Source organism: Xanthobacter wiegelii (assembly GCF_043193855.2).
Lineage (GTDB): Bacteria > Pseudomonadota > Alphaproteobacteria > Rhizobiales > Xanthobacteraceae > Xanthobacter > Xanthobacter flavus_A.
Genome location: NZ_CM195529.1, coordinates 2,380,819 through 2,831,549 on the forward strand (window position 1 = coordinate 2,380,819; position 450,731 = coordinate 2,831,549).

General features: G+C 67.8%; 421 protein-coding genes, 9 tRNA genes, 4 pseudogenes and 1 riboswitch (1 of these 435 running past the window's edge). Of the genes and pseudogenes, 181 read left to right on the forward strand and 253 right to left on the reverse strand.

Features of this window, described 5'->3' with window-relative positions; all coding sequences use genetic code 11:
• Positions 1-276, reverse strand: the 5' portion of a protein-coding gene (locus V5F63_RS10895; protein WP_394028621.1) for an usg protein. It extends 3 nt beyond the left edge of the window; 276 of the gene's 279 nt are visible here — the first part of the coding sequence; the start codon lies at positions 274-276; the stop codon falls past the left edge of the window.
• A gap of 396 nt (positions 277-672) precedes the next feature.
• Between V5F63_RS10895 and groES the strand changes: the two genes are divergently transcribed.
• Both groES and groL read left to right on the forward strand, forming a co-directional pair.
• Entirely contained in the window at positions 673-987 is a 315-nt protein-coding gene (gene groES, locus V5F63_RS10900; RefSeq protein ID WP_209489052.1) for a co-chaperone GroES, read from the forward strand.
• A gap of 108 nt (positions 988-1,095) precedes the next feature.
• Positions 1,096-2,727, forward strand: a complete 1,632-nt coding sequence (gene groL / locus V5F63_RS10905; RefSeq protein WP_394028622.1) for a chaperonin GroEL — start codon at positions 1,096-1,098, stop codon at positions 2,725-2,727.
• A gap of 284 nt (positions 2,728-3,011) precedes the next feature.
• Here groL and V5F63_RS10910 read toward each other — a convergent pair whose 3' ends face one another.
• A complete protein-coding gene (locus V5F63_RS10910) occupies positions 3,012-5,108 on the reverse strand; it encodes a TonB-dependent receptor family protein (protein WP_394101792.1) in 2,097 nt (698 codons plus the stop codon).
• 69 nt (positions 5,109-5,177) lie between these two features.
• Positions 5,178-5,741 (reverse strand): DUF2946 family protein, encoded by a 564-nt coding sequence (locus V5F63_RS10915; protein WP_394101793.1) that lies wholly within the window; start codon positions 5,739-5,741, stop codon positions 5,178-5,180.
• 529 nt (positions 5,742-6,270) lie between these two features.
• Between V5F63_RS10915 and exbB the strand changes: the two genes are divergently transcribed.
• From exbB to V5F63_RS10930, 3 genes are read left to right on the forward strand one after another with little or no spacing between them, the layout of a single operon-like run.
• Positions 6,271-6,951, forward strand: coding sequence for a tonB-system energizer ExbB (gene exbB, locus V5F63_RS10920; RefSeq protein WP_509210835.1), 681 nt, complete (start codon positions 6,271-6,273; stop codon positions 6,949-6,951).
• A 6-nt stretch (positions 6,952-6,957) separates the two neighbouring features.
• Positions 6,958-7,488 (forward strand): TonB system transport protein ExbD, encoded by a 531-nt coding sequence (exbD, locus tag V5F63_RS10925; RefSeq protein ID WP_394101795.1) that lies wholly within the window; start codon positions 6,958-6,960, stop codon positions 7,486-7,488.
• Positions 7,485-8,324, forward strand: coding sequence for an energy transducer TonB family protein (locus V5F63_RS10930; RefSeq protein WP_209489057.1), 840 nt, complete (start codon positions 7,485-7,487; stop codon positions 8,322-8,324). The genes exbD and V5F63_RS10930 overlap by 4 nt, the downstream gene beginning before the upstream one ends.
• Before the next feature lie 18 nt (positions 8,325-8,342).
• On the opposite strand, the gene thiD is transcribed toward V5F63_RS10930, so the two are convergent.
• A complete protein-coding gene (gene thiD, locus V5F63_RS10935; protein WP_394101796.1) occupies positions 8,343-9,164 on the reverse strand; it encodes a bifunctional hydroxymethylpyrimidine kinase/phosphomethylpyrimidine kinase in 822 nt (273 codons plus the stop codon).
• Between the two features lie 121 nt (positions 9,165-9,285).
• Here thiD and V5F63_RS10940 point away from each other — a divergent pair, with 121 nt between their 5' ends.
• The 6 genes from V5F63_RS10940 to V5F63_RS10965 all read left to right on the forward strand — a co-directional run bounded on the left by V5F63_RS10940 (position 9,286) and on the right by V5F63_RS10965 (position 13,986).
• Positions 9,286-9,522 carry an Lrp/AsnC ligand binding domain-containing protein gene (locus V5F63_RS10940; protein ID WP_209489059.1) on the forward strand — a complete coding sequence of 79 codons (237 nt, stop codon included), beginning with the start codon at positions 9,286-9,288 and terminating at the stop codon, positions 9,520-9,522.
• Between the two features lie 237 nt (positions 9,523-9,759).
• Positions 9,760-9,984 carry a hemin uptake protein HemP gene (gene hemP / locus V5F63_RS10945; RefSeq protein ID WP_394028627.1) on the forward strand — a complete coding sequence of 75 codons (225 nt, stop codon included), beginning with the start codon at positions 9,760-9,762 and terminating at the stop codon, positions 9,982-9,984.
• Positions 9,985-10,218: 234 nt separating this feature from the next.
• The gene (locus V5F63_RS10950) at positions 10,219-11,952 is read left to right on the forward strand and encodes an ArnT family glycosyltransferase (RefSeq protein ID WP_394101797.1); all 1,734 of its coding nucleotides are present in this window, start codon (positions 10,219-10,221) and stop codon (positions 11,950-11,952) included.
• Positions 11,949-12,914 (forward strand): phosphatase PAP2 family protein, encoded by a 966-nt coding sequence (locus V5F63_RS10955; RefSeq protein WP_394101798.1) that lies wholly within the window; start codon positions 11,949-11,951, stop codon positions 12,912-12,914. Before V5F63_RS10950 ends, V5F63_RS10955 begins: the two co-directional genes overlap by 4 nt.
• A complete protein-coding gene (locus V5F63_RS10960) occupies positions 12,911-13,657 on the forward strand; it encodes a glycosyltransferase (RefSeq protein WP_394028630.1) in 747 nt (248 codons plus the stop codon). The genes V5F63_RS10955 and V5F63_RS10960 overlap by 4 nt, the downstream gene beginning before the upstream one ends.
• Positions 13,657-13,986, forward strand: coding sequence for a lipid-A-disaccharide synthase N-terminal domain-containing protein (locus V5F63_RS10965; RefSeq protein WP_209489064.1), 330 nt, complete (start codon positions 13,657-13,659; stop codon positions 13,984-13,986). The genes V5F63_RS10960 and V5F63_RS10965 overlap by 1 nt, the downstream gene beginning before the upstream one ends.
• A gap of 64 nt (positions 13,987-14,050) precedes the next feature.
• Here V5F63_RS10965 and V5F63_RS10970 read toward each other — a convergent pair whose 3' ends face one another.
• The 4 genes from V5F63_RS10970 to V5F63_RS10985 form a co-directional block, all read right to left on the reverse strand.
• Entirely contained in the window at positions 14,051-14,767 is a 717-nt protein-coding gene (locus V5F63_RS10970) for an amino acid ABC transporter ATP-binding protein (protein WP_209490487.1), read from the reverse strand.
• Positions 14,768-14,841: 74 nt separating this feature from the next.
• Positions 14,842-16,251, reverse strand: coding sequence for an amino acid ABC transporter permease (locus tag V5F63_RS10975; RefSeq protein ID WP_209489065.1), 1,410 nt, complete (start codon positions 16,249-16,251; stop codon positions 14,842-14,844).
• Position 16,252: 1 nt separating this feature from the next.
• Positions 16,253-17,548, reverse strand: coding sequence for an amino acid ABC transporter permease (locus V5F63_RS10980; protein WP_209489066.1), 1,296 nt, complete (start codon positions 17,546-17,548; stop codon positions 16,253-16,255).
• 125 nt (positions 17,549-17,673) lie between these two features.
• Positions 17,674-18,684 (reverse strand): amino acid ABC transporter substrate-binding protein, encoded by a 1,011-nt coding sequence (locus V5F63_RS10985; RefSeq protein ID WP_209489067.1) that lies wholly within the window; start codon positions 18,682-18,684, stop codon positions 17,674-17,676.
• Positions 18,685-18,860: 176 nt separating this feature from the next.
• Between V5F63_RS10985 and metC the strand changes: the two genes are divergently transcribed.
• Both metC and V5F63_RS10995 read left to right on the forward strand, forming a co-directional pair.
• Positions 18,861-20,075: a cystathionine beta-lyase gene (gene metC, locus V5F63_RS10990; protein WP_209489068.1), complete on the forward strand. Its 1,215-nt coding sequence runs from the start codon at positions 18,861-18,863 to the stop codon at positions 20,073-20,075.
• A gap of 77 nt (positions 20,076-20,152) precedes the next feature.
• Positions 20,153-20,347 carry a hypothetical protein gene (locus V5F63_RS10995; protein ID WP_209489069.1) on the forward strand — a complete coding sequence of 65 codons (195 nt, stop codon included), beginning with the start codon at positions 20,153-20,155 and terminating at the stop codon, positions 20,345-20,347.
• Between the two features lie 13 nt (positions 20,348-20,360).
• On the opposite strand, the gene panC is transcribed toward V5F63_RS10995, so the two are convergent.
• Complete coding sequence (gene panC, locus V5F63_RS11000; RefSeq protein WP_209489070.1) at positions 20,361-21,206, reverse strand: pantoate--beta-alanine ligase; 846 nt, start codon at positions 21,204-21,206, stop codon at positions 20,361-20,363.
• A gap of 149 nt (positions 21,207-21,355) precedes the next feature.
• Here panC and V5F63_RS11005 point away from each other — a divergent pair, with 149 nt between their 5' ends.
• Together V5F63_RS11005 and V5F63_RS11010 are read left to right on the forward strand one after the other, a co-directional pair.
• Positions 21,356-22,090, forward strand: a complete 735-nt coding sequence (locus V5F63_RS11005; protein ID WP_394101799.1) for a VWA domain-containing protein — start codon at positions 21,356-21,358, stop codon at positions 22,088-22,090.
• A 70-nt stretch (positions 22,091-22,160) separates the two neighbouring features.
• Positions 22,161-22,880 (forward strand): J domain-containing protein, encoded by a 720-nt coding sequence (locus tag V5F63_RS11010; RefSeq protein WP_209489072.1) that lies wholly within the window; start codon positions 22,161-22,163, stop codon positions 22,878-22,880.
• A 15-nt stretch (positions 22,881-22,895) separates the two neighbouring features.
• On the opposite strand, the gene V5F63_RS11015 is transcribed toward V5F63_RS11010, so the two are convergent.
• Positions 22,896-24,932: a serine hydrolase gene (locus V5F63_RS11015; RefSeq protein ID WP_394101800.1), complete on the reverse strand. Its 2,037-nt coding sequence runs from the start codon at positions 24,930-24,932 to the stop codon at positions 22,896-22,898.
• A 294-nt stretch (positions 24,933-25,226) separates the two neighbouring features.
• Here V5F63_RS11015 and V5F63_RS11020 point away from each other — a divergent pair, with 294 nt between their 5' ends.
• From V5F63_RS11020 to clpA, 3 genes are all read left to right on the forward strand, one after another.
• Positions 25,227-25,559, forward strand: coding sequence for a phasin family protein (locus V5F63_RS11020; RefSeq protein WP_209489074.1), 333 nt, complete (start codon positions 25,227-25,229; stop codon positions 25,557-25,559).
• Between the two features lie 537 nt (positions 25,560-26,096).
• Entirely contained in the window at positions 26,097-26,423 is a 327-nt protein-coding gene (clpS, locus tag V5F63_RS11025) for an ATP-dependent Clp protease adapter ClpS (RefSeq protein WP_209490489.1), read from the forward strand.
• Between the two features lie 245 nt (positions 26,424-26,668).
• On the forward strand, positions 26,669-29,119 hold the full coding sequence (gene clpA / locus V5F63_RS11030; protein WP_209489075.1) for an ATP-dependent Clp protease ATP-binding subunit ClpA: 2,451 nt from the start codon (positions 26,669-26,671) through the stop codon (positions 29,117-29,119).
• A 196-nt stretch (positions 29,120-29,315) separates the two neighbouring features.
• Here clpA and V5F63_RS11035 read toward each other — a convergent pair whose 3' ends face one another.
• Entirely contained in the window at positions 29,316-29,822 is a 507-nt protein-coding gene (locus V5F63_RS11035) for a sterol desaturase family protein (RefSeq protein WP_394028636.1), read from the reverse strand.
• Between the two features lie 143 nt (positions 29,823-29,965).
• Here V5F63_RS11035 and V5F63_RS11040 point away from each other — a divergent pair, with 143 nt between their 5' ends.
• On the forward strand, positions 29,966-30,346 hold the full coding sequence (locus V5F63_RS11040) for a 4a-hydroxytetrahydrobiopterin dehydratase (protein WP_394028637.1): 381 nt from the start codon (positions 29,966-29,968) through the stop codon (positions 30,344-30,346).
• Between the two features lie 42 nt (positions 30,347-30,388).
• Positions 30,389-31,447, forward strand: coding sequence for an aminotransferase class III-fold pyridoxal phosphate-dependent enzyme (locus tag V5F63_RS11045; protein WP_394101801.1), 1,059 nt, complete (start codon positions 30,389-30,391; stop codon positions 31,445-31,447).
• Between the two features lie 6 nt (positions 31,448-31,453).
• Here the strand turns inward: V5F63_RS11045 and V5F63_RS11050 are convergent, their stop codons facing one another.
• Genes V5F63_RS11050 through V5F63_RS11070 form a run of 5 tightly spaced genes read right to left on the reverse strand, consistent with a single transcriptional unit; the run spans position 31,454 to position 35,371 of the window.
• Positions 31,454-32,173, reverse strand: a complete 720-nt coding sequence (locus V5F63_RS11050) for a (5-formylfuran-3-yl)methyl phosphate synthase (protein WP_394101802.1) — start codon at positions 32,171-32,173, stop codon at positions 31,454-31,456.
• Entirely contained in the window at positions 32,170-32,739 is a 570-nt protein-coding gene (locus V5F63_RS11055; RefSeq protein ID WP_394101803.1) for a DUF447 domain-containing protein, read from the reverse strand. Before V5F63_RS11055 ends, V5F63_RS11050 begins: the two co-directional genes overlap by 4 nt.
• On the reverse strand, positions 32,736-34,157 hold the full coding sequence (locus V5F63_RS11060) for a DUF6513 domain-containing protein (protein WP_394101804.1): 1,422 nt from the start codon (positions 34,155-34,157) through the stop codon (positions 32,736-32,738). Before V5F63_RS11060 ends, V5F63_RS11055 begins: the two co-directional genes overlap by 4 nt.
• 3 nt (positions 34,158-34,160) lie before the next feature.
• Positions 34,161-34,739, reverse strand: a complete 579-nt coding sequence (locus V5F63_RS11065) for a flavoprotein (RefSeq protein ID WP_209489082.1) — start codon at positions 34,737-34,739, stop codon at positions 34,161-34,163.
• On the reverse strand, positions 34,736-35,371 hold the full coding sequence (locus V5F63_RS11070; protein WP_209489083.1) for an amino acid kinase family protein: 636 nt from the start codon (positions 35,369-35,371) through the stop codon (positions 34,736-34,738). Before V5F63_RS11070 ends, V5F63_RS11065 begins: the two co-directional genes overlap by 4 nt.
• Positions 35,372-35,583: 212 nt before the next feature.
• Here V5F63_RS11070 and V5F63_RS11075 point away from each other — a divergent pair, with 212 nt between their 5' ends.
• The 4 genes from V5F63_RS11075 to mgtA all read left to right on the forward strand — a co-directional run bounded on the left by V5F63_RS11075 (position 35,584) and on the right by mgtA (position 41,073).
• Entirely contained in the window at positions 35,584-35,976 is a 393-nt protein-coding gene (locus tag V5F63_RS11075; protein ID WP_209489084.1) for a c-type cytochrome, read from the forward strand.
• Between the two features lie 269 nt (positions 35,977-36,245).
• Positions 36,246-36,971, forward strand: a complete 726-nt coding sequence (locus V5F63_RS11080; RefSeq protein ID WP_394101805.1) for a 16S rRNA (uracil(1498)-N(3))-methyltransferase — start codon at positions 36,246-36,248, stop codon at positions 36,969-36,971.
• 252 nt (positions 36,972-37,223) lie between these two features.
• Entirely contained in the window at positions 37,224-38,345 is a 1,122-nt protein-coding gene (locus tag V5F63_RS11085) for a carboxylate-amine ligase (protein ID WP_394028644.1), read from the forward strand.
• 112 nt (positions 38,346-38,457) lie between these two features.
• Positions 38,458-41,073: a magnesium-translocating P-type ATPase gene (mgtA, locus tag V5F63_RS11090; RefSeq protein WP_394101806.1), complete on the forward strand. Its 2,616-nt coding sequence runs from the start codon at positions 38,458-38,460 to the stop codon at positions 41,071-41,073.
• A 55-nt stretch (positions 41,074-41,128) separates the two neighbouring features.
• Here the strand turns inward: mgtA and V5F63_RS11095 are convergent, their stop codons facing one another.
• Complete coding sequence (locus V5F63_RS11095; RefSeq protein WP_394101807.1) at positions 41,129-41,977, reverse strand: fumarylacetoacetate hydrolase family protein; 849 nt, start codon at positions 41,975-41,977, stop codon at positions 41,129-41,131.
• Between the two features lie 552 nt (positions 41,978-42,529).
• On the opposite strand from V5F63_RS11095, the gene V5F63_RS11100 reads away from it, so the two are divergent.
• From V5F63_RS11100 to V5F63_RS11115, 4 genes are read left to right on the forward strand one after another with little or no spacing between them, the layout of a single operon-like run.
• On the forward strand, positions 42,530-43,384 hold the full coding sequence (locus V5F63_RS11100; protein WP_209489088.1) for a UDP-2,3-diacylglucosamine diphosphatase: 855 nt from the start codon (positions 42,530-42,532) through the stop codon (positions 43,382-43,384).
• Positions 43,384-44,451, forward strand: a complete 1,068-nt coding sequence (locus V5F63_RS11105; protein ID WP_209489089.1) for a glycosyltransferase family 4 protein — start codon at positions 43,384-43,386, stop codon at positions 44,449-44,451. Before V5F63_RS11100 ends, V5F63_RS11105 begins: the two co-directional genes overlap by 1 nt.
• Positions 44,448-45,449 (forward strand): threonine ammonia-lyase, encoded by a 1,002-nt coding sequence (locus V5F63_RS11110; RefSeq protein WP_209489090.1) that lies wholly within the window; start codon positions 44,448-44,450, stop codon positions 45,447-45,449. The genes V5F63_RS11105 and V5F63_RS11110 overlap by 4 nt, the downstream gene beginning before the upstream one ends.
• 6 nt (positions 45,450-45,455) lie before the next feature.
• Positions 45,456-46,661, forward strand: a complete 1,206-nt coding sequence (locus V5F63_RS11115) for an MFS transporter (protein ID WP_394101808.1) — start codon at positions 45,456-45,458, stop codon at positions 46,659-46,661.
• On the opposite strand, the gene dgcA is transcribed toward V5F63_RS11115, so the two are convergent.
• Entirely contained in the window at positions 46,613-47,593 is a 981-nt protein-coding gene (gene dgcA, locus V5F63_RS11120; RefSeq protein ID WP_209489092.1) for an N-acetyl-D-Glu racemase DgcA, read from the reverse strand. The two genes, V5F63_RS11115 and dgcA, sit on opposite strands and share 49 nt — an antisense overlap.
• Before the next feature lie 294 nt (positions 47,594-47,887).
• Between dgcA and V5F63_RS11125 the strand changes: the two genes are divergently transcribed.
• The 4 genes from V5F63_RS11125 (at position 47,888) to V5F63_RS11140 (ending at position 51,493) form a co-directional block, all read left to right on the forward strand.
• Positions 47,888-49,015: an MlaE family lipid ABC transporter permease subunit gene (locus V5F63_RS11125; RefSeq protein WP_209489093.1), complete on the forward strand. Its 1,128-nt coding sequence runs from the start codon at positions 47,888-47,890 to the stop codon at positions 49,013-49,015.
• 6 nt (positions 49,016-49,021) lie between these two features.
• Complete coding sequence (locus V5F63_RS11130; protein WP_394101809.1) at positions 49,022-49,828, forward strand: ABC transporter ATP-binding protein; 807 nt, start codon at positions 49,022-49,024, stop codon at positions 49,826-49,828.
• Between the two features lie 92 nt (positions 49,829-49,920).
• Positions 49,921-50,844 (forward strand): MlaD family protein, encoded by a 924-nt coding sequence (locus V5F63_RS11135; RefSeq protein ID WP_209489095.1) that lies wholly within the window; start codon positions 49,921-49,923, stop codon positions 50,842-50,844.
• Positions 50,845-50,851: 7 nt separating this feature from the next.
• Positions 50,852-51,493: an ABC-type transport auxiliary lipoprotein family protein gene (locus V5F63_RS11140; RefSeq protein ID WP_394101810.1), complete on the forward strand. Its 642-nt coding sequence runs from the start codon at positions 50,852-50,854 to the stop codon at positions 51,491-51,493.
• A 33-nt stretch (positions 51,494-51,526) separates the two neighbouring features.
• On the opposite strand, the gene V5F63_RS11145 is transcribed toward V5F63_RS11140, so the two are convergent.
• Together V5F63_RS11145 and V5F63_RS11150 are read right to left on the reverse strand one after the other, a co-directional pair.
• Positions 51,527-52,993, reverse strand: coding sequence for a YcjX family GTP-binding protein (locus tag V5F63_RS11145; RefSeq protein ID WP_394028652.1), 1,467 nt, complete (start codon positions 52,991-52,993; stop codon positions 51,527-51,529).
• Positions 52,994-52,995: 2 nt separating this feature from the next.
• Entirely contained in the window at positions 52,996-53,517 is a 522-nt protein-coding gene (locus tag V5F63_RS11150; RefSeq protein WP_394101811.1) for a SixA phosphatase family protein, read from the reverse strand.
• A gap of 189 nt (positions 53,518-53,706) precedes the next feature.
• On the opposite strand from V5F63_RS11150, the gene V5F63_RS11155 reads away from it, so the two are divergent.
• Positions 53,707-55,230: an NAD(P)/FAD-dependent oxidoreductase gene (locus V5F63_RS11155; protein ID WP_394101812.1), complete on the forward strand. Its 1,524-nt coding sequence runs from the start codon at positions 53,707-53,709 to the stop codon at positions 55,228-55,230.
• On the opposite strand, the gene V5F63_RS11160 is transcribed toward V5F63_RS11155, so the two are convergent.
• From V5F63_RS11160 to V5F63_RS11170, 3 genes are all read right to left on the reverse strand, one after another.
• Entirely contained in the window at positions 55,218-55,748 is a 531-nt protein-coding gene (locus tag V5F63_RS11160; protein ID WP_394028654.1) for a hypothetical protein, read from the reverse strand. The two genes, V5F63_RS11155 and V5F63_RS11160, sit on opposite strands and share 13 nt — an antisense overlap.
• Before the next feature lie 83 nt (positions 55,749-55,831).
• Positions 55,832-56,824, reverse strand: coding sequence for a P1 family peptidase (locus tag V5F63_RS11165; protein WP_394101992.1), 993 nt, complete (start codon positions 56,822-56,824; stop codon positions 55,832-55,834).
• Positions 56,825-56,960: 136 nt separating this feature from the next.
• Positions 56,961-61,316 carry an apolipoprotein A-IV repeat region-like domain-containing protein gene (locus V5F63_RS11170; RefSeq protein WP_394101813.1) on the reverse strand — a complete coding sequence of 1,452 codons (4,356 nt, stop codon included), beginning with the start codon at positions 61,314-61,316 and terminating at the stop codon, positions 56,961-56,963.
• A 383-nt stretch (positions 61,317-61,699) separates the two neighbouring features.
• On the opposite strand from V5F63_RS11170, the gene V5F63_RS11175 reads away from it, so the two are divergent.
• Positions 61,700-62,020, forward strand: coding sequence for a 2Fe-2S iron-sulfur cluster-binding protein (locus V5F63_RS11175; protein WP_209489102.1), 321 nt, complete (start codon positions 61,700-61,702; stop codon positions 62,018-62,020).
• Positions 62,021-62,050: 30 nt separating this feature from the next.
• Here the strand turns inward: V5F63_RS11175 and V5F63_RS11180 are convergent, their stop codons facing one another.
• On the reverse strand, positions 62,051-62,599 hold the full coding sequence (locus tag V5F63_RS11180; RefSeq protein ID WP_209489103.1) for an SH3 domain-containing protein: 549 nt from the start codon (positions 62,597-62,599) through the stop codon (positions 62,051-62,053).
• Positions 62,600-62,755: 156 nt separating this feature from the next.
• Here V5F63_RS11180 and V5F63_RS11185 point away from each other — a divergent pair, with 156 nt between their 5' ends.
• Positions 62,756-63,757 carry a 2-hydroxyacid dehydrogenase gene (locus V5F63_RS11185; protein WP_394028656.1) on the forward strand — a complete coding sequence of 334 codons (1,002 nt, stop codon included), beginning with the start codon at positions 62,756-62,758 and terminating at the stop codon, positions 63,755-63,757.
• 13 nt (positions 63,758-63,770) lie between these two features.
• Here V5F63_RS11185 and V5F63_RS11190 read toward each other — a convergent pair whose 3' ends face one another.
• The 8 genes from V5F63_RS11190 to V5F63_RS11225 form a co-directional block, all read right to left on the reverse strand.
• Positions 63,771-64,823 (reverse strand): glycosyltransferase domain-containing protein, encoded by a 1,053-nt coding sequence (locus V5F63_RS11190; RefSeq protein ID WP_394101814.1) that lies wholly within the window; start codon positions 64,821-64,823, stop codon positions 63,771-63,773.
• 3 nt (positions 64,824-64,826) lie between these two features.
• Positions 64,827-65,645, reverse strand: coding sequence for a HesA/MoeB/ThiF family protein (locus tag V5F63_RS11195; protein ID WP_209489106.1), 819 nt, complete (start codon positions 65,643-65,645; stop codon positions 64,827-64,829).
• 33 nt (positions 65,646-65,678) lie between these two features.
• Entirely contained in the window at positions 65,679-66,275 is a 597-nt protein-coding gene (locus V5F63_RS11200; RefSeq protein ID WP_394101815.1) for a DsbE family thiol:disulfide interchange protein, read from the reverse strand.
• Positions 66,272-66,442: a heme exporter protein CcmD gene (gene ccmD / locus V5F63_RS11205; RefSeq protein WP_209489108.1), complete on the reverse strand. Its 171-nt coding sequence runs from the start codon at positions 66,440-66,442 to the stop codon at positions 66,272-66,274. Before ccmD ends, V5F63_RS11200 begins: the two co-directional genes overlap by 4 nt.
• A 10-nt stretch (positions 66,443-66,452) precedes the next feature.
• The gene (locus V5F63_RS11210) at positions 66,453-67,184 is read right to left on the reverse strand and encodes a heme ABC transporter permease (protein ID WP_209489109.1); all 732 of its coding nucleotides are present in this window, start codon (positions 67,182-67,184) and stop codon (positions 66,453-66,455) included.
• 84 nt (positions 67,185-67,268) lie between these two features.
• Positions 67,269-68,459, reverse strand: coding sequence for an ABC transporter permease (locus V5F63_RS11215; protein ID WP_394028662.1), 1,191 nt, complete (start codon positions 68,457-68,459; stop codon positions 67,269-67,271).
• Positions 68,456-69,430 (reverse strand): ABC transporter ATP-binding protein, encoded by a 975-nt coding sequence (locus tag V5F63_RS11220; protein ID WP_209489111.1) that lies wholly within the window; start codon positions 69,428-69,430, stop codon positions 68,456-68,458. Before V5F63_RS11220 ends, V5F63_RS11215 begins: the two co-directional genes overlap by 4 nt.
• Positions 69,427-70,476, reverse strand: coding sequence for a polyprenyl synthetase family protein (locus V5F63_RS11225; RefSeq protein WP_394028664.1), 1,050 nt, complete (start codon positions 70,474-70,476; stop codon positions 69,427-69,429). The genes V5F63_RS11220 and V5F63_RS11225 overlap by 4 nt, the downstream gene beginning before the upstream one ends.
• A 211-nt stretch (positions 70,477-70,687) precedes the next feature.
• On the opposite strand from V5F63_RS11225, the gene fni reads away from it, so the two are divergent.
• Positions 70,688-71,719 carry a type 2 isopentenyl-diphosphate Delta-isomerase gene (gene fni, locus V5F63_RS11230; protein ID WP_394101816.1) on the forward strand — a complete coding sequence of 344 codons (1,032 nt, stop codon included), beginning with the start codon at positions 70,688-70,690 and terminating at the stop codon, positions 71,717-71,719.
• Between the two features lie 151 nt (positions 71,720-71,870).
• Here fni and V5F63_RS11235 read toward each other — a convergent pair whose 3' ends face one another.
• Both V5F63_RS11235 and ribB read right to left on the reverse strand, forming a co-directional pair.
• Positions 71,871-72,725, reverse strand: a complete 855-nt coding sequence (locus V5F63_RS11235; RefSeq protein WP_394101993.1) for a DUF1194 domain-containing protein — start codon at positions 72,723-72,725, stop codon at positions 71,871-71,873.
• A 242-nt stretch (positions 72,726-72,967) separates the two neighbouring features.
• A complete protein-coding gene (gene ribB / locus V5F63_RS11240) occupies positions 72,968-74,275 on the reverse strand; it encodes a 3,4-dihydroxy-2-butanone-4-phosphate synthase (RefSeq protein ID WP_209489114.1) in 1,308 nt (435 codons plus the stop codon).
• A gap of 236 nt (positions 74,276-74,511) precedes the next feature.
• Here ribB and V5F63_RS11245 point away from each other — a divergent pair, with 236 nt between their 5' ends.
• Positions 74,512-82,881, forward strand: coding sequence for a VCBS domain-containing protein (locus V5F63_RS11245; protein WP_394101817.1), 8,370 nt, complete (start codon positions 74,512-74,514; stop codon positions 82,879-82,881).
• 115 nt (positions 82,882-82,996) lie between these two features.
• The gene (locus V5F63_RS11250) at positions 82,997-83,560 is read left to right on the forward strand and encodes an HXXEE domain-containing protein (protein WP_394101818.1); all 564 of its coding nucleotides are present in this window, start codon (positions 82,997-82,999) and stop codon (positions 83,558-83,560) included.
• A gap of 30 nt (positions 83,561-83,590) precedes the next feature.
• Here the strand turns inward: V5F63_RS11250 and V5F63_RS11255 are convergent.
• Positions 83,591-83,666: transfer RNA gene (locus V5F63_RS11255), tRNA-Lys, on the reverse strand.
• 151 nt (positions 83,667-83,817) lie between these two features.
• Here V5F63_RS11255 and V5F63_RS11260 point away from each other — a divergent pair.
• Positions 83,818-84,984: a M20 aminoacylase family protein gene (locus tag V5F63_RS11260; RefSeq protein WP_394101819.1), complete on the forward strand. Its 1,167-nt coding sequence runs from the start codon at positions 83,818-83,820 to the stop codon at positions 84,982-84,984.
• Positions 84,985-85,050: 66 nt separating this feature from the next.
• Here the strand turns inward: V5F63_RS11260 and V5F63_RS11265 are convergent, their stop codons facing one another.
• Complete coding sequence (locus V5F63_RS11265; protein WP_394101820.1) at positions 85,051-85,287, reverse strand: sulfurtransferase TusA family protein; 237 nt, start codon at positions 85,285-85,287, stop codon at positions 85,051-85,053.
• On the reverse strand, positions 85,284-86,711 hold the full coding sequence (gene gltX, locus V5F63_RS11270) for a glutamate--tRNA ligase (RefSeq protein ID WP_394101821.1): 1,428 nt from the start codon (positions 86,709-86,711) through the stop codon (positions 85,284-85,286). The genes V5F63_RS11265 and gltX overlap by 4 nt, the downstream gene beginning before the upstream one ends.
• Before the next feature lie 171 nt (positions 86,712-86,882).
• On the opposite strand from gltX, the gene V5F63_RS11275 reads away from it, so the two are divergent.
• A complete protein-coding gene (locus V5F63_RS11275) occupies positions 86,883-89,120 on the forward strand; it encodes a ComEC/Rec2 family competence protein (RefSeq protein WP_394101822.1) in 2,238 nt (745 codons plus the stop codon).
• Positions 89,121-89,237: 117 nt separating this feature from the next.
• Here the strand turns inward: V5F63_RS11275 and lexA are convergent, their stop codons facing one another.
• The 9 genes from lexA to V5F63_RS11320 form a co-directional block, all read right to left on the reverse strand.
• Positions 89,238-89,948, reverse strand: a complete 711-nt coding sequence (lexA, locus tag V5F63_RS11280) for a transcriptional repressor LexA (protein ID WP_168457927.1) — start codon at positions 89,946-89,948, stop codon at positions 89,238-89,240.
• A gap of 157 nt (positions 89,949-90,105) precedes the next feature.
• Positions 90,106-91,320: a molybdopterin molybdotransferase MoeA gene (locus tag V5F63_RS11285; protein ID WP_394101823.1), complete on the reverse strand. Its 1,215-nt coding sequence runs from the start codon at positions 91,318-91,320 to the stop codon at positions 90,106-90,108.
• A 46-nt stretch (positions 91,321-91,366) separates the two neighbouring features.
• Positions 91,367-91,855, reverse strand: a complete 489-nt coding sequence (gene moaC, locus V5F63_RS11290) for a cyclic pyranopterin monophosphate synthase MoaC (RefSeq protein ID WP_209489122.1) — start codon at positions 91,853-91,855, stop codon at positions 91,367-91,369.
• A gap of 119 nt (positions 91,856-91,974) precedes the next feature.
• A complete protein-coding gene (locus V5F63_RS11295; RefSeq protein ID WP_394101824.1) occupies positions 91,975-92,409 on the reverse strand; it encodes a DUF2147 domain-containing protein in 435 nt (144 codons plus the stop codon).
• 104 nt (positions 92,410-92,513) lie between these two features.
• Entirely contained in the window at positions 92,514-93,305 is a 792-nt protein-coding gene (trpC, locus tag V5F63_RS11300) for an indole-3-glycerol phosphate synthase TrpC (protein WP_394101825.1), read from the reverse strand.
• Positions 93,302-94,336 carry an anthranilate phosphoribosyltransferase gene (gene trpD / locus V5F63_RS11305; protein WP_394101826.1) on the reverse strand — a complete coding sequence of 345 codons (1,035 nt, stop codon included), beginning with the start codon at positions 94,334-94,336 and terminating at the stop codon, positions 93,302-93,304. The genes trpC and trpD overlap by 4 nt, the downstream gene beginning before the upstream one ends.
• A 21-nt stretch (positions 94,337-94,357) precedes the next feature.
• A complete protein-coding gene (locus V5F63_RS11310) occupies positions 94,358-94,990 on the reverse strand; it encodes an anthranilate synthase component II (RefSeq protein WP_394028675.1) in 633 nt (210 codons plus the stop codon).
• Between the two features lie 266 nt (positions 94,991-95,256).
• Positions 95,257-96,726 (reverse strand): anthranilate synthase component I, encoded by a 1,470-nt coding sequence (gene trpE, locus V5F63_RS11315; RefSeq protein WP_394101994.1) that lies wholly within the window; start codon positions 96,724-96,726, stop codon positions 95,257-95,259.
• A 51-nt stretch (positions 96,727-96,777) separates the two neighbouring features.
• Positions 96,778-98,673: a peptidylprolyl isomerase gene (locus tag V5F63_RS11320; protein ID WP_394101827.1), complete on the reverse strand. Its 1,896-nt coding sequence runs from the start codon at positions 98,671-98,673 to the stop codon at positions 96,778-96,780.
• 174 nt (positions 98,674-98,847) lie between these two features.
• Between V5F63_RS11320 and tpiA the strand changes: the two genes are divergently transcribed.
• The 5 genes from tpiA (at position 98,848) to V5F63_RS11345 (ending at position 106,049) form a co-directional block, all read left to right on the forward strand.
• On the forward strand, positions 98,848-99,597 hold the full coding sequence (tpiA, locus tag V5F63_RS11325) for a triose-phosphate isomerase (protein WP_394101828.1): 750 nt from the start codon (positions 98,848-98,850) through the stop codon (positions 99,595-99,597).
• A 377-nt stretch (positions 99,598-99,974) separates the two neighbouring features.
• A complete protein-coding gene (locus tag V5F63_RS11330) occupies positions 99,975-100,271 on the forward strand; it encodes an FAD assembly factor SdhE (protein ID WP_394101829.1) in 297 nt (98 codons plus the stop codon).
• Between the two features lie 50 nt (positions 100,272-100,321).
• Positions 100,322-103,828, forward strand: a complete 3,507-nt coding sequence (mfd, locus tag V5F63_RS11335) for a transcription-repair coupling factor (RefSeq protein ID WP_394101830.1) — start codon at positions 100,322-100,324, stop codon at positions 103,826-103,828.
• Positions 103,829-103,914: 86 nt separating this feature from the next.
• A complete protein-coding gene (locus tag V5F63_RS11340; protein WP_394101831.1) occupies positions 103,915-104,847 on the forward strand; it encodes an AAA family ATPase in 933 nt (310 codons plus the stop codon).
• Positions 104,844-106,049, forward strand: coding sequence for a vWA domain-containing protein (locus tag V5F63_RS11345; protein ID WP_394101832.1), 1,206 nt, complete (start codon positions 104,844-104,846; stop codon positions 106,047-106,049). Before V5F63_RS11340 ends, V5F63_RS11345 begins: the two co-directional genes overlap by 4 nt.
• On the opposite strand, the gene V5F63_RS11350 is transcribed toward V5F63_RS11345, so the two are convergent.
• The gene (locus V5F63_RS11350; protein WP_394101833.1) at positions 106,012-106,878 is read right to left on the reverse strand and encodes a PPC domain-containing DNA-binding protein; all 867 of its coding nucleotides are present in this window, start codon (positions 106,876-106,878) and stop codon (positions 106,012-106,014) included. The two genes, V5F63_RS11345 and V5F63_RS11350, sit on opposite strands and share 38 nt — an antisense overlap.
• Positions 106,871-107,965 (reverse strand): lysine-2,3-aminomutase-like protein, encoded by a 1,095-nt coding sequence (locus V5F63_RS11355; protein WP_394101834.1) that lies wholly within the window; start codon positions 107,963-107,965, stop codon positions 106,871-106,873. Before V5F63_RS11355 ends, V5F63_RS11350 begins: the two co-directional genes overlap by 8 nt.
• Positions 107,966-108,026: 61 nt before the next feature.
• Between V5F63_RS11355 and V5F63_RS11360 the strand changes: the two genes are divergently transcribed.
• From V5F63_RS11360 to V5F63_RS11370, 3 genes are all read left to right on the forward strand, one after another.
• A complete protein-coding gene (locus V5F63_RS11360) occupies positions 108,027-108,350 on the forward strand; it encodes an XdhC family protein (RefSeq protein ID WP_209489135.1) in 324 nt (107 codons plus the stop codon).
• Positions 108,351-108,432: 82 nt separating this feature from the next.
• A complete protein-coding gene (locus V5F63_RS11365) occupies positions 108,433-109,131 on the forward strand; it encodes an XdhC family protein (RefSeq protein ID WP_394101835.1) in 699 nt (232 codons plus the stop codon).
• Positions 109,128-110,780, forward strand: a complete 1,653-nt coding sequence (locus V5F63_RS11370) for an NTP transferase domain-containing protein (RefSeq protein WP_394101836.1) — start codon at positions 109,128-109,130, stop codon at positions 110,778-110,780. The genes V5F63_RS11365 and V5F63_RS11370 overlap by 4 nt, the downstream gene beginning before the upstream one ends.
• On the opposite strand, the gene V5F63_RS11375 is transcribed toward V5F63_RS11370, so the two are convergent.
• Positions 110,752-111,216 carry a DUF488 domain-containing protein gene (locus V5F63_RS11375; protein ID WP_394101837.1) on the reverse strand — a complete coding sequence of 155 codons (465 nt, stop codon included), beginning with the start codon at positions 111,214-111,216 and terminating at the stop codon, positions 110,752-110,754. The genes V5F63_RS11370 and V5F63_RS11375 overlap by 29 nt on opposite strands.
• A 214-nt stretch (positions 111,217-111,430) precedes the next feature.
• Here V5F63_RS11375 and V5F63_RS11380 point away from each other — a divergent pair, with 214 nt between their 5' ends.
• Both V5F63_RS11380 and V5F63_RS11385 read left to right on the forward strand, forming a co-directional pair.
• Positions 111,431-112,600, forward strand: a complete 1,170-nt coding sequence (locus V5F63_RS11380) for a zinc-binding metallopeptidase family protein (protein ID WP_209489139.1) — start codon at positions 111,431-111,433, stop codon at positions 112,598-112,600.
• A gap of 125 nt (positions 112,601-112,725) precedes the next feature.
• Entirely contained in the window at positions 112,726-114,216 is a 1,491-nt protein-coding gene (locus V5F63_RS11385) for an MDR family MFS transporter (RefSeq protein WP_394101838.1), read from the forward strand.
• A 28-nt stretch (positions 114,217-114,244) separates the two neighbouring features.
• Here the strand turns inward: V5F63_RS11385 and topA are convergent, their stop codons facing one another.
• Positions 114,245-116,932, reverse strand: a complete 2,688-nt coding sequence (gene topA, locus V5F63_RS11390; protein WP_394101995.1) for a type I DNA topoisomerase — start codon at positions 116,930-116,932, stop codon at positions 114,245-114,247.
• A 331-nt stretch (positions 116,933-117,263) separates the two neighbouring features.
• Between topA and V5F63_RS11395 the strand changes: the two genes are divergently transcribed.
• Positions 117,264-117,476: a hypothetical protein gene (locus V5F63_RS11395; protein ID WP_394101839.1), complete on the forward strand. Its 213-nt coding sequence runs from the start codon at positions 117,264-117,266 to the stop codon at positions 117,474-117,476.
• A gap of 11 nt (positions 117,477-117,487) precedes the next feature.
• Here V5F63_RS11395 and dprA read toward each other — a convergent pair whose 3' ends face one another.
• Genes dprA through V5F63_RS11415 form a run of 4 tightly spaced genes read right to left on the reverse strand, consistent with a single transcriptional unit; the run spans position 117,488 to position 121,551 of the window.
• Positions 117,488-118,624, reverse strand: coding sequence for a DNA-processing protein DprA (gene dprA / locus V5F63_RS11400; RefSeq protein ID WP_209489142.1), 1,137 nt, complete (start codon positions 118,622-118,624; stop codon positions 117,488-117,490).
• 6 nt (positions 118,625-118,630) lie between these two features.
• Entirely contained in the window at positions 118,631-119,236 is a 606-nt protein-coding gene (plsY, locus tag V5F63_RS11405) for a glycerol-3-phosphate 1-O-acyltransferase PlsY (RefSeq protein WP_394101840.1), read from the reverse strand.
• 58 nt (positions 119,237-119,294) lie between these two features.
• On the reverse strand, positions 119,295-120,611 hold the full coding sequence (locus tag V5F63_RS11410; RefSeq protein WP_394101841.1) for a dihydroorotase: 1,317 nt from the start codon (positions 120,609-120,611) through the stop codon (positions 119,295-119,297).
• Positions 120,604-121,551 (reverse strand): aspartate carbamoyltransferase catalytic subunit, encoded by a 948-nt coding sequence (locus V5F63_RS11415; protein WP_209489145.1) that lies wholly within the window; start codon positions 121,549-121,551, stop codon positions 120,604-120,606. The genes V5F63_RS11410 and V5F63_RS11415 overlap by 8 nt, the downstream gene beginning before the upstream one ends.
• A 231-nt stretch (positions 121,552-121,782) precedes the next feature.
• On the opposite strand from V5F63_RS11415, the gene V5F63_RS11420 reads away from it, so the two are divergent.
• Positions 121,783-122,208, forward strand: coding sequence for a hypothetical protein (locus V5F63_RS11420; RefSeq protein ID WP_209489146.1), 426 nt, complete (start codon positions 121,783-121,785; stop codon positions 122,206-122,208).
• Between the two features lie 49 nt (positions 122,209-122,257).
• Here V5F63_RS11420 and V5F63_RS11425 read toward each other — a convergent pair whose 3' ends face one another.
• The 4 genes from V5F63_RS11425 to V5F63_RS11440 form a co-directional block, all read right to left on the reverse strand.
• On the reverse strand, positions 122,258-123,193 hold the full coding sequence (locus tag V5F63_RS11425; RefSeq protein WP_209489147.1) for an AEC family transporter: 936 nt from the start codon (positions 123,191-123,193) through the stop codon (positions 122,258-122,260).
• Positions 123,194-123,370: 177 nt separating this feature from the next.
• A complete protein-coding gene (ruvX, locus tag V5F63_RS11430; protein WP_394028693.1) occupies positions 123,371-123,889 on the reverse strand; it encodes a Holliday junction resolvase RuvX in 519 nt (172 codons plus the stop codon).
• A 39-nt stretch (positions 123,890-123,928) separates the two neighbouring features.
• Complete coding sequence (locus V5F63_RS11435; protein ID WP_209489149.1) at positions 123,929-124,294, reverse strand: type II toxin-antitoxin system VapC family toxin; 366 nt, start codon at positions 124,292-124,294, stop codon at positions 123,929-123,931.
• On the reverse strand, positions 124,291-124,485 hold the full coding sequence (locus V5F63_RS11440) for a type II toxin-antitoxin system VapB family antitoxin (RefSeq protein WP_394028694.1): 195 nt from the start codon (positions 124,483-124,485) through the stop codon (positions 124,291-124,293). The genes V5F63_RS11435 and V5F63_RS11440 overlap by 4 nt, the downstream gene beginning before the upstream one ends.
• A gap of 162 nt (positions 124,486-124,647) precedes the next feature.
• On the opposite strand from V5F63_RS11440, the gene gatC reads away from it, so the two are divergent.
• Positions 124,648-124,935, forward strand: coding sequence for an Asp-tRNA(Asn)/Glu-tRNA(Gln) amidotransferase subunit GatC (gene gatC / locus V5F63_RS11445; RefSeq protein ID WP_209489151.1), 288 nt, complete (start codon positions 124,648-124,650; stop codon positions 124,933-124,935).
• Positions 124,932-126,416 carry an Asp-tRNA(Asn)/Glu-tRNA(Gln) amidotransferase subunit GatA gene (gene gatA / locus V5F63_RS11450; RefSeq protein WP_209489152.1) on the forward strand — a complete coding sequence of 495 codons (1,485 nt, stop codon included), beginning with the start codon at positions 124,932-124,934 and terminating at the stop codon, positions 126,414-126,416. Before gatC ends, gatA begins: the two co-directional genes overlap by 4 nt.
• Before the next feature lie 196 nt (positions 126,417-126,612).
• Here the strand turns inward: gatA and V5F63_RS11455 are convergent, their stop codons facing one another.
• Positions 126,613-127,674, reverse strand: coding sequence for a glycosyltransferase family 2 protein (locus V5F63_RS11455; RefSeq protein WP_394101842.1), 1,062 nt, complete (start codon positions 127,672-127,674; stop codon positions 126,613-126,615).
• A 257-nt stretch (positions 127,675-127,931) separates the two neighbouring features.
• On the opposite strand from V5F63_RS11455, the gene gatB reads away from it, so the two are divergent.
• Entirely contained in the window at positions 127,932-129,422 is a 1,491-nt protein-coding gene (gene gatB, locus V5F63_RS11460) for an Asp-tRNA(Asn)/Glu-tRNA(Gln) amidotransferase subunit GatB (RefSeq protein WP_209489154.1), read from the forward strand.
• 195 nt (positions 129,423-129,617) lie between these two features.
• Here the strand turns inward: gatB and lipB are convergent, their stop codons facing one another.
• Entirely contained in the window at positions 129,618-130,343 is a 726-nt protein-coding gene (gene lipB, locus V5F63_RS11465; RefSeq protein WP_394101843.1) for a lipoyl(octanoyl) transferase LipB, read from the reverse strand.
• Positions 130,344-130,544: 201 nt separating this feature from the next.
• Between lipB and V5F63_RS11470 the strand changes: the two genes are divergently transcribed.
• Positions 130,545-130,629, forward strand: a tRNA-Leu gene (locus V5F63_RS11470).
• A 73-nt stretch (positions 130,630-130,702) separates the two neighbouring features.
• On the opposite strand, the gene V5F63_RS11475 is transcribed toward V5F63_RS11470, so the two are convergent.
• The 3 genes from V5F63_RS11475 to aroC form a co-directional block, all read right to left on the reverse strand.
• Positions 130,703-131,356 carry a LysE family transporter gene (locus V5F63_RS11475; RefSeq protein ID WP_394101844.1) on the reverse strand — a complete coding sequence of 218 codons (654 nt, stop codon included), beginning with the start codon at positions 131,354-131,356 and terminating at the stop codon, positions 130,703-130,705.
• A 115-nt stretch (positions 131,357-131,471) separates the two neighbouring features.
• A complete protein-coding gene (locus V5F63_RS11480; protein WP_394101845.1) occupies positions 131,472-132,242 on the reverse strand; it encodes a polysaccharide deacetylase family protein in 771 nt (256 codons plus the stop codon).
• 14 nt (positions 132,243-132,256) lie between these two features.
• Entirely contained in the window at positions 132,257-133,372 is a 1,116-nt protein-coding gene (gene aroC / locus V5F63_RS11485; RefSeq protein WP_394101846.1) for a chorismate synthase, read from the reverse strand.
• A 155-nt stretch (positions 133,373-133,527) separates the two neighbouring features.
• Between aroC and V5F63_RS11490 the strand changes: the two genes are divergently transcribed.
• On the forward strand, positions 133,528-134,856 hold the full coding sequence (locus tag V5F63_RS11490) for a hemolysin family protein (protein WP_394101847.1): 1,329 nt from the start codon (positions 133,528-133,530) through the stop codon (positions 134,854-134,856).
• A gap of 23 nt (positions 134,857-134,879) precedes the next feature.
• Here V5F63_RS11490 and V5F63_RS11495 read toward each other — a convergent pair whose 3' ends face one another.
• From V5F63_RS11495 to fabI, 4 genes are all read right to left on the reverse strand, one after another.
• Positions 134,880-135,632: a hypothetical protein gene (locus V5F63_RS11495; protein WP_209489160.1), complete on the reverse strand. Its 753-nt coding sequence runs from the start codon at positions 135,630-135,632 to the stop codon at positions 134,880-134,882.
• Between the two features lie 141 nt (positions 135,633-135,773).
• Complete coding sequence (locus V5F63_RS11500; protein ID WP_394101848.1) at positions 135,774-136,361, reverse strand: histidine phosphatase family protein; 588 nt, start codon at positions 136,359-136,361, stop codon at positions 135,774-135,776.
• Between the two features lie 35 nt (positions 136,362-136,396).
• The gene (locus V5F63_RS11505; RefSeq protein WP_209489162.1) at positions 136,397-136,927 is read right to left on the reverse strand and encodes a hypothetical protein; all 531 of its coding nucleotides are present in this window, start codon (positions 136,925-136,927) and stop codon (positions 136,397-136,399) included.
• Between the two features lie 32 nt (positions 136,928-136,959).
• Complete coding sequence (fabI, locus tag V5F63_RS11510) at positions 136,960-137,787, reverse strand: enoyl-ACP reductase FabI (RefSeq protein ID WP_209489163.1); 828 nt, start codon at positions 137,785-137,787, stop codon at positions 136,960-136,962.
• Positions 137,788-137,952: 165 nt separating this feature from the next.
• Here fabI and V5F63_RS11515 point away from each other — a divergent pair.
• Both V5F63_RS11515 and V5F63_RS11520 read left to right on the forward strand, forming a co-directional pair.
• Positions 137,953-138,029 (forward strand) — tRNA-Pro (locus V5F63_RS11515).
• A gap of 125 nt (positions 138,030-138,154) precedes the next feature.
• Entirely contained in the window at positions 138,155-139,243 is a 1,089-nt protein-coding gene (locus V5F63_RS11520; protein WP_394101849.1) for a helix-turn-helix transcriptional regulator, read from the forward strand.
• An 83-nt stretch (positions 139,244-139,326) separates the two neighbouring features.
• Here the strand turns inward: V5F63_RS11520 and V5F63_RS11525 are convergent, their stop codons facing one another.
• On the reverse strand, positions 139,327-140,499 hold the full coding sequence (locus tag V5F63_RS11525) for an MFS transporter (protein ID WP_394028701.1): 1,173 nt from the start codon (positions 140,497-140,499) through the stop codon (positions 139,327-139,329).
• A complete protein-coding gene (locus tag V5F63_RS11530) occupies positions 140,496-141,869 on the reverse strand; it encodes an HdeD family acid-resistance protein (RefSeq protein WP_394028702.1) in 1,374 nt (457 codons plus the stop codon). The genes V5F63_RS11525 and V5F63_RS11530 overlap by 4 nt, the downstream gene beginning before the upstream one ends.
• A gap of 154 nt (positions 141,870-142,023) precedes the next feature.
• On the opposite strand from V5F63_RS11530, the gene V5F63_RS11535 reads away from it, so the two are divergent.
• Entirely contained in the window at positions 142,024-142,272 is a 249-nt protein-coding gene (locus V5F63_RS11535; RefSeq protein ID WP_394101851.1) for a hypothetical protein, read from the forward strand.
• A 4-nt stretch (positions 142,273-142,276) separates the two neighbouring features.
• Here V5F63_RS11535 and mgtE read toward each other — a convergent pair whose 3' ends face one another.
• Positions 142,277-143,617: a magnesium transporter gene (gene mgtE / locus V5F63_RS11540; RefSeq protein ID WP_209489167.1), complete on the reverse strand. Its 1,341-nt coding sequence runs from the start codon at positions 143,615-143,617 to the stop codon at positions 142,277-142,279.
• 188 nt (positions 143,618-143,805) lie between these two features.
• Complete coding sequence (locus V5F63_RS11545) at positions 143,806-144,417, reverse strand: carbonic anhydrase (RefSeq protein ID WP_209489168.1); 612 nt, start codon at positions 144,415-144,417, stop codon at positions 143,806-143,808.
• A gap of 638 nt (positions 144,418-145,055) precedes the next feature.
• Here V5F63_RS11545 and urtA point away from each other — a divergent pair.
• The 14 genes from urtA to ureG all read left to right on the forward strand — a co-directional run bounded on the left by urtA (position 145,056) and on the right by ureG (position 157,438).
• On the forward strand, positions 145,056-146,291 hold the full coding sequence (gene urtA, locus V5F63_RS11550; protein WP_394028719.1) for an urea ABC transporter substrate-binding protein: 1,236 nt from the start codon (positions 145,056-145,058) through the stop codon (positions 146,289-146,291).
• 188 nt (positions 146,292-146,479) lie between these two features.
• Positions 146,480-148,141 (forward strand): urea ABC transporter permease subunit UrtB, encoded by a 1,662-nt coding sequence (urtB, locus tag V5F63_RS11555; protein WP_394101852.1) that lies wholly within the window; start codon positions 146,480-146,482, stop codon positions 148,139-148,141.
• Positions 148,138-149,271: an urea ABC transporter permease subunit UrtC gene (urtC, locus tag V5F63_RS11560; RefSeq protein ID WP_394101853.1), complete on the forward strand. Its 1,134-nt coding sequence runs from the start codon at positions 148,138-148,140 to the stop codon at positions 149,269-149,271. The genes urtB and urtC overlap by 4 nt, the downstream gene beginning before the upstream one ends.
• Positions 149,272-149,276: 5 nt before the next feature.
• On the forward strand, positions 149,277-150,134 hold the full coding sequence (gene urtD, locus V5F63_RS11565; RefSeq protein ID WP_245327537.1) for an urea ABC transporter ATP-binding protein UrtD: 858 nt from the start codon (positions 149,277-149,279) through the stop codon (positions 150,132-150,134).
• A gap of 4 nt (positions 150,135-150,138) precedes the next feature.
• Positions 150,139-150,834: an urea ABC transporter ATP-binding subunit UrtE gene (gene urtE / locus V5F63_RS11570; protein WP_209489171.1), complete on the forward strand. Its 696-nt coding sequence runs from the start codon at positions 150,139-150,141 to the stop codon at positions 150,832-150,834.
• The gene (locus tag V5F63_RS11575) at positions 150,800-151,657 is read left to right on the forward strand and encodes an urease accessory protein UreD (RefSeq protein ID WP_394101854.1); all 858 of its coding nucleotides are present in this window, start codon (positions 150,800-150,802) and stop codon (positions 151,655-151,657) included. The genes urtE and V5F63_RS11575 overlap by 35 nt, the downstream gene beginning before the upstream one ends.
• A gap of 22 nt (positions 151,658-151,679) precedes the next feature.
• Positions 151,680-152,300: an urease subunit gamma gene (locus V5F63_RS11580; protein ID WP_394101855.1), complete on the forward strand. Its 621-nt coding sequence runs from the start codon at positions 151,680-151,682 to the stop codon at positions 152,298-152,300.
• 71 nt (positions 152,301-152,371) lie between these two features.
• Entirely contained in the window at positions 152,372-152,635 is a 264-nt protein-coding gene (locus tag V5F63_RS11585; RefSeq protein WP_394101856.1) for an AbrB/MazE/SpoVT family DNA-binding domain-containing protein, read from the forward strand.
• Positions 152,632-153,027: a type II toxin-antitoxin system VapC family toxin gene (locus V5F63_RS11590; RefSeq protein ID WP_394101857.1), complete on the forward strand. Its 396-nt coding sequence runs from the start codon at positions 152,632-152,634 to the stop codon at positions 153,025-153,027. The genes V5F63_RS11585 and V5F63_RS11590 overlap by 4 nt, the downstream gene beginning before the upstream one ends.
• 12 nt (positions 153,028-153,039) lie before the next feature.
• Positions 153,040-154,752 (forward strand): urease subunit alpha, encoded by a 1,713-nt coding sequence (gene ureC / locus V5F63_RS11595; protein WP_394101858.1) that lies wholly within the window; start codon positions 153,040-153,042, stop codon positions 154,750-154,752.
• An 87-nt stretch (positions 154,753-154,839) separates the two neighbouring features.
• A complete protein-coding gene (locus tag V5F63_RS11600; RefSeq protein WP_197024034.1) occupies positions 154,840-155,379 on the forward strand; it encodes a Dps family protein in 540 nt (179 codons plus the stop codon).
• 64 nt (positions 155,380-155,443) lie between these two features.
• Entirely contained in the window at positions 155,444-156,142 is a 699-nt protein-coding gene (locus V5F63_RS11605; RefSeq protein WP_394101859.1) for an urease accessory protein UreE, read from the forward strand.
• A complete protein-coding gene (locus tag V5F63_RS11610) occupies positions 156,135-156,818 on the forward strand; it encodes an urease accessory protein UreF (protein WP_394101860.1) in 684 nt (227 codons plus the stop codon). The genes V5F63_RS11605 and V5F63_RS11610 overlap by 8 nt, the downstream gene beginning before the upstream one ends.
• Positions 156,815-157,438: an urease accessory protein UreG gene (gene ureG, locus V5F63_RS11615; RefSeq protein WP_394101861.1), complete on the forward strand. Its 624-nt coding sequence runs from the start codon at positions 156,815-156,817 to the stop codon at positions 157,436-157,438. Before V5F63_RS11610 ends, ureG begins: the two co-directional genes overlap by 4 nt.
• 68 nt (positions 157,439-157,506) lie before the next feature.
• Here the strand turns inward: ureG and V5F63_RS11620 are convergent, their stop codons facing one another.
• Together V5F63_RS11620 and V5F63_RS11625 are read right to left on the reverse strand one after the other, a co-directional pair.
• Positions 157,507-157,905, reverse strand: coding sequence for a hypothetical protein (locus V5F63_RS11620; protein ID WP_509210829.1), 399 nt, complete (start codon positions 157,903-157,905; stop codon positions 157,507-157,509).
• Between the two features lie 145 nt (positions 157,906-158,050).
• The gene (locus tag V5F63_RS11625) at positions 158,051-158,464 is read right to left on the reverse strand and encodes a hypothetical protein (RefSeq protein ID WP_394028708.1); all 414 of its coding nucleotides are present in this window, start codon (positions 158,462-158,464) and stop codon (positions 158,051-158,053) included.
• Positions 158,465-158,848: 384 nt separating this feature from the next.
• Here V5F63_RS11625 and V5F63_RS11630 point away from each other — a divergent pair, with 384 nt between their 5' ends.
• The 3 genes from V5F63_RS11630 to V5F63_RS11640 all read left to right on the forward strand — a co-directional run bounded on the left by V5F63_RS11630 (position 158,849) and on the right by V5F63_RS11640 (position 161,643).
• Complete coding sequence (locus V5F63_RS11630; protein ID WP_509210830.1) at positions 158,849-159,568, forward strand: TlyA family rRNA (cytidine-2'-O)-methyltransferase; 720 nt, start codon at positions 158,849-158,851, stop codon at positions 159,566-159,568.
• Positions 159,565-160,785 (forward strand): class I SAM-dependent RNA methyltransferase, encoded by a 1,221-nt coding sequence (locus V5F63_RS11635; RefSeq protein ID WP_394101863.1) that lies wholly within the window; start codon positions 159,565-159,567, stop codon positions 160,783-160,785. The genes V5F63_RS11630 and V5F63_RS11635 overlap by 4 nt, the downstream gene beginning before the upstream one ends.
• 84 nt (positions 160,786-160,869) lie before the next feature.
• A complete protein-coding gene (locus tag V5F63_RS11640; RefSeq protein WP_394101864.1) occupies positions 160,870-161,643 on the forward strand; it encodes a queuosine precursor transporter in 774 nt (257 codons plus the stop codon).
• Between the two features lie 35 nt (positions 161,644-161,678).
• Here the strand turns inward: V5F63_RS11640 and V5F63_RS11645 are convergent.
• A tRNA-Glu gene (locus tag V5F63_RS11645) sits at positions 161,679-161,753 on the reverse strand.
• Positions 161,754-162,003: 250 nt separating this feature from the next.
• Entirely contained in the window at positions 162,004-162,426 is a 423-nt protein-coding gene (locus V5F63_RS11650) for a VOC family protein (protein WP_209489182.1), read from the reverse strand.
• A 66-nt stretch (positions 162,427-162,492) separates the two neighbouring features.
• Here V5F63_RS11650 and V5F63_RS11655 point away from each other — a divergent pair, with 66 nt between their 5' ends.
• The 3 genes from V5F63_RS11655 (at position 162,493) to V5F63_RS11665 (ending at position 164,446) form a co-directional block, all read left to right on the forward strand.
• Complete coding sequence (locus V5F63_RS11655; protein WP_209489183.1) at positions 162,493-163,263, forward strand: SIR2 family NAD-dependent protein deacylase; 771 nt, start codon at positions 162,493-162,495, stop codon at positions 163,261-163,263.
• A gap of 98 nt (positions 163,264-163,361) precedes the next feature.
• A complete protein-coding gene (locus V5F63_RS11660) occupies positions 163,362-163,937 on the forward strand; it encodes a cold-shock protein (protein ID WP_245327539.1) in 576 nt (191 codons plus the stop codon).
• Positions 163,937-164,446 carry a DUF192 domain-containing protein gene (locus tag V5F63_RS11665; protein WP_394101865.1) on the forward strand — a complete coding sequence of 170 codons (510 nt, stop codon included), beginning with the start codon at positions 163,937-163,939 and terminating at the stop codon, positions 164,444-164,446. The genes V5F63_RS11660 and V5F63_RS11665 overlap by 1 nt, the downstream gene beginning before the upstream one ends.
• Positions 164,447-164,476: 30 nt before the next feature.
• Here V5F63_RS11665 and V5F63_RS11670 read toward each other — a convergent pair whose 3' ends face one another.
• Genes V5F63_RS11670 through V5F63_RS11680 form a run of 3 tightly spaced genes read right to left on the reverse strand, consistent with a single transcriptional unit; the run spans position 164,477 to position 166,518 of the window.
• On the reverse strand, positions 164,477-165,025 hold the full coding sequence (locus tag V5F63_RS11670; RefSeq protein ID WP_209489185.1) for a chromate transporter: 549 nt from the start codon (positions 165,023-165,025) through the stop codon (positions 164,477-164,479).
• Positions 165,022-165,630 (reverse strand): chromate transporter, encoded by a 609-nt coding sequence (locus V5F63_RS11675; RefSeq protein WP_209489186.1) that lies wholly within the window; start codon positions 165,628-165,630, stop codon positions 165,022-165,024. Before V5F63_RS11675 ends, V5F63_RS11670 begins: the two co-directional genes overlap by 4 nt.
• Positions 165,631-165,681: 51 nt before the next feature.
• A complete protein-coding gene (locus tag V5F63_RS11680) occupies positions 165,682-166,518 on the reverse strand; it encodes a hypothetical protein (protein WP_209489187.1) in 837 nt (278 codons plus the stop codon).
• A gap of 567 nt (positions 166,519-167,085) precedes the next feature.
• Here V5F63_RS11680 and V5F63_RS11685 point away from each other — a divergent pair.
• Positions 167,086-167,940 (forward strand): transporter, encoded by an 855-nt coding sequence (locus V5F63_RS11685; RefSeq protein WP_209489188.1) that lies wholly within the window; start codon positions 167,086-167,088, stop codon positions 167,938-167,940.
• Between the two features lie 55 nt (positions 167,941-167,995).
• Here the strand turns inward: V5F63_RS11685 and V5F63_RS11690 are convergent, their stop codons facing one another.
• Positions 167,996-168,280, reverse strand: coding sequence for a hypothetical protein (locus V5F63_RS11690; protein ID WP_209489189.1), 285 nt, complete (start codon positions 168,278-168,280; stop codon positions 167,996-167,998).
• Between the two features lie 198 nt (positions 168,281-168,478).
• Here V5F63_RS11690 and V5F63_RS11695 point away from each other — a divergent pair, with 198 nt between their 5' ends.
• Positions 168,479-168,625, forward strand: a complete 147-nt coding sequence (locus tag V5F63_RS11695; protein ID WP_209489190.1) for a hypothetical protein — start codon at positions 168,479-168,481, stop codon at positions 168,623-168,625.
• A gap of 19 nt (positions 168,626-168,644) precedes the next feature.
• Here V5F63_RS11695 and V5F63_RS11700 read toward each other — a convergent pair.
• The 44 genes from V5F63_RS11700 to V5F63_RS11915 form a co-directional block, all read right to left on the reverse strand.
• Positions 168,645-168,721: transfer RNA gene (locus tag V5F63_RS11700), tRNA-Pro, on the reverse strand.
• A 384-nt stretch (positions 168,722-169,105) separates the two neighbouring features.
• On the reverse strand, positions 169,106-170,581 hold the full coding sequence (locus tag V5F63_RS11705) for a sensor domain-containing diguanylate cyclase (RefSeq protein ID WP_394101866.1): 1,476 nt from the start codon (positions 170,579-170,581) through the stop codon (positions 169,106-169,108).
• A 224-nt stretch (positions 170,582-170,805) separates the two neighbouring features.
• Positions 170,806-170,994, reverse strand: coding sequence for a hypothetical protein (locus V5F63_RS11710; protein ID WP_281808425.1), 189 nt, complete (start codon positions 170,992-170,994; stop codon positions 170,806-170,808).
• Positions 170,995-171,133: 139 nt separating this feature from the next.
• Positions 171,134-171,382, reverse strand: a complete 249-nt coding sequence (locus tag V5F63_RS11715) for a hypothetical protein (RefSeq protein ID WP_394101867.1) — start codon at positions 171,380-171,382, stop codon at positions 171,134-171,136.
• Positions 171,382-171,723: a hypothetical protein gene (locus V5F63_RS11720; protein ID WP_394101868.1), complete on the reverse strand. Its 342-nt coding sequence runs from the start codon at positions 171,721-171,723 to the stop codon at positions 171,382-171,384. The genes V5F63_RS11715 and V5F63_RS11720 overlap by 1 nt, the downstream gene beginning before the upstream one ends.
• The gene (locus tag V5F63_RS11725) at positions 171,720-172,022 is read right to left on the reverse strand and encodes a hypothetical protein (protein WP_394101869.1); all 303 of its coding nucleotides are present in this window, start codon (positions 172,020-172,022) and stop codon (positions 171,720-171,722) included. The genes V5F63_RS11720 and V5F63_RS11725 overlap by 4 nt, the downstream gene beginning before the upstream one ends.
• A 2-nt stretch (positions 172,023-172,024) precedes the next feature.
• A complete protein-coding gene (locus tag V5F63_RS11730) occupies positions 172,025-172,453 on the reverse strand; it encodes a hypothetical protein (RefSeq protein WP_394101870.1) in 429 nt (142 codons plus the stop codon).
• Positions 172,450-172,773, reverse strand: a complete 324-nt coding sequence (locus V5F63_RS11735) for a hypothetical protein (RefSeq protein ID WP_394101871.1) — start codon at positions 172,771-172,773, stop codon at positions 172,450-172,452. The genes V5F63_RS11730 and V5F63_RS11735 overlap by 4 nt, the downstream gene beginning before the upstream one ends.
• Positions 172,770-173,555 (reverse strand): M15 family metallopeptidase, encoded by a 786-nt coding sequence (locus V5F63_RS11740; protein WP_394101872.1) that lies wholly within the window; start codon positions 173,553-173,555, stop codon positions 172,770-172,772. The genes V5F63_RS11735 and V5F63_RS11740 overlap by 4 nt, the downstream gene beginning before the upstream one ends.
• A gap of 485 nt (positions 173,556-174,040) precedes the next feature.
• Positions 174,041-175,411 (reverse strand): SGNH/GDSL hydrolase family protein, encoded by a 1,371-nt coding sequence (locus V5F63_RS11745; protein ID WP_394101873.1) that lies wholly within the window; start codon positions 175,409-175,411, stop codon positions 174,041-174,043.
• A complete protein-coding gene (locus V5F63_RS11750) occupies positions 175,411-175,635 on the reverse strand; it encodes a hypothetical protein (protein WP_394101874.1) in 225 nt (74 codons plus the stop codon). The genes V5F63_RS11745 and V5F63_RS11750 overlap by 1 nt, the downstream gene beginning before the upstream one ends.
• Before the next feature lies 1 nt (position 175,636).
• Entirely contained in the window at positions 175,637-175,984 is a 348-nt protein-coding gene (locus V5F63_RS11755) for a hypothetical protein (RefSeq protein WP_394101875.1), read from the reverse strand.
• Positions 175,977-176,336 (reverse strand): hypothetical protein, encoded by a 360-nt coding sequence (locus V5F63_RS11760; protein ID WP_394101876.1) that lies wholly within the window; start codon positions 176,334-176,336, stop codon positions 175,977-175,979. Before V5F63_RS11760 ends, V5F63_RS11755 begins: the two co-directional genes overlap by 8 nt.
• A gap of 37 nt (positions 176,337-176,373) precedes the next feature.
• Complete coding sequence (locus V5F63_RS11765) at positions 176,374-177,186, reverse strand: hypothetical protein (RefSeq protein WP_394101877.1); 813 nt, start codon at positions 177,184-177,186, stop codon at positions 176,374-176,376.
• 2 nt (positions 177,187-177,188) lie between these two features.
• Positions 177,189-179,069: a sialate O-acetylesterase gene (locus V5F63_RS11770; protein ID WP_394101878.1), complete on the reverse strand. Its 1,881-nt coding sequence runs from the start codon at positions 179,067-179,069 to the stop codon at positions 177,189-177,191.
• A 4-nt stretch (positions 179,070-179,073) separates the two neighbouring features.
• Complete coding sequence (locus V5F63_RS11775) at positions 179,074-182,508, reverse strand: phage tail protein (RefSeq protein ID WP_394101879.1); 3,435 nt, start codon at positions 182,506-182,508, stop codon at positions 179,074-179,076.
• Complete coding sequence (locus tag V5F63_RS11780; RefSeq protein WP_394101880.1) at positions 182,505-182,951, reverse strand: NlpC/P60 family protein; 447 nt, start codon at positions 182,949-182,951, stop codon at positions 182,505-182,507. Before V5F63_RS11780 ends, V5F63_RS11775 begins: the two co-directional genes overlap by 4 nt.
• A gap of 5 nt (positions 182,952-182,956) precedes the next feature.
• A complete protein-coding gene (locus V5F63_RS11785; RefSeq protein ID WP_394101881.1) occupies positions 182,957-183,466 on the reverse strand; it encodes a DUF1833 family protein in 510 nt (169 codons plus the stop codon).
• Positions 183,466-183,822, reverse strand: a complete 357-nt coding sequence (locus tag V5F63_RS11790) for a hypothetical protein (RefSeq protein WP_394101882.1) — start codon at positions 183,820-183,822, stop codon at positions 183,466-183,468. The genes V5F63_RS11785 and V5F63_RS11790 overlap by 1 nt, the downstream gene beginning before the upstream one ends.
• A 1-nt stretch (position 183,823) precedes the next feature.
• Complete coding sequence (locus V5F63_RS11795) at positions 183,824-185,872, reverse strand: tape measure protein (RefSeq protein ID WP_394101883.1); 2,049 nt, start codon at positions 185,870-185,872, stop codon at positions 183,824-183,826.
• Between the two features lie 3 nt (positions 185,873-185,875).
• The gene (locus tag V5F63_RS11800; RefSeq protein ID WP_394101884.1) at positions 185,876-186,031 is read right to left on the reverse strand and encodes a hypothetical protein; all 156 of its coding nucleotides are present in this window, start codon (positions 186,029-186,031) and stop codon (positions 185,876-185,878) included.
• The gene (locus V5F63_RS11805) at positions 186,028-186,468 is read right to left on the reverse strand and encodes a gene transfer agent family protein (RefSeq protein ID WP_394101885.1); all 441 of its coding nucleotides are present in this window, start codon (positions 186,466-186,468) and stop codon (positions 186,028-186,030) included. The genes V5F63_RS11800 and V5F63_RS11805 overlap by 4 nt, the downstream gene beginning before the upstream one ends.
• Positions 186,468-186,908 carry a phage tail tube protein gene (locus tag V5F63_RS11810; protein ID WP_394101886.1) on the reverse strand — a complete coding sequence of 147 codons (441 nt, stop codon included), beginning with the start codon at positions 186,906-186,908 and terminating at the stop codon, positions 186,468-186,470. The genes V5F63_RS11805 and V5F63_RS11810 overlap by 1 nt, the downstream gene beginning before the upstream one ends.
• A 52-nt stretch (positions 186,909-186,960) precedes the next feature.
• Positions 186,961-187,374, reverse strand: coding sequence for a DUF3168 domain-containing protein (locus tag V5F63_RS11815; RefSeq protein WP_394101887.1), 414 nt, complete (start codon positions 187,372-187,374; stop codon positions 186,961-186,963).
• Positions 187,371-187,832, reverse strand: coding sequence for an HK97-gp10 family putative phage morphogenesis protein (locus tag V5F63_RS11820; protein WP_394101888.1), 462 nt, complete (start codon positions 187,830-187,832; stop codon positions 187,371-187,373). The genes V5F63_RS11815 and V5F63_RS11820 overlap by 4 nt, the downstream gene beginning before the upstream one ends.
• A complete protein-coding gene (locus tag V5F63_RS11825) occupies positions 187,832-188,158 on the reverse strand; it encodes a head-tail adaptor protein (protein WP_394101889.1) in 327 nt (108 codons plus the stop codon). Before V5F63_RS11825 ends, V5F63_RS11820 begins: the two co-directional genes overlap by 1 nt.
• Positions 188,159-188,187: 29 nt before the next feature.
• Positions 188,188-188,691: a hypothetical protein gene (locus V5F63_RS11830; RefSeq protein ID WP_394101890.1), complete on the reverse strand. Its 504-nt coding sequence runs from the start codon at positions 188,689-188,691 to the stop codon at positions 188,188-188,190.
• A gap of 172 nt (positions 188,692-188,863) precedes the next feature.
• A complete protein-coding gene (locus tag V5F63_RS11835; RefSeq protein WP_394101891.1) occupies positions 188,864-189,454 on the reverse strand; it encodes a head-tail connector protein in 591 nt (196 codons plus the stop codon).
• 6 nt (positions 189,455-189,460) lie between these two features.
• Positions 189,461-189,835 carry a hypothetical protein gene (locus V5F63_RS11840; protein ID WP_394101892.1) on the reverse strand — a complete coding sequence of 125 codons (375 nt, stop codon included), beginning with the start codon at positions 189,833-189,835 and terminating at the stop codon, positions 189,461-189,463.
• A 43-nt stretch (positions 189,836-189,878) separates the two neighbouring features.
• Entirely contained in the window at positions 189,879-190,106 is a 228-nt protein-coding gene (locus tag V5F63_RS11845; RefSeq protein WP_394101893.1) for a hypothetical protein, read from the reverse strand.
• Positions 190,107-190,169: 63 nt separating this feature from the next.
• Positions 190,170-191,378, reverse strand: a complete 1,209-nt coding sequence (locus tag V5F63_RS11850) for a phage major capsid protein (protein ID WP_394101894.1) — start codon at positions 191,376-191,378, stop codon at positions 190,170-190,172.
• An 11-nt stretch (positions 191,379-191,389) separates the two neighbouring features.
• Positions 191,390-192,094 carry an HK97 family phage prohead protease gene (locus V5F63_RS11855; RefSeq protein WP_394101895.1) on the reverse strand — a complete coding sequence of 235 codons (705 nt, stop codon included), beginning with the start codon at positions 192,092-192,094 and terminating at the stop codon, positions 191,390-191,392.
• A gap of 9 nt (positions 192,095-192,103) precedes the next feature.
• Positions 192,104-193,315 (reverse strand): phage portal protein, encoded by a 1,212-nt coding sequence (locus V5F63_RS11860; RefSeq protein WP_394101896.1) that lies wholly within the window; start codon positions 193,313-193,315, stop codon positions 192,104-192,106.
• A 44-nt stretch (positions 193,316-193,359) separates the two neighbouring features.
• On the reverse strand, positions 193,360-195,141 hold the full coding sequence (locus tag V5F63_RS11865; protein WP_394101897.1) for a terminase large subunit: 1,782 nt from the start codon (positions 195,139-195,141) through the stop codon (positions 193,360-193,362).
• A 9-nt stretch (positions 195,142-195,150) separates the two neighbouring features.
• Entirely contained in the window at positions 195,151-195,792 is a 642-nt protein-coding gene (locus V5F63_RS11870) for a P27 family phage terminase small subunit (RefSeq protein WP_394101898.1), read from the reverse strand.
• A gap of 177 nt (positions 195,793-195,969) precedes the next feature.
• Entirely contained in the window at positions 195,970-196,389 is a 420-nt protein-coding gene (locus V5F63_RS11875; RefSeq protein WP_394101899.1) for a hypothetical protein, read from the reverse strand.
• Positions 196,390-196,465: 76 nt separating this feature from the next.
• Positions 196,466-197,026 carry a transcription termination/antitermination protein NusG gene (gene nusG / locus V5F63_RS11880; RefSeq protein WP_394101900.1) on the reverse strand — a complete coding sequence of 187 codons (561 nt, stop codon included), beginning with the start codon at positions 197,024-197,026 and terminating at the stop codon, positions 196,466-196,468.
• A 429-nt stretch (positions 197,027-197,455) separates the two neighbouring features.
• Positions 197,456-199,039 carry a DUF5906 domain-containing protein gene (locus V5F63_RS11885; RefSeq protein WP_394101901.1) on the reverse strand — a complete coding sequence of 528 codons (1,584 nt, stop codon included), beginning with the start codon at positions 199,037-199,039 and terminating at the stop codon, positions 197,456-197,458.
• Positions 199,036-200,241, reverse strand: coding sequence for a DUF7146 domain-containing protein (locus tag V5F63_RS11890; RefSeq protein ID WP_394101902.1), 1,206 nt, complete (start codon positions 200,239-200,241; stop codon positions 199,036-199,038). The genes V5F63_RS11885 and V5F63_RS11890 overlap by 4 nt, the downstream gene beginning before the upstream one ends.
• Complete coding sequence (locus V5F63_RS11895; RefSeq protein ID WP_394101903.1) at positions 200,238-200,420, reverse strand: hypothetical protein; 183 nt, start codon at positions 200,418-200,420, stop codon at positions 200,238-200,240. The genes V5F63_RS11890 and V5F63_RS11895 overlap by 4 nt, the downstream gene beginning before the upstream one ends.
• The gene (locus V5F63_RS11900; RefSeq protein ID WP_394101996.1) at positions 200,417-201,340 is read right to left on the reverse strand and encodes a DNA-methyltransferase; all 924 of its coding nucleotides are present in this window, start codon (positions 201,338-201,340) and stop codon (positions 200,417-200,419) included. The genes V5F63_RS11895 and V5F63_RS11900 overlap by 4 nt, the downstream gene beginning before the upstream one ends.
• Positions 201,337-202,737, reverse strand: coding sequence for a helicase-related protein (locus V5F63_RS11905; RefSeq protein WP_394101904.1), 1,401 nt, complete (start codon positions 202,735-202,737; stop codon positions 201,337-201,339). Before V5F63_RS11905 ends, V5F63_RS11900 begins: the two co-directional genes overlap by 4 nt.
• Complete coding sequence (locus tag V5F63_RS11910) at positions 202,734-202,928, reverse strand: hypothetical protein (protein WP_394101905.1); 195 nt, start codon at positions 202,926-202,928, stop codon at positions 202,734-202,736. Before V5F63_RS11910 ends, V5F63_RS11905 begins: the two co-directional genes overlap by 4 nt.
• Positions 202,928-203,440 (reverse strand): hypothetical protein, encoded by a 513-nt coding sequence (locus V5F63_RS11915; protein WP_394101906.1) that lies wholly within the window; start codon positions 203,438-203,440, stop codon positions 202,928-202,930. Before V5F63_RS11915 ends, V5F63_RS11910 begins: the two co-directional genes overlap by 1 nt.
• A gap of 373 nt (positions 203,441-203,813) precedes the next feature.
• On the opposite strand from V5F63_RS11915, the gene V5F63_RS11920 reads away from it, so the two are divergent.
• On the forward strand, positions 203,814-204,086 hold the full coding sequence (locus V5F63_RS11920) for a hypothetical protein (protein ID WP_394101907.1): 273 nt from the start codon (positions 203,814-203,816) through the stop codon (positions 204,084-204,086).
• A gap of 23 nt (positions 204,087-204,109) precedes the next feature.
• Here the strand turns inward: V5F63_RS11920 and V5F63_RS11925 are convergent, their stop codons facing one another.
• Entirely contained in the window at positions 204,110-204,325 is a 216-nt protein-coding gene (locus V5F63_RS11925; protein WP_394101908.1) for a transcriptional regulator, read from the reverse strand.
• A gap of 84 nt (positions 204,326-204,409) precedes the next feature.
• Here V5F63_RS11925 and V5F63_RS11930 point away from each other — a divergent pair, with 84 nt between their 5' ends.
• From V5F63_RS11930 to V5F63_RS12010, 17 genes are all read left to right on the forward strand, one after another.
• Positions 204,410-205,210, forward strand: coding sequence for an XRE family transcriptional regulator (locus V5F63_RS11930; RefSeq protein WP_394101909.1), 801 nt, complete (start codon positions 204,410-204,412; stop codon positions 205,208-205,210).
• Between the two features lie 99 nt (positions 205,211-205,309).
• Positions 205,310-206,035 carry a hypothetical protein gene (locus V5F63_RS11935; RefSeq protein WP_509210831.1) on the forward strand — a complete coding sequence of 242 codons (726 nt, stop codon included), beginning with the start codon at positions 205,310-205,312 and terminating at the stop codon, positions 206,033-206,035.
• Positions 206,036-206,123: 88 nt separating this feature from the next.
• Positions 206,124-206,318 (forward strand): hypothetical protein, encoded by a 195-nt coding sequence (locus V5F63_RS11940; protein WP_394101911.1) that lies wholly within the window; start codon positions 206,124-206,126, stop codon positions 206,316-206,318.
• 8 nt (positions 206,319-206,326) lie between these two features.
• Positions 206,327-206,599 carry a hypothetical protein gene (locus tag V5F63_RS11945; RefSeq protein WP_394101912.1) on the forward strand — a complete coding sequence of 91 codons (273 nt, stop codon included), beginning with the start codon at positions 206,327-206,329 and terminating at the stop codon, positions 206,597-206,599.
• A gap of 10 nt (positions 206,600-206,609) precedes the next feature.
• Positions 206,610-206,750: a hypothetical protein gene (locus tag V5F63_RS11950; protein WP_394101913.1), complete on the forward strand. Its 141-nt coding sequence runs from the start codon at positions 206,610-206,612 to the stop codon at positions 206,748-206,750.
• A gap of 3 nt (positions 206,751-206,753) precedes the next feature.
• Positions 206,754-207,065: a hypothetical protein gene (locus tag V5F63_RS11955; protein WP_394101914.1), complete on the forward strand. Its 312-nt coding sequence runs from the start codon at positions 206,754-206,756 to the stop codon at positions 207,063-207,065.
• A gap of 33 nt (positions 207,066-207,098) precedes the next feature.
• Positions 207,099-207,437: a YfdP family phage-associated protein gene (locus V5F63_RS11960; RefSeq protein ID WP_394101915.1), complete on the forward strand. Its 339-nt coding sequence runs from the start codon at positions 207,099-207,101 to the stop codon at positions 207,435-207,437.
• Between the two features lie 31 nt (positions 207,438-207,468).
• Positions 207,469-208,464 carry a DUF2303 family protein gene (locus tag V5F63_RS11965; RefSeq protein ID WP_394101916.1) on the forward strand — a complete coding sequence of 332 codons (996 nt, stop codon included), beginning with the start codon at positions 207,469-207,471 and terminating at the stop codon, positions 208,462-208,464.
• Between the two features lie 11 nt (positions 208,465-208,475).
• Positions 208,476-208,682 (forward strand): hypothetical protein, encoded by a 207-nt coding sequence (locus V5F63_RS11970; protein ID WP_394101917.1) that lies wholly within the window; start codon positions 208,476-208,478, stop codon positions 208,680-208,682.
• Positions 208,679-209,800 (forward strand): DNA polymerase III subunit beta, encoded by a 1,122-nt coding sequence (gene dnaN, locus V5F63_RS11975; RefSeq protein ID WP_394101918.1) that lies wholly within the window; start codon positions 208,679-208,681, stop codon positions 209,798-209,800. The genes V5F63_RS11970 and dnaN overlap by 4 nt, the downstream gene beginning before the upstream one ends.
• Before the next feature lie 2 nt (positions 209,801-209,802).
• Entirely contained in the window at positions 209,803-210,171 is a 369-nt protein-coding gene (locus V5F63_RS11980; RefSeq protein WP_394101919.1) for a hypothetical protein, read from the forward strand.
• A gap of 3 nt (positions 210,172-210,174) precedes the next feature.
• Positions 210,175-210,624 (forward strand): single-stranded DNA-binding protein, encoded by a 450-nt coding sequence (gene ssb / locus V5F63_RS11985; protein WP_394101920.1) that lies wholly within the window; start codon positions 210,175-210,177, stop codon positions 210,622-210,624.
• A 9-nt stretch (positions 210,625-210,633) separates the two neighbouring features.
• Positions 210,634-211,584 (forward strand): DUF5131 family protein, encoded by a 951-nt coding sequence (locus V5F63_RS11990; RefSeq protein ID WP_394101921.1) that lies wholly within the window; start codon positions 210,634-210,636, stop codon positions 211,582-211,584.
• Positions 211,581-211,892, forward strand: coding sequence for a DUF4326 domain-containing protein (locus V5F63_RS11995; protein WP_394101922.1), 312 nt, complete (start codon positions 211,581-211,583; stop codon positions 211,890-211,892). The genes V5F63_RS11990 and V5F63_RS11995 overlap by 4 nt, the downstream gene beginning before the upstream one ends.
• Positions 211,892-212,362, forward strand: a complete 471-nt coding sequence (locus V5F63_RS12000) for a hypothetical protein (RefSeq protein WP_394101923.1) — start codon at positions 211,892-211,894, stop codon at positions 212,360-212,362. The genes V5F63_RS11995 and V5F63_RS12000 overlap by 1 nt, the downstream gene beginning before the upstream one ends.
• A 3-nt stretch (positions 212,363-212,365) precedes the next feature.
• On the forward strand, positions 212,366-212,704 hold the full coding sequence (locus tag V5F63_RS12005; protein WP_394101924.1) for a helix-turn-helix domain-containing protein: 339 nt from the start codon (positions 212,366-212,368) through the stop codon (positions 212,702-212,704).
• A 23-nt stretch (positions 212,705-212,727) separates the two neighbouring features.
• Positions 212,728-213,672, forward strand: a complete 945-nt coding sequence (locus V5F63_RS12010; protein ID WP_394101925.1) for a tyrosine-type recombinase/integrase — start codon at positions 212,728-212,730, stop codon at positions 213,670-213,672.
• 311 nt (positions 213,673-213,983) lie between these two features.
• Here V5F63_RS12010 and V5F63_RS12015 read toward each other — a convergent pair.
• From V5F63_RS12015 to V5F63_RS12035, 5 genes are all read right to left on the reverse strand, one after another.
• Positions 213,984-214,059 (reverse strand) — tRNA-Asn (locus V5F63_RS12015).
• Between the two features lie 123 nt (positions 214,060-214,182).
• On the reverse strand, positions 214,183-216,033 hold the full coding sequence (locus V5F63_RS12020) for an ABC transporter ATP-binding protein (protein ID WP_209489191.1): 1,851 nt from the start codon (positions 216,031-216,033) through the stop codon (positions 214,183-214,185).
• Positions 216,034-216,199: 166 nt separating this feature from the next.
• Positions 216,200-216,273 (reverse strand) — tRNA-Cys (locus V5F63_RS12025).
• A gap of 84 nt (positions 216,274-216,357) precedes the next feature.
• Positions 216,358-217,338 (reverse strand): glycosyltransferase family 2 protein, encoded by a 981-nt coding sequence (locus V5F63_RS12030; protein WP_394029132.1) that lies wholly within the window; start codon positions 217,336-217,338, stop codon positions 216,358-216,360.
• Between the two features lie 91 nt (positions 217,339-217,429).
• Entirely contained in the window at positions 217,430-217,756 is a 327-nt protein-coding gene (locus V5F63_RS12035) for a group III truncated hemoglobin (protein WP_394101926.1), read from the reverse strand.
• Positions 217,757-218,149: 393 nt separating this feature from the next.
• Here V5F63_RS12035 and V5F63_RS12040 point away from each other — a divergent pair, with 393 nt between their 5' ends.
• Both V5F63_RS12040 and V5F63_RS12045 read left to right on the forward strand, forming a co-directional pair.
• Positions 218,150-218,812, forward strand: a complete 663-nt coding sequence (locus V5F63_RS12040) for a protein-L-isoaspartate O-methyltransferase family protein (protein WP_209489194.1) — start codon at positions 218,150-218,152, stop codon at positions 218,810-218,812.
• Between the two features lie 157 nt (positions 218,813-218,969).
• Positions 218,970-220,358, forward strand: a complete 1,389-nt coding sequence (locus V5F63_RS12045) for a TolC family outer membrane protein (protein WP_209489195.1) — start codon at positions 218,970-218,972, stop codon at positions 220,356-220,358.
• A 106-nt stretch (positions 220,359-220,464) separates the two neighbouring features.
• Here the strand turns inward: V5F63_RS12045 and V5F63_RS12050 are convergent, their stop codons facing one another.
• Positions 220,465-220,974: a hypothetical protein gene (locus V5F63_RS12050; protein WP_394101927.1), complete on the reverse strand. Its 510-nt coding sequence runs from the start codon at positions 220,972-220,974 to the stop codon at positions 220,465-220,467.
• Positions 220,975-221,004: 30 nt separating this feature from the next.
• Between V5F63_RS12050 and V5F63_RS12055 the strand changes: the two genes are divergently transcribed.
• The 3 genes from V5F63_RS12055 to V5F63_RS12065 all read left to right on the forward strand — a co-directional run bounded on the left by V5F63_RS12055 (position 221,005) and on the right by V5F63_RS12065 (position 225,859).
• The gene (locus V5F63_RS12055; RefSeq protein ID WP_394101928.1) at positions 221,005-221,397 is read left to right on the forward strand and encodes a PopZ family protein; all 393 of its coding nucleotides are present in this window, start codon (positions 221,005-221,007) and stop codon (positions 221,395-221,397) included.
• A 282-nt stretch (positions 221,398-221,679) separates the two neighbouring features.
• Positions 221,680-224,469 carry a valine--tRNA ligase gene (locus tag V5F63_RS12060; protein ID WP_394101929.1) on the forward strand — a complete coding sequence of 930 codons (2,790 nt, stop codon included), beginning with the start codon at positions 221,680-221,682 and terminating at the stop codon, positions 224,467-224,469.
• Between the two features lie 532 nt (positions 224,470-225,001).
• A complete protein-coding gene (locus V5F63_RS12065; RefSeq protein ID WP_394101930.1) occupies positions 225,002-225,859 on the forward strand; it encodes a tetratricopeptide repeat protein in 858 nt (285 codons plus the stop codon).
• A 15-nt stretch (positions 225,860-225,874) separates the two neighbouring features.
• Here the strand turns inward: V5F63_RS12065 and V5F63_RS12070 are convergent, their stop codons facing one another.
• Both V5F63_RS12070 and xth read right to left on the reverse strand, forming a co-directional pair.
• Complete coding sequence (locus V5F63_RS12070) at positions 225,875-226,300, reverse strand: GFA family protein (protein ID WP_394101931.1); 426 nt, start codon at positions 226,298-226,300, stop codon at positions 225,875-225,877.
• Positions 226,297-227,085 carry an exodeoxyribonuclease III gene (gene xth, locus V5F63_RS12075; protein WP_209489199.1) on the reverse strand — a complete coding sequence of 263 codons (789 nt, stop codon included), beginning with the start codon at positions 227,083-227,085 and terminating at the stop codon, positions 226,297-226,299. The genes V5F63_RS12070 and xth overlap by 4 nt, the downstream gene beginning before the upstream one ends.
• Positions 227,086-227,252: 167 nt before the next feature.
• Here xth and V5F63_RS12080 point away from each other — a divergent pair, with 167 nt between their 5' ends.
• Both V5F63_RS12080 and V5F63_RS12085 read left to right on the forward strand, forming a co-directional pair.
• Positions 227,253-228,659 carry an MBOAT family O-acyltransferase gene (locus tag V5F63_RS12080; protein ID WP_209489200.1) on the forward strand — a complete coding sequence of 469 codons (1,407 nt, stop codon included), beginning with the start codon at positions 227,253-227,255 and terminating at the stop codon, positions 228,657-228,659.
• 10 nt (positions 228,660-228,669) lie between these two features.
• Complete coding sequence (locus tag V5F63_RS12085; protein ID WP_394101932.1) at positions 228,670-229,836, forward strand: alginate O-acetyltransferase AlgX-related protein; 1,167 nt, start codon at positions 228,670-228,672, stop codon at positions 229,834-229,836.
• An 86-nt stretch (positions 229,837-229,922) separates the two neighbouring features.
• Here V5F63_RS12085 and erpA read toward each other — a convergent pair whose 3' ends face one another.
• On the reverse strand, positions 229,923-230,297 hold the full coding sequence (erpA, locus tag V5F63_RS12090; RefSeq protein WP_209489202.1) for an iron-sulfur cluster insertion protein ErpA: 375 nt from the start codon (positions 230,295-230,297) through the stop codon (positions 229,923-229,925).
• A 145-nt stretch (positions 230,298-230,442) separates the two neighbouring features.
• Between erpA and V5F63_RS12095 the strand changes: the two genes are divergently transcribed.
• The 3 genes from V5F63_RS12095 to V5F63_RS12105 all read left to right on the forward strand — a co-directional run bounded on the left by V5F63_RS12095 (position 230,443) and on the right by V5F63_RS12105 (position 235,449).
• The gene (locus tag V5F63_RS12095; protein ID WP_394101933.1) at positions 230,443-231,648 is read left to right on the forward strand and encodes a deoxyguanosinetriphosphate triphosphohydrolase; all 1,206 of its coding nucleotides are present in this window, start codon (positions 230,443-230,445) and stop codon (positions 231,646-231,648) included.
• 36 nt (positions 231,649-231,684) lie between these two features.
• Positions 231,685-233,445, forward strand: coding sequence for an arginine--tRNA ligase (argS, locus tag V5F63_RS12100; RefSeq protein ID WP_394101934.1), 1,761 nt, complete (start codon positions 231,685-231,687; stop codon positions 233,443-233,445).
• Between the two features lie 123 nt (positions 233,446-233,568).
• Complete coding sequence (locus V5F63_RS12105) at positions 233,569-235,449, forward strand: SPOR domain-containing protein (protein ID WP_394101935.1); 1,881 nt, start codon at positions 233,569-233,571, stop codon at positions 235,447-235,449.
• Positions 235,450-235,503: 54 nt separating this feature from the next.
• Here V5F63_RS12105 and V5F63_RS12110 read toward each other — a convergent pair whose 3' ends face one another.
• Together V5F63_RS12110 and V5F63_RS12115 are read right to left on the reverse strand one after the other, a co-directional pair.
• Positions 235,504-235,992, reverse strand: coding sequence for a CinA family protein (locus tag V5F63_RS12110; protein WP_394101936.1), 489 nt, complete (start codon positions 235,990-235,992; stop codon positions 235,504-235,506).
• 17 nt (positions 235,993-236,009) lie between these two features.
• Positions 236,010-237,209, reverse strand: a complete 1,200-nt coding sequence (locus tag V5F63_RS12115) for a bifunctional 2-C-methyl-D-erythritol 4-phosphate cytidylyltransferase/2-C-methyl-D-erythritol 2,4-cyclodiphosphate synthase (protein WP_394101937.1) — start codon at positions 237,207-237,209, stop codon at positions 236,010-236,012.
• Positions 237,210-237,378: 169 nt separating this feature from the next.
• Here V5F63_RS12115 and dusB point away from each other — a divergent pair, with 169 nt between their 5' ends.
• The 10 genes from dusB (at position 237,379) to hflX (ending at position 250,928) form a co-directional block, all read left to right on the forward strand.
• On the forward strand, positions 237,379-238,398 hold the full coding sequence (gene dusB, locus V5F63_RS12120; RefSeq protein ID WP_394101938.1) for a tRNA dihydrouridine synthase DusB: 1,020 nt from the start codon (positions 237,379-237,381) through the stop codon (positions 238,396-238,398).
• 32 nt (positions 238,399-238,430) lie between these two features.
• Positions 238,431-239,714, forward strand: coding sequence for a two-component system sensor histidine kinase NtrB (locus V5F63_RS12125; protein ID WP_394029147.1), 1,284 nt, complete (start codon positions 238,431-238,433; stop codon positions 239,712-239,714).
• 7 nt (positions 239,715-239,721) lie between these two features.
• The gene (ntrC, locus tag V5F63_RS12130) at positions 239,722-241,164 is read left to right on the forward strand and encodes a nitrogen regulation protein NR(I) (protein ID WP_209489208.1); all 1,443 of its coding nucleotides are present in this window, start codon (positions 239,722-239,724) and stop codon (positions 241,162-241,164) included.
• A gap of 443 nt (positions 241,165-241,607) precedes the next feature.
• Positions 241,608-243,803 carry a sensor histidine kinase NtrY-like gene (locus V5F63_RS12135; protein ID WP_394101939.1) on the forward strand — a complete coding sequence of 732 codons (2,196 nt, stop codon included), beginning with the start codon at positions 241,608-241,610 and terminating at the stop codon, positions 243,801-243,803.
• Between the two features lie 3 nt (positions 243,804-243,806).
• Positions 243,807-245,174 (forward strand): nitrogen assimilation response regulator NtrX, encoded by a 1,368-nt coding sequence (gene ntrX / locus V5F63_RS12140; protein WP_209489210.1) that lies wholly within the window; start codon positions 243,807-243,809, stop codon positions 245,172-245,174.
• 107 nt (positions 245,175-245,281) lie between these two features.
• A complete protein-coding gene (trkA, locus tag V5F63_RS12145) occupies positions 245,282-246,658 on the forward strand; it encodes a Trk system potassium transporter TrkA (protein ID WP_209489211.1) in 1,377 nt (458 codons plus the stop codon).
• 23 nt (positions 246,659-246,681) lie between these two features.
• Positions 246,682-248,091, forward strand: a complete 1,410-nt coding sequence (locus tag V5F63_RS12150) for a TrkH potassium transport family protein (RefSeq protein WP_209489212.1) — start codon at positions 246,682-246,684, stop codon at positions 248,089-248,091.
• A 14-nt stretch (positions 248,092-248,105) separates the two neighbouring features.
• Positions 248,106-248,963, forward strand: coding sequence for a D-amino-acid transaminase (locus tag V5F63_RS12155; RefSeq protein WP_394101940.1), 858 nt, complete (start codon positions 248,106-248,108; stop codon positions 248,961-248,963).
• Between the two features lie 163 nt (positions 248,964-249,126).
• A complete protein-coding gene (hfq, locus tag V5F63_RS12160) occupies positions 249,127-249,381 on the forward strand; it encodes an RNA chaperone Hfq (protein WP_209490536.1) in 255 nt (84 codons plus the stop codon).
• Positions 249,382-249,623: 242 nt separating this feature from the next.
• Positions 249,624-250,928, forward strand: coding sequence for a GTPase HflX (hflX, locus tag V5F63_RS12165; RefSeq protein ID WP_394029150.1), 1,305 nt, complete (start codon positions 249,624-249,626; stop codon positions 250,926-250,928).
• A gap of 15 nt (positions 250,929-250,943) precedes the next feature.
• Here the strand turns inward: hflX and mazG are convergent, their stop codons facing one another.
• A complete protein-coding gene (mazG, locus tag V5F63_RS12170) occupies positions 250,944-251,804 on the reverse strand; it encodes a nucleoside triphosphate pyrophosphohydrolase (protein WP_394101941.1) in 861 nt (286 codons plus the stop codon).
• A gap of 120 nt (positions 251,805-251,924) precedes the next feature.
• Here mazG and V5F63_RS12175 point away from each other — a divergent pair, with 120 nt between their 5' ends.
• Positions 251,925-252,389 carry an SAM-dependent methyltransferase gene (locus V5F63_RS12175; protein WP_394101942.1) on the forward strand — a complete coding sequence of 155 codons (465 nt, stop codon included), beginning with the start codon at positions 251,925-251,927 and terminating at the stop codon, positions 252,387-252,389.
• A gap of 160 nt (positions 252,390-252,549) precedes the next feature.
• Here the strand turns inward: V5F63_RS12175 and V5F63_RS12180 are convergent, their stop codons facing one another.
• Together V5F63_RS12180 and V5F63_RS12185 are read right to left on the reverse strand one after the other, a co-directional pair.
• Positions 252,550-253,419, reverse strand: coding sequence for an MBL fold metallo-hydrolase (locus tag V5F63_RS12180; protein WP_394029153.1), 870 nt, complete (start codon positions 253,417-253,419; stop codon positions 252,550-252,552).
• 444 nt (positions 253,420-253,863) lie between these two features.
• Positions 253,864-253,941, reverse strand: a tRNA-Pro gene (locus V5F63_RS12185).
• A gap of 261 nt (positions 253,942-254,202) precedes the next feature.
• On the opposite strand from V5F63_RS12185, the gene V5F63_RS12190 reads away from it, so the two are divergent.
• Positions 254,203-254,562 (forward strand): septal ring lytic transglycosylase RlpA family protein, encoded by a 360-nt coding sequence (locus V5F63_RS12190; protein ID WP_394101943.1) that lies wholly within the window; start codon positions 254,203-254,205, stop codon positions 254,560-254,562.
• Between the two features lie 2,416 nt (positions 254,563-256,978).
• Here the strand turns inward: V5F63_RS12190 and V5F63_RS12195 are convergent.
• The 6 genes and pseudogenes from V5F63_RS12195 to V5F63_RS12220 all read right to left on the reverse strand — a co-directional run.
• Positions 256,979-257,237, reverse strand: a pseudogene (locus tag V5F63_RS12195) (MerR family transcriptional regulator); the annotation flags it as partial.
• Between the two features lie 158 nt (positions 257,238-257,395).
• A complete protein-coding gene (locus V5F63_RS12200; RefSeq protein WP_168457829.1) occupies positions 257,396-257,713 on the reverse strand; it encodes an integration host factor subunit alpha in 318 nt (105 codons plus the stop codon).
• A 207-nt stretch (positions 257,714-257,920) separates the two neighbouring features.
• Entirely contained in the window at positions 257,921-258,895 is a 975-nt protein-coding gene (locus tag V5F63_RS12205) for a beta-ketoacyl-ACP synthase III (RefSeq protein WP_394029155.1), read from the reverse strand.
• Positions 258,892-259,962: a phosphate acyltransferase PlsX gene (gene plsX, locus V5F63_RS12210; protein WP_209489221.1), complete on the reverse strand. Its 1,071-nt coding sequence runs from the start codon at positions 259,960-259,962 to the stop codon at positions 258,892-258,894. Before plsX ends, V5F63_RS12205 begins: the two co-directional genes overlap by 4 nt.
• A gap of 167 nt (positions 259,963-260,129) precedes the next feature.
• Positions 260,130-260,639: a YceD family protein gene (locus V5F63_RS12215; protein ID WP_209489222.1), complete on the reverse strand. Its 510-nt coding sequence runs from the start codon at positions 260,637-260,639 to the stop codon at positions 260,130-260,132.
• Complete coding sequence (locus V5F63_RS12220; protein ID WP_394101945.1) at positions 260,636-261,199, reverse strand: ubiquinol-cytochrome C chaperone family protein; 564 nt, start codon at positions 261,197-261,199, stop codon at positions 260,636-260,638. The genes V5F63_RS12215 and V5F63_RS12220 overlap by 4 nt, the downstream gene beginning before the upstream one ends.
• A gap of 128 nt (positions 261,200-261,327) precedes the next feature.
• Between V5F63_RS12220 and V5F63_RS12225 the strand changes: the two genes are divergently transcribed.
• From V5F63_RS12225 to V5F63_RS12245, 5 genes are all read left to right on the forward strand, one after another.
• Positions 261,328-261,855 (forward strand): outer membrane protein assembly factor BamE, encoded by a 528-nt coding sequence (locus V5F63_RS12225; RefSeq protein ID WP_394101946.1) that lies wholly within the window; start codon positions 261,328-261,330, stop codon positions 261,853-261,855.
• Positions 261,856-262,041: 186 nt separating this feature from the next.
• Positions 262,042-262,830: an adenosylcobinamide-GDP ribazoletransferase gene (gene cobS, locus V5F63_RS12230; protein WP_245327551.1), complete on the forward strand. Its 789-nt coding sequence runs from the start codon at positions 262,042-262,044 to the stop codon at positions 262,828-262,830.
• Positions 262,831-262,890: 60 nt separating this feature from the next.
• Positions 262,891-263,127, forward strand: coding sequence for a DUF1289 domain-containing protein (locus V5F63_RS12235; RefSeq protein WP_394029158.1), 237 nt, complete (start codon positions 262,891-262,893; stop codon positions 263,125-263,127).
• 6 nt (positions 263,128-263,133) lie between these two features.
• The gene (locus V5F63_RS12240) at positions 263,134-263,850 is read left to right on the forward strand and encodes a TIGR02281 family clan AA aspartic protease (protein WP_209489225.1); all 717 of its coding nucleotides are present in this window, start codon (positions 263,134-263,136) and stop codon (positions 263,848-263,850) included.
• Positions 263,851-263,920: 70 nt separating this feature from the next.
• A complete protein-coding gene (locus V5F63_RS12245) occupies positions 263,921-264,832 on the forward strand; it encodes a cation diffusion facilitator family transporter (RefSeq protein ID WP_209489235.1) in 912 nt (303 codons plus the stop codon).
• Here the strand turns inward: V5F63_RS12245 and V5F63_RS12250 are convergent.
• The 5 genes from V5F63_RS12250 to V5F63_RS12270 form a co-directional block, all read right to left on the reverse strand.
• The gene (locus V5F63_RS12250) at positions 264,829-265,665 is read right to left on the reverse strand and encodes an aldo/keto reductase (protein ID WP_394101947.1); all 837 of its coding nucleotides are present in this window, start codon (positions 265,663-265,665) and stop codon (positions 264,829-264,831) included. The genes V5F63_RS12245 and V5F63_RS12250 overlap by 4 nt on opposite strands.
• A 165-nt stretch (positions 265,666-265,830) precedes the next feature.
• Positions 265,831-266,514, reverse strand: a complete 684-nt coding sequence (locus V5F63_RS12255; protein ID WP_209489239.1) for an energy-coupling factor ABC transporter permease — start codon at positions 266,512-266,514, stop codon at positions 265,831-265,833.
• A gap of 36 nt (positions 266,515-266,550) precedes the next feature.
• A riboswitch (cobalamin riboswitch) is annotated at positions 266,551-266,794 on the reverse strand.
• Between the two features lie 102 nt (positions 266,795-266,896).
• Entirely contained in the window at positions 266,897-267,391 is a 495-nt protein-coding gene (locus V5F63_RS12260; protein WP_394101948.1) for a copper chaperone PCu(A)C, read from the reverse strand.
• Positions 267,392-267,537: 146 nt separating this feature from the next.
• A complete protein-coding gene (locus V5F63_RS12265) occupies positions 267,538-267,906 on the reverse strand; it encodes a hypothetical protein (RefSeq protein WP_209489243.1) in 369 nt (122 codons plus the stop codon).
• A gap of 124 nt (positions 267,907-268,030) precedes the next feature.
• Entirely contained in the window at positions 268,031-278,140 is a 10,110-nt protein-coding gene (locus V5F63_RS12270) for a hypothetical protein (RefSeq protein WP_394101949.1), read from the reverse strand.
• Positions 278,141-278,412: 272 nt separating this feature from the next.
• Between V5F63_RS12270 and dusA the strand changes: the two genes are divergently transcribed.
• Together dusA and V5F63_RS12280 are read left to right on the forward strand one after the other, a co-directional pair.
• Positions 278,413-279,405: a tRNA dihydrouridine(20/20a) synthase DusA gene (gene dusA / locus V5F63_RS12275; RefSeq protein ID WP_394101950.1), complete on the forward strand. Its 993-nt coding sequence runs from the start codon at positions 278,413-278,415 to the stop codon at positions 279,403-279,405.
• 133 nt (positions 279,406-279,538) lie between these two features.
• Positions 279,539-280,375: a sulfite exporter TauE/SafE family protein gene (locus V5F63_RS12280; RefSeq protein WP_394101951.1), complete on the forward strand. Its 837-nt coding sequence runs from the start codon at positions 279,539-279,541 to the stop codon at positions 280,373-280,375.
• A gap of 15 nt (positions 280,376-280,390) precedes the next feature.
• Here the strand turns inward: V5F63_RS12280 and V5F63_RS12285 are convergent, their stop codons facing one another.
• Positions 280,391-281,029, reverse strand: a complete 639-nt coding sequence (locus V5F63_RS12285; RefSeq protein WP_394101952.1) for a hypothetical protein — start codon at positions 281,027-281,029, stop codon at positions 280,391-280,393.
• Between the two features lie 232 nt (positions 281,030-281,261).
• Between V5F63_RS12285 and V5F63_RS12290 the strand changes: the two genes are divergently transcribed.
• A complete protein-coding gene (locus tag V5F63_RS12290; protein ID WP_209489253.1) occupies positions 281,262-282,146 on the forward strand; it encodes an ATP-binding protein in 885 nt (294 codons plus the stop codon).
• A 147-nt stretch (positions 282,147-282,293) separates the two neighbouring features.
• Here the strand turns inward: V5F63_RS12290 and recQ are convergent, their stop codons facing one another.
• From recQ to ssb (V5F63_RS12310), 4 genes are all read right to left on the reverse strand, one after another.
• Positions 282,294-284,111: a DNA helicase RecQ gene (gene recQ / locus V5F63_RS12295; RefSeq protein ID WP_394101953.1), complete on the reverse strand. Its 1,818-nt coding sequence runs from the start codon at positions 284,109-284,111 to the stop codon at positions 282,294-282,296.
• A gap of 54 nt (positions 284,112-284,165) precedes the next feature.
• On the reverse strand, positions 284,166-284,777 hold the full coding sequence (locus tag V5F63_RS12300; protein ID WP_209489257.1) for a LysE family translocator: 612 nt from the start codon (positions 284,775-284,777) through the stop codon (positions 284,166-284,168).
• 38 nt (positions 284,778-284,815) lie between these two features.
• Positions 284,816-287,578: a DNA gyrase subunit A gene (gene gyrA, locus V5F63_RS12305; protein ID WP_394101954.1), complete on the reverse strand. Its 2,763-nt coding sequence runs from the start codon at positions 287,576-287,578 to the stop codon at positions 284,816-284,818.
• A 350-nt stretch (positions 287,579-287,928) separates the two neighbouring features.
• Positions 287,929-288,477, reverse strand: coding sequence for a single-stranded DNA-binding protein (gene ssb, locus V5F63_RS12310; RefSeq protein ID WP_394101955.1), 549 nt, complete (start codon positions 288,475-288,477; stop codon positions 287,929-287,931).
• Between the two features lie 444 nt (positions 288,478-288,921).
• Between ssb (V5F63_RS12310) and uvrA the strand changes: the two are divergent.
• Positions 288,922-291,819: pseudogene (gene uvrA / locus V5F63_RS12315) on the forward strand (excinuclease ABC subunit UvrA); the annotation flags it as partial.
• A 279-nt stretch (positions 291,820-292,098) separates the two neighbouring features.
• Here the strand turns inward: uvrA and V5F63_RS12320 are convergent.
• Positions 292,099-292,815, reverse strand: a complete 717-nt coding sequence (locus V5F63_RS12320; RefSeq protein WP_394101957.1) for an FkbM family methyltransferase — start codon at positions 292,813-292,815, stop codon at positions 292,099-292,101.
• 305 nt (positions 292,816-293,120) lie between these two features.
• Here V5F63_RS12320 and V5F63_RS12325 point away from each other — a divergent pair, with 305 nt between their 5' ends.
• The 5 genes from V5F63_RS12325 to V5F63_RS12345 all read left to right on the forward strand — a co-directional run bounded on the left by V5F63_RS12325 (position 293,121) and on the right by V5F63_RS12345 (position 297,854).
• Positions 293,121-293,282 (forward strand): DUF1127 domain-containing protein, encoded by a 162-nt coding sequence (locus V5F63_RS12325; RefSeq protein WP_209489267.1) that lies wholly within the window; start codon positions 293,121-293,123, stop codon positions 293,280-293,282.
• A gap of 203 nt (positions 293,283-293,485) precedes the next feature.
• Positions 293,486-294,931 (forward strand): methylenetetrahydrofolate--tRNA-(uracil(54)-C(5))-methyltransferase (FADH(2)-oxidizing) TrmFO, encoded by a 1,446-nt coding sequence (trmFO, locus tag V5F63_RS12330; protein ID WP_394101958.1) that lies wholly within the window; start codon positions 293,486-293,488, stop codon positions 294,929-294,931.
• 9 nt (positions 294,932-294,940) lie between these two features.
• Entirely contained in the window at positions 294,941-296,044 is a 1,104-nt protein-coding gene (locus V5F63_RS12335) for a serine/threonine protein kinase (protein WP_394101959.1), read from the forward strand.
• 128 nt (positions 296,045-296,172) lie between these two features.
• Complete coding sequence (locus V5F63_RS12340) at positions 296,173-297,345, forward strand: isovaleryl-CoA dehydrogenase (protein ID WP_394101960.1); 1,173 nt, start codon at positions 296,173-296,175, stop codon at positions 297,343-297,345.
• Positions 297,346-297,512: 167 nt separating this feature from the next.
• Complete coding sequence (locus tag V5F63_RS12345) at positions 297,513-297,854, forward strand: hypothetical protein (protein ID WP_197023024.1); 342 nt, start codon at positions 297,513-297,515, stop codon at positions 297,852-297,854.
• Positions 297,855-297,930: 76 nt separating this feature from the next.
• On the opposite strand, the gene V5F63_RS12350 is transcribed toward V5F63_RS12345, so the two are convergent.
• The 5 genes from V5F63_RS12350 to V5F63_RS12370 all read right to left on the reverse strand — a co-directional run bounded on the left by V5F63_RS12350 (position 297,931) and on the right by V5F63_RS12370 (position 303,779).
• Positions 297,931-298,539: a TMEM175 family protein gene (locus V5F63_RS12350; RefSeq protein ID WP_209489275.1), complete on the reverse strand. Its 609-nt coding sequence runs from the start codon at positions 298,537-298,539 to the stop codon at positions 297,931-297,933.
• A gap of 232 nt (positions 298,540-298,771) precedes the next feature.
• Positions 298,772-299,572 carry an FAD binding domain-containing protein gene (locus V5F63_RS12355; RefSeq protein ID WP_394101961.1) on the reverse strand — a complete coding sequence of 267 codons (801 nt, stop codon included), beginning with the start codon at positions 299,570-299,572 and terminating at the stop codon, positions 298,772-298,774.
• Between the two features lie 9 nt (positions 299,573-299,581).
• Complete coding sequence (locus V5F63_RS12360; RefSeq protein WP_394101962.1) at positions 299,582-301,960, reverse strand: xanthine dehydrogenase family protein molybdopterin-binding subunit; 2,379 nt, start codon at positions 301,958-301,960, stop codon at positions 299,582-299,584.
• Between the two features lie 76 nt (positions 301,961-302,036).
• Positions 302,037-302,555: a (2Fe-2S)-binding protein gene (locus V5F63_RS12365; RefSeq protein ID WP_394101963.1), complete on the reverse strand. Its 519-nt coding sequence runs from the start codon at positions 302,553-302,555 to the stop codon at positions 302,037-302,039.
• 159 nt (positions 302,556-302,714) lie between these two features.
• A complete protein-coding gene (locus V5F63_RS12370; protein ID WP_209489283.1) occupies positions 302,715-303,779 on the reverse strand; it encodes a bile acid:sodium symporter family protein in 1,065 nt (354 codons plus the stop codon).
• A 396-nt stretch (positions 303,780-304,175) separates the two neighbouring features.
• Here V5F63_RS12370 and V5F63_RS12375 point away from each other — a divergent pair, with 396 nt between their 5' ends.
• The 8 genes from V5F63_RS12375 (at position 304,176) to V5F63_RS12410 (ending at position 311,847) form a co-directional block, all read left to right on the forward strand.
• Positions 304,176-305,093, forward strand: a complete 918-nt coding sequence (locus tag V5F63_RS12375; protein WP_209489285.1) for a branched-chain amino acid ABC transporter permease — start codon at positions 304,176-304,178, stop codon at positions 305,091-305,093.
• Positions 305,093-306,580, forward strand: coding sequence for a high-affinity branched-chain amino acid ABC transporter permease LivM (gene livM, locus V5F63_RS12380; protein WP_394029178.1), 1,488 nt, complete (start codon positions 305,093-305,095; stop codon positions 306,578-306,580). The genes V5F63_RS12375 and livM overlap by 1 nt, the downstream gene beginning before the upstream one ends.
• Positions 306,580-307,515, forward strand: a complete 936-nt coding sequence (locus tag V5F63_RS12385; protein WP_209489288.1) for an ABC transporter ATP-binding protein — start codon at positions 306,580-306,582, stop codon at positions 307,513-307,515. The genes livM and V5F63_RS12385 overlap by 1 nt, the downstream gene beginning before the upstream one ends.
• A gap of 2 nt (positions 307,516-307,517) precedes the next feature.
• Positions 307,518-308,285: an ABC transporter ATP-binding protein gene (locus tag V5F63_RS12390; protein ID WP_209490547.1), complete on the forward strand. Its 768-nt coding sequence runs from the start codon at positions 307,518-307,520 to the stop codon at positions 308,283-308,285.
• Positions 308,286-308,753: a DUF6867 family protein gene (locus V5F63_RS12395; RefSeq protein ID WP_245327555.1), complete on the forward strand. Its 468-nt coding sequence runs from the start codon at positions 308,286-308,288 to the stop codon at positions 308,751-308,753.
• A gap of 84 nt (positions 308,754-308,837) precedes the next feature.
• Complete coding sequence (locus V5F63_RS12400; protein WP_394101964.1) at positions 308,838-309,938, forward strand: branched-chain amino acid ABC transporter substrate-binding protein; 1,101 nt, start codon at positions 308,838-308,840, stop codon at positions 309,936-309,938.
• Positions 309,939-310,178: 240 nt separating this feature from the next.
• Positions 310,179-311,279, forward strand: coding sequence for a branched-chain amino acid ABC transporter substrate-binding protein (locus V5F63_RS12405; protein WP_394101965.1), 1,101 nt, complete (start codon positions 310,179-310,181; stop codon positions 311,277-311,279).
• A gap of 154 nt (positions 311,280-311,433) precedes the next feature.
• On the forward strand, positions 311,434-311,847 hold the full coding sequence (locus V5F63_RS12410; RefSeq protein ID WP_209489294.1) for a rhodanese-like domain-containing protein: 414 nt from the start codon (positions 311,434-311,436) through the stop codon (positions 311,845-311,847).
• Here V5F63_RS12410 and V5F63_RS12415 read toward each other — a convergent pair.
• From V5F63_RS12415 to V5F63_RS12465, 11 genes are all read right to left on the reverse strand, one after another.
• Complete coding sequence (locus V5F63_RS12415; protein WP_209489296.1) at positions 311,829-312,287, reverse strand: type II toxin-antitoxin system RatA family toxin; 459 nt, start codon at positions 312,285-312,287, stop codon at positions 311,829-311,831. The two genes, V5F63_RS12410 and V5F63_RS12415, sit on opposite strands and share 19 nt — an antisense overlap.
• A gap of 1 nt (position 312,288) precedes the next feature.
• Positions 312,289-313,242, reverse strand: coding sequence for a lipoyl synthase (lipA, locus tag V5F63_RS12420; protein WP_209489299.1), 954 nt, complete (start codon positions 313,240-313,242; stop codon positions 312,289-312,291).
• Between the two features lie 124 nt (positions 313,243-313,366).
• Complete coding sequence (locus V5F63_RS12425) at positions 313,367-313,645, reverse strand: GlsB/YeaQ/YmgE family stress response membrane protein (RefSeq protein WP_394029182.1); 279 nt, start codon at positions 313,643-313,645, stop codon at positions 313,367-313,369.
• A gap of 79 nt (positions 313,646-313,724) precedes the next feature.
• The gene (gene lpdA, locus V5F63_RS12430; protein ID WP_394101966.1) at positions 313,725-315,140 is read right to left on the reverse strand and encodes a dihydrolipoyl dehydrogenase; all 1,416 of its coding nucleotides are present in this window, start codon (positions 315,138-315,140) and stop codon (positions 313,725-313,727) included.
• Entirely contained in the window at positions 315,133-315,765 is a 633-nt protein-coding gene (locus V5F63_RS12435) for a nucleoside 2-deoxyribosyltransferase (RefSeq protein WP_394101967.1), read from the reverse strand. Before V5F63_RS12435 ends, lpdA begins: the two co-directional genes overlap by 8 nt.
• Positions 315,766-315,945: 180 nt before the next feature.
• Positions 315,946-316,182: an HP1242/YdcH family protein gene (locus V5F63_RS12440; protein WP_209489307.1), complete on the reverse strand. Its 237-nt coding sequence runs from the start codon at positions 316,180-316,182 to the stop codon at positions 315,946-315,948.
• Between the two features lie 150 nt (positions 316,183-316,332).
• On the reverse strand, positions 316,333-317,700 hold the full coding sequence (locus tag V5F63_RS12445) for a pyruvate dehydrogenase complex dihydrolipoamide acetyltransferase (protein ID WP_394101968.1): 1,368 nt from the start codon (positions 317,698-317,700) through the stop codon (positions 316,333-316,335).
• A gap of 12 nt (positions 317,701-317,712) precedes the next feature.
• Positions 317,713-319,110 carry a pyruvate dehydrogenase complex E1 component subunit beta gene (locus V5F63_RS12450; RefSeq protein WP_394101969.1) on the reverse strand — a complete coding sequence of 466 codons (1,398 nt, stop codon included), beginning with the start codon at positions 319,108-319,110 and terminating at the stop codon, positions 317,713-317,715.
• Positions 319,111-319,115: 5 nt separating this feature from the next.
• Positions 319,116-319,472 carry a hypothetical protein gene (locus V5F63_RS12455; RefSeq protein ID WP_209489313.1) on the reverse strand — a complete coding sequence of 119 codons (357 nt, stop codon included), beginning with the start codon at positions 319,470-319,472 and terminating at the stop codon, positions 319,116-319,118.
• Positions 319,473-319,482: 10 nt separating this feature from the next.
• Positions 319,483-320,499, reverse strand: coding sequence for a pyruvate dehydrogenase (acetyl-transferring) E1 component subunit alpha (pdhA, locus tag V5F63_RS12460; RefSeq protein ID WP_209489315.1), 1,017 nt, complete (start codon positions 320,497-320,499; stop codon positions 319,483-319,485).
• 155 nt (positions 320,500-320,654) lie between these two features.
• Positions 320,655-320,969, reverse strand: coding sequence for an FtsB family cell division protein (locus V5F63_RS12465; RefSeq protein ID WP_209489317.1), 315 nt, complete (start codon positions 320,967-320,969; stop codon positions 320,655-320,657).
• Positions 320,970-321,084: 115 nt separating this feature from the next.
• On the opposite strand from V5F63_RS12465, the gene recO reads away from it, so the two are divergent.
• The 3 genes from recO (at position 321,085) to V5F63_RS12480 (ending at position 326,375) form a co-directional block, all read left to right on the forward strand.
• Positions 321,085-321,816 (forward strand): DNA repair protein RecO, encoded by a 732-nt coding sequence (gene recO / locus V5F63_RS12470; protein WP_394101970.1) that lies wholly within the window; start codon positions 321,085-321,087, stop codon positions 321,814-321,816.
• A 521-nt stretch (positions 321,817-322,337) separates the two neighbouring features.
• A complete protein-coding gene (gene parC, locus V5F63_RS12475) occupies positions 322,338-324,575 on the forward strand; it encodes a DNA topoisomerase IV subunit A (protein ID WP_209489324.1) in 2,238 nt (745 codons plus the stop codon).
• A 3-nt stretch (positions 324,576-324,578) separates the two neighbouring features.
• Complete coding sequence (locus tag V5F63_RS12480; RefSeq protein WP_394101971.1) at positions 324,579-326,375, forward strand: chloride channel protein; 1,797 nt, start codon at positions 324,579-324,581, stop codon at positions 326,373-326,375.
• 14 nt (positions 326,376-326,389) lie between these two features.
• Here V5F63_RS12480 and V5F63_RS12485 read toward each other — a convergent pair whose 3' ends face one another.
• Both V5F63_RS12485 and V5F63_RS12490 read right to left on the reverse strand, forming a co-directional pair.
• Entirely contained in the window at positions 326,390-327,868 is a 1,479-nt protein-coding gene (locus V5F63_RS12485) for a sensor domain-containing diguanylate cyclase (RefSeq protein WP_394101972.1), read from the reverse strand.
• Between the two features lie 69 nt (positions 327,869-327,937).
• Entirely contained in the window at positions 327,938-329,089 is a 1,152-nt protein-coding gene (locus tag V5F63_RS12490; protein WP_209489330.1) for an AI-2E family transporter, read from the reverse strand.
• A gap of 176 nt (positions 329,090-329,265) precedes the next feature.
• Between V5F63_RS12490 and V5F63_RS12495 the strand changes: the two genes are divergently transcribed.
• Complete coding sequence (locus V5F63_RS12495; protein ID WP_209489332.1) at positions 329,266-329,457, forward strand: hypothetical protein; 192 nt, start codon at positions 329,266-329,268, stop codon at positions 329,455-329,457.
• A 102-nt stretch (positions 329,458-329,559) separates the two neighbouring features.
• On the opposite strand, the gene V5F63_RS12500 is transcribed toward V5F63_RS12495, so the two are convergent.
• Complete coding sequence (locus tag V5F63_RS12500) at positions 329,560-330,357, reverse strand: hypothetical protein (RefSeq protein WP_394101973.1); 798 nt, start codon at positions 330,355-330,357, stop codon at positions 329,560-329,562.
• 184 nt (positions 330,358-330,541) lie between these two features.
• On the opposite strand from V5F63_RS12500, the gene V5F63_RS12505 reads away from it, so the two are divergent.
• Together V5F63_RS12505 and V5F63_RS12510 are read left to right on the forward strand one after the other, a co-directional pair.
• Positions 330,542-330,865 carry a hypothetical protein gene (locus tag V5F63_RS12505; RefSeq protein WP_209489336.1) on the forward strand — a complete coding sequence of 108 codons (324 nt, stop codon included), beginning with the start codon at positions 330,542-330,544 and terminating at the stop codon, positions 330,863-330,865.
• Between the two features lie 161 nt (positions 330,866-331,026).
• Positions 331,027-331,398 carry a cupin domain-containing protein gene (locus tag V5F63_RS12510; RefSeq protein ID WP_394101974.1) on the forward strand — a complete coding sequence of 124 codons (372 nt, stop codon included), beginning with the start codon at positions 331,027-331,029 and terminating at the stop codon, positions 331,396-331,398.
• A gap of 100 nt (positions 331,399-331,498) precedes the next feature.
• Here the strand turns inward: V5F63_RS12510 and rpsI are convergent, their stop codons facing one another.
• The 3 genes from rpsI to V5F63_RS12525 all read right to left on the reverse strand — a co-directional run bounded on the left by rpsI (position 331,499) and on the right by V5F63_RS12525 (position 333,086).
• Positions 331,499-331,978, reverse strand: a complete 480-nt coding sequence (gene rpsI / locus V5F63_RS12515) for a 30S ribosomal protein S9 (RefSeq protein WP_038193505.1) — start codon at positions 331,976-331,978, stop codon at positions 331,499-331,501.
• A gap of 1 nt (position 331,979) precedes the next feature.
• Entirely contained in the window at positions 331,980-332,441 is a 462-nt protein-coding gene (gene rplM / locus V5F63_RS12520; protein WP_024279114.1) for a 50S ribosomal protein L13, read from the reverse strand.
• A 198-nt stretch (positions 332,442-332,639) separates the two neighbouring features.
• Positions 332,640-333,086: a PaaI family thioesterase gene (locus V5F63_RS12525; RefSeq protein WP_209489340.1), complete on the reverse strand. Its 447-nt coding sequence runs from the start codon at positions 333,084-333,086 to the stop codon at positions 332,640-332,642.
• A gap of 99 nt (positions 333,087-333,185) precedes the next feature.
• Between V5F63_RS12525 and V5F63_RS12530 the strand changes: the two genes are divergently transcribed.
• Together V5F63_RS12530 and V5F63_RS12535 are read left to right on the forward strand one after the other, a co-directional pair.
• Positions 333,186-334,007 (forward strand): enoyl-CoA hydratase, encoded by an 822-nt coding sequence (locus V5F63_RS12530; protein WP_394101975.1) that lies wholly within the window; start codon positions 333,186-333,188, stop codon positions 334,005-334,007.
• A gap of 84 nt (positions 334,008-334,091) precedes the next feature.
• Positions 334,092-335,615: a P-loop NTPase family protein gene (locus V5F63_RS12535; RefSeq protein WP_394101976.1), complete on the forward strand. Its 1,524-nt coding sequence runs from the start codon at positions 334,092-334,094 to the stop codon at positions 335,613-335,615.
• 117 nt (positions 335,616-335,732) lie between these two features.
• Here V5F63_RS12535 and V5F63_RS12540 read toward each other — a convergent pair whose 3' ends face one another.
• Positions 335,733-335,945 carry a DUF2842 domain-containing protein gene (locus V5F63_RS12540; protein WP_394029193.1) on the reverse strand — a complete coding sequence of 71 codons (213 nt, stop codon included), beginning with the start codon at positions 335,943-335,945 and terminating at the stop codon, positions 335,733-335,735.
• A 144-nt stretch (positions 335,946-336,089) separates the two neighbouring features.
• Between V5F63_RS12540 and V5F63_RS12545 the strand changes: the two genes are divergently transcribed.
• The gene (locus V5F63_RS12545) at positions 336,090-337,172 is read left to right on the forward strand and encodes a COX15/CtaA family protein (RefSeq protein WP_394101977.1); all 1,083 of its coding nucleotides are present in this window, start codon (positions 336,090-336,092) and stop codon (positions 337,170-337,172) included.
• Between the two features lie 110 nt (positions 337,173-337,282).
• On the opposite strand, the gene V5F63_RS12550 is transcribed toward V5F63_RS12545, so the two are convergent.
• Together V5F63_RS12550 and V5F63_RS12555 are read right to left on the reverse strand one after the other, a co-directional pair.
• The gene (locus tag V5F63_RS12550) at positions 337,283-337,978 is read right to left on the reverse strand and encodes an LrgB family protein (RefSeq protein ID WP_209489350.1); all 696 of its coding nucleotides are present in this window, start codon (positions 337,976-337,978) and stop codon (positions 337,283-337,285) included.
• Entirely contained in the window at positions 337,965-338,405 is a 441-nt protein-coding gene (locus tag V5F63_RS12555) for a CidA/LrgA family protein (protein ID WP_394101978.1), read from the reverse strand. The genes V5F63_RS12550 and V5F63_RS12555 overlap by 14 nt, the downstream gene beginning before the upstream one ends.
• A 97-nt stretch (positions 338,406-338,502) precedes the next feature.
• Here V5F63_RS12555 and V5F63_RS12560 point away from each other — a divergent pair, with 97 nt between their 5' ends.
• Entirely contained in the window at positions 338,503-339,393 is an 891-nt protein-coding gene (locus V5F63_RS12560; RefSeq protein WP_394101979.1) for a LysR family transcriptional regulator, read from the forward strand.
• 83 nt (positions 339,394-339,476) lie between these two features.
• Here V5F63_RS12560 and V5F63_RS12565 read toward each other — a convergent pair whose 3' ends face one another.
• From V5F63_RS12565 to V5F63_RS12575, 3 genes are all read right to left on the reverse strand, one after another.
• Entirely contained in the window at positions 339,477-340,781 is a 1,305-nt protein-coding gene (locus V5F63_RS12565; protein WP_394029197.1) for an O-acetylhomoserine aminocarboxypropyltransferase, read from the reverse strand.
• Between the two features lie 71 nt (positions 340,782-340,852).
• Positions 340,853-341,392 carry a CoA-binding protein gene (locus tag V5F63_RS12570; RefSeq protein WP_394101980.1) on the reverse strand — a complete coding sequence of 180 codons (540 nt, stop codon included), beginning with the start codon at positions 341,390-341,392 and terminating at the stop codon, positions 340,853-340,855.
• A gap of 30 nt (positions 341,393-341,422) precedes the next feature.
• Positions 341,423-342,199 carry a TatD family hydrolase gene (locus V5F63_RS12575; RefSeq protein WP_209489360.1) on the reverse strand — a complete coding sequence of 259 codons (777 nt, stop codon included), beginning with the start codon at positions 342,197-342,199 and terminating at the stop codon, positions 341,423-341,425.
• A 163-nt stretch (positions 342,200-342,362) separates the two neighbouring features.
• On the opposite strand from V5F63_RS12575, the gene V5F63_RS12580 reads away from it, so the two are divergent.
• Positions 342,363-342,944 (forward strand): biotin transporter BioY, encoded by a 582-nt coding sequence (locus V5F63_RS12580; protein ID WP_394101981.1) that lies wholly within the window; start codon positions 342,363-342,365, stop codon positions 342,942-342,944.
• 9 nt (positions 342,945-342,953) lie between these two features.
• On the opposite strand, the gene V5F63_RS12585 is transcribed toward V5F63_RS12580, so the two are convergent.
• The 6 genes from V5F63_RS12585 to V5F63_RS12610 form a co-directional block, all read right to left on the reverse strand.
• On the reverse strand, positions 342,954-343,463 hold the full coding sequence (locus V5F63_RS12585; RefSeq protein ID WP_394101982.1) for a hypothetical protein: 510 nt from the start codon (positions 343,461-343,463) through the stop codon (positions 342,954-342,956).
• 92 nt (positions 343,464-343,555) lie between these two features.
• Positions 343,556-345,109, reverse strand: coding sequence for a methionine--tRNA ligase (gene metG, locus V5F63_RS12590; protein ID WP_394101983.1), 1,554 nt, complete (start codon positions 345,107-345,109; stop codon positions 343,556-343,558).
• Between the two features lie 44 nt (positions 345,110-345,153).
• Positions 345,154-346,185: a DNA polymerase III subunit delta' gene (locus V5F63_RS12595; RefSeq protein WP_209489368.1), complete on the reverse strand. Its 1,032-nt coding sequence runs from the start codon at positions 346,183-346,185 to the stop codon at positions 345,154-345,156.
• Positions 346,182-346,859 (reverse strand): dTMP kinase, encoded by a 678-nt coding sequence (tmk, locus tag V5F63_RS12600; protein ID WP_394101984.1) that lies wholly within the window; start codon positions 346,857-346,859, stop codon positions 346,182-346,184. Before tmk ends, V5F63_RS12595 begins: the two co-directional genes overlap by 4 nt.
• Positions 346,856-348,094: a D-alanyl-D-alanine carboxypeptidase family protein gene (locus V5F63_RS12605; RefSeq protein ID WP_394029202.1), complete on the reverse strand. Its 1,239-nt coding sequence runs from the start codon at positions 348,092-348,094 to the stop codon at positions 346,856-346,858. Before V5F63_RS12605 ends, tmk begins: the two co-directional genes overlap by 4 nt.
• A gap of 177 nt (positions 348,095-348,271) precedes the next feature.
• A complete protein-coding gene (locus V5F63_RS12610) occupies positions 348,272-349,132 on the reverse strand; it encodes a septal ring lytic transglycosylase RlpA family protein (RefSeq protein ID WP_348634376.1) in 861 nt (286 codons plus the stop codon).
• 352 nt (positions 349,133-349,484) lie between these two features.
• Here V5F63_RS12610 and V5F63_RS12615 point away from each other — a divergent pair.
• Positions 349,485-349,574: transfer RNA gene (locus V5F63_RS12615), tRNA-Ser, on the forward strand.
• Here the strand turns inward: V5F63_RS12615 and V5F63_RS12620 are convergent.
• The 4 genes and pseudogenes from V5F63_RS12620 to V5F63_RS12635 all read right to left on the reverse strand — a co-directional run.
• Positions 349,545-351,064: pseudogene (locus V5F63_RS12620) on the reverse strand (recombinase family protein); the annotation flags it as partial. The gene V5F63_RS12615 and the pseudogene V5F63_RS12620 overlap by 30 nt on opposite strands.
• A 21-nt stretch (positions 351,065-351,085) precedes the next feature.
• Entirely contained in the window at positions 351,086-351,310 is a 225-nt protein-coding gene (locus V5F63_RS12625; RefSeq protein WP_209489376.1) for a hypothetical protein, read from the reverse strand.
• Between the two features lie 109 nt (positions 351,311-351,419).
• Complete coding sequence (locus V5F63_RS12630) at positions 351,420-351,782, reverse strand: type II toxin-antitoxin system PemK/MazF family toxin (RefSeq protein ID WP_209489379.1); 363 nt, start codon at positions 351,780-351,782, stop codon at positions 351,420-351,422.
• Complete coding sequence (locus V5F63_RS12635; protein ID WP_209489381.1) at positions 351,779-352,003, reverse strand: antitoxin MazE family protein; 225 nt, start codon at positions 352,001-352,003, stop codon at positions 351,779-351,781. The genes V5F63_RS12630 and V5F63_RS12635 overlap by 4 nt, the downstream gene beginning before the upstream one ends.
• A 574-nt stretch (positions 352,004-352,577) precedes the next feature.
• Here V5F63_RS12635 and V5F63_RS12640 point away from each other — a divergent pair.
• The 8 genes and pseudogenes from V5F63_RS12640 to V5F63_RS12675 all read left to right on the forward strand — a co-directional run bounded on the left by V5F63_RS12640 (position 352,578) and on the right by V5F63_RS12675 (position 363,973).
• Positions 352,578-354,722 (forward strand): DEAD/DEAH box helicase family protein, encoded by a 2,145-nt coding sequence (locus tag V5F63_RS12640; protein WP_394101985.1) that lies wholly within the window; start codon positions 352,578-352,580, stop codon positions 354,720-354,722.
• Positions 354,723-354,731: 9 nt separating this feature from the next.
• Positions 354,732-356,357, forward strand: a complete 1,626-nt coding sequence (locus V5F63_RS12645) for an HsdM family class I SAM-dependent methyltransferase (RefSeq protein WP_394101986.1) — start codon at positions 354,732-354,734, stop codon at positions 356,355-356,357.
• Positions 356,354-357,538: a restriction endonuclease subunit S gene (locus V5F63_RS12650; RefSeq protein WP_394101987.1), complete on the forward strand. Its 1,185-nt coding sequence runs from the start codon at positions 356,354-356,356 to the stop codon at positions 357,536-357,538. Before V5F63_RS12645 ends, V5F63_RS12650 begins: the two co-directional genes overlap by 4 nt.
• Positions 357,535-358,017 carry a hypothetical protein gene (locus V5F63_RS12655; RefSeq protein WP_394101988.1) on the forward strand — a complete coding sequence of 161 codons (483 nt, stop codon included), beginning with the start codon at positions 357,535-357,537 and terminating at the stop codon, positions 358,015-358,017. Before V5F63_RS12650 ends, V5F63_RS12655 begins: the two co-directional genes overlap by 4 nt.
• Positions 358,018-358,048: 31 nt before the next feature.
• Positions 358,049-358,660 (forward strand): hypothetical protein, encoded by a 612-nt coding sequence (locus tag V5F63_RS12660; protein WP_394101989.1) that lies wholly within the window; start codon positions 358,049-358,051, stop codon positions 358,658-358,660.
• Positions 358,599-360,110, forward strand: coding sequence for a hypothetical protein (locus V5F63_RS12665; RefSeq protein ID WP_394101990.1), 1,512 nt, complete (start codon positions 358,599-358,601; stop codon positions 360,108-360,110). Before V5F63_RS12660 ends, V5F63_RS12665 begins: the two co-directional genes overlap by 62 nt.
• On the forward strand, positions 360,107-362,689 hold the full coding sequence (locus tag V5F63_RS12670) for a phospholipase D family protein (protein ID WP_394101991.1): 2,583 nt from the start codon (positions 360,107-360,109) through the stop codon (positions 362,687-362,689). The genes V5F63_RS12665 and V5F63_RS12670 overlap by 4 nt, the downstream gene beginning before the upstream one ends.
• Positions 362,690-362,784: 95 nt before the next feature.
• Positions 362,785-363,973 (forward strand): annotated as a pseudogene (locus V5F63_RS12675) (IS3 family transposase).
• A 19-nt stretch (positions 363,974-363,992) separates the two neighbouring features.
• On the opposite strand, the gene V5F63_RS12680 reads toward V5F63_RS12675, so the two are convergent.
• The 25 genes from V5F63_RS12680 to V5F63_RS12800 all read right to left on the reverse strand — a co-directional run bounded on the left by V5F63_RS12680 (position 363,993) and on the right by V5F63_RS12800 (position 388,027).
• Positions 363,993-364,121: an integrase core domain-containing protein gene (locus V5F63_RS12680; RefSeq protein WP_394102451.1), complete on the reverse strand. Its 129-nt coding sequence runs from the start codon at positions 364,119-364,121 to the stop codon at positions 363,993-363,995.
• A 323-nt stretch (positions 364,122-364,444) separates the two neighbouring features.
• Positions 364,445-365,551: a TIGR03032 family protein gene (locus V5F63_RS12685; RefSeq protein ID WP_394102458.1), complete on the reverse strand. Its 1,107-nt coding sequence runs from the start codon at positions 365,549-365,551 to the stop codon at positions 364,445-364,447.
• 185 nt (positions 365,552-365,736) lie between these two features.
• The gene (locus V5F63_RS12690) at positions 365,737-366,366 is read right to left on the reverse strand and encodes a 2-dehydro-3-deoxy-6-phosphogalactonate aldolase (protein ID WP_394102450.1); all 630 of its coding nucleotides are present in this window, start codon (positions 366,364-366,366) and stop codon (positions 365,737-365,739) included.
• A gap of 17 nt (positions 366,367-366,383) precedes the next feature.
• The gene (locus V5F63_RS12695) at positions 366,384-367,304 is read right to left on the reverse strand and encodes a 2-dehydro-3-deoxygalactonokinase (RefSeq protein WP_394102449.1); all 921 of its coding nucleotides are present in this window, start codon (positions 367,302-367,304) and stop codon (positions 366,384-366,386) included.
• A gap of 7 nt (positions 367,305-367,311) precedes the next feature.
• Complete coding sequence (locus V5F63_RS12700; RefSeq protein ID WP_394102457.1) at positions 367,312-368,040, reverse strand: amino acid ABC transporter ATP-binding protein; 729 nt, start codon at positions 368,038-368,040, stop codon at positions 367,312-367,314.
• Positions 368,041-368,300: 260 nt separating this feature from the next.
• Positions 368,301-369,116 carry a transporter substrate-binding domain-containing protein gene (locus V5F63_RS12705; protein WP_245327559.1) on the reverse strand — a complete coding sequence of 272 codons (816 nt, stop codon included), beginning with the start codon at positions 369,114-369,116 and terminating at the stop codon, positions 368,301-368,303.
• A gap of 63 nt (positions 369,117-369,179) precedes the next feature.
• The gene (locus tag V5F63_RS12710) at positions 369,180-369,833 is read right to left on the reverse strand and encodes an amino acid ABC transporter permease (protein ID WP_394029208.1); all 654 of its coding nucleotides are present in this window, start codon (positions 369,831-369,833) and stop codon (positions 369,180-369,182) included.
• Between the two features lie 14 nt (positions 369,834-369,847).
• Positions 369,848-370,522, reverse strand: coding sequence for an amino acid ABC transporter permease (locus V5F63_RS12715; RefSeq protein ID WP_209489396.1), 675 nt, complete (start codon positions 370,520-370,522; stop codon positions 369,848-369,850).
• A complete protein-coding gene (locus tag V5F63_RS12720) occupies positions 370,519-371,652 on the reverse strand; it encodes a LacI family DNA-binding transcriptional regulator (RefSeq protein WP_394102448.1) in 1,134 nt (377 codons plus the stop codon). Before V5F63_RS12720 ends, V5F63_RS12715 begins: the two co-directional genes overlap by 4 nt.
• A gap of 163 nt (positions 371,653-371,815) precedes the next feature.
• Entirely contained in the window at positions 371,816-372,292 is a 477-nt protein-coding gene (gene greA, locus V5F63_RS12725; protein WP_394102447.1) for a transcription elongation factor GreA, read from the reverse strand.
• 112 nt (positions 372,293-372,404) lie between these two features.
• Positions 372,405-372,899: a GlcG/HbpS family heme-binding protein gene (locus V5F63_RS12730; protein ID WP_394102446.1), complete on the reverse strand. Its 495-nt coding sequence runs from the start codon at positions 372,897-372,899 to the stop codon at positions 372,405-372,407.
• Between the two features lie 108 nt (positions 372,900-373,007).
• The gene (locus tag V5F63_RS12735; protein WP_394029211.1) at positions 373,008-373,628 is read right to left on the reverse strand and encodes a response regulator transcription factor; all 621 of its coding nucleotides are present in this window, start codon (positions 373,626-373,628) and stop codon (positions 373,008-373,010) included.
• Positions 373,625-375,202 carry a sensor histidine kinase gene (locus V5F63_RS12740; protein WP_209489406.1) on the reverse strand — a complete coding sequence of 526 codons (1,578 nt, stop codon included), beginning with the start codon at positions 375,200-375,202 and terminating at the stop codon, positions 373,625-373,627. Before V5F63_RS12740 ends, V5F63_RS12735 begins: the two co-directional genes overlap by 4 nt.
• Before the next feature lie 145 nt (positions 375,203-375,347).
• Positions 375,348-376,256, reverse strand: a complete 909-nt coding sequence (gene oxyR, locus V5F63_RS12745; RefSeq protein ID WP_209489408.1) for a DNA-binding transcriptional regulator OxyR — start codon at positions 376,254-376,256, stop codon at positions 375,348-375,350.
• A 25-nt stretch (positions 376,257-376,281) separates the two neighbouring features.
• Complete coding sequence (gene ahpF / locus V5F63_RS12750) at positions 376,282-377,871, reverse strand: alkyl hydroperoxide reductase subunit F (protein ID WP_394102445.1); 1,590 nt, start codon at positions 377,869-377,871, stop codon at positions 376,282-376,284.
• A gap of 210 nt (positions 377,872-378,081) precedes the next feature.
• Positions 378,082-378,645 carry an alkyl hydroperoxide reductase subunit C gene (gene ahpC / locus V5F63_RS12755; RefSeq protein ID WP_209489414.1) on the reverse strand — a complete coding sequence of 188 codons (564 nt, stop codon included), beginning with the start codon at positions 378,643-378,645 and terminating at the stop codon, positions 378,082-378,084.
• Between the two features lie 302 nt (positions 378,646-378,947).
• Positions 378,948-379,397 (reverse strand): MarR family winged helix-turn-helix transcriptional regulator, encoded by a 450-nt coding sequence (locus V5F63_RS12760; protein WP_209489416.1) that lies wholly within the window; start codon positions 379,395-379,397, stop codon positions 378,948-378,950.
• A 114-nt stretch (positions 379,398-379,511) separates the two neighbouring features.
• Positions 379,512-380,216, reverse strand: a complete 705-nt coding sequence (locus V5F63_RS12765; RefSeq protein ID WP_209489417.1) for an ABC transporter ATP-binding protein — start codon at positions 380,214-380,216, stop codon at positions 379,512-379,514.
• Positions 380,213-380,995 carry an ABC transporter ATP-binding protein gene (locus tag V5F63_RS12770; protein WP_209489419.1) on the reverse strand — a complete coding sequence of 261 codons (783 nt, stop codon included), beginning with the start codon at positions 380,993-380,995 and terminating at the stop codon, positions 380,213-380,215. Before V5F63_RS12770 ends, V5F63_RS12765 begins: the two co-directional genes overlap by 4 nt.
• Positions 380,995-382,878, reverse strand: coding sequence for an ABC transporter permease (locus V5F63_RS12775; RefSeq protein ID WP_394102444.1), 1,884 nt, complete (start codon positions 382,876-382,878; stop codon positions 380,995-380,997). Before V5F63_RS12775 ends, V5F63_RS12770 begins: the two co-directional genes overlap by 1 nt.
• A gap of 265 nt (positions 382,879-383,143) precedes the next feature.
• The gene (locus V5F63_RS12780) at positions 383,144-384,340 is read right to left on the reverse strand and encodes an ABC transporter substrate-binding protein (RefSeq protein WP_209489423.1); all 1,197 of its coding nucleotides are present in this window, start codon (positions 384,338-384,340) and stop codon (positions 383,144-383,146) included.
• A 53-nt stretch (positions 384,341-384,393) separates the two neighbouring features.
• Positions 384,394-384,978 (reverse strand): amino acid synthesis family protein, encoded by a 585-nt coding sequence (locus V5F63_RS12785; RefSeq protein ID WP_394102443.1) that lies wholly within the window; start codon positions 384,976-384,978, stop codon positions 384,394-384,396.
• Entirely contained in the window at positions 384,975-385,559 is a 585-nt protein-coding gene (locus V5F63_RS12790; RefSeq protein WP_394102442.1) for an amino acid synthesis family protein, read from the reverse strand. Before V5F63_RS12790 ends, V5F63_RS12785 begins: the two co-directional genes overlap by 4 nt.
• The gene (locus V5F63_RS12795; RefSeq protein WP_394102441.1) at positions 385,552-386,487 is read right to left on the reverse strand and encodes a UPF0280 family protein; all 936 of its coding nucleotides are present in this window, start codon (positions 386,485-386,487) and stop codon (positions 385,552-385,554) included. The genes V5F63_RS12790 and V5F63_RS12795 overlap by 8 nt, the downstream gene beginning before the upstream one ends.
• 58 nt (positions 386,488-386,545) lie before the next feature.
• Positions 386,546-388,027: a 6-hydroxynicotinate reductase gene (locus V5F63_RS12800; protein ID WP_394102440.1), complete on the reverse strand. Its 1,482-nt coding sequence runs from the start codon at positions 388,025-388,027 to the stop codon at positions 386,546-386,548.
• Positions 388,028-388,357: 330 nt separating this feature from the next.
• Between V5F63_RS12800 and V5F63_RS12805 the strand changes: the two genes are divergently transcribed.
• From V5F63_RS12805 to V5F63_RS12820, 4 genes are all read left to right on the forward strand, one after another.
• Positions 388,358-388,846, forward strand: a complete 489-nt coding sequence (locus tag V5F63_RS12805; protein ID WP_394102439.1) for a (2Fe-2S)-binding protein — start codon at positions 388,358-388,360, stop codon at positions 388,844-388,846.
• The gene (locus V5F63_RS12810; protein ID WP_394102438.1) at positions 388,843-392,391 is read left to right on the forward strand and encodes a molybdopterin cofactor-binding domain-containing protein; all 3,549 of its coding nucleotides are present in this window, start codon (positions 388,843-388,845) and stop codon (positions 392,389-392,391) included. Before V5F63_RS12805 ends, V5F63_RS12810 begins: the two co-directional genes overlap by 4 nt.
• A 329-nt stretch (positions 392,392-392,720) precedes the next feature.
• Complete coding sequence (locus V5F63_RS12815) at positions 392,721-393,494, forward strand: ferredoxin--NADP reductase (protein ID WP_209489438.1); 774 nt, start codon at positions 392,721-392,723, stop codon at positions 393,492-393,494.
• Between the two features lie 104 nt (positions 393,495-393,598).
• Positions 393,599-394,798, forward strand: a complete 1,200-nt coding sequence (locus tag V5F63_RS12820; protein ID WP_394102437.1) for an amidohydrolase family protein — start codon at positions 393,599-393,601, stop codon at positions 394,796-394,798.
• Between the two features lie 5 nt (positions 394,799-394,803).
• On the opposite strand, the gene V5F63_RS12825 is transcribed toward V5F63_RS12820, so the two are convergent.
• The 11 genes from V5F63_RS12825 to V5F63_RS12875 all read right to left on the reverse strand — a co-directional run bounded on the left by V5F63_RS12825 (position 394,804) and on the right by V5F63_RS12875 (position 410,421).
• A complete protein-coding gene (locus tag V5F63_RS12825) occupies positions 394,804-395,730 on the reverse strand; it encodes a DMT family transporter (protein WP_394102436.1) in 927 nt (308 codons plus the stop codon).
• A gap of 210 nt (positions 395,731-395,940) precedes the next feature.
• Entirely contained in the window at positions 395,941-397,311 is a 1,371-nt protein-coding gene (locus V5F63_RS12830) for a glutamate--cysteine ligase (protein ID WP_209489444.1), read from the reverse strand.
• A 165-nt stretch (positions 397,312-397,476) separates the two neighbouring features.
• Positions 397,477-398,343, reverse strand: a complete 867-nt coding sequence (gene kdsA, locus V5F63_RS12835; RefSeq protein ID WP_209489446.1) for a 3-deoxy-8-phosphooctulonate synthase — start codon at positions 398,341-398,343, stop codon at positions 397,477-397,479.
• Between the two features lie 202 nt (positions 398,344-398,545).
• Positions 398,546-398,863, reverse strand: a complete 318-nt coding sequence (locus V5F63_RS12840) for a DMT family transporter (RefSeq protein ID WP_209489448.1) — start codon at positions 398,861-398,863, stop codon at positions 398,546-398,548.
• A 131-nt stretch (positions 398,864-398,994) separates the two neighbouring features.
• A complete protein-coding gene (locus V5F63_RS12845) occupies positions 398,995-399,867 on the reverse strand; it encodes a VOC family protein (protein ID WP_209489450.1) in 873 nt (290 codons plus the stop codon).
• A 223-nt stretch (positions 399,868-400,090) separates the two neighbouring features.
• Positions 400,091-401,719, reverse strand: coding sequence for a CTP synthase (gene pyrG, locus V5F63_RS12850; RefSeq protein ID WP_209489453.1), 1,629 nt, complete (start codon positions 401,717-401,719; stop codon positions 400,091-400,093).
• A 111-nt stretch (positions 401,720-401,830) separates the two neighbouring features.
• Complete coding sequence (gene secG, locus V5F63_RS12855; protein WP_394102435.1) at positions 401,831-402,265, reverse strand: preprotein translocase subunit SecG; 435 nt, start codon at positions 402,263-402,265, stop codon at positions 401,831-401,833.
• 154 nt (positions 402,266-402,419) lie between these two features.
• The gene (locus tag V5F63_RS12860) at positions 402,420-403,718 is read right to left on the reverse strand and encodes an NCS2 family permease (RefSeq protein WP_245327560.1); all 1,299 of its coding nucleotides are present in this window, start codon (positions 403,716-403,718) and stop codon (positions 402,420-402,422) included.
• Between the two features lie 87 nt (positions 403,719-403,805).
• On the reverse strand, positions 403,806-404,435 hold the full coding sequence (locus tag V5F63_RS12865; RefSeq protein ID WP_394029222.1) for a trimeric intracellular cation channel family protein: 630 nt from the start codon (positions 404,433-404,435) through the stop codon (positions 403,806-403,808).
• 92 nt (positions 404,436-404,527) lie between these two features.
• Positions 404,528-406,669, reverse strand: coding sequence for a sodium-translocating pyrophosphatase (locus V5F63_RS12870; protein ID WP_209489464.1), 2,142 nt, complete (start codon positions 406,667-406,669; stop codon positions 404,528-404,530).
• A 257-nt stretch (positions 406,670-406,926) separates the two neighbouring features.
• Positions 406,927-410,421 carry a YhdP family protein gene (locus V5F63_RS12875; protein ID WP_394102434.1) on the reverse strand — a complete coding sequence of 1,165 codons (3,495 nt, stop codon included), beginning with the start codon at positions 410,419-410,421 and terminating at the stop codon, positions 406,927-406,929.
• Positions 410,422-410,695: 274 nt separating this feature from the next.
• Here V5F63_RS12875 and V5F63_RS12880 point away from each other — a divergent pair, with 274 nt between their 5' ends.
• Complete coding sequence (locus V5F63_RS12880; RefSeq protein ID WP_394102433.1) at positions 410,696-411,169, forward strand: peroxiredoxin; 474 nt, start codon at positions 410,696-410,698, stop codon at positions 411,167-411,169.
• Positions 411,170-411,233: 64 nt separating this feature from the next.
• Here the strand turns inward: V5F63_RS12880 and V5F63_RS12885 are convergent, their stop codons facing one another.
• From V5F63_RS12885 to V5F63_RS12895, 3 genes are read right to left on the reverse strand one after another with little or no spacing between them, the layout of a single operon-like run.
• Positions 411,234-412,010 (reverse strand): heme ABC transporter ATP-binding protein, encoded by a 777-nt coding sequence (locus tag V5F63_RS12885; protein ID WP_209489470.1) that lies wholly within the window; start codon positions 412,008-412,010, stop codon positions 411,234-411,236.
• A 2-nt stretch (positions 412,011-412,012) separates the two neighbouring features.
• A complete protein-coding gene (locus V5F63_RS12890; RefSeq protein WP_394102432.1) occupies positions 412,013-413,098 on the reverse strand; it encodes a FecCD family ABC transporter permease in 1,086 nt (361 codons plus the stop codon).
• Entirely contained in the window at positions 413,095-414,009 is a 915-nt protein-coding gene (locus V5F63_RS12895; protein WP_394102431.1) for a heme/hemin ABC transporter substrate-binding protein, read from the reverse strand. Before V5F63_RS12895 ends, V5F63_RS12890 begins: the two co-directional genes overlap by 4 nt.
• A gap of 387 nt (positions 414,010-414,396) precedes the next feature.
• Between V5F63_RS12895 and V5F63_RS12900 the strand changes: the two genes are divergently transcribed.
• The 3 genes from V5F63_RS12900 to V5F63_RS12910 all read left to right on the forward strand — a co-directional run bounded on the left by V5F63_RS12900 (position 414,397) and on the right by V5F63_RS12910 (position 418,727).
• Positions 414,397-416,604 (forward strand): TonB-dependent hemoglobin/transferrin/lactoferrin family receptor, encoded by a 2,208-nt coding sequence (locus V5F63_RS12900; protein WP_394102430.1) that lies wholly within the window; start codon positions 414,397-414,399, stop codon positions 416,602-416,604.
• Positions 416,605-416,645: 41 nt separating this feature from the next.
• On the forward strand, positions 416,646-416,981 hold the full coding sequence (gene hmuQ, locus V5F63_RS12905) for a heme-degrading protein HmuQ (protein ID WP_209489477.1): 336 nt from the start codon (positions 416,646-416,648) through the stop codon (positions 416,979-416,981).
• A 237-nt stretch (positions 416,982-417,218) separates the two neighbouring features.
• Complete coding sequence (locus V5F63_RS12910) at positions 417,219-418,727, forward strand: carboxypeptidase M32 (RefSeq protein WP_394102429.1); 1,509 nt, start codon at positions 417,219-417,221, stop codon at positions 418,725-418,727.
• A 66-nt stretch (positions 418,728-418,793) separates the two neighbouring features.
• Here the strand turns inward: V5F63_RS12910 and V5F63_RS12915 are convergent, their stop codons facing one another.
• The 3 genes from V5F63_RS12915 to V5F63_RS12925 form a co-directional block, all read right to left on the reverse strand.
• A complete protein-coding gene (locus tag V5F63_RS12915) occupies positions 418,794-420,002 on the reverse strand; it encodes a M23 family metallopeptidase (protein WP_209489481.1) in 1,209 nt (402 codons plus the stop codon).
• 179 nt (positions 420,003-420,181) lie between these two features.
• Positions 420,182-421,456, reverse strand: coding sequence for an alpha/beta hydrolase (locus tag V5F63_RS12920; protein WP_394102428.1), 1,275 nt, complete (start codon positions 421,454-421,456; stop codon positions 420,182-420,184).
• Between the two features lie 99 nt (positions 421,457-421,555).
• A complete protein-coding gene (locus V5F63_RS12925) occupies positions 421,556-422,215 on the reverse strand; it encodes a protein-L-isoaspartate(D-aspartate) O-methyltransferase (protein WP_209489483.1) in 660 nt (219 codons plus the stop codon).
• Between the two features lie 142 nt (positions 422,216-422,357).
• Here V5F63_RS12925 and recG point away from each other — a divergent pair, with 142 nt between their 5' ends.
• Both recG and V5F63_RS12935 read left to right on the forward strand, forming a co-directional pair.
• Positions 422,358-424,451, forward strand: a complete 2,094-nt coding sequence (recG, locus tag V5F63_RS12930; protein ID WP_394102427.1) for an ATP-dependent DNA helicase RecG — start codon at positions 422,358-422,360, stop codon at positions 424,449-424,451.
• A gap of 17 nt (positions 424,452-424,468) precedes the next feature.
• Entirely contained in the window at positions 424,469-424,921 is a 453-nt protein-coding gene (locus tag V5F63_RS12935) for a YbaN family protein (RefSeq protein WP_394102426.1), read from the forward strand.
• Positions 424,922-424,932: 11 nt separating this feature from the next.
• Here the strand turns inward: V5F63_RS12935 and V5F63_RS12940 are convergent, their stop codons facing one another.
• From V5F63_RS12940 to V5F63_RS13000, 13 genes are all read right to left on the reverse strand, one after another.
• Positions 424,933-426,111 (reverse strand): GGDEF domain-containing protein, encoded by a 1,179-nt coding sequence (locus V5F63_RS12940; RefSeq protein WP_394102425.1) that lies wholly within the window; start codon positions 426,109-426,111, stop codon positions 424,933-424,935.
• 132 nt (positions 426,112-426,243) lie between these two features.
• Positions 426,244-428,067 (reverse strand): glutamine--fructose-6-phosphate transaminase (isomerizing), encoded by a 1,824-nt coding sequence (gene glmS / locus V5F63_RS12945; RefSeq protein ID WP_394102424.1) that lies wholly within the window; start codon positions 428,065-428,067, stop codon positions 426,244-426,246.
• Positions 428,068-428,234: 167 nt separating this feature from the next.
• Positions 428,235-429,587, reverse strand: coding sequence for a bifunctional UDP-N-acetylglucosamine diphosphorylase/glucosamine-1-phosphate N-acetyltransferase GlmU (gene glmU, locus V5F63_RS12950; protein WP_394102423.1), 1,353 nt, complete (start codon positions 429,585-429,587; stop codon positions 428,235-428,237).
• A gap of 106 nt (positions 429,588-429,693) precedes the next feature.
• Complete coding sequence (locus V5F63_RS12955) at positions 429,694-430,272, reverse strand: flavodoxin family protein (protein WP_209489496.1); 579 nt, start codon at positions 430,270-430,272, stop codon at positions 429,694-429,696.
• 110 nt (positions 430,273-430,382) lie between these two features.
• Positions 430,383-431,540 (reverse strand): GTPase Era, encoded by a 1,158-nt coding sequence (era, locus tag V5F63_RS12960; RefSeq protein WP_394102422.1) that lies wholly within the window; start codon positions 431,538-431,540, stop codon positions 430,383-430,385.
• Positions 431,540-432,277, reverse strand: coding sequence for a ribonuclease III (gene rnc / locus V5F63_RS12965; protein ID WP_209489498.1), 738 nt, complete (start codon positions 432,275-432,277; stop codon positions 431,540-431,542). Before rnc ends, era begins: the two co-directional genes overlap by 1 nt.
• Positions 432,247-432,999 (reverse strand): signal peptidase I, encoded by a 753-nt coding sequence (gene lepB, locus V5F63_RS12970; RefSeq protein WP_209489500.1) that lies wholly within the window; start codon positions 432,997-432,999, stop codon positions 432,247-432,249. The genes rnc and lepB overlap by 31 nt, the downstream gene beginning before the upstream one ends.
• Before the next feature lie 156 nt (positions 433,000-433,155).
• Positions 433,156-433,563 (reverse strand): holo-ACP synthase, encoded by a 408-nt coding sequence (acpS, locus tag V5F63_RS12975; RefSeq protein WP_209489502.1) that lies wholly within the window; start codon positions 433,561-433,563, stop codon positions 433,156-433,158.
• A complete protein-coding gene (locus tag V5F63_RS12980; RefSeq protein ID WP_394102456.1) occupies positions 433,560-434,330 on the reverse strand; it encodes a pyridoxine 5'-phosphate synthase in 771 nt (256 codons plus the stop codon). Before V5F63_RS12980 ends, acpS begins: the two co-directional genes overlap by 4 nt.
• Positions 434,331-434,551: 221 nt before the next feature.
• A complete protein-coding gene (locus V5F63_RS12985; RefSeq protein WP_209489504.1) occupies positions 434,552-436,759 on the reverse strand; it encodes a RelA/SpoT family protein in 2,208 nt (735 codons plus the stop codon).
• A 184-nt stretch (positions 436,760-436,943) separates the two neighbouring features.
• A complete protein-coding gene (locus V5F63_RS12990; protein WP_394102421.1) occupies positions 436,944-437,918 on the reverse strand; it encodes a quinone oxidoreductase family protein in 975 nt (324 codons plus the stop codon).
• A 68-nt stretch (positions 437,919-437,986) separates the two neighbouring features.
• Entirely contained in the window at positions 437,987-438,742 is a 756-nt protein-coding gene (locus V5F63_RS12995; RefSeq protein WP_209489508.1) for an SDR family oxidoreductase, read from the reverse strand.
• Entirely contained in the window at positions 438,739-439,494 is a 756-nt protein-coding gene (locus V5F63_RS13000) for a TerC family protein (protein ID WP_209489510.1), read from the reverse strand. The genes V5F63_RS12995 and V5F63_RS13000 overlap by 4 nt, the downstream gene beginning before the upstream one ends.
• Positions 439,495-439,688: 194 nt before the next feature.
• On the opposite strand from V5F63_RS13000, the gene V5F63_RS13005 reads away from it, so the two are divergent.
• On the forward strand, positions 439,689-440,867 hold the full coding sequence (locus V5F63_RS13005) for a UbiH/UbiF family hydroxylase (protein WP_209489512.1): 1,179 nt from the start codon (positions 439,689-439,691) through the stop codon (positions 440,865-440,867).
• Positions 440,868-440,912: 45 nt separating this feature from the next.
• Here the strand turns inward: V5F63_RS13005 and V5F63_RS13010 are convergent, their stop codons facing one another.
• Together V5F63_RS13010 and V5F63_RS13015 are read right to left on the reverse strand one after the other, a co-directional pair.
• The gene (locus tag V5F63_RS13010; RefSeq protein WP_394102420.1) at positions 440,913-441,869 is read right to left on the reverse strand and encodes an AEC family transporter; all 957 of its coding nucleotides are present in this window, start codon (positions 441,867-441,869) and stop codon (positions 440,913-440,915) included.
• Positions 441,870-441,963: 94 nt separating this feature from the next.
• A complete protein-coding gene (locus V5F63_RS13015) occupies positions 441,964-442,770 on the reverse strand; it encodes a gamma-glutamylcyclotransferase family protein (RefSeq protein WP_394102419.1) in 807 nt (268 codons plus the stop codon).
• A gap of 139 nt (positions 442,771-442,909) precedes the next feature.
• On the opposite strand from V5F63_RS13015, the gene V5F63_RS13020 reads away from it, so the two are divergent.
• Positions 442,910-443,950 (forward strand): HpcH/HpaI aldolase/citrate lyase family protein, encoded by a 1,041-nt coding sequence (locus V5F63_RS13020; protein WP_394102418.1) that lies wholly within the window; start codon positions 442,910-442,912, stop codon positions 443,948-443,950.
• Between the two features lie 199 nt (positions 443,951-444,149).
• Complete coding sequence (hspQ, locus tag V5F63_RS13025) at positions 444,150-444,473, forward strand: heat shock protein HspQ (RefSeq protein WP_209489518.1); 324 nt, start codon at positions 444,150-444,152, stop codon at positions 444,471-444,473.
• Positions 444,474-444,567: 94 nt separating this feature from the next.
• On the opposite strand, the gene V5F63_RS13030 is transcribed toward hspQ, so the two are convergent.
• On the reverse strand, positions 444,568-445,500 hold the full coding sequence (locus V5F63_RS13030; protein WP_394029242.1) for a peptidylprolyl isomerase: 933 nt from the start codon (positions 445,498-445,500) through the stop codon (positions 444,568-444,570).
• Between the two features lie 383 nt (positions 445,501-445,883).
• Here V5F63_RS13030 and rpmF point away from each other — a divergent pair, with 383 nt between their 5' ends.
• Positions 445,884-446,069, forward strand: a complete 186-nt coding sequence (gene rpmF / locus V5F63_RS13035) for a 50S ribosomal protein L32 (protein WP_024279215.1) — start codon at positions 445,884-445,886, stop codon at positions 446,067-446,069.
• A 503-nt stretch (positions 446,070-446,572) separates the two neighbouring features.
• Complete coding sequence (locus V5F63_RS13040; RefSeq protein ID WP_209489522.1) at positions 446,573-446,980, forward strand: hypothetical protein; 408 nt, start codon at positions 446,573-446,575, stop codon at positions 446,978-446,980.
• A 117-nt stretch (positions 446,981-447,097) separates the two neighbouring features.
• Here V5F63_RS13040 and phaR read toward each other — a convergent pair whose 3' ends face one another.
• Positions 447,098-447,790 (reverse strand): polyhydroxyalkanoate synthesis repressor PhaR, encoded by a 693-nt coding sequence (gene phaR, locus V5F63_RS13045; protein ID WP_209489524.1) that lies wholly within the window; start codon positions 447,788-447,790, stop codon positions 447,098-447,100.
• 275 nt (positions 447,791-448,065) lie between these two features.
• On the opposite strand from phaR, the gene V5F63_RS13050 reads away from it, so the two are divergent.
• Together V5F63_RS13050 and phbB are read left to right on the forward strand one after the other, a co-directional pair.
• The gene (locus V5F63_RS13050) at positions 448,066-449,244 is read left to right on the forward strand and encodes an acetyl-CoA C-acetyltransferase (RefSeq protein WP_209489526.1); all 1,179 of its coding nucleotides are present in this window, start codon (positions 448,066-448,068) and stop codon (positions 449,242-449,244) included.
• Between the two features lie 202 nt (positions 449,245-449,446).
• The gene (gene phbB, locus V5F63_RS13055; protein ID WP_209489529.1) at positions 449,447-450,169 is read left to right on the forward strand and encodes an acetoacetyl-CoA reductase; all 723 of its coding nucleotides are present in this window, start codon (positions 449,447-449,449) and stop codon (positions 450,167-450,169) included.
• A 72-nt stretch (positions 450,170-450,241) separates the two neighbouring features.
• Here the strand turns inward: phbB and V5F63_RS13060 are convergent, their stop codons facing one another.
• The gene (locus V5F63_RS13060; protein ID WP_394102417.1) at positions 450,242-450,697 is read right to left on the reverse strand and encodes an acyl-CoA thioesterase; all 456 of its coding nucleotides are present in this window, start codon (positions 450,695-450,697) and stop codon (positions 450,242-450,244) included.
• Positions 450,698-450,731: the final 34 nt, after the last annotated feature.

The following is a 450,731-nucleotide window of genomic DNA, read 5'->3' on the forward strand; positions in this document are numbered from 1 at the left end:
GTTCAGCAGGAACATGCCGTCCACGGACCTCAGCTCCGCCGGCTTGATGAGGCCGGAATGGGCGACCCGGACCGAATGCAGCCGCCCCTCGATTTCGCGCTGCCAGAACTCCAGAAACTTGTTCAGCTCCGGAAAGCGCGGGCAGAGATCGTACTCCTGCCAGAGGAAGGTCTGGAGCAAGTTGGGATGGTCGGGCAGGCGGTAGAGGATCTCGGCCGTGGCGAGGCCGTAGCCTTCCATCTGCAGGACGAAGTCACGCGACACCTTGGAAACCATGGGTCACACCTCCAATCCGCGGCCCCGCTGCCATCGAAAAGGGAAGGGGCGGGACCGGACACCTCATTGTCGGCTACAGACTTTGCCAACGCCAAGGCTAAAGAATGGTTTCCGTCTGCAAAAACAATGATCTAGCAGCCTTCGGCCGGGACTGCTGACAGCCGTCGCGCGGATGGCGGGCGTGACGGAGCGGCGGACCTGGAGGCGGCCCACTCGCTGAAAGCCCGCAGAATATCGACTGCTGGCACTCAGTTCCCGAGAGTGCCAAATTTTTTGCGCGGACCCCTTGCGGCTCGGATTTGCCGCCCTTAGATCGCGGTCGGGCCGGGTGGAGGGGTTCCCGGCGCCTTCAAAACAGGCAACCCCGATGGACAACATCGAACCGGAGGTTTCCCAATGGGTTTCCGTCCCCTGCACGACCGCGTGGTCGTCAAGCGCATCGAGGCCGAGCAGAAGTCGGCCGGCGGCATCATCATTCCCGACACCGCCAAGGAGAAGCCGCAGCAGGGCGAAGTCGTCGCGGTCGGTCCCGGCGCCCGGAACGAGAAGGGCGAGCTGGTGGCGCTCGACGTGAAGGCTGGCGACATCGTGCTGTTCGGCAAGTGGTCCGGCACCGAAGTGAAGATCGACGGCCAGGATCTCCTCATCATGAAGGAGAGCGACATCCTCGGCGTCATCGAGAACGCGGCCGGCGCCCAAAAGGCGGCCTGATCTCAGGCAGCCCGAATTTTCGGTCGCAGGATCGAGGCAGCCCGAGGCGCCCGGTCCCGCGGCATTCGCCATCCCATTCAATCGTCCCAATCTGAAGGAGCACGCCCCATGGCTGCCAAGGACGTAAAATTCTCCGTAGACGCGCGTGACAAGGTTCTGCGCGGCGTCGACATCCTCGCCAATGCCGTCAAGGTCACCCTCGGTCCCAAGGGCCGCAACGTGGTGATCGAGAAGAGCTTCGGCGCCCCCCGCATCACCAAGGACGGTGTGTCGGTGGCCAAGGAGATCGAGCTCGAGGACAAGTTCGAGAACCTCGGCGCGCAGCTCGTGCGTGAGGTCGCCTCCAAGACCAACGATCTCGCCGGCGACGGCACCACCACCGCGACCGTGCTGGCCCAGGCCATCGTGAAGGAAGGCGCCAAGGCGGTTGCCGCCGGCATGAATCCGATGGACCTGAAGCGCGGCGTCGATCTCGCCGTCGAGGCCATCGTCAAGGATCTCGCCGCCAACTCGCGCAAGGTGACCTCCAACGACGAGATCGCCCAGGTCGGCACCATCTCCGCCAACGGCGACGCCGAGGTCGGCAAGTTCCTCGCCGAGGCGATGAAGAAGGTCGGCAACGAGGGTGTCATCACCGTCGAGGAAGCCAAGACCGCCGAGACCGAGCTGGATGTCGTGGAAGGCATGCAGTTCGACCGCGGCTATCTCTCTCCGTACTTCATTACCAATGCGGAGAAGATGCGCGTTGAGTTCGAGGAGCCCTACATCCTCATCAACGAGAAGAAGCTCGCCGGCCTGCAGGAGCTGCTGCCCGTGCTCGAGGCGGTGGTGCAGTCGGCCCGTCCGCTGCTCATCATCGCCGAGGACGTGGAAGGCGAGGCTCTCGCCACCCTCGTGGTGAACAAGCTGCGCGGCGGCCTCAAGGTCGCGGCCGTGAAGGCCCCCGGCTTCGGTGATCGCCGCAAGGCCATGCTGCAGGACATCGCGATCCTGACCGGCGGCACCGTGATCTCCGAGGAAGTCGGCATCAAGCTCGACAGCGTCAACCTCTCCATGCTCGGCCGCGCCAAGAAGGTGGTGATCGAGAAGGAGAACACCACGATCGTCGACGGCGCCGGCGAGAAGGCCGACATCGAGGCCCGCATCGCCCAGATCCGCGCGCAGATCGAGACCACCACCTCTGACTATGACCGCGAGAAGGCCCAGGAGCGCCTCGCCAAGCTCGCCGGCGGCGTCGCCGTGGTGCGCGTTGGCGGCTCGACCGAGGTAGAGGTCAAGGAGAAGAAGGACCGCGTTGACGACGCCCTGCACGCCACCCGCGCCGCGGTGGAAGAAGGCATCGTCCCCGGCGGTGGCGTCGCCCTGCTGCGTTCCATCAAGGCCCTTGAAAACCTGACGGTCGACAACGCCGATCAGAAGACCGGTATCGAGATCGTCCGCCGCGCCATCCAGGCTCCGGCGCGCCAGATCGTGCAGAACGCCGGCGATGATGGCTCCGTCGTGGTGGGCAAGATCCTCGAGTCCAACGACTACACCTTCGGCTACAACGCCCAGACCGGCGAATATGTGGACATGGTGAAGGCGGGCATCATCGACCCCACCAAGGTCGTGCGCACCGCTCTGCAGGACGCCGCTTCCATCGCCGGCCTGCTCATCACCACCGAGGCGCTCATCGCCGAGCTGCCCAAGAAGTCCGGCCCCGCGGCCCCGGCCATGCCGGGCGGCGGCATGGACTTCTGAGGTAGAGCGTACCCCCTGACGCCGCCCGGCTTCTTCGCGAGGTCGCAAACCGGCAGGCCGGTTTGCTCGGGCGGCGGCATGGACTTCTGAGGTAGAGCGTACCCCCTGACGCCGCCCGGCTTCTTCGCGAGGTCGCAAACCGGCAGGCCGGTTTGCTCGGGCGGCGGCATGGACTTCTGAAAATACGAAAACGGCCGGGCCATCGCCCGGCCGTTTTTGTTTCTACCCGCTCAGGTTTCTTGGCCCGCTCGGGTTTCCTGGCCCGCTCGGGTTTCCTGGCCTTCTCAGAAGGTGTAGCGCACGCCCGCGTAGACGGCGCGGCCGGAGCCGGGCTCGAACAAGGCGGAGTTCTGCGCGGCGACCGCAGTGACGCTCACGGTGGCGATATAGGCCGTGTCGAACAGGTTGCGCGCATCGATGTAGGCGGAGAACGGTCCGCCATTGTCATAGCCGAGCCGGAAGTTGAGCAGGGCATAGGCCGCCGTGTTCAGCGTGTTCGCATTGTCCACGTAATAAGGAACGGGCACCCACTCCACGTTCGGCCCCGCGTAGAAGCCGCTCGGATGCTTGTAGAGCAGCTCCACGCGGAAATAGTGCGGGGGGATGCCCGGCAGCTGGTTGTTGCCCCACACCGGGTCATTGTCGAAGAAGAAGTCCGAATAGGTGTAGGCGAAATTGAACCAGAGCTTGTCCGGCGCCGGGCCCTTCTCCCACAGTCCCTTCCAGAGCGTGCCGCCGAAGCCGGCTTCCACGCCCTGGTGCACCGTGTAGCCGAGGTTGACCACCGTGCAGACGCCGGAGACGGTGGTGGCGTTGCATTGCAGCTCGTTCTGCACGTTCGACCGGTACAGCGAGACGTCCCAGCTGAAATCCTCCGTGCGGCCGCGGCTGCCCAGTTCGTAGGTCGTGGCCGTCTGCGCCTTGAGGTTCGAGAGGATGATGCTGGCGAAGTTGGTCAGTTCCGAGAAGGTCGGCACCTCACCGGAATTGGAGATGTTGCCGTAGAGCTGTGCACCGCCGCCAAGATCCCAGACGAATCCGCCCTTCGGCAGGAACAGATTGTAGTCCTGGGAGCCGGTGGCGGCCTTGTAGAACCCCTCGCGGTCGCGTGTCGCCGTCAGATACTGGAAGGCGCCGACCAAAGAGAAGTCCTTGGTGAGGTAGAAATTGTCCTCGGCGTAGAAGGTGGTCGTCGTGGCGTCCTCATCGGCGAAGAAGGTGAGGGCACCCTCGTTGCCGCCGATACTGGCGTAGCGCTGCGCATCGGTGGAGCCGATGGCGGTGGTGACGCCGGCCGTGAGGCGGTTGGCGTAACCGCCGATGAGGCGCTCATCCACCACGCGGGCGAAGCCGCCGAAGGTCAGGTAATCATAGTTGAGGATCTGGAAGATGGGGTGGTTCAGGTCCTTGTCGGAGCCGAACAGGCCCAGTTCCAGCTTTGTGTTGTCGCTCATCACCCAGGTTGTCTTGTTGGCGAGGCGGACCGACTGGATGTTGCGCTGGTAATCGAGCTTGATGTTGGTCGGGTTGGCCGCCTGCGGATCGGTGAGGGCCGCCGTCTTGGTGACGGCACCTGGGATCTGCTGCTCGATGTCGTTGGCGTTGAAGAAAAAGCGGGTTTCGAACGCCTCCGTCGGGCGCCAGCCGATATTGCCAGAGGCACGGATGGAATCGCCTGCGGAATGCTGGCGAAAGCCCTGCGCGGTCAGGGCCGAAGCGGTGACGAAGGCGTCGAACGCGCCCTGGTAGCCGCTGGCGCTGCTCTGCAGGCGGAAGAAGTCCCAGCTTCCGGCATCCATGCGCACGGTGACGCCCGGCGCATCCCGGCCGGTGGGTGTCACGAAATTGATGGCGCCGCCCAGCGCATTGGCGCCGAGCTGGTAGCCGTTGGCGCCCTTGAAGACCTCCACATATTTGTAGGCGGTGGGGTCGATCTCCTGGAAGTCGCCGCTGCCGTCCGCCGTATTGAGCGGAATGACGCCGTCCTGGAACAGCTGGATGCCGCGCAGGTGGGCGTTGCGGGCGATGCCGGAGCCGCGGATGGAGAGGCGGGTGTCCTCACCCCACTTGGTCTGCGCGAACACGCCGGGCACGAAATCCAGCATGTCCTTGACGGTGGTGGCGCGGGTGTCCTGCCACGCCTGTTCGGAGACGACCTCCGCGCCGCCGGGCGTGCGCTCGATGGCGGCGCGCGCCTGGGCCTCGCTGGCGACGGTGAGGGAAGAGCCGGCGCCGCCGTCCACCTGCACCTCCGGCAAAGTGGCATCCTGGGCGGCGACCGGGCTTGAGAACACGACGAAGAGTGCGGTCGAGGACAGCAGAAGCGCCGACGACAGGCGTCGACGCGGCGCGCCGCTGCGCGCACGGGAAGAATGGGGCATGACAGGTATTCCTGGCGCCGGTCAGCGGCGGCCACGGGATGAACGGGGAAAGGGCGGTGCTGTGCGGGGTCAGGCGGCCGGGGGCGCGCGGGGCCGGGCCTGCTCGCCCGCGGGCAGCACGGCGCGGGGAAGCACGATGACCGTTCCGGCCTCTTGCGCCGTCAGGACCGCAAATGGCTGCGGTAATGCGGGACCAGCCGGAAGCGCCGGCGCCCCGCCGATGGCCGGACAGAGCGCGCAGTGGACCCCCGGCGCCCGATCGTGCGGCCCGGGGTCGTCCGGGTGCGCCACGCCGTCGGCCGCCCCGTCCAAGACGGAGGAAAGGCAAAGACCCTCAACCGTGCCGGTAGCCGTGTGGGTCGCCATGGCGGCCGCGCCGAGCACCGACTGCAGCAGCAGCACATAGGCGAGAAGCCAGACCGCCAGCAGCCGCGCCAGGGGTCGCAGCCGGGCGACGGAACCTGGCGCACGCACCGGTGCCCGCACGGGATCGCTCCCGGTTCGCGCGGCCGTGCGCTGTGCCCTTTGCGTCGCCATGAAGCCCCAGATGCGGTCCGGACTTGCAAGCCGGATATCCCCAAGCAGAAGGTAGCTTTTTAGCCGGGGCGTTGAGAAGACATGCGCCTGCGTCATGCCGCCGCTCACGGTCGATGACCAGGCGGGGTTAGCGTTCGGAGCCATTTGGGGCTATAAGCAGGGTAGCCAGCTAATCCCGGTTGGAGGGATCGCCAGCCTGTCCGTTTCGACTATTGGTGATGCGATGCCCTTTGGCTTGATCTCGCGCACGTCTGCCGGGCGTGCTGATTTCCATGTATCTTCGCTCGCGCCGAAGGGCGTGGTGGCGTTTTCCCTGGGCCTATTTCTGGCCGTGAATCTGGGGCCGGGCGCCGTTTGGGCTCAGCAGGCCGCCCCGGCCGAGACGCACCAGCACGCGACGCCGGCAGCTCCGTCCACTGCTACATCTGCCCCTGCTACATCTGCACCTGCCGCAGTTGCACCGGCCGTAGATGCCGCAACCGCGCCTGCGTCCGCCAACCCGGCGTCTCCCAACCCGGCGTCTCCCATCCCAGCGCCTGCACCCCCCGTCGAGGCCGCGCCCGCCGCGCCGGCGCCGGAAGTCGGGGTGGACGGGCGCCTCCCGCATGACTTGACCCCGTGGGGCATGTTCATGGCCGCCGACATGGTGGTGAAGGTGGTGATGCTGGGCCTTGCCTTTGCTTCGGTTCTCACCTGGAGCGTGTGGTTCGCCAAATCCCTTGAGCTGCTGTTCGCCCGGCGCGCCGTCGCCCGCACGCTGAAGGCGCTGCGCGGTGCCGTCACCCTGTCGGATGCGGCCGCCGAGATGCCGAAGCGCAACAGCCCGGCCACCGCCACGGTCCGCGCCGCGCTGGCGGAATGGCATGCCTCTGCCGGCCTTCCGGTGGACGGTATCAAGGAGCGTGTCGCCGTCGCGCTCTCCCGTATCGAGGCCAAGGCCGGCCGGCGCATGACGGCCGGCACAGGCGTGCTCGCCACCATCGGCGCCACGGCGCCCTTCGTCGGCCTGTTCGGCACGGTGTGGGGCATCATGAACTCATTCATCGGCATCTCGAAGGCGCAGACCACGAATCTCGCGGTGGTCGCCCCCGGCATCGCCGAGGCGCTGCTCGCCACCGCGATCGGCCTCGTCGCCGCCATTCCGGCGGTGGTGATCTACAACGTGTTCGCGCGCGCCATCGCCGCCTACAAGGCCAACCTCGCGGACACCTCCGCCGAGGTGATGCGGCATCTGTCCCGCGACCTCGACCGCGCCGCAATCGAGGGCGAGGCCGAACTCCCGCGCCTGCGCGCCGCCGCGGAGTGAGCCCCGATGGCCGCCAAGCTCGACCACGGCGGGGACGACCTCGCCGAGAACCACGAGATCAATGTCACGCCGTTCATCGACGTGATGCTGGTGCTGCTCATCATCTTCATGGTGGCGGCGCCCCTCGCCACGGTGGACGTGAAGGTGGACCTGCCCGCCTCCAACGCCCAGCCGCAGCCGCGGCCGGACAAGCCGCTCTTCCTCTCGGTGAAGAAGGACCTGACGCTGGCGCTGGGGGATGATGCCGTCACCCGCACCGGCCTCGGGGCCATGCTGGACGGGCGCACCAATGCCGACCGCCAGCAGCGCGTGTTCGTCCGCGCCGACAAGACGGTGCCCTATGGCGACGTGATGGAGGTGATGAACCTTCTGCGCACCGCCGGCTATCTCAAGGTGGCCCTGGTGGGTCTGGAAGGGGGCGAAGCGGTACCCGCGGCACCCGCCGCCAGCCCTGCGGCGCCGGCTGCGGCCGCGCCAGTCCCCCCGGGAGCGCCCCAGGGAACGGGCCAGGGCACGCGCCAGGAAACGCCCCGGTGAGCGCGGTTCACCATCACCACCACTGGCACGACTTCGACCGTTACCACCTGCGCAACATGATCCTGCGGCTCGCCGTCGGCGTGCTGGTGGTGGTCGGACTACATGCCGCCGCGGTCTATGTGGCGCTGAACTGGAACAAGGAGCCGACGGGCGAGCAGTCTCCGCCCGCCGCCATCATGATCGAGCTGGCGCCCATGGCGGTTAGCCAACAGTCTCAAGAAGAGGTCGCACCCGGCCCGCAGATGGTGCAGGCGCCCGAGCCGGTGCCCGACGCCCCAGACGAGCCCGAGGACGCCGAGCCACCGCCGCCGGAGCCCGAGGTTCAGCAGACGGTCGAAAAGATGCCGGAGACACCGCCCGCGCCGGCCGAGGCCGAGGTGGTGCTGCCTAAGCCCGAGCCTAAGAAGGTGGAGGAGGCGAAGCCAAAACCGAAGGAGCCGGAGAAGCCGAAAAAGGAGGCGAAGCCCACGCGTCGTCGCTCGGCGCCCGTCACCTCCGCCGCGCCGCGTTCCGACGCTCCGACCGCCCAGACGACGGCCGCGCCATCGCCGGGAGCCGCCGCCGCCCGTTCCGCCGCGCTCGCGGACTGGAAATCGCGCGCCTTCGCCCATCTCAACCGCTTCAAGCGGCCCCAGGGCTCGAACGTGGGGCGGCCGGGCATCAGCATCACGATCGCCGGGTCGGGCGCGGTGACCGGCGTGTCGCTGGCGGGTTCATCGGGCAATTCTGTGCTGGATCAGGAGGCGATGGCCATGGCCCGGCGCGCCTCGCCCTTCCCGGCGCCGCCTGACGGCAAGGGCATGACCTTCGGCGTGGCGATCAATTTCCGCAATTGATGGCGCGCTCCGGCGGCGTCAGTTGCTTGCGACGTCCCAAAGCTGGAAGAAGTGGTGCACCGGCCCGTGGCCGGTGCCCACGTCGAGCCGGTCGGCGGCTGCAATGGCGCCGGTGATGTAGCTCTTCGCGCGCGCGACCGCGTCCGCCAGCGCGAGGCCGGAGGCGAGACCGGCGGTGATGGCGGAAGACAGGGTGCAGCCGGTGCCGTGGGTGTTTCTCGTGGCGTGGCGCGGCGCGGCGAAGCGCTGCGTTCCGTCCGGAGTGACGAGGAGGTCGATGCTCTGCGGCCCCTCGCCGTGCCCGCCCTTCATCAGCACTGCGCGGGCGCCGAGCGCCAGCAGGGCGGCGCCCTGGCGCTGCATCTCCTCTTCCGTCCGCGCGGCTTCGATGCCCAGCAACGCGCCGGCTTCGGGCAGGTTGGGCGTGATGAGATCAGCCGCGGGAATGAGGATGGTGCGCAGGTCATTCAGCGAATCATCGCTCAGCAGCCGTGCCCCCGAGGCCGCGACCATCACCGGATCGAGCACCACCGGCCTTGCCTTGTGCCGCTTAAGCCCCTCCGCCACCGTGCGGATGGCGCCGGGGCGTGACAGCATGCCGATCTTCACCGCCTTCACCGTGAGATCGCAGAACACGGCGTCCATCTGGGCAGCGATGAAATCGTCCGGCACGTCGTGGATGGCGCTGACGCCCCGCGTGTTCTGCGCCGTGAGCGCGGTGATGACGCTGGCGCCGTAGACGCCGAGCGCCGAGAAGGTCTTGAGGTCCGCCTGGATGCCGGCGCCGCCGCTCGAATCCGAGCCGGCGATGGTGAGGGCGATGGGAATGGGCCGGCTCATGGACGGACAAAAGCTCCGTAGAAAGAGTGGGCGAGGCGCCACCCTTGCCAGTCCCGGCGGATTTGTCCACCTTGGCGCGGCCCGCGAGGGCCTTCCGATCCCGCCGCCAGCGGAGCACGCCGTGGTTCCCTTCTTCGTTCAGATCAAGTGCCAGCTCGGGAAGTCCTACGAGGTGGCCGACGCCCTCGCCAATGCGGAAATCGCGTCCGAAATCTATTCCACGGCCGGCGAGTTCGACCTTCTGGTGAAGTTCTACGTGGAGCCGGACACCGACATCGGCCATTACGTGAACCAGAAGGTGCAGACCATTCCCGGCATTCAGGACACCCGCACCATCATCACCTTCAAGGCCTTCTGAGGCTCTCCTGCGCCGCTGGAGGGGCATGCCGCGCGCGCCGCAAGGCGCGGGCGCGAAGCGTCGTGGGAGATCGCGTTCGCACGGAAGTAGACGGTAAGCCGCGGCGGGGATTGATCGCCGGGGCGGACTGTATTACTCAAGGAGAGGATGATGGTATTCAAGTATTGAATGCTTCTAAAGAGAGCCTCGGCTGGCTGCACTGGTCGGGGTGCATGCCCTGATCTGGAGCGATTCAAAATGAGCAGGTATGAACACAGGATCTCTCATCTGAATGGCGTCGAGGCGGGTGAAGGGTGGACATTCCGGCCCGCCGACGACACCTGCCGGGCCATACCGATGGTTCGCGCGCAACTCGACAGCCGCGATCTCTTCGCCGCCGGTCGTCTGGTGACCATCACCCACGGCGAGCAGACCTACCAACTGCGCCTGACCGCGCAGAACAAGCTCATTCTGACCAAGTAAGCCGGAGGGGGACGGTCGTGGCTGGGGCAGCACCGGAGGCGCGAAGGCGGCGCATGCCGCGCGTCTTGCCGCGCGTCTTGGCTTCTCCGCCTTGGTCGCCTTGCCTTCGCCGCCTTTCGTCTGCATCAGGGGCCGGTCCGGCGTAAGGTCGCTCCCGCGTCCTCCACCGGGCCTTTTCGGCACGGGCGGTTCTGCTATTGTCCGCGCCCAATTCGAGCGGACCCAGACCGAAGCATGGCCATTTTACAGCCCGCGTCCGACAAGAGGCGGGCGTTTGATCTCGACCTGCCGCAGCGCCTCGTTGGGCTCCTCGACGCGGCATCGGAGCGCCATGGGCGCGCCGTGCTGCTGCTCGTAGCGGTCGCGCTGATCGCCTTCCTGCCGGGCTTCTTCAACCTCTCGCCCATCGACCGCGACGAGGCGCGCTTCGCCCAGGCGACGAAGCAGATGCTGGAGAGCGGCAACTACGTCGATATCCGTTTCCACACCCAGGCGCGGCACAAGAAGCCCATCGGCATCTACTGGTTGCAGGCCGCGAGCGTGAAGGCCGGCGAGGCGGTGATCGGCCCCTCCGCCCGCGCCTCCATCTGGCTTTATCGCCTGCCGTCCCTGTTCGCCGCCATCGGCGCTGTGCTGCTCACCTATTGGACGGCGCTCGTCTTCCTGTCCCGCCGGGGCGCGCTGTTCGCGGCGCTGATGATGGCGGGATGCGTGCTGCTGGGGGTGGAGGCGCGTCTCGCGAAGACGGATGCGGTGCTGCTCTTCACCGTGATCGCGACTTTCGGTGCGCTCGCGCGGGCCTATGTGCGCCCGCCCGAGGCACGGCAGGGGGATTTGACCCTCGCGCTCATCTTCTGGACGGCCCTCGCGGCCGGTATTCTGGTGAAGGGACCCGTCGCGCCGCTATTCGTCGGCCCCGCCATCGCAGCCCTCGCCATCGCCGATCGCTCGGGCGGATTCCTGCGCCCGCTGAAGCCTCTGCTGGGGCTGGCGTGGTGCCTGCTGCTGGTGCTGCCCTGGTTCGTCGCGATCTACATCGTCACCGACGGCGCCTTTTACCAGCACGCTGTCGGCGTGGACATGATGGGCAAGGTCGCCGAGGGGGCGGAAGGCCACTGGGGGCCGCCCGGCACCTACTTCCTCGCGGCCTGGGGCACGTTCTGGCCCTCCATCGTGGTTGCCGCGATGGCCGTGCCCTATGTCTGGCGCAATCGGCGCGAAACCGCGGTGCGCTTCCTCCTGTGCTGGCTGGTGCCGAGCTGGGTGATTTTCGAGATCGCCGTCACAAAGCTCCCGCACTATGTGCTGCCGGTCTATCCGGCGCTCGCCATCCTCTCCGCGCTCGCCATCGAGCGGGGCGGGCTGGCCCGGGCGGGGTCGCGACTCGCCGGGTTCGTGTGGTTCTGGCCGGGCTTCGCCGTAGCCGTGTCTCTGGCTTTGGGCGGCGCCTATCTTTATTTCGGCAGCGGATTCGGCCTTGCCGCGTGGCCGCTGCTGCTGCTCGGCGTCGTCCTGCTGTGGTGGGCGGCGCGATCGTTCCCGCGCGTCGGGATCGAGGGGGCGTTCCTGACCGCGCTCGCAGGAGCGCTGCTGCTGTATCTCGCGGCGTGGCAGGTGATGCTGCCGCAGATGCGGGCGCTGTGGATTTCCGAGCGCCTCGCCGCCGTGGTGCGCCAGCAGGGCTGCCCGGCCGCGCAGGTCGCCTCCTTCCCCTATCAGGAACCCAGCCTCGTGTTTCTCGTGGGGACACAGATCAATTACGGGCTGCCGAACGAAGCCGCGGCCTTGCTCAAGAAGGGCGGGTGCGCGCTGGCCTTTATCGACGAGCGCTTCACCCCGGCCTTCGAGAAGCACGCGAATGCGCTGGCCCTGAAATACCACGCCGTCGCGACCATCTCGGGCTTCACCTACAACGGCGGCCGCCCCACCTCCATTACCGTCTTCCGCTCCGACGAGGCGGGGTCTTGACCGGGGACCGGGAGGCCTTCGGTGCGGACCGCTCCGCTGACCTGACAGCGGCGCTTCGCCGCGTCGGGGAGGCGGCCGCACTGCTGCTCCTGTCCATCGCACGGGGCCTCACCTACCTGCGCGACCGGCGCGTCGGCGTGCCGCGCCCGCGCCTCGGCCTGCTGGGGCGCTGGGAAGCGCTGGCGCTCGGCTTCCTGGCGGCGGGCGTGGTGGCGGCTCTGATGCTGCTCGTGGATCCGGCGACCATCGGCCTCAGGCTCCGGCTGCCCACCTGGCTGGTCATCTTCGCCGATCGCATCACGGACCTTGGTTTCAGCGGGGTGGTGCTGTGGCCGCTCGGTATCGGGCTCGCCTATGCGCTGATGCTCACCAACACCGGCGATGCCGTCAGCCGGCAGATCGCCGCCAGCGTGGCCGCGCGGCTCGGCTTTCTCTTTCTCGCCATCGCGCCGGTCGGGCTGCTGGTGGCCATCGTCAAGCACACGCTTGGCCGGGCGCGGCCCCATGCCGCCATGCATATCAAGGGGCCGAACCCGGAAATGACCTTCGATTTCCTCATCTGGAAATCGAGCTTCGCGTCCTTCCCCTCCGGCCATTCCACCACCACCTTTGCCGCCGCCGTGGCCTTTGCCGCGCTGTTTCCGCGTGCGCGGACGATCCTGTTGCTGGCGGCCTTTCCCGTCGCCGCGACCCGGATTGTGCTGAGCTCCCATTATCCCAGCGACGTGGTGGCCGGCGCGGTGCTTGGCACGGCGGCCGCCCTGTGGACCGTGAAGCTGTTCGCGGCCCGCCGCGTCGTCTTCGCAGTTGACGCGGCGGGCACGATCGTGCCCATGGCGGGGCCGTCAGCCAGGCGGCTCGCCCGTCTCCTCGCTCCCGTCATTCCCGCGCGCGCCGGCCTGCCTTTGCCGCCGCCGAGGGACGGGGGCACCGCCGTTCCAGCCGAAGAGGCGAGACCGTGACTTCCCTTTCCTCCGAAACCTCCGCGGCACCCCGCCTGTCGGTGGTCATCGCCGTCAAGGACGAGGCGGACAACGTGCTGCCGCTCATCGACGAGATCGATGCGGCGCTGTCGTTCGAACCGTTCGAGCTGATTTTCGTGGATGATGGCTCCACCGACGCCACCCTCGCCAACCTGCGGCTGGCCCAGCAGACACGCCCCTATATGCGCGTCCTGGTCCACGAGAGGGCCTGCGGGAAGACCGCCGGCGTGGACACCGGCGCCTGGGCGGCACGCGGCGAGCTCCTGCTGCTTCTGGACGGCGACGGGCAGAACAATCCCGCCTATTTGCCCGAGATGATCCGCGTCATCGACGAGGGCGGTCCCCGCGTCGGCATGGTGCAGGGCGAGCGTCAGGGCCGCAAGGATACCGCCTTCAAGCGTTACCAGTCGCGCCTCGCCAACAAGATTCGCCGTGGCCTGCTGAATGACGGCTCGCGCGATACCGGCTGCGGCCTCAAGGCGGTGCGTCGCGAGGTGCATTTGCGCCTGCCCGTGTTCGACGGCCTGCACCGCTTCATGGCGGCGCTGGTGCGGCGCGAGGGCTACGAGATCCGCACCGTCAAGGTGGTGGATCGCGAGCGCTGGCACGGCGTGTCGAAGTACGGCTTCTGGAACCGCCTCTGGGTCGGCATCGCCGACATGTTCGGGGTGTTCTGGCTTATCCGTCGGCGGCGGGTGCCGCGCGTGGTGGAGCGCGGCTGATGGTCTATTACCTGTCGGAGATCGGCAACTACCTCCACGAGGTGTTCATCGACCAATTCGATTGGTGGGTGGCGCTCGGCCTCGTCGCGCAGTTCATGTTCACGATGCGCTTCGTGGTGCAGTGGATCGCCAGCGAGCGCGCCCAGCGCTCGGTCATTCCCTTCGCCTTCTGGACCTTCTCGCTCGGCGGTGGCTCGCTGCTGCTGGTCTATGCCATCTACCGCAAGGATCCGGTGTTCATCGCCGGACAGGCGCTCTCCACCTTCATCTACATCCGCAACCTTCAGTTCGCTTTGCGTGAACGGCGCGCCAACCGCGCCGTGACCTGAGCGGGGGCGTTGGTTGCTGGGAGTCGTCCTCCGGCGGAACCGGAGGACGACGTTCTTCGGCGCCTCAATGCAGGATCTGGCTGAGGAACAGCTTGGTCCGCTCGTGCTGCGGGTTGGAGAAGAAGGCGTTGGGCTCGTTCATCTCCACGATCTGCCCCGCATCCATGAAGATCACCCGGTTCGCCACCTGACGCGCGAAGCCCATTTCATGGGTCACGCACAGCATGGTCATGCCGTCCTGGGCGAGCGAGACCATGGTGTCGAGCACCTCCTTCACCATTTCCGGATCGAGGGCCGAGGTGGGCTCGTCGAACAGCATGATGCGCGGCCGCATGCAGAGCGCGCGGGCGATGGCGACGCGCTGCTGCTGGCCGCCGGAGAGCTGGCCGGGATATTTGTGGGCCTGGTGCGGGATCTTCACCTTCTCGAGGAAGTGCATGGCCAGTTCCTCGGCCTCCTTCTTCGGCATCTTGCGCACCCACATGGGGGCAAGCGTGCAGTTCTCGAGGATGGTGAGGTGCGGGAACAGGTTGAAGTGCTGGAAGCACATGCCCACCTCGCGGCGCACCTCGTCGATGCGCTTGAGGTCGTCGGTCAGCTCGATGCCATCCACCACGATGCGGCCCTTCTGGTGCTCCTCCAGACGGTTGATGCAGCGGATGAGGGTGGACTTGCCGGAGCCGGACGGCCCGCAGATGACGAGGCGCTCGCCCCGCTCCACGGTCAGGTTCACGTCACGCAGGACGTGGAAGTCGCCGTACCATTTGTTCACGCCGGTCATCTCGACGGCGATCTTGGGGGCGGTCGCCTCGTCGGCGGCGATGATGGGATCTGCGCTCACGTGTGTTGCCCCTCTCAGTGCCGGTGAGCCCGATCGAGGCGCTTCTCCAGCGCCATCGAATACCGGGACATGCCGAAGCAGAAGACGAAGTAGATGATGCCGGCGAAGCCGAAGCCGGTGAACAGGGTGGTGGGCGAGGCCCAGTTGGGATCGGTGAAGGCCGCGCGCATGGAGCCGAGCAGGTCGAAGATCGAGACGATCAGCACCAGCGTCGTATCCTTGAACAGGCCGATGAAGTTGTTGACGATGCCCGGGATAACCAGCTTGAGCGCCTGCGGCAGCACGACGAGGCGCATCATGAGCCCCGAGCGCAGTCCCACCGCCATGGCGCCCTCATACTGGCCCTTGGGGATCGCCTGCAGGCCGCCGCGCACCACCTCCGCCATGTAGGCCGAGGCGAACAAGGCGACGCCCACCAGCGCCCGCAGCAGCCCGTCGATGGTGAAGCGGCCGGGCAGGAACAGGGGCAGCATGTAGGTGGCGAAGAACAGCACCGTGATGAGCGGCACGCCGCGCCAGAACTCGATGAAGATGATGCACAGCCACTTCACCAGTGGCAGGCGCGAGCGCCGGCCCAGCGCCAGCAGGATGCCGAACGGGAGGGAAACGGTGATGCCGGTGACGGCGATCACCAGCGTCACCAGAAGTCCGCCCCACAGGCGCGTCTCGACCTGGGGCAGCCCCACGTCGATGTCCACCGCCAGCAGCACCACCGCCAGCACGCCGAGGATGCTCAGCGTGGTCTTCGCCGACGAGCGCCCACCCTCCGGCCCCGCAAGGACGCGGGAGATACCGTAGGCGATGGCGGTCAGGAGCACGGTGGAAAGGGCATAGTCGATCCAGAAGCCGGTCCTCAGCCCCTGCGGGCCACCGAGGGCGGAAAAGTTGACGCCGAGCCAGCCGAGCACGAAGCGCTGGAGATCGAGGTTGCCGCCGGTGAGCAGCACGAAGGCGACCACCGGATAGGCGCCGAAGAAGAGGATCGCGTTGAGCCGCTTGTACGGCACGCTCTGGATCAGCAGCGGCAGCAGCAGAAGGGCGCCGAGCCAGTAGACCACATTCACCCGCCAGCGCTCGCTGGCCGGATAGAAGCCGTAGATGAGCTGGTCGAGCTTGGCCCAGATGAAGGGCCAGCAGGCGCCCACCGGACGGCCGAGCTTCTCGGCGAGGCAGGCGTCGCGGTTGGTGCCGGTCCACACCGCATCGATCAGGAAGAATTTGATCAGCGGCGGCACGGTGACATAGAGCAGCCACAGGCCGAACAGCGTCAGCAGCACCTGGGGCACGGAGCCGAACAGGTGCTGGCGGGCCCACAGGATGGGCCCCCGGGTCGCGACCGGAGCCGGCTGGGGCTCGTGGAACGCCGTCGAGACGAAGGGTGTCGCGGGCGTGATGGAGGGGCGGGGGGCGGAGATGTCCGTCATGTCACCGCTCCACCAGCGCGACGCGCTTGTTGTACCAGCCCATGATCGCCGAGGTGACGATGGAGATGGTGAGATAGACCGCCATGATGATGGCGATGATCTCGATGGCCTGTCCGGTCTGGTTCAGCGTTGTGCCCGCGAACACCGCGAACAGGTCGGGATAGCCCACCGCGACGCCAAGCGAGGAGTTCTTGGTGAGGTTGAGATACTGGCTGGTGAGCGGCGGCACGATCACCCGCATGGCCTGAGGGATGATGACGAGGCGCAGCGTCGGCCCATTGCGCAGGCCCAGCGAATGGGCCGCCTCGCTCTGGCCCTTCGACACCGCCAGGATGCCCGAGCGCACGATCTCGGCGATGAAGCCGCCGGTGTAGATGGAGAGTGCCAGCAGCAGCGACACGAATTCGGGGATGACGCGCAGGCCGCCAGCGAAGTTGAAGCCACGCAGTTCCGGCTTCTCCACACTCACCGGAAAGCCCATCGCGGCGGAGGCGAGGAGGGGCAGCACGATGATCAGGCCGAGGGAGGTCCAGAAGACGGGGAAGAAACGACCCGTCGCCTCCCGCCGCTTCTTTGCCCAACGTGCGAGCAGGAAGCTCAAGACGAAGGCGGCGATGAGGGCGTAGAGGATGGCCATGGAGCCGTCCTCGAAGATCGGGCGCGGCACCACGAGGCCGCGATTGTTGATGAACACCCCCGGGGCGGCGAGGGTGGCCGCATAGGCCGAGAGCGGGGCGCCGAGGAAGCCGAGGCCGATGGAGGACAGGCCCGAGCCGATGGCGCCGAGCAGCGGCTGGAGGCCGAAGCCCCAGCTCTGGCGTGGTCCCGGCAGGGTGGCCAGCACGGCGAGGTACCAGAACATGATCTGGAACAGCGGCGGCAGGTTGCGCGTGATCTCCACATAAGCGGAGGCCAGCGCCTTGATGACCACATTCTTCGACAGCCGGGCCACGCCCATCAGGAAGCCGATGAGGGTCGCGAGGATGACACCGAGGAAGGCCACCAGCAGGGTGTTGAGCAGGCCCACCAGGAAGGCGCGGCCGTAGGACATGGATTCGTTGTAGGGGACCAGCGACTGGCTGATGGCGAAGCCGGCGCGGTTGTCGAGGAAGCCGAAGCCTGAGGCGATGCCGAGCCGGGTCAGGTTGGACTGGGCGTTGGAATAGAACGACCACAGCAGCCAGACGAGGATGATCGCGACGGTGATCTGGATCACCTGCGACCGCAGCTTTGGATCCGTCCAGGACCAGCGACGGCCCGTCGGCCGCGGCGGCGCGGCAGGGCTGACTTCAGACATGAAACCCCCGAAAGCTCAGGCCTTTGGCCTGTGTTATTGGTGACGGAGGGCACGATGGCCGCGTCCTCCGTCCCGTTTCAAGCCCAGCTCTCAGGCAAGGCGCGGGCCAACGGCCCGGATCAGCCTCAGCGCACCGGCGGACCGTACTGGATGCCGCCCTTGGTCCAGAGGTTGTTCAGGCCGCGTTCGATGCCGAGCGGCGTGGCGGGGCCGACGTTGCGGTCGTAGATCTCGCCGTAATTGCCGGTGGCCTTGAGGATGCGCACCACCCAGTCGGGGGTGAGGCCGATGCCCTCGCCATATTTGCCGTCGGTGCCGAGCAGGCGCTTGATGTCCGGGTTCTCGGACTTCACCTGCTCGTCCACGTTCTTCTGGGTGATGCCCAGCTCTTCGGAGTTGAGCAGCGCAAAGTAGGTCCACTTCACGAGGTCGAACCACTGGTCGTCGCCATGGCGGACCAGCGGGCCGAGGGGCTCCTTGGAGATGGTCTCGGGCAGGAGGACATGGTCGGCCGGGTTGGTGAGCTTCAGGCGCACCGCGGCGAGCTGGGACTTGTCCGAGGTGAACACGTCGCAGCGGCCGGATTCATAGGCCTTCACCGTCTCGTCGAGGGTCGCGAAGGCGATGACCTCGCGATACTTCATGTTGTTGGCGCGGAAATAGTCGCCGACATTCAGCTCGTTGGAGGTGCCCGTCTGCACGCAGATGGAGGCTTCCTGCAGCTCCTTTGCGGACTTCAGGCCGACCGACTTGCGGATGAGGAAGCCCTGGCCGTCGTAATACATGACGCCGGCGAAGTTGAAGCCCAGTGTGGTGTCGCGCGACATGGTCCAGGTGGTGTTGCGCGACAGCACGTCGATGGCGCCGGAGGTCAGCGCGGTGAAGCGGTCCTTGGCGGAGAGGGGGGTGAACTTCACCTTCGACGGGTCGTTGAAGATGGCGGCGGCGATGGCCCGGCAGAAGTCGACGTCGAGCCCGCTCCATTCATTCTTGTCATTGGGGCTGGAGAAGCCGGGCAGGCCCTGGGTCACGCCGCAGTTGAGGGCGCCTCTCGCCTTCACGTCGTCGAGGGTCGCGGCCTGCACGGCGCCAGCCAGCGACAGAAGTCCTGCTGCTGCGAAGAGGAGTCGTTTCACGGAAGGTTCCTTTTATCGCGATGCCGGCCCTTCCGCCGCCGCTCCTGCCGCTGTCCGGCACGAGATGGCTCGACGGACGGATCAAGGCCGTCTATCCCGCCCATCACAACCCCTCACAGCGGAGCGGTCAATAGCGGCCGGCCGGTCGCAAGCTACCGTGACCACAGGAGACATGCATGTCGGACGCAAGCAGGGATGACCAAGGGGCACACGGAGCGTCAGGCGCGACCCTGGGCGCGGCTACGACGATCGTCCATGCCGGCCGCGATCCCCGCCGCTTCGACGGATTCGTGAACACCCCGGTGGTGCGCGGCTCGACCGTGCTTTATCCGAACTATGATGACCTGATCCACCATCGCGCCCGCTACACCTACGGTCGCCACGGCAATCCCACCAGCGAAAGCCTGCAGGTGGCGCTCACCGCGCTGGAGGGGGGCGACGGCGTGGTGCTCACCCCCTCCGGCCTGTCGGCGGTGACGACGGCGCTGCTCGCGGTGGCCGGCAGCGGCGATCACGTCCTCGTGGTGGACAGCGTTTACCGACCGACCCGCAACTTCTGTGACGGGCTTTTCGCCCGCCTCGGCGTCGAGACCACCTATTACGATCCCCTGATCGGCGCCGGGATCGAGGCGCTGATCCGCCCGAATACCACGGCCATCTTCCTGGAGGCGCCCGGCTCCCAGAGCTTCGAGATGCAGGACGTGCCGGCCATCGTCGCGGTGGCGAAGGCGCGCGGCATCACCACCCTGATCGACAACACCTGGGCGACGCCGGTCTTCTTCAAGCCCCATGCCTTCGGCGTGGACATCTCGATCCAATCGGGCACCAAATACATCTGCGGCCATGCGGACGTGAGCATCGGCACCATCTCCGCCGTGGGAGACGCGCTCCGCAAGGTGCGCGCCACCTATAGCGCGCTGGGCATCACGGTCGGTCCCGACGACATCGCGCTCGCGGCCCGCGGGCTCAGGACGCTGGCCGTGCGCCTCGCCCAGCACCAGAAGGCGGGGCTGGAGATGGCGGAGTGGCTTGCTGCGCGGCCTGAAGTGTCGCGCGTGCTGCATCCGGCGCTGCCGTCCGATCCCGGCCACGCCATCTGGAAGCGCGACTTCTGCGGCGCCAGCGGCCTGTTCAGCCTCATCCTGAAGCCGGTGCCAGAGGCGGCGGTCGCGGCCTTCTTCGATGCGCTCACATTGTTCGGAATGGGCTATTCGTGGGGCGGCTACGAGAGCCTCGCCATCCCGTTCGACTGCAAGGACTACCGCACCGCGACGCCGTGGCAGGTGGAAGGGCCGGCCGTGCGCATCCACATCGGGCTGGAAGACACGGCCGATCTCAAGGCCGATCTCGACCGCGCCTTCGCCCGCATGCGCGAAGTGGCCGGCGGCTAGACGCTTTGGGTATCGGGGAAACCTGACGCGCGGGCGAGCGTTGTCCTGACGAGACACAACATTGTCAGGAGGCCGTAATGCAGGACCCGAACGAAGTCCGCGAGGACGTGGAATTCCATCGTACCGATGGCCGCACGAGGGATGGCGCGCCGGTAAAGCCCGCGGTCCAGGCGCGGCAGGGGGTCACCTCGGGCCGCGTGCTGATGATCCTGTCCGTGGGCCTCGCGCTGGTCGTGATCGGCTTTGCCGCGAGCTACATGGGCGCGGTTTAGGCGCGCCCATAACTCACACCGGAATGTTGTCGATCAGCCGCGTCTCGCCGAGCCATGCCGCGGCGAGCAAGCGGATCGGCTCCTTGGCGTCCTTCAGCGGCGCCAGGGTCTCCGCGTGGCGGGCCGCGACGTAATCCACCCTGAGGCCGAGCGCTGAGATCATTCCGGAAGCCGTGTCTACGGCCGCCTGAGGATCGGTTCCCCCGCGAATCTGTTCAGCGGCGCGGGTGAGGGCGGCATAGATCACCGGGGCAACCTTTCGCTGCTCCTCGTCCAGATAGGCGTTGCGGGAGGAGAGGGCGAGCCCGTCCGCCTCGCGGATCGTCGGGACGGGCACGACCTCCACCCCGAGATCGAGATCCTTCGACAGCCGGGTCACCACCTTGAGCTGCTGGTAGTCCTTCTCGCCGAACATGGCGTAGTCCGGCGCGCACTGGATGAAAAGCTTGCCCACCACCGTGGCGACGCCGCCGAAGAAATGCGGCCGGAAATCGGTCTCAAGCCCTTCGGACGGCCCGCCGACGGCGATGCGGGTGGCGAATCCCGCCGGATACATCTCCGTCGCGGTGGGCGCATAGACGAGATCGACGCCGACGTCCGCCAGCCTGTTGAGGTCCGCCTCGAGCGCGCGGGGGTATTTGTCGAAATCCTCGTGCGGGGCGAACTGGGCCGGGTTGACGAAGATCGACACCACGGTTCGTCCGGCGAGTTCCCGTGCCTTTTCCGCCAGCGCCATGTGGCCCACGTGCAGAGCGCCCATGGTGGGAACCAGCGCCACCTTCGAGCCCTCGGCGCGGAAGCCCGCCACCGCCGCCCGCAGGTCGCGCACGCGGCCCACAACCTTCGGCAAAGTCGCCATCATCCCATCCCCTCGCCACGGCGCACGGCCGCTTGGGGGGTGCAGATAGGCCCTGCGCCGCCCGGCATCAAGCCATAGTCCGTCGCGGGGCGGGCAGGGGCCTTGGTGGGGCGGCCGTTGGAGCTTATGTGTGAGACGGAGAGGATCGGATGGCCACGCGCGACGACAGCAAGGGAAAACTGGCGGAAACCCGGGCGGCAGCATCCGTGCCCGTTTCCGGCGCCGGCGAGGTTGAGGCGTTTCTCGCGGCGGCCCGCAGCATGCCTCCGGCCCGACCGGTGGACGGACGGGGCCGGCTGTCCTTCGCCTTGGACGCCACCGGGTCGCGCCAACCCACTTGGGCGCTTGCCTGCGACATCCAGGCCGACATGTTTGCCTCCGCCGCCGCCCACGGCGGGCTGGATATGCAGATCGTGTATTACCGGGGCCAGGACGAGTGCCGCGCCTCGCCCTTCGTGCGCGATGCCGCGACCCTCGGCGGCATGATGCGCCGCATCTCCTGCATGGGCGGCCTCACCCAGATCAACCGCGTCCTTGGCCATCTCGGCAAGGAGGCGGAACGCTCTGGGCTGAGGGCCGCCGTGTTCGTCGGCGACGCGGTGGAGGAGGATCCGGCGGCGCTGAAGGAGGCGGCCGGGCAGCTCGCACTGCGCGGCGTGAAGCTGTTCATGTTCCAGGAGGGGCACGACGCTCGCGTGGAGGATGTCTTTCGTGGCCTGGCGCAGGTCACCGGTGGTGCCTGGTGCCGGTTCGATCCCTCCGCCGCCGGCGAGCTGAGGCAGTTGCTTGCGGCCGTGGCGGCCTATGCGGCCGGCGGGCAGCGTGCCCTGACCTCCCGCCGCGACGATGGCGCCCGGCGCCTGATCGCGGCCATGGGCCGTTGACGGCGGTGGACCTTCACCCCTTAACGCATCCCGCCGGCGCAACAGCGCGGCGATCGCTCCGGAGTTTTGCGTGATTACCCTTGTTGCCGGTGCGTTGCTGCTGCTGATCGGACTCTATGGCCTCTCGGTCTGGACCAAGGCCGACCCCAAGGTGCTGATCGCGACGATGATGCGGACGCTGGCCTATGCGGCGCTGCTCGGCGCCGCCGGGGCGCTGGTGACGGGGCGGATCGGCATCGCGCTTCCGCTCGGCGCCGCCGGCATTGCGCTTCTGGGACGGCTCGACCCTCAGGGGATCGGCGGCTATCTCGGCGGGCTGTTCAAGCGCCGCAGCGCGCCGAAGACCTCGGGTGTCCGCACGGCGATGTTCGAGATGGAACTGGACCACGCCACCGGCGACATGGGCGGTACGATCCTCGCCGGTGCCCATGCGGGGCGGCGTCTGGAGGAGATGGACATCCCCTCCCTTGTGGCGCTGCGCCCGCAGTGCGATGCGCAGTCGCTCGCTTTACTCGAAGCTTATCTCGACCGCCGGGCGCCCGCCTGGCGTGAGGACGCACAGGGATACGCGGGTGCGGGGGATGTGGGCGGAGGCGGTGGCCTGGACGCTGCGATGTCCGAGGAGGAAGCCTATCAGGTCCTTGGCCTTCAGCCGGGCGCGGGCGCGGAGGCTGTCCGCGCGGCGCACCGATCCCTCATGAAGAAGCTCCACCCCGATCACGGGGGAAGCGACTATCTCGCGTCGAGGATCAACCGAGCGAAGGACGTGATCTTGCGCAAGCATCGCTGATTCTCTGGCAGGACTTCAGTTCCTGATAGGCATGCAGTCGAAATCGTTACGCTTGAGTAAACGGCAAGCTTCCTTCGCCGACTTCTCGTCAAAGCCGGCGAACCGGGCGCGGTAGAGTTCGGACGAACCCTTGGACACCTTCTCGGTGTAGGGATCGGCGCCGGTCAGCGCGGACTTCACGCGGGCACGGGCGGCGTCGAGCTTGCTGCGGGCCTCGCGCTCGCCGTCGAACGCGCCGATCTGGATGCTCCATCCGGCTTTGGCCGAGGCGGGGGCATGGCTGCGCTGGGAGGATGCCGGAGCGGCCGCGGGATGCGGGACCGCCACAGGAGCGAGGGACGCGGTGCGCACCGGCCTTGCGGGCTGCGGGGCGGCTTGTGCGCGGGCGGCATTGTCCACGACACCTTCGCGCGCGGAGCGCAGGGCGCGGGCGTAGGGATCGTCCGGCTCCATGGCGGCGATGCGCGCGGCCCGCATCGCCTGCTCGGCGGCGGCATCGGGCGCGCCGAGCCTCGAGGTGTCCTTGCCGGCCGGGGTCGCAGCCGCAGCCTCGGCGCGGGCGGCAACCTGCTGGGGCTTCACATGGGCGCGGCCTTCGGCAGCGGCGGTCGCGGCCGCGGCGGCCGGCGACTGGGCGAGGCTCGACGGTCCGAGATAGCCGAGCATGCCGGCGGGGGCGGCCGTGAACTGGGTGGTGGTGGCGACCTGCATGGGGGCCGGGGCAGGCGCTGCGGCGACGCTGGCGGCGGTGGGCTTCTGGATCGCCACCGTCTTCACGGCGACCGGCTTGATGGGCTCGGCGGAGCCTGGCTTGACCTCGGGCCGCGCCTGCGGGAGCGGGACGCTCGGGGCGGCGGCCACCACGACGGCGTTGGCGCTGCGCGCGCCGGGCTTTGCCGAGATGGAGGCGGTGCTCGCCGGCTCCGCATTGGCCTCCACCACCACCGGCTTCGGTAGCGGCGCCACGGCATGGGGCTGAATTTCGTCGCGGGCAGCCGCGATCGGCATGGGTGCGCTGAAGCTGCCCGGCTTGCCGATGGAGAAGGCGTTGTCGGCCACCTCCGTGATCTTCGGAGCGACACGGCCGCCGGCATAGGCGGTGGGGAGATTCTGGCTGATGAGGCTGCTCATCCGCGCATCACGGGAGCCGCCGCTGGAGCCGCCGAGGACGACGCCGACGAGATAGCGGCCGTCGCGCTTCACGGACGTCACCAGATTGTAGCCCGAGGCATTGGTGTAGCCGGTCTTGATGCCATCCACGCCCTCGATCCGGCCCAGCAGCCGGTTGTGGTTCCCGATGGCCTGACCCTTGTAATAGAAGGTCCGAGTGGCGAAGTATTTGTATTGCTTCGGGAAACGGTCCTGGATCGCGCGGCCGAGGATCGACAGGTCGCGCGCGGTGGTCACTTGGTTCACGTTCGGCAGGCCGGAGGCGTTGCGATAGACCGTGCGGCTCATGCCCAGCGCGCGGGCCTTCTCGGTCATCGCCTCGGCGAAGGCGGATTCAGAGCCGGCGAGATTTTCAGCGATCACCACCGCCACGTCGTTGGCCGAGCGGGTGACCAGCGACTTGATGGCGTCCTCCACCTCGATGGTCTGGCCGGGCCTGACGCCCAGCTTGGATGGCTGCTGTGACGCCGCCTTCGCGGATACCTCCAACTTGCTGTCAAGGCGAAGGTTTCCGGCCTCCAGCTGCTCGAACAGGAGGTAAAGCGTCATAATCTTGGTGACTGAGGCAGGATGTCGCAGGGCGTCCGAATTTTCTTCGTACAGCACCTTGCCGGTATTCCCGTCCACGATGATCGCAGCCGAGCCGTAGCGCCAGCGTCCGCCATCGGGATCGGCGGCAGCGGTCGTCTTGGTATTCGAGGACGGCTTGGCCTTGGATGCGGACTTCGACGTCGACTTGGACGAAGACTTCGCGCTGCGCTCCACCTGTGTCTTCTTGCGCGGCTTCGCGTCGGCCACGGTGGCGGTCAGTGAGAAGGCCGCGAGCACTGCAAGTGCAAGGGCTTTCGAGCAATGTGGCAGACCGCCGCGAGCGTAACGCATGTACTTTTGTCCCGTGTCGCTGGTCGCAGAAGCCGCCCCTCTTCCGAAACACCGATGTGACAGGGAAGCCTTGTGGCAGGCTTGTGCGTCGCACCGGAGGTCCAGGGAAGCGACCAGTGCCTGACCCTAAAAACGCGGAGTTACCAAGGCGTAAACCGGGCGCCCCTGCCACATTGTGCGCTGCACAAAAACGCTTGACTTTCGTTGTGCAGTGCATAATATCCACAACTGAGCGGAGGCATAATCCACTCGACGCAATGCCAGCGCGTTTGCTGGCGCGAAAGGGGACACCCAATGGTTCAGAGCGCTGAAGAGCTCCAGAAGATGAGCAAGGACAACATCGAAGCCGCCGTGAAGAGCTTCGGCACGCTTTCCAAGAGCGCCCAGGCGATCGCGGTGGAAATCGCCGATTACACCAAGGCTTCTTTCGAGCAGGGCAGCGCTGCCCTCGAGAAGCTGCTCGGCGCCAAGACTCTTGAGCAGGCGATCGAGATCCAGCAGTCCTACCTCAAGACTGCCTACGAGGGCGCCGTCGCCCAGGCGACCAAGCTCGGCGAGCTCTACACGGAGCTGGCGAAGGAGGGCTACAAGCCCTTCGAGACCTCTTTCGGCAAGTTCGGCCGCTGAGGCTGGACGCCAAGGCCTTTGGCCTGAGGTTTGGCCCACAGGCGCGCCAGGCGCGCCGGGGCCTTGATGATGCCGCGAGGCCAGCCCCTGGGGGGCGGCCTCACGGTTCCGCGCCGGGGGCTCGTTTCGCGTCGCGCCCCGGCGCCCTCCTTTGATGATGCGGCCGCAAGGCCATCCCCGCCCGGCCCGTGCCGGGCTTTTTGCGTTCAGGGGCATCGAAGGCGGCACGATCTACGCACCTGTTGCGTTCAGGCCTCCGCCAAAGCGCCGCAGGCCGGAATTGTTCCGCTGACCTTGCGCCACGCGCCGTTCCTCCCGACATAAAGGCGGCAGTTACCTGACCGGTGACGCGTGCGCAGCGGTACTGGCGCAGCGGCACCTATTTTTCTATTATTGCCAGCCGTGAGGGGCTGCGCCGAGGCTCCGGGCTGCCGCCGGAGATCGCGGTAGGGCGCGAGGAACATGAAGCACTTTATTCAGTCGTCTCAGCCGGCGCATTCCGCCTCAACGGCGCCCGACCTCGTGCCGACCAGCGCCATGGCGGGCGAGCCGCCGCGCAAGGGCGACGGGCCGGGCACATCCGTCATTACCCGCACCAAGCCGCAGACCAAGCGGCCGAGCCTTTATCGCGTGCTGCTGCTGAATGACGACTACACGCCGATGGAGTTCGTGGTCCATGTGCTCGAACGGTTCTTCAGCAAGAACCGCGACGAGGCGAACCGCATCATGCTCCATGTCCATCACCATGGCGTGGGTGAATGCGGCGTTTTCACCTACGAGGTCGCCGAGACCAAGGTGACGCAGGTGATGGATTTCGCCCGCAAGCATCAGCATCCGCTTCAGTGCGTGATGGAAAAGAAGTGAGCCGCATCCGGCGGCGTTCAAATTTCCCGCAGAAAAAATAATGGTCTCGGCGCCCGAGCCAAAGCTCGGGCGGGTGGGCCGTTCGCGCGCCGTCAAGTGAAATCGGCGCCGGGCGAAAGCGCATTCCTGTCCGCGGGGGACTTGCGCACTGCGGCATCCAGTACGAAGTTTGTGTGAATGGTGCACGTGCTCCGGATCTGGGGGAAGATTCCGAAAGTCCGGAGCGACGCGCGAAAGAGGTGTCGATGCCCACATTCTCACGAAGCCTCGAACAGTCGCTCCATCGCGCTCTGGCCCTCGCGAACGAACGCCACCACGAGTACGCGACTCTCGAGCATCTGCTTCTGTCCCTCGTCGACGATCAGGATGCGGCCGCCGTCATGCGCGCCTGCAACGTCGACATGGAGAAGCTCCGCCGCAATCTCATCGAATATGTCGACACCGAGCTGGAGAATCTCGTCCAGTCCGGCTCTGACGATTCCAAGCCCACGGCCGGTTTCCAGCGCGTCATCCAGCGCGCCGTCATTCATGTCCAGTCCTCTGGCCGCGAGGAGGTGACGGGGGCCAACGTGCTCGTCGCCATCTTCGCCGAGCGCGAGAGCCATGCCGCCTATTTCCTGCAGGAGCAGGACATGACGCGGTACGACGCCGTCAACTACATCTCCCACGGCATCGCCAAGCGCTCCGGCATGTCCGAGAGCCGGCCCGTGCGCGGCGCCGACGAGGAGACCGAGACCAAGTCCGGCGACGACAAGCAGAAGAAGGCCGACGCGCTCGACGCATACTGCATCAACCTCAACAAGAAGGCGCATGAGGGCAAGATCGACCCCCTCATCGGCCGCGACAGCGAGATCACCCGCACCATCCAGGTGCTCTGCCGCCGGCAGAAGAACAACCCGCTGTTCGTGGGCGATCCGGGCGTCGGCAAGACCGCCATCGCCGAGGGCCTCGCTAAGCGCATCAATGACGGCGACGTGCCGGACGTCCTCGCCACCGCCACCGTTTTCGCCCTCGACATGGGCGCGCTGCTCGCCGGCACCCGCTATCGCGGCGACTTCGAGGAGCGCCTCAAGCAGGTGGTGAAGGAGATCGAGGCCTATCCCAACGCGATCATGTTCATCGACGAGATCCACACGGTCATCGGTGCCGGTGCGACTTCGGGCGGGGCCATGGATGCGTCCAACCTTTTGAAGCCGGCGCTGGCCTCGGGGTCGCTGCGCTGCATGGGCTCGACCACCTACAAGGAATACCGCCAGTATTTCGAGAAGGATCGCGCCCTCGTCCGCCGCTTCCAGAAGATCGACGTGGCCGAGCCGACCGTGCCCGACGCCATCGAGATCCTGAAGGGGCTGAAGCCTTACTTCGAGGACTACCACAAGCTGCGCTACACCAACGACGCCATCAAGGCAGCGGTGGAGCTGTCGGCCCGCTACATCCATGACCGCAAGCTGCCGGACAAGGCGATCGACGTGATCGACGAGTCGGGCGCGGCCCAGATGCTGCTGCCCGAGGCCAAGCGCAAGAAGACCATCGGCCTCAAGGAGATCGAGGCGACCATCGCGACCATGGCGCGGATTCCGCCAAAGACCGTCTCCAAGGACGACGCTGAGGTGCTGGCAAACCTGCAGACGACCCTGAAGCGGGTGGTCTACGGGCAGAACAAGGCGATCGAGGCGCTCTCCGCCTCGATCAAGCTGGCCCGTGCCGGCCTGCGCGAGCCGGAGAAGCCCATCGGCTGCTACCTGTTCTCCGGCCCCACCGGCGTCGGCAAGACGGAAGTGGCCAAGCAGCTCGCCTCGATCCTGGGCGTGCAGCTCCTGCGCTTCGACATGTCGGAATATATGGAGCGCCACACCGTGAGCCGCCTCATCGGCGCGCCTCCCGGCTATGTGGGCTTCGACCAGGGCGGCCTGCTGACCGACGGCGTGGATCAGAACCCGCACTGCGTGCTGCTGCTGGACGAGATCGAGAAGGCCCATCCGGACCTCTTCAACATCCTCCTGCAGGTGATGGACCACGGGAAGCTGACTGACCACAACGGCAAGCAGATCGACTTCCGCAACGTGATCCTCATCATGACCACGAACGCCGGTGCCGCCGATCTCGCCAAGGCCGCCTACGGCTTCACCCGCAGCAAGCGCGAGGGCGACGATTCGGAGGCCATCAATCGGACCTTCGCGCCGGAGTTCCGCAACCGCCTCGACGCGGTGATCCCGTTCGGCCACCTTCCGACCGAGGTCATCACCCAGGTGGTGGAAAAGTTCGTGCTCCAGCTGGAGGCGCAGCTCGCCGACCGCAGCGTCACCATCGAGCTCTCCGACGAGGCGGGCGCGTGGCTGGTGGATCGCGGATACGACGAGCAGATGGGGGCGCGGCCCATGGCCCGTGTCATCCAGGAGTTCATCAAGACTCCGCTGGCGGACCTGGTGTTGTTCGGCGCGCTCAAGAACGGCGGCCACGTCCGCGTGGTGGTGGAGGGCGAGGGCAAGGAATCGAAGCTCGGCTTCGAATTCCCCGAAGGCCCCGTCACCCCCAAGCCGGAAAAGATCGTCCCGGCCCCCGCCAAGCGCCGCAAGCCCGCGGCCAAGGCGAAGGCCCGGCCCACCCCCAAGGGCAAGGGCCCGAAGGGCGGACCGGCCGGCGGCTCAGGCCGCTCCGGAAGCCCGGTGCCCAAGCTGCCGCTGGTCAAGGCCTGAGCGCGCCGTCGGGCTACCGTCATCCCCCGGCTTGTCCGGGGGATCCACGGGTCGGCCAAGCTGGTTCTCAGGTGACCATGCATCCGAACTGCGACGGAGTGGATGCCCCGGACAAGCTTGGGCATGACAGCGCAAATAGCAAAAGAGGCGGTCCCATGGGCCGCCTCTTTTCGTTTCAGGATCAGGAATTGCGCGGCTATTCCGCGGGCTCGCTGTTCTTGAGGCTGCCGCCGTGCAGTTTCTTCAGCTTGGCCTTCAGCGCGGCCGGCGGCGGCGCGTAGATGAAGCCGAAGGACACGCAGCCCTCCTTGCCCTCCACCGCATGATGCAGCCGGTGCGCCTGCACCAAGCGCTTGAGATAGCCGTTGCGTGGCACGTAGCGGAACGGCCAGCGCTGATGCGTGATGCCGTCGTGGACGAAGAAATAGAGGAAACCGTAGACGGTCATCCCCACGCCCACCCACAGCAGCGGCCCGCCGTTGCGATAGAAATAGATGAGCAGGATGGAGATGCCGGCGAACACGACGGCGTAGAGGTCGTTGCGCTCGAACACGCCCTCGCGCGGCTCGTGGTGGGATTTGTGCCAGCCCCAGCCCCAGCCGTGCATCACATATTTGTGGGCCGCCCACGCCACGCCTTCCATGGCGGCGACGGTGAGGAGCACGATCGACGTGTTGACGAGAAAGGCGAGCGTGTTCGACATGGTTCTCCATCCGCTGCGACAGTGCGGGTTACGTCGCCGGCCTGTCGCGGGCCTCGTCCTTATACAGCATCACCCGCCCCATGGCGCACTGTGCGAGATCAACTCGATGAACGGCGGCCGCTTGGGTCGTCTTGGGAGCCCCCATGAGCATTGACCGCAAGAAGACATTTCCGCCGGAAGAGGTGATGGCCCACCTCGCCGCCGAGCTGCCGCACTGGCGCTACGAGGACGGCTGGATCAAGCGCACCTACAAGACCAACAGCTGGAAGGGCACGCTGATGGTCATCAACACCGTGGGTCATCTGGCCGAGGTGGCCTGGCACCATCCGGACATCACCGCCTCCTATGCCTGGGTGGAGGTGCGGCTCCAGTCCCACGACGCCAAGGGCATCACCGTGCGCGACCTCGCGCTGGCGAAGAAGATCGAGGAGGTGGTGCAGTGGCAGCCCGGCGCGGCGGAAGACTCGCCGCTGGAAGGTACGCCGCAGCACGATCTGCGCTTTTCCTACATCAAGTACGACTGATCCCGGCGCGCTCCTTGCTTCGGGTGGGGCATGGAGGCGCGTGTGTCCGTAACCACCCCAGACGCTGACGGCATCGAAGCGCCGCCCGACGACTCCGCCGCCGTTTTGGCGCCGGTGCTCGATTTCTCGGGCGCCGTCCGCTTTGATCCCGCGCGGGTCATCGGAGGGGAGGCGGACGATGCTGACAGCGCTTCTGCCTCTGTCCGCTGCGCCGCCCTCCTGACGCAGAATTCCTTCGGCGACGTGGCCCGCTTCTTGCCGGATCGGACGACGGTTTGGCGGGTGGCGGTTGAGACGATCCGCGCCCATCACCGCACGGCGGGGCGGCCCAAGCGACGGGAGATCGTCGTCGTCTCTGACGATCCGCGTCTCCCCCCGGCGCTGGCGCCGGATGCGGGCGTGCGGCGCATCCCGGAGGAGGAAGCCGCCATCGAAGCCGCCATGGGGCCGCAGGTGGCGGCGCTGCTGCTCTCGCCTGCCTCCATCGACGCCGGCCTGCGCTTCCTGTCGGGATCCATCCTCGCGACGGCGCGCCAGATGGCGGATGAGTATGGCGTGGTGCTGCTGTTCGACGAGACCGATGCCGGCCTCGGCCGCACCGGCATGGCCTTCGCCCACGAGTGGCGCGGCGTGGCGCCGGACGTGATGGTGATCGGCGATCTGTCGGGCGGTGCCGAGGACGGGGAGGGCGCCTCCGCGCTGGTGCTCGGCGCGCGTCTCGCCCGCAGCCTGCCTTCCGGCCTGCCGCTGCTGGACGAGGAAGCAGCCACCGGTCTGCACGCGATGCTCTCGGCCGCCTTCGCCCCCGGCTTCGAGGCACGGGTGCAGGAACTGGGCTGGAAACTGGAGGATCGGCTTGCCACCCTGCGCTGGCGCCGTCCGGACCTGTTCTCGGATACAGCGGGCACCGGCCTCGTTCAGGGGTTGGTGTGTGCCGGGCCGGCCGCACCTCTGGCGGAGGTTCTGGCCGGGCAGGGGCTTCTCGTCCGGCCCGTAGGCAACGTCCTTGCCCTGCTGCCGCCGCTGACCGTGACCGAGACGGAGATTGCAGCGGCGGGCGACATCCTCGACGCGGTGGTGGCTGCGATCCCGCCCGCCTGACCGGCCTCAGGCGAGGATGCGCCCCCCCAGAGTATCGCGCACGGCGGCCAGACGGAGCGGATCGAGCGCGCTCGTCCGCCCCTCGGCGCACAGCGCACCGCGGAAGCCGAGATAGTGCGGCCGGAGCGCCGCCAGCGGGGCGATATCGGCGACCTTCAGCGAGCCCGCGAGGCCGGTGATGAGCCTTTCGGCCCGCGCGGTCGCGACGAAACGGGCCAGGGTCTCCACGCCCATGTGAGCGAGAAGCCCACCGGCTGCTTTGTCCGCCGTGTCCAGCATCACCCCATGGAAGCCGGCGGCGGCGAACTGTGGCACCACGGCGAAGTCGGGGGCCTGATCGGCGAAGAGGACGGCGATCAGGCGCGTCTCGCGGGCGAGGGGGCGAAGGGCGTCGAGCACCGGCGGCAGGCGGGCGCCATCGCCGAAGGTGAAGCCGATCTTCACCAGCGGCACGCCGGTTGCGGCGGTGCGCTCGGCGGCGGCGCGCAGAAGGTCCGGGTCGAGCGGGTGGTCGCCGACCGTGGCACTGAGGCTGCCGGGCGCGCCGGCCGCGCGCCACAGGGCCACCGCCTCGCTCAGCGCGTCCGGCGCCCATGCGCCCAGCGCGCCCTCGGCGGGGTTCTTGAGATCCACGATATCGACGCCCGCGCTCAAGGCCACGCGCATCTCGTCGAGGGTCGCCACGGAAGCCAGAAGGCCCGGACGGGTCGGAACGTGCGCCGTCATGAGGCGGCCCGCGCGCGGTGATCGGCGATGGTCTCGCACAGCCAGTCCCACGCCTCGCGCTCGGCCGGGCCAGCGGTCTTGTCGATGGCGATGGAGAGGTAGTTCATCTCCCGGTCCACGCGGTCCGGGTCCATCATGTGCAGGCGCGAGACAAGGATGGCGCCTTCCAGCACCGCCGCCACGGCCCGGTTCAGGCCGAGGAAGGACGAATGGGTCTCGCGGTGTATGGTGCGGCAGAAGAAGCGCGGGCGGGTGGGGTCGTCCTCCATGCGCACCACTTCCACCTCGTCATGGGCGAGGCAGTCGGCAAGGCGCGCAGCGCCGGGGATGCGGGTGGCGGGAACGGTGGGCCAGGAGCGGTGCCGGCCGGTGATGCAGCCTGCGAAGATGCGTGCGTCGTCGGAGAAGTTCACCACGCAGCTCTTCGCCGCCGCCAGATTGTCCAGCGTGCGGGAGGGGCGGAAGGGCTGGAGCAGATAGCCGCCTTCCACCACGCTCGCGCCCATGGGGGCGATGTGCGCCTCCCCGGCGGGCGAGACGGTGGTGACGATGGTCTCCCGGATCACGCGCTGTCGCCTTTCTTCTTTGCGGCAGAAAGCGTCGAGCCCGCTTCCTTGAATGTCAACCGATGGGCCTCCTCGGCGCTGCCGCCGGTCTCTCCCGCGACGCCCCATTTCAGCGGCTCGTCCTGCGCATAGCGCTTGCCGAGGTGGTGGGCGATCTCCGCCCGCGCCGTCTCCACGCCGAGATAGAAGGCGTGCGCGCCGTCGTCCTCCACCTTGAGATGGGGGAAGAGGGCGAAGGGGTCCGCCGCCACATGGTGGCCGTCGCGGTTGTAGACGTGGATGCCCTCTTGCGTCACCTCGATGCGGAAGTTGCGGTCGGCCACCGTCGAGGCGAGCCGCGCAACCTCCTCCGGCGTGGTGGAAAAGGGGCGCCGGTCGCGCAGCGCCATCAGCCCGCCGCCGAAGCCCTGGGGCAGGGCGCCCGCCTCCCGCGCGGCGTAATATTCCCGTCGCGCGCGATCGAACTCGCGCACCGCCGTGCGGCAATGGGGGCTGACCTGCACCGCGAGCACGGCATTGAGCCGCAGCTCGGAGATGATGCCCATCAGCAGCGCGTTCATGCCGGTGGTGTCGGCGTCCGTCAGCTCGGTGACATTGCCGATGCCCATCAGGATGGGGATATCCGGCTTCAGTCGCCGCAGCTCCGCATAGCGCACCAGCGATGCCGTGAAGCCCAGATGGATGGGATCGAGGATCGGATCGGCGAGGAAGGGCCGGCCCGCCTGCTCGCACGCCTCGATGGCGCGGATGAGTGAGGCGAGATCGCCGGCCTGCGCCGGCACCAGCACGGGGACGGCCGGGCCTTCGTCGGCGATGGAAAGGTTGGTCTCGTTGAGGCTGAGGAGATAGTCCGCACCCGCGCGTGTGCCGCGACGCAGTTCCTCCGGGTCGAAGCTGTCCACGCTCACCTTGAAGCCCTCCGCCTTGAGGGCGGCAATGGCGTCTTCAAGATGCGGGAAGGGCTGGTCCGGCAGGGCGCCGAGGTCGATCACATCCGCGCCCTCGCCCCTCAGGAAGCGGGCGCGTTCCAGCAGTTGGGGAATGGTGAGGCGGGTCGCGTCCACGATCTCGGCGAACAGCATCACGTCGTGGCGGTCCAGGGGCACGTTGCGGCCCTTGCCCCGGCCGAAATAGGCGGGGAGATCCGCCGCCTCGTCAGGCCCGCGCTCGAACGGGAGCCCGAAGCGGGCGGCGAGGCGTGCAAGGTCGCCGCGGAAGCGGCCGGGCATCAGCACCTTGTCCGTGCCCTCGGGAAGCTTGAGGCGCCGCTCCACGATCTCCGCCGTCATCAGCGCCGCGACCTTGACGCCGATGTTCACCACCACCGGCTCCAGCGTCCCGTCCGCCAGTTCCTCGGCGATGCGGCGGATGCGGGGCTCGGCCAGCGAGCCGGTGACAAGGGCGACGCGCTCGGCCATGGCTCAGGCCGAGACGGGGGACAGGGCGGCCAGCTCGGCGCGGCGGCGGGCAATGGCGAGACGCAGCTCCTCCAGCGTCTCGGCCACCACGGTATCGTCGAAGGTCTTGAGCTTCGCGGTGTTCTCGAGATCGATGCGGCGCGGATAGACCGGCACGGGGCCTTCCGGCGCCATGGTGATCATCTCCGGCTGGCTGTCGCAGGCGAACACGATGCAGGCCACCCGGCACTTGCCGGCCTGGGCGAAGCAATTGGTGACGAGCGTATCCGAAATGCCGTGCACCGCCTTCGCCACGGTGTTGGATGAGGCGGGCGAGACGACGAGGGTGTGATACTCGCCGTGATAGAAGCGGCCGACGGAGGCGGAGGAGGCCGAATTGTCGCGGAACACCTGCGTCTGGGCGGGCAGAGGTTCCTTGTCCTGCTTGTACATGCGCAGCACTTCGTCCGCCGCGTCCGAGATGAACAGGTCCACGTCCTGAAGCTCGCGGATGATCTCGATGCTCTCGGTGAAATAGTGCCCCGAGCCGGTGAGGGCCCAGGCCCAGCGGGGCGGCTTCTTGCTGGAACGGGTCTCGCTCATGATCGGCGTCGGCCTTCTTGGTTTTCCTCGATGCCCTGCGGTGGGGGCGGTTCGAGCACCCGGTCCAGCAGCGCCCCGTCGTCTGCGGGGATGAGGACAATATCGCCAGAATAGCCCAGTGCCATGGTCGCAAAAGCCGCATCCACGAGCCCCTGCCTCGACCAGGCCGCAAGGTCACGGGCGCGGTCTGTGCTCGTCGGCACGGCGACGCCCGGTGCTTTGACCAGAACAAGGCGCTCGGCGGCAAGGCGGGCCGCGAGCCACAATGCCAGGCTGTCGGAGGTCACGTCCCAGCCTTGTGGGATGTCCGGCGCATCGAGGGTCATGGCGGCGGGCAGCCAGAGGGCAGTGCCGCCGCCGGCTGACGTTAGGTCGGCCAAGGTCCGCACGGGGAACAGCGCGGGCGCGATGTCGAGGAAGGCGTGGCCCATCTGCTCCATGGCGAGAATCGCCATGCGATGGGCTGCCCCATCGGAAAGGGCCATCTGCGGCTGCATCACGCGGACCTGATCGGCCAGTGCCCCGCCGCCCGGCACCAGAACCACCCCCGGCCGGCCGCACATGCGTTCGAGCAGGCGGCGGGGCGGCCCCGTCCGCGTCAGGCTTCCGCCGATCTTCACGACAATGGTCACGCTGGAGCCCACATGGCGGGAGGTCTCAAGGTCGCATCGAAGGCCGGGTTGGAAACATGCTAAGGAACCCGACCCCTTCGCCGGGCCTTCAACGGGTGTCCTAGGCGGAGGCGTCTGCCCGGTAAAGCATCACAATCTGGCTTCCGCGATTTTGCAGGTGTGAGCATACGCCCTGCACGCGGCGGCCCGGCCGACAGAGAGGATATTGCTCAATGCGTCTTGTTCTGGCTTCTGCCCTTGTCCTCGCCGCCGCCACCGGCTCGGCCTATGCCGATCCCGACGTCGCCAAGGGCGAGACCGCTTTCAAGAAGTGCATGGCCTGCCATGCCATCGGCCCCGACGCCAAGGTGAAGGTCGGCCCGCCGCTCAACGGCATCGTCGGCGCCAAGTGGGCGCACTTCGAGGGTTATGCCTATTCCCAGGACATCAAGGACGGCGCCGCCGCCGGCAAGGTGTGGGACGCGGCGACGCTCGACGCCTACCTCACCAATCCCAAGGCTCTGGCCCCCAAGGGCAAGATGGCCTTCGCCGGAATCAAGAACGAGGACGAGCGCAAGGACCTGATCGCCTATCTCGCCCAGTTCAAGGCGGACGGTTCCAAGTAGGACGCTGGTCGTAAGCCCCGGTCAAAGGCCGCCGCGCATTTTCACAGGACCAGCGCCATCGCATCCTCCATTCGGGGGATGGAACTGCAGGTCAAGCTTGTTGATTATGCTGGTGCGCCGGTCAGGGCGTCGTCTCCCGAGGGGCGTTCGGGGGGTGAGACAGGCGGGGCCCTTCGGGTCTCCGCCTGTTTGCGTTGCGGGCGTGCTTTCGGCGCCTGGACTTGCAACCGGGGCCGAGCCGTGGTGTCCCTCCCGCGAGAGGAGCCGCCATGCCCGAGCACGATTTCCACGCCCAACGCCTGCATGTCGCCGCCGATCTCACGCCGGGCGCCGAGATCGTGCTGGAGCGGGAGGCGGCGCACTACGTCGCCAACGTCATCCGGCTCGGCGTCGGCGAGGACATCTTGCTGTTCAACGGCCGTCACGGCGAATGGCGGGCGACACGGATCGCGGGCGGCAAGCGTGAGGTGCGGCTCGAGGTCTTGCGCGGGACACGTCCCCAGCCGCCTGCGCCGACCCTGGAATACGCTTTCGCGCCCCTGAAGCATGCGCGGCTCGACTACATGGTCCAGAAGGCCGTGGAAATGGGGGCCGGCATCCTGAGCCCCGTCATCACCCGCTATACGCAGGTTGCGCGCGTGAACGGGGAGCGCATGGCGGCCAATGCCATCGAGGCCGCCGAACAGTGCGGCGTCCTGAGCCTTCCCCGCGTGGAGGAGCCGCGCGCGCTGGACGCATGGCTGGCGTCCCTCCCGGAGGATCGCCTGCTGGTCTTCTGCGACGAAGCGTCGGCGGTCGAGGACCCCATCGCCGCCCTCAGGCAGGCGCGCCCCGGGCCGGTCAGCGTTCTCATCGGGCCGGAAGGCGGGTTCAGCCCGGAGGAGCGCGCGCGTATCGCCCCCCGTGGGCTCACCCTCAGCCTCGGCCCGCGCATTCTGCGCGCCGACACCGCCGCCGTCGCGGCGCTGGCTCTGGTGAATGCCGCGCGGCCGTGAAGGGGCATTAAACGCCATTGGGGCGGTTTTGTTCCAGTTGGTTTCGATAAATCTATTCTTGCGAATCGCATGCAATGTACTTTCGCATTTGTCCATTTCGCGTGCGGTGCGGGAACATATTGAGCTTCCACGCGCATTGAGCGGCGAGATTCACTGCCCAAATTTGGACTGATTTCGCGTCAGTCTCCCGGAACTTCGCAATGGGATGAGCGTTACTGGCTCGCCGTAGCGTCAGGTTCTGTGGAGGGCTCCGTGTCGAACGATTACAGCTTTGGAATCGAGGAGGAGTTCTTCGTCGTCGACGCCCACACCAAGGCGGTGCAAAGGCGCATGCCGGCTGGGTTCTTCGATGAGCTGAAGGACCGGCTGGGCGAGTCCGTCTCCGTGGAAATGCTCCAGTCGCAGCTTGAGATCGCCACGCGGCCGACCACCGGCATCGGCAGCGCGCAGGATGAGATCCGCGGGCTGCGCCATGCGGTGTCGCAGGTCGCGGGGGAGCACGGGCTCGCCGTCATCGCCGCCGGGACCCATCCCACCGCCACCTGGGACGGCGTGCGCGCCACGCGGGCCAATCGCTACGACGGGGTGATGAACGACCTCAAGATGCTCGGCGAGCGCAACATGGTGTGCGGCCTGCACGTCCATGTGGAACTGCCCGACCCCGACCAGCGGGTGAATGTGATGCGCCGCATGGTGCCCTACATCCCCCATTTCATCGCGCTCTCCACCTCCTCGCCCTTCTGGGGTGCCAAGCAGACAGGCCTGATGGGCTACCGGCTCGCTGCCTATGACGAGCTGCCGCGCACCGGCCTGCCTGAGATGTTCGAGAACAGCGGCGACTACGAGCGCTATGTGGAGGCCATGGTCGCGGCGCGGGCCATCACCGACTCAAGCTATGTCTGGTGGGCCATCCGCCCCTCGCGCCAGCTGCCCACGCTCGAACTGCGCGCGCCGGACAGCTGCACCCGCTCGGGTGATACGGTGGCCATCGCTGCCCTCTATCGCGCGCTCGTGCGCTTCCTCGTGCGCAATCCCCATCACAATCGCGATGTGGGTCCGGTGGATCGGGCCATCGCAGACGAGAACAAGTGGCGCGCCCAGCGCTATGGCGTGCACGGGTCGTTCGTGGACCTCGCCCAGCGCCGCGCCGTGGCGGTGCGGGATGCGGTGGACGGGCTCGTCAATCTCGTGGCCTCGGACGCCGAGGCGCTGGGGTGCCTCGACGCGCTCCTGCGCGTGCGCACCATCGCCGAGGAGGGCACCAGCGCCGACGTGCAGCTCGCCGTCTTCCAGGAGGCCCAGCACCGCACCGGCAACCGTACCGAGGCTCTCGGCGCGGTGAAGAGCTGGCTCGCCACCACGACGGTGCAATGAGGCCGCTGCGAAAGGAACGATTTTCGCCGCCGTTCTTGATCGAGGCTGGTATCTGCCGGCCGACAATATGCTCTAGGCTCCCGGCCGCTTGAACAGGGTCGGAGGCCGCCCCGTGGAGATCGCCGGACAGCACTTCCCGGACGCGGCGCGTCGATCCGCCAACCCCACGGTCGCGGGCGACGCCGGTGCGGGGGCGTTCTGGACCGAACCGCATGAGCTGCTCTGCCAGCGCCTCGGCTGCGGCAGTGCGGGCCTCTCCTCCACGGGGGCCGCAGAGCGCCTCGACCGTTTCGGCCCCAACCTCGACAAGCCTCCCAGCCGCACCGGCCCCCTGCGCGCCTTGCTTCGGCGCCTGTTGGAGCCGCTGATGCTGATGCTCCTCCTCGCCGCCGGGGTCTCGGCGGCGACGGGAGATGCGGCGAGCGCGGTCATCATCGTCCTCGTCATCGTCGCCTCCATCGGCCTCGACACGGTTCAGGAGGCTCGGGCCTCCAAAGCCGCAGCGGCGTTGCGCGAGCAGGTGGCGCTCACCGCCGAGGTGTGCCGCGACGGCGTCTTCCGTACCCTCTCAACCGACCGGATCGTGCCCGGCGACGTCTTCCGCGTGCGCGCCGGCGACATCATCCCTGCCGATGCCGTCATCCTGTCCGCCGATGGCTTTTCCGCGAACGAGGCCGCACTCACGGGCGAGCCCTTCGCGGTGGAGAAGCGGCCCGGGGCCGTCTCGTCCACAGTGGCGGCGGAGGCGACGAACGCGCTGTTCAGGGGTGCCGTTGCGCAAAGCGGCGAGGCGGTGGCGCTCGCCGTGGCCACGGGCCGCGCCACCCTGTTCGGCGCCGCAGCCGCGCTGCTGGCCGAGGATGGCGGGCTTTCACCCTTCCAGCGCGATCTGCGCGCGCTCGGCTTCGTCATCGCCCGGGCGGCCGGCGTCCTGTCCGTGGCGGTGCTGGCCGTGAACCTCGTGCTGGGTCGGCCGCTGCTGGAATCGCTCATGTTCGCGGTGGCGCTGGCGGTGGGCCTCACGCCCGAGCTGCTGCCCATGATTACCACCGTGACCCTCTCGCGCGGCGCGGTGCGCATGGCCCAGCGCAAGGTGATCGTGAAGCGTCTCACCGCCATCCATGACCTCGGCGCCATGACGGTGCTCTGCACGGACAAGACCGGCACCCTCACCTCCGCCGAGATCGTGCTCGCGGCCAGCGAGGACGGGGGCGGGCAGGCGGCGCACCGGCCCGCCGAGCTTGCCGCGCTGTGCGCGGAGTTGGCCGGCGACCGCAGCTGGATGGATACGGCGCTCGCCGCCGCCGCGCCGGATGCGGACGACGGCTGGTCGGCGCCCTCCCGCCTCGGCTTCGGCTACGAGCGCCGCCGGGGCTCGGTGCTGGCGGAGCGCGCTGGGGACGGTGGCGCCGAGCGCCTCCTCGTCTGCAAGGGCGCGCCGGAAGCGGTGATGGACGTCTGCACCAGCCGGCGGGTCGGAGACGCCATAGCCGATCTCGATGCCGAGGCCCGCGCCGCTTTGGCCGCGCAGCTGAAGCGTCACGGGGAACAGGGACTTCGGGCGATTGCGGTGGCGACGCGCGCCGGCACCCCTGACGGCATGGCCCGGACCGGCAGCCTTGAGCCGGAGGACGAGTCCGGCCTCGTGCTGGAAGGCTTCTGCCTGTTCGAGGACCCGCCCAAGCCCACCGCTGCTCATGCACTCACACGGCTCGCGGCGGCGGGGGTCAAGGTGAAGGTGCTGTCGGGGGATGACCCCACGGTGGTCGCTCACGTCGCCCGGCAACTCGGCATCGATGCCGCCGACATGCTCTCCGGCGCCGAGGTCGCGCACCTGTCCGACGATGCGCTGCGGGTGCGCGTGCGCAGCGTCAACGTCTTCGGACGGATGACGCCGAACCAGAAGGTGCGGGTGGTGCGGGCCCTGATGGCCAACGGCGAGACCGTGGGCTTCCTCGGCGATGGTGTGAACGACGCGCCCGGCCTGAAGCTCGCGGACGTCGGCCTGTCGGTGGACGGGGCCACGGGCGTCGCCCGCGCCGCCGCCGACATGATCCTGCTCGCCCCCGACCTCGACGTGGTGGCGGACGGGGTGGAGGAGGGCCGGCGGACCTTCGCCAACATCCTGAAATATGTGCGGATGGGCGCCAGCTCCAACTTTGGCAACATGCTGTCCATGGCGGCGGCAAGCCTGTTCCTGCCGTTCCTGCCGCTGCTCGCCACCCAGATCCTGCTCAACAACCTGCTCTACGACCTCTCGGAGGTCGGCATCCCCTTCGACGCCGTGGACGAGGCGGATCTCGCGACGCCGCAGCAGTGGGATATGACGGGGCTGGTGCGCTTCGCGGCGGTGATGGGGCCGCTCTCCTCGCTGTTCGATTTCCTTACGTTCGGCGTGTTGCTGCTGGTCCTCGGGGCAGGGGTGGAGGCATTCCGCACAGCCTGGTTCCTGGAATCCATCGCCACACAGGTACTGGTGGTGTTCCTCATCCGCACCCGCCTGCCGCTTGGCGAGACACCGCCGGACCGGAGGCTTGTTCTTTCGGCCGTCGGCGCATTGGCCGTCGCGTTCGTGGTGCCCCTCAGCGGCCTCGGGGGGTGGTTCGGCTTCGTCCCGCTGCCGGCGACCACCCTTGGCGCGGTTGCCGGCATCACCCTCGTCTATCTCGCCTGCGCGCAACGGGTGAAGCGCTATGCCATGGGCGTTGCAACCGTCCATCGGACATGAAAACGGCCGCCGATGAAGCGGCGACCGTTAATTACATCGAAACGACGTGAAAAGTTCAGAGCTTGAACGGGACCACCGTCTGCTGCTGCTCGCCGAGGCCCTCGATGCCGACACGCATCACGTCGCCGGCCTTGAGGAAGCGCGGCGGCTTGAAGCCGAGGCCGACGCCGGGCGGGGTGCCGGTGGTGATGACGTCGCCGGGATCCAGCACCATGAACTGGCTGATGTAGTGCACCAGGAACGGGATCCGGAAGATCATGGTCTTCATGGAGCCGTTCTGCACGCGCTCGCCGTTCACTTCCAGCCACATGGCAAGCGTGGAGGTATCGGCGATCTCGTCGGTGGTGACGAGCCACGGACCGAGCGGCCCGAAGGTCTCGCAGCCCTTGCCTTTCATCCACTGGCCGGAGCGCTCGATCTGGAAATGACGCTCGGAGACATCGTTGCAGATGCAATAGCCGGCGACGTGATCGAGGGCGTCCTCCTCCTCCACGTAACGGGCGCGCTTGCCGATGACGAAGGCGAACTCCACCTCCCAGTCGAGCTTCAGGGAGCCCTTCGGGATCATCACGTCGTCATTCGGGCCGACGATGCAGTTCGGCGCCTTGTTGAAGAGCACCGGCTCCTCGGGGATGGGATTGTTGGTCTCGGCCGCGTGGTCCGCGAAATTGAGGCCGACCGCGACGAAATTGCCGGGGCGGGCGACGCAGGAGCCCAGGCGCGCCCCCTCGGGCGCGAGCGGCAGGGAGGCGGGATCGAGCGCGGCGATCTTCTTCAGGCTCTCGGGGGCGAGGGTTTCGCCGTTGAGATCCGCGATGACGCCGGACAGGTCTCGGACCTTGCCGGTTGAATCGATTAGACCCGGCTTCTCTTGTCCAAAATCGCCGAAGCGGACCAGCTTCATCGGGAAACTCCTGATCGAATTGTATGGCGTTGTTCTTGTGCGGGCGGCGCGTGGCGAACGCCGCTCCGTCCAGGGCGGCGCACGCTCGCGCGGACTTGGGCTCAGGTCAATGGCGCCGGCCACATTTTTCGCCGTCGGGGGATCGCGCGCCCGCGACAGCGATGCGGGGCCATCCAGCTGCGTCCACGGCCAATATGCCGCGGCCGGTGCCTCCTCGCAGGCGATGGCAGCCAGAGATGAAGCGGCGCGATTCGACAGGTTGCCGCCTCCGGAGGGGGCGGGAACGACTTGATCGCGTTCGGCCTTCGACTATTAGCCGTCTTCCCTGTGCGTGCGGGACCTGCATCTAATCTGTGCAAGACGTTTGATTGGGCAGGCGGCCTTCCAATTCAAGGGCCGGCGTCATAAAAGGGATACACGACTCCGGCTAAGTCCGGAGCGTGCAAGGCAAGCGTGCCGGACCCTGGGGAAGGCCATCCGGCAAGCCCGCCGGCGATCTCGAACGGGGCGCCACATCGGTGCCACGATGCCGCCTTAGCCGGTTGAGCCGTCATGGCTTCTCCGTCGGGCCGCGGGAAAGTGGAGGTATCGGGCGTGAGCGACAGTCCTGAAACGCGCCGCTTTCGCGCCCTTTTCATCTCGGACGTTCATCTCGGCACCAAGGGGTGCCAGGCCGAGCTGCTCCTCGACTTCCTCAAGTACAATGACGCAGATACCGTCTATCTCGTCGGCGACATCGTCGATGGCTGGCGGCTGAAGGCCAATTGGTACTGGCCGCAGAAGCACAACGACGTGGTGCAGAAGCTGCTGCGCAAGGGCCGCAAGGGCGCGCGCATGGTCTACCTGCCCGGCAACCACGACGAATTCCTGCGCGACTATTACGGCACCCACTTCGGCGGCATCGAGGTGGTGGAGACGGCCATCCACGAAGCGGCGGACGGCAAGCGCTACCTCGTGATCCATGGGGACGTTTTCGATCTGGTCGTGCGCCACGCCCGCTGGCTCGCCTTCCTCGGCGACTGGGCCTACACGGCCGCGCTCGGCATCAACACCTACCTGAACAAGGTTCGCCGTCGCCTCGGTCTCACCTATTGGTCGCTTAGCCAGTGGGCGAAGCTCAAGGTGAAGAATGCAGTGAATTACATCGGCAAGTTCGAGGAGGCGGTGGCCGAGGAGGCCAAGCGCCATCAGGTGGATGGCGTGATCTGCGGCCATATCCATCACGCCGTGATCCATGACCAGTTCGGCGTCCGCTACGTGAACTGCGGCGACTGGGTGGAGAGCTGCACCGCCGTCGCCGAGCATGAGGACGGACGCCTCGAGATCATCTCCTGGACTCGCAAGGTCGAGAAGAAGAGCCCGGCCCAGGAGGGCGAGGTGGTCGAGGGGGCGCGCGCGGCGGCCTGATGCGGGTTCTTGTCGCCACCGATGCGTGGCATCCCCAGATCAACGGCGTGGTGCGGTCCCTGGAGCATACCGCCCGCGAGGCCGAGGGCCTTGGCGCGGACATGCAGTTCCTGACCCCGCAGGGCTTCCGAACCGTTCCGCTTCCCACCTACAACGAGATCAGGCTCGCCCTCGCCACGCCGCGCATGATCATGCGGCGCATCGAGGCCCTGCAGCCGGACTTCGTGCACATCGCCACCGAGGGGCCGATCGGCATCCTGGTGCGCCGGGCCTGCATCGCTTCGCGCCGCACCTTCACCACCTCGTACCACACCAAGTTTCCGGAATATCTGGCCGCCCGCGCACCGGTGCCGGAGCGGCTGACCTATGCGTGGCTGCGCTCCTTCCACAATGCCGGCGGCGGTGTCATGGTGTCGACCGCCACGCTGGAGCGGGACCTTGAGGCGCGCGGGTTCAAGCGGCTGATGCGGTGGTCGCGTGGGGTGGATGCGGACATGTTCCGCCCGCGCCCCGAGGCCACGCTGAACCTGCCGCGCCCCGTCTATCTCTTCGTCGGCCGCGTGGCGGTGGAGAAGAACATCGAGGCGTTCCTCAATCTCGACCTGCCCGGCTCCAAGGTGGTCGTGGGCAATGGTCCGGCCCTCGCCAGCCTGAAAGAACGCTTTCCGGCCGTGCATTTCCTCGGTGCCAAGGAAGGCGAGGATCTGGCGCAGGTCTATGCCGCCTGCGACGTGTTCTGCTTTCCGAGCCGCACCGACACCTTCGGCATCGTTCTGCTGGAGGCGATGGCGAGCGGCCTGCCGGTGGCTGCCTATCCGGTGACCGGGCCGACGGACGTGCTGGCCGACGCCACCGAGCCCGTGGGGGTTCTCGACGAGGACCTGCGCACCGCCTGCCTGAAGGCGCTGGAGCTGTCGCCCGCTGCCGCCCGCCGCTTCGCGCTGCGCTACACATGGCGGGAGAGCGCCCGACAGTTCCTCGACAACGTGCTGATTGCCCACGATATCGGGCCCATTGCGCGGCGCTATCGCCTTCGGCGGCGGCGTCGGGTAGCTTCCGGCGCATGAGCGCCTCAGAGATTCAGCCCGCCCCGCTTCCCACTGCCGAAGATGTCGATGCAGCCGCCGCGCGGCTGCTCGGTTTCGCCGTGCGCACGCCGCTGGTGTTCTCTCCGGTGCTGAGCGAGCGCGCCGGCGCGGATGTCTTCCTGAAGCCCGAGACGTTGCAGCGCACGGGCTCTTTCAAGTTCCGCGGCGCCTTCAATCGCATGGTGCAGATCCCGGAAGAGGCGCGCGCCGCCGGCGTCGTCGCCTGCTCCTCCGGCAACCACGCGCAGGGCGTCGCCGCCGCGGCGAAGATCCTCGGCATGCCGGCCGTCATCGTCATGCCCCACGACGCCCCGGCGCTGAAGCGCGACCGCACCCGCGCGCTCGGCGCCGAGGTGGTCGGCTACGACCGGCGCACGGAAGATCGCGACGCCATCGCGCGCGCCATCGCCACCGAGCGCGGAGCCATCATGGTGCCGCCCTATGACGATCCCCACATCATCGCCGGGCAGGGCACGGTGGGTCTGGAGATCGTGCAGGATCTCGCCGCGCTCGGCCGCGTGCCGGACCTTGTGGCGGCCAACGCCTCCGGCGGCGGCCTCGTGGCCGGCATCGCGCTGGCCGTGAAGCGCGTCGCGCCGCAGGCGCGGGTGGTGGTCTGCGAGCCGGCCGGCTTCGACGACCACGCCCGCTCCTTCCGCTCCGGCGTGCGCGAGCGCAATGCCCAGCCGGACGGCTCGTTCTGCGACGCACTGCTGGCCCCGACGCCCGGCGCCATCACCTTCGAGATCACCCGCCGCATCGTCGGCGAGGCTGCGGCCGTAACCGACGCCGAGGTGGCGCGCGCGGTGGAATATGCCTTCCGCGAGCTGAAGCTCGTAGTGGAGCCGGGCGGCGCCGTGGCGCTGGCGAGCCTGCTGGAGGGGCGGCTCGGCGTTTCCGGCGGCACGGCGGTCATCGTGCTTTCCGGCGGCAATGTGGATGCGGAGACCTTCGCCCGCTGCCTCGCCGCCGCCTGACGCATCGTGGAGGGCAGAGGAGAGGAGACCGGGCGGGGGTCGTTATCACCGCGTTCGCTCGCGCTGAGGCTTGGCGCGACCTACGGCGCCTTCTTCGTCGCCCTGGGCATCTTCCAGCCCTATCTGCCGTTGTGGCTGCAGGCGCGCGGACTGGGGCCCGAGGCTATCGGCCTCGTCCTCGCCGTGCCTATGCTGAGCCGTCTTGCCGCAACGCCGCTTCTCGGCCTCCTCTCTGACCGGTTGGGACGTCCAAGGGCGCTGCTGACCCTCCTGGGCATGGCCACGGTCGCGGCCATGGCGCTGCTGGCCTTCACGTCCAGCCTGCCGGCCATTCTCCTGATCCTCGGCGTCATGTCGGCGGTGTGGTTTCCCGGCTTCTCGCTGCTGGATTCCTACACCTCGCGCCTCGCCCGGGCGGGACGCGCGGAATATGGGCGGGCGCGGCAATGGGGCTCGGCGAGCTTCCTCGCCGCAAATCTCGCCGGTGGCGTGATCATTGGTGCGCTCGGCGCGGATTCGGTCGTGCTGCTGATGATCGCCGGGCATGTAACTTATGTGCTCGCCACCTTCGCCTTGCCGGAACTGCCGCGCGCCGAGCCCAAGCCCTCTCCCCTTGTGGGGCGGCGCGCGCGGCTCGGCTTCCTGGCCGGCATCGTCGCCGCCGGGCTCGTGCAGGCGAGCCACGCGGTGCTCTACCTCTTCGCGACGGTCCACTGGCGCTCGGAAGGCATCTCGCTGTCGGTCGTCGGCGTGCTCTGGGCCGTGGGTGTCGCGGCCGAGATGGTGCTGTTCCGCTTCGGCCGTCCACTGCTCGGCCGGGTCGGTCCCTATGGCATGATCGCCATCGGCGGCGCAGGGGCGGTGCTGCGCTTCGCGGTGATGGCGAGCGATCCACCGCTGGCCGTGCTGCTGCCCCTGCAATTGCTGCACGCCTTGACCTTCGCCGCGACCTACCTCGCCATGGTGGATCTCGTGGCGCGGGGCGTGAGCGAGCATCGCTCCGGCACGGGGCAGACCACCGCCGCCTGGACCTCAAGCCTCATGTCATCGGCGGCGAACGTGGCCGCGGGACCGCTCTGGGCGGCGTTCGGCCCGCTGGCGTATCTGGCCGGCTGCGCGCTCGGCCTCGCGGGCGTGGGCGCGGCCCTCGCCGCCGCGCGGCTTCAGCCCCACAGCAGCGGCTCGGGCGGGGAGACCACGGCACCCTCGTAGTGAAGGCCGGGCAGGCGGTCGCGGGCGAGCAGAAGCGGCCCATCGAGGTCTACCCATTTCGCCCGCTGAGCCACCAGCAGGGCAGGGGCCATGGCCAGCGACGACGCCAGCATGCACCCCACCATGACGCCAAAGCCGAGGCCGTGCGCCACCTCGGCCAAGGCCAGCGCCTCGGTGAGGCCGCCCGCCTTGTCCAGCTTCACATTGATGGCGTCGTAGCGCGTCCGCAGATCGGCAAGCCCGGCCCGGTCGTGAACGCTCTCATCGGCACAGACGGGGACCGGCCGATCGATCCGGGCGAGGCGGCGGTCGTCATCCGCCGGCAGCGGCTGCTCGACGAGTTCGACCCGGACGGCCGCGCAGGCATCCAGCAAGCCGGGCAGGTCGGCGGCCTTCCATCCCTCATTGGCATCCACGATGAGCCGCGTGTCGGGCGCCGCCTCCCGCACGGCGGAGAGGCGCTCGCGGTCACCGGGCGCGCCGAGCTTGAGCTTGAGCAGGGGGCGGTCTGTCGCGGCGGCCGCTGCGCGGGCCATGGCCTCTGGCGTGTCGAGGCTCAGCGTGTAGGCCGTGACCACCGGTCGCAGGGTGGGCAGGCCGGCAAGCTCGGCGCAGCCCATGCCGGAGGATTTCGCCTCGAGATCCCACAGGGCGCAGTCGACGGCATTGCGGGCGGCGCCTGCGGGAAGGCGGTGCTGGAGCGCCTCGCGGCTGAGGCCCGACGCGAGATCCGCCCTCAGGGACTCGATGGCGGCGAGGACGCCCTCCACGGTTTCGCCATAGCGGGCATAGGGCACGCATTCGCCCCGGCCGGTGATGCCGCCCGAGGTGATGCGGGCCTCGACCACCACCGCCTCGGTCTTGGAGCCGCGGGCAATGGTGAAGGTTCCGGCGATGGGGAAGCGTTCGACGCTGAGGGACAGTTCGGCCATGGATTAAGCTTAATAGCCGATTCCGGGCGCCCCATCGCCGGGCATGTGACGATGGTGGCGCGGTGTGTCCTGGCTGATCTCGACGCCGCCACCGCGTATCTGTATGGCTAGTTTGTGCCCACGCCTCCGGTGCGGGCGCATCCGCAGGAGGCCTGCGCCGCCGGTGGATCAAGCGGGGCGTCGGACTTGACCGCGGCTGGTGCCGTGGTAGGGCGTCGGGTCTATCGGCCCGAATGCCTGTTTGAGGTTGAGACCAGCCGGTGCGTCGCGCCGGTCGCCGTTGGAGACGCCGCGTTGCCGCACGCCTCGTTGATTTCCGTGCACAGCCAGGACGACCGCCTGACAGTGGCCGGTCGCGGTGCGTGGACATCCGAATATGCCGACGAACTGGAAGCGGCGGTCAACGACACCGCCCATGCCTATGCCAAGCCCAAGGGCGTGGAGATCGATCTCGCCTCCGTCGAGCGCATGGATACCTTCGGCGCCCTGCTGCTGGAGCGGCTGCGCCGCGCCTGGGCCGGCGCGGGCATCGAACCGACGGTGGTCGGGCTGGCGCCGCGCTACAAGGTTCTCCTGGAAGAGCTGGCGCGCATGGGCCACGAGCCGGCGCCGCCCACGCGCCGTCACGAAGGCATCCTGGAGCGGTTCGGCCACGAGGTCGTCAATGCCGCCAAGGATGCGCTCTCGCTGTTGAACTTCATCGGCGCGACGGTTGCAGCCATGCTGCGGGTGGTGGCCCGCCCGCGCAGCTTCCGCTTCACCGCCATGGTGAACCAGATCGACCGCGTGGGCTTTCGCGCCGTGCCGATCATCCTGCTGATCACCTTTCTGATCGGCTGCATCCTGGCCCAGCAGGGCATCTTCAATTTCCGCAGGTTCGGCGCCGACATCTATGTGGTGGACATGGTGGGCGTGCTGGTGCTGCGCGAGCTTGGCGTGCTCATCGTCTCCATCATGATCGCCGGCCGCTCGGGCAGCGCATACACCGCCGAGCTTGGTTCGATGCGCATGCGCGAGGAGATCGACGCGCTTCGGGTGATGGGCTTTGATCCCATCGAGGTGCTGGTGGTGCCGCGCATCCTCGCGCTGATCATCGCCCTGCCGCTGCTCACCTTCATCGGATCCATGTCGGCCATCTTCGGCGCGGGTCTCGTGTCCTGGGGCTACGGTGGCATCACGCCGGACGTGTTCCTCGACCGGCTGAAGCTCGCCATTGACCTCGATCAGTTCAAGGTCGGCATGTACAAGGCGCCCTTCATGGCTGCCACCATCGGCCTGGTCGCCTGCATGGAAGGCCTGAGGGTCGGTGGCAGCGCGGAATCGCTCGGCGCGCACACGACCGCATCGGTGGTGAAGGCCATCTTCCTCGTCATTGTGATGGACGGTGTGTTCGCCATGTTCTTCGCCGCGATCGACATGTGAGCGGCCATGGACGCACAGACCTTACCCTCCACCCTCCAGACCAACGGTCGCGAAGCCATCATCCGGGTGCGCGACATCGTGGTCGGGTTCGGCGACCGGGTAGTGCTCAACCACCTCAATCTCGACGTGTATCGCGGCGAGATCCTCGGCTTCGTGGGCACGTCCGGCGGCGGCAAGTCGGTGCTGACGCGAACCATCCTCGGCCTCGTGCCGAAGACATCCGGCACCGTGGAGGTGTTCGGGCAGAATCTCGACGACCTCTCCGAGCGCGAGCGTTCCGCGCTGGAACGGCGCTGGGGTGTGCTGTTCCAGCAGGGCGCGCTGTTCTCGTCGCTCACGGTCAAGCAGAACATCCAGTTCCCGCTCCGGGAAAATCTCAAGCTGTCGCAGCGGTTGCTCGACGAGATCGCCTTCACCAAGATCGAGATGGTCGGCCTGAAATGCGATGTGGCCGAAAAGTTACCCTCCGAGCTTTCCGGCGGCATGATAAAACGTGCCGCTCTGGCCCGTTCTCTGGCGCTCGACCCTGAAATCCTCTTTCTGGACGAGCCGACCTCGGGTCTCGATCCGATCGGTGCCGGCGACTTCGACGAGCTGATCAGGACGCTGCAACAGACTTTGGGGCTTACGGTTTTCATGGTAACCCACGATCTCGACAGCCTGCATACCGTGTGCGACCGGATCGCGGCCCTCGCCGATGGCAAGGTGATCGCGCAGGGGACGATCGAGGACATGATGGCGGAACAACATCCCTGGCTGCGGGCCTATTTCCATGGCACGCGGGCAAGGGCGGTACAGAACGTGCGCCGCTAGGCGCAATCGAGGCCAATCGCGCGCGTCTGGCGCGCCGGGACAAGGAGTGGGCCGGTCAAGCGGGGCAGGTTGCAACGGAACCGGGATGAGGCATGGAAACACGGGCCAACTACACCATCATCGGAGCCTTCACGATGGCCGTTATCGCGGCTGCGTTCGGCTTCGTGTACTGGTTCGCGAGGCCGCAGGATTCCACGGCCCGCAAGATTTACGAGATCGTCTTCGACGGGTCCGTGGCCGGTCTGCGCCAAGGCAACTCGGTACTGTTCAACGGTATTCCCGTGGGCCAGGTGACCAGCCTCGGCCTGGTGCCGGGCCAGCCCGGACAGGTGCTCGTCCATGTCGGCATCGACAACAAGGTTCCGGTGCTGGCGGATGCGCGCGCCGGCCTGGAGTCGCAAGGCCTGACCGGCATCATCGCGGTGTCCATCCGCGGCGGAAAGCCCGACGCGCCGCCGCTTCCGCCCGGACCGAATGGCTACCCGCGCATCATGGCGGACGGCGGTGCGGGCATGTCGGGGCTCATCAACACCGCGCAGGGCGTTGCGAAGAAGATCGAGGTGGTCCTCGACTCCATCAACCCGGAAGAGATCAAGAACATCATCCGCAACATCGACACCTTCTCGCAGGCCGTTGCCTCCAAGTCCGACGACGTGGCGAGCGTCATCGAGCAGGCGAACGCCCTCGTGAAGCAGCTCAACGGCGTGGCCCAGCGGGTGGACGAGGTGGTGGTGAACCTGAAGTCCGCGACCGAGGACAAGAACGGCCTGCTCAACCAGGCCACCGAGGCGGCGACGTCCGTGCGCAAGCTCGCCGACAATCTGGACCAGCGGACCGCGCTCCTCACCAACGAGATCAGCCGCTTCACCGGACCGGGCCTCAAGCAGTTCGAGGCGCTGGCGACCGACGGACGCCGCACCCTGGGCGAGATCGATCGAGTGCTGAGGGGCATCGAGCGCAATCCGCAGCAGTTCATCCTGGGCGGCGGCAACTCCATTCCGAAATACGGGCGATGAGCCGATCATGAGCGACCGTTTCGCCCTCCGTACTGAACTGCTGGTCCGTAGCGTCTCCGCCCTCGCGCGCGGGGTCGCTGGCGCGGTTCTGCTCCTTGCCGCCGCGCTGTCCCTCGCCGGATGTGGTTCCACCCCTCTGCCGACCTACAACCTCTCCGCCCCCAGCGGCTTTACCGCCGGCGGCAGCGGCAACGGGCAACTGGTGGTGGTGGCGCCGACGGCGCTCGCTGTGCTCAACACCGACAAGATCATGGTGGAGCCGGGCGCGGGGCAGGTGGCCTATCTCGCCGACGCCCAGTGGAGCGACAATCTTCCCGCGCTGCTCCACGCCCGCACCATCCAGGCGTTCGAGAACGCCAGCAAGCTGCGCCGTGTCGCCCGCCCGGGTGATGGCGTGAACGCCGACTACACGCTGGTGACGGATATCCGCACCTTCGCATTGCGCATTACCGATCAGGGGCCGGTGGCCGTGGTGGAGGTCTCCGCCAAGCTCATCGGCACCCAGAGCGGCCGCATCCTTGCCGCGCAGGTGTTCCGCGCCGCCGTGCCTGCGGCGTCGTCCGCCGGTGCCAACGCGACGGCCGCGCTCGATCAGGCGCAGGAACAGGTTCTGGTGCAGATGGTGCGCTGGGCTTCGGCCAAGTTCTGAGCGGGCCAAGTTCTGAGCGGAGCCCCCGCCGGTTCAGGTGAGCCGGTCAGCGAGCAGGAACTGAAGCGCCCGGTCGAGCCGAATATGCGGGATCGGCCCGTCGCCGATGCCGGACGGCGGACGGAATCGCAGGAAGCGGAAGTCCACATCCCCCTCCGCCTCGCCCGCCATGGACGATGAGAGCCCCCGAAAGCCGGTGCCGGAGGGATCGAACAGCGCATCTGGATTGGCCGGCAGCTCGCCCGGAAACACCGCCACCTCCTCCTCACCATCGAACACATGGCCGCCGGCGTCCTGCCCGGCCTCCGGCGTGCCCACGATGGCGTCGAGTTCATGCCCACCGCGCCGCACACGCGCCTCGCGCGTGGCGCGGATGGCGGCGATCGCCACTACGTCGAGGGCCGCGCCGTGATCCTGCGCCCGTTCGCGGGCCCGTTCCACAAGCCGCCCCAGCACCGCCTCCAGCCGGTCGTGGCTGGCGCGATGGAGGTGGTCCGCCTTGGTGGCGGCGAAAAGCACCTTCTCGATGCGGGGCCGGAAGAGCGCGCTCACCAGACTGTTCCGGCCGGTACGAAATGCCGCGAGGATGCCATCCAGCGCCCGCTCCAGATCGGCGAGGGCGGCCGGCCCCGCATTCAGGGCGGAGAGCGTATCCACCAGCACGATCTGCCGGTCGAGCCGGGCGAAGTGATTGCGGAAGAAGGGGCGAACGACCGCGTTCTTGTAGGCCTCGAAGCGCCGCTCCATCATCGCGCCCAGCGTATTCGCGCGGGCGGGGGTATCCGGCACGTCCAGAGGGGCGAAGGTGAGGGCGGGCGAGCCTTCGAGGTCGCCGGGCATGAGGAAGCGGCCGGGCGGCAGCAGGCTCATGGCCAGCCGCTCGCTGCGGCAGGCGGCGAGATAGTCCGTGAACCGCGCCGCCACCTCCCGCGCCCGGGCCTCGTCGGCGGGGCCGTCCACCGGCGCGTCGGCCACTGCCGCCAGGAACGGCGCCGCAACCTCCGCCCGCACGCCAGCGCGGGCCAGAGCCAAGCTCTGCCGGGCAAATTCGGCGTAGGACATGTTGAGCAGCGGCAGGTCCAGCAGCCACTCGCCGGGATAATCCACGATGTCGAGGGTCAGCGTCCTCAGGCTGCCGCGCCGGTTTGCGTAGCGAATGGCGAGGCGCAGCTCGCTGACGCGGGTGGTGGAGGACGGCCAGCGCCGCTCCGCTCCCAGCATCTCAAGATGGCCCTCATAGGCGAAGCGCGGCACCGCGTCGTCCGGCTGGGGCTGCAGCTCGGCGCGGGCGATGCGGCCGGACTGGTAGGGCTCGAACACCGGCATCCGCGCCCCCTTGGTGAGGGCATGGATGAGCGCTGTGGTGAAGATGGTCTTTCCCGCCCGTGAGAGGCCGGTCACACCAAGACGCAGGGTGGGATGGGCGATTCCCTCCACCCGGTCCGCCAGAGCCTGAAGCGCGATGCGCGCATCGTCCACGGCGTCCGTGAAGAACGCCATCTTCAGTCGGTTCCGCCGAGATCGCGCGGGGTGACGAAGCGGTCGAGCCGGCCGATGCCAGGGGCTGCGGCGCTCCACTCGTCCACGGGAAGGTCGATGACGGCGAGGGCGCCGGTCGGGAATTTCTCTGCCATGCTTGCAACATGGGGGGCCGGGCCGGAAGCCACAAGCAGCTCGGCGAGGTCTTCGAGGCCGGGATTATGGCCCACAAACATCACGCTGTGTGCGTCCTTGGGCTGCTCGCGCAGCACGGTCATGAGACGCGCGGCCGAGGCGTCGTAGATGCGCGGCTCGCTGGCCACCACCTTGGCCGGCGGCAGGCGCGCGGCGACGAGATCCCAGGTTTCCCGCGTGCGGCGGGCGGGTGACACCAGGATGCGGTCGGCCAGCAGGTGTTCCTGCCCGATATAGACGCCGATGCGGGGCGCTGCGTTGCGGCCCCGCGCCGAAAGCGGGCGTTCCGGATCGGCGATGCCGTTCGGCCAGTCCGACTTCGCATGGCGCAGCAAGATGAGTCGGCGCATGGTTACCAACCGATGGACGAAAGGCGGACCCTTATGAAGCACGCGGCTAGTGCAGCGCAACGCCTGCTGCCGCGCCGCAGCGTCACGCCCCCACGGACGGCGATGACGGAAACGTCATTAGAGCGCCGCAAATAAACGCTTTCTCAAGCTGGCGGCGTCAGCATCGCCTGTCTCTCATTGGACCAATTCATGAGCCAGTCGTCCGCGCCCCGGCCCCAAGCGCACGATGCGATGGGGTCCGAACGCGCCTCTTCCGGCGCCAAACGGATTATCGACTGCGACGTCTGCGTGGTGGGAGGCGATGTCGCCGGTCTCGTTCTGGCCGGAGATCTCGCGCGGCGCGGCCGCGACGTGGTGCTGCTGGCAATGGCCGGGCCGTCCGCTGCCGTTCCGTCGTGGTCGCTCGATGGGGTCATCGCGGCGGGGTTTCCGCTTTCGACGCGCGAGCTTGTCGCACGCATTGGCCGCGATGACGCTCAGGAGCTGCTCATTCTGTCCGCCCAGGCCGCGGAGGCGGGGCTGTCGCTGACCGAGCGGCTCGGAGTGGATATCGGCCCGCGCGGCCGGCTGACCGTGGCGCGTGCACACGCCGCCGAGGACCTTCATCGCGAGCAGGAGCTGCGCCAGGATCTGGTGCCGGATACCACCGTCTTCGTCGGCGCGGAGGATCTCGCCGCCCTTCTCGGGACCGATGCATTTGCCGCCGGCATCGGCGTCGTGCCGGCCGAGCGCGTCCGCACGACATCGCTGGTCGCCGCGCTGGAAGAGGCGGCACGGACCGCCGGCGTCCGCTTCTTCAGCGTGGAGAGCGCGCTTTCGGTCGATCTCAAGGGCGTTCGGAAGTATCTAGATACGTCAAACCAGCGGGTGCGCGCATTTCAGGTCGCGGTCTGCGGCGCGGCGGCCTTTGCCCGCCTCGGGTCCGGCGTTGCCCGTCTGCCGCGCGCGCCGTGGGTGTCCGGCGGATTTCGCCTGCCGAACAGCAATGTACCGTATGGGGGCCTCGTCGAGGAATTCGGCCTGTCGGGTCTCGCCTACCATTTCGACGGCGACCGGCTGGCGCTGGCGGCGCAATGCGCCTTGCCGGTGATGACACGGGTCGGCGCCGCGCGCGTGCTGCGGCGCCAAGGGGCCGAGGTCTATCCGGTCGGCACCGGGCTGGTGGAGGGCGCACGGGGGCGCAATGTGCCCGATCCCGGCGGCATGCCGTTGCTATATGAGGGGGAGCGGGGCGTCTGGTACGCGCTTGCGCCGGGGGCGGGATCGCTGGGGCTGGAGTTCCTGGCCGCCCGGCTCATTGTCGGCGCCATCGCCGAGCGCGATGATCGGATCGCGCTCCTCCAGCCATTCGCGACGGGCGGGCTGACCGGCTGGACGGGTCGCGCGGCGCGCTTCGCCTCCTTCTGGCACGTCCGCCTCGCTGCCCGCCTGCATCTGGACAAGGCCGCGCCGGTATCGGCGCCAGCGCAGGCGGCGGACGGTTCGCAGCCTCTGCCGACGCCGGCCACGGCAGGCGCCCTCGTGCGCCGCAGCCTCGCCTCCGCCGCCTCGGCCTCGCGTCACGCGGCGCGCGCGGCGCTGCATGCGGCGTCCGGCTGGGCCACCGCTCTCGCGGAGCGTGCCGCTCTGGAGCGCACCCGCCGCCGCCGTCGTCCGGACGGACTCGATCCGCATGGAGAGCCGGACGAGGAGGCGCCGCCTCAGCGGCGATAGAAGGCTTGCGGGCGCGTGCCTTCCCGGAAATAGCCGAAGAACGCGGCCACACCGGCCGCCTGCGCCAGAAGCCCCGGCATCAGCGCCGCGAACGCGCCGAGATCGGCGCCGTCCGGAGCAATGGCGTCGCGGATGGCGAACTGGCAGTAGCCGGTGGTGAACAGCCACAGCACAAGCAGCCACGGCAGGACCAGCAGGGCGATGCGCGCGCGGGCGACGGTGAGCACCACCATGGTCACCGCCCAGCCGAACAGCACCGCCTGCGGCATCAGCCCCAGCCGCATCACCTGCTGCGGCACCCCGGAGCCAGCGAATGAATCAAACAACGCCGAGCGCGCGCCGGTGACGCCTAGCGCCGAAATGAGCGTGAAGAGCCCGGCCAAGGGCAAAGCGGCGATGCCGCAGGCGCACCAGAACAGGAAGGCCAGCGGCCCGCCGAGACGGGCCGGGCGTTGGGCCGGGTCGGTGGGCGGGGTGGGGGCGCGGAGCGGGACTTGGGGCATGGAGGGAGCGGTCATGAGGATCCTCGGATCCTCCGGCTTATAGACGATCCCGCTCGCCATGCACCCGGCAACCCCGGCCTGACACGCTGCAAGCTGTGTCAGGCGCCGAAATGGTCGCGCCAGGTCTTCTGGCTATCCGCGAAGGGCAGCCGCCGCGCCTCGTAGACCGCCCGCGCCACGGCCCGCGCCAGCACGATGGAGGCGAGCGCACCCAGCCGGGCGAGATCGGGCAGCGGCGCTTCCAGCGGCTTGCGTCCCGTGGCCATGGCGAACACCACATCGCCATCCAGCGGCGTGTGAACGGGAAACAGCGAGAGCGCCAATCCGTTCTGCGCCATGATGGCGAGGCGGCGCGCCTGCACGGGCGAGAGCACCGCATCCGTCGCCACAACGGCGATGGTGGTGGCGAAGCGAGAGATGCCGCCCTTCAGCCGGGGATCGCCGGCCTCGTCAGGAACCCGCGCCGGTACGCCACGTCCACCGAATTCCCCATCCCGCTCATAGTGGCCGGCGCGGAAATGCGGGCCATCGCCGAACAAGGGGCTGCCGGCGGCATTCACCGCGACGATGGCCCCGACCACATGGCCGGTGGATGTCATCGCCGAAGCCGAGCCCAGCCCGCCCTTGACCGTCGCGGTGGTGCAGCCCGTGCCCGCGCCGACCGAGCCGAGGTGGAAGTCTACATCCGCCGCCTCAAGAGCGTCGCGGCCGAGCTGGAGGTAGGGCGGATGGCCCTCCCAGCCCTTGTCGCCGCCATTGAGCAGGTCGAACAGGATGGCGCCGGGCACGATGGGAACCCGCGCGGCGCCGACCGCAAAGCCCCGTCCGCGCGCCGCCAGCCCCGCCATGACGCCGGATGCGGCATCCAGCCCGAAGGCCGAGCCGCCCGACAGCGTGATGGCGTCCACGCGCTCCACGGTCGCCGCGGGGTCGAGGAGGTCGGTCTCCCGCGTGCCCGGCCCGCCGCCGCGCACGTCCACCGCCGCTACCGCCGGCTCCTCGGCGAGGATCACGGTGACGCCGGTGCCGATGTGCGGCTCGGTGGCGTTGCCGACCAGGAGGCCGGGGACGTCGGTAATCAGATTGCGCAGCGCGCGCTCCTCAGGCTGGACGGCGTTCGGCCGACGATACGACAGGGCACGGGATAAAAAAGACCGCGCCGGGCGTCATCGGCCCGGCGCGGTTCTGATCTTCCGGCACTTGGTCCGGGATGGGCGAGCGCCTTCCTCAGTCGAGACGACCGGAGGCGTGGGCGAGCATGGTGTAGACCTTGCCCGTGTCGGAGGTCAGGTACGTGCGCGCCAGCGTGCTGCCGCGGTTGTCGCCCGACACCTGATCGATCAGCCGCTCGAACTCGGCGACATAGCGGTCCACGGTCTCGCGGAAGCCTGCGTCGGCGCGGTAGCGGCGCTTGAGGGCGTCAAAGGTCTGCTGGCCCTGGAGGGTATAGAGCCGGCGGGAGAAGACGTGGCTGTCGCCATTGTTGTGGCGCTCCCACATCTCGACGGCCGCCTGATGATCAACCATGCGGGCGATGTCGGACGAGAGGTCGTCGAGGCTGTCCGGGGCCGCGACGGGAGCCGGGGCCGCCGCGCGGGGCGAGCGCGGCGCCTCCTCGTCGATATCGCTGGAAGCGCGGGCAAGAAGCTCGCTCAGCCAGCTGTCGCGTTCCTCGCCGGTGTTCTCGGCGCGGCTGGCCGGACGCGCTGCGGGACGTTCCGCAGGCTCGGCGCGGCGGCTCGCCGGGGTGGCGGGGGCACGGCGCAGTTCGGCCTGGAGCAGGCTGGCGCCTTCGCTGCGGGCCGGCTCGGTGCGGCCGGTTTCGCCGCGGGCGAGGTCGCCACGGGCAAGGTCCTGCCGGCCGGTCTCGCTACGGCTCGTTTCGCCGCGGGTCGGTTCAGCGCGCTGGATGTCCGAGCGGGTGTTCTCGGCGCGGGGCTCGCGCTCGGGCCGGCTGCGCAGGGCGGAGGCCGTCTCGCGGCTGGCGCGGGCGCTGTCCTGCTGGGCGGCGCGGGCCGAGGCTTCCACCACGTCCAGCGCCTGGCCCTGGCGGGCGACGATCTCGTTGAGTTCGGCGAGGGCCTTGATCTGCTCGGCCACGGCGCGACGCATGGTGGCGGCGCTCGCCTCGGTCTCGGCGGGCAGTTCGAGGATGCCGCGCTTCATCTCCTCGCGGGCGAGGGTGATGGCCTGCTGCACGTCCTCTGCCACCCGCTTGAGGTCGGTGGCCACGGCCGTGAAGCGGTTGCCGGTTTCGCCGAACAGGGTGTGCACGTCGTTGAGCGCGGCCTCGTAGGTCTGGCGCAGGGCGGCGGCGGAGCGCTCCCGCTCGGCCTCGGCCGCGTGTCGCACCAGCGCGAGCTGCTGCGACACCGCCTCGGTGGAGCCCGACGTGGCCGCGGCGATGACGTTGGCGATCTCGCCGGCCCGCTGCTGGGACGCGGTATAGGTCTCGTCGAGCATGGTGTGGAAGGCGGCGAGCCGGCTCTCCACGTCTCCGACCCGCTGCGCCAAAGACCTGGCCAGCTGCTCCATCGCCTCGCGGCGCGCGGCGAGGGTGCTGTCCACCTGATCGTGGGTGGAGGCCAGCGTCTGGGTCGCCTCGTCCATCAGGCGGCGGTTCTGGTCGAGCCGCTCGGACAGGGAGGACATCTGCGCCAGCGCGCTGGCGGAGACTTCCTTGAGCGAGCCGATCTGCGACTGGAAGCGATCGGCGGTGGCATCGGCGCTGAGGGCGATGCCCGCAACCGTCCCCCCGAACCCTTCCACCTGCCGGGCAAAGGAGCCGGCGAAGGCGTCGAGGTTGGACACCGCCTGGGTGAGGGCGCCCTGGAAGGTGGCGTTGGCGTCGTCGAGGCGCTCGATGATGACGCCCACGTCCGTGCGCAGGGCGCTGTTGGTGGCGGTGATCTCCGTCACCGCGCGCTGGCTGGTGCGCTCCAGCGCGGAGAGGAAGGTGCCGTTCTTGTCGTCGATGAGGTGGGCGATCTCGGTCAGGCGTGTGCCGAGGTTGTCCGCCACCTTCTCCGAATGCTCGGTGAGGGTCCGGCTGACGTTGCTCGACAGGGTGGTGAGCGAGCGCTCCACCTGGCTCGCCTCCGCGCGCAGGGCACCGGAGACGGTCTCGATGCGGCCGACGAGGGCATCGGCGATGGCGGTGCCGCGCACCTCAAGCGAGGTGGCGACGCCGTCGAGGCGGCCGAGCACCAGTTCCTCGATGCGATGGACGCGGCCATCCAGCACGGAGGCGATCTCCTGCGCCCGGACGCCGATGTTGCGGTTCACCGCGTCGGCACGGTCGGTGAGCACCTCCCCCAGCGCCTTGGAGCGGGTGGCGAAGAAGTTCTCCAGCGTCTCCACCGACTTGTCGAGGGAGTCCGTGGCGTTCTTCGTGCCCTCGGCGATGGTGCGGGCGAAGTTGACCGTGCGGGTGGCCAGGGTCTCGGTGAGGCTCTGAGCCCGCTGGTCCAGCGTCTGCTCGATGCGCGAGAAGCGCTGGTCCATGATGGTCGCCACCGTGTCGGTGGTGGCGGAGAGGCGCTCGTCCAGCGTGGACGTGGCGAGGCGCAGGTTCTCGTTCACCAGCGCCACCCGGTGGGTGATCTGGTCCACCAGCTCGGGGGCGTGGACCTTCACCGTGGTGTCGAAGTTCTTCACGCCGTCCTGCATGACGCGGGCGAGGTGCGAGGAGTCATGCTGCATGCGATCGGCGAGCTCGGCGCCGCGCACGGTGATGGTCTCCTCCATGGCCTTCAGGCGGGCGGTGAGCATCTCCTTGATGGCGTCGCTCTTGGTGCCGATGGTGGCGACCAGGATGTCGGCGGTCTCGCGGAAGGCTTCCGTGACCTTGGACCCGCGGGCGCCGATGGCCTGCGTGACCTCAGTGGCGACGCGCGACAGGCGCTCGGTCATGTCCTCGCCGGCGCCGTTGAGGGACGCGGCGACCTCGTTGCCCTTGTCCACCAGCGCGGTGACGACCTGGTTGCTGGAGCGGTCGAGGGAGGATGTGATGCGCTCGCCCGTCTCGGAGAGGCGCTGCTGGAGGTCCTCGCCGCGCACGGCGACGGCCTCGTAGATGCGGTTGCCGGTGGCCTCGATGCGGTCGGCGAGGTCGGTGCCGCGCACGGCCAGCGTCTCCGCGACCCGCTCGCCGGTCTCCTCCAGCTTGCGGACGAGTTCGCCGCCGCGGGTGGAGAATTCCACCACCGCGCTCTCGCTGGTGGCGCGGAAGGCGGAGTTCACCTCGGCCACGCGCACGTCGATGTCGTCGGCGAAGCGGCCCACGTTCTCGGCCAGCGTTTCGGTGATGCCCTGCTTGAGGCGGTCGATGTTGCTGTTCACCTCGTCGCCCCAGCGCTCGACGAGCTGCGACACGTCGGTGGTGGTGGCGAGCAGGTTGGAGGCGAGGTCGTCGGTGCGCGAACGCAACGTCTCCACCAGCAGATCGCCGGACTCGGAGAGGTCCTGCCGGATGTCGGAGCCGGTGAGCTGCAGGCGGTCGATCAGCTCGCCGCCCTTGGCGGTGAGGCTGTCGATCATGCTGTCGCCCACGCGGGCGAGGGCAGCGGTGATGTGCTCGCCCTTCTGGCCGAGGATCTCGGTGACCTGCTCGCTCGCCTCCAGCATGGTGGTGTGGATGCGGGAGGCGACGTCCTTCACCTCGCTGGAGAGCACCGTCTCGGCGGCGATGATGCCCTCGCGCAGGCGCTCGGTCTCGATCTGGATATTGTGGCGCTCGGCCTGCAGGTCGTCGATGAGCGTGCGGATGCGCGTCTCGTTCTCCTCGTAGGCGCGCTCGAGGGTGGAGACTTCGGCGCGGACCATGGCCTCCAGCTCGCCGGCGCGGGCGACGGCGCGGTCCATGCCGTCACCCATCGCGGCCACCTCGCGGCGCACCGCCTGGCCAACGGTGACGACGCTCTCGGTGGCGATGGACTCCGGCTGGGCGAGGCGCAGGGCGACCTCGGTCATGGAACGGGCGATGCCCTGCAGCTCCAGCGACCGGCGCACGATGCTGGCCATGCCGAAGAAGGCGAGCGGCGGAATGAGGATGCCGGCGAAGATGCCGAGCAGGGCCGGGGAGTCGCCCAGCGACTGCAGCCCGTTGGAGCTCGCCATCAGGCCATGATGGACGGTGTAGGCGAAGATGATGCCGACCACGATCCAGACCAGCGAGGCGCCCGTTGCCCAATAGAAGGGCGTAACGGGGGGCTTCTTCTGCAACTGGCCGAGAAGCTGGCCGATGGGCTGGCGATCGTCGTTGGCGGCGCGGCGCTCGGCCTCGCTGCGCGGGCGGGGCGCTCCCTCGCGGCGGCCGCCGTCGACACGCACCTCACCGCCCTCCGGGGGACGGGGGCGACGATTGATGGGGCGTCCTTCGCGCTGCTGTCCGGGGCCGGTCATGACACGATCGGGAGAGGGCGGGCGGTCCAGCGGGGTGCCGCGATCCGGCGGCAGGGGCGCTTCGCCTCCTTTTGCCGCTGCCGCATTGGCCTCGGCATTGTCGAGCTCGAGCGTCAGAGCCTCCTGGATGGCCGACAGAGCCGCCTCGGTCGGATCCTGGATCTTCTTCGGGTTCTTCATCTCGCTGTCGCCTCTGCCCGCTTTCGGTGCCGGGGCATGATGCCGCCCATGGCTCCGATACCCGTACACGCCCCCATCATCCGGCCACGCCGGACGAAGATGGTTTACCGTTTCTTATCCTAGACAGGCCTCGCCTCCGTTTGAACCGCCCGTGCCGCATTAATGAAGATATCGTTAATATCGAGCGGCTTGGCTTCAGCTTGGGCATTCCCGGTGAGGGGACGGGATCCGCGACAATCGGCGCCCGCGCTGGTGCGGCGCGGGACAAGCCGCTATAGCCAGTGGCCGGAAAGCGGCTGCGCCTTGGCCTTCGGGCTGAGGCTTGCGAGCCGGCAAATCAAGCCACCGTCGCGCCCGCGGCGGAAGCCGGGAAGCGACACTCTATGGTTGCCATTACCTTCATCGAACACACCGGCGCTGTCCATAAGGTCGACGGGCCGGAAGGCGCTACCGCCATGGAAACCGCCGTGCGCAATGGCGTTCCGGGCATCGTTGCGGAATGTGGCGGCGCCTGCGCCTGCGCGACCTGCCATGTCTATGTGGACGAGGCGTGGATTGAGAAGGTCGGCCAGCCCTCCGAGATGGAGGAGGGCATGCTCGATTTCGCAACCGACCTTCGCCCCACCTCCCGTCTGTCGTGCCAGATCAAGCTGACAGCGGCGCTGGACGGCCTGGTGCTCCACACGCCCGAAAACCAGGGCTGAGGTCCGATCCTGGGGGGAGCTGCGCTCCCCTCAGTCCACCTTTTCGCCGGGATAGACGCCGAACAGCTGGTTCTGCTGGACATAACCGTCGAAGCCGTCGCCGGTGATGCGGCAGACCTTGCCATCACAGGCCTTCACCACGCCCAGCACGCTCGGCTCCAGCTTGGCCACGACCTTGGCATCGGAATCCGCCGAGCTGCGCAGGGGCACGGTTTCGCCCTTCAGCCAGGGGGCGACGAGGGCCGTCCGCCGCAGGGACAGCATGGAGTGGTAGACCCATCCCTCCGCGCCGTCGGCATCGCGGATGCGGCGCCACGTCTCATATTCGGCGGTCACCTCCACCGGCAGCCCGGCGCGGTTGAACACCCAGGCCACGTCCTGGTCCCGGTTTGGACCGTTGCGGACGTTCACCTTGTCTGCCTTCAGCGAGACGAAGCGGGGAACCGGCAGGCCGGAGGTGCCGGGCTCGGCGGCGACTGCACCCGCAGCCGTTCCCACCATCATCGCCGCCGCAAGGGCCAGGGCTTTCACCGACCGGCTGTCGAGGCTTCGCTTCAGATGAGTTCGTTTTGCGGGCATGATGGGACCGTCCTTTCGCATCGCACCTAACAGACCGGAGGGGTGCGCCGCCGCGGCGGGCACGTCAAGGCCCTGCGTCTCGGCGCGCCTTGTGTTTCCCCGGCTGTCTGATAGACGGGACCAGAACCGTTAAGAAATGGGGAATGGGGAGTAACGATGGTGCGTCGCAAGCCCCTCGTCGTCGTCACGCGCAAGCTGCCCGACTCGGTCGAGACTCGGATGCGTGAGCTGTTCGATGCCAGACTCAACATCGACGACGTGCCCATGGATCAGGCCGCGTTGGTGGAAGCGGTCAAGATGGCGGATGTGCTCGTGCCCACCGTGACCGATCGGATCGACACGGCCGTGCTCTCGCAGGCTGGGGAAAACCTGCGGCTGATCGCCTCTTTCTCCAACGGCGTCGACCACATCGATGTCGCCAGCGCGCTGAACCGGGGCATCACCGTCACCAACACCCCCGGCGTCCTCACCGAGGACACCGCGGACATGACCATGGCGCTCATCCTCTCCGTGCCCCGGCGGCTGGCCGAGGGCGCGCAGGTGATGATCGCGGACAAGGAAGAGTGGGCCGGCTGGTCACCCACCTGGATGCTTGGCCGGCGGATCTGGGGCAAGCGCCTCGGCATCATCGGCATGGGGCGCATCGGCCAGGCGGTGGCGCGGCGGGCGAAGGCATTTGGCCTGCAGATTCATTACCATAACCGCCGCCGCCTCAATTCCGGCATCGAGGAAATGCTCGACGCCACCTATTGGGACAGCCTGGACCAGATGCTGGCGCGCATGGACATCGTGTCCGTGAACTGCCCGCACACCCCCGCGACCTACCATCTGCTCTCGGCTCGCCGCCTTAAGCTGTTGAAGCCAGACGCTTATGTGGTGAACACGGCGCGCGGCGAGGTGATCGACGAGAACGCGCTCACGCGCCTCTTGGAAGCCGGCGAGATCGCCGGGGCCGGCCTGGACGTGTTCGAGCACGAGCCGGCGGTGAACCCCAAGCTGATCCGCCTCGCCCGGCAGGGAAAAGTCGTGCTTCTCCCGCACCTTGGCTCCGCGACGCTGGAAGGCCGCGTGGACATGGGCGAGAAGGTCATCGTCAACATCAAGACCTTCATGGACGGCCACCGGCCGCCGGATCGGGTGCTGCCCGCGATGCTCTGAGGCGGTCGGCCCGTCAGCGGTCGCGGTCGCCCTTGAGGCGGGCCGCGACCTCGACGAGCCACCCGAAAGGCGTCGATGTCGATGCGGTTCGGGTGCCGTTCGGGGCCGATATCGGCGGGTTCGAGGTGCACTCAGGTTCGAACGCGCGGTCAGCTGCGGGGCTGACGTTAGCGGCGGTATTAAATTGCCTTCCGAGATCGCTCTCCGGGGCGTCGCCGACCGGCGGTGTCTCCGCCACGATCACCCGCTCGCTCTGCGCCGTTACCAGCTCCGTCTCCAGCGCCGTGATTCGTGCTACCAGCGCCGCACGCTCGCGGCGCCAGTCGTCGGCCAGGAGACCGGCGGGCAGCTGGCTGAGGATGGGCGAGAAGGGGAAGGCGTCGCGGTCGCGCGCCTGCGTCACCGGCCAGCGGTGGAACCATGATCCCAGATTGTCCACCTCGAACCGCGCGACCTCCAGCCCAGAGCGTCCCAAGGCATGGGTTCCGGAGAGCTGGTCGCGGCGGGAGTAGCGCAGCACCTGCGCCAGCCAGAGGCGCATGGCGGCAGCGACCGTGGGGTCGTGGTGCCGACGCAGCATGATGGCGGACCAGAAGGGCACCGCCTCCAGCACCAACGGATCGCTCATCATGTAATGGTTGAGCTGCTCCAGCACGCGCCCGCCATCGTCGAGGCCCATGCGCAGCACTTCCATGAACTCGTCGCGGACGCTGGCGCGAAAGCTGTGGCCCGGCATGGCCACGGCGACGCCATCGGGCAGGTAGCGGGCAATCACCTCTTCCGGCGGCGCGGTCAGGATGACGCTGTTGTCGATGTAGAGCGAGAGATCGTAATCCGGCAGCAGTTCGTGGGGAGAGAGCTTGGCCATGCGCTGGCTGCGCACGGGATCGAGCGGGAAGGCGGGGTCGAGGCGGCGAATCTGCCAGCTCGCGCTGGTGAGCGCCGGATCGTCGGTGAAGCAGATGAAGTCGAGGCCGGAGGCCGCGGCCATGGGCTGCTCGTTCAGCGCCTCGTAGCCGCCGATCAGGCAGGTATAGACGCACGCGCGCCCGGTCGGTGCCATCATGCCTCAGGCCGCCGCGCTGCGCCTGTGCGCGGAGAGGTCGGTGATGCGCGGGCCTTCGCCTGTCAGCGGGTTCTCCGGGTCCCACGCGTAGCTCAGCGTCTCGAAGCGCATGGAGCGGGCGTCGATCATCAGCAGGCGCCCCACCAGTCCCTCGCCGAAGCCGACGATGGCCCGGATGGCCTCCAGCGCCGCGAGGGATCCGGCCACCCCAGCGAGCGCGCCCAGCACGCCGGCCTCGGCGCAGGCGGGCACGGTGCCGGCCGGCGGTGGCTCCGGGAAGAGGCAGCGATAGGTGGGGTTGGGTGTGCCATCCGGCCCACTCTCATGGGCGCGGATGGTGGTGACGGTGGCGTCGAAAGCCCCCAGCGCCGCCGTCACCAGCGGCTTCTTCGCCAGCACACAGGCGTCGGAGACGAGATAGCGGGTGGAGAAATTGTCCGAGCCATCCACCACCAGATCGGCCTGCGCGATGAGGTCCAGAGCGTTGCCGGCATCGATGCGCACCGGATGCGTCACCAGCTCCACATGGGGATTGAGGGCGGCCACCGCGTCGCGGGCGCTATCGGTCTTCGGCCGATCCACGTCCTGCGTGCGGTGAATCACCTGCCGCTGGAGGTTGGAGAGAGAGACGACGTCGTCCTCCACCAGGATCAGCCGCCCGACGCCTGCCGCCGCAAGATAGAGCAGCACCGGCGCGCCGAGGCCCCCGGCGCCGATCACCAGCACGGTGGCCGCCTTCAGTCTCTGCTGGCCCGGCCCGCCCACGTCGTGCAGCACGATATGGCGGGCGTAGCGCTCGATCTCTTCGGGGGAGAAGGCCATCGATCATCCTCGGGCAACGCCTCGGGCGTCGCCTTAGCCGCCGGAGAGGCGCGCCATCATCGGCAGGAGCGTGCCCGTCACCGCCTCGGGTGTCAGCGGCCCCACGAATTTGTGGACGATGGTGCCGTCCTTCGCCACCACGAAGGTCTCGGGCACGCCGTAGACGCCCCATTCTATGGCCGCGCGCCCGTTGGGGTCGACCCCCACCGCCTTGTAGGGCAGGCCGAACTGGCCGAGGAAGCGGCGGGCATTGTCCGGCGCGTCCTTGTAATTGATGCCCACGAGGCTGAAGCGCGGGTCCTTGCCGAGCTGCATCAGGAGGGGATGCTCCTCGCGGCAGGGACCGCACCAGGAGGCCCACACGTTCACCAGCGCCGGCTTGCCGCCGAGCGCGGCAAGGTCGATGCCGGGCAGGGGCTGGCCATCCGGCCCCTTGAGCCCGGCGAGCGGCGGCAGGGTGACGACCGGCGCCTTCCGGCCCACCAGCGCGGAGGGAATGCGCGAGGGGTCGCCCCCGGTTTCCAGCCGCGAGAAGAACAGCGCCGCCAGCGCGAGGAACACCACCAGCGGCAGCGCCACCAGCCACAGGCGGCGACGCGGACGGGCGGGGGTACCGACGGGCTCGCTCATTCCGCCTCTCCCGTGCGGTTGGCCCTGCGGCGGCCGACGCCGCGCGCCTCCAGCTCCGACAGGGCGCGGCGCTGGCTGCGGTAATCGAGCATCAGCCAGAGGGCGAGGAGCCCGAGGGCGAGGAGGGAGACGCCGTAGGATGCGGCGATGAAGACGAAATGGGTCATGCGCGCGGGCTCAGGCCAGGGCTTCCGCAGCGGCGCGGGCCTCCAGCGCCTGCACGCGGCGGCGGAGGATTTCCGTGCGCATGCCGAGCATGTGCAAAGCGATGAACACCAGCGTGAAGCCCACCGCGCAGATGAGCAGCGGCCAGAGCAGGCTGGAATCGATGGTCGAGCCGCCCATGCGGAACACCGAGGCCGGCTGGTGCAGGGTGTTCCACCAATCCACCGAGAACTTCACGATGGGCACGTTGATGAAGCCCACCAGCGTGAGCACGGCGGCGGCCCGGCCGGCGCGGTTGGGATCGTCGATGGCCGCGCGCAGCGCCATCAGGCCGAGATAGAGCAGCAGCAGCACCAGCATGGAGGTGAGCCGCGCATCCCATACCCAATAGGTGCCCCACATGGGCCGGCCCCACAGCGCGCCGGTAATGAGGCAGAGAGCCGTGAAGGTGGCGCCCACGGGCGCGGCCGCCTTGTGCGCCACGTCCGCCAGAGGATGCCGCCACACGAGGATGCCGATGGAGGAGGCGGCCATCATGGAATAGCCGAACAGGCCCAGCCACGCGAACGGGACGTGGATGTACATGATCCGCACCGTCTCGCCCTGCTGGTAATCGGGCGGCGCCTGGAAGGCGAGAGTGAAGCCGATTGCGAGCGTCACCACCGCTGCGGCGGCGATCCAGGGCAGGATGCGCGCGGACAGGCTGAGGAAGCGGACCGGATTGGCAAGGTCGAGGATCGCCATGGAGGCGTTCTAGTGCGGGCAGGCGTCGGATGGAAGCGCCGAGGACGTTCAGGATTTCGTGTCGCAGGGTCCGCCGGTGCGGCTTCAGGCGAGCCGGACCTGTCGCCGGATGAACCAGAGCGTCACGGCCGCCCCGGCGGCGGCCCAGCCGAGCAGGATCAGCAGGGACGGCGCCAGCGTCGCCATGCCCTCGCCGCGCCAGAGCGCGCCCTGGAAGGCCTCGATGCCCCAGGCGGTGGGGGTGAGCACGCCCGCGTGCTGGAGCCATTCGGGCATGAGGAAACGCGGCACCATGCTGCCGCCGACGGCCGAGAGCAGCAGCACGGCGAAGGTGGAGAGCGTCTGCGCCTGCTGCCGCGTGCGCGACACCGCCGCGAGCGGCAGCGCGATGCCGGCGGCCGAGGCGGAGGCTGCGACGGCGACGGTCGCGAAGGTCCAGAAATTCTCCAGCACGTCCACGCCGTAAACCGCCTGCGCGACGGCAAACAGCACGGCGGTGAGCGCGAGGCCCTGGAGAATCAGGAAGGCGAGCTTGCCGCCCACCAGCGCCAGCACGCCGCCCCGGCTCATGACGATGCGGTCGAACACACCGGAGCGTCGCTCGTCCACCAGGCTGCCGGCGCCCTGCACCGCCGAGAACAGCAGGAACAGCATGGCGATGGCGCCGGCATAATAGCTCACGCCCGGCTCGGAACGTCGGCGGGTGAGCGGCTGGCGCTCCAGCAGATCCGCGCCGCCGCCCGCCACCAGTTCTGGCGCGCGGGCGATGGACTGCTCCAGCCGCGACGTCTGCGTCTGCGAGAAGGGGCCGACCAGCACCTCGATCTGCGCCGCCACGCGGCGGATGGCGAGGCCGGGCAGATCCTCGGTGAACACGCGCTGGATGCGCGCCGAGAGCAGGGCCGCGGCCACGTTGCGGGCGGGATCGGTGACGAGGAGGAGCGGCGGCTTGTCGGTTGCGGCGGCCACGTCGCCGCGCACCACCAGCCCCACGTCGGCGCGGCCGTCCGCCACCCGGGCGCGGACCTCCTCGGGCGTGACGGTGACGAGATCCACATCCGCCGTGCCGCCCAGCGCCTTGAGGAAGGCGTCGGCGGAGGCCGCCTGCGTCGCCTTCGCCGCGGCGACCTTGATGACCGAGGTTTCGCCCCCGGTGCCCGCGAACACCGCCGCGAAGAGGATGAACAGCACCGGCGGCAGCACGAACGTCATCATCAGCGCGCCGCGGTCGCGCATCAGCGTCAGCGCCATGGCCCGGACGATGGCGCCCATCATGAATGGTCGCTCCCGGTCACGTCGGCATAGAGGGCGTCGAGGCCCGCCGCCTCGAAGGCGATGGTGCGGGGCACGAGGCCGGCCACCTTGAGCGCGGCGATGAGCCCACCGGCTCCTTCCGGCGTGTCGGAGACGACGCCGCTGAAGGAGGTGCCGCCCTCGTCCCCGGTCAGCCCGCGCGAGGCAAGCACCTGCCGGCCGGCGGGCGAGGGGGGCGTGGCGAAGGTCACGGCGGCGCGCCGCTGGTTGGGGAAGCGGGCGGCGATGAGCGCGGCGAGCCGCCCCTCCAGCGCGATCCGCCCCTCGGACAGGATGGCGACGTGCTCGGCGATCGCCTCGGCGAAGGCGAAATCGTGGGTGATGACGAGGATGCCCAGCCCGTCCGCCGCCAGCCGGTGCACCAGCGCGGCGAGGTCGGCGCGGGCGGGGGCGTCGACGCCAACGGTCGGCTCGTCCAGCACCAGAAGGCGCGGATTGCCGACGAGTGCGGCGGCGACGTTGGCGCGGCGCTGCCAGCCGCCGGAGAGCCGGTCGATGCGCTCGTTGGCGCGCTCCTCGATGCCGGTGCGCGCCATGACGCCGGCGACGCAGGCGGGCACATCGGCGCGGCGGACCCCGGCGAGGCGGGCGAAGACGGCGAGATTCTCGGCGATGGTGAGGGCGCGATACAGCGCGATGTCCTGCGGCGCGAGGCCGATGCGGGCGCGCGCCTCGCTCTCGGCGGCGGGGATGCCGCAGATGCGGATGATGCCGGTGCGGGGCGGGATGCGCCCGCAGATGGCACGCACCAGCGTGCTCTTGCCGGCGCCGTTGGGCCCGACGAGGGCGGTCACCGTTCCCGCACGCAAAACGAGGTCCACGCCAGCCAGCACCGTGCGCGCGCCATAGCCTGCGGTGAGGCCGAGAATGGCGAGGGGCGGTGCCGGGCTTTCGTCTATCGGGTCGTCGTAATGGCGGGCAGCGGCGCTCACGGCGCCAGCGGCCCCATCAGTTCACCGAAGGCAGCGGTCATGAAGTCTCGCAGGGGCTGCAGGCCCTCCTTGTTGGGCCCGATGTCTTTAGAGGCTGCGAGCGCCCCCGCCAAGTGCTCCGACAACAGCTTGCGCGCGCGCGGCGCGCCGAGGGAGGCGATGACCGTCGCCTTGTTGGCATCCTTGCCCACATCCTTGCCCAGCGTTGCGGCCGAGCCCGAGGTGTCGAGGATGTCGTCGAGAATCTGGTAGGCGCTGCCCACATGTCCGGCGAGTGCCCGGAGATGACCGGCCTGCGCCTCGTCCGCTCCGGCGGCGCGGCCGGCGATCTCCACGGCGGCGGAGAACAGCACGCCGGTCTTGCGGCGGTTCACATCCTCGGTCGCCGAGAGCGAGCGGCCGGGGCTGGGGCGCAAATCGTCATACTGCCCCCCGCACAGGCCGAGGGAGCCCACCGCCTTCGAGAGGATGCACACCGCGTCGAGCCGCACAGGGTCGCTCGTGCCCGGCGCCGCGCCGGCGACGCCGAGCGCCCGCGACAGCAGCGCGACGGCCGCCAGCACGGCGACATCCTCGCCATACTTCACATGGGTCGTCGGCTGGTTCCGGCGCACCATGGCGTCGTCCATGCACGGCAAATCGTCGATGATGAGGGAGGAGGCGTGGATCATCTCCAGCGCGCAGCCGAAATCCAGCACGGCGTGCTCGGAGGCGTCGAGCTGCATCGCCGCCGCCATGGCGAGCAGCGGACGCAGCCTCTTGCCCGGCGCGAGCAGGATGTGGCGCATGGCGGAATGCAGCACCGCCGGATGGGAGGCGGCGGGCGGCACCAGCAGGCCGAGCCGGCGGTCGACCACCGCGCGGAGGTAGGAGAGGTCGCGGGAACGGGGCGGAAAGTCCGGCAGGGCGTCATCGTGGGCCGGCGCAGCCTCCATGTCCGGCGCCGCAACGGCGAGCGCGATACCGCCGGCCGCTGCCGACAGCGCCTCCCGGGACGCCGCCGCCGAAGCTTCGGTCCGCCGGTCCCGTCCGCCCTTCTGCCCCATACGCCCCCTCACTCTGTTGTTGGCCGCCCGGGGGCGACAATCCCCTCACAACAGGCACATACGTTGCCTTGAATGACTTTAGATCACCGCTTACACAATCATGCCAGTGCGCGGCCCGTGGTGCGCCGCACATTTTGCTCGCGTGTGGCGCGCGTGCCGCGAGGGCGGCCGGGCGCGGGCGGGCGCGCAGGATGGGGAGTGCCGCAGGCGCATGAATGAGAACGCAGCCGGTCGGCGCAAGGAAGACCACATCGACATCGTGCTGTCCGGCGATCGCGTCGCCTCCCGCGTGGACGCGGGGTTCGATCGCTGGCGCTTCGTCCATTGCGCACTGCCGGAACTCAGCCTCGACGCCATCGATCTTTCGACCCGGATGCTCGGGCGGCGGCTGAAGGCGCCGCTGCTCATCAGCGCCATGACCGGCGGGCCGGCGCGCTCCGAGGCCATCAACGCCCACCTTGCCGAGGCGGCGCAGGCGCTGGGCATCGCGCTCGGGGTCGGCTCCCAGCGCATCGCGGTCGAGACCGGCGCGGCGGCGGGGCTCGGCGGCGAGTTGAGGCGGCGGGCGCCGGACGCCCTGCTGTTCGCCAATCTCGGCGCCGCGCAGCTTCTCTCCCCCAGCGGGCGCGACCATGCGCGGCGCGCGGTGGAGATGATCGGCGCGGATGCGCTCGTCATCCATCTCAATCCGCTTCAGGAGGCGATCCAGGAGGGCGGTGACCGCGACTGGCACGGCGTGCTGCATGCCATCACCGGCCTGTGCGCCACGCTTCGTGCGCCGGTGGTGGTGAAGGAGGTGGGCTTCGGCCTCTCCGCCGCCGTGGGGCGCCGGCTGGTGAATTGCGGCGTGGCCGCCCTCGACGTGGCCGGGGCGGGCGGCACCAACTGGGCGCTGGTGGAGGGCGCGCGCGGGTCCGGCCGCACGCAGGCGCTGGCCTCCGCCTTCGCTGACTGGGGCATTCCCACCGCCGATGCGGTGGTGGACCTGCGGGCGGCGCTGCCGGACATCCCGATCATCGCCTCCGGCGGCATCCGCGACGGCGTGGACGCCGCCAAGGCCATCCGCCTCGGGGCCGATCTGGTGGGACAGGCCGCGGCGACGCTGAAGGCGGCCGTCACCTCCACGGAGGCGGTCATCGCCCATTTCGAGGTGCTCGTGGAGCAATTGCGCATCGCCGCCTTCGCCGCCGGCGCGGGCAATCTCGCGGCGCTGCGGGGCGTGCCGCTGGTCGAGGCGCGGTGAGAAACGTCAATGCCGTCGTCCTCCGGCTTGACCGGAGGACCCACGGCGCCATTTGTCCCTGACCCCGAAAGCTTGCAGAGGCGGCGGGATGGGCTGCCCGTCAAGCAGGGGGCGACGGCGGGCCGAAATGTGAGGGCATGCAGCCCATCCCTCAATTCGACCAGTGATCCATCCAGATCTTCTCGCCGATGGTGCAGGAGATGCGGGGTTGCTCGGCGGAGGCATGCTGGATGAGGCCCGGCCCCGGCTTCGGCACCACGCCGGCCACCTCCAGCACCAGCTTGGTGCGGATGGCGCGGGCGAATTCCTCCATCTTCTCCACGGGGATGACGAAGGAACCCGGCCCGCCGATCACGCAGTCCTCGTAATAGACGTCGAGTTCCGGAATATCGAGCGCCGACGCCGTGGAGCGCTTCATCAGCAGCGGCAGGCCATTCACCGTGATGCCGCGGCGGACCACCGAATCCCGCGCCAGCGCCACCGGCGGCCCCTGATTGTTCACCCCGTCGCCCGACACGTCGATGACCTTGCGCAGGCCCTTGAAGCCGTTGAGATCGAACTGGTCGGCCGCGAACAGCAGAGCCCCGGAAATCGAGGTGCGGTAAATGCGCCGGATGGGTGCCGCCAGGACAGCATCCGCGAAGGCCTTCGCGCTTTCCGGCCCATCGATAACGCGCCAGTCCACCACGATCTTCTGTTCGTTCTCGCCCGCCCACTCCACATATTCCACGGCGATGCGGCCATTGGGGCCGAGGCGGAGCGCGTCGATAAATTCCTTCGAGACGATGGCCGACGCATAGCCCTCACGCTGGAGGGCCAGCTCGTCCGTATCCATCGAGTAGGAGACATCGACGGCCAGCACCAATTCCACATCCACCGGGAGCCGGCCCGCGCCGCCGGCCTTGGCTGGCGCGGCGTGAAGAAGTCCGAGGGCGAGAAGCCCGGCCGCGACCAGAGCGGCGGGACGCAGGGGAGGGACGCGCCTGAAAACGGGGCGCCAAAACATCGAGTGCGAAGACATCGAATGCAGAGACATGGACGGCCTCCTCCCGGGGAAGGAACGGTGCGGCATCACGTCCGAGAAATGCTGACACCGTTCCCGCGCCGGGAGAAGAGATTTGCCGCCTTCAGGCCTGTCACGTTTTGCGGCGGAATCATTGCAGGCGCGTGTGCCGCGCCCGTCACGCAGATGTCTTCGAATCGTCACAAGGGGTTAGCCGCGGCACCCCGGCCGCGGCCGTCACCGGCTCAATCCAGCGTTTCGGTGCCGACGATCTCGATGCCGAAGCCCGCGATGCCCACATAGGTGCGGGTCTTTGAGGTGAGGAGCCGAATCGACTGGATGCCGAGATCGCGCAGGATCTGCGCGCCGAGGCCGACCTCGCGCCAGTAGCGATCCCGCTCCAGCTCGCTGGAGCTTTTCTCCGTCGACTGGCCCATGGCCACCGCCGGGACGCCGCTGGTGCCGTCGCGCAGGTAGACGAGCACGCCGCGGCCTTCCGCCTCGATCAGCTGCAGGCTCTTCTGCAACACCTTGCCGCCGCCGAAGGCATCGCCGATGGGGTCGGCGCGATGCAGGCGCACCAGCACCTTCTCGCCGTCGCCAATGCGGCCCTTGACGAGGGCCAGGTGGTTCACCGGATCGAACGGCGTCACGTAGGAATAGCCCTGCAACTCGCCGACGATGGTGGGCACCGGGAATTCCGCCGCGCGGCTCACCAGCTTCTCGCGGGCCTGGCGATAGGCGATGAGGTCCGCCACCGAGATGCGCGTGAGGTTGTGCTTCTCGGCGAAGGCGGTCACCTGCGGGCCGCGCTGCACCGTGCCGTCATCGTTCACCAGCTCGGCGATGACGCCGATGGGCGGCAGGCCGGCGAGGCGGCACAGATCCACCGCCGCTTCCGTGTGGCCGGAGCGGATGAGCACGCCGCCCTCACGGGCGATCAGCGGGAAGACATGGCCGGGCCGAACGAAATCGCCGGCGCCCATGTTGGGGTTGGCCAGCGCCCGCACGGTGTTGGTGCGCTCTTCCGCCGAGATGCCGGTGGTGGTGCCGTGGCGCACGTCGATGGAGACGGTGAAGGCCGTGCCCATTGGCGCGTCATTGTTCGACACCATGGGATCGAGCCGCAGCCGCTTCGCCTCGGACGGGGGCAGCGGCGTGCAGACGATGCCGGAGGTGTTGCGGATGACGAAGGCCATCTTCTCCGGCGTCGCCAGCGAGGCGGCGAGGATGAGGTCGCCTTCGTTCTCGCGGTCGTCGTCGTCGGTGACGACGATGATCTCCCCGCGCGCGATGGCTTCGATGGCGGACTGGACGCGGGTCTGGGTGGTGTCGGTCACGGGCAAACCTCGGATGAGCGGGACGAGGCCGAGGAAATCGTTGGGCGTCACCTGCTGCCCGGTCGCCTCGGCGATCTTTTCGGCCGTCTCGCGGGAGATCCAGGCGCGCTCGTCATTGCACAACGCCGTCACGCTGGCCGGGGACATGCCCACCTGCCGCGCAAACGCACTGCGCTTCGTTCCGGTTGCCGAGAGCCATTCCGCGAGCTTCATGGGACAAGCATAGCAGGGCGAATTTCAGTGACAATGAAATTTGTGGAGCGCCTCAAGCCGAGTGGTGTTCGGTGATGGTGAACGCTCCGCGGGCCGAGCCCGCCTTTTCGGAACACCTACCCTAGATGGAGTATGTCCGCCGGACCGGAACCCGCTACGGTCCAGAATGAAAACGTGCGCGGCTACGCGCGCGGCGTGCGCCCCGCTGGGCGCCGCGGTCTGGTCGGGGGCGGCACATGGCGAATACGGCACCGGAATTCACCGAGAGCGGGTCCATCACGCGCGTCTCGACGGATGCGGCAGGGGGACAGGGGAATTCCGACAGCTACCGTCCGGTCTTCTCGCCGGACGGGACGAAGGTCGCGTTCTATTCCTATGCGTCAAATCTCGTGCCGGGCGACGGCAACGGCGCTGGCGATATCTTCGTGAAGGACCTCACCACAGGCGTCATTACGCGTATTTCGACGGACGCGAGCGGTGCGCAGGCGGATGGCTTTAGCTATGAGCCAGTGTTCTCGCCCGATGGGACGAAGGTGGCATTCAGTTCTGGCGCATCAAACCTCGTTCCGGGCGACACCAATGGCGCCCACGACATCTTCGTGAAGGACCTGACCACAGGTGTCGTCACCCGCGTCTCCACCGACGCAACAGGCGCTCAGGCGAATGGATACAGCTACTGGCCGGTGTTTTCGCCGGACGGAACCAAAGTGGCGTTCTATTCCTTTGCCTCCACACTCGTTCCGGGCGACAACAACAGTGCCAGTGACATCTTCGTGAAAGATCTGATCACGGGCGCCGTTACGCGCGTGTCGACCGACGTGAGCGGCACGCAGGGGAATTCCGGCAGCTACCTTCCGGTGTTCTCGCCGGACGGGACCAAGGTGGCATTCTTTTCCGACGCGTCCAATCTTGTTCCGGGCGACACCAACAGCGCCACCGACGTCTTCGTGAAGGATCTGACCACGGGCGCTGTTACGCGCGTTTCGACTGATGCCGGCGGTATCCAGGCGAACGGCTATAGCTACAGTCCGGTCTTCTCGCCGGACGGGACCAAGGTGGCATTCTATTCCGCTGCCTCCAACCTCGCCCCCGGCGACACCAACGGCTCCTACGACATCTTCGTGAAGGATCTGACCACGGGCGCTATTACGCGCGTTTCGACTGATGCTGGCGGCATTCAGGCGAACAGCTCTAGTTATATCCCGACATTCTCCCCCGACGGGACCAAGCTGGTATTCTATTCCTATGCCACCAACCTCGTTCCGGGGGACACCAATAACACCCCCGACGTCTTCGTGAAGGATCTGACCACGGGTATCGTCACCCGTCTGTCCACCGATGCGGCCGGCGCGCAGGGGAATGGCTATAGTGATTCTCCGGTGTTCTCACCGGACGGAAACAAAGTGGTTTTCAATTCCGGCGCACCCAATCTCGTTCCTGACGACACCAACTACACCACCGACATCTTCGTCAAAGACCTCTCCGTCGCCAAGGCCACCCTCACCGACGCCGCCGCCAAATCCGCCCTCACGGGTGCCGGCAAGATTTTCTTCACCGATGCCGATGCGGGCGACAGCCACACGGTCTCCGTCGCACCGCAGGCGGGGGCGCTGGGCACGCTGACGGTCGTCGTGGTGCCGGTTGCCGGGGGCGCGAGCCATGTGGACTGGAGCTACAGCGTCGACACGGCGCTGATCGCCGCCCTCGGCACCGGCCAGAGCCGCACCGAGACCTTCACCCTGACCCTCGACGACGGGCAGGGCGGCACCGCCACCCGGGACGTGACGGTGACGCTGAACGGCATCGACGACGCGCCCGTCTTCACCTCGCCCGCGACTGTGAGCTTCGCCGAGGCCGCCACCGGCCCCGTGCTGCAGGTAGCCGCTCAGGACCCGGAGGGCGCGGCGCTCACCTACGCCCTCTCCGGCGCCGATGCGGCGCTCTTCGACCTTGCCGCCGACGGCATCCTCAGCTTCAAGTCCGCCCCCGACTACGAAGCCCCGGCCGATGCCGGCGCCGACAACATCTACAACGTCACCATCACCGCCAGCGACGGGGCGCTGTCCACGGCCCAGGACGTGGCGGTGAGCGTGACGGACGTGGGCGAGAACGCGCCCCAGTGGGCGAGCGTGGGCGGCATCACCCGTGTTTCCACCTCATCCGCGGGGGCGCAGGCGAACGGCGCAAGCTCGGAGGGCGTGCTTTCGGCGGACGGGACGAAACTCTATTTCATCTCGGGGGCGACCAATCTGGTCTCCGGCACGACGAGTGCGAACTGGAGCGATCTCTATGTAAAGGACCTGTCCACCGGTCAGGTGACGCGCCTGCTGAACGATTGCGGCGCCTACGAACTCTCCTTGTCGCCGGACGGGACCAAGATCGCCTTTGCGTCGCAGGCCACAAACCTCGTCGGCAGCGATACCAACGGCCAGTATGACATCTTCGTGCTCAATCTGACCAACGGGGCGGTGACGCGCATCACCAGCGCTTCGGGGGCGGAGGGCACCGGTGGAAACGCGCTCGGCTACTACAATCCCACCTTCACGCCCGATAGCTCAAAGGTCGTGTATTCATCTGGTTTTTCCAATCTTGTTTCCGGAGATACAAACAATATTCCGGATATATTTGTAACGGACCTGAACACTGGCGCCATAAGTCGCATTTCGACGAATAGTTCCGGTCAGGAGGCAATCGGCGTTCAGAATAACTATTTTGGCAGCCACGATGCTGTCGTCTCGCCAGATGGCACCAAGATTGTCTTCTGGTCCTACGCGACAAATCTCGTGTCCGGCGACACGAACGGACAGTCGGATGTTTTCCTGAAAGATCTCACCACCGGCGCAGTTACGCTCCTTTCCACGTCCGCAGCCGGCGCGCCGGGAAATTATGGGAGCCAGGGCGGCGTCTTCTCTCCCGACGGAACGAAGGTGGCCTTCTACTCGAGCGCCACAAATCTGATGCCGGGCATCTCCAACAGCGGCATTTACATCAAGGATATCCAGACTGGGGCAATAGAGTTCGTCGCTCCGTCCACTTATTCCCTCATGGCATACTCTCCGGACGGAACGAAGCTCGCTTTCATCTCCTCCTCCTCCAATCTGGTCGAAGGCGATACCAACGCCAAGAACGACGTTTTCGTGAAGGATCTTGCCACCGGCCAGATCACACGGGTCAGCACCTCGGCTGACGGAGTTGAAGCAAACGGCCTGCTCGGCGCCAGCCTTGCCTTCACACCTGATGGAAAATCGGTCGTCTTTTCATCTTACGCGTCCAACCTGGTGCCGGGCGATACCAACGCCGCGATGGACATTTTCATCAAGGACGCCACGCCCCCGACCGTCTCGTCCGCAATCGTCACCGACGATGCCGCCAAATCCTCACTGACGGCCGCCGGGCGGTTCTACTTCACCGATGCGGATGCGAGCGACATCCACACCGTCTCGGTAGCGCCGCAGGCCGGCGCGCTGGGCTCGGTGACGGCGAGCGTCGTGCCGCGCGCCGATGGTCCCGACCGCATCGACTGGAGCTATTCCATCGACAGCGCACTGGTCGCCTCGCTGGGAGCCGGACAGAGCCGGACCGAGACCTTCGCCCTCTCCCTGAGCGACGGCACCCCGGGCGGCACCATTACCCAGACCGTCACCGTGACGGTGAACGGCATCGACGACGCCCCCGCCTTCTCCTCGCCTGCGGCCGTGACGGTCAGCGAGAACAGCGGCGGGGCGGTGCTGAAAGTGGTGGCCACGGATCCCGATGGCCTTCCGGTCAGCTACACCCTGTCGGGAACGGACGCTGCGCTGTTCAACTTTGCGCCGGATGGAACCCTGAGCTTCAAGGCGCCGCCGAACTTCGAGGCCCCGGGGGACGCGGGCGCCAACAATGTCTACGATCTTCTGGTGACGGCCACGGACGGAACGCAGAGCGGGACGCAGGCCATCACCGTGACCGTCGGTGACGTGGTCGAGACCGGCAACGCCGCTCCACAATTTCTCGACGGCAAGCCGGGCGGCGGCATCACCCGCGTCTCGACCACGGCCACGGGCGCGCAGATATCGCTCGATAGTTTCAAGCCGGAATTTTCGCCGGACGGCACGAAAGTGGTCTTCTATTCGGGGTCCAACGCCTATGTGCCGGGCGACACCAACGGGAATTACGACGTCTTCATCAAGGATCTGACGACGGGCGCGGTGTCGATCGTGTCCGCCACGTCCAGCGGCGCGCCAGCCATCGGCGGCTCGACCGATGCCGTTTTCTCGCCGGACGGCACCAAGGTCGCCTTCGCCTCCACTGCCGGCAATCTGGTCGACGGGGACGGAAATTGGTCCGCGGATATCTTTGTCAAAGATCTTGCGACGGGAGCGGTGACGCTGGTCTCGGGCACCGACACGGGTGGTTTCGGGACCTCCAACAGCCGGGAGCCGCGCTTTTCGCCGGATGGTACGAAGGTCGCCTTCATCTCGTCGTCCGCATTGACCGCCTCCGATACGGACGGTTCGGAGGACCTCTACATCCGGGACCTCTCAACCGGAGAGCTCACCCTCGTGACCGAGGGCAATAGCTACGTCAGTGATAGTTCGGAGCGGGATTTTTCATTTGCCCCGGACGGCACGAAGATCGTTTTTGTCGACGGCAGTGGCCGGGTGACTGTCAAAGATCTGACGACGGGCGCGCTCTCCGTCGTTTCGACCAATGCCGCCGGCGGCGCCGCAAACGACTATCTCAATTTGGATCCGGTCTTCTCACCCGACGGGACCAAGGTGGCGTTTTCCTCGCGCGCGAGCAATCTCGTCCCAAATGATACCAATAATTCGGTCGATGTCTTCGTCAAGGATCTGGTGACGGGGGAAATCACCCGCGTGTCCACGAGCGCATCAGGCGTGGCGGGCAATAATTCGAGCGAGCAGCCGCAATTTTCGCCGGACGGCACCAAGATCCTGTTCCGGTCCAATGCGAAAAATCTGGTGCCCGGTTCGCAGTCTGGGGCAAATTTCTACATCAAGGATCTCATCACCGGAGATGTGGAGCGCGTGTCCTCCAGCGCGGCAAATGTCCAGCTGGGATACACCGACATGCACGCGTCGTTCTCGGCGGACGGGACGAGCGTGATTTTCACGTCTTACGCCCCGAGCCTCGTCCCGGGCGACACCAACAGCGCCCAGGACATCTTCATCAAGGAACTCGGCGACGAGAGCGTTACATCCGGCAGCCTCACCGAAGCCGGCGGTGCGCAGGGGCTTGCGGCCGAGGGGAAGATCTATTTCAGCGACAGCGATGCCGGCGACACCCACACCGTCTCCGTCACGCCTCAAGCCGGCACGCTCGGCACGCTGACGGCCATCGTGGTCGACCGGCCATCCGGTCCCGACCGCGTGGACTGGAACTACACGATCGATCAGGCGCAGTTCTCCGGTCTCCAGGGCGGTGAGACGCGGGTCGAGGTCTTCACCCTCACCCTCGACGACGGCCACGGCAACAGCACCACGCAGTCCGTCAGTGTCACCCTCACCAACATCAACGACGCCCCCGTCATCACCGCACCCACGGCGGCGGGCTTCGAGGAGAACGGCTCGGGCCTCGTCCTCCAGGTCAGCGCCACGGACGCGGACGGCGATGCGCTCACCTATGGCATCTCGGGCACGGATGCGGCGCTGTTCGAGATGTCCGCCGATGGCCGGCTCACCTTCAAGAGCCCGCCGAACTTCGAGGCGCCGGCGGATGCGGGCGGCGACAATGTCTATGACCTGATCCTCACCGCCAGCGACGGCGCCTTGACCACGCAGCAGGCGCTCGCCGTCACGGTGACGGACTTCGCCGAGCCGCCCTCCGTCCTGATCGGCGATGCGGGGGCGAACACTCTCAATGGCACGGCGGGTGCCGACGGCATCTGGGCCGGCGCCGGCAACGACACGCTCAACGGCGGTGGCGGCGACGACCTCCTGTTCGGCGATGACGGCGACGACAAGCTGTATGGCGGATCCGGTAACGACACCCTGACCGGCGGCACCGGGAACGACTATCTGGACGGGGGCTCGGGGAACGACGCGCTTGTGGGCGGGTCCGGCAACGACACCTATGTGGTGGATGCGGCGGGCGATGTGGTGGTGGAGGCGGCGGGGGGCGGCATCGACACGGTGCGCACGTCGCGTTCGTCCTACGCGCTCGGGGATGAGGTGGAGAGCCTCGTCTTCACCGGCGCGGGCAATTTCACCGGCACGGGCAACGCCCTCGCCAATGCCATCACGGGCGGCGCGGGCAACGACACGCTGGACGGCGGCGCGGGGAATGACACCCTGATCGGCGGGGCCGGCAACGACACCTATGTGGTGGATTCGGCCGGGGACGTGATCGTGGAGGCGGCCGGCGGCGGGACGGCCGACCAGGTGCGCGCCGCCGTCGCGAGCTTCACGCTTGGGGCGGAACTGGAGAACCTCACCTTCATCGGCACGGGCGATTTTGCCGGCACGGGCAACGCCCTCGCCAACACGCTGAAGGGCGGCACGGGCAATGATGCGCTCGCCGGCGCGGCGGGCAACGACACGCTCTATGGCCTCTCCGGCGACGACACGCTGGATGGTGGCACCGGCGCGGACACGCTGATCGGCGGTTCGGGCAACGACACCTATCTGGTGGACAGCGCACTGGACGTGATCACCGAATATTCCGGCGGCGGCACCGACACGGTGCGCGCGACGGCGTCGAGCTACACCCTGTCGGCGGAGGTGGAGGCCCTCACCTTCGTCGGCACGGGGGCGTTCACCGGCACCGGCAATGCCTCGGCCAACATCATCACCGGCGGGTCGGGCAACGACACGCTGGACGGCGGCGACGGGGCCGACACGCTCATCGGCGGCGCCGGCAGCGACAGCCTCATCGGCGGTGCGGGCAACGACACGCTGGACGGCGGCACGGGCAACGACACGCTGACCGGCGGGGCCGGCAACGACACCTATGTGGTGGACGCGGCGGGCGACGTGCTCGTGGAGGCGGCGGGCGGCGGCACCGACACGGTGCGCACCACCCGCGCGACCTACACGCTCGGCGCCGAGCTGGAGAACCTCGCCTTCATCGGCACCGGATCGTTCACCGGCACGGGCAATGCGGCGAACAACGTCATCACCGGCGGGGCCGGCAACGACACGCTGGACGGCGGGGCGGGCAACGACACCCTCATCGGCGGGCTGGGCAACGACACCTATGTGGTGGACACGGGCGACAGCGTCTCGGAAGCCGCCGACGGGGGGACGGACCTGGTGAAGACGGCGCTCGCCGCCTACACGCTCGGCAACAATGTGGAGAACCTGACCTATACCGGGACGGCGGCCTTCACCGGCACGGGCAACACCCTCGCCAACACGCTGAAGGGCGGCGCGGGCCATGACGTGCTCTCCGGCGGGTCGGGGAACGACACGCTCTATGGCCTCACCGGCAACGACACGCTGGACGGCGGCTCGGGTGCGGACACGCTGATCGGCGGCTCGGGGGACGACACCTATGTGGTGGACAATTCCGGGGACGTGGTGAGCGAATATGCGGTCGGCGGCACCGACACGGTGCGCACGGCGCTCGCCACCTACACGCTGGCGGGCGAGGTGGAGAATTTGACGTTCACCGGCAGCGCGGGCTTCACCGGCACGGGCAACAGCCTTGGGAACGTGATCACGGGCGGTTCGGGCAACGACACGCTGGACGGCAAGGCGGGCAACGACACGCTCATCGGCGGGGCCGGCAACGACACCTATGTGGTGGACGCGGCGGGCGACGTGGTGGTGGAGGCGGCCGGGGGCGGCACGGCGGACCAGGTGCGCACGGGCCTGTCGGCCTACACGCTCGGGGCCGAGGTGGAGAACCTGACCTATACGGGCACGACGGACTTCGCCGGCACGGGCAACGGCCTCGCCAACACGCTGAAGGGCGGCACGGGCCATGACGTGCTCACGGGCGGCGCGGGCAACGACACGCTCTATGGCCTGTCCGGCAACGACACGCTGGACGGCGGCACGGGCGCCGACACGCTGATCGGCGGTTCGGGCAACGACACCTATCTGGTGGACAGCGCGCTGGACGTGATCACCGAATATTCCGGTGGGGGAACGGACACGGCGCTCTCCACGGCGTCGAGCTTCACGCTGGCGGCGGAGGTGGAGAACCTGACCTTCGCCGGGGCCGGGGACTTCACCGGCACGGGCAACGGCCTCGCCAACATTCTGGCCGGTGGCTCGGGCAACGACCTGCTGAACGGGGCGGCCGGCAACGACACGCTGATCGGCGGGCTCGGCGCGGATGCGCTCACCGGCGGGACCGGGGCGGACGTGTTCGTCTACACGGATGCGGCGCAGTCGGGCGCGGGCCTGTTCGACACCATCGCCGACTTCTCGGCGGGCGAGGGCGATTTGATCGACCTGTCGGCGATCGACGCCAACGCCGTGGGCGGCACGGCGGACGACGCCTTCATCTATGTGGGCGCGGCCGCCTTCTCCGGCACGGCGGGGGAACTGCGCTTCTCCGGCGGCCAGCTCCAGGGCGACACCAACGGCGACGGCACCGCCGACCTCCTCATCGCCCTCAACAACACAACCACCCTCAGCGCCGGGAGCATCAGGCTCTGAAGGCACTGGGCGGCAGAATCCACTAACCGGGCTGCGATGGTCGTCGCGGCCGATGCTTGGCTCAGGCGGTATTGCGCAAGATGATGGCGGCGACGGATTGAGGAGAGCGCCGCCGATGAAGGACTGGCTCGCACGCGTCTGGGTGAGCGGCGCGGGCTTCATGGCCGGCGCCCTGCTGCTGGTTGCCCCGCTGGTGGCGGGGGCGGGCTGGGGCGTCCTCGCCATTTTCATCGCCTCGCCGGTCTACATGCTGCACCAGATCGAGGAGCACGCGGGGGACCGCTTCCGCTCGTATGTGAACAGGGTGGTGTTCGGCGGAGCCGAGGCGCTCACGGTCGGCGACGTGTTGTGGATCAACCTGCCCGGGGTGTGGGGCCTCAACCTTCTGGCGCTCTACGCCGCCTGGCTCGCCGGCCCCGGCTGGGGCCTCGCGGCCGCCTATCTCATCCTGGTGAACGGGATCGCACATCTCGGCATGGCGGCGCGCTTTCGCAGCTACAATCCGGGCCTTGCGACGGGCGCCCTGATCTTCATCCCCTTCGGCCTCTCCACCGCAATGGCGGTGCCGGCCAGCGCCGCGCAGCACCTGCTCGCGCTCGCCATCGCCATCGCGGTCCACCTGGCGATCATGGTTCGGGTGCGCCGGAATGTCGCCCGTGCCCGCGCGCGGGGCGGATGACAGGTGCTGCGACGCGCGGGACGGAAGAGGTGGTGAGCCCGTCGGGATTCGAACCCGAGACCCCATGATTAAAAGTCACGTGCTCTACCGGCTGAGCTACGGGCTCACTTGACGCGTTGGTTAGGGTGCGAAGGCGGCGGGGTCAAGGCCGGGAGGGCGGGATGTCCCGGCATTTCAGCGGGGAGCGGCGCGGGCGGGGCATTGACCGGGCCGGACGGCTTCCGCACCATGGCCGTCCCATTGCTTCTGGAATTGCCATGCCGGTCAACAACCACATCGCCGCCCGCGCCGAAGAGATCGCGGCCTGGCGGCAGGATTTCCACCGCCATCCCGAGCTGATGTACGACCTGGACCGCACCAGCGCCTCGGTGGCGGAAAAGCTGCGCGCCTTCGGCTGCGACGAGGTCATCACCGGCATCGGCCGCACCGGCGTGGTGGGAATCGTGCGTGGCAAGGGAGATGGCCCGCTCATCGGCCTGCGCGCCGACATGGACGCGCTGCCCATACTGGAGAAGACCGGCGCCGCCTATGCCTCTGAAACCCCCGGCAAGATGCACGCCTGCGGCCATGACGGCCACACCGCCATGCTGCTCGGCGCCGCGCAGCATCTGGCGGAGACGCGCGCCTTTTCCGGCACGGCGGTGCTCATCTTCCAGCCCGCGGAAGAGGGGGGAGCCGGGGCCAAGGCCATGATCGACGACGGCCTGTTCACGCGCTTCCCGGTCCGCGAGGTCTACGGCATGCACAATCTGCCGGGGCTGGACGTGGGCCGCTTCGCCATGCGGCCGGGCGGCATCATGGCCTCCGCCGACCATATCGAGATCGTGGTGGACGGGCGCGGCGCCCATGCGGCGCGGCCCAACCAGGGCGTGGACGTGGTGCTCACCGGCTCCGCCATCGTGATGGCGCTGCAGCAGATCGTCTCGCGGAATGTGGATCCGCTGGAGGCGGCGGTGGTCTCCATCGCCATGTTCCACGCGGGCGAGGCGGACAACGTGCTGCCCCCTTCGGCTACTCTCGTCGGAACCGCCCGCACGCTGGATCAGGGTGTCCGCGCGCAGCTGCGCGAGCGCATCCGGCAGGTAGCCGAGGGTGTCGCGGCAGCCTATGGCGCCACCGCGACGGTGAGCTTCAAGGAAGGCTATCCGGTCACCAGCAACCACGCCGATCAGGTGGCCTTCGCCGCCGAGGTGGCGAGCGAGGTGGCCGGCGCTTCGGAAGTGGACGCCGCCGCACCGCCGCTGATGGCGGCCGAGGACTTCGCCTACATGCTGGAAGAGAAGCCCGGCGCCTACATCTTCATCGGCAATGGCCCGTCGGCCGGACTGCATCATCCGCAGTATAATTTCGACGATGCGGCCATTCCCTATGGCGCATCCTACTGGGTGCGGCTGGTGGAGCGGGCGCTGCCGCTCACGGCGTAAGGCCTCCAAGCCCGCGCGGCGCCTGAGCGAGGCAAAGCGCCCGCGCGGCGCCTGAGCGAGGCAGCGCTACGCCTTCACCAGCACGAAGGTGAGGAGGCCGGTCTCGACCTCCTGCTTTTCCAGCACCGCGCCGGTCTCATGCGCGAGGTGGGGGATGTCGATCACCGCCATGGGGTCCGTGCAGGTGACGACGAGCCGCGTGCCCGCCGCCGCCTTTGCCAGCGCCTTGCGGGTGCGCAAGGCGGGCAGGGGGCATTTCAGCCCCTTCAGATCCAGCGCGACGGTGACGGCGGCCGCCTTCAAGCCACAGCCTCCGCGATCTGGTCCTTCAGCCGGCCGAGGCTCTCCTCGCGTCCGAGCACGCTCAGCACATCGAACACCGGCGGGGAGGTGGACTTGCCGGTGAGCGCGGCGCGCAGCGGCTGGGCGACGGCACCGAGCTTCACGCCCTGCGCCTCGGCATAGCTGCGCACCACGGCCTCGGTGGCGGCGGCGGTCCACTCCACGGCTTCCAGCAGCGGCACGAGGCGGGCGAGATGGGCGCGGGCCTCGGGCGAAAGCAGCGTGGTCGCCTTCTCATCCAGCGGGATGGGCCGCTCGACGAAGATGAACTCGGCATTGTCCAGCAGCTCGACCAGCGTCTTCGCCCGCTCCTTCAAGCCCGGCATGGCGGCGGCGAGCTGGGTCCGGCGCGTGTCGGTCATGCGCGGCAGGCGGTGCTCGGCGTCGGGCAGGTAGGGCACCAGCGCGTCGATGGCGGCGAGCAGTTCCGCATCGCTGGAGGCGCGCATGTAATGGCCGTTGAGGCTTTCGAGCTTGGCGAAGTCGAACCGCGCGGCCGAGCGGCCGACCTTGTCGAGATCGAAGAACTCGACCATCTCGTCGGTGGAGAACACCTCCTGGTCGCCATGGCTCCAGCCGAGGCGCACGAGATAGTTGCGCAGCGCGGCCGGCAGATAGCCCATGTCGCGATAGGCATCGACGCCGAGCGCGCCGTGGCGCTTGGAGAGCTTGGCGCCATCCGGCCCGTGGATGAGCGGGATATGCGCCATGCGCGGCACGTCCCAGCCGAGCGCCCGGTAGATCTGCGTCTGCCGGGCGGCGTTGGTGAGGTGGTCGTCGCCGCGGATGACGTGGGTGACGCCCATGTCGTGGTCGTCCACCACCACGGCCAGCATGTAGGTGGGCGTGCCGTCCGAGCGCAGCAGCACGAGGTCGTCGAGATCCTTGTTGGGGAAGGTCACGGTGCCCTGCACCATGTCGTCGATCACCGTCTCGCCCTCCTGCGGCGCGCGCAGGCGGATGACGGGGGCGCGGTCCGCCGGCGCCTCGGAGGGGTCGCGGTCGCGCCAGCGGCCGTCATAGCGCGGCGGGCGGCCCTCCTTGCGGGCCAGTTCGCGCATCTCGTCCAGCTCCTGGGGCGTGGCGTAGCAGCGATAGGCATTGCCCTTCGCCAGCATCTCCGCCACCGCGGCCTGATGCCGCTCGGCGCGGGCGAACTGGTAGATGGGATCGCCGTCCCACTCGATGCCCAGCCAGGAAAGGCCTTCGAGGATGGCGTCGATGGCTTCCTTGGTGGAGCGCTGGCGGTCCGTATCCTCGATGCGCAGCAGCATCTTGCCGCCGGTGTGGCGGGCATAGAGCCAGTTGAACAGCGCCGTGCGCGCCCCGCCGATATGCAGGAAGCCGGTGGGCGAGGGGGCGAAGCGGGTGACGATCTGCGACATCGGGCGGGGCTCGGCGGGCTTGGGTCCGCTTGGACGGGAAACGCGCGTGCGGCAGCCCTGCGGAACGCAAACCGAACCACATGGCGCGCGGGAGGCGCCCGTGTAGCATAGAGGCGGGGCACAAGGAACACGGGGGCAGGCGCGGCCCGGCCGTGCCCCGGGCGGGCGGGGATGGACGAGCGGGCTTCGGGGCACGCGCGGACGGGATCACGGGCGGGCGCGCGGACGCTCCCGCTCCCCTCCGCGCGCGGGCTTCTCCGCCTCGCCGACGCGCTGACCGCCCGCATCGTCCACGACGCGGCGGCCGAGGCCGCATCCGGCCGGCTGATCCTGTGGCTGCCGGCCGCCTTTGCCGCCGGGATTCTCTTGTATTTCGGCGCCTCCACTGAACCCTCGCTGGCCGCCAGCCTCGTTCTGGTCACCTTGCTGGCGGGTGCGGCGGTGGCGGCGCGGGCGCGGCCGGTGATGTTCGCCCTAACGTCCGTGCTTATCGCCACTGTCGCCGGCTTTGCGGCGGGCGGGGCGCGGACGGCGCTCATCGCCCACGAAACGATCGTTCCGCCTAAGACGCCGGTGCGGCTTTCCGGCTTTATCGAGCGGGTGGAACGGCGCACCACCGGCGACCGCATCCTGCTGCGGCTCGATGGCGATGCCGTGCGCGGGCTCGCCACGGCGCCGGCGCTGGTGCGGCTCTCGCTGCGCAAGGGCTGGGCGCCGCCGGTCGGAAGCCATGTGACGCAGCTCGCCCAACTGCTGCCGCCCTCCGGCCCCCCCATGCCGGGTGCCCATGATTTCGGTCGCGCGCCCTGGTTTCAGGGCATCGGCGCCATCGGCTACGGGCTCGGCCGGCCGAAGGCGGCGCCGGCGCGCGACCCGCCCTTGTCCGTGCGCCTCGCCATGGCGCTCGACGGGGTGCGCCAGAGCCTGTCGGCCCGCATCCGCGCCTCGCTTTCCGGCGTGCCGGCGGAGGTGGCGGTAGCGCTGGTGGCGGGCGACCGCTCCGGCATTCCCCATGCGGTGGAGGAGAGCATGCGGGTGTCCGGCCTCTCGCACATCCTCTCGATCTCCGGCCTGCACATGGCGCTGGTGGCCGGCACCCTGTTTGCGCTGGCGCGGGGCGTGCTGGCGCTGGTGCCGGGGCTGGCCCTGGCGTGGCCCATCAAGTCCATGGCGGCGCTGATCGCGCTTTCCGGCAGCGCCTTCTATCTCGTGCTGTCGGGCAATGACGTGCCGGCCCAGCGCTCCTTCGTCATGACCGGACTGGTGCTGGCCGGCGTGATGGTGGGGCGACCGTCCCTCTCGCTGCGGTCGGTGGGTGTCGCGGCGGTGCTGGTGCTGGCGCTGACGCCGGAGGCGGCGCTGGATCCGGGTACGCAGATGTCGTTCGCCGCCACCCTCGCCCTCGTCGCCGCCTATGAGCGGCTCCAGCCGCTGCGGGCGATCCCCCGGCCGGACGGGATCGCCGGGGCGGTGGTCTCCTGGGTCGCGGTGCTGGTGGCGGGAACGGCGCTCACCTCGCTGGTGGCGGGCCTTGCGACGGCACCCTACGGCATTTTCCATTTCCAGCGGGTTGCCCCCTACGGGCTTCTCGCCAACCTCGCGGCCATGCCGGCGGTCTCCTTCCTGGTGATGCCGGCGGGACTTGCGGGCGTGCTGCTGATGCCGTTCGGCTGGGATCATCTCGCCTGGCCCGTGATGGGGCGTGGCATCGAGATCATGACGGCGGTGTCCGACTGGGTGGGTACCCTGCCGGGCGCCGACATCCGCGCCGCCTTCATCGGCGCCGGAACATTGCTGTGGCTGTCCCTCGCGCTGCTGGCCCTCTGCCTGCTGCGGGGTGTGCTCACCCTCGCGGCGCTGGTTCCCCTCGGCATCGCGGGATTTGTCGCGGGTGCGCCGATGAGGCCGGACCTCCTCGTCGCGCCCGATGCGCAGACGGTGGCGGTGCGGATGCCGGACGGCCGCCTCTCGGTGCTCGGCGCCTCCGGCCAGAAGCTGGTGGTGGAGCAGTGGCTGACGCGGGAGGGGGACCGCCGCACGGCCGGAACCAGGGACCTTGCCGCCGGCTTCACCTGCGATCCCCTGGGCTGCACCGCGCCGCTGCCCGGCGGCGGCACCATCGCCGTGTCCCGACGTGTCGAAAGCCTGGAGGCGGATTGCCTGAATTCCCGCATGGTCGTCACCCGAGACGTCCCGCCGCGCGCCTGCCAGGCGGACGTGCTGACGCTGGAAAAGCTGGTGCGGACGGGAACGCTCGCCTTCTCCCTCCGCGATGGCACGCTCGTCGCCGAGCCAAGCCGGAAGGCCGCCGTATCCCGCCCCTGGATGGCGCCCTTGCCGCCGGAGCCCGCATCCGAACCCGGCGCCGCCGATGCCGGCGATCCGCAGGCGGATGCAATGGCTCCGTGACATGTCGGCCAAGCGTCGGGGTGAGGGGCAACGCCTTCAGGAAAGCGCAGGCGCCCGTTGAGCGTGGACCGCCGCGCCCCTCACCCCGTTCCGAATCTCCCGCAGGAGAAATAAGGATCAGTAGCGGCGCATGAGGCCGATGAGGCGGCCCTGGATGCGCACGCGGTCGGGACCGAAGATGCGCGTCTCATAGGCCGGATTGGCGGCCTCGAGCGCGATGGAGGCGCCCTTCTTGCGCAGGCGCTTGAGGGTGGCTTCCTCGTCGTCCACCAGCGCGACGATGATGTCGCCGGTGTCGGCGGAATCGCATTTGCGGATGAGGACCGTGTCGCCGTCGAGGATGCCGGCCTCGATCATGCTGTCGCCGCGCACCTCAAGGGCGAAATGCTCGCCGCTGCCGAGCATTTCCGGCGGGATGTTCAGGGTGTGGCTGCGGCTCTGGATGGCGGAAATGGGCGTGCCGGCGGCGATGCGGCCCATGACCGGCACCGAGACCACCTGGCCCGCCTCATCATCCTCGGGCACCGGGCGCACCTTGCCGAGGCTGCCCTCGATGACGGACGGGGAGAAGCCACGCCCCGCCGAGCGGGCGGAGGCAAGGCCCGGCGCGACGCTGTCGGGCAGGCGGACGACTTCCAGCGCGCGGGCGCGGTTGGGCAGGCGGCGGATGAAGCCGCGCTCTTCCAGAGCGGTGATCAGACGATGGATGCCGGACTTGGAGCGCAGGTCCAGCGCCTCCTTCATCTCGTCGAAGGAGGGGGGAACACCGGTTTCCTTCAGCCGCTCATGGATGAAGCGCAGAAGGTCGTATTGCTTCCGAGTGAGCATTCCCTGGCCCCGTTCCTTGCACGCACCGTCTGGAGCCAGCGCCTCTGGCCGGTCCCGATTTCAGGCGCACCCAGCCCGGTGCGCCGCGAAACAAATCATGAACAGTCTTTATCTGTTCCTTTTGTGTTCCGCAAGTGGTGAAGGCTCCGTTAAGCGCTCAATCGTCGAGGAGAATAATCTCGCACGCATCGCCGACGCGGCCTTCGGGCGCGAAAGGCGGGCGCACCAGAAGGCAGTCGGCGGCAGCGAGAATGCTCAGCATGGCGCTGTCCTGGGAGGGAGAGGGCGTGGCGTGGATCGTGCCGTCCGGCCGGCGCTCGAGGGTGGCGCGCATGAAATCCCGCCGCACGTCATTGGCCGGCAGGTTGGCTGCGAGGCGCGCCGGCACGGTCTCGGGGCCGGGGCGGGAATCGCCCTGGAGCGCGCGGACGAGGGGGACGAGGTAGATCATCCCGCAGACGTGGGAGGAGACCGGATTGCCGGGCAGCCCCAGCACCCGCACATCGCCCCGATGGCCGAACATCAGCGGCTTGCCGGGGCGCAGCGCGATCTTGTGGACGGAGAGGTCCACCCCCTCGGCCTTCAGCGCCGGCGCCATGAGGTCATGATCGCCCACCGAGGCACCGCCCGAGGACACCACGAGATCGAATTCACCGGAGAGCGCCCGCGCCACCACGGCCCGGATGGCGGCGAGATCGTCCTTGAAGAGCCCGAGGTCGGTCACCTCCGCCCCGGCGCGGCGGGCCAGCTCGGCGAGGCCGAAGGCGTTGGAGACAACGATCTCGCTGTCCTTGCCGGTGCCCTGGCCCGGCAGCACGAGTTCGTCGCCGGTCTGCAGCAGCGCGACGCGCGGGCGGCGGGCGACCGGCAGCGTCGCATGGTCCATGGCGGCGGCGAGCATGATGTCGCGGCCGGTCAGGCGGCGGCCGGCAAAGAGGCCCGGCGTGCTTTCAGAAAAATCGCAGCCGCGCTTGCGCACGTTGCGCAGGGCCGCAGTCGGCGCCGTGGTGGTGATGGTGTCGCCCTCGCGGGTGACGTTCTCCTGGATCACCACCGTGTCGGCGCCCTCCGGCACCACCGCGCCGGTGAAGATGCGCACGGCCTGCCCGGTGCTCACCGTGCCCGCGAAGGGCCGGCCGGCGGCGGATTCGCCGATGACCGTCAGGTGGGCGGGTGTCTCGACGATATCGGCACCGCGCACGGCGTAGCCGTCCATGGCCGACATGTCGGCCGGCGGCTGGGTGCGGCGGGCCACGAGATCGCGCGCCAGCACGCGACCGGCGGCGGCCTGCACCGGCACCTCCTCGACGCCGAGCGCGACGACGCCCTGGGTGATGAGCGCGGTGGCCTCCTCGACGGTCATGAGCGCCATGGCGCGGCTCCCTCACTCTGGACGTGCTGTGATTAGCGGAAAAGGCTCAGGCCGCTCCGGCGTCGGCGCGGAAATGGCCGCTGCGGCCGCCGGATTTTTCCAAGAGGCGGATGCCTTCGATCCGCATGCCGCGGTCGGCGGCCTTGGCCATGTCGTAGATGGTGAGGCAGGCGACGGAGACGGCGGTCAGAGCCTCCATCTCCACGCCGGTCTGGCCCGTGACCTTGGCGCGGGCGGTGACGTGAAGGCCGGGCAAAGCGGGGTCGGGCACCACCTCCACCTCCACCTTGGTCAGCATCAGCGGATGGCAGAGGGGAATCAGCTCGTGGGTGCGCTTGGCGGCCATGATGCCGGCGATGCGCGCCACGCCCAGCACGTCGCCCTTCTTGGCGTTGCCGGAGAGGATGAGGTCCAGCGTCTCCGGTGCCATCGCCACCCGGCCCTCGGCCAGCGCCTCGCGGGTGGTCGCGTCCTTGTCGGAGACGTCCACCATGCGGGCGGCGCCCTGGTCGTCGAGATGGGTCAGGCTGGCCATGGCCGTCGCGGTCTTCCCGGATTCGATGTCGGACGGGAAGATGGCGTCCGCGGCGGCGCCTGTCCACCGCCGCAGCCGCAGGGCCGCGGAAAGGCTGTGTTGCCGGCGCGGGTCGGCGCTCAGCGCAGGCGGGTCCACACCTGCGTCTTGCAGAGCGGAACCACCACGCAGCCGCGCAGCTTCAGCGTGTTGTCGCCGTCCATGGTGATGGTCCCGGAATAGGTCTTGCCGTCCTCGGCATTGTAGATGCTGCCGCCGGTCCATTCCTGTGGCTCGCCGGAGAAACCGGTGAGGATGGTGAGGCCCTTCAGCGCCCGGCCGCGCAGGCTGGCGTTGGAATTGTTCACGTCTTTCAGCGCCGGATCGGCCTTCAGCCCTTCCGAGGAGACGAGGCGGCCGCAGAGGCTGGCGCCGCATTTGGAGATTTCCACCTGCCCGCTGCGGGTGGGGGTCTGCCACAGGCCCGTCGGGTCGGCCGCGAAGGCGGGGGTGGCGAAGGTCGGGATGGCGAGAAGGCTGGCGGCGGCGAGCGCCGTGAAAAGCGTGGTCCTCATGAAGCTGTTCCTCCCGTGAGGCACCGGCGACGCAGGGGCCGGTGCTGCGGCCTCTTCTCGGGCCACCTCACGTATTAAGGCGTAACTTCACGTATACGGCAAGCCTAGCCTGCGAGCAGCTGGCACGTCGCGGAAGCGACATCCTCCTGACGCATCAGGCTCTCGCCGACGAGGATGGTGCCGATGCCCACCTGCGCCAGCCGCGCAACGTCGGCCGGCGTGAAGATGCCGCTCTCGCCGATGACGATGCGATCCTTCGGCACGCGGGGCGCGAGGCGCTCGGAGGTTTCGAGCGTGGTCTCGAAGGTGCGCAAATTGCGGTTGTTGATGCCGATGAGCCGGCAGGGCAGCGCCAGCGCGCGGTCCAGCTCGGCGTCGTCATGGACTTCCACGATGGCGTCCATGCCATACGCTGCCGCCGCATCCGCGAGGTCGCGGGCGAGGGCGTCGTCCACCCCGGCCATGATGATGAGGATGCAGTCCGCCCCCCAGGCGCGGGCTTCCGCCACCTGATAGGTGTCGTACATGAAATCCTTGCGCAGCACCGGCAGGCTCACCGCCGTCCGGGCGGCCTTCAGATAGTCCGGCGCGCCCTGGAAGGAGGGCGTGTCGGTGAGCACCGAGAGGCAGGTGGCGCCGCCGCGCTGGTAGGCGCGGGCAAGCGACGGCGGATCGAAGTCCGCGCGGATCAGGCCCTTGGAGGGGCTGGCCTTCTTGATCTCGGCGATCAGCGCGGTGCGACCTTCCGAGAGGCTCTGCTCGATGGCCCCGGCGAAGGGCCGCACCCGGGGCGCGCAGCGGGCGGCGGCCTCGATCTCGTTGAGCGGGCGGGCCTTCTTGGCGGCGGCGATTTCCTCGCGCTTGTAGGCCTCGATCTTGGTGAGGATGTCGCTCATTGCGCGGCCTCCGGGGCGAGAGAGGCGGAGAGGGTGACGAGCCGTTCCAGCCGTGCGCGGGCGGAGCCGGTGTCGAGGCTCGTCTGCGCCAAGGCGACGCCCTCGGTGAGGTCCTTCGCGTGTCCGGCCACCACGAGCGCGGCGGCGGCGTTCAGCACCGCCACGTCGCGATAGGCGCCGGGGGCGCCGTCCAGCACGGCGCGCAGGGCGGCGGCATTGTAGGCGGCATCGCCCCCCTTCAGCGCCTCGGCGGGGGCGCGGGAAAGGCCCACATCTTCCGGATTGAGGGTGAAGGTGTGGATGCGGCCGTCTTCCAGCACGGCGATGTCGGTGCCGCCGGAGATGGTGATCTCGTCGAGCCCGTCCGAGCCGTGGACCACGAACGCCTTCTCTGAGCCCAGCGCCTTCAGCACCTCGGCCAAAGGCACGATCCAGGATTTCGCGAACACACCCACCATCTGCCGCTTCACGCCGGCCGGATTGGAGAGCGGGCCGAGCAGGTTGAAGATGGTGCGCGTGCCCATCTCCACCCGCGTCGGGCCCACATGCTTCATGGCCGGGTGGTGGGAGGGGGCGAACATGAAGCCGATGCCGGCCTCGCCGATGCAGCGGGAGATTCCGGCCGGATCAAGATCCAGCCGCACGCCCAGCGCGGAGAGCACATCCGCCGCGCCGGACTTGGAAGAGAGCGCCCGATTGCCGTGCTTCGCCACCGGCACCCCGGCGCCCGCGACGATGAAGCTGGCGCAGGTGGAGATGTTGTAGGAGCCGGAGGCATCGCCGCCGGTGCCCACCACGTCCACCGCCTCGTCCGGGGCTTCCACGGTGAGCATCTTGGAGCGCATGACGGAGACCGCGCCGGCGATCTCCTCCACCGTCTCGCCGCGCACGCGCAGGCCCATGAGCAGCGCGCCCATCTGGGAGGGCGTCGCCTCGCCGGACATCATGCGGTCGAACACGAAGGCGGCTTCCTCGCGGCTGAGGCTTGCGCCGGTGGCCACCTTGCCGAGCAGGGGTTTGAACTGGTCCATGGTGTGTCCTCGTCCCCCGTCTCAGTCCTTGGCCTTCTGCGCGTTGAAGGCGGCGGCGATCTCGAGGAAATTGCGGATCAGCGCGTGGCCGTTCTCCGAGGCGATGCTCTCGGGATGGAACTGCACGCCGTGGATGGGCAGGCTCTTGTGGGCGAGGCCCATGATGAGCCCGTCTCCGGTGTGGGCCGTGACTTCCAGCGCGTCCGGCAGGGTGTCCCGCTCGACGATCAGCGAGTGGTAGCGCGTCGCCTGGAAGGAATGGTTGAGCCCGCGGAAGACGCTTTTGCCCTCGTGCAGAATCTCGCTCATCTTGCCGTGCATGGGGGAGGGCGCGCGCACCACGTCGCCGCCGAACACCTGCCCGATGGCCTGATGGCCGAGACACACGCCGAACATCGGCACGGTGTCCCCCGCCTTGGCGATGAGATCGAGGCAGATGCCCGCCTCGTTGGGCGTGCAGGGGCCGGGGGAGAGCACGATGGCGTCCGGCTTCTCGGCCAGCACGTCCTCCACGCTCACGGTGTCGTTGCGGTGGACGGTGACGGTGGCGCCAAGCTCACCGAGATAATGGACGAGGTTGTAGGTGAAGCTGTCGTAATTATCGATCAGCGTGACCTTCGGGGAGGGATTGGCCGAAACCTGGGTGGCGGACATCTGGAACTCCGGCCCCGCGCCGCTTTAGCGGGAATAGCGGGTGTTAAGGCGAGGAATGACGGACGGTCAATGGTGATGGGCAGGTAACTCGCGTAGCTCCCCCTCTCCCCTTGCGGGAGAGGGGTCGGGGGTGAGGGGGCGGCTCAGCCGTCCCGGCCCTCGCGCAAGCGGCGCGAACCCCTCACCCCGGCACTCTCCCGCAAGGGGAGAGGGAGTCAGGGCTGCTCCCGCTTCACCATCGCTCGTGACGTGTCATCCCCATCCCCTCACTGCCCCTTCCCGGCGCGGGCGGCGAAGCGGACGGCTTCCTCGCCGGCGCGGAACAGGGCCTTGGCCTTGTTCACGCATTCCTGGTGCTCGCTCTCGGGCACCGAGTCGTAGACGATGCCGGCGCCGGCCTGGACGAACATGCGCCCGTCCTTCACCACCGCCGTGCGCAGCACGATGCAGGTGTCCATCTCGCCATTGGCGCCGAAATAGCCGATGGCGCCGGCATAGATGCCGCGCTTGTCTCTCTCCAGCTCGTCGATGATCTCCATGGCCCGCACCTTGGGCGCGCCGGAGACCGTGCCGGCCGGAAAGCCCGCCGCCAGCGCGTCCACCGCGTCAAAGCGCTTGTCGATGGCGCCTTCCACGTTGGAGACGATGTGCATCACCTGGCTGTAGCGCTCGATGAAGAAGGAATCCGTCACCTTCACCGTGCCGACGCGGGAGACGCGGCCGGCATCGTTGCGGCCGAGGTCGAGCAGCATCAGATGCTCGGCGCGCTCCTTGGGATCGGCGAGCAGTTCGGCCGCCAGCGCCTCGTCCTCGGCATGGGTGGCGCCGCGCCTGCGGGTGCCGGCGATGGGGCGCACGGTGACCTTGCCGTCGCGCAGCCGCACCAGGATCTCCGGCGAGGAGCACACCACCGAGAAGCCGTCGAAGTTGAGATAGACGAGGAACGGCGCCGGGTTCACCCGCCTCAGCGCGCGGTAAAGCGCGAAGGGCGGCAGGGTGAACGGGCTCTCGAAGCGCTGGGAGAGCACGACCTGGAAGATGTCGCCGGCGCGGATGTAGTCCTTCGCCTTCTCCACCATGGCGCAGAATTCCTCTGCGCCGGTGTTGGAGACCTGCGAGACCTCGCCGTGGAACGGCTCCGGCGCGGGGTGGGCGATGGCGCGGTCGAGGTCCGCCACCACCTGGTCGAGCCGCTCCAGCGCCGCTTCCCACGCGGCGCGGGGCGAGACGCCCTCCTTCGCCCGCACGGGGGTGACGGCGGTCAGCTCGTCCTTCACGGCGTCGAACACCACCATCACGGTGGGGCGGATGAGCAGGGCCTCGGGCACGCCGATGGGATCGGGCTTGGCCGGCCCGAGCTTTTCCATCTGCCGCACCATGTCGTAGCCGAGATAGCCGAACACGCCGGCCGCCATGGGCGGGGCGCCCTCCGGCAGCTCGATGGCGGATTCGGCCAGCAGCGTGCGCAGGGCCTTCAGCGGCGGCTCCCCGCAGGGCACGAAGGCGGTTTTGTCGGCGTCCGGCGTCCGGTTGATCTCGGCGACATCGCCGGAGGCGCGGAAGATGAGATCGGGCTTCATCCCGATCATGGAATAGCGCCCGCGCGCCTGCCCGCCCTCGACGGATTCGAGCAGGAAGGCGTTGGGCTGGTCGCCGGCGAGCTTGAGGAAGGCCGAGACCGGCGTCTCAAGATCGGCGACGAGGGTGGTGGAGACCACCTGAGCCTCGCCCCGCATATAGCGCGAGGCGAAGAGGTCGAAGTCGGTGGGTGCGTTCACGGGCCGGCCTCAGTTCGCCGGGCTGCCGCCGACCGCCTGGGCGAACAGGCGCTCGTTGATCTTCACGCCCAGCTCCTTCTGGATGGCGCCGAGGTACTGCACCAGCACGTCGTTCTCCAGCTGGCGCGACAGCTCCTGCGTGACGCGGCTGGTGTCCGGCGGCATCTGCTGGGGAATCTCGACCTTGGTCACCTGGAACACGATTCGGTCCGGCTCGGGCGCGCCGAGGGCGATGCCGAAGCCGCCGTCCTTCACGTCGAACACGGAGGTCACGCTCTCGGCACTGAACGGGCCTTCGGCGCGCCCGCGGCGCAGCCCCTCGGCGATCTGGAGCGGGATGTCGGCCTCGGCCGAGACCTGGGCGAGCGGCGTGCCGGCCTTGGCCCTGTCGAGCAGTTCCTTCGCCTTGGCCTCCACCGCCTTCTCGGTCTCCGCCTCGGTGTAGCGGGCGGTCACGGCCTCCTTGGCCTCCTCGAAGGTGCGGTCGCGGGCGGGGGTGATGGCGGCGGTCTCGTACCACACGAAGCCGCCGCCCTGCGGCAGTTGCACCGTGTCGGTCTCGACGCCCGGCTGGGCTGCGAAGGCGCCGGAGATCACGTCCGCGCCGCCGGGCACGTCCACGGCGGCGCCGGCCGTATCGCGGCCGGAGCGGTCCACGTCGTAGCTCGCGAGCTTGAGGCCGAGCTTCTGCGCGGTCTCCGCGAGCGTGGCGCCGGAGGCGCGCTCGTCCTCCACCTTGTCGTGCATGTCGAGGATGATGCGCTTGGCGCGGTCCAGCTGCAGCTCGGCGACGACCTGCGGCTTCACCAGATCGAACGGCTGGAAGGCGCCGGGCACGATCTTGGTGACATGGACCAGCGCCGTGCCGAAGCGGCCCTCCACCGGGGCGCTCACCGCGCCGTCGGCGAGGGAAAAGGCGGCATCGGCGATCTTCGGATCAAGGATGGCCGACTTGGCGACGAGGCCGAGGTCGGTGTCCTTGGGTGTCAGGCCGCGGGCCGCAGCAATGTCGGCGAAGGTCGCGCCGCCCTTGATCTTCTCCTCGGCGGCCGTGGCATCAGCGGCGTTGGTGAAGACGATCTGCTGCACCTCGCGCATCTCCGGCTTGCCGAAGCGGGCGAGGGTGCGGTCGTACTCGGCCTTGGCCTCCTCGTCGGTCACGGTGATTCCGGCCGAGAGGGTGGCGGGGGTGAGCGCGAGCACGCTGATCTTGCGGTATTCGGGCGCGCGGAAGGTCAGCTTGTGCGCATCGAAATAGGTGCGCAGCGCCTCCTCGGTCGGCGCAGGCAGGGTGCCGGCGGCGGCGGGCGTCACGCGGATGTAGGAGGCGGTGCGGGTCTCGCCCTCGAAGCGGTTGACCGCCTCCAGCAGCACCTGCGGCACGGAAACGCCGGCACCGAGCGACTGCAACAGCTGGTCCCGCACCTGCCGCTGCTTCTCGCTGGCGACGTAGCGCTGCTCCGTCAGGCCGTTGGAGCGCAGCAACTGCTGGAAATAGGCGGGATCGAATGCCTTGGCGCCGGGCGCGCGGAAGTTCGGATTCTCCGCGATCTCGCGGGCGATCTGCGCGTCGGACACGGCGAGGGAGAGGCGGGCCGCCTCGGCGTCCAGCGTCGCGTCGGCGATCATCTGGTTCAGCACCTGCCGGTCAAGCCCGAAGGCGCGGGCCTGCTCGGGCGTGATCGCGCGACCAGCCTGACGGCTGATGCGCTGGAGCTGGTCGAGATACTCCTGGCGGAACACCTGGGCCGAAATCTCCGTGCCGCCAACGCTCGCGACAGATGACGCGCCCATGCCACGGAACACGTCGGCGATGCCCCACACCACGAAGCTGAGGGTGAGCACGACGAGGAAAATCTTGGCGACCCAGCCGGAGGCGCCCTTGCGGAGTGTCTGAAGGACCATCGCTCATTCGTTCAAAGAGCGCCGGAGGCCCCGGCGCGGAAGCGGCGCATCATAGGGAGGGGGAGGAGGCCTCGCAACGGCGCATGGTCGCACCCCTTTCCAGCGGGCGCACCGCTCTGGTAGGTGAGGCCCTACGTGAGCCATGCTGCTGTTTCAAACCCTGGAGGAACCGACATGACGGCCGAGCGCCGCCCGCTGATCGCAGGCAACTGGAAGATGAACGGCCTGCGTGCAGCCAAGTCCGAGTTGCGGGCTGTGGCGGCCGGCCTTGCCGGTATTTCCGCGGAAACCATGATCTGTCCGCCCTTTACGCTCATCGGCGCGTTCGCCTCCGATGTCGCGGGCACTGAGCTGATGATCGGCGGGCAGGACTGCCATCCGGCCGAGAGCGGCGCCCATACTGGCGACATCTCCGCCGAGATGCTGCGCGATGCCGGCGCGGTGGCGGTGATTCTCGGCCATTCCGAGCGCCGCATCGACCATCAGGAAGGCGATGCCATCATCAAGGCCAAGGTGAAGGCGGCGTGGCGGGCGGGCCTGCTGCCCGTCGTCTGCGTCGGCGAGACGCTGGTGGAGCGCGACGCCGGCGAGGCCTGCGCCGTGGTGACGCGGCAGGTGCGCCAGTCCGTGCCGGAGGGCGCGACGGCGGCGAACCTCGTGATCGCCTACGAGCCCATCTGGGCCATCGGCACCGGCCGCACCCCCACCACCGATGACGTGGCCGAGGTGCACGGCGCCATCCGCCATATCCTCACCGAACGCTTCGGCGCGGAGGCCAACGGCATCCGCATCCTCTACGGCGGCTCGGTGAAGCCGGACAACGCCGCCGCCCTTCTCGCCGTCTCTGACGTGGACGGCGCGCTGGTGGGCGGCGCCAGCCTGAAGGCCGCAGATTTCCTCGCCATCGCGCGGGCGGCGGGCTGAGGACAGGCGGATCCCGGTATTTTCCCCTCTCCCCTCGAACTCGGCTTTTGCCGAGTTCGGGTCTTTAGGGTCGAAGTCGGCAACAGCCGACTTCGAGGGGAGAGGATCGCGGCTTTGCCGCGAGACGGGTGAGGGGGCTGGCGCCGCTTTCCCGGGCTTGGGTCAAAGGGGACGATACCCCTCACCCCCGCCCTCTCCCGCAAGGGGAGAGGGCGCGCGGTGGCGCCCGGCTACCAGCGGCGGCCTTCGCCGCCCAAAACCCACCGCGACCAGCCGCCATCCCGGTCCCCACTGGCCAAAGCGGGGGCGATGACCCTATATGCGCCAAACGGACGGGCCTTTTGGCCCGGCCGTTCGCATGCTTTGGAGGTCTCCTCATGTCCGGCATCATCAGGTCCAGCGACGGCCTCGACGAGCGGCGCCGCCGCATCCTGTTCCGGGCGCGCCATCGCGGGATGCGCGAGATGGACCTCATCCTCGGTGGCTTCGCGGATGCCGAGATCACCGCGCTGTCGGACGCGGAGCTTGCAGATTTCGAGGAATTGCTGGAGCCCGAGGACCAGAAGGTCTTCTCCTGGGTGAGCGGCACCGAACCGATCCCGCCGGAGTTCGACACCGAGCTGTTCCGCAAGATCCGCGCCTTCCATTTCTCGGGCCGCGGGCTGCTGGGCTGATCTTGCCGGGCTGATCTTGCGCCCCCCGCCGTCCTTCCGGAGTTCCTGTCTTGAAGCGTCCCCAGCCCATCGCCGACGTGCTGGCCGAAGGCCGGCCGCTGACCCTCTCGCGCGTCGCCGACGGCATGGAGGGCATGGTGGTCGCGGACCTCGCGCGCTCCCTCGCCGCGCAGAAGAATGCGCCGTGGCCGAGCCTGACGGTGGTGTGCCGCGACGGGCAGCGCATGGCCGCGCTGGAACGGGGCCTCGCCTTCTTCGCCCCCGAGCTGGAGGTGATCTCCTTTCCCTCGTGGGACTGCCTGCCCTACGACCGCGCCTCGCCCAACGCCTCGATCGTGGCGCGGCGCATGGCGGCGCTGGCGAAGCTTGCCCGCATCAAGGGCGGCGCGGCGAGCGTGCTCATCACCACCGTCAACGCCACGGTGCAGCGCGTGCCGGCCAAGGGGCTGGTGGCAGCGCAGTCGCTGGTGGCGGCGCCGGGCAATGCCATCGCGCTCGATGGCGTCACCCAATGGGCCGAGCAGAACGGCTTCCTGCGCACCCCGACGGTACGCGACACCGGTGAATATGCCGTGCGCGGCGGCCTCATCGACCTCTTCCCGCCCGGCCTCGACGCGCCCATCCGCCTCGACTTCTTCGGCGACACGCTGGAGAGCATCCGCGCCTTCGACCCCGAGACCCAGCGCACCACCTCGCAGTTGCGCGCGCTGGAACTGGTGCCCATGGCCGAGTTCCAGCTGACCACCGACACCATGCGCCGCTTCCGCATGGCCTACATCGCCCAATTCGGTGCCGCCCAGAAGGGCGACACGCTCTATGAGGCCGTGAGCGAGGGCCGCCGCCACGCCGGCATGGAGCATTGGCTGCCGCTGTTCCACGAGCGCATGGACACCCTCTTCGACTATCTCGAAGGCGGCACGCTGCTGCTCGATCCGCTCGCCGAGGAAGCCGGCGGCGAGCGCATCGCCCAGATCGCCGATTATTACGACGCCCGCCGGCAGGCGCAGGAGCTGAACGGCGGCGCCACCTACAATCCGCTGCCGCCGGACCGGCTCTATCTGCAGGGCCCGGAATGGTCGAAATGCCTCGCCGGCATGCGCCTCGCCCGCCTCTCGCCCTTCGCGGTGCCGGACGGCGGGGCAGGGAAGGTGATCGACCTGGGCGGCGTGCAGGGCCGCTCCTTCGCCGCCGAGCGGGCGGACCCCGATGCCAATGTCTTCGATGCCGCCATCGCCCATGTGCGGGACTTGCAGAAATCGAAGAAGGTCATTCTCGCCGGCTGGTCCGAAGGCTCGCGCGAGCGCCTCGGCACGGTGCTGGCGGACCACGGCCTGAAGGGCTGCGCCGCCATCTCCCGCTTCGACAGCCTCGCCGCCCTGCCGAAGAACCAGGCGGCGCTCGCCGTGTTCGGGCTGGAAGCGGGCTTCGAGACGCCGGACTTCGCCGTCATCGGCGAGCAGGACATCCTCGGCGACCGCCTCGTGCGCCCCAAGCGCAAGGCGCGCCGCCCGCAGGACGTGCTCACGGAGTTGACCGCTCTCACCGCCGGCGACCTCGTGGTGCATGTGGACCACGGCATCGGCCGCTTCATCGGCCTCAAGACCGTGGAGGCCATGGGCTCGCCCCACGATTGCCTGGAACTGCACTATGCGGGCGGCGACAAGCTGTTCCTGCCGGTGGAGAATCTGGAACTCCTGAGCCGCTATGGCTCGGAGGAGACCGAGGCCCAGCTGGACAAGCTGGGCGGCGGCGCCTGGCAGCAGCGCAAGGCGCGGATGAAGAAGCGCATCCGCGAGATGGCGTCCGAACTCATCAAGATCGCCGCCCAGCGCCAGCTCGGCGAGGCTCCGAAGCTAGTGCCCGCCATGGGCCTCTACGACGAATTCCGCGCCCGCTTCCCCTATGAGGAGACGGACGACCAGGAAGCCGCCATCGACTCGGTGCTGGACGACCTCGCCTCCGGCCACCCCATGGACCGCCTGATCTGCGGCGACGTGGGCTTCGGCAAGACGGAAGTGGCCCTGCGCGCCGCCTTCGCGGTGGCGCTCTCCGGCAAGCAGGTGGCGGTGGTGGTGCCCACCACGCTGCTCGCCCGCCAGCATTTCAAGACTTTCTCCGACCGCTTCAAGGGCCTGCCCGTTCAGGTGGGGCAGGCCTCCCGCATGGTGACGGGCAAGGACCTCACGGCGGTGAAGAAGGGCATTGCCGACGGCACTTTGGACATCGTGGTCGGCACCCACGCGCTGCTGGGCAAGGCCATCGCCTTCAAGGATCTCGGCCTCGTCATCGTGGACGAGGAGCAGCATTTCGGCGTCGCCCACAAGGAGCGGCTGAAGCAGCTGCGCGCCGAGGTGCATGTGCTGACCCTCACCGCCACGCCCATCCCGCGCACCCTGCAACTGGCCATGACCGGCGTGCGCGAACTCTCCATCATCGCCACCCCGCCGGTGGACCGCCTCGCGGTGCGCACCTTCATCACGCCGTTCGACGCGCTGGTGGTGCGCGAGGCGCTGCTGCGCGAGCGCTATCGCGGTGGCCAGAGCTTCTATGTGGTGCCGCGCATCGAGGATCTCGCCGAGGTGCGCGAGTTTTTGGCCGCGTCCGTGCCCGAGGTGAAGGTGGCGGTGGCCCATGGCCAGCTCGCCGCCGGCGCCCTCGAAGACATCATGACCGCCTTCTACGATGGGCAGTACGACGTGCTGCTCTCCACCACCATCGTGGAATCGGGCCTCGACGTGCCCAACGCCAACACGCTGATCGTGCATCGCGCGGACATGTTCGGCCTCGCCCAGCTCTACCAGCTGCGCGGCCGCGTCGGCCGGGCCAAGGCGCGCGCCTACGCCATCTTCACCGTTCCGGCCACCAAGCCCGTGACGGTGCAGGCGGAGCGGCGGCTCAAGGTACTGCAATCGCTGGAGACTCTGGGTGCCGGCTTCCAGCTGGCGAGCCACGACCTCGACATCCGCGGCGCCGGCAACCTGCTGGGCGACGAGCAGTCCGGCCACATCAAGGAAGTGGGCTACGAGCTGTACCAGGAGATGCTTCAGGAGGCGATCGCCCACATCAAGGCCGGCATCACCGACTATGTGGACGACAAGTGGTCGCCCAACATCACCATCGGCATGCCGGTGCTGATCCCCGAGGACTATGTGGGCGACCTGCATGTCCGCCTCGCCCTCTACCGCCGCCTCGCCGACATCCAGGACGACGCCGAGATCGACGCCTTCGGCGCCGAGCTGGTGGACCGCTTCGGCCCCACGCCGGAGGAGGTGGGCCAGCTGCTCAAGCTCACTCAGATCAAGGCGCTCGCCCGCAAGGCCAATGTGGAGAAGGTGGATGCCGGCCCCAAGGGCGTGGTGCTCACCTTCCGCAACAACGAGTTCTCCGACCCCTCGGGCCTCGTGAAGCTGATCGCCAACGAGGGCTCGCAGGCCAAGGTGCGGCCGGACTTCAAGGTCGTCTTCCTGCGCGACTGGCCGAACGCCGAGCACCGGCTGAAGGGCACGCTGACGGTGCTGAAGAAGCTGGCCGACCTCGCGAAGAAGAAGGGGCTTTAGAGCCATGGCTCTCTGCTCCCGCTAGGGAAAAGGAGACCGAGCCACCCCCGCTTGGCCCATCCCTTCCCCCATGCTCTACTCGCGCCATGACCGCGGACGCGACACGCGGGGCCTTGCCCGGCTCCATCGATGACACCGGCCGGCTGCTGGCCGGGCAGGGCTATGTGGCCGATCGGGCGCTGTCCACCGTCGTCTTCCTGGCGCTGCGCATGGGCCGCCCGCTGCTGCTGGAAGGCGAGGCCGGTGTCGGCAAGACGGAGGTGGCGAAGACGCTGGCGGCGGCGCTGGGGCGCCGGCTCATCCGCCTGCAATGCTACGAGGGGCTGGACCTTTCGGCCGCCGTCTACGAGTGGAACCACGCCGCCCAGATGATCGCCATCCGCCTCGCGGAAGCCGCCGGCGAGAGCGACAAGGGCGCCATCGCGGCAGATATCTTTTCCGACCGCTATCTGCTGCGCCGCCCTCTTCTGGAAGCGCTGGAGCCCCACGCCGAAGGCCCGCCCGTTCTGCTTGTGGACGAGTTGGACCGCACGGACGAGGCGTTCGAGGCCTTCCTGCTGGAAGTGCTCTCCGACCATCAGGTGACGATCCCGGAGCTGGGCACCATCAAGGCGGCCGCCCCGCCCATCGTGATCCTCACCTCCAACCGCACGCGCGAAATCCACGACGCCCTCAAGCGGCGCTGCCTCTATCACTGGGTGGATTATCCCGACGCCGCCCGCGAGATGGAGATATTGCGCGCCCGCCTGCCGGATGCGCCTGCGCGCCTGTCGGCCGAGGTGGTGGCCTTCGTGCAGGCGTTGCGCAAGGAAGACCTGTTCAAGGTGCCCGGCGTCGCCGAGACGCTGGATTGGGCCTCCGCGCTGGTGGAGCTGAACGCGGTCTCGCTTGATCCCGGCCTCGTCGGCGACACTTTGGGCGTGCTGCTGAAGTATCAGGACGACATCGCCCGCACCGATGCGCCCCGCATCGAGCGCCTTATCGAGGAGGCGCGGCAGGCCTCGCGCGCGGCGGAGTGATCGGCACGGGCGTGGCCTTGGACGGGCGGCTCGCCGAGAACATCGCATGGTTCGGGCGCGCCCTGCGGGCCGCCGGCCTCAAGGTGGGGCCGGGGCGCATCCTCGACGCGGTGGCGGCGGTGGAGATGGCCGGCGTCGGCGCGCGCGAGGATTTCTACTGGACCCTCCATGCCCTCTTCGTCTCGCGCCACGAGGACAGCGTGGTGTTCGACCAGGCCTTCCGTCTGTTCTGGCGCCGCCGGGCGCATCAGGAGCGGCTCATCGCCATGCTCTCGCCGGTGGCCGTGCCGCAGCGCGAGCAGAAGCGCGAAAGCGTGCTCCGGCGGGTGGAGGAGGCCCTGTTCGCCGGGGTGGGCACCGAGCGGCAGGTGGAAAAGCCCCGCGTGGAGGTGGAGGCGCGCCTCTCCGCCTCCGTCGAGGACGTGCTGCGCACCAAGGATTTCGCGCAGATGTCTGCGGCCGAACTCGCCGAGGCGCGCCGCCGCATCGCGCATTTGCGGATGCCGGACGACCGCGCCCGCACCCGCCGGCTCGTCCCTGATCCGAAGGGCCGCCGGCTCGATCTGCGCGCCTCGCTGCGCGCGGCCGTGGCCACCGGCGGCGATCTCGTGCTGCTGAAGCGGCGCGGCCCCAAGGAGAAGCCGCCGCCGGTGGTGGCGCTGGTGGATATCTCCGGCTCCATGGCGGACTATTCCCGGCCCATCCTGTCCTTCCTTCACGCGCTGGCGGCGCGGCGGAAGGTGTCCGTCTTCCTGTTCGGCACCCGCCTCACCAATGTCACGCGGCAACTTGCGCGGCGCGATCCCGATGCGGCGCTGGCGGCCGTCTCCGCCTCGGCGCGGGACTGGGCCGGAGGCACCCGCATCGCCGCCTCGCTGCGCGCCTTCAACGTGGAGTGGTCGCGGCGGGTGACGGCGCAGAACCCGGTCATCCTGCTCTTCACCGATGGGCTGGAGCGCGAGGTGGACGACACGCTGCCGGGCGAGATGGCGCGCCTGAAGCGCTCCTGCCGCCGGCTCGTCTGGCTCAATCCGCTGCTGCGCTACGAGGGGTTCGAGCCGAAGGCGCAGGGCGTCGCCGCCATGCTGCCGCAGGTGGACGAGATGCGCCCCGTCCACGATCTGAAAAGCCTCGAAAGCTTGGTGGCGGCTTTGTCCGGCCCCATCAGCCGGCGGTCTCTTCCACCGCCAGTTCGAAAGTGATGAGAACCGGGTTTTCCCCCCGCACCAGCCGTCCCTCGGCCAGAACGCCGGAGAGGCCGACGAGGGAGAGGGAGATATCCGCCGCCAGCGTGCCCGACGCATCGGGGGCGATCACGCCGGAGGTCACGAATACCTCGGTGGCGTAGTCTTCCACCGGCGGCGCATCATGGAAGCGCGCGCCGATGATGCTGCCGACCCCTCCGCGCAGCCGCCCGCCCTTGAAGCCGTGGCGGCGGCAGATCTCCTCCACCGCGCCGAACAGCTCCGTGTTCGGCCGCACCCGCGCGAAGGCGATGCGCGGGCCATCGGCCGGGGCATTCCCCGCATGGGGGGTGAAGAGGGGGAAATTGGTCTCGGGGTCGAAATCGGCGGTGGTCTCCACCTCGGCGGCGCCATAGGCGCGGGCGCGGATGGGTTCGGCCACCACGGCCTCATGGGGCATCACATGGCCGCCGTGGCGGCTGCCGTCCGGCTCGATCCAGAAGGCGTGGCAATGGATGAACGGCGCGCCCTCCTTCCGGCCGAAGGTGACGTTGCCGCGCTCCAGCTTCGTCACGCCCTCCGGCGAGAATGCGCGGCTGTACCAGGCGGCGTGGGTGGCATCCGGCGAGGCAGCGGGCATCACATAGGTGAACGGTCCGAACGCGCCGCCGAAAATCTCCACCTGCGCCGCGCCCATGCCCGCTTCCAGAAGCGGGCCGCAGATGGCGGCATTGATGGTGAGGCCGGCCTGGAGCGTGAAATCGAGCACCTTCAACGCGCCAACTGCGCTCTCGATGCGCTCGGCCGCGACGGGCCCGGGCTGGGTGATGCGGCGAAGCTCAGCCATTCGTTCCCTCATCGGCATAGGCGTGCAGGCCGCCGCAATTGTCGCTCACCTGATAGCCGCCCCCGGTCGCGGCCAGATGGCCCGGCGTGAGCGGCACTTTCCCGGCCCCGCCGGGGATATCGAGCACATAGGTGGGTTGCGCGATGCCGGAGAGGCGCCCGCGCAGCGCGCGCACGATCGCCTGCCCCTCAGCGATCGGCAGGCGGAAATGGCCGGTGCCGGGGGCAAGGTCGGGATGGTGCAGGTAATAGGGCTTCACCCGGCATTCCACGAGGGCACGGAACAGCTCGGCGAGGGTCTCCGCGCTGTCGTTCACCCCGCGCAGCAGCACGGTTTGCGACAGCAGCGGAATGCCCGCATCGGCGAGCCGGGCCAGCGCGTCGCGGGCGTCGGGGGTGAGTTCGCGCGCATGATTCACATGCACCGCCACATAGGGCGTGATGCCCGGCGTCTTGAGCGCGGCGACGAAGGCCGGCGTCACCCGTTCCGGCGCGGCGATGGGCACGCGGGTATGGTGGCGCACGATCTTCACATGGGGAATGGCGGCCAGCCGCCCCACCACCTCGCCCATGCGCCGGGGCGAGAGCATGAAGGGATCGCCGCCCGTGAGGATGACTTCCCAGATCTCCGGATGGGCGGCGAAATAGGCGAACGCCTGCTCCAGCGCATCGTCCGAGAGCAGGGAGGCCGCACCCGGCCCCACCATCTCGCGGCGGAAGCAGAAGCGGCAATAGACGGCGCAGACGCCCACGATCTTCAGCAACGCCCGGTCGGGATAGCGATGCACCACGCCGGGAACGGGGCTGTGGGCGTCATCGCCGATGGGATCAGCGAGTTCCTCCGGACGCACCTCCAACTCGGCCGGATCGGGTACGAACTGGCGGGCGATGGGATCGGCTTCGTCCGTCGGGTCGATGGCGGCGGAAAGCGTGGGCGTGACCGCCACGGCATAACGGGCGGCCACCTTTTCCAACACCGGGCGCGCGTCAGGCGCGGCGAGGCCCGCGCTGATGAGGTCATCGGCGGTGCGCAGCGTCCCTTGATCGCGGGCGGCCAAGGACACAAGTTTGGTGAGAGGGTTCGGCATCGGCTTCGCGACAGCTATATGGGAAGCCAGCCGCCCTGCCAAATGAACACGGGAGCCGCCCATGGACGTGACCGACAGTGATGTCCTCGCCGCCGCCGAGCGCTGGCGCCGCGAGGGGCGGGGGGTCGCCATCGCCACCGTGCTGGAAACCTGGGGCTCGGCCCCGCGCCCGGTGGGCAGCCGCCTCGTCATCGATGCGGAGGGCAATTTCCTCGGCTCTGTCTCCGGCGGCTGCGTGGAAGGCGCCGTGGTGAGCGAGGCGGCGGAGGTGATCGCGGCCGGAACACCGCGCACGCTGGAATTCGGCGTCGCCGACGAGACGGCCTGGAAGGTCGGACTCTCCTGCGGCGGCAAGATCGCCGTCTATGTGGAGCCGGTGGACTGACTGACGCGCGCCGTGACGCGGGGCGCGCGGCGTTATATTCAGTGGGGAAGATGATCCGGATGCTCCCTGAGGGAGGACCACCATGCGTCTCGACCTGCTCGCCGCCCTGAATGCGGAGCGCGCCGCCCGCCGCGCCACGGTCGTCGTGACCGAGCTGGCCACTGGCGCCCAGCGCCTCGCCACCGCCGCGACGCTCGCCACCGATCCGCTCGGCGCGGAGATCGCGGCGGCGCTCGCCGCCCGGCGCAGCGGCAAGGCGGCGGAGGGCAGCGTCTTCCTCGCGGTGGATGTGCCGCCGCCGCGCATGCTGGTCATCGGCGCCGTCCATATCTCGCAGGCGCTGGCCCCCATGGCGCGCCTCGCGGGATACGACCTGACGATCCTTGATCCGCGCACCGCTTTCGCGACGCCCGAGCGCTTCCCCGACGTGCCGGTGATCGCCGAATGGCCGGATGAGGCGCTGCCGGCCTATATGCTCGATCCCTTCACGGCGCTGGTGGCGCTCACCCACGATCCCAAGATCGACGAGCCGGCCATCGCCGCCGCGCTGCGGGCCGATTGCTTCTACGTGGGCGCGCTGGGCTCGCGCCGCACCCATGCCAAGCGCGTCGAGCGGCTGGCGGCGGCGGGGCTGTCCCAGCAGGCCCTGGCGCGCATCCACGCGCCCATCGGAATGGACATCGGCGCCTCCAGCCCCGCCGAGATCGCCGTCGCGGTGCTGGCCGAGGTGATCCGCGCCTTGCGCACCGGCTCGAGCGCTACGGCCGGAGCGGCCGCGTGAAATTTGGCCCCCTGCCGCTCGCCGAGGCCGAAGGCGCCATCGCCGCCCATTCCGTGCGGCTTCCCGGCGGGACCATCAAGAAGGGCACGCATCTCGCGTCCGCCGACATTGCCCGCCTGGCCGCCGCCGGTCTCACGGAGGTGGTCGCCGCGCGCATGGAGCCAGAGGACGTCCCGGAAGATGCCGCCGCGCGTCGTCTCGCGGAGGCGGTCGCGGGCGCCCATGTCACGCCCGACACCGCCTTTACCGGCCGGGCCAATCTTTATGCGGGGGCAGCCGGCGTGCTGCGCATCTCGGATGCGGCGCTCGATGCCTTCAATGCGGTGGACGAGGCCATCACCCTCGCCACCTTGCGCGATTTCAGCGCGGTGGCGGCCGGGGACATGGTGGGGACGGTCAAGATCATTCCTTATGCCGTGCCGGGCGCACTGGTTGAAGCCGCCGCCTCCGCTGCACGGGGTGTGATCTCCATTGCGCCGTTCCGGCTGAAGCGCGTGGCGGTGCTCTCCACGTTGCTGCCGGGCCTCGCCGACAAGGTTGTCGCGAAGACGCTCGCCATCACCCGCGCCCGCCTCGCGCCGGCTGGCGCCGAGGTGGCGTTGGAGCGGACCCTGCCCCACGACACGTCCGCCCTCGCCGCCGCGCTCAAGGATGCGGTGGCAAGTGGGGCGGAACTCGTCATCGTCTTCGGCGCCTCGGCCATCGCCGACCGCAACGACGTGATCCCCGCCGGCCTCATGGCGGCGGGTGGCGAGGTTGAGCGGCTGGGGATGCCCGTGGACCCCGGCAACCTCCTGATGCTGGGGCGGCTCGGCCCCGTGCCGGTGCTGGGCGCGCCGGGGTGCGCGCGCAGCCCCAAGGAGAACGGCTTCGATTTTATCCTCCACCGTCTCCTCGCCGGGCTGGAGGTGAGCGCGCGCGACATCGCCCGGCTCGGGTCCGGCGGGCTGCTGCAGGAGATCGCCGCCCGTCCCCAACCCCGTGCCGAAACCGACGAGGCGGAGGAGGGGTTCGCCGCCGTCATCCTTGCCGCCGGGCGCTCCTCGCGCATGGGGGAGGGCGTCAACAAGCTGCTCGCCGAGGTGGGCGGCCGGCCGGTGATCCGCCGGGTGGCGGAAGCGGCGCTGGCCTCGCGGGCGCGGCCGGTCATCGTGGTCACCGGGCATGAGCGCGCCCGCGTGGAGGCGGCGCTGGCGGGACTCGACGTGATCTTCGTCCACAATCCCGACCATGCGACGGGCATGGCCTCCTCGCTGCGCGCCGGTATTGCCGCCGTGCCCGAGACGGTGGCGGGGGCGCTGGTGGTGCTCGGCGACATGCCGCTCCTCGCGCCCGGCCTGCTCGACCGGCTGATGGATGCCCATGCGCCCGCCGCCGGCCGGCTCATCGCCGCGCCGGTGGAGGGCGGGCAGCGCGGCCATCCGGTGCTGTGGTCACGCCGCTTCTTCGGGGAGCTTTCCGCGCTGGAGGGCGATGTCGGCGCCCGTGCCATCCTCGCCGCCAACGCCGAGCTGGTGGCCGAAGTGCCGGTGACGGCGGAGGAGGGCGCTTTCCTCGACGTGGACACGCCCCGCCTTCTCGCCGAGGCGCGCGAGGCGGCCGGCAAGGGGGAGCAAACGCTCAGAACGGTGCCGGCTGAAGGTGCGTGACGCCGAGGTCCAGCCGTTCGCACAGGAACTCGGCCAGCCGCAGGCGGTGGCACCCTTCCACATGGCGCTCGAAGCACATGAGGCAGATACGCCGCCCCTGCGCCAGCTCGGCGAGTTCCTCCAGCGCCGCCTTGACCGGATCGGTGGCGAGGTGGGCGTCGTAGATACGCATCAGCGCATCATGGTCGCCGCTGCGCGCCGCGAGCCGCCCCTCCTTGGGCGTGCCCAGCGCCCTGAGGTGGACATAGGCGACCCCATGCTCCGCGATACCCGCCGCCAGCGCCGTTTTGGAGAATCCCGGCCGGCGTGAGGCCGCGACGGCGCGCACGTCCACCAGGAGGCCCACCTTCGCCTCGTCCAGCGCCGCCTGGAAGGCCGAGGGCGTCGATTGTTCATAGCCGATGGTGAAGAGGGCGGTATCTGCGCGGCTGGTCATGGCGGCGATCATGCCCCCTGCGAGGCGACCCGTCATCCCGCGCGGCGGTATTCGCAGGTGCGAAATGGACTTGCTGTCGGGAAAGGGCCACTTTCTTGGGGTGGCGAGCGGTCTGTGGGGAACCGTGCGGCGCCCAACGGGTTCAAAGGCCACCCGGACGGGCGTCGCATGACGGCCGTCTGCATGAGTTTGTTTTCCCGGGGGAGAACCCACAATGCGTCTGTTTCGCTGCGCCGCCTGCGATCAGCTCCTGTATTTCGAGAACCGTCGCTGCGAAAAGTGCGGCCACGACCTTGGCTACATTCCCGAGGCCAACGCGCTCGTTCCGCTGGAGCGCGAGGGGGAACCGGAAAGCGGGCTGTGGCGCCCCGTCGGCCGGAACGAGCAGCGCTACCGCTTCTGCGCCAATGCCGCCCAGGACGCCTGCAACTGGCTCGTGCCCGAGGAGCAGGAGGAGGAATTCTGCCTCGCCTGCCGCCACAACCGCATGGTGCCGGACCTGACCGTGCCGGAGAACCTGCGCAAGTGGCAGAAGGTGGAGATCGCCAAGCACCGGCTCATCTATTCCATGCTGCGCCTCAACCTGCCGCTGGAGAGCAACAAGGACCGCGAGGGCGGCCTGTGCTTCGACTTCCTCGCCGATGATCCGGATGGCACCACGCCGAAGATCATGACCGGCCACGATGAGGGCCTCATCACCATTGCCCTGGCCGAGGCTGACGACGCCGAGCGCGAGCATCGCAAGGGCGAGCTTGGCGAGCTCTATCGCACCCTGCTCGGCCATTTCCGTCACGAGACGGGGCATTATTACTGGAACCGCCTGGTGCGCGACGCCGGCCGGCTCCAGGCGTTCCGTGCCCTGTTCGGCGACGAGACCGCGGATTATGGTGAGGCCCTTCAGGCCTATTACGCCAATGGTCCCATTCCCGACTGGCAGGTCAATTACGTCTCGGCCTATGCCACCGCCCACCCGTGGGAAGACTTCGCCGAGACGTTCAAGCACTACATCCACATCGTGGACACGCTGGAGATGGCCTCCGCCTTCGGCATGCGCGTTCAGCCCCGTCTCGATCGGACGGGCGAACTCGGCGCGGAGGTGGACTTCAATCCCTATCGCGCCTGCGCCATCCAGCAGATGGTCGATTCCTGGCTGCCCATCTCGTTCGCGCTCAACAATCTCAACCGCTGCCTCGGCATGTCGGACGCCTATCCGTTCATCCTCGGGCCGGGCGTGATCCAAAAGATCGGCTTCATCCACAATCTGGCCCATCGGTTGGTAGAGGCGGACCCGGTGCCGGACACGGTGCCCGAGGAGGTGCCGCCGGGGCGCGGGGAAAACGCCGCCGACGCACCTGAGGGCAGCCCGGTCGCCGCGGTGGCCTGATATCTTCACGCAGTCGTGAAGCTTGGCGGAAGGGGGTGGCGTGTCCCCTTCCGCATCGGCGGCCTTGCGTTCGCCCGCCCGTGGGGTGCCCATGGGCGTCTCCCGCCGGGTTCCCGATTCCCCTGATGCAGTACACCGATCCGCAGCCGAACCGCGCCCCGTCCGCACCGCCGGACCATGCCGAAATCCGCCGCATCATCTTCGGCCTGATGCTGGCGATGCTGCTGGGGGCGCTGGACCAGACCATCGTCGCCACCGCGCTGCCGACCATCGGCGATGCGTTCGGCGATTTCGCCAACCTCTCCTGGGTGGTGACGGCGTATCTCCTCACCGCGACGGTGGCGACGCCGCTCTACGGCAAGCTCAGCGACATCCATGGGCGGCGGGTGATGCTGCTCACCGCCGTCGCGGTGTTCTCGGCGGCCTCGGTGGCCTGCGCGCTGGCGCCGAACCTGCTCGCGCTCATCATCGCGCGGGCGGTGCAGGGGCTGGGCGGCGGGGGCCTGATCTCTCTGTCCCAGACCATCATTGCCGATCTGGTCTCGCCCCGCGAGCGCGGGCGCTATCAGGCCCAGATCGCGGGCGTGTTCGCCGCCTCCAGCATCGCCGGGCCGGTGCTGGGCGGGTTGTTCGCGCAATATCTCGACTGGACGCTGATCTTCTGGATCAACCTGCCCATCGGCGTCGCGGCTCTGCTCATCACCGAGCGGCGGCTGCGCGACCTGCCGCGCCACGAGCGTCGCCACGCCATGGACTATCTGGGCGCGGCGCTCATGGCGGTGGCAAGCCTGATTCTCCTGCTCGCCCTTGGGTGGGGCGGCGTTCGCTATCCCTGGGACTCGCCGCTCATCCTCGCCCTGTTCGCCGGCGCGGTGGCGTTCGTGGCCCTGTTCATCTGGCGGATGCGGAAGGCGGAGGAGCCGTTTCTGCCTCTCGGGCTCCTCGCGGACAAGGTGGTGGGCTGGGGGATGATCGCCTCATTCCTCGCCTTCGGGGGCATGGTCGGGCTTTCCATCTTCGTGCCCCTCTATCTCGAGACGGCGCGGGGGCTTTCGGCCACCCAGTCCGGGCTCGGGCTGATCCCCTTCATGGGTGGCGTGGTGATGGGCGCGGTGCTCTCCGGCCGGTCCATGGCGCGCCTCGCCCGTTACAAGCGCCCGGCCCTCGCCGGGCTGACGCTCGCGACGGCCGGGCTCCTCGCGATCGCGCTGTTCCCCGCCATGCCGCTGCCGCTGGCACTGGCGCTGTTCGTCGTGATCGGCGTCGGCATGGGCACGCCGTTGCCGGTCTGCACCGTGTCGATCCAGAACGCGGTGCAGCCGCGTCTCATGGGCACCACCACGGGCGTGATGACCTTCTTCCGCCAGCTCGGCGGCGCGCTTTCGGTGGCGGTTCTGGGCGCCGTGCTTCTGGCCGTGCTGGCCGGCGGCGGGGCGGGAGATATCGAGACCCTGGCGCGCAACGCGGACCCGGCGCGCCTCGCCAGCGCGTTCAGCCGGGTGTTTCTCACCATGACGGTGGTGGTTGCGCTGGCGGCCGTGGCGCTGGCATTCCTGCCGGAGCGGCCGCTGCGCACGTCGGTCCACGCCAGCGAGGGCGAGGGCAGCCTCATGTGACGCTGCCCCGGCCGGAAGGACGCGGCGCCTATTCGGCCGCGTCGGGCTTGCTTGCGGCGACCTTTTTGGCGGCTGGCTTCTTGGCAGCGGGTTTCTTGGTCGCCGTGGACTTTGCCGCCGGCTTCTTCGCGGCGGTCTTCTTCGGCGCGGCCTTCTCTCCGTCCGCCGAGGCAGCTTTGCGAGTGCCACCCCGCGCGGGCTTGGCCGGCGAAGACGCCGCCTTGGCGTCGATGAGCTGCACCGCCTGTTCCAGCGTCAGCGCCTCGGGATCGGTGGACTTGGGCAGGGTCGCATTGACCTTGCCGTGGTTCACATAAGGCCCGAAGCGGCCCGGCCGCACCGTGATCGGCCCGCCCAGCGTCGGATGATCGCCGACGACCCGCCCGGCCGGCGTGCCGCCGCGGCCGCCACGGCCCTTGGACTGCTTCTCCGCGATCAGCGCCACCGCCCGGTTGAGGCCGATGGCGAGAATGTCGTCGCCGTCCTCGATGTTGGCGTAGGTGCGCCCGTGCTGGACATAGGGGCCATAGCGCCCGATGCCGGCGAGGATGGGCTCGCGATCCTCCGGATGGAGCCCGATCTCCCGTGGCAAGGCGAGCAGCTTCAACGCCGTTTCCAGATCCACGTCGGCCGGGGCGAGGCCCTTGGGCAGGGACGAGCGCTTGGGCTTCTCCCCCTCCTTGCCCTCGCCGAGCTGGAGATAGGTGCCGAAGCGGCCCGAGCGGATGGTGACCTCCTCGCCCGAATCCGGATCGAGGCCGAGCACGCGGGTGCCGTCGCCTTCCTGCGCATTGTCGCCGGTGAGCGGACGGGTGTGGCGGCACTCCGGATAGTTCGAGCAGCCGATGAAGGCGCCGAACTTGCCCATCTTCAGCGACAGCCGGCCGGTGCCGCAGGTGGGGCACAGGCGTGGGTCGGTCCCATCCTCGGTGGGCGGGAAGATGTGGGCGGTGAGCATCTCATCGAGCGCATCCAGAACCTGCGACACGCGCAGGTCCTTGGTGGCCTCGATGGCGGCGTGGAAATCCTGCCAGAAGGCGCGCAGCACCTCTTTCCAGTCCAGTTCCGCCGCCGACACTTCGTCGAGCTTTTCTTCCAGGTCGGCGGTGAAATCGTATTCCACGTAGCGCTTGAAGAAGCTTTCGAGGAAGGCGGTGACGAGCCGGCCCTTGTCCTCGGGTACCAGCTTCTTCTTTTCGAGCTTCACATATTCGCGGTCGCGCAGCACCGCGAGCACGGCGGCGTAGGTGGAGGGCCGGCCGATGCCCAGCTCTTCCATCCGCTTCACCAGCGAGGCTTCCGAATAGCGCGGCGGCGGTTCGGTGAAGTGCTGGGTGGTGGAGATGTCGCGCTTCGCCAGCGCCTCGTTGGCGCTCATGGCCGGAAGGCGGCGGCCTTCCTCGTCGTCGTCCTCGTCGTCCTTGCCCTCGCGGTAGAGGGTGAGGAAGCCGTCGAACTTGACCACCGTGCCGGTGGCGGTGAGGTCCAGCGTGCGGGCGCCGGCTTTCGCCTCGATGTCCGCCGTGGTGCGCTCCAGCTCGGCCGATTCCATCTGGCTCGCGACCGTGCGGATCCAGATCAGCTCATAGAGCTTGGCTTGCTCGCCATCGAGATAGCGGGCGACCTCGCGGGGATGGCGCGAGGGGTCGGTGGGGCGGATGGCCTCATGGGCCTCCTGCGCGTTCTTGGCCTTGGTGGTGTACTTGCGCGGCACGCCGGGCAGGTATTTCGGGCCGAACTGCTTGCCGATGGCGCTGCGGGTGGCGGCCACCGCCTCCGGCGCCATGTCCACGCCATCGGTTCGCATGTAGGTGATGAGACCCACCGTCTCGCCGCCCACGTCCACGCCTTCATACAGGCGCTGGGCGATCTGCATGGTGCGGGCGGGGGCAAGGCCGAGCTTGCGGCTCGCCTCCTGCTGCAAAGTGGAGGTGGTGAAGGGCGGCTGGGGATGCCGCTTCATGGGCTTGGCTTCGACCGAGCGCACCCGGAACGCCGCGCTGTCCAGCGCCGCGCGGAAGGCCTTGGCCTCCTCCTCCGTGCCTACCGAGAGGCGGGTGATCTTCTTGCCGTCGGCGCCGGAAAGCCGCGCCTCGAACTCCTCGTTCCGCGGCGTCGCAAGCTTGGCGAGGATGGACCAGTATTCCTTCCGGACGAAGGTCTCGATCTCCCGCTCGCGGTCGCAGACGAGGCGCAGCGCCACCGACTGCACGCGGCCGGCGGAGCGGGCGCCGGGCAGCTTGCGCCACAGCACGGGGGAGAGGGTGAAGCCGACGAGATAGTCCAAGGCTCGGCGGGCGAGATAGGCGTCCACCAGCGCGGTGTCGATGGCGCGGGGCGCCTTCATGGCCTCCAGCACCGCCTGCTTCGTGATGGCGTTGAAGACGACGCGCTCGACCTTCTGGGCCTTGAGCGCCTTCTTCTGCCGCAGCACCTCCAGCACGTGCCAGGAGATGGCCTCGCCTTCGCGATCCGGGTCGGTGGCGAGGATCAGGCCATCAGCCCCCTTCACGGCGGCGGCGATCTCGTTGAGCCGCTTCTGCGCCTTGGGGTCCACGTCCCACAGCATGCGGAAGTCGGCGTCCGGATCCACCGAGCCGTCCTTCGACGGCAGGTCGCGAACGTGGCCGTAGGAGGCGATGACCTCGTAGCCGGGACCGAGATATTTGTTGATCGTCTTCGCCTTGGCCGGCGATTCGACGATGACGACCTGCATGACGAACCGTGTCTCAATCAAGGGCCGCCGCCCCATTGCGCGGCCTTGGAAAGGGGAGGGAGCAGCCGGAGTTCCGATCGGCTCCCCGGCGGGCGAAGCAAGACGCTCCGGCTCCGGCGCCCGGCGCCTGATCGAGATCCGTCACCCAGCATGAGCGGACCAAGACACCGGGAGCGCCGCAACATGGGGAGCGTCGGGTCGCCTGTCAAATCGTCCACCCGTCCAAGGCGCGGCAACGCCTTTGATGAAAGTACAACCCAGAGTATGTTTCAATATCAAACTCAATCTTTAAGACGGTATTTCAGATACCAAACGGGGCTTCGCAAACGACATGTCCGAACGGTCTCCCGCCGATGTCGCGGGCGATGCGGCTGCGACGGCCGCCTATGTCGCGGCCATCACCGCCGAGCTGGCGCGTCTCGCCCGCAACCATGGCTTTTCAACCCTCGCCTATGTGCTTGACATGGCACGCCAGGAGGCCCGCGTCCTCGCTGACAGCGTCTCCTCCCGCGGTCCGGGCAGCGCCGACGCCGGGCCACGGTAGGCCACTTCCTCCTATTTGAGCGCAACCCGCCCCGTGCCCGGGCGATCCAGCCGCCCCGCCAGTTCCAGCTCCAGCAGCACGATCTGCACCTCCGCCGCCGTGCAGCCGGAGAGGCGGACCAGATCGTCGATGGGTGTCGGCACCGGTCCGAGGAGCGAGACGACGCGGGCGCGCGCATCGTCGCCGGGCGTTGCCGGTCCGGAGGGGACGAAGGGGGCTTCCGCTTCCACCACCGGATCCTCCCGCCGCCCGGCGATGGGGGTGAGTACCTCGATCACGTCCGCCGCTTCGGTGACGAGGGTCGCGCCGCGCTTCAGCAGGCGGTTGGTGCCGCCCGCGCGGGGATCGAGCGGTGAGCCGGGTACGGCGAACACCTCGCGTCCCTGCTCGGCGGCGAGCCGCGCGGTAATCAGCGAGCCGGAGCGCTCCGCCGCCTCCACCACCACCACGCCCAGGCTCATGCCCGACACGAGACGGTTGCGGCGGGGAAAGTCGCGGGCGCGCGGCTCCCAGCCGACGGGCATCTCGGAGACGAGCGCTCCCGTCGCGGCCACCTTTTCCATCAGGCCGAGGTTTTCCGGCGGATAGGGCTTGGCGAGCCCCCCGGCGAACACGCCGACGGTGCCACCCTCAAGGCTCGCCTCATGGGCGGCGGCATCGATGCCGCGCGCGAGGCCGGACACCACCACCCATCCCCCGGCCGCGAGATCGCGGGCGAGCCGGGCGGCGAAAGTGCGGCCGGCGGCCGAGGCGTTGCGGGCGCCCACGATGCCGACCATGGGCCGGCGCAGCACCTCGGCCTGTCCGCGCACGGAAATCAGCGGCGGCGCGTCGTCGAGGGCGGCGAGGGCCGGCGGGTAGTCACGCTCGCCGAGCGCAACCAGCCGGGCGCCCATGCGGGCGTGCGCCTCCATTTCGGCGTCGACCTCGGCGAGGGTCGGGGTGTGCGGCGGCATCAGCCGTCCGCCCCGTCGGGCGAGGGAGGGCAGCGCCTCCAGCGCCGCGCCGGCACCGCCGAACTGGTTGATGAGGGCGCGGAAGGTGCGCGGGCCGACATTCTCGGTGCGGATCAGCCGCAGCCAGTCGCGGCGCTGCTCCGGCCCCAGCAGTTCGCCTTTGGCGGGCCCCTGTGCCTTCCCCCGCGCCATGGCGGATCAGCCCTTCGCGCCGATCTTGCCCTCGGTGCCTTCCAGCAGCCGGCGGATGTTCTCGTGATGCTTCAGCCACAAGAGTATGGCGAGGACGGCGAGCAGCACGGCCAGATTGTTGTTCCCGAGGGCCATGGCCGCAACCACGGTGGCCACCGACGCCATGAGCGCGGACAGGGAAGAATATCGCGTGTAATAGGCCGCCCCCAGCCACACCACCGCGAAGGCGATGGCGGCCGGCCAGAACAGGCCGATGGTTACGCCAAGGAAGGTCGCGACGCCCTTGCCGCCCTTGAAGCGCAGCCATACCGGCGCGATGTGGCCGAGGAAGGCGCCGACCGCCGCCGCCATGGCGGCGCTCTCGCCAGCGAAGTGGCGGGCGACGAGGACCGCGACGGTGCCCTTTAGCGCATCGAGTACAAGGGTGGCGGCCGCGAGATCCTTGCGCCCGGTGCGCAGCACGTTGGTGGCGCCGATGTTGCCGGAGCCGATGGAGCGCAGGTCCTTGGTGCCGGCGAAGCGGGTCAGGAGGAGCCCGAACGGGACCGAGCCGAGCAGGTAGCCGAACGCGAGGGCGATCAGCAGCACGAGCGCGGGCGGGGTATCAGGCATGCGCACCTCGAACGGTCTCGCCGCGCCGCCGCGGCGGGACGGCACAGGTCACGGTCGGTCAAACGTATTCGTAGACGGTGCGCCCGGCAACGACGGTACGCAGAACCCGACCGTCCAGACGCGCCTCGTCGAACGGCGTGTTGCGGCAGCGCGACTTGAGGGAGGCGGGATCGAGCACGTAGGGCAGGCCGGGATCGAACACGATCACGTCCGCCGCCGCGCCGGGCCGGAGCGTGCCGGCATCGAGCCCCAGAATCTCCGCTGGCCGGGTGGAAAGGGCCGCGAGCAGGTTCACGAGGTCCACCTGATCGGAATGGACGAGGCGCAGAGCGGCGGAGAGCAGCGTCTCCAGCCCGATGGCGCCGGGCTCGGCTTCCGAGAAGGGCAGGCGCTTGCCTTCTACGTCCTGCGGGAGATGATCGGAAACGACCACATCCACGAGGCCGGAGGCGAGCGCCCGGATCAGCGCCTGCCGGTCCTCCTCCCCGCGCAGGGGCGGGGCAAGGCGGAAATAGGTGCGGTAGGCGCCGATATCCAGCTCGTTGAACGAGAGGTGGTTGATGCTGACGGAGGCGGTTACCGGCAGCCCGGCCGCCTTGGCCCGCTCCAGCACCTCCAGCGATTCGGCGCAGGTGAGCGCCGCCGCGTGGTAGCGCGAGCGCGCTGCCCCCACGAGCCGCACGTCGCGCTCCAGAATGATGGTCTCGGCCGCCTTCGGATTGCCCGAGAGCCCGAGGCGGGAGGCGAAGGCGCCCTCGTTCATCGCCCCCTGCGACATGGACGCGTCCTCGGTGTGGTGCACGAGGAGGGCGTCGAAGTCGCGGGCATAGGTGAGCGCGCGGCGCAGCACCTGGGCGTTCATGATCGACTTGTGGCCATCGGTGAAGGCCACCGCGCCGGCGGCCTGCAATAGGCCGATCTCGGTCATCTCGTGGCCTTCGAGGCCCTTGGTGATGGCGGCCATGGGGTGCACGCGCACCACCGCCGTGTCCCGCGCCCGGCGCAGGATGAAGTCCACGATGGCCGGATCATCTACCGCCGGGTCCGTATCCGGCTGGCAGATGATGGTGGTGACGCCGCCTGCCGCCGCCGCGTGGCTGGCCGAGGCCAGCGTCTCGCGATGCTCGGCGCCAGGCTCGCCCACGAAGGCGCGCATGTCCACGAGGCCGGGAGCGACCACCGCCCCGGCGCAGTCCACCACCTCCGCGCCGTCGGGAATGCCGGCGGCGGCGATGCCGAAGCCGGCGTCCTTCACCACGCCGTCGGCGAGGAAGACATCGCCATGGAAGTCCGCGCCGCGCGAGGGGTCGATGACCCGCGCATTGGCGAGCAGCAGCGGCCGGGTTTCGTTGGAATGGGGGCGGCCGTTACGCATTGGGAAGCTTCCGCGCGAGGGAATCGAGCACCGCCATGCGCACGGCGACGCCCATCTCCACCTGCTCTCGAATGAGGGACTGCGCCCCGTCGGCGATGGCGGAATCGATCTCCACGCCGCGGTTCATGGGGCCGGGGTGCATCACCAGCGCGTCGGGCGCGGCGTAGCGCAGCTTGGCCTCGTCGAGGCCGAAATAGTGGAAATACTCCTTCACCGAGGGAATGAAGGAGCCCGCCATGCGCTCGCGCTGGAGCCGCAGCATCATCACGATGTCCGCCCCTTCCAGCCCCGCCTCCATGGTGCGGAACACCTCGACGCCGAGGGTCTCCACGCCCGAGGGCAGCAGGGTGGAGGGCGCCACCACGCGCACCTTGGCGCCCATGGTGTTGAGCAGCGCGATGTTGGAGCGTGCCACGCGCGAGTGCAGCACATCCCCGCAGATGGCGACCGTCAGGCCCTGGATGCGCCCCTTGTTGCGGCGGATGGTGAGGGCATCGAGCAGCGCCTGTGTCGGGTGCTCGTGGGCGCCGTCGCCGGCATTCACCACGCAGCAATCCACCTTGCGCGCCAGCAGCGCCACCGCGCCGGAGGCATGATGCCGGACGACGAGGATGTCCGGGTGCATGGCGTTCAGCGTGATCGCGGTGTCGATCAGCGTCTCACCCTTCTTCACCGAAGAGGAGGCGACCGACATGTTCATCACGTCGGCGCCGAGCCGCTTGCCCGCGATCTCGAACGAGGACTGGGTGCGGGTGGAGGCCTCGAAGAACAGGTTGATCTGGGTGCGTCCGCGCAGCGTCGTGCGCTTCTTCTCGATCTGCCGGTTGAGTTCGACGAACTCCTCGGCGAGGTCGAGCAGACCCGTGATCTCGCCGGCGGAAAGCCCTTCCATGCCGATGAGGTCTCGGCCGGAGAGCGTGAAGGCGGAAGCATCTTGCATGGCAGGCGGGAGGCATATCCCCCAAGCGCCGCCCCGGCAAGGGAGCAGGCGCCGCAAGTCCATGATCGCTGTGATTTACCGGCCGTTCACCATCCGTGAAGGGCGGTCCTCGTGATTCCCCAGCGTCGCCACACTTTGGAACGAAGTCTCGCGGAGCCTTTACGCAGCCGGACCGGTGGGGCTTTTGCGAGCCCAAAGACCGTCGCCCCGGGAGGTTGGGAGTTACTCGTCATGTCCATTCTCAAGCGGACAAGCCTCATGGCGCTCGGCGTCGCCGTGCTGCTCACCGGCGGCGTTGCCACGGGCCATGCCGCAGCCATCGGCACCGGCGCGCTGGCCATGGCTCCGGCCAAGGCCGCGACCGCCACCGATGTCGGCTACTGGTATCGCGGCCGCTATTATCGCGGCGGCTGCTGGAACTGCGGCAACGGCGCCGCCCTGGGGGCCGGCGTCGCCATCGGCGTGCTGGGTGCGGCGGCCATTGCCGGCGCAGCGGCCGCGCCCCCGCCGCCCCCGGTCGTCTATTACGAGCAGCCGCCGGTCGTTTATTACCAGCCCGCGCCGCGCGTCTATCTGGAACCCGCACCGCCGCCGCGCCCGCGCAGCTGCTGGATCGCCACCGGCCCCGGCGGGCAGGGCTATTTCTCCCCCTGCTGAGGGGCGAATGAATGGCTCAGGGGCGGTTTTCGGCCGCCCTTTCCATTCGTTACGCCAGCATCTTGGCGATGGTCACCACCAGCGGCAGGGTAATGGCGGCGCCGATGATCTGGACGGTCAAAATCTCCGCGAGAAGCGGCGCATCGCCGCCCATCTGTCGCGCGAGCACATAGCCGTTGGGCGCTGACGGCACGGCAGCAGTGATCGCGACCACCACCAACTCCGTGCCGCTGAGGCCGAACGCCAGCGCCAAAGCGAGGCCGATCGCCGGCTTCACCAGCAGTTTCAGCGCGAGGCTGGCGAACACGATGGGCCGGAGCCGCTTCAGCCGGTCGAGAATGAGGCCGCCGCCCACCACCAGCAGCCCCAGCGCCAGCGAGGCGCGGCCCAGGATGTCGCCGAACTCCAGAATCACCTTCGGGACGGGAAATCCGGTCGCGTTCAGCAGCGCGCCGGCCGAGCAGGCCCAGATATAGGGATTACGCGCCAGCTGCTCCGCCACATAGGCGAAGGTCGGCGGATGGCGGCCCGAGAAGGAGGCGAGCACCAGAACGCAGATCACATTCACCACGGGAATCATGGCGACGAGCGCGATGGCGGCGATGGTGATTCCCGCCGCGCCGTAAAGGCCCCCGGCCACCGCCAGCACGATGTAGGTGTTCCACCGCACCGCGCCCTGGAACAGGGAGGTGAAGCCCGGCCCGTCCGCCGCCAGCGCTGCAATGAGCGGTTTGTGCAGGATGAGGATGAGGACCGAGAGCAGTACCACCGTGCCGATCAGCGCCCCGGCTACCGCGATGACGTTCACGGTGCTCAGGTCCGCTTTAACCGCCGAGACCACCAGCAGCGCGGGAAACAGCACGAAATAGGTGAGCTTCTCCAGCGCCGCCCAATGGGCAGGATCCTTCAGCAGGATGCGGCGCAGGACGGCGCCGAGGGCGATGATGAGGAAGACCGGCACGAGGGCCGTGATGATGAGGCTCATGGGGCAGACGCTTACCGTGCCCGCGGTTTGGCCGCAGGCAATTATTCCTCCGCGACGGTAGGAATGCGCCGCGCGATCGCTTTAGGCCCGTGGCCGGGAGAAGGAAAGTGCCGCTGTCCCGAATTGGGGCGGGCCGTCGCTGGTGCGGGAATGGCTCGGGAACAGGAGTGGACCGAATCAGTCCTCGAACTCGGTTCCTGCCGCGTTCTCCGCGAGACGGGCGAGAAAGCCCAGGGCGCCGTCGAGGATGAAGGCCGCCGCGTGCTGGTCCACCACCTCGGCCCGGCGTGCGCGGCTCATGTCGGCCGAGATCAGCGCCCGCTCCACGGCGGCCGTGGACAGGCGCTCGTCCCATAAGGCGATGGGCCGTCCCGCGAGCCGCGCGAAATTGCGGGCGAAGGCCCGGCTCGCCTGCGCGCGCGGCCCCTCGCTGCCGTCCATGTTCAGGGGCAGCCCGAGCACGAAGGCCACCGCCCGCCGTTCATCAGCCAGCGCGACGAGGCGCTGGGCCTCGGCGGTGAATTTCGTGCGCTTCACCGTTTCGATCACGGTGGCGATGCGCCGGTCGGGGTCGGACCCGGCGACGCCGATGGTCTTGGTGCCAAGATCAAGCCCGATCAGAGCCCCGCGCGGCGGCAGCAGGGCGGCGATGTCCGCGAGCGGACCGACGGGGGCGGGGAGGGGCGTATCTGCCATGCGCGAGGGTTAGAGGAATTGGCGGGCGGGGCAAGGGGGTCACGTTTGGAACGCGATTCCCAGGCGTTCTGCGACGGCTGCCAATCGCTTGTCGCGAGTCCAAAGAACCGCTCCGGGCGTCAATCGGACCGCAGCGACCAAGTGCGCATCTACGTAGCCAATCCCTCGACCATAGAGAGCCTCGGCCGCTATCAGGCCGAGCACTTCCTCCGTTTCGGCAACGGTAGCCTGCGGCAATGCTGCGAGGGCTTCCAGGATGACGTCCCGCCGGCGCAGGTTTCCAAGTGCCAGTTCGCCGATGACGAAGGGGTGCAATATCGCGGCGCCCGCCGCCAGCACCTGCTGCAGCCTCATATCCCCCTGGCGAAAGTGGTCGATCCAGACGGAGGTATCGACCAGAATCATTCGTCGGGCCGGCGTCGGCGGATCGGCGCCAGCTGGGGCTCGCTCCCGCCGAGACGTGCGAGGCGCAACGCGCTCTCTCGTGCGATCAGCGCCTTCAGCGCCTCGCGCACCAGGGCGGACTTTTCGGTCACTCCGGTCAATGCCTGCGCCCGCGAGAGGAGCTCGTCATCTATGGCGAGGGTCGTCCGCATTTGGAGTTAGCCTTTGGTGAGTTCTCTAGGCACGAATAGTAGCATCATTCGATGCGGCATGCGCGCATGCGCTGCGCCGGTCTGATCGGGCCCCCCAAGCCAAACCCTTCCACCGCGGCATACCCCTTGCTATAGCGGCGGGCAGCTTTTGGGAGCGTACTCATGTCCGTCGATCAGGCGACAGTCCGCCGGGTGGCCCATCTCGCGCGCATCGCGGTGCGCGAGGAGGAACTCGGCCATCTTCAGAACGAGATCAACGCCATCCTCGATTTCGTCGAGCAACTGGCGGATCTCGATGTCTCCGGGGTCGAGCCGCTGACCAGCGTCGTTCCCGTGGAGCTGCCCATGCGGGAGGATGCCGTTACCGACGGAAACTGCCCGGAGAAGGTGCTCGCCAACGCCCCCGACGCCGAGGGTGGCTTCTTTACCGTGCCGAAGGTGGTGGAATGACCAAGCTCACCAAGCTCACCCTCACCCAGGCGCGCGAGGGGCTGGCCCAGGGCGAGTTCACCTCCGTGGAACTCACCGAGGCCTATCTCAAGGCCATGGAGGAGGCGCGCCCTCTCAACGCCTACGTGCTTGAGACGCCGGACATCGCGCTGGAGATGGCGCGGGAGAGTGACAAGCGCATCGCCTCCGGCGACACCGGGCCGCTGGAGGGCATTCCCCTCGGCATCAAGGACATGTTCGCGACCGAGGGCGTGCGCACCACGGCCTGCTCGAAGATCCTGGAAAACTTCGTGCCGCAGTACGAGTCCACCGTCACCTCCCATTTGTGGCGGGACGGCGCGGTTATGCTCGGCAAGCTGAACAACGACGAGTTCGCCATGGGCTCGTCCAACGAGACCTCGGCCTTCGGGCCGGTTGTGTCGCCCTGGCACCGCGACGGCGACGACACCCCCATCGTGCCCGGCGGCTCGTCCGGCGGCTCGGCGGCGGCGGTGGCGGCCTTCCTGTGCGCGGGCGCGACCGGGACGGACACCGGCGGCTCCATCCGCCAGCCCGCCGCCTTCACCGGCACGGTGGGCATCAAGCCCACATATGGGCGCTGCTCGCGCTGGGGCATCGTCGCCTTCGCCTCGTCCCTCGACCAGGCCGGCCCCTTCGCCCGCACGGTGAACGACGCGGCCGTGCTGCTGCGCTCCATGGCCGGCTACGACCCGAAGGACTCCACCTGCGTCAACCGGCCGGTGCCGGATTATGAAGAGGCGGTCGGCGCCTCCATCAAGGGCAAGAAGATCGGCATTCCGCGCGAATACCGCATGGACGGCATGGCCGACGAGATCGACACCCTCTGGCGCGAGGGCGCCAAGTGGCTGGAAGAGGCGGGCGCCGAGATCGTCGACATCTCGCTGCCCCATACGCAGTACGCCCTGCCGGCCTATTACATCGTCGCTCCGGCGGAAGCCTCGTCCAACCTCGCCCGTTACGACGGCGTGCGCTACGGCGCCCGCGTGCCGGGCAGGGACGTGGTGGAGATGTACGAGAACACCCGCGCCGCCGGTTTCGGCCCGGAGGTGCGCCGCCGCATCATGATCGGCACCTATGTGCTGTCCGCCGGCTATTACGATGCCTATTACCTGCGTGCGCAGAAGGTGCGCAGCCTCATCAAGCGCGACTTCGACCTCGCCTTCGCGCAGGGCGTCGATGCCGTGCTGACCCCGGCCACGCCCTCGCCCGCCTTCGGCATCGGCGAGAAGCTGAAGGCTGATCCGGTCGAGATGTATCTCAATGACGTCTTCACCGTGACTGTGAACATGGCCGGCCTGCCGGGCATCTCCGTTCCCGCCGGCCTTTCCGCCGATGGTCTGCCGCTGGGCCTCCAGCTCATTGGCCGGCCGTTCGAGGAAGAGACGCTGTTCTCCCTCGCCGAGGTGATCGAGGAGGCGGCGGGCCGCTTCCCGGTCGAAGACCTGTGGTGGAAGAGCTGAGATCGCTTCCAAGCGGAACCGGGGCCTTGCTCCGGTTCCGCACCCCGCGAAAGATCCCCCGCCCCGCGTGTTACCGCGCGGCATCGGCGCCCCCAGTCCTCAGGCGCTTGGCGCCAAAGACAGTTTCGAGAAAAGCTGCCCGCAGCAGCTCAAGCGGGCGATCAAGCTCTGAGGCGGGCCACCGGAGCCGCTCGGCTCAATAGTATCCAATCGGTTCTTTGGGCACATCCTGGCCGTGGCGGAGCGCCGTGAGGCGTCGGCGCAGCGACTTCTGATGCCGTGAGAATGCCCCGAAGAGGCGGGACTGGAACGTCGCGCCGCCCTGCCGCAGTTCCCTGTTCTCGTCGAGCGCTGCCTTGAAGGCATGGACGAGATCGTCGGTCGCCGAGAGCACCCTGCGATAGGGGAAGATACGCGCCAGTTCGGGATAACGCACCTCGCCCCTGCGTTCGACGAAGGGCTGCAGCCGCGCCGTGCGGCCGCCCCGGTCGGCGCCCAGCGCCTCGGCCAGTCGGCCGATGGCGCGCACCTTGATGTCGTCCTCTTCCTTCAGGATGCCGACCCCTTCGAGGAGCCGGTCCGGCGCCCCATGGGAAAAGTCCGTCCGCGCGGTCCAGCGGAGATAGCCGGCGATGCCCTTGCTCACCAGTTGCGCTTCCGAGCGGGCCGGGAAATGGGCGAGCTGGACGTTGGGAAGCAGTGTGGCCGGCAGGGTGACATCCCACTTGGTGGCGCGGTGGTTGCCATCGACGATGGCGAAGCCGCGCTCGCAGGCGAGCGCGCCCGGCACGATCACCTTGAAAATGTAGGGTTCATGCACCGCCACATGCCGCAGCCGGGTGAGCGGGCAGGGCTCTTCGAGATCGTCCTGCTCGGTCATCAGGTAGTGACGCGGGTTCAGCCCGCCGAGCCGGTAGCCACCGATGGCTGCGAGGTCCGTCTCAAGGGCTGCACGGTCCTCGGCGACAATGAACTCATCGCCATCCAGTGGGAAAACGAAGTCCCAGGATGATGCTGCCATTGCGTAGGCGATGAGGGCCGTGGTGCGCTCGCCCTGATGATAAGCCGCCAGTGACTTTTCAGAAGTCACCGATACGGGAAGACCTTCGGAGACCAGGATGTCGAGGATGCGAGTGGTCTGGTCCGTGCTCCCGTCGTCTACAATGTAAAGGTGGTCTAAGAAAAATAGATTATGACGCACCCAAGCTTCGATTATATCCGCTTCATCGCGGACGACGGAGACCCCCGCCAGCCTCATCTGCCCTACTCCTACAAGCCCGGGGCCCAATCTAAAGGCGGGCAGAGCGGAATTTGGGTATACTGAGAGCGGGAGCGCGGCGGTTTTGCGGGTGAAATGAGGCGCCGATAACTTAGTGTAACAAAGTGTATCTTGACCTTGCGGCACCCCATGGCCGTTGCCTGCTATGTCGCCTAGGGGTACGACACCGACCAGATTGCGGCGCTGCCGCAAGGATCAGGCAGCGTAGGCCATCCGCGCACGACGATAGGACGACCATGACCCTTCACACCCGGCCCTCGGAGGCCAAGAAGCTCATTTCCGGCGCCACCGGCGATTGGGAGGTGGTGATCGGCATGGAAGTGCATGCCCAGGTCGCTTCCAATGCCAAGCTGTTCTCCGGCGCCTCCACCGCCTTCGGCGGCGAGCCGAACGACCATGTGTCGCTGGTGGATGCGGCCATGCCGGGCATGCTGCCCGTCATCAACAAGGAGTGCGTGGCGCAGGCGGTGCGCACCGGCCTTGGGCTGAAGGCGGAGATCAACCTGCATTCGGTGTTTGACCGGAAGAACTATTTCTATCCGGACCTCCCGCAGGGCTACCAGATCAGCCAGTACAAGCAGCCCGTGGTGGGGGAGGGCGAAGTGATCGTCGACCTGCCGGACGGCGAGAGCTTCACCGTGGGCATCGAGCGCCTGCATCTGGAACAGGACGCCGGCAAGTCCATCCACGATCTGTCGCCGACCCTCTCCTTCGTGGACCTCAACCGCTCCGGCGTGGCGCTGATGGAGATCGTCTCCCGCCCCGACCTGCGCTCGGCGGACGAGGCGAAGGCCTATGTGACCAAGCTGCGCACCATCCTGCGCTATCTCGGCACCTGCGACGGCGACATGGAGAAAGGGAATCTCCGCGCCGACGTGAACGTCTCCGTGCGCCGGCCCGGCGGCCCGCTCGGCACCCGCTGCGAGATCAAGAACGTCAATTCCATCCGATTCATCGGCCAGGCGGTGGAGGCGGAAGCCCGCCGGCAGATCGAGATCATCGAGGACGGCGGCACCATCGCCCAGGAAACCCGCCTGTTCGATCCCGGCAAGGGCGAGACGCGGTCCATGCGCTCCAAGGAAGAGGCGCACGACTACCGCTATTTCCCTGACCCGGATCTCCTGCCCCTCGACATCAAGGCCGAGTGGGTGGAGGCGCTGAAGGCCGACCTGCCCGAACTGCCGGACGAGAAGAAGGCCCGCTTCATCGCCGACTACGGCCTCTCGCCCTACGACGCCGGCGTGCTGGTGGCCGAGCGCGAGACGGCCGACTATTTCGAGCAGGTGGTGGAAGGCGGCGGCGCCAAGCGCGACGGCAAGGCGGCGGCCAACTTCGTCATCAACGAGCTGTTCGGCCGGCTGAACAAGGAGGGGAAGGACATCACCTCCTCGCCGGTGACGCCCCACCAGATCGGCGCCATCCTGGACCTCATCGCCGAGGGCACCATCTCCTCCAAGATCGCCAAGGACCTGTTCGAGATCGTCTTCACCGAGGGCGGCGACCCGCGCGTGGTGGTCGAGGCCCGCGGCATGAAGCAGGTGACCGACACCGGCGCCATCGAGAAGGTGGTGGACGAGATCATCGCCGCCAATCCGGACAAGGTGGCCCAGGTGCAGGCCAAGCCCACCATGCTCGGCTGGTTCGTCGGCCAGGCCATGAAGGCCTCCGGCGGCAAGGCGAATCCCCAGGCGCTGAACGACATCCTGAAGGCGAAGCTGGGAATCTGAGGGGCTCGTCTCTCTGTCGGTGGGAGAAGCGTGCCGCCGCGGCGCTGCCCTTACTCCCTCTCCCCTTGCGGGAGAGGGTTGGGGTAAGGGGTCTGGCGCCCCAAGGATCGGACTTCGATTCTGGCGAGGAGGGCCACCCCTCACCCCCGGCCCCTCTCCCGCAAGGGGAGAGGGGAGGCCGAATGGCTTCCGCCCTTAGCCGAGCGGCTTGCCTGGCACCGTTTCCCCAAAAACCTCCTCTAACGCCACCCGCATCACCGCATCCACCTCGGCCATGGTCACCGGCAGGCCGAGGTCGGTGAGGCTGGTGACGCCGTGCTCCCTCACGCCGCAGGGCACGATGCCGCCGAAGTGGGAAAGGTCCGGCTCCACGTTCAGCGAGATGCCGTGGAAGGTCACCCACCGGCGCACGCGGATGCCGATGGCGGCGATCTTGTCCTCTCCGCCGCCCTTCCTCCTGACCCAGACGCCCACCCGGTCCTCACGCCGTTCGCCGGTGACGTTGAAGGCGGAGAGGGTGCCGATGATCCACGCCTCCAGCGCGCTCACATAGCGCCGCACGTCCGGCGACCGGCGCTTCAGGTCGAGCATCACATAGGCCACCCGCTGGCCGGGACCGTGATAGGTGAACTGGCCGCCCCGGCCCGTCTCGTAGACGGGGAATCGCGCGTCCACGAGGTCCTCCGGCCGCGCGCTGGTGCCGGCGGTGTAGAGCGGGGGGTGCTCCAGCAGCCAGACGCATTCCGCCGCCGTACCATCGGCGATGGCCGCGACGCGCGCCTCCATGGCCGCAAGCGCCTCCGGATAGGCGACGAGCCCCTCACTCACCACCCACTCCACCGGTGGCGCGGCGGAATCGCTGGGGTGGAAGGCGGTCTCTAGGCTGGCGCGGGTGGCGGCTGGGGGGGCGCTGGCGTTCATGCGAACTGCTTTAATCCATCCGCGCGTCCGGTCCAGCCCCGCCGTCACAGGGTTCGCGGAACCGTCATCCACAGGCCGGGCGCTGTGGTGCAGCTTACCTTTGCCGGGCACTTGTGGCGGCACATTCGATCTGTTAGACGATGGCCCCCGGCCGGAAGCGGTCCTCTCCCGAGGAACCTGAGGCCGGTGCCATCCCTGACTGCGGTCGTGGCGGAATTGGTAGACGCGCTAGCTTGAGGTGCTAGTGGGGAGACCCGTGGAGGTTCGAGTCCTCTCGTCCGCACCAGGTTGATCTGGCTTTTGAAAAAGGCCCTCTCCGGTTTTCGGCGAGGGCCTTTTTCGTTTTCCGCATCTTTCGCTCAGAGCCGGGAGAACACCCGCAGCAGCACGAGGACGCCTGCGACGGCGAGCAGGCCCCCGATGCAGGTGTCCGCCGCCAGGCGCATCTTCAGGTAGAGGCGGCGGGCAGGCGGAGCCGAGAAGAGCAGGGCGAGAATACCGAACCAACCGGCGGCCACGGAAAACACCAGCACGGGGCTGGCGAACATCGCTTCCCGTCCGGCCGCCGCGGCGAGCAGTCCGCCCGAGGCCAGGAAGAACGACAGCGACATAGGGTTGGTCGCTGCCGTGAGGAAGCCGAGGCGGAAGGCTTCCCGCCCGGTTCGCTGGACGACCGCCTGGGGCGTCAGCCCGACGTGGCCGCGCGACATCCAGACCTCAAGCAGGCAGCTGATTCCCGCCCGCAGGAGGAGCACGGCGTAAAGGAGGCAGAACGCCAGCTGGAGCCACCCCAGGTCGCCCGAGGGGTTAACGCCGCTCAGGAAGAGGAGGCCGATGACAACCGCGGTGACATTGGCCGTGGCACCCGCCGAGACACCGAGCGCTGCCGCCAGTCCGATCGGCCGGCCCGCGAGGCTGGCGCGGCTGACCACCAGGAAGTTGGCGCCGGGCACCAGGACCATGGCCGCATAGGTGCCTGCGAAGACCATAAGGGCAGGCGGTGCATCGGACATGCCATCGTCTCCGCAGTTCGTGCGGAGCGATATGCACACCCTGATGCCACAAGCGCTTCCCTCAAACGCTGTATGCCGTTGCGACAGAGGACGAACCTTCACCGCGCATCGCGGATCAGGAGGCTGGCTTGGGCACCATGTGAACGACGCTGTAGCCGTTCTGCTTCAAGGCCTTGAGGAAGGCCGGAATCATCGCCGCCGTATACGGCTTGGTGTCGTGGACCAGCACGATGCCGCCGCCCGTCGCCTCCAGCCGCTTCATCACGAGGTCCAGCTCGGCCTCCGGCGTCATCACGTTCCAGTCGCTGGCCCACAGGTCCGCGCCGAACACGGCGATGCCCTTGCGGTCGAGATACTCCAGCAGCTGCGGCGTCGAGGCGAATCCGGGAAAGCGGAAGAAGGGCACGCGCGGCGCCGTCCCGGCCGCGCCATAGGCGGCCGCATCGTCTGCCGCCAAGCCGCGCTCGATCTCCTTCACAGCGGCGTCGAAGGGGATTTTCGCCAGCGTCGCCGACGGATGGGTCATGGTGTGGTGGGCGACGGTGTGGCCCTCGGCCAGTTCCCGCTTCACCAATTGCGGCCGGGCACGGGCATTCTCGCCGATGAGGAAGAAGGTTGCGCGCACGCATTCCGCCTTCAGCGCGTCGAGCACGGCGGCGGTGGTGGCGGGCCATGGCCCGTCGTCGAAGGTCAGCACGACCTCCTTCGGCGCCAGCGGCAAGGTCTCGGGGAAGGATTTCTTGCCGACGCGCAGGCCCTTGGGGTCGATCTCCATCACCCGCGCGGTGCCCAGCGCCTCCGGCCCGCAGGCGAGCGCCGGGCCGGGCGCGCAGAGGAGCAGGGACGCCGCCAGCAGAAGGCGAGGGAGGTGGCCTTTCCGCGTCATGCCGCCTCCCGCCGTCATCCTTCAGGGAACGGCCAGGCCGGGCTCTGGCCCACCTGTCCGCGATGGCGGATCAGGTGATCGGCCAGCACGCACCACACCATGGCCTCGCCCACCGGCACGGCGCGGATGCCGACGCACGGGTCGTGGCGGCCCTTGGTGAAGATGTCCGCTTCCTGCCCCGTCCGGTCCACGGTCTGGCGCGGGGTGAGGATCGAGGAGGTCGGCTTCACCGCGAATCGCGCGACGATGGGCGCGCCGGTGGAGATGCCGCCGAGGATGCCGCCGGCATGGTTGGCGAGGAAGTGCGGCCGCCCCTCATTGCCGAGGCGCATCTCGTCCGCATTCTCTTCGCCGGTGAGCCGCGCGGCGTTGAAGCCCTCGCCGATCTCGACGCCTTTGGCGGCATTGATTCCCATGAGGGCCGCTGCGAGGTCGCCGTCGAGCTTGGCATAGAGCGGCGCGCCGAGGCCGGGCGGAACGCCCTCCGCCACAAGCTCGATCACCGCCCCCACCGAGGAGCCGGCCTTGCGGACGGCGTCGAGATAGTCCTCGAACAGCGGTACGGTGCCGGGGTCCGGGCAGAAGAAGGGGTTGTTGCCTACCTCGTCCCAGTCCCAGCGGGTGCGGTCGATCTCGATCTCGCCGATGCGCACCACGGCGCCGCGCACGGTCACGCCCGGCAGCACCTTCGCGGCGATGGCGCCGGCTGCGACCCGCGTCGCCGTCTCGCGCGCCGAGGAGCGGCCGCCGCCGCGATGGTCGCGGATGCCGTATTTGATGTCGTAGGTGAAATCCGCATGGCCGGGCCGGTAGGCGCCGGCGATGTCGGCGTAATCCTTCGACCTCTGGTCCACGTTCTCGATCAGCAGGGCGATGGGGGTGCCGGTGGTGACGAGGCCGCCCCCGGGATGGGGCAGGGTGCCGGAGAGCACCTTCACCGCGTCCGGCTCGCGGCGCTGGGTGGTGAAGCGCGACTGGCCCGGCCGCCGCCGGTCGAGGGCCGCCTGCACCTCATCGAGGGTGAAGCGCACGTTGGGCGGGCAGCCGTCCACCACGCAGCCGATGGCGACGCCGTGGCTTTCGCCGAAGGTGGTGACGCGGAACATGTGGCCGAAGGTATTGAACGACATGGCGCCCTGGGGTCCTAAAGATGCTCCCGGCTCAATAGACGAGGACGGGCAGCAAGGAAACGTCCTGCGACTCACAGCGCAATTGTGGCCCGGTCGTCACACAGCACGGCCATCCTGTGCTATGAGGAGCGCCGACGGAGCACTCATTCCCCGCCATGCCCTTACTCGAGATCCTGATCGTCATCGTTCTGGTGTTGCTCAACGCGGTTCTTGCAGCAGCGGAATTGTCCATCGTTTCCTCCCGGCCGGCCCGCCTGCAGTCCCTTGCGGAACGCGGCAACAAGGGTGCGAAGGCAGCGCTCAAGCTGGGTGAGGACCCCGGGCGTTTTCTGTCCACGGTTCAGATCGGCATCACGCTGATCGGCATCCTGGCCGGTGCCTTTTCCGGTGCAAGCCTGGGCGACCAGCTCGGCCTGGCGCTGGAGGGGGCCGGCCTGCCAGCCAGCGTCGCCCATCCGTTGGGCTATACGGCGGTGGTGGCCGCCATCACCTATGTCTCGCTGGTGATCGGCGAACTCATCCCCAAGCGGCTGGCGCTCCAAAATGCCGAGCCGCTCGCCTCCGTCCTCGCGCCGCTGATGATCGGTCTGTCGAAGGTCGCGGCCCCGGCCGTCTGGCTGCTGGACGCTTCGACCCGTGCCGTGCTGGCGCTGCTTGGCCGGCGGGGCGATCGCTCCAGTTCGGTCACCGACGAGGAGATCCGCGCCATCATCACCGAGGCGGAGACCGCCGGCGTCATCGATCCGGCCGAGCGCCGCATGATTTCTGGTGTCATGCGGCTGGCCGACCGGCCGGTGACGGCCATCATGACGCCGCGGCCCGACGTGGAATGGGTGGACATCTCCAAGGACGCCGAAGAGGTGCGCCATGTCCTCCTCACCACGCCTCATTCGCGCCTGCCCGCCTGCGACGGCTCGCCGGAGGAGACCATCGGCGTCATCCAGGCCAAGCGCATCCTCGACGCCTATCTGAAGGGCGAGCGGCCGGACCCGCGGCAGTACGTGCAGACCGTGCCTTTCATCGTGGAGAATGTCGGGGCGCTGGAGGCCATGCGCATCTTGCGCGGGGCCGAGGTGCCCATGGCCATCGTGGTGGACGAGTATGGCGACATGGCCGGCGTGGTAACCGGATATGACCTCCTCGTCGCCATTACCGGCTCGGTGGAAGCCGGATCGGAGCCCGGCGAGGTTCATGTCGAGCGCCATGTGGTCCAGCGGCACGACGGCAGCTACCTCGTGGCCGGCGACACGCCGGTGGACGAGCTGCGCGATCTGCTCGATGTCGCCCTGCCGACGGATGACGGTTACTATACGGTCGCCGGCTTCGCGCTGTCCCACCTCAAGGAATTGCCGGAGGAAGGCGAGGTCTTCACCGCGCTCGGCTGGCGGTTCGAGATCGTCGACATGGACGGCCGCCGGATCGACAAGCTACTGGTGTCGCGACCCCGCGTCCTGCACCGGCAGGAGGTTGCCGGGCAGGGCTGAGGCCCCGCCCGCGCCTGTTGGCTTCAATCCCGACGGGCGAGGGAGCGCAGGAAGCCCTCGTATTCCTCGGTCAGCTCCATATCCACGCCAAAGGCATTCTTCAGCAGGATGTTGGCGATGAAGGGCTGGTCGTTGCGCTTCTCGTCCAGCGTGTCCCGCAGCACGGGCACCGTGTCCTCGATGTGCTTGAGGAAGGCGATTCCCTTTTCCAGCGTCTCGGTCCACTTCGCGCGGTGCCACAGGGCCAGCGGGTACATGATCTCGTGGACGAAGTTGGATTTGCGCGCCTTCTCGAAAAAGCGCAGGCCCGCGCTCCAGTTCTCCTTGGCACGCAGCGGCGGGGGCGGGATGTCGCCCAGCAGCATCTTCTTGCCGGCCTGACCAACGAAATCCTCGAGCGTGATGGGCGTCTCGATGTTGGTGCGGAAATGCCAGAGGGCGAAATTGCCCGGATACTCCTTGCCCCACGCCTCAATGAAGGCCGCCTCCACCTTGTCCACGGCGGCTTTGTCGCCTTTCAGCGCGGCCGTCATGCAGAAGGCGAACATGGCGTCGTTCGCGACATTGTGGACACCGCCATTGGCGAGGTCCGCCGCCGTCAGGATGGGGGTCTTGCCATCCGCCGGCACGCTCGCATCCCCGGCGCGCAGGGCGGAGATGAACTTGGTGATTTCCAGCCAGCCCATGTAGTGGGCGATGAAGGCGTCCGGATCCACATGGACGATGGCGAGGTTGAGCGGCATCTTCCGCTTCTGCAATTCGGCCATGTCGGTCATGAAATGTCCCCCCGGGCTCGGGTGAAAAGGCGTCAAGAAAAGACGCCGCCCGTCGCGTTCACGACACAGGCGCCGGCTCTACTCGGTTGAGACAGCAAGAAAAATGCCAAGGGAAATGGCGGGTGCGGGCGGCGCGGCGCCTCAGTCCGCGACCTCGAACCCACCCTGCGCGACGACGTAGACCGCGCCCTGGCGCACCGGCAGGTTTGAGGCCTCGGCCTCGGGCATCCCGGCCTTCACATGCAGAAGGGCGCGGATGACACCGCCGTGGGTGACGATGACGGTGTCCTGATCGATCTCGGTGCAGGCCGCGCTGACGCGCTCGCAGAGGGTGCGGTAGCTCTCGCCACCGGGGGGCGCGAAGTTCCAGGGGTCGAGATCGCGCCGGCGCACCGCGTCGTGGTCGCGGCGGCGCAGCTCGGGCCAGGTCTGGCCCTCCCAGATGCCGAAGGATATCTCAGCGAAGCGGATGTCGGTCTTGAAGTCACCAACCGGCAGATCGAGGCCGGTGCGCAGGATGCGCATGGTCTCCACCGCCCGGGACAGGGGGCTGGAGACATAGGCCAGCGCGCGGGTGTCGCCAGCGAGCTGGGCCAGGACGCGGCCCACCTGTCCCGCCTGAATCCGGCCGAGCGGGTTCAGCGGCACGTCGCGGCGCCCCTGCAGCCGGCCCACCACGTTCCAGTCTGTCTCGCCATGGCGGACGAGGAAAAAGCGTCGCGTGGTCATCGCTCTCCGGCCCGCCCCCTCGGGCGCGGCGTCAGTCACCGCGGCGGAATGGTGATTACGTGATCGTACCAGGCGCCGCGCGGCGGGTAGGTGACGCGCAGCGCAATTGTGGAGCCCGGCGCCGCCTTGCCCTTGAAGCTCACGATGAGCCCCTTGGCTGGCTGGCCGAGGCACCGGGTCGTGTGCCCGCCGTCGATGCCGGTGGCGACGAAGCGGCCATACTGGATGCCGACCTTGCCGCCGGGCGGCGCGGAGAGCACCTGGATGGCGGGAATCTGCGTCTGCTGGCAGTTGTAGTCGGACGTGCCGGCAGCGAAGAGCGCGCTGCGGCTGCCGCCGCCGCCGATCATGAAGCTGACGCCATATTCCGGCGGCGTCACATAGTCCGGGAAAACCGCGCCGCCGGGACCGAACACGCGGTCGCGCAGCGGATACTGCTCGAAGGAGGGCGGGCTCTGCGCCAGCGCGCCGCCAGCCGTCGGGAGCATTCCGGCCGAGATGGCCACGGCGAGGGTGGCAAGGCCGGCAAGCGGGCGACGTGCCACCTGGAGATTAAGCGCCGTCATCGTCGTTCTCCTAGAGCGCGCGGGCGCCGGTCTCAGTCGCGGACGAGGGCGAGGTCCGGCGCATCGGGGTGCTTCATGCCCACAATATGGTACCCGGCATCCACATGATGCACCTCGCCGGTCACACCGCGCGACAAATCGGAGAGCAGATAAACGCCGGTGTCGCCCACCTCGTCGGTGGTCACGGTGCGGCGCAGCGGCGAGTTCAGCTCGTTCCACTTCAGGATGTAGCGGAAATCACCGATTCCCGAGGCGGCCAGCGTCTTGATCGGACCGGCGGAGATGGCGTTCACGCGGATCGCCTTGGGGCCGAGGTCGGCGGCAAGATAGCGCACGCTGGCCTCCAGCGCCGCCTTGGCCACGCCCATGACGTTGTAGTGGGGCATCCACTTTTCCGCACCGTAATAGGTGAGCGTGATGAGCGAGCCGCCATTGGTCATCAGCTTCTCGGCCCGCTGCGCGACGGCGGTGAAGGAGTAGCAGGAGATGAACATGGTCTTGGTGAAATTGTCGCCCGTGGTGTCCACGTAGCGGCCGTCCAGCTCGTCCTTGTTGGAGAAGGCGATGCAATGAACCACGAAATCCAGCGTGCCGAACAGGCGCTCGGTCTCGGCGAAGATGGCATCCAGCGTCTCCGGCTCGGTCACGTCGCAATGGCCGACCAGATGACCGCCCAGTTCGGCCGCCAGTGGCTCCACCCGCTTCTTTAGCGCTTCACCCTGATAGGTGAGGGCGAGTTCGGCACCGTGGGCGCGGGCCGACTTGGCGATTCCATAGGCGATGGATCGATTGTTGGCGACACCGAGAATCAGCCCGCGCTTGCCCTTCAGAAGACCGCTCGCGAAACCGTCCGTCGCCATAGACCCAACTCCACATGCTCAAGCCATTGAAACCCATGGTCCTGCCGGAAGACGCACCATGAGCGCGCTTCCTATGGCATGGGGCCATCCACCGTTCAAGCGAAGCTGCCGCGTCGTACCCCTTGCATCCCCCCGGAGCGGATGCTAGATGCGGCGCCTCTGGATCGGAGTGTAGCGCAGTCTGGTAGCGCACCACGTTCGGGACGTGGGGGTCGCAGGTTCAAATCCTGCCACTCCGACCAGATGATTTCGGGTTTTCGACCCGGTCCTGCGTCCCATAATTTCGTCTTCATGCCCCGACACATCGGCGATACGAAAGACGTGCGGGGCGAAGGTTTCGCGTGCTTGCAAAACACCGGGGGGCCAGGTGGATTTGCTCGACGACGTTTTGGACCAGATCTACGAGGCGGCTCTGCTGCCGGAATTGTGGCCGCAGGCGCTGGCGCGTCTCGATTCGCTTTCTGGAACGACTGGCGGGGTGATTTTCGTCGGCGCGCGCGACAGACACGCGTGGGCCGCAACCGACAATTTTCGCGAGACGATCACGGCATTCGTCGCTGAGGGGTGGATGCTGCGCAATCCCCGGATCTCCAAGGGAACTGCCCTCAATCACCCCGGCTTCACCCGCGACTCGGACTTCCTGAGCGAAGAGGAGCGCGCGAACGAGCCCGTCTATCGGGAATTCATGTATCCGCGTGGCTGTGGCGCTTCGGTGGGGACGGCGGTTCCGATCCACACCGGGGAAATGGTCGTCATCAGTTTCGAGCAGGATTACCGTCGTGGGCCTGTACCCGGAGCTGTCGTCGCGATGCTCGATCAGGCCCGGCCGCATCTGGCGCGGGCCGCAATCATGGCCGCGCGGCTTCATCTTGAGCAGTTAAAAAGCACCGTATCGGGCCTTGATGCCATCGGTCTGCCTGCCGCCGTGGTTGGGGCTGACCAAAGGGTGCTCGCGTCAGGAGCGTCCTTCTCCGGGCTCGCCCCGGCCCTGATCGCCCGCGCCTTTGGAAGATTGGCCCTTGCCCACGGGCCGACCAATGCGCTGCTGGTATCAGCGATCGACAAGGCTGCCCGTGGACATGCCGCGCCGCGTTCCATCCCGATGCCTGCCGGCGTGAACCACGACGCATTGGTCATTCACGTCTTGCCTTTGCGCCGTCAGGCACACGATCTGTTCCGGGCCGCCACGGCTCTGGTTATCGCCATGCCCGTGCGGGCGCCCGCTGCGCCCCCCTTCGATATGCTGAATACCCTCTTCGATTTGACGCCCGCCGAGGCACGGCTGGCGCAGCGTCTGACGCAGGGGCTCAGCCTAAAAGAGATTGCGGGTGAAAGTGGTGTTACGGTGGAAACTGCGCGAACTCATCTCAAGACGGTACTCCGCAAGTCGGGGATGCACCGTCAGGCCGAACTGGTGGGCTTCCTGGCGGGGATAGGACGCCTCGGGATCCGTTGAGTGCCCGTAAAGGAACGGCGCGGATGGCGCGTGGGCACGGATCCACTGTGGAGCGCCTTCCGCCCTCTGATTTCACGGCCGGCTCATGCACTTCCGCGCAGCCGCCAGGCCGCGGCGGCGAACAGCGCGCAGGCCAGGGTTGCGAACACGGCGAGCCCGTGGGGATGCACCTGCATGGCGAATCCCGCCCCCAGCGGCCCGACGAGGGCGCCGAGCCCCCAGAACAGGCCGGAGACGGCGTAGATGCCCACGAGGTCGCCTCCCTTGAAGCGGCTACCGACCAGCGTGATCATGATGGTGTAGATGCCGACGAAGGCGCCGCCCCACACGAACAGCAGGGCATAGGTCGCGATCGCGCTGCCGAGCGCCAGCGGCCAGACGGCCGCGCCGACCGCCGAGACCAGGGCGAGCAGGATGACCAGCCGGCGGCGGTCCATGTTGTCGCCCAGCCAGCCAATCGGCAGCTGGAGCAGGATGGCGCCGATCATCATCACCGACATCAGCCGTGTCGCATGCTCCTCCGCCCAGCCGAGCCCGACCGCATAGAGCGCGAGGAAGGACAGGCCCGCCGTCTCGATGGCCGCATTCAGCATGGTGGCGGACAAAGCGAGGGGCGCGAGCCGAACGAAATGGACCGGATTGCCGATGGTCGGCTCGTCGAAATGCGGGGCGGTGACGCGCGGCGACGCCACGAACACGGCCGCCGTCAGCGCGACGCCGGCGCCCAGCAGATAGGGTGCCGCGCCCTCGGTGCCCACCAGCGACAGAATGAGCGGGCCGAGGGCAAGCCCCACCGATAGCGCCGCCGTATAGGCCGCCATGGACCTTGCACGGGTTTTCTCTGTGGAGAGCGCGTTGATCCACGTCTCCGAGGTGACGAACAGCGCCTCCGCCGCCATGCCGAGAAACAGGCGCAGCACGAACCACAGCCATACGGCCGGCATCACCGGAAACGCTGCGAGCGTCAGCGCGGAGAGGCCGATCGACATGAGAATCAGCCGGCGCGGCCCCAGCGTCGCCACCATGCGCGGCAGCGCCACGGCGGTCACCAGCACGCCGACCGCATGCATGGCGGCGTTGGCGCCGATGAGCGCCTCGCTGAGGCCCCGCGCGGCAAGATCGAAGGCGATCAGGGGCGCGCTGAGGGAATAGGTGAGCCCGAAGACCATGGCGGTCGCGATCACCGCGCCCCGCGCCAGCACGGTCGAGGCTTCGGTGGGCGCGGCTGGGGACGGCTCGATGCTCTGGTGGGTCACGGGCGCGCAGGCTCCGCCGGCCGGGTGGAATCGGGGGCTGCGGAAGGGGACGCCGCGCCGCCCTTGTGCAGGGACAACTGGCGCAGGAAGTCCCTCAGGCGGTGGGCGAAGGGCGGTGGCGCGGGCTCGATGATGCGCTTCATGGTCCGGGCGTAGTCGAGGACGAGGCCCGGGGTCCAGCTCATCGCTTCCGCCCGGGAGCGGATGTAGGCGGCGGCCCAGATGTCGGGATTGAACATCAGGGTCGCCACCCGCGCCCAGGGCATGCGGCTCGCAAGGCTTCCTTCCAGCGCTGAATCGAGCGCCGCCGCCACAGCGACTGAGCAATTGCGGTCGGTGAGGTTGTAGGTGTCCACCTGCCGGTAGCCGGCCCAGAACGCCATCAGCCGCCGCACGTCGAAGCGGGTGAACTCCACCTTCTGATCCGCCTCGCACCAATTGGCGCACTCATAGGCGTAGGAGGGCTGGAACCGGCCCTTCACGTCGTTATCGTGCGTTGCACGCAGGATGCGGGCGAACTCCTCCGGCGGGCGCTCGATCTCATCCGCCGGATAATGGCTGATGTAGAGATCGGGCTTCAGCTCGAGGGAGGCATGGCCGGTGGAGATCGCCCCGCTGCGGTCCACCGCCGCGATGTAGCGATCGATCACCGGGCGGTGCTCCTTCACGTCCGCCGATCCGGTGGGGGTCCAGACATGGACGATCATGGGGCCTTCCCAAGGGGGCAGGGGGCCGCTGTCGTCCACGATGACCGGCGCGTTGTCGTACCATTGACGCCCGCCATAGATGGGCAGGCTCAGGATGGCGACCTCGGCGAGGTGGGCGCGGAGCATCAGGCTGACCCGCAGCATGATCCATCCGGACATCAGGGTGAGCAGGGCCACCGCCAGCGGCACCTTGAGCTCGTGGGCCAGTGGCCAGTGGCTACCGATGAACAGGGCCAGGAACAGCTCGATCACGCCCACCGCCACGGTTGACCGCCACAGGCGGAACCGCACCACCGCCGAGGTGACGATGCGCGCGATCCCATCCACGAAGAAGGCGGCCCCGAACAGCAGCGAGAGCGCCATGCCGTTCCGCGAGGGGTAATCGAGAATGAACGTTCCGAAAAAGATCAGCGCGGCCGCCCGTCCCAGCGCAAGCACCTTGCTGCGCGCGCCCGTAAAGGCGAAGGCGGTGACAAGCCCCAGCAGCCCCTCGAACAGGAATACCCCGCCGAACACCTGCGTCGCCACCGACATGGTGCCGTCCATGGCGTCAAGGAGAATCAGCGTGGCGACGAAGAAAAGCGCGGCCGAGAGCAAGGTGAGAACCCACCAGCGGTCGCGCAATGCACGGGCTCCCACTAGGAGGAAGGCAAGCTTAACCATGGCGGGTCGGGGATCACTCTGCGGAAACAGGCGCAAGAAGACGGGAAAGCGGTCCAGAACGCAAGCCGGCCGCGACCGATGGAGAGGGAGAGCGGAACTTCGCGGTGGGTCCCGTGTTCCGCTTGAGAACGCATATCCACCGAGAGGGACTGAAATGACTAATGCGGACATCGAGCGCCTGAAGGCAGACGCCTCCGGCAACACCGGCCTCAGCGCCGTGCTCGCGGAGGCGGTGGAGGGCTTTTCCTCCACCGACGATGCGGTGCGGTTCCTCGCCTCGCGAGGATTCGAGGTGACCTCATCCGACCTCGCCGCCGCCGCCAGCGACACGCAGGCGCCGGCCGACGCGGCGGAGGAGGAGGACGGCTATTGCGCGCTCATGCGCTTCGTCCGGCAGTCCTGAGGCGTCACAGAATGGTGCCGTGGAGGAACAGCCATGCCACCGAGAAATAGATCACGATGCCGGTCACATCGACCAGCGTCGCGATGAAGGGCGCCGATGCGGAGGCCGGATCGAAGCCGAGGCGCTTGAGCACGAAGGGCATCAGCGAGCCGGCGAGCGATCCGAAGGTGACGATACCGACCAGCGCGGCGCCGATGGTGACGGCGAGCAGCTTCCAGTACTCGCCATAGTCGAAGAATCCCGCCTGCTGCCAGACGATGATGCGGATGACGCCGATGACGCCGAGGATGGCGCCGAGCGTGAGGCCGGTGGGCAGCTCGCGCAGCGCGACGCGCCACCAGTCGCGCAGCCGCACCTGATGCAGCGCGAGGGCGCGGATGATGAGGGAGGTGGCCTGCGAGCCAGAGTTGCCGCCCGAGCTCATCACCAGCGGGATGAACAGGGCCAGCACGATGGCCTTCTCCAGCTCGTCGGAGAAGAACTGCATCGCGCTCGTCGTGAACATCTCGGAGATGAACAGGATGCTCAGCCAGCCGGCGCGCTTCTTGATCATCTCCCTGAAGGAGATTTCCAGATAGGGCTCGTCAATGGCCTCCATGCCGCCCATGCGCTGGACGTCTTCCGTCTGCTCCTCGATCATCGCGTCGATCACGTCGTCGACGGTGACGATGCCGAGAACGTGGCCCGTGGTGTCCACGACGGGGACGGCAAGGAAGTCGTATTTGGAGATGGTCCGCGCCACCTCCTCCTGCGGCAGATTCGGCGGCACGGTGATCGGGGTGTAGGGGTTCGCCACCGACAGGATCGAATCGCCCGGATTGCCCGAGATCAGCCGGCGCAGCGAGACCGTGTTCACCAGACGGCGGGTGCCGGGGGAAAGGACATAGATCGCGTAGACCGTCTCGCGGCTGCGCTCCACCTCGCGGATATGGTCGAGGGTCTGCTGCACCGTCCAGTTTGAGGGCACCGAGACGAACTCGGTGGTCATCAGCGCCCCGGCCGTGCCCTCCGGATAGGTCAGCAGGTGGTCGATCGCTGTGCGCGTCTCTGGATTGAGCGCATCCCGCAGCCGACCCTTGGCCGGCTCCTCGATCCAGCGCAGCACGTCGGCCGCGCGGTCGGCGGACATGCCCTCAAGGATACTCACGGCCTTTTCCTGCGGCAGCGCTTCGATGACCTCGCAGGCATCGTGGAACTGAGGCTGGTCCAGCACCTCCACCGCCCATTTGAGCGGCATGTGCGAGACCACGCCGATCGCTTCCTCGGCGGTCTTGCCATTCAGAAATTCGACGATGTCAGCGACGTGCTCGTGCCCGAGCCGCGAAGCGAGTGCCGCGTCGGTCATATGGGTGTCCCCGGTTTGAGGGATGTTCAAGCAGAAACGGCCCTGTCGAATACAAGGTGCCGGTCCAGCCGACCCATATCGGATAATCGCCATTTAATACAAGGGGATGAAACGCGACCGGGACAACCGGCCACATTGACCTCGCGGCACGCCCTTGGGTCACCCGGTCGCAGGCGCGCCGAGACGCCTCAGACGGCCGAGAAGGTGCCGTCGTCGCCGAGAATCTCCAGGCGCCCGGTGGCGACGCCGAAATAGGCGCCCTGGAGTTTCAGGTCGCCCTCTGCAACCCGCTCCGCCACCCAGGGGAAGCCGGCGAGGTTGGCGAGCGAGAGCTTGACGCAGCACTGCTCGCAGAAGCGCTGGCGCTCGTCGGGCGGGAGGTTTGCGTCCTCGGCCATCAGCCGCGCCGGCTCGGCGATCTTCATCCACCCGGCCACGAAGTCCCGTGCGCCGGGAGGGGCGCCGTCGAGAAGGGCATGGATGCCACCGCACTGGGCATGCCCCAGCACCACCACCTCCTTCACGCGGAGTACCCGCACCGCGAACTCGATGGCCGCCGAGGTGCCGTGGTAATTGGAGTCCGGCATGAAGGGCGGGACGAGATTGGCGACGTTGCGCACGACGAACATCTCGCCTGGGCCCGCATCGAAGATCATCTGCGGGTCGACGCGGCTGTCCGAGCAGGCGATCACGAGGGTTTCCGGCTTCTGGCCGCGCGCCGCAAGTTGCTCGAACAGCAACTTGCGTTCGGGCCAAGCCGTTTCGCGAAACCGTTGGTAGCCGGAGATCAGTTCGTCCACGCGATCGCTCCCTGCGCTTGGTGGGCAACGGAAGTCTGAGCTTGGCAAACAAGTCAAGAGCATGCGCGGATCGCCGGCGTCCTGACAGCAGGTCCTCAGCACAGCAGCTTGAAACCGTGTGGGGTCAGGAACGCGCCCCCATTGTGATGAGCCATGAGCGTTCCGTTCGGCCCTGCTGCTCGACCTGTTCAACGTGCTCTGGCTGTCTCCGTGCCCAGGGCCGTGCCGGTCGCGAGCCGGGGACTGATTAATTTGGCGCCACTCAGTCAGATCGCACAGCTTCGCTAGGGCGGTAAGATTCGGTTAAGAATGGAGGTATCAAAGTCCGTTTTGTGGCGCCTTCATCAGTCGCCCGGCAGATCTGCCCAGAAACTGCCCAGCGTCGGCGTTCTTCGGTGCCCAAAAATTCATCGCTTGCTTTCATCTCTCTACCTGCCGGCGGTTGCGGGTGAGGTCGAGCTGTTGTGCTTTGCCGTAAGCGCTGGCTCGCATGCCCTTGGCACGCGCCTTGCTCACTCTCCGCTGGTCGGCCCGATGGGGCCGTCGGATAAGGGAGAGAGCGCATGCTCGGATTGCTGGGACGGACGACCAGGAGGGGATTCGGCGCGCTCGCCGCTGCCGCCGTCGTCGCGGGCACGATGGGAGTTGGCGCGGCGAAGGCGCAGGAGACCATCAAGGTCGGCATCCTGCATTCACTGTCGGGCACCATGGCCATCAGCGAGACCACGCTGAAAGACGTGATGCTCATGCTCATCGAGGAGCAGAACAAGAAGGGCGGCCTCCTCGGCAAGAAGCTCGAGGCGGTGGTCGTGGACCCGGCCTCCAACTGGCCGCTGTTCGCCGAGAAGGCGCGCGAGCTGATCACCAAGGACAAGGTCTCGGCCGTGTTCGGCTGCTGGACCTCGGTGTCGCGCAAGTCCGTGCTGCCGGTGTTCAAGGAGCTGAACAACATCCTCTTCTACCCCGTGCAGTACGAGGGCGAGGAGAGCGAGCGCAACGTCTTCTACACCGGCGCCGCGCCGAACCAGCAGGCCATCCCGGCGGTGGACTACCTCGCCAACGAGGAGAAGGTGCAGCGCTGGGTGCTCGCGGGCACCGACTACGTCTATCCCCGCACCACCAACAAGATCCTTGAGGCCTATCTGAAGTCCCGCGGCGTGAAGGCCGAGGACATCATGATCAACTACACGCCGTTCGGTCATTCCGACTGGCAGACCATCGTTTCCGACATCAAGAAGTTCGGTTCGGCCGGCAAGAAGACCGCCGTGGTGTCGACCATCAACGGCGACGCCAACGTGCCCTTCTACAAGGAGCTGGCCAACCAGGGCATCAAGGCGACCGACATCCCGGTCGTCGCCTTCTCGGTGGGTGAGGAAGAGCTGGCCGGCATCGACACCAAGCCTCTTCTCGGCCACCTCGCGGCCTGGAACTACTTCATGTCCATCGACACGCCCGAGAACAAGGCGTTCATCGAGAAGTGGCACGCCTTCACCAAGAACCCGAAGCGCGTCACCAACGACCCGATGGAAGCCCACTACATCGGCTTCAACATGTGGGTGAAGGCGGTGGAGAAGGCCGGCACGACCGATCCGGACAAGGTGATCGCGACTCTGCCCGGCATCAAGCAGGCCAACCTCACGGGCGGCACCTCCGAGATGCTGCCGAACCACCACATCACCAAGCCGGTCTTCATCGGCGAGATCAAGGACAACGGCCAGTTCGACGTGGTGTGGAAGACCAAGGACCTGATCCCCGGCGAAGCCTGGTCCAAGTATCTGGACGGCTCGAAGAACCTCGTTGCCGACTGGGTCAAGTATAACTGCGGCAATTACGACACCACCACCAACAAGTGCCTGGGCGCCGCCGCCAAGTAAGCGGCTGTCATTGCGCGGGGATCGTCGGTTCCCGCGGCCTTTCCGAGGCCTCTTAAGGTTTTCATCTCGACCTCTCGTACCGTCCTTCGGGGCGCCTCTCCCTCTCCCCGCAAGGGGAGGGGGAGCCCTGCTGCACTCCCGATTAAGGGCCGCCGGCATGGCCGGCCGCGCCGGAGCGGATGATCTGAATGATGCGGCTGCCCCTTTTCGTCCCGACGGTTCACGTCTCGCCTTTGCGCGCCCTGCGGACGTTGTTTCTCTCTTTTCTGGTCGTGCTGATGGCCGGGATCGTCGCCTCGGCCCCCGTCCGCGCGCAAAGCCAGCCGGACATCTCCGGCATCGTCGCCAAATTCGGCAACGACAGCTATTCCGACACGACCGATGCGGTCGCCGCGCTCGCCACATCCGGCAGCCCGCAGGCCGTCGCAGTCGTCGAGGCGCTGGCGTCCGGCAATCTGCTCTATGATCCGTCGACCAAGGCGGTGTTCATCCGCACCCCCGCCGGCATGGCCGACGCGGCGACCGGCACCATCGTCGGCAACGCACCCGCCCCGCTCTCGCCGGTACGCGCCAACAACCGGGTGCGTCGCGCCCTGGATGCCGCGGCCGGCGCGCTGACTTTGCTCAATCCCGATCCCGCGAAGCGGCTCGACGCCGCCGGTGCCGTCTTCAAGTCGCGCGATGCCGCCGCGTTGCCGACGGTGGACGCGGCCATCGCCAAGGAAACCGTTCCGGCCGTGAAGGCTGCGCTGGCGCAGGCCCGCGCCGCCATCCTCATCGGCATGGCCGACGCCCCGGAAACCGAGCGCCGCGCCGCGATCCAGCTCATCGCCGCCCGTGGCGATCAGGAGTCCATCAGCCTGCTGCGCAGCCTGCCCGCGAACTCGCCTCCGGCCCTGAAGGCCGCCGCGGAGGCCGGCATCACCAAGGCGGAGGAGAGCCTCCGGCTGTGGGGCATCGCGCAGAACGTCTGGTACGGCCTCTCCCTCGGCTCGGTGCTGCTGCTGGCCGCCATCGGCCTCGCCATCACCTTCGGCGTCATGGGCGTCATCAACATGGCCCATGGCGAGATGGTGATGCTGGGCGCCTACACCACCTTCGTGGTGCAGGAACTCATTCGTCAGAAGGCGCCGTATCTGTTCGACTGGTCGCTCACCATCGCCTTGCCGCTGGCCTTTCTGTTCACCGCGCTGGTGGGCATCCTCATCGAGCGCACGGTGATCCGCTTCCTCTACGGTCGTCCGCTGGAAACCCTGCTCGCCACCTGGGGTGTCTCGCTCATTCTCCAACAGGCGGTGCGCAGCGTGTTCGGCCCCACCAACCAGGAGGTGGGCGCCCCTTCCTGGATGTCGGGCGCGTTCCAGATCGGGCAATTGTCCATCACCTACAACCGGCTCTGGATCATCTGCTTCGCGCTGATCGTGTTCTTCACCCTGCTTTTGGTGCTCAGGCGAACGCCGCTCGGCCTCTATGTGCGGGCGGTGACGCAGAACCGGCGCATGGCCGCCGCCATGGGCATCCGCACCGGGCGCATCGATGCGCTCACCTTCGGCCTCGGGTCGGGCATCGCCGGCATCGCGGGCGTGGCGCTCTCGCAGATCGACAATGTGAGCCCCAACGTCGGCCAGGGCTACATTATCGACAGCTTCATGGTGGTGGTGTTCGGCGGCGTCGGGAACCTGTGGGGCACGCTGGTGGGCGCCTTCACGCTGGGCATCGCCAACAAGCTGCTGGAGCCCTTTGCCGGCGCGGTGCTGGGCAAGATTCTCCTGCTGGTCTTCATCATCCTGTTCATCCAGAAGCGCCCGCGCGGCCTGTTCGCGCTCAAGGGCCGGGCGGTGGAATCATGAACCGCACCCGCATCATCGACCGCACCGGCGGCATCTTCCTCATCGTGGTGCTGGCGGCGGGGGTGCTCATCCCCGCCTCGAACCTGCTGCTGCCCCCCGGCAATCCGCTGCATGTGCCGGACTACATGATCCCGCTGCTCGGCAAGTATCTGTGCTACGCGCTGCTCGCCGTCTCGGTGGATCTGGTGTGGGGCTATTGCGGGGTGCTCTCGCTCGGCCACGGCGCCTTTTTTGCCCTCGGCGGCTACGCCATGGGCATGTACCTGATGCGCCAGATCGGATCGCGCGGCGTCTACGGCAATCCCGTGCTGCCCGATTTCATGGTGTTCCTGAACTACAAGGAACTGCCCTGGTTCTGGGAAGGCTTCAACATCTTCCCCTTCGCCATGCTCATGGTGGTGCTGGTGCCGGGCGCGCTCGCCTTCGTGTTCGGCTGGTTCGCCTTCCGCTCGCGGGTCACCGGCGTCTATCTGTCCATCATCACCCAGGCGATGACCTTCGCCCTCATGCTCGCCTTCTTCCGGAACGACATGGGCTTCGGCGGCAACAACGGCCTCACCGATTTCAAGGACATTCTCGGCTTCCCGATCTCCGCGCCCTCGACGCGCCTGACGCTGTTCTTTCTCTCCGCCGTCGCGCTGGCGGGGGGCTATCTGATCTGCCGGGCGCTCGTCACCTCCAAATACGGCAAGGTGCTGGTGGCGGTGCGCGATGCGGAGAGCCGGACGCGGTTCCTCGGCTACCGGGTGGAGAACTACAAGCTGGTTGCCTGGGTGCTCTCGGCCATGCTGGCCGGCGTCGCCGGGGCGCTCTACGTGCCGCAGGTGGGCATCATCAACCCGTCCGAATTCGCGCCGGCCCAGTCCATCGAGATGGTGATCTGGGTGGCGGTGGGGGGCCGCGGAACGCTGGTGGGGGCGGCGATCGGGGCGCTGATCGTCAATGCGGGCAAGACCTGGTTCACCGGCGTTCTGCCCGAGGCCTGGCTGTTCGCCCTCGGTGCGCTGTTTGTGTTCGTCACGCTGTTCCTGCCCAAGGGCGTGCTGGGGCTCGCTGCGAGCCTTTCCGACAAGTGGAAGGCCCGCCGTAGCGCCTCAGCGCCCACCCCCAGCGCGACACCGGCGGAGTGAGCCCCATGAGCATGCTGTCTCCCTCCACCGATCCCTATGCCGTCAAGTCGCAGGGCGCGCTCTCGCTGGAGGCCGAGCTGGGCTTCCTCCAGGAGGCGCAGCCCGCGCCGGACCCCAAGGCCCTGACCCCGGCGCTGCTCTATCTCGACAACATCACCGTCTCCTTTGACGGTTTCCGGGCGCTGAACGCCCTCTCCCTCGTCATCGGCGAAGCGGAGATGCGGGCCATCATCGGCCCCAACGGCGCCGGCAAGACGACGATGATGGACGTCATCACCGGCAAGACCCGCCCCAACCAGGGCGTCGCTCTGTTCGCCGGCGTCAACGACCTGACGAGCCTGAACGAGGCGTCCATCGCCCAGCTCGGCATCGGCCGCAAGTTCCAGACGCCGACCGTGTTCGACATGCACTCGGTGGAGGACAACATCCTCCTCGCCGTGAAGGCCGACCGCCGCCCCTTCGCCAACATCGAGTGGAATCCGAGCCGCCACGAGCGCGAGCGGGTGGAGGAGCTTCTGGAGCGCGTGCGCCTGAAGGACTCACGCTACCGTCGCGCCGGCGATCTCTCCCACGGCCAGAAGCAGTGGCTCGAAATCGGCATGCTGCTGGCGCAGGAGCCGCGCCTGCTGCTGGTGGACGAGCCCGCCGCCGGCATGACCGACCAGGAGACGGCGGACACCGCCGTGCTCCTCAAGGAAATCGCCAAGACCCGCTCGGTGGTGGTGGTGGAGCACGACATGCAGTTCGTGCGCGACCTCGACGTGAAGGTCACGGTGCTGCACGAGGGCTCGGTGCTGGCCGAAGGCCCGCTCGATCAGGTGAGCGCCGACGAGCGCGTCATCGAAGTCTATCTGGGGAGGTGAGGCCATGCTGAAGGTGGAAAACCTCGACCTCTATTACGGCGCCGCCCACACCCTGAAGAAGGTGTCGGTCTCGGCCGAGGCTGGGAAGGTCACGTGCGTGCTCGGCCGCAACGGCGTGGGCAAGACTTCGCTCCTGCGCGCCATCGTCGGCCAGCGGCCCATCGCCGGGGGCTCCATCACGCTGGACGGCAAGGAGATTTCAAGGCTCCCGACGCCCGACCGCGCGGCGCTCGGCATCGGCTTCGTGCCACAGGGGCGGGAGGTGTTCCCGCTGCTCTCCGTGAAGGAGAATCTGGAGACGGGATACGCCCGGCTGCCCGGCAAGGAGAAGTACGTGCCGCAGGAGGTGTTCGACCTCTTCCCGGTGCTGAAATCCATGCTCCGGCGCCGAGGCGGCGATCTCTCCGGCGGACAGCAGCAGCAACTCGCCATCGGCCGCGCCCTCGTCACCCGACCGCGTCTCCTGGTGCTGGACGAGCCGACGGAGGGCATCCAGCCGTCCATCATCAAGGACATCGGCCGCGCCATCTCCTATCTGCGTGACAAGGGCGACATGGCCATCGTACTGGTGGAGCAGTATTTCGAGTTCGCGCGTGATCTCGCCGACAGCTTCATTTTGATGGAGCGCGGCGAGGTGGTGGCGAGCGGGGACAGGAGCGGGCTGGATGGCGACGACGTTCGCCGCCTCATGGCGATCTGACGATACCCCGGCCGCCCTCCCGCCCCAGCGCCAGCGCAGCGAAGGCCGCGTCCGCATCGCCGCCGCGCGGTTCGGCGCGGTGACCCGCGTCGCCGATCTCGCGGAAGGCGGGGCCATGCGCCTGCGCGTGCCGCGCGGGGGGACGGGGCTGGAAGCCGTCATCGTCAACACCGCCGGCGGGGTCTGCTGCGGCGACCGCTTCACCATCGAAGTCTCGGCCGGGCCGGGCGCGCACCTCACGGTCGCGACGCCGGCCGCCGAGAAGGTCTATCGCTCTGATGGGCCCTTGGCTGAAATCGGCGTCGCTCTCGCGGCCGGGGACGGTGCGCGGCTGGAGTGGCTGCCGCAGGAAACCATCCTGTTCGACCGCGCCCGCCTCCGGCGCCGCTATGAGGTGGATATAGCACCCAACGCCACTTTTCTCTCCTTCGAGGGGCTCATGCTCGGCCGCCTCGCCTATGGCGACGCGATGGGCGAGGGGCATCTGGAGGACCACTGGCGCATCCGGCGCGGCGGCGGGCTCATCTTCGCCGACGCCTTCCGCCTGTCCGGACCCATCGGCGCGCTGCTGGAGCGGCCGGCCGTCGCGGGCGGAGCGCGCGCGCTTGCGACCCTCCTCTACATCGCGCCCGATGCCGAGGCGCGGCTGGAGGAGGCGCGCGCCCTCATGGAGAGCGTGCCCTGCGAGGCCGGCGCCAGCGTCTGGAACGGCATTCTCGCCGTCCGCTGGCTCGCCCCGGACATCGGGACGTTGCGCCGGGCCGCGACCTCGTTTCTGATGGCCTTCCGAAAGGCTCCGCTGCCCCGCGTATGGGCCACCTGATGCTCGTTCAAGGAGAGATGCCGTGCTGCTGACGCCGCGCGAGAAGGACAAGCTCCTGGTCGCCATGGCCGCCGAGGTGGCGCGCAAGCGCCTCGCCCGCGGCGTGAAGCTGAACCATCCGGAGGCGGTCGCCCTCATCACCGACTTCGTGGTGGAGGGCGCGCGCGACGGGCGCACCGTCGCCGATCTGATGGAGGCCGGCGCCAAGGTACTGACCTCCGATCAGGTGATGGAGGGTATCGCGGAGATGATCCACGACATCCAGGTGGAGGCGACCTTTCCGGACGGCACCAAGCTCGTCACCGTCCACCACCCCATCCGCGGCACGCCGTCCGAGACGGTGCCCGGCGAACTGCTGCCGCAGGAAGGCGACATCCATTTCAACGAGGGCGCCGAGCGAGTGCATCTCACCGTCGCCAACACCGGCGACCGGCCGATCCAGGTGGGCAGCCACTACCATTTCTTCGAGACCAACCCGGCGCTGGACTTCGACCGCGACAAGGCGCGCGGCATGCGCCTCGACATCGCCCCCGGCACGGCCGTGCGCTTCGAGCCCGGCGCGACGCGGGATGTGACGCTGGTGCCGTTCGGCGGCAAGCGCGAGGTCTATGGCTTCCGCGCGGCGGTGACGGGCCGGCTGTGATCGCAACCTTTCTCGGGGCGGAAAATTCAGGTAAGTTCCTTACATTCTTGAAAAGGTAAGGAGGCGACGCCGTGAACATCGCTGTGGATGCACGGATCACGGCCAAGGGGCAGGTCACGCTTCCTGTGGAGGTGCGGCGCGCTCTTGGCGTGGTGGAAGGCGATCAGGTGGAGTTCTTTGTCCACCGCGACGGGCGGGTGCTCGTCCATGCCCGCAAGACACCGACGTCTCGCCTGTTCTCCCGGTTAAAAGGCCGAGCGGCTGCCATGACCGATGATGAGGCCATTGGCGAAGCTGTCTCAACCCATGACGCCCAGACGAAAACCCGGAAATGATCGGCCTCGACACCAATGTCCTGTTGCGAGCCGTGGCGGACGACGACCCGGCCCAATCGGCTCTGGCACGCGACTTTCTCATGGCGCGCAGCGTCGATGACCCTGCCGTGGTGAATGCCGTGGTCCTCGCGGAATTGGTCTGGGTGCTGCGTGCCAAGTACAGGGCGAGCCGTGCAGAGATCGTGTCGATCCTCGATGATCTCGTCGGCAACCCCGTCTTCGTCATCCTTCACCGGGAATCCGTGCTGGTCGCGCTACAGGATTATCGCGAGGGGATCGGCGGTTTCACCGATGTGCTTATTGCCCAGCTCAATGCCGCGGCGGGCAGCCCGACGACGATGACGTTCGACAAGGGTGCCCCTGACCAATCCGGCTTCACGCGTCTTTCCTAGAAGGCCCGTTCCATGTCCTCCTCCCGCATGCCCCGCGCCGCCTATGCCCATATGTTCGGCCCCACCACGGGCGACCGGGTGCGCCTTGCCGATACATCGCTCGTGATCGAGATCGAGAAGGATTTCACCGTCCATGGCGAGGAGGTGAAGTTCGGCGGCGGCAAGGTGATCCGGGACGGCATGGGCCAGTCGCAGGTGACGAACGCCGACGGGGCGATGGACACGGTCATCACCAATGCCGTCATCCTCGACCACTGGGGGGTGGTGAAGGCGGACGTGGGGCTCAAGAACGGGCGCATCGCGAAGATCGGCAAGGCCGGCAATCCGGACGTGCAGGACGGGGTGGACATCATCATCGGCCCCGGCACGGAGATCATCGCCGGGGAGGGCAAGATCCTCACCGCCGGCGGGTTCGACAGCCACATCCATTTCATCTGCCCGCAGCAGATCGAGGAGGCGCTGGCTTCCGGCGTTACCACCATGCTCGGCGGCGGTACCGGGCCGGCGACCGGCACCTTCGCCACCACCTGCACGCCGGGGCCATGGCACATCGCGCGCATGATCGAGGCGGCCGACGCCTTCCCCATGAACCTCGCCTTTGCCGGCAAGGGCAACGCCTCCCTGCCCGGCGCGCTGGAGGAAATGGTGCTGGCCGGGGCCGCCGCCCTCAAGCTGCACGAGGACTGGGGCACCACGCCCGCCGCCATCGACTGCTGCCTCACCGTGGCCGACGCGCTCGACGTTCAGGTGATGATCCATTCGGACACGCTGAACGAGTCGGGCTTCGTGGAAGACACCATCGCCGCCTTCAAGGGCCGCACCATCCATGCCTTCCACACCGAAGGGGCGGGCGGGGGACATGCGCCTGATATCATCAAGGTGGCGGGGCTGCCGAACGTGCTGCCCTCGTCCACCAACCCGACGCGCCCCTACACCCGCAACACCATCGACGAGCATCTCGACATGCTCATGGTGTGCCACCACCTCGACCCCGACATCGCCGAGGACCTGGCGTTCGCGGAAAGCCGCATCCGCAAGGAGACCATCGCCGCGGAGGACATCCTCCACGACATCGGCGCGCTCTCCATGATGAGCTCGGATTCGCAGGCCATGGGCCGGGTGGGCGAAGTCATCATCCGCACCTGGCAGACGGCGGACAAGATGAAGCGCCAGCGCGGGTCGCTGCCGGGCGAGACCGACAGCGACAACATCCGCGCCCGTCGCTACATCGCGAAATACACGATCAACCCGGCCATCGCCCACGGCATGTCGCGGCATATCGGGTCGGTGGAAGCCGGCAAGCTCGCCGATCTCGTGCTGTGGACGCCGGCCTTCTTCGGCGTGAAGCCGGACCTCGTCATCAAGGGCGGCGCCATCGCCATCGCGCAGATGGGCGATCCCAACGCCTCCATCCCCACGCCCCAGCCGGTGCATTACCGCCCCATGTTCGGCGCTTATGGCCGGGCGCGGACGCACACCTCGCTCACCTTCGTCTCGAAGGTGGCCATCGAGGACGGCCTCGCCGGCCGGCTCGGCATCTCCAAGGAGCTGGTGGCGGTGGAGAATACCCGCTCCGGCATCTCCAAGAAGAGCATGATCAACAACGACGCGACCCCCCATATCGAGGTCGATCCCGAGACCTACGACGTGCGCGCGGACGGTGAACTGCTGGTGTGCGAGCCGGCGGAGGTTCTGCCCATGGCGCAGCGTTACTTCCTGTTTTGAGCGAATATCGCGCCGGCGCGGCGGAACCTTTGCCGTGGTTCCTCGTTGCAGCGGGTGTTGCAACGCTTCCTTTCAGGAGCCACACCCATGGCCGTCGTTCGTTCATTGTCCAAGAAGCCGGCGAAGACCTCTGCCCTCGCCACCCCCACCGACCTCGACAGCGCGAAGGCGCAGAAGGTGGCGGACGCTATCAACCGCGTTCTGGCCGACAGCTTCGTGCTGTACCTGAAGACCAAGAATTTCCACTGGCACGTCAGCGGCAAGCACTTCCGCGACTATCACCTGCTGCTGGACGAGCAGGCCGATACCATCCAGGCCACCATCGATCCGCTGGCCGAGCGCGTGCGCAAGATCGGCTGCCGCACGGTGCATTCCTATGGCGAGATCCTGAAGCTCACCGGCCTCAAGGAGAACAACGAGCCCTACGTCTCGCCCGAGGCCATGTTCGCGGAGCTGATCGCCGACAACAAGGCGGCCATCAAGACCATGCGCGAGGCCCACGAGATCTGCGACGAGGCGGAGGACATTGCCACCGCCAGCCTGCTGGAAGAATATGTGGACGAGGCCGAGAAGCGCCTGTGGTTCCTGTTCGAGACCAACCAGAATCGGCAGGACAGCGCCACCTGAGCGCAGCCGGAACCCGCGAAGGCGGTGGGGCAGGGCGCTCGGGTGGCTGTACCGGAGTAACCCGATGATCCGCGCCACCACCGTCGTCCGCCGTCCCGCCGTCCGCCCGGAAAAGGTGGCGGACGAGATCACCCTCGATCACCACGCGCGCCACCGCCGCCGCTTCGCCCTCACGGCGGACGGCGGCCTCGCCTTTCTGCTCGACCTCGACAAGGCGACCGTGCTCGACGATGGCGACGCGGTGAAGTTGGAGGATGGCCGCCTCATCCGCATCAAGGCGGCGCCCGAGGAGCTGGTCGAGGTGACCACCGCCAATCCGCTGCGGCTGATGAAGGTCGCGTGGCACCTCGGCAACCGACATGTCCCGGCGGAGATCACCGAGACCGCCGTCTATTTCGTGGATGACCATGTGCTCACGGAGATGGTTCGCGGCCTCGGTGCCGGCGTTGCCAAGGTGACGCGCCCGTTCCGCCCGGAGAAGGGCGCCTACGAGGCCGCCGAGGCCCATGGCGGGCATGGTCACGCGCATGAGTCTCATGGGCACGAGCACCATGGGCACGAGCACCACGCGCACGAACACCATGGTCATGAGCATCATGACCATGCTCACGACGACGCGTGTGGATGCGGCCACGATCACGCACACCACGACCATTCCCATCATGGCGATGCCCATCACGTCCATGAGCATGGGCACGAGCACGACCACGCCGAAGGTCATGTCCACGGCCCCGGCTGCGGGCATGACCACAAGCATGGCTGACCCGCCCGATCTGCTTCCGCTCTTCGCGTGGCTGTCGCCGTCGTTCCCGGTGGGGGCCTATGCCTATTCCCACGCCTTGGAATGGGCGGTGGAGGCCGGCGACGTGCGGGACGAAGCGAGCCTCGCCGCGCAAGTATCGGACCTCATGCGCATCGGCTTCGGGCGGTCCGACGGCATCCTTCTGGCCCATGCCTGGCGTGCGGTGGTGGGAGGCGACTGGGCGGCGCTCGCCGAGGTGAACGCGCTGGCGGTCTGCCTTGCGCCCTCCGCCGAGCTGCGGCTGGAAACCTGCCAGCAGGGCCGGTCCTTCCTCGATGCCGTGCGAGCGGCCTGGCCTTCGCCTGCGCTGGAAACAGCAGCCGGCGCCCTCTCCGGGGAGGTGGCCTATCCCGTCGCGGTGGGGCTGGCGGCGGGGGCGCATGGTATTCCGCTCGCGCCGACGCTGGAGGGCCTCCTGCTGGCGCTGGTGCAGGCGCTGGTATCGTCCGGCATCCGTCTCGCGCCCGTGGGCCAGACGGCCGGCACCCGTGTCGTCGCCGGCCTCGCCCCGACCGTCCGCGCGCTCGCGGCGGACATTCCCGCCCTCACGCTGGATGATCTCGGCAGCGCCACCTTCCGCGCCGATCTCGGCAGCTTTCGCCACGAAACCCAATATACGAGGCTGTTCCGCTCATGAGTTCCGGCAAGAATCCCCTGCGTGTCGGTGTCGGCGGTCCGGTCGGCTCCGGCAAGACGGCGCTGATGGAGGCGCTCTGCAAGGCCTTCCGCGACCGCTACGACCTCTGCGCCATCACCAACGACATCTACACCAAGGAGGACGCGCGCCTTTTGACGGTCGCCGGCGCGCTGCCGCCCGAGCGCATCCTGGGCGTCGAGACCGGGGGCTGCCCGCACACAGCGATCCGCGAGGATGCGTCCATCAACCTGCGCGCGGTCGCGGACATGAACGCCCGCTTCCCCAATCTCGATCTGGTGCTGATCGAATCCGGCGGCGACAATCTCGCGGCCACCTTCTCGCCCGAGCTGGCGGACATCACCATCTACGTCATCGATGTGGCGGGGGGAGAGAAGATCCCGCGCAAGGGCGGGCCCGGCATCACCCGGTCGGACCTGCTGGTGGTCAACAAGACCGATCTTGCGCCCATGGTCGGCGCCGACCTCGCGGTGATGGAGGCGGATACCATCCGCATGCGGGCGGGGCGGCCTTACGTGTTTTCTTCCATCCGCAATGGTGTGGGCGTGGAGGTCGTCGCGGCCTTCATCGAGAAGGCCGGAGGACTGACGCGCGCCGCCTGACCGGTCGCCGACAACGGCCACCGGCGGGCGGATCTGTCCTCAGGTCTTAGGCTTTCAGGTCTTGGGCTTCAGGTCTTGGGCTTGCAGGCGGTCTCAAACTTGGTGACCGCAGGACCAATGCCGGAGAGAGCGACGGCCTGCTTGGCGCCCTTTACCTCGATGGTGAGGTTGCCGGAGGCCTTCGCCAGTGCCTTGAGGTCCGTCATCTGGGCCGACGCCTCGACATTCACCGCGTCGCCTTCCTCCATCGCCACCGCCTTGCCGGGGAAGCTCTTCTTCACGCTGCCGGCGGTCAGCACGATGGCGGTCTGGGCGCCGCGCGTCAGGTCCTTGGAGCCGATCATGGACTGAACCGTGAGGCCCGGCGCATCCTTGTGGCACAGGAAGAAGATGGCGGCCTTGTCGCTGTCCGGCACGCCGAACACCAGAGCGGCGGTATCGTCGCCGTCCTGGATGTGCCAGGTCATTTTTTCCTGCGCGGTGGCGGGCACAGCGGCGCAGATCAAAACGGCGGCAGCGGCGAGAGCTGTACGAAGCATATCAGGGTCCCTTTTGCGGCGGCGGATCATACCGGCTCGTCCCAAAAGGGAAAGATGCCTCCCAGCCGCTAAGTTACCGGCGGTCGGCCGGGGCCGGCATGGTGGTCAGGCAGGCGCGGCGGAAGTCCGGCAGCTTGGCCTTGGCGCCGGCAAGCGGATAGGTCTCGGTGGCCCCGGGCAGGCGCACGATGAGATTGTCCGCATCCGAGAACAGGTCCAGGACGCGGCCGTCGAGCGCGACCGCCGCCTCCACCACCACCTTGCCCTCGGACGCACCCCGGAACGCCGACGCCGCCAGCTCAAGGCGCCGCTTGCCAGCGGCGAGGGTGAGTGCCACGCCGTCGCCGGCCTTCACCTTGCCGGCCGGGACTTCCGCGGTGAACTGGATGAGCTGCGCGCCCGGCTGGCAGGACACGGCGAACACCGGATCAGCGACCTTCGGAAGGCCGAAGCGCAGCACATAGGTGTCGTCGACCTTGACGATCATCCAGACACGGGGATCGGTTTTGGTCTCGGCCTTTTTCGAGTCCGATTTCCCCCCGGACTTGCCGGTCGATTTGGGCGCAGCCTCGCCTAGACCCGGTGCGAGCACGCACGCCGCGGCGACCATCAGGATCGCGCACCGGCCGTAGAACCATCCGCCCTTCGCCACCGGGTCTGCCCCTCGCCGCATGGTCGACAGGCGCGGTGACCGGCGGACACGCCTCCGATCTGCGATTCGCAACTGCCGACTGGTGTTTGCTTCCCCCGAAGTCATCGCATATCACGGCCCCCGGCCGCCCGCGACATCGGGCAGGGAGCCGCGCGGCAAAAAATGTTGAAATCTCATTCGCATCCCGCCCCCGAGGGCCGACAGGACACCGCCCGGCGCATGCGGCTGGACCGGTTGCTGGTCGAGCGCGGCCTGTTCGACAGCCGCGCCCGCGCGCAGGCCGCACTTGCGGCCGGTCTGGTCAAGGTCGATGGGACCGTGGTGCTCAAGGCATCCGCCGAAGTGGACCTCGGCGCATCCATCGAGGCCGAGGACGTGCACGATTATGTGTCGCGGGGCGCCCTCAAGCTCGCGGCGGGCCTCGACGCCTTCGCGATAGATGCCACCGGCGCCGAGGCGCTGGATGTCGGCTCCTCCACCGGCGGCTTCACCGAGGTGCTGCTGCGCCGGGGCGCGCGCCGCGTCCATGCGGTGGATGTGGGGCGGGACCAGCTCCACGCCCGCCTCCGGGACGATCCCCGCGTGCGCCTGTTCGAGGAGACGGATATCCGCGCCTTCGACCCCACGCTTGTGCCGGGCGGATTCGATCTCATCGTCATCGACGTCAGCTTCATCCCGCTCGCGCTGGTGCTCCCGGCCGCGCTGACGCTCGCCGCGCCCGGCGCCCGGCTCGTGGCGCTGGTGAAGCCGCAGTTCGAGGCGGGACGCGCCTTCATCCGCAAGGGCGTGGTGCGCGACGCGGCGGTGCGGGACGAGGTGTGCGTCAGGGTGGAGGCGGAAATCGCGTCGCTCGGTTGGCGCATCGTCGGCCGCATCCCGTCTCCCATCGCCGGTGGCGACGGCAATCAGGAATATCTCGTGGGGGCGATCCGACCGTGACCGAGTTCCGCATCGAGCGCATGGGCGCGCAGGGCGATGGCATCGCGCGCGGGCCCGCCGGCCCGCTGTTCGCGCCGCTGACCCTCGCCGGGGAACTGGTGCGTGGGGAGGTGGAGGGCGAGCGCATCCGCCTCGATGCCATCGTCGAGCCGAGCGTCGAGCGGGTGGCCCCCGAATGCCCCCATTTCGGCCGCTGCGGCGGCTGTCTGCTCCAGCATTGGGAGCGTGCGCCCTATCTCGCCTGGAAGCGGCAGCTGGTGGTGGATGCGCTCGCCCGCGAAGGCATCGCGGGGGAGGTTGCACAAACCATCGACGCCCACGGGCCGGGGCGCCGCCGGGTGATTTTCCACGCCCGCCAATATGGCGCGCGCACTGTGGTGGGATTCGCCGAGCGCAAGTCCCACGCCATGGTCGCGATCGATGCGTGTCCCGTCCTGGCGCCGAGCCTCGACCAGGCGCTGCCCGCCGCCCGCGCGGTGGCGGAGGCGCTGGCACCGCTGAAGAAGCCGCTGGACCTCCAGATCATCGCCACGGACACCGGCCTCGACATGGACGTGCGCGGCTCCGGCCCGCTGCCACCCGCGCTCCTCACCGACCTTGCGGTGATCGCCGACCGCTTCCGCCTCGCCCGGCTGACGCGCCACGGCGAACTCGTCATCCAGCGCGAGCCGCCCCGCCTCGCCATGGGCCGGGCGCGGGTGGATCTGCCGCCGGCGGCCTTTCTCCAGGCCACCGCCGAGGGCGAGCGGGTGCTGGCGGAACGGGTGGCGGCGGGCATGGCCGGCGCCCGCAAGGTGGCGGACCTGTTCGCCGGTGTCGGCACCTTCGCGCTGCGCCTCGCCGAGACGGCGCGTGTGTTCGCGGCCGAGAGCCATGCCGGCGCGCTCGCCGCTTTGCTCAAGGCCGGCCACACACCGGGGCTGAAGTCGGTGGAGGGCGAGGCGCGGGACCTGTTCCGCCGGCCGCTGATGGCGGCTGAGCTTGCCGCCTTTGATGCCGTGGTGATCGACCCGCCCCGGCAGGGCGCGGAGGCGCAGGCGCGCGAGATTGCGGTCTCGCGGCTTCCGCGCCTCGTCTATGTCTCCTGCAACGCCGCCACCTTCGCCCGCGATGCGGCGCTGCTCGTCGCGGGCGGCATGAGACTGGAGGGCGTGGTGCCGGTGGACCAGTTCCGCTATTCGGCCCATGTGGAGCTGGTGGCGACCTTCTCGCGCTGATCTCCCTCCGGCTTTCCGTAGCGCAAGCTGGGCTTGGGGCGCGCTTTGGGGTCTAATGCGGCGCAGCATAGAGGCTGCCCCCAAATGCTTCCCGACCAGACCCCTTTCGCCGTCGGTGGCGTCGAGACACGCGCAGGCATCACACCGGTGGAGGCGCGCGCCCTCGAGGGCCGGCGCCTGCATTATTACGATTACTGCATGGTGGCCTTCGCGGTCATCCTGATCTGCGCGAACCTCGTCGGCGCCGCCAAGGTCTCGGTGATCGAGCTGCCGGTGATCGGGCCGTTCGTGTTCGGCTCGGCGGTGCTGTTCTTTCCATTGTCCTACGTGCTCGGCGACGTGCTGACCGAGGTCTATGGCTATGCCCGCGCGCGGCGCATCGTGTGGGTGGGCTTCGCCGCTTCCGTCTATGCCGCGCTGATGACCGCCATCATCGTCGCCATCCCGCCCGCGCCGGGCTGGACAGGGCAGGACGCCATCACCAGCGTGTTCGGCCAGACGCCCCGCATCTTCTTCGCCTCCATTCTCGCCTTCTGGTGCGGCGAGTTCGCCAACGCCTTCGTGCTGGCCTGGATGAAGGTGCTCACCGGCGGCCGGATGCTGTGGACCCGCACCATCGGCTCCACGATCGTCGGGCAGGCCGTGGACAGCCTCATCTTCTACCCGCTCGCCTTCCTCGGCGTGTGGGACACCCACCTCGTGCTGACGGTGATGGTTTCCAACTACCTGCTCAAGGTGGGCTGGGAAGCGGTGCTCACCCCCGTCACCTACAAGATCGTTGGCTTCATGAAACGGCGGGAGGGGGTGGACGTGTACGACGTGGGCACGAACTTCACACCGTTTCGGGTGAAGGTGTGACAGCGGCTATTGTGAGCAGATTGGCACGATGATGCTGGCGCGCCCTAGGGGAGTCGAACCCCTCTCTCCACCGTGAAAGGGTGGCGTCCTAACCGATAGACGAAGGGCGCGCGGCCGCTCCGGGGTTTTGAGCCGCCGGAGAGGGCGTCCTTATAGGGGGCGGGCGCCTTGGCTGCAAGCCTGTGGGAGAATTATCCAAAGCCGCGCGCCCCCGCCATGTGGGCGAAGGGCGCTGCGGGGATCGGGCAACAGCCGGATGACAGGGCTTCCAACGGGACCGGCGCGTCAATAGCGGGAGGGTCCCCGGTCAAATGGCCGCGCGCGGGATGCGCGGCCGCTCACCCGGCGAGAGTGAGAGACTCACCATTTGCCGGTGTTGGGCATGGAAGCCCACGGCTCGGCCGGGGGCTTGGGGCCGCCCTTCTGCAGCAGCTCCACGGAGACATTGTCGGGGGAGCGCACGAAGGCCATGTAGCCGTCGCGGGGCGGGCGGTTGATGGTGACGCCGGAGGCCATCAGGCGCTCGCACAGGCCGTAGATGTCGTCCACCTCGAAGGCGAGATGGCCGAAGTTGCGGCCCTCGCCATAGGGCTCCTTGTCCCAATTGTAGGTGAGCTCGATCTCGGCCACGTTCTCCTGGCCGGGAGGGGCGAGGAAGACGAGGGTGTAGCGACCCTGCGGCACCTCCTTGCGGCGCACCTCCTTGAGCCCCAGCTTGTTGCAGTAGAAGTCCAGCGACTGGTCGATGTCGGTCACGCGGACCATGGTGTGCAGGAAGCGCATCGGGGGTCTCGTCCGTATGAGGGGCGCAGGCCGGCGGGCCGGCCGGAGTGAAGTAGCAGGTGACGTATGATCTATGAAGGCGATCTCAAGGGGGCGCAGCAGCGCCTCCGCGAACTTCTGGACGGGTCGGCGCGCGCGGTCGCCTTTACCGGAGCGGGCATCTCCACCGAATGCGGCATTCCCGACTTCCGCTCCCCCGGCGGATTGTGGACGCAGAACAAGCCGATTCCCTTCGACGTGTTCGTGGCCCACAAGGCCGCGCGCAACGAGGCGTGGCGGCGCAAGTTCGCCATGGAGGAGGCGTTCGCCGGGGCGCGGCCCGGCCGGGGGCACAGGGCGCTCGCCCGGCTTCTGGGGCGCGGAAGGCTCGCCGGCGTCATCACCCAGAACATCGACGGCCTGCACCAGGCGTCCGGGGTGCCGGATGACGCGCTGGTGGAACTGCACGGCAACGGCACCTATGCCACCTGCCTCGATTGCGGCACGCGCTACGAACTCGCCTGGGTGAAGGCGCGCTTCGATGCCGCCGGGGGCGTCGCACCCGATTGCCCGGCCTGTGACGGGCCGGTGAAGGCGGCCACCATCTCCTTCGGCCAGGCCATGCCCGAGCGCGAGATGGCGCGGGCGGACGCGCTGACCAAGGCGAGCGACCTGTTCATCGTCATCGGCTCGTCGCTGGTGGTGTTTCCGGCGGCGGGATTTCCGCTCAAGGCGCGCCAGAAGGGGGCGAGGCTGATCATCCTTAACCGCGAGCCCACCGAGTTCGACGACATGGCCGATCTGGTGGTCCGGGACGAGATCGGCGCCGTGCTCGCATCCTTCGCCGACGATGGGTGATGAAGGCGCGCGAAGAGGGTGGGCGTTGCGCCATTCAGTTGCTATCCTACCATCTCCGCGGCAACGTGTGCGCCGCCGCGCGTAGTTTCGGGGTGGTCATGGGGTCTGACGCACTGGGGCTGGGGCCACGGACCGCCGGCTCGGAGGACGGGACCGAGGAGCCGGCCGGGCTCGTCGAGGTCATCGGCTCCATCAAATGGTTCGACGCGTCGAAAGGCTACGGTTTCATCGTGCCGGACGACGGTGGCCCCGACGTCCTCGTTCATGTGACCTGCCTGCGCCGCGACGGCTTCCAGACCGCCATGGAGGGCGCGCGCGTGGTGTGCGAGGCCATCCAGCGCGCCAAGGGGCGCCAGGCCTTCCGCGTGCTCTCGCTCGATCTGTCGACCGCCGTCCACACCGCGCCGGCCGCCCCCCGCACGCGCGACGTGGTGGAGCCCACCACGGGTTTCGAGCGGGCCACGGTGAAATGGTTCAACCGGCTGCGGGGCTTCGGCTTCCTCACCCAGGGCGACGGCACGCCCGACATTTTCGTGCATATGGAAACCCTGCGCCGCCACGGCCTCACGGAGCTGCGCCCCGGCCAGAGCGTGCTGGTGCGCTACGGCGATGGCTCCAAGGGCCTCATGGCCGCGGAAGTGAAGGCCGACAGCGGCCCCAGCGGGAACAATTGATGAGCCAGATTCTGTCGCGGGCCGCCCTTGCGGCCACACTCGCGTTTGCGCTTCCGCTCGCCGGGGTGCCTGCCGTCGCAAGTGCGGCCGAGGCCGAATGCGCGCAGATCAAGGTCGATCCCAATCCGGTGCTGGACCCGCTGGAGATCGCGACCGCCAAGGGCGTGCTCGCCTTCCAGGTGGAAGTGGCGCGCACCAACGAGCAGCGCACTCAGGGCCTCATGTGCCGCAAGTCGCTGCCCGAGCGGGGCGGCATGCTGTTCGACTTCAAGGTGGACCAGCCGGTCTACATGTGGATGAAGAACACCCTCATTCCGCTGGACATGGTGTTCATCCGCGCGGACGGCAGCATCGCCCGCATCGCCGCGATGACGACGCCGCTCTCCACCGAGACCATTTCCTCCGGCGAGCCGGTGCGCGCGGTGCTGGAGATCGGCGGCGGCGAGGCGCGCCGGCTCGGGCTGAAGGCAGGCGACCGGATCGCCCACCCCATGTTTCCCGCCAAATAGACCCACCGTTCAAATTGCGAGCGGTCCGCCCTAATTCAGGGTCAGGTAGCCCAGCAGGCCCCCCGCGAAGATGTAGAAGGCGGGGTTGATCTTGGCCCCGGTGATCTTCGGTCCGAAATAGACGAGGACGAACACGGCGATCGCGATCAGCGTCGTCTCCGTGCCGGTTATGGCGGTCTTCGCCACGGCGACGGTTCCCGCCGCCATCAGCCCCACGACGATGGGCGCCAGCGCCAGTTGCAGGGCGAGCCGCCAGGGCGAGCCATCGAAATGGTTCCACAGCCGCGAGGAGCCGAGCGCCAGGACCGATGCCGGCAGGAAGAAGCCGCCGAAGGCGAGAAGCGCTCCCGGCGTGCCGGCGACGTGGTAGCCGATGACGATGACCATCAGCATGTTCGGCCCCGGCGCCACCTGTCCGAGGCTGTAGATGTCGCGGAACTGGCTGTCGGTGAGCCAGTGGTGGGCGTTGATGGTGAGTTCCTTCATCTCCGGCAGCACCGCCGTTCCGCCGCCGATGGCAAGGAGCGACAGGAGCGAAAAGACGCCGAGGACGCTGAGATCGGTGTGCGGATTGTTCATGGCTCGCCGGCCTCCCCGCGGCCCGGACGGTAGATGAAGAGGGCGAGTGGCAGCACGGTCAGCAGCACCAGCACCAGCGAGACGTGGAGGAAGCTCACCATCACCACGGTGATGAGAATGAGCAGGATCTCGCGCAGGTGCTCCAGCTGCTTGTGGCCGATCTGCACCGTCACCGCCGCAAGCAGGCCCACAGCCGCCGCGCCGATGCCGGCGAGGATGCTGTGCATGGTTGGGTTGCCGTGGTTCGACACGTAGACGATGCCGAGCACGAAGACGAGCAGGCCGCCCGGCAGGGTCATTCCGAGAAAGCCGACGATCGCCCCGACCGGACCGCGCAGGCGGTCGCCGACGATGACGCTCATGTTGGTGGCGTTGAGGCCGGGCAGGGCCTGGGAAATCTCCAGGGCGGTGAGGAATTCCTCTTCATCCAGCCATGCCTTCTGCACCACCAGCGCATTGCGCAGGTAGGCCACCACGCCGCCGCCGAAGCTGATGCCGCCGATGATGAGAAAGGTGATGAAGATCTCCAGCAGCGACACCGGGGTCTCGCCGGCGGCGCCCACTTCGGGCGAGGGGGAGGGGAGGGGCGGCTTGATGGCGCTCATGGATTTCCGCCGGAAGGGAGAGGGGCGGGCCGTGGGCTGCCCGCCGTAGGTCTACTCGGAGTGGGCGACGTCCTTGGCGCCGATGCCATAGACCATCGCGGTCTTGGTGGTGCCGAGCTGCACCCATTCCGGCGCCATGTTCTGGACATCGCGGAAGAACTCTTCCGAAAGGCGCTTCGCCTTCTCGTTGATGTCGCTGTAGTGATCGAACTTCGCCTGGAAGGCGAATTCCCCCACCAGGGACTGCTCCGACGCCCGGTTGCGCCAGATGGCGATGGTGGCCTTCGCCTCATAGCCATGGCCGAAATCGAAATGCCCGGGATCGACCTGGATCTCTTCGACCGCCATGCTGTTCACGAGGTCGACGGAGCAATCGCCGTCGGCATCCACCGCCGTCATGCAGGGGAAGACGGTGATAATGTTCTTCAGCGCCGGGTTCAGCACCACGCCCAGCGAGGTGATGATGCAATTGTGCGAATAGAGCGAGCGGATGCCGCCGATCTCCTCCTTGAGCGGCAGCAGCTCTTCCTTGAACTTCACCTGTACCGCGCCCGTGATGCGCGGCGCCATGTCCATCCCGGTGGCCTTGGCCTGGTCCGGGCTGCGGAATTTCAAGGCAAGCTCGTGCTCCGGGCGCGGCCAGCCATCATCGTAGAAGGTGCGCTTGCGCAGGATGAACGAGTTTCGGTAGAGGTCGAAATCCGGCGTGTCATAGAACAGGACTTCCCGGACCTGCCGTTGAAATGCATCCTTGTTGGTGACGACGCCGACGCCGTGCTTCTTGGCGACCGTCTTCACCTCGTTCCAATAGTCCTCGAAGCGCTTGGGCGAGTAGAATTGCTGCGGCCGGAGCAAAATCTTGTATTCACGGTAGTGGATATCGAGCATGGCGGCGTGCTCACCTTGGGTCAGCCCGGATTCGTTGAAGCCCGGAATTCGGGAGAAGAAACCGAATCCGAAGCAGCGCAACACATTCCGTCGGCCACGATCGGATGTCTACTGCCTCCCGATGCGCCGTCCGCAACCCGGTACCGGCCCGCCCCCGATACTGTTGCGCGAACGTCACAGATGGGATGATTGCGTTGGAATTGGGCGGACTGGCCATTTGATCTGTGTTGTCTGCCCGAAATTTGAGCTAACGTCGCTGATGCTTCGGCTTCAAGGATCCGGCGGGGACACCGGACATCCTCGAAGGTCTCGGGCGGCCCCTGGGTTCAGGCCCCGCGCCGCCAAGGTCGTGACACGCTGCCGCTAGCATTCCCCAGTTGAAGCCTCTGCACTTCGGGCGCGTGCCCGCAGTGTCCACTGCCCCGTTCGCGGGGCTTGCAGTGATTGCGTCCAGGGCCTCGACGCCGTGGGCGAAAAAGAGTGCGGCGCATCAGCGCCTGAGGAAGCGCCAGCGACGAGCCCTGCCGTTGGGACGGCGGCCGTGGGCTTCGCCTTTCGGAGGAAACAATGACGACATTCGCAAGAATGGCGGCCGTAGCCGCTTTGTCTGCGGCGGCAATGCTGCCCGAAACCATGCCCGCGCATGCCGGATCCGTGACACAGCCGGGCGAGACCGTGGGTCTCGCGGCCGGCGCTCCGCTGCCGGAAGGTGTCTATGCCGTGAATACGGCAGACTACGGATGCCGCAACACCTCGCCGGACAGTACATGTGTGGGCGTGGATATTCCTGTACTCGCCTGGGCGACACCCGTGTTCCTGTTCGGTGGGCGCCTGCAACTTCTCACGGCTGTTCCGGTCGTCGGGGTGGGTGTTCAGAATGGCGACTATACGTCCGGATTCTACAATCCCTTCTTTGCCGCCCAGGTCGCTTGGGACCTTGGGAACGGCTTCGGCTTCAGCTACATGGCCGGTTTCTATCTGGGGGTGAACACAGGCGTCGCGTTCGATTCCACCTCGTTCAACCAGCGCTTCGCCCTCAGCTATACGGCGGATGGCTGGAATCTCACCGCGAACGCCATCTGGGGCATCCAGGCGAACGGGGTGAGCACGACAATCAATCCGAATTTCCTGAACGTTGATCTCACCGCCACCAAGAAGTTCGGAAAGTTCGAGATCGGCCCCGTTGCCTATTATTCAACCGATCTGAACAATCCGGTCCCCTTTTATCAGAAGCAAAGCCAGTTCGCGGTGGGCGGCCTCGTTGGCTATGACTTCGGTCCGGTCATCCTGCAGGCCTATCTGACCACCGACGTTTATGAGCAGAACTACGGCGGAAAGGACACCCGCCTGTGGGGCCGCATCATCGTGCCGCTCTGGAACCCGCCAGCGGCGACGCAGCAGACGGCTCTGCTGCACAAGTAATCTCGGGGCGCCGGCGCGCGGAGGCGGAACGTCCCTGCGCGCCGAGGGGCCGCTCTCACCGGGGCTGAAGCCTCTTGCCGATGGAGGTGAAGAACGTCTCCGCGTACCAGCGCATCTCCGCCTCGATCTCCGGCTTGCCGGCCAGCTCGCACTGGTCGACGAGGCCGCTGACACGCTCGAACATGTCAGCGATGAAGGCGTCCGGCCGCTCCTGCGCCCCGGCGAGCTGGGCGACGATGTCGCGCAGGATGTAGTGCTGCACCATTGTGTGGGCCTGCGTGGTGCCAACCGCCTTGACCATCGAGGCGAGCCACTCGGCCAGCTCCGTATCCGAAGCCATGCGCAATCGTCCTTCCTGAAATCGGGCCGTGCGGCGCAAACCGTGCCGCTTCGGCGCGATGCCCGCCACAAGCGGACGGAGCCGCCCGGTCGCAGCGAGGCATCGGTGGGCGAGATTAACCCTGATGCGGCTTCAGCGGAACCATCCGCCAAGCGAGGGCGTTGCCGCTCCACCAGAAAACAGTACCGGAGCAGCAAGATGCCGCGCAGCGTCCTCTATGGCCTGATCGCCCTTCTCGTCGTGGTCGGCGGGGTGTTCGCCTATCAGGCCTATGAGCGCGACCGGAACACCATGCAGATCGAGATCGGCCCCAACGGTGTGAAGGTGGACCCGCCCGGGCGCTGAGGGCTGGCGGGGAGATGGATGGTCGGAGCAGCAGGATTTGAACCTGCGACCCTCTGCTCCCAAAGCAGATGCGCTACCAGGCTGCGCTATGCTCCGACATTCCGCCGAACGGCTTCGTTGCTACATTTTCGGGACGGTCGGCGCAAGGGGAGGGGGAGTGAATAAGGGAACATAAGGGCGACGAAAACCGAGGTTGGCGACACAAAGTCCCGGAAAAGTCCCGGAATTTGTTCTGCCTCCGTTCCGCGCTATCCTGTGCCCCATGCTCGCCATGGACGCCACACCGGAATACGCCGCCCGGTTCGAATATGAGGCCGTCGAGGTCTATCACTGCCAGCTGATCGTTCACGTTCCGCTGGCCAAGCTCCCGCCTTACCCGCTTCGGGAGATGCGGTTTCGGTGCCGGCGATGCGGGGCGTTCCGAAGTATCCTGATATCAGGCACCGGTGAGTTTCCCTGGCAACCTGCCGCCGCAGCCGTCTAACCGTCCTGATCAATCACTACGCGGTTCCTCCCGCTGCCCTTGGCCTCATAGAGTGCCCGATCCGCACTGTTGACCAGCGTGGCGAGGGAGGAGGACGGCTCTACTTCGGCCACTGCGGCACCAATGCTGACGGTGACCTGTGTCAATGCCGCCTCCGCTGGGCTCGGAACCATCGAGGCGACCTCGGAACGTATTCGCTCCGCGATGAACGTCGCCCCGGCACCGTCCGTAGCAGGCAGGATCACGATAAACTCTTCACCTCCGTACCGGGCTACGAAATCGCCCGGCCGCCGCACGGAACGGACGATCTGTTTCGCAATTCGCGCAATAACTTCGTCGCCAACGCTATGCCCATATCGGTCGTTCACCTTCTTGAAGTGATCGATATCGACGAGCAGGATCGCGAGGCATTCCCGATTGCGGGCGGCACGACGCATCTCGGTCGCGGCGGCAAGGTCGAAGGCCCGGCGGTTTGGCACGCCTGTCAACTGATCTGTGACGGACAGAACCTCGAGCTGCGCCTCCATGTCCTGGCTGTGCATCAATGCCAGCCGAAGCGCCCGGACCAGCAGGATCAGGAGAACGCACATGCCGAGCGTCAGCGCCGACGAGGTCATCGCGCTTTCAATCCATTCGCCCATAGCCGCTTGGGTCGAGATTCCGACCGACAAAAGAAGGGGGAAGCCTGCGATCTGCGTGTGCAAATAGTAGCGGTTCTCGCCATCAAAGACCGATCGGTCCGAGAAAGGCTCGCCAGGCCTCGTCATCATGCGCTGGAAGACCGGCGACGCGGCAACGCTCACGCCCGTGTTTCCCTTCCCGTCCGTCGACGGATGCCGGAGAATGACTGTGCCGTCGCTGCGCGTGAGCGCAATGACGCTCCTGGGCCCGAGATCCACATTGTCCAGCAGCAGTTGAAAAAACGCGATGCGCAGCGCGGCGATGACTACGCCATCGAAGCTGCCCCCCGGGCCGGAAATTCTACGGCTCAAAGCAATGCTGGGGTCGCCGGCCCGCAAGCGGCTTTCGAACGGGGCGCTCACATAGGTACCGCGTGACCCATCCATCTGCGCGGTAAAGTAATCACGATCAGCGAAGTTGCCGACCCGCGGCGGCACCGAGCCGGAATCATAGACGATGGACCCGTTTCGGTTGAGCACGAGCATGGATCCGAGGAACTGCGCGCCGGCTGCTCGATCGAACAACACCATCTGGCGGAGCTCAGGAGAAATATCGCTTAGACCCGAGGTCGCCACCGCCTCCTCCGCCCCGCGCAGAGAGAGGTCGAGCAGGCTAAGGTTTCGGCTGATGCTCGACGAGAGCGTGTTAAGTGCGTTTTCGCCCGAGCGCAGCGCGAGCTGCCAAGTGGCCTGGTAGGACCGCCACAGCGTCAGGGCCTGTGCTGCGATAATGACCGCGACGAGCCCGCCCACGATCAGCGGCACGTACCCGCCAGCAATGAGCCGCCGCATACTCATTCTATCCGGCCCTCTGGCTTCCCTGACGCCTTCCCGAAAGGAACATGCCCAGCCATCTGTGGAATAGCAACTAGGGCTATTCGACTAAAGCCGTGGACCAAGACGGCGCTACAGGCAACCCAAACTCGCCCTCGGACAAACCTTGGCCGCGATGACCCAGCCGTAGCGCCATATTGACGCCGGGCGCTTCAGATGGGGCGGATAAGTGGAACAATCGGCTAACGAAATTGGCCTCCGGCCTTGATCACATCCAGTAGGAATTCGCGGACATGTTCGGCACCGTCGCGAGTAGGCATCGTCACGGTGAAGATCGGCACGCGATGCGGCAAGCTCACCATAGTGACGCCCGGCCGCGGCCCGGCCTCTGTATCGACCGCTGCGACAGGGTTCACATCGTTCAATTGCATGGCCTTCTCCCCTTTTATCGCTGCGCTCAAGATAGTGGAGGAGCATAAGACTGCTTGGGAAAAAGGCCACATCGCCGAAAGGGGGCCGCCCGCTAAGCCCCCCCCACGGGGACTGTCGACCCGTGGACAAGCTTGAAGTTCATTCCCCAAACCGACCAATCTGAGGTGCGGGCGCATCATCAGCGATAAGCGCATTCTGCATGTTGCTCGGCCACCGCACCGGCCGCACCACCACCCGCCCCCGCTGGGCGAGCGCGGCGGCGAGTAGGTCCCGCAGCAAGGTATCCACCTCCTGCGGCGAAAGGCGCACCTCCTCGGCTGCGGCGCCGGGTCGGGTCAGCGCCGCGAACGCGCCGTCCGCATCCCAGTCGAATCGGAGGCGCGTCACTACCGCCGCTCCGGCCGGCGCTCGTCGAGCAGCAGCTCCAGCTTGCCGTTCATGCGCCGCTGCTCTTCGACCATCGAGATGATTCGCTCCTCCAGCCGGATCATGCGGTCGCGGTCGGCCCGCTGCTCGCTGTCCTTGCTCTCCAGCTTGGCGATTCGGTGGTCGCCGGCCTCCACCCGGCTGTCGAGCTTCGAGGCCCACCAGGTGAAGACGGCCCCTTGAAAGAGCAGCCCCGTCATGAGCGCCAGAGGAATGCGCTTGTCGATGGTCCAATGTTCCCGCTTGGGGGGTGGGCTGTCTTCCGCCATCTGGTCCGCCGCTGCTTTCGCTTCCGTGGTCATTTCAGCGCCTCCCGCACCATGGCCGCCTGCGATTCGTAGAGGGCGATGAGCCGGGCCAGACAGCCGCTCTTGGTCTCGTCGCTGGCCTTGAGCCGGCCGATCAAGGCCACCACCTCGCGCTGTGTCAGGGGCTTGTCGCCGGCCGGCGCCGGGACGGAGCGGCGGGCGCATGCGCGCAGATCCTCCGGGATGGGGGCGAGATCTAGCCTCGGCCGGCCCGTGGTGGCGCCGCACCCCGCCAGAGCAAACGCGAGAACAACGAGGCAGGCGGCTGCGATCAGGATGCGCGTCGAGGTCATGGTCACCTCCACAGCCCGCGCACGCGGGCGCTGGTGTCGGCATCGAGGGCGGGCGTGTCAGGCGTCTGGGCAATCAGATCCTCCAGCGCCCGCGCCTTGGCCTCCGCTGCGGCGGCATGGGCGGAGGCCAGCTCCGCGTCCCGCGCGAGCGCCGCCACCTTGGCCCGCTCCGAGGCCGCCTCCTTCACGAGTGCCCGGTTGGCGGCGATCAGGGCCTGCCGCTCCATCCGCCCTCGCTGGTCGGAGGCATGCCCCGCCCAGCCCGCGATGAAGAGGAGCAGCCCGGCAAGTCCGGCCGCGACGTGGCGATAGGGCAGGGGCGGAATGCGCGACCAGACGAGGGCGGCGATGCCCACCAGCAGCGCAGCGCCGGTCACCAGCGCCAGCAGCCAGGAGATGGCGCCGGACGCAAACATGGCAAGAATGCTCATGAGCCGTAGTCCTTCGGGGGCTGGGGTGCGTCGATGCCCTCGAAGTCCATCCGCTTGGGGCGGCGTGGCCGGCCGAGGTTCGACATGACGTTGGCGTCGTCCCACACGGCGCCGAACACGTAGGCGCCGATGACGGCGCCGGCGAGGATGAAGGCGCCGTTGGCGATAGTCTCGTGCAGGCTGGTGTCTCGCCCCCACGCGGTGAGGTAGACCACTTCGCCGGCACAGAAGAGGAGCGTCACCAGGATGATGCGGCGCCGCGTGCTCCAGGACGGCCGCGCCAACGGCGAATCGTCGGGATCGGGACCGGCGTCGCTCACAGGCGCGCCGCCTGAACGTGCATGAAATCCATGTTGCGCGCCCGCCCCAGCGAAACCCAACCTTCCTCTTCCCACAGCTGCCACCACACCTCGGCGTCGGGCTGGGCAAGGCGCGCCCGGTCACGACCCCACTTCAGCTGATTGCGGTCGGGGTCGAAGTCGATGGCGATGCCCCACGAGTGCATAGACCAGGCCGAGCCGCCCCGCATCCGGCGCACGTTCAGCGATCCGCCGAAGAGATCCACGCCCAGCGTCTGGATGCCCCTGATGCCGTAATGGTCGAGCACCCGGTCAAACACGCGGGCCGCGCTGTCGTGGACCTTCTCGTGGATGGAGATGCGCTTGACGATGGTGTCCGGCTCCCATGCGAGGCGCATGGGGAAGGGCAGCACCAGCATCGTCTGGTTCTCACCCGGCGCGCCGTAGAAGCGCTGCACGTCCACCTGCTTGGGCCACACCATCGGCTGCACCGCCGGCGGGTCGCGCCACGTCTCGGCCGACGTGTCGCCCCGCTGGCGGGCATCCCACACCTCAAGGGCATGGCGCGTCTGCGGCCCCTCGCGACCGTCGATGGTGCCAGCGTCGATGCCGGCGAGCTTGCAGATCACCTGCTTGGCCGCCAGCGCGCGGCGGTTCGACGGCCATTCCTCCCATGCGACGCCCGCTTCGGAAAGGAGGTCAGAGACGGCCTTGTCGGTCGCCGGCCCCCACTCGCCATCAAGGCCAAGCGGGGGCGTCCAGCCGCGCGCATTCAGCGCCGACTGCAGGTCGCGCAGATCCATGGATCACCTGTCGATGGGTTGAGAAAAGGAAAGGCCGCCCGAAGGCGGCCGTGGTAAAAGAGTGTGTCTGCCCCAAGCCCTGACACTTGGGCGGACGGGAGCCGGGCGGTCTACCCCCATAGGTCGCCCGGCTCGCCCTTCCGTGTCGCAACGCAATCAGACTTGTGCTACGCCACAAACATGGTCACGCCCACAGCTTGAAGGGGGCTAACGATGATCGCTGTTGGCCTGTCCCTGCTGATCATCCTCTGGATGGTTTTCTTTTTACCGCAAGGCTCCTGACCGCCAGGCGATCACGTCGGGCCTATAGGTCGGCCGGCTGACCTTCGCGGTGCAGCAATTTCCTGATAGAGAGGCTTCAGCCGTCTTTCACGCGCCACGTGGAGCCGGTCAGAGCCGGGCGGCAAGGCCCCTAAACCATGGCCGCCCGGCTCGCCCTCAAGGCTTGGGAGGCCGCCTGAAGACGACTTGGAGCCCAAAGATGCTCATACGGCCGTGAACTGCTGCCGCTCCCAACATCTGGAAATTCGGGCCGTCACGCTGCCCGCCCCGGCGCTGACAAGCCGAAGCGTCCACGTGAAGTTTCCCGCCGCATCAGGGACGACACAGTAGGCCGTTCGGTGGGTCACAAGGCGGGCGTCATCCGGGCCAGCTACAGCCGGAGCACCCGAAGGCCCCAACGAGGTGGTCACATTAAAGTCCTGCATTGTCGTATTGAGGACCTCGTTGCGCATAAAGGAGCCCCAATAGTTGGTCGCACCCGCGTCAATCTTCACTACGCACCCGGCCCTCAGTATATCTCCGGGAGACATATGAGTTGCCGAGATTGACTGGCTGAGAATGATTTGCTCGCCACGCTGCGTGAATGTCGCCGCAACAACCAGGTCATTGCCATACCCATCAGCGTTGGCCACGAGCGACATGTCAGCAGTGGGTACGCCGACACGAGAGTACGTCCAGTTCGCCGGCCGCACCCCCGTGATGCCTGTCGGAAGGGTGGGCCCTCCCGTAGTGGTCAAGAACAGCCCGTTCTGGATGGCATTGATGCCTTCCATGAGGGCCGATTGATATTCGAAGCCTGCCGCCGACATGCATGGGGCCGGAACCGTCACCGGGAGCAGCGCGGCGGCCAATGCCTTTGCGATCATCCAGTTTGCAAAGTGGTTCCAATGAACATAGTCATCAAAATACCCACTGCGGTGTGTGATCTGCGTCGTTGCGGAAGGCTCCCAGCAAATATACGCCGCATCGATCAAGATCACGGCGTTGTTGCCCCATGCATACTCTCTGAGTCTCTGGTTGATCTTCAGTGTCTCGCGTAGCTTGGTGAGATCGAACTGATAGGGCCCACCGCCGCCGCCGGTTTCCGTGAACAGAATGACACGGCGTCCTGCCGCGCGGCACGCATCAAGGGCCGCTTTCAGCCCGGTTGACCATGCCCCAGAGGAGTACCCATTCCAGATTTGATCGGCCGTCAGTCCAAACTGTATATCGTTGAAGTATCCATGAATAACGATGTACCCGGCCCCAGAGGCCAGCGCCTGAGGTAGACGCGCTAAGTATTCATCATGTCGTTCACCGGGAACCGCGTAGTTCGCGAGAGGCGTCATCCGCTGGCCAAGCAAGGCGTTGGCCATGTTCATGACGCTATTGGCGCTCAACGCAGAACTTCGGGGGGTCGACGCGCCGCCGTACATATAAGCCATTCGGCTATCGCCGATTGTCGTATACTGCTGATTTGCGGGCCCCCCCATTGCGAAATTTGTGGCGAGGCTGGCGGCCCCCTCCGCCCGCTCGCGCACCTTCTTGAGCCCCGCCCGCGTGGCGAACAGGGCCACCATTTCCCCGAAGGTCATCACTGGCGCTCCCAAACGCTCTGCGTGAGCAGGTTGCCGCTGCCGTCCCAGGTGAAGGTCATCACCCACGAGTCCGTGCCGTCCGTCTTCGTCATGGTCAGCGGGTTGCCATCCACGTCATAGGTGGCGCCGGTCATGGGCAGGCTGTCCGGATAGATCACGACGCCCGTGTCATCGAGCACCCCCAGCCGGGCGGCGCCGGCGGTGTCGGAAACCCTCGGCATCTCAGTATCTCCAGCTGCCATTGCGGAAATTGAGGATGAGCGTCACGTCGCTCACATCGACCACCAGGTCTTCGGCCGCGCCGTTGAAGGTCGCGCCATTGCGGCCGAGCGTGAGGTCCGCCGCGCCGGCCTTGTAGATCCACACCTCGGCGCCCTCGGCCGGCGTGGGCGGCAAGGTCACCGTGAAGGCCCCGCCGGAGGTGTCGCACTGGAGCCGGTCGCCATGCGCGGCCGTGCGGGCGGATGTCACCACCACCCACGGATTGAGCCCGGGCGGCCCCTGCGCGCCCATGGCGGGAATGTTCACGTCGATAACCACGGCATCGACGATCACCTGCACCTCAGTCATCGTTCAGCCCCCCAAGGCCCTCGATCCCACCCTCGAGCCACAAGCCCTGTCCGCCCCCGGGCTCCACCTGCTCAAGCTCGTAGGAGGCCAGCCGGCCGAGCGGAAAAATCCGGCTCTGCTCCAGCGTTCGCGGCCAGGTGATGCGGGTCCAGGCTGCGCCGTCGATGGTCACCGCCTCCGCCACGAGGCTGCCATCCTCAGTGCTGAGGGCGAGCGCCGACTTGCCGCGGACAGCGACCCGCAAGCGCCACTCGCTGCCGGTGCCGTCGATCTTGATCTGCACCACGAATGCCGGCTCGGTCGTGCCGCGCCAGATGGGGAGGTCGTAGTGTCCCGGGATGGATGGGGGCATGGGCCTTCTCGATCAGGAGGGGGCCGGCGCAGGCCGGCTAGATCGTGACGCCGCGTTCCGCCATGCGGGTCCGCGCCGACGAGATCAGTTCCGCAAGGCCGGTCTGGTCGCGTGCGCCGGTGTAGAGGGCAAAGAGCCCCATGCCGCCGGCCACGGAGATTCCGTTGATGCGGGTGAGGCCGATGCGCCAGAACTCGGCCGAGCGCGCCGCATATTCGGCCACGCGCGCGGTCTCGGTGGCGGACACCTCTTGGTCCTGATTGGTCCGCATCCGCACCGCGCCGGTGACCGGATCGACCGACCACGCAAAGGCGAACCAATCATTGGCCGCGCCGGTCAGGGTCAACACCTTGGCGGCGCCGGAGGGAGACACCCAATCGGGGTTGGCGAACAGCGCCGGACGGGGCGTCGTGGTGGAGAGATCGCGGAACAGCGTGATCGCAAGAGTATTCGTATAAGACGGGTCGCCGGAAAGGTTGGGGACCGCGCCGCTGCGGTTGGCCAGGGCCGGGTAAAGGCCGGACGCGGCGGCGGTCGTGCAGCGCAGGACCGCGACGCCGGACATGGCACCGCCATAGGCGAAGGGAGGCGCCCACATGATGCCGTTGCCGGTCGTGAATGCGATGCCCTCGGCCGAACGGGTCGGAGAGGCGGAGCCGGAGAGAAGGGTGGCATTTGCCCCCGCTGCTGAGGAATCGACCGCCACGGATACCGCGTCGCCCACTTCCCCATCCTCAAAGAGATAGAGCCCGGCGAGCCCTTCGGCTGGGAAGCCAAGCGCGCGCGGTGTGAACCGCGGCAGGCCGAGGCCGGAAAAGTCCGCCCCCGGAATGACAATCTTGAGCGGCATCGTCAGAACTCCGAATATCCGATCGGCCAACAGCCGGCGACGGAATAGTTGTTCGGCGGGTATCTCTTGCCCACAAGCGGCGCAATGTTCTCACCGGCATATTGCCCGCTGCCGCTGGTGTAGGAATAAAGATCATACGCGGGCATGTTTTCACTGTCGCCGATGTTGGATACGCCACCGAATACTGCGCTCGGCGCAATCCAGAACAGCCCATCGGCCGGGATATCGGCGAAGGTCTCGATATCGATGATGGTGTCGGCCACGATGGTCACCGAGGCGATCGACACGTTGACGTTGGCTGCCGTCGAAATTCGGATGCCCTTCGTCGCAAAGCTCGTGGGCGTGTTGACCACCAGCGCATCCAGCCACTGGAGCGGCGGCGTCGGCACATGGAAATGGACGCGCAGGCGGCGGGCGGTCACGCGCTCCACAGCGAGTGGGGACAACGGCCGCCAGCTGCGGCCCTCGCCGATTGCCCGCGCCGCCGCCCGGCCCATGCATTGGCCGAACCAGCGCGAGCCGTTGCTGTTGAGGTGCCCGCTCTTGTCCGGCATCGGATAGACCGGCCCGGCCAGAATGACGGTCGCGGGGTTCTCCAGAGCATAATCGAGCTGCGCCATGCCCACATGCAGGCCGGGCGTGCCGGCGCTGTCGGCATCCTGCGAATAGGTCGCCCCCGTCTGGTAGAGGAGCAGCAACGGCGCCTCGGTCTGTCCGGTGATAGACTTGATGTCCGCCACCATATCCGCGTGCAGCTGCGCCAACGCCGCCTTGTAGGCCGCCCGCGTGGCCTTGGTGGAGCCCCACGTGGTCGCATAGTCGTATTCGCCCTGCATCCACATGATGGCGGTGACGACGTGCGTTTGGGAGGCGCCGGTCGCGGCGGCGTGCGCCTGCGTCACCGCGGAGATCAGGCGACTGTAGCGGTTCGTCGCGTCCTGCCCGTTGACCTTGGACAGCTGCTCGATCGTCTTTCCGGAGACCGCCGGGCACACGACATTGAACGACGGCGGCGCGCCGAGGCTGCGGCGGCCCAGCAGCCAGGCGAGGACATGGACAGCGCCGATGGCCGGGCTTTCGCCGCGCGCAGGGTCACCAGGGGAGAGCGCTGCAACCTCCGCGTCGGAGTAGACCGTGGTCGCGGCGGCGGCCCGGCACTTCGCCACCAGCGGCTGAAACCCGGTGGGCGACAATTGGGTGTAGGTGGTACCGTCCTCTTCCTGAGGCCGCACGTCGCCGCCCAGCATGGTGGCCCCGAACAGCGCCGTCTTGCTCAGGGCCGGCCACGTCTCCTGCCCAGCGGCAAGGGACTGCCCATAAAGGACGATCGTGTTGTGATCGGCCATGGGTAGCTGAATATCCGTCATCGGGATATCCCTCCACGCCGCCGCCGCCAGCTTGTTCCGCTGGTCAAGGGCCACGATGTCCTGTCCGGACAGAGGGGAAGGCGCGAGATAAAGGGTGTTGTCGTCGCCGACACCCATCACCACGTTGCCGTCTTCGTCGGTGATGGCCCAGTGATAGTTGGCCTCGGCGTGGAATTCGTGCAGCAGCCCGTCGCTGCCGGTGGGGCTCCCCAGCCGCAGCTCGCGCATGGCCCCGGACACGGCCCGCAGAAGCGGCACGGCGAAGGTGCCGTCATCCAGCACAGCCGCCGCGCCGTTGCCGGCATCGTCGCCGATATACGCAACCGGCGTCTCGCCCGAGCCGATCAGCTCGTGCGGCGCCACGAGGCCGAGCGCGCTTTCCGATCCGATCAGCCCACCACCCACGCCGGCCACGATGGCCCACAACGCCGCGATGGCGTCATAGACGCCCTCGGCATAGGTGTTGCCGTCAATGTCCGTGTCCGGATGCTTCGGGGGGTAGACCGGCGTCACCATGCCATCAACTCCAACTGAAGGATGCTTCGCCGCGCCGGCCCGCGCCGCCGTTCTGCGAATTGCCGACGCCGGGGGCACCAGGGGCGCCGACGGTCACCACCATGACGGTGCCGGGCACGAGATCGCCGCGCGCGTAGGTGCGCACCTTTCTGCCGCCCGAACCGGTGCCGGACGTGAGGTAGTTCGTGCCGGAAATGGTCCGGAACGCGCCCGAAGCCCCCGCGCCGGGCGCAGAGCCTTGGTTTCCATTGCCGTTGACCGTGACGGCTGCGCCGCCGGTTCCCGTCGTGCCGAGCGCGTTTGCGCCCACGCCGGAGGCTGTGGTGCCCGTGGGCGCGCCGCCGGCATTTCCAGTTGTTCCGGTGCCGGGGCCGGATGTCGATCCGCCAGGCCCCGCCGTCGTGCGGCTCGCCGGCACCGGAGAGCCACCCGCCACCATCCCGTCGAAGATGGTGTCGCCGCCTGCCGTGCCGGCCGGGAAGGTGCTGGAGTTGGTGATCCCGTGGGAGCCGGCCGAGCCGCCCACCAGCGTCACATTCAAGCTGGTCTCATAGTTCGGCACCACGAAATAGAAGGAGCCCTCGTGGTCATAGGTGACGCTTCCCGGCGCATCGAACGTGCCGGAGGCAGTGCGCACCAGCTCCGGCGCCTCATCGACGGCGGTGAGGGCGAATGTCAGATCGTCATCGCCGGGCTCGATATTGAAGATGAGGACGCGGGTCGTCTCCTCATCCACCGGCCCCCAGAAAACCAGCGAGGCCTCATCCCCCGCGCCGATCGCCGGCACCGTCTGCACGTCGAAGCCGGACACCACCGTCACCGTGGCGTCGGCAATGGGCGTCTCCAGCGTCACCGTTTCGTGCCAGCCCATGCCTTCGGTGATGCGATGGGTGGAGAAGGTGCCGTCCGCCCGGCGGATGACGATGCCGACCGGGCCGAGCACCCCCACATCCGCCAGGCTTTCCACCTCGCCCATGTCCGTGATGTCGCCGAAGGTCTCGGCGGTCACATAGATGCCGGCGTCGAGCACCAGGCCGGTGATGTTCCCGCCGGACACGATCTTGGACTTGATGCGCGCGGCGCCGGCCTGTCGCGTGAGCACGTCGTGGGTGAGCCCCACCAGCGAGCCCCGGCGACAGACGATCGCCTCGGCCGGGGCGGTCCAGTAATAGAAGGTGGATCGGGCCTCGCCCTGCGCCAGGTCGAAGGCGCCGCGCGCCGTCACTTCCGGCACGCTTACCAGCCCCTTGTATGTCACCCCCTCGAGGTTGCTTCCGGTGGCGCCAGGGCGCATCACCACAAGCTGCTGGTCCTCATAGTCCGCGCCCTTGTCGGGATAGGTGATGCGGAACCCATCCGGCAGGCGCGGAAACGCCTTTTCCCAGCGCAGCCCGGCCGCGTTGCGCGCCGAGAAGATCTGCACCGGGGCCTCCGCCGAGCGATCCTTGTCCTCATAGACGCCCCACACTTCGCTTTGCGCGGGGCGCGCATAGCCGCAGGCGGCGGCCATCGCGAGGGTGTCCATCACGGCATCGCCCTGCACGATGGCGTTGCACTGGTAGCCCTCGCTCGCGCAGCTCGCCCGCCAGTCGTCGAGGCTGTCCTCGTCGAGGAGATCCACCGGGAGCGGATCGGCGTTCAGGGTGCCGGCGAGCACGAAGCGGTAATGATGGGCCGGGTTGCTGGTGGTGATCCACGGTGCGTCGAGATCGGTGATGTCAGGAACATAGCCGGAGGCCAGCACCGAGACGTTCTCGATCGCCCGGTTCTTTGCCCGCACCACGATCTTCGCATCGCCGGGCAAGGGCGCCGGGCTGGCATCCCACTCGGATTGGCACCGCAGCATGTAGCAGGAGCCAAACCAATCGTCGTCGTTGTTGATGACGTAGACGCCGGCCGTCAGGAAATAGCCAAAATAGTCGTAGACCCAGCCTGTCAGGGGCTGGGCATAGGTGGATGTCGTGAGCCCGCTCTTGAGAACCAGAGCGCTCCTGCGGATGCGCACCTCATAGGTGGCCTTCGGGAAGAGATCGGGGTCGAGATAGAAAGTGGCGCTGTCGCTGGTGAGATGGGTGTGCAGCACGCCGGTCGTGGCCGTGTTGCCATCTTCCAGCACGTTGACCGTCTTGGTCGGATCGGAAAAATAGCTGTGCGCGGTGAGCCCGCCGATGCCGGCCGGAGAAGCCCCGGACTGCACCGGCACCGAGCGGAAGGCGTAGACGAAACCCTTGTTCGCGGGCGGGTTCGGCACGGTCCCCGGTTCGGCTGTCCAGTCGAGGACGATCTCGCCTTTCTTCGGGTCCGTGCGGCGCGAGGAATACCAGAGTTCCGGAAGCACGGTCCAGGCCGTGGCGCCGCGCGGGCGGATTTCCACCCGCAACGCCATCATCACATAGGCGTTTTCGGTGTCCGACGCCGAGGAGCCCACCCCTTGCGGGAAATCGAGGCGAATGCGGGCGCGGTCGGGATTGCGCCGCGTCGCCACCATCTGCCAGGACGGCACGTCCTGCGCCGGGTTGTCCTGATGCTTCAGGCGCTTCTGGCTGTCCGGGTTGAGCACATGGGGGCTCAATTCGACAGACGAGCCGGTGATGCGGCTCTGTTTCGTGATGAGCGTCAGGGCGGTGTCGCTGCCCCACCCCTCGCGCACCTCGTATTCCACATCGTCCGCGTCCTCGATCCCCGCGTCTCCGATGCGAATCTGCTCGAGCTTGTGCGGCCCGGCGAGCATGCCGACGACGGTCACATATTCGTCCTGATCGACAAGCTCGTAATAGGCATCATTCACCAGCGCCGGGAACACGCGATAGGTGCCTATCACGCGCGGCAGCGCCTCGCCGGGGCCGATGATGTTTCCCGAGGCGGAGGCCGCCCCGCGATTGTCCGCCTTGCGGGTGCGGGCGGTGTCCGTGGGCGCCGCCGTGAGCGCGCCCAGCGCCAGCGCGCCGGCAAGGCCCACGCCCAGCGCCAGCGCCTTGGCGCCGATGCCGGTGCCGAGAAACGACAGCGCGCCGCCGGAAGCGAAGAGTCCGCCCGTGAGGGCCGAGCCGGTCGCGCCCGCCAGAAAGCCGCCGGCAATGCCCGCCGTCGCCAGCGTGAGGGCCAACGCCGCCACGATCCCGATGATGGCTTTGCCGCTGTCCCCGCCGCCGCTGCCGCCTCCGCCGCGCGGCGCCATGTGCAGCGTGACATAGGTGGGCAGGCCGGAGGCGGAGGGCTTCGGCCGCACCCAGCACCACAATTCGCGCGGCACGAGGTTGCCGCTGATGCGCACCTCGCCATAGCGCTCGAAGCCCGGCGGCAGGTCGGGCGTCGCCGCCACAAGCTCGCCGATGGTCGGCCCGTGCTCGGCATAGAATCGCCCATGCACGCCCATGAACGGGCCGCCATAAGCCACCGAATAGACGGGCGCACCCTCGGGAGGGAGAACATGCTTCACGCGGGAACCTCCCTCGCAAGGGCCTCGTGTCGATGAAGGGACAGCCGCCGCCATCGCACCTGTGGCGAGCGGGCGGCGGGAACGATGACGGCCGCGGTCGCGGCTTCCACGTGCAGGACATGCCGGGCGTCCACCATCACGCCCACATGCTGGGGCCGCCCGGCCATCACCAGCACGTCAAAGGGGCGGGCATCGCCGGCGACGGGGAGCCAGGGCGCGAGGGCGCTGTGATCCCGAATGGTGCGGGTCACCCGCGCGAGGTCTCCCGCCGAAATCTCCCCGTAGGTGGGCAGATCGATCCCCAGCACCTCGGCGAACACCAGGCGCACGAGGCCCCAGCAATCACAGCCGGTGCGGTCTCGCCCGCCGTCGAGAAAGGGGATGCCGACATAGGGGGTCGCCCACCCGGCCGGAGCCGGGAGGCGCAAGTCCTGCGATGTCATGCCATCTACCGATACAGGGCCGGGCACCGTTCCTGCGTCGCGCGCCGACCGGGCCATGTGTCTTGGGTGTAGTCCCAGCTTACGAGGTCGCCGGTGACGGCGAGGGGGTTCACCGAGACATTGACGAGAAACAGGTGCTTGGCCGAATAGGCCACCAGCGGCGTGCCGAGCGGCGTGCGCGGGTCGGCGCCTTGATCGAACTCGCTCGCGGCGAGGATATCGATCTGCACCCGCGCCGGGGACGTGATGGCACGCAACGCGTCGCCGATCTTGCGGTCGACGTTCTGCACCTCGATCTGCGTGCGTGGCGCGCCCTCCCCATCGGACAGCAGGGCGAACTTGAACGGGAAGCCGATCCACGTCTCGCCAAGCCACAGGTAGTCGACACCATCGGCAGCGACCCGGATCGAGGTCGCCAGCGACGCATGGGAGATGGTGAGAAAGCCGATGATGGCCTCGCCACTCTCCTGCAGATCGAGCACGCGCCGCAGCGACGAGGGGATGACGCGGCGCATCAGGGCAGCTGCCGCAACTGCATGGCCACGCGCACCTTGCGGTTGGTGACCCCCGCGAGCGCCCATCCAGGCTTCGGATCGAACTTCCAGCGGGCGGGCACGCCGGTGAGGGGGTGGTCGAAATTGAAGGGCATGGCGCCGGCCTTCAGGTCGTCGCGATACCAGGCCAGGAACACCAGATATTCCGCCTTGGTGAACAGGAAGGTGCCGCCGCTGGCCATGGTGAACACCGTGCCGCGCCGCCGGTCGATGGTCGGCCCCGCCTCCGGAGCGAAGGACGCGAGGCTTGGGCTGGGCGCCTCCTGCCATGTGCCCTGTTCCGGCTGGCAGGGGAGGGTCGAAGGCCAATCCACCATGTCAGCCCTTCCGTACCGGCGCCGGCATCAGCGAGTAGCGCCCGCGCGCCGGGGTGTCATAGCCGCCCGAGGCGAAATCCTTGCGCGCGGCGTCGAGAAAGATGCGCAGGACGGCCTGCCCATTGGGGCCGCGCGTCGTCTCCGCCCGCGCGCCGGCTTCCACGCCAGTGTTGTTCACCACCTGCACGGATGTGCCGCCACCAAAGCCACCGGCGCGGGCCGGGAGCCCGCCCACGGCGCCACCCGTGGCGAAATGCGGGACATGCAAGCCTCCGGAGTTGATGGCCTCCAACAACTTGCGATAGCGGCGCGCTGGGGCAGCGCGAACGATGAACTCGTCATTGGACACCCAAGCGGGGATGCTATCTGAGGTTCCAGTTCCGGGACCGACAACTCGGCCACCCGTGGCTGCCTTCACCGCGCCACCGCCGACGCTGCCGCCCGCGGAGAAACCGAAGCCGGTGATGCCAAAGCCCTCGAAAAGCTGCTTGAACAACTGCTTGGAAATCATGTCGAGAAGCTGATCGAGCATCCGCCCGAGCGAGTCCGTCACGGCATCGATGGCGTCACCGCTCTTGCGCATGGCGGAGATGCCGGCGGACAGCGAGGAGGCGAGGCCGTCCTGCACATCCTCCACCATGCGATAGGATTCCCGCGCCTTGTCCACTTTCTCGGCGGCGCGGGCATAGGCCTCGGCCTCGGCGTTGATTTGCGCCGTCAGTTCCGGCGTGATGGCCTTGCCGTCCGCCTTTGCAGCGTTGAGAAGCTCTTGAGCAACGCGGGCCTTCTCTACCTCGAAGGTCGACCTTCCCACGGTCGATGCTTCAAGTTCCAAGGCTGCCGTGCGGTCCCGAATTTGCTGCGTCTCGCGCGCGTAATCGCTGGAGCCAGACCCACCTTTCTTTGACGCGCCGCCGGCGACGGGATAGTCCGCCGCCTTGATGGGCTTGGTGGGGGGCGCAAGATTGCGATCCGGATCACTGCCGATTCCGCCAGACCCAAAAGGCGCGGCGGGGCCGATGGGCACAAGAATGCGGCCAGATGGAGCCCCGTTTATAAAATCGGAAACAGTGTTGGCCCCGAAAATGGCCTGATTGAACTTGGTGCCAAGATTGAGCCCATTCTTGTTCACATAGTCCTGCAGGTCGGCCAGCATCTTGAGGGCGTCAATCACGAACTGGATCGCCGGCTGAAGCTCCTTGAAGCCATCCGCCATGGATGAAAGCTCGGCCACAAACGACTTCGAAAAGCCGTTGGCGGCGTCGATCTCGCCAATCAGCCGCGTGACCGCGTTCTGCACCCGCGTGAAGGCCTGCGAGATGGTCGGTTCGGCATTGGCCGCCGCATCGCGGATGGTCTGCACCCCGGCCTGAAAGCCCTTGAAGAATGCGACGTTAGAAATCTCGCCGTCATTCACCAGCTGCTTCAGCCTGGAGACGCTGCCGCCTGCCTCCTCGATGCCGGCCGCCACGGCCTGCAGGATGGGCCGGGCGCCTTCGTTGATGGAGTTGAACTCCTCAGCCTGCACGCGGGCGGAGCCCAGCAGCTGGGACAGCTGGAGGAGCGCGCCCGTCGCCTCATCCGGCGAGGTGCCGGCGACACGCAGGGCCATGGCCACGTCTTCCGAGAACTGGATCAGCTCGGAACTGCTGGCGCCCAATTCCTTCTGCGCCTGCGCCGCGCGGCCATAGAGGGTCGTCAATGCCTCCAGCGGCACGCCCTGCCGCTGCGCGGCGCCATAAAGCGCGTCAAGGATATCCTTCACCGCCGCGCCGGAGAGGCCCGCCACCTTTAGCGAGTTGGTCGCCTTGGTCCATGCATCGGCATACTGGATCACCTCGCGCACGCCGAGGCCGACGCCGAGGACGCCCAGGGCTTGCCCGCCCACGCCCGAAAATGAACGCCCGATATTGCCCTGCATCTGGGCAAAGGTGCGCTCGACTTTCTTGGCCGTGGCGGCAGAGCGGCCCTCGGCGCGCGCGAGGGCCTTCTCGAACTTCGCGGTCTGCGCTTCCAGCTGAACCGTCAGGCGCTCAAGCTCGGTCGCCATTCGTCACCTCGCCGCCACCCGCGCCGCAGCCTGCGCATCCAGCGCATCGCTCGCCGCGACCATCGCCTCATATTCGGCATCCGTGGGCGCCGCCGGCGCGTCCGCGCCGTGCGCGCGCTGCCAACCATCCACATAGGCGCCGAACTGAAACAGGCTCATGCTTCCGATGACATCGGGGCCGAGCCCGAGGATGGCGCCGGCTCCGTAGACGGCGGAGGCGGAGAGACGCCCGTCTCCGCTTCCGCCTCCTCTTTTCCCGGCTGGCGCCCCACGCTTTCCCCCTCCGGCGGGGACAGCGTCGCGCCCACCACCATGGCGGCGATCGGCACGCATTCCAGCAGCGGGCGGGCCGGATAGGCATAGCGCTGCACGAGGCGGAGCGCGTCGGGTGCCGACATGCCGCCGCCGATCAGGCCGAGCCGCAGCGTCTCGTGGATATCCTCCACCCGCCAGCTGGTGCCGCGCAGCCGCATGAACAGATCCATGGGGCCGGCGTTCGTCTTCTCCTGCAGCTCGAGGAGTTGCGCCAGCGCCAGGCGGAATGTCTGGTCGCCATCTCCGAACGGCAGGACGACGCGGGCGTCGAAGGCCGCCATCAGACGGTCGCCGCCGTGAGGGGGCCATCGCCGGTGAGGGTGACATCATAGGTCACCTTGTCGCCGTCCTCGCCGGTGATGTTGAATTCGGTGAGGTGGGCGGCGCCGCTGTAGCGCCGCACGGTCGCATCCGAGAAGGTGATGTCCACCTGCAGATTCTTCGCCGTGTCAAGGTCGAAGAAGTCATCCCAGATGGCGACATGCGCCTTCAGGATCTTGCCGGAGCCGGAGACCGCCCACGAGCGGGACAGCACCTCCTGTTCGGTCCACGGCACGGCGTCGAGGTCGTCGCAATCCGGGCTGGTGGAGGCGTTCACCTCCTTGGTGCGGTTGAGCCCGCGCGAGGTCATGGCGCAGGGCGCCGCGAAAACCTCCGGGCTGGCGCCATCGCCCAGCTTCACCAGCATCTTGCGCCCCGAGGCGGAAATGCCCTGCGTCATCGTAAATGCTCCATTTTCGCCAAGGTTGAAGGTCCGGGCCGGCGGCGCCGGCTCAGGGCGTTTCCGTGAGCGCCCGGAAGGTGAGAACCCCGTGGGTGGTGCGCCCGTCCGGGTCCGCGAAGATGCGGCCGTCGCGATAGGTGATTTCCACCAGCACCTGACTGACACCGAGATCGAGGGCGGCGAGGTGCAGGGCCGAGCGGATGGCGGCGTGGATGAGCCCCGCCCGCTGGCGGCCGCCCTCGCGCGTCCACACGTCGATGTCGAGGAACGCCTCGGTTTCGTCCGTGCAGCCCGTCCCGGCGTCGAGGGACTGATAGGCGGCGATGTTCACATACGGCATGGTGGGCGCATCGCCCGTGGGCAGCGCGCCATAGACGCGGCCATCCACAAGGCCCGCCAGCGTCGTGTCGGCCAACAGCGCCGCCACCACGGCGGAGACCAGCGGAACGTAGGGGTCGCTCATGAGGCCGCCACCTTTTTCGCCGCCTTGGTGATGGCGCGCGACACCTTGGACTTCATCTTCTTTCGCTCGGCCCGGTAGGCCGGAAAGAAAAAGGGTTGCGCCCGCGTGCCAGGATGCCGCGTGCCGGTGAACTTGCCCTTGTTCGGGTGCGCCGCCGTTCCGAACTCCACCCAGCGCGCATAAAAGGCCTTGTCGTTGCCCGCATAGATGGTGAGGCGCATATCCTTGGCGCCCTTGCGGGGGCGGGACTTGGCCAGCACGATGGCGCCCCGGGGAGGGTCGCCCCACGTCCAGCCGATGCTGTCGCGCAGGTCGCCGGCATCCACCGGGGCCAGATGGCGCGCGAGGTTCACCACCTCCTGCGCCGCCTCTTCCATGGCCCTGCGGATTTCCTCCCGGGCGGCGTCCGGGATGGCCCTCAGCTTGCGCCGCAGGCTGGCGAGCCCCTTGATGGCCATCAGGCCGCAACCCCGGCGGTGCCCATCATCTTCAGCCAGGCGCGGGAGCCGTCCGGGTCCGCCGCCGGGCTGGTGAGGGCGAACACCTCGCCGCTATGCACATCCACGGCGCGCCACGCGGCAGTGATGCGCCGGGTGGAGGTGGACCGCCGCACGGTGATCTCCACCGGCTGGAGGCCCGTCAGGCGCGCCGCCAGCACCGTTTCCGAGCCCATGCGGGAGAACACCTCGGCGGACACCGTGAACTCTTCCCGCCAGCCATCCTCCACTTCGTTGAGCGCGTTGCTCGCCGGGGCGGGGCTTTCGAAGCGGAGGCGGCGGGTCATGGCACCGGCGGACGGCATGGCGAGGCCGATCAGGCCGAGTTGCCGAGGATGGCGATCTGATAGGTGGCGGACGCCGAGCCGGAGCCGTTCAGGATCTTGAGAATGTCCCCGGTCGTGGCCGTCACCGGCCACCCCGTCTTGGGCGCGCACAGCACGAGGGTTCCGCCGGGCTTGACGGCCACGGTATGCGTGGCGCCGCCGAACGGCCCGGTGAAGGTGTTGGAGGCCGCGCCGCCCACCACGATATCGGCGCCATTGGCCAGGGCGGCCTTGACGACGATGGCGCGGACCTTGGCGAAGGTGATCGCCGCGCCGGCCGAATCCGTGAGGCCGCCGGCGAGATCGAGGCTGTCCGACGCGCTCGCGGAGAGGGTGCGCTCATCGGACCAGATGCGGTCGGCCTTGAAGTCCGTGAGGCCATCGACGAAGGCGGTGTTGAGCCCCACCTCGTGCGTGACGACGCGGCCGGTCGGGCCGTCCACCACATGCTCACGCCCCTTGATGCCCCCATAGATGTCGGCGGTGATGGTCATCGGCGGTGATCCTCAGGTTTCGGGACAAGGATTGCGGCACCCGCCGCGATGGCGTCATCGGCGCAGCGGCGCCGCACCAGCAGCACGGCGCCCGCGGGAAACTGGATGGTGACACGCCCGCCGCGCTCCGGCGGGCTCCAGGGAAACGGCGCGAGAAACCGCACCCACGGCATCAAACGCCCCAGATGCGGAGGGGGTTCAAAAGGGCCTCTACCCCCATGGGGGTGGGGGCCGACCTTCCGTCGACCAGCATTTCGCGGTTGGCGTACCAGTGCGCCACCATCAGCAGAACAGCTTGGCGAATGGGGGCCGCACGCTCGTCTTCGGCAAGGTAACCCGCCGTGTACCGCACCCGTAGCCGGCCAAACGGACCGATGTCCGGCCACCGCCCGGATAATGGGAACACGGCTACGGTATCCCCGACCCATGGCATTTTCCGCACATCCGCAAGCGGCAAGGTCTGGGATACTCCTGCGACATCGTCGAAGGTGATTTCCACGATCTCATGGAAAGGCGGCTCGGGGAGCACTTCCGGGCCGGCCGGGCACGCGACGGACAGCTCAAGGGTCCGCCGGGCCAATGAGCGCCCAAACCATTGACCGGGGGCGCTGAGATGCGCTTCCGCCGCAACCAGAAGGCCGCTGAGATAAAGATCGTCGTCAGCGAAATCCTGCGCCCGCACATGTGCCTTGGCTTCGGAAAGAGAGACCAAGGTGTCGGTGGGGGGCTCGACGACGCTGACGACGCGGGTGGAAGGAATCATGTGGCCTCAGTCGTCCATCAGAACGTGAAAGGCGCCGGCCTTGGCGTTTCCGCCCTGCGCGATGGAGATCTTCACCCGATCGCTGGCGAGGCCGACCTTGTCCTGCACGGCGGTGCCGCCGGAGGCGAATAGGGACGCGACGCCGGCCTGCGAATGCGTCGGCTGGCGCGGCGCCCGGACGGCGGAAGCGTTCACGTCGCTTTCCGTCCAGAGATTGACGCCGGTCGCCTCGCCCGTGATGGTGAAATCGACGCCATTGGCGAAGGCGTTCGAACCGTCCTTCACATACTCGATCTGATGGACCTTGCCGGACAGTCGCGGGGTATAGGCAACAGCGCTGCCGTCCGCTGCCGTGGTGATGGCGACTTTGTAGCGACGCATGACGATCTCCTTTGCTCGGCGCCGGAGCGCCTGTTGCGCAGCCCTACTTGGCGGACCGCTTTCGGGTGGTCTTGTTCGCCGGAGCCGGCTCGGCCTTGTTCAGAGGGGAAGGCGCGGCCTTTTCCTCGGCATGCAGCCGCACGAAGCGGGCCGGGTGCCGGTTCAGGAGCTCACTGCCCAGCGCTTCGCTGACTTCGAATTCCTCGCCCGGCCGCAGGCTGTCCGCCTTCACCGCGCTGATGCTGATCTGGTCGGTTGCCCGCAACTTCATGGCTTGTCCTCCGAAGGTTGTGGCGGCGGCGAAGAAACGCCGCCGCCGGTGTCAGTGCCCCGCTCAGGTGGCCGCCAGGGCGTCGCTGAAGTCGCCCTTGACGAAGGCCTCCGGCCGATAGACGGCAAGGGCGAGGCGCTCCTCGGCGCGGATGGTCACGAGGTTCTTCCGGAAGTTGTCGCTGTCCTCGGTCGAGATCTCGACGTTGGCGTCCTCGCGGTCGAAGATCTGCGCGCCGAGCTGGAAGGCGCCCACCAGGAACTTGTCCAGGGTCATGGCCTGCGTCTCCACCACAGGCAGGCGCCAGAGGCGCGGCTCGACGCCACCCTGCGGATTGGCGAACAGATAGGCGCCTTCATCGGTCTTGGTGAGCTCGATGTCGGCCCAGTCGGACGGATGCATGACGATGCCGTTCGACGGGTACTCGGCGAGGAACGCCTGCAGGATGGCGAGCCGGATGATGTCGATCTTGGTGAGGTTGCCCGCGGCAGACGGCACGATGGGCGCCGCGTAGGCGGTCGCCTGCGTGTAGATGCCGTTCAGGTCCGTTCCGGTGCCGCCGCCGTTGAGGAGCTGGTTCTCCTCGACATACATCAGGCCGTAGCGAAGCCGCCCATCGATGTAGCTCTGCAGCTGCGGCACATCGTCGAGGATCTGCTTGGTGGCCAGAACCCAGTGGGCGATGGTGGTGACCGCCGTGGTCACGATATCGAACTTGATCTCGGACTGCGGCTTCGCCGAGCCTGCGGTTTCCGAGACGGTGGCGGCGGAATTGGTAAAGCCCGTCTCCTTGACGTACTGGATGGCATTCGACGCCGTCCGGCCGGGCGTAAGCAGATCGCGGATGGTCATGCGGCGCTGGGGCAGGCCAAGAATGCCGGGCTGGCGCTGCGGCACGATGAGATCGCCGGCGGAGCCGTCCGCATCGGTCGTGAGAGCCGAGATGATGGCCTTGACCGGGATGCTCACGCGCCCCTTGCCGCCCGACTTCACGAACGCCTTCAGATCTTCGTGCTCGGCAACGGACTGCCCGACAGACTTCCGCTTCTCCGGCTCGCCCTGGCCACGCGCGAGCTTCTGTTCGATCTCGCCGAGCCGGGCAGACAGCTCGTTGTGCTTGATGAGCGCCTCGTCGGCCGCCTTCTTGGTGTCTTCCGTCACCTTGCCGAGGTTCTTCATCTCGGCCTGCGTGGTCTCGGCGGTCTTTTTCACCTCGTCGGCCGCCTTCTTGAGGTCGGCCGCGAGGGTCTTGAGTTCGTTTTCGTCGGACATCTGTCGCTCCGTCAGGTGCGGGGGAGGAAGGACGCCGCGGCCTCCTTGAGTGCACGCAAAGCGTCGTCTTTCGCCTTCTCGCCCTCGGACTCGCTCCGAATGGCCTTCGCATAGCCGACAGAGGCGATCTGCACGGCCATGGACTTGGGGACGCCTGCCTCGCGCAGGATGTCCTCGAATTCCTTCACGGGCATGGGCTCACCGTCGCGCAGGCGCCGGGCGAACTCTTCCATGCGCTCCGACTTGACGGAGGTGACGGTGGCGCGGCGGTTGGCGGGGAAGTTCACAAGTGAAACCTCCCACAGCCCCAGCGCCTTCAGCATTGTGACGCCCGCCCGCTTCGGATCGGGCTCGGCACCGCCGGGCATCACTTCATAGCCGATGGACATGCCCCGCATGGCCCGGCGCTTGAGCGCGGTATGCACGCGCGCGCCGAGCGGATCATCGAGCGAGATGGTGCCCTTGACCCAAAGCCCCTTGCGGTCCTCGCTCATTTCATCCCAGGTGCCGATCGGCACCTCGTCGGCTTTGTGGCCGAACAGCATGAGCGGCATCGTGCCGTCCTTCTGGTGCTTGGCCAGGCTTTCGGCGAAGGCCCCGGGCAACACAATGTCGCCATAGCTGTCCGGCGCCCCGCCGAACGTGCTGCCGTAGCCCTCGACCACGCCTTCGGCCGAGACATCCTTGATGCTGAGCGCAAATTCCTTGGTCTTCATGGGGAGTTCCTAGACGGGCTCGCCGGGGGCCGGCTGGACTGCGCGGGGCGGAGACTTCCCCAGCTGATCGAGAGGCACGAGGTTGGACTGCACCGTGAGCACGTCGCCGCCCGGCAGGGGCGGGCGGTTGTCCATCGCGCGCCCTTCGTTTCGGGTGAGGTAGCCGTTCTGGCCGAGCGCGCCGAGCATGCTGGCGCGGCCCGCGCTGTCGGCACGCAGCAGGCCCTCGACATTGAATTCCGCATAGAAGCGCGTCCGCTCGCCAGGCGCGATCAGCCGCTTCTTGATGGCCTGCTCGATTCGGGTGAGGTACGGCCGCAGCCCCAGCGTGAGCCATCCCAACATGATCTGCTCGACGCCGGAGCCCCACATGGTCTGCCCATCGGCCGAGTGTCCGATCAGCACCGGGGGAACGCGCAGCCAGCGGCAGATTTCCTCGACGCTGAATTTCCAGCTGAGGAGCATCTCGGCATCCTTCGGCGGAAGACTCACCGTCTTTACGTCAAAACCATGCTCGAGGAGGCCGGCCGACGCTGTCGCCTCCGCGCCCACATAAGGATCGATGAAGGTCTTGCGGAAGTCCGCTCGCTGGTCCGGACCCATCTTGACGCCGGGCGGCGCTGTGAAGAAAACCGAGGCCTTCATACCATTCTTGAAGGTCGCGCCCGCGCTTGCTGCAATGGCCTCGGCGAGGCCGAGCGTCTGGCGCGCATAGGAGACCGGAGACAGGCCAAGATCGCCGCCATCCCCGAACCCGCGCACATGGAATATGTCCGCTTCCCCCCGGTCCTCGGATACGCCCCGGAATGTGTAGCGATACCGCAGCGCATTATTGCGATCGCGCGTGACCGTCATCAGGCCCGGAGCAGACGGCAGCAGCGTGAGGGCGACAATCCGCTCCCCGATCCGCTCGATGCGCGCATAGGCGTTGCCATAGGTGCAAAGCGCGAGGAGCACGCCTTCCCAGAATTCGACGGCGGTCTGATCAGCGTTCGGGCTGTCATGGAGAAGCGCATAGAGCGGGTGGGTTGCCGCCTTTTGCGCTCCGCCCCCGTCCATCCGTTCGAATACCCCCAGAGGGAGGGTCGCTACGGTCTCGGAAATCAGACGCACGCACGCCCACCACGCCGCCATCTGCATCGCGCCCTGCGCGCCGACCGCCCGGCCGGACCAGATGCCCTGTTGCGCCTGCCGGGCGTTCTCCGGGTCGCGCACCTTCACGGCGGGCCAGAGCGACAGCAGGTCGGAAAGGCGCCAGCCAGCCATCAGGCCATGATCCCATTCTTGAGGAAGTCGTCGATGTTCACCGCGTCCTCCCCCGTGATCGTGAGCCCGGCCGCCATCACGCCGGCAACGATGCCGTCGATTTTTTCGGCGGATGACTTCTTGGCCGGCATGAAGTTCATGTTTTCGTCGAACCGGACCTGCGCATTCCCGGCCATCCAGCGCAGCACCGGGTGGCCGCCGTGATCGAGTTGGCCGGCGTAGACCATGCGCTCGAAGTGCCGGCTGGCCTCGCCGAGGGTGCGGATGCCCTGCCGCATCTCCACCATGAGGGCAGGGTCCATGCCCTCGGCCACCATGTCGGTGTAGAGCTTGCGGGCGTTCCACGGGTCGAAGCCAATGCCGGCAACGTCATAAAGCCCCAGACCTTCCTGCAGGGCCTTCATGACGAACGACTGGTCCACATAGTCGCCCGGCGTGGTGGAGAGCGCGCCCGATGCGACCCACCGGTCGTAGGGGACGCGATCATTCTTCACCCGGGCGGCAACGGTTGCTTCCGGCACCCAGAAGCGGCAGGCCATCCGCCACGCCTGATCGTCCTCGCACGGCGGGAACAGCCAGAGGAGGCAGGTCACGTCCTGCGTCGACGACACGTCGATGGCGCCGAATGCGCGACGCCCGCGGAGCATGTTACAATCCGGCTCGGCGTAGCGCCGCCAGGCTTGCGGGTCGCTGGCGCAGGCATCCCACTTCTTGAGGTTCAGCCAGCGTACCGTGGCCTCCACCCACTGATTGAGGTGGTAGCGCCGGAAATTGGCCTCGGCCCTCGGATTGTCCTTCGCAAGTTGCGCCTCGCGGCGCAGGAACGCGATGGTGGGCGAGCGCCCGAGTGACGGATTCGGCTTCCGCCATACCTCCTCGTCCTGCCAGTCCGCATCCGCATCGGCCGCGAACACCACCACCAGCGTGGACGGATCTTCGATCCGCCCGTCGAGGATGGCGAGGCTTTCTTCCCACAGCGCCCAGCCCGTGGCGTTGGACTTCAGGCCAGCCGTCGAGGCGTAAAGCTCGATCGGCTGGAGCCGCGTTCCCGTGCCCTGCCGCAGGAAAGTCATCATGTCGTCGGAGCGCCATTCGTGCATCTCGTCGCCGAGGATGACGGAGGGCGCCATGCCATGCTTGCCTTCGGCCTTGCCGGTCAGCAGCTCGAACTTCGATTGCGTCTGCTGTACCCAAAGCGAGGACTTGTAAGCCTTGATCGGCTTCTGCAGGTGGGGCGAGAGCGACGCCATCACCTTCATCTTGTTGAAGGCAATGCGGGCCTGCTTCTCGTCGCGGGCGAAGACGTAGCCTTCACCCCCGAACACGCCATCGACCGCGTAGAAGAGCAGCGCCAGGGCCGCCAGGAACTCGCTCTTGCCGTTCTTTCGCGGCACCCACAGCATGAGCCGCCGGAACAGCCTGACATGCTCGAAACGGACGGCCCCCGTGTCTTCGTCCGAGACTTCGACGGGCGCCTTCCACCCCACGAGGAGCCGGACGATCAGCTCCTGCCAGTCGATCAGAACGAACGGCTTGCCCGCAAATCGGTCGCTCGTCAGCCGGAAGACGGTCGGCCAGATGCGAACGGCGGCGTCGGCCTTGGCGGAATCGAACCACGCACCAGGTACAGCCGCTGCCCGGCGCCAGGCGAGGCGCGCCCATTCATACCCGAGATCGTCAGCCGCGCGGCGCAGCCACTCCGGCTCGGGGAACAGCTGAGCGCCGGCCGCCGCCTGCAACGCCGCTGCGGATACCTGCGCTGCGCCGGCGGCAGCGTCCATGAAGCCTCATCAGTTGGTACGTGACCCCGGCGGCAGACTGTCGAAGCGGCCAAGCAACCCGATGGCGTCATCCGCCGGTGAGGCCTCCGGCTGGGCAGGCGCCGGTTGCTGGTCCGCGTCGGGTCGGCCGACGCCGCCGAACAGGCCCCGCCCATTGGGCAATTCGGCATGGCTGCGAAACAGGTTCGCGCGGTCGAGGGGCGTGAGGCCAAACCGCTTGGACATCTCCAGCATGATCTTCGACGCAGCCTCGCGCCGGTCGACGGAGGGGTTCACCCTCGGCATCAGGTCTCCGGAGACCGTCTTGACGTTGCGCGAGAAGCCGTTCGCGGCAACGTCCTCATTGGCCTCGGCCCATTCGCCAACCGCCACACAGAACAGGGCGAAGGTGAAGCGGTCCAGGGCTTCGAACAGGTGCAGCTTGGCGAGCTTCGGCACGTAGTCACGCCACACCGCCAGCGCAGCGGCAAAGCGCTCATCCATGAAGCGGGGAGGGGACAGAGCCCCGTCACCATCGCCCGGCGCCGACGCCAGAAGTTCGGCGAGGTGGTGCTGCCGCTCGATCGCTTTGTCGACCTTCGTTTTGCGCCGGTTGGGATACCCCTTCGCCTTCTCCAGGTCGGGCGGGGTGCCGCGTCGTCCGCGCGTCATGGTCCGCCTCCATCAAGTGGCTGGGACAAAAAAACATTTCCCCCAATTCCGCGCCGGAAAAGAGTGTCTTGACCCGCCGGTCCGGGGTTCGAAGGGGCCAGAGTTTTGACCCACCCCCCCCTGCCACACGAAGCAGCATGAAAATGCCCTTGTACGGTACAAGGGTGCCCAGCACTGTCAGCCCAGCAGGGGCAGGCCGAGGCGCTGGGCGAGGGCGTCGAGGGCGGCGCGGCCCTTGCGCTCGATCGTCTGCTTGAAGCCGTCGTGGCACTCCTTGCACGACGAGCACCACCATTCGGACCGCCAGAACGTCTCGGCGAACTGGCGCTGCGGATACAGGTGATCAACGCAGGTGGCGGGGGTCAGCCTGTCCACCAGCTGACAGTAGACGCACAGCGGATGCCGCTGCAGATGCGCCTTGGCCGCCTTGTCCCACGCCGAGGTGTAGCCGCGTTCGCGCGCCGAACCCCGATGCCGGTCATATTCGCGATTGAGCTCCGCCCGCTCCCGGATATGACCGGGCCGGAACAGCCGAGGGCGATGTGTCAGGAAGGCGCTCCAAGCTAGCGCACTCCGGGTGACTGCAGGTGCAGTCACTCCGGTTCGTCGACCGTACGCGGCGGAGGTGATGTACCCCGGGAGGCCGTCCTGCCCCTTCCGCCGATCCGCTCCGCTATCCTGCCATGGCCTTGGTGTGGGAGGCCGAGGATGTGGAGCACTCCACAGAGGTGGAGCGACCGAATATAGAAATCGACACAACCATGATTTGCCGGCCTGCGTCAATCCTCTCCACGATACCGGGAAAGCCGTTGAACGGACCCTCGTTAATCATCACGACCTCACCCACGAGGAACCCTCCCGAAGCCTGCCGCTTCTCGGTCACCTCGGCCGCCTCAGGCAGCCAATAGCCGTCAAGGGTGCAGGCCTCGCGCAGCAGGCCCATCACCTTGTCCGAGATGGGCAGCACCGCGCCGTCTTGCCGACGCGCCACGGATATCACGTCTCCGGTGCGCTGGAGCCGGTAGAGCGAATGACCATCCAGCAGCTCGACGAAGATGTAGCCGGGGAACCGGGCCACCTTCTTGGACCGGCGCCGCATGCGGCCATTCCGGAACACCTCCTCATCGTCCATTTCCCACGGGGCGAACACCCGGAAGCCGGCGCGCGACAGCTCGAACTCCGCATCGAACTCGCGCCCCTCGAACGTGCAAACGGAAACCCATCTCGTGCTCATCGCGCCACCCTCGGCCCATTCAGTGTCAGGTCCAGGGTCACCGCCATGCCGGGGCGGCGGTCCGGGGCAGCGCGGGGAGTGGCGATGCGTGGGGTTGCCGTCAACAGCCCCGTTCTCTCGCCGGATCATCCGCGCCGCCGTCTCCTCTGCGTCCCACCTGTCCCACCTCTCTCAAGAAGAAAGAAGAAGGTGGGGCGCACTCAAACCGTTGGCATCACTTGAACTGTCCCACCTGTCCCACCTGTCCCACCTCAAATCGCCTGCCAGAAATTCCCATCACCCCGACAGGGCGGGTCGTGCGCGCGCGTACGTACACGCGAGGATCAAGGTGGGGCAGGTGGGGCAGGTGGGGCGCGCCCTTGTGCGGCAACGGTTTGCGGGCGACCCACCTTGCCGGTGCGTCCCACCTCAGGTGGGGCGCTGCAGGGGTTACGGCAGGGGATCATCGGCATAGCCGGCCTCCTGCTCATCCTCGCGGCTCCAACCGATGTCCTGCCCAAGGTCCGCCTCTATGGCGTCGCGGCAGGCGGACAGCGTCGGCAGCTGGTAGCACCAGACCCGCTTTGAGACGCCAGGGGCATAGTCGATCATGCGCTTCACCCGGGCGAGGCCCGGCACCAGCTTCTGCATCTTGATGCCGAAGGCCGTCATCTCGCTCTTGCGGCGCACACCCACCTTCTCGGCGACCGCGATGTAATCGTCGAAGAGCGTCACGATGGGGATCACACCCACCCATTGCTCACCGCCCGAGGTGGTGGCGCCCGCCATCACCCGTTCGAACCACCAGCTGTCGACGCTATCCAGCGATCGCAGCTTCTGCTCAAGGAGCGCACCCGTGCGCGGGATCTTGCGCAGGTCCACCTGCGAGAGGTCGAAGGCGAGGAGATCGTGCAGCAGGGCCTCGCGCCCGCCGGCCGCAAGCTCTTCGTCCATCTCGCGGAAATAGGTGGTGTCCTGAGCGCATCTCGGGTTCACGTCGAGCACGCAGAAGCGCCGTTCATCCTTGCCGGCCGGCACCACCCAATCTTCGTTGGAGGTCATCAGCAGGCGCACGAAATTGTCGAGGCGGATGGGGTCGATGCCCTTGGCCTCGATCATCTGGAATTTGGAGGTGACGAGGCCCTTGAGCCGCCCCTCGGCCGCCTTGTCGCCTGCCCACACCGCCTCTTCGGCCTGCAGCAGCAGGCAGCTCGCCATATGGGCGTTGAACTGCCCCGTCACATAGCGCGGGTCATCCACGGCGAAATAGTGGGCTTGAAAGAGCGAGCCCATCACCTCGCCCACCTTCGTCTTGCCGGTGCCCATCTTGCCGCGCATCACCAGCGCCGTGCCCACCCTCTCGCGCGGGCGCTGCACGAGATGGGCAAACCAGCCGAACACCCACCGGAACAGCGCCTCATCGCCCTCGCAGACGTTGGTCAGCAGGTGATCGCGGAAGATGCCATAGGAGCCGCCGGCCCTCGGCGTCACTGTGAACCCGCGCCAGAGGTTGAGATAGCCCGGCGTGCTCGCCGCCCCGTCCGGATTGGGGAAGAACTCGATTCCGGCGTAGGAGCGCCGGCGCGGGTGGGTATGCCAGCGCTTGCCCCATGTCATGCCCTTCACCTTGCCGTCCGGCGCGACGACTTCGGTGTAGGTGTTGGCAAACCAGCTCATGAAGGCGTCAAGGGCGACGATGCGCAGCCGGTCCTCCACCGGGCCGGAGGGCTGCTCTTTCGCCACCACAGCCTTCGACCCCATGAGCACAAGCGCATAGGAATCGTTCATATCGTCCACATCGAAGCCGAGCGGGCGCGCACCGCGAACCTCTTCGCCCTCCTGCCAGGTGCGCCCGTCATCCACCCCGCCGTCGCCATCATCAGCCGCGGGAGCGGGGGCCTCGGCCGCAAAATCAGGCGCCGCGCCCTCGCCCGGCACGGCAGGATCGGGCTGGGAAAGCCCAGCGGCGGCAGCCTGCACAATGGCGAGCACCGCCTCCGGCCCGGAGGCGGGGTGCTGGGAGACGTCCGTCATTCGGTGCCCCTCAGCACATCGTTGAAGTCGCGGCCCGGCGGCGCCCATGCGATGGCCACCTTGCGCCCCGCGCGGGAATGGCGCGCCAGTGCCCGTTCCATCGACCATTGCGTCGCGACGGCCTCGCTGTCGCCGTCGCCCAACAGCAGCAGGTCGCTCACGCTGTCAGGCACATGCATGGCCGCGCTGGAGAAGTCGGGAACCGGCCCGGGCACGCGCGGCGCGCGCTTGCGCCCCAACTTGTCAGCCACCTTGAGCGACGGGTGCGACAGCGTTTCTGTCGCCCGCCCGGCGAGGTTCCCGAGATCCACGCCGGAGACGAACGCCATGTCCGGCGCCACCAGCCCCTTGGCGGACATGGCGGTCCACACCGAAAGGACGGTCTCGATTCCTTCGGCCGCGAACATGCGCCGCGCGCCATCGGGCGCCTTCACCAGCACGATGGCGCCGCCTTGCTTCGACCCGCGCACCTTCTTGGAGGGCAGCACCAACCCCGTTTCGGGGTCTATCCATTCCGCCTTCCCCTTGGGCCGGTTGAGGTCGATCCATGTGATGTGGAGGCCGGAAAAGAAACCCCGCGCGTCGGTGATGGCCGCCAGCATGGCGGGCCCCCGCCCCAGCTCTTTCATGGCCTGCCGCCCATCCTCCAGGGCTTCGGACCCGTGGAAATAGGACACCGAGGGCGCGAAACGCAGTGCTGAGGTGGGCGGCAGCGCAATGGCGCGCAGGGCGAGATACTCCTCGGCCATGGAGCCCCGCAACGCTCGCGCCGCCCGCCAGAGGCCATACAGCCGGTGCCGTTCGCGCTCGCGGAAGGTCGCCGCATCCTTGTCGCGCTCGGCCGCCTTGCGCCGCCGCTCCTCCTCGCGCGCCGCCAGCTCCTCGAGGCTCGCCCGCGTGCCCTCTCCGCGCGGCGGAGGGCGGCCCGTCAGATCCTCGCAGGCGGCGAGGAAGTCGGCCCCGTCGAGATACTGCACAAGCGAAATCGCATCGCCGCCCCGGCCGCTTCCGCGGCAGTGGAAGACGTTCTTTCGGATGCTCACGCCGAACCGGTCCGTGCCGCCGCAGACAGGGCACGGCCCCACCAGCTCGGTCCCCGACCGCCGCAGGCGTATGCCGCGCCGGTCGATCACTTCCAGCACCGACACGGCGCGCGCGTCGGAGGCCCATGCGGCGAATTCAGAGGAGGGGGTGCGGCTCACTCTGCCGCCTCCTGCCTCGCCACGGCATCGGGGCTTACCTCGCCGCACTCGCAATGCCACATTAGAACGGACCATATGCCGTGCGTGGGGCCGAGGTCGCGCACGACCATCCAGCCCCGCGCCATGAAGTCGAAGGCGTCCGCATGGCGCACGTAACAGAACAGGCCGGTGCGGATCATTCGGCCGCCTCACGCTCGAACAGAGAGCGACCAAGCCGCTCTGCCTCTGCAAGGTACTTGCGCGCCTGGGCAAAATAGGCCGGCTTCAGCTCAGTGCCGAGGAACCGCCGGCCGAGCTTGAGGGCCACATAGCCTTCAGAGCCGATGCCCATGAAGGGCGAGTAAACCGTGTCGCCACGGTTGGTGTACTGCAGGATTCCCCTCTCGGTGATATCCAGCGGCATAGGGCAGAGATGCTTTTCAGCTTCATCATCCTGCACCACGCGCACGTTCAGCGTGTCGGTCTCGCGGGTCCCGCGCCAGATGTCGCCGGCCATCCACACTGGCTGTGCAAGTGCCTGCCAATCATCGAGGGGGAACTCGGCCGGATCGTGCAGGACCGGCGGCACGTTCTCCATGCCCTCTTTCCAGGCGCGGAACACCACGAGGTATTCCGGCAGGCCTCCGCCCGTGCGTGCACCATCCGTCCGGAAATTTTTATAGAGTAGCCGGTCGCTCTTGGTTTTCTGCATCTCCCGCACGGGGCAGCGGTCGATCGTGACTCGCCGGTGATAGGTCCACCCCTCCTCCACATGGGCGCGGATGCACCCGCCGGTGAAGTCGCGCAGGCCCCGGTCGCCCTTGTCCGAGCTGTTTGAATAATAGACGAGATCCTTGACGTGGATGGCTGTCAGCCGGCCCGGCTTGGTCACGCGCAGAAGCTCGCGCACCAGGTGGCGGTAGGAGGCGAAGAAGGCGTCGTCGCTCTCGACATTGCCCATATCCCGCTCGCTTTCCGAATACACGTAGAGTGAGGAAAACGGCGGGGAATAGATGGAAAAGTCGAGGCAGCTGTCCGGCAGCGCCGCAGTGAATTCTACCGTATCGCAGCAATAAGCCGAGAAACGCTCGCCGGCTGCCTGATCGAATACATGCGTCATTGCATCCACGCCGGCAGGCGCGCCTCCATGTGGGGCTGGTAGGGGTCTAGGATTTCGTGGACTTGAGCGGCGCGCAGCATGGCCGCGGACATCTCGCGCTTCATGCGGTCGTGGTCTCCAGACTTGCGTGAGACCACGGCGGCAATCTCCGCCTCGGTGTCGGCGCATACGACATGCGCGGTCACCGGCCGCCGCTGGCCAAACCGCCAGAAGCGCCGCACCGCCTGATAGAAAGCCTCGTAGGAGAAGCTCACGCCGGCGAAGATGGTGGTGTTGCAGTGCTGCCAGTTCAGCCCAAATCCGGCAATGGAGGGCTTTGTAAGCAGCACCCGAAGCTCGCCGCGGGAAAAGGCGTCCAGCACCTCTTCCTTGCGCTCGATGGGCATGGAGCCGCGCACCTCTTGCGCCTCGGGCACGGCGGCACGCACGGCATCGGCGTCATAGTCCGTGTCCACCCAAATCACGATGGGATCGCCCGGATGCTCTGCCGCCAGCGCGCCGACAAGATCCGCGCGCTTGGCGGACGTGAGGCGCTTTTCCCTGTGAATGGCCGTGGCCGAGGTATCCGGCATGCGGAACAACCGACCTTGCCCGTCGCGCTCGCCGCCGGCATCGACACTGCGGTCGGCGGCGACTGCATGGCGACGCACCTCCAGCGGCGGCAAAGCGAACCCGTCATCGCTGAAGCCAAGGTCGGATGGCTTGCCCACACACCGTGCCCAGCTCGCCACCCAATCCCAGAAGGGCCGCACCGCGGCACGCTTCAGCCGATAGCGGCCCGCGTTCGCCTGATCCGCGAGGAAGAAGCGGGAGAGCATCTCGTTGGATGGCATGACCCCAAGGAACTCTGCATGTTGGCCAAGCTCGGTGTGATCGTTCGGCGCCGGCGTCGCGGTGCCGGCGAGGCGGAAGCGGGCGTCGGCGAACGCATCGATCAGCCGCCGCGTCGTCTTGCCGGTGAAGCTCTTCAGGATGGAGCTTTCATCGAGGATCACACCGGCGAAGTCGGCAGGGTCAAATCGCTCCAGTCGCTCGTAATTGGTGAGGACGATGCAAGGCGCGGCCGGCACGGTACCGAGGCGCGATACCTTCGCCTCGATGCTCATCTTCTCCGCCTCGCGCAGGTGCTGCGTCGATACTGAGAGTGGCGCCAGCATCAGGACTGGGCGATTGGTCTCCTCGACGACGCACCGGCCCCATTCCAGCATCATGCGCGTCTTGCCGAGGCCGGTGTCATAGAACAGCCCAGCCCGCCCGGCACGCAAAGCGAAGCGCACGCCATGCTCCTGATGCGCGAACAGTGATGAGTTCAGCGCAATGTCACGGGAGATGCCATGGGCGAGCGCCTTTGGCTTCTTCGCCGCGCAAAGCGCGCGATAGGCGTCGAGTCCACTCATCCCGTCCACCCGGTCCGCTCCAGCCAGCGCAGGCGGGCGAGCGTGATCCACTCCACCTGGTCAAGCGTGAAGGCCTCGCGCACGCCGTCGACGCTGAAATGGCGCGAGGGGTGCAGGGTGCGGATGCGCCACGGCTGCCGCTGCAATGGCGGCAAATGGCGCGGCGCATAGCAGGGCGCGCGGCGGGGCATCACGGCACCGCCCGAAGGCTGGAGAGCGGGGCGGCGGCGGGCGTGGCGCCCTGCGCCATGATGCCGGCGCAGGAGGAGCGCATGGCCCGGATGGCGGTTTCAAGCTCGGCCAAAGTGCGGTCGATCTGCACCGCCTCGGCCGGCGTCACCGTCTGGTCCGCCAGGGCAACCGCCACCTTGGTGGCCGTCTCGGCCGTGCGGCGCATCACCTCCGCATGGTGCTCCAGCACGCTGGCGGCCGAGGCCACGGCCACCCCGTCGGAGAGGCGCCGGCCATGCATCTCGGCCATCACCGAGGTGACGGCGGGCACGCCGCATTCGCGCTCCAGCGCCAGCGCCGCCGGCAGGTCGATCACATCGGGGGCGTCCACCACCTGAAAGCGCGACATGGCGCTCTTGCTCAGGCTGCACACCTGCGCCGCCCGCTCCACCCCGCCGCACAGGCTCACGAGGTCGCGCGTTGCCGCCTTCAGCCGCAACAGGAACTGATCGGAAAGGGGCCGCTCGGCCATGGCTTCGTCTCCCGGTGAAAGGCCTTTGGTTCAAGGCGTTGACGCACTTTCCCGAGCCGGGAAAAGCGGGTGCGCTTTCCCGGTGTGGGAACGGTATCTGTGTGGTTTCCTCGGTCCCGTCAGAACACCGGGCTACAGCCCCGGGGGCGATGGAGCGGCAGCGATGACACGGACGGGACCGAGGAGCACGGACGCGCGGCGCGAGACGCAAGCCGGCGCGAAAAGAAAAAGCGGCGCCGCGCGCGAACGCAGCGGCGCCGAGGTGGTCCACCGGGGGAGTGGCACGGGAAGGAAAGAGAGCGCGCGCGTCATGCTACACTGCCCCGCCGGGGCACGACCCAGCGATGGAACTCAGCAGGCAGAGGAGAAGCGGATGGTCCCCAGGACGGCAGACGAAATGGTGAGGTTGCTCACCATCAACGCCTACATCAAACTCTACCTCGACCTCACTCGGGCCAGCACGAAGCGCCGCCTCGACGAGGCCCAGATAGAAGAGATCGAGCGGAACGTCCTGATAGAAGTCGGCAAGCGGCGCGCCCTCATCCCCGAGTTCAAGTTCGACGCGGCCAAGGCCATCCTCCAGGCCGAGCATGGTCTCAAGGAAATGTTCGACATCGCCCGCAAGGCCCGCCTCGACGAAGTCTGAAGGGATGAAATCCCGAACGGTGATCATGCGGCGGTCTCCTGCGGAAGGGGCGAGGGCGCAGGCCCGTAGAGGTCCGGGCGCAGGACGTGCCGGGAAATACCCGTGACCCGCTCGATCTCAAGCACACGCAGCGGCGGAACTTCCCGCCACTGGTAGATCGCCTGTCGACGGACGTTCAGGCGCCGCGCCAACTCGGCGCCACCACCTGCCGCTTCGATCGCTTTTCTGAGCCCATCCATAACCAGCTAGGTAAGCGACGCTATCCACATGCGTCAAGCAAAACTTTCCTCGCAGGTAAGCAACGATTGTCGGAATGTCCCGCCATGAACCCACCTCGCAAGGTCACGCCTTCAAAAGCAGCGCTCGGCGCGCGGATTCGCGACGCTCGCGGCTCCCGCTCCCAAGCGGAGTTGGGTTTGCTGGTCGGGGTGAGCCGCGCCGCCGTCACGCAATGGGAAAAAGGCCAGACCGAGCCAACCCCCGAGAACCTGCGCGCTTTGGCTGAGTGGACCGACGTGAACTATGGGTGGCTCGCGACCGGGCGCGGCGATCGTGAAGCCCCGAACGATATCAGCTCAGAAGATGTGGCCGCGACCATTGGGACCCCCGCGAAAGGTCCGATGACGCTCGGCTCGGAAACCGGCCGCCGCAATATTCCTGACGACGCCTCCGCCCAGTTGGATGTGACAGCAGGCATGGGGGGCGGCGGCCTGACGATCGTGTCGGAAGGCGTACCGGGACGGGCCGGGATGACGTTTGCCGCCGAGCACGTGCGCGACTTCTGGCGCCTGCCGACCGAGGTGCTCGCCGCGCTGGGGCTGCGCGCGCGGGATGTGATCGTCGTTCCGGTCCAGGGCGACAGCATGTCGGGCACGCTTGCGGAAGGGGACTTCGTGTTCGTCGATACACGGCACCGGCTGCCGTCCCCTGACGGCATCTATTGCCTCACGGACGACTTCGGCGGCCTCGTGGTCAAGCGTCTTGAGGTGGTGAGTCGCCCGCGCGACGAAGAGGTGCAGGTGCGGATCATTTCCGACAATCCCAAGCACGAACCGAAAACGCGCTACCTGTCCGAACTCCAGATCATCGGTCGCGTTCTGCGCCGCTTTGGCGTCGTAGGGTAAGCACGAATCGACTCCGTCTCGATCCTCGCGCTAAAGTTGAGCGGGTAAGGGCAGGGGACGGAAATGCGCGGATTACAGGGTGCCGCATTCGCAGCGGCCATGAGCGCGGCGCTGGCGGGCTGCCAGACGTTTGCGAAATACAGCTTCGCACCAGGTCCGCAACAGCAGGTGGTCACGCGCCAGGGCCGGGAGGCGTTGGTCTCCAGTCGTGCCGGGTCAACCGTCACGCTGATGCCGATGGCGCGTAAGTCGGGCACCATGGCGCGGCCCCGGATGGTCGCGATCATCGAAAACCGGAGCCGCGGCGCCGTCACCGTCCATTATGCTGAGATCGGAGTGTGGGACGCCGCCACCGATAGGCCGATCAAGGTCTATTCGGTCGACGATCTTCAATCGGAAGCGCAGGGCGAAGCTCTGGCGGGGGCCATTCTCATGGCGGGCGCCGGCGTCGCGGCAGGCGCCGTGGCAGCGAACAACGTGGGTACCACGACCACCTATGGCACCGTTCGCTCGCCCTACGGCACGAGCAACTATGTCTGGCGCACCTACAACCCCGCTGCCGCACAGGCCGCTCAGGCCGCAGGCGCTGCCGCAGGAGCGGCCGGGGCGGCGGCTGCATTCGCTGAAGGCGAACGGAAGGTGCAGGAGCTGGAAAGCATCATGCTGATGGACCAGACGTTGCAGCCCGGCGAGGCTTACGGCGGTGCGATCGAGTTCAACCTTGCGACGGACAGCGGCACCGGGAAGCAATACGTGGTGCGAATCCCGGTCGGAGAAGACACCCACGAGCTCCGGATCACAGCCACAAGCGTCGGCGCATCCTGAGCGCCAGAAAGGAAAGCATGGAAAGTATCGCTTGACATAGTTGGTAAGCGATACTTTACTCGCCCCGTCTCCACAAAGGACGCGGGCCATGCCTTCTGTCACCGAACAACGCACCCCCACAGCCCTTGACCGGCTGGTCTCCGACATGCGCGACCTCTACGCCGCGCTCGGCGCCGCCACCGAGGAAGATCTCGCGCGTCTCGGTTGGCGCCCGCAGCAGGTGAAGCGCCTGCTGCCTGCCGCCCTTGCCCAGCTCGGCCCCGTCACTTCCCGCGCGGCGTGAGGTGAGCCATGAGCGACAACAGCATCACCCAACGCGCCGTGATGTTCGGCGCCACCTACAGAGACCGCATCACCGGCTTCACCGGGATTGCCGTCGGCCACACCGTCTACATTTCTGGCTGCAGTCAGGTGCTGCTTGCGCCCCCGGTGAAGCCGGACGGATCGCTGGCGGAATCCCAGTGGTTCGATCAGCAGCGGCTCAAGATGGTCGCCGGCATCGTCATCATTGACATCGACAACGGCGCCACCCCGGGCTGCGACCGCCCGGCGCCCAAGCGCTGAGGTGACGGCCATGTGCGATCCGCTCCTCGAATTTCTTGTGGCCGTGCCGCTGCTGATCGTGGTGTGGACCTGCGGCGCGGTCTCCACGCTCCTCGGCCTCTGGCTCTTCTACTGGATCACCGGCCGCCTTGGCTCGGACGGGAAGGGGTGAGCCATGGGCGACGTGATCTTCCTCCCGCGACCCCGCCCGCGCCTTGTGGTGGACAACGGCCCCCGCCGCCCCACCGGCCCCGCCATCCAGGCGCCGGACGCCAGCCGCCGCGACCGGCTGTTCTATCCCCTCGTCACCGTCGCCGGCCTCCTCGGCGCCGCGCTCGGCTGGTGGCACGGCTGGGCGTTTGTCGGCGCGCTCGCCCCCTGTGCCGGCGCCATGTGGTTCGCCGGCATCGTCGCCATTGCCCTCGGCGCCGGCGATCTCACCGCCCGCGACGAGGCCAGCGCCCGCCGCCGCAACTGGCGCCCCTGAGGCGTCCACCCACAGCATCTTCAAGGAGAGTCCATGGCCGCCCGCGTCATCCGCAGTTTCTTCCAGGCGATCGGCATCATGCACCGTGGCCGCGTCGAGGAGAAACTCAACACCGAGCTCGCCCGCCTTCTGGAGGCCGTCGAGCAGCACCCCGAAGAGAAGGCGAGCGGCACGCTCACCCTCACGGTCACCGTGACCAAGCTCGGCGACCGGCTCGACGTGAAGCCGAAAGTCGAGGCGAAGCTGCCGAAGGACAAGGATTTCGGCTCCGCCACCTTCTGGCCGCTCGAGGGCGGGTTGTCCATCGAGCACCCCAGCCAATCCGACATGTTCACCCCGCGCGACGCCAACGCCCGGCGCGAGCCCGCGTGAACCCCAGCCCTCACCCGAAGAAAGGCAGACCATGACGCAGACCACCCCGCGCGAGGACGCGCCCCTTGAGCCCGCCGCTTTGCTGGCGCCGCCCACGTTCCTCGGCGCGCTCGAAGGCGCGACCGTGGAAGCGGTTGCCCAGCTGGCTCGCGAAGCCAGCAAGCCCGAAGTGCTGCAGATCCCCACCAAGGGCCTCGGCCGCGGGCTCCCCGATACGGTGCCCTTCCTGTGGGACCGCCACGCGCAGAAGGCCATTCCGGTGGTCAAGGAGATCCTTGACGCGCGGCCGCCGCTGGAGCGGATGGGCTCGGCGGCGGTAACGACGCTCGACAGCTTCATCAAGCTGGTGGACCGGCATAAGGACGAAGGCTCGGCCATCTTCGCCCGCACCAGCTGGCCCCAGCCGAGCCTGACGGCCGTGATCGACTATCACGACACCGCGCGCGTCGCCCGCCACTGCCGCCATCGGGTGGTCTACGATTTTCCCCTCACCGAGGAATTCAAGACGTGGGTGGAGGGCGACGGCAGGAAGCTGACACAGGTGGAGTTCGCCGCCTTCCTTGAAGACCATTCGGCCGAACTCGCCGCCCCGCTGGATGGCGAGAAAGCCGAGTTCGAGGCGCTGTTCAAGGCGCGCTTCGCCTCGCCGGCCGAGCTGATCGACCTGTCGCGCAGCCTCGAAATCCACGAGGGCGCCAAGGTCAAGCAAGCCGTTCGCCTGCAGACCGGCGAGCGCCAGGTGGTTTTCACCACCGAGCACATGGACGCCAACGGCGAGCCGGTCGATATCCCCGGCATCTTCATGGTGTCGGTTCCGCCGTTCCTGTCCGGCGAGGCCGAGCCTGAGAGGGTGCGCATCCCCGCGCGCATCCGCTACCGCATCACCGGCGGTGCCATCGCGTGGTTCTATGACCTGTACCGCTGGGAATTCTTCCTGCGCGAGCGCGTGCAGCGGGATGCCGCCTTCGCCGCCAAGGCCACGGAGCTGCCCTGCTATGAGGGCTCGCCCGAGACCCCGCCGGCCTGAGGAGGCTCGCCATGGCCTCGATCCCCACCCTCAGGAGCCGCCGGCGCACGCTGGCGGCGGACTATGAGAAGGCCACGCGGCGGCACGCCCGCTGCGCGGCCCTGTCCCGCACCCTCGTGCAGACGACCTGTGACCTGCTGCGCGCCGAGATCCGCGCCGAACGGCAGGCCAAGGCGTCCGTCGACGATCTCTTCTCCCGCATCGGGGCCGCCACATGAATCTCACGCTGGAGCGCGACGCCTTCCTTGCCGCCTTGGAGCGACTCTCCAAGGTGGTGGAGAAGCGCACCACCATCCCCATCCTTGCCAACGTGAAGATGGTGGCGCGCAAGGGCGGCATCGAACTGCGCGGCTCCGATCTCGATATGGAGATCGCTACCACCATTGCCGGCGAGATCGAGGCGCTGGGGGAGACCACCTTTCCCCACGCCATCGCGCGGGACTATGCCCGCAAGCTCCCCGCCGGCGCGAAAGTGGCCCTTAAGCTCACAGGCGACCGGCTGGCCATCTCCAGCGGGCGCAGCCGCGTGAGCGTGCCCGTGCTCCCGGCCGAGGATTTCCCGAACTTTGCCGCCGCCGGTGGCGATTTTCACATGGTGGATATCCCGGCCTCCGACCTGCTCACGCTCCTCGATCGGGTGTCTTTCTGCATCTCCACCGAAGAGACCCGCTATTACCTCAATGGCATCTATCTTCACGTGGTCACGGTCGAGGGCGGCGCCCTGAAGTTGCGCGGCGTCGCGACGGACGGTCACCGGCTCGGCCTGCATGATGTGGCGGTGCCCGAGCTCCCGGCTGCGCTCCCGGGCGTGATCGTGCCCCGCAAGGCTGTCGAGGAGATGGCCCGCCTGCTGAAGCCCCTCGGCGAGGAGAAGGTGTCCGTGACGGTGCGCGCCACGACGCTGGTGCTTGTCGCCGGCGTGACCACCATGTCCACCAAGCTGGTGGACGGAACCTTTCCGGATTACGAACGCGTGGTGCCGCGCGGCAATCCCCACATGGCGCGCCTCGCCGCCGACGAACTGGCCTCCGCCGTCGATCGCGTGGCCGCCGTCTGCAGCGACAAGTCCCGCGCCGTCCGCTTCCACCTCGAGGACGGCAAGCTCACGCTGTCGGTGAAGAACCCGGACGCGGGCGATGCCTCCGACGAGCTGGAGGCCGAATACGCCGCCGCGCCGCTCACCATCGGCTTCAACGGCCGCTATGTGCTCGACATGCTCGGCGCCCAGCCAGGCAAGGCGGTGGCCATGGCCTTCGCCGATCCCGGCTCCCCCTGTCTCATCACCCCGGAGGGGGCCTCCGGCTCCCTCTTCGTCATCATGCCGATGAGGGTCTAGCCATGGAACTTGAGCGCGCAACGGAGATCGTGAGGGCAATCAACGCCCGCGCCATGGTTACGGCCGGGCTGGATGTGGCCTTGGGCAACCTCAAGGACATCTCGCTCGCGGAGATGCTCGAAGCAAAAGCGGCCGTCATGGCCGCCAACGTGGCGGCGGCGGCCCATCAGAAAGAGCATGGCGGCTCATATTCCGTGTACATGGTCCCCGATGACCGCCTGATCGCCGCCGTGTACGTGCTTGGTCATTTCGCGCCAAGCCGCGATCCGATCCTCTGCCTCCCATTTCCGTCATTCAATGGCACGCACGTGGCCGTCGCCTGCGTCGCCGTGACCCCCGAGCCCGAAGCGGGCGAAGACGAGGAGGACTAGCCCATGGCTGGCGTCAACAAGGTCATTCTCGTGGGCTATCTCGGCCGCGACCCGGAGATTTCCACCCTGCGCGAGGGCTCCCGCGTGGCGACCCTCAGTGTTGCCACCTCGGAAGGCTGGCGCGACAAGGCCACGGGCGAGCGGCGCGAGCGCACCGAGTGGCACCGTGTCATCGTCTACAACACCAATCTCGTCGATGCGGCCGAGCGCTTCTGCAAGAAGGGCTCGCACGTCTATGTCGAGGGGCAGCTCGGCACCCGGAAGTACACGAACAAGAACAACGTCGAGGTGACCGTCACCGAGATCCTGCTGCGACCCTACCGCGGCGAGCTGACGATCCTCGATCGCGCCGAGCGCGCGCCGGCGCCGGACCCCGACGACTACGGCACCACCCGCACCCGCGACACCGCCTCTCCGCCGCCCGGCGGGGTGGATGACGAAATTCCGTTCTGAGGTGGCGCGATGGGCGAAATAACTGCCATCTCTTGGTGCGATCACACGTGGAACCCTTGGATTGGCTGCACGAAGGTCAGCCCGGCGTGTGACGGCTGTTACGCCGAAGCGCTCATGGACAAGCGCTATGGCCGCGTGCAGTGGGGCGCACCGGGGCGCGGTACCGGAACCCGCGTCCGGACTTCGGCCTCGCTCTGGAATGATCCGCTGCGCTGGAACCGGACGGCTGAAGCTGCAGGCACGCGCCCGTTCGTGTTTTGCGCCTCGCTGGCGGACATCTTCGACAACGCGGTGTCGACGGACTGGCGGCGCGACGCCTTCGACGTAATGCGCCGGACGCCACGATTGGTCTACCTGCTGCTCAGTAAGCGCCCGCAGAACATGGTGAAGCTCGGCGAGGAGGCCGGCGGCCTTCCCCCGAACTGCGCGCTGGGCACCACGGTCGAAGATCAGGAGCGCGCCAATCGCAACGTGCCCGCGCTGGTCGCGGCGGCAGAAATCCTGAAGCCGGCCTTGACGTTTCTGTCGTGCGAACCGCTGCTCGGCCCGGTCAACCTCTACCCGTGGATTGGTGATCTGGATTGGGTCATCACCGGGGGCGAGACCGATCAAGGTGGCCACCAGGCGCGCCCATCGCATCCGCAGTGGTTTCGGGACATCCGCGATCTGTGCGCAACGGCCGGCTGCTACTTCCACCATAAGCAGAACGGCGAATGGAGTCCCGTCGAGATCGTGGAGGAAGAGGACGGTAGGCTTGGCCCTGCGTATCCGATGGCTGGGTTTTCGGCCGCCAGTGCGCATCGGGACCAAGAGTGCCGGTTTTGGCAGGAGGGCGAGTGGGTGCATTGGCCCTTCGTCGAATCCGCCCCAGCAGTCGGCGCTCGCAAGATTGGAAAGGCTGCGTCCGGCCGCCTTCTTGACGGTGCGCTGCATGATGCCCGCCCGGGGGTTCCGCGATGAACCCCGCTCGAATCCAGCGCCAGCGGCGCGCCGGCTGGCGCATGCCGGAGGGCGCCGTGGTGGTGAGCCGCCCCACGGTGTGGGGCAACCCGTTCCCGGCGTCGCCCGGCGGCAACGGACACGCAACGCATCTCTACCGCCGCTGGCTCGCGGGTCATCCCCCCGGCGACGACGCCAGACGCGCGGAAATCCTGCGCCGCCTGCCAGAACTGAAGGGAAAGCCCCTCGCGTGCTGGTGCGCCCTTGAAGATCCCTGCCACGCCGATGTGCTGATCGAGCTGGCGAACGCGACCGAGGAGCCTCGCTGATGGACATCGCCCACATTCCCGGCGCCACCCGCACGATCGGCGAAGGGCAGGGCTATCTCGGCCTGCCGCTGCGCGATGAACCGGTGCATTGCACCGTCAACGGCCCCGCCACGCCCAGCATGGTCACGGCATGGCTACCCACGCCCGACGAGGTGGCCGCCCTCATGGCCGGCGCCGCCGTTCACGTCCGCATCCTCGGCACCGCGCACCCGCCGATCATGCTCGGCGTGGGGCCGGCTGGGGAAGGGGAGAGCGCCCACCCCGCCCCAGCGCTGCCGGCGGAGGCGTATACGCGCCTGCTGCTTGAGAAAGCCGTTTGCGCGCTCGAATACTTCGCTGATGCGGTCTTCAACGACAACGGTGACATGACCGTCACAGGCGTGCCCTTCGACCCCGAAAAGCACATCCTCGCTTATCAGGTCCGCCGCCGCATTCTCGCGGCCCTCCCCACCCAGCCGGGGGAGAGCTGAGCGATGCCCCGCCTCCTCACCATGGAAGAGGCCGCCGAGCAGCTCGGCATCGGCATCAAGACCTTGCGTGAGCACGTGCGCCATGGCGAGATGCCGTTCATTTCCATGGGGCGCGGGGAAAAGCGCAAGCGTCGGATGTTCGACCCAGCCGACCTTCAGGCCTTCGTCGCCGCACGCAGGGAGCGCGAGCCGTGTCCGTCTATCGAGCCAAAAACGGCCCGCTGTACCACTACGATTTCCAATATCGAGGTGTACGATTTCACGGCTCTACAGGCTGCACGAGCCGCCGAGAAGCAGAGCGCGTCGAAGAACAGAAGCGGGAGGCCGCAAAACAGGCGGTAGAGCAGCGGCAGGGCGGCGCGCCGATGACGCTTTCCCAGGCCACGGCCCGGTTCTGGACGGAAGTCGGCAAGCACTATCGCGGCGGCTACAACGCCACCTTCTTCGCGGCCCTCGGCTGGCTGAATGCCGAGCTTGGCAAGGCCACCCTTCTCACTAGTATCGGCCGGCGCCAGGTCTCCGCCGCCATCGCCCGCCGGCGGGCCGAAGGCGTGAGCAACGCCACAGTGAACCGCACCGTCACCGAGCCCCTGCGCCGCGTGCTCGCCCGCGCGCGCCAGCACTGGGAACAGCCGGTGCAGGATATCCCGTGGCGGGATTTCCTCCTCGCCGAGCCCAAGGAGCGCGTGCGCGAATTGTCGGAGGAGGAGGAGGCGCGTCTCTTCGCGGCGCTGCGGCCGGATTATCACACCGTGGTGCGCTTCGCCCTCATGTCCGGATGCCGGCTCGCCGAGTGCGTCGGCCTCACATGGGAAGATGTGAGTTGGGGCGCGCGCACGCTCACCATTCGCGGCAAGGGCGACAAGCCCGCCACCATCCCGCTCACCGCCGGCCTGCGCGCCCTGCTGTGGCCGCTCCAGGGCGGCCATGCGGAGGCGGTCTTCACCTATGTGGCCGACAGGGCGGACGGCGAGGTGCGGAAGGGGCAGCGCATGCCCATGACCTATGAAGGCCTGAAGACGCAATGGCGCCGGGCCAAGTCTGCCGCCAAGCTCTCCGACTTCCGGTTCCACGACACCCGCCACACCGCCGCCACCCGGCTCCTGCGATCGAGCGGCAATCTCAAGCTGGTGCAGAAGCTCCTCCGCCACGAGGACGTTGCCACCACCACGAAGTACGCCCACGCCCACGACGAGGATCTGCGGCGGGCGATGGAGGAGGTGGAGGCGGCGCAGGCCCCCAAGAAGCGCGCGACACGGAATCCCGGAAAAGTCCCGGAAAAGCCCGGACCAGTCCGCAAGAAGCGGTGACATTTCAATGTGATGTCGGCTGTTCGGCCCCGCGCTCCCAAAGCAGATGCGCTACCAGGCTGCGCTATGCTCCGACATTCCGCCGAACGGCTTCGTTGCTACATTTTCGGGACGGTCGGCGCAAGGGGAGGTGCCCTCCTTGCGAGAACGAATGGTGGACGAATGCGGTGTTCCGTGACGCAAAGTCCCGAAACACTCCCGAAAGCGCGCGGTCTTTGAAATGCCGAAGATGCAGCCCCGTCGCTCCTGCGGCAGCAAGCGAACGACAGCATCGGCTCTGGTGCAAAGCGAATATCGGGTGGAGGTAGAAGTGGCTCCCTGAGCAGGACTCGAACCTGCGACCATTCGATTAACAGTCGAACGCTCTACCAACTGAGCTATCAGGGACCGTGGGTCTCGCGACCGAGGCCGGCGATATAGCAACCACATCGCCGCTTGTGAAGCCGTAAGACGCGCTTTTCCGGGGGAAGTTGCCGCACCGACGCGCAAAGTGGCGCCGGCGCAGGATTTTCAGGCCCTCAACAAATCGCCGTCTGGCCCCAGGTCCACCGCGCCGCCCGCGCTGGAGGAGGCATCAGCCTCGTGCGCGAACTGGGCGAAATAGAATCCATAATAGCGGCCGCGCCGGGCGATCAGCTCGTCGTGGGTCCCGCTCTCCACCACCCGGCCGCCTTCGACCACGCAGATCCGGTCGGCGCGCACCACCGTCTGCAGGCGATGGGCGATGACGATGGTGGTGCGCTCGTGGGCGAGTTCCGCGAGTGCCTTCTGCACCTCCGCCTCCGATTCCGAATCGAGCGCGGCGGTGGCCTCGTCCAGCAGCAGGATGGGCGCGTTCTTCAGGAAGGCGCGGGCGATGGCGATGCGCTGGCGCTGGCCGCCGGAGAGCTGCGCGCCGTGCTCGCCCACGGCGGTGTCATAGCCGCGCTCGAAGCCCATGATGAAGGGATGCGCGTGGGCCGCCTTGGCCGCCGCGACGATCTCCTCTTCCGAGGCACCCGGCCGGCCGAAGCCAATGTTTTCGCGGATGGTACCCGAGAACAGGTAGACATCCTGGCTCACCAGGGCCACCGAGGCGCGCACGGAGGTCCGCGACACGGTGCGAGTGTCCACGTCGTCGATCAGCACGGCGCCGGACTGCGGATCGTAGAAGCGCTCGATGAGATTGATGATGGTGGTCTTGCCGCCGCCGGACTGGCCGACCAGCGCGGTCGTGCGCCCCGGCTCCGCCAGCAGGTCAAGGCCGCGCAGCACGTTCTCGCCGGGGCGATAGGCGAACACCACGTCCTTGAACTCCACCCGCCCACGGGGGCGGGGGAGGGCGGTCACGCCAGGGGCGTCGGAATCGGGGGCGGGCGCGTCGAGCAGGTCGAACAGCATGCGCGCGCCCATCACATGGCTCACCAGCTCCACATGGAGGCGCGACAGGCGCTTGGCCGGCTCGTAGGCCAGCAGCAAAGCCGTGAGCACCGAGAAGAACTGGCCCGGCGAGCGGCCGAGCTCGATGACGTTGTAGCCCGCGTAGAGGATGACGCCGCCGATGGCGAGGCCGCCCAGCGTCTCCATCAGGGGGCTGGATTTCGCCTGGGTGCGCACAAGGCGGTTTGCGTTGATCTCCACGTCGTCGATGAACTTGTGGGTGCGATCCCGCATCACGGGTTCCAGCGTGTAGGCCTTCACCGTGCGGATGCCCTGGAACACCTCCATGACGATGGACGACAGCTTCACGCCGGAGGTGAAGCCGGTGGTGAAGATGGTCTTGGCCTTCTTGATGAGCTTGCGCGTGCCGAGCACGGCCGCCGGCATCACCACGAGGGCGATGACCGCCAGGAAGGGATCCTGAACGAAGGCCACCGCGGCCAGCATGATCAGCGAGAGGAAATCGCGGCCGATGCTGGTGACGATGAGGTCCAGCGCGCCGCGTGCGCCGGCGGCGCCGGCAGTGAAGCGGGTGGTGATCTCCGCCGTGTGGCGGTGGCCGAAATAGGCGGCATCCTGCAGCAGCAGCCGGTCGAAGGCGCGCTTCTGGTTGTCCGCCACCACCCGGTTGCCGATGCGGGCCATGGTGATGCTCTGCCCGTAGGCCGAGGCGCCCTTGATGATGGACAGCGCCATGACGATGCCCGACACCGCCCACACCGCCGCCGGGGTGGGGTGGACGAAGATGGCGTTCACCGCGTCGTTCATCAGATAGGCGAGGCCTGCCGTGCAGGCGGCCATCGCGCCCATGAAGACGAAGGCCAGCACATAGCCTTTCCAGTGCTTGCGACCGTCGGACAGGAGAAGGCGCCGCAGGACGGCATTCGTCTCGTCCGACGAGGGCGGAGGCCCGAGGCGCTGCTGGGCGGCTTTCGCGTTCATGTACATCTCCGGCGGCGTCCGGGGGCGGGACCGCTTCGGTGGCTCCATGAACTGCCAGCGGGAGGCTAAGTCAACTTGCCGGGCGCCAGCCATGCCGCAGCGCAGCGCCGCAGCTCGGGCGGGTGCCGGAGCGTGTGCGCTTCTATGGAGAGAGATATCGGGGAGCTGGAGGCCACGGAGGGAATCGAACCCCCGTACACGGATTTGCAGTCCGCTGCGTCACCACTCCGCCACGTGGCCTCACGAGCGCGTGTTCTTAAGGCGTTCGCCCAGACCGCGCAAGCGCCGGTTGGGATTGTCCCCCGTCTTGGTGGTTCGCCGGCATCAGCGCAGGGTGTGGCGCAGCAGGCGGCGCGACAGACTGGGCAGCCGGCCGGCGAGAGTCGCGTTGATCAGTGGCCCCAGCAGCTTCATCCGCGTCTGAACGCTGCTCTTCATATAGGGCGCCACGGTCTTCAGATCCGCCCACGCGCGCTCGACGCGGGACCAGTCGCCGGCCCTTGAGGCTTCGACGAATTCGTTGCGCAGGATCTTCGCGAAGCGGGGGGCGATCACATCGCGCCGCCAGTTCAGCCCGAGGCGGGGTTCGTCCGGATGCGCCTCGATGAGCTTGGCGAAATAGATCATCCGCGATTTCGCCATGCGGGCGCTGAACGAGGTCGATTGGGGGTAGATGCGCCACATGGTGACGGCCGTGTCGAGAAAGCGGCTCCTCACCCCCATGGAATAAAACCGGACGAACAGGTCGTCATCCTCATAGCCCGACAGGCGCTCGTCGAAGAGGCCGGCGTCCAGCATGGCCTGCCGTTCCACCAGCGAGGCGCCGGGCAGGATGAACATGTCATGCTCCAGGCACTGCTGCAGCGAGCGCTTGGGATGCGATGTCGGCACCTGATCCAGGCAGCATTCGGCAATGAGCCGGCCGCCGCGGTCGATCTGGTCGAGATTGCCGTAGACGAGGCCGAGCCGGCGGATGTCGCCGTCCAGGAAAGGCCGCTGCAACAGGGCGAGGTGATTCTCGTACCAGAGATCGTCCTGATCCAGCAGCGCGATATGGGAGCAGGCCGTCTCGCGGATCGCCAGATTGCGGGCCGAGGACTGGCCGCCGTTCGGCTTGTTCAGCAGGCGGACGGGATGATGCCGCGCAATCTCTTCAACGATCCCGGGGCCCTCATCGGTGGAGCCGTCATTGACGACGATCACCTCATCCGGCGGGCGGGTCTGGTTGAGAACGCTTCGGAGCGCATCGGCGATGAAGGGCGCGCCATTATAAAGTGGGATGACCGCGGCAATCGATATGGACAAACGCCGACATTCCTTCCAGCGCCCGATTTTCCCGGGCATCGCCCCTGCACATCCTATTACCCAAGGGAATCGTGACCGTCAAAAACGCTATTCAAATGGGCCGGATACGCGTGGCGTCATCGCCATTGTGAATGGCGATGGAGATGCGGAAGCTGTGGGCCATCCGCTCGGCATGGGCGATGGCCTGCTGTGCGGCGGCGGGCGGCAGGACCTCGAGGGCGGTCGGCCGGAACAGGGCGAGCCAGCGCGCGAACTGCGCCTCGCCCGCATCGCTGCCGAGCGCGAGGTGCGGGGGCAGGGGACGGCCCTCGTACCGGCCGGACTTCAGCAGCACCGAGGACCAGAAGTCGCACATCCTGGCGAGATGGACGGGCCAGGCATCCTCGGCGATGCGGCCGCCGAAGATGGGTCCGAGCACTGCGTCCTTCTGCACGCGCGCATAGAAGGTGTGAACCAGGCGGCGGACCCCGGCCTCGTCAAGACCTTCAGGGTGGGCTCCCTGCGATGTCGGGGAAGGGGTGTCAGGTGCCATCATTGCATTGTGCTTCCTGGCTGCCCTGTGGGCGCCATTGCGGTGGCCTCCGGCAAGGGTCAGCCCATGAAGGAAAGTCCACGCCGCGGGTCGGTGGGGACACTCCCGCCGCAACGCGTCCGGAACCATGCGACTTGCGGCCACATGAACGCGCCGGCCCGCGCGCCGTTGCCCATCGGCGCCTTGCAAAAGGGGCGGCAATATGGCTCTTGAGCCCGACGGCACGGGACACGCCTCCGCTGAGCGCCCCGGGCCAAGGGGATGGCCGGAGACGGGAAAATGATCGATTACGTCGAGCTGCGCCGCGGCATGGTGGATAGCCAGGTGCGCACCAACAACGTCACCGACCCGGGCATCGTCGGTGCGATGCTCGAAATCCCCCGCGAGCTTTTCGTCCCCGCCCAGCTCAAGTCGCTCGCTTATATCGACGACGACCTCGCCCTCACCAGCGGCAGCCCCCCGCGCTACCTCATCGAGCCGATGATCCTCGCGCGCCTCATCCAGCAGGCGGACGTGCAGGAGCACGACCACGTGCTCGATATCGGCGGCGGCACCGGCTATTCGGCGGCCGTGCTCTCGCGCCTTGCCCAGCAGGTGGTGGCCGTCGAGGAGGACGCCGGCCTCGCCGCGACGGCCACGACGACCCTCGCCGACATCGGCGTCGCCAATGTCGCGGTCATGCAGGGACCGCTGAACGCCGGATGGAAGGCGGAAGCCCCCTACGACCTGATCCTCCTCAACGGATCGGTGGACGAGGTTCCGGCCGCTCTGTTCGACCAGATGAAGGAGGGCGGCCGCCTCGTCGCCGTGGTCGGTCACGGCGGTGCCGGAAAGGCCTGTGTGTTTACCAAGGTGGCAGGTTCCGTGAGCGAGCGGGTCGCCTTCAACGCGGCCGTTCCGCCGCTCCCCGGCTTCAAAGCCGCGCCGCGCTTCACTTTCTGAGCACTGTGGCGCGTTTGCAGCGGTAGGCTGAAAACGCCGCCGGGATCGAACCGATCGGTTTCGGATCGGGATCAGGATCGATATCTTACCGAAAAGTTACCGCGCGGCAGAGTCGGTGCGGCGAGTCTGCATGGCCGTGTCGGATCGGGAGATTGGGATGTCGGTTGCAAAGCGCATTCGCCTCAGCGGTGTTGCATGTTTGGCGGGCGTTGGTGTCTTTGCTTTGGCCATGGGTGGTGCGTCGGCCCAGTCGCTGGATCAGGCGCTGGCCATGGCCTACACCAACAACCCCACGCTGAACGCCCAGCGCGCCGGCACGCGCGCCACGGACGAGACCGTGCCCCAGGCGCTGTCGGGCTATCGCCCCACCCTGAACGCCACCGCGCAGGCCGGCCCGGAATATGCCAAGCAGCAGGCTTCGGGCGTGAAGACCAACGGCTGGCTCTGGCCCCGGGCGTTCGCGCTCAATGCCGCCTACACGCTGTTCAACGGGTTCGTGACCGCGAACCAGACCCGCAACGCCGAATCGCAGGTGCGCGGTTCGCGGGAGACGCTGCGCAACACCGAGCAGTCGGTGATGCTGAATGGCGTCACGGCCTATATGAACGTCATCCAGGCGATCGCTCTTCTGGACCTGCAGAACCAGAGCCTCGCGGCCTTCCAGCAGGAATTGCGCGCCACGCGCGACCGCTTCAACGTGGGTGAGGTGACCCGCACCGACGTGGCCCAGGCCGAGGCCCGGGTGGCGGACGCCCAGTATCAGGTGAGCCAGGCGGTGGCGAACCTCTCCACGGCGAAGGCGAACTACCGGCAGGTCATCGGAGTGGAGCCGGGCAAGCTCACGACTCCGCGCCCCATCGAGGGCACGCTGCCGCCCTCCGTGGACAAGGTGATCGCCACCGGCCTCAGCAATCATCCGGCCGTGAAGGCTTCGGAATTTGCCGTGGATGCGGCCATGTTCCAGGTGAAGGTCGCCGAGGGTGGCCTGATGCCGAACCTCTCGCTGCAGGGTCAGCTCTCGCAGTCCTACGACCAGAACTTCTCTGTGGATTCCCAGAGCGGGGCGGCGGTGACGCTCAATCTCTCGGTGCCGATCTACCAGGGTGGCGTCGAATACGCGAACATCCGCCAGGCGAAGGAACTGCTGACGCAGGCGCGCATCGAGGTGGATGTGAACCGCGACACCATCCGTGCGCAGGCGGTTCAGTATTGGGGCGCGCTCCAGGCCGCGAAGGCCCAGATCCAGGCGGCGCAGGCCTCCGTGGCCGCCAACACGCTGGCGCTGGAAGGCGTTCGCGAGGAATGGCGCGTGGGCCAGCGCACCACGACGGACGTCCTGAACGCGCAGCGTGACCTGACCAACTCGCAATCGTCCCTCGTCGTCGCCCAGCGCGACCGGGTGGTCGCCGCTTATGCGCTGGTCTCGACCGTCGGCCGGCTCGACGCCCTCTCGCTCGGCCTGAAGGTGAATTATTACGACCCGCGCGTGCACTACAATCAGGTGCGCGACAGCTGGGCCGGTGTCCGCACACCGGACGGTAAATAATACCGGTAGCCGCCCCACGTCTGTTCTTGCTGCCAACTGGGGCGGTGCCATACTCCTCTGATAGATAGTGATTCTCGCCGTCGGCATCGGCTGCGAGGCCATCCGCTCACGGATCGCCTCGCTCGGCCATGTTCGTCGGCCCGTCTTCGACCGGGGTCGGGACATGGCTGCAAGCCCCAAGGCGCAGGAACCGTCGATGGAAGAGATTCTGGCTTCCATCCGCCGCATCATGGCGGATGACGAGCAGCCGGCGCAGCATGCCGAGCCGCCCCACCGCCGCAGCGAGCCGCCGCACCCGGGCGAGACGCGGACCCGGCGTCCACCTGAGCCTCGCGTGGTTGCCCAGCGGCAGGCGCCGCTTGAGCCTCCGCCGGTCCCGCGCCGTTCCGTCCCTCCGCACGATGCGGCCCCTGCCGCGCCGGCAGGCTATGCGGCGCAGCAGAGGCCGGCCCCCAGTCCAGCCCCCACCGGCCGTGGAAATGGGGAACGTCTGCCTTCGGCCGCGGCCGAGAGAGCGCAGCGTGCGTGGCTGGACGAGCAGGACGAAGCGGTTTTCGCCGAAGCGGCTGATGCGTTGCGGCAAGTTCAGCGCGAGCATCAAGTTCAGCGCGAGCATCACGCCGAGGCGCCCCGTCCCGCGCGGCCGATGGCCCAGCAACCCTATCCCCATCACCCAGCCGAGGCGGCGGACGAGCGCCACGCCGCCCCCACCGCAGCTCCCGCGGCCCAGCCGCGCGCGATGCGTCCCCAGCCGGCCGCTGCCGCCTTCGAGGATCGTGCGGGCCAGCCCGCGAACGAGCCTGCCGGGGAGGCCGTGCGCCGTCGCGATCTGCTCTCGGCCAATGCGGATGCCGCCGTGATGGCCGCCTTCCGCAATCTCGGCGATGTGCTGCTGCCGCAGAAGGAGCGGACGGTGGAGGATCTGGTGAAGGAGATCCTGCGCCCCATGCTCAAGGACTGGCTGGACGCCAACCTCCCGACCATCGTCGAGGATCTGGTGCGCGCCGAGATCGAGCGCGTCGCCCGCCGCCAGCGCTAGAACACGGCGATCTGATTGCGTCGCAGTCAGATCGGTTACCGCGCTCTCGTTCTTAGGTTGAGAGGGCGATTCACCGTTCAAGTCGTTTCCAGCTTGATCGGATCGCTCTAGACCTGCGGGTCCGCCACTCACCTCTCTTTCCATTCCCGTGCGGGCGGTGTGTTGACGCCGGACCGCGCGTCCGGCTTAAACGCCCGCTGACCCGTTCCGACCACAGCGGACGCGGAGCCGGCCCGGCGCGCTGCGCCGGCGGCGGCCGAGCGGCACCGCGGAGTCCCGTTCATGCTGGAAAAAGTCTTCGATCCCGCCGCCGTTGAAGAGCGCATCGCCGATCGCTGGGAGAACGCCGGCGCATTTCGCTGCGGCCGCCCCGAGCGCAAGGATGCCGAAGGCTTCTCCATCGTCATCCCGCCGCCCAACGTCACCGGCTCCCTGCACATGGGCCATGCGCTCAACAACACGCTGCAGGACGTGCTGGCGCGGTTCGAGCGCATGCGCGGCAAGGACGTGCTCTGGCAACCAGGTACAGACCATGCCGGCATCGCCACCCAGATGGTGGTGGAGCGCCAGCTCGCCGCCCAGAAGCTGCCCGGCCGCCGCGATCTCGGCCGCGAGGCCTTCATCGAGAAGGTGTGGACGTGGAAGGCCGAATCGGGCGGCACCATCGTAAACCAGCTGAAGAAGCTCGGCGCCTCCTGCGACTGGTCGCGCGAGCGCTTCACCATGGACGAGGGGCTCAGCCGCGCGGTCCTCAAGGTGTTCGTGCAGCTCTATCGCGAGGGGCTGATCTACAAGGACAAGCGCCTCGTCAATTGGGACCCCAAGCTCATCACCGCCATCTCGGATCTCGAGGTGCTGCAGGTTGAGGTGAAGGGCAATCTCTGGCACCTGCGCTACCCCATCGAGGGCGAGAAGGACCGCTTCATCGTCGTCGCCACCACCCGGCCCGAAACCATGCTCGGCGACACGGCGGTGGCGGTGCATCCGGACGACGAGCGCTATCGCGACCTTATCGGCAAGAATGTGCTTCTCCCGCTTGTGGGCCGGCGCATTCCCATCGTCGCTGATGAGTATTCCGACCCGGAGAAGGGCTCCGGCGCGGTGAAGATCACCCCGGCGCACGACTTCAACGACTTCGAGGTCGGCCGCCGGCACGACCTGCCGATGATCAACGTGCTCGACGCCGAGGCGCGGATCGACCCGCAGGGCATCCAGGACGACTACGCCGAGCGTCCCGAGGCCTATGTGGACCTGCCGGACGCCGCGGGCGTGCTCACGCACCTCGCGGGCATGGACCGCTTCGCCGCGCGCAAGCACATCGTCGAGCTGCTCACCTCGCTGGAGCTGCTGGAGACCATTGAGCCGCACACCCACATGGTGCCGCACGGCGACCGCTCCAACGTGGTCATCGAGCCGTGGCTGACCGACCAGTGGTACGTGGACGCCAAGACCCTCGCCCAGCCGGCGCTGGCGGCTGTGCGCGAAGGGCGCACCACCTTCGTGCCAAAGAACTGGGAGAAGACCTATTTCGAGTGGCTGGAGAACATCCAGCCCTGGTGCATCTCGCGCCAGCTGTGGTGGGGCCATCAGATCCCAGCCTGGTACGACCCCTTCGGCAACGTCTTTGTGGCCGAGGACGAGGACCAGGCGTTCGAAGAGGCGCTGGCCCACAATGTCGGCAACGAGAGCCTCTCGCCCGACGAGGCGCAGGCGCTGATCGACGATGCCGACAAGCGCGCCCAATTCCTCACCCGCGACGAGGACGTGCTGGACACGTGGTTCTCGTCCGCCCTCTGGCCGTTCTCCACCATGGGCTGGCCGGACGAGACGGACGAACTGAAGAAGTTCTATCCCACCAGCGTGCTGGTGACGGGCTTCGACATCATCTTCTTCTGGGTGGCCCGGATGATGATGATGGGCCTGCATTTCATGGACGGCGAAGTGCCGTTCAAGGACGTCTACATCCACGCCCTCGTCCGCGACGAGAAGGGCGCCAAGATGTCGAAGTCCAAGGGCAACGTCATCGACCCGCTGGACCTCGTGGAGAAGTACGGCGCGGATGCGTTGCGCTTCACGCTGGCCGCCATGGCCGCGCAGGGGCGCGACATCAAGCTCGCCACCTCCCGCGTCGAGGGCTACCGCAATTTCGCGACCAAGCTGTGGAACGCCGTGCGTTTCGCCCAGATGAACGGCTGCGTGCGGGCCGAGGGCTTCGACCCGGCGAAGGTGGAAGGCACCCTCAACCGCTGGATCATCGGCGAGGCCGCGCGTGCGTCGTCAGAGGTCAGCGAGGCGATCCTCGCCTACCGCTTCAACGAGGCGGCGGGCGCGGTCTACCGCTTCATCTGGAACGTGGTGTGCGACTGGCACCTGGAGCTGGCGAAGCCCGTGCTCTCCGGACCCGATGGCGCGGCCAAGGACGAGACCCGCGCCGCGACCGCCTATGTGCTCGACGTGGCCATGGGCCTGCTGCATCCCTTCATGCCGTTCCTGACCGAGGAATTGTGGTCGGAGACCGGGAAGGAGGGGCCGGCGCGCACCAGCCTTCTGGCGCTGGCGCCGTGGCCGGACCTGTCTGGCCTCGAGGCGCCGGACGCCGAGGCCGAGGTGGGCTGGGTCGTGGACCTCATCACCGAGATCCGCTCCGTGCGGGCGGAGATGAACGTGCCGGCCGGCGCGCAGGTGCCCCTCGTGCTGGTGCAGCCCGGCTCGGAGACAACCGCGCGCGTCGCGGCATGGGACGACGCCATCCGCCGGCTCGCCCGCCTCTCCGACGTCTCGGTGTCGGACCTTGTGCCCGCCAGCTCGGTGCAGATGGTGGTGCGCGGCGAAGTGGTGGCCCTGCCGCTCGCCGGCGTGGTGGACCTCGGTGCCGAACTCGCCCGCCTCAACAAGGAAGAGGGCAAGCTCGATCAGGAAGTCGCCCGCATCGACGCCAAGCTCGGCAACGAGAGCTTCGTCGCCCGCGCGCCCGAGGAGGTGGTGGAGGCGGAGCGCGAGAAGCGCGAGGAATACATCCTGCGCAAGGAAAAGGTCCGCGCGGCCATCAGCCAGCTCTCCGGCGGCGCCTGAGCGCGCGGCGTTCCCCCTCTCACCGGCGATCCAGGGAGGCGCGGGGCAAGTGTTGCCCCCGCGCCTCGGCTTCTGCCGTCGGTCTCGGACATGGTAAAGACTTGTAGTTACCGGCCGCCGTCTTGCAGGGGTCTTGGGCCTGCAAATTGTGACAGAGAAGACACACTCCCGATCCTTTGAACGCGCGCAGTTCCCGTTAGGGCCTTACGCCGCGAACTCGCCACAAAACGACATGAAATCGAAGCTCAACGCGTGGCGGTGAGTGTAGCCCGGGAAGTGTTTCCGGACGCCGCGCCTGGGGTGGGTCCGGATGGACGGTCGTTGCACATGGCGAGAGGATGCCCCGGCGGGCCGCGCCGGGCTGCGCCCGAAAGGTCGCCTCAGAGGTGCCGCCGGTCGGCCTCTCCTCGGCCCCGATATTGCCGCTGCGTCCGGTCATGCTTCGTCGATCATGACTCTGGTTGCGACACACGGGACATCGGGGGGCGGGGCGAGCAGGCCGGCAAAGCGCTTGACGCGCCGGTCCGGCCACATGCGCACGCCCGTCGCCATCGCCAGTCTTCTTCTCGCCGCCGGACTTTCGGCCGGCAGCGCTTATGCCTTCGACGGCACCGCCCAGACCCTCCAGCCCTATGAGATGCAGCCGCTGACGCCGCCGGCGAACGTGCCGCTGGCGCCGCAGGTTCGCCCCGTGGACGAAGCCTTCCGTACCGGCGCGCAGGCGCTGCGGGCCGGCCAGACCGCCAAGGGCATCGACGCCCTCGGCTATGCCGCCGCCCAGGGCCACGCCATGGCCCAATGGAAGCTCGGCCGCATCTACATGGACGGCGACGGCGTGAAGCGCGACGACGCCAAGGCCTTCGAATATTTCCAGAAGATCGCCAGCAGCCACGCCGAGGATTATCCCGGCACCGCGCAGTCGCGTTTCGTGGCCAATGCCTTCGTGGCGCTGGGCTCCTATTACCTCGTCGGTATCCCCTCCGCCGGGGTGAGGCGCGATCCGTCCCGCGCGCGGGACATGTTCTCCTACGCCGCGTCCTATTTCGGCGACGCGGACGGCCAGTACCAGCTCGGCAAGCTCTATCTGGAAGGCGTCGGCGGTCCCCGCGACGCGCGCAACGCCGGCCGCTGGCTGACGCTCGCCTCGCAGAAGGGCCAGTATGAAGCGCAGGCCACCCTCGGCGTGCTGCTTTTCCGTGGCGACGAAGGCGTGCCCCGCCAGCGCGCCCGCGGCCTCATGTGGCTGACGCTGGCCCGCGACGCCGCCGTCCGCCCCGGCGACAAGTGGGTGGTGAACGCCCACGAGCAGGCCTTCGCCGAGGCGACGCCCGACGAGCGCGAGAAGGCGCTCGACTATCTCGAAGTGTGGCTGAAGACGGCGAAGCGCTGATCCGCGCGTTCGCCGTCACCCCTCGTCAGGCCGCTCGCCTTCGTGGCGCGGCACGCCCGATCCCAGATCATCCGCCATGTGCAGCGCCGAGGCGGCCCAGATGTGGTGCGTCGGCGTCACGCGGTCGGGCGCGTCCAGCGTGCCGATGGTGATGTCCACGTCGCTCTCCCGCGCCATGTCGAACACGATGGGGCTGCCGCACGTCCCGCAGAAGCTTCGGGCGACGCCGGGGCTCGATTCGAAGATGGCCGGTGTGCCGGCGGTGAAGGCGAAATCCTCCCGGGCCACGGACACCCAGGGCAGTGCGGCGGAGCCGGAGGCGCGGCGGCATAGGGTGCAGTGGCACCAATAGGCGCTTTTCACCCGCTCCAGCCGGTAGCGCAGGCGGCCGCACAGGCAGCCACCCTCAAGGCGCGTCGCGTCATCCGCCATCGCGGTCATGCCGCGATGGAGAAGTCAGCCCAGACCGGCACATGATCGGACGGCTTCTCCCAGGCGCGCACATGCTTGTCCACGCCGGTGGCGATGAGCCGGTCGGCCGCCTGCGGCGACAGCAGCAGGTGGTCGATGCGGATACCGTTGTCGCGCTGCCAGGCGCCGGCCTGATAGTCCCAGAAGGTGAACAGCCGCCCGGCATCGGAGGTGGCGCGCAGGGCGTCGGTGAAGCCGAGATTGACCAGCGAGCGGAAGGCCTGCCGGGTGCGCGGCAGGAAGAGGGCATCGCCCGTCCAGGCCGCGGGGTCGGCGGCGTCGCGCGGTTCGGGAATCACATTGAAGTCGCCAGCCAGCACCAGCGGCTCCTCCAGCTTCAGCCGTTCGGCGGCAAAGGCGGAGAGGCGCTCCATGAAGCCGAGCTTGTAGGGATACTTCTCGGTGTCTGGCGGGTTGCCGTTGGGGAGGTAAATGCAGGCGACGCGCACCACGCCGCTTTTCACCGAGACCACCGCCTCGATGAAGCGCGCCTGCTCATCGCCGTCGTCGCCGGCGAGGCCGTGGGTCACGTCCTCCAGCGGCAGGCGGGAGAGGAGGGCGACGCCGTTGAAGCCCTTCTGCCCATGGACGGTGACGTTATAGCCCAGCGCCTCGAAGGCCTCCTTCGGGAAGGCTTCCGTCTGGCATTTGATCTCCTGGATGCAGACCACGTCCGGCCGGGTCTCGCCAAGCCAGCGGACCGCATGGTCAAGGCGCTGGCGGATGGAATTCACGTTCCAGGTGGCGATGCGCATGGGATGGGGGCTCCTTCGCGGCGGAGGATACCCCCGCCCGCCGGTGAGGCAATGGGGCGGCGCACCTTCCCTATCGATGCCTGCCAAAGGCTTGCGACCTCGGGCAAAGAGTGGCAGGAACGCCGGATGACTATCACGCGCATGACCATCTCTGGCGGCCGGGCGGCATGACCTTCGCGTCCATCGAATTCCTGTTCTATTTTTTCCCGCTCTTTCTGGTCGCCTATTTCTCCGCGAAGACGATCACGACGCGGAATTACATCTTTCTCGCCTTCTCGCTCGTCTTCTATTCGGCTGGCTATACGCCGCACATCATGATCCTGCTCGCGTCCGTCGCGGCTAATTTCTTTCTCGCGAAGGCCATCGAAGGCCGCGAGGGGGCCGATCGCAAGCGGGTGCTGGTGCTGGGCGTGACGCTGAACCTCCTCCTTTTGGGCGTGTTCAAATACACCGGCTTCCTCGTGGAGAATCTCAACGCCGTCATCGAACCCATGGGCGTGGGGCTGCCGGTGCCGCAGATCTCGCTGCCGCTGGGCATCTCCTTCTATTCCTTCCACGCCATTTCCTACCTCGCGGACATCTACAAGAAGAAGGTCCACGCGAACCGCGATCCGGCGCAGTTCGCCCTCTACATGTGCATGTTCCCGCAGCTCGTGGCCGGCCCCATCGTGCGGTACGCGACGGTGGCGCGGCAGCTCTCGGATCGGCGCGTGACGATCGGGCGGTTCTCGGCGGGCGCGCGGCTGTTCGTCATCGGCCTTGCGTGGAAGGTGCTGATCGCCGACGAGGTGGCGCGGCTGGTGGACGGGGTGTTCGACACCACCACCCATCCCACCTTCGTGGAGGCGTGGCTCGGCCTCTATGCCTACACGGTGCAGATCTATTTCGACTTCGCCGGCTATTCCACCATGGCGGTCGGCCTCGGCGTGATGGTGGGCTTCGTGCTGCCGCGGAACTTCCGGCTGCCCTACACCGCCCATTCCATCACCGATTTCTGGCGCCGCTGGCACATGAGCCTGTCGGCCTTCCTGCGCGATTACCTCTACATCCCGCTGGGCGGAAACCGGGGCGGGGAGATGCGCACCTACATCAACCTCTCCATCGTCTTCCTGCTGTGCGGCCTTTGGCACGGGGCGAGCTGGACGTTCGTGATCTGGGGCGCGCACCATGGCGCTTTCCTCATCATCGAGCGCGCCTTCCTCGGCCGCTGGCTGAAGCGGATGCCGGGGCCGGTGAGCCACCTCTACACGGTGCTGGTGGTGATGATCGGCTGGGTCTGGTTCCGCGCCGACAGCCTGCCGGGCGCCATCGACATGTTCCAAGGCCTCGCCGGCCTGAACGGCTTCAGCCGCGCCTCCATGGCGCTCGGCTTCGGCCTGACGCCGCTGGCCATCATGGCGCTCGTGGCCGGCGGGCTGATCGGCTTCTTCCGCTGGCCGCGCTGGAAGATCGTGTCGGGGGAGGGGGCCATGGCGCGGGTGGCGGATTTCGCGCTGATCGCGGTGCTGATGCTGGCGAGCGTCGCCTGGGTGGGCGGCACCAATGGCACGCCCTTCCTCTATTACCGGTTCTGAGGCGCGCCCGATGACATTGCTCTCCCGGCATCGCCGCTATCTGGGCATCCTGGTCGCCGGCCTGTTCGGCTTCCTGCTGCTGTCGAACCTCATTCCTGACCCGCTGGCGAGCATGCAGTGGCGGGTGAAGGTGGCGCCGGAATGGTCCCTCGATCGCAAGCTGAACCTGTGGTTCCGCAACATCGGCATCTTCATCCAGGACAATTTCGGCTTCCGCGCCACCCTCCCGGTGTTCCGCCGCGAGCTGCGGGCGGAGCTGAACTCGCCGGACAGCAAGCCCTTCTACGCCGGCCGCGACGGACAGTTGTTCTGGGGGCGAGAGCAGACACCCGCCCAATCGGCCGGCGCGCTGGTGCGGGCGGCCAATGTGGAGCGCTTCGTCGACATGATCGGCGAGATGCAGCGCATCCTGGCGCCCGCGGGCACCAGGATCGTCGTCGCATTGCCGCCCAACGCCCAGTCGGTGGAGACCGAGGCGCTGCCGCTATGGAACGATGCGCTCGCCTATCCGACGACGGAATACGACCTCGCTTTGGCCGGGCTGAAGGCGCGGGGCATTACGACCGTGGATCTGCGGCCGGTGCTGAAGGCGAGTCCGGCGCCGCGCTATCTCCTCACCGATACCCACTGGAATGCGCGCTCCAGCGTGCTCGCCTTCAATGCGGTGATGGTCGCCGCCGGTCATCCCGACTGGCAGGTGGACCCGGCGCAGGTCGTCGGCGGACTTGAGCCGGCCGCGCGCGGCGACCTCCTGCGCGCCATGCGCATGCCGCCCGAGGTGAAGGAAGAGGATTTCCGCCTCAACGTGCCGGCCAAGGCATCGCGGCCGCGCCCCGACCCTGTGCTGCGCAGCCTCAACGAGCATATCGCGTTCAAGTCGGTGGTGCGCGACTACACGCCCGAGGGGCTCAGGGTCCTCATCATGGGCGATTCCTTCACCGCCACCTCGTGGCCGCGCCTGTTCGCCAATGCGCCGGTCAAGGAAGTCGCGTGGATGCACGCCTCCGCGCGGGTGACGGGCAATTGCGATTTCAGCTTCGACGACGTGAAGCGCTACGCGCCGGACCTCATCATCTATGCCCGCACCGAGCGCTTTTTCCCCTGCTACGGCGATGACTGGCCGAAGGGCCTGCCGCGCCTGTGGCGCAACGCGGTCCCGCGAAACGTCGCGCCATAGCGAGCCGCAGTCGCGCGCGCGTCAAACCGCGCGACGCGTCGGCCGCCGAATGGTCTGGCTCGCGTGCAATTGCGTCTGATGTCGGGTCAGACGGCGAAGCTGGACCCGCAGCCGCACTTGGCGGTGGCCATGGGGTTCGAAATCTTGAAGGCCGAGCCCATCAGGTCGGCCTTGTAGTCGAGCTGGGAGCCCTTGAAATAGTCGAGCGACATGCGATCGACCACGATCTTGGCTCCTTCCTTCTCGATGACGAGGTCGTCGTCCGACTGTTCCTGCGTCACGTCATACTTGTAGGAAAAGCCGGAGCAGCCGCCGCCTTCCACGCTGATGCGCAGGAAGGTGCCCGCAGGCTCGGGGGAGAGAATCTGGCAGATGCGGCGGGCGGCCGCCTCCGTCACGGTAAAATCCACCTCGGTCACGGGGACTTCGGCGGGAACGGTCGGGGCGAGGGATGTTTCCATGGTATCGACTTTACGAATTGAAGCTGGCAATGGCCTCTAAGGTAAGTCCATCCGCCTCCGATTTAAAGGGCGGGCGGTGCGAAACGGTTTTGTGCAGGGCAACGATGCCTTGCATCGCGCGTTCGGGAAGCGGGGAGGGACAGGCATGGCGGTGAGCGGCGCGACGCCCCGCGTGGCCTGGGCGTGCGAGGCCGAGCATTCCCGCGGCCGCCTCGTTCCCGAGCCCGAGATGCCGCCGCGCAGCCCGTTCCGGCGCGATTGCGACCGCATCATCCATTCCACCGCATTCAGGCGTCTCAAGCAGAAGACGCAGGTCTTCGTCTTCAACGAGGGCGATCATTACCGCACGCGCCTCACCCACACGCTGGAGGTGGTGCAGGTGGCCCGCTCCATCGCCCGCGCGCTGGGGCTGGATGAGGATCTCGCCGAGGCGCTGGCGCTGGCCCACGATCTCGGCCATCCACCCTTCGCCCATGCCGGAGAGCGGGCGCTGGACGCCTGCATGGCGGGGCAGGGGGGCTTCGACCACAACGCCCAGTCGCTGCGCGTCGTCACCCGTATCGAAGGCCGCTACGCCGCCTTCGACGGCCTCAACCTGACGTGGGAGACGCTGGAGGGCATCGCCAAGCACAACGGCCCCCTGACCGACCGCGAGGGCAACGGCATCGGCCGTTATCGCGACGGCCTGCCCCACGCCATCCGCGTGCATTCCGCCCAGCAGGATCTCGAATTGTGGAGCCACGCCTCGGCGGAGGCGCAGGTCGCGGCCATTTCCGACGACATCGCCTATGACGTGCATGACCTCGACGACGGCCTGCGGGCCCGCATGTTCACGCTGGACGACATCGCCGGCCTGCCCCTGGTGGGCGAGGCGCTGGCGAGTGTCCGCGCGCGCTATCCCGGCCTCGACGTGCCGCGGACGGTGAACGAGGTGCTGAGGCTGGTCATCACCCTGCTGATCGAGGACGTGGTGGCGGAAAGCCTGCGCCGGGCGCGGGCCGCCGGCGTCACATCCGCCGCCGACGTGCGGGAGCTCGGCGCGCCCATCGTCGCCTTTTCGGATGCCATGCGGGATAAGGAGAAGGCGCTGAAGGGCTTCCTCTTCCCGCGCATGTACCGCCACGAGCGGGTCAACCGCATCATGGCCGAGGCGCAGGGCGTCATCCGCGACCTGTTCGCCTATTTCATCAACCGCCCCAGGGACCTGCCACCGTCCTGGCAGGATGGTATCGATGCGATGGAGGGCGAACGCCTCGCCCGCCGGGTCTGCGACTACATCGCAGGCATGACCGACCGCTACGCCCTCGACCAGCACGCCCGCTTTTTTGACTCGACCCCGGACTTGCGTTAGGCGCGCCGGCAACCGAACCCGATTGGACCCCATTCCATGAACGTCTACGCGATCTTCGCCGATCACGTCCGCGAAGCCGTCGCCGCCCTTGCCGCCGAGGGCCTCGTCAAAACCGGCCTCGACCTTACCCGTGTGGTGGTGGAGCCGCCGCGCGATGCGAGCCACGGCGATCTCGCCACGAACGCGGCCATGGTGTTGTCCAAGGACGCCGGCATGAAGCCGCGCGATCTGGCTGAGATGATCGCGGGCAAGCTGAAGGCGGTGCCGGGCGTGGCGCGGGTGGACGTGGCCGGGCCCGGCTTCATCAACATCGCCCTCGATCCCGCCTTCTGGCCCAAGGTGCTCGCCGCCGTGCTGACGGCCGGCCTCGATTTCGGCCGCTCCACACTGGGGGCGGGCGAGAAGGTGAATGTGGAATACGTCTCCGCCAACCCCACCGGCCCCATGCACGTGGGCCATTGCCGGGGCGCGGTATTCGGTGACGCCATGGCGCGCCTGCTGGCGTTCGCCGGCTTTGCCGTCACCAAGGAATATTACATCAACGACGCCGGCGCCCAGGTGGACGTGCTCGGCCGCTCCGCCTTCCTGCGTTACCGGGAGGCAGTGACCGGTGAGACGGCGGACATTCCGGACGGACTCTATCCCGGCGACTACCTCATCGCCGTCGGCCAGCAGCTCGCCGAGATGCACGGCGGCGAATACATGGCCGCGCCGGAGAGCGAGTGGTTGCCTGTATTCCGCTCCTTCGCCATCGGCTGCATGATGGAGATGATACGGGAGGATCTGACCGCGCTCGGCATCGAGTTCGACGTGTTCTTCTCAGAACGCTCGCTGGCCTTCGGCGCCGTGGACAAGGTGGGCGCCACCATCGAGGCGCTGCGCGCGTCCGGCGAGGTCTATGAGGGCCGCCTGCCGCCGCCCAAGGGCGCGCCCATCGAGGATTGGGAGGACCGCGAGCAGACGCTCTTCCGCTCCACCGACTTCGGAGACGACGTGGACCGGCCGCTGAAGAAGTCAGACGGCAGCTACACCTATTTCGCCGGCGACATCGCCTACCACAAGGACAAGGTTGAGCGCGGCTTCCTCAAGATGATCGACGTCTGGGGCGCCGACCATGGCGGCTACGTCAAGCGCATGCAGGCGGCGGTGAAGGCCGTGTCCGGGGGTCGGGCCAGCCTCGACGTGGAGCTGATCCAGCTGGTGCGACTGTTCCGCAATGGCGAGCCGGTGCGGATGTCCAAGCGCGCGGGCTCGTTCGTGACCCTGCGCGAGGTGGTGGACGAGGTGGGCCGCGACGCGGTGCGCTTCATGATGCTGTTCCGCAAGAACGACGCACCGCTGGACTTCGACCTCGGCAAGGTGATCGAGCAATCCCGCGAGAATCCGGTCTTCTACGTGCAGTATGCACACGCCCGGGCTAAATCGATCCTGCGCAACGCGAACGAGCAGTTTCCGGACCTGCCGGCGAATCCCGCCGACTTCGCCGGAGCCGCGCTCTCGCGACTCGACGACGAGGGCGAACTGACGCTGCTGCGCCGCATCGCCTCATGGCCGCGCCTCGTGGAGCAGGCCGCGACGGCGCGAGAGCCGCACCGCGTCTCCTTCTTCCTTCATGAGCTGGCAAGCGAGTTCCATGCCCAGTGGAACCGGGGAAAAGACTTGCCACATTTACGCTTCATTATCGAGAATGATCGAGATTTGACCTCGGCGCGCTTGGCATTGGTGCATGGCGTGGCCACGGTACTCGCTTCCGGTCTCAAGGTGCTCGGAGTGGAGGCCGTTGACGAGATGAAATAATCGCTCGTCCGGTTGCGGTCCGGCGTATGCTGGCCGAGGTGCGGGCGGGGCTTGTTGGCCGGTTTGCGAAGATCCGTTTCGCGAGGATCCGGCCGGGTGGGCGGCGCAACACATCGAGGCGACATGGGCGACGAAAGCAGGTACCGCTACCGGCGTGACGATGCTGCCACGGGAAGCGGCCCCGGCTCCCGGCCGGCGCAGGCCGCCGCCGGTGATCGCGCGGGTGCCGATCGCGCGGGTGGTCGTGATCCCCTCGCCGAGCTGGCTCGGCTCATGGATCACGATCCGTTTGACGATTTCGACGGGCTTCCGCCAGAGACGCCGCAGCGCTCCGCGCCGCCGCAGCAGGGCGCGGCCCAGCCGTTCGATCCGCGCCGTGCGGCCGTCCAGCGCTATATGCCTCCGGCGCCCCCAGCGCCTGCCGCTCCCGCGCAGCGTTTCGCGCCCCCTCAGCCGCCGCGCGCCGTGCTCCAGCCGCCGTCCCGTCCGGCTCCCGAGCCCGAGCCCGAGTATGACGAGGACGACGACGCGGAGGCGTGGAACACCGCGCCCGCGAACACCGTGCCCGCGCGCCAGCCTGCCGCTCCGGTTCGCGCCGGGTCCTCCTACGCGCCGGAGCCCCAGTCCCGCGCGCCGCAGGGCTACAATGCCCCGGGTTACGCGCAGCCCGCTCCGTCCTATGCGCCGCCACCCCGGCCGGCGGCGGATGCACGCACGGCCGATGTGCGGACCGGCTACGGCTCCCTCGCCCGCGACGCTGCAGCCGCCCGCGCCGTGCCGCAGCAGCCGGAGCAGGACTATGACGATTATGACGACGATTACGATGACGACGGCGTAGACGATCCGCGTCAGGCCGATCCCCGTCAGGCCGATCCGCGCGCCCGCGCCGCAGGCTATGGGCAGGGTCAGGCCCCCCAGGCCTATGGCCGGGCCGACGCGCAGGGGTATCGGCAAGAGACGCGGTATCAGGATCCCCGTCAGCAGGATGATCGCCGTGCCACGCCGGGTCAGCCGTCCCGGCAGACGTCGCGTTATGACGATGAGACGGATGAGGCCGGTTATGCCTTTTCCGCCGCCCGTCGGGACGACGACTACGATTACGACGATTATGACGACCGCTACGATCCCGAATATGCGGATGACGGCTACATGCCGCCCCACGGCGAGGATCTGTACGAGCCCGAGCCCCGCCGCCGTCGCGGCCGCACCGCGCTACTTCTGGGCATCTCGGTGCTGGGTCTGGTGGTGGCCGGCGTCGCGGGCGTGTTCGCTTACAACATGGCGGTGGGTCGCTCCGGCCTGATGTCCTCCTCCGGCGGCCCGCCGGTCATCAAGGCCGATTCGGCGCCGGCGAAGACCACGACCCCACCGCAGGCCACGACCGACGCGCAGAAGTCCATCTATGATCGCGTCGGTGGCCCGGTGACGGCCGGAAACGAGAAGATGGTCCCCCGCGAAGAGCAGCCGGTGGACGTGACCTCCGCCGCCCGTGCCCCCGCGGATGCCGGTCCGGCGCCCGCCGCGCAGCCCATGCAGACGACGCAGAACCTCACCGAGCCCAAGCGCGTGCGCACGATGACCGTGCGCGCCGATGGCAGCGTGACACCTGGCGTGCCGACCAGCGCGGTTTCGGCCTATGCGCCGAGCCAGAACCCGATTCCGGTCGGTCTGCCCCAGCCCAATCCCGTCACCACCGTGCCCGCCTCTCCGCCGGCGGACGCGACCGCCAGCACATCCCCGGCGCCCACGGCGGCCGGCACCTATGTGGTGCAGGTGGCCTCGCAGCGTTCGGAGAGCGATGCGCTTGGCTCGTGGAAAGCGCTGCAGGCCAAGTATCCGAACCTGCTCGGCAGCTACAAGGCTACGGTCAAGAAGGCGGATCTCGGCGACAAGGGCGTGTACTACCGCGCCCAGGTCGGCCCCTTCGCCGGCCGCGATCAGGCCAACGAACTTTGCCAGTCCCTGCGCGCGCAGGGCGGCGACTGCGTGGTCACCCGGAACTGAGCGGCCTTCGGGGCCAGCGAGACAGAAAAGCCGCCCTCGGGCGGCTTTTTCATTTCAGGAGGCCGCGCTGCGGAGCAGGTCGAGGGCTTCGAGCACCGAGAGCCGGCGCACCTCCGCCCGGCCGATCTCGCCGAATCGCTTCTCGCGGTGGATGGTCTCTCCATCGCGGCGGGCGCAGGCGAAATGCACGAGCCCCACGGGCTTTGTCTCCGATCCGCCCCCCGGCCCGGCGACGCCGGTGATGGCCACGGCCGCATTGACGCCGGCCGCCTTCAGCGCACCCTCCGCCATGGCGCGGGCGGTCGCCTCGCTCACGGCGCCATGGGAGGCGAGGGTCGCTTCTGGCACGCCGATCATCGCCATCTTCGCGGCGTTGGAATAGGTGACGAAGCCGCGGTCCACCACGTCGGACGATCCGGGCACCTCGGTGAGGGCGCCAGCCACGAGCCCGCCGGTGCAGGATTCTGCCGTCGCCAAAGTCCAGCCGCGGGCGCGGAAGGCGTCGAGGACGCTGACGGCGCGGGCGTAGGTCTCCTCGTCCATCGTCAGATCTCCGTCCGCTAGATGTCGTCGCCCGCCGGCAGGCGGATGGTGGCGCTGGCCATGGCGGCGATGCCCTCTCGCCGGCCGGTGAAGCCGAGCCTCTCCGTGGTGGTCGCCTTCACCGAAATGCGCGCGAGTGGAACGCCGGTGATGCGCGCGATCTCGGCACGGATGGCGTCGCGATGGGGGCCGACCTTCGGCGCCTCGCAGATGAGGGTGAGGTCGAGATGGGCGATGCGCCCGCCGCGCGCCGTCACCTTCTCCACCGCATGGGCGAGGAACCGGTCCGAGGAGGCACCCTTCCATTGTGGATCGGAAGGCGGGAAATGGGCGCCGATGTCGCCGTCGCACAGCGCCCCGAGGAGCGCGTCCGTGAGCGCGTGCAGGCCGACGTCCGCATCCGAATGGCCGACCAGCCCGAAGCCGTGGGGCACCACGACGCCGCCGAGCATCACGTGGTCGCCCGGCCCGAAGGCATGAACGTCGAATCCCGTGCCCGTCCGCACGTCAGGCAGATCGGCGAGGGTGGTTGCGGCGGCGCGGGACATGTCTTCGGCAGTGGTCAATTTGATGTTCCCTGTCTCGCCGGCGAAGGTCGCAACCCGATGGCCGGCCCATTCCATCACCGAGGCGTCGTCGGTGAGCGTGGTGACACCGCTCCCGGCCGCCGCGCGATGGGCGGCGAGGAGCGGGCCATAGCGGAACGCCTGCGGCGTCTGCACGGCCCGCAGCGCGGCGCGATCCGGCGTCTCCGCCACCAGCCCGGCCGCATCGACGCGCTTCACCGTATCGGTGACGGCAAGTACGGGAATGGCCGCATCGGCTTCGCCCACAGCGGCGACGGCGCGGGTGATGAGGTCGGGCGTCGCGTAGGGGCGGGCGGCATCATGAACGAGGATGATGGTCGGCGCGTCCGGGCCGGCCAGCGCCTCCAGCCCCGCGCGTACCGAGTCCTGCCGCGTCGCGCCGCCGGAGACCGGTGCCAGAATCTTGGGCAAGCTTTCCGCAGCGTCCGCAAAGAGGCCTGAATCATCGCTATGGATAACCGTGAGCACGGCCTTGATGGACGGGTGCTCGCAAAAAAGGCGCAGCGTGCGGCGCAGCACGGGCTCGCCACCTATCTGCTGATATTGCTTCGGCAAAGGGCCGCCCGCCCGGCTTCCCCTGCCAGCTGCAACGACAATCGCCACGCAGTTCCCGGCTTGAGATTCGGTCACGGCCGTTCCTCCGCCGAAGCAGACGGGCGGGCCACGAATTGGCGGGTCGGAACGCGGTCAGCCATGCTGCGATGCAGCGGTGCACACACTGCCCTTGCGTGCCTCGCGCATTTGTCTAAGATGTAGGCAGAACACAGCTGGCCTAAATTCTGTGCAAGAGACTGTCCCATTGTCCATTCCGGCGTTGCGCCTCGGCGCCGCGACTCTCCCAAACCCGGTCATCCTCGCCCCCATGGCGGGAATCACCGACGCGCCGGTGCGACGGATGGCGGTCCGCCACGGCGCGGGCCTCGTCATATCAGAAATGCTGGCCAGCGAAGCCCTCCTCGAGGGCAACCCCGAGATGCTCCTGCGCGCGGAAGGGGAGGGCGTCTCCTTCCACGCCGTGCAGATTGCGGGCAACGACCCGAGGCTCATGGGCGAGGCCGCGCGGGTGGCGCAGGCGGCGGGCGCCGGGCTCATCGACATCAACATGGGCTGTCCGGCCAAGCGCGTCACGACAGGCGCCGCCGGCGCGGCCCTGCTGCGGGACCTGCCCTTGGCGCGCGCCATCTTCGAAGCGGTGCGCGGGGCGGTCAGCGTTCCAGTGACGGTGAAGACCCGCCTTGGCTGGGACGACGGCTCGCCCACCGCCGTCGCGCTGGCGCGGATGGCGGAGGCGTGCGGCCTCTCCATGGTGACGATCCACGGGCGCACCCGCTGCCAGTTCTACACCGGCCGTGCCGACTGGACGGCCATCCGTGCCGTGAAGGACGCCGTCTCCATCCCGGTGATCGCCAACGGCGACGTGGTCCACCTTTCGGACGGGCCGGCGATCCTGGCGGCATCCGGCGCCGATGGGCTGATGATCGGCCGAGGCGCGCAGGGGCGCCCGTGGTTTCCCGGCCGGGTGGCGCAGACGCTGGCCGGTCAGAAGGTGGACGAGGACCCGCCGATCGAGATCCAGCGAGACATCCTGCTGGAGCTCTACGAGGGCTGGCTGTCGCTCTATGGCACCGCCCTCGGCGTTCGACAGGCGCGCAAACATGTGGGCTGGGCGCTTGAAGCGGCGAATGCAGGGCAGGGCCCAGAGCGCGCCGCCTTCGTGGCGCGCTGGCGCAAGGCGCTGCTGGTGCTGGATGAACCGGGCCGCGTGAAGAACGGCATCATGACGGCCTACGACGAACTCATGTGGAGGGCGGCGGCATGACGGCCGAAGCCAGAAAGCAAGACGCGATCAAGATGGATAAAAAGGGCAAGGGCAATTCGAACTCGCAGAAAGACGCGCCGAAGACGGCGCCAAAAACTGTGGGCAAGACTGCTGCGGGCAAGACTGCCGGAAAGGCTGCGACGGCAGACGAGACCGTGAAGCCTGCGCCTCAGCCGGCCGCGCCGGAAGCCGTAAAGGATGTTGCGAAGACCAGCGGCGCCGAGCCGGGCATGACGCGCGCCATTCTCGATGCCGTTCCGCATCCTCTCTTCACCATCGCCGGCAACGGGCACGTGGTGGAGGCCAATGTGGCGGCCGAAGCCTTCTTCGAAGTCAGCGCACCCCTTTTGCGCCGGCGGCCCCTCAGCGAATTCGTGCCCTTCGGCACGCCGCTCCTCGGCCTCATCGACCAGGTGCGCCAGCGCGGCGCGCCGGTAAACGAATATCGCGTGGACCTCGGCACGCCCCGCAACGGCGGCGAGCGCATCGTGGACATCCACGTCGCGCCGGTGAACGAGCAGCCCGACAACGTGGTGGTGATGCTCCAGGAGCGCACCATCGCCGACAAGATGGACCGCCAGCTCACCCACCGCGGCGCCGCCCGCTCGGTGAGCGCGCTCGCCTCCATGCTGGCCCACGAGATCAAGAACCCGCTCTCCGGCATCCGCGGCGCGGCCCAGCTTCTGGAGCAGTCGGCCGATGACGACGACCGCGCCCTGACCCGGCTCATCTGCGACGAGGCCGACCGCATCGTGAAGCTCGTGGACCGGATGGAGGTGTTCTCGGACGAGCGCCCCGTGGAGCGCGAGCCGGTCAATATCCATGCGGTGCTGGAGCATGTGCGCACGCTGGCGGCCTCGGGCTTCGCCCGCCACATCCGCTTCGTGGAGGAGTACGACCCCTCTTTGCCGCCGGTGCTGGCCAACCGCGACCAGCTGATCCAGGTGTTCCTGAACCTGGTGAAGAATGCGGCGGAAGCCATCGACAGCGATCAGGACGGCGAAATCCTGCTCTCCACCGCCTTCCGCCCCGGCGTGCGGCTGATGGTCCCCGGTGCCTCCACGCGCGTCAGCCTGCCGCTTGAGTTCTGCGTGCGGGACAACGGCAAGGGCGTGCCGGAGGATCTGGTGCCGCACCTGTTCGACCCGTTCGTGACCACCAAGCCGACCGGCTCTGGCCTCGGTCTTGCTTTGGTGGCGAAGATCATCGGCGACCACGGCGGTATCGTCGAATGCGATAGCCAGCCCCGCCGCACCACGTTCCGCGTGCTCCTGCCCATGTATCGCGGCAAGAGCCCTGTTCGAGAGGACCATTGAGGTGTCGATGCCATCCGGAAGCATCCTGGTCGCCGACGACGATGCCGCGATCCGCACCGTGCTCAACCAGGCGCTCTCGCGCGCCGGCTACGAGGTGCGCTCGTGCGGCAACGCCGCCACGCTGTGGCGCTGGGTGAGCCAGGGCGATGGCGATCTCGTCATCACCGATGTGGTGATGCCCGACGAGAACGCCTTCGATCTCCTGCCGCGCATCAAGAAGGCGCGGCCGGACCTGCCGGTCATCGTCATGAGCGCGCAGAACACCTTCATGACCGCCATCCGCGCCTCCGAGCGCGGGGCCTATGAATATCTGCCCAAGCCCTTCGACCTGAAGGAGCTGATCTCCATCGTCGGCCGCGCGCTCTCGGAGCCGAAGAAGGGCGATGGCCACCACCACGCCCCCGAGGAGCAGGACAACATCCCGCTGGTGGGTCGCTCGCCCGCCATGCAGGAGATCTACCGGCTCCTCGCCCGGCTGATGCAGACCGACCTCACCGTGATGATCGCGGGCGAGAGCGGCACCGGCAAGGAACTGGTGGCCCGCGCGCTGCACGATTACGGCAAGCGCCGCACCGGGCCGTTCGTCGCCATCAACATGGCGGCTATCCCGCGCGACCTCATCGAATCCGAGCTGTTCGGCCACGAGAAAGGCTCGTTCACCGGCGCCACCACGCGCAACCCCGGCCGCTTCGAGCAGGCGGAGGGCGGCACGCTCTTCCTCGACGAGATCGGCGACATGCCCATGGAGGCGCAGACGCGCCTTCTGCGCGTGCTGCAGCAGGGCGAATACACGACGGTGGGCGGCCGCACGCCCATCAAGACCGACGTGCGCATCATCGCGGCGACCAACAAGGATCTGCGGACGCTCATCCAGCAGGGCCTGTTCCGCGAGGATCTGTTCTTCCGCCTGAACGTGGTGCCCCTTCGCTTGCCGCCCCTGCGCGAGCGCTCCGAGGACGTACCGGACCTGGTGCGGCACTTCTTCCTGCAGGCCGAGCGGGAGGGCCTGCCGGCCAAGCAGATCGACTCCGCCGCCCTCGACCGGCTCAAGCGCTATCGCTGGCCGGGGAACGTGCGCGAGCTTGAAAACCTCGTCCGCCGCCTCGCCGCGCTCTACCCGCAGGAGGTCATCACCCCCGCCATCATCGAGGCCGAGCTCTCCGAGCCGATGCCGAACATGCTATCGGAAGAGGGCCCGGTGGACGCGACGCTGGCGGCCTCGGTCGAGCGCCACCTCAACACCTACTTCTCCGGCTTCGGCGAGAACCTCCCCCCGCCCGGCCTCTATCACCGCATCTTGAAGGACGTGGAATATCCGCTCCTCTCGGCTGCGCTCGCGGCCACGCGGGGCAACCAGATCAAGGCGGCGGAGCTTCTGGGGCTGAACCGCAACACCCTGCGCAAGAAGATTCGCGATCTCGACATCCAGGTGATCCGGACCTCCCGGTGAGCCTTTCGGCCCCTCGGTCCGGCCGCAAGATCTGAATCGAATACCCCGCGGATGGCTCCATCCGCGGGGTTTTTCATGGCCGGCGCTCTCAGACGCCGCCCGGCCGGCCCGAAGGCCCTGGCGGATTTTGGCCCCATCCCGCCGGCGCGGGCCGCCACGCGCCGATTCGGTTGAGCCGGAAATCCCCGCTTCCGCCCCGGCGAGGTCTTGCGGCTGCTGGACGCACCGGCGTCGGGAGCGTGGCCGGATATTCCGTGACCTGGCTACCTGCCTTTCGCCTCATCACCTGAAATGCGGTGGAGGGGGGATGCGTCTGTCACATTTTTGCACCAGTGTCGTTCCACTGCATCACTCGGGGTCGCGCGAGTCGTCGCGCCGGCCGGTAGCTCTGGGATGGTCAGGCACACATGAGCGATGAGGCGGTTGGATACGCCGCAAAAGACATGAGGCCGCGGCGCAGCCTGTTCGCGCGTCTGGTCGTGCCGATTGTGGTTGCCCTGTCGCTGGCATTGGCGGTCGCGACCTTCGCGATCATCATGGGCCTGACCTCCATCGTGCCGACCGAGGAGGTGGTGAACGGGGTATTGGCGGCGGCCGGCGCCGCCGTGCTTGTTCTCGTTGCCATCATCGGCCGGGAAGTTTGGCGCATTTTCCGGGCCCGCGCGCGCGGGCGGGCGGCCTCGCGCCTGCATGTGCGCATCATCGGTCTGTTCGCCGGCGTCGCCGTGGTGCCGGCGGTGGTGGTGGCGCTGGTGGCGAGCTTTACCCTCGACCGGACGCTCGACCGCTATTTCTCCGAGCGGACGCAGGAAATCGTCGGCTCGGCGTCTTCGGTGGCGCAAACCTACGTGCGCGAGCACGCGCTCTCCATCCGGGGCGACGCGCTGGCCATGGCGAACGACCTGTCGCAGCAGAAAACTCTCTACGACACCGACATCGAAAAGTTCCGCCAGGTGCTGACGGCGCAGGCGGCACTCCGCAACGTGCCGGGTGCCCAGATCATCCATCGCGACCTCTCCGTGGTGGAACGCGCGAACCTGCGCACGGGGCGCGAATTCCTCGTCCCGACCAACATCGCCATCAATGAGGCGACCGCCGAGCAGCCCATCATTTACGTCGATGCCGACTATGTGGGCGCCGTGGTGCCGCTGACCGGCTTCGACGATCTCTTCCTCTATGTGGCGCGGCCGATCGACCCACGGGTGCTCGGCTATCTGAAGGTCACGAGCGAGACGCTCGCCGATTATCGCGCGCTGGAAAACAGGCGCTTCCGCGTGCAGATCACCTTCGCGCTCATGTATTCCTTCATTACCCTTATTGTTCTGCTCTCCGCCGGGTGGATGGCCATCAATTTCTCCAAGTGGCTGGTCGCGCCCATCCGCCGGCTGATGTGGGCGGCGGACCGCGTGGCCAAAGGCAATCTCGACATCCAGGTGCCGGTGAACCGCGCCGAGGGCGACCTCGCCACTCTCGGCGAGACCTTCAACAAGATGACCGGCGAGCTGAAGACCCAGCGCAACGCCCTCGTCAGTGCCCGCGACCAGATGGACAGCCGCCGCCGCTTCACCGAGGCGGTGCTCTCCGGTGTCGGCGCGGGCGTGATCGGCCTCGACGCGGACGCGCGCGTCACCATCCTCAACCTGTCGGCGGAGCGGCTTCTCGGCGTCACCGAGGCCGAGGGCCTCGGCCGCCCGCTCGCCGAAGTGGTGCCGGAGACCGCCGCGCTGCTCGAGGAGGCGCGCGGGGCCGGCCAGCGGGCGGTGCAGGGCAACATCACGGTGCAGCGCGACGGCCGCGAGCGCATCTTCGCCATGCGCGTCACCACCGAGCAATCGGGGGCGGAGGCGCACGGCTGGGTGGTGACGCTCGACGACATCACCGCCCTCATCACCGCCCAGCGCACGTCGGCGTGGGCGGATGTGGCGCGGCGCATCGCCCACGAGATCAAGAACCCGCTCACTCCCATCCAGCTGTCCGCCGAGCGCCTGAAGCGCAAGTACGGACGCCACATCACCCAGGATCGCGACGTGTTCGACCAGTGCACGGACACCATCATCCGGCAGGTGGGCGATATCGGCCGCATGGTGGACGAGTTCTCCTCCTTCGCCCGCATGCCCAAGCCCGTGGTGGATGCGCAGGACCTCGCCGAGACGGTCCGGCAGGCGGTGTTCCTCATGCGCGTCGGACACCCGGACGTCACCTTCGAGGCCGAGCTGCCCGCGGCGCAGCCGGCCCGTTTCGATCGCCGGCTCATCAGCCAGGCGCTCACCAACATTCTCAAGAACGCAGCCGAGGCCATCGAGGCCGTTCCGGACGCGGAGCGCGGCAAGGGCCGCATCTGCGTCCGCGTCACCGAGGCGGGGGAGGATCTCCTGATCGACGTCATCGACAACGGCGCGGGTCTGCCGCGCGACAAGCGCAGCCGCCTGCTGGAACCTTATGTCACCACCCGCGAGAAGGGGACGGGGCTCGGCCTCGCCATCGTCGGCAAGATCATGGAAGAGCATGGCGGCGGCATCGAACTGAATGATTCGCCCGAGGGTCGCGGCGCCTGGATCAGGCTCCGCATGCGGGCGGATGGTCTACCACCGGCCGGCGCGGGCGGGGCGCAACCGGTCCCTCAAGCAGGGAGGGCCTGATCCATGGCCATGGACATCCTCATCGTCGACGACGAGGCCGATATCGGTGAGCTGGTTGCCGGCATCCTGGAGGACGAGGGCTATTCCGCCCGCACCGCCAGGGATGCCGACGGCGCGCTCGGCGCCATCGCCACGCGGCGCCCCAATCTCGTGTTCCTCGACATCTGGCTGCAGGGCAGCCGCCTCGATGGCCTGGAACTGCTCAACGAGATCAAGTCGCAGCACCCGGACCTGCCGGTCGTGATGATCTCCGGCCACGGCAACATCGAGACTGCGGTCGCCGCCATCAAGCGCGGCGCCTACGACTTCATCGAGAAGCCGTTCAACGCCGACCGTCTGGTGATGGTCACCGAGCGGGCGCTGGAGACGTTGCGCCTCAAGCGCGAGCTGAAGGAGCTGAAGCAGCTGACGCCGCATGGCCGAATCCTGGTCGGCCGCTCCAGCGCCATCCAGCAGCTGAAGGGCACCATCGAGCGGGTCGGCCCCACCAACAGCCGCATTCTCATCGTCGGCCCCTCCGGTTCGGGGAAGGAACTCACTGCCCGCCTCATCCACAGCGTCTCCGGGCGCGCGCAAGGGCCCTTCGTGGTGCTGAACTCCGCCGCCATGACGCCTGAGCGGCTCGAGTTCGAGCTGTTCGGCGTGGCGGAAGGAGAGGGGCAGGAGCAGAAGCGCGGCGCGCTGGAGGAGGCGCACGGCGGCACGCTCTTCCTCGACGAGATCGCCGACATGCCGCGCGAGACGCAGAACCGCGTGCTGCGCGTGCTGGTGGAGCAGACTTTCACCCGCCTCGGCTCCAACGACAAGGTGACCGTGGACGTGCGCATCATCTCCTCCACCGGGCGCAACCTGGAGGAGGAGATCGCCAAGGGCCGCTTCCGCGAGGATCTCTACCACCGTCTCTCGGTGGTGCCGATCCGTGTACCGCCTTTGGCCGAGCGGCGCGAGGATATCCCCGATCTCGTGGATTTCTTCCTCGACAGCATCTCCCAGACCACCGGCCTGCCGCGCCGCCCCATCGGCGAGGACGCCATGGCCGTGCTGCAATCCCACGACTGGCCGGGCAACGTGCGCCAGCTGCGCAACAATGTGGAGCGCCTGCTCATCCTCGCCGGCGGCGATCCGGAAGCGACCATCACCGCCGCCATGCTGCCGCCGGACGTGGGCGCGCTGGTGCCGACCCTGCCCAACGGCAATGGCGGCGAGCACCTGATGGGCCTGCCGCTGCGCGAGGCGCGGGAGGTATTCGAGCGGGAGTATCTGGCTGCCCAGATCAACCGCTTCGGCGGCAACATCTCGCGCACCGCCGAATTCGTCGGCATGGAGCGCTCGGCCCTTCATCGAAAGCTTAAGGCTCTCGGCGTAGGCTGATGGCCCCGGTGAAGATCGGGATGGGTTGACGGGGTGCCCAAAAAGGGGGCTGCATCGGCAGGTCCGGTCCGCTGAGCGGAGGGGACCGGGCGCCGGGGGGAGGGTTCATGAAGGTCGTGATCTGCGGCGCGGGCCAGGTGGGGTTCGGCATTGCCGAGCGCCTCGCCGGTGAGCAGAACGACGTGTCCATCATCGACACGTCCCCGCGCCGGATCCAGATGGTGACGGAACAGCTGGATGTGCGCGGCGTGGTGGGGCAGGGCTCCCACCCGGACGTGCTCGCCCGCGCCGGCATCGAGCAGGCGGACATGCTCATCGCCGTGACCCTCCACGACGAGGTGAACATGGTGGCCTGCCAGGTGGGCCATGCGCTGTTCAACGTGCCGACCAAGCTCGCCCGCATCCGCGCCCAGACTTATCTCGCCCCCGAATGGCGTGATCTGTTCGCCCGCGACCAGCTGCCCATCGACGTCATCATCTCCCCTGAGGTGGAGGTGGGCGAGATGGTGCTGCGCCGCCTCTCTCTGCCCGGCGCCTCCGATACGGTGAGCTTCGCCGACGGGGCCGTGGTCATCGTCGGCGTCATGTGCCTCGAGGACTGCCCGGTGGTGGACACCCCGCTGAAGCAGCTCACCGAGCTGTTCCCGGACATCCAGGCGACCATCGTCGCGGTGCGCCGGGGGACGCGCACCTTCGTGCCCCGCTCCAACGACCAGATCCTCACCGGCGATCTCGTCTATTTCGTCGCGCAGGCCGATCACGTGCAGCGCACGCTCTCCCTGTTCGGCCACGACGAGGTACCGGCGCAACGCATCGTCATCGCGGGCGGCGGCAACATCGGCTACTACGTCGCCACCGAGCTGGAGAAGCGCAACGCGGCCGCCCGGGTGAAGCTGATCGAGGCCTCCCGCGAGCGCTCCCAGACCATCGCGGAGGAACTGCGCCGCACCGTCGTGCTCAATGGCGACGCGCTGGAGCGCGCGATCCTCGACGAGGCCGGCGTCGGGGAGGCGGACACCATGATCGCCCTCACCAACGACGACCGCATCAACATCCTCTCCTGCCTGCTCGCCAAGCAGGTGGGGGCGAAGCGCATCCTGGCGCTGCTGAACGAGCAGGGCTACGCCACCTTCGCCCGGGGGCTGGGAATCGATGCCCATGTGAACCCGCGCCAGATCACCGTCTCCAAGGTGCTCCAGCATGTGCGCCGCGGGCGCATTCGCGGCGTCCATGCGCTGCTCGACGGCTCGGGCGAATTGATCGAGGCGGAAGCGCTGGAAACCTCGCCGCTGGTGGGCAAGCCGCTGCGCGATCTCGGCCTGCTCGACGGGCTGCGCATCGGCGCGGTGGTGCGGAACGGCCAGGTGCTGCTGCCGCGTGGCGATTTCGTCGTGCGCGCCCATGACCGGGTGGTGCTGTTCGCCCTCGCCGACCGCATCAAGCGCGTGGAGCAGCTGTTCCGCGTCGCCCTCGAATTCTTCTGAACCGACCGCAAGGTTCCGCGCTCATGGCCAACGCCGCTCGCCCGCTCGCCGCTGGAATCGCCGGCATCGGGGCGCTCGCGCTCCTGCCGATGGCGGTCGCCGCGCGCGGCGGCGGCGGGCCGGTGGCGGTCTGGGTCGCGACGGCCGGCTTCTGCCTGTTCCTCGCCGGCCTGCTGCGCTTCACCACCCACGGACTTGAGACGCGCATAACGCGGGCGGGCGCCGTGGCGCTGGTGGCGTGCATGTGGCTGGTGCTGCCGCTGATGGCGACGCCGGCGGTCGCCATCGTCGCCGGCCTGTCGCCGCTTCAGGCGTGGTTCGAGGCGCTCTCCGCCTTCACCGCGACGGGTCTCACCGCGCTCCAGCGGGGGCCGGCGAGCCTCTACGTGTTCCTCGGCCTGCTGCAATGGGCCGGAGGTCTCCTGACCGTGGTCACGGCGGTTGCCGTGCTGGCACCGGCGGGGCTCGGCGGTCTGCCGGACCGCACGCCGCGCGGCGGCACAGCGCTCGATGTGGTGGACCTCGTGCAGGTGCTGCGCGAGATCGCGCCCGCCTATCTGGCGGCGACCGCGCTGGCGATGCTGGTGCTGCTGGTCTCGGGCGAGACGCTCTATGTGGCCTTCACGCTGGCGACCGCCGTGGTCTCCGCCGGCGCGCACCTGCCGCCCGAGGCGCAGCTGGCGCTGGCGATGGACGAAACCCCCAAGTGGCTGCTGCTGCCCTTCCTCATCTTCAGCGCCACCAGCGTGCGCTGGCACCGGGCGCTGATCACCCGCCGCATCAACGCTGCACCGGAGCAGGTGGAAAGCCTCATCATCATCGGCTGGTGGGCGGTGCTCGGCATCATCCTCGGCGCGCTGCTGTTCCGCACCGACGAGATGTCCTCCCTCGACGCCGTGCGGGACGGCCTGTTCACCGCCGCGTCGCTGATTTCCACCAGCGGCATCGGCCCGCACGATGGCACCTATGGCAGCTTGCCGCTGGGGTTGGTGATTCTCGTGGTGTTGCTGGGCGGCGGCGCGCTTTCCGTGGCGGGCGGGCTCAAGATGTTGCGGCTGCGGGCCATCCTTCTGCGCACCAGGGGCGATCTGCTGCGCCTGGTCTATCCGCACATCGTGCTGCCCTCGGCGCTGGAGGGCGGCGTCGGCTCCGCCATGCGGGGCGTGTGGGCGGGGGCGGCAAGCCTCGCCTTCATGTATGCCGTCTGCGTGATCGCGCTGAGCCCCGGACTGCCCTCGCTGGAGGCGGCGTTGGCGGCGGCTGCGGCGGTGGTGACCAATACCGGCCCGGTCTACGACGCCTCGGGCGGCTGGCCGGCCATCTCCTCGCTGCCGTTGGGCTCGGTGCTGGTTGCCGGGATCGGCATGATCGCCGGGCGGCTGGAGATCATCGGGCTCTTCGTCTTCATCCATCTCGCCATCTGGCGCACCTGAGGGCCGGCACGGTCATGTCCCGCATCGCCTACGTCAATGGACGCTATCTCCCCCACCGCGACGCCAGCGTGCATGTGGAGGATCGCGGCTATCAGTTCGCCGATGGCGTCTATGAGGTCTGCGAGGTGCTCGGCGGCCGGCTGGTGGACGAGCGGCGGCATCTCGACCGGCTCGACCGCTCGCTGCGCGAACTACACATATCCGCGCCCATGTCGCGGGCGGCGCTGGCCGCGGTTCTCAGGGAAGTGGTGCGGCGCAACGGGGTGCGCGACGGCATGGTCTACCTGCAGGTGACGCGGGGTGTCGCCCGGCGCGATCATGCCTTTCCGGCGCCCGACACGGTTCCCTCCGTAGTGGTCACCGCCCGCCGCACCGACCGGGAAGCGCAGGAGGCGCTGGCGCGCAAGGGCATTGCGGTCATCACCGTGCCGGAGAACAGGTGGCCGCGCGTGGACATCAAGAGTGTGTCCCTCCTGCCCAACGTGCTCGCCAAGCAGATGGCGAAGGAGGCCGGCGCGCGGGAGGCTTGGTTCGTCGATGCTGGCGGATACGTCACAGAGGGCGCGTCCACCAACGCCTGGATCGTGACCGCCGGCCGCACCATCGTCACCCGTCCGGCGGACAACGGTATCCTGCGGGGAATCACCCGCACCGTGGCGTTCGAGGTTGCGGCGGACCTCGGCTACACGGTGGAGGAGCGGCCCTTTACCGTCGCGGAAGCCCATGCGGCAGACGAAGCGTTCATTTCTGCGGCGACGACCGTCATCATGCCGGTGGTTTCCATCGATGGAACGCCGGTCGGGGCGGGCGTCCCAGGCCCCGTCGCCCTGGCTTTGCGCCTGAAATTCCACGACTTTTCGGAAATCGCCTGACTTTGCCCCAGGCCGCATCATGTTGCGGAGCAAAATAATATTGCGCCGCCATGGGGCTGTGCCATTCTAGCGGTCCAACTCTCACGGGGGTGTACGCTCCAGACGAGTGCTCGAGTCGTGCTCTTGCCCCGTGGGCCTCAACGCCGAAACAATGGATACGAAAATGGCGGCGGAACGGACACAAAATCTCCAAGACACTTTTCTCAATCACGTCCGCAAGAGCAAGACTCCCCTCACGATTTTCCTGGTGAACGGAGTGAAATTGCAGGGCGTCGTCACTTGGTTTGATAATTTCTGCGTGCTCCTGCGCCGGGACGGTCATTCGCAGCTGGTTTACAAGCACGCCATTTCCACCATCATGCCGGGACATCCGGTTCAGTTGTTCGATCCCACGGATGATGGGGGAGAAAAGGCTTAAGCGTGGAGCATCAAAGCGGGAAGAAGGCGGGCGGACGTTCGAAGTCCAGAACCGAAACGTCGAAGACGGCAACGTCCAAGCTCGCAGGCCTCACGGTTGAAGATCCCATCGCCACCGGGGAAGATATTGCGGTCCCCGGCGAAGATGAGGCGCTGTTGCCCGAAACCGGCACGGATACCGAAAATCCTCCCCACACCACGCCGCACGGCCCGACGCGAGGCATAGATCGCCGCGCGCCGGCCGTGCGCTGTGCCGTCGTGACCCCGGTGGTGAGCCGGCGGGGCAGGGGAGGCGCGCCCGAGCGGCGCAGCCCCGAGGCGCGGCTGGACGAAGCCGTCGGCCTCGCCGCCGCCATCGAGCTCGACGTGGTCTTTTCCGGCCTCATCTCGCTCTCGGAAGTCCGGCCGGCGACCTATCTCGGCACCGGCAAGGTGGAAGAGCTGGCCGACGTGGTGAAGGCCGAGCATATCGACCTCGTGTTCTTCGACGCCGCTCTGTCTCCCGTGCAGCAGCGCAATCTGGAAAAGGCCTGGTCCACCAAGGTGGTGGACCGCACTGCGCTGATTCTTGAAATCTTCGGCATGCGCGCCCGTACCAAGGAGGGCGCGTTGCAGGTGGAACTGGCCCACCTCAATTACCAGCGCTCCCGGCTGGTGCGCTCCTGGACCCATCTGGAGCGCCAGCGCGGCGGCTTCGGCTTCCTTGGCGGCCCGGGCGAGACGCAGATCGAGGCCGACCGCCGTCTTATCGGCGAGCGCATCCTGCGCATCGAAAAGGAGCTGGAGCAGGTGAAGCGCACGCGCGGCCTGCACCGGGCGAGCCGCAAGCGGGTGCCCTATCCCATCGTCGCGCTGGTGGGCTACACCAACGCCGGCAAGTCCACGCTGTTCAACCGGCTCACCCGCGCCGAGGTGATGGCCAAGGACCTGCTGTTCGCGACCCTTGATCCGACCTTGCGGGCGGTGGACCTGCCGCACGGCACGCGCATCATCCTCTCCGACACGGTGGGCTTCATCTCCGAGCTGCCGACCCAGCTCGTCGCCGCCTTCCGCGCCACACTGGAAGAGGTGCTGGAGGCGGACCTGATCCTCCACGTGCGCGACATCTCCCACCCGGACACCGAGGCGCAGGCGGCGGACGTGGCCGACGTGCTGGAAGACCTTGGCGTGGAGGTGAAGGACGGCGGCCGCGTCATCGAGGTGTGGAACAAGATCGACCGGCTTTCGCCCGAGGCGCGCGAGCAGGTGCAAAACCAGACCCTTCGTGCGGGCGCCGAGGCGCCGGTTGCCGTCTCGGCCCTGACCGGGGAGGGGACCGACGACCTCCTCGGTGTCATCGAGCGCCGCATCACCTCCGGGCGCGTGACCCTTTCGGTGACGCTCGCGGCAGAGGATGGCGAAGGCCTCGGCTGGCTCTACCGCCATGGCGAGGTGCTGGAGCGCTCCACCGGCGAGGACGGCGTGCTGCAGGTCGCGCTGCGCATTCCCCCCGAACGCGCCGGCCTCGTTACCCGACGATTCGGCGCGCGGCGCGTTCACAGCATGTAAGAGGGTGCGCGGCGCCTATTCGGCTGCGCGCTTCGCCGGCGCCTCCTTCTGCGCCTCCAGCCGCTTGGCCTCCTGCCAGAGGGCTTCCATCTCGTCGAGGCTCGCCTCCTCAGGCCGGCGGCCTTCGGTGGCGAGCTTGGCCTCCACATGGCCGAAGCGGCGGGTGAACTTCTCGTTGGTGCCGCGCAGCGCTGTCTCGGGATCGACGCTGGCATGGCGGGCGAGATTCACCACGGCGAACAGCAGGTCGCCGATCTCGTCGCGAATGGCCTCGGGCCCGCCCGCATCGAGAGCCTCCGACACCTCCTCCGTCTCCTCGCGGATCTTGGCCAGAACCTGCCGCGCGTCGTTCCAGTCGAAGCCGACGCGGCCCGCCTTCTCCTGAAGCTTCAGCGCGCGGGTAAGGGCAGGGAGGGGCAGGGCGACGCCGGAGAGGGCACCCGTGCCCGCCTCTTCCGGCGGCAGCCCCGCCGCGGCACGGGCCTGGGCGCGTTCCGCCTTCTCCTGCGCCTTGATCTCCGCCCACAGGCCCTTGACCGCTTCCGGCGACAGGTCGCGCGCGTCGCCGAATACATGGGGGTGCCGGCGCACGAGCTTGGTGGTGATGGCCTCCACCACATCGGGAAATGCGAATGCCCCTTCCTCCTCCGCCATCCGGGCGTGGAACACGACCTGAAGCAGCAGGTCGCCGAGTTCCTCCTTCAGGTCCGGCAGATTGGCGCGGGCGATGGCGTCCGCCACCTCATAGGCCTCCTCCAGCGTATAGGGGGCGATGGTGGCGAACGTCTGCTCCAGATCCCACGGGCACCCACTGCCCGGGGTGCGCAGGGCCGCCATGATCTCGATGAGGCGCGCGATGTCGCGGGAGGGCAGCATGGGAGGCTCCGGAGAATGAGCCTCCATCCTAATGCGGCAGGCGTCCGGGCGCGACTGCGCCTGATGCCGCCTTTGAGCGTGGGGCGGCGACGCTTATGCTGCACCCCCGAGGAATTCCCCATGATCGAGATCGCCCCCGACCGCCCCACCGATGACGACATCCGCGCCGGCGAGGTGAGCGTGCCGCTGCCGGAGCGGTTCGACGCCGGGCTCTATTTCATCGGCCGCATCCGCACACCCTGGACCGAGCGCGGCACCTGTCCGCGCCGGGGCGATGCGGAGGAGGGGCCGGTCTGCACGCTGGAGATTGATCCGCGCTGGGCCGATGCGCTGGCGGGTGTTGCCGACTGTCCACGTCTGCAGGTGCTCTACTGGATGGACCGGGCGCGCCGCGACCTCGTGCTCCAGAGCCCGCGCGACGGCGCCACGCGCGGCACCTTCGCCCTGCGCTCGCCCGTGCGGCCCAATCCCATCGCATCCTCGGTCGTGAGCCTCGTGGGCGTGGAGGGGATGAACGTGATGGTCCGCGGCCTCGACTGCCTCGACGGCACGCCGCTTGTCGACCTCAAGGTGCAGCATGGGTGACCGGATAACGGCGCGGCATCAAAAACGCAGAAGAGATATTATGGAATATCCAAGGTGAGGCCTGATCGTTCCCGCCGCCTTCAGTCCGAATGAATTCACAAAATTCTCACATCATTTCAGGAGCTTGTCGCTCGCTTCAAAAGCGATGAGCGAATCAGTTTTACCCAGAAGCTTCGGCGCCGCCGCGCTCATTCAGGATTGTCCCATCGCGCATCTGCGAGGTGAATTGCAGTCCGTCATAGGCCGGGATGACCCCCTCCGGCAGGCGCGCCGCGAGTACCGAATAGTCGAGGTCCGTGTGCAGGTTGGTCAGAATCGCGAGATTGGGCTTGAGCAGCCCCACATGGTCCAGCGCTTCCTGCAACGTGAAATGCGAGGGATGCGGCGCCTCCCTGAGGGCGTCGATGATCCAGACTTCGAGATTGTGCAGATGCGACAGGGTGTTCTCGGGGAACCCGTTCACGTCGCTGGAGTAGGCCACGTCGCCGAAGCGGAAGCCGAAGGCGTCTATATCGCCGTGTCGCTGGCGAAACGGTAGCGCGGTGATGGGACCGCCTGCGCCGGCGATGACGATCTCGCGGCCTTCCCGGAACCGGTGGTCGGACAGGATCGGGGGGTAGCCGCTGCCGGGCGGCGTGGCGAAGCAATAGCCGAAGCGCTGATGCAGCATCCGGGCGGTCTCGTCGTCGGCATAGATGTCGACGCGCCTGCGATTGTGGATGGCCAGCGGCCGCAGGTCGTCGATGCCGTGGGTGTGGTCCGCATGCTCGTGGGTGAAGAGGACCGCGTCCAGATGGGTTACGCCGACGTCGAGCAACTGCTCCCGCAAGTCCGGCGAAGCATCGACGAGGACAGTGGTTTTGCCCTCAGGCCCTGCGCGCTCGACCAGCATGGAGCACCGGCGGCGGCGGTTGCGGGGATTGGCCGGATCGCACGCGCCCCAGCCCTGCCCCACCCGCGGCACGCCCCCGGACGAACCGCAGCCGAGGATGGTGAAGGTGAGCGTCGCGGTCTCGCTGGAGGGGGGCATCACGTCTCTCCCGGCGGCGGGCGTCGCCCGGTGCAGAATCGCCGGAAGGGTGCTCCAATTCGGCGCGGGAGTCACACCGTCGCGGCTGGAATGCAACATATTTCAGTCTGGCCGAAATCGTTGGGCAATCTCTCTGGTCTCCGCCCCCTCATGTGCCACACGAATCTGAGCGGGAAAGCCTGCGTCATCATAAGGATGCGAGTCGCGATTCGCTTAACACTTCAGATGAAGGGGTCGCAGTAGCCGTTGTGGCACGCGGAGGCGGCCGCTGAGCGGCGACCATAGCCATGCGGTGGCGGCCCAAGCCGGTCAACGCAGCGGATCGGGTCAGGGCAGCGGATAAGGCGAGGGGCAGGGAGAGGAAGGCGAGCCACCATAAGGGGGTCGACGACAGCCATCGCGCGCGGCTGACGGAAGGGCGGTGGCATATGATGGAGATGGAAATGGTCGGAGCGAGAGGATTTGAACCTCCGACCCCTAGTCCCCCAGACTAGTGCGCTAACCGGGCTGCGCTACGCTCCGACGTGGAGGCGGGGTTTAGACCATCGCCGGGACCGCGGCAAGCCCCTACCCTCCCGATTGGGCCCAAGACGATAAGCTCTCCCCAGCCTTCCAGAAGACGGGAAAAAGATACCACCTTAAGCTGTGCGTTTCCGCCAATTATCGCGGCAGGATTGTGGCAAGGAGAACGAATCGTCACTCTTTCGCCGGCGAATGGTGTCAATGTGGCCCGATTGCGCGGTCATTCGGCGATCTTCCTCAACAACACGGAAGATTGAACGGATGAAGATACGCGTGGTCCTGTCCTGCGTCGCCCTGTCCCTGCCGGCCTCCATGGCCGTTCCGAGCATGGCGAACGCGGACACCTCCACCGGCATCGCCTCCTACTATTGGCAAGGCCGCAGCACCGCGAGTGGTGAACGTTTCAACCCCTCGGCCTACACGGCCGCCCATCGTTCCCTACCCTTCGGCACCAAGGTGCGTGTCACCAATCTCCGTAATGGAAAAGCCGTCGTGGTCCGCATCAACGATCGCGGACCGTTCGTCCGCGGGCGGGTCATCGACGTGTCCAAGGCCGCAGCCTCCGAGCTCGGTTTTACCGGCTCGGGCATCACCCGCGTCTCTCTGGCTGTGATCGACTGAGCACGGAGCCAAGCTCGCGGCACATGTCGCGGCCCATGCCGCGTGCAATATCGCGGCACATGTGAAGAAGGCCGGGCGCGGCGCGCCTTGGGGCGCCGCCCGGCCTTCCCGATCAATCATGAGCGCTTGGATGCGCGCGCGCCTCAGTCCTCGGCCCGCGCGGCCCCCCGGTGGCCGGTGAGGCCTTCCATCAGCCGGCGGCATTCGCCCAGCTCGTACAGCGCGGACTGCATGCGATGCACGTCGTCGCGTGAGAGCACGGGCGCCGCCATGGGCGGCTGGCCCGAAACACGCGGCTCCGACCTCAGATGCGGTGGCAGATACTGCTCGGGCGGCCCGGGGCGCAAAGGCTCGCGCGGCAGACGCTGGCCCGGCTCGGCTGGTGCCCGTGCGGCGACCTCCTCAACGGGTGTGGATGCCGACCAGATTCGCTCCGGCTGCTGACGGGCCGGAGCCACGGGCGCCGGGGCCGGAGACGCCGGCGGGGGCGCGATGCTTCGGCTGGCCATGCGCTCTGCCAGAAGCCGCTGCTCCGCCTCCGGCATGGGAAATCCGTCCTGGCCCTCCTCGCTGATGGGGCCGATCAGCGGCCCGACGCGTGTGGCGCGCGGAAGGGCCTGCGGGGCGCCCTCCCCCCATTCCTCATCGATGGCGCGGCGCATGGCTTCGCCCGGCCAGTTCGCAGGCGAGCGGGGCATGCGGGCCTGCACCTCGGCGGGGCCGTATGCCTCAGAGGGGTAGGCCTCACGCGGCGCGGGTCGCTCCGCTCCGCGCTGGGAATAGGCCGGGGGGGCCTCCAACGGGGGCTCGCGCCGCAGCTCGGGCCTGCGGGGGCGGTCACCGGTCTGCTCGAAGGAGCGCCGGTCCGGTGACCTGTTCGGGTCGTTCATGAAATGCTCCGGCTCGGCGGCCCTCGGGGCCTGTCGGTAAGGGCGCGCCGGCTCGGCCGGCAGAGGCGCGGCATCAGGCCAATGGTCGTCGGCCTGGCGCGGCGCGGGCGGATAGGCGCCCTCGCGCGCTTCTTGCTCGCGGATGACGTCCTCACTCAGTTCATGCGGGTCATTGCTGGACCAGCGGTCTTCCTCCAGCCACTCCTCTCCCTGCTGGCGCGGGTCGCGCATGGCGGAAGTAGCGCGCCCGTCGCTGGTCCCCCGCGCCGACCGGAGCGGCTCGCGCTGCTCAGGCGCGCGGTTTTCTGGCTCGATGGCGGTGCTTTCCACCCAGTCGGTCTGCTGCCATGCGCCGTCGCGCAGCAGGCGGCCATCCCGCGCATCCCGCTCGCGCGGGAGCGGCGGCTCGCCGGCGATCCAGTCGCGGCGCTCACCGGGGGCGGCGCGATGGGGACGATGCGGAAGGAATTCCGCCGGCGGGCCGTCATCGTCCTCCGGGTCGATGGGCGGCCCGGCGCGCTCGGGACGGGCCGGCGCGTAGGGAGACGGATGACGCGCGTCCTGCTCCGGCACCTCGTGGGGACGGGGTGGTCGCCTGTCCTGGGCCTTCAGGCGGCGTATGCGGTCCTCGATGGGCTCGGAGACCTGCGGCGCCGGGGCGAAATCGTCGAGGAACGGCAGCAGCGGGTCGTCGAGCCCGGGCGAACGGGGCGCGCTGTCGTCGCTCGGCCCGGCAAGGCGCGAGGCCGGCCCCCGGGTCGGACGCTGCATGGGACGCAGCCGGGGCTCCATCCGTTCCTCGGAGCGGCCGTCCGGCGGCGGGCGGCGGGGCTCGTCCCATTCCCGCGACTGGTCGCGCGAATGGTCGCGGGAATGGGCGCGGGTATCCTGCGCATCCATCTCGCGGTGGGGCGGATGATCGTCACGCGGATCCGCCAGCGGCTCAAGCCTCGGGTCGCGCCGACCCTGCGGAATGCTTGTGCCTTCGGGCTCCTGGCCTTGCCGGGATGCGGGACGCCCTGCCGGCACGTGATCCTGATCGTCGTCGAGCGACCTGAACGAGGGTTCGCGCCGGCCGGCGTCCGGGGCGCGGGTATCCCCTGCGCGGCGGCGGTCGTCGCGTTGCAGCCCGCGTTCGGACGGACGGGGGGGCGGGTCGAAGGCCGGCTCGTCCCTCGGAGGTGCATCGCGCAACGGCATCTCCCGCTGCGGGGCGTCGAACGCCGGGTCACGCCGTTCACCGCCCGCACGGGCGCGGGCGTCCCGCAAGGGCCGGGGCGGAGCCTCCGGCTCGGCGGCGAGATCGCGGTCGGCCTCCGGATCGGGGAAGGGAAGCGGCAGCTCGGCGCTTTCCGGCAGCTCGGGAAGGACATCCTGCTCCCCGCCCCTGCCTTTGCCGCGCCGACGCGGCAGAAGGCCGAGCAGGCCGCCGAAGGTCACCCCCTCCCCGCCTGCGGCGCGGGCTGGGCGGGCGGAGCGCATGGAGGCCACCTCGCGCTCGATGCCGAGATCCTGGACGTAGCGCACGCCCTGGTCCTTCAGCACCCGCTGGGCGCCCTTGATGGTGAAGCCGTCGGTGTAGAGCAGGTGGCGGATGCCGCGCAGGAGGTCCACGTCCTCCGGCCGATAGAAGCGCCGGCCTCCGGCGCGTTTCACCGGCTTGATCTGGGTGAAGCGGCTCTCCCAGAAACGCAGGACGTGCTGCGGAAGCTCAAGCTCGTCCGCGACCTCGCTGATGGTCCGGAAGGCGTCCGGAGCTTTCTCCGTCTCGCGCGCGTCGCCCACCTTGTCTCCCGCCTCGTTCGACCGAATCGCCCAGAGCCCGTGCGGGAATCATAGGTGTGATTGGCGCGTGCGGAAAGGCGGGCAAGCCGCCACAAGGGCTTGTCCCCGGTTGTTCGCGCGGTCGGTTACGAAATCCTGTCCGACGGCGGGGGCGAGGATCAATCCTCGTCGGTTCCGTCCGGCTCGGTGCCGTTGATGCGGTGCTTGAGGATGCTGGAGGGCTTGAACACCATGACCCGGCGCGGCTCGATCGGCACTTCCTGCCCGGTCTTGGGATTGCGCCCGATGCGCTCGCCCTTGTCGCGCACGACGAAGGAGCCGAACGAAGACAGCTTCACCGTCTCGCCACGGGCGAGGCAGTCCGCGATCTCCTTCAGAACCATCTCGACGAGTTGGGCAGACTCGGTGCGAGAGAGTCCCACCTGCTGATAGACGGCCTCACACAGATCCGCCCGCGTTACGGTCCGACCAGCCATATGTCTCCCCGACCCCTGAAAGCGCGCTCGGACCGGCCGCCAACGCCCTGCGACCGCCCAGCCATGCAAATGCAGCAATTCTTAACAGTTGAGGCTGCACGAATGTGACGGATACGCCGCCGAACGTCCACGAGCCCCAGCGCCTGTGGGCAACGGCGTCCGGCAAACTAGCCGCGCCGGCCGAACAAGGTCAACGCTTTATGTGGCCTACCAGCGGATCAGTGCCGACCCCCAGGTGAATCCGCCCCCCATTGCCTCTAGCAATACCAAATCACCTTTGGTGATCCGGCCATCCCGCACTGCGACATCGAGTGCCAGGGGGATGGACGCGGCGGAGGTGTTGCCGTGCAGGTCGACGGTTGTCACCACCTTCTCCGGCGCGATGCCCAGCTTCTGGGCGCTGGCGTCGATGATGCGACGATTGGCCTGATGGGGCACGAACCAGTCGATGCTGGCGGCGCTCTCGCCGGTGGCGGCGAAGGCATCCTCGATCACGTCGGTGATCATGCCCACCGCATGCTTGAACACTTCCTTGCCTTCCATGCGCAGATGGCCGGCGGTGCCCGTGGTGGACGGTCCGCCGTCCACATAGAGCTTGGCGCGATGGCGGCCGTCCGAGCGCAGGTGAGAGGTCAGGAGACCGGAATTGCCGGCCGCCGTAGCGTCCACGGCTTCCAGCACCAGCGCCCCGGCACCGTCGCCGAACAGCACGCAGGTGCCGCGGTCCTCCCAGTCGAGGATGCGCGAGAAGGTCTCGGCGCCGATCACCAGCGCCCGCTTGAAGGCGCCCGTCTTCAGATAGGCGTCGGCGGTGGCGAGCGCGAACACGAAGCCGGAGCACACCGCCTGCACGTCGAAGGCCGCGCCGCGGGTGATGCCCAGCTCGGCCTGCACCGTCACGGAGGTGGCGGGGAAGGTCTGGTCCGGCGTCGCGGTGCCGAGGACGATGAGATCGATGTCGGCGGCGGTGAGGCCGGATGCCGCCAGCGCCCGCTCGGCCGCCTTGATGGCGAGGTGGGAGGTGAATTCACCTTCCGCAGCGATATGCCGCTGACGGATGCCGGTGCGCTGCACGATCCATTCGTCGGACGTGTCCATGCGCGCCGCGAGATCGGCGTTGCTGAGAACCCGCTCGGGGAGATAGGACCCGGTGCCCCGGGCGACGGACCTGATACCGCTCACGATTGTCCTTCCGCCCCTGCGGCCTCCGGCCGGCGCTCGGAAATCTCCTGCGCCCTGCGGCTGGTAAGGCTCTGTTCGATGCGCGCCAGAAGCTCGTGGCGCACCATGTCATAGGCGAGGTCGACGGCGGCGGCGAAGCCTTTCGCGTCGGTGCCGCCATGGCTCTTGATGACGATGCCGTTCAATCCCAGGAAGACGCCGCCGTTGGCCCGGCGCGGGTCCATCTTTTCCTTCAACACACGGAAAGCGTCGCGCGCGAAGAGATAGCCGATCCTGGCCCTGAGCGTGCGGCTCATGGCAGAGCGCAGGTAGGAGGCGAGCTGCTTGGCCGTGCCCTCGGCGGTCTTGAGCGCGATGTTCCCGGAAAAGCCCTCGGTGACCACCACGTCCACTGTGCCGGCGCCGATGTCGTTGCCCTCGACGAAGCCGTGGTAGTTCACCGCCCCCTCCTCCTCCCGGAGGATGCGCGCGGCTTCCTTGACCTCCTCGACGCCCTTGATCTCCTCGACGCCAACATTCAGCAGGCCGACGGTGGGCCGCTCGATGTCGAACAGAACCCGCGCCATGGCCGAGCCCATGATCGCCATCTCGACCAGGCTCTTGGCGGTGGCGCCGATGGAGGCGCCCACATCCAGCACCACCGTCTCGCCGCGCAGCGTCGGCCAGATGGCGGCGATGGCGGGGCGGCTGATGCCCGGCATGGTGCGCAGGTTGAAATTGGCCATGGCCATCAGCGCGCCGGTGTTGCCGGCGGACACGGCCACATCCGCCTCATGGATCTTCACCGCGTCGATGGCCTTCCACATGGACGATTTGTAGCGGCCGCGGCGCAGCGCCTGGCTCGGCTTGTCGTCCATGCCCACCACCACGTCGGTGTGGACGATGCGGGAGGCGGCGGCGAGCTTGGGGTGGCTCTTGAGCACCTCGCGGATGCGGGCCTCGTCGCCGTAGAGCAGGAAGCTGGTATCCGGATGGCGTCCCAGGGAAATTTCCGCTCCGGCAAGGACCGTCGCGGGTCCATGGTCGCCGCCCATGGCGTCGACGGCGATGCGGACGGCTACGGTCATCTCAGGCTTAAATCCCTGCTTCGATCGAATGGCGGCGGGCACTGCCCTGGCGGAAAAGGTGAGGATCGCAACAAATCCCGGCAATCATGTCCCGTCGCAGCCGTGGCCGGTGCGGCGCGCGGACAATAGCGCGTCGCCGCGCCATCGCAACTGCCCCGGGACGCTGTTCACTCCTTGTCTTTCAACCGCGAGAGCGCCGAGAAGGGCGACAGCGCGGCGGGATCCTCCGCCGGCGGCTCGAACACCGCGCCGGGCTTGCGCGGATAGGGATCGACGCCGAGCGCCAGGAACTCGCACACGAGCGCGCCCACATCGATGCGGCCGTCGACGATCTCGTCGGGCGGATCGATCCCGTTCTCTTCATCCTCTTCGGAAGGCTTATAGGTGCCGGCGGGGGCGAAGTGGACGTCGATTTCCTCGTCGATGGGCGCGTCGAACGGCTCCAGCGTAACACCGCAGGTCTGGCGCACGGTGGCGCGGAGCCGGCCTGAGACGTGGACCCCCTCCTTGCCTTGGGGAACGATGTGAAGGGTCGCCAGGATGCCTTCGGCCTCAAGGACACCCACATGGCGGGCCAGCACCGCCGTGGTCGCGGCGTCGGGCTCCAGCTTGAGGTGGAGGCCGAGCGGCGGGAGGTCGGCGATGGAAATCATGTGGGAATAAGGAAGGTCGCTCATTGTCCGGCCTCCGGCGCATGCCCGTGTTCGGGGGGCGGCAGCAGCAGCTCGCCCCGGGCGAAGGTTTCAAAAGGCGTCGCCTCAAGGCGTTCGACGGCGGCGCGGACGTAGGCCGCGAAGGGCTCGGCGCGCGGCGAGGCTTCGTCCGTGCCGAGGATATTGCGCGCGAGGGCCTGGGCGAGGAGGGCGTTGCCGGGGGCGGCGAGCGCGGTATCATATGCCGCAGCACGGCCGTAGAAGGCTGCGCCGATCTTCTTCATCTTCTTCGGCACAGTGAGATCGCCCACGCCCAGCTCGCGCATGGTGCTGTCCATGTCGGCCGCGAAGGCGTCGAAAATCTCCTGCGACATGGCGCGCGCGGTGTCGTCGCCGCCCTTCAGGCGGTGGCAGACAAGCACGGTATGGAGCACGACCATTTCAAAGCGTCCCTCCAGCGTATCGGGAACGCCGAAGTCGGTGTAGAACTCCGCCCGCCGCGACTGTGCCACGATCGCGCCATACAGGCGCTCGATGGTCTCGCGGGACTTGGCACGCTTTAACGAGCGGAACAGGTTCAGCATTTAAAATCCCGGGCCAAGGTCCGGCGAGGAGTTGAACGGGCAAGCGGCGTAACGCGCCATCGCCCGCATGGCAAGGGGCGGTAGCCGAGGCGACGCTTCGGGGCACTGTTCACAGCACAATGATGGGGATGCGTGTGGCGTCACGAGAAAAGAGCCAGGAGCACACGGGGAACGGCCGGAACACCACGAGCCGGAGGCTTGGCCTTGCGGGAACCGCCGCCCTCCTGCTCGCCGGCATGGCGCTTACGGGCTGCGACCAGGTGGCCGTGAACGGCACGGGCGGCCAGCTCACCGGTGTCGTTCGCACCTATCAGCGCGGTTACGTGCTGGCGGAGGGTGCGCTGGAGCAGGTCCCGGTCGGATCGAGCCAGGAACAGGTGCTGCTGGTGCTTGGCACCCCGTCGACGGTCGCGACCCTGAACGGCGATGCCTTCTTCTACATCTCCCAGACCCAGCAGCGCGTTGCCTTCCTCAAGCCGGAAATCACCGAGCAGAAGGTGCTGGCGGTCTATTTCGACAAGAACAAGCGGGTGACGCGCGTCGCCCAGTACGGGATCAAGGACGGCAAGGTGTTCGACTTCGTGTCGCAGACCACGCCCACCAGCGGCGAGGAGCTGAGCCTTATCCGTCAGCTGATCGGCCTCATCACCTTCTGATCTGGTATCAGCACAGTCCGGCCGCGCATCGCGCGCGCCGGACAGCGACCTGAGGAGACCTTGACCTCAGTCGCGAATGACGCTCCCAAGGGGGGCGGCGCCGGAGCCCCTGCCCCTTCGCGACGTCCTGCCCTACGCCACGCTTTTCCCTTCGCAATGCCTGCCCGGAGCGACGAGCCCGAACCGATGGCCAGAACACTCGGACAGGACCTCGCCGCCGCGCTGCGCTTCTATTCCCGCCTGCCCTTGCCGGCCCGGGACGAAACCGCGTTCGCGGCCCCCGACATCGACCGCATCGCCTATGCCGTGCCGGTGGCCGGCGCGGTGCTGGGCCTTATCGGGGCGCTCGTCCTCATCCTGGCCATGGCCCTGAAGCTGCCGGCCTTCCTTGCCGCCACGCTCGCGGTGACGGCGCTGGCGCTCGCCACCGGCTGCTTCCACGAGGACGGACTGGCCGACACCGCCGATGGCCTCGGCGGCGGGCGGGACCGCATCCACAAACTCACCATCATGCGCGACAGCCGCATCGGCACCTATGGCGCCACCGCGCTTTTGCTGGGCCTGCTGCTGCGGATCGGCGCGCTGGAGGCGCTTGCCCTGTCGGTGGGACCGCTCCGCGCGGGCCTGGTCCTCATTGCCGGCGAGGCCGCCTCCCGCGCCGCCGGCGTGCTGCTCATCGCCGCCCTGCCGCCGGCCCGCACCGATGGCGCCGGGGCGTCCGTCGGCCGGCCCTCGGAGGCGGCGGCGCTGTCCTGCGCGCTGGTCGCGGCGCTCATCGTTTCGGTGCTGATGGTGGCCTCCTTCGGCATCGGTGCCGCGTTTGCCGGACTGATCGGCCCTGCGCTGGTGCTGCTCGTGATGATGCGCCTGTCGGCCCGGCTCATCGGCGGACAGACCGGCGACGTGGCGGGCGCCACCCAGCAGGTGGCGGTGATTGTGTTCCTCCTCGGCGTGCTTATCTTCGGCGGACGGTAGGCGAGCGGCGATTCCCGCCCCGCCTCAGTCGGAAGGAGCCGAGCGCCCGACCGCGCAGCCATGACCCAGCCGCCAGACCCCCGGACCGTTTCCCGCCCCGGCGCCATCCGCTCGCCCTGCATCAAGGTGTGCGTGGTGGAGCCACTGAGCGGCCTGTGCATCGGCTGCGGACGCACGCTGCGGGAGATCGGCGGCTGGGCCTCGTTCTCGCCGGATGCGCGGGAGCGGATCATGGCTGTCCTGCCGGACCGGCTGGCGCGTCTCAAGGAGACGGCGCCGGATGCGTTCATGGAATAGGCCGCCATGCGCAGCGACCGTCTTCTCTGGATCCTCCTCATCGGCCTGTTCGCCGGCGGCGTCATCCTCGCGGTGAACCACGAGCAGGGCGAGGTGGCGGGCATCGACATCAACAAGTTCGGCGCGCTGGTGGGTCAGCTCTCGATCGCGATCTTCATCGGCGCGGCGGCGTGGTCCGTCTTTCGCGGGCGGATCGCCGAATCGCTCATGGCGGCCGCCTTCTGGCTGGTGCTCGCGGCGATGCTGGCGCTCGGCTACACCTATCGCGATCCCCTCGCCCAGGTCGGCCGCAAGGTGCTGGCCGAGGTTGCGCCGGGCTATGCGGTGAACCTCGCGCAGACCGGCACGAGCATGGTGGAGGTGACGCGTGGGGCGGCCGGCGATTTCGCAGTGCGCGCGGGAATCAACGGCTCGGGGGTGAGCATGCTGGTGGACACCGGCGCCTCATCCGTCGTTTTGACCCATGAGGCGGCGCAGGCGGTGGGCCTGCCGGTGGATTTTCTGAAGTATGACGTGCCCGTCGATACCGCCGCCGGCCGCACCCGCGCCGCCGCCGTGGTGCTGGACACCATCACCATCGGCAGCATCGTCGAGCGCCGCGTGCCCGCCCTCGTCTCGCCCGCCGGCGCCTTGCGCACGAGCCTCCTCGGCATGAGCTTCCTGTCCCGGCTCGAGGGCTTCGAGTTCCGCGGCGACAAGCTCGTGATGCGCGGCGGCAAATGATTGTGTTTCCGCTCGCTGCCCGCCTCGGTTAGGTTTTCGGGCGTCCACCCCGCCTGATCTGCGAACCCCGATGCGCGTCCCCACTGCGACCGATCTCCAGAAGGAACGCGCGATCCTGTTCGCGATCCTTCTCGATTTCAGCGTCTTCGTCCCCTACCTCGTCACGGTGTGGCGGATCGGCTCCCTGGCCATGCTGGCGGAGATGCTGCGCGGCGGCCTGCTGTTGCTGGTGGAGGGCCTCGCCCTGCTGACGCTGCGCGCTGCCCATCGCGGCCGCCTTTATTTCTACGATTTCGGCATCGGCAAGCTCGAGCGCATGTTGGCGGCAGCCATCGGCGTGCTGCTGCTGCTGGCGGCCGTCTTCATTCTCATCAAGGTGATGGATTCGACTGAATCCGAGCCCCTGCCACCCTTCTGGGTGGCGGCCGCTCTGGGTCTTGTCATCTACAACCTGTTCACGAATCTGGCGCCGCTGGTTCCGCTGTGGCGGGCGACGCGCGCGGGTACGTCCATCATCGTGCTCAGCCAGTTCCGCGCGCGCATCGCCAAGGCCATCGCCTCGGTGACGGTGGTGGTGTGCGTCGCCCTCGACGTATTGCTTCCGCACACCAAGGTGGCGCTGGTGGCCGACGATATCGGCGGGCTCATCGGCGCGGCCTTCATGCTGGTCATCGGCGGCAGCATGATCTCGGAAGCCCTGCCGGACCTTCTGGACCGCGCGCTCGCCGAACCGTTGCAGATGAAGGTGAACGCCGCGCTCGCCGCCAATTTCGATCGCTACGAGCAGCTCATTGGCGTGCGGACGCGCAAATCCGGCAGTGTCGCTTATGTGGAGATCACGGTGGGCTTCGCGCCGGATCGCACCATCGCCGACGTCAGCTCGGTGACGGAGGGCCTGCGCCAGACGCTGACCGCTGCCATTCCCGATGCCGACGTGGTGGTGATCGCCGCGCCTTATGATCCGGCGACCGAGGCGACCTAGAGCATCTCCAGCCCGACCTTGCGCCGGGGCGGCGGGAAGGCCTTGTCGATGGCGGCGAGGTCGTCCGCGTCGAGCGCCAGATCGCGCGCGGCGGCGTTCATCTCCACATGCTCGATGCGGCTCGCCTTGGGAATGGCGATCACATCGCCGCTCCGCATCACCCACGCCAGAGCGACCTGAAACGGGTCCACGCCGTGCTTCTTCGCCACGGCGCCCAAAGCCCCGTTGCGCGGCAGGCGGGCCTGCTCGATGGGGCTGTAGGCCATGATAGGAATGCGGGCGGCGCGCAAGGCCGGAAACAGGTCGAACTCCGGCCCGCGCCGGCTCGGATTGTACAGGACCTGATTGGCGGCGCAGGCGGTTCCGCCCCTGGCGGCAAGAAGCTCCTCCATGTCGTCCGTATCGAGGTTGCTCACCCCCCAATGCCGGATCTTGTCGGCCTTCTGCAGCGCCTCGAACCCCGCGATGGTCTCGGACAGGGGATGGTTGCCGCGCCAGTGGAGCAGATAAAGGTCGATCACGTCGGTCTTCATCCGCTTCAGGCTGCGCTCGCAGGCGGCGGCGACGCCCGCCCGGCTGGCGTTGTGCGGATAGACCTTGCTGACGAGGAACACCTCGTGCCGACGTCCGGCGATGGCTTCGCCCACCACCTCCTCGGCACCGCCATCGCCATACATCTCCGCCGTGTCGATAAGGGTCAGGCCGAGGTCGATCCCGCGCCGGAGCGCGTTCGCCTCCGCGACGCGGGCGGTGGAGCGCTCGCCCATGTACCAGGTGCCCTGGCCGAGGGCGGGCACCGTCTCGCCGCTGGGAAGGGTCACGGTCTTGCTCATTGCCGGTTCCTTGGCATTCAACTGGCCGCTGGCCGTTTTGGGGCGACCATAGCGGCTGCGTGAGCGCGGTCCAGAGAGTGCTCCGACCGTCTTGGCCCCCGCCCCGAAACGCAGAACGCCAGCGGGAGCACCGCCGGCGTTCGTCTTCTCTCTAAAAAAACGCGATCAGGCCGCGTCGTAGAGCCGGCGCTCCAGCAGCGGGCTGCCGCCCTTGAAGGCACCATGCAGCGCCTTGGCGGCGGCGAGGACAGCGAGGTCCACAAGCGGCTCGACGATGATGACGAGCAGGTACGCGCCGCCGAACGTCGCCACCGACGCGACGTTCTCCGCCGCGAAGCCCTGGCCATAGATGGCCCAGAACGCCACCCAGCCGACGATGCCGGCCTGATAGGTGGTGGAGAGGGCGAGCGCCTGGCCGTACTTCAGCTCTACGTAGGGCGTGCCCGGCGCGACGATGCGGCGCGCGACGGCGGCGACGCCGAACAGCGGCACCAGCAGCGTGGTCACGTTCATGCCGTACTGGGGCAGGTCGAACGGCGCGAAGAACAGGCCCTGGACGAGCAGGCCGAAGGCGAGGCCAAGGGCCGCCGGAGCCGCGCCGAACATCAGGAACAGGGTCGAGCCGAGGATGAGGTGCACTTCCGAGACACCCACCGGATAGTGCGGCAGAACCTCGAAGAAGGAGAAGACGAGGGCGGTGGTGGCGAGGGTGCGGCCCGCCAGCGAGAGGACGCCGCGCTCACGCGCCGCCTCATAGGCAAGCTTGAGGGCGTAGCCGCCGGCGGCGGCCGCCGTGACATAGCTGAGGCCGATCTTGGCCCCGTCCACGAGTCCGGGTTCGATATGCATGTTCGTCTCCGTTGCCGTCTCACCCGACGGCCCGAGGGGTTCATCATGCGACCGGCCGGTCTCCTGACTCGCGGGTCTACGCTCACCCCCGCCTTCCCGGCCGGCCCGAAGGGCTGTGGCCAGTGGCATGCTGGAAGATCGCTCGCCGCTTACAGTCGCGGGGGCGGTTGAGGCTTCGGCCGGATCTCGCGGATGATTCTCCGCGCAATCCCGCCCTACCCCATTCCCGTTTCACTCCGGATGCCGAGGCAGCCGGAGCACCGTTCGCAAGCGCAGCAGGCACCGAACGCCGCCGCCCTGTCAAGCAATCCCGTAGCAGTGGGACGCGCGCCGTGGCCTTCGCCGGGCGCGCATCCTGCCGCTCGGGGCGGGAAGCTCCGCGTCAGTGGCTGGAGTGGGCGCCGCCGCCCTGAGCGCCCATGCCCTCCACCTTGAACTGAACAGGGACGGTGCCCGCCTTCTCGAAGGTCAGCGTGCCGTCCACCAGCGTGCCCTCCTTCAGCGGGGCCTTCAGGTCGAGGAACATGATGTGGTAGCCGCCGGGCTTCAGCTCGAGGCTGCCCCCGGCCGGAATGGCGAGACCGTCCGGCAGGGGGCGCATCACCATCACGCCGTCCTTCATGCTCATTTCGTGGATTTCCACGCGCCCGGCGAAGGGCGCGGTGGCGGCGACGAGGCGGTCGGGGGCGGTTCCCGTGTTCTTCACCACGAGATAGCCGCCGGCGACGGTGGCGCCGCCGGGCGTGGCGCGCGACCATGGATGGTCGATCTGCAGGGACCCGGCCTTGAAGTCATGCGCGACGGCGGCGCCGGCCAGCGCCGCGGTGGCGATGGCGGCGGCGATGATGGTGCGGCGGGTGAGGTGAAAGATGGACATGTGTGCTCCTGCATGGCGCCGGGGGCTGCTGCCGCTCGGCGGGATGGAGTGAAGGGCTGGATGAAAGGGATCGCGCGCGGCGCGGTGCCAGCGCATCGGGGTGCGCGGAGACCCATAACGGCTAAAGGAAAGGACGCGAGACAGCGTCAGCCAGCCAGCGGCGGTCCCTGGGACGAACGCGGCTCGCGCCGGTCACGGCCCGTCCCCTCGATGCCGGCGAGCGGAAGGGCGCCCGGTCGATGATCCGAAGCAACCGGCATCCCCGCCCCGGCGACGGCGGGCAGCAACGGGGCTGGAGAATGGCCGGCGCATAAGGCGCAGCAGACGGAATGGTCCGCCCGCGGCATGGACGGATCGCCACCCTGCCCGTCGGCCGTGCCGATGCACAGGACGCTGCCATCGGTGCCGGCAGCCATGTCCATGGCGCCGGAGCGATCGAAGGCCAGACCGGCGACCACCAGCTGCAAAAGGAAGGCATAGGCGAGCACGACGCTGAGCGCGCCGCGTATCCACATTGCCCTCCGCCAGTGCGCCACCCGTCGCTCCCGAACCTCGACCATGGGCCGGCATGTTAACGGCGCGGCGTGGAAAGTCATCCGCCGCCACGCGGCGTCGGCCCCCTGCCCCTGGCCACGCCCCTCAGAAGTGGATGGCGAGCCGCGCCACGCCCCTTTGCGACACGAAGTCCTGGCCCACGTTGAGCCCGTACTCCAGCTTGAGTTCCAGATTGTCGCGGGTCACGGCCTGAAGGCCGAGGTCCAGATTACCGAGCACGTTGGGGATCGGCGTGGTGGTGGTGAAGCTGCCGGCGGAGAGCGGCGCCCACAGGAAGCGGGCGGAGGTCTGCCACGCGTCGTTGGAGGCGAAGGAGGCGCCGAGGGTCATGTAGGGCCGCAGGACGATGCCGTCCGGCAGGTCGATCCGGCCGCCGAACTCCACCGCCGGCGTGGCGATGAAGGTGGTGAGGCTTGAGGCCTGCAACGCCAGCTCCGCGCCCGTCAGGCCCATTTCGGTGAAGGCCGGCATCTCCACATGCACCACATCGAGGTCCACGCGCGGACGGACGTAGAAGTTGGAGTAGGTGAACTCATAGGCTGCCCGCAGCCGGCCGGTGAGGTTGTAGACATCGGACGTGCTTGTGGCCTGCCCGCCCGCGAGGCCGATGATGCGCGTGTTGTCGTAGGACACCCAGCCGGCATCGAGCGCGGCCGAGAACAGCCAGGGGCCGGTCTGGTATTTCAAGGCGACGCCGATATCGCCGCCGTTGCCGCTCGACGAGAACCAGCCGCTGGTGCTGGAGACCGAGGACTGCTGGTAGGCGCCGGACAAGGCGAGGAACCAGTCGGTGGCAAGCTCGCGCTGCACGCCGGCCTGGAAGATCACGCTGTCCGAGGCGAAGCCCGCCATCTGCGCCGTGGTGGACTGGCTGGTGCGGTCGTAGATGATGCGCGCCCAGGCGCAATTGTCCTCCCTCAGCTGGGTGCTCTGCGCCACGAAGACCGGGCAGCTCATGGTGCGGTCGAGGAAGGCCTGGCTCTCGCCGATGCGCAGCCCGGCCGGCGCCTGCAGCAACTGCGGGGAGAGCTGGCCCAGCGCGCTCTGGTAGGCGAGCGGCGAACTCACGTCGATGAGGCCGTTGAACACCTTGGACATGCCGCCGATATCGCCGGTGTCCCACACTCGCTGAAGGCCACCGCCGACTGAGGCCTCGTTTGACGACAGCCAGATGCCCTGCGGCAGGAAGTGCGCGATGGGACTGATGGTGAGTGAGGTGGCGTCCGCATGAACGGCCCAGCTGTAGGCGAGCCCGCTGTCCTTGGCGACGGCGGTGCCGGTGAGCTGGTCGGCCACCAGGATGGTGTAGCTGTCCTGAGGCGCGATGCTGGACGCGCGCGGATCGATTGTGCCGCTGATGGTCGCGCCGCCGACCACGCGGATCTGGTCGTGGCGGGCGGAGGCCGAATCCACGTCCACCTGAAGCACGCCATCGGAGCCGATGCCTCCGGCGACATTGGTGGTCGCAATCACCCCCAGGCCGCCAGGGTTGACGGTGCCGTGGTTGGTGAAACCCGGCGCCGAAAGTCCCGCGCTCCGCAGGGTCGGCCCCGTGTCCGATGTGGCGCTGACAAGGGTACCGGAATTGAAGGTGGCGCCGGTCTCGTTGATGAGGCCATTGGTGCCGCCGCCGAGATCGACGCTGCCGTTGAGCGTGCCCTTGTTGATGACCGTGTCGTCGCCAATGCCCGCTTGAACGGCGGAGCCGCCGAGGCCGGTCACTGTCCCGCCCTGCGCGATCGTCACCGTGTTCTGCTCGCCGCCCGAGAGCACGATGGCCGAGGTGCCCGCCCCGCCCCGCACGACGCCGCCGTCGGCGACAAGGATCTGGATCTGGCCGTTTCCGCTCGGGCCGAGGCTTTGCGCGAAGATGCCGGCTGAATTGTCGCCGGTGGCGATGACGCTGCCGGCAACCAGCACCGTGACCGGCCCGCCGGTGCCCGAGCCGCCCGCGGTGCCGAGTCCGACGCCGCCCGCCGTCGCAGCCATGCCGCCGCCGCCGCCGATGGACTGGGCGACGATGGCCGGTGCGTTGGCGCCGGAGGTGCTCGCGACGCCGGTGACGGTCACTGTCACGGCGCCGCCGTTCCCGTTGCCGCCGCCGGTGCCCTGAATGCCGTCCTGAAGGGAGAAGGCAGCGCTCGCCGCGGAGCCGCCGATGCCGCCGCCGCCGCCCACCGACTGGGCGAAGATGGCGGAGGCGCCCTGCCCGCTGGTCACGATGGTTCCGGCGGCGAGGGCATAGATGTCGCCGCCATTGCCGCCGCTTCCAGCCCCGCCGCCGAACGCCACGGCGGCCGTCGCGTCCGAGGAGGCGGTGCCACCCATTCCGCCGCCGCCGCCGATCGACTGGGCGAGGACGCCGAACGCATTGGTGCCGGAGGTCCGGATCACCGAGGTGGACCAAAGATCGATGGTGACCAGACCGCCCGTGCTGCCGCTGCCGCCATCGCCGCCCAAAGTCAGCGCCACCGAATGGCTGCCGCCCGTCGCCGATGAACTGGTCGCGGCGATGCCGCCGCCGCCGCCGATGGACTGCGCCAAAACGCCGATCGAGGCATCGCCGAAGGTCTGGATGACGCCGGAGACGTTCGCATAGACCGCCCCGCCGGCGCCGCCCGCCCCGCCCGATGCGCCGAGGCCCACGGTGGCCGCGAACGATCCGTTCCCGGAATCCGTCGCCACCGTCGAGGCCCGACCGCCGCCGCCGCCGATGGACTGGAGCACGATGCCGTTGGACAGGTCGCCTTTGGTGAGGATGGTGCCCTGCTGGTTGACCGTGACGGTCTCGCCATTCCCCGCGACGCCACCGGCGCCGCCGAGCGTCAGGGTGGCGGTCACGGTGTTCTGGCCGCCGCTCGCGGTGCTGTTGGCCGCAGACGCATTGCCGCCGCCGCCACCGATGGACTGGGCGAGAATGCCGTCCGAGCCGGCGCCCAGCGACTGGATCCTTCCATCCACGGTCACGGTCACGTTGCCGCCGTTGCCGCCCCCGCCGCCGGTGCCGCCGAGGGTAGCGCCCACGCTGGCGGCCCCGGTGGAGCCGCTCGTCGAGGTGGCGACAGAGGCCTTCCCGCCGCCCCCGCCGATGGACTGGGCGAGGATGCCCGCCGAATCGTGGCCGCTGGTCGCGACGAGGGCGTTGCCACCACTGCCGAACAGCACTTCGACCGCGCCGCCGTTGCCGCCCGAGCCGCCGCTGCCGCCCACCGCGGCGGACAGGCTGAAGCCGTTGCCGCCCTTGCCGTCCGCCTTGGTCTTGCCCGCGCCACCGACGCCGCCGGAGCCGCCGATGGATTGGGCGACGATGGCGTCCGCTGCCCCGCCGGTGGTGGAGATGGTGACATCCGCCTGGGCGGACACGATGACGCCGCCGCCATTGCCGCCGCTGCCGCCCGTGCCGCCGACAATGCCGCCCACCGCGATCTGGCCGCTGGTGGCATTCTGGGCGCTGCCGGCGAAGCCGCCGCCCCCGCCGACCGACTGGGCGAGGATGGCGCTGGCGCCCGTGCCCGAGGTCGAGATGTTGCCGGTGTTGTAGACCGCCACCGAATAGCCGAAGCCTCCGCTTCCGCCGCTGCCGCTCAGGGAGAGGGAGACGGTGGCCGAGCCGCCGGTGCCGCTGTCGCCCGTAACGGCGGCCGCGCCGCCACCGCCACCGATGGACTGGGCGAGGATGCCGTGGCCGAAATCGCCCATCGTCACGAGCGTCCCGGAATTGGTGACGCTGGCTTCGCCGCCGTTGCCGCCGCCCCCGCCGCTGCCGCCGAGGCTCGCGCTGAGATTGAGCTTCGCGCTCTGGCCCGAGGCGGTCGAGACCGTGGACACCGCGTTTCCGCCGCCCCCGCCGATGGATTGCACGACGATGGCGCTGGCGTGGTCGCCCTGGGTCTGGACGAGGCCGGCGTTGACCACGCCGGCGAGACCGCCGTTTCCGCCCGTCGCGCCGCCTCCGCCGAGATTGGCGGAGAGGTTCGCGGCATCGCTGCCCGACGCGGTGGAGGATGCGGCGCCGCCCTTGCCGCCGCCCCCGCCGATGGCCTGGGCGACAAGACCGTTGGAGCCGGTGCCGAGTGTCACGACAGTGAAGGCGGTGGAGCCGGGATCGGATCCGGTGCCGTTGATGATGGTGGCGGATACGCCATTTCCAGCGCTGCCGCCGCCGCCGCCGATGTCCACCGACAGGCCGAGGCCGTTGCCGCCCTTGCCATCCACCTTGCCGGTGCCCGCGCCCGCCGATCCGCCGCCGCCGCCGATCGATTGGACGAGCACCGCGTCCGCCGCGTCGCCGGAGGTGATGATCTTGCCGCCACCGGTGCCTGACAGCACGGCGGTGGCGAGCCCGCCGTCACCGCCCGCGCCCCCCGTTCCGCCGGCCGCCGCGCCGATGCTGATCTTTCCCGTCGCCGCATTGTCGGAACTGCCGGCCGCGCCGCCTCCGCCGCCGATGGCCTGCACCAGGATGGCGGTCGACCCCTGCCCCAGCGTGTAGACGCTGCCCGAGGTGTAGACCGAGGCTGTGCCACCCGCCCCGCCGCTCCCTCCGGAGCCGGTGAGGGCGAGGCTCACATTCGCCGTTCCGCCGTTGGCGGCTCCGCCCGAGGTGCCCGATTGTCCACCGCCGCCGCCGATGGATTGGGCGAGGATGCCGTAGCTGAAGGACCCCTGGGTGAGGATGCCGGCGCCGTTGTTCACCTCGGCGATGCCGCCGGTGTTTCCGGAGCCGCCCGCGCCGCCGAGGGTCGCGGTCACGACCGCCTCGGCGCTGGTCGATTCCGCTGCCGCGTGGGTGGCAAGCGCCATTCCGCCGCCGCCGCCGATGGACTGGACCACGATGCCCGAGGCGTGGTCCCCCGCCGTCACGATGGTGCCGCCCACCGTGTTCACATAGGCGTTGCCGGCCGTATTTCCGGAGCCGCCATTGCCGCCGAGCCCGACCGACAGGCTCGCCGTGGAGGACGATCCCTTGGTGGCGCTCGAAGAGGTGGAGGCGCCGCCCTTGCCGCCGCCACCGCCGATGGACTGCGCCACGAGGCCGTTGGACCCCGTGCCGAAGGTGGCGATCGAGACGCCGTCGGTGGTGGCGCTGCCGTTGTTGATGAAGACGTTGCCGCCGGTGCCGCCGGAACTGCCCCCGCCGCCCACGGCGACATCAAGGGAAGCGCTGTTGCCGCCCGCGCCGTCCGCCTTGCCGGAGCCCGCGGCGCCGTTGCCGCCGCCGCCGCCGATGGATTGCGCCAGCACGCCGTCGGCAGAGTTGCCGGTGGTGACGAGGCTGCCCAGCTTGGCATTGTCGAGGGTGACGGTAACGGTGCCGCCGTTGCCGCCGCCCCCGCCTGTGCCGCCGATGGCGGCGCCCACCGCGAATTTCCCGTTGGCCGCATTGGTGGCGCTGCCGGCATTGCCGCCGCCGCCACCAATGGACTGGGCGAGGATGCCGGTGCCGTTCTGGCCCTCGGTGCGGATATCGCCCGTGCTGGTGACCGTCACGGCCCCGCCGTATCCCCCGGTGCCGCCGGTGCCGGCGAGGGAGAAGCTCAGGCTCGCGGTTTTGGCCGCGCTCGCATCCGCGCTGGCGCCCGCCACGCCGCCGCCGCCGCCGATGGACTGGGCGACGATGGCCCTTGATTCATCACCGGTCACCACGATCTTGCCGGAACTGGTGACCGCCACCGCCCCACCGTGGGAACCGGCGCCGCCCGCGCCGCCCAGGGTGGCACCGATGGAATAGCTGCCGCCGGACCCCTTCGCGGTGGACGAGCCGCCCTTGCCGCCGCCGCCGCCCACCGATTGGGCGAGGATGGCGTTGGACATCGCGCCCGAGGTCGAGATATCCGCCGTGTTGTTGACCGTCACGACGCCACCGTAAGAGGCTGCACCCCCGACCCCGCCGAGCGTCAGCGTCGCCGAGACGGATTGGCTGCCCGAGGCGTGGGCGTCCGCCCCCGCGCTTCCGCCGATGCCGCCGCCGCCGCCCACCGACTGGGCGATGATCGCGTCCGACATCTTGCCGGATGTGGAGATGCTGCCCGCCGTCGTCACCGTGACGCTGCCGCCACCATCGGCATTCCCGCCGCCACCGGCGATGGCGGCGCCGAGGGAGATTTTCGAGGTCGCGACCGCGTTGGTGTTGCCGCCGATGCCGCCGCCCCCGCCGATGGACTGGGCGATGATCGCGGCGGACTGGTCGCCCCTGGTCGCGATGACGGCATCGGTGGTCACGGTCACGTCACCGCCGGTGCCGCCATTGCCGCCCTTGGCGCCGAGGGTGAAATCGAGGCTCGCCTGCCCGCCGCTCGCCGAGCCCGCCGCCGCGCCGGCCTTGCCACCACCGCCGCCGATGGACTGTGCCACGATGGCCGAGGCGTGATCGCCCGTCGTGAGAAGCTGGACCGTGGATGTCACGCCGCTGGCGGTGGAGGTGACGGTGACTGCTTCTCCGTTCCCCCCGAGCCCGCCGGCGCCTCCAAGATTCGCGTTGAGCGTGAAAGACGACGAGGAACTTCCTGAAAGATCGCTTGATTTCGTATCGGTCTTGCCGGAGGCGGAGCCGCCCGTGCCGCCGCCGCCGCCCACGGATTGGGCGAGGATCGCGTCGGCATCGGCGCCGCTCGTGGCGATCTGCCCGGTGTTGGTGACCGTAACCTGGCCGCCCGCGCCGCCGCCGCCGCCTTTGCCGCCGAGCGCCACCGAGAGGTCCACCGTTCCCCCGGTCGCATCGGCCGAGCCGCCGCCCGCGGTGCCGCCACCGCCGCCCACCGATTGCGCGAGGATGCCGCGCGCGCTGGTGCCGGACGTGGCGATGCTACCCGACTGGGTGACGGTGACGTTCGAGCCGTTTCCGGCGGATGTGCCGGAACCGCCGCCGCCAAGGGACAGGCTGACGGAGGTCTTGCCGGACAGGGATGCCGCATTGGACGAGGTGGTGCCCACGCCGCCGTTGCCGCCACCGCCGCCGATGGACTGGGCGATGATCGCGTCGGCGAAATTCCCCGTGGTGACGACCATTCCGGAATTGTCGACGTTGACGAGCCCGCCGTTCGCGCCCTCGCCTCCCGATCCGCCCAGCGTGACCGACACCGTGACGGGCACGCCCGCCGCCACCGAGACGCCGAGCGCGCTGGCATCGCCCCCGGTGCCGCCGCCGCCACCGATCGACTGCGCGAGGATGCCGGTCGCCCCCGCGCCCTTGGTGCTGACGCTGCCGGTGTTGGTGGCATAGGCTTTTTCGCCATAGCCGCCGCTGCCGCCGCTGCCGCCCAGGCTCGCATTCACCGAGACCGCGGTATCCGCGCCGACCGTCAGGCTCTTGGCGGCGGAGGAACCGCCGTTGCCACCGCCGCCGCCGATGGACTGGACCACGATGCCCATGGAATCGAGGCCGCTCGTGACGATGACCCCGGAATTGGTGACGGTGGCATTTCCCCCGTTGCCGCCGGAGCCGCCGCTGCCGCCCAGCGCGACCGCCGCGCTGAAATAGATGCCCGCGCTCTGCGACAGCGCGCTGCCGCCCGATCCGCCGCCGCCGCCCACGGATTGCGCGATGATGCCGGAGGCACGGTCGCCCGTTGTGACGACGCCGGCGGCGTTGTTCACCTGGACGATCCCGCCGTAATTGCCGCTGCCGGCGCTGCCGCCAATGGTGAGGGAGAGGCCTTCGGCCGTCGTCCCCGACGCGCTGCCCCCCGCCCCGCCGCCGCCGCCGATGGACTGGGCGAGGATGGCCGTGGCGTAGTCGCCGGCGGTGGAGACGGTGACGGTGCTCGGGGTCGCGCCGGTATTCGTCACATAAACGTTGCCGCCGTGGCCTCCGCCGCTGCCGTTGCCGCCGATGGCCGCCGAGATGCCGAGGCCGAGGCTCATGGCGCCACCGCCACGTCCGCCGCCGCCACCCACCGATTGCGCCACGATGCCGAGCGCATTGTCGCCGGTGGTGACGATCGTCCCGGTGTTGGTGAGCGTCGTCGTTCCGCCGTTGCCTCCGGCGGCGCCCTGCCCGCCAAGGGAGGCGACACCGCCCGCGCCGCCGCCATTGCCGCCGCCGCCGCCGATGGACTGGGCGAGGATGCCGTCGGAGAACGCGCCGCTGGTGGTGATGGAGCCAGAGTTCGTCGCCGTCGCCCCGCTGCTCGTGCCCGTGCCGGAGGTCCCGGCCGAGGAGCCGCCCACCGCCACGCATCCGCTCGTCGTGCTGCCGCACGAGCCGATAACGAGGTTTCCGCCGCCGCCGCCCACCGACTGCACCAGCATGCCGTGGGCGTAATTGCCGGTGGTGGTCACGGTGCCGGCATTGATGCCCGTCGCCGAACCCGCATCGCCGCTGATGGCGCCGTTGCCGCCCATGGAGACGAAGACCGCATCGGCCGACCCGCCGTTGCCGCCGCCGCCCGCCACCGACTGCACCACGATGCCCACCGAGCCGTTGCCGGTGGTCGAGACCGCGCCTGCGGATTTCAGATAGACGTTGCCGGCGGTGCCGCCCGGCCCGGCGACACCGCCCGAGCTGGTGATGAAACCGCCCACGGACGCGCCGTTGGCGCCGGTGCCGCCGAGGCTCTGCGCGACGACGGCATTCGCGGCATAGCCCGAGGTCCTGACGGTTGCGCCGGCTGCGATACTGACATTGACCACGGTGCCGCTCGCGGCGCTGCCGCCCGTACCGCCATTGCCGCCGATCTCGTTGAGCGAATCGTCACCGGGCGCACCGTTGCCGCCCGCCCCGCCGTTGGCGGAGACGATGATGCCATGCGCCGCGTCGCCGCTGGTGGTGATGGTGACGCCGCCCTGGACCGTGAGGCTGGCTGTTCCGCCCGTTCCGCCCGTTCCGCCATTGCCGCCAAAGGCCGTGGCATCAGACCTCGCGCTTCCGCCGGAGCCGCCCGCGCCGCCGTTGGCGGAGACGATGATGGCCGACTCCGATGCTGCGGTGGTCGTGATCTGGGATTGCTGCTGGACAGTGACGGAAACGGTCCCGCCATTGCCACCAGCGCCGCCATTGCCGCCCCAGGAATCGGAGAAGCCGCCATAGCCGTATCCGCCTTGCCCGCCTGCCCCGCCAACTGACTGAGCCACGATGCCGGATTGCGGCGATGAGATCGTGCCGGAAACAACGATCTCGACACTCCCGGCATTGCCACCGCCGCCGCCAACCTTCCCGGTGGCGTTGGCCGTCGTGGAATCGGCTTCCGCCGATGCCCCGCCTGCACCGCCCAGTGAGGCCGCATACAGGCCAACGCCACCCGCGCTCGTCAGGGTCACGCTGGAGAGGGTGACGCTCACCGCGCCACCGTTCCCACCCGCGCCCGCGGCGCCGCCGGTCGCCGCCGCAAGCGCGTGCACTTCGCCGCTGTTGCCGCCCGCCCCGCCGGCCGAGATCACGCTGACGGCCGGTCCGCTGCCGCTGCTGACGGTGGACGACGAGATCGTGACGGTGGCGATGCCCCCGTCTCCGCCATTGCCGCCGCTGCCGCCTGTGGAATCGGCTGCGCCACGGCCCTCTCCGCCCAGGCCACCGACGCCGCCGACGGTCGAAATGATGATGCCGCCCGCCTGGGATGACAGGTTTGAACCGGAAACCGAGATGCTGACGTTGCCGCCATTGCCGCCGGTCTGGCCCGATCCTCCGAATGCCTGGCCGAGATAACTGAAGCCGTAACCGCCTGCGCCGCCTGCGCCGCCCATGGAGCTGGCGGCGATGACCGTCCCGCTGGCCTGGTTGGCCGTGACACCGTTCAGGATTGCCGAGAATGCGCCGCCATCGCCGCCGGTGCCACCCGAGCCCCCCGTCCCGGAGCCGGTCCCGTAAGCGACCGTGCCTTCGCCGCCCGATCCGCCCATGCCGCCCTGGGTCGTGCTCTTGATGGCGTAGGTGCTGGTCGATCCGCCGCTGATCGTGATGGATGTCGCCCCGATGGCGGCTCCAATGTCGCCGCTGCCGCCGGTAGCGCTTTCAAAATCGTAGTTGTAATTCGCCCCGTTCGACCCGGCCGAGCCCGTTATCGTCTGGCTGAAGGGCATCGTGACCACGGTCTGCGCCGTCGCCGGCGGGACGGCGGCGGGAATAGCCACAAGAGCCAATCCGCACAGGGATGTGGTGAGGGCCGTGGAGAGCAGCATGCGCGCGGTGGATGCGCCATAGACGGTCGATGCCGCGCCGCGCGGCGCACGGTTCTGCGCAATCCCACCAACCGGCATTCCCGCCCCCAGCAAAGCCCGAGGTCGGAGATTGCTGTCCGCCGGACAAAAGAGCAATAAGCGCGATTGCGTCTCCCCGAAAAGCCGCTGGCGGCGAACGGCCACGACTTGGCTGTATCACCATGCAAAGGCCGTCGTGATCGACTATATCGAGGGCATCAACGATCCGCCGCGGCGCCACTCGGGCTCGGCCTTCTCGGCCCATCGACTTCGAGCGACAGGCGCAGGCAAATTAACCTCGTGTCCGCGCAACGGCAGCAGCTTCGATACTAATGTTTAGAAATCAATCATTTACGCTCTCGGTCGCCCCTATGATGGATTGGACGGACCGCCATTGCCGGGCCTTCCACCGCACCTTCTCGCGCCATGCGCTGCTGTATACGGAGATGGTGACCGCGCCGGCGGTGATCCATGGGGACCGGGCGCGGCTGCTCGGGTTTTCGGAGGCGGAGCATCCGGTGGCGGTGCAACTCGGCGGCAGCGACCCGGCGCTGCTGGCGCAGGCGGCGCGCGTCTGCGCGGACTTTGGATATGACGAGATCAACCTCAACGTCGGATGCCCCTCCGACCGGGTGCAGGGCGGCAATTTCGGCGCCTGCCTCATGCGCGAGCCCCAGCTGGTGGCCGAGTGCGTGGCCGCCATGAAGGGCGCGGTCGCCCTGCCCGTCACGGTGAAGTGCCGCATCGGCGTGGACGATCAGGATCCCGAGGAAGCGCTCGACACCCTCGCCGATGCCGTGCTGGCGGCGGGCTGCGACGGGCTCATCGTCCATGCCCGCAAGGCCTGGTTGAACGGCCTTTCCCCGCGCGAGAACCGGGACATCCCGCCCCTCGACTATGACCGCGTGCGCCGCCTCAAGGCCCGCCTGCCCCATGTACCGGTCGCGCTGAATGGCGGCCTCGAAAGCCTCGCACAGGGGCTGAGCGAGGCGGAAGGGCTCGACGGCATCATGCTCGGCCGCGCGGCCTACCATTCGCCGGAGCTGCTGGCGGAGGTGGATCCCGTCCTTCACGGCGTCCCGGCGCCGCACGCGGACACCTTCGCCGCGCTGGAGGCGTTCGAGCCCTATATCGCCCGGCATCTGGAGGCCGGTGGCCGGCTCTCCGACATCACGCGCCACATGCTCGGCCTGTTCGGCGGAAAGAAGGGCGCGCGCATCTTCCGCCGCCGCTTGTCCACGGAAGCCATCATTCCCGGCGCCGGGCTCGATGTGCTGCGCGGTGCGGTCGATGAGGTGCGCAGCAGGGACCGACTGGCGGCCTGATTGGGCGGCATCACAACGAGATTTGCGTGAACAGCGGGCCTGCTGCGAACGCCATGCGGCCATCGCAGTGGACAGGGCGCGAATTCCGGGCCACTCCTCGGGGCCTTCCCGCCGCAAGTTTCCGGTCCCGCTCATGTTTTCCAACGTTCCGGTGCAGGAACTCGTCCTGCTCGTCGGCGCCATGCTGGCCGGCGGCGTGCTGACCGGCCTGCTCGCTGGCCTCTTCGGCATCGGCGGCGGCGGCGTCATCGTTCCCGTGCTGTACGAGGTGTTCGGGTTCCTCGGGGTGGATGACAGCGTGCGCATGCAATTGTGCGTCGGCACCTCGCTCGCCATCATCATCCCAACCGCCATGGCCTCCTACCGCACCCACGTCGCCAAGGGGGCGGCGATGCCGGGCGTGCTGGCGAAATGGCGCATCCCGGCCATCATCGGCATCATCGTCGGCAGTGCCATCGCGGCGGTGGCGGCGGGCTGGGTGCTGCAGGCGGTGTTCGTGGCGGTGGTGGCGCTTCTGGGGCTGAAGAGCCTCATCGGCCGCAACGACATCCGTATTTCCGACCTCCTGCCGTCCTCAGCGATGATGCGGTTCTACGGCTTCTTCATCGGGCTTGCGTCGTCGCTGGTGGGCATCTCGGGCGGCGGCATCTCCACCAATATCCTGTTGCTCTATGGCGTGCCGATCCACGCCGCTGTCGCCACCTCCGCGGGCATCGGCGTCATCATCCCCATTCCAGGGGTCATCGGCTATGCCATCGCCGGCTGGTCGCACCTCTTCGAGCTGCCGCCGCTGTCCATCGGCTATGTGTCGGTGATCGGCTTCCTGTGCATCGCCCCGGTGGCGACGCTGGTGGCGCCCTATGGCGCGCGCCTCGCGCACCGGATGAGCCGGCGCCATCTGGAGATCGGCTTCGGCCTGTTCCTGATGGTGATCGGCGTGCGCTTTCTCGTCGCCATCATCCACGGCTGACGGGCGCTCGCCGAATCACCAGCGATGGGTGAAGCCGGCGGTGATGCTCTTGTTCAGCGTCGAGCCGGTATCGGCCACCGAGGTGGTGACGGTGAGGTCGGGCGCCAACTGCTGCTGGGCGCTCACCGTGGGCAGAAGCTGCGACGAAGTGCTGGTGGTCTTGGCCGCGACGGCGAAGGTGGTTCCGGTTTCCGTCAGCTTCAGGCTCAGCGACTTGTCGGTTTCCCACGCCTGCGAGCCGGCCTTGACCTGATAGGTGTCCGCCAGCGTGGCGGCGAGCCCGCTGGTGAGGGAAATGCTGCGCTCGAAAGTGGTGGCGAGCTTGCTCGCCGCATCATTGGGATCGACGGAGACGTTCACCGTGCCCTTCTCCCACACCATCCAGTCCGGCAGGCGGGCGACCGTAACCTTCGCATAGGCGGTGCCACCGAGACCGTCCGCGCTCTGGCCGACCGTGGGCGCGACGCTGGAGCCTGCGGCCGACAGGTCCAATCCCACGACCGCGCCATAGTCTTCCACGGGCGTCGAATAGGTGAGCGAGGTCGAGCCGTCCGCCTTCAGCGCGGTCTTGGCCTCGGTGCCGTCGGCAAGAGCCGGAGCGGCGAACAGCGGGGTCGCCAGAAGCGCGGCGCAGGTGAAGGGGCGGATCGCCATGGGTCTCGACCTCCCGGGGCAGAGGGTGGGCGGCGGAACGGCAGCGCGCACGCAGCTACCATTCCTCTCGGGTGCTTGGTCGAGGATGGATGGGGAGAAGTTAAGGCGGAATTGTTGCGCTGCAGCGTCCGCCCCCGCATGCGCGCGCCGCATGGCTTTTGCGCCACAGCCGCGCCATGCCGCCTTGCCGCCGGGCCGGGCGCGTCCTAATCCCCCCCGCGGGAGGATGAGAATGACACAGCCGGACCTTTCGAGCGCGACCCTCGATCTGCTCACCCGCATTGCCGGGGCGCTGGAGCGCTTGGCCCCGCCCGCGGTGCCCACGCCTGATTTCGAGGCGGCCGACGCCTTCGTCTGGCACACCGATCCCATCCGCTTCGAGCCGGTGGCGCGGGTGAACCGGGTGGAGATGGACCTTTTGCAGGGCATCGACCGGGTGCGTGGCCAATTGGTGGAGAACACCGAGCGCTTCGCCCGCGGCCTGCCGGCCAACAATGCGCTGCTCTGGGGCGCGCGGGGCATGGGCAAGAGCTCGCTGGTGAAGGCCGCTCATGCCGCCATCAACCATTCGCTTTCCACAGACGGTCCGCGCCTGAAGCTGGTGGAGATCCACCGCGAGGACATCGAGACCCTGCCGGCGCTCATGGGCCTGGTGCGCGGCTCCCATCACCGCTTCATCGTGTTCTGCGACGACCTCTCCTTCGATTCCGACGATACGTCCTACAAGTCGCTGAAGGCGGTGCTGGAAGGCGGCATCGAGGGGCGGCCGGACAATGTGATCTTCTACGCCACCTCCAACCGCCGCCATCTGCTGCCGCGCGACATGATGGACAATGAGCGGTCCACCGCCATCAATCCCGGCGAGGCGGTGGAGGAGAAGGTCTCCCTCTCCGACCGCTTCGGCCTGTGGCTCGGCTTCCACAAGTGCAGCCAGGACGAATACCTCGCCATGGTCGCGGCCTATGTGGAGCACCACGGCATTCCGGCGACGGAAGAGGAATGGCGGCCGCAGGCCCTCGAATGGGCCACCACCCGCGGCGCCCGCTCCGGCCGCACCGCCTACCAGTTCGTGCAGGATCTCGCCGGCCGGCTGGGGGTGGCGCTGAAGGCGGCGTGAGCGGGAGGCCGTCAGGTTCCCCTCTCCCCTTGCGGGAGAGGGCTAGGGTGAGGGGTATGGTGCCGGTTGTGCTGGTGCTTCCCTGTTCCGAGTGGCCCCCTCACCCCCAACCCCTCTCCCGCAAGGGGAGAGGGGAGCCCCGCCCACTCACCCCTCCGCGATGACCTGCAGGAATTGCTGGCCGTAGCGCATCAGCTTGGCCTCGCCGATGCCGGAGATCATGCCCAGCGCCTTCATGGAGGTGGGCTTCAGCTCGGCGATGGCCATCAACGTGGTGTCGTGGAAGATGACATAGGGCGGCACCCCCTGCGCCCGCGCCAGCTCCAGTCGCAGCTTCTTGAGCTTCTGAAACAGCGCCTCGTCCGCCGGATCGGCCAAAGCGGCGGAAGGGCCGCGCCCACCGCCGGTGACGCGGGCGGCGCGCGGGCGGGCCTCGGCCTTCAGTTCGACCCGCTCCTCGCCGCGCAAAACCGGACGGCACTTCTCGGTGAGGCCGAGGCTGCCGTGCCCCTCCACGTCCACCCACAGATAGCCCATGGCCACCAGCTGGCGCACCACGGCCCGCCATTCGTCGCGCGAGAAGTTGCCGCCGATGCCGAAGGTGGAGAGCTTGTCGTGGCCGAACTTGGTCACCTTGTCATTGGCATCGCCGCGCAGCACATCGATGACATGGCCCGCACCGAACCGCTCCCCGGTGCGATAGACGCAGGACAGCAGCTTCTGCGCCGCCTCGGTGCCGTCGAAGGTGCGCGGCGGATCAAGGCACGTATCGCAATTGCCGCATGGCTGCGGCAGGTCTTCCTCGAAATATTTCAGCAGCACCTGCCGGCGGCAGGAGGCCGTCTCGGCAAGCCCCAGCAGCGCATCGAGCTTGCTGCGCTCCACGCGCTTCCTTGCCTCCGGAGCATCCGAGCCGTCCACGAACTGGATCAGCTTGGCCACATCCTCGACGCCATAGAGCAGGAGCGTCTCGGACGGCAGCCCGTCGCGGCCGGCGCGGCCGGTCTCCTGGTAATAGGCCTCGATGCTCTTGGGCAGATCGAGATGGACGACGAAGCGCACGTCCGGCTTGTCGATGCCCATGCCGAAGGCGATGGTCGCGACCATCACCACGCCCTCCTCCTTGAGGAAGCGGTCCTGATGACGGGCGCGGGTGTCGGCGTCGAGACCGGCGTGATAGGGCAGCGCGGTGCGGCCCTCGGTGGCGAGCATTTCGGCGGTCGCCTCCACCTTCGCCCGGCTCATGCAATAGATGATGCCCGCCTCGCCATCATGGGCATCAAGGAAAGCCTTGAGCTGGACGCGCGGATTGGCCTTGGGCGCGATGCGATAGCGGATGTTCGGGCGGTCGAAGGAGGACAGGAAAACCTGCCCTTCCTCCAGATTGAGCCGCTCGACGATCTCCCGGCGGGTCGGCCCGTCCGCCGTCGCGGTCAGCGCCATGCGCGGCACGCCGGGATAGCGCTCGTGCAGGATGGTGAGTTGGCGATATTCAGGCCGGAAATCGTGCCCCCACTGGGACACGCAATGGGCTTCGTCGATGGCGAACAGCGAGATGCGCGCCCCATCGAGCAGGTTGAGGAAACCGTCCGTCAGCAGCCGCTCGGGCGCCACATAGAGCAGGTCGAGATCGCCCATGGCGAGCGCTCGCTCCACCTGCCGCCCCTCGCCGGGGGCGAGGGAGGAATTGAGCATGGCCGCCTTCACGCCCAGCTGGCGCAGCGCCTGCACCTGGTCGTGCATCAGAGCGATGAGCGGCGAGACCACGATGCCGGTGCCCGGCCGCACCAGCGCCGGCACCTGATAACACAGGGATTTTCCCCCGCCCGTGGGCATGAGCACGAGGGCGTCGCCCCCGCCCACCACATGCTCCACGATCTCCCGCTGCCGCCCACGGAACGCCTCGTATCCGAAGACGTGGCGCAGGACCTCAAGCGGGGTGGAATCATCGAGCGTCGCAGACATGGGGCCTTATAGCCCCCTGCCCTCGCCGGGCAATGCGGGATCGAGCCGCGCCGCCTATCGGCGCCCCGCCGCCAGCAGCAGCGCCGCGCCGCCCACAAGAATGCCGGCAGACACGCGATCCGCCACGAGGGTGAAGCGGCCCTTCAGCGCCGCGCGCGCCTTGTCCGCGACCACCGCCCACAGCATGTCGCCCACCAGCGCGATGACGGCAAAGATGGCCGCCAGCAGCGCGATCTGCGGCACGGGGTTCGCAGTGTCGGTGACGAACTGCGGCAGGAAGGCCGCGTGGAACAGCAGCGTCTTGGGATTGGCGAATGCCACCGCGAGCCCGCGCCCGAAGGCGGCATGGGCGGACGGCGCGGGCGCCTCCACCGCCTTGCCGGCGGCGCGCCACTGCATCACCGCCAGCCACACGAGGTAGGCCGCGCCGGCATAGCGCACCAGATCGAAATGGTGGGAGAAGGCTTCCACCACATAGGCTAGCCCCCCCGCCACCAGCGCCAGCTGGGCGATGAGGCCCACATTGACGCCCGTGGCGGTGAGGAGGCCGGCCTGCCGTCCATGCTTGAGGCTGGTGCCGACGATAAGCGCCACGTTCGGCCCCGGCGTGGCCCCCAGCGCGATGCAGGCGAGCACGAACAGGGCGAGGCTTTCAGCCGAGATCATCGTCTTCTCCCTCCCGAAAGGCCCCGCCCGCTCGGGGCTCAGGCCTCCGGCGTGTCGTCTCCGGCGGCGTCCGCGCCACCCTCGCCCGCTTCTGCGCCCTCGGCGCCCGTGTCCTCGCTGATGTGCTCCACCGAGACCACGCGCTCGCCTTCCGCCGTATCGAACACGATCACGCCCTGGCTGGCGCGGCCGACGATGCGGATGCCGTCCACGGGGCAGCGGATGAGCTGGCCGCCATCGGTGACGAGCATGATCTGGTCAGCATCCTCCACCGGGAAGGAGGCGACAAGCCGGCCGTTGCGCTCGTTCACCGCCATGGCGACGATGCCCTTACCGCCACGGCCGGTGACGCGATATTCGTAGGACGAGGTGCGCTTGCCGTAGCCGTTCTCGGAGACGGTGAGGATGAACTGCTCGGCCGCGCCCATGGCGGCGTACTGATCCTGTCCGAGCTGGCCGTTGCCGATCACGGCCTCTTCCTGGTCCGCCTCGGCCGCTTCGCCCGCCTCGCCGCGCACCCGCCGGCTCATCTTGATGTAGGCGAGCCGCTGCTCGGCGTCGGCATCCACATGGCGGATGATGGCCATGGAGATGACGCTGTCGCCCTCCTCCAGCCGGATGCCGCGCACGCCGACGCTGTCGCGCCCCTTGAACAGGCGCACCTCGGTGGCGGGGAAGCGGATGCAGGCGCCGGCCGCCGTGGTCAGCAGCACGTCGTCTTCCTCCGTGCACAGGCCCACCTCCGCGATGGCCTCGCCCTCGGCGAGCTTCATGGCGATCTTGCCGTTGCGGTTCACCTGCTGGAAGTCCGTGAGCGCATTGCGCCGCACGGTGCCGCCGGTGGTGGCGAACATGATCTGCAGGCGCTGGTTCTCGCCCTCGTCCTCCGGCAGCAGCACGACGGAGGTGATGCGTTCGTCCTGCTCCAGCGGCAGGATGTTGATAAGGGCCTTGCCACGGGCCTGTGGCGCCGCCAGCGGCAGGCGCCACACCTTCATCTTGTAGACCTGCCCCTTGGAGGAGAAGAACAGCACCGGCGCGTGGGTCGAGGCCACGAACAGGCGGGTGACGAAATCCTCGTCCCGCGTCTGCATGGCCGAGCGGCCCTTGCCGCCGCGCCGCTGCGCCCGGTAGGTGGAGAGCGGCACGCGCTTGATGTAGCCCGCGTGGGAAACGGTGACGACCATCTCCTCGCGCTGGATGAGATCCTCGTCCTCCAGATCACCGAAGCCTTCGACGATCTCGGTCCGCCGCGGCGTGCCGAACTCCGCCTTGATGGCGAGCAACTCATCCCGGATGATCGCGCGCATGCGCGGCCGGCTGGCGAGGATGTCCAGATAATCGGCGATCTCGGCGGCGAGCTTGTCCAGCTCGTCAGCGATCTCGTCGCGGCCGAGGGCGGTGAGGCGCTGGAGCCGCAGATCGAGGATCGCGCGGGCCTGCACCTCGGAGAGGCGATAGGTGCCGTCTTCCTTCAGCTTGTGCCGGGGATCGGCGATGAGGGCGATGAGCGGGGCCATGTCCTTGGCCGGCCAGTCGCGGCCCATCAGGGATTCGCGGGCGGTCGCCGGGTCCGGCGCGGTGCGGATGAGGCGGATCACCTCGTCGATGTTGGCAACCGCGATGGCGAGGCCCACCAAGACGTGGGCACGGTCGCGCGCCTTGCGCAGCAGGAACTTGGTTCGCCGGCTGATGACTTCCTCGCGGAACGCGATGAAGGCGGTCAGCACGTCGTGCAGGGTGAGGATGCCCGGCTTTCCGCCGGACAGTGCCACCATGTTCACGCCGAAGGAGGTCTGCAGCAGCGTGAGCCGGTAGAGGTTGTTCAGCACCACGTCGGCCTGGGCGTCGCGCTTGATCTCGATGACCACGCGCATGCCGTCGCGATCGCTCTCGTCGCGGATTTCGGAGATGCCCTCCACCCGCTTGTCGCGCACCAGCTCGGCGATCTTCTCGATCATCGTCGCCTTGTTCACCTGATAGGGAATCTCGGTGACGATGAGAGCTTCGCGATCCTTGCGGATATTTTCGATAGCGACCTTCGCGCGCATCAGCACCGAGCCGCGCCCGGTGAGATAGGCCTGGCGGATGCCGGTGCGGCCGAGGATCAGCGCGCCGGTGGGGAAGTCCGGGCCGGGCAGCAGATCGAGCAGCGCCTCGGGCTCCAGCAGCGGGTCGTCCAGCAAAGCGACGGTGACGTCGATGATCTCGCCGAGATTATGGGGCGGGATATTGGTGGCCATGCCCACCGCGATACCGCCGGCGCCGTTGACCAGCAGGTTCGGGAACTTGGCCGGGAGGACGGTCGGCTCCCGCTCGGAATTGTCGTAATTCTCTTGGAAATCAACCGTTTCCTTGTCGAGGTCGTCGAGAAGGGTGTTCGTCACCTTCTCCAGGCGCACCTCGGTGTAGCGCATGGCCGCCGGGGCGTCGCCGTCCACCGAGCCGAAATTGCCCTGACCGTCGACCAAAGGGAGCCGCATGGCGAAGGTCTGGGCCATGCGCACCAGCGCGTCGTAGACCGACTGGTCGCCGTGGGGATGGTACTTACCGATCACGTCGCCGACCACGCGGGCCGACTTGCGGTACTGCTTGTTCCACTCGTACCCATTCTCGTGCATGGAGAACAGGATGCGCCGATGCACGGGCTTGAGGCCGTCGCGCACGTCGGGCAGGGCCCGGGCGACGATGACGCTCATGGCATAGTCGAGATAGGAGCGGGACAGCTCCTCCGTGATGGAAACGGGCCGGATGTCGGACGGCGGCTCGCCGCCACTCTTCGGCGTTTCGGATTCGGCCAAAAGTCAATACTCGCATGGATTGGTGAGGTGCTTCCTTCTAGCCGATTCACCCTTCCAGCGCCAGTAAAACCCCTCCAGCAGGCTTAAATTTTCACCTTAAAAATCAGATACTTATGGGGCGCATCTCGCGGGCATTCGCACAATCTGGCGCTTTTGCGTCAAACAGGGCCGCAAAAGGCGGAAAAGCCAGCCGCCAAGCGTCCGCGTCGCCGGGGTGGAAAGCTCCTGCCGGCACCGCACGATAATGCAAATGCCCCGGTGGCCGGGAACCAGCGCAAGGCGCCGGAACGAAGGCCGAGCGGGAGGCGAGGCCGCCCGTCAACCGGTTCCGTCCGTCCGCCAAGATCCGCTCAGAAGGGAATTTCGTCGTCGAGGTCGGCGACGGGTCGTCCACCGCCAGATCCGCCACCCATGCCGCCGCCGGCCGGGGCCTGACGACGCCCGCCGCCGGAGCCGCCACTGTAGCCGCCGCCTCCGCCGCCCATGGGGCTCGCGGAGCCGAAGTCCGAGCCGCCACCGTAATCGTCGGCGCCGGCCCCGCCGCCGCCCTCGCGGCCGTCGAGCAGCGTCAGTTCGCCGCGATAAGGCCTCAGCACCACCTCGGTGGTGTAAACTTCACGGCCGTCTTTTTCATACTTCCGAGTCTCAAGCTGGCCCTCAAGGTAAACCTTGGAGCCCTTCCTGAGATATTTTTCGGCAATGCCGACGAGATTGTCGGACATGATGACAACCCGGTGCCACTCAGTCTTCTCACGCCGCTCGCCAGAGGCCTTGTCGCGCCAGTTCTCGGACGTCGCAACGGTAAGGTTGCAGACTCTGTTTCCGCTCTGGAACGACTTCACCTCCGGGTCGCGGCCCAGATTGCCGATCAGGATCACCTTGTTGACGCTGCCGGCCATCCCGCTCTCCTTGCCGTAGTTCCATCGTTCGCCGCGGCCGCTATCGGCGCTCCGCGAAACTCGCACCCTAGCGCTCCCGGCTGGCCATGCGACCCCCGGCGCGGCTTTATCCCCATGAACCGGTGAACCTTCGCCAGCCGCCGTGCGTAACAGGACAGGTCTTAATGTTCACGTTGTGTTCTTAATCGACTTCCGCCACACTGGCAAGAGCGTCGCGGGCATTCGACGCGACTCGCCGCTCTTTTTGGCTGGCTGCTTTCAGGGGTTCTGATTATGTTCTCTTCCGCATCGCACAAGGTCCACTACATTTCCATGAGTTCATGAGCACGCTCCCGGGTGCGCAGAGGGGCCTTTCGGCCGCTGGCGTGCCCGCCGCCGCTTGGGCGGCACGATCGTTCCTCAGGCCCTGACCCCTTTTTGCGCCGCAGGCGCCAGCGGATGCCCATGTCTGATCGCGCAGCCTCCCAGCGTCCCGCGTCCCCCACTCCGCGCCGCGATGCCCGCACCCTTTCGGTGCGCGGCGCGCGTGAGCACAATCTCAAGAACGTGGACCTCGAAATCCCCCGCGACAGTCTGGTGGTGTTCACCGGCCTGTCCGGCTCGGGGAAAAGCTCGCTCGCCTTCGACACCATCTATGCGGAAGGCCAGCGGCGCTATGTGGAAAGCCTCTCGGCCTACGCCCGCCAGTTCCTCGAGATGATGCAAAAGCCGGACGTGGACCAGATCGACGGTCTCTCGCCGGCTATCTCGATCGAGCAGAAAACGACCTCCAAGAACCCGCGCTCCACGGTCGGCACGGTCACCGAGATTTACGATTACATGCGCCTGCTATGGGCGCGCACCGGCGTGCCCTATTCGCCGGCCACGGGCCTGCCCATCGAGAGCCAGACCGTCTCTCAAATGGTGGACCGCACGCTTACCCTTGCGGAAGGCACGCGGCTCTTCCTGCTCGCGCCGGTGGTGCGCGGGCGCAAGGGCGAGTACCGCAAGGAACTCGCCGAGTGGATGAAGAAGGGCTTCCAGCGGGTCAAGATCGACGGCACATTCCACGAGATCGCGGAGGCGCCGGCCCTCGACAAGAAGTTCAAGCACGACATCGACGTGGTGGTGGATCGCATCGTGGTGCGCGCGGATCTCGCCCAACGGCTCGCCGACAGCTTCGAGACTGCGCTCGGGCTCGCCGATGGCATCGCGGTGGCCGAGTTTGCCGACGAGAAGAACGAGGACGGCGATCCACGCCGCATCATCTTCTCCGAGAAGTTCGCCTGCCCGGTCTCCGGCTTCACCATTCCGGAGATCGAGCCGCGGCTGTTCTCCTTCAACAATCCCTTCGGCGCCTGCCCCGCCTGCGACGGCCTCGGCGTGGAGCAGACCATCGATCCGGACCTCGTGGTGCCGGACAAGGCCCGTTCGCTGAAGCAGGGCGCCATCGCCCCCTGGGCCAAGTCCACCTCGCCTTATTACGGGCAGACGCTGGATGCCTTGGCCAAGCACTACCACTTCAAGCTGAACGTGCCCTTCGCCGACCTGCCGGAGCAGGCGCGGGACGTGCTGCTGTTCGGCTCGGGCAGCGAGAAGATCACTTTCCACTATGACGACGGCATGCGCGCCTACGAGACCTCGAAGACCTTCGAGGGCGTGGTGCGCAACCTCGACCGGCGCTGGAAGGAGACCGACAGCGACTGGGCGCGGGAGGAGATTTCCAAATACTTCTCCACCGTCCCCTGCAAGGTGTGCAACGGCTACCGGCTGAAGCCCGAGGCGCTGGCGGTGAAGATCGACGGGCGGCACATCGGCGAGATCGGGGAGCTTTCCGTCAGGGCCGCGTCCGGGTGGTTCGAGGAGCTCCCCGCCCGGCTCACCGACAAGCAGAACGAGATCGCCGGGCGAATCCTGAAGGAGATCCGCGAGCGGCTGCGCTTCCTCCTGGACGTGGGGCTGGAATACCTCACGCTGGCGCGCTCCTCCGGCACGCTTTCGGGCGGCGAGAGCCAGCGCATCCGCCTTGCCTCGCAGATCGGCTCGGGCCTTACCGGCGTGCTCTATGTGCTGGACGAGCCCTCCATCGGCCTCCACCAGCGCGACAACGAGCGGCTGCTGGGCACGCTGAAGCACCTGCGCGACCTCGGCAACACGGTGATCGTGGTGGAGCATGACGAGGACGCGATCCTCGCCGCCGATCATGTGGTGGATGTGGGACCGGGCGCAGGCATTCACGGCGGCGAGATCGTGGCGCAGGGCACGCCAGCGGAAATCCTCGCCAATCCCGCGTCCCTCACCGGCCGCTATCTCACCGGCGAGTTGAGCGTGGGCGTGCCGGCGCGGCGCAAGCCCAACCCCAAGCGCATGCTCAAGCTCTCAGGCGCACGCGGCAACAATCTGAAGAACGTCACGGCGGAAATCCCGCTCGGCCTGTTCACCTGCATCACCGGCGTGTCCGGCGGCGGCAAGTCCACGCTGCTCATCGACACGCTCTACAAGGCGGTCGCGCGCCGGCTGAACGGCGCCTCAGAGGCCCCTGCCCCATTCGACAAGCTGGAGGGGCTGGAACACCTCGACAAGGTGATCGACATCGACCAGTCGCCCATCGGCCGCACGCCCCGGTCCAATCCGGCGACCTATACCGGCGCGTTCACGCCCATCCGCGAGTGGTTCGCCGGCCTGCCGGAAGCCAAGGCTCGGGGCTATGGCGCCGGGCGCTTCTCCTTCAACGTGAAGGGCGGGCGCTGCGAGGCCTGCCAGGGCGACGGCGTCATCAAGATCGAGATGCACTTCCTGCCGGACGTGTACGTCACCTGCGACGTCTGCAAGGGCAAGCGCTACAATCGCGAGACGCTGGAAGTCACCTTCAAGAACAAGTCCATCGCCGACGTGCTCGACATGACGGTGGAAGAGGGCGCGCAGTTCTTCAAGGCCGTTCCGTCCGTCCGCGAGAAGCTGGAGACGCTGCACCGCGTCGGCCTCGATTATGTGAAGGTCGGCCAGCAGGCGACCACGCTCTCGGGCGGCGAGGCGCAGCGGGTGAAGCTCTCCAAGGAGTTGTCGCGTCGGGCCACCGGGCGCACCCTCTACATCCTCGACGAGCCGACCACCGGACTGCATTTCCACGACGTCAAGAAGCTGCTGGAGGTGCTGCACGAGCTGGTGGAGCAGGGTAATTCGGTGGTGGTGATCGAGCACAATCTCGAGGTCATCAAGACCGCCGACTGGATTCTCGACCTCGGCCCGGAGGGCGGCGACGGCGGCGGGGAGATCGTGGTGGCCGGCACCCCGGAGACGGTGGCGGCGGACAAGCGCTCCCACACCGGCCACTTCCTCGCCGAAGTGCTCGCCCGCCGTCCGTTCGCGGATGGGCAGAAGGCGGCGCCCGGCAAGGATGCCGGGAAGTCGGGAGCTGCCGGCCGCGGCAAGACGCTCAGGCGCGCCGCCGTGGCTGAAGAGGCGGAGCGGGATGCCGCCGAAGAGGCGGCGGTCGTCGGGCCTTCCGTTGCGCAGGAGGCTTCGGCGCCCCCTGCTCCGTCCGCCGAGATTTCCCGGGAGGCCGACAGTCCGGGGGAGACATCACGCCCCGCGCGCGGTCGGAGGCGCCGTCAGGCAGCCGAGTAGGGGCTCCCGCCGGGCTCAGGCCGACTGGGCGACGCCCGGCCGCAGGCCGCGACGCAGCAGGCGGCCGACGCCGTAGGTCCACATGAGCTGCGCCCGCGCCCGCCAGTGCAGGTGCCGCGCGGTCTCGTGCGGCACGAACCAGGCATTGTGGCCGGTGCGGCGCACCAGATGGTAATTGCCCGCGCGTAGAACGGCGCAGGTCTCGCCGAAGCGCTCCCGGTCATCGACGACGACGAGCTTCGGCTGGAAACGGCTCAGGGTGACACCCTTCAGCACGTCGGGCTCCGCGCCTTCGACATCCACGGAGAGGAAGTCGATGCGGGAGAGACCGGCCCCGTCGATTATGCTGTCGAGGGTCGCGGCCGGCACCTCGATCACCATTTCCTCGGGCCGCACCTTGCGCGGATTGAAGATGATGGTGCTGTGTCCGCGCCGCTCCAGCAGCGCCACGCGGCCGGCAGCGGACGCCTCCGGCGCCACGCATGCGCACTGCACAACCTGCGCCTGGCGCGCGCGGCGCAGATTCTCGGCAAATTCGGGCACCGGCTCCACCAGGAGCCCCCTCCAGCCGGTCAATTCGAGATGCAGGGTCTGGCTCTGGAAGACGGGATCGTACGCCCCCACCTCCACGAAGGTGCCCGCCGAGCCAAGAAAGCGCGAGGTAAGTCCCCGTTCTTCCTGGGCCGTGTAGATCGCGTTCCCGGCCAATTCGACCGCGTGTGCCGAATTCATCACATGCCCCCGCATGGTTTACGCATACGACGCGCGCAACCTGAGCAACGCGTACTGTCGAGTTTCGCCCGATCAGGATTTAATATTATCGAGCGGCAAAAAAATACCTCTACAAAAACGCGAGCGGCTGCGCTGATTGCAATGCAGCATTGCAGCATTCCCATAGTTTAACGAGAGGTTCTCCTACCATGCGCGCGTTGCATTGCAGCAATGCGTCAGCGGTCCTATGGCGCTGCAGCATGTGCGCATATGTTTGCGGCATTGAGTGGAGTCGCCGGGTCGGCGGCCACATCAGGAGAAGTAAGATGTTGCTCTGGGGTTTCCTGGCTCGCCAGTTCCGCCGGTGGCAGGTTTACAACCGTACCGTTGCCGAGCTCTCCAGCCTTGACGATCGTTCGCTCGCCGACATCAACGTGTCGCGCAGCGAGATCCGCGCCGTGGCGCGCCACGCTTCGGTCGCCGCCTGATTTCAGGCGGTACCGTCTTGGCTGAGCCTGCCTTCGGGCAGGTACCGGAGAATGGTCCCTCAGGGGACCATTTTCGTTTGTGGGGTTGCGTGCGCGGCCAATAGCCCGTGAAACGCGCAGAGGGTTGAAGAGCGAGCGGCGCGTGTGGCACACCGCTTGTCCCGCCGGGTGCCCCTGATCGCCGGCGGCACACTGGAGCCGCGATGCCTGACACTTTTTGGCCTGACCGTCCGAATGGCGATAATGTCGCACCCGTCCATGTGGTCGGCGGCGGTCTCGCAGGCTCGGAGGCGAGCTGGCAGCTGGCCGCGCGGGGCGTTCCCGTGGTTCTTCACGAGATGCGGCCGGTACGCGGCACCGAAGCCCACCTTACCGATGGCCTCGCCGAGCTGGTCTGCTCCAATTCCTTCCGCTCCGACGATCCGCAGGGCAATGCGGTGGGCGTGCTCCATGCCGAGATGCGCCGCGCCGGCTCGCTGATCCTCAAGGCGGCGGATGCCAATCAGGTGCCCGCCGGCGGCGCGCTCGCGGTGGACCGGGAGGGCTTCTCCCGCGCCGTCACCGCCGCGCTGGAGAGCCATCCCCTCATCGAGATCCGTCGCGAGGAGATCACCGGCCTGCCGCCCGCCGAGTGGGACAATGTGATCCTCGCCACCGGCCCCCTCACCTCCCCGGCCCTGGCCGAGGCCATTCTGGGCCTCACCGGCGAAAGTGCTCTCGCCTTCTTCGACGCCATCGCGCCCATCGTGCATTTCGAAAGCATCGACATGGGCAAGGCGTGGTTCCAGTCGCGCTACGACAAGGCGGGGCCGGGCGGCACGGGAGCCGACTATATCAACTGCCCGCTGGACGAGGCGCAGTACAACGCCTTCGTCGATGCGCTGATCTCGGGCGACAAGGCCCCGGTGCGCGACTTCGAGGCCAAGACCCCCTATTTCGACGGCTGCCTGCCCATTGAGGTGATGGCCGAGCGGGGCCGCGAGACGCTGCGCTTCGGCCCCATGAAGCCGGTGGGCCTCACCAATCCCCACGCGCCAGACGTGAAGGCCTATGCCATCGTCCAGCTGCGGCAGGACAACAAGCTGGGCACGCTCTACAACATGGTGGGCTTCCAGACGAAGCTGCGCCATGGCGAGCAGGCCCGCGTGTTCCGCACCATTCCGGGGCTGGAGAATGCGGAGTTTGCCCGGCTCGGCGGCCTCCACCGCAACACCTATCTCAATTCCCCGCGCCTTCTCGATGGCACCCTGCGCCTGAAGGCCGATCCGCGCCTGCGCTTCGCCGGGCAGATCACCGGCTGCGAGGGCTATGTGGAAAGCGCCGCCGTGGGCCTCATGGCCGGGCGCTTCGCCGCCGCCGAGCGGCTGGGGCAGGAAGCACCGCTGCCGCCGCTGACCACTGCGCACGGGGCGCTGCTCGCCCACATCACCGGCGGGCATATCGAGGCGGAGGCGGAAAGCGGGCCGCGCTCCTTCCAGCCCATGAACGTGAATTTCGGCCTCTTCCCTCCGCTCGCCGAGGCGCCCAAGGGCGAGGCCGGCAAGCGGCTGCGCGGGGCGGAGAAGACGCTCGCCAAGAAGAAGGCGCTCGCCGCGCGCGCGCTCACCGACATCCTCACCTGGCTCGACAGCCCGCCAGAGGCGGCTTAAGAGGCCCGGATGCCGCGCCAGTCCGTCACGCCGCCGCCTTTGGAATATGATGCCGATCCGTCCCGCTTCGCCGTGGATACGGTGCTGAAGCGCGATGTCTTCTCCACCGTGGAGCGGGGCACCTGGACCGACCGCCACGGCCGGGAGTGGCCCGCCGTGCGCCGGCGCTGGAATGACGTCTCGCTCTGGTTCGCGCCCATCGCCTACCAGTTGGCCGCCCATGAGATCCACGCGCTGGAGAAGGTGACCCGAACTGGCGTCACCACGCCCCTGCTCGCTGTGGGCAAGCGCTTCCTGGTGCGCGGCTGGATCGACGGCGCGCCGCTGCAGATCGCCCGTCCGGCCGGCGACATGCACTTCTTCCACTCCGCCCGCGCCGCGCTGCTGACGCTGCACCGCGCCGGCTACGTCCATAACGACCTCGCCAAGCAGCAGAACTGGCTGCGCGGGGCGGACGGCGAGGCGTGGCTGATGGATTTTCAGCTCGCCCTGCCCTTCAGCCGGCGCTCCAAGCTCGGTCGCGTGCTGGCCTATGAGGATTTGCGCCACCTCCTCAAGCACAAGCGCACCTATTGCCCGGACCGGCTGACCCCGCGCGAGAAGAAGGTGCTGGCCACCAAGAGCCTGCCCACCCGCGTGTGGATGGCGACCGGCAAGAAGGTCTATCGCTTCGTGACCCGGCGGCTGATGTCCTATTCCGACACCGAAGGTCGCGGCCCCAGGGTGACTCAGGTGGGGCCGCGCATCGCGGACGCCCTCGCCAGCCATGCCGCCGTGGCGGATGTGCATATGTCTGACTTCCAGACGCTGGGCGGCAAGGTGGGCCTCTACGCCTTCGTCGCGCCGTCGGCGCCAGTGACGGCGGACGCCCTGCGCGCCCATCTCGCCGCCACCTTGCCCGACCGGCCGCACCTCGACCATCTCCAGATCGTGCCGGCCCTGCCCAAGGGGCCGGACGGTGCGGTGCGCGACGATTTGCTGCTGCTCATCGCCCGCAACCAGATCGAGATGCTGGACCAGCTCTCCGGCTCGGAGGCCGTGCGGCTTCAGGTGGCCGAGATCGCGCGCGGGCGGCTCAACCTCACTGATCGCATCACCCGTCCCGCCGCCTGACGAAAGTCTGCGGGCCGCGTGGCTCCGGCCCATTGATTAAACGGACAACCGTTTTATTCTAACTCCCGCTTCCCGGCGGCGGCCGCGACCGCGCATGATAATCCGGAGAGCGAGGGAGGATGTGACCAATGCTGCCGAACGCCCCCGGGGGATTCGATTTCGACCTCGGCGAAACCGCTGAGATGTTGCGCGACACCGTGCGCGATTTCTCTCAGGCCGAGATCGCCCCGCGCGCCGCCGAGATCGACAAGACCAACCAGTTCCCCCGCGACCTGTGGCCGAGGCTCGGCGCCTTGGGCCTGCTCGGCGTGACGGCGGAGGAGGAATATGGCGGGTCGGGCCTCGGCTATCTCGAGCACGTCATCGCCATGGAGGAGATTTCCCGCGCCTCCGCTTCGGTGGGCCTCTCCTACGGCGCGCACTCCAACCTGTGCGTCAACCAGATCAGCCGCAACGGCACGCCGGAGCAGAAGGCGAAGTACCTGCCCAAGCTCATCTCGGGTGAGCATGTGGGCGCGCTCGCCATGTCCGAGCCGGGCGCGGGATCGGATGTGGTCTCCATGCGCACCCGCGCGGAGAAGAAGGGCGACCGCTACGTCCTCAACGGCTCCAAGATGTGGATCACCAACGGCCCCATCGCCGAGACGCTGGTGGTCTATGCCAAGACCGACCCCGCCGCCGGCCCCAAGGGCATGACGGCCTTCCTGGTGGAGAAGGGCTTCAAGGGCTTCTCCACCGCCCAGAAGCTCGACAAGCTCGGCATGCGCGGCTCCGACACCGGCGAATTGGTGTTCGAGGATTGCGAGGTGCCGGAGGAGAACGTGCTGGGCGCCGTGGGCAAGGGCGTCAACGTGCTCATGAGCGGGCTCGACTATGAGCGCGCGGTGCTGGCGGGTGGCCCCACCGGCATCATGCAGGCCTGCATGGACGTGGTGATGCCCTATGTCCACGAGCGCAAGCAGTTCGGCCAGCCCATCGGCACCTTCCAGCTGATGCAGGGCAAGATCGCCGACATGTACGTGACGATGAACGCCACCAAGGCCTACGTCTATGCCGTGGCCAAGGCCTGCGACCGCGGTGCCACCACCCGCGAGGACGCGGCCGGCGCCATCCTCTATGCGGCGGAAAAGGCGACCTGGATGGCGCTCGAAGCCATCCAGACGCTCGGCGGTAACGGCTACATCAACGATTATCCCACCGGCCGCCTGCTGCGGGACGCCAAGCTCTATGAGATCGGCGCCGGCACCAGTGAGATCCGCCGCATGCTCATCGGCCGCCAGCTTTTCGACAAGACCGCCTGATACCAGCGCTGCGGCGAAGCTCCCGTCAGCGTGTCTGGCGGGAGGTCGACCGGCGGATTATCGTAGGGGCGGGTCTGCGCACCACGACGCCCCACGGTCGCGCGCTCGGCGGCGGAAGCAACGGCTCCCGTCGCCTGTCGAAGTGACGAACCGAAGGATGGAATGCCATGAAGAAGATCATTCTGGCCGCTACCGCTCTCTCTCTGGCTCTGGCTCCCGCCGCCGCTTTCGCGCAGGGCGTGGTGAAGGGTGCCGAGCAGGGCGCCAATGCCGGCGCTTCGGCCGGTGACAAGGCGGCCGGCCCCGTGGGCGCCGGTGTCGGCGGCACGGTCGGCGGTGTGGGCGGTGCAGTCGCGGGCGGTGTCGCCGGCGGCGTCAAGGGCACCGGCACCGGCGCCGAGAAGGGCGCCAAGGAAGGCGAGAAGGCTGCCGGCCCGGTGGGCGCGGTGGTCGGCGGCGCGGTCGGCGCGGTCGGTGGTGCCGTGGGCGGTGTCATCGGCGTGAAGTGATCGGGCGTGAAGTGATCGCCACGTGATTGAGTGAAAGGCCGGCGCGGGGCTCCCCTGCGCCGGCCTTTCCTTTTGGTCAGTCCGCTGCGCCGTAGCCGCCGCGCGGCCAGAAGGGCAGGCGTGCCAGGCCGGTCAGCAGGTAGGCGTACATCGCCTGCCGCGGTGCCACGGCGCTGATGAGCACCGAGAGAATGGCGGTCGCGATGAACAGCGGCAGCACCCCGCCGGCGGCGCCCCGCAGCGAGCGGTGGCGCGGTTCCACGTCGAGATATCTGATGGCGATGGTCAGCACGGCCAGCATGGTCATGTTGCCGGCATAGACCACCACCGCCGGCGCCAGCCCGCCATAGCGTCCCACCAGCCCCGACGAGAACGGCACAGTGGTGACAAAGAACAGGAACAGCAGCGCGAGGCGCACCGTGTGCCGGTCCACCCTCTCGCTGGTGGGCCGGATCTCGATGCCGCTGCGCCAGAAGGCGCCGAGCACGAAGAAGGAAATCACATAGGTCAGCATCTGGTGCGACAGCGAGACCAGATGCGCCGTCAGTTCCGCCGCCGAGGTGAGCGGAAGGTCGTCCGGCAGGCGGATGTCCAGCACCAGCAGGGTCATGGCGAAGGCGAAGATGCCGTCGCTCAGGGCGTCCACGCGCGCCTTGGGGAAGAGGCTCCTGCCGCTGGGTTGCATGCCATGTGCTCCTGGCCGCTGGCGCGACGCACGCGACAGCCCGGCCGGGAGGGACGGTCACCACCGGGCATCTCGCCCGCCCCTCGACAGCCACGCAACGCGCACGTCAGCTTCTTTTGCGGCAATCACATTTGGCCGTAATCGAAACAATCCCAACACGCGGAAATTGCATAATTGGGTGGCCGCATGCGTCGTCTTCGGGACAGCCAGAGGTCGATAGGGCCGGACCCTCTCACCCCGTGATCGAGGCGAGCGCCCGCTTAAGCATCACCTTCGCGAGCTGCGCGCGGTATTCGGCGCTGCCGTGCAGGTCGCTCATGAGGTTCGACGGGTCGAGCGCGAGGCCGGAAACCGCCTGGACGGTGAAGTCCGAGCCGAGGATGTCCCCCGCTTCTGTCCACAGGAACACGCCGGACTGCCCTGCCCCGGTCACCGCCACCCGCACCTCGGCCGCCGTCTTCGCCACGAACACGCCGGCCATGGCATAGCGCGAGGCCGGGTTGCGGAACTTGGCGTAGGCGGCCTTCTCCACCTTGGGGAAGTCCACGCGGGTGATGATCTCCCCCTCCTTCAGCGCCGTCTCGAACAGGCCGCGGAAGAAGTCGGACGCGCCGATTGACCGGCGGTCGGTCACCACTGTCGCATTGAGGGCGAGCACGGCGGCGGGATAGTCGGCGGTGGGGTCGTCATTGGCCAGTGAGCCGCCGATGGTGCCGCGGTTGCGCACCGCCACGTCGCCGATCATGCCGGCAAGGTCGGCGAGGGCCGGGATGGCGGCGCGCACCACCTCGGAGGCGGCCACCTCCGCATGGCGTGTCATGGCGCCGATGGAGACGCCCTCCGTCGTGGTGCAGATGCCGGAGAGCTCCGGGATGCGGGAGAGGTCCACCAGCGCGGTGGGCTGGGCGAGGCGCTGCTTCAGGGTCGGCAGCAGGGTCTGCCCGCCGGCCAGCGCCTTGGCCTCCGGATCGGCGGAGAGCAGCGCGGCGGCGGCGGCGATGGCGTCGGGACGCTGATAGTCGAAGGCGTACATGGCGTCCTCCTATTCCGCAGCAAGACGGGCGGCGCGCGCCTGGGCGATGGCCCAAACCTTCGAGGGCGTGGCCGGCATGGGCACGTCCTCCGTGCCGAGCGCGTCGGTGAGCGCATTGATGACGGCGGGCGGCGCGCCGATGGCCCCGGCCTCGCCGCAGCCCTTGATGCCGAGCGGGTTCGAGGGGCAGCGGGTCTGCGTCATGCCTACGGTGAAGGAGGGCAGATCGCCGGCGCGGGGCATGGTGTAGTCCATGTACGAACCGGTCACGAGCTGGCCGTCCTCGTCATAGGTGACGCCTTCCATCAGCGCCTGGCCGATGCCCTGCCCGATGCCGCCGTGGACCTGCCCCTCCACGATCATCGGATTGATGATCTCGCCGAAATCATCGATGGCGACGAAGGACTTGATCTCCACGACGCCGGTCTCCGGGTCCACCTCCAGCTCGCAGATGTGGCAGCCGGCGGGGAAGGTGAAGTTGGTGGGGTCGTAGAACGCCCCTTCCTTCAGCCCGGGCTCGATCTCCGAGGTGGGAAATTTGTGCGCCACATAGGCGTTCAGCGCCACCTCAGCGAAGGCGAGCGAGCGGTCGGTGCCGGCAACGGTGAACTTGCCGTCCTTGAACTCGATGTCCCCTTCCGAGGCCTCCAGCATGTGGGCGGCGATCTTCTTCGCCTTGGCCTCCACCTTGTCTAGGGCCTTGACGATGGCCGACATGCCCACCGCGCCGGAGCGCGAGCCGTAGGTCCCCATGCCGAACTGCACCTTGTCGGTGTCGCCATGCACGACCGTCACTTGGTCGATGGGGATGCCGAGGCGGGCGGAGACGAGCTGGGCGAAGGTGGTCTCGTGCCCCTGCCCGTGGCTGTGGGAGCCGGTGAGCACCTCCACATTGCCGGTCGGGTTCACGCGCACTTCCGCGCTTTCCCACAGGCCGACGCCCGCCCCTAGAGAGCCCACCGCCGCCGAGGGGGCGATGCCGCAGGCCTCGATATAGGCCGACATGCCGATGCCGCGGAGCTTGCCATTGCGCTCGGATTCCGCGCGGCGGGCCGGAAAGCCCTTGTAGTCCGCCACCTCCAGCGCCTTGTCGAGGGAGGCGATGTAATCGCCCGCGTCGTAGCACATGATGACAGGCGTCTGGTGCGGGAAGGACGTGATGAAGTTGCGGCGGCGGAACTCCGCCGGGTCCTCGCCACGCTCGCGCGCCGCCTTCTCCACGATGCGCTCCAGGAGGAACGTCGCCTCCGGCCGCCCGGCGCCGCGATAGGCGTCCACCGGGGCAGTGGTGGTGTAGACGGCGTCAACCTCGCAATAGATGGCGGGAATGGCGTACTGGCCCGACAGCAGCGTCGCGTAAAGATAGGTCGGGATGGAGGAGGCGAAGGTGGAGAGATAGGCGCCCATGTTGGCGCGCGTCTTGATCCGGAAGCCGATGATGTGGCCGGCCTCGTCCATCGCCAGTTCGGCATGGGTGATGTGGTCGCGGCCGTGGGCGTCGGAGAGGAAAGCCTCGGAGCGGTCGCCCGTCCACTTCACCGGCCGGCCCACCTTCTTCGCCGCCCAGACGCAGACGGTCTCCTCCGCATAGATGAAGATCTTGGAGCCGAAGCCGCCGCCCACGTCCGGGGCAATGACGCGCAGCTTGTTCTCCGGCGCGATGCCGACGAAGGCGGAGAGCACAAGGCGGGCGACGTGAGGGTTCTGGCTGGTGGTCCAGAGGGTGTAGGCCTCGTCACCGGAATCATATTCGCCGATGGCCGCGCGCGGCTCGATGGCGTTGGGGGCGAGGCGGTTGTTGACGATGTCGATGCTCGTCACCTTGGCCGCGCGGGCGAACGCCGCCTCGGTGGCGGCCTTGTCGCCCAATTCCCATTCGAAGGCGGTGTTGCGCGGGGCGCAATCGTGGATCTGCTCGCCGTCGGTGGCGGTGGCGAGGTCGGCGACGGCGGGGAGCAGTTCGTATTCCACCTCCACCGCGAGCGCGGCGTCCTTCGCCTGGTTCAGCGTCTCGGCGATGACGACGGCCACGTGGTCGCCTACATAGCGCACCTTCTCCTTCGCCAGCGCCGGATGGGAGCCCATCTTCATGGGGCTGCCGTCCTTGGAATGGATCATCCAGCCGCAGATGAGGTCGCCGAGGCCATCGGCGGCGAGGTCGGCGCCGGTCAGCACGTCCACAACGCCGGGCATGGTCTTCGCCGTGGTGGCGTCGAGGTGGCGGATGCGGGCGTGGGCATAGGGCGAGCGGACAAAATAGGCGTAGGCCTGCCCGGGACGGTCGAGATCGTCCGTGTAGCGGCCCTTGCCGGTGATGAAGCGGTGATCTTCCTTGCGCCGGACCGCGGCGCCGATGGGCGTGACGGAGCTGGAAACGCTGGCGTTCATCGGGATCCTCCCGGCGCCGCCCTTCGGGGGCGGGCTATGTCTGCGAAATGCGTGGCGGACGGGGTGCGGCAGCCGCCTATTCGGCGGCGCGCGGCGCCTCGGCGGAGCCCATGGCGGCGGCGCCCGCGGCGACGGCCTTGACGATGTTATGGTAACCCGTGCAGCGGCAGATGTTGCCGTCGAGGTTCTCGCGGATGGTCGCCTCATCGAGGCCGGGGCCGAAGCGGGCCACGAGATCCACCGCGCTCATGATCATGCCCGGCGTGCAGAAGCCGCACTGCAGGCCGTGATTCTCGCGGAAGGCTTCCTGCATGGGGTGCAGCTTGCCGCCGGTCGCCAGCCCCTCGATGGTGGTCACGGCGGCGCCGTCCGCCTGCGCGGCGAGCATGGTGCAGGACTTCACCGCCACCCCGTCGAGATGGACGACGCAGGCGCCGCACTGGCTGGTGTCGCAGCCCACATGCGTGCCCGTCAGGTCCAGCGTCTCGCGCAGGAACTGCACCAGCAGGGTGCGCGGATCGATCTCGGCTGAGACGGACTTGCCGTTCACGGTCAGTCGGACGGGGACGCGAACGATGGTCGTCGCCTCGGACATGCCTCACCTCCCTGAGCCGGCGCCCGGTTACCCGGTCATTCTCGGCGCGGGGTTCGTCCCCGCGTCCGGTGTTCACGGCAGCCGGCCGTTTTTCATTCCTCCAATGTGGGACGGCGCGCGTGACGCGGTCAAGACGTCGGTGTTCGGATGGGGAACCCGTCACGCTCTCGTGCGCGCGGGCTCCGGGATGGGCAGGGAATCGTCCTCGGCGATCAGCGAGGGCTCGCTCTCCTCCGCCTCCATGATCGCCAGCGCATCGGCCCGGGAGGCGAAGCGGTTGGCTATAACGCCGACGATGACCAGCTGGAGGAAGTGGTAGAGCATGATGGGCGTGATGATGAGCGACAGGGCGGGAGCCGCGCCGAACATCACATGCGCCATGGGCAGGCCCGTCGCGAGCGACTTCTTGGAGGCGCAGAAGGCTGCCGCCACCGTGTCCGGCGCGGAGAAGCCCAACAGCCGGCAGATGCCGCGCGTCAGAGCGTAGACCACCGCGAACAACGCCACGACGGCGACGATCACCTCTGCCAGCAGCAGCGGGCTGAGCCCCTTCCACACGCCGGAGACCACGCTGTCGCAGAAGGAATTGTAGACGATGGCGAGAATCACCGCCCGGTCCGTCGCCTTCACGATCGCCCGGTGACGCTCCACCGTCTTGAGCAGCAGCGGCCGCAGCCCCTGCCCGATGGCGAGCGGCAGCACCACCAGCGTCAGCAGCTTCAGGATGACCGCGCCGAGGTCCAGCCCGTCGCCGGTCGCGTGCAGATACCACGCCATCAGGGCCGGGGTGGCGAACACGCCGATGAGGCTGGAGATGGAGGCGTTGAAGATGGCCACGGGCACGTTGCCGCGCGCCAGCGAGGTCATCGCCACCGAGGACGAGACGGTGGAGGGCAGCGCCGCGAGGAAGAAGAAGCCGATGGCGAGCGGTTCCGGAAACAGCCCGCCGGCCAGCGCGAGCGCGCCCACCACCACGGCGGGGAAGACGAGGAAGGTGGTGGCCTGCACCACGAGGTGGATGTTCCACCGGGCCGCGCTCTCGATGAGCCGTCGCGGGGAGAGCGAGACGCCGTAGAGCAGGAAGATGAGAGCCACACCCCACGTCGCCGCTTTATCAGCATGCAGGATGCCGCCGGTGACGCCCGGCTTGGGCCAGGCGAGGGCAAGGACGACGGCGGTGGCGAGGGCGACGAGAAAGGGATCGAGCTTCAGTCGTGACAACATGAGCCGTGTGACGAGGCGTGGGGATGATGTCCCCTCCCCGCGGCCGTTTCCTGTCCCGTCAAAGCCGTTGGCGCCTGAGGCTCCAGAAGGCTCCGCTTTTACCGTCACCTGAGCATCTGAGATGCCCGGCGGCGGCTGCGCCGATCTTGTTGTCGACAATATACCAGGAAGGTATCCACCTGCGCTTGTCCCCGCAAGGGCGAAATTTGGTCAGCGACGGAAGTCAGGAGCCTCCTCGGAAGCGTTCTGGAAACTTGGCCGAAAGCTCTCGTTGACGGCATTGGCGACGCAATTGTGTCAGCTGATGGGCCGGGTTATGACTCTCAGATACGGCAGCGCACAATCATCGGGCACGATGAGATAAGAGGCGTCCGAACAGAGGGGTTTAAGCGGCGGATGGATATCTTCCTCCAGCAGCTCATCAACGGATTGACCCTCGGGTCGATCTACGGACTGATCGCCATCGGCTACACGATGGTCTTCGGCATCATCGGAATGGTGAACTTCGCCCACGGCGACGTGTTCATGGTCAGCGCCTTCATCGCGCTCATTTGCGTGCTGCTGCTGACCACGGTCATCGGGATGAGCTCGATCTTCCTCATCCTCGCCATCACCCTCGTGATCGCCATGCTCTTCACCGGGCTCGTCAGCTGGACCATCGAGCGGGTGGCCTACCGGCCGCTGCGGGGCTCCTTCCGCCTTGCGCCGATGATTTCCGCCATCGGCATGTCCATCCTGCTCTCCAATTTCGTGCAGGTGGCGCAGGGCCCGCGCAACAAGCCGCTGCCGCCCATGGTCACGGACGTGATCGTGGTGATGGACACCAATGGCTATCAGGTCACCCTCGCCTACAAGCAGATCATCATCATGGTGGTGACGGCGGTGCTGCTCATGGGGTTCTGGTATCTCGTCCAGAAGACCTCCCTCGGCCGCGCCCAGCGCGCCTGCGAGCAGGACCGGAAGATGGCGGCGCTGCTGGGCGTGAACGTGGACCAGACCATCGCCCTCACCTTCGTCATCGGCGCCGCGCTCGCGGCCGTCGCGGGCGTCATGTACCTGATGTATTATGGCGTGGTGAACTTCGCCGACGGCTTCGTGCCCGGCGTAAAGGCCTTCACCGCCGCCGTGCTGGGCGGCATTGGTTCGCTGCCGGGGGCTGTGCTCGGGGGCATCCTCATCGGCCTCATCGAGACCTTCTGGTCGGCCTATTTCTCCATTGAGTACAAGGATGTGGCCGCCTTTTCCATCCTTGTCGTGACGCTCATCTTCCTGCCGCAGGGCCTGCTCGGCCGGCCGGAAGTGGAGAAGGTGTGATGGCGCCCGTGCCGGCCGCGGACCTCGCCGACGCCCCCTCCAACGCGGCCCCTCCCCTCCCTTCGCCGCCGGCGAAGGACCGCCCTTCGGCGGTGGCGGGCGCGCTCAGGGACGCCCTCGTCAGCGGCCTGCTGACGGCCCTGCTCTTCCTGCCGCTGGTGGGTTTCCGCGCCAGCGAATCGAACACCGGCTCACTGGTGCTCACCTATCGCTTCGGCCTCGTCGCCATCTTCGCCGGCATCGTGATGGTGGGGCGCTTCCTGCTCATGGTCACGGTGTGGAACCCGAACCGGCCGCCGCGCCGAATCTCGACCACGCCCGGCGCCATGGCCCGCCTTGGCGCGCTGGCCGCCCCGGCGATCAAGCCGGTGTTCTTCAGCTTCGCACTCGCCTATCCGTTCCTGTCCATCCTGCTCGCCGGGGGGCTGAGCCCGAGCCGCTACTGGGTGGATCTCGGCATCTACGTGCTCACCTATGTGATGCTGGGCTGGGGCCTCAACATCGTGGTGGGCCTCGCCGGCCTGCTCGATCTCGGCTACGTCGCCTTCTATGCGGTCGGCGCCTACACCTTCGCCCTCCTCTCCACCAGCGTGCCCATCAACGACTTCCTCGCCGGCACGCTGGGCGACGACTTCTGGACGGCCTGGGCCTTCTGGATCTGCCTGCCCCTCTCCGGCATCCTCGCCGCCATGTGGGGCGTCATCCTCGGCTTCCCGGTGCTGCGGCTGCGCGGTGACTATCTCGCCATCGTCACCCTGGCCTTCGGCGAGATCATCCGGCTCGTGCTCATCAACTGGGTGTCGCTGACCAATGGCGGCGCGGGCATCTCCTCCATTCCGCCCATCACTTTCTTCGGCGTGCCGTTCGATTCCTCCGACACCGGGTTCGCGAGCATTTTCGGGCTGGAGTTCAACTCCATGCACCGCATGTTCTTCCTCTATTTCGTCATCCTCGGCCTCGCGGCGCTCACCGCCATCGTCACCATTCGCCTTCGGAAGATGCCGGTGGGGCGCGCCTGGGAGGCGCTGCGCGAGGATGAAATCGCCTGCCGCTCGCTCGGCATCAACACGACGCTCACCAAGCTCACCGCCTTCGCCACCGGCGCCATGTTCGGCGGCTTCGCCGGTGCCTTTTTCGCGGTGCGCATCCGCTTCGTTTCGCCCGAGAGCTTCACCTTCATGGAATCGGCGGTGATCCTCGCCATCGTCGTGCTCGGCGGCATGGGCTCGCAGATGGGCGTCGCCGGCGCCGCGATCCTGCTCATCGGCGGCATGGAGCTGCTGCGCAACCTCTCCTTCCTCAAGGCCGACTTTCTGTTCGGCCCGGACTTCGACCCCTCGCTCTATCGGATGCTCATCTTCGGCTTCGCCATGGTGGCCGTGATGGTGTGGCGTCCGCGCGGTCTCGTCTCCAGCCGCATGCCGACCATCTTCCTGAAGGAGCGAAAGGCAGTGTCGGGGTCGCTGGTGAAGGAAGGGCACGGCTGATGGCGGGCGCGCCCCTCTCCCCGGCCCGGCCGTGGGATCTGAACCCGATCCTGAAGGTCGATCACCTGTCGATGCGCTTCGGCGGCCTCATCGCCGTCAACGACGTGTCCTTCGCCGCCGGGCGGGGCGAGGTGACGGCGGTGATCGGCCCCAACGGCGCCGGCAAGACCACGGCCTTCAACTGCATCACCGGCTTCTACAAGCCCAGCACCGGCCGCCTTGCTCTGTTCCACGGCGGCCCGGCGACGGACGCGGAAGTGGATGGCGTCACCGCCTCAGGCCTCGCGTGGGGCAAGTCGGAGGCCGGCGCGCTCTACCTGCTGGAGCGCCTGCCCGACCACAAGGTCGCCTCCTGGGCCCATGTGGCGCGGACCTTCCAGAACATCCGCCTGTTCTCGGGCATGACGATCCTTGAAAACCTGCTGGTGGCCCAGCACATGTCGCTGACCACCTCGGGCCTGCTCAATCCGGCCGCCATTTTGAACCTGCCGTCCTGGCAGCGGAAGCAGAAGGGCGCCGTGGACCGCGCGCTCTACTGGCTGCACAAGATCGGCCTGATCGACCGCGCCGACGACCCGGCCGGCGATTTGCCCTATGGCGACCAGCGCCGGCTCGAGATCGCCCGCGCCATGTGCACGGACCCGGTGCTGCTCTGCCTCGACGAGCCCGCCGCCGGCCTCAACCCGCGCGAATCGGCGGCGCTGAACGAGCTGCTGCTCTCCATCCGGCGCGAGCATCAGGCGTCCATCCTGCTCATCGAGCACGACATGTCGGTGGTGATGGAAATCTCGGACCACGTGGTCGTTCTGGAATACGGCTCCAAGATCGCCGACGGCACGCCGGACGAGGTGCGCAACGACCCGCGCGTCATCGCCTCCTATCTCGGTGTCGAGGACGAGGAAGAGGCCGTCGCGGTTGTGGAGGCCGGGGCATGAGCATGCAGCCGGATACTCAGACCGCCGCCGCTCCCGCGCCCGCCGCGCGCAAGGCGCCGCTGCTCTCCGTATCGGGCGTCACAGCCTATTACGGCAACATCATCGCGCTCAAAGGCGTGGACATCGAGGTGAATGAGGGCGAGATCGTCACCCTGATCGGCGCCAACGGGGCCGGCAAGTCCACCTTGATGATGACCATCTGCGGTACCCCTCGTGCCCGCGACGGCCGCATCGTCTATGCCGGGCGGGACATTACCGCCCTGCCGACCCACGAGATCATGCGCCTCAGGATCGCGCAGTCTCCGGAGGGCCGGCGCATCTTCCCGCGCATGACGGTCTACGAGAACCTCCAGATGGGCGCCGCCATCGACGGCAACGCCCATTTCGCCGAGGATCTGGAGCGCATGTTCACGCTGTTCCCGCGCCTCAAGGAGCGCATCGACCAGCGCGGCGGCACGCTCTCCGGCGGCGAGCAGCAGATGCTGGCCATCGCCCGCGCGCTCATGAGCCGTCCGCGCCTGCTATTGCTGGACGAGCCCTCCCTCGGCCTCGCGCCGCTGGTGGTGCGGCAGATTTTCGACGCCATCCGCATGCTCAACCGCACGGAGGGGCTCACGGTGTTCCTGGTGGAACAGAACGCCTTCCACGCGCTGAAGCTTGCCCACCGGGGCTATGTGATGGTCAACGGCCTCGTCACCATGTCCGGCACCGGCGCGGAGCTGCTGGCCCGGCCGGAGGTGCGCGCCGCCTATCTGGAAGGAGGGCGCTGAATGTCCGCGATCCATGCCGCCCGCGATCCCGGCCGCGCCACCTCGCCCATGCTCATCGGCCCGGCGATCGCGCTGGTGGTGCTGGTGGCGACGCTGTTCGTGTGGCCCAAGGAGCTGATCGGTGCCTCGCTGGGCGATTTCCTGCTGGTGACACTATTCCTCGGCGGCGGGGCGGCCTGGCTCACCGGCAAGGCGGTGGCGCGGAGCTGGGATCCCTACCTCGCCCTCGTCGCCTATTGCGCCCTCCTCGCCTGCGCCGTGCGCTTCTGCCACTTCGCGCTGTTCCAGGCGACGTTGTTCGATCTTGAGCCGCTGCTGGTGGAGTTCGTGCTGCTCGCCTCCATCGCGACGCTTGGCTTCCGGGCCATGCGGCAGCGGCAGATGACCGTGCAATACGGCTGGATGTACGAGCGCGAGGGTCACATGGCATGGCGCCCCAGGCGGGGTGTCGATGGGGCATCGACTTGATCAGCGATTGCGGCACAATGCGCCGCCAACGGATTCACCCCGACCGGTCGTGATGGCGGCGGGGTGCAGAAGGGGAGACAAGGCATGAAGAAGCTTTTGATGGCGTCGCTGGCGCTCGGCGCCGGCCTCGCCCTTGCGGCGCCGGTTCAGGCGCAGGTGAAGATCGCCGTCGCCGGCCCCATCACCGGCGATCTCGCCGCCGTGGGCGCGCAGCTGAAGAACGGCACCGAGCAGGCCATCGCCGATATCAACGCCTCCGGCGGCATCCTCGGCCAGAAGATCGAGTTCCTGGTGGGCGACGACGGCGGCAAGCCCGAGCAAGGCAAGTCGGCGGCCAACAAGCTCATCACCGACGGCGCCAAGTTTGTGATCGGCCACTACAATTCCGGCGTCTCCATCCCGACCTCTCAGGATTATGAAGAGGCCGGCGTGCTGCAGATCAGCCCCGCCTCCACCAACCCGACCTTCACCGAGCGCAAGATGTGGAATACCTTCCGCACCTGCGGTCGCGACGACCAGCAGGGCGCGGTGGCCGGCGCTTACATCCTGAAGAACTTCAAGGGCAAGAAGGTCGCCGTCGTCCACGACAAGACGCCCTACGGCAAGGGCCTCGCCGACGAGACTCAGAAGACCCTCAACAAGGGCGGCATGAAGGAAGTTCTCTACGAGGGCATCAACCCGAAGGAGAAGGACTATTCGGCCCTCGTCTCCAAGATCAAGGCGTCGGGCGCCGACCTCGTCTATTTCGGCGGTCTCTATCCGGAAGCCGGCCTGATCGTGCGCCAGATGCGCGACCAGGGCATGAAGACCGTGCTGATGGGCGGCGACGGCATGATCGACAAGGAGTTCTGGTCCATCGCCGGCGACGGCGCCACCGGCACCCTGACCACCTTCGGTCCCGACCCGCGCAAGAACCCCGCGGCCAAGGCCATCGTGGACAAGTTCAAGGCCAAGGGCATCGATCCCGAGGGCTACGTGCTCTACTCCTACGCTGGCGTTCAGGTCATCAAGCAGGCCGCCGAGGCGGCGAAATCCCTCGACCCCAAGAAGGTGGCCGAGAAGATCCATTCGGGCATGAAGTTCGACACCGTGCTCGGCCCGCTCACCTTCGACAAGAAGGGCGACATCACCAAGCTCGACTACGTGGTCTACGTCTGGAAGGACGGCACCTACAGCGAGCTGTGAGGCCCGCGTTTCAAATCGAAGCGTGATCCATCCGAAGCCTGCGCCTCACGGCGCAGGCTTTTTCGTTTGAGCCAAACTTCGGCATCGCGCCTCGCGTGACGCGCTTGTCTTCGGACCCCGCTTTGGCAATCATGCTGACACAAGGGCAGGCGCTTTTTCGAGCGACGCAAGCCCGGCGCGCCAAAGGCCGGCTCAACGGCTCCGCGCCAGATTTCTCACACTCATTTCGAGGGGATCGGGATGAACAGGCTTTCCTTCGCCGCGCTCGCCGTCTGCGCCGGCCTCGTCCTTGCGCCGGCAGCCAACGCCGACGTGAAGATCGGAGCCGCCGGCCCGCTCACCGGCTCCATCGCCGCCTTCGGCGCGCAGATGAAGATGGGCGTCGAGCAGGCGGTGAGCGACATCAACGCCGCCGGCGGCATCAACGGCCAGAAGATCGAGCTTCTGGTGGCCGACGACGGCGGCAAGCCCGAGCAGGGCGTGGCGGCGGCCAACAAGCTCATTACCGATGGCGCGACCTTCGTCATCGGCCACGTCAATTCCGGCATCTCCATTGCCGCCTCGTCGGACTATGCCGATGCCGGCGTGCTGCAGATCAGCCCCGCCTCCACCAACCCCACCTATACCGAGCGCAAGCTGTGGAACACCTTCCGCACCGCCGGCCGCGATGACCAGCAGGGGCCGGTGGCGGGCGACTTCCTGGCGCAGAAGTTCAAGGGCGGCAAGATCGCCATCGTCCACGACAAGACGCCCTATGGAAAGGGCCTCGCCGACGAGACGCAGAAGGCGCTCAACAAGGCCGGCGTGAAGGAAGTGATGTATGAGGGCATCAACCCCGGCGAGAAGGACTATTCAGCCCTCGTCTCCAAGATGAAGGCGGCCGGCGTCGATGTGATCTATTACGGCGGCCTGCATCCCGAGGCCGGCCTGATCGTGCGCCAGATGCGCGACCAGGGCATGAAGACCCTGCTAATGGGTGGCGACGCCCTGGCCGACAAGGAATTCTGGTCTATCGCCGGCGACGGCGGCACCGGCACGCTGATGACCTTCGGTCCCGACCCACGCAAGAACCCGGCGGCCAAGGACATCGTCGCGGCCATGACCGCCAAGGGCATCGATGCCGAGGGCTATGTGCTCTATTCCTATGCCGCTTTGCAGGTCATCAAGCAGGCGGCCGAGGCGGCAAAATCCCTCGATCCGAAGAAGGTGGCCGCGCAGATCCACACCGGCATGACCTTCCAGACGGTGCTCGGCCCGCTCTCCTTCGACAAGAAGGGCGACATCACCAAGCCCGACTTCGTGGTCTATGAGTGGAAGAACGGCGGCTACAGCGAGTTGTAGGCGCCTGTTCCCTTCTCCCCTCGCGGGAGAAGGTGGCTCGCGGCGCCAGCCGCGAGCCGGATGAAGGGGCTCGCTGGACGGCCCCCTCACCCCCACCCCCTCTCCCGCGAGGGGAAGGGGAGCTCGCCGTGCGGGATCGCAACCGGATGAAGCCATGCCCCAGACCATCACCCGCGGCTACAAGGCCCTCCTCGCCGAGGCCAATGAGAAGGTCGAGACGGTCACGCCGCAGGAGGCTCTGCGCCGGGCCGGAGAGGGCGCGCTGCTGGTGGATCTGCGCGACCCGCGCGAACTGGAGCGCGAGGGCCGCGTGCCCGGCGCCTTCCATTGCCCGCGCGGGATGCTGGAGTTCTGGATCGACCCGGAAAGCCCCTATTTCAAGCCGGTGTTCGGCGAGGACCGGGCCTTCATCTTCTTCTGCGCCGGCGGCTGGCGCTCTGCGCTCTCGGCCGCGACGGCGCAGGACATGGGGCTGAAGCCGGTCGCCCATGTGGAGGGCGGCTTCAAGGCGTGGCGCGAGGCGCACGCGCCGGTGGAAGCGCCGACCGCTTACCCGACCGTCCTGTAGACCTCGTCCGCCCGCTTCTCAAAGGCATCGGCGAAACGGCGGAAGGCGGCGTCGAACATGGCGCCCATGAGCATGCCCAAAGTGCGCGAGCGGAACTCGTAGGAGATGAAGAACTTCACATCGCACGCGCTCTCGCCCTGGGGGATGAACTCCCAGCGGTTGTCGAGGCGGCTGAAGGGGCCGTCGAGATATTCTACATGGATGACGAGGCGCGGGCGGTCCAGCGTCACGCGCGAGGTGAAGGTCTCTCGGATCAGCTTGTAAGCGACCGTCATGTCCGCCACGAGGATTTCCACACCCTCGTCCGACTGGGTGCGCCGCTTCACCCGGAGCGCCTGGCACAGCGGCACGAATTCGGGATAGCGCTCCACGTCCGCCACCAGGTCGAACATGTGGGGAGCGGAGTGACGGACGCGCCGGCTGTTGGAGAAGGACGGCACGTCAGGCCCGTCCGAGCCGCGCGGCGCGGTTGGCCCGCAGCTTCTCGAAATCGTCGCCGGCATGGTGGGACGAGCGGGTGAGCGGGCTCGCCGAGACCATGAGGAAGCCCTTGGCGTAGGCAACCGTCTCATACGCCTTGAATTCGTCCGGCGTCACGAAGCGCTCCACCTTGTGGTGCTTGCGGGTGGGCTGGAGATACTGGCCGATGGTGATGAAATCCACCTCCGCCGAGCGCAGGTCGTCCATCAGCTGGAGCACCTCGGGCCGCTCCTCGCCGAGGCCGACCATGATGCCGGACTTGGTGAAGATGGTGGGGTCCAGCTCCTTCACCTTCTGCAGCAGGCGCAGCGAGTGGAAATAGCGCGCGCCCGGCCGAACCGAGAGATAGCGCGAGGGCACCGTCTCCAGATTGTGGTTGAACACATCGGGCCGTGCCGCGACCACCACCTCCAGCGCCCCGTCCTTGCGCAGGAAGTCGGGGGTGAGGATCTCTATGGTGGTCTTCGGGCTCGCCTTGCGGATGGCGGCGATGGTGCGGGCGAAATGCTCGGCGCCGCCGTCGGCGAGGTCGTCCCGGTCCACGGAGGTGATGACGGCGTGGGAGAGGCCGAGCTTGGCGATGGAATCCGCCACCTTCTGCGGCTCGTCTTGGTCGAGGGCGTCCGGCAGGCCGGTGCGCACGTTGCAGAAGGCGCAGGCGCGGGTGCAGGTGTCGCCCATGATCATGAAGGTGGCGTGCTTCTTCTCCCAGCACTCACCGATATTGGGGCAGCCCGCCTCCTCGCACACGGTGACGAGGCCATGCTCCTTCACGATGCCGGCGGTCTTGGACCAACCCGCTGAACCCGGCGCCTTCACCCGGATCCAGTCCGGCTTGCGCAGCACCTCGGTTTCCGGCCGATGGGCCTTCTCCGGATGGCGGGGCCGTTCCCGCGTGTCGATCACCGTGACCATGTGCGAACTTCCATACCCGGCAGTGCGCCGTGACGGCGCCTGCATCCTTGCAACATAGTGGCCCGCGCCGCCGCCCGGAAGGGACGGCGCCGCAGGGCCGGCATACCCCAGCGCGGACCGTCCGTCAGCGCGACCTGATCGCCCGCCACACCCACAGCAGGATGATGGCACCGATGATGGCGGCGATCAGCGTGCGGAAGAAGCCGTGCACCGGCACCTCCAGCACGCCCGCCAGCTTGTCGCCGATGAAGGCACCGGCCACGCCGACGAGGAGGTTCGTCAGCAGGCCGTGGTTGCTCGCCGTCACCCGTTCCGCCACCCAGCCGGCGATGATGCCGATGATGATGAGCGAGAAGAAGCCGACGCCCGGCTGGCTCAGGAAGGCGTAGGTCTGCTGGTCCATAATGGCCCCTCCGAAACGCCAGCGGCAGCGCAGGCGCCGCTGGATCATGCCGCGACTGGCTCAGCTTGGCGAGACGCCCTCACACGTGGATCGCGCGTCCGTAGGCCGCCATGACGCTCTCGTGCATCATCTCGGACAGGGTCGGGTGCGGGAACACGGCGTGGATCAGGTCTTCCTCGGTGGTCTCGAGATTCATGGCGATGACGAAGCCCTGGATCAGCTCGGTCACTTCCGCACCCACCATGTGGGCGCCGAGCAGTTCGCCGGTCTTGGCGTCGAAGATGGTCTTCACGAGGCCGTCCGGCTCACCCAGCGCGATGGCCTTGCCGTTGCCGATGAAGGGGAAGCGGCCGACCTTGATCTCGCGGCCGGCCTCCTTCGCCTTCTTCTCGGTGAGGCCCACGGAGGCGATCTGCGGCGTGCAGTAGGTGCAGCCGGGGATCTTGTTCTTGTCCATGGGGTGGGTGTGGAGGCCCTTGATGGTCTCCACGCAGATCACGCCCTCATGCTCGGCCTTGTGCGCCAGCATGGGCGGGCCGGCGATGTCGCCGATGGCATAGACGCCGGGCACGCTGGTGCGGCCGTAGCCGTCCGCGACGATGATGCCGCGCTCGATCTTCACGCCGATGGCCTCCAGCCCGAGGCCCTCCACGTTGCCCACCACGCCCACGGCCGAGATCATCCGGTCCACGGTGATGTCGTGCTTGGCGCCCTTGGCATCCTCCACATGGGCGGTGATGCTGTCGGCGTGCTTGGTGACGCCCGTCACCTTGGCGCCGGACATGATCTTCATGCCCAGCTTCTCGAAGCGCTTGCGGGCGATGGCGGCGATTTCCTCGTCCTCGACGGGCAGGATCTGCGGCAGCACCTCCACCACGGTCACGTCCACGCCCATGGTGCGGTAGAAGGAGGCGAACTCGATGCCGATGGCGCCGGAGCCCATCACCAGCAGGCTCTTGGGCATCTTTTCCGGCACCATGGCCTCGAAATAGGTCCAGATCAGCTTCTTGTCGGGCTCAAGGCCGGGCAGCGCGCGCGGGCGGGCGCCGGTGGCGACGATGATGTGCTTGGCGGTGTAGTCGCCGCCGCCCTTGGCATTCTTCGGCGGGTTCTGGGCGGCCTCGACCTTCAGCTTGCCGGGAGCGGTGAAGGTGGCCTTGCCCCAGATCACGTCCACCTTGTTCTTGTTGAGGAGGAAGCCGACGCCGGTGGCAAGCTGGGAGGAGACGCCGCGCGAGCGCTTCACCACGGCGGCAGCATCGAAGCCGATCTTCTCGGCGGAGAGGCCGTAGTCCTTGGCGTGCTCCATGTAGTGGTAGATCTCGGCGGAGCGCAGCAGCGCCTTGGTGGGGATGCAGCCCCAGTTCAGGCAGATGCCGCCGAGGTGGCTCTTCTCCACCACCGCGGTCTTGAAGCCGAGCTGCGCGGCACGGATGGCGGCCACGTAGCCGCCCGGCCCGCCGCCGATGACGATGATGTCGTAGGTATCAGCCATGGAAGGTCTCCTCGCCGCGCGCTGTTGCGGCGGGCTCTGGTCGTGATGAGGATCGGGGCGTCGCGAGGCGGCCGCCGGCGTGGGCTTCGGCGAGGCGCGCCAGCGCCTCCTCGAACAGGGACAGGTCACGGAACGGATCGGAGGCCGGCGTCGCCGCCTGGATCACCGGCAGGCGGAAGGCATGGAGCGCCTCGGCCAGCATGAGATTGTCGAAATGGCCGAAGTCCTCCACATGGAGGCCGTCCGCCATGAGGCTATCTGGCCCCTCCGGCGCGGCACCGATGGTGGCGCGGGCGCGGTGCTTCAGCTCGCCGGGATAGTTGGAATAGGCGGCCACCGGCTTGCCGAGAGCGAACGCGAAACCGACCTCGAAGGCGGTCCCCGGATCGGCGCTGATGCCGCGGAACGGCGTGAGGTTTGCGAGCACCGCGTCGGCGGTCCGCATCATGCCGAGATTTGCGGCGAAGATCTCGGCGGAGACCCCGCCCGCCGCGTCGAGAGCGATCTCGCCATCGAGGGGAAACAGTCCGGTGAAGCCGTGGCGGGCGCAAAGCGCTACCTTGCGCCGGCCGATCTCGCGCGCATCGTCGAGGAACACCTCCGGGCCGGCGAGATAGAGCTTCATCGGGTGGGCTTGTCCTTCCGTTCCCACGAGCGCTCCCTCTCCCGCTTGCGGGAGAGGGTTGGGGAGGGGGCGACGGCCGGGCAGAAGCCCCGCAGCCGGAAGGCATCGAGGCCTTCCCCCTCTCTGCCCTCCACCGCAAGCGGGAGAGGGCTCACACCATGACAGGCCCCCCTCAGCCCCTCACTTGGTGAGGATGGCGTAGAGCTCATCCTTGAGGCGCATGCGCTCGCGGCGCATGGCTTCCATCTCCTCGTCGCCGGTGGGCTCCACATCGGTCTCGGCCCGGTGCACCTGCCGGTTCACCTCGTGATAGGCCTCGTGGAGCTTGGCGAAATGCGCGTCGGACTGCTTCAGCGCCTGGATCTTCTCGGCATATTCCGGGAAGTCGGCGGCAAGCTCGTGGGGCGTGTGGCTCATTGTTGTTCCTTTCTCAGGTCGAACGGCGCCGGGCACCGCTGTCCCGCAGCTACACTGCTCCGCTGCGGCAGGATTTGATCTGCCGCAGCCCGTGTCGGCCGGCCGGCGGAGGCGGTAGCCCCGCGTCGGCTCAGTTCACCCGCCGCGCGCTCACACCAGCATCGCCATGGGCTTCTCGATGAAGCCCTTGAACGCGCTGAGGAGTTCGGCGCCGAGCGCGCCGTCCATCACCCGGTGGTCGCAGGTCATGGTGACGGTCATCTGGGTGACGACCTTCACCTCGCCGCCCTTCACCACAGCCCGCTGCTCCGAGGCGCCCACCGCGAGGATGGAGGACTGCGGTGCATTGATGATGGCGGTGAAGTTGCGCATCCCCATCATGCCGAGGTTCGACACGGAGGTGGATCCGCCGGTGTATTCCTCCGGCTTCAGCTTCTTGGTGCGAGCGCGGCCGGCGAGGTCGCGCATCTCGTTGGAGATGGTGGAGAGGGTCTTCTGCTCGGCCTTCTTGACGATGGGCGCGTAGAGGCCGCCGTCGATGGCGACGGCGACGCCCACGTCCGAATGCTTCATGCGCAGGATGCGGTCCTCGGCCCACACGGCATTGGCCGCCGGCACCTTCTGGAGCGCGAGCGCCAGCGCCTTGATGATGAAGTCGTTGACCGAGACGCGGTAGGAGGGCTTGCCGTCCTTGTCCTTCGACGCATTGGCATTGACCTGCTCACGCAGGGCCATGAGGTCGTCGAGGTCGCAATCCACCGTCAGGTAGAAGTGCGGGGTGAGCTGCTCGCTCTCGACCAGACGGCGTGCGATCGTCTTGCGCATGCCGTCGAGCTGGACTTCCTCATAGGTGCCGGCCTCGAACATGGCCTTCACCTGGTCCGCCGTGGGACCGGTGAGAGCGGCCGCGGCCTTGGGCGCAGGAGCCGCAGCGGCGGGGGCCGAAGCTGCGGCTGCCGCCGGAGCGGGGGCCGCCGCCGGCTTCGCGCCGGGCTGGGCGCCTTCGAGGTCGCGGGCGACGATGCGCCCATGCGGACCGGAGCCCGAGAGGCTGCCGAGGTCGATGCCCTTGTCCTTGGCGATCCGGCGGGCGAGCGGCGAGGCGAACACGCGCCCCCCCTGCCCGTTCGACGCCGGAGCCGGAGCAGCCGCCACAGGGGCGGGAGCGGCAGCAGGGGCCGGGCTCACAGCCGGAGCAGCAGCGGCAGGCGCGGGAGCAGCGGCGGGGGCCGGAGCGGCCGCGCCCTTGCCGGCGGCAGCTGTCGCCACGTCCTCACCCTCGCCGGCGAGGATGGCGATGAGCTGGTTCACCGGCACGTCCTGCGAGCCTTCCGGCACCAGGATCTTGGCGAGCACACCCTCGTCGATGGACTCGACTTCCATGGTGGCCTTGTCGGTCTCGATCTCGGCGAGCACGTCGCCGGACTTGACCTTGTCGCCTTCCTTCTTGAGCCACTTGGCGAGGTTGCCCTTCTCCATGGTGGGAGACAGGGCCGGCATCAGGATCTCGATGGGCATATGTCTCCCTCCTCACTTATAGGTGACGGCGCGCACAGCTTCGATCACCTCGGCGACCGACGGCAGGGCAAGCTTCTCGAGGTTCGCGGCGTAGGGCATCGGTACGTCCTTGCCCGTCACGCGCAGAACCGGCGCGTCAAGATAATCAAACGCCTTGTCCATTAACTGGGCGGCGATCTCGGCACCGATGCCAGACTGCGGCCAGCCCTCTTCCACCGTGATGCAGCGGCCGGTCTTCTTCACCGAGGCGACGATGGCGTCCACGTCCATTGGGCGGATGGTCCGCAGGTCGATGACCTCGGCGTCGATGCCTTGCTTGGCGAGTTCCTCAGCCGCCTTGAGGGCATAGGTCATGCCGATGGCGAAGGAGACCAGCGTCACGTCCTTGCCCGCCCGCGCGATCCGCGCCTTGCCGATGGGCAGGACGTAATCATCCAGCTTCGGCACCTCGAACGAGTGGCCGTACAGGATCTCGTTCTCAAGGAAAATCACGGGGTTCGGGTCGCGGATGGCGGCCTTGAGCAGGCCCTTGGCATCGGCCGCGGAATAAGGCGCGATGACCTTGAGGCCGGGAATCTGGCTGTACCAGGCCGTGTAGTCCTGGCTGTGCTGGGCGGCAACGCGCGCCGCCGCACCGTTCGGGCCGCGGAAGACGATGGAGCACTGCACCTGACCGCCCGACATGTAGAGCGTCTTGGCGGCGGAGTTGATGATATGGTCAATCGCCTGCATGGCGAAGTTGAACGTCATGAACTCCACGATGGGCTTCAGTCCCGCCATGGCCGCACCGACGCCGACACCGGCAAAGCCGTGCTCGGTGATCGGGGTGTCGATCACGCGACGGGCGCCGAATTCCTGCAGCAGGCCCTGGGTGATCTTGTAGGCACCCTGATACTCGGCCACTTCCTCGCCCATGACGAAGACGTCGCCGTCGCGGCGCATTTCCTCGGCCATGGCGTCACGCAGGGCCTCGCGGACCGTCTGCGTGACGAATTCGGTGCCGGGCGGCACTTCCGGATCGGGCTGGGCGCTCACCTGCGGCGGGGACGCGACGGCGGAGGGCGCGGGTGTGACGGGCGCGACCGGAGCCGCCGCGGCGGCCGGAGACGGCGCGCTCTCGGCGGCCTTGGCGGAGGCGGCAGGCGCCGGCGTCGCGCTCGCATCCTCGCCCTCGGCCAGGATCGTGGCGATGGGCGTGTTCACCGCCACGTCCTGCGCGCCTTCCGGCACAAGAATCTTGCCGAGGATGCCCTCGTCGACGGCCTCCACCTCCATGGTGGCCTTGTCGGTCTCGATCTCGGCGAGCACGTCGCCCGACTTGACCGTGTCGCCTTCCTTTTTCACCCACTTGGTGAGATTGCCCTTCTCCATGGTGGGAGACAGGGCCGGCATGAGGATTTCGATGGCCATGGCTGTCAGCTCTTGCTCGGCGCGGTGGCGGGGACAGACGGCGTGGCGCCGGCCGGGACCGCGTGGTCGCGCTTGAAGGTGAGGTTGGTGTAGGCGGAGAAGGCCGCGATGGCGACGGTGAGGGAAACGAAGAAGGCGATGGCCGCCTTGCCGGAGCGCACCCGGTCCGCATCCTCGGCGGCGCCGGAGCGGCCCACGGCAAAGGGCCAGAGCGCGAGCAGGAGGTAGCTTCCCGCGCCGACGGGGCGACCGGCCGCCCGCTCCGCGGCAAGGGCGGAGCGGCCGCCGCGCACGGCGACCACCCAGGCTCCGATGGCGGCAAACAGGGCCGCCCCGGCGATCACGTGGAAGAGTTCGGCCACGGGCCGGGCCTCAGCGCAGGATGTCCGTGTAGAGCTCGCTGATATCGGGCTCCGGATCGTTGCTGGCGAAATCTGCCGCGGCGTTGACGATCTCGCGGACCTCGGCGTCGATCTTCTTGAGATCGTCCTCGGTCACCTTGTGTCCGTCGAGGAGACGGGCGCGGACCTGCTCGATGGGATCGTGCTCCGTCCGCATCTTCTGCACCTCCTCCTTGGACCGGTATTTCGCCGGGTCCGACATGGAGTGGCCGCGATAGCGGTAGGTCTGCATCTCGAGGATGTAGGGGCCATTGCCCTCGCGGGCGAAGGCGAGTGCCCGCTCGCCGGCCGCCTTCACCGCCTGCACGTCCATGCCATCCACCTGCTCGCCGGGGATGTTGAAGGAGGTGCCGCGCTTGGAGAAATCCTGCTGCGCGGAGGCCCGGGACACCGAGGTGCCCATGGCGTACTTGTTGTTCTCGATCACGTACACGACCGGGAGCTTCCACAGCTCGGCCATGTTGAAGCTCTCGTAGACCTGGCCCTGGTTGGCCGCTCCGTCGCCGAAATAGGTGACCGAGACGTTGCCGTTCTCGCGATACCTGTCCGCAAAGGCGAGGCCGGTGCCGAGCGACACCTGCGCGCCGACGATGCCATGGCCGCCGAAGAACTGCTTCTCGATGCTGAACATGTGCATCGAGCCGCCCTTGCCCTTGGAGAGGCCGCCACGGCGCCCGGTCAGCTCGGCCATGACACCCTTGGGGTCCATGCCGGTGGAGAGCATGTGGCCGTGGTCGCGATAGCCGGTGATGACCTGATCGCCCGGCTTCATCGCCATCTGCATGCCAACCACCACGGCCTCCTGGCCGATGTAGAGGTGGCAGAAGCCGCCGATGAGGCCCATGCCGTACATCTGGCCGGCCTTCTCCTCGAAGCGGCGGATGAGCAGCATCTCGCGGTAGGCTTCGAGGTCCTGTTCCTTGGTGAAGGGTACCGGGCCGGACGGCACGGCGGTCCGGGGGGAAGTCTTCTTGGCGGCCATCGGCATCCTCAGGAAGCGCTGGAACTGCGCCTCTCTAACGCACAGCAGAGCCGCCTGAAAGCACGAATTTTTCGATGCTGCATCGCAACACGTTGCAAACACTTACGCTTGAAGGAATGAACCGGTTAATGGTTCAATCATGCTATGAATTAGATTTCAGTTCATTTTGTGCGAAGCAGCACGAGATCCTTGTTGTTGATGAAGTTCAGCTGCCGCCGCGCCTCCTCGTCCAGCATGTCCGGATCGAGCTGGCTCGGGGCCAGAAGGGAGACCTTGTTCTCCATCGCCTGCCGCTGCGCTTTCAGGCCCGCCAGTTCGGATTCGAGCGCCTTCATCTCCTGCTCGTAGTTGCGGCGCGCGAGCAGGCCGTGATCGCCAATATAGGCATGATACGCGAAGTAGCCGATGAGCGCGGCTGCCCCCACATGCAGGGCAAGCGTGGCGAGGATGGTCTGGAGTCGCGAGCGGCTTTGCATGCGGCCATCCTCGCGTTTTTGGGTTTCCGTCCTGTTAAGACGCGCGCGCCGCCCGGTTGCGCCCGACGACGTGAGGGCCTCAAGTGCAGCGTGGAGATTCTGTGAGGGTCAGGTCTTGGAGTGGACCGACGAAGGCATTGTGCTGGGTGTCCGGCGGCATGGCGAGGGCAACGCCATCGTCGAGCTGCTGACCCGCCATCGCGGGCGCCATCTGGGAATGGTGCGCGGCGGCGCCTCGCGGCGCCTGGCGCCGGTGCTCCAGCCGGGCAATTCGGTGACCGCCACCTGGCGGGCCCGCCTCGACGAGCACATGGGCAATTACGCGTTGGAGCCCTCCACCGTTCGGGCCGCCTTGCTGATGGAAGCGCCCCACGCCGCGTTCGCCTTCACCCATATGGCGCAACTGCTTCATTTGCTGCCCGAGCGCGACCCCCATGAAGAGCTTTACCTAACGCTCGGCGCCATTCTGGATGCGCTGGGCGAGCGGGAGGCTGCGGGCATGCTTCTGGCGCGGTTCGAGCTTGCGATGCTGACCGAGCTGGGTTTCGGGCTGGAGCTTGAGACTTGCGCGGCGACCGGCCGGCAGGATGATCTCGTCTACGTCTCGCCCAGGAGCGGACGGGCCGTCTGCCGCTCTGCGGGCGCCCCCTATCAGGACCGCCTCTTTCCGCTGCCGGCATTCCTTCTGACGGGCGCACGCCCTTCGGCGGACGACGTGGAAGCGGCGCTGGCCATAACGGGTCACTTCCTAATGGCTCGCGCGCTTGAGCCGCGCGGGCTCGGATTTTCCGAAACCCGCGCGTCATTCCTTACTGCCTGGCGACGGGTTACCGATCACCTGCGGTAGTAGCGGGGGGCAACCCAGACGTTGCGGCAGCGCGTCACCCAGTGGGGACGACCGTTCCACCAACGGCGCACCTGCCAGCACCGCCGCACCCAACGCACATCTTGCACCTTGGCCTGCTCGTGCGCCGTACCGGCAAAGCTTCCCACGCCGCCGGCAAGTGATCCGGCAGATGCGGACGGCGCCGTGCCAAGAAGCGCCAACGCAACCACTCCCCCCGCCGCAAGCATTGCAACCTTCATGGGACCATCTCCTCTCCACGCGAACTAGAGAAGTGCTCGCAGTTCAATGCTGAAACGTCGCAGGGGCGGGAGTTTGTTCCGGACATGGAATTTTAAGCGTGTGCTTTGCCGCAGATTATGGCTGTTTCCGGTATTTCATTGAGGCTTTACGCTGCAAATTGCCCCGGAGTTGACGATCCATTCAGCCTTGCGGCGAAACCTCGCCGGACCCGTGTCCGGACCCGTTCGCGGCGGTGTCCGCCTCGGGCTTGTCCCGCGCCCGCGCGCGAGGTACTGCGGGGCATGGCCACCCGCACACTTCCGCCCGGCGACGGGAACATCGAGAAAGTCACGCTGAAGGAGGCGCTGGAAGAGCGCTACCTCGCGTATGCCCTCTCGACTATCATGCACCGCGCGCTGCCCGATGCGCGCGACGGACTGAAACCTGTCCACCGGCGCATCCTCCACGCCATGCGGCAGTTGCGGCTTGATCCCGGGCAGGGCTTCAAGAAGTCCGCCCGCGTGGTCGGCGACGTGATCGGCAAGTTCCATCCGCACGGTGACCAATCGGTCTATGACGCGCTGGTGCGCCTCGCGCAGGACTTCGCCCAACGGTATCCGCTGGTGGATGGTCAGGGCAATTTCGGCAATGTGGACGGCGATAACGCCGCCGCCATGCGATACACCGAGGCCCGCCTCACCGAGACCGCCCGCCTGCTGCTGGACGGCATCGACGAGGACGCGGTGGACTTCCGCCCGACCTATGACGGGTCGGAGGAGGAGCCGGCGGTGCTGCCCGCCGCCTTCCCGAACCTGCTGGCGAACGGCTCGCAGGGCATCGCCGTGGGCATGGCGACGTCAATCCCGCCGCACAATGCGGCTGAGCTGCTGGATGCCGCGCTCCACCTCATCGACCATCCGGACGCCCTCGCCTTCGACCTGCTGAAGTTCGTGCCCGGCCCGGATTTCCCCACCGGCGGCGTGCTGGTGGAGGATCAGGTCGGCGTCGCCGAGGCCTATGCCACCGGGCGCGGCTCCTTCCGCGTCCGCGCGCGCTGGGAGAAGGAGGAGACCGGTCGCGGCAGCTATGTGGTGGTCGTCACCGAGATCCCCTACGGCGTTGCCAAATCCCGCCTCGTGGAAAAGATCGCCGAACTGCTTACCGACAAGAAGCTGCCGCTGCTCGCCGATGTTCGCGACGAGAGCGCCGAGGACATCCGTCTGGTTCTGGAGCCGCGCGCCCGCACCGTGGATGCCGAGGTGCTGATGGAGAGCCTGTTCAAGCTCACCGAGCTTGAGGCGCGCATCCCGCTCAACATGAACGTGCTGGTCAAGGGCCAGATCCCCAAGGTGCTGTCGCTGGCCGAGGCGCTGCGCGAGTGGCTGGATCACCGCCGCGACGTGCTGCTGCGCCGCTCGCGCTATCGGCTGAACCAGATCGCGCACCGGCTGGAGGTGCTCGGCGGCTACCTCATCGCCTATCTCAACCTTGACGAGGTGATCCGCATCATCCGCGAGGAGGACGAGCCGAAGGTCTCGCTGATGCAGACCTTCGAACTGACGGACGTGCAGGCGGAAGCCATCCTCAACATGCGCCTGCGCTCCCTGCGCCGCCTGGAGGAGATGGAGATCCGCAAGGAGCACGATGCCCTCTCCAAGGAGCAGGACGGGCTCAACCGCCTCGTCGCCTCGGAGACGGCGCAGTGGAAGGCGATCTCCAAGGAAATCCGGGAGACGCGCAAGACCTACGGCCCCGAGACCGCCATCGGCCGCCGCCGCACCACCTTCGCGGTCGCACCGACCGTTCACGAGGACGCCTTCACCGAGGCGCTGGTGGAGCGCGAGCCCATCACGGTCGTCGTGTCCGCCAAGGGCTGGATCCGCGCGCTGAAGGGGCATGTGGCGGATGTCTCGAACCTGCAGTTCAAGGGCGACGACAGCCACGGCCACGCCTTCTTCGCCGAGACCACGTCCAAGGTCATGGTGTTCTGTTCCAACGGCCGCTTCTACACGCTCGATGCCTCCAAGCTCCCCGGCGGGCGCGGCCATGGCGAGCCGGTGCGCCTGATGATTGACCTTGAGCAGGAGGCGGAGATCGTCTCCGTCTTCGCCTACCAGGCCGGGCGCAAGCTGCTGGTGGCGTCGAAGCAGGGGCGCGGCTTCGTGGTGCCGGAGGACGATTGCCTCGCCAATACCCGCAAGGGCAAGCAGGTGCTGGTGACCGACCCGCCGGACGCGGCGCTGGCTGTGCGCTTCGTCGATGGCGACTGGGTGGCGGTCATCGGCGAGAACCGCAAGATGCTGGTGTTCCCGCTGAACCAGATCCCCGAGATGTCGCGCGGACGGGGTGTGCGTCTGCAACGCTACAAGGATGGCGGCCTTTCCGACCTCAAGGTCTTCCCCATGGCCTCCGGCCTGACCTGGGAGGATACCTCGGGCCGGACCTGGACGGTCACCGATCTCATCGAGTGGCAGGGCGAACGCGCCTCGGCGGGGCGCCTGCCGCCCAAGGGCTTCCCCCGCAGCAATACGTTCGGCTGAACCATGGACGCGCCCTCCCCCGACACCGGGCGCGCTCCGGCCCCCGCCGAACGCACGGCGCTGCGACGGCTCATCGATCAGGCGCAGTCCGCGGTGCGGGCACGGGAAGCCGCGCTCGTCATCATCGCGGCGATCATGGGGGTGCTGGCCGGAGTCGCGGCCAGCATCATGAGCGCCACCACCCAGTGGATGCATGAGGTGCTCTACTGGCTGGCGCCCGGCGAACGCCTGTCCTCCTCCCCTGCCCTCGCCTCGCCCTGGCTGATCCTCATACCCGCGATCGGCGGCGCGGCCATGGGGCTGATCGCCCTCGCTCTGAAGCGCTGGCGGCGGCATCCCTTCGTCGATCCCATCGAGGCCAATGCGCTGCATGGCGGGCGCATGTCGCTCACCGACAGCATCATCGTCGCACTCCAGACGATGGTCTCCAACGGCTTCGGCGCCTCGCTGGGGCTGGAGGCCGGCTATTCGCAGATCGGCTCGGGCATCGCCTCGCGGCTGGGATTGACCTTCAAGCTGCGGCGCAACGATCTGCGCATTCTGGTGGGCGCGGGCGCGGCGGCGGGCATCGGCGCGGCGTTCGATGCGCCGCTGATGGGGGCCTTCTACGGCTTCGAGATCGTCATAGGCTCCTATTCCATCCCGGCCGCTGCCCCCGTGCTGGCGGGAACCATCGCGGCGGTGATGACGGCGCGGCTGCTGGGCGCGCATGTCGAGCCGCTGCATATGCCCCTCGACCCGAACCTCGGGCCGGTGGACATCCTCCCTATCCTCTTCCTCGGCCTCGCCGCGGCGGCCGTCGCCATCATCATCATGCGCCTTGTGACGACGGTGGAGACCCTGTTCGGCATGAGCCGCATTCCCGCGCCCCTGCGGCCCATGGTGGCGGGTCTCGGGATCGGCGCGCTCGCGCTTTACAGCCCGCAGGTCCTGTCCGACGGCCATGGCGCGCTGCATGAGCAGGTGGGAAGCGCGGTGACGGCCTCCGTCGCCATCGTGTTCGGGCTCAAGATTCTCGCCTCAGCGCTGTCCATCGGCTCCGGATTCCGGGGCGGCCTGTTCTTCGCCTCGCTGTTCCTCGGCGCGCTGATGGGCAAACTCTATGGGGCGTTGCTGGCCATCGCATTTCCCGGCTTCCATCTGGACCCCGCCGTGGCGGCGGTGGTGGGGATGGGCGCGCTGGCCGTGGGCGTCATCGGCGGGCCGCTCACCATGAGCTTTCTCGTGCTGGAGATGACGCGGGACATTTCCCTCTCCGGCTTCGTCATGGCGGCGGCCGTCGTCACCTCGCTGACGGTGCGGGAAACCTTCGGCTACTCCTTCTCCACCTGGCGCCTGCACCTGCGCGGCGAGACCATCCGGGGGGCGCAGGATGTCGGCTGGATGCGCGATCTCACCGTCGCGAAGATGATGCGCACGGATTTCCCCACCTTCCCGCAGGAGGGGACCCTCGATGCCCTGCGGGCCCGCTACGCGCTCGGCTCCACCCGCATGGTGGTGCTTGTCACCGCGGCGGGCGGCTACGGCGGCCTGCTGCGCCTGTCGGAGGCCTACGCATCGCTCAATCCCGGCGATACATCCGTGGCCGACCTCGCCACCCAGCGCGACCATGTGCTGCTGCCGGCCATGAACGTGAAGGAAGCCGCCCTCGCCTTCGACGCCGCCAAGGCGGAAGACCTCGCCGTGGTGGACGAAACGGTCAACCGTCACCTCCTCGGCCTGCTTGGGGAATCCCATGTTCTGAAGCGCTATGCGGCGGAGCTGGAGCGGGCGCGGCGGGGCCTTGGCGCGGAAGATTGATCGGCCCGCCGCCGTCAGGCCGCGAACGTCTCAAGCCGGGCGACCCGGTTCCGTCCGGCCCGCTTCGCCGTGTAAAGCGCCGTATCGCTCCGCGCGACCATATCGCCTGGCTGGTCCTCAGCCCGCGCGACGGCGATCCCGACGCTGACCGTGATCTCGACGGCGACACCATGGGTCACGACGGCGATGGCCGCGACGCTCGCCCGGATGCGCTCGGCCACCAGTTCCGCCCCCTGCGACGGCGTTTCGGGAAGGATGACGACGAACTCCTCCCCGCCATAGCGGCACACGAAATCTCCCGGACGGCACGCGGCGCGCTGAATGCGATGGGCAATCTCGGCGAGCACGGCGTCGCCAACGGCGTGACCGTGGGTGTCATTGACCCGCTTGAAGTGGTCGATGTCGATCATCAGCACGGCAAGCTCGCGCCGCTCCCGACGAGAGCGCCGCACCTCCACATCCAGCGTGAGGTCGAGCGCCCGACGGTTGGGGAGGCCGGTCAGGGAATCGGTGATCGCCATGCGCTCCAGCTGGCCCTCCATCTCGCGGCTGCGCCGAAGGGAGCTGGCCAGCGCCGAGACCGTCAGCGCGAGGAGCAAAGACACGGTGAGGGTGAGCGCGAGGGTGATGGCCGCGCGCAGGTACCAGCCCGCGAACTGCCTGCGCGCCGACAGCCCCACAGTCACCGTCAATGGAAAGCCCTGCACGTAGGCGGTCCGCAGGTAGCGACGCTCACCGTCGAGCCGGGACGTTTGCACCCACCAGCCGTCGGCGGCTGTTATCGGTGGATGATCGGGCGCAACGCTGTCCCCCACATTGCCCCGCCCATCGGTGGAAGGATAGCGCAGCACAACGGTGCCGTCCGTCCGTGTCAGGCGGATGATGCCGCCGGGCGGCAGCTTCACCCGCTCGAACAGCTGCCGGAAGTAGACAAGCCGGACGGAGGCGACGACGACGCCGGCGAATGAGCCGTCAGGCGCGTTCAGCCTCTGGCTGATCCCGATGGCCCGCTCGGAGCTCGCGATCCGGGACACGAAGGGGCGGCTGACATAGACGCCGGCGCGCGGGTTGTCTTTCTGCACGCGGAAGTAGTCCCGATCGGCAAAATTGATCGCGCTCAGGTCATCTTCCGCGTCGTCGAAGACGACATTGCCGTCGGCGTCCAACACAAGCATGACGCCGAAGTCGTTGGCATCGCCCGCACGGCGAAACAACACGCGTTGACGTAGCGCCGGCGGAAGCGCCATCAGGGTTGGTTCGCGGAGCGCCTCCGCGAGCCCCGACAGGCTCGCTTCCACCAGAAGAAAGTCGCGCTCTATCGCTCCCGCGAGCACCGATATGGTGTTCGCGGTATAGCGCTCGCCGTCGCGCCAGGTTTCCTGATAGGAGCGCCACAGAGCAAAGGACTGCATCCCCACGATTGCAAGGATGAGCGCACTCGTGACAAACCGGAGCAGACGGCCGGAGGAGAGGTGTTTGAGAACCTTGTCCATCAGCCTTACCACGGAGGTATCTACACCATCCCGGCCGTCGATTTATTAGCAAAGATCAAAATGCGAAAATTACTCTGCGGCCGGCCGGTCGGTGCGGCGATGCTCCACGGCGGGGCGAGCAGGCTCGGCCTCCAGCCAGTGCAGGATGAGGGTGTAGCCCAGCGCCAGCACTACCGGCCCCACGAAAAGGCCCAGCACGCCCGATGACAGCAGTCCGCCGATGGCGCCGATGAACACGACCAGCATCGGCACGTCCACACCACGCCCCAGCATGATGGGGCGCAGGACATGCTCGATGAGCGAGACGCCGGTGCACCAGATGGCGAAGATCACGGCCGGCACCGGATCTAGCAAAGTGAAGGCGTAGATCGCGACCGGCACGAGCACAATGGCCAGCGGCAGCTGGACGATGGCGATGATGAGACACAGCAGCGCCAGGAGGCCGGCGGCTGGAATGTCCGCCGCAAGAAAGCCGAGCCCCGCCAGCAGCGCCTGGATCAGCGCGACGCCGATGATGCCCTTGCTGACGCTGCGGATGGTGCGCACGGCAAGGTCCGAATAGCCGAGCCCGCCGGAACCCGCTAGGCGCGTGACGACATCGCCGGCGATCCGCTGACCGCTGGTTGCATTCGCCATCAGCACCGCCGCCACGAAGATGGCGACGACGAACTCCAGGATCCCGAGCAGCACGCCGGTCGCCGACCCGAGCATCCATTTCCCAGCCCAGGTGAGTTCGGACGCGATGGAGCTTATGGCCTGGTCGAGATTGGTCGAGGCCAGCATCCAGAAGCTGTAGAGCGGCTCCCCGACGAGGAACCAGCCCCGCACGGCGACCGGGGGCGGCGGCAGGCGCAGGGTCCCGTCCGCCATGTGATGGGCCAGAAGCTTCAGGCTGTTCACGAGGGTATCGGCGAGCAGCATCGCCGGCAGCACGAGCAACGCCAGCGCGAGAATCACGAACAGGCTGGCGGCGGCCGCCGTGCGGCCGTTGAGGGTCGCGCACAGGCGCGTGAAGAGCGGGTGGGAGGCGATGGCGATGATCAGCCCCCACAGGATGGAGGTCAGGAACGGCTGGACGATGGTGAAGCACCAGCCGAACAGGAGCGCCAGCGTGCCGAACCGCAGCGCCAGCTGGAGCACAGGGCCGAAGGTCTCGCTGCCGTCCCTTTCTGGCAAGCGATCCTGACGCCGTTCGTAATGCCGTTCCTGCGGTCGTTCCATGGTCCTGTCCAACTGGCCGCTGCCCTGCGGCTCCACGGCCGCGCACCATCGGTGAGAGAACGCCTTATCCGCTCAGCTTGCAATGGCAGGGCTATTGCATTGCGCGGTCCGGGCGAGGGCCGGCTGCAGTCCGACCATCCGCCCCTGAAGCAACAAGGACAAGGCGAGGACATAACATGGCCGACCACAAGGTCACGGTCGAGCAATTGCCGAGCGGCAAGTGGGCGTGCTTCCTCCATGTGGACGGGCACGATGAACCCATCAATCTCGGGCGCGAATTCAAGAATGACGAGCAGGCGGAGAACTGGCTGAACGTATCCGAATCCGTCACGGCCATCGAAATGATGCTCCGGAAGGTCAAGAAATAGGGATCGGCGGAAAGCGACAGGCCGGCCCACGGTCTGGCCCGAAGACGACACGCCTGTCGCGCTTCACACAGCCTCTTTCCCAGCGGCCGCGCTCTGCGGTCGTCACTTGGTGCAGCCGGCGGACGCGGAGATGTTCTCCGGCTGGCCCCAATCGTTGTGGGGCAGGTTTTCATACGGCGGCCCAAACTCCTGCTTGATCATGGTGAAGGCCGACGGCAGCCCGGACTGCTGGTCGAAATCGATGATCCAGAAATAGTCGTAGGTGTCGCCCGGCCAGTCGTCCGGCATCCTGATGCCGGCAAGATCCATGAGGTCGAAGAGCGTCGTGGCCTTGGTGGGCACAGGCCGGCCCGGATGCTTCTCCTGCACCTTAGCCCGCTGCGCGGGCGTCAGCTCGATGTCGAGGCGGGGACGGGCGATGTGGTCGTGTTCCCAGTTCATGATGAGCGTGCCGCCCGCCCATTCGGGCTTGGTGAACACATCGCGCACCGCCTGCCGGTTGCGCTCCGCCAGCTTGTCCTGGCGGATGATCAGCTTGCCGTCCACCATCTCTGGCATCACCGAATAGAAGACGACCGGCTGCTCCCACGAATCGGCGACGTGATAGATGGTCTCCAGCGTGTGGAGCGAAAGTCCGAGGATGGCCGTCGGCACCTGGCCCGGCTTGAGAAGGGACTTCTTGGCGTTCTTTCCGAGGTAATAATCCACCAGCGCCCGTGCCCGCTCCTGGCCGACGCTGCAGAGTTGCAGAGGTCCGCCCTTCTCGCCGTGCCGCAGGAGAATGACTCGCGCCGGCACCGCCGCGGCAGGCAGCGCCGCGACGAGGCTCGCGGAGAACATCGCCGCGAGCGCAAGGCCGCCGGCAAGAACCGTCCGCTTGAGGGATCTGAATGTCTGCATCACCGGAACTCCCAGATGGCGGGACGCTAGCCGAGTCCTGCCGTGCGCGCCAATGCGGCGGCATGGCCGACCGGGCGCGCCAGCGGCCAGCGCAGGCCCCTTCACACACAGCCGCGAACATGCTTCAAGGCGGCAGCTGGAGATTTGCGATCCGGCGGTTATGCGGGGCGCTGCGATGGCAGAGATGGGCTTCAGGACGGATGGGCTGGCGGGCGGCGTGCTGCTTGCGCTCATCGCCATGGCGGGTGCCCAGGCACTGGCTCAGAGCTCGCAGCAGCGCATCGTGGTTACGCCGCGCGTCATCCAGCTGCCTGTCATTCCCCAGGGCAATTACCTCGACCCCGGTCCCGGCCCGGCCATTCGTCCCGATGTGAAGATCGGCGACGATCGCAACGAAGACTATGTGTTTCCGCCCGACCTCACCGGCGGCTATGGCTCCGGCCCTCCCGGCGACCCGACCAACAACGGTCAGTGGAGCCCGCTGGACGGCGATACACCGAGCTTCTGAACGCATCGCGATGACAGATCATGGCCGGACTTCGTCCCGGCCTTTGTCGTTTGGGTGAGCGTGGCAGGTTTGACGCCGGACGATCGCGGCCGTTACTTCTGGTGGGCAAGGCTGGAGCACGCAGCCGGACGCCGCACCGGGCGTCGCCCAGGGAGCCCGCCATGAGCACGCCAAGCAAAAGCCAGGGCAACGCGCGGAACTACATGATCTCGCACCTCGACGAGATCCCCGCCGTGCCCTGCCCCTGCGGCTTCGCCCGCCGCGCCTTCGGGACGGACGACAACAAGCTGGCGACCGTGCACCTCACCGACATCACCGAGGACGCGCGGGTGCACTACCACAAGCACATGACCGAGATTTACGTGATCCTCGAAGGCGAAGGGGAGATGGAGCTCGACGGCGAGCGCGTGCCGGTCTCGCCGCTCACGTCCATCTTCATCAAGCCGGGCTGCCGGCATCGCGCCATCGGCCGCCTGCGCATCCTGAACATCCCGATCCCGGCCTTCGACCCGCATGACGAGTGGTTCGACTGATCGCTGCGGACGCGCGAGGCACAAAAAGCCGGGACACAAAAAGAAAGCGGCGGGGAAATCCCCGCCGCTTCCAAAAACATCGAACCTGAAACCGAAGCGATCAGCGCTTCGAGAACTGGAACGAACGGCGGGCCTTGGCGCGGCCGTACTTCTTGCGCTCGACCACGCGGCTGTCGCGGGTCAGGAAGCCGCCCTTCTTGAGGGGGCTGCGCAGCTCGGGCTCGTAATAGGTGAGCGCCTTGGAAAGGCCGTGACGCAGCGCACCGGCCTGGCCGGACAGACCGCCGCCGGACACGGTGGCGACCACGTCATACTGGCCTTCGCGGGCCGCGACCTGGAACGGCTGGTTGATCATCAGGCGCAGCACGGGACGGGCGAAATACACCTCGATGTCCCGGTCATTGACGGTGATCTTGCCGGTGCCGGGGCGAACCCACACGCGCGCCACGGCGTCCTTGCGCTTGCCGGTGGCATAGGCGCGGCCGAACTTGTCCAGCTTCTGGACATGGACGGGGGCTTCGGGCTGGGCCGAGACGGTCGCTGCGCCGAGCGCGTCGAGGGACTGGAGAACCTCGGCCATGTCAGTTCCTCACGTTCTTGCGGTTGAGAGCCGCCACGTCGAGGGCGACCGGCTGCTGGGCCTCGTGCGGGTGGGCAGGGCCCTTGTAGACGCGCAGGTTGCCCATGATCTTGCGGCCGAGCGGGCCGCGGGCGAGCATGCGCTCCACCGCCTTCTCGATGACGCGCTCCGGGAAGCGGCCCTCGAGAATGAACTTCGCGGTGCGTTCCTTGATGCCGCCCGCATAGCCGGTGTGATGGTAGTAGACCTTCTGGTCCTTCTTGCGGCCCGTGAACACCGCCTTCTCGGCGTTGACCACGACGACATTGTCGCCGCAATCCACGTGGGGGGTGTAGATGGGCAGGTGCTTGCCCTTCAGGCGCATGGCGATGATGGTCGCGAGCCGGCCGACAACAAGGCCGCTGGCGTCGATCACCACCCACTTCTTCTCGATTTCGGCGGGCTTGGCCGAATACGTCGTCATGGGATCATTCCGAATGAGAAGTCGGACGGCCCAACCCATGAGGACCGAGCGGCGTCCGACGATGGGGTGCTTCTAGAGGAGCACGGCGCGGGCGTCAACGCAGAGCCACAATGAAAAGCATAGCGAAAACATATGGTTATAAAAATGGTGCAATAGCACCACTAAAATTCCCGCGTTTTCGCATTGCCTTGGCCTCCATCACGCCTTCGGCTGATCCGGGATCGAGTAGGTCGCAACGCAATGCGCGACCAGTTCGTCGTCCCCCGGCCCGCGGATGCCCACCTCGCCGACTGCGAGTCGCTTGCCGAGCTTGATGATGCGGGCATCGCCGAACAGCGGGCCGGGCGCGGGCTTGCGCAGGAAATTGATGGAGAGGTTCGTCGTCACCGCCAGCGCCACCGGGCCGATCTGCGCGAGGAGCGCCACATAGACCGCCACATCCGCGAGCGCCATCATGGCCGGCCCCGAGATGGTGCCGCCCGGCCGCAGGTGGCTCTCATCAGCATCGAGGCGCACCGTCGCGGTCTTGAGGCCCACGCGCTCCACATGGTGGGCGCGGCCCGGCCCGAAGGCCTGGGGAAATTCGGCCGCGAGGAAGGCGTCGAGTTCCTTCACCGTCATCACCACATCCCGCGCCGCAGTCATCCCGCACTGTCTCCTGCCCTGCCCCGGCTCGCGCCGGACGCCGCTTGTGAATAGGATAGCGGTCGGAACGTCAAATCCGGAACCACCAAGGGAAATATCGTGCCCGCGACAGCCGCCGTGAATGCCGCCCAGCCATCGCCCGTCACGCGCTTCGACGATGCCGGGGTCGTGACGCTGACCCTCTCGCGGCCAGCGCAGCGCAATTCCCTGTCGGAGGCCATGATGGCAGCGCTCACGGCCACGCTGGCCGAGGTGGCAGCCGATCCATCCGCGCGCGCCGTGGTACTCGCGGCAGAAGGGCCAGTCTATTCCGCCGGACATGACCTGAAGGAGATCCAGACGCATCGTTCGGACCCGGATCGCGGCCGCGCCTATTTCGAGGATGTTCTGAAGCGCTGCGCTACCCTGATGACGGCCATCGTCCGCCTGCCCCAGCCGGTCATCGCGGCCGTGGAGGGCATGGCGACCGCCGCCGGTTGCCAGCTGGTGGCGAGCTGTGATCTCGCGGTCGCCGGCGACAAGGCGCGCTTCTGCACACCGGGCGTCAACATCGGCCTGTTCTGCCACACGCCCATGGTGGCGCTCTCGCGCAACCTCTCCCGCAAGCACGCCATGGAGATGCTGCTGCTCGGCGACTGGACCGAGGCGGGCGACGCCCTGCGCATGGGCCTCGTCAACCGCGTCGTGCCGGCCGGCGACGCGCTGACGACCGCCCAGGCCCTCGCCCGCAAGATCGCGGAGAAGTCACAGGTGCCGGTGAAGCTCGGCAAGGCGGCCTTCTACGCGCAGGTCGAGCTGGGCCTCGACGACGCTTATGCCTATGCGTCGCGCGTCATGGCCGAGAACATGCTGGCCCGCGACGCGGACGAAGGCATCTCGGCGGTCCTCGCCAAGCGCCCTGCCCAATGGGAAGATCGCTGATTCCCGTTTACATTCCATAAACCATGATCTGGCTCTCTGTATGAGACTGGCGCGTCGTGCGCCCGAGTCGCGGGAGGGCGGCGCATGTCTCATCTGGAGACGACGCACCTTGAGATGACCGATGCGGCCGGCTCCGATGCCGGTCTCGCACCTGTCCGGCTGGCATGGCGCCCGAGCGTCTGGCAGGCGGCGTGGATCGTCTTCGCCCTCATCGCACTCGCCTCCTTCCTTCCCTTGCGGTTTTCGGCCACCACCATCCTGGCCTTCGAGGTCGGCACCCAGCCGCCCGCCGGCGCCATGCGCGGGGTGGCGCAGATGCTGGGCTCGCGTGAACTCGCCTACGACGCCGTGCGCCAGCTGCCGGACACGGATGTCCGACGGATCGCGGCCGGCGGTCTGGCCGGCTGGCTGGGCATCACTCGCGCCGGAACGGAAGGGCGCTCGGAGGCCGTCGCCGCCGCATGGCGCCTCATGGAAAATCTCGACGTGGCGCCGGCCCAGGGCGGGCGGGCGCTGCGGATCACCGTCTCCGCCGCAACGCCCGGCCTCGCCGTCCGGGTCGCCGATGCCTACGTCTCCGCCTTTCTCTCGCTGGACCGCGACACGCGGGTCGGACAGGAAGAGCCCTCACTGCTCCCGGTCGCCCGGCGGGGCGAAGCGGGGCGGGCCTCGCTCGTGCCGGAGCCGCCTGGTCCCCTCGCGCTTGGTCTTCTGGGCGTCGCGGCCGCTTTGCTCCTGATCGCCCATCGCACCCTGAACCGCCCCGCCGAGGTGGAAGGGGTGGTAGACGGCGCCGTTCTCCCGGTCGAGCTGACCGACAGCCATCGCATCACCTGGATCGGCGGTCCCGAAGGCGCGGGGCTCGATGCCGAGGCGGCCGTTGACCGGCTGGTGGCTCACCTCGCCTCGCCGACCGGCACCGCGCGCCTGATTCTCCTGACCTCCGACGACCTACCGGAGGCTTCCGCGACCTGCGCGGTCTCGCTGGCGCGCCGCCTGTCGGAAGAGGCCGGCGTGGCGCTTGTGGCCCTCGACGGCAGCGCCGAGAGTCTGGCCGCCCTGGTCTCCGACCCTTGGGCGCCGGGAATGAGCGAGCTTCTGTTCGGCGTCGCCGGATTCGGAGAGACGATCCATCGCGACGCCCGCTCGCGCGCCCACGTCATCCCGCCCGGCCGCGACGTGTTGTCCGGGTCCGCCGTGGTGGGCGCAGAGCGCCTCGCGCTGGTGCTCGAAGCCCTCAAGCGGACCTATGATTTCGTCGTGGTCGCCGCCCCCAGCCTGTTCGCCGCCCGCGGCGGGCGCCGGCTCGCCGGCCTCGATCCGCTCGTCGTCTGCCTCAATGCCGATGATGCGCCCCCGACGGCCGCCGTCGAGACCTTCGATGCGCTCGCCGACAAGAAGTTCGGGCGGGTGGTGATGATGTGCCTCGCCGCCGGGCCGCAACAGCAAGAGATACCGGATGGTGAGGAGCGCCTCACCGTGCCGAGCATCGACGCCGAACGGCCTGAGCCGCCGACAGTCGCGCCGCACAGCCGTCCGAATGTCACGTCTCAGGCTTTGCCCGAAGCTCCGCCGCTGCCGCCGGAGCGCCTGGCCGGCGCCGCCTGAGTTTCACGATTGCAGCGATGAAAGGCCCGGCCCAGCCGGGTCTTTTTTCGTTCACGACCGCAATCAAGATGACGGGTCATGTGATATTTCAAAACATTGGAATAAGCATCTATGGTATCACGGCTTTTTATCGGGTCGCTCCATCCAGCGAATGATGAGCGCCGCTGGCAGAACCCACAGGCTGCCGAGGAGGACATAGCAGACGGTCTGGAGCGCCCAGTGCAGCTCCGTCACACGGCCTTGGGCGAGCGCCATGGCCATCAGCGCCCAGACGACGACCAGCACCAGCATCAGGACGGTACCGACAAGCTTGCGCAGGCGTTGGGGCATTCTCGATCACTCCCTGGCCGCTGGGTCACCTGCTTGCCGAAGGGGCATGCGGCACCCGCTCCCTTGCGCGGCACACAGGCTCTCTATAACGGATCGATCCGGAGGGGCCACGCAGCAAGACCGCGCACGCGGAGTCGAAATCACATGTCGCACGCCGAAGCCGTTACCCTGATCGCCGACCGCCCCCGCCCCGGGCTCAGGGCCGTCCGCCTGTGGCTCTATTTCGTCGCGGCGCTGATCGTGGCCATGGTCGTCGTGGGTGGCGCCACGCGCCTCACCGAATCCGGCCTCTCCATTACCGAATGGAAGCCTGTCACCGGCGCCCTGCCGCCCCTGTCGCAGGCCGACTGGCAGGCGGAATTCGACCGCTACAAGTCCATTCCCCAGTACGAGATCCTGAACAAGGGCATGGGTCTGGAGGCGTTCAAGCGCATCTATTGGTGGGAATGGGGCCACCGGCTGCTCGGCCGTGTCATCGGCTTCGCCTTCCTCCTGCCCTTCCTCTATTTCGCCGTCCGGGGGGTGCTGCGCGGATCATTGCTCGCGAAGTGCCTCGGGCTGTTCGCCCTCGGCGGGCTGCAGGGCGCGGTCGGCTGGTGGATGGTGGCGTCGGGCCTGACGGAGCGGGTCTCCGTCAGCCAGTATCGCCTGGCCGTCCATCTCACCCTCGCATGCGTGATCCTCGCAGCCATCGTCGCCGTCGCCCGATCTCTCGCCGGTGAGGAGCGGCAGGCGGTCACCGGCCGCGTGCGGCTGACGGCGCGCGTCCTCGTGGGGCTCGTGCTGGTGCAGATCTTTGCCGGTGGACTGGTGGCCGGGCTCGACGCCGGCATGGCCTACAATACCTGGCCTCTGATGGATGGACGCTTCATCCCCGCTGCCGAGCAGCTTGGCGCCATGTCGCCCTTCTGGCGCAACCTGTTCGAGAATGCGCTGACGGTGCAGTTCGATCACCGCATGATGGCCTACGCCTTGTGGGCGCTCAGCCTGCTTCACGCGCTCAACGCCATGCGCGACGGCGGCCGGGCGGCGAAGCGGGCGTGGATCCTGTTCGCGCTTGTCACGGCGCAGGCGGCGCTCGGCATCCTGACGCTGATCCACCAGGTGCCCATCGACATCGCACTGGCGCACCAGTTCGGCGCGACGATCGTGCTGATTTACGCCGTGGTGCATGTGAGCGGCCTCGCTGATCCGGAGGCCGCCCGGACGATAAAGGCTGCCGCCTAGAGCGCGATCCGATCAGATTGAAACAATCTGATCGGTGAATCGCCCTCTAACTGTCAGATAGAGAACGCGTTATCCGATCAGATCGCGATGCGATCTGATCGGCGCGTGCTCTAGACCAGCGCCGCGACGAGCGGCGCGATCATCACATTGAACAGACCGGCGAGCACCATCACGAGGCCGGCGATGGAGCCTTCCTCCCCGCCGATCTGGTGCGCCCGGGCGACACCAGCGCCATGGGCACCCATGCCGAACAGCGCCCCGCGGGCCAGCGAAGAGCGCAGTGGCATCACCTTCAGCACCACCTCGCCCAGCGCCGCGCCGCAAATGCCGGTGAGGATGACGAACACGGCAGTGAGGTCTGGCACGCCGCCGATGTCGCTGGAAACCGCCATCGCGAAGGGCGTGGAGGTGGAGCGCGGCATCAGGCTGAGGCCGATGGAATCGCTCAGTCCCAAAAGATGCGCGAGGGCCAGCGCCGTCCCCATGGCGAGGGTGCTCCCCACGGCGACGCCAACCAGCAGCACCGGCCAATAGCGGCGGATGAGCGCGCGCTGCTCATAGATGGGAATGGCGAAGGCGACCGTGGCCGGCCCCATCATCAGCAGCAGCCAGCGGGTGCCGGCGATGTATTCGCCGTAGCCGGCATGCAGGCTGAGCGCTACGGCGCCGACACCGATGGGTGTCAGCAGCAGCGGAGACGTCCACCAGAAGCGCCAGCGCTGGCCGATGGCTCGCGCAATGAGGTAGGAGCCGATGGTGACGGCGGACCACAACAGTGTCGCGAAAAGCGGATCATGCATCGGCATGGCACGCCTCCTGCGACAGGCGCTGGGTCCAGCGCCAGCACAGGTCGACGGCGAGAGCCGTACCGCCCATCACCATCACGGTGCCGAGCAGGATCACCGCCGCGATCTTCAGGCCGTCGAGGCCGATGAGTTCCTTGTGATCCAGCACCGCCATGACGGCGGGGACGAAGAACAACAGCATATCCGCCAGAAGCCAGGAGGCTCCGCGCCGCACGCTGGCCGGACGCAGCCAGCCGCTCGCCAGCAGGGCGAGGACGACCACCATGCCCACGATGCCGCCCGGAACCGGCAGCTTCACCAGCCGAACCACAGCCTCTCCCGCCACCCAGAAGGCGGCCAGCACGGCGAGCTGCGCCACCATGCTGCGGTGCAACGCGAAGCGGATGGTGCGGCGAAAAGGCTTGGGGGCAGTGTGAATCTGAGACATGGCTGGCACCTCCAGTGCCGATGCCAGTAAGATAGTATGCACCGCAGCATGATGAAAATGAATTGATTGCATAAAGACCATTCCATATAGGCATCATATGGAACTTCGCACGCTCAGGGCTCTCGTCGAGGTGGTGCGGCAGGGCGGCTTTTCCCCAGCCGCCAAGATCCTCAACGCCACCCAACCCACCATCTCCAAGGCCGTGAAGCAGCTGGAGGACGAATTGGGCGTGCCGCTGCTCGACCGCATCGGCCATCGCAGCCAGCTCACAGCCGCTGGCGAGATCGTCTACCGCCGCGCCTTGACCTTGCTGGCCGAACGCGAGGGCCTCGTCGCCGAACTGGAGGATCTCAGGGGCCTCCGGCGCGGCAGCCTGCGGCTTGGCCTTCCCCCGCTTGGGGCAAGCACGCTGTTCGCGCCCCTGTTCGCGGTCTTCCGCTCGCGCTACCCGGGCATCGAGATCCGCCTCACCGAGCACGGCTCCAAGCGGCTGGAGGAAATGCTTCTGGAAGGCGAAGTGGAACTCGCCGGGTCCCTCCTCCCCGCCAAGGACGGCTTCGACGGTCAGGGCGTGCGCCGCGAGCCGCTGATGGCCGTCCTGCCGGTGAGCCACCCTCTTGCAGGGCGGGATCGGGTGACGATCGCCGATCTTGCGGCCTCCCCCTTCATCCTGTTCGAAGGCGGCTTCGCTCTGAATCAGGTGCTCGAGGATGCCTGCGCCCGCAACGGCTTCGCGCCGCAGGTGGCAGCAAGGAGCGGGCAGATCGACTTCATCGTGGAGATCGCGGGCGCGGGACTCGGGGTGGCATTCCTGCCAAAGACCATTGCCTACCAGCGCCGCACGCCGGCGGTGCGCCTGTCCGAACTCGCGGAGCCCGGCACCGAATGGCACATGGCCATCGTCTGGCGGAAGGGCAGCTATCTGTCCCATGCCGCCCGCGCCTGGCTGGAGCTGACGCGGGAGGTCTATGGCGACGGGACCGGCTGAATGCTTCGCGCCCAAGAAGCCGGGGGAAAGAAACCGGGGGGCCGAAACCGCGCGGACTCGAGGGAGCCCGCGCGGAAGGAAGATCAGATCTTCGCCAGCGCCTGATCGAGGTCGCCGATGATGTCCGCCGCATCCTCGATGCCGATGGACAGACGCACGACCTCCGGCCCCGCGCCCGCCGCCGTCTTGCCGTCGTCGGTCAGCTGGCGATGGGTGGTCGAGGCGGGATGGATGATGAGCGAGCGGGTGTCGCCGATGTTGGCGAGGTGCGAGAACAGCTCGACGTTCGACACCAGCTTGACGCCCGCCTCGTAACCGCCCTTGAGGCCGAAGGTGAACACCGCGCCGGCGCCCTTGGGCAGGTATTTCTGCGCCAGCGCGTGGTATTTGTCGCTCGCAAGGCCGGGATAGCTCACCCAGGACACCTTGGGGTGCGCGGCGAGCCACTCGGCCACCTTCTGCGCATTCTCGCTGTGCCGCTGCATGCGCAGGGCCAGCGTCTCGATACCGGTGAGGATCAGGAAGGCGTTGAACGGCGAGAGCGCCGGCCCGAGATCGCGCAAGCCCAGCACGCGCGCGGCGATGGCGAAGGCGAAGTTACCGAACGTCTCATGCAGCACCATGCCGGAATATTCCGGCCGCGGCTCGCTCAGGAACGGATAGCGGCCCGACGCCGACCAGTCGAACGTGCCCGCATCCACGATCACGCCGCCGATGGAATTGCCGTGACCGCCCAGGAACTTGGTGGCGGAGTGCACGACAATGTCGGCACCGTCCTTGATGGGCTGCCAGAGGTAGGGCGTCGCCAGCGTGTTGTCGACGATGAGCGGCACGCCCGCCTTCTTCGCGACGGCGGAGATGGCCGCGACATCGGTCACCACGCCGCCCGGATTGGCGATGGACTCGATGAAGATCGCCTTGGTCTTCGGCGTCACCGCACGCTCGAAGGACGACACGTCGTCCGGGTCAGCCCAGACCACGTTCCAGCCGAAGCTCTTGAAGGCATGAGAGAACTGGTTGATCGAGCCGCCATAGAGCTTGCGCGAGGCGATGAACTCGTCCCCGGGCGTCAGCAGCGTGTGGAACACGAGGTGCTGGGCCGCATGGCCGGAGGCGACCGCAAGGGCCGCGGTGCCGCCCTCCAGCGCCGCGACGCGCTCTTCGAGCACCGCATTGGTGGGGTTGGTGATGCGCGTATAGATGTTGCCGAACGCCTGCAGGCCGAACAGCGAGGCCGCATGATCCACGTCGTCGAACACGAACGAGGTGGTCTGGTAGATTGGTGTCGCGCGCGCGCCCGTGGTCGGATCGGGCTGGGCGCCGGCGTGGATGGCGAGGGTTGAAAAACCAGGCTCGCGCGGGGCCGCGGGGGTGTTGTCGTCGGACATGGGCGCTCTCTCCGTTAGTGCCTACCTTCTATGCCGGCGGGCTTGGATCGATAATTCCGTACTTCTACCGATCAACTTGATTTTGGTCCACGCGGTGCGATGGAAAGCCGCTGCACCCCGCTTCCCAGCCGCTGCGGCCGGCGCGCCGAGATGGTGCGGGAATTCACCCCCGTCCAGCCGATCTCGCCGGAGAGCCGGCCATATTCGATTTTCGGGCAGCGGTTCATCACCACTTTGAGCCCCACCGCCTCGGCCCGCGCCGCCGCATCGTCGTTGCGAACGCCGAGCTGCGTCCATAGCACCTTCGGCAGCGGATCGAGCGCCAGAACCTCGTCCAGAACCGCGGGCACATGCTCCGGCGCGCGGAACACGTCCACCATGTCGATGGGCTCCGGCACATCCTTCAATGAGGCGACGAACGTCAGCCCCACCACGGTCTTGCCCGCCTGCCCCGGATTGACCGGATAGACGCGATAGCCCCGCTCCGACAGATACTTCATTACGAAATAGGACGGCCGCGCGGCGTTGGCGCTGGCGCCGACGATGGCGATGGTCTTCACCTCGGACAGGACGGCGCGAATGTAGGCGTCGTCGTAGCGATCGTGGTTCACCGCGTCTCCTCCCTCCCTCGGCGCGGCCGTTCAGCGGCGGGCCTTGGAGAACAAAGTGTAGAAATTCCGCGTGGTTGCGGCCGCGAAATCCTCGAACGGCTCGCCGCGTGCCCCCGCCAGCACCTTCGCGGTCTCGCGCACGAAGGAAGGCTCGTTGCGCTTGCCGCGATGGGGCGTCGGCGCGAGGAAGGGGGAATCGGTCTCCACCAGAATGCGGTCGGCCGGCACGTCGCAAGCAATGGCGCGCAGATCCTCGCTCTTCTTGAAGGTCACGACGCCGGAGAAGGAGATGTAGCCGCCCAGCGCAAGCGCGCGGCGGGCGAGGTCCGGCCCGGCGGTGAAGCAGTGGAGCACGAAAGGAAAGGCGCCCTTGGCGGTCTCTTCCTCCAGAATCGCGGCCACGTCCTCGTCCGCCTCGCGGGCATGAATCACCAGCGGCAGGCCCGTCTCCCGCGCGGCCGCGATATGGGTGCGGAAGCCGTGCTCCTGCGCCTCCCGAGGGCCGAGATCGTAATGATAGTCCAGCCCAACCTCGCCAATCGCCACCACCTTGGGATGGCGGGAGAGATCCACCAGTTCCTTCACCGTCACGTCGGTTTCCTCGCCCGCCTGATGCGGGTGGGTGCCCACCGAGCAGCTCACGCTCTCGAACCGTTCGGCGATGGCGAGGATCTCGTTGAAGCGGCGAACTCGCGTGGAGATGGTCACGAGATGCGAGACGCCGGCGGCCTCTGCGCGCGCCACCACCTCCGGCAGCTCGGCGGCGAAGTCGGGGAAATCGAGGTGGCAATGGCTGTCGACGAGCATGGTAATCCTGCGGACGGTGCGCGCTTCACATAAGCGCATCGATCCGCGACGTCGAGGCGTCGACCCTGCGCTCCCGGCCACGGTTGGGCTTGCCGCGCTGCACCTGCACAGGTATCGCGGGCATGACACGGGCCCGGACGGCCCCACTGATGCCAGGACCGACATGCTCAAGACCCCGCCTCCGTTCCGCCCTGCCCTCGCCCGTCTGGCGGATGCGTCCAACCTCTGGGCTATCGCGGGCCTGGTGGTGGGCGTGGCCCTGCTGGCGTGGAGCGCCCAGCTCTCCATCCCGATCCAGCCGGTGCCGATCACCCTGCAAAGCTATGTGCTGATTAGCCTGGCCGCCCTCATGGGCTGGCAGTTCGGCGGGCTCACCGTCGCGATCTATCTCCTCGCCGGCCTGATGGGCCTGCCGGTGTTCTCGGGCGGACGCAGCGGGCTTGCCATGCTCACTGGCACCTCTAGCGGGTTCATCGTCGGATTTCTGGTGACGGCGCTACTGGTGGGCTGGCTTCAGGAAACCTGGGCGCGGCTGCGGCCGTTGCCGCTGCTCGGGGTGCTGGCCTTGGGCCATCTGGTGCTGATGGTGATGGGCGCCGGCTGGCTCGCGACCAAGATGGGACCGATGTTCGCGCTGGAGCGGGGCTTCCTGCCCTTCCTGCCCGGCGCGGTGGTGAAGACGATCGCCGCCCTCGCCACAGTCATCGCAGTGGAGCGCCTCACCGGCACCCCGCGCCAGCGTTGAAGAGCCCGGCTACTGGGCCGCGCTGATCTCTTCCTTGAGCGCGTCCGCGTCCGGCCCCGGCATGGTGATGGGCTGCACGCGCTCGCCGGGGCGGCCGGGGTTGGTGACGATGGAGGCTTCCAGCGACACGGTCACGTTGCCGCCCGAGGTGTTGAAGATGTAGTCCAGCCGGAAGGCGGCATCCTGGCTCTGGCCGTTTGTGCGCCGCATCGCCTCGTCGGGCGGAAGGCGTTTTTCCGCAATGAGTTGGGCCGGCTGATCGACCGTGATGGTGTACTGGCGAGCGCGGCGGGACGTGGCGATGCGGGCGCGCACGAGGGTGGCGTCGGCACCGGCGAGCTTCACTTCGATCCGCGGAACGGCGGGACCTTCCGGCACCGCCGGCGGCATTTCGGTGGGCATGGCCGGGGGGATGGGATCATAGGTGGCGGAAGGCGCCGGAGCGCGGTCGTAGCTGCTGGAGCAGCCGGCCAGTGCCAGCGCCACCGCGGCCACCGAAACCCATCTCACGCCCGTCATTCCCACCGCTCCAGTTCCTCCAGCCCCGCGTGCTGTAAACTACAAAACCCTAGCAAGGTTAAGATATTTCCGGTCCCTGCACACCCCTTCGCTCAGGTGGCGGCTTCCGGCTCCACATAGCGCGGGAACACGCCGACGGGGGTCGGAAGGGCGAGGCCGGCGGCCAGGCGGAACGCCGGATCGAGCCGGTCGAAGCCCCGCTCCCCCGCCGGAATCGCCACCAGATCCAACAGCTTGGCGGCGCTCTCCGGCATCACCGGCTGGGCGAGGATGGCGACCTGCCGGATCACCTCGGCGGTGACCCAGAGGACCGTCTCCATCCGGGCGGGATCGGTCTTGCGCAGGGCCCAGGGGGCCTGGGCGGCGAAGTAGCGGTTGGCTTCGGCGACCACGGCCCAAACTGCGTTGAGATACAAATGGATAGCCTGAGATTCCATGGCCTCCCGGCTCTTCGCCAGCATGCCGTCGGCGAGCGCCAGCATGGCTTCGTCCTCCGCCGAGAGGGGGCCCGGGGTGGGCACCAAGCCATTGAGATTCTTGGAGATCATCGACAGCGAGCGCTGGGCGAGGTTGCCGAGGTCGTTGGCGAGGTCGGCGTTCATGCGGTTGACGATCGCCTCGTGGCTGTAGGAGCCATCCTGACCGAAGGCGACCTCCCGGAGGAAGAAATATCTAATGGCATCAACGCCATAGGTGGCGGCAAGGTCGAACGGGTCGATGACGTTGCCGACCGACTTCGACATTTTCTCTCCGCGGTTGAAGAGAAAGCCGTGGCCGAACACCCTCTTCGGCGCCTCCAGCCCGGCCGACCAGAGAAACGCCGGCCAGTACACCGCGTGAAAGCGAATGATGTCCTTGCCGATGACATGGACGTCCGCCGGCCAATACTTGGCGAAGTCGCCGTCCACGTCCGGATAATCGAGCGCGGTGATGTAATTGGTCAGCGCATCCACCCACACATACATGATGTGCTTGGGATCACCTGGAACCGGGATGCCCCAGTCGAAGGTGGTGCGGGAGATGGAGAGGTCCTGAAGACCACCCGAAACGAAGCTGACAACCTCGTTTCGACGGCTGTCAGGCGCAATAAAACCGGGGTGTTCGGCATAGTACGAGAGGAGTCGATCCTGGTATGCCGAGAGGCGGAAGAAGTAGCTCTCCTCCTCCACCCATTCCACAGGCGTGCCCTGTGGCCCAAGCCGGACACCGGCGTCGTTCAGTGTTGTCTCGCTTTCCGCGTAATAGGCCTCATCGCGAACCGAATACCAACCCGCATACGTGGATTTATAGATATCCCCGTTCGCCGCCATCTTTTCCCAGATGGCTTGCGTGGAAATGCGGTGCCGCTCCTCGGTGGTGCGGATGAAGTCGTCGATGGAGAGGTTGAATGTCTCCACCATCGCCTGGAAGCGGGGGACGTTCCGGTCAAGCAGCTCACGCGGGGTCAGGCCGGCCTTCTGGGCCGTCTGCAGCATCTTGATGCCGTGCTCGTCCGTGCCGGTGAGAAAGCGCACGTCATAGCCATCCAGTCGCTTGAACCGGGCGATGCAGTCGGTCGCGATGGCCTCGTAGGCGTGGCCCATGTGGGGCACGCCGTTCGGGTAGGCGATGGCGGTGGTGATGAAGAACGGCGGCTTGACGGACATCGAAAGGCTCGGACGATTTCCCCGATCCCCGCGAAGGGGCGGCTTCAGCGCACGGCCTCGGCCAGATCGGCAAAGATGCGGAACACCAGCGCCTTGCGATCGAGATTGAAGACATCCGCCTCGGCCGCGCTGCGCCGCACCTTCTCCCACACCTCGCCGAGGCGGACAAGGCGATGGCGGGGCACGTCCGCGTCAGTGGCCTGCGCGGCCACATAGTCGCTCACCGCCTCGACGAAGAGATCGAGCCCGTCCGCCCGGTCGCCCTGGAGCCGCGTGCCCAGCGCGTGGAGGTCTTCCGGGCGCGGGCGAGGCAACTGGCCCAAAGCCTTGAGGGTGGCGAGGCGCACCTCCATCCCCTCCCCCCGCGCCAGCGTCACGGCGCGGCGCACGCTGCCGCCCGAGGCCTGCGCGGCGGCGGGAAGCTCGGCGGCGTTCAGGTCGCCGATCTCGGTGGAAAGATGATCCAGCGCCGCCAGCACGTCGCCTTCCGCGAGCGCCCGCAGCCGCAGCAGGCGCGAGCGCGAGCGGATGGTGGCCAGCACCTTGCCGGGGGCGTGGGTGATGAGCAGGAACAGCGCGCGCGGGGGCGGCTCCTCCAGCGTCTTCAGCAAGGCATTGGCGCCGAAGGCGTTCAGCTCGTCCACGGCATCGACGATGCACACCCGCCAGCCGCCGGCCGCCGCCGTGGCGCCGAAGAAGCTGCGCACCCGCCGCACCATCTCGGCCGGGATGACGGTGGGGATCTTCTCCTCCCCCGCCTCCGGCGCGCGGCGCAGCACCAGCATGTCGGGGTGGCTCATGGAGGCCACCTGCCGGAACACCGGATGGCTCGGCGGCAGGCTGAGATCGTGCGCGCCCGGCTCCGGCCCGCCGGCCAGCACCACGCGGGCCAGGCGATAGGCCAGCGTCGCCTTGCCGATACCCTCCGGCCCGCCGATGAGCAGGGCATGGGGCAGGCGCCCGGCGCGGAAGTCGCCAAGCAGGTCCGCCTCCACCGCCGCATGGCCGAACAGGCGGGTCTGCTCGCGCGGATGCGGCGCGCCCGGCAGGACGTCCCCGGCGATCTCGCCGCTCATGCGCCCGCCATGGCGTAGGTGTCGGCGATTTCGCGCGGACCAAGCCCGAGGCGGGCGGCCACCACGTCGGCGATGGCAGCCGCGACCGCATCGGCGTCGGCCGACGCATCGATGAGCACGCAGCGCCCGGGCTCCGCCTCCTCCCGCGCGAGGAAGGCGGCGCGCACCGCGGCGTGATAATCCCCGCCTTCCTTCTCGAACCGGTCCGCCGCGGCCCCCGCCGCCCGCTTCGCAGCGCGGGCGAGGCCGATCTCCGGCGGCACGTCGAGCATCAGGGTGAGGTCGGGCCGCACGGTGCCGACCGAAAGCGCTTCCAGCGAATCGAGAAGCCCCGGCGCCACGGCGCCGACCGCGCCCTGATAGACGCGGGTGGAATCGATGAAGCGGTCACACACCACGATCTTGCCGGCCGCGAGCGCGGGCGCGATGAGCCCCGCCACATGGTCCGCCCGCGCGGCCGCGAAGAGCATCGCCTCGGCCGTGGGGCCGAACGGTTCGGCCGCGCCGGAGAGGATGACATGGCGCAGGGCCTCCGCACCGGGCGTGCCACCGGGCTCGCGGGTTTCCACCACCTCGCGGCCGAGCGCACGCAGATGCTGCGCCAGACGCCGCGCCTGCGTGGACTTGCCTGTGCCCTCCCCGCCTTCGAGGGTGATGAACCGCCCGCCGCTCATTTGCCGACCTTCGCGAGGGCCTTCTTCATCAGGTCGCGCACGCTGTCGCCCATCAGCGTCATGCCGCCGTCGAGGGCACGGTCCACGAGCGAGCCCACCGGCACGTCCTCCGCCGTGTAGAGCGGAATGTCCAGGGCCTTCACCTGCCCGCGCGTCACCTGCATGCGCCCCACCTCCGTGCCCTTGGCGACGGGAGCCCGAAGCGGTCCGGTGTAGACCACGCGGGCGGTGACGCGCTCATTTCCCGAGCGCGGGGTGAGGATGGAGACCGGCCCCTTCGCCACGAGCCCGACCGACCCTTGCGAACCGCCGAACACCTGGGCCCGGCCGATCTCCTGATCCGCCGTGAAGATCTGCCGCTGGCGGAAGGACTGGAAGCCCCATTCCAGCAGCTTGCGCGTCTCATCCAGCCGCTCCTTCTCGCTCCGCGCGCCGAGGGTGGCGACGATGAGGCGCTGGCCGTTCTGCACCGCCGAGCCGAGGGCGTGGTAGCCCACATCCTTCACCCAGCCCACCTGAAGGCCATCCGCGCCGAGGCCGGCATCCAGCAGCACATTGCGATTGCGCTGCTTGATGCGGCTCCATTCGATGTTGGGGCGGGCGAACACGGGGTAATAGGTGGGATAGGTGCGGATGATGTGGGCGGCGAGCAGTCCGAGGTCGCGCGCCGTGGAATATTGGCCAGAATCGGCGAAGCCGGTGGCGTTGTGGAACTCGGAATTGGCCATGCCGATGGCCTTCGCCTCGGCATTCATCATCTGGGAAAACTCGCTCTCGGTGTTGGCGACGCCCTCGGCCAGCGCGATGGCCGCATCATTGCCCGACACCACCAGCGCGCCCGCCAGCAGCTCGCCCACCGGGGCCGGCTTGTTCACCTCGGCGAACATGGCCGCCCCGCCCGAGGGGCCGCCGCCGCGCTTCCAGGCGTTCACGCTCACCATGAACGGCGTGTCGAGGGCGATCTTGCCGGCCTTGAGCTGGGCGAAAACCACATCCGCGGTCATCACCTTGGTGAGCGTGCCGGGGGCGAAGCGCTTGTCCGCATCCTTCTCGTACAGGATCGTGCCGGTCTCGAAATCGATCAGCACCGCGCCGGGCACGGAGGTCTGGAAGCCCTGCGCCTGCTGGGCGGACGCCGGCAGGGGCGCACACGCGATGGCGATCAGCGCCAGCGCGACGGCGGGACGGGTGAGCGCGGCGAAAAGGCGGGAGGCGAAGCGGGAGGGCACGGACATCAGGCTCCACCGGATACGGCACGCGGGGTGCCGTGCGCTGGCCATGGGTGCGGCTGGAGCTGGCGGTTCCCCTTCGGCCGGATCATCGCGAAGCGCCGGCTTCGGGTAAAGCCCTGCGGGAACCGGGACGGGTGGATATCTTCAGCCCAGGCGTTTTACGCCTCAGCGCTCGCCGCTTCAGCGTTCTCCCGGCACCCCGGCGAAGCCGAGGCCGGAGACGGGCGCGGAGCCCTGCGACCAGCCGGCGCTGGCCACCACCTGCCCGGAGCTTCCCGCCTGGCCGAGATCGTAGGGCCGCGACGGCGGCACCGGCGCCTCGCCCGTCGGAACCGCGGCAGCGGCGACGCTGCGGATGGAGGGGCCTTCCGGCACGAAGGGCTTGGCCGAGGCCACGCGCACGGGCGAGCCCTCGATCAGGTCGGCCGGGGTGCCATCGGTGCGCAGGGTGGAGGCGAGCTTGATGTCGTCGTCGTCGTCCAGCGGCGCGCGGCCGAGATACTGCACACGCACCCGCGCGACGCCGTTCTTGGCGAAGCCGAGCAGTTCGGCCGTCTTGTAGGACACGTCGATGAGGCGGTCGCCCACATAGGGCCCGCGATTGTTGACGCGCACCACGATGGAGCGGTCGTTGGACAGGTTCGTCACCCGCACGTAGGACGGCATGGGCAGCGTCTTGTGGGCGGCGGAGATGGACGCCATGTCGAAGATCTCGCCATTGGCGGTCTTCCGGCCGTGGAAATCCTTGCCGTACCAGGACGCCTGCCCTTCGGCCACGTAATTGGGGTTCTCCGCCGGGAAATAGGTGCGCCCGCCGATGGTGTAGGGCTTGCCCACCTTGTAGCCGCCGCCGCCGCGCGGCACGGGATCACCCTCCGCGACCACACGCGGGCTGGTGGAGACGCCCCAGATGGGATCGATCTTGCTGCCGAGGGATTCGACCGAGCCGCAGCCCGCGACCGCGACGAGGGAGGAGAGCACCGCCAGGGTCCGCAGCCTGCGGATGGATGGCGCCGCCCCCGCGCCTGCGACGGCGCGCACGAGGTGACCGATCCTGTTCCGCTGCGTCCCCGCCGATCCCGTCATCATCCGTGCCCGGTTCCCCGCTTTTGCTGCCGCCGGCAGAGACAGAACGCATCGCGCCGCGATCAGCAGGGACCCCGGCAGATTGCGCCAACAGGGGGTCCAATGACGGCGAAAATGGGGCGCCGCCGCGGCCATGGTTAACGATCGGCAATAATGACACCCATTCGGATACCGCGCCCGGCATCCTCCGGAGCCCTTGGACCGCTCTCGTCCGCCTATCCCCGCCTCCCGCACCCGCCCCTCTCGACGCGCCCGCGCACCTGCTCTAGATGGGACCGTCAAGCGTCCCGCCCCGCACGCGGGACCTGGAAGGGTGGCCGAGTGGTTTAAGGCAGCGGTCTTGAAAACCGCCGTGGGGGCAACCCCACCGTGGGTTCGAATCCCACCCCTTCCGCCATTTCAGTCCCTGAGTGGGCACTGCGTTTACGCCATTCCCCGATACCAGCGTCTGAAGCAGCCGGGATTTTGATCCCATGATCCGAACCTCGCCCTCGGCAACCTCGACGCGCTGGGCGAGCGCGCGGAGGTGGTCGCGGCGATAGCCGCCGCCTTCTAGTCGGATGCGCTGACGCGCGGCCTTCGCGAATTTGCTCAGCATCTCCGGCGTAACGGCCTTGCTCCCGGCGTTCTGGAGCATGGCCTGGGCGCGTTCGGCGTCAGCCTTGGCCTGATCGCGGATAGCTTTGAGGCCGACGATGCGGTCCTTCAGCGCCGGGTCGTCCAGATCGGCGACGCCGGCCTCTATGGCGTCATAAAGCCGCCTGAGGCGGGCTTCAGACTCGGCTGCACGCCTGTTCAACTCGGCGATATGCTCGCGCTGGCGCTCGGATCGCTCCTGCCGCCGGTCGAGCACTGTGGCGAGAATCGTTTCCAATCGTTCGGGCTGTAGCAGGCGTAGTAACGGTAGCGTCCGCCCTTGCCGGTGCGGATGGTCATGGCGCCGCCGCACTTGGCGCAATGGATAAGCCCGGTCAGCATGGTCGGGCCGCTGGTCACGGCGGATGGCGTCACCCTGGGATGTCGCGCCTTGAGGAGCGTCTGCACGGTGTCGAAGGTCTCGCGGCTGATGATCGGCGGCACGGGCACGACAACGATCTCGCTGACCGGCTTCAGCTCCTTGGTCTTGGACCGCTTATTGAACTCATGTTCGCCCATATAGGTGCGCCGGGTCAGGATGCGGTGAACCTGTCCGATGCCCCAACGCCCGCCGTCGCGCGTGAAGATGCGGCGTTTGTTCAGATAGGACACGATGTTCTTGACGCCCATCTGGCCGGTGGTGCCGTCGCCTTCAAGGGCGAGCCGATAGATCAGCCGCACGGTCTCGGCGTGGAGCGGGTCGATCTCCAGCTTCTTCTTGGTCTTCGCCCCGCGCTGCTCGGCCGCGACGATGCGATAGCCGATGGGCGGCAGGGCGCCATTCCAGAAGCCTTGCCGGGCATTCTCCTTCAAGGCCCGCATCACATGCTTGGCGTTCTCCTTCGACTGATACTCGTCGAACAGCGCCATGATCTGCCGCATCATGACGTGCATGGGGTCATCCCCCATTTCCTGCGTGATCGAGACGAGCTTGACGCCGTTCTTCGCCAGCTTGCGGACGTAGAATTCCAGCTCGAAGTGATCACGGAAGAAGCGGCTGAACGAGTGGACGATCACCACGTCGAAGGGCGCGGGTTTTGACGTGCCCGCTTCGATCATCCGCTGGAACTCGGGGCGGCGATCATTGGTGGCCGATGCGCCCGGCTCCACATAGGTCTCAAACAGCTGGTAGCCTCGCGCGGCGCACCAGGCTTCCCCCTGGCGTCTCTGGTCGGGGATGGAGACATCGTGCTCGGCCTGGCGCACCGTCGAGACGCGCAGATAGAGGGCGGCGCGCAAAGGTGCGGTCATGACTGGTATCTCCCGAGAGGATCAGGTGTCCGGGCCGGGCAGATCATCGTACAGGTCGCCGAACCAGCGCTCGAAAACGTTGATCTCGGCCTCTGTGACCGGCACAGCTTCGGGCCAGTCATCGCTGACGATCCAGGTTGCGGGATCGTGCTTCGGCAGTCGGCCCGCAAACGGCCACGGATAACCCAGCAGGGCCTCAAGCTCGGCGGATGCGCCGGAAGGGGGAGGTCGTCTCGCTCTCGCCATGACGCCAGCTTCGCCCGGGACCGCGCTCGGACGAAGGGCCGATATCCACGCCACAGCCCACCGTTTCGCCCCGCGTCGCGTGACGCTCGAACAGCGGGGGCGACGCGCATCATGGCCCACTCCCTTTCCGGCCTGCCCGTGGCGACGCGGCCAGCCCGAGGAAGACGATCAACGCCTGATTGAGCCGGACCATGTCCTCGTCGTCGAGGCGACCGACCTTCTGCCCGAACTTCGCCTTCCGAACGGTCGTGATCTTGTCGACCATCAGGCGGCAGACCGCGCGCAGGCCATTTCTCTCGTTCGGCTGGACTACCAGCCGGAACAGCGGGGCCTCCGTCTCATCGGTTGTGAAGGCGCAGATGGTGAGGGACTCCGTTCCATCGAAACTGTCGTCCTGCACGATGACCACCGGGCGCGGCTTTCCGGCGTAGTCCTGCCCTCCGGCAACGGTCCACACTTCGCCGCGCCTCATTCGTCGCTCCAGTCGGACGCGGCATCGATGAAGGCCTGGTCATCGCCGGCCTGCGCGCTCGACGCGACGGCCAGCGACTGGCGCCGCGCTTCCGCCCGGAAGGCGGGTGCCCGCACATCCGGCACCCAGATCTGGATCGGCCGAAGCCCCTGGGCGCGCAGTCGCGCGCGATGCTCGCCGACCTTCACGCGCGAAGGCTTGGGCCTAGATGCGGATGACATGGCAGCCTCCTCATGAGTTACATGTAACTAGCACATGGAGACCCGTCTGCCCAGTCCATTCGGATGGAAAGCGGTTCCTGCGGGGCTCCTGAAGGCTGAGAGCCATGGCGCACATTCGGCGGAACGCACCTTTTGGACATCTCATTGAATTTACAACGAAAAATGATTTTTACTTGCCTCAGACTACGTTGGGAAATCTCCGCGCACATTGCCCATGCGAACCCTAACCCATTGAAACGCCAACAACCGACCCAACGCGCAATGTGTGGGCATTTATCCTGCACTCAAGCCCCTACGCCGGTACCCTACGAAATCGCCGCCGACCGCCCTAAGGGAAATCCGCCTTACGGCCCCACTGGCGCGGGGGTGGATCGTCGCGATACCTTCAACACATGCACGGATGACGTGCCGGCTGTTGAAGGGACTTCATGCGGACCTGGATGCGTTGCGGGTGCAGAATGTGCGCTCTTCCACCGCACCGCGCGCAGCGATGTGACGGCGGAAAATGTGCGGCCGACGCGCCGAGTCGGTGCATGAGGACTGCTATTCAACAGGAGATCGGGGCGACACGGAATTGACCAACGAAGCGTTCGCCCGGATCAAGATCGACCAACTTCTGAAGGATGCGGCGTGGCGCCTGACGGATGGTCGCAGCGTCAGATATGAATACCCGCTCGATGACGGCGGCCGGGCGGACTATGTGCTATTTGATCGCCTCGGCCGTGCGGTTGCCGTGCTGGAAGCGAAGAGCACGAGTGTCAGCTTGACGGCGGGCGAGGCGCAGGGGCGGCGCTATGCCGATCTGCTCGGCGTGCCCTTTATCTTTCTCTCGAACGGCGAAGAAATCTGGTTCTGCGACAAGGGGCAGGATGCGCACTTCCGCCGGGTGGAGACCGTTTTCAGTCAGGATGACCTCGTGCGCCGAAAGGCAGCGCGCGACATCCGTCGCAATCCACTCGACATCCCGATCGACAGCCGCATTGCTGGCGGCGGCGGGCGCCACCATCAAAGCGCCTGCATCGAAACCCTCTGCCGAGGGATCGTCAGCGGCCGGCGGAAAATGCTGGTCGAGATGGCGACCGGCACCGGAAAGACGCGCACGGCGGCCGCGTTGATCAAGCGCCTGTTCGATGCCAATTGGTCGACGCGCGCGCTGTTCGTGGTCGATCGTAACACCCTCGCCATTCAGGCGGAGGACGCCTTCGCCGAGCATCTGCCGCATCTTCCGTGCTACCGCGTGCCGCGCACCGGGCGCCGCTTTCAGGATGAAAAGCGGGTGACGATCGTCACGCTCCAGACGCTCGTGAATGAGTATGAGAAATATTCCGCCGGCTATTTCGATCTCATCCTCATTGATGAATGCCACCGCAGCATCTACGGCCAGTGGCGGCGCGCGCTGGACCATTTCGACGGCATCAAGATCGGCCTCACCGCCACGCCCTGCGTCATGCGGGACGCGCCGGATGTGGACGAGGAGGACCGCGCCGCGATCCGCGACACGCTGCGCTTCTTCGAGGTGGACCGCCCGACCTACAGCTACAGCATGGCCGAGGCGATCGCGGACGGCCATCTCGTTCCCTATGAGATCTATCGCGCGATGACTGCCCGCACGGCCGCCACCGACGGGTTCACTGTTGCGCGCACCGACATTGATTGGGGCGCGCTGGATGCGGAAACCCGCGCCGAACTGGAAGCGCTGTTTGCGGATCATGATCCGCTCACGGTCGATCCCACCGCGCTTGAGCGTAAGTTCACCATCCCGGAGCGCAACCGCGCCATGGTGCGTGAGTTTCGCGAGGTGCTGGAGAACGGCTATACCGCACCGAGCGGCATTCGCCGTGCGCCGGAATGGGGCAAGACCATCGTGTTCGCCGTCACCAAACGCCATGCGGAGACGCTGGCGCGCATGTTTGATGATGTCTTCGCCGACAAGAAGCCGAGCCCCACCACGCGCTATGCCGACTTCGTGGTGTCAGGCATGGGGCCGGACGACAGCGTGGACGGCAACGCCAAGATCAAGCGGTTCAAGAACGAACCGTTCCCGCAGATCCTGGTCAGCGTGAACATGCTGGACACCGGTTTCGACTGCCCGGAGGTGCGCAATCTGGTGATGGCGCGCTTCACCCATTCGTCGATCCTCTACCAGCAGATGCGCGGCCGGGGCACGCGGCAGGCGCCGGGTAAGGATCGTTTCACTTTGTGGGATTTCACCGGCGTCACCCTGCGCCATGGCGATGACGAGGCGCCGGGCGAAGGCGGGGCGGTTGTGGTGCGCGCGCCCGAACGGCCGCAGGGGCAGCCGCGCCGCATGCTGACGCTGGATGTGCATGACGAGATCGACCCCGCCACCCGCGAATGGGTGACGGTGGATGAAACCGGGCGCGCCTTCATGGATCCGGAGGAAGCCCGCGCCGAAGCCTTGGGAGCGGCGTTCGAGACCTGGCTGGACGGCCAGGCGTTCGACACCGACCAGTTGCGGCTGCTGCATCTCATCAAGGAGCAGATCAAGGCCAATGCGGCCGACCTCACCAGCTTCGAGAGCTGGCGCTTCGACCAGCCACCGCTCGCCATGAATGGCGGATTCGCGCGCGGCTGTGCGGTGCTCGGCGGCGAGAGCGAACTGGAGCAAGTGCTCGCCAGCCTGAACAGGAGTGTGTTCGGCATCGCCAGCACGGGCAGCACGCCCGATCCGGAAAACCCAGACCAACCCGCCAATTGAAGGCCGAGTATGCCCTTTACGCCCGATATGCGCCGCAAGGTCGATCAGATCCGCGACTATCTTTATGGTGGCGGCTATCCCGACCCGCTGTCCAACGCCGAGCAGCTCAGCTTCCTGTTCTTCTTCTACATGATCGAGGGCATCGACGCCGCCAATGTGCGCCAGTCCAAGGCCACGGGGCGCGGCCACACCTCGCTGTTCTCTGGCGACTGGACCCTGCGCAACCCGCTGAACGCCCCGGCCAAGGGGGTGGAGACCATTCCGCGCGAACGCATGCGCTGGTCGAGCTGGGCCAATGCCATGTCGGGGGAACCACTCGTCACTTTCGTCCGCGACGAGGTGTTTCCCTTCTTCGCCGCCATTGGCGATGAGTTCGGCCTCAGCTTCATGGCGCAGGCGCGTCTGGCCATCGACGAGCCCACCGTCCTCACCCAGATCGTGACGCTGGTGAACGAGCTGCGTCTGGAGAATGCGGACCCCGACACCAAGGGCGACCTGTTCGAGCATGTGCTGCGCCAGATCAAGCAGGCGGGCGAGCTGGGCCAGTTCCGCACCCCGCGCCACATCATCCGCGCCATCGTCGATCTGGTGGACCCGAAGATCGGCGAGACGGTCTATGATCCCGCCGCCGGCACCGCCGGCTTTCTGGTGGCGGCCTACGAGCATATCCGCCTCGCCAACTCCTCAACCAATGCAAGGGCGGTAGCGCAGTTCGACGGCAAGAGTTTCGAGCGCGGGCTCGGTGATCGGCTGAACGACGCGCAGTGGCGCAAGCTCAAGGCCGAAACCTTCTACGGCAATGACGTCGACCCGAAGATGGTTAGCCTCGCCAGCATGAATCTGGCGCTGCGCGGCCTGCCGGACGTGCGCATCTTGAAACGCAACGTGCTCACCTCCTCCTTCGACCGGCAGGCGAAGATGGAGCGCAATTTGCCGCTCGACGGCTATGACGTGGTCCTCGCCAACCCGCCCTTCTCCGGCCGGATCGACCGTGACCGCATTGTCGATGACGTGCGGATCGGCAGCAGCACCGCCACCGAACTGCTGTTCGTGAAATACATGATCGACAATCTGAAGCCGGGCGGGCGCTGCGGCGTCATCGTGCCGGAGGGTGTTCTGTTCGGCTCCACCGGTGCGCATAAGGAATTGCGCCGCATGCTGATGCAGAACAACCGGGTGGAAGCGGTGCTGTCGCTGCCGGGCGGGGTGTTCCAGCCCTATTCTGGCGTGAAGACCAGCGTGCTGGTGTTCACGCAGGGCGGGCGCACGCGAGACGTCATGTTCCTGCACGCCAGCAATGACGGCTTCAAGCTGGACGCCAACCACGACCAGCCCATTGAGGCCGACGATCTGCCCGGCCTGATCGCCGCCTTCAACAGCCGCGAGGAGATGCGGGAGGACTGGCAGGCGCGGGACGACGCCCAACCCTGGACGGAAAACTGGTGGTTCGCCGACGCCGCCACCATCGAGCGCGAGGACTGGAACCTCTCGGCTTCCCGCTATCGGCCCGAAAGCCGCGAGGCGGCGCAGCACCGCGATCCCCGCGCTTTGCTGGCGGAACTGCGCGACGAGACCGCGGCGATCCTCGGCGATATCGAGGCGCTGGCGGCGGAACTTGGGGAGCCGGTGAGTTGAACTGGCTGAGCCTCGACACCGTTTCAACCGAGATAGCCAGCGGGGTCGCATGCGGCAAGAGCCGCATTGTGGCAGATGGTATCCCACACCTTCGGCCATTCAGCGTGACAGCCGATGGCCGACTGACGCTTGCCGAAGCCCCGATTATCCCTATTGAAGCCGTTCCCGCCAATCGGCGCGAGCTTCGTCCAGGAGACATTCTATTCAACAATACTAATTCTCAAGAATTGGTTGGAAAATCAGCTCTTGTTGAAGCGAATTTATTCGCAGCATTCTCCAATCATATGACCCGAATACGCGTCGATACGCGGCTCGCAGAGCCCGCGTTCATCCATCGATACTTGAATCATCTATTTTCTAGGCGTTATTTCGAGGGGCGCGCCACTAGGTGGGTCAGCCAAGCAGCGTTTGGCACGTCACAACTCAAGGCGATCGAAATTCCCCTCCCACCGCTGGACGAGCAGCGGCGGATTGTGGGGCTGTTGGACCGGGCGGCAGAGATTAGGCGCCGCGCCGACGCCGCCCGCGCCAAGGCCCGCGCCATCATCCCCGCCCTCTTCCTCGACATGTTCGGCGACCCGGCGACCAATCCGAAGGGGTGGGCGGTGCAAGCGCTCTCCGATTTGGCAGACATTGGATCGGGGTTGACGAAGGGGCGGAAGCTGAACGGTACGCCGACTGAACCGACGCCATATCTCCGGGTGGCCAACGTCCAGGCTGATCGGCTCGATCTGTCCGAAATCAAAATGATTGATGCCACCGACGATGACCGCGTGCGGTGTCGGGTGCTGCCGGGAGACCTCTTGATGACTGAGGGCGGTGATCTCGACAAACTTGGCCGATGCGCCATGTGGCAAGGCGAAGTCGATCTTTGCCTGCATCAGAACCATATCTTCCGCGTGCGCATGGGAAGCGACATCATTCCCTACTATGCGCGAGCCTTCATGCAAAGCGAGGCAGCGCGCGGATATTTTCTACGAGTGGCGAAGCGCACCACCGGCATCGCATCGATCAACAAGACGCAGCTCGGGCGGCTTCCCGTCTGGGTTCCCCCGCTCCCCCTGCAAACCGCCTTCGCCGAACAGGCCAGCCGCCTCGATTCCCTCACCCGCGCGCTCGACGCCGCCGCCGCCAAGGCTGATTCCATGGCCGCCGCGCTCTCCGCCGAGGTGTTCGGATGAACGCCCCCGACACCGCGCCCGAGGACGCCATTCTTGAGGCCACCCGCCACGCCGCCCTGCAATTCGCCGCCCTGCGCTTCGGCCAACTCACCTCCCGCCTGATCTGGCGCCTGCGGCGCATCCCGGCCACCGGCATCGTCGGCGATGATTACACCTGCCGGACCCTGTGGGATGAAATCTGCGTCGAGGTGCAGGATGGCCCGTTCGATGACGGGCTGTTCGGCGACGCGGACGAGACCGGGCTGCCCGATGTCCCCACGGCCTTCGACAGGACGATCGCCCCCATCCTCCGCGCCGCCATCGAGGCACTGCCGCAAAAGGAAGCCGTCTTGCTGACCCTATGGGCCATCGACGACTGGGACGAGCGGGAACAGGCGGAAACCGTCGGCACCATCAACATCGACGCCATGATGACCATGCTCCGCACCATGCTCAGCCGCAAGGCGAGCGCCGTCGACCTGTGGAAGTTCCGCGAATGATGCACGCCCCTCTCGCCACCGAGGTGTTTGGATGACGACCGATCGCCTGCAAGCTGCTTGGCGCTATGTCGGAGCAGAGCTGTGGCGGCCCCTGTTCGCCCAATTCGGGCATGCCCACCCCGACCTACCGGTCGAAATCGTTCGCACCCTGCTGGTCCGCCCGCGCGGCATGGCACAGATCTTTGTTGAAGCCGGCCGGTATCCCACGCTTGATGCGCTTCACGCGGACGCGGCGACCTCTCTTGATAGCGTTGCAGATGCCCGTGCGGCCCTGCGCCGTATCAAACCAGAGTTCTTCATCGACGGACGTGCCATCGCAATCCTTCTAGCGGACATCGCGGTCGCACTTGAAGAATATGGGAACCACGACTTGGAGGAAGCGTACCGCACGCGCCTCGAACAATTCGTCCGACGCCACGCACTCCCCTATCGCATTGATGTCGTGCCCGTGAGGCTGCTGCCGACCCTCGGACTCTCTCTCAGCCCGGGGAAGAAAAAGGTCTCAGGTCATCTATCAGAAAGCAACATGACATTAGAATGCTCGTTATTGATGTGCATTGCAATTACTAAGGCAATGAAAAATGATCTTCTGGGGAACCGATATCGAGGAAAACACCCAAGGCTTGGATATTCTCGGCATTAGACAGCTGGACCAAGGCCTGGAATCGAACCTTGTGAACGGCGTCACGACGGTTTCTGCACGCGGGAGATACTTTTCGATACTGCCGTGGGCGATCAAAACCTTCTATGCCACCGCACTCGACCGCGGCCGACCGTTCGCGCCGAACGAGCTCGCGACGTTCCTCACGCGCGTTGAATTCCTAATCATCGCCGCATCACGGGCAGATCCGTCTCAAAGCGCAGGCGGTGCGATACTGGGCAGTGATGTTTTCGCTGACGAGATGAAAGCCATCGCGGCCAGCCGCGCCGTTGCCCTACCTGAATCCAAGAGCAGCCGGATTCTCAACACCTACTACAATCCGTGCAAGGGACTCGGACTTCTCGATGACGGGAGGATCGGAAGCCCCGTACCCTATCAAATTACCGCTCGCGGCACGGCGCTCTGGGAAGCACGGCAAGCGACCCTTTCGGACAACTCCCTCGTCGATCTCCTCTTCGACGGCGGCATTCTTACAAAGGAGCTGGCGACGCGCGCGGTGGATGGCTTCTCGCTCGGCAGTATGGCCGCCGGAAGCGCTGAAGCGAAACTGCTCCGCGAGGCGTTCAGCAGTCCGTGGCAAACGACTCCATCTCACCAATCCCAACTCGATCAGCGCTATCGTCGCTTCGACGAGACGCGCTCCTGGATTCAAAGCTGGGCATCGAACGAACGAGCTTCGGCGAACCGGCTCCTGGCCCACAATCTCGACGCCTGTTGCAAGCAAAAGCAAGGCAGTCCAATTTCCCTGGCTTGGGCCGATTACGAGTGGCGGAGACGTCATCATTTTGCGCTAGAGCTGCTGCTCAGTTCGGTATGCGGTCTTCTGCAAGACATCGACACAGCAAGTCCGGCGGAACTCGTTCAGGCTGCTCGCGCCGACCTTCTACGTGATCCTGCCGCCCTCGCCGAACATTGGCCAGACGCACCGAAGGCTTGGGAGCTGAGCGCACGTGAAGCTGCTGCTTCGGTCCCGCCAGATCTGATGGCGGGCAAAGCGTTGCCGTTCCCCGCCTTCACGGAACTACGTGCGTCCCACCGGCTTCTTGGGGCATTCGCTCTCGTTTGCGCTCTCAAAAAGCAGACACGTCCGTTCCGTGATTTCGGGCCAGGATCACCCGTCAGATCGACGAGCGATCTGGCATTGCAACTGATCATGACAGCCGACGAGACGCCCTTCGAAAAATTCATCGGCACCTTCATGGAGCGGTGCGCGATCATCCCGCACCTTCAGGTGACGCTCAGAAAGATGTCAGGCGGGCAAAAATGTTCGTTGAGATTCTTCCCTGACGGCCAAGGCTTGCGTTTGACCGCGAACCAGAGCGGGGCGGGATTCAGCAACAGCCGCCTCGACAACACGATTAACATCCTCGTCGATATCGGCATCTTCTGCCGCGGCGCGAATGGCGAACTTTCCGCCTTGGAGGCCGCATGAGCGAGGCGAATGTCGTCAAGCGTCTGTGCGGAGCCGTAGAGAAGGCGCACACCGCGATCGTTCTCACGCACAACATTGATTTCCTGTTCATCGAGTCGGTTGTCATCCCGCGCCTCAGGGCCGTCGGATCACCCCAGGTCACGATCTTCGCGGACGCGGCCTGTTCAGCCGGAACCTATCAGACGCAAGAGACTCTCGTTTCGAAGCTGGGCTCGCGTTATCGCGTCGTGCCTATCGATCTCGGGCAAGCGCGACGCTTTCATCCTAAGGCTCTCTTCCTTGCAGGGACCGAAGCTTCAGGACTCGCGGTCGGCAGTGGCAACGCTACATATGGTGGATGGAGCGGGAACAAGGAGATCTGGACGGATTTTCTTGCGCCTGGCGATGGCGGTGCGCAGATCGCGAGCTTCCGGGATTATCTCGCGACGATCCTGACTTACGTTCCTGACCCTGCCGGGATCCGCGCCGAAGTGCTCGGTCTTTTCGAGACGGCGGAGAACGTCTGGGCAGCTGCGCTCCCGGAGGCCGGGGGACTCGCCTGGACGCCGAGCACGAAATCGATGCTGGATCAGATGCTCGCTCAGATTGGCGCGACACCTACGGCCATCGATGTCCTGAGTCCCTACTACGATCCGGACGGCGCAGCCCTGGCGAGGATCGCCGACCTCGGGGCGAAAGAGGTGCGGGCCCTATTGCAGCCCAGACGTGCTGGCCTATCACAAGACATCGTCGAGAAGCTGCCCGCGAATATCCTTCTTCGCAGCATTGAACCCGCCTCCGAAGATGGCCGGCGTAAATTCATCCACGCGAAGGCGTATGTGTTCGACACACCCAGCGGTGCATTCGTCGCGGCAGGTAGCGCCAATTGCTCGCGCGCCGCACTTCTTGCCGATGCGTCCTGGGGAAACGCGGAGATCATGGCGATTTCTCCCGTGAGAGATCAGGAGCTCGCCGATCTCTGGTCGTCTTATCTCGTGACGGATTCTCCGCCGGAGCTGCCCGCAACCCATCCGTCTGAAGATTGGGAGTTCGAAACGAGCGAGCTGCGTATCCTCGCGGCACGAAAAGACGGCGCTACCCTCACCGTTCACTACAAGGCGGAGGGTGAGCTGTCGGACATTTCCATCCGGACGCAAGCCAATGTCTTTCACAGGGCGCGTTCAGTGTCTGCCGCCCGAGCGGATTTCGAGGTCATTGAACAGGTGAGCTCGGTGACGCTTCTCGGCATCACGCGCGATGGTCGTACACTGACCTCTTTTCCCTGCTGGATCGACGACGAGCGATCTCTCCGAATGGCTCCGGCAGAGCGGATCCTTCGGGACAAACTCGAAGAGGCCGCAGCGCGGGGATCGCTGCTGGGTCGTGATTTCCTTCAAATTCTCGAACTGTTCGAGCTTCACGTTCAGCGCGACGCATCGCAGACGGGCGGAGCAAACAAAACGCTGAAGGGCGAGATCGAACCCGCCTACTTCTCGGAAGCCGACATCTATGCCGACGGCTTTGGAAGGCCGCCATCGGCCCTCAACCCTGCCTTACCGGGCGGCTTCAGTGAAGCCGACGAGCTGGCGCTGATCTATTCGTTCTTCCGAACGCCCGGTGAGACAAGCCAAAAGCACTCGATCCGGGTTCGACAGAGCGACGAAGAGAAGGAAGGCGAAGACCAGAAGCCAGAAGTGGTGGAGCGCGCATCGGTCGAAAAAGCGGAGCTCGACGCACAGCGCCTCAGGCTCACGAGGCTGCTCGCTAAAATCGAGACGGCCATGCAGCGCCCCGAATATCTGCAGCGGCGCAGAGCGGATCGCTTGGCCGGCGACATAGCATTTCTTGCCGTCCTCATGGCAAAGGCGCGTTCGGATGGGCTTTTGGATGAGCAAGTCTACCGAGCCCAATCGCTGCGTTTCTGGCGTGTCTTGTTCTTCGGTCCGAAGGGCGACAATGGCCGCATCCCTACGTTTATGAATGGGCTCGACGATGGAGCGCGTTCGGCATTCATTGCCGAAATGCGCTCACCGCGATTGAGCGCCGCGATGACGTTGTGGTGCACGTTCGACTGGGCGGGTGCAGAAGCTGAGGCGAAACAGTTCCGGTTCTCTACCGCACTGCTCGCGTCTCGGCATCGCTGGCTTTCAGAAGGCGGCGAGCATGACGCGCTGATGGAGGAGCTGCAGAAGCTCGCCGAGAAGCTTTTTCCAGCTTCTCGGCAAAAGGATCTATTCGATGCTTGGGTTCGCTGGGTCGGGGACGGCCACGCGCTCGCCAAGATATACGAGGCATTTGGGCTCCGCCCACAGGGTGAGCTCGCAAAATTCTGCACGCGCCCAGCCGTGAGAGCGGGAGAACTGGCCTGGCAATCAGGACGAGGCTTGTGCGTCAGTGATCATGACATCGCCCGAGTGCCGAAAGGCAAAGCTCATTTGCGTCCCGTCGATGGCTCGGACCGGATCCTCGTCCAATCGATGTTCGTCGCGCCTCTGCTCGACATCCTGAAGGCCGACAACACTCTGACGGAGCCTATCAAACGTCATGCCTTCGATCTACTCATTGGTATTAACCTGATACCTTTTTCTCCTCCGGGCTAGGAGAGAGTCCGAGGGTTGATTTTTGGCCTCATGACGTTGCCCCTCCTGGCTAATCCAGTTTGAAGTTCGTTCTGGCCCATTGAGAGGACCAGAACATGAGGCGCAGCCGCTTCACCGAGGAGCAGATCATCGGCATCCTGAAGGAGCACGAGGCCGGGGTGCCGGTCTCGGACCTGTGTCGCAAGCACGGGGTCAGTGACGCCAGCATCTACAAGTGGAAAGCCCGTTTCGGCGGGATGGACGTATCGGAGGCCAAGCGGCTGCGCGCGCTCGAAGACGAGAACGCCAAGCTGAAGCGCATGCTCGCCGACGCCATGCTGGACAACGTCGCACTGAAGGATCTGCTGGGAAAGAAGTGGTGACGTCCGCTGCCGAGCGCAGGGCTGTCGCCCACCTCATGGAAGTCCATGGGATGAGCGAACGGCGGGCGTGTAAAGCCACCGGCTTCTGCCGCATGACCATGAGATACGAGGCACGCGCGGGAATGACGCCTCGCTGCGTGAGCGCATGAAGGCCATCGCCCGGGAGCGACGGCGGTTTGGCTACCGCCGTCTCCACGTCCTGCTCAGGCGGGAGGGCTTCCGGGTCAACCACAAGCGGCTGTTCCGGCTCTATCGTGAGGAACGGCTGATGGTGCGCCAGCGCGGCGGTCGCAAGCGGGCCATCGGAACGCGGGCGCCGATGATGATCCCGCTGCGACCGAACGAGCGCTGGTCACTCGACTTCGTCGCCGACCAGATGACCGATGGCCGGCGCTTCCGGATGCTGGCCATCGTGGACGACTGCACTCGCGAGTGCCTGGCGCTGGTGGCGGACACGTCGCTGTCCGGGGTCAGGGTCGCTCGCGAACTTGACAGGCTTCTGGCAGAGCGCGGCCGGCCGAAGATGATCGTCAGCGACAATGGCAGCGAGTTCACCTCCAATGCCATTCTGGCCTGGACCGACGCGGCCCGGGTCGAGTGGCACTACATCGCGCCCGGCAAGCCGATGCAGAATGGCTTCATCGAAAGCTTCAACGGCCGCCTGCGGGACGAGCTGTTGAATGAGACGCTGTTCTCCAGCCTGTCCCAGGCCAGGGCCGCCCTCGCCCGGTGGCAGCTCGATTACAACACCGACCGGCCGCACTCAAAGCTCGGATGGCAGACGCCAAGCGCCTTCGCCTCAACGTTCCACCCGTGGCGGGATCAGACGCTCCGCAACATGAACGGCTCCGCGTCTGCTCCCGCCGCTCCACACGCCCGAGAAGGCAAACCCAACCGCCAGAACGAACTCACCGCTGGATAGAAGTTGGGGGCAACGTCACTCAGTCGGCCTGGATTTCCAGTGCGATTGTTGCGGCGATCTCGGCCGGGGATCGATTGCCGAGAGCAGAATGAGGGCGGTTCAGGTTGTAGTCCTCCTTCCATGAGGCGATGGCGGTGACGTGCTCCAACGCTGACGGGGCGTAAAGTCCAAAAGCGGGCTTTAGAGGGCTATAGCGTAGACGTAGTTCTCATCTGGCTCTGACGCGGCCCGCCATTTCAATCCCATCCGCGCAAGAGCTAAAGCTTGCGAACGTAGATGAGGATGAAAACAATCAGCCCTATGGCAAGCAGAGCCATAAGGGCGGTCTGGCCTCCATTGGTCCAAAACGGGATCTGATCGAAGCGATGGACGATCAACGGCTCAGCCTCGATTGACCTACGGCGAAACGTTATCTCACATCACCGCAGGCGTCAGGCCTTTTTACAGTTGGAGGGAACGGATCGCGCCCCCTCACCCCAGCGCCCCATCCGGCGCCTCGATCGTCAGCAGGTTCGACAGGTCCTCCCCGCTCTCCGGCGCGGCCATGGGGCAGGTGGTGCCGGGCAGGACGGCCACGTCGAACAGTTCGCGGATGGCGCCTTCGAGGCGGATCCATTCCACCACGTCGCCGGTGGCGAGCTTGATGATCTGGACGCCGCACCAGGGCGTGCCGCCGCGCCGGGCGATCTCCTCTTCCAGCGGCAGGCCGGAGAAGGAGAGGTTGCGCGGCAGGGAAAGCGTGACCACCGCGTGGCCGGCGTGGATGGAGAGGCCGCGCAGGAAGCCCGGGCAGAAGGCCACATCCTGCTTCGCGCCGGTGACGGGATCGACCCGCACCAGATAGCCCCGCGCGGAATCGAGCAGCCATATCCAGCCGTCATGGACACGCGGCGAATGGGGCATGGAGAAGCCGCCGGCGATCACGGCGTGGTCGTCCACCCGGATGAGCAGCCCGCCGCCGACCCGGTGCTCGCGCCAGCCGTCCACCACATCGGTGGCGGAGACGGCGGTGACATAACGCACGCGCCCGTTCTCCACCGCGAGCCCGTTGAGATGGCAGCGATCCTCGGCGGCGAGGCGGGAGATGAATTTCGGCTTCCACACCGGCTTGAAGGAGTGGGTGGCGCTCACCGTCGCGAGGCAGCTGAACTTGGTATTCACGAACACGATGCGGCCGCTCGCCTCAACCGCGATCTCGTGGGCGTCCACGTCGCCGGTGACGAAGGCGGTGCGCGGCACGTAGAGGCGGTCGAAATTCTGGTTCGCCCGCTCGTCCGGGCCGAGCACGTTGGCGAAGCGCCAGATCTGGTTCAGCGAGGCGAGATAAAGCTCGTCGCCGCGCGGGGCGAGCCCCATGGCGCGCACGAAATTGCGCTGGTGGAAGGAGAGATTGTCGTTGCCGAACTGGCCGACGAGGAAGAGCTGCCCGCTCTGGTAGGACGAGAAGGCGAGGCCCACCCGATGCTGCGCCAGCCACGTGGCGAAGCTGCGCGAGCAGGTGATCTGGGTCTGGTCCTCCGCCAGCGACGGCGGGGCTGCCGCCCCCCGTGTCACGTCTGCCGCGTGCGCCTCCCCCATGCTCACCACCCGCTCCGGATATGGGGGCTCGCCGCCCCCAGGGCGAAGGATTGAACCCGCTTTTTGGAGCTGAGGCCAGACCGCCAGGAGCCGAAGGCGACGCCGCTGCCGACCGCCGTGTCTCCGACGATCACCTCGCCCTCGTTGCCCAGACCATCCGCTCCAACGACGAGGGCCGCGCGGATCTAGCGCCCGAACACCGCCCGCACCGCCGCGACCAGCCCATGCGCGTCCGCCGCGATGGCTTCCACCGACTTGCCCGGCTTGAACAAGGCCGAGCCGATGCCGAAGCCCTCGGCGCCGGCCGCGCGGTAGGCGGCCATGTTGGTGGTGTCGATGCCGCCCACGGGCAGGAGCGGGATGTCGGTGAGCACCGCGCGCCACGCCTTCACGAGGTGGGGCGGGATGCCTTCGGCCGGGAACAGCTTCAGGGCGTCGGCGCCGGCGGCGCGGGCGGCGAAGGCTTCGGTGGGGGTGGCGACGCCCGGCGTGCAGACGAGGCCGGCCGCCTTGGCGGCGCGGATCACCGCCACGTCCGCATGGGGCATGACGATGAGTTCGCCCCCCGCCGCCTTCACCGCGTCCACATCCTCCGGCGTCAGCACCGTGCCTGCGCCGATCAGCGCGCGGTCGCCGAAGGCGTCGGCGAGGATGCGGATGGAGGCCAGCGGCTGGGGCGAATTGAGCGGCACCTCGATGATGGCGAAGCCCGCCCCCACCAGCGCCGCGCCGATGTCGAGCGCCTCCTCCGGCTTCAGCCCGCGCAGGATGGCGACGAGGGGGCAGGCGGCAAGGGCGTCCTTGAAGGTGGGCATGGATCGCACTCCTGAAATCAGATGAAACCCGCCGCGCGCGCCACCGCGTGCTGTCCGGCCGGGCCGCAGCCCTCCGGCGCGCGGGCGTGGGGCAGGCCGAGGAGGGTCGCGGCTTCGGCATAGCGCGCGGCAAGCGCGGGGTTGGCCACCAGCGTGAACGGTTCGCCGGCCGAGGCATCGCGCAGTTCGGCACCGATGAGGAGGCCGGAGAGCATGTCCGCGCTGTCCGCACCCGCCAGCCGGCCGGTGAGGCCGAGCGCGCGCAGCGAGAACAGCCGGCCGAGCAGCGCGCCCGGCCCTTCGAGCGCCGCCGCCGCGTCCACGCCCCGGCGGAAGCCTGCGGCGGAAAAGGCCCCCTCCTCCATCATGCGGCCGAGGATGGTGTGGCCCCTGAGCGCGGCGAAGACCTCGCCCGTCATGTAGGTGGCGAAGGTGGTGATTCGGCCGGCTTCGACACGCACCCATTTGGAATGCGTGCCCGGCAGCACGAACAGCCCGTCCGATATGCCGAGGCGCGCCAGGGCGCCGAGCACCTCCACCTCCTCGCCGCGGATCACGTCCGGCGCCTTGTCGTCGTCCTTCAGCACGCCGGGCACGATGGCGATGGGGCCGAAGCCGGGTTGCGCCGGCACTTCGGCGAGGGCGGCGGCAAGATCGGGAAGGCCGGCGGGGCAGCGCGCATAGGGCGCCTCCATCCAGCCCTGGCGGCTGCCCACCATGCCGGAGAGCAGCACCGGCAGGGGGCCATGCTCGCACGCCCAGTCGCCGGCGATGGCGGCCAGAACCTCGGGAAAGCTCGCGCCGCCCAGCGCCATGATGCCCTGCACGCTCGCCCGGCTGGCGAGCACCTGCCCATCCGCCGCCATGAGATAGGCGCGGAGCGCGGAGGTGCCCCAGTCACAGGTGATGAGCACGGGCGTGATCGGCGCGGAGGTCATTTTGGCGTCAGTGATGCAGGATCTGGCCGAGGAAGGTGCGGGTGCGCTCGCTCTTCGGATTGGCGAAGAAGGTGGCGGGCGGCCCCTCCTCCACGATTTCGCCCTTGTCCATGAAGATCACCCGGTCGGCCACCTGCCGCGCGAAGCCCATTTCGTGGGTCACGCAGATCATGGTCATGCCGTCCTGGGCCAGCGAAATCATGGTGTCCAGCACCTCCTTCACCATCTCCGGGTCGAGGGCGGAGGTGGGCTCGTCGAACAGCATCACCTTGGGCGTCATGCACAGCGCGCGGGCGATGGCCACGCGCTGCTGCTGGCCGCCGGAAAGCTGGCCGGGATATTTGTTGGCCTGCTCGGGAATGCGCACGCGCTCCAGATACTTCATGGCGATGGCGTCGGCCTCGGCGGGCTTCATGCCGCGCACCTTGCGGGGCGCCAGCGTGCAGTTCTGCAGCACGGTGAGGTGCGGGAACAGGTTGAAGCTCTGGAACACCATGCCCACCTCGGCCCGCACCTTGTCGAGCCCGCGCGAAGACTTTCCGACCTGCGTGCCGTCCACAACGATCTCCCCGCTCTGGTGATGCTCCAGCGCGTTGATGCAGCGGATGAGGGTGGACTTGCCGGAGCCGGACGGCCCGCAGATGACGATGCGCTCGCCCTGGTGCACGTCGAGGTTCACGGCCTTCAGTGCGTGATAGGTGCCGTAATATTTCTCGACACCCGCCATGCGGATCATGACCGGGCGCGCGTCGCCGGCGGGCGTGCTGTCGGAGGCGGCGGGAGTGAGCATGGCGAGGCCCTTCTCGTGTCTGTCGATGTCAGCGTTGGATGCCGGACTTGACCTGTGCCGTCATGCCCCGGCTTGTCCGGGGCATCCACTTGGCCGCTGGCCCGGCACTCCGATGGTTAGAACCAGCCCGGCCGAACAGTGGATCCCCCGGACAAGCCGGGGGATGACGGTTCTGAAGGCCGAGGGAAGGCGACGGACCCGGCCCCTCAGAACGTCGGCATGGTCGGCAGCGGTTCCTTGAACCACTTCTGGTTGATGGCGTCGAGCTCGCCGTTGTTCTTCACGAAATAGAGGAAGGTGTTGATCCACTGGAGGAAATCGGTGGAGCCGCGGCGCACGGTGATGCCGTTGTACTGGCTGCGCAGGGTGATCTTCCTCTCGATGCCCATGTCCGGATTGGCCTGGGCGATGTTGGCGCCGATGAGGTTGTTGGCGCCCAGCAGGTCCACCTGGCCGGAGAGGAAGGCCTGCACGGCGGTGGCGTCGTCGTCGAAGCGCATGATGGTCGCGCCCTTCGGTACGGCGGCGGTGAGCGCCGTGTCCTGGGTGGAGGCGCGCGCCACCGCGATCTTCTTGCCCACCGTCTGGTCCAGGCTCTTGATCTCGGTCTTCTTGGGGCCGATCAGCTGGATCTCGATGGTGGAATAGGGGATGGAGAACATCACCTGCTTGGCGCGCTCGGGGGTGATGCCGAACACCGCCACCAGCACGTCCACCTTGTTGGTGAGCAAATAGGGGATACGGTTCGGGCCGGTCACCGGCACCAGTTCCACCTCGACGCCGAGATACTTGCCCATGAGGCGGGCGACGTCGGCGTCATAGCCTTCCGGCTTGCCCTGGGTGTCGAGCAGGCCGAAGGGGGCCACGTCCACCAGCATGCCGACGGTGAGCTTCTTTTTCGACAGGATGTCGTCGATGCTCTGCGCCGAGGCGCCGTGGGAGAGGCCGGTGGCGGCCAGCGCCGCAAGGCCCAGCGCGGCGACGGCGCCGCGCGCGCTCTTCAGAATGGTGCCGAAAGTCATCGTCTCTTCCTCCGTCTGCGCCGCGTGCGGGGCGGCCTTGGTCTTGAGGGTCAAATCGAGGCGTCACCGGGACACGGTGCCGAAACGCTTTTCGAGGTGGCGGGCGTAGAGCGAGAGCGGCCAGCACAGGGCGAAGTAGAGGGCCGCCACGATGCCGAACACGAGGAATGGCCGGAAGGTCGCGTTGTTCACGATCTGCCCGGCGCGGGTCAGCTCCACGAAGCCGATGATGGAGGCGAGCGACGTGCTCTTCACCAGCATCACCAGGAAGCCGACCGTCGGCGCCACCGCGATCTTCGCCGCCTGCGGCAGGATGATCTCGCGCATCCGCGTCACGTAATGCAGGCCGAGGGCGGTGGAGGCCTCCCACTGGCCCTTGGGGATGGCCTGGATGCAGCCGCGCCAGATCTCGCCGAGGAAGGCGGCGGCGTTCAGCGTGAGGCCGATGGCGGCGGCGGCCAGCGGGTCCACCGAGGCGCCCACCATGGTGGCGCCGAAGAAGACCAGGAAGAGCTGCATCAAGAGTGGCGTGCCCTGGAAGACGAGGATGTAGGCCCCGGCCGTCGCCCGCAGCCACGCCCACGGGGCGGTGCGCGCCAGCGCGATGATGAGCCCGAGCGTCGCTCCGCCCGCGAAGGCGATGGCCGAGAGCAGCAGCGTCCAGCGCACGGCGGAAATGAGGAAGAGGAATTCGGCGGAGGTGAACTGGCGGATCATGTCGCTCCCCTCCTTCAGCGTGCGGCATCTGTCCGCGCGAACACCGCGCGGTAGATGAGGGCGAAGGTGCCCGCGAACATCAGCGACATGGCGAAGTACATGCCCGTCACCACGATGTAGATCTCGAACGAGCGGAAGGTCTGAGATTGCAGGTTGTTCGCCACCGCCGTCAGCTCTTCAGCCGAGATGGCGGAGACCACGGAGGAGGTCAGCATCAAAAGGATGAACTGGCTGGTGAGCGCCGGATAGATCGCCTTCAGCGCCGGGAACAGCACGATATCCTTGAAGATCTGCAAGGGCTTGAGCCCGAGCGCCAGCCCGGCCTCGATCTGCCCCCGGTGGATGGTCTCGATGCCGGCGCGCACGATCTCGGTGCAATAGGCGCCGGCATTGATGACCATGGCGAGCAGCGCCGCCTCGTTGGCATCGAGCCTGATGCCGGCGCGCGGCAGGCCGAAGAAGATGAGGAAGATCTGCACCAGGAAGGGCGTGTTGCGGATCACCTCCACATAGACATCCACCAGCCAGCGCACCGGGCGCGGCCCCTGCGTCTTGCCCAGCGCGCAGAGGACCGCGACGGCGAGGCCGAGGATCATGGCGAGGCCGGAGAGGCGGATCGTCAGCCACGCGCCGAGCAGCAGTTCGGGCCAGGCGTTGAAGACGTCTCCGAACTGGAAGACGTAGTTCATCTCGCGCCTCCTGTCGGGCGTTTGGCAACCGTCCCCGCGCCGCACGACTGGCGGATGACGAGGCGGGGCGGAATGATGATCTCCTCCCGCGGACGCTCCGGATGGGCGATGCGGCGCAGCAGCAGCCGCGCGGCCTCGCGCCCGACCACGCGGGGATCGGTGGTGAAGGTGGTGAGCGCGGGGCGGTGCAGGCCCGCCTCGTCCACGTCGTCGCAGCCGACCACGGCCACGTCCCGGCCCGGCACGAGGCCGCGCTCGTCGAGGGCGAGCATGACGCCGAAAGCCACCACGTCGTTGTAGCAGACGATGGCCGAGGGGATGTCCCCCTTGGCCAGAAGCTCGCGCGCAGCCGTGTAGCCCGACGAGCGGTCGATGACCGCGCAGGGCACCACAGCGCCGCTCTTGAGCTTGTGGCGGCGCAGCGCGCGGTGAAAGCCGGCCATGCGCTCCGCCAGCGGCGCGATGCGGCGCACGCCGCCGACGAAGGCGATGTTGCGATGTCCGAGCGCGATCAGGTGCTCGGTGATCAGCTCCATGCCGGCGCCGTAGTCCGGGCCGACATAATCGGCGGGAAAGCCCTCCACGCGGCGCTGCGCGAGCACGCAGGGCATGCGGGCGCAGGCCCCCTCCTCCAGCGCGTCGGCGCGGGTGTTCTCGGAGGCCACCACCACCAGCCCGTCGACGCCATGCTCCTGCATCCGCACCAGCACCTCGCGCTGGCGGGCGGCGTCCTCGGCGGCGTTGCCGATGAAGGCCATGTAGCCTTCGGTGCCCAGCACCTCGTCGATGCCGGCGGTGAGCTGGGCGAAGTTGGGGGTGGTGATCTCGCACAGAACGAGGCCCACCGTGCGCGAGGCGCCGGAGCGCAAATTGGCGGCGCTGCGATTATAGACATAGCCGAGGCCGGCCATGGCCTCCTCGACCTTGGCGCGGGTCTCCGCCTTCACCAGCGGGCTCTTGCGCAGGACGAGGGAGACCGTGGCGCGGGAGACGCCGGCGTGGGCCGCCACGTCCTTCAGCCGCACCCGGAGGCCGCTGGCAAGCGGCACCTCGTCCGGCAGATCGGCCGGTTCGGCAGCATCGCGGGCGGCCGGCAAGCGGCGGCCCTGCGGCCCCTTGGCACCCTCCACGCGCAGCCTCCTCGCCGGTAACGGGTTCTTAACGAACCTCTCGACGGCCCATGTCTAGGAGAGAGCGCGGGGTGGGGTCAACGAAAATTTAGATCGATCTAAATGCTGCGCCGCAACGGTCGCGGCCCGAAAGCCGGAGCGTTACCCGAGCTTTGCCGGAGGGTCAGGCGATGGCGATGACTTCCACGTCGCGCCCCGCCACCATGGCCACGTCCCCCACCGCCTTGCCCATCACGGCGGCGGCAAGCGGCGAGACGTAGGACACCGAGCCCTTCGCCGGGTCGGCCTCGTCCTCGCCGACGATGCGGAAGGTCTGGCGGCGACCGTCCTCGCGGTCGAGGGTCACGGTGGTGCCGAACTGGACGGTCTCGGGACAGGGCGGGGTCTCGATGAGCTGGGCGCTGGCCCGGCGGGCGCCATAATAGCGCAGGTCGCGCGTTGCCCGCGCCATCGCCGTCCGGTCCGCCTGCACGTCGCCGGTCTGCGCTTCGGCATAGGCGGCGCGCGCCTCGGCCAGCGCTACATCGAGCGCGGCAAGGCCGCTCGCCGTCACGAGGTTCGGATGCGGCGAGATGGGCCGGTCCGGAAGATCGGCGGCGGTCGCTTCGAGGTCGTTCTCACGCGTGAAGGCAACGGACATTCAAAAGCAAATCCCGGAGCTTGAGGCATCTCCCCGAACAGCGGGGAAAGTTGACCTAAGCATCCGGGATCAAGCTTTCAACCGGCCGCCGCCCTGCGACGGCCGGGCCGGCTCACTTGAGCTGGGATTCGACCTTGGCGATGGCGGCGACAGCACAGGCCTCGTCGAGGTTGCCGCCGGGGGCGCCGCCGATGCCGACCGCACCGATGGTCTCGTTGCCCACCTTCACCGGCACGCCTCCACCCAGCACCAGGAAGCCATCGATGGCCACGAGCTGCGCAGAGGCGGGGTTCTTCTGCACGTTCTCGACGATCACGGTGGTCGGGGTGCGGGTGGAGGCGGAGGTGAAGGCCTTGCGGCGCGCCGCCTCGACCGTGTGCGGGCCGGCATTGTCGGCGCGGGCGAAGGCCCTCAGGACGCCGGCGCGGTCCACGACCGCCACCGACACGTTGTAGCCCTGCGCCGCGCAGGCCGCGACACCCTCGCGGGCGATGTCGAGGGCGATGGCCAGCGGCATGTTCCGCTCCTGCAGCGCCTGGGCCGCGACGGGGCCGGCGAGCGTGGCGAAGGTGGCGGACACGGCGGCGGCGAGGAGGAGGCGGTTCATTCTTGGCCCTTTCCCTGGGGTCTCGGCCATTCGGCCGGAATTCTTCCGCGCCGGGCGATGGCGCAGAGCCTGTCTAGGCCAGGGTGGGAATGGCCTCCATCCGTCGCCTCACCGGGCGAGATCGGTAGAACTACCGAGCGCGCGGGCATTGAGTGTCATGCGCACGAAATCGGCGACGGAGGAGGTGCCGAGCTTCTCGCCGATGTTGGCCCTGTGCGCATCGATGGTGCGGGGGGAGATGCTGAGGGCGGCGGCGATCTCCTTCGTCGCCCAGCCGCGGCACACCATGTCCAGCACTTCCCGCTCGCGTTCCGTGAGGCTGGCGAGGAGGGCGGCCGCCTCCCGCCGCTCCATGAGCGCGTCGAGGGCGCGGGCGGCGACGCCGAGGGCGTCGAGCAGCACCTGCTCGTCCACCGGCTTGGTCAGGAAGTCCACCACCCCGGCGCGAAAGGCCCGGCGGCAGGCGTTCACGTCGCCATGGCCGGTGATCATGACCGCCGGCCAGTCGATGCCCCGCGCGGCGAGCTTCTCCTTGAGCTGGATGCCCGAGATCATCGGCATCCGCAGATCCAGCAGCAGGCAGCCGGGGCGGTCCTCGTCCACATGGGCGAGAAAGGTCTCGGGATCGGCGAAGGCCTCCACCGCCATGCCATAGGTGGAGAGCAGCAGGGAGAGGGCCTGCCGCACGGCGGCATCGTCATCGACGAGATAGACGCGGGGCGCGCTCACTGGGCCGCTATCTGCCGTTCCGGCAAGGCGGGAAGGCTGATGACGAAGGACGCCCCCTCTCCCGGCTTGGCCTCGGCCTCGATGGTGCCGCCCGCCCGCTCCACCAGCGTGGCGCATAGGGATAGGCCCAGCCCCATGCCCTCGCTCTTGGTGGAGAAGAAGGGCTCGAACAGCCGGGGCATCACATCCGCCGGAATGCCCTTGCCGGTATCGCTGACGCGGATGGCCACCATGTCGCCGGCATCGAAGGTGCGGATCAGGATGCGCTTTTCCCGCCCGTCGCGCTCCTGCAGGCTGTCGGCGGCGTTGCGGATGAGATTGTGCAGCACCTGCTCCAGTTCCACCGGGTCCGCATTGGCGCGGGGCATGGGCCGCTCCAGGTCCAGCTCCAGCGTGATGTCGCGCCTTGCGAGGTCGGCGCGGGCGAGGGTCGCCGCGTCGTCCACCACGTCATTCACGTCCACGGCGACGCGCTCGCTGGCGCGGCGGGCGATGTAGTCGCGCATCCGCCGCAGGATCTCGCCGGCCCGGCGCGCCTCACGCACGTTGGCGTCGAGCGCCTCGGACAGTCGGGCGGGATCGCCGTCCGGCCCGGACAGGCGCAGCGCGGCCTGGCTCTGGCTCAGCAAGGCGGTGAGCGGCTGGGTCAGCTCGTGGGCGATGCCCGAGGCGAGCTCGCCCAGCGAATTGACCCGCGCGGCGTGGGCGAGCTGCGTCTCGCGTTCCAGAAGCCGGCTTCGCTCCTCCGCCAGCGCCGCGAGCTGCCGGGAGCGGCGGGCCTCGTGCCGCTGGATGAGCGTGTAGCGCCCCGCGAACAGGACGAGCAGCGACACCAGCGCGAAGGCGGCGAGCGGCACCGGCGCGATGGCCTTGTAGAGGGTCATCGGCCGCTCGATGCCGAGGTTCACCGGCTGGGTGGCGCTGTCGGCGGCGCGGAAAAAGGTGAGGGTCGCGAATGCGCCGGGCTCCACCGCCGGCGGCTGGCCGTTCAGCGGATGCGGCCCGAGGCTCATGGCGAGGCGATCACTGGAGAGCCGATCCTCGGCCATCAGCAGGCCGCCCGAGTCGATCTCCAGGATGATGGCCAGACGTCGGCCGCTGCCGGCGCGCTTGCCGAGAAAATAGCGATCGGCGGAGGCGGCCTCCACATAATAGCGCGCCTCGCCCGTTCTCTGCCCGAACACCAGCTGGGCGAACATGGGCAAGGGTCTGCGGGCCAGATCGGCGGGGACGGCCACGACGGTCTCGATGGCCCCCGCGTCGGTCAGCTCCAGCACCCGGATGGAGAGGATACGCTTGTAATAGCGCATGATCCCGGCAGCCACCTGCCGGATGGTCTCCACCGGCGGCGGATCGGTCGCCTGCACGAGGGCGGCGAGGCTGGTGAGATGGGCGTCGTGCTGGGCCACGCGCTGGGACAGGAGCCGGTGCAGGGCGACGCCCTCGGCCTGAACATCCGCATCGGCGCGAGACAGGTTATTCCGGATGGCGAGCGTCGCGAAAGCCGCGACGAGACCGACCCAGATCACGAGGAGCACGGCGACGGACCTGACGGCAAAGGTACGCCGGATCACGGATTCGACCTCCCCCCGGGGGCTTATTTGCCGGCTCGAGCCGGAACGTTTTAGCACCGCTTGAACGGCGCGGAAATCGGTGCGCGGGGTCCGCGCGCAAATTTCATCGTATCCATAAGCTGTTACCGCAACGGCAGGGGTCGGATCAGTGGCGCGCGGCCAGCAGCTCGTCCGGCAATCCGCGGCAGATGTCGGCCACCTGATGCAGCAATTGCCCCAGCGCCGAGGTCTTGCGCCAGAGCAGCGCGATCTGCCGGCTGGGGCGGGAATCGGTAAACGCCAGCAGGTGGATGTTCTGCGCCGGCGGCACCGGGTGCCGCGTCGCCAGCATGGGCAGGAGCGTGATGCCGACACCCGCCGCCACCATCTGGCGCAGGGTTTCGAGGCTGGTGGCGCGGAATTCGGATTTCTCCCGCGCGCCGGTCTGGTGGCACACGTCCAGCGCCTGGTCGCGCAGGCAGTGCCCCTCCTCCAGCAGCATCAGATTCTGCCCAGCCAGCTCCGCCACCTCCAGCGTATCGCGCCGGGCGAGGCTGTGGCTGCCGGGCACGGCGAGGAGGAAGGGCTCCTCGAACAGGAACTCGCTGTGGAAATGGGTGTCGTGCACCGGCAGCGCGAGAAAGGCCGCGTCCAGCGTGCCGACGTTCAGCCGCTGGATGAGATTGGCGCTCTTCTCCTCGAACAGCAGCAGTTCCAGCTCGGGAAACCGCTGGCGGATGAGCGGCACGACGTGGGGCAATAGATACGGCCCGAGGGTGGGAAATACGCCCAACTTCAGTGCCCCGCCCTCGGCATGGCGGCTGCGGCGGGCCGCCTCCTTCAGCTGGTCCACCTCGGTGAGGATGCGCCGCGCCCGCTCCACCGCATCGCGGCCGGCGGGGGTGAGCATGGCTTTCCTCGGCGTGCGCTCGATGAGCGCGACGCCCAGTTCCTCCTCCAGCTTGCGGATCTGGGTGGAGAGGGTCGGCTGGCTCACGCTGCACAGCTCCGCCGCGCGGCGGAAGCTGCGGGTGTCGGCGAGGGCGATGAGATATTGCAGCTCACGCAGGGTCATGATGTCCGCCCCGCGGCCGGCCCGATCAGGCGGCCCTAACGGCCGCCTCCTTGTCCTCGGCGGGAGCGCTGGAGCGGATCAGGTGATCGAACGCGGCGAGCGAGGCCTTCGCCCCTTCGCCCAGCGCGATCACGATCTGCTTGTAGGGCACGGTGGTGCAGTCGCCGGCCGCGAACACGCCGGGGACCGAGGTCTGGCCGTGGGCGTCCACGATGATCTCGCCGCGCGGGGAGAGATCGACCACGCCCTTCAGCCATTCGGTGTTGGGCAGGAGGCCGATCTGCACGAAGATCCCTTCCAGCTCCACCTTGTGGATGTCGCCGGTGCTGCGGTTCTCATAGGTGAGGCCCGAGACCTTCTGCCCATCACCGAGCACTTCCGTCGTGCGGGCGGAGGTGAGGATGGTGACGTTGGGAAGGCTCTTCAGCTTGCGCTGGAGCACCTCGTCGGCGCGCAGCTGGCTGTCGAACTCGATCAGCGTGACATGGGCGACGATGCCGGCGAGGTCGATGGCCGCTTCCACGCCGGAATTGCCGCCGCCGACCACCGCCACGCGCTTGCCCTTGAACAGCGGGCCGTCGCAATGGGGGCAGTAGGCCACGCCCTTGTTGCGATAGGCATCCTCGCCGGGCACGTTCATCTGCCGCCAGCGGGCGCCGGTGGCGAGGATGACGCTGCGCGAGCGCAGGCTGGCGCCGTTGGCGAACTCCACCTCCACCACGTCCTTGCCGGGCACGAGCTTCACGGCACGCTGGAGGTTCATGATCTCCACCTCATGCTCGCGCACGTGCTGCTCCAGCGCGGCGGCGAGCTTCGGCCCCTCGGTGTAGGGGACGGAGATGAGATTCTCGATGGCCATGGTGTCCAGCACCTGCCCGCCGAAGCGCTCGGCGGCGACGCCGGTGCGGATGCCCTTGCGGGCGGCATAGATGGCCGCCGTGGCGCCGGCCGGGCCACCGCCCACCACCAGCACGTCGAAGCGGTTCATCTCGCCCATGCGCCTGGCGTCGCGGGCGGCGGCGCCGGTGTCGAGCTTGGCGACGATCTCCTCGATGCCCATGCGGCCCTGGCCGAAGACTTCGCCGTTGAGATAGACGGTGGGCACGCTCATCACCTGCCGCGCATCCACCTCGCTCTGGAACAGCGCGCCGTCGACGGCGACATGCTTCACCCGCGGGTTCAGCACCGCCATCAGGTTCAGCGCCTGCACCACGTCCGGGCAGTTCTGGCAGGACTGGGAGAAATAGGTCTCGAACACGAAGTCGCCGTCCAGCGCCTTCACCTGCTCGATGACCGCCTCCTCCACCTTGGGCGGATAGCCGCCCACCTGCAGCAGCGCCAGCACGAGGGAGGTGAATTCGTGCCCCATGGGCAGGCCGGCGAAGGTGAGGGAAATGTCGTGGCCGGGGCTCGACAGGGAGAAGGACGGCACGCGCGCGCCCGGCTCCTGGTGCTCCCGCACGGTAATCTTGTCGGAAAGCTCGGCGATGTCGGCGAGAAGCGCGCTCATTTCCTGCGACTTCGGCCCGCCATCCACCGCGGCGGTGATTTCGACGGGACGGACCAGACGCTCCAGATAGGCCTTGAGCTGGGTCTTCATGGCGGAATCGAGCATGGCAATCCTCCGGCAGAAATGCGGGGCCGGATCAGGGATCCGGCTGGAAATAAGTCGGCCGCGGCAAACGGGCCACGGGAGACGGGATACGGGTTCAGAAGCCACGTCCGCCGCAGGCGAAAAGCCGCGGCGGACGGTCGGGGCGCCTCCCTTTCGGGAGCCGGTGGGGCCTTGAGACGACAGCCTCAAGGCCGGATCGGGGGTAAAACCTCAGATCTTGCCGACGAGATCGAGGGAGGGCGCCAGCGTCTTCTCGCCTTCCTGCCACTTGGCAGGGCAGACCTCGCCAGGATGGGCGGCGACGTACTGGGCGGCCTTGATCTTCCGCAACAGGTCGGCGGCGTCACGGCCGATGCCCTCGGCGGTGACTTCCACGGCCTGGATGATGCCGTTCGGGTCCACCACGAAGGTGCCGCGGTCGGCGAGGCCCTGGCCTTCGCGCATCACGCCGAAGTTGTTGGTGATCACGCCCGCCGGGTCGCCGAGCATGGTGTACTTCACCTTGCCGATGGTCTCGGAGGAATCGTGCCACGCCTTGTGGGTGAAGTGGGTGTCGGTGGAGACCGAGTAGATCTCGACGCCGAGCTTCTGGAACTCACCGTAGTGATCGGCCAGATCGCCCAGCTCGGTCGGGCAGACGAAGGTGAAGTCGGCAGGGTAGAAGAAGAAAACGGCCCACTTGCCGGCAAGGTCGGTGTCCGAAACCTGGATGAACTTGCCATCCTTGAAAGCCTGCGTCGTGAAAGGCTTGATCTTAGTATTGACGAGCGACATGGCAATTCCTCGATGCGGTGTTGCGCTGCGACGGGCCGAAGCCATCGCAATGCAACATAGGTATCGGCAGGGCATAAGTGAAATAGATAAGATTTCCGATATCGATAGATCCAGTCTATCGATATGCCGAGGCAAACCCGATTTCGCGCGGGAAACAAGAGGTTGGCGGCCATCCGGCCCATGGCCGCGCTGGCGTTGACGCACTGCGACAGAAGCGCGCATTTTACCATCGGCAAGGCACATCGGAGCACCTCCGGCCGTTGTGGAAACGGGCGGATCGCTCCCGAGGCGGGATCGGGACGCTACCGAATCCGGTCCAGCAGCTTCAGCAGCATGGCGCGCTCGGCGGCATCGAGCGGCGCCAGCGTCTCCTCGGTGATGGCGAAGGCGTTCACGCTGGCGCGTGCGACGGCCTCCTCACCGGCCGGGGTGAGCACCACCACGAGCAGGCGGCCATCCTCCGTATCGGGCCGCGTCACCACGAAGCCGCGCCGCACGAGGCGGTCCACCACGCCCTTGATGGTCGCGGCATCCATGGCCGTCAGGCGCCCCAGCAGGTTCTGCGAGCACGGGCCGGTCTCGGTGAGCTTCGCCAGCGCAGCCCACTGGGTCATGGTCAAATCGTCGCCGATGCGGGCCGCGAAGATGGCGGCATGGCGCTGGCCCACCTGCCGAAGGATGAAGCCGACCTGATCGTCCAGCACATAGGGCGTATTCGCCCGTGAACGCCGCACCGGGCGGCGCACCTGCATCGGTGGCGTCGCCTGGGGAGGCGCAGATTTGGGAGGCGCGGCTGCCGCTTCGGGCGTGGCCGTCTTCCGGGGCGCGCGGGACGCCCGCAGGGCCTTGGGCTCCGACGCCATGGCTCAGACCGCCAGATAGGCGTCGCGGATTTCCGGATTGGCTTCCAGATCCGCGATGGTGCCGGAAAAGCGGATGCGCCCCTTCTCGATGATGTAGGCGCGATCCGAGATCAGCTTGGCGAAGTGCAGATTCTGCTCGGAGATGACCACCGAGAGCCCTTCCCGCTTCATGGCCAGGATGGCGTCCGCCATCTGCTCCACGATCTTGGGCGCGAGTCCTTCCGAGGGCTCGTCCAGCAGCACGAGGGAGGGGTTCCCCATCAGGGTGCGGCCGATGGTGAGCATCTGCTGCTCGCCGCCGCTCATCTGCCCGCCGGGGCGCTTCTTCATCTCGCCGAGGTTGGGAAAGAGCTTGTAGAGCATGTCCGGCGTCCAGGTGGCGACGCCCGGGCGCGGCGCCTGCCGGCCCACCTCGAAATTCTCCTCCACCGTCAGATGGCTGAAGATGCGCCGGTCCTCCGGCACATAGCCAAGGCCCCGCCGCACGATCTCGTAGGTCGGCAGGCGCGAGACATCGGCGCCGTCGAACATCACCGTGCCGGCGCGCTGGGGCACGAGGCCGACGATGGAGCGGAAGGTCGTGCTCTTGCCCGCCCCGTTGCGGCCGAGCAGCGCCACCACCTCGCCGGCGCCGATCTCGAGGCCCACGTCGTAGAGGATGTGGGCGGGGCCGTAGTGGCTGTTGAGGTTCGAGACCTGTAGTTTCATGCCGCAGTCCCCTCGCGGTGCCGTGCGTCGTAGAGCAGCCCTTCGCCGAGATAGATGGCGCGCACCTGCGGGTCGCGCCGCACCTCGGCCGGGGTGCCGCGGGCGATGAGCTGGCCGCGGTTGAGCACCATCACTTCGTCGGCGTGCTCGAACACCACGTCCATGTCGTGCTCGGTGAAGAGCACGCCGATGCCCTTGGCGCGGGCGATCTCGGCGGTCAGGCGCATCAGCTCGACCCGCTCGCGCGGGGCCATGCCGGCGGTGGGCTCGTCCATCAGCAGGAGGCGCGGCTGGTTGGCCAGCGCCACGGCCAGTTCCAGCCGCTTGAGGTCGCCATAGGCCAATTCCCCGCACGGGCGCTCTGCCTGGGTGGTGAGGCCGACGAGGGCGAGCAGCGCATCCGCCTCCGCCCGGCAGGCCGCGCCGGCAAAGCCGAACACGCGGGAAATGAGCCCGTGGAAGGAGAGGAGCGCCACCTGCACATTCTCGCGCACCGTCATGGAGGCGAAGGTGGCGGTGATCTGGAAGGTGCGGCCGACGCCGAGCCGCCACACGGCGCGCGGCGGCAGGCCCTTGATGTCCTTGCCCTCGATGCGCACCGTGCCGGCATCGGGCGGGATCTGCCCGTTCAGCATGTTGAAGCAGGTGCTCTTGCCGGCGCCGTTCGGGCCGATGAGGGCGAGCATCTGCCCCGCCTCCACCGTGAAGGACACGCCACGCACGGCATGGACGCCGCCATAGGACTTCATCAGGTCTTTGACTTCGAGCAGCGGGCTCATCACGCGGCCTCCGCCTTGGTGGCGCTCACCGGCGCGCCGGCCCCGTTGCCCGGGCGGCGATGGCGCAGGTCCTCGATAAAGCCCACGACACCCTTGGGAAACGCGAGCACGATGACGACGATGACGGCGCCCAGCACCAGCTTGGAGAGGTCGGTCTGGCTCATCAGCCAGATGGCAAGCGCCTTGTAGAGCACCGCGCCCACCACCGCGCCGGAGACCGTCTCCACACCGCCGAGCAGCACCATCACGAGGCCGTCCACCGAGGTGGGGATGGCCATGTAGTCCGGAAAGACCGAGCCCTTGAGGAAGGCGAACATCGCGCCCGCAAGCCCCGCGAAGGTGCCGGCCACGATGAAGGCCGCCCACTGCATCCGCTGCCGGTTGAGGCCGATGGCCTCGGAGCGCAGCACGCTGTCGCGCACTGCCCGGAGCCCGTAGCCGAACGGCGAGAACACCAGCATCCTGAGCAGGCCGACGCCCACCACCGCGATGCCCAGCGCCAGCCAGAAGAAGCCGGCCGGGCGCGAGGCCCAGGTCGCCGGCCAGATGCCGAGCAGGCCGTTGTCGCCGCCCGTCACGTCCACCCACTGGAAGGCGATGGACCAGGCGATCTGCGCGAAGGCCAGCGTCAGCATGGCGAAATAGACGCCGGACAGCCGCACGCAGAACCAGCCGAACACCACCGCTCCGGCGAGGCCCAGCAGCGGGCCGACGATGAGCGCCGCCTCCATGGGCGCGCCCATGTATTTCACAAGGAAGGCCGCCCCATAGGCGCCGAGGCCGAAATAGGCGGCGTGGCCGAAGGAGGCGAGGCCGCCCACCGTCATCATGAAATGCAGGCTGGCGGCGAACAGCACGTAGATGAGGATTTCCGCGCCCACCGTCAGCGCATAATTGCCGAGGAGGAACGGCAGCGTCGCCGCGGCCAGCACCGCCACCATCACCGCCACGCGCTCGACCTGCGTGAACGGTCGCCAGGGCCGGATGGTGAGGCCGGCGGCGGCGCGGGGCGCGCTCTCCGGCTTGCCGAACAGGCCCCACGGCCGCACCACCAGCACCACCGCCATCACCAGGAACACGGTGATGAGCGAGATCTGCGGCAGGATGAGAATGCCGAAGGCGTTCAGCTCCGCGACGATGATGGCCGCCACGAAGGCGCCGAATACCGAGCCCAGCCCGCCGATCACCACCACGACGAACACTTCCACGATGATGGAGAGGTCCATCGCATGGGTCACGGTGGTGCGCGGGATCTGCAGCGCGCCGCCGAGCGCGGCGAGGAAGACGCCCAGCGCGAACACGCCGGTGAACAGCCATTTCTGGTTCACGCCGAGCGCCGCGACCATCTCGCGATCCTGCGTCGCCGCGCGCACTAGCACGCCCCAGCGGGTCTTGTGGAACAGGAGCCAGAGAATGCCGAGCACCACCGGGCCGAGGGTCATCATGAACAGGTCATAGGTCGGCACCATGCGGCCGAACAGGCTGATGGCGCCGGTGAAGCCGGGGGCGCGCGGGCCAAGGAGATCTTCCGGCCCCCAGATCACCACCACGAGGTCCTGCACCATCAGCGTCACGCCGAAAGTGGCGAGGAGCTGGAAGAGTTCGGGCGCCTGATAGATGCGCCGCAGCAGCACCATCTCCATCAGCGCGCCAAGGATCGCGACGATGATCGCCGCCGCGACGATGGCGCCCCAGAAGCCGAGGGGGCCGGCGAAGCGCGTCGTCAGCGTGTAGGCCACATAGGCGCCCAGCATGTAGAAGGCGCCATGGGCGAAGTTCACGATGCGCGTGACGCCGAAGATGATCGACAGCCCCGACGCCACCAGAAACAGCGACGCGGCGCTGGCGAGCCCGCTCAGGGCTTGGACCAGAAGAAATTCCACGGCTTCAGCCTCTCGTTCACCTGCTGGAAGTTTTGGTCTTTTTGGGCCACCTGCCGTCTAGGACCGGGGCCGGATGCGGGGGCGGCCGACTGGAACCGCCTGCACTTCATCGCCTCCCCTCTCCCCTCGCGGGAGAGGGGTAGAGGGTGAGGGGGCTGGTGCCGGACGGAAGAACGGCGCCGGAAATCCGAGACCCATCCCCCCTCACCCTGCCCTCTCCCGCAAGGGGAGAGGGTTCGCACCGTGACAAGCGGAAAAGTCCGCCTCAGTTCGCCGGGCGCAGCTTCGCGGCTTCGGCTTCCGGCGGCAGGTAGTCGGCGCCGGGGCGGAACTGGAAGTTCACCATGATGCCCTGCCCGTCCTTCTGCGAGGTCGTGCCGATATAGGCGCCCATGGTCGACTGGTGGTCGGCCGCCCGGTAGACGACATCGCCGAACGGCGTGGAGACCTTGAGGTTCTTCATCGCCTTGAGGAGGCCGGCGGTGGAGTGGTCGTCGGTCGCCTTCAGCACCGCGGCGATGGACTTCACGGTCGAGTAGCCGACGATGGAGCCGAGGCGCGGATAGTCCTTGTGGAGCTGCTGGTAGGCGTCGAGGAACGCCTGGTGCTCGGCGGTCTTGATGCCGTACCAGGGATAGCCGGTGACGATCCAGCCTTCGGGGGTCTCGGTCTTCAGCGGGTCGAGATATTCCGGCTCGCCGGTGAGATAGCTGACCACCGCGCGGTTCTTGAAGATGCCGCGGGTGTTGCCCTCGCGGACCAGCTTCACGAGGTCGCCGGCGAAGGTGGCGTTGAGGATGGCGTCGGGATTGGCGGCGTCGATGGCCTGGAGCACCGGGCCGGCGTCGATCTTGCCCAGCGGCGGCCACTGCTCGGCCACGAACTCCACGTCCGGCTTGCGCTTCTTCAGAAGCTCCTTGAACACCGCGACGAAGGACTGGCCGAACTCATAGTTCGGCGCAATCGTCGCCCAGCGCTTGGCCGGAAGTTTCGCCGCCTCCTCCGCCAGCATGGCGGCCTGCATGTAGTTGGAGGTGCGCAGGCGGAAGGTGTAGTCGTTGCCCTTCGACCAGACGAGCGCATCGGTGAGCGGCTCGGCGGCGAGGTACATCACCTGCTTCTGCTTGGCGAAGTCGGCGAGCGCGAGGCCGACGTTGGAGAGGAAGCCGCCCGCGATCATCACCACGCCGTCGCGCGAGACCAGCTCGTTTGCGGCGGTGAGCGCGTCGGCCGGCTTGCCGCCGTCATCCTTGGTGATGATGACGAGCTTCTTGCCCTTGATGCCTCCGGCGTCGTTCACTTCCTTCAGCGCCAGATCCATCCCCTTGCGATAGGGATCGAGGAAGGCCGGCAGCGCCGAATAGGAATTGACCTCGCCCACCTTGATCTCGCCCTGCTGCGCCCGCGCCCCGCCTGCGGCGAGGAGGAGAGCGGCGAGGGATGCCGCGACCAGCTTCTTCATGTCCATTCCCCTTTTATGATCTCACATGAACGGTTTACGCGCGAGGGCGTGGCCTATCTCAGCCCGTCCTCGCCCTTGATCTCACTTGCCTTCAGCCCGCCGACGCGCGGCAGCGGACGGCCGGAATCGGTGACCGCGACGGCGACCACGATCTCGTTGGCGCGCGGGGCATCCGACACGCTGACGATCATGCCGTCGAAATGACTGCGCACGAAGGCCGCATCCTTGTGGCCGAGCGGGATGTCCAGCTCTGCCCCGAGGCCGCCGCGCCGCTTGGACGAGGGGATCAGCGCCGCGCCCTTGCCGAGCACGGCGCGCACCGGCGCGCCCATCTTGGGGTGCAGGAGAGCGGCGGCGTGCTCCAGCTCGCCATTCTCGCCCACCAGCGCCGCCTTGCCGTAGCTCTCGGCGGAAGGCCCCTCGATGCCGAGGGCCTCCACCGCCTTTTGCGCGAGAAGCCCGCCCAGTTCGTCGCCCATGGCGATGAGGTCGGCGAGGTCTTCCACGTAGCGGCCGGCGAACGGGTTCTCGATCACCGCGATGGCCGCCGCGCGCCGGGTGGGCGGGGAGACGGGGCGGCCCATCTCGGTCCGCGTCTCCTCGACGATGGTGACGATCTTGCGGATGTTCGCGCTCATCGCAGGCCGTCCTCGCCCTTGATGGCCTCCGCCGCGAGACCGCCGACGCGGGCATGGACGCGCGGGCCGCAGCTCATCACCAGGATGAGCGCGATCTCGTCCGCCTTGGGGGCGTCGGACACGCCCACTTCCATGGCGTCGAAATGGGAGCGCACGTAGGAGGCGTTCACATGGGTCACCGGCACGTCGAGCCGGGTGCCCGGCCCGCCGACCTTCTTGGTGGAGGGCACGATGGCCTTGGCGTCGCCCAGCGCCTCGCGCATGGCGTAGCCGCCCGGCACGTGCCAAAGCGCGCCGTGCTCGATCTCGCCGGCGGCGCCGACGATGGCGCCCTTGCCGTAGCCGTCGATGGCCTTGGCGTCACCGCCCAGCGCGGCAAGGAGTTCCTTGGCCATGGCGGCGCCCAGCGGCTTCAGGTCCTCCATGAAGCCGGCGATGTCTTCCACATAGCGGCCGGCGAACGGGTTCTCGATCACCGCCACGATGGCGCCGCGCTTGCGCGGGGTGGCGACGGCGGGGCCGCCCTCGTGGAAGATCTCCTCCAGGATGCGGACCTGCTTGCGGATCTTGACCTCAGGCATGGGCGGCGCCTCTTTCTTGTTCTGCGGCGAGGGTTATCGGAGCAAGGGTAATCGGAGGGGATGACAGGCCGACATCCCCCAGAGGACAGGTTGAGACGCTGGCGCCCTGCAGATGCAGCGCAGCAGCGGTGATGAGGCCGCGCGCCACCAGCGCGCCGGCCACCGCGAGCCCTTCGGCCAGCGCCTCGTCCCGCTCGGCGGGGGTCAGATCCGGAACGTGGCGCGTCACCTTCAGCAGGCCGAGATCGCTGTCGGGGAGCACCTCGCGCGCCGGCACCCGGACGATGCCGGGATGGGCGGGCAGGTTCACCGCATTGGCGATGACGCTCGCTGCCGCATCAGCCGCCGCGGCAGTCGGCGCGAGCACGGTCACGGCATCGGCGATGCCGAGCGAGAAACTGCGTCCGCGCCAGCCGGAGGTGGCGATGCCGCGCACCGGGCCATTGGCCGTGATGCGGGCGGAGCCCACCACGCGGGGGCGGTCCGGCCTGTCCACGATGCCCGCCACCAGTTCGGCGCCTGGGGCGAGATAGAGCGCGATATCCCCGCCATTGTTGACGAAGGCGCGGGTGAGGCCCGGCCGTACCATGGCGGAGAGCACCTCTTCCGCCACGGCGCCGGCAACCGCCGCCATGGGGGTGATGAAACCGGCGCGCGCATGGGGCGACACCGCCGCCCACATGCGCCGCGCCACCGGGCCCTGAAGGGGGCAAGGCCCGGGATGGGCGGGTCGGCGGAGCAGGGACAGCTCGCCGCACAGGGTATCCAGAAGGCCGGCGAGGCGATGCGTCGCCGCGCCATAGGCGCAGGCCACCACATCCGCCGGGCCATCGGCCTCGATCACGAGATCGATGGGACCGTCATTGAGATGCAGCCGGCGCCCGTCCGCCAGCAGCCCCGCCTGCGGCAGGCGCCGCTGCACCGGCATGGCGGGAACCGCTGCCCGGGGTGCTAGAGGGGGGATGTCGGCCGGGCGCAGCATGGTCTCAGCCCTGCGACCGGGTGGAAAGCGGCCACGGAATATCGGAGAAGGGCGCCATCTCGCGCACCGCCTCGCGCTCGATCACCGAGGCGGCGGGGCGCACATGGTCCATGTGGCCACCGAGCGCCTCATAGGCGGCGAGCGGCAGCGTGAATTCGATGGGCGCCACCAGCGCGGGGGTGGGCACATAGCCGAAGCCGTGCTCCGGCACGCGCGTCACGTCCACCATGAAGGTGATGCCGCCGCCCGGCCAGACATAGACCGGCGCGCCGCCGCAGGTGACGCGGGTGATGGAATCCTTCACAGAGCGGGTCAGCCGCACGGGATTTTCCGTCACCCCCGCCCGCAGCGAACCGCCCGCCCCGGCCATGAACAGCACGGAGGAGAGGGCCGGCTCGCAATTCTCGCGGATGCGCTCGACGGAGGGATAGAGATCAGCGGGGACTTCGGTTTCCACCGGCACCAGGTTCTCGTCGAGAACATAATAGCCGTAATGCTCGCCGGTGGTGGAGACGAGGAGCAGCCGCAGCCCCGGCCACGCCAGCTTCGCGTCGAACGCGCCGAGAATGGAGAGCGGATCGGAAATGTTGGTGCCGCCCCAGCCGAGGCCCGGCTCGGCCACCTGGAAATAGCGGCCGGGGGTGGAGCGGCGGCCCTTCATGCGGATGCCGGTGTCGCGGATGCCGAGGAGCTTGCCGGCCTGATGCTCGGAGAGGACGCCGGTGATGTGGTCGTCCACGACCACCACCTCATCCACCTTGCCATGCCACTGCTTGGCGAACATGCCGATGGTGGCGGAGCCGCAGCCCACCCGCATGCGCGCCTCTTCCGCGCCGTTCACGATGGGCGGCTTGCCGGCCTGCACGACAAGCTTCGCGCCACCATCGATGGCGAATTCCACGGCCTTGCCGTTGCACAGCTCCAGCAGGGCATCGCAGGTGACGCGGCCTTCCTTCTTGGAGCCGCCGGTAAGGTGATGCACGCCGCCGAGCGAGAGCATCTGCGAGCCGTATTCGGAGGTGGTGACATGGCCCACCGCCTCGCCATCCACCCGCACCGCAGCCTGTTCGGGGCCGATGAAGCGGTCGGTGTCGATCTTCACCTTCGCGCCAGCGTAGCTGAAGATGCCCTCGGTGACGACGGTCACCATGTCCACGCCGTTCACCTCGGCGGAGACGATGAAGGGCGCGGGCTTGTAGTCCGGATAGGTGGTGCCGGAACCCACGGCGGTGACGAAGGATTCGCCGCCCGCCACGAGGCGCCCGTCCCAGTCGCCGCCCCGGTCGAAGGGCACCACCTTGCCGCCCTGCGCCAGCGTGCGGTCGAGCACGATGTGGGGATCGACGCGGATCAGCTCGCCGTCGCGGTTGGCGTAGCGGTCGCAGGCGCCGGTGAGGCCGGGCCGGATGTAGCACATGACCGGGCACGCATCGCAGCGGATCTTGTCATCCTCGGCGCGGGCAGTGATGGTGGGCTCTTGGGCCATGGAACCTTTAGCTCCGGCCCCGCGACGGGGCCAACCGATTTCATATGTACACTAATGAAAATCGGGACGGACCAAAGTGTCAAGCACAAGGAACGGGCAGGCCGCACCAATAGGCAGCATTGCTGACATATCCTTCGCAAAGCAGCATTTTCGGTGCACCGCATCGCCCGTCGGTAGCGGTCGGCAGCCTCTGTTTTAGGCGGGCCTCGCGCTTGACGATGATTTATTAGTGTAGAAACAATCTAGCCCGTTGCGCGTCGGCGCCGGTCCCGGTGTCGTTCCCGTTCTTGTTTCCGTTCTCTTGCGGCAAAGGCTGAGCGGCCCCCGAAGATGTCCGCCTCCATCCTACTCCAGGTCAACGGCGAAACCCACGCCTTCGCGCTGCCCCGCGAGACGCCGCTGATCTACGTGCTGCGCAACGATCTCGGGCTGAACGGTCCCAAGTTCGGCTGCGGTCTCGGGGAGTGCGGGGCCTGCACGGTGCTGATGGACGGCCGCGCCACGCGCTCCTGCGTCACCACCCTCGGCACGGCCGAGGGTCGCGCGGTGACGACGCTCGAGGGGCTCGCGACGCAGGGCACGCTGCACCCGGTGCAGGCCGCCTTCATCGCCGAGCAGGCGGCCCAGTGCGGCTATTGTCTCAACGGCATGATCATGACCACCGTCGCCTTCCTCGCCCGCAACCCCGCCCCCACCGAGGCCGAAGCCCGAGCCGCGCTGCGCTACAATTTGTGCCGCTGCGGGACGCATGTGGAGATCCTGCGCGCGGTGCTGCGCGCGGCGGCCGGCTCCGCCGAGAGCGTGGAGGCCCAGCCGTGAGCGAGCCGAGGCCCGATCCCGCGGCGCTCCTCGCCGCCAGTGGCAATCTCGCCATCCTGCGGCCGGCGCAGGTGGTGCACGGCCTCGTGCCGAGCGCAGCGCCGAAGGAGGGCGCCCTCGACCTTTTCCTGCTGGTGGACGACACCGGCACCGTCACCGCCTTCAACGGCCATGTGGACCTCGGCACCGGCATCCGCACGGCGCTGGCCCAGATCGTCGCCGAGGAGCTGGATGTGACGCTCGATCGCGTCACCATGGTGCTCGGGCATACGGGAGTCGCGCCCAACCAGGGCGGCACCATCGCCTCCGATTCCATCCAGGTCTCCGCCCGCCCGCTGCGCCACGCGGCGGCGCAGGCCCGCGCCCATCTGGTTGGGCTCGCGGCCAAGGCATTGGGCATTGCCGCCGACCAGTTGGAGGTGGAGGAGGGCATCGTCCGCCCGAAGGACGGGCGCAACACCGGCCTCTCCTACGCCGATCTGCTCAAGGGCCGCGCCGACCGGCTGATGCTCCATCAGGAAACGGCGGTGAAGCCCGCGCGCGAGCACCGCATCGTCGGCCGCCGCGTGCCCCGCGTGGACATTCCGGCCAAGGCGACGGGCACCTTCACCTATGTCCACGACGTGCGCGTGCCGGGCATGCTGCACGGCCGCGTGGTGCGCCCACCCTATGCCGGCATCGATGCCGGCCCGTTCGTCGGCAAGAGCCTGATCCGGGTGGACGAGCACTCCGTCGCGCATATTCCCGGCGTGGTGGCGGTGGTCACCATGGGTGATTTCATCGGCATCGTCGCCGAACGCGAGGAGCAGGCCGCCGAGGCCGCCCGCGTGCTGAAGACCGAGTGGCGCGACACCCCCGCCCTCCCCGACCTCTCCAACACCGAGCAGGCCCTGCGCGGGGCGGAGAAGGCCAAGACGCGGCTCCTCCACGAGCAGGGCAATCTGGACGGCGCCCGAGCCGACGCCGCGCAGGTGCTTGAGGCGACCTATGTCTGGCCCTACCAGATGCACGCCTCCATCGGCCCCTCCTGCGCCGTCGCCGACGTGCGCGAGGACAGCGCCACCATCTGGGCGGGCACGCAGAACCCCTATTGGCTGCGCACGGATATCTCCGTCCTGCTCGGCCTGCCGGAAGAGGACATCGAGATCGTCCGCTTCGAGGCGGCGGGCTGCTACGGCCGCAACTGCGCCGACGACGTGGCGGCCGACGCCGCGCTTCTCTCCCGCGCCGTGGGCCGGCCGGTGCGCGTGCAGCTGACCCGCGAGCAGGAGCATGCCTGGGAGCCCAAGGGCGCCGGCCAGCTCATGGAGGTGAAGGGCGGCATCAACGCGGACGGCACGCCGGCCTTCTACGATTTCCTCACCCGCTACCCCTCCAACGCCGCCGTCACCCTCGCGCTGCTGCTCACCGGCCGCGTGCCGGCGGACAATCCCATCTATGAGATGGGCGACCGCACGGCCATCCCGCCCTATGCCTATGACGTGATGCGCGTGGCGGTGGACGATGTGGCCCCCATCGTGCGCGCCTCCTGGCTGCGCGGCGTCTCGGCCTTGCCCAACAGCTTCGCCCACGAGAGCTATGTGGACGAACTGGCCGCCGCGGCCGGCGTCGATCCGGTGGATTATCGCCTGCGCCACCTGCACGACGCGCGCGCGGTGGACCTCGTGAAGGCCACCGCCGAGCGCGCCGGCTGGGTCAAGCGCACCGGGCCACGGCAGGAGGTGGTGGAGGGCGACATCGTGCGCGGGCAGGGCTTCGCCTATGCCCTCTATGTCCACTCCAAATTCCCCGGCTACGGCGCCGCCTGGTCCGCCTGGGTGGCGGATGTGGAGGTGAACAGAGCGACCGGCGATGTCGCGGTGAAGCGCGTCACTGTCGGCCAGGATTCCGGGCTGATGATCAACCCGGCCGGCATCGAGCACCAGATCCACGGCAACGTCATCCAGTCCACCTCCCGCGCGCTGAAGGAGCAGGTAACGTTCGACGAAAAGGCCGTCACCAGCCGGGAATGGGGCGCCTACCCCATCCTCACCTTCCCGGAAGTGCCGGTCATCAACGTGGTGCTGATGCCCCGGCCGGATGATCCGCCCCTCGGCTCGGGCGAATCCGCCTCGGTGCCCAGTGCGGCGGCCATCGCCAATGCCATCTTCGACGCCACCGGCGTGCGCCTGCGCGAACCGCCCTTCACGCCGGACCGCGTGCGCGCGGCCCTCGCCGGCGAGGCCCCGCACCGGCCGGTGAAGGAGAAGACCCGCAGACCGTGGCTCGCGATGGCGGGTGCGGCGCTTGCAGGTGCCTTGGGCATGGCGACGCTGGCGCTGCCGATCCGGGGCGCCATCGCGCCCATCGCCCCGCCCGATCCCGCAACCTTCTCCGCGGACATGATCGCACGCGGCAAGGTGCTGGCGGCGCTGGGGGATTGCGCGGTCTGCCACACGGCCGACGGCGGCATCGCCAATGCCGGCGGGCGGCCGCTGCACACGCCCTTCGGCACGGTCTATTCCACCAATCTCACGCCGGACGTGGCGACGGGCATCGGCGGCTGGTCCTATGCCGCCTTCGAGCGCGCCATGCGCGAGGGCATCGGGCGCGACGGGCGGCACCTCTACCCCGCCTTCCCTTACACTGCGTTCACCCGCATCGCTGATGCCGACATGCAGGCGCTCTACGCCTTCCTCATGTCGCAGCCGGCGGTGACGGCGGCGGCGCCCGACAACCGGATGACCTTCCCCTTCAATATCCGCCCGCTGATGGCCGGCTGGAACCTGCTGTTCCATCGCCCCGGCCAGCTTCAGGCGGAGCCTGTACAGTCCCCCCAGTGGAACCGGGGGCGCTACCTCGTGGAGGGCCTCGGCCATTGCGGCGCCTGCCACACGCCGCGCAACGCGCTGGGCGCGGAGAAGACAGGCGCGGCCTACCTTGCCGGCGGTTTTGCCGATGGCTGGGAGGCGCCGGCCCTCACGGAGCTGTCGAAGGCGCCCATTCCCTGGACGGAGGACGAACTTTTCACCTATCTGCGAACCGGATTCTCCCGCTTCCACGGCACCGCCGCCGGCCCCATGGCGCCGGTGGTCCATGCGCTGAAGGAGGTGCCCGACGCGGATGTCCGGGCCATGGCGGTCTATCTCGCCTCGCTCTCGGGGCCGGCCGTGGCCGATGCGGCGGCCACCGCCGCGACGCTGGAGGCCAGGGCCGAGGCCTCGCTCCGCCCCATGGACAGTGTGGGCGGGCGCCTCTTCGCCGGCGCCTGCGCCGCCTGCCATGCGCCGGAAGGACCGACCCTGTTCGGTGCGCGGCCGGCGTTGGCTCTGAACACCAATGTCCATGCCGTGCGGCCGGACAATCTCATTCGCGTCATACTCGAAGGCATCCCCAAGCCCGCCGCCCCGGAGCTGGGCGACATGCCCGCCTTCCGCGACAGCCTCGATAACGCGCAGGTGGCCGACCTCGTGCGCTACATGCGGGCCAAGTTCGCGCCCGATGCGCCGGCGTGGGAGGGGCTGGAGGGCACGGTGGCGAGATTGCGGGCGGCACCGACGCACTGAGGTTGAGAGCGGGCCAATCTTCTTGCGTACCGTCATGCCCCGGCTTGTCCGGGGCATCCACTCGGCCATTCGCCGGCCGCATGATGCCCGGCAGCCAGCCCCGCCACACCGTGGATCCTCCGGACAAGCCGGGGGATGACGGGAGTTGAATGAATGGGCGGCCCTCACCTGCCCAAAATATCCCGCTCCGCTGCCCAAAAGAGCCGCATCCATTCCCCGCCAAGCCGTTGACAGTCTTCGCGGGCCGACTCTATTTTCATTTGTACACTAACAATCTCCTGCGGCCGCGACGGTGGCCTCGCAGCCGCCCGAACCTTCCGAGCCTGAAGATGAGCAATTTCTTCGAGGAGCAGGTGCTCAGCGTCCATCACTGGACCGACCGCCTGTTCAGCTTCACCACCACCCGCGACCCCGGCTTCCGCTTCCGGACCGGCGAATTCACCATGATCGGCCTGAAGGTGGATGGCCGGCCGCTGCTGCGCGCCTATTCGGTGGTGAGCCCGGCCTGGGCGGAGACGCTGGAATTCTTCTCCATCAAGGTGCCCAACGGCCCCCTCACCTCGCGCCTCCAGCACATCAAGGTGGGCGATGCGATCACGGTGGGCCGCAAGGCGACCGGCACGCTGGTGATGGACAATCTCCTGCCCGGCAAGACCCTCTACCTCCTCGGCACGGGCACGGGCCTCGCGCCCTTCCTCTCGGTGATCCGCGATCCGGAGACCTACGAGCGGTTCGAGAAGGTGGTGCTCGTCCACGGCTGCCGGCACGTGGCGGACCTCGCCTATGAGGACCTCATCACCAACGAGTTGCCCGCCCACGAATTCCTCGGCGAGGAGATCGCGGCCAAGCTGCTCTATTACCCGACCGTGACGCGCGAGCCCTTCCGCAACACGGGGCGCATCTCCACCCTGCTGGACAGCGGCAAGCTCTGCGCGGATGTAGGCCTGCCGCCGCTGGATGCCGCCACCGACCGCGTGATGATCTGCGGCTCGCCGGCCATGATGGTGGATTTGAAGACGCTGCTGGAATCCCGCGGCTTTGCCGAGGGCTCGGGCAGCGAGCCGGGCCATTTCGTCATTGAAAAGGCGTTCGCCGAGCGCTGAAATCCGCCCCGCGCCCGGTTTTCAGCAGCCCGGCGCGGGCGTAAACTTCATATGCCTACAAACAGAAAGGCGCGCGTCGCCGCGCCCCCTCCGGAGACGAGAGCATGGCCCACGACGCGCCAACCGGTCCCGCCGGCCCCACCAAGCTGGTGATCCGCAACATCGGCCTTCTCCTCAGCGGCGACCTCACAAAGCCCATTCTGGACGCCGACACGGTGGTGGCGCTGGACGGGCGCATCACAGCCATCGGCCGCGAGAAGGACGTGGACACCGAAGACGCGACCACGCTTATCGACGCCAACGGCACCACGCTGACCCCCGGCCTCATCGACAGCCATGTCCACCCCGTGGCGGGCGACTGGACGCCGCGACAGAGCCAGATCAACTGGATCGATTCCTCCCTCCACGGCGGCGTCACCACCATGATCTCGGCCGGCGAGGTGCATTATCCCGGCCGCGCCCGCGACGTGGTGGGGGTAAAGGCCCTCGCCATCACCGCCCAGCGCGCCTTCTCGGCCTTCCGCCCCTCCGGCGTGAAGGTCCATGCAGGTGCCCCCGTCATCGAGAACGAGATGGTGGAGGATGATTTCAAGGAGTTGGCCGCCGCCGGCGTGAAGCTGCTCGGCGAGGTCGGCCTCGGCGGCGTGAAGGACGGCCCCACCGCCCGCAAGATGGTGGGATGGGCGCGCAAGTACGGCATCCAGTCCACGATCCACACGGGAGGCCCCTCCATCCCCGGCTCCGGCCTCATCGACAAGGACGTGGTGCTGGAGGCGGACACGGACGTGGTCGGCCATATCAATGGCGGCCACACCGCGCTGCCGGACAACCAGATCCGCTGCATCTGCGAGGGCTGCAAGCGCGGGCTGGAGATCGTCCATAACGGAAACGAACGCTCGGCCCTCTACACGCTGCGCCTCGCCCGTGAACTGGGCGAACTCCAGCGCGTCATCCTCGGCACGGACGGGCCGGCCGGCTCGGGCGTCCAGCCGCTGGGCATCCTGCGCATGGTCTCCATGCTCTCCTCCCTCGGCGAGTTGCCGGCGGAGGAGGCCTTCTGCCTTGCCACCGGCAACACGGCGCGCATGCGGGCGCTCGATTCCGGCCTGATCGAGGTGGGGCGCGCGGCGGACTTCGTGCTGATGGACAAGGCCCAGCATTCGCCCGGCACCACGCTCTTGGACAGCGTGCGCCTCGGCGACCTGCCGGGCGTGTGCATGACCATCATCGACGGCATCGTGCGCACCCAGCGCTCGCGCAACACGCCGCCCGCCACGCGCATGCCGATTGTCGTGAAGGGCTGAGGCCCTCACACCACGGGCGGCACCGGGTTCGGCCGCAGCACCAGAAGCACGCCGGCGAGCACGAGCGCGATGCCGCCGGCGGAGACCAGCGTCCAGTGGTAGCCCTCAAACACGGTTGAGATGGCCAGCGCCACCAGCGGGAACACCACCGTGCCGTAGCCGGCCCGGTTGGCGCCGATGCGCCGGACAAGCATGTTGTAGGCGGCAAAACCCGCCAGCGTCTGGACGATGATGAGGCAGGCGAGGGAGCCCACATAGACGGGGCTCCAATCGAACCTGAACGGCACGCCGTGCACGAGGGCGATCACCAGCAGGATGATCATCCCGTAAAAGAAGCCCCAGGTGGTCAGCGAGGCGATGGGATATTGCCGCCGCCCGGCGATGCCGGTGAGCAGGCTGCCGACCGAGAAGGACAGGGTGCCGGCCAGCCCCAGCGCCAGCCCCTCCCCGGCCCCGTCGATGCCCTTGCCTTCCGAAAGGCTCGGGCCGAACACCAGCGCCAACCCCACCACGCCCGCGAGCGCCCCGCCGAGGATCTGGCGGCGCAACGGCACGCGCAGGAACAGCGCGGAGAGCACGGGGATGATGATGGCCGACAGCGCGAAGATGACGGACATCAGCCCCGACGGCAGGTGATAGCCGGCATAGTAGAAGCTGACGAAATTGAGCGAGAACAGCGTCGCGCCGAGCCCGGCGAACAGCACATGGTCGCGCCAGCCGAAGGCAAGCCGCCCGCCCGTGACGAGAACGAAGCCCAGCATCACCGAGCCGGCGACGGCGAAGCGCCAGACGCCCGAGACCTCCGGCGCGACCACGCCGAGCTGCAGCTTCAGCGGCAGCCAGCCCGTGCCGAAGATGAGCACGCAGACCGCGTAAAGCAGAAGCTCGCGCGGGCCGAGCGGTCCGTCGGTGCGGGGCGGAGGGGCATGCATGGAGTGGAATCCGGAGGGTGCTGCACCCTATGCGGTCACCCTGTTTCCGGCAACGCGCGGCGGAAGCGGGCACAGCCTGAGCGGAGCCGCAGCAAGGGCGGGAAGATCAGCGTCCGGGCCGCCCGGCGTGGCACGAAGGCGAGCCATGATGTCAGTGCATGGCAGCCCCGCGTCCCCTAGCCGGCGTGTTTGAGAGGCCCCGATCCCGGATCAGTAGGCGAGCGCGTCGAAAGCCGGCTCGACGGAGCCGTTCCACGGCCCGTTGTACAGCTCCAGCAGCTCTTCGGCCGGTACGCGGCCGGAGAACAGCGTCTGCTCCAGCGGCTCCAGGAATCGCGTCTCGTCGCGCCCCACCCGGTCGTGGAAGCCGCGCCGCTTGAGGCCGGCCTGCGAGAGCTTGAGCACGTCCTTCGCCACATCGCGGAGCGCGCGGCCGCGAATTTCGGCCTTGAGGGCAAGGCGGGGCACGTCGTCCCGCAGCGTCTGGCGCTCCTCGGCGGTCCAGTGCTTCACCAGATCCCAGGCGGCGTCGAGGCTCTGCTGATCATAGAGCAGGCCCACCCAGAAGGCCGGCAGCGCGCAGAGATTGATCGACGGGCCGGCATCGGCTCCGCGCATCTCCAGGAAGCGCTTCAGCCGCACCTCGGGGAAGATGGTGGAGAGGTGGTTGATCCAGTCGGAGAGCGTCGCCGTCTCGCCGGGCAGCAGCGGATGGCGGCCGGCGAGGAGATCGCGGAACGACGTGCCGGCCACATCCACGTAATGGTCACCGCGCTTCACAAAATACATGGGCACGTCAAGGGCGTAGTCCACATAGCGCTCGAAGCCGAACCCCTCCTCGAAGGCGAAGGGCAGCATGCCGGAGCGGGCATTGTCCGTGTCGCGCCAGATCTCGGAGCGGAAGGAGAGGAAGCCGTTGGGCTTGCCCTCGGTGAAGGGCGAGTTGGCGAAGAGGGCGGTGGCCACCGGCTGCAGCGCCAGGCCGACGCGCATCTTCTTCACCATGTCGGCTTCGGAGGAGAAGTCGAGGTTCACCTGCACGGTGCAGGTGCGGAACATCATGTCGAGGCCGAGCGTGCCCACCTTCGGCATGTAGTTGGACATGATCTTGTAGCGGCCCTTCGGCATCACCGGCGTCTCGGAGCGCGACCATTTGGGGCTCATGCCGATGGCGAGGAAGCCGATGCCGAGCGGCGTCGCCACTTCCCGCACCTGGGCGAGGTGAGCGTTCAGTTCCGAGCAGGTCTCGTGGATGGTCCGCAGCGGCGCGCCGGAGAGCTCGAACTGCCCGCCGGGCTCCAGCGAGATGGCCCCGCCGCCGGTCACGTCCGCGAGGCCGATGATGGTCTCGCCCTCCATGATCGGCTCCCAGCCGAGCAGGGAGCGCATGCCCTCCAGCAGCTTGCGGATGCCCTTCGGCCCCTCGTAGGGCACCGGCTCGTGGCGGCCCATGGTGAAGGGGATCTTCTCGTGCTCGGTGCCGATACGGAAGGCCCGCTCCGGCTTCGATCCCCCTTCCATCCAGGCGACGAGTTCGCCGCGGTCGGAAATCGGGGTCGCGTCGAGCGTGTCGCGGGCCATCAGGAAGCTCTTCAAGCGGAGGGGCGCGCGACCATACACGGCACCTCGGTCAAGGCAAGCGCGTGGGGGTCGGCCCCGACAGGGGCGGGAAAGGCGGGACTTCAGGCGGTGGGGCCGGCCACCTCCCGCGCGCCGCATCGCACGGAAGGAAGGCCAAGGTTCGGCTCAGATGGTGACGGGATTGGCTTTCGCAACCGCGTCGAACGCCTGGAGCAGGGTAATAAGCTCCTCCAGCTTGGCCAGAGGCACCATGTTCGGGCCGTCGGAGGGGGCCTTGTCCGGGTCGGGATGGGTCTCGATGAAGACGGCGGCGACGCCCACGGCCACCGCCGCGCGTGCGAGAACCGGCACGAACTCACGCTGGCCGCCGGAGGAGGTCCCCTGCCCGCCCGGCTGCTGCACCGAATGGGTGGCGTCGAACACCACCGGCGCGCCCGTGGTCTTGGCGAGGATCGGCAGGCCGCGCATGTCGGAGACGAGCGTGTTGTAGCCGAAGGAGACGCCCCGCTCCGTCACCAGCACGCGGCCGTTGCCGGCACCGGTGAGCTTGTTGACCACGTTCGCCATGTCCCACGGCGCGAGGAACTGGCCCTTCTTCACGTTCACCACCCGGCCGGTGCGGGCGGCGGCAATGAGGAGGTCGGTCTGGCGGCAGAGGAAGGCGGGAATCTGCAGCACGTCCACCACCTCGGCGGCGGCGGCGCACTGGTCGATCTCGTGCACGTCGGTGAGCACCGGCAGGCCGAGGCTCTCCCTGATCTCGCCGAACACCGGCAGCGCCGCCTGGAGACCGAGCCCGCGGGCAGCCGACAGGGAGGTGCGGTTCGCCTTGTCGAAGGAGGTCTTGAAGACCAGGCCGATGTTGCGGCGGGTCGCGATCTCCTTCAGCGCGGTGGCCACCTCCAGCGCGTGGGCGCGGCTTTCCATCTGGCAGGGGCCGGCGATCAGCGTCAGCGGCAGGCTATTGCCGAAGCGCACGGGTCCTGCCTCGACGATGCTCTGCGGGGCGACGGGCGGAGGTGCGGCGGTCATGGGCAGTCCCTCGACGGCTCGGGACACCGCGACCGCGTGGCCGGCAGCGCCCTAAGCCCTAGAATAAATGCGGCTTTCCGACTTCCGCGCGGAGCGATGCAGCCGGAGCGCGCCCTTGATAGAGCATTTTCGCCGTTTCGCTAAATCGCGAATGCGCGCGGCCGGGCGCTGGTGGACGGGCCGGGCCGCGCGCGAGGACGGGTCAGTGCGTGACGAGCTTGAGCCCGACGATACCCACCGCGATCAGGCCGATGGATGCGAGCCGCAGAAGGTCGGTCGATTCGGAGAAGAAAAGGATACCGGCGACCGCTGTCCCGACCGTCCCGATTCCCGCCCACACCGCATAAGCGGTGCCGATGGGTATGCCGCGCAGGGCGAGCGACAGCAAAAGCAGGCTCACCCCGATCGTGCCGAGCGTGAAGAGGCTCGGCCAGAGCCGCGTGAACCCCTCCGATTGCTTCATTCCGATGGCCCACGCGATTTCGGTGAGGCCGGCAATGAACAGATAGACCCAAGCCATGGGCAGACACCACGAGAGGCGGGGTCGTCCCCGCCGCGCGTTAAGGAAGGAGCGCGGTCGTCCGCGCCCGGGGCGGAATGCTCCGCCCAATCCGATGTAATGCGATTTTCCTGAGAGTGAAACCACCAGACTCAGCCGGGCGTCACCTCGAACACCAGCGTCGCCCCCAGCGCCGCGCGGGGCGGCACGACGACGATGCCCTCGATGGCCTCTTCCACCATGCGGCGGGCGGCGAGCGAGCGGCGCAGCTCCGGAGCGCCCGGGGTGGCGAAGCGGATGGCGGCGAGGCGCAGGCCCGGCCCAGCCGGCGCCGGCACGCCATAGCGGTCGGTGAACAGATTGCGCGACATCACGTCGATGGAGCCACGCGGCGTCTGCGCCACGTACCAGGCGTCGAGCGCGCGCTGGACCTGGCAGCCGGAGAAGGTTTCCAGAAACTTCTGGTGCTCCGCTGGCGCGTCCGCCACCAGCACCACGCCGGCAACGCCCGTCACCTGATTGGAATGGCGCTGGAGGTCGCTGGACCAGAAATTCTCAGGGTTAAGCTGGGTGCAGGTGAACGCGCCGAAATCCGGGCTCGCCGGATCGCGGGCGAAGGCGAGGCGGAAGCCGACATCCACCTCCTGCCCGTCCGGCCGGCGCGCCTTGCGGGCGAAATCGAAGATGTCGAAGCCGCCGAAGCCGTCGGCATCGAAGGCGGCCTTCTCGTGGCCCGCGTCCGAGCCCTCCAGCACCAGCATGGAGAGGCCTTCGCCGATGCGGGCGAGGTAATCCTTGTTGAAAGCGCCGAAGGAGAAGGTCTCCCCCTGCGCGGGAACGATCTTCTCCGGCTCGACGACCTGGAGCAGCTCGATGAAGAAACCGGGCGTCTGGATGATGCGGTTTTCGGTGCCCCACGGGTGGCGGTTGCGGGCACCCACGGTGAAGCCCAGGAGGTCGTAGATTTCGCCAGCTGCGTCGAGGTCGCGGACGAGGTGCACAACGTGGTCGAGGCCGCGTCGCATGGCTTCTCCTCTTATCGGGCCGATGCTGCGACCCATCGGGCGCGCATTCCGCAACGGCAGAAGCATGGGAAGGAACGCTACGGCAAGGGTCCGCGCGTCGCCTGAATGGCGGGCGCATCCCCCCGGCGGCCCGGCTGGAGCTTAGTGCGTTTTGCCGCGACGTGGCTACCGCCCGGAGGAAGAAATCCCGGGACGGCACCCTAAGCCATTGCAAAGAAACGGCTCAGACCAGCCGGCTCTGGTCCTTGGCGGCACCGATGAAGGAGGCGAACAGCGGGTGCGGCTCGAACGGGCGGGACTTCAGCTCCGGATGGAACTGCACGCCGATGAACCACGGATGATCTGGATATTCCACGATCTCCGGCAGCAGCCCGTCCGGCGACATGCCGGAGAACTTCAGCCCGTGCTGCTCCAGCCGGTCGCGATAGGCGGTGTTCACCTCATAGCGGTGACGGTGGCGCTCGGAGATGTCGCGCTTGCCGTAGACGCCCTCCACCTTGGTGTCGGGCTCCAGCACCGCATGATAGGCCCCAAGCCGCATCGTGCCGCCGAGGTCGCCGGCGGCGTTGCGCCGCTCCAGCTCGTTGCCGCGCAGCCATTCGGTGAGCAGGCCCACCACCGGCTCGGAGGTGGCGCCGAACTCCGTGGAATTGGCCTTCTCGATGCCCGCGAGGTTCCGCGCCGCCTCGATGACCGCCATCTGCATGCCGAAGCAGATGCCGAAATAGGGCACCTGCCGCTCGCGGGCGAACTGGGCCGCGCGAATCTTGCCCTCCGCGCCGCGCTGGCCGAAGCCGCCGGGCACGAGGATGCCGTGGACATGCTCCAGGAAGGGCGCCGGGTCCTCGCGCTCGAAGGTCTCGCTCTCGATCCAGTCGAGATTGACCTTCACCTTGTTGGCGATGCCGCCGTGGGCGAGCGCCTCGATCAGAGACTTGTAGGCGTCCTTCAGCCCCGTGTACTTGCCGACGATGGCGATGGTGACCTCGCCCTCGGGGTTGCGTACGCGGGTCTCGATGTCGGTCCATCGCTTGAGATTCGGCGCGGGAGCCGGCTCGATGTTGAAGGCGGCCAGCACTTCCTTGTCGAGGCCTTCCGCGTGATAGGCGGAGGGGACGGCGTAGATGTTGTCCACGTCCCGCGCCTCGATCACCGCCGTTTCGCGCACGTTGCAGAACAGCGAGAGCTTGCGGCGCTCCTCGCGCGGGATCTCACGATCGGTGCGGCAGAGCAGGATGTCGGGCTGGATGCCGATGGAGCGCAGCTCCTTCACCGAATGCTGCGTCGGCTTGGTCTTCAGCTCACCGGCCGAGGGGATGTATGGCATCAGGGTGAGGTGGATGAAGATGGCGTGTCCGCGCGGCAGCTCGTTCTTGAGCTGGCGGGTGGCCTCGAAGAAGGGCAGGCCCTCGATGTCGCCCACCGTGCCGCCCACCTCGATCAGAACGAAATCGAAGCCTTCGTTGCCTTCCAGCACGAAGTCCTTGATCGCGTTGGTGACGTGGGGAATCACCTGGATGGTGGCACCGAGGTAATCGCCACGGCGCTCCTTGCTCAGGATGTCCTGATAGATGCGGCCGGTGGTGATATTGTCCTGCTTGGTCGCGGGATGGCCGGTGAACCGCTCGTAGTGACCAAGATCGAGGTCCGTCTCGGCCCCGTCGTCGGTCACGAACACCTCGCCGTGCTGATACGGGCTCATGGTGCCCGGATCGACGTTCAGATAGGGGTCGAGCTTGCGAAGGCGGACGGTGTATCCGCGCGCCTGGAGAAGAGCGCCGAGCGCTGCGGAGGCGAGGCCCTTGCCCAGGGAAGACACGACGCCGCCGGTGATGAAGATGTAGCGCGCCATGGGCCTCGACCTTACCTCGTGCAAACACGATTCGGCGAGGACGAAACCGGATCCGGCCTCGCCTCGCCTGTGGAGAAGAAACGGCGCGGCCGAAGCCGCGTCGTCATCGGATCACTTGGACTGCGGAACCTGGGGACCAGACGGCGCGGCCGGGGCGGCGGGCGCCGCCGGAGCCACTGCGCCACCCTGCGGGGCGCCTGAGCCCTGCGGGGCCTGCTGGCGCAGCTGGTCGAGAATGGAACCGCCGCTCTGCGGCACCTGCGGCCCGCCCTGATTCTGCTGCGCTGGCGGCAGGATGGAGCGCGGGGCACGGCCCAGGCCGGCGACGATGGTCAGCGACAGCGAGGTGATGAAGAAGATCAGCGCGAGAATCGCGGTGGCGCGGGTGAGCACGTTGGCCGTGCCGCGCGCGGAGAAGAAGCCGCCGCCAGAACCGCCGCCGCCCCCGCCGATGCCAAGGCCGCCGCCTTCAGAGCGCTGGATGAGCACCACGCCGATCAGCGCGAGCACCACCATCAGGTGAATTACGATGAGAACCGTCTGCATGGAATCCATCACGTTCGCGCCAGGACGGTGCCCCGGCGCGCAGGTCGCGGGTTCCCTACACGATCGGGCGGCGGGAGGGAAGAGCGGGAGCGGCAGCGACCCTGCACCCCTCCCCTGCGCGACGCGCGGGACCGGCGGTTGGCATTGAAGAGTCTCACTCGATCGCCAGCAGCACAGCCGAGGCCGCCGCGATCACCCACACCGCGCCGCTGATGCGCCGCCAGCGGCCGGCGATGAGGTTCACGGCCACATAGGTGATGAAGCCGAGGCCGATGCCGGTGGCGATGGAGAAGGTGAACACCACCGCCAGCGCGGTCGCGGCGGCGGGGAAGGCTTCGGCGGCGTCATCCCACGGTAGGTCGCCCATGGCGCCGATCATGGCGAGGGCCACCACCAGCAGCGCCGGGGCGGTGGCGTATCCCGGCACCGCCAGCGCCAGGGGCGCAAAGAGCAGGCAGGCGAGGAACATCACGGCCACCACCACGGCGGTAAGGCCGGTGCGGCCGCCCGCCTCGATGCCGGCGGCGCTCTCGATATAGGAGGTGAGCGTGGAGGTGCCGAGCGCCGAGCCGACGATGGCGCCGCCCGAATCGGCGATCAGTACCCGGCCGAGGCGCGGCACGGAGCCGTCCTCCCGCATCAGGCCGCCCTTGTAGAGGGTGGCGATCAGCGTGCCCATATTGTCGAGCAGCACGAGCAGGAACAGCGCCGCGATCACCCCGGTCATGGACAGGCGCAGCACGCCGGCGATGTCCAGCTGGAGCAGCGTCGGCGCCAGCGAGGGCGGGGCCGAGACGATGCCGGAAAAGGAGACGAGGCCGAACGGCACGCCGGCCAGTGTCGCCGCCGCGATGCCGATGAGGATCGCCCCCGGCACGCCCCGCGCCGCAAGGCCGCTCATGAGCAGGAAACCGCCGCAGGCAATGAGGGTGGACGGCGCCGCGAGGTTGCCCAGCGCCACCAGCGTCACCGGGCTCGCCACCACCAGCCCCATGCCCTTCAGGCCGAGCAGCGCGAGGAACAGGCCGATGCCCGTGCCCATGCCGAGCTTGAGCGACATGGGAATGGAATTCAGCAGCCATTCCCGCACCCTGAACAGGCTGAGGGCGAGGAAGAGGATGCCGGAGACGAACACCGCCCCCAGCGCCTGCTGCCACGGCACGCCCATGCCCAGTACCACGGTGAAGGTGAAATAGGCGTTGATACCCATGGCGGGGGCGACGGCGATGGGATAGTTGGCGATGATCCCCATCATGGCCGAGCCGAACGCCGCCGAGAGGCATGTGGCGGTAAAGGCCGCCCCGGCATCGATGCCGGCCTGCGCCATGATCTGCGGGTTCACCACGACGATATAGGCCATGGTGAGGAAGGTGGTGATGCCCGCCACCACCTCGGTCGGGATAGTGGTGCCGTGCGCCTCCAATTGGAAGACGCGCTCGATCAGTCCGCGCATGTGAAGCTGCCCTGCCCGTATCCGGGCAGAGGCTAGCAGCAACGTTCGCGCCGCGCAGGCGCTAATGCGTTTCCTTCGATGCAGGCGCTAATGCAAATCCTTCGTGTAAACGAATTTCGGCATGCTCCAGCTGAAGCGCAGGGCCAGCAGGCGCAGGGTGAGACCGGCGGCCATGGCGATGGCCATGGTGAGCGGCTGCGGCAGCCCGGCCAGCGGCCCGGCCACGTAGAGCAGCCCCGTGAGGATCGACACCGTCGCGTAAAGCTCGGCGCGGAACAGCAGCGGCACCTCGTTGCACAGCACGTCCCGCAGCACGCCGCCGACGCAGCCGGTGATCATGCCCGCCGCGATCACCACGATCACCGGCAAGCCCAGCCCGATGGCCACGTTGCAGCCGATGACGGTGAACACCACGAGCCCCACCGCATCGAGGAACAGGAACACCTGCCGCAGGTGGTCCATGACGCGGGCGAGGAAGACGGTGCCCAGCGCCGCGCCGCCGGTGACCACGAGATAGGACGGGTGCGCCACCCATGAGAGCGGATAATTGCCGAGCAGCACGTCCCGCACGGACCCGCCGCCCAGCGCGGTGACGCAGCCGAGCAGGAACACGCCCACCCAGTCCATCTCCCGTCGTCCGGCGGCGAGCGCGGCCGTCATGGCCTCGGCCACGATGGCGACGAGATAGAGGATGTGGAGCAGGGTCTGCGGCGTCATGTCGAAAGTCAGGATAGGCCCCCGCGCAAAAACGCCGCCTGCCCCGGCAGGGACAGGCGGCCTTTGTCATATCCCTTGCGAAGCGGGGCGGTTCAGTGCCCCAGCACCGCCAGCAGCAGCAGCGCGACGATGTTGGTGATCTTGATCATCGGGTTCACCGCGGGGCCGGCTGTGTCCTTGTAGGGATCGCCCACGGTGTCGCCGGTGACGGAGGCCTTGTGGGCTTCCGAGCCCTTCATGTGGCGGACGCCATCCTTGTCCACGAAGCCGTCCTCGAACGACTTCTTGGCATTGTCCCAGGCGCCGCCGCCCGAGGTCATGGAGATGGCGACGAACAGGCCGGTGACGATGACGCCGAGCAGCATCGCGCCCACCGCCGAGAAGGCCGCCGACTTGCCCGCCACACCGCCGCCCGCCACGAAGTAGATGACGAAATAGACGACGATGGGCGAGAGCACCGGCAGCAGCGAGGGGATGATCATCTCCTTGATGGCCGCCTTGGTCAGCATGTCCACGGCGCGGGAATAGTCCGGCTTCTCGGTGCCGGCCATGATGCCCGGCTTCTCCCGGAACTGCCGGCGCACCTCTTCCACAATGGCGCCGGCCGCGCGGCCCACGGCGGTCATGCCCATGGCGCCGAAGAGATAGGGCAGCAGGCCGCCGAACAGCAGGCCGACTACCACATAGGGGTTCTCCAGCGAGAAGTTGGGCGCAACCCCTGCGAAGTAGGAGCCGGGCGCCGCCTGCGAGATGAAGAACTTGAGGTCCTGATTGTAGGCGGCGAACAGCACCAGCGCGCCGAGGCCGGCGGAGCCGATGGCGTAGCCCTTCGTCACCGCCTTGGTGGTGTTGCCCACCGCGTCGAGCGCGTCGGTGGACTGGCGCACCTCCTTGGGCAGGCCCGCCATCTCGGCGATGCCGCCGGCATTGTCCGTCACCGGGCCGAAGGCATCGAGGGCCACGATCATGCCGGCGACGCCGAGCATGGTGGTGGCGGCGATGGCGATGCCGAACAGGCCGGCAAGGCCGTAGGCGCACAGGATGCCGGCGATGATGACGAGGGTCGGCAGCGCCGTCGATTCCAGCGAGACGGCGAGGCCCTGGATGATGTTCGTGCCATGCCCCGTCACCGAGGCCTGGGCGATGGACACCACCGGGCGATAGCCGGTGCCGGTGTAGTATTCGGTGATGACGACGATGGCGCCGGTCACCGCGAGGCCGACGAGGCCGCTGAGGAACAGTGCCGTGCCCGTATAGTCGGCGCCCTGGATCGGCCCGAACCCGGGCAGCAGCCACGTCACCACCGCCAGCGCGATAACGGAGAAGCCCGCCGTCGCCATGAGGCCCTTGTAGAGCGCGCCCATGATGGAGGAGTTCGCCCCCAGCCGTACGAAATAGGTGCCGGCGATGGAGGTGAGGATGCACGCGCCGCCGATGGCGAGCGGATAGACGATCATGGTGGCGAGCGTCGCCGGGTTCGCGGCGAAGAAGATGGCCGCGAGCACCATGGTGGCGACCACCGTCACCGCATAGGTCTCGAACAGATCGGCCGCCATGCCGGCGCAGTCGCCGACATTGTCGCCCACGTTATCGGCGATGGTGGCCGGGTTGCGCGGGTCGTCCTCGGGAATGCCGGCTTCCACCTTGCCGACGAGGTCGCCGCCCACGTCCGCGCCCTTGGTGAAGATGCCGCCGCCGAGACGGGCGAAGATGGATATGAGCGAGGCGCCGAAGCCCAACGCCACCAGCGCGTCCACCACCGTGCGGCTGTTCGGCGCGAAGCCGAGGAAGCCGGTGAGGACGAGGAAGTAGACGCTGACGCCGAGCAGCGCGAGGCCGGCCACCAGAAGCCCGGTGACGGCGCCCGCCTTGAAGGCGAGGTCGAGGCCGCCGGCGAGCGAGAGCGTCGCCGCTTGCGCGGTGCGCACGTTCGCCCGCACCGACACGTTCATGCCGATGAAGCCGGCGAGACCGGAGAGGATGGCGCCCAGCGCGAAGCCGATGGCCACCAGCCAGCCGAGGAAAAGTCCCACGAGGATGAAGATGACGGCACCCACGATGCCGATGGTGGCGTACTGCCGGCGCAGATAGGCCTGCGCGCCTTCAGCGATGGCGGATGCGATCTCCTGCATCCTGGCGGTTCCCGGGTCCGCCTCCATCAACCCCTTGATCGTCCATACGCCGTACGCCACGGCCAAGAGGCCGCAGACGATGATGAGCACCAGAGCCAGCATCTATCCCACCCTCACTCGTTTCCTGCCAATTATGTTTATGGGGCGAGTGTGAGGGGTGCCGTGTGGCATCGCAAGGGGCGTTTGGGCAAACGGTCGCACCTTTGGACGGTTTCATGGGACCGTCGGCGGCTCGCGCACGGGCGATGCCGCAAAGCCAACATCCGTCGTGCTCCGGCTTGACCGGAGCACCCATTCCCCCGTTCGTGGCTGAGGCACGATGGATCCTTCGGTCGAGCCGAAGGATGACGGCGGGAACATCAGCGCGTCGGCGGCGTGCCGGTCGAATCGCGGAATTCGAAGATCTTGCGCAGGAAGCCCGGCGCCACGGCCGAGATGGGGTTGATGCGCAAGGTGGGGCCGGTGGAGAGCGGGCCGACGACCTCGAAGGTCACGCCCACCAGTCCCTCGTTGGGTCCGCCGCCGAGAAAGAGGCCGATGACCGGCAGCTTCGAGAAGATGTTGTTGAGCGCGTAGGCCGGCACGAAAGTGCCACGCATGTTGATGCGGTCGGCGGCGAAATCCAGCGAGCCGTCGAAGGTCGCGCCGACGGACGGCCCCCAGATGGCGCCCTCCTTGAACACGATCTTGCCGGTGGAGCGGGAGAATTGCGCCTGCGCCTTCTCGAACGCGGCGGTGCCGTTCTCGATGCGGCCCGAACTGTCGCGGGCGGCGCTGGACAGGCGCTCGAGGCCGGGCTCGCCCCTGATCGAGAAGTCGCTGAGGTGCAGGACGCCTTCCTGCGGGGTGTTGTCGCTGCGCGGCGGGTCCACCACGAGCCACGCATCGCCGCCCTGCATCTTGGCGTAGATGTCGAGGAAGCGGAACAGCGCGCCGGCGTCTGAGGTGGTGATCTGCAGCGCCCGCTCGCGCCCCTGCCAGGTGCGCATCTCGCCGGCCACCGTGCCGTCCCGGCCTGTCTTGGCGGTGAGGGTGAAGTCCCGCATCTCGACGCCGCGCCGCGTGGTGGAGAGATCGAACTGGCGCAGCACCTCGCCATTGTTGCCGGTGAGCGCGCCGACGCGCGCCTCCACGTCCACGTCCTGCGACTTGCGCTTGTCCGTGGGGGGACCGCTGACGAGGCTCTTCATGATGCCGCGGGCGTCCATCACCTCGCCGGTGATACGGATCTTCAGCACCGACCCGACGCGCTCCGCCTTGGCCGAGGCCTTGTCGCCGTCGGAGAGCTGGAAGGTCGGGAAGTTCGCGCCCAGAAGATCGCCGCTGTCGGCAAGCTCGATATTGCCCTTCAGCAATGTGCCCGATCCGTCGATCACCATGTCGTCGAGGCGGATCGAGTTGCCCTTGTCGTTCACCGTGAAGCGCGCCTTGAGCGGCTTGCCGGCGGGCTTGCTGAGGCCGGGGATGAGATCGGCGATGCGCGCCTGCGTCAGGTCCGTCTCGATGCTGGCGCGCGTGTCCTTGTTGTTGGTGGTGCCCACGAGGCGCACGCCCACCGGGCCGCTCACGCCGGGGATGTCCACGCCGAGCTTGGTGCGCGCGGCGTCGTCGAGGGTGGCGGAGACGCGGATGTCGGAATCCGCCGCGTCCTTTTTCTTCTCGTACTCGAAGGCGAGCGGCGCGCCGGCGAGCTTGCCCTCCCCGCGCAGCACGATGCCGGCCGGCGAGGCGAAGGCCTTCACCGTCGCGCCCTCCAGCCTCTGGCCCTTGAACACCTTGTCCACGCCGAAGTCGGTGAGGTTGGCTTCGAGCGAATAGTCGAGGTCCTCCGGCAGCGGCACTTTGCGGAAGATCATGTTGACCTGCAGCAGCGCCGAGAGCCGGCCGCGCGTGGTGGAGGGATCGAAGGCCGTGCCCTGCGGTCCCTTCAAGGGCTCCATGCCCAGCACCTCGATGCCGGCGTCGGCGGGGCCGTTGAAGTTCACCCGGATCTGCGCGGAGGGCTCGCGCGGGAAATAGTCGGGGATCAGCATCACCCCTTCGCTCACCGCGATCTTGCGGTTCTGCGGCGTCACCGCCGTCCCATCGGGCATGGTGATGCGCACCGAGCGGCCGGTGACGAGGATGGCGAGGCTGGAATTGGTGATGGGCGGGAGACCCTTCACGGGGCGAATGGTGACGCCCTTGCCGGTGATGGTGAAACGCACGCCATCCTCGGGCAGCGGCACCTGCTTCTGCCCGATGAGGTCGAGCGGCAGCTTCACCGCGACCGTGAGGCCCTCCGCCGTGCCGCCGGAGACGTTCTCGACGGCAAACTGTCGCGCGGGCGGCGCGATGTTCACCGGCCAGAAGCGCTTCACCGTCGCCACCGGCATGGGCGAGGCGACACCGTCGAACTTGAGATAGGGGACCGGGACGCCGAAATCGAACAAGGCCGTGAAGCTGAAGCTGGCCGTGGAGGCGCTCAGCAGCCCCTGGTCCACCACGATCTGCCGGCTCGGCGGATCGAAGCGGCCGGACACGTCCACCTTGGAGATGACGAGGGGCGGCTCGGGCATTTCCGGCCCTTGCAGCACCACCTGCTTGGGCCCGGCCTGGAACGGCCACGGCTCGATGGCCTTGGCCGGAACCTTGATCTCGCCCGCGAGCGAAATGACGTTCTGGCTCTTCACCGCCTCGATGGGCGCGACCACGATGACGCGGCGCGCCACGTCCAGCGTGGCGGCGATGCGGGCGCGGTCGATGACGAAGCGCTCTTCCGGGTCCTCGCCGTTGCCGAGCGCGCCGGCGCCGAAATCGAGGCTCGCCTCGGCAGCGGTCAGCGCGCCGTCGAGGGCGACGCGGGCGGAGAAGGAGGCGTTAAGCGGCGTGTCGATATAGAACCGCCGCTGGTCCTGCACGAAGGCGTAGAGCAGGTCGCGGGTCGAGACGTTGCGGATGGAGACATCGATGCTGCGCTCGCCGTTGTTGGCGGCGCTGATGCGGGCGACGGCCGTGGAGACGCCCTGTGGCGATTGGGTGGTGAAGGTCAGCTCCGCCCCGCCCCCGGCCGGACGGGCAAGCCGCACGCTCATGTGCTGGAAGACGATGCGGTGCCCCGCACCCTCGTTCTCGACGATGACCGTGCCGTCCTTGAGGCCCACATCCGCCAGCGCGCCCCCATCGAAACCGGCAGTCTCAAGGTCCGACATCCAGCGGGCCAGCGCGACCGGCTTGAGCGGATCGAAATCGCCGACGGCGGCCGTGTTGGGCGCGGCCTGTTGGTCCTGGCCGGGGACGGCCGCCGAAGACTGCGGTGACGCGCCGGAATTCGCGTCGGCGCGGTGGGAGGGGCTCGCCGGGATCGCCTTGGCGCCGCGGCCGGTGGCCACCGCGACCTGACCCGAGGGCGCGATCCGCACGGTCATCTCGGCGCCGATGAGGTCGATGCGCCGCGCCTTGGGCATGAGCGACAGGAGGGAGCCTTCCAGCTCCACCTCGGCGCTCGGCGCGCTGGCGACCAGCTGGCCGTCGGGGCCGATGACCTTGATGTCGTGAACCACCACGGCTGTTGCGCCGTGGCCCACCGTCTTCATGGTGGTCGCACCGATGCTCACCTGATGGCCGCCACCGATGCGCTCCTCCAGTGCCCGCTCGATATAGGGCGTGGCGAGGTTGGCGGTGACCATCCCGGTGGCGATGAGAACGTACAGGGTGACGGCGGCGACGCCACCGAGGGCGATCAGGACAAGGCACAGGCCGGTGAACAGGCGCGCGGCACGGCTGCGCGGGGTGAGCGCGCCGACAATGCCCCGGAAGCGGGACCGCTTTGGCTCGCGCCGCGCCCCCGCCGGCCTTTCCTGCCGAAACTCCATACCGTCTGGACCTTCTCTCTCTTTCGCCTCAGCCGTTTCCAGCCGATCGTCCGCAACCTGGCGACGGTCCCACGGTGCCCTCCGGTCAGCGCGTCGATTCGCCTCCGGCCCGCGAGAAATGACCCTATCCTGCCGTCGCCACGTAAAGATGAGGTGGATCAACTCCTCGATGATACCATCTGGCCCAGGAATCCAACCCAGGAAGGCGGCCATCTTGTGGGCATCGCATTTGCGCTGCCCCGTATGGCGCCGAACACGTCGAAAGGAAGGCGGAATGTCCAGTTTCCCGGAGGTCGGTGCCAAGGCGCCTGCTTTCTCGCTCGCCCGTGATGGGGGCGGCACCGTTTCTTTGAAGGATTTCAAGGGTCGCAAGCTGGTGGTCTATTTCTATCCCAAGGCCGATACCCCCGGCTGCACCAAGGAAGCCATCGCCTTCAACGGGCTGAAGGCGGAATTCGCCGCCGCCGACACCGACATCCTCGGCGTTTCAGCCGATGAGGTGAAGGCGCAGGACAAGTTCCGCGACAAGTACAGCCTCGGCTTCGCGCTGGGCTCCGATCCCGACAAGGCCATGCTGGAGGCCTATGGCGTATGGGTCGAGAAGAGCATGTACGGCCGCAAGTACATGGGCGTGGAGCGCGCCACCGTCCTCATCGGCCGCGACGGCAAGGTGGCGCAGACCTGGCCCAAGGTGAAGGTGGACGGCCACGCCGCCGACGTGCTGAAGGCTGCGCAAGAGCTGGGTTAGACCCTGCTCAAGGCAACAAACCCGCTGGGCTGAGCCCAGATCAAGGGGAGCGTTCGCCGCTCCCCTACCCCGCCGCCTGCACGTTCTGCGGCAGGATGAACGGGCCGGGCGGGGCAACGCCGATTCGGACGCGGATGCCGAAGGCTTCCGCCAGCACCTGCTCGGTCAACACCTCCGCCACCGGCCCGGCCGCGCGCACCTGCCCACCAGCCAGCACCACGATCTCGTCGGCGACCATGGCGGCGAGGTTCAGATCGTGCAGCACGGCCAGCACGCCGCCGCCGGCATCCGCATGGGCGCGGGCAAGGTTCAGCACGGTGAGCTGGTGGGCGAGGTCGAGGCTGGCGGTGGGCTCGTCGAGGAAGAGATAACCCGGAACGTCCGCCCGTCCCGCCTCCAGTTGCGCGAGGATGCGGGCGAGCTGCACCCGCTGCCGCTCGCCGCCCGACAGGCTGTCATAGCGCCTGTCGGCGAAGCCGGGCAGGTCGACCCGCGCGAGCAGGCGCAGGACACGGGCGCGGTCGTGCCCCTCTCCTGTCATCAGGCCGGCGGCGATCACCTCGGCCGCGGTAAATGGAAAGGCCACCTCCGCCGCCTGCGGCAGTACCGCCCGGCGGCGCGCCAGATCCAGCGGACGCATGGCATGGATGGAAACCCCGTCCAGCGTCACCTGCCCCGTCGCGAGCCGGTGCTCGCCCGACATGGCCTTGAGCAAGGTGGATTTGCCGGCGCCGTTCGGGCCGACAAGCACCGTCACCCGCCCCGGCCGCACGAAGATGCTTGCCGCATCCACCAGGCGACGGCCGGAGGCGGTGACGGTGACGTTTTCCGCGCGATACATGCTCACCCCACGAACGCGCGGCGCTTCAGCAGCAGCCAGAGGAAGAAGGGCGCGCCCACCAGAGCCGTGACCACGCCCAGCGGCAGCTCGGCCGGCGCCGCGATCATGCGGGCGAGGATGTCCGCCCCGAGCAGCACCGCCACGCCGAGCAGCGCCGAGGCCGGCACCAGCGCGCGATGGGACGGCCCGATGACCAGTCGCGCCAGATGCGGCACCACCAGGCCGACGAAGCCGACCACGCCGGTCGCCGCCACCGCCGCCCCCACCCCCGCCGCGACGGCGACGACGGCGGTGCGCTTCAGCCGTTCCACCGACACCCCGGCGTGAAACGCCTCCGCCTCGCCCAGCGCCAGCGCATCGAGCCCGCGCGAAAGGCCGATGGCGATGGCCAGCAGCCCCAGCACGAAGGGCGCGGCCAGCGCCGCCTTCATCCAGGTGGCGCCGCCGAGGCTGCCGAGGGTCCAGAACAGGAAGTCCCGCGTCTGCTGCTCGGAGGCGAGGAACACCATCACCCCCGTGCCCGCGCTCGCCAGCGCGCCCAGCGCGAGACCGGCAAACAGGAGCGTCGCCACCGAGGTGCGCCCGTCATGCTCGGCGAGGCGCGCGATGAGGAGGGTGGTGAGGAGCCCGCCCGCGAACGCTGCGAGCGGCAGTCCCACCACCTGCAGCGGCTGCGGCAGAAGCGCAAGGAGCGGCGCGCCGAACACGACGAACGCCACCGCCGCCAGCGCCGCGCCCGGCGCCACACCGACGAGGCTCGGATCGGCGAGGGGATTGCGGAACACCCCCTGCATCAGCGCCCCCGCCACCGCCATGCCTGCGCCGGCGAGCGCGCCGACGATGGCGCGGGGCAGCCGCACGTCCAGCACCACGATGCGCTCGCGCAAGGCACCGGCCGGCGCGGCCCCGCTGATCCATTCCCACAGCACGGCGAACACCCGTCCCGGCGCGATGGTGAAGGGACCGATGGCGAGCGCGCCTACGAAGGCCGCGACCGCCAATACGGCGAACAGCGTCAGCCCGGCCGCGACCGGGCGCCCCCGCGTCCCCTCGCCCGACGCGGCCATGGCAACGCCTTCCATGCTCATTGGTCCGGCTCCGCGCTCCAGGGCCGGGGCGGCAGCTCCGGCAGCTTCGCGCCCGGATGCAGCGCGGCCGCGAGATCGCGCGCCGCGCGCGGGGTGCGGGGACCGAAGCCGAGCAGATAGGAGCCGGGCAGCGACACGAGGCGTTTATCCCGCGCGGCGGGCGTTCCGGCGAAAGCAGGCAGCGCGAAGACGGTGGCGGCATCAAGCACCTGCCCGCCGCCGCGCATCACCACCACCGCCTCGGGCTCGGCCGACATGGCGGCCTCGTCCAGCGCCGGCTTGAATCCCTTGATCTGGGCCATGGCATTGGTGAGGCCGGCGAGCTTCAGGATGGCGTCTGCGCTGGTGTCGGAGCCACCCACGACCGCCGCGCCGCCCGAGGCGGAGAGCACGAAGACGGCCCGCGGGCGCTCCGGCAGCGCCTTCACCATGGCGTCGAGGGCGGCGAAATCCTCGGACACCTCGGCGGCGAGCGCCCGGCCCTTCTCCTGCGCGCCCACCGCGTTCGCCACCGCAGCAATCTTGCGCAGCACGGCCTCCCGGTCATGCCCGTCCGGAATGATGACCACGGGCACCGATGCCTGCTTCAGCACCTCCATCGTGGAGGGCGGCCCGGCGCCTTCCATGGCCAGGATCAGCGTCGGTGCCACCGAGAGCACGCCTTCCGGCGACAGCGCGCGGGCATAGCCCACGTCCGGCAAGGCGCGGGCGGCGGCGGGGTAGCGGCTGGTCTGGTCCACCGCCACCACGCGCTCTCCCATGCCCAGGGCGAACAGGATCTCGGTCACCGCGCCGCCGATGGAGACGATGCGCGGCTCCACCGGCTGCGGCTGAGCCGCCTGGGCGCTCGGCGCGAGGCCGGTCAGCACCGCAATTAGAGTTGCCAGCAGCAGGCGCCGGGCGACGTTCATCGCGGAGGGCCCCGCCGCAGCGCAGCATGAGCGGACAGATATTTGATGCCAAACCACCATGGAATTAGAGCAACTCCATTTTCGCACTGCGAGTCTTCGCAAACGATGATTCGCTTTTCTTTTATTTATTCCAATGTCGATACAGCATGTTTTACGTGCCAATCACGCAACAGTCTCTGACGTTATTTCATGGCTTTGGCAAGTTGGATGTATTCTTCTTGACGCTTCTGTGGCGCGACGGTAGCCAAATCGGGACAGGCGAGACGACTGGGCGGGAAACGACTGCCCAGCCGGATGCCTGCTCAGGCAAAGCGCCTGCGGCCCGCCACGTCCCCGGTCTTCCGGCCGACGCCAGCCAGCCTCCGAACATCAGCCGGGAGAAGGATCATGGCGGGACAACCGCAGCGCATGGGCGTGTTCAAGGGCGAAAGGCATCGGCGCGGGAAAAAGGCGCTGCTCGCGGGCGTCGCGCTCTGCGCGGTGCTGATGGCCACGCCGGTCAACGCCCAGAGCGCCCCCGAGGCCGGGCCCACCGACGACACGACGGCCATTTCGCTCGACACCATCACGGTCGCCGCCAGCCTGACCGAGGAGCGCGCGATCGATGCGCTTGCCGCCATCAGCGTGGTGCGGGCGGACGATCTTGAACAGCTCATGCCGTCGCGGACGCAGGACGTGTTCTTCGGCATGCCGGGCACCTCCGTCATCCAGAACGGCAATTCCCCCCAGGCCTCCATCAACATCCGCGGCATGGAGGATTACGGCCGCGTCGCGGTGTTCGTCGACGGCGCGCGGCAGAACTTCACCCAGCTCGGCCACGGCTCCGGCGCCGGCTCCTTCTTCCTGGAGCCCGGCCTGCTGGCGGAGGTGGACGTGGTGCGCGGGCCGGTGGCCAACATCTACGGCTCGGGCGCCATCGGCGGCGTGGTGACCTTCCGCACCAAGGACGCCAACGACATCATCAAGCCCGGCCAGACGTGGGGCGTGGAATCCGCCGGCGAATTCGGCTCCAACGGGCCGATGGGCTACGGCGCCCTGTTCGCGGCGGCGAAGGTGAATCCGAACATCGACCTGTTCCTCGGCGGTACCTACCGCTCGCAGAGCGACTATACGGACGGCGACGGAAATGTGGTGCCGGGCACCGGCTCGGACATCTGGACCGGCATCGCCAAGGTCACCTTCCGGCCGGTGGAGCACCACGAGGTGAAGATCACCGGCATCAACTACAATGCCGATTACACCACCTACAACGCCGCGCTGGTGAACAACGAAGTGCCCGCCGGCTCGACACAGTACGGCACCACCGTCCTCAACCAGACGCTGACCGCGAGCTGGAATTACACCAATCCGGACGACAACATCTTCGACTGGCGCAGCCAGATCTACTGGAACCGGGTAAAGCAGAGCCAGCTGAAGGTGGCGGGCACCCCCAGCTCCATCACCGGCTCCATCGGCGATCCGCGCTATTTCACCATCGACACGCTGGGCTTCGACATCAACAACACGTCGCGCTTCACCTTCGCCGATATCCGCAACGCCATCACCATCGGCGGCGACTATTTCCACGATGACGTGGACAATGTGGACAATTATGGCTTCGGCGACGGCTACAACCCGTCCGGCGAGCGCGGCGTGGGCGGTGCCTTCATCCAGTGGAAGGCCAATTATTCCACCTGGTTCGAGGCCATCGGCGCGCTGCGCTACGACACTTACAACCTGAGCGGAGACGGCGTTTCCACCAGCGGCGACCACCTCTCGCCCAAGATCACGGTGGGCCTCACGCCGTGGCAGTGGGTGACGCTCTACGGCACCTTCGCGGAAGGCTATCGCGCGCCGGCCGTGACCGAGACGCTGGTGAACGGCGCGCACCCGCCGAACATCCCCCTCGTCTTCTGTCCAGATGGCAGCTTCGGCGTGTTCTGCTTCGTGCCGAATCCGTATCTCAAGCCGGAAATCGGCAAGAACAAGGAAATCGGCCTGAACTTGCGGTTCGATGACATCTTCACCAAGGGCGACAAGTTCCGCGCCAAGGCCAACGTCTACCAGAACGATGTGGAGGACTACATCGAGCTGGTGGGTTACGACATGACGCCCTTCGGCACATACGCGAACTATCAGTACCAGAACATCGCCAACGCCCGCCTGCGCGGCTTCGAGTTCGAGAGCAATTACGACGCCGGCGTCTGGTTCGCGGGCTTCAACGCCACCGTGTCCGATGGCGAGAACACCAACAACGGCCAGCCCCTCGCCAACGTGATGCCCAACAATATCGCGACCACGCTCGGCGCGCGCTTCCTGGACAACAAGCTCTCCGTCTCGGTGCGCTGGCAGTGGGTCGCGGCCAAGACCGCCGCCGACCTGCCGGCCGACTCGCCCTACGAGCCGACGCCGAGCTTCAATCTCGTGAACCTCTATCTCGGCTACCAGCCCGATCCGAACGTGCTGGCCCAGCTCTCCGTTGAGAACATCTTCAACGAGCAGTACGTTCAGTATCAGCAGTTCCTGCCGAGCGCCGGCATCACCGCGAAGGCCGGCCTCAAGTTCAAGATCGGTGCCGACACCATCGCGGCGGCGACGCCCTATCCGGTGAAATAGGCGGCCACCGACCCACCCCATTGCCAAGACGGAGTGACGAGATGTTCATTGCCACCAACAGGTTCAAGGTGAAGCACGGGTCCGAGGCCGAGTTCGAGCGGGTCTGGCGCGAGCGCGACACCTACATCGCCGCCGTGCCCGGATTCGTCGCCTTCGACCTGTGCCGCGGGCCGGAGAAGGAGGACTACACCCTCTACATCTCCCACACCGTGTGGGGCTCGAAGGCCGATTTCGAGGCCTGGACCAAGTCCGAGGCCTTCCGCCTCGCCCACCGCGACGCGGGTGCGTCATCCAACCGCGTGAACTATATCGGCGGTCCGGAGTTTGAAGGATTTGAGTCGGTGCTCTCGCTTACCCCCGGCGAGAAGGCGGCCTGAGGCCCCACCCGACCCGAACCACGGTGTACCTCCAACCCGGCCGGGCGAATGTCCGCGCCGGGTTTTCTTTTGCTGGTTTCGCGGCAGAAGGAGAGCGCCCCCTCTCCCGCAAGGGGAGAGGGGAGACGTGAGTCCCGCCCTTTCCATGCCGGCTCCGCTTGGCTACCGTCTTGGCCCTTTTCCCGGCCCCTTTTCCGGCCCTGGAATTCCCAGGCCCCGAGCCAACAGGATCGCGCCATGACGGCCTATTCCGACCTCGCCGCCCACTTTGACCGGACCGCGGCGCTCGCCAACGGCATCGGCATTCTCCAGTGGGACAGCGACACCATGATGCCCAAGGGGGCCGCTTCCACGCGCGCGGAGAGCCTCGCTTTGCTGCGCGTGCTCCACCACAACATGGCGACCGACCCGCGCATCGGCGACTGGATCGCAGCCTCCGAGGGGGAAGACCTCGGCCCGTGGGAGCGCGCCAATGTGCGCGAGATCACGCGCGGTTTCACGGTGGATACCGCCGTGCCCGCCGACCTCGTGGAAGCCTCCAGCCGCGCCGCCTCCCGCTGCGAGATGGCCTGGCGCAAGGCGCGGGCGGATGCCGATTTCCCCGCCCTCCTGCCCTATCTGGAGGAGGTGCTGCGGCTGCAGCGGGAGATCGGACGGGTGAAGGGCGAGAAGCTCGGCCTCTCCCCCTACGATGCCCTGCTCAACGGCTATGAGCCCGGCGGACGCTCGGCCCGCATCGACGCGCTGTTCGACGACCTCGCCCAGTTCCTGCCCGGCTTCACCGAGGAGGTGCTGGAGATCCAGGCCCGCCGGCCGGCGACGCCCCCGCTCGAAGGCCCCTTTGCCGTGGAGGCGCAGCGCCAGCTTGGGCTGGAGCTGATGAAGACGGTGGGCTTCGATTTCGAGCGCGGCCGGCTCGACGTCTCCGCGCACCCGTTCTGCGGCGGCGCCGACAACGACGTGCGCATCACCACCCGCTACGACGAGAGCGACTTCTCCCGCGCCCTCATGGGCGTCCTGCACGAGACCGGCCATGCGCTCTATGAGCAGGGCCGCCCGCAGGACTATATCCACCAGCCGGTGGGGCAGGCGCGCTCCATGAGCATCCACGAGAGCCAGTCGCTGCTCATGGAGATGCAGGCCTGCCGCAGCCGGGAATTCCTCACCTTCGCCGCGCCCCGCATGCGCGCCGCCTTCAACGGCTCCGGCCCCGCCTGGGAGGCGGACGCCTTGTGGCGGCTCTACACCAAGGTGGAACGCGGCTTCATCCGGGTGGATGCGGACGAGGTGACCTATCCCGCCCACGTCATCCTGCGCTACCGGCTGGAGAAGGCGCTGATCGGCGACGAGATGAAGCTTTCGGACCTACCCGGCGCCTGGGCCGAGGGCATGCAGTCGCTGCTCGGCGTGACGCCGCCCGACGATCAGCTGGGCTGCCTGCAGGACATCCACTGGCCGGGTGGCGGCTGGGGCTATTTCCCCACCTACACGCTGGGCGCCATGACAGCCGCACAGCTCTTCGACGCTGCCTGTCGCGCCGATCCCGGCATCCTGCCCGGCATCGCCAGGGGCGACTTCGCGCCGCTCCTGTCATGGCTGCGCGTGAACGTGCACGGCCAGGCCTCGCTGCTGGAGACGGACGAACTCCTCACCCGCGCCACCGGCCGCCCGCTCGACGCCTCGGTGTTCAAGGCCCACCTGCGCCGGCGCTACGGCGGCGAGATGGAGCATTCGGTGGCCGCCTGATCGGCATCCTGAAACGCAAAACGGCCGGGCAGATGCCCGGCCGTTTTCGTTGGGAAAAGATTGTTCTTAGAGGCCCGCGACGTAGCGGCTCGGGTCGACCGGGGTCGAGCCCTTGCGGATCTCGAAGTGCAGCTGGGGCGAGTTGACGTTGCCGCTCTGGCCCGCCTTGGCGACAATCTGGCCGCGCCGGACGGTGTCGCCGCGCTTCACGTTCAGCTCGCTGTTGTTGGCATAGGCCGTGACGTAGCCGTCGGCGTGCTTGATGAGCACGAGGTTGCCGTAGCCCTTCAGCTCGTTGCCGGCATAGGCCACGGTGCCATCCTCGGCGGCGCGCACGGCGGTGCCTTCCGGCACGGCGAAGTTGACGCCGTCATTGTGGGCGCCGCCCGGCTTGGGACCGAACGAGGCGATGACGCGGCCACGGACCGGGGCGCGGAACTGGGGACCGGAGCCGCTGGCGCGCGGCGCGTCGTCCGCATCGTCCACCGGCGTCACCTTGGCGGCGGTCTCGACCTTGGGCTCGGGTGCGGCCGACTTCGACACCGCCGGAGTGGGCGCGGCGGCGGTCTGGGTGGGCTTGGCGGCGGGGGCAGCAGCCGGCGCCGGAGCGGCCGCGACCGTCGCGGGCTTCGCCGAGCCGGGAACCTGCAGCGTGCTGGGAACCGGCGCAGTCGCGGCGAGCTGCGGGGGCTTCGCCACAGCGGTGGTCTGGGCAGCGGCCTGCGTGGCTTTCGCCTGCGACGCGCCGTTGCCGCCGGGCGGGATGATGAGCGTCTGGCCGGTGCGCACCGTGCCGCCGGCGGGGATGTTGTTGGCGATGGTCAGCGCGGCCACCGAGACGTTGTACATGCGCGCGACGGAACCGAGCGTCTCGCCCGCCACCACCACATGGGTGCCGGCCGCAGGGCCGCGCGCGGGTGCCGCTGCCGGTGCCGCCGCGTAGCCCGGCGCGCCGTAGAGCGGCTGGCCGCCGCCCGTAGAGGCGTAGGACGAAGGCTGATAGCCGGGCGCGGCCGCCTGCCCGGGCGGCGGAGCGGGCATCGCCTCGACACGACCGGACCCAAGAGAGCCGGTGACATCGCCGCTGCCGGCGGGGGGATATCCGCCCGGCTGGCCCTGGTAGCCCGCCATGGGCGCCCCGGCCGAAGGCTGGGGCGAGTCGGCGGCGAAGCGGGCCGTATCCGAACTGCAGCCTGCCACCGTTCCGGACACGAGCCCGATCAGTGCCAGCCGCGCGACGACGTTACGTCCGTGTGTCCCGGAGGAATTACGCATGTGGCCGAACTCGCACGCAAACATTACGGCCCGCAGTTAAGAGGCCCATGCGTAAACGGCGGCTTAAATGACGTATCTTCGGCGTGGTCCTGCCGAACTTTGGACTCCCCCGTGGCAGAACTGCAACAGGTCTGGAACGCGGATGCCGCGCCCCGCCTGCGCCGGGCGATGCCGTTGCGTCAGTTGCCCTTGGGGACCGTGACCACGCTGGCGCCGCTCTCGGCAGTGTCCGACACGGAGCGGCCCAGCTGATTCACATGCTGGTTGTAGTGGGCGCGGGTGTTCTCATCGACCACGGCGACCGGCGCGGCGATGACGAGGCCGGCGGCCGTGCCGACGGTGGCGGCGGCATCCGAGGTCGCCTTGATGATGTGCTCGCCGACGCCCACGCGGGAGTCCGTCATGGTCTGCCCTTCGGCGAGGCGGGCGCCGATGGCCTGCACCACCTGCGGGCTGGCGGCAAACTTGCCGTGGGCAAGGGGATCGTTGGTCCTGAGCTTGGTCAGGTCGATGACGTTGATATTGTTCTTCTCGAACTCGGTGCGGAACGGCTCCTGCTCCGGATTGACCGCACCCACCCGCGGGACATCGCCCCACACCCGCTTAGAAACCGCCAGCGCCCTGTCGTCCTGCGAGACGAACAGGGTGAAGGCCGGCCGCTCATGCTGCTTACCGATCTCGTGGAAGAAGGTGTAGAACACGTCCACGTCCACGTCCGGCGCGGCCAGCATCACATACTTGATCTTGGGCAGGATGCGGCCGTTGCGGATCGCCATCTGCCGCAGCGCCTCCAGCGTCACGACGTTGCCCATGGAATGCGCGAGGATGGAAATCTCGCCGACGCTCGGGTCCTTCGCCATGAAGGTCAGCAGCCGCTCCAGCGAGTCGCGGGAGAAGGACGTGCTCTCGCGGTCATAGCCGTAGGCGAGCAGGCTGCCCCGCGAGGGCCACGTGAACAGCACCGGCGTCACCGGCGCCCCGGAATCGTGGATGATCTGCGCGAAACGGAAGACCGCGTCGTCGAAGCGCTGATTGTAGCCGTGGACGAACACCAGAGCCTGCCGGCCCGGCGTGCGGCTGATGCGGTTGTGGAACCACGCGGTCGCCTGATCCTGCGTCAGGTCGACGAGCTTGGTGGTGACGAAATCCGTCGCCGGGTTGCCCGGAATACTGCGCGGCCACTGCACGTCGCCGATCTTGCGGGCGCCATCGGGCGGGATGGAGACCTCGATCTCGGCATAGCTCGGGGTGCGGGCGCGCTCGCCGTTAAAGATGTCGGGGCCGTCGCTGCGCTCACGGACGGTGGCGACCACCATGTCCACGCGGGAGGTTCCGGGCACCGTATCGGGCACCGGAATGAGCACGCCATCGGGTCGGCCGGAGCAGCCGGACAGAAGCCCGACCAGCAGCGCACACGCCAGAACCCGCCGCCCAAGACCGGACACGACCTTCAATTCTCGATCCCCCGAACGCAACAGCTGAACCCGATAGACGACGCTCCCCGCCCCCGCAACGGGCATAAGCACCATGTTACCGGGAAGCACTGCTTTCGCTCAGAGTGTGGCTGCCGCGCCCGGTACGAGCGGTACAAACCGCACCTTCATCAGGTCCGTCCGGCTCCGGCCGGACTGCTCCTTGACGATGCGGACCAGCGTCTGCACCTCCTCCGGCGCGCCGAGGGGCGCGACGATAACGCCGCCGAGCTTGAGCTGGTCCATCAGCGCCGCCGGGATGTCTTCAGCGGCGGCGGTGACGAGGATGCGGTCGAACGGCGCGCGGGCGGGCATGCCGTTCGTGCCGTCGCCCACATAGGCGGTGACGTTCCGAAGGCCCAGCACCTCGAACCGAGTCTGCGCCTCGCTGACGAGGGAGCGATAGCGGTCCACCGTCACCACGCGCGCGGCGAGATGGGAGAGAACGGCCGCCTGATAGCCGGAGCCGGTGCCCACCTCCAGAACGGTCTGGTCGGCCGTGACGCCGAGGGCCTCCGTCATGGATGCGACGAGGCTCGGCTGCGACATGGTCTGGCCGCAGGCGATGGGCAGCGCCACGTCGTCATAGGCGTGGCGGCGCATCATGGGGTCCACGAACAGGGGGCGCGGCACCAGCTCGATGGCGCGCAGCACGGCCAGATCCCGGATTCCGCGCTGGCGCAGCCGGAGGATGAAGGCCGCGCGTTCCGCCTGCTCGCCGTCGCCCTCGCCGGTGGTCATCCCGGTATCCATCTCCGCCTGATCGTTGAAACCTATGGCAGATTGCCGCCGATATCCAGCCGGCGCCTGTCCACCGTCTTCGCCATGACGCGCCCCGGCGCGGCTTGCGCCGCAACGGCCGATCAGACACCCTCGCGCCGCCATGCGCCCCGACGCCCTGTCCCCCCTCTTCGCAACCCTCGACAGCCTCTCCGGCATCGGCCCCAAGCTGATGAAGCCGTATGCGCGCCTGCTGGGCCGGGAGATGCCCCGGGTCATCGACCTCCTGTTCCACATGCCGTCCGGCTTCGTGGACCGCCGCGCCCGCCCCCTCCTTGCGGAGGCCGTGCCCGAGACCGACGTGACGGTGGAAGTGACGGTGGAGGCCCACCAGCCGCCCTCGCCCGGCAGCCGGGCGCCGCACCGCACCTATGTGTCCGATGCCAGCGGCGACATGGTGGTGGTGCATTTCAAGATCGAGCCCGCGCGCATCGAGCGGATGCTGCCGGTGGGGGCCAAGCGCTGGCTGTGCGGCCGCATCTCGATCTATGACGGGATGCGGCAGATGACGCACCCGGACCGCATTCTAGACGCCGCCGGGGTCGAGCGGCTCCCAGCGGTGGAGCAGGTCTATCCGCTGGTGGAAGGTCTCGCCTCCGGCCACCTGCGGCGAGCCATCGAGGCCGCGCTCCAGCGCGTGCCCGACCTGCCTGAGTGGATACCGGACGATGTGCGCGCCGCGCGCGGCTGGCCCTCCTTCCGCGAGGCGCTGATGCGGCTGCACAAGCCGGCTTCGCCCCATGAGGCGACGCCCGCCGGCGGGCCGTGGCGGCGGCTCGCCTTCGATGAATTGCTGGCCCACCAGCTTACGCTTGCGATGGTTCGGGCGCAGGAGGAGAAGGCCGGCGGCCGCTCCACCATGGGCGACGGACACATCGCCACCCGCCTCGCGGATGCCCTGCCCTTCACGCTCACCGGCGCGCAGGAGCAGGCCATTGCCGCCATCCGCGCGGACCTCGCGGCCGACACGCGCATGCTGCGGCTGCTTCAGGGCGATGTGGGCTCGGGCAAGACCGTCGTCGCCCTGATGGCCGCCGCCACGGTGGCCGAGGCCGGCCGGCAGACGGCACTGATGGCGCCCACCGAGATTCTGGCCCGCCAGCATCACGAGACCATCGCCCCCCTCGCCGCCGCAGCCGGCCTCTCCACCGCCATCCTCACCGGCCGAGAGAAGGGCCGCGCCCGCGAGGCCGTCCTCACGGAACTCGCCTTCGGCCGCACCGATCTGGTGGTGGGCACCCATGCGCTGATCCAGGACGACGTGATCTTCCGCGACCTCGCCCTCGCCGTGGTGGACGAGCAGCACCGCTTCGGCGTCGAGCAGCGGCTGACGCTGGCGCGCAAGGGCGAGGCGGTGGACATGCTGGTGATGACCGCGACGCCCATCCCCCGCACCCTGGTCCTCACCTTGTTCGGCGACATGGACTCCAGCGAGCTGCGCGAGAAGCCGCCGGGCCGGCAGGCCATCGACACCCGCGCCTTGCCCCTCGACCGGCTCGACGAGGTGGTGGCCGGCGTCGGCCGCGCGCTGGCCTCTGGCGCGCGCGCCTACTGGATCTGCCCGCTGGTCGAGGAGACCGACACCTCGGACCTCGCCGCCGCGACCGAGCGCTTCGAGACGCTGCAATCCATCTTCGGCGCATCCGTCGGGCTGGTGCACGGACGGATGTCCGGCGCCGCCAAGGACGAGGCGATGGGCCGCTTCGCCCGGGGCGAGACGCGGCTGCTTGTCGCCACCACGGTCATCGAGGTGGGGGTGAACGTGCCGGAGGCGACCGTGATGGTCATCGAACATGCGGAGCGCTTCGGCCTCGCCCAGCTGCACCAGTTGCGTGGCCGCGTGGGGCGCGGCGACAAGCCGTCCGTCTGCCTGCTGCTCTATCGCCATCCGCTGGGCGAGACGGCGAAGTCCCGCCTCGCCATCCTGCGCGAGAGCCAGGATGGGTTCCGCCTCGCCGAGGAAGATCTGCGCCTGCGCGGCGAAGGCGACGTGCTCGGCACGCGGCAGAGTGGCCTGCCCGGGTTCCGCCTTGCCCGCATGGAATGGCACGGCGGCGAGGTCGAGGCCGCCCGCAACGCCGCGGCGGCACAGGTGCGGGCCGACCCCGATCTCGCCGCACCGGGCGCGCGGACGCTCCACACGCTGCTGCACCTGCAGGAGCGAGATGCTGCGGTGCGCTTGCTCTCCGCCGGATGAGGCGCCATGGTCCGGCAATGGCCGCCGACGACGATGCCCCTCCCCCGCCCCCGCAGGGCACCCGGCTGACGCAGAGCGAAACACTGGCAGCAGGGCGCTGGAGCCGCGCCGCGATCTACCGCAAGCTCTTGTTCGCGGCAGGCTTCGTCTTCCTGGTCATCGGCGTCATCGGCATGGTCGTGCCCATGCTGCCGGGCACGGTGTTCCTGATCCTCGCCGCCTGGTGCTTTACGCGCTCATCGCCGAAGTTCGAGGCTTGGCTTCTCACCCACCGCTGGCTCGGGCCCGGCGTGGTGCGCTGGCGCGAGACCGGGGCCATCCCGCCCATGGTCAAGCTGTTCGCGCTGGCGAGCTTCGTCGGCACCTTCACCGGCAGCTGGTATCTTGGCGCGCCGACCTTCGTCCTTGCGTTTCTCGGCGTGCTGTTCATCGCGCTCGCGGTGTTCATCGCGACCCGGCCGAACCGATAGGCGGCGTCCGCTCAGCGGCGCAGCGGCACCACGTTCCCGGCGAGAACCTCCTCCTCCGCGCTGCAGACCCGGTTGCGGCCGGACCGCTTCGCCTCGTAGAGCGCCACATCCGCCCGCGCGAATGTGGCCTGAAGCGGCTCGGCCCGCGACGCCATGGCGACGCCGATGCTGACGGTGAAGGGCGGCACGTCCGGCGCGTCGTGGCCGATGATGGCGAGGCGCACCGATTCCGCCTGCAGCCGCGCCATCTCCGGCGAGGCGCGCTCCAGCAGGATGGCGAATTCCTCGCCGCCCACCCGTCCGATTAGGGCGGATTGCGGCAGCGAGTGCTGCAGCATGCCGCCAAACCCGCGGATGGTGAGGTCGCCCACCCCGTGGCCGAACGTGTCGTTGATGGCCTTGAAGTGATCGATGTCGATGAGCATCAGGGCGAACGGCGCCGCGCCCGCCTGCCCGTGCACGAGGTCGGAGGCGCGCTGCTCGAACCCGCGACGGTTGAGGAGGCCGGAGAGGGCGTCCGTATCCGCCACCTCCTGCGTCTCCCGGACGAGTTCAATGACCGAGATCACCAGCATCAGGAAGCCGGTCGCGATCATGAGGATTCCGGTGCTGATCTGGGCCACCACCGCGAAGGGCGTGTCCATGTAATTGGTCTGGTGCGGACCCGTGCGCAGGCTGATCGCCAGCGCCGCCTTGAGCGGCACATGGAGGCACAACAGCGCGAACAGGCCGGCGAGCAGCAGGTCCCGCATGCGGCGCGGGCTGTCGCGCAGCACCACCCAGCAACTCGCCGCCGTGGCGAGCACGAACGGCAGCTGGTAGCTGACGACCCGCACCGTCATGTTGACCGTCACTTGCAGAGCCAGCGCCGCGCAGGCGAACATCAGGATGCCGAGGCCGCTCACCAGCCGCCACGGGATGGGCTTGCGATAGAGCACCGCGAGGCCCGGTACCATCAGGATCAGGCAGGCGCCGAAAGACAGGTAGATCACCGGCGCGAACAGCATCACCCAGCCGGTGTAGGACTGAGCGAGCATCGCCAGCGGCGCCAGCACGATGGCACCGAAGCTGGCCGCGAACCACAGGGGTGCAGTGGAGCCACGGTGAAGCAGCGCCAGCGCGAGATAGCTCGCGGCGAACAGGGCCGCCACCACGGCATTCATGACGAGGGGAAACGTCGCAGCAGGCATCGACCGAGGTCCGAACCCCCACTCAAGCGTCGGCTTGTCCAAGCGGATCAAGGCGACGAATCGCGCCCAAGCGCAACATATTTTCCCATCGCCGCGCGTGGATTTCGCCACCCGCGGCGGGAGAAGCCGCCGTCACTCGACGGTGACGGATTTAGCCAGGTTGCGCGGCTGGTCCACGTCCGTGCCCATGATGACCGCCGTGTGGTAGGCGATGAGCTGCACCGGGATGGAATAGACCATGGGGCACACGGTCGCCGGCATCTCGGGCAGGATCAGCTTCTGCACCGCATTGATGGGCGCGGCCTCGGCACCCTTGGGATCGGTGACGAGGATGATCTTGCCGCCGCGCGCCGCCACCTCCTCCATGTTGGAGACGGTCTTGTCGAAGATACGGTCGTGCGGGGCGATGACCACCACCGGCATCTTCTCGTCGATGAGCGCGATGGGGCCGTGCTTCAGCTCGCCGCCGGCATAGCCCTCGGCGTGGATATAGGAGATTTCCTTCAGCTTCAGCGCGCCTTCGAGCGACAGCGGATAGTTGGTTCCACGGCCGAGATAGAGCACGTCCCGGGCCTTCGCGAGGGTCCGGGCGAGCACCTCGATTTCCGGGGAGAGCTTCAGCGCCTCCGTCATCAGCCGCGGCACCTCCATGAAGGCGCGCACCAGCTTGTGCTCGTCCTCCGCCGACAGCACGCCCTTGGCGCGGCCGAAGGCGACGGACAGGCAGGCGAGGGTCGCCAGCTGGCAGGTGAAGGCCTTGGTGGAGGCGACGCCGATTTCCGGACCGGCGAGAATGGGCAGCACCACGTCCGCCTCGCGGGCGATGGTGGAGGTGGGCACGTTCACCACGGCCACCACCTTCTGCCCGCATTCCTTGGCGTAGCGCAGGGATGCGAGCGTGTCCGCCGTCTCGCCCGACTGGGAGATGACGATGGTGACGCCACCCGGCGTCAGCGGCGTCTCGCGATAGCGGAACTCGGAGGCGATGTCGGTGGAAACCGGCACGCGGCCGAACCGCTCCAGCCAGTATTCAGCCACCGCGCCGGCATAGAGCGCCGTGCCGCACGCCGTGATGGAGATGTGCTGCACCTCCTTGGCGTCGAACGGCAGCTCGGGCAGCGAGACGGTCTCGCTGTCGAGGTCGAGATAATGGCCGAAGGTGTGGGAGATGACCTCCGGCTGCTCGTAGATCTCCTTCGCCATGAAATGGCGATGGTTGCCCTTGTCCACGAGCAGGGCGCCGGCCGGCACCTTCTGCACCGTGCGCTCCACGATGCGGCCCGTCTCGTCGCGGATTTCCGCGCCCTCGCGCGTCAGCACCGCCCAGTCGCCCTCTTCCAGATAGGCAATGCGGTCGGTGAACGGGCCGAGGGCGATGGCGTCCGAGCCGAGGAACATCTCGCCGTTGCCGTAGCCGATGGCGAGGGGAGAGCCGCGGCGGGCGGCGATCAGAAGGTCGGTCTTGCCGTCGAACAGGAAGCCGAGGGCGAAGGCGCCCTTGAGGCGCGGGAGCACGGCCGCCACTGCCGCCACCGGGTCCTTGCCGGCGAGCAGTTCGCGATCCACCAGCTGGGCGACGACCTCGGTGTCGGTGTCGCTCCGGAAGGAGACGCCAGCGGCCTTCAGCTCTTCCTTCAGCTCACGGAAATTCTCGATGATGCCATTGTGAACCACCGCCACGCGCTTGGTGCCGTGGGGATGGGCGTTGCGCTCGGAGGGCTTGCCGTGGGTCGCCCAGCGGGTATGCCCGATGCCGGCGTGGCCCTTGGGCGGGTGCTTGTCGAGCTTGGTCTCGAGATTGCGCAGCTTGCCTTCGGCGCGGCAGATTTCGAGGTGACCATTCTCCAGGGTCGCGATGCCGGCGGAATCATAGCCGCGGTATTCCAGGCGCCGGAGCGATTCGACCACCTTGTCCGCGACGGCGCTCTTCCCCAGAATGCCGACGATTCCGCACATGCGATCTAACTCCGATGTTGGCGGCGCCCCAGATGAGCCCGGGTGACGGTCGCGCCCAAGGTGCACTGCAAAAACTGAATGGACCGTTCCTAACCCGCAACTCCTAACCGTCACGGGGCTGGAGCCGGAATCACATCGCCTTTCCGTTGGTGACAGGTGGGCCGACCTCAGGCCTTCTTCTTGGCCTCGGCCCGTGCGGCGCGGAACTCGCGCGCCCACCCCTCCTTCACCACCTGCCGGCTGCGGGCGATGGCGAGCGCATCCTCCGGCACATCCGAGGTGATGACGGCGCCGGTGCCCACATAGGCCCCCGCCCCGATCGTCACCGGGGCAACGAGGGCCGAGTTCACGCCGATGAAGGCGCCCGCGCCGATCTCGGTGCGGTACTTGGAGAAGCCGTCGTAATTGCAGGTGATGGTGCCGGCGCCCAGATTGGCCCCCGCGCCCACATGGGCGTCGCCCACATAGGACAGGTGGTTCACCTTGGCGCCGCTCTCGATATGGGCGGCCTTGGTCTCCACGAAATTGCCGATCCGCACGCCCGCCTCCAGCCGCGTGCCCGGCCGCAGCCGCGCATAGGGGCCGATGGAAACGCCGGGCTCGAGATGCGCGCCTTCCAGATGGCAGAAGGCGTGGATCACCACGTCGTCGCCCACGGTCACGCCCGGCCCGAACACGACGTTGGGCTCCACGATCACGTCGCGGCCGAGCACGGTATCGGCGGAGAAGAACACCGTCTCCGGGGCAATGAGCGTAACACCCTCGGCCATGGCGGCGCGGCGCAGGCGCTGCTGCAGGATGGCTTCCGCCTCGGCGAGCTGGATGCGGCTGTTGACACCGGCCACCTCGTCCGCGTCCGCCTTCGCCGCGACGGCCGGGCGGCCATCGGCGCGGGCGATCTCCACCGCGTCGGTGAGATAATATTCGCCCTTGGAATTGGCGTTGCCGATGCGGTCGAGGATGGAAAGCGCATCCTTGCCGGCGAGCGCCATCAGCCCGGCATTGCAGAAGCGGATCGCCTTCTCGGCCGTCGTCGCGTCCTTCTCCTCGCGGATGGCGACGAGTTCGTCGCCGGAGGTGACGAGGCGGCCATAGCCGGTGGGATCTTCCGGCTCGAAACCGAGCGCGGCGACCGCGGCGCCTTCGGCCAGCGGCGCGCGCAGGCGGGCGAGCGTTTCGGGGCGCACCAGCGGGGTGTCGGCATAAAGCACAAGCACGTCGTCGGCGCCCTGCTCCAGCGCGGCGCGGGCGGCGAGCACGGCGTGGGCGGTGCCGAGCCGCTCGGTCTGCACGAACACCTGCGCGTCCGGCACGATGCGCGTCGCCTCGGCGGCGACATCCTCGCGGCCGGGGCCAACCACGACGGCGGTGCGGGTGGCGCCGGCGGCACGGGTCGCCGCCAGCACGTGATGGAGCATGGAGCGCCCGGCGACCTTGTGGAGCACCTTGGGGAGGCGCGACTTCATGCGCGTCCCTTCCCCGGCGGCGAGCACCACCACGAGCAGGCTCCGGTCACTCATCGCGATTCCTCCGCGGCGCTAGCGTTCTGCCCCCCATTACCCCGCCGCCGCACCAAGCGGAAGCGGGGACAGGGACGAGAGGGAGGCGCGCCGCAGATGGCGATGATCAGGCGCCGCGGGTCCAGCGCACGGTCGCCTCGGCGACGCGGCGGCCGAGATGGGCGGCGGTGCGGCGGTCGGTGGCAGGGGGCACCATGTCCGGACCTTCATCGATGTTGGACTGGGCATAGGCGCCAGCGAAGCCGCCGAGGCGGTTCAGGTCTTCCGGCGAGCCCTTGGAATTGTTGTTGCCGGGATGCAGGCCAAGGCCCACCCACACCATGCCGTGCTGCTGCGACAGACCGAACATCGCATGGATGCCCTGATGCTTGTCACCGTTCTGGGCTCCGGAATTGACGAAGCCGGCGGCCAGCTTGTCCTTCCACTTCATCTCGAACCAGCGCTTGGAGGACTTCTCGGCGAAGGTCTGGAAGGCGGCCGAGACGTTGCCCATGTAGATCGGCGCGCCGAAGATGATGGCGGCGGCGCCGTCCAGCACGTCCCATTTGTCGTCCACCTCGTCCACGGAGACGAGGACGCCTTCCACGGCATCGACTTCCTTGATGCCGGCAAGCACGGATTCAGCCACGACCTTCGTGTGGCCATAGCCCGAGTGATACACGATCGCGACGACTGGCTTCGACATGACACGTCTCCCGGTTGGGTTCGCCACCGGTTATGTCGTGCATGGATGCCCGCATCCAGCCTTAAGATCGCAATCCAGCCTTGCGCTTTCGCAAACGCACGGCGACCTGCTCAGCCGCCCTTGGGGAATTCCAGCCCCATCTCGCGATAGCGCTCGGGATCATCCGCCCAGCTTTCGCGCACCTTCACGAACAGGAAGAGATGCACGGGCTGTTCGATGATCTCGGAGATCTCCTTCCGGGATTCGGTCGAGATGGTCTTGATGGTGTTTCCACCCTTGCCGAGCACGATCTTGCGCTGGCTTTCGCGCTCCACGAAGATCGTCTGCTCGATGCGCACGGACCCGTTGCGCAATTCCTTCCAGCTCTCGGTTTCCACCGTCGAGCGGTAGGGCAGTTCGTCGTGCAGGCGCAGGAACATCTTCTCGCGGGTGATCTCGGCCGCAAGCATGCGCATGGGCGCATCCGAAACCTGATCCTCCGGATAGAGCCAGGGGCCGGGCGGCACCGTCTCGGCGAACCAGCGGCGCACATCTTCCACGCCGTCGCCCGTGAGCGCGGAGACCATGAACACCCGGTCGAACGGGACCTGCTCGGTGATCGCGGCGGCCAACGCCAGCAGGCTGTCGCGGCGGATCAGGTCGATCTTGTTGAGGATCAGCGCGCGCGGCTTGCGGATGTCCTTCAGCTGGCCGAGCAGCGCCTCGATATCCTCGTCGAGGCCGCGGTTGGCATCCACCAGCAGCGCAATCACATCCGCGTCGGCGGCATGGGTCCAGGCGCTCGACACCATGGCCCGCTCCAGCCGGCGCTTGGGCGCGAAGATGCCGGGGGTGTCCACCAGCACCACCTGAGCGGCGCCGTCCAGCGCGATACCGCGCACGATGGAGCGCGTCGTCTGCACCTTGTGCGAGACGATGGAGACCTTGGTCCCAACCAGTTGATTGGTGAGCGTGGACTTGCCGGCATTGGGCGCGCCAAGCAAGGCGACGAAGCCGCAGCGGGTCGGTCCTTCGAGCGGCGTCAGGGGGGCGCGCGCGACGCGGTCCAGCTCGTCGTCGAAATCGTCCTCGTCGTCCTCATCTTCCGGGAGATCGTCTTCGGCGAGATCGTCTTCGGTAAGATCATCGTCGGACAGATCGTCTTCCGCGATCTCCGCATAGGCGACGTTTTCCGCAGCACCAGCGTCAACGAGGGTTTGCTCTTCCGGAGCGGCAGGCTTTTGATCCGGGGCGGCCGTGTCGGCGCCCGCCTTCTTCCTCGGTGCCATCAGGCCTCGTCCTTCTTCCAAACGCCCTCACGGACGAGGAAGGCGGCAGCGGCCGCCTTCTGTGCATTCTGCTTGGAGGCGCCATCCGCCTGCGCCGATGCGAGGCCCGGCAGGTCCACCGCAACGGTGAAGCGGGGGGCGTGGTCCGGGCCGGAGCGCATCACCTCGCGATAGGCGGGCGGCGGCAGGCCCCGGGCCTGCGCCCATTCCTGCAGCACGGTCTTGGCATCGCGCAGCGGTCGGCGCGGGGCCTCCAGCCGGGGGCGCCAGAATCGCTCCACCAGCGCGTGAGCAGCCTCATACCCGCCATCGAGGAACACTGCCGCCACCACGCCCTCGGCCACGTCGGCGAGGATGGCGCGGCGCTTGTGCGCACCGGACTGGCTTTCGCCGGGGCCGAGGCGGATGAACGGGCCGAGGTCCATGTCCTCGGCGACTTCGGCGCAGGCTTCCTCGCGCACCAGCTCGGCGAGCCGGCGGGACAATTCGCCCTCCTCCCCTTCCGGGAAGGCGAGATAGAGCATGTGCGACACCACCGAGCCGAGCACGTGGTCGCCCAGGAATTCCACCCGCTGGTAGGAGCGCAGGCGCGGCGCCTCACCCTTCACGGCGCTGATGTGGGACAGGGCCAGCTCAAGGATGGAGCGATCGCGGAAGCGGTAGCCGATCCGCTCCTCGAGATGGGCGAGATCCCGCCCCGCGCCGTTCAATGCACCCGCGTGAACAGCCGATCCCATCGCACCGTCCAAGGCCATGTCCAAACCTGCCACGCGGAAGCGCCCTCGTCGATGGAGAAGAAGATCAGTTGCGCCTTGCCGATGAGATTCTCGAACGGAACATAGCCCACCTGGCTCAGCACGCGGCTGTCGGCGGAATTGTCCCGGTTGTCGCCCATCATGAAGAAGTGGCCGAGCGGAACCTCATAGACCGGGGTGTTGTCGTAGAAGCCATTGTCCACGAGGTCGAGGGTCTCATAGGAGACGCCGTTCGGCAGAGTCTCGCGCCAGCGCTTCACCGGCACCCTGCGGCCCGAGCCGTCGTCCTCGCTCACGTCGGACAGGCGCTCGCGCTTTACCGGCACACCGTTGATGTGGAGGAGGCCGCCGATCATCTGGATCTTGTCGCCGGGCATGCCGACGACGCGCTTGATGTAGTCTGTCTCATTGTCCTTGGGCAGCTTGAACACCACCACGTCGCCCCGCGTCGGCTCCGAGCCGAGGATGCGGCCGGAGAACAGGTTTGGCGAGAACGGAATCGAGAAGTGGGAATAGCCGTAGCTGTACTTGGACACGAACAGGTAGTCGCCGATCAGGAGCGTGTCCTTCATCGACCCCGAGGGGATGTTGAACGGCTGGAACAGGAAGGTACGGATCACCAGCGCGATCAGCAGCGCATGGACGATCACCCGGACGGTTTCGAGGGTGCCGCCGTCCTTCTTGGAATCGCTGTTCGCGGTCATTGGTATCCAAGGTTTCCCAAATGAGGCGCAGGGTAAGACAAACTGCGCCGAAACTGAGGAGATACCGGCAGATGCGCGCCGGCCTCTACAGGCGAGACCGCCCCTATAGAGGCTTCCCGGCCTCCCGGCAACGCGCCCGCCCCACCTGCTCCAGCGTCAGGCGCCGGAGCGCGGCACCGCCGAGATGATGACATGGGCGGCCGTCAGCGGCCCTTCGTCCGTGAGGGACAGATGGATGCGGGGCTCATATCCCTCCGGCACCATCTCCGCCAGCCGTCGCGCCGCGCCGCCCGTGAGCACCAGCGTCGGCTGGCCGGACGGCAGGTTCACGACGCCCATGTCGCGCCAGAACACGCCCCGGCTCAGCCCGGTGCCGAGCGCCTTGGCGCAGGCCTCCTTGGCTGCGAAGCGCTTGGCGTAGGTCTCCGCCCTGAGCTTGCGCCGATCCGCCTTTGCCCGCTCCAGCGGCGTGAAGACGCGGTTGAGGAACCGGTCGCCGAACCGCTCGATGGATTTGGCGATGCGGCGCGCATCCGAGAAGTCGGAGCCGATGCCAAGGATCATGCCGCCGCGTCCGCTGCTGCCGCGCGCCCGGCGGCGATGGCCGCCCGCATGGTGGCGATGGCCGCCTCCAGCCCGACGAAGATGGCTTCGCCGATGAGGAAATGGCCGATGTTCAGCTCCACGATCTCGGGAAACGCCGCGATGCGCTCCGCCGTCGCATAGTCCAGCCCATGGCCGGCATGAACTTCCAGACCGAGCCCGTGGGCCTGCCGCGCGCCGGCCTTCAGCCGCGCGAACTCGGTCTCGGCCTCCGCCGTGCGACCTTCCGCCACCGCGTCGCACCAGCCGCCGGTGTGCAGTTCCACGATGTCGGCGCCGAGCGCGGCGGCGGCGGCGATCTGCCGGTCCTCGGCCGCGATGAAGAGCGAGACGCGGATGCCGGCCGCCTTTAGCCGGGCGATGCGCGGGCCGAGTTCGGCGGCGAGACCCGCCGCATCGAGGCCGCCCTCGGTGGTGCGCTCCTCCCGCCGCTCGGGCACGAGGCAGCAGGCGTTGGGCCGGATGGAGAGTGCGATGCCCACCATCTCCTCGGTGGCGGCCATCTCGAAATTGAGCGGCAGGTCGATGTCTGCCTTCAGCCGCGCCATGTCCGCGTCGCGGATATGGCGGCGATCCTCCCGCAGATGGGCGGTGATTCCATCCGCGCCTGCAGCGGCGGCGAGGAGGGCGGCGCGCACCGGGTCGGGCAGGAGGCCGCCCCGCGCGTTGCGCACGGTCGCCACGTGGTCGACGTTCACCCCCAGCCGCACCGGCTCCAGCACCGCCATCGTTTCCGCTCCTGCCGTCGTCACGCGCGTTCCTGCATGGTCCAGAACACCGTTACCCGCTTTGTCATCCCCCGGCTCGTCCGGGGGATCCACCTAGCCGACAGGCCGGTGCCCCGTCATCGATCACGCGGCAAACGGGACAGTGGATGCCCCGGACAAGCCGGGGCATGACAACTCAAGGACCTGCCTCGACCGGTGAGACACGCCTAATCATAACAACTTCAGCCGTTCACGCGCTCCACCTGCGAGACCACGTCGCGGGCCTTGAGGTCGGCGATGATGGCGTTGAGGTGCCTGAGGTCGAACACCTCCACGTCGATCACCATCTCGTGGAAATCGGCGGATCGGGCATGCATCTGCAGCCCGTCGATATTGCCGCCCCGGTCGCCGATGGCGCCCGCGATCTGCGCCAGCGAGCCGGGTGCGTTGCGGGCGGTGACAACGATGCGGGCCGGGAACCGCCCCTCGGACAGCTCGTCCACGTCCCAGCGCACGTCGAGCCAGCGCTCGGGCGCATCCTCGAAGCCCTGCAGCGACGCCGACTGGATGGGATAGATGGTGATGCCCTCGCCCGGCGTGAGGATGCCGACGATACGGTCCCCTGGCACGGCCCCGCCATCGGGCGCGAAGCGCACCGGCAGGTCGCCGTTGATGCCGCGGATGGGGATGGCATCGAGCCGCTCGGCCTTGGCGCCCTCGGGAATCTTGAACTTCAGGTTGTGCCCGCGCTTCAGCTCGAACCAGCCCTCGCCGCTGGCGCGCTCGGACCGCTCCTCGGGGCGGGGCGGCACCCAGTCGGGATAGACGGCGCGGATCACGTCATCGGTCTTGATCTCGCCCCGCCCGATGGCGGCGAACACATCCTCCGCCGAAGCGCGTGCGAGGCGCGGCGTGGCCTTCGCCACAGCGTCCTCGGTGAAGGGCTTGCCGACGCGGGTGAAGGCCCGCTCGGTGATCTTGCGGCCGAGGCCGGCATATTGGGCGCGCACGGCGGCACGCGTGGCCCGGCGCACGGCGGCGCGCGCCTTGCCGGTGACGGCGATGGTCTCCCACGCGCCCGGCGGCGTCTGCGCCTTGGAGGTGATGATCTCCACCTCGTCGCCGTTCTTCAGCTCAGACACCAGCGGCGCGATGGAGCCGTTGATCTTGCAGCCCACGGCGGTGTTGCCCACGTCGGTATGCACGGCATAGGCGAAATCGATGGGCGTCGCCTTGCGCGGCAAGGCGATGAGCCGGCCCTTGGGGGTGAAGCAGAACACCTGATCGTGGAACAGCTCGAGCTTGGTGTGCTCGAGAAATTCCTCGGGCGAGAGCCCCTGCGAAAGGTTCTCGATGGTCTTGCGCAGCCAGGCGTAGGCGCGGCTCTCGTGGGAGAGCATCTCCCCTGGCGCGCCCGACGCATCCTTGTAGAGGGCATGGGCGGCGATGCCGTATTCGGCGATCTCCTCCATGTCCTTGGTGCGGATCTGCATCTCGACGCGCTGGCGGCGCGGGCCGACCACGGTGGTGTGCAGCGAACGGTAGTCGTTGGGCTTGGGGGTGGAGATGTAATCCTTGAACCGGCCGGGCACGATGGCCCACTTGGTGTGGACCACGCCCAAAGCCCGGTAGCAGTCCTCCACCGAGGAGACGAGCACGCGGAAGCCGTAGAGGTCCGACAATTGCTCGAAGCCGATGGCCTTGCGCTCCATCTTGCCCCAGATGGAAAACGGCCGCTTCTCCCGCCCCTTGACCTCGGCGACGATGCCGCGCCGGGCGAGTTCGTCCTTCAGCTCCCGCTCGATCTCCTGCACCACCGGCCCGTTGACCTGCCGAAGCTCGGAGACGCGCGTGGTGATGCTCTCATAGGCCTCCGGGGACAGTTGGCGGAAGGCGAGATCCTCCAGCTCCTCGCGCATGTCCTGCATGCCCATGCGGGCGGCCAGCGGCGCGTAGATGTCCAGCGTCTCCTGCGCCACCCGGTCCCGCTTCTCCGGCGGCACCCATTTCAGCGTGCGCATGTTGTGGAGGCGGTCGGCGAGCTTGACGAGGAGCACTCGCACGTCGTCGGCGATGGCGAGCAGGAGCTTGCGGAGATTCTCGGCCTGCTTCGCCTGCTTGGAGACGAGGTCGAGCTTCTTGATCTTGGTGAGCCCCTCCACCAGCGTCGCGATCTGCTGGCCGAAGAGGCGCTCGATCTCCGCCTTGGTGGCGCTGGTGTCCTCGATGGTGTCGTGCAGCAGGGCCGAGACGATGGTGGCATCGTCCAGCTTGAGATCGGTGAGGATCGCGGCGACTTCGAGCGGATGGGAGAAATAGGGATCGCCGGACGCACGCAGCTGACTGCCATGCGCCCTCATGGCGTAGACGTAGGCGCGGTCGAGCAGCGCCTCGTCGGTGTTGGGATTATACCGTCGAACGCGCTCGACGAGTTCGTATTGGCGCATCATGGCCGGAACGATCCGTCGCAGCACGGCGGAGCGGGTTGAGCACCCGCCCCATCCTGTTGGACCGTAGATATCATGCGGGGGGGCGGGATGCGCAAGCCATTGTCACTGCATGGGTGTGGGAATGTCGCGCATGCCTTGGCCCGCCTCCCTCCCCCTCCCCATGAGGAAGAGGGAGGCGCGAGTATCACGGCAGAAGCAGCGTCGCCCCGGTGGTGTTGCGGCCTTCGAGGTCGCGGTGTGCCTTCTGCACGTCCTTCAGCGCATAGGTCTGGTGGATCGGGATCTTCACCGCGCCGGTCAGCACCGCCTCGAACAGGTCGTTGGCGGTGGCGATGAGGTCGGCCCGCTTGGCGACGAAGGTGCCGAGCGTGGGGCGGGTCGCGAACAGCGAGCCCTTGGCGGAGAGGTGCAGCAGGTCGAAATTCTTGATGGCGCCGGAGGCGTTGCCGAAGCTCACGAACAGGCCGAGGGGCTTCAGGCAGTCGAGGGAGGCGGGATAGGTGGCCTGTCCCACGCCGTCATAGACCACGTCGCACAGCTTGCCGGAGGTGATCTCCTTTACCCGGTGCACGAAGTCCTCGTCGCGGTAGAGAATCACCTCGTCGCAGCCGTTGGCGAGGGCCAGCTCGGCCTTGTCCTTGGAGCCCACGGTGCCGATGACGGTGGCGCCGAGGTACTTCGCCCACTGGCACAGGATGAGGCCGACGCCGCCGGCGGCGGCCTGCACCAGAATCACGTCGCCCGGCTTGATGTGGTGGGTGCGGCGCACGAGATACTGCGCCGTCATGCCCTTCAGCATCATGGCCGCGGCGGTGCGGTCGTCGATGGCGGCGGGCAGATGCACCAGCGCCGCGGCTGGCACGTTCCGCAGCTCCGCATAGGCGCCGATGGTCATGGCATAGGCCACGCGGTCACCGGGGTGGAAATCGGTCACGTCAGGGCCGACCGCCTCGACCACGCCGGCGCCCTCATTGCCGGGAATGAAGGGCATGCTGGCGGCCTTGTAGAGGCCGGTGCGGAAATAGACGTCGATGAAGTTGAGGCCGATGGCGGTGTGGCGCACCTGCACCTGTCCGGGCCCCGGCGGCGCAACCACCACCTCCTCGAAGGTGAGCACCTCGGGTCCGCCCGTCTGATGCACCTGAACCGCATGAACCATGGCAACCAACCCCTATCCTCCCGAAGTTGGAGGGATCATAGGGCGGGCGGGGTCGGCCGCAAGCGCAGTCAGCGCCCTCCCGAAATCTTGAGCACCGCGCCTGTCGTGTAGCTCGCGGCTTCGGACAGCAGGAACAGCACCGCCTCCGCCACCTCCTCCGCCGTGCCGGGCCGGCCGATGGGGATGGACGGCGTCAGGCGCTCCAGCCGCCCGACCACGCCGCTCGCATCGTGAATGTCGGTGGCGATGAGGCCCGGCGCGACGGCATTCACGCGGATTCCCTCGCGCGCCACCTCCCGTCCGAGCCCCAGCGTGAAGCTGTCGATGGCGCCCTTGCTGGCGGCGTACCAGACATATTCCCCCGCCGAGCCCAAGGTCGCCGCCATGGAGGAGATATTGACGATGGCGCCGCCCTTGCCGCCCCGCGCGGTGGACATGCGCCGCACCGCCTGCTGCGCCACAAGGATCGCCCCCGTGACGTTGAGATCGATGACATGGGCCATCTCGGCGGGGTCGGCATCGGCGAAGGGACCGGCGCGGCCGGTGATGCCGGCGTTGTTCACGAGGTCGGTGACGGTGCCGAGATTGGCGTCCACCTCCTCATAGAGACGGGCGATGTCCTCCGGCCGCGCCATGTCGCCCTTGACCACCAGAACCTCCGCCCCCAGCGCCCGCGCCTCGGCGGCCACATCGTCCGCAGAGGCGGCGTCGCGCGTGTAGTTGATGGCGATGCGACCGTAGCCGGCTTCGGCCGCCTGCCGCACGCAGGCCGCGCCGATGCCCCGGCTGCCGCCGGTGACGAGCAGAACCTTGTCCGCGTTCATTCCTCGCCTCCCCTGTTGAGCGCGATCCGCCGCCGGCGACGGCCGGCGGCGGCGACGTTGAGCGCCTCGACCATCACCGAGAAGGCCATGGCCGCATAGATGTAGCCCTTGGAAACATGGGCGCCGAAGCCGTCGGCCACCAGCGTCACGCCGATCAGCACCAGGAAGGCGAGCGCCAGCATCTTGGTGGTGGGATGCGAGGCGATGAAGGCGGAGAGCGGCCCGGAGGCCACGAACATGATGCCCACCGCAATGATCACCGCCATCACCATGATGGCCAGATGCTCGGCCATGCCGATGGCCGTCAGGATGGAATCCACCGAGAAGACCAGATCGAGCAGGATCACCTGCACGACAATGGAGGCGAAGGCGCGTTTGGCCGCTCCGGCCCCATCCGCCGCGCCCGGCTCGTCCTCGCCTTCCAGGGCGCCGTGCATCTCCAAAGTCGCTTTGGCGATCAGGAAGGCGCCGCCGCCGATGAGGATGATATCGCGCCAGGAGAAGTCATGCCCGAACGCCGAGAACAGCGACTCTCTGAGGCCGATCAGCCAGGAGAGCGCGAACAGCAGCCCGATGCGCAGCAGAAGCGCTGCTGAAAGGCCGATCTGCCGGGCCCGCAGCGCCTGCGCGGGCGGCAGGCGCTGCACCACCAGCGAGATGAACACGACATTGTCGATGCCGAGCACGATCTCCATGGCCGTCAGCGTTACCAGCGCCGCCCAGGCTTCCGGCGACGTGATCCAATCCAGCATCGGCGCGCTCCCCTGCCCCAGATTCGCGAAGGCTGATCGGAACGCGGCGCGACTGCAAGTGCGAAGCACAGCAACACCAGGCGCGCACGCGCTGGTCCGCGGCCTCGTCCTGCACGTATCCGCGGCATCTCCGCAGCTTTCGCCGGAGTAGAGTCGGCTCTAGTGTCCCGTGATCCGACCATGAGGAGGCAGCGATGGAACACGACGTGATGCACGAGGTGGTCGTCGTCGGCGCGGGTCCCGCCGGGCTTGCCACCGCCATCGGCCTCGCCGCGCGGGGCGTGTCGACCGCGCTCGTCACCGGCCCCGATCGCGGCGCGGACCACCGCACCACGGCTCTGCTGGAAGGCTCGGTGCGCATCCTCGACTCGTTCGGCGTCTGGGCGAGTATCGCGCCCCGCGCGGCGCCGCTGCGCGACATGCGCATCGCCGACGCCACCCGCCGGCTTGTGCGCGCGCCGGAGGTGACCTTCCGATCCGCCGAGATCGGCCTCGACGCCTTCGGCTACAACATCGAGAACGATGCCCTGCGCAACAGCCTCCTCGCCGCCGCGATGGAGATGCCGGACCTCCACATCGCGCGCACCTCTGTGGAGCGTATCGATTTCGCGCCGGATGCAGTGACGCTCGCCCTCGCCGACGGCGCGCGCCTTTCCGCCCGTCTCGTCGCGGGGGCGGACGGACGGCAGTCCACGGTGCGCGCGGCCGCCGGCATCAAGATGCGCAACCGCGCCTATCCACAGGTGGCCTTCACCGCCACCGTGCGACACACGCGGCCCCACGAGGACACCTCCACCGAATTCCACACCGAGAGCGGCCCCTTCACGCTGGTGCCGCTCGCGGGCGAGCGCTCCTCCATCGTCTGCGTGGTCACCGAGCGCGAAGCCATCCGCCTGCTCGGCCTTGGCGACGAGGCGCTGGCGCGGGAGCTGGAGGCGCGCGCCTCCTCCGTGCTCGGCCGGTTCGAGATGGAGGGTGGCCGCGGCGCCTTCCCGCTGGCGGCGGAGACTGCGGAAAGCCTCGTCGGCGACCGCGTGGCGCTGCTGAGCGAAGCGGCGCACATCATGCCGCCCATCGGGGCTCAGGGACTCAATCTCGGCCTGCGGGATGCGGCGGCTTTGGTCGCGCTCGTGGCCGATGCGTTGGCGTCCGGGCGCGATCCCGGCAGCCGCGAGGTGCTCGCGCGCTATGCGGACAAGCGCCAGCGCGACATTTCGAACCGCATGTCCGCCGTGGACCTGCTCAACCGTTCGCTCCTGTCCGATCTGGTGCCGGTGCAGAGCGTGCGCGGCTTCGGCCTCTATCTGCTCGACCGCGTCGGCCCGCTGCGGCGGACGCTCATGCGCCTCGGCGTCGGCGACAAGGCGGCGTGAAGCTGGCCGCATGAAGCTGGCAGCGTGAAGCTGGTGGCGTGACGATCAGAACAGGCTGAGCGGGATGAGGTGCTCGCGCAGCAGATAGAGCATCAGCGTGACCGTCACGACCGACGACAGCGTGCCGAGGAGGACGGCGGTGGACGCCTCCTCCACGAACACATGGTATTGCCGCGCCAGCACGAACACGTTGAGCGCCGGCGGCAGCGCGGCCATCAGCAGCAGCGTTTCCTCCCACACCGGCAGGAACGGCCCGAACAGCGAGAGCGAGACCAGCGCCACGAACGGGTGGACGAGGAGCTTCAGCACCAGAAGCGGGGCAAGCTCCACCGGCACGCGCTTCAGCGGCCGCAGCGCCACGGTGACGCCGAGGGTGAACAGCGCGCAGGGCGCGGCGGCGTTCTTCAGATAATCCAGCATCCGCGAGAGGGCGTCCGGCTCCTTGAACTCGAACGCCGCCGCCAGCACGCCCAGCAGCGTCGCGATGTTGAAGGGGTGGGTGAGCACCCTTTTGGCGATGAGCACAAGGGTATGGACGATGCTCTCGCCCCGCCCGCGCGTCGCCATCAGCAGCGGCACGACGGTGAAGAAGAACACGCTGTCGGTGGCGAAGATGAGCGCGGCCGGGCTCGCGGCGGCCTGCCCGAAGGCGGCGAGCGTCAGGCCCGGCCCCATGTAGCCCACATTGGCATAGGCCCCGGCGGTAAGCGCGATGGCCGCCTCGCCGATGTTGCCCTTCCTGAACCACAGGCCGACGCCCAGCGCCAGCAGCGACATGGTGGCGGTGGAGGCCAGCACGGCAACGATGAAGGCGGGATTTGCCAGCTCGTGGAACGGCGTCTGCGCCACGATGCGGTAGAACAGCGCCGGCAGCGCCACATAAATGATGAAGAAGGAGAGCCAGGCGAGCCCCGCCTCCGGCAGCTTCACCCTGCGGCCGCAGAAATAGCCGAGGAAGATGAGGCCGAAGAAGGGAAAGGCAAGGCCGAAGAGGTCGCTCATGATCGCCGGAGGCTGGCCGGAAGGCGGCGGAGGCAGCAGTGGTGCCCCCTTCCTACAAAGCCCCGCGATGGATGGAAAGCGCAGGCGCCCCCGATCAGCGCGCCCCCGCCTTTCCCATCAGATGCCGAGCGGCATAAAGCTCGGGATAGAGCCGGTTGCGGAACTGGCTCGCGGCCGGCTCCACCGTCGCCAGCAGCCGGTCGATGGCGCCGGAGTTCGGCGTATCGGCCCAGGCGCGGCGCGCGATGGGACGGTCGTCGAGCCAGAAGGGGCTCCAGTCCAGCGTTGTCTCGATGAGTTCGCGGGCGAAGTCCGGCCCCTCCTCTAGCGAGCCCTGCAGCACCACGTCGATGTAGGACTGCACCAGCGGGAAGTTCACGTCAGGGTACTGGAGATCGGCTGGGCCTTTGCCGTCGGAATTCTTCGGCACGTAGATCCAGATCTTGCCGACGCGGGGCAGGCCTTCCCAGTCGACGGCTTCCACATGGGCCTGATCCAGCTCCACCCGGTTATAGCCCCCCTCGCGGGCGTCGAACGCGGCGAGCTCGGCCTCATCCTTCACCGGGAAGATGACGCCGTTGATGCTGTAGGCCTCTTCGCCCGGCATGCGCGGGCGGATGCCGAGGGCGGTGAAGCCCGCCGCGCCCTCGCGCGGCGTGAAGCGCGACGCCCATGACCGGACATAGCCGAAGCTCCCCGAGATTCGCGCCGCGATGGCGGGCACGGGGCGCCCGGAGGTGGAGGTCCGCGACGGCCCGTTGATCAGGGAGCCGTAGCCGAACAGGAAGTCCCGCGGCGCATTGGCGAGACGCTGGCCCCAGAAGTCCTTCCCCATCACCGGCAGGGTGGAAGCAGCCAGCCCGGCGACACCGCCGAGCATTCCGCGCCGCGAGATCATCATGCCCAAGGTCCCCCTGCCCGATGCGCTTTCGCCTTCGCCCTGAAGTCGTGTTGCGCGGGCGGGCGAGCTATGCTGCATTGCAATCAACAGGTTCTGCGGGGGGTTGTACACCCCTCGCCCGATCCATACGGGGGGACTCATGAAGCTGCCGCGCCAATTCTTCAAGCCGCTCGCCATCGGCGCGCCCGCACCTTATCGCGAACTGCCGGTGCGGCTGGAGCGCATGATCCATTTCGTGCCGCCGCACCTGGAGAAGATGCGCGCCAAGGTGCCGGACATCGCCAAGCAGGTGGACGTCGTGCTCGGCAATCTGGAGGACGCGATTCCCTCCGACGCCAAGGAGGCCGCGCGCAGGGGCTTCATCGAGATGGCCAAGGCCACCGATTTCGGCTCCACCGGCCTGTGGACCCGCATCAACTGCCTCAACAGCCCGTGGGTGCTGGACGACATCGTCGAGATCGTCAGCGAGATCGGCAACAAGCTGGACGTCATCATGCTGCCCAAGGTCGAGGGCGCCTGGGACATCCACTATCTCGATCAGCTTCTCGCCCAGCTTGAGGCGCGCCACTCCATCGCGAAGCCCATCCTCATCCACGCCATTCTGGAAACCGCCGAGGGCGTGAAGAACGTGGAGGAGATCGCGGCCGCCTCCCCGCGCATGCACGGCATGAGCCTCGGCCCGGCCGATCTTGCCGCCTCCCGCGCCATGAAGACCACCCGCGTCGGCGGCGGCCATCCGGACTACAAGGTGCTGGCCGATCCGGACGGTGACAAGCCGCGCGCCGGCTATCAGCAGGACCTGTGGCATTATACCGTCGGCAAGATGGTGGATGCCTGCGCCGCCAACGGCATCAAGCCGTTTTACGGCCCGTTCGGCGACTTCGCCGACCTCGCCGCGTGCGAGAGCCAGTTCCGAAATGCCTTCCTGCAGGGCTGCGTCGGCGCCTGGTCGCTGCACCCCACGCAGATCGAGATCGCCAAGCGCGTGTTCTCGCCCGATCCGGGCGAGGTGGCGTTCGCGCTCAAGATTCTCGAAGCCATGCCGGACGGCGCGGGCGCGGTGATGATCGACGGCAAGATGCAGGACGATGCCACCTGGAAGCAGGCCAAGGTGATCGTCGACCTTGCCCGCATTGTCGCAGCCAAGGACCCGGAAATGGGCAAAGCCTACGGATTGTGAGAGAATTAGTTAACCAGCGGCCGCGGCGAAGGTCGCCGCGGCACTCGCGCCCGGTTTCGGGCGCAGTGGAATAGTCAGGAAGAGGCGGGACATGGCCAGCCAGGACAAAGCGCGCGCAAAGCCCGCAATCGTTGCTCCCATTGGCGACGGCATCCCCGAAGACCCCACGCATTACGCTGCGTCAGAACTCGGTGCGGGCATGCGTCAGGCGAGGTTCCGCATCGGCGAGGTGGTGCGCCACAAGCACTTCCCCTTCCGGGGCGTGGTGTTCGACGTGGACCCCGTGTTCGACAACACCGAGGAATGGTGGCTCTCGATTCCCGAGGACATCCGCCCCCACAAGGACCAGCCGTTCTACCACCTGCTCGCCGAGAACGCGGACAGCGAATACGTCGCCTACGTCTCCGAGCAGAATCTGGAGCGCGACACATCCGAGGAGCCGGTGCGCCACCCCAAGGTCACCGAGGCCCTCTCGGAAGATGGCGCCGGCGGCTGGCGGGTGCGGCCCGATCTGGTGAACTGACGAGCCGTTCACTGATCGTTGGACTCGAAAAAACCCCCGGCCACAAGCCGGGGGTTTTTCTTTTAGAGAGAAGACGACGGCAGGTGCCGCCGGCTCACTTCTTCGCCGGATCAGCCGCAGGCGCAGCCGGAGCGGGAGCGGGAGCGGCAGGCTTGGCGGGGGCGGCGGTCTTCTCGATCTTCGCGTCGGCGCGCAGCTTCGTCACCATGTCGGCCTGCGCCTTGCGGACGAGGTACTGTTCCACCTGATCCTCGACCTGCTCATAGGCCGGCACCGGCTTCTGGCGCTTGTCCTCGACCTTGATGATGTGCCAGCCGAACTGGGTCTTCACCGGGTCGGAGACCTGGCCCTTCTCCAGCTTGAACGCAGCTTCGGCGAATTCCGGCACCATCTGGTCCTTGGTGAAATAGCCGAGATCGCCGCCGTCTTCGGCGCTGTCCTTGGAATTCTCCTTGGCGAGCTTGGAGAAGTCCTCGCCGGCCTTGGCGCGCTTGGCGATGTCCTTGGCCTTGGCCTCGTCGTCCACCAGGATGTGGCGGGCGTGGACTTCCATGTCGGCGGGGGCGGACTTCACCAGATCGTCGTAGGTCTTGCGCTTGAGCTCCGCGGAAACGGCCTTCTTGGCCTCCTGCATCATGAGCGCTTCCATGAGCGCCTTCATGCGGGCGTAGGCGAGGCGATTCTGGAACTCGGGGGTCTGGTCGATCTTCTGCGCCTCGGCGGCCTTGGCGATAAGGGTCATGTCGGTCAGGAACGACAGGACGTATTCATCGCGGGCCGGGCCACGGACTTCGGGCGGCAGGCCGGAGCCGATGTCCTCGATGGCGATGTTCAGCTCGCTCTGGCGGATGGGCGTCCCGTTGACGGTGACAAGGACCGGATCGGCGCCGGGGGCTGCCGCAGGGGCCGCAGCAGGAGCGGCCGCGGGTGCCGGGGCTCCCTGCGCCAACGCCGCCCCCATGGAGGCCGCGGAAACCGAGGCCGCGAGCAGGGCGGCGAAGAGGGAAAGCTGAGCGGAACGCTTCATAGGGCCGTTTTCCTCGGATATGTGTCGTCGGATGCGCCGATGCGCGCGCAACCTTGCTCACGTGTCCTCCGCTGACAAGAGGGCATTGTTGCGGCATACCGGCGACTGGAAAACGCACGGCGGGGCTTTCGTTCCCACGCGCGAGCCTGTATAAGGCGCGCCTTCAATCGGGAATGCTGGCCCCAGGGCGAGCCCCGCGAATTGCTTCCAGGCATTTCGCAACCGGGCTCTAGACGAACGCGCACAGGCGTCGTCTTCCGTCTTCAGGTTCGGCGCACACCGATCACAAGTTCGAAAAGCCGCAAGGGCGCCAGCCGGCGCGCTCGCATGTTGCGCCAGTTGGCGAGTCACCTGGCTCGTTCCGTCGTTCAGGAGTTTGGACAATGGCTGTCCCGAAGAGAAAGACCTCGCCGTCCCGTCGCGGCATGCGCCGCTCGGCCGACGCGCTGAAGCAGCCCACCTATGTGGAAGACAAGGATTCGGGCGAGCTGCGCCGTCCGCACCACGTCGACCTCAAGACCGGCATGTATCGCGGCCGTCAGATCCTGAAGCCCAAGGCCGAGGCCTGAGCTTCATTCAAGCGAGCGGCGGCCGCACGGCCGCCCGCTGCAGCGCCGGCGCAACCCGTCGGCGCGCCGCGCCCTTCAAGCGGGCGCTTCGGCCCCGGAGGCGTCACGCTCAGCGACCGGGCCCATCTGTTCCCGCCCGTGTCGCCGCCACGCGATTCGCTCCCGCGCATGGGATCACCGTTTTAGAGCGACCGGCCAAACGGCACGCGTCTTTCCAACGGCGCTCTTTCTCTCCCCAAATCTGCCCATCCCATGAGCCAAATGGCTGCGCATGAACGCGCGACCTGCGCACGGCGCATTGCGCGTGCTGCCTTCGCCCGCCCTTGATTCTCCCCTTACCCAACTGGCGATCAGGCGGAATGGCGCACCCCGGGCCGCCTCCGCGTCCGTGACATTTGGCGCCCGATGTGTCATCGCATCGGCCGGAGCCGGGCGGTGCCGAAGGGGTGATCCCAAGCGCCATCCTGGGCATTTTGCCGGCTGAGCGGTCCCGAGGAGCACCAATGCTGACACCCGTCCCGTTGCTGATCGTCCCCCTCGCCCTCTACAACATCATGGTCTTCCTGATGCCCGGCACGGAATGGACCACTGTGCTCACCACGGTCGACATGATGTCGGGGGCGCAATGGACGATCACCCTCGCGGAGGGTTTCATCGTCCTCAGCCTGTTCTTCCTGTTTTTCGAGATTCTGAAGTCAACGCGCATCACCTCGCGCTCGATCATCGATCACATGCTGTCGATGCTCGTGTTCGCGGCCGGCCTCGCCGAGTTCCTGCTGGTGCGCCCTGCCGGAAACTCGGTGTTCGCCATCCTGCTGTGCATCATGCTGCTGGACGTGGTGGCCGGATTCTCGGTCTCGATCCGGGTCGCGCAACGCGACTTCAGCGTCGATCCGCGCGTGCAGCAGTAACGACTGCACTGCGATGCAACGGCCCGGCTGAACCGGCCACCGCGCATCTCTTGGATTCCGCATGTATTGGATTTCGAGACGCCGGCCCCCTATCGGGCGGCCGGCGACGCGGGTCGATCAGCTGCCGCTGCCTTCCTTCGGCTGGCTGCGGGCTTCACCGGGAGCATCGTTCTTGGCCACGAGCTTAGGCTCCGGCTTGGGAACGAGCTGCTCCAGCTTGGCCTGCATATCCGCCATCTGGCGCTTCAGGACGTCGAGTTCGTCGACACGCTCGGGCTGCGCAGATACAGCCTGCGCGGGCGCGGCGGCCGGAGCAGCGGGCGTCGCCGGCTCGTCGCCCTTTGGGAAGGGCAGGAACAGGTGGAACGCACGCTCGAACACTTCCATGTTGCGGCGCACCGTCTCGTCCAATCCGGCGAACGGAGCACCCGGCACCGGAAAGGGCGTGCCGGCAAGCGTCTGGGAGAGGTGATCCCGGAACTTGCCCTGATCCTTGGTGAAGCTGTCGATGGACGCTTCCAAGTAACGAGGCACTAGCATCTGCATGCTGTCCCCGTAGAAGCGGATGATCTGGCGCAGGAAGGCGATGGGCAGAAGGTTCTGCCCCTTGTTTTCCTGCTCGAAGATGATCTGCGTCAATACCGAGTGCGTAATGTCCTCGCCATTCTTGGCGTCATACACCACGAAATCCTCGCCTTCCTTCACCATGTTGGCGAGGTCTTCGAGAGTCACGTAGGTGCTGGTCCCCGTGTTGTAGAGACGGCGGTTCGCGTATTTCTTGATGGTGACTGGCTCTTGCGATTTGGCCATCGTCCGGTCATCCGTTTCCTTGGGCGGAACGGCAGGTTAAGGCGTTTCCAAGTGCAGAGCTACCACTTTGTGTGCGCTGCCCATGGCGCCTTTCGCAGCGCGGTTCCCTGGCGTCCCGACCAAGGTTGAACAGCTGCTTTTGATCCGCCCCCTTGCCATGCGATGGGTCATTGACACATGGTCCGGCCCGGACACGATAGAGGTCAAGCCTTCCCACTCGCCATCCGGCAAAGAGGCGCGGAGCCACCCGCCCGATCTTCCCAGGAGAGACTTCCATGAAGGACGAGGTCGTCATCGTCGCCGCCGCGCGTACCCCTGTCGGGTCGTTCAACGGCGCGCTCGGCACGCTTCCCGCGCATGAGCTCGGTGCCATCGCCATCAAGGCCGCCCTCGAGCGCGCTGGCGTCGCCCCGGCAGCCGTGAGCGAGGTGATTTTGGGCCAGGTGCTCACCGCCGCCCAGGGCCAGAACCCCGCCCGCCAGGCCTCGATCAAGGCCGGCGTGCCCATCGAGGCGCCCGCCTACGAGGTGCAGATGGTCTGCGGCTCGGGCCTGCGCTCGGTCGCGCTCGGCGCCCAGGCCATCGCCAACGGCGACAGCGAGGTCGTGGTGGCCGGCGGCCAGGAATCCATGAGCCAGTCCACCCACGCCGCGCACCTGCGCAACGGCGTGCGCATGGGCAATGCCGACTTCGCCGACACCATGATCAAGGACGGCCTGTGGGACGCCTTCAATGGCTACCACATGGGCGTGACCGCGGAGAACGTGGCCAAGGAATTCCAGATCACCCGCACCGAGCAGGACGAGTTCGCCGTCGCCTCCCAGAACAAGGCCGAGGCGGCCCAGAAGGGCGGCAAGTTCAAGGACGAGATCGTCCCCGTCACCATCTCCACCCGCAAGGGCGACGTGGTGGTGGACCAGGACGAGTACATCCGCCACGGCGCCACCATTGACGCCATGGCCAAGCTGAAGCCCGCCTTCGCCAAGGAGGGCACCGTGACCGCCGGCAACGCCTCCGGCATCAATGACGGCGCCGCCGCCGTGGTGCTCATGAGCGCCGCCCGCGCCAAGGCCGAGGGTAAGACTCCCCTCGCCCGCATCGTTTCCTGGGCGCAGGCCGGCGTCGATCCGTCGGTGATGGGCACGGGCCCGATCCCGGCGTCCAAGCTCGCGTTGGAAAAGGCCGGCTGGTCCAAGGACGATCTCGACCTCATCGAGGCCAACGAGGCGTTCGCCGCGCAGGCCATCGCCGTCAACAAGGGCCTCGGCTGGGACACCTCCAAGGTCAATGTGAACGGCGGCGCCATCGCCATCGGCCATCCGATCGGCGCCTCGGGCACCCGCATCCTCGTGACCCTGCTGCACGAAATGCAGAAGCGCGATGCCAAGAAGGGCCTCGCCACCCTCTGCATCGGCGGCGGCATGGGCATCGCCATGTGCCTCGAGCGCGACTGAGCCGACCGGTTCAGGCAGCAGGACGGAAGGCTGCGCCCCGGGCCTTCCCGTCCTTAAAGGGGTCGCGGCCTTGGATCGCGGCCCTTCGTCTCCGAACGGAAATACCGACTTGCTACACACCGCCCGAGCGTGGCTCGACCCGCTTCGGCTGGGTGGGGATTATTCAGGTCGAGCCAATAGCGTTAAGTGAAGGAGGGAAACCATGGGACGCGTCGCATTGGTCACGGGCGGCACGCGGGGTATCGGCGAAGCAATCTCGGTGGCGCTGAAGGCCGCCGGAAAGACCGTCGTCGCCAATTTCGCGGGCAATGAAGAGGCCGCCAAGGCCTTCACCGAAAAGACCGGCATTCCCGCCTACAAGTGGGACGTGTCCGATTTCGAGGCCTGCAAGGCGGGCATCGCCAAGGTGGAAGCCGAGGTCGGCCCGATCGAGATCCTCGTCAACAACGCCGGCATCACCCGCGATGGCCAGTTCCACAAGATGTCGCTCGACCAGTGGAACGCGGTGATCAACACCAACCTCAACTCCGCCTTCAACATGACGCGCAACGTCATCGAGGGCATGCGCGACCGCAAGTTCGGCCGCATCGTCTGCATCTCGTCCATCAATGGACAGAAGGGCCAGTTCGGCCAGACGAATTATTCCGCCGCCAAGGCCGGCGAGATCGGCTTCGTGAAGGCCCTCGCGCAGGAAACCGCGAAGCTCGGCATCACGGTCAACGCCATCGCCCCCGGCTACATCGCCACCGAAATGGTGCGCGCGGTGCCGGCGGAGGCTTTGGCCAAGATCGTGGCGACGATCCCGGTCGGCCGCCTCGGCGAGCCGGAGGATATCGCCCGCGCGGTGGTGTTCCTCACCTCCGACGACGCCGGTTTCATCACCGGCTCGACCATGACTGTCAACGGCGCCCAGTACATCTGCTGATCGCGCCCTCCGGCGAATGAAGGCGGCCCGCGTCCCTCCCGGACGCGGGCCGTTCGCATTTTCAGACGCTTTTCAGATCACCAGCGTCTGGAGCAGCGCCCGAACCGGCGCGGGAATCGGCACCGGCCGCTGGGTCTCACGCTCCACATAGACATGGACGAAATGCCCCTGCGCCGCCGCGCTCGGGTCGTCGCCCTGGAACAGGGCGATCTGGTAGCGCACCGAGGACGAGCCCAGCTTCGCCACCCGCATCCCGGCCATAACCGGGGCCGGATAGGTGAGGCTGCGGAAATAGGTGCAGCGCGTCTCCACGACCAGGCCGATGATCGGGCTCGTCTGCGGGTCCAGCAGCCCGGCGGAGACGAGATGCTCGTTCACCACCGTGTCGAAGTAGGAATAATAGACCACGTTGTTGACGTGGCCGTAGACGTCCACGTCCATCCACCGGGTCGTGATCGGCAGCACATGATGGAAGCCATCAATCGTTACCGGCTCCTCGCGCGCCGCCGTTCCCCCTGCCCCGCTCATATCAGTCCCTCCTTCGCATCTCCCGCCATTTAGA

Bases quoted from the DNA above. Each gene is read 5' to 3' on its own strand.
- groES (WP_209489052.1), top strand. From the start codon at position 673: ATGGGTTTCCGTCCCCTGCACGACCGCGTGGTCGTCAAGCGCATCGAG.
- groL (WP_394028622.1), top strand. From the start codon at position 1,096: ATGGCTGCCAAGGACGTAAAATTCTCCGTAGACGCGCGTGACAAGGTT.
- V5F63_RS10910 (WP_394101792.1), bottom strand. From the start codon at position 5,108: ATGCCCCATTCTTCCCGTGCGCGCAGCGGCGCGCCGCGTCGACGCCTG.
- V5F63_RS10915 (WP_394101793.1), bottom strand. From the start codon at position 5,741: ATGACGCAGGCGCATGTCTTCTCAACGCCCCGGCTAAAAAGCTACCTT.
- exbB (WP_509210835.1), top strand. From the start codon at position 6,271: ATGTTCATGGCCGCCGACATGGTGGTGAAGGTGGTGATGCTGGGCCTT.
- exbD (WP_394101795.1), top strand. From the start codon at position 6,958: ATGGCCGCCAAGCTCGACCACGGCGGGGACGACCTCGCCGAGAACCAC.
- thiD (WP_394101796.1), bottom strand. From the start codon at position 9,164: ATGAGCCGGCCCATTCCCATCGCCCTCACCATCGCCGGCTCGGATTCG.
- hemP (WP_394028627.1), top strand. From the start codon at position 9,760: ATGAGCAGGTATGAACACAGGATCTCTCATCTGAATGGCGTCGAGGCG.
- V5F63_RS10950 (WP_394101797.1), top strand. From the start codon at position 10,219: ATGGCCATTTTACAGCCCGCGTCCGACAAGAGGCGGGCGTTTGATCTC.
- V5F63_RS10965 (WP_209489064.1), top strand. From the start codon at position 13,657: ATGGTCTATTACCTGTCGGAGATCGGCAACTACCTCCACGAGGTGTTC.
- V5F63_RS10970 (WP_209490487.1), bottom strand. From the start codon at position 14,767: ATGACCGGCGTGAACAAATGGTACGGCGACTTCCACGTCCTGCGTGAC.
- V5F63_RS10975 (WP_209489065.1), bottom strand. From the start codon at position 16,251: ATGACGGACATCTCCGCCCCCCGCCCCTCCATCACGCCCGCGACACCC.
- V5F63_RS10980 (WP_209489066.1), bottom strand. From the start codon at position 17,548: ATGTCTGAAGTCAGCCCTGCCGCGCCGCCGCGGCCGACGGGCCGTCGC.
- metC (WP_209489068.1), top strand. From the start codon at position 18,861: ATGTCGGACGCAAGCAGGGATGACCAAGGGGCACACGGAGCGTCAGGC.
- V5F63_RS10995 (WP_209489069.1), top strand. From the start codon at position 20,153: ATGCAGGACCCGAACGAAGTCCGCGAGGACGTGGAATTCCATCGTACC.
- panC (WP_209489070.1), bottom strand. From the start codon at position 21,206: ATGGCGACTTTGCCGAAGGTTGTGGGCCGCGTGCGCGACCTGCGGGCG.
- V5F63_RS11005 (WP_394101799.1), top strand. From the start codon at position 21,356: ATGGCCACGCGCGACGACAGCAAGGGAAAACTGGCGGAAACCCGGGCG.
- V5F63_RS11015 (WP_394101800.1), bottom strand. From the start codon at position 24,932: ATGCGTTACGCTCGCGGCGGTCTGCCACATTGCTCGAAAGCCCTTGCA.
- V5F63_RS11020 (WP_209489074.1), top strand. From the start codon at position 25,227: ATGGTTCAGAGCGCTGAAGAGCTCCAGAAGATGAGCAAGGACAACATC.
- clpS (WP_209490489.1), top strand. From the start codon at position 26,097: ATGGCGGGCGAGCCGCCGCGCAAGGGCGACGGGCCGGGCACATCCGTC.
- clpA (WP_209489075.1), top strand. From the start codon at position 26,669: ATGCCCACATTCTCACGAAGCCTCGAACAGTCGCTCCATCGCGCTCTG.
- V5F63_RS11035 (WP_394028636.1), bottom strand. From the start codon at position 29,822: ATGTCGAACACGCTCGCCTTTCTCGTCAACACGTCGATCGTGCTCCTC.
- V5F63_RS11040 (WP_394028637.1), top strand. From the start codon at position 29,966: ATGAGCATTGACCGCAAGAAGACATTTCCGCCGGAAGAGGTGATGGCC.
- V5F63_RS11050 (WP_394101802.1), bottom strand. From the start codon at position 32,173: ATGACGGCGCACGTTCCGACCCGTCCGGGCCTTCTGGCTTCCGTGGCG.
- V5F63_RS11060 (WP_394101804.1), bottom strand. From the start codon at position 34,157: ATGGCCGAGCGCGTCGCCCTTGTCACCGGCTCGCTGGCCGAGCCCCGC.
- V5F63_RS11065 (WP_209489082.1), bottom strand. From the start codon at position 34,739: ATGAGCGAGACCCGTTCCAGCAAGAAGCCGCCCCGCTGGGCCTGGGCC.
- V5F63_RS11075 (WP_209489084.1), top strand. From the start codon at position 35,584: ATGCGTCTTGTTCTGGCTTCTGCCCTTGTCCTCGCCGCCGCCACCGGC.
- V5F63_RS11080 (WP_394101805.1), top strand. From the start codon at position 36,246: ATGCCCGAGCACGATTTCCACGCCCAACGCCTGCATGTCGCCGCCGAT.
- V5F63_RS11095 (WP_394101807.1), bottom strand. From the start codon at position 41,977: ATGAAGCTGGTCCGCTTCGGCGATTTTGGACAAGAGAAGCCGGGTCTA.
- V5F63_RS11100 (WP_209489088.1), top strand. From the start codon at position 42,530: ATGGCTTCTCCGTCGGGCCGCGGGAAAGTGGAGGTATCGGGCGTGAGC.
- V5F63_RS11105 (WP_209489089.1), top strand. From the start codon at position 43,384: ATGCGGGTTCTTGTCGCCACCGATGCGTGGCATCCCCAGATCAACGGC.
- V5F63_RS11110 (WP_209489090.1), top strand. From the start codon at position 44,448: ATGAGCGCCTCAGAGATTCAGCCCGCCCCGCTTCCCACTGCCGAAGAT.
- dgcA (WP_209489092.1), bottom strand. From the start codon at position 47,593: ATGGCCGAACTGTCCCTCAGCGTCGAACGCTTCCCCATCGCCGGAACC.
- V5F63_RS11130 (WP_394101809.1), top strand. From the start codon at position 49,022: ATGGACGCACAGACCTTACCCTCCACCCTCCAGACCAACGGTCGCGAA.
- V5F63_RS11135 (WP_209489095.1), top strand. From the start codon at position 49,921: ATGGAAACACGGGCCAACTACACCATCATCGGAGCCTTCACGATGGCC.
- V5F63_RS11140 (WP_394101810.1), top strand. From the start codon at position 50,852: ATGAGCGACCGTTTCGCCCTCCGTACTGAACTGCTGGTCCGTAGCGTC.
- V5F63_RS11145 (WP_394028652.1), bottom strand. From the start codon at position 52,993: ATGGCGTTCTTCACGGACGCCGTGGACGATGCGCGCATCGCGCTTCAG.
- V5F63_RS11150 (WP_394101811.1), bottom strand. From the start codon at position 53,517: ATGCGCCGACTCATCTTGCTGCGCCATGCGAAGTCGGACTGGCCGAAC.
- V5F63_RS11155 (WP_394101812.1), top strand. From the start codon at position 53,707: ATGAGCCAGTCGTCCGCGCCCCGGCCCCAAGCGCACGATGCGATGGGG.
- V5F63_RS11160 (WP_394028654.1), bottom strand. From the start codon at position 55,748: ATGACCGCTCCCTCCATGCCCCAAGTCCCGCTCCGCGCCCCCACCCCG.
- V5F63_RS11170 (WP_394101813.1), bottom strand. From the start codon at position 61,316: ATGAAGAACCCGAAGAAGATCCAGGATCCGACCGAGGCGGCTCTGTCG.
- V5F63_RS11175 (WP_209489102.1), top strand. From the start codon at position 61,700: ATGGTTGCCATTACCTTCATCGAACACACCGGCGCTGTCCATAAGGTC.
- V5F63_RS11180 (WP_209489103.1), bottom strand. From the start codon at position 62,599: ATGCCCGCAAAACGAACTCATCTGAAGCGAAGCCTCGACAGCCGGTCG.
- V5F63_RS11185 (WP_394028656.1), top strand. From the start codon at position 62,756: ATGGTGCGTCGCAAGCCCCTCGTCGTCGTCACGCGCAAGCTGCCCGAC.
- V5F63_RS11190 (WP_394101814.1), bottom strand. From the start codon at position 64,823: ATGATGGCACCGACCGGGCGCGCGTGCGTCTATACCTGCCTGATCGGC.
- V5F63_RS11195 (WP_209489106.1), bottom strand. From the start codon at position 65,645: ATGGCCTTCTCCCCCGAAGAGATCGAGCGCTACGCCCGCCATATCGTG.
- V5F63_RS11200 (WP_394101815.1), bottom strand. From the start codon at position 66,275: ATGAGCGAGCCCGTCGGTACCCCCGCCCGTCCGCGTCGCCGCCTGTGG.
- ccmD (WP_209489108.1), bottom strand. From the start codon at position 66,442: ATGACCCATTTCGTCTTCATCGCCGCATCCTACGGCGTCTCCCTCCTC.
- V5F63_RS11210 (WP_209489109.1), bottom strand. From the start codon at position 67,184: ATGGCGATCCTCGACCTTGCCAATCCGGTCCGCTTCCTCAGCCTGTCC.
- V5F63_RS11215 (WP_394028662.1), bottom strand. From the start codon at position 68,459: ATGATGGGCGCCATCGTCCGGGCCATGGCGCTGACGCTGATGCGCGAC.
- V5F63_RS11225 (WP_394028664.1), bottom strand. From the start codon at position 70,476: ATGGGGCAGAAGGGCGGACGGGACCGGCGGACCGAAGCTTCGGCGGCG.
- fni (WP_394101816.1), top strand. From the start codon at position 70,688: ATGAATGAGAACGCAGCCGGTCGGCGCAAGGAAGACCACATCGACATC.
- V5F63_RS11235 (WP_394101993.1), bottom strand. From the start codon at position 72,725: ATGTTTTGGCGCCCCGTTTTCAGGCGCGTCCCTCCCCTGCGTCCCGCC.
- ribB (WP_209489114.1), bottom strand. From the start codon at position 74,275: ATGAAGCTCGCGGAATGGCTCTCGGCAACCGGAACGAAGCGCAGTGCG.
- V5F63_RS11245 (WP_394101817.1), top strand. From the start codon at position 74,512: ATGGCGAATACGGCACCGGAATTCACCGAGAGCGGGTCCATCACGCGC.
- V5F63_RS11250 (WP_394101818.1), top strand. From the start codon at position 82,997: ATGAAGGACTGGCTCGCACGCGTCTGGGTGAGCGGCGCGGGCTTCATG.
- V5F63_RS11260 (WP_394101819.1), top strand. From the start codon at position 83,818: ATGCCGGTCAACAACCACATCGCCGCCCGCGCCGAAGAGATCGCGGCC.
- gltX (WP_394101821.1), bottom strand. From the start codon at position 86,711: ATGTCGCAGATCGTCACCCGCTTCGCCCCCTCGCCCACCGGCTTCCTG.
- V5F63_RS11275 (WP_394101822.1), top strand. From the start codon at position 86,883: ATGGACGAGCGGGCTTCGGGGCACGCGCGGACGGGATCACGGGCGGGC.
- lexA (WP_168457927.1), bottom strand. From the start codon at position 89,948: ATGCTCACTCGGAAGCAATACGACCTTCTGCGCTTCATCCATGAGCGG.
- V5F63_RS11285 (WP_394101823.1), bottom strand. From the start codon at position 91,320: ATGGCGCTCATGACCGTCGAGGAGGCCACCGCGCTCATCACCCAGGGC.
- moaC (WP_209489122.1), bottom strand. From the start codon at position 91,855: ATGGCCAGCCTGACCCATCTCGACGACCAGGGCGCCGCCCGCATGGTG.
- V5F63_RS11295 (WP_394101824.1), bottom strand. From the start codon at position 92,409: ATGAGGACCACGCTTTTCACGGCGCTCGCCGCCGCCAGCCTTCTCGCC.
- trpC (WP_394101825.1), bottom strand. From the start codon at position 93,305: ATGAGCGACATCCTCACCAAGATCGAGGCCTACAAGCGCGAGGAAATC.
- trpD (WP_394101826.1), bottom strand. From the start codon at position 94,336: ATGGACCAGTTCAAACCCCTGCTCGGCAAGGTGGCCACCGGCGCAAGC.
- V5F63_RS11310 (WP_394028675.1), bottom strand. From the start codon at position 94,990: ATGTCCGCCACCCAGGTTTCGGCCAATCCCTCCCCGAAGGTCACGCTG.
- trpE (WP_394101994.1), bottom strand. From the start codon at position 96,726: ATGCGGGGCGAGGCTCAGGTGGTCTCCACCACCCTCGTCGCCGATCTT.
- V5F63_RS11320 (WP_394101827.1), bottom strand. From the start codon at position 98,673: ATGGTCCTTCAGACACTCCGCAAGGGCGCCTCCGGCTGGGTCGCCAAG.
- tpiA (WP_394101828.1), top strand. From the start codon at position 98,848: ATGACGGCCGAGCGCCGCCCGCTGATCGCAGGCAACTGGAAGATGAAC.
- V5F63_RS11330 (WP_394101829.1), top strand. From the start codon at position 99,975: ATGTCCGGCATCATCAGGTCCAGCGACGGCCTCGACGAGCGGCGCCGC.
- V5F63_RS11340 (WP_394101831.1), top strand. From the start codon at position 103,915: ATGACCGCGGACGCGACACGCGGGGCCTTGCCCGGCTCCATCGATGAC.
- V5F63_RS11350 (WP_394101833.1), bottom strand. From the start codon at position 106,878: ATGGCTGAGCTTCGCCGCATCACCCAGCCCGGGCCCGTCGCGGCCGAG.
- V5F63_RS11355 (WP_394101834.1), bottom strand. From the start codon at position 107,965: ATGCCGAACCCTCTCACCAAACTTGTGTCCTTGGCCGCCCGCGATCAA.
- V5F63_RS11360 (WP_209489135.1), top strand. From the start codon at position 108,027: ATGGACGTGACCGACAGTGATGTCCTCGCCGCCGCCGAGCGCTGGCGC.
- V5F63_RS11365 (WP_394101835.1), top strand. From the start codon at position 108,433: ATGCGTCTCGACCTGCTCGCCGCCCTGAATGCGGAGCGCGCCGCCCGC.
- V5F63_RS11375 (WP_394101837.1), bottom strand. From the start codon at position 111,216: ATGACCAGCCGCGCAGATACCGCCCTCTTCACCATCGGCTATGAACAA.
- V5F63_RS11380 (WP_209489139.1), top strand. From the start codon at position 111,431: ATGCGTCTGTTTCGCTGCGCCGCCTGCGATCAGCTCCTGTATTTCGAG.
- V5F63_RS11385 (WP_394101838.1), top strand. From the start codon at position 112,726: ATGCAGTACACCGATCCGCAGCCGAACCGCGCCCCGTCCGCACCGCCG.
- topA (WP_394101995.1), bottom strand. From the start codon at position 116,932: ATGCAGGTCGTCATCGTCGAATCGCCGGCCAAGGCGAAGACGATCAAC.
- V5F63_RS11395 (WP_394101839.1), top strand. From the start codon at position 117,264: ATGTCCGAACGGTCTCCCGCCGATGTCGCGGGCGATGCGGCTGCGACG.
- dprA (WP_209489142.1), bottom strand. From the start codon at position 118,624: ATGGCGCGGGGGAAGGCACAGGGGCCCGCCAAAGGCGAACTGCTGGGG.
- plsY (WP_394101840.1), bottom strand. From the start codon at position 119,236: ATGCCTGATACCCCGCCCGCGCTCGTGCTGCTGATCGCCCTCGCGTTC.
- V5F63_RS11410 (WP_394101841.1), bottom strand. From the start codon at position 120,611: ATGCGTAACGGCCGCCCCCATTCCAACGAAACCCGGCCGCTGCTGCTC.
- V5F63_RS11415 (WP_209489145.1), bottom strand. From the start codon at position 121,551: ATGCAAGATGCTTCCGCCTTCACGCTCTCCGGCCGAGACCTCATCGGC.
- V5F63_RS11420 (WP_209489146.1), top strand. From the start codon at position 121,783: ATGTCCATTCTCAAGCGGACAAGCCTCATGGCGCTCGGCGTCGCCGTG.
- V5F63_RS11425 (WP_209489147.1), bottom strand. From the start codon at position 123,193: ATGAGCCTCATCATCACGGCCCTCGTGCCGGTCTTCCTCATCATCGCC.
- ruvX (WP_394028693.1), bottom strand. From the start codon at position 123,889: ATGGCAGATACGCCCCTCCCCGCCCCCGTCGGTCCGCTCGCGGACATC.
- V5F63_RS11435 (WP_209489149.1), bottom strand. From the start codon at position 124,294: ATGATTCTGGTCGATACCTCCGTCTGGATCGACCACTTTCGCCAGGGG.
- V5F63_RS11440 (WP_394028694.1), bottom strand. From the start codon at position 124,485: ATGCGGACGACCCTCGCCATAGATGACGAGCTCCTCTCGCGGGCGCAG.
- gatC (WP_209489151.1), top strand. From the start codon at position 124,648: ATGTCCGTCGATCAGGCGACAGTCCGCCGGGTGGCCCATCTCGCGCGC.
- gatA (WP_209489152.1), top strand. From the start codon at position 124,932: ATGACCAAGCTCACCAAGCTCACCCTCACCCAGGCGCGCGAGGGGCTG.
- V5F63_RS11455 (WP_394101842.1), bottom strand. From the start codon at position 127,674: ATGAGGCTGGCGGGGGTCTCCGTCGTCCGCGATGAAGCGGATATAATC.
- gatB (WP_209489154.1), top strand. From the start codon at position 127,932: ATGACCCTTCACACCCGGCCCTCGGAGGCCAAGAAGCTCATTTCCGGC.
- lipB (WP_394101843.1), bottom strand. From the start codon at position 130,343: ATGAACGCCAGCGCCCCCCCAGCCGCCACCCGCGCCAGCCTAGAGACC.
- V5F63_RS11475 (WP_394101844.1), bottom strand. From the start codon at position 131,356: ATGTCCGATGCACCGCCTGCCCTTATGGTCTTCGCAGGCACCTATGCG.
- V5F63_RS11480 (WP_394101845.1), bottom strand. From the start codon at position 132,242: ATGACGCGGAAAGGCCACCTCCCTCGCCTTCTGCTGGCGGCGTCCCTG.
- aroC (WP_394101846.1), bottom strand. From the start codon at position 133,372: ATGTCGTTCAATACCTTCGGCCACATGTTCCGCGTCACCACCTTCGGC.
- V5F63_RS11490 (WP_394101847.1), top strand. From the start codon at position 133,528: ATGCCCTTACTCGAGATCCTGATCGTCATCGTTCTGGTGTTGCTCAAC.
- V5F63_RS11495 (WP_209489160.1), bottom strand. From the start codon at position 135,632: ATGACCGACATGGCCGAATTGCAGAAGCGGAAGATGCCGCTCAACCTC.
- V5F63_RS11500 (WP_394101848.1), bottom strand. From the start codon at position 136,361: ATGACCACGCGACGCTTTTTCCTCGTCCGCCATGGCGAGACAGACTGG.
- V5F63_RS11505 (WP_209489162.1), bottom strand. From the start codon at position 136,927: ATGACGGCGCTTAATCTCCAGGTGGCACGTCGCCCGCTTGCCGGCCTT.
- fabI (WP_209489163.1), bottom strand. From the start codon at position 137,787: ATGGCGACGGACGGTTTCGCGAGCGGTCTTCTGAAGGGCAAGCGCGGG.
- V5F63_RS11530 (WP_394028702.1), bottom strand. From the start codon at position 141,869: ATGGTTAAGCTTGCCTTCCTCCTAGTGGGAGCCCGTGCATTGCGCGAC.
- V5F63_RS11535 (WP_394101851.1), top strand. From the start codon at position 142,024: ATGACTAATGCGGACATCGAGCGCCTGAAGGCAGACGCCTCCGGCAAC.
- mgtE (WP_209489167.1), bottom strand. From the start codon at position 143,617: ATGACCGACGCGGCACTCGCTTCGCGGCTCGGGCACGAGCACGTCGCT.
- urtA (WP_394028719.1), top strand. From the start codon at position 145,056: ATGGGAGTTGGCGCGGCGAAGGCGCAGGAGACCATCAAGGTCGGCATC.
- urtB (WP_394101852.1), top strand. From the start codon at position 146,480: ATGATGCGGCTGCCCCTTTTCGTCCCGACGGTTCACGTCTCGCCTTTG.
- urtC (WP_394101853.1), top strand. From the start codon at position 148,138: ATGAACCGCACCCGCATCATCGACCGCACCGGCGGCATCTTCCTCATC.
- urtD (WP_245327537.1), top strand. From the start codon at position 149,277: ATGAGCATGCTGTCTCCCTCCACCGATCCCTATGCCGTCAAGTCGCAG.
- urtE (WP_209489171.1), top strand. From the start codon at position 150,139: ATGCTGAAGGTGGAAAACCTCGACCTCTATTACGGCGCCGCCCACACC.
- V5F63_RS11575 (WP_394101854.1), top strand. From the start codon at position 150,800: ATGGCGACGACGTTCGCCGCCTCATGGCGATCTGACGATACCCCGGCC.
- V5F63_RS11590 (WP_394101857.1), top strand. From the start codon at position 152,632: ATGATCGGCCTCGACACCAATGTCCTGTTGCGAGCCGTGGCGGACGAC.
- ureC (WP_394101858.1), top strand. From the start codon at position 153,040: ATGTCCTCCTCCCGCATGCCCCGCGCCGCCTATGCCCATATGTTCGGC.
- V5F63_RS11600 (WP_197024034.1), top strand. From the start codon at position 154,840: ATGGCCGTCGTTCGTTCATTGTCCAAGAAGCCGGCGAAGACCTCTGCC.
- V5F63_RS11605 (WP_394101859.1), top strand. From the start codon at position 155,444: ATGATCCGCGCCACCACCGTCGTCCGCCGTCCCGCCGTCCGCCCGGAA.
- V5F63_RS11610 (WP_394101860.1), top strand. From the start codon at position 156,135: ATGGCTGACCCGCCCGATCTGCTTCCGCTCTTCGCGTGGCTGTCGCCG.
- ureG (WP_394101861.1), top strand. From the start codon at position 156,815: ATGAGTTCCGGCAAGAATCCCCTGCGTGTCGGTGTCGGCGGTCCGGTC.
- V5F63_RS11620 (WP_509210829.1), bottom strand. From the start codon at position 157,905: ATGACCTGGCACATCCAGGACGGCGACGATACCGCCGCTCTGGTGTTC.
- V5F63_RS11625 (WP_394028708.1), bottom strand. From the start codon at position 158,464: ATGATCGTCAAGGTCGACGACACCTATGTGCTGCGCTTCGGCCTTCCG.
- V5F63_RS11630 (WP_509210830.1), top strand. From the start codon at position 158,849: ATGCGGCTGGACCGGTTGCTGGTCGAGCGCGGCCTGTTCGACAGCCGC.
- V5F63_RS11640 (WP_394101864.1), top strand. From the start codon at position 160,870: ATGCTTCCCGACCAGACCCCTTTCGCCGTCGGTGGCGTCGAGACACGC.
- V5F63_RS11650 (WP_209489182.1), bottom strand. From the start codon at position 162,426: ATGCGCTTCCTGCACACCATGGTCCGCGTGACCGACATCGACCAGTCG.
- V5F63_RS11655 (WP_209489183.1), top strand. From the start codon at position 162,493: ATGATCTATGAAGGCGATCTCAAGGGGGCGCAGCAGCGCCTCCGCGAA.
- V5F63_RS11660 (WP_245327539.1), top strand. From the start codon at position 163,362: ATGGGGTCTGACGCACTGGGGCTGGGGCCACGGACCGCCGGCTCGGAG.
- V5F63_RS11665 (WP_394101865.1), top strand. From the start codon at position 163,937: ATGAGCCAGATTCTGTCGCGGGCCGCCCTTGCGGCCACACTCGCGTTT.
- V5F63_RS11670 (WP_209489185.1), bottom strand. From the start codon at position 165,025: ATGAACAATCCGCACACCGATCTCAGCGTCCTCGGCGTCTTTTCGCTC.
- V5F63_RS11675 (WP_209489186.1), bottom strand. From the start codon at position 165,630: ATGAGCGCCATCAAGCCGCCCCTCCCCTCCCCCTCGCCCGAAGTGGGC.
- V5F63_RS11680 (WP_209489187.1), bottom strand. From the start codon at position 166,518: ATGCTCGATATCCACTACCGTGAATACAAGATTTTGCTCCGGCCGCAG.
- V5F63_RS11685 (WP_209489188.1), top strand. From the start codon at position 167,086: ATGACGACATTCGCAAGAATGGCGGCCGTAGCCGCTTTGTCTGCGGCG.
- V5F63_RS11690 (WP_209489189.1), bottom strand. From the start codon at position 168,280: ATGGCTTCGGATACGGAGCTGGCCGAGTGGCTCGCCTCGATGGTCAAG.
- V5F63_RS11695 (WP_209489190.1), top strand. From the start codon at position 168,479: ATGCCGCGCAGCGTCCTCTATGGCCTGATCGCCCTTCTCGTCGTGGTC.
- V5F63_RS11705 (WP_394101866.1), bottom strand. From the start codon at position 170,581: ATGCGGCGGCTCATTGCTGGCGGGTACGTGCCGCTGATCGTGGGCGGG.
- V5F63_RS11710 (WP_281808425.1), bottom strand. From the start codon at position 170,994: ATGCAATTGAACGATGTGAACCCTGTCGCAGCGGTCGATACAGAGGCC.
- V5F63_RS11720 (WP_394101868.1), bottom strand. From the start codon at position 171,723: ATGACCACGGAAGCGAAAGCAGCGGCGGACCAGATGGCGGAAGACAGC.
- V5F63_RS11725 (WP_394101869.1), bottom strand. From the start codon at position 172,022: ATGACCTCGACGCGCATCCTGATCGCAGCCGCCTGCCTCGTTGTTCTC.
- V5F63_RS11730 (WP_394101870.1), bottom strand. From the start codon at position 172,453: ATGAGCATTCTTGCCATGTTTGCGTCCGGCGCCATCTCCTGGCTGCTG.
- V5F63_RS11740 (WP_394101872.1), bottom strand. From the start codon at position 173,555: ATGGATCTGCGCGACCTGCAGTCGGCGCTGAATGCGCGCGGCTGGACG.
- V5F63_RS11745 (WP_394101873.1), bottom strand. From the start codon at position 175,411: ATGACCTTCGGGGAAATGGTGGCCCTGTTCGCCACGCGGGCGGGGCTC.
- V5F63_RS11750 (WP_394101874.1), bottom strand. From the start codon at position 175,635: ATGCCGAGGGTTTCCGACACCGCCGGCGCCGCCCGGCTGGGGGTGCTC.
- V5F63_RS11755 (WP_394101875.1), bottom strand. From the start codon at position 175,984: ATGACTGAGGTGCAGGTGATCGTCGATGCCGTGGTTATCGACGTGAAC.
- V5F63_RS11760 (WP_394101876.1), bottom strand. From the start codon at position 176,336: ATGCCCCCATCCATCCCGGGACACTACGACCTCCCCATCTGGCGCGGC.
- V5F63_RS11765 (WP_394101877.1), bottom strand. From the start codon at position 177,186: ATGCCGCTCAAGATTGTCATTCCGGGGGCGGACTTTTCCGGCCTCGGC.
- V5F63_RS11770 (WP_394101878.1), bottom strand. From the start codon at position 179,069: ATGGTGACGCCGGTCTACCCCCCGAAGCATCCGGACACGGACATTGAC.
- V5F63_RS11780 (WP_394101880.1), bottom strand. From the start codon at position 182,951: ATGACATCGCAGGACTTGCGCCTCCCGGCTCCGGCCGGGTGGGCGACC.
- V5F63_RS11785 (WP_394101881.1), bottom strand. From the start codon at position 183,466: ATGCGCCGCGTCATCCCCTCGTCGCTGCGGCGCGTGCTCGATCTGCAG.
- V5F63_RS11790 (WP_394101882.1), bottom strand. From the start codon at position 183,822: ATGGTGGATTGGCCTTCGACCCTCCCCTGCCAGCCGGAACAGGGCACA.
- V5F63_RS11795 (WP_394101883.1), bottom strand. From the start codon at position 185,872: ATGGCGACCGAGCTTGAGCGCCTGACGGTTCAGCTGGAAGCGCAGACC.
- V5F63_RS11800 (WP_394101884.1), bottom strand. From the start codon at position 186,031: ATGAGCCTGTTTCAGTTCGGCGCCTATGTGGATGGTTGGCAGCGCGCG.
- V5F63_RS11805 (WP_394101885.1), bottom strand. From the start codon at position 186,468: ATGGCGGCCTTCGACGCCCGCGTCGTCCTGCCGTTCGGAGATGGCGAC.
- V5F63_RS11810 (WP_394101886.1), bottom strand. From the start codon at position 186,908: ATGACGCAGGGCATTTCCGCCTCGGGGCGCAAGATGCTGGTGAAGCTG.
- V5F63_RS11815 (WP_394101887.1), bottom strand. From the start codon at position 187,374: ATGAGCGACCCCTACGTTCCGCTGGTCTCCGCCGTGGTGGCGGCGCTG.
- V5F63_RS11820 (WP_394101888.1), bottom strand. From the start codon at position 187,832: ATGGCCATCAAGGGGCTCGCCAGCCTGCGGCGCAAGCTGAGGGCCATC.
- V5F63_RS11825 (WP_394101889.1), bottom strand. From the start codon at position 188,158: ATGACCCGCCGCCTCCGCTTCGAAAGCCCCGCCCCGGCGAGCAACGCG.
- V5F63_RS11830 (WP_394101890.1), bottom strand. From the start codon at position 188,691: ATGACCATCACCGCCGACATCTATGGGGGCATCAAGGGGCGTGAGCAT.
- V5F63_RS11835 (WP_394101891.1), bottom strand. From the start codon at position 189,454: ATGATTCCTTCCACCCGCGTCGTCAGCGTCGTCGAGCCCCCCACCGAC.
- V5F63_RS11840 (WP_394101892.1), bottom strand. From the start codon at position 189,835: ATGCGTCGCTACAAAGTCGCCATCACCACGGCAGCGGACGGCAGCGCT.
- V5F63_RS11845 (WP_394101893.1), bottom strand. From the start codon at position 190,106: ATGAAGTTGCGGGCAACCGACCAGATCAGCATCAGCGCGGTGAAGGCG.
- V5F63_RS11850 (WP_394101894.1), bottom strand. From the start codon at position 191,378: ATGTCCGACGAAAACGAACTCAAGACCCTCGCGGCCGACCTCAAGAAG.
- V5F63_RS11855 (WP_394101895.1), bottom strand. From the start codon at position 192,094: ATGAAGACCAAGGAATTTGCGCTCAGCATCAAGGATGTCTCGGCCGAA.
- V5F63_RS11865 (WP_394101897.1), bottom strand. From the start codon at position 195,141: ATGGACGCTGCCGCCGGCGCAGCGCAGGTATCCGCAGCGGCGTTGCAG.
- V5F63_RS11870 (WP_394101898.1), bottom strand. From the start codon at position 195,792: ATGACGCGCGGACGACGCGGCACCCCGCCCGACCTGGAGAAGGCGAAG.
- nusG (WP_394101900.1), bottom strand. From the start codon at position 197,026: ATGAGCACGAGATGGGTTTCCGTTTGCACGTTCGAGGGGCGCGAGTTC.
- V5F63_RS11885 (WP_394101901.1), bottom strand. From the start codon at position 199,039: ATGACGGACGTCTCCCAGCACCCCGCCTCCGGGCCGGAGGCGGTGCTC.
- V5F63_RS11895 (WP_394101903.1), bottom strand. From the start codon at position 200,420: ATGATCCGCACCGGCCTGTTCTGTTACGTGCGCCATGCGGACGCCTTC.
- V5F63_RS11900 (WP_394101996.1), bottom strand. From the start codon at position 201,340: ATGACGCATGTATTCGATCAGGCAGCCGGCGAGCGTTTCTCGGCTTAT.
- V5F63_RS11905 (WP_394101904.1), bottom strand. From the start codon at position 202,737: ATGAGTGGACTCGACGCCTATCGCGCGCTTTGCGCGGCGAAGAAGCCA.
- V5F63_RS11910 (WP_394101905.1), bottom strand. From the start codon at position 202,928: ATGCCCCGCCGCGCGCCCTGCTATGCGCCGCGCCATTTGCCGCCATTG.
- V5F63_RS11915 (WP_394101906.1), bottom strand. From the start codon at position 203,440: ATGGCCGAGCGGCCCCTTTCCGATCAGTTCCTGTTGCGGCTGAAGGCG.
- V5F63_RS11920 (WP_394101907.1), top strand. From the start codon at position 203,814: ATGGTCCCCAGGACGGCAGACGAAATGGTGAGGTTGCTCACCATCAAC.
- V5F63_RS11925 (WP_394101908.1), bottom strand. From the start codon at position 204,325: ATGGATGGGCTCAGAAAAGCGATCGAAGCGGCAGGTGGTGGCGCCGAG.
- V5F63_RS11930 (WP_394101909.1), top strand. From the start codon at position 204,410: ATGAACCCACCTCGCAAGGTCACGCCTTCAAAAGCAGCGCTCGGCGCG.
- V5F63_RS11935 (WP_509210831.1), top strand. From the start codon at position 205,310: ATGAGCGCGGCGCTGGCGGGCTGCCAGACGTTTGCGAAATACAGCTTC.
- V5F63_RS11940 (WP_394101911.1), top strand. From the start codon at position 206,124: ATGCCTTCTGTCACCGAACAACGCACCCCCACAGCCCTTGACCGGCTG.
- V5F63_RS11945 (WP_394101912.1), top strand. From the start codon at position 206,327: ATGAGCGACAACAGCATCACCCAACGCGCCGTGATGTTCGGCGCCACC.
- V5F63_RS11950 (WP_394101913.1), top strand. From the start codon at position 206,610: ATGTGCGATCCGCTCCTCGAATTTCTTGTGGCCGTGCCGCTGCTGATC.
- V5F63_RS11955 (WP_394101914.1), top strand. From the start codon at position 206,754: ATGGGCGACGTGATCTTCCTCCCGCGACCCCGCCCGCGCCTTGTGGTG.
- V5F63_RS11960 (WP_394101915.1), top strand. From the start codon at position 207,099: ATGGCCGCCCGCGTCATCCGCAGTTTCTTCCAGGCGATCGGCATCATG.
- V5F63_RS11965 (WP_394101916.1), top strand. From the start codon at position 207,469: ATGACGCAGACCACCCCGCGCGAGGACGCGCCCCTTGAGCCCGCCGCT.
- V5F63_RS11970 (WP_394101917.1), top strand. From the start codon at position 208,476: ATGGCCTCGATCCCCACCCTCAGGAGCCGCCGGCGCACGCTGGCGGCG.
- dnaN (WP_394101918.1), top strand. From the start codon at position 208,679: ATGAATCTCACGCTGGAGCGCGACGCCTTCCTTGCCGCCTTGGAGCGA.
- V5F63_RS11980 (WP_394101919.1), top strand. From the start codon at position 209,803: ATGGAACTTGAGCGCGCAACGGAGATCGTGAGGGCAATCAACGCCCGC.
- ssb (WP_394101920.1), top strand. From the start codon at position 210,175: ATGGCTGGCGTCAACAAGGTCATTCTCGTGGGCTATCTCGGCCGCGAC.
- V5F63_RS11990 (WP_394101921.1), top strand. From the start codon at position 210,634: ATGGGCGAAATAACTGCCATCTCTTGGTGCGATCACACGTGGAACCCT.
- V5F63_RS11995 (WP_394101922.1), top strand. From the start codon at position 211,581: ATGAACCCCGCTCGAATCCAGCGCCAGCGGCGCGCCGGCTGGCGCATG.
- V5F63_RS12000 (WP_394101923.1), top strand. From the start codon at position 211,892: ATGGACATCGCCCACATTCCCGGCGCCACCCGCACGATCGGCGAAGGG.
- V5F63_RS12005 (WP_394101924.1), top strand. From the start codon at position 212,366: ATGCCCCGCCTCCTCACCATGGAAGAGGCCGCCGAGCAGCTCGGCATC.
- V5F63_RS12010 (WP_394101925.1), top strand. From the start codon at position 212,728: ATGACGCTTTCCCAGGCCACGGCCCGGTTCTGGACGGAAGTCGGCAAG.
- V5F63_RS12020 (WP_209489191.1), bottom strand. From the start codon at position 216,033: ATGAACGCGAAAGCCGCCCAGCAGCGCCTCGGGCCTCCGCCCTCGTCG.
- V5F63_RS12040 (WP_209489194.1), top strand. From the start codon at position 218,150: ATGATCGATTACGTCGAGCTGCGCCGCGGCATGGTGGATAGCCAGGTG.
- V5F63_RS12045 (WP_209489195.1), top strand. From the start codon at position 218,970: ATGTCGGTTGCAAAGCGCATTCGCCTCAGCGGTGTTGCATGTTTGGCG.
- V5F63_RS12050 (WP_394101927.1), bottom strand. From the start codon at position 220,974: ATGCTCGCGCTGAACTTGATGCTCGCGCTGAACTTGCCGCAACGCATC.
- V5F63_RS12055 (WP_394101928.1), top strand. From the start codon at position 221,005: ATGGCCCAGCAACCCTATCCCCATCACCCAGCCGAGGCGGCGGACGAG.
- V5F63_RS12060 (WP_394101929.1), top strand. From the start codon at position 221,680: ATGCTGGAAAAAGTCTTCGATCCCGCCGCCGTTGAAGAGCGCATCGCC.
- V5F63_RS12065 (WP_394101930.1), top strand. From the start codon at position 225,002: ATGCGCACGCCCGTCGCCATCGCCAGTCTTCTTCTCGCCGCCGGACTT.
- V5F63_RS12070 (WP_394101931.1), bottom strand. From the start codon at position 226,300: ATGACCGCGATGGCGGATGACGCGACGCGCCTTGAGGGTGGCTGCCTG.
- xth (WP_209489199.1), bottom strand. From the start codon at position 227,085: ATGCGCATCGCCACCTGGAACGTGAATTCCATCCGCCAGCGCCTTGAC.
- V5F63_RS12080 (WP_209489200.1), top strand. From the start codon at position 227,253: ATGACCTTCGCGTCCATCGAATTCCTGTTCTATTTTTTCCCGCTCTTT.
- V5F63_RS12085 (WP_394101932.1), top strand. From the start codon at position 228,670: ATGACATTGCTCTCCCGGCATCGCCGCTATCTGGGCATCCTGGTCGCC.
- erpA (WP_209489202.1), bottom strand. From the start codon at position 230,297: ATGGAAACATCCCTCGCCCCGACCGTTCCCGCCGAAGTCCCCGTGACC.
- V5F63_RS12095 (WP_394101933.1), top strand. From the start codon at position 230,443: ATGGCGGTGAGCGGCGCGACGCCCCGCGTGGCCTGGGCGTGCGAGGCC.
- argS (WP_394101934.1), top strand. From the start codon at position 231,685: ATGAACGTCTACGCGATCTTCGCCGATCACGTCCGCGAAGCCGTCGCC.
- V5F63_RS12105 (WP_394101935.1), top strand. From the start codon at position 233,569: ATGGGCGACGAAAGCAGGTACCGCTACCGGCGTGACGATGCTGCCACG.
- V5F63_RS12110 (WP_394101936.1), bottom strand. From the start codon at position 235,992: ATGGACGAGGAGACCTACGCCCGCGCCGTCAGCGTCCTCGACGCCTTC.
- V5F63_RS12125 (WP_394029147.1), top strand. From the start codon at position 238,431: ATGGATAAAAAGGGCAAGGGCAATTCGAACTCGCAGAAAGACGCGCCG.
- ntrC (WP_209489208.1), top strand. From the start codon at position 239,722: ATGCCATCCGGAAGCATCCTGGTCGCCGACGACGATGCCGCGATCCGC.
- V5F63_RS12135 (WP_394101939.1), top strand. From the start codon at position 241,608: ATGAGGCCGCGGCGCAGCCTGTTCGCGCGTCTGGTCGTGCCGATTGTG.
- ntrX (WP_209489210.1), top strand. From the start codon at position 243,807: ATGGCCATGGACATCCTCATCGTCGACGACGAGGCCGATATCGGTGAG.
- trkA (WP_209489211.1), top strand. From the start codon at position 245,282: ATGAAGGTCGTGATCTGCGGCGCGGGCCAGGTGGGGTTCGGCATTGCC.
- V5F63_RS12150 (WP_209489212.1), top strand. From the start codon at position 246,682: ATGGCCAACGCCGCTCGCCCGCTCGCCGCTGGAATCGCCGGCATCGGG.
- V5F63_RS12155 (WP_394101940.1), top strand. From the start codon at position 248,106: ATGTCCCGCATCGCCTACGTCAATGGACGCTATCTCCCCCACCGCGAC.
- hfq (WP_209490536.1), top strand. From the start codon at position 249,127: ATGGCGGCGGAACGGACACAAAATCTCCAAGACACTTTTCTCAATCAC.
- mazG (WP_394101941.1), bottom strand. From the start codon at position 251,804: ATGCTGCCCTCCCGCGACATCGCGCGCCTCATCGAGATCATGGCGGCC.
- V5F63_RS12175 (WP_394101942.1), top strand. From the start codon at position 251,925: ATGATCGAGATCGCCCCCGACCGCCCCACCGATGACGACATCCGCGCC.
- V5F63_RS12180 (WP_394029153.1), bottom strand. From the start codon at position 253,419: ATGCCCCCCTCCAGCGAGACCGCGACGCTCACCTTCACCATCCTCGGC.
- V5F63_RS12190 (WP_394101943.1), top strand. From the start codon at position 254,203: ATGAAGATACGCGTGGTCCTGTCCTGCGTCGCCCTGTCCCTGCCGGCC.
- V5F63_RS12200 (WP_168457829.1), bottom strand. From the start codon at position 257,713: ATGGCTGGTCGGACCGTAACGCGGGCGGATCTGTGTGAGGCCGTCTAT.
- plsX (WP_209489221.1), bottom strand. From the start codon at position 259,962: ATGACCGTAGCCGTCCGCATCGCCGTCGACGCCATGGGCGGCGACCAT.
- V5F63_RS12215 (WP_209489222.1), bottom strand. From the start codon at position 260,639: ATGAGCGACCTTCCTTATTCCCACATGATTTCCATCGCCGACCTCCCG.
- V5F63_RS12220 (WP_394101945.1), bottom strand. From the start codon at position 261,199: ATGCTGAACCTGTTCCGCTCGTTAAAGCGTGCCAAGTCCCGCGAGACC.
- V5F63_RS12225 (WP_394101946.1), top strand. From the start codon at position 261,328: ATGCGTGTGGCGTCACGAGAAAAGAGCCAGGAGCACACGGGGAACGGC.
- cobS (WP_245327551.1), top strand. From the start codon at position 262,042: ATGGCCAGAACACTCGGACAGGACCTCGCCGCCGCGCTGCGCTTCTAT.
- V5F63_RS12235 (WP_394029158.1), top strand. From the start codon at position 262,891: ATGACCCAGCCGCCAGACCCCCGGACCGTTTCCCGCCCCGGCGCCATC.
- V5F63_RS12240 (WP_209489225.1), top strand. From the start codon at position 263,134: ATGCGCAGCGACCGTCTTCTCTGGATCCTCCTCATCGGCCTGTTCGCC.
- V5F63_RS12245 (WP_209489235.1), top strand. From the start codon at position 263,921: ATGCGCGTCCCCACTGCGACCGATCTCCAGAAGGAACGCGCGATCCTG.
- V5F63_RS12250 (WP_394101947.1), bottom strand. From the start codon at position 265,665: ATGAGCAAGACCGTGACCCTTCCCAGCGGCGAGACGGTGCCCGCCCTC.
- V5F63_RS12255 (WP_209489239.1), bottom strand. From the start codon at position 266,514: ATGCATATCGAACCCGGACTCGTGGACGGGGCCAAGATCGGCCTCAGC.
- V5F63_RS12260 (WP_394101948.1), bottom strand. From the start codon at position 267,391: ATGTCCATCTTTCACCTCACCCGCCGCACCATCATCGCCGCCGCCATC.
- V5F63_RS12265 (WP_209489243.1), bottom strand. From the start codon at position 267,906: ATGTGGATACGCGGCGCGCTCAGCGTCGTGCTCGCCTATGCCTTCCTT.
- V5F63_RS12270 (WP_394101949.1), bottom strand. From the start codon at position 278,140: ATGCCGGTTGGTGGGATTGCGCAGAACCGTGCGCCGCGCGGCGCGGCA.
- dusA (WP_394101950.1), top strand. From the start codon at position 278,413: ATGTTTAGAAATCAATCATTTACGCTCTCGGTCGCCCCTATGATGGAT.
- V5F63_RS12280 (WP_394101951.1), top strand. From the start codon at position 279,539: ATGTTTTCCAACGTTCCGGTGCAGGAACTCGTCCTGCTCGTCGGCGCC.
- V5F63_RS12285 (WP_394101952.1), bottom strand. From the start codon at position 281,029: ATGGCGATCCGCCCCTTCACCTGCGCCGCGCTTCTGGCGACCCCGCTG.
- V5F63_RS12290 (WP_209489253.1), top strand. From the start codon at position 281,262: ATGACACAGCCGGACCTTTCGAGCGCGACCCTCGATCTGCTCACCCGC.
- recQ (WP_394101953.1), bottom strand. From the start codon at position 284,111: ATGTCTGCGACGCTCGATGATTCCACCCCGCTTGAGGTCCTGCGCCAC.
- V5F63_RS12300 (WP_209489257.1), bottom strand. From the start codon at position 284,777: ATGATCTCGGCTGAAAGCCTCGCCCTGTTCGTGCTCGCCTGCATCGCG.
- ssb (WP_394101955.1), bottom strand. From the start codon at position 288,477: ATGGCCGGCAGCGTCAACAAGGTGATCCTGATCGGCAATCTGGGCCGC.
- V5F63_RS12320 (WP_394101957.1), bottom strand. From the start codon at position 292,815: ATGAATTCGGCACACGCGGTCGAATTGGCCGGGAACGCGATCTACACG.
- V5F63_RS12325 (WP_209489267.1), top strand. From the start codon at position 293,121: ATGTTGCTCTGGGGTTTCCTGGCTCGCCAGTTCCGCCGGTGGCAGGTT.
- trmFO (WP_394101958.1), top strand. From the start codon at position 293,486: ATGCCTGACACTTTTTGGCCTGACCGTCCGAATGGCGATAATGTCGCA.
- V5F63_RS12335 (WP_394101959.1), top strand. From the start codon at position 294,941: ATGCCGCGCCAGTCCGTCACGCCGCCGCCTTTGGAATATGATGCCGAT.
- V5F63_RS12340 (WP_394101960.1), top strand. From the start codon at position 296,173: ATGCTGCCGAACGCCCCCGGGGGATTCGATTTCGACCTCGGCGAAACC.
- V5F63_RS12345 (WP_197023024.1), top strand. From the start codon at position 297,513: ATGAAGAAGATCATTCTGGCCGCTACCGCTCTCTCTCTGGCTCTGGCT.
- V5F63_RS12350 (WP_209489275.1), bottom strand. From the start codon at position 298,539: ATGCAACCCAGCGGCAGGAGCCTCTTCCCCAAGGCGCGCGTGGACGCC.
- V5F63_RS12355 (WP_394101961.1), bottom strand. From the start codon at position 299,572: ATGTACGCCTTCGACTATCAGCGTCCCGACGCCATCGCCGCCGCCGCC.
- V5F63_RS12360 (WP_394101962.1), bottom strand. From the start codon at position 301,960: ATGAACGCCAGCGTTTCCAGCTCCGTCACGCCCATCGGCGCCGCGGTC.
- V5F63_RS12365 (WP_394101963.1), bottom strand. From the start codon at position 302,555: ATGTCCGAGGCGACGACCATCGTTCGCGTCCCCGTCCGACTGACCGTG.
- V5F63_RS12370 (WP_209489283.1), bottom strand. From the start codon at position 303,779: ATGTTGTCACGACTGAAGCTCGATCCCTTTCTCGTCGCCCTCGCCACC.
- V5F63_RS12375 (WP_209489285.1), top strand. From the start codon at position 304,176: ATGGATATCTTCCTCCAGCAGCTCATCAACGGATTGACCCTCGGGTCG.
- livM (WP_394029178.1), top strand. From the start codon at position 305,093: ATGGCGCCCGTGCCGGCCGCGGACCTCGCCGACGCCCCCTCCAACGCG.
- V5F63_RS12385 (WP_209489288.1), top strand. From the start codon at position 306,580: ATGGCGGGCGCGCCCCTCTCCCCGGCCCGGCCGTGGGATCTGAACCCG.
- V5F63_RS12390 (WP_209490547.1), top strand. From the start codon at position 307,518: ATGCAGCCGGATACTCAGACCGCCGCCGCTCCCGCGCCCGCCGCGCGC.
- V5F63_RS12395 (WP_245327555.1), top strand. From the start codon at position 308,286: ATGTCCGCGATCCATGCCGCCCGCGATCCCGGCCGCGCCACCTCGCCC.
- V5F63_RS12400 (WP_394101964.1), top strand. From the start codon at position 308,838: ATGAAGAAGCTTTTGATGGCGTCGCTGGCGCTCGGCGCCGGCCTCGCC.
- V5F63_RS12405 (WP_394101965.1), top strand. From the start codon at position 310,179: ATGAACAGGCTTTCCTTCGCCGCGCTCGCCGTCTGCGCCGGCCTCGTC.
- V5F63_RS12410 (WP_209489294.1), top strand. From the start codon at position 311,434: ATGCCCCAGACCATCACCCGCGGCTACAAGGCCCTCCTCGCCGAGGCC.
- lipA (WP_209489299.1), bottom strand. From the start codon at position 313,242: ATGGTCACGGTGATCGACACGCGGGAACGGCCCCGCCATCCGGAGAAG.
- V5F63_RS12425 (WP_394029182.1), bottom strand. From the start codon at position 313,645: ATGGACCAGCAGACCTACGCCTTCCTGAGCCAGCCGGGCGTCGGCTTC.
- lpdA (WP_394101966.1), bottom strand. From the start codon at position 315,140: ATGGCTGATACCTACGACATCATCGTCATCGGCGGCGGGCCGGGCGGC.
- V5F63_RS12435 (WP_394101967.1), bottom strand. From the start codon at position 315,765: ATGAAGCTCTATCTCGCCGGCCCGGAGGTGTTCCTCGACGATGCGCGC.
- V5F63_RS12440 (WP_209489307.1), bottom strand. From the start codon at position 316,182: ATGAGCCACACGCCCCACGAGCTTGCCGCCGACTTCCCGGAATATGCC.
- V5F63_RS12445 (WP_394101968.1), bottom strand. From the start codon at position 317,700: ATGCCCATCGAGATCCTGATGCCGGCCCTGTCTCCCACCATGGAGAAG.
- V5F63_RS12450 (WP_394101969.1), bottom strand. From the start codon at position 319,110: ATGGCCATCGAAATCCTCATGCCGGCCCTGTCTCCCACCATGGAGAAG.
- pdhA (WP_209489315.1), bottom strand. From the start codon at position 320,499: ATGCCGATGGCCGCCAAGAAGACTTCCCCCCGGACCGCCGTGCCGTCC.
- V5F63_RS12465 (WP_209489317.1), bottom strand. From the start codon at position 320,969: ATGCAAAGCCGCTCGCGACTCCAGACCATCCTCGCCACGCTTGCCCTG.
- parC (WP_209489324.1), top strand. From the start codon at position 322,338: ATGGCCACCCGCACACTTCCGCCCGGCGACGGGAACATCGAGAAAGTC.
- V5F63_RS12480 (WP_394101971.1), top strand. From the start codon at position 324,579: ATGGACGCGCCCTCCCCCGACACCGGGCGCGCTCCGGCCCCCGCCGAA.
- V5F63_RS12485 (WP_394101972.1), bottom strand. From the start codon at position 327,868: ATGGACAAGGTTCTCAAACACCTCTCCTCCGGCCGTCTGCTCCGGTTT.
- V5F63_RS12490 (WP_209489330.1), bottom strand. From the start codon at position 329,089: ATGGAACGACCGCAGGAACGGCATTACGAACGGCGTCAGGATCGCTTG.
- V5F63_RS12495 (WP_209489332.1), top strand. From the start codon at position 329,266: ATGGCCGACCACAAGGTCACGGTCGAGCAATTGCCGAGCGGCAAGTGG.
- V5F63_RS12500 (WP_394101973.1), bottom strand. From the start codon at position 330,357: ATGCAGACATTCAGATCCCTCAAGCGGACGGTTCTTGCCGGCGGCCTT.
- V5F63_RS12505 (WP_209489336.1), top strand. From the start codon at position 330,542: ATGGGCTTCAGGACGGATGGGCTGGCGGGCGGCGTGCTGCTTGCGCTC.
- V5F63_RS12510 (WP_394101974.1), top strand. From the start codon at position 331,027: ATGAGCACGCCAAGCAAAAGCCAGGGCAACGCGCGGAACTACATGATC.
- rpsI (WP_038193505.1), bottom strand. From the start codon at position 331,978: ATGGCCGAGGTTCTCCAGTCCCTCGACGCGCTCGGCGCAGCGACCGTC.
- rplM (WP_024279114.1), bottom strand. From the start codon at position 332,441: ATGACGACGTATTCGGCCAAGCCCGCCGAAATCGAGAAGAAGTGGGTG.
- V5F63_RS12525 (WP_209489340.1), bottom strand. From the start codon at position 333,086: ATGACTGCGGCGCGGGATGTGGTGATGACGGTGAAGGAACTCGACGCC.
- V5F63_RS12535 (WP_394101976.1), top strand. From the start codon at position 334,092: ATGTCTCATCTGGAGACGACGCACCTTGAGATGACCGATGCGGCCGGC.
- V5F63_RS12540 (WP_394029193.1), bottom strand. From the start codon at position 335,945: ATGCCCCAACGCCTGCGCAAGCTTGTCGGTACCGTCCTGATGCTGGTG.
- V5F63_RS12545 (WP_394101977.1), top strand. From the start codon at position 336,090: ATGTCGCACGCCGAAGCCGTTACCCTGATCGCCGACCGCCCCCGCCCC.
- V5F63_RS12550 (WP_209489350.1), bottom strand. From the start codon at position 337,978: ATGCCGATGCATGATCCGCTTTTCGCGACACTGTTGTGGTCCGCCGTC.
- V5F63_RS12555 (WP_394101978.1), bottom strand. From the start codon at position 338,405: ATGTCTCAGATTCACACTGCCCCCAAGCCTTTTCGCCGCACCATCCGC.
- V5F63_RS12560 (WP_394101979.1), top strand. From the start codon at position 338,503: ATGGAACTTCGCACGCTCAGGGCTCTCGTCGAGGTGGTGCGGCAGGGC.
- V5F63_RS12565 (WP_394029197.1), bottom strand. From the start codon at position 340,781: ATGTCCGACGACAACACCCCCGCGGCCCCGCGCGAGCCTGGTTTTTCA.
- V5F63_RS12575 (WP_209489360.1), bottom strand. From the start codon at position 342,199: ATGCTCGTCGACAGCCATTGCCACCTCGATTTCCCCGACTTCGCCGCC.
- V5F63_RS12580 (WP_394101981.1), top strand. From the start codon at position 342,363: ATGCTCAAGACCCCGCCTCCGTTCCGCCCTGCCCTCGCCCGTCTGGCG.
- V5F63_RS12585 (WP_394101982.1), bottom strand. From the start codon at position 343,463: ATGACGGGCGTGAGATGGGTTTCGGTGGCCGCGGTGGCGCTGGCACTG.
- metG (WP_394101983.1), bottom strand. From the start codon at position 345,109: ATGTCCGTCAAGCCGCCGTTCTTCATCACCACCGCCATCGCCTACCCG.
- V5F63_RS12595 (WP_209489368.1), bottom strand. From the start codon at position 346,185: ATGAGCGGCGAGATCGCCGGGGACGTCCTGCCGGGCGCGCCGCATCCG.
- tmk (WP_394101984.1), bottom strand. From the start codon at position 346,859: ATGAGCGGCGGGCGGTTCATCACCCTCGAAGGCGGGGAGGGCACAGGC.
- V5F63_RS12605 (WP_394029202.1), bottom strand. From the start codon at position 348,094: ATGTCCGTGCCCTCCCGCTTCGCCTCCCGCCTTTTCGCCGCGCTCACC.
- V5F63_RS12625 (WP_209489376.1), bottom strand. From the start codon at position 351,310: ATGGCGAGAGCGAGACGACCTCCCCCTTCCGGCGCATCCGCCGAGCTT.
- V5F63_RS12630 (WP_209489379.1), bottom strand. From the start codon at position 351,782: ATGAGGCGCGGCGAAGTGTGGACCGTTGCCGGAGGGCAGGACTACGCC.
- V5F63_RS12635 (WP_209489381.1), bottom strand. From the start codon at position 352,003: ATGTCATCCGCATCTAGGCCCAAGCCTTCGCGCGTGAAGGTCGGCGAG.
- V5F63_RS12645 (WP_394101986.1), top strand. From the start codon at position 354,732: ATGCCCTTTACGCCCGATATGCGCCGCAAGGTCGATCAGATCCGCGAC.
- V5F63_RS12655 (WP_394101988.1), top strand. From the start codon at position 357,535: ATGAACGCCCCCGACACCGCGCCCGAGGACGCCATTCTTGAGGCCACC.
- V5F63_RS12660 (WP_394101989.1), top strand. From the start codon at position 358,049: ATGACGACCGATCGCCTGCAAGCTGCTTGGCGCTATGTCGGAGCAGAG.
- V5F63_RS12665 (WP_394101990.1), top strand. From the start codon at position 358,599: ATGATCTTCTGGGGAACCGATATCGAGGAAAACACCCAAGGCTTGGAT.
- V5F63_RS12670 (WP_394101991.1), top strand. From the start codon at position 360,107: ATGAGCGAGGCGAATGTCGTCAAGCGTCTGTGCGGAGCCGTAGAGAAG.
- V5F63_RS12685 (WP_394102458.1), bottom strand. From the start codon at position 365,551: ATGGGGGAGGCGCACGCGGCAGACGTGACACGGGGGGCGGCAGCCCCG.
- V5F63_RS12690 (WP_394102450.1), bottom strand. From the start codon at position 366,366: ATGCCCACCTTCAAGGACGCCCTTGCCGCCTGCCCCCTCGTCGCCATC.
- V5F63_RS12695 (WP_394102449.1), bottom strand. From the start codon at position 367,304: ATGACCTCCGCGCCGATCACGCCCGTGCTCATCACCTGTGACTGGGGC.
- V5F63_RS12700 (WP_394102457.1), bottom strand. From the start codon at position 368,040: ATGATCCGCATGGCGGGTGTCGAGAAATATTACGGCACCTATCACGCA.
- V5F63_RS12705 (WP_245327559.1), bottom strand. From the start codon at position 369,116: ATGACTTTCGGCACCATTCTGAAGAGCGCGCGCGGCGCCGTCGCCGCG.
- V5F63_RS12710 (WP_394029208.1), bottom strand. From the start codon at position 369,833: ATGATCCGCCAGTTCACCTCCGCCGAATTCCTCTTCCTCATTTCCGCC.
- V5F63_RS12715 (WP_209489396.1), bottom strand. From the start codon at position 370,522: ATGAACTACGTCTTCCAGTTCGGAGACGTCTTCAACGCCTGGCCCGAA.
- greA (WP_394102447.1), bottom strand. From the start codon at position 372,292: ATGTCCGTTGCCTTCACGCGTGAGAACGACCTCGAAGCGACCGCCGCC.
- V5F63_RS12730 (WP_394102446.1), bottom strand. From the start codon at position 372,899: ATGAACCGCCTCCTCCTCGCCGCCGCCGTGTCCGCCACCTTCGCCACG.
- oxyR (WP_209489408.1), bottom strand. From the start codon at position 376,256: ATGACCCTGCGTGAGCTGCAATATCTCATCGCCCTCGCCGACACCCGC.
- ahpF (WP_394102445.1), bottom strand. From the start codon at position 377,871: ATGCTCGATTCCGCCATGAAGACCCAGCTCAAGGCCTATCTGGAGCGT.
- ahpC (WP_209489414.1), bottom strand. From the start codon at position 378,645: ATGTCGCTCGTCAATACTAAGATCAAGCCTTTCACGACGCAGGCTTTC.
- V5F63_RS12760 (WP_209489416.1), bottom strand. From the start codon at position 379,397: ATGCAGGTGCGCCGCCCGGTGCGGCGTTCACGGGCGAATACGCCCTAT.
- V5F63_RS12765 (WP_209489417.1), bottom strand. From the start codon at position 380,216: ATGAAACTACAGGTCTCGAACCTCAACAGCCACTACGGCCCCGCCCAC.
- V5F63_RS12770 (WP_209489419.1), bottom strand. From the start codon at position 380,995: ATGAGCCCGCTGCTCGAAGTCAAAGACCTGATGAAGTCCTATGGCGGC.
- V5F63_RS12780 (WP_209489423.1), bottom strand. From the start codon at position 384,340: ATGAAGAAGCTGGTCGCGGCATCCCTCGCCGCTCTCCTCCTCGCCGCA.
- V5F63_RS12785 (WP_394102443.1), bottom strand. From the start codon at position 384,978: ATGAGCGCGAACATCCGCAAGATCGTCACCATCGTCGAGGAGACGCGG.
- V5F63_RS12790 (WP_394102442.1), bottom strand. From the start codon at position 385,559: ATGCCTGAGGTCAAGATCCGCAAGCAGGTCCGCATCCTGGAGGAGATC.
- V5F63_RS12795 (WP_394102441.1), bottom strand. From the start codon at position 386,487: ATGCCGGTGCAGCGGCGCCTGCCGCAGGCGGGGCTGCTGGCGGACGGG.
- V5F63_RS12800 (WP_394102440.1), bottom strand. From the start codon at position 388,027: ATGGCCCAAGAGCCCACCATCACTGCCCGCGCCGAGGATGACAAGATC.
- V5F63_RS12805 (WP_394102439.1), top strand. From the start codon at position 388,358: ATGTCCGCCTCCATCCTACTCCAGGTCAACGGCGAAACCCACGCCTTC.
- V5F63_RS12815 (WP_209489438.1), top strand. From the start codon at position 392,721: ATGAGCAATTTCTTCGAGGAGCAGGTGCTCAGCGTCCATCACTGGACC.
- V5F63_RS12820 (WP_394102437.1), top strand. From the start codon at position 393,599: ATGGCCCACGACGCGCCAACCGGTCCCGCCGGCCCCACCAAGCTGGTG.
- V5F63_RS12825 (WP_394102436.1), bottom strand. From the start codon at position 395,730: ATGCATGCCCCTCCGCCCCGCACCGACGGACCGCTCGGCCCGCGCGAG.
- V5F63_RS12830 (WP_209489444.1), bottom strand. From the start codon at position 397,311: ATGGCCCGCGACACGCTCGACGCGACCCCGATTTCCGACCGCGGCGAA.
- kdsA (WP_209489446.1), bottom strand. From the start codon at position 398,343: ATGACCGCCGCACCTCCGCCCGTCGCCCCGCAGAGCATCGTCGAGGCA.
- V5F63_RS12840 (WP_209489448.1), bottom strand. From the start codon at position 398,863: ATGGCTTGGGTCTATCTGTTCATTGCCGGCCTCACCGAAATCGCGTGG.
- V5F63_RS12845 (WP_209489450.1), bottom strand. From the start codon at position 399,867: ATGCGACGCGGCCTCGACCACGTTGTGCACCTCGTCCGCGACCTCGAC.
- pyrG (WP_209489453.1), bottom strand. From the start codon at position 401,719: ATGGCGCGCTACATCTTCATCACCGGCGGCGTCGTGTCTTCCCTGGGC.
- secG (WP_394102435.1), bottom strand. From the start codon at position 402,265: ATGCAGACGGTTCTCATCGTAATTCACCTGATGGTGGTGCTCGCGCTG.
- V5F63_RS12860 (WP_245327560.1), bottom strand. From the start codon at position 403,718: ATGCGCGGACTGATCGAGCGCGTCTTCCAATTGGAGGCGCACGGCACC.
- V5F63_RS12865 (WP_394029222.1), bottom strand. From the start codon at position 404,435: ATGACGCCGCAGACCCTGCTCCACATCCTCTATCTCGTCGCCATCGTG.
- V5F63_RS12870 (WP_209489464.1), bottom strand. From the start codon at position 406,669: ATGCTGGCTCTGGTGCTCATCATCGTCTGCGGCCTCTTGGCCGTGGCG.
- V5F63_RS12875 (WP_394102434.1), bottom strand. From the start codon at position 410,421: ATGGAGTTTCGGCAGGAAAGGCCGGCGGGGGCGCGGCGCGAGCCAAAG.
- V5F63_RS12880 (WP_394102433.1), top strand. From the start codon at position 410,696: ATGTCCAGTTTCCCGGAGGTCGGTGCCAAGGCGCCTGCTTTCTCGCTC.
- V5F63_RS12885 (WP_209489470.1), bottom strand. From the start codon at position 412,010: ATGTATCGCGCGGAAAACGTCACCGTCACCGCCTCCGGCCGTCGCCTG.
- V5F63_RS12890 (WP_394102432.1), bottom strand. From the start codon at position 413,098: ATGAGCATGGAAGGCGTTGCCATGGCCGCGTCGGGCGAGGGGACGCGG.
- V5F63_RS12895 (WP_394102431.1), bottom strand. From the start codon at position 414,009: ATGAACGTCGCCCGGCGCCTGCTGCTGGCAACTCTAATTGCGGTGCTG.
- V5F63_RS12900 (WP_394102430.1), top strand. From the start codon at position 414,397: ATGGCGGGACAACCGCAGCGCATGGGCGTGTTCAAGGGCGAAAGGCAT.
- hmuQ (WP_209489477.1), top strand. From the start codon at position 416,646: ATGTTCATTGCCACCAACAGGTTCAAGGTGAAGCACGGGTCCGAGGCC.
- V5F63_RS12910 (WP_394102429.1), top strand. From the start codon at position 417,219: ATGACGGCCTATTCCGACCTCGCCGCCCACTTTGACCGGACCGCGGCG.
- V5F63_RS12915 (WP_209489481.1), bottom strand. From the start codon at position 420,002: ATGCGTAATTCCTCCGGGACACACGGACGTAACGTCGTCGCGCGGCTG.
- V5F63_RS12925 (WP_209489483.1), bottom strand. From the start codon at position 422,215: ATGACCACCGGCGAGGGCGACGGCGAGCAGGCGGAACGCGCGGCCTTC.
- recG (WP_394102427.1), top strand. From the start codon at position 422,358: ATGCGCCCCGACGCCCTGTCCCCCCTCTTCGCAACCCTCGACAGCCTC.
- V5F63_RS12935 (WP_394102426.1), top strand. From the start codon at position 424,469: ATGGCCGCCGACGACGATGCCCCTCCCCCGCCCCCGCAGGGCACCCGG.
- V5F63_RS12940 (WP_394102425.1), bottom strand. From the start codon at position 426,111: ATGCCTGCTGCGACGTTTCCCCTCGTCATGAATGCCGTGGTGGCGGCC.
- glmS (WP_394102424.1), bottom strand. From the start codon at position 428,067: ATGTGCGGAATCGTCGGCATTCTGGGGAAGAGCGCCGTCGCGGACAAG.
- glmU (WP_394102423.1), bottom strand. From the start codon at position 429,587: ATGAGTGACCGGAGCCTGCTCGTGGTGGTGCTCGCCGCCGGGGAAGGG.
- V5F63_RS12955 (WP_209489496.1), bottom strand. From the start codon at position 430,272: ATGTCGAAGCCAGTCGTCGCGATCGTGTATCACTCGGGCTATGGCCAC.
- era (WP_394102422.1), bottom strand. From the start codon at position 431,540: ATGGCACCGAGGAAGAAGGCGGGCGCCGACACGGCCGCCCCGGATCAA.
- rnc (WP_209489498.1), bottom strand. From the start codon at position 432,277: ATGGGATCGGCTGTTCACGCGGGTGCATTGAACGGCGCGGGGCGGGAT.
- lepB (WP_209489500.1), bottom strand. From the start codon at position 432,999: ATGACCGCGAACAGCGATTCCAAGAAGGACGGCGGCACCCTCGAAACC.
- acpS (WP_209489502.1), bottom strand. From the start codon at position 433,563: ATGATCCTTGGCATCGGCTCCGACTTCTCGGATGCGCGCCGCATCGCC.
- V5F63_RS12980 (WP_394102456.1), bottom strand. From the start codon at position 434,330: ATGGCGGTGCTGGAGCCGGTGCGGCTGGGGGTGAACGTCGACCACGTG.
- V5F63_RS12985 (WP_209489504.1), bottom strand. From the start codon at position 436,759: ATGATGCGCCAATACGAACTCGTCGAGCGCGTTCGACGGTATAATCCC.
- V5F63_RS12990 (WP_394102421.1), bottom strand. From the start codon at position 437,918: ATGGTTCATGCGGTTCAGGTGCATCAGACGGGCGGACCCGAGGTGCTC.
- V5F63_RS12995 (WP_209489508.1), bottom strand. From the start codon at position 438,742: ATGAACGCGGACAAGGTTCTGCTCGTCACCGGCGGCAGCCGGGGCATC.
- V5F63_RS13000 (WP_209489510.1), bottom strand. From the start codon at position 439,494: ATGCTGGATTGGATCACGTCGCCGGAAGCCTGGGCGGCGCTGGTAACG.
- V5F63_RS13005 (WP_209489512.1), top strand. From the start codon at position 439,689: ATGGAACACGACGTGATGCACGAGGTGGTCGTCGTCGGCGCGGGTCCC.
- V5F63_RS13010 (WP_394102420.1), bottom strand. From the start codon at position 441,869: ATGAGCGACCTCTTCGGCCTTGCCTTTCCCTTCTTCGGCCTCATCTTC.
- V5F63_RS13015 (WP_394102419.1), bottom strand. From the start codon at position 442,770: ATGATGATCTCGCGGCGCGGAATGCTCGGCGGTGTCGCCGGGCTGGCT.
- V5F63_RS13020 (WP_394102418.1), top strand. From the start codon at position 442,910: ATGAAGCTGCCGCGCCAATTCTTCAAGCCGCTCGCCATCGGCGCGCCC.
- hspQ (WP_209489518.1), top strand. From the start codon at position 444,150: ATGCGTCAGGCGAGGTTCCGCATCGGCGAGGTGGTGCGCCACAAGCAC.
- V5F63_RS13030 (WP_394029242.1), bottom strand. From the start codon at position 445,500: ATGAAGCGTTCCGCTCAGCTTTCCCTCTTCGCCGCCCTGCTCGCGGCC.
- rpmF (WP_024279215.1), top strand. From the start codon at position 445,884: ATGGCTGTCCCGAAGAGAAAGACCTCGCCGTCCCGTCGCGGCATGCGC.
- V5F63_RS13040 (WP_209489522.1), top strand. From the start codon at position 446,573: ATGCTGACACCCGTCCCGTTGCTGATCGTCCCCCTCGCCCTCTACAAC.
- phaR (WP_209489524.1), bottom strand. From the start codon at position 447,790: ATGGCCAAATCGCAAGAGCCAGTCACCATCAAGAAATACGCGAACCGC.
- V5F63_RS13050 (WP_209489526.1), top strand. From the start codon at position 448,066: ATGAAGGACGAGGTCGTCATCGTCGCCGCCGCGCGTACCCCTGTCGGG.
- phbB (WP_209489529.1), top strand. From the start codon at position 449,447: ATGGGACGCGTCGCATTGGTCACGGGCGGCACGCGGGGTATCGGCGAA.
- V5F63_RS13060 (WP_394102417.1), bottom strand. From the start codon at position 450,697: ATGAGCGGGGCAGGGGGAACGGCGGCGCGCGAGGAGCCGGTAACGATT.